This is a genomic window from Bacillus sp. 2175, assembly GCF_057812155.1.
This window is the reverse complement of sequence record NZ_CM173819.1, coordinates 4,716,571-5,177,943: the sequence shown is the minus strand read 5'-3', so window position 1 is coordinate 5,177,943 and position 461,373 is coordinate 4,716,571. Positions and strand designations below refer to the sequence as shown.

General features: G+C 36.4%; 463 protein-coding genes, 1 tRNA gene, 1 other RNA gene, 11 pseudogenes, 4 riboswitches and 3 other annotated features (2 of these 483 cut by a window edge). Of the genes and pseudogenes, 358 read left to right on the top strand and 118 right to left on the bottom strand.

All coding sequences use genetic code 11. From position 1 onward, the window contains the following. A protein-coding gene (locus ACXKY9_RS27010) for a response regulator (protein ID WP_000695813.1) crosses the window boundary here: on the top strand, positions 1–33 show its end. It extends 615 nt beyond the left edge of the window; only the last 33 of its 648 coding nucleotides appear in the window; its start codon lies off the left edge, out of view; it ends in the stop codon at positions 31–33. Positions 34–224: 191 nt separating this feature from the next. Then, positions 225–851 (top strand): FMN-dependent NADH-azoreductase, encoded by a 627-nt coding sequence (locus tag ACXKY9_RS27005; RefSeq protein ID WP_000246735.1) that lies wholly within the window; start codon positions 225–227, stop codon positions 849–851. Between the two features lie 61 nt (positions 852–912). On the opposite strand, the gene ACXKY9_RS27000 is transcribed toward ACXKY9_RS27005, so the two are convergent. Beyond that, on the bottom strand, positions 913–1,584 hold the full coding sequence (locus tag ACXKY9_RS27000) for a transcriptional regulator YeiL (RefSeq protein ID WP_000703319.1): 672 nt from the start codon (positions 1,582–1,584) through the stop codon (positions 913–915). 107 nt (positions 1,585–1,691) lie between these two features. Here ACXKY9_RS27000 and ACXKY9_RS26995 point away from each other — a divergent pair, with 107 nt between their 5' ends. Next, on the top strand, positions 1,692–2,387 hold the full coding sequence (locus ACXKY9_RS26995) for a YjjG family noncanonical pyrimidine nucleotidase (protein ID WP_000760192.1): 696 nt from the start codon (positions 1,692–1,694) through the stop codon (positions 2,385–2,387). A 45-nt stretch (positions 2,388–2,432) separates the two neighbouring features. On the opposite strand, the gene ACXKY9_RS26990 is transcribed toward ACXKY9_RS26995, so the two are convergent. Next, complete coding sequence (locus tag ACXKY9_RS26990) at positions 2,433–3,662, bottom strand: chloride channel protein (RefSeq protein ID WP_000182468.1); 1,230 nt, start codon at positions 3,660–3,662, stop codon at positions 2,433–2,435. Positions 3,663–3,983: 321 nt separating this feature from the next. Continuing rightward, positions 3,984–4,088: riboswitch (SAM riboswitch) on the top strand. Positions 4,089–4,180: 92 nt separating this feature from the next. Here ACXKY9_RS26990 and ACXKY9_RS26985 point away from each other — a divergent pair. The 3 genes from ACXKY9_RS26985 (at position 4,181) to ACXKY9_RS26975 (ending at position 7,805) form a co-directional block, all read left to right on the top strand. Continuing rightward, complete coding sequence (locus tag ACXKY9_RS26985; protein WP_000504780.1) at positions 4,181–5,479, top strand: bifunctional O-acetylhomoserine aminocarboxypropyltransferase/cysteine synthase; 1,299 nt, start codon at positions 4,181–4,183, stop codon at positions 5,477–5,479. After that, positions 5,463–6,368: a homoserine O-acetyltransferase MetA gene (metA, locus tag ACXKY9_RS26980; protein ID WP_001121537.1), complete on the top strand. Its 906-nt coding sequence runs from the start codon at positions 5,463–5,465 to the stop codon at positions 6,366–6,368. Before ACXKY9_RS26985 ends, metA begins: the two co-directional genes overlap by 17 nt. Before the next feature lie 141 nt (positions 6,369–6,509). Continuing rightward, positions 6,510–7,805: a homoserine dehydrogenase gene (locus ACXKY9_RS26975; RefSeq protein WP_000659109.1), complete on the top strand. Its 1,296-nt coding sequence runs from the start codon at positions 6,510–6,512 to the stop codon at positions 7,803–7,805. 30 nt (positions 7,806–7,835) lie between these two features. Here the strand turns inward: ACXKY9_RS26975 and ACXKY9_RS26970 are convergent, their stop codons facing one another. After that, complete coding sequence (locus ACXKY9_RS26970) at positions 7,836–8,462, bottom strand: YczE/YyaS/YitT family protein (protein ID WP_000943428.1); 627 nt, start codon at positions 8,460–8,462, stop codon at positions 7,836–7,838. Positions 8,463–8,559: 97 nt separating this feature from the next. Here ACXKY9_RS26970 and ACXKY9_RS26965 point away from each other — a divergent pair, with 97 nt between their 5' ends. Genes ACXKY9_RS26965 through ACXKY9_RS26945 form a run of 5 tightly spaced genes read left to right on the top strand, consistent with a single transcriptional unit; the run spans position 8,560 to position 13,025 of the window. Next, positions 8,560–9,537, top strand: a complete 978-nt coding sequence (locus tag ACXKY9_RS26965; RefSeq protein ID WP_000181970.1) for a LacI family DNA-binding transcriptional regulator — start codon at positions 8,560–8,562, stop codon at positions 9,535–9,537. 10 nt (positions 9,538–9,547) lie between these two features. After that, positions 9,548–10,429 (top strand): SGNH/GDSL hydrolase family protein, encoded by an 882-nt coding sequence (locus tag ACXKY9_RS26960; RefSeq protein WP_113623472.1) that lies wholly within the window; start codon positions 9,548–9,550, stop codon positions 10,427–10,429. Beyond that, positions 10,426–11,343 carry an ABC transporter ATP-binding protein gene (locus tag ACXKY9_RS26955; RefSeq protein ID WP_000207721.1) on the top strand — a complete coding sequence of 306 codons (918 nt, stop codon included), beginning with the start codon at positions 10,426–10,428 and terminating at the stop codon, positions 11,341–11,343. Before ACXKY9_RS26960 ends, ACXKY9_RS26955 begins: the two co-directional genes overlap by 4 nt. Continuing rightward, positions 11,336–12,328 carry a DUF2705 family protein gene (locus ACXKY9_RS26950; protein WP_001206477.1) on the top strand — a complete coding sequence of 331 codons (993 nt, stop codon included), beginning with the start codon at positions 11,336–11,338 and terminating at the stop codon, positions 12,326–12,328. The genes ACXKY9_RS26955 and ACXKY9_RS26950 overlap by 8 nt, the downstream gene beginning before the upstream one ends. Positions 12,329–12,347: 19 nt before the next feature. Next, positions 12,348–13,025, top strand: a complete 678-nt coding sequence (locus tag ACXKY9_RS26945) for a uracil-DNA glycosylase (protein WP_000432520.1) — start codon at positions 12,348–12,350, stop codon at positions 13,023–13,025. A gap of 41 nt (positions 13,026–13,066) precedes the next feature. Here ACXKY9_RS26945 and ACXKY9_RS26940 read toward each other — a convergent pair whose 3' ends face one another. The 3 genes from ACXKY9_RS26940 to ACXKY9_RS26930 form a co-directional block, all read right to left on the bottom strand. Continuing rightward, on the bottom strand, positions 13,067–13,360 hold the full coding sequence (locus ACXKY9_RS26940; RefSeq protein ID WP_000953396.1) for a DUF3817 domain-containing protein: 294 nt from the start codon (positions 13,358–13,360) through the stop codon (positions 13,067–13,069). Positions 13,361–13,569: 209 nt separating this feature from the next. After that, on the bottom strand, positions 13,570–14,391 hold the full coding sequence (locus ACXKY9_RS26935; protein ID WP_000221395.1) for a Cof-type HAD-IIB family hydrolase: 822 nt from the start codon (positions 14,389–14,391) through the stop codon (positions 13,570–13,572). A 228-nt stretch (positions 14,392–14,619) separates the two neighbouring features. Next, complete coding sequence (locus tag ACXKY9_RS26930) at positions 14,620–15,903, bottom strand: purine/pyrimidine permease (RefSeq protein WP_000847044.1); 1,284 nt, start codon at positions 15,901–15,903, stop codon at positions 14,620–14,622. Between the two features lie 95 nt (positions 15,904–15,998). On the opposite strand from ACXKY9_RS26930, the gene ACXKY9_RS26925 reads away from it, so the two are divergent. The 3 genes from ACXKY9_RS26925 (at position 15,999) to ACXKY9_RS26915 (ending at position 17,718) form a co-directional block, all read left to right on the top strand. After that, positions 15,999–16,991 (top strand): potassium channel family protein, encoded by a 993-nt coding sequence (locus tag ACXKY9_RS26925; protein ID WP_000993983.1) that lies wholly within the window; start codon positions 15,999–16,001, stop codon positions 16,989–16,991. Between the two features lie 6 nt (positions 16,992–16,997). Next, positions 16,998–17,285 carry a YwdI family protein gene (locus ACXKY9_RS26920; protein WP_001167349.1) on the top strand — a complete coding sequence of 96 codons (288 nt, stop codon included), beginning with the start codon at positions 16,998–17,000 and terminating at the stop codon, positions 17,283–17,285. Positions 17,286–17,349: 64 nt separating this feature from the next. Beyond that, entirely contained in the window at positions 17,350–17,718 is a 369-nt protein-coding gene (locus ACXKY9_RS26915; RefSeq protein ID WP_000688315.1) for a DUF423 domain-containing protein, read from the top strand. Positions 17,719–17,747: 29 nt separating this feature from the next. Here the strand turns inward: ACXKY9_RS26915 and gerQ are convergent, their stop codons facing one another. From gerQ to hemQ, 4 genes are all read right to left on the bottom strand, one after another. Beyond that, positions 17,748–18,179 carry a spore coat protein GerQ gene (gene gerQ / locus ACXKY9_RS26910; RefSeq protein WP_000193969.1) on the bottom strand — a complete coding sequence of 144 codons (432 nt, stop codon included), beginning with the start codon at positions 18,177–18,179 and terminating at the stop codon, positions 17,748–17,750. Positions 18,180–18,206: 27 nt separating this feature from the next. Further along, a complete protein-coding gene (gene cwlJ / locus ACXKY9_RS26905; protein WP_000538167.1) occupies positions 18,207–18,629 on the bottom strand; it encodes a cell wall hydrolase CwlJ in 423 nt (140 codons plus the stop codon). Between the two features lie 173 nt (positions 18,630–18,802). After that, positions 18,803–20,074 carry a serine hydrolase gene (locus ACXKY9_RS26900; protein WP_000722873.1) on the bottom strand — a complete coding sequence of 424 codons (1,272 nt, stop codon included), beginning with the start codon at positions 20,072–20,074 and terminating at the stop codon, positions 18,803–18,805. 199 nt (positions 20,075–20,273) lie between these two features. Then, on the bottom strand, positions 20,274–21,017 hold the full coding sequence (gene hemQ / locus ACXKY9_RS26895; RefSeq protein WP_001287595.1) for a hydrogen peroxide-dependent heme synthase: 744 nt from the start codon (positions 21,015–21,017) through the stop codon (positions 20,274–20,276). A 255-nt stretch (positions 21,018–21,272) separates the two neighbouring features. Between hemQ and pta the strand changes: the two genes are divergently transcribed. Further along, positions 21,273–22,244, top strand: a complete 972-nt coding sequence (gene pta / locus ACXKY9_RS26890) for a phosphate acetyltransferase (protein WP_000067225.1) — start codon at positions 21,273–21,275, stop codon at positions 22,242–22,244. 48 nt (positions 22,245–22,292) lie between these two features. On the opposite strand, the gene lipL is transcribed toward pta, so the two are convergent. Both lipL and ACXKY9_RS26880 read right to left on the bottom strand, forming a co-directional pair. Beyond that, positions 22,293–23,138 (bottom strand): octanoyl-[GcvH]:protein N-octanoyltransferase, encoded by an 846-nt coding sequence (lipL, locus tag ACXKY9_RS26885; protein ID WP_000071948.1) that lies wholly within the window; start codon positions 23,136–23,138, stop codon positions 22,293–22,295. A gap of 128 nt (positions 23,139–23,266) precedes the next feature. After that, a complete protein-coding gene (locus ACXKY9_RS26880) occupies positions 23,267–23,959 on the bottom strand; it encodes an RsfA family transcriptional regulator (RefSeq protein WP_000868358.1) in 693 nt (230 codons plus the stop codon). Between the two features lie 284 nt (positions 23,960–24,243). Here ACXKY9_RS26880 and ACXKY9_RS26875 point away from each other — a divergent pair, with 284 nt between their 5' ends. The 6 genes from ACXKY9_RS26875 (at position 24,244) to ACXKY9_RS26850 (ending at position 30,254) form a co-directional block, all read left to right on the top strand. Beyond that, positions 24,244–24,468, top strand: coding sequence for a YuzB family protein (locus ACXKY9_RS26875; RefSeq protein WP_000526078.1), 225 nt, complete (start codon positions 24,244–24,246; stop codon positions 24,466–24,468). Between the two features lie 311 nt (positions 24,469–24,779). Then, positions 24,780–25,835, top strand: coding sequence for a FecCD family ABC transporter permease (locus ACXKY9_RS26870; RefSeq protein ID WP_000388297.1), 1,056 nt, complete (start codon positions 24,780–24,782; stop codon positions 25,833–25,835). Further along, positions 25,832–26,848, top strand: coding sequence for a FecCD family ABC transporter permease (locus ACXKY9_RS26865; RefSeq protein WP_001260757.1), 1,017 nt, complete (start codon positions 25,832–25,834; stop codon positions 26,846–26,848). The genes ACXKY9_RS26870 and ACXKY9_RS26865 overlap by 4 nt, the downstream gene beginning before the upstream one ends. Positions 26,849–26,863: 15 nt before the next feature. Continuing rightward, positions 26,864–27,676: an ABC transporter ATP-binding protein gene (locus ACXKY9_RS26860; RefSeq protein ID WP_000212068.1), complete on the top strand. Its 813-nt coding sequence runs from the start codon at positions 26,864–26,866 to the stop codon at positions 27,674–27,676. A gap of 189 nt (positions 27,677–27,865) precedes the next feature. Further along, the gene (locus ACXKY9_RS26855; protein WP_000787728.1) at positions 27,866–28,804 is read left to right on the top strand and encodes an ABC transporter substrate-binding protein; all 939 of its coding nucleotides are present in this window, start codon (positions 27,866–27,868) and stop codon (positions 28,802–28,804) included. Positions 28,805–28,949: 145 nt separating this feature from the next. Next, positions 28,950–30,254, top strand: a complete 1,305-nt coding sequence (locus tag ACXKY9_RS26850) for an HD domain-containing protein (RefSeq protein ID WP_000262731.1) — start codon at positions 28,950–28,952, stop codon at positions 30,252–30,254. A 39-nt stretch (positions 30,255–30,293) separates the two neighbouring features. Here the strand turns inward: ACXKY9_RS26850 and thmT are convergent, their stop codons facing one another. Next, entirely contained in the window at positions 30,294–30,479 is a 186-nt protein-coding gene (thmT, locus tag ACXKY9_RS26845) for a 2-hydroxymuconate tautomerase (protein ID WP_001147171.1), read from the bottom strand. A 112-nt stretch (positions 30,480–30,591) separates the two neighbouring features. Between thmT and ACXKY9_RS26840 the strand changes: the two genes are divergently transcribed. Together ACXKY9_RS26840 and ACXKY9_RS26835 are read left to right on the top strand one after the other, a co-directional pair. Further along, on the top strand, positions 30,592–31,266 hold the full coding sequence (locus tag ACXKY9_RS26840) for a site-2 protease family protein (RefSeq protein WP_000372455.1): 675 nt from the start codon (positions 30,592–30,594) through the stop codon (positions 31,264–31,266). Positions 31,267–31,291: 25 nt separating this feature from the next. Then, positions 31,292–31,801 carry a YwhD family protein gene (locus tag ACXKY9_RS26835; protein WP_000136678.1) on the top strand — a complete coding sequence of 170 codons (510 nt, stop codon included), beginning with the start codon at positions 31,292–31,294 and terminating at the stop codon, positions 31,799–31,801. Positions 31,802–31,833: 32 nt separating this feature from the next. Here ACXKY9_RS26835 and ACXKY9_RS26830 read toward each other — a convergent pair whose 3' ends face one another. Then, positions 31,834–33,885 (bottom strand): transglycosylase domain-containing protein, encoded by a 2,052-nt coding sequence (locus tag ACXKY9_RS26830; RefSeq protein ID WP_000372967.1) that lies wholly within the window; start codon positions 33,883–33,885, stop codon positions 31,834–31,836. A gap of 101 nt (positions 33,886–33,986) precedes the next feature. Beyond that, the gene (locus ACXKY9_RS26825) at positions 33,987–34,712 is read right to left on the bottom strand and encodes a glycerophosphodiester phosphodiesterase (protein ID WP_000042785.1); all 726 of its coding nucleotides are present in this window, start codon (positions 34,710–34,712) and stop codon (positions 33,987–33,989) included. 152 nt (positions 34,713–34,864) lie between these two features. Between ACXKY9_RS26825 and ACXKY9_RS26820 the strand changes: the two genes are divergently transcribed. From ACXKY9_RS26820 to speB, 4 genes are all read left to right on the top strand, one after another. After that, positions 34,865–35,272, top strand: coding sequence for a MerR family transcriptional regulator (locus tag ACXKY9_RS26820; RefSeq protein WP_000276578.1), 408 nt, complete (start codon positions 34,865–34,867; stop codon positions 35,270–35,272). Between the two features lie 5 nt (positions 35,273–35,277). Then, positions 35,278–36,441, top strand: a complete 1,164-nt coding sequence (locus ACXKY9_RS26815; protein ID WP_000444233.1) for an MFS transporter — start codon at positions 35,278–35,280, stop codon at positions 36,439–36,441. Between the two features lie 186 nt (positions 36,442–36,627). After that, positions 36,628–37,455: a polyamine aminopropyltransferase gene (speE, locus tag ACXKY9_RS26810; protein ID WP_000424696.1), complete on the top strand. Its 828-nt coding sequence runs from the start codon at positions 36,628–36,630 to the stop codon at positions 37,453–37,455. A 217-nt stretch (positions 37,456–37,672) separates the two neighbouring features. Further along, positions 37,673–38,545, top strand: coding sequence for an agmatinase (speB, locus tag ACXKY9_RS26805; protein ID WP_001209831.1), 873 nt, complete (start codon positions 37,673–37,675; stop codon positions 38,543–38,545). A 346-nt stretch (positions 38,546–38,891) separates the two neighbouring features. On the opposite strand, the gene ACXKY9_RS26800 is transcribed toward speB, so the two are convergent. Continuing rightward, positions 38,892–39,929: a PTS sugar transporter subunit IIC gene (locus tag ACXKY9_RS26800; RefSeq protein ID WP_000996310.1), complete on the bottom strand. Its 1,038-nt coding sequence runs from the start codon at positions 39,927–39,929 to the stop codon at positions 38,892–38,894. Between the two features lie 233 nt (positions 39,930–40,162). On the opposite strand from ACXKY9_RS26800, the gene ACXKY9_RS26795 reads away from it, so the two are divergent. Continuing rightward, positions 40,163–40,525: a YxeA family protein gene (locus ACXKY9_RS26795; RefSeq protein WP_000779915.1), complete on the top strand. Its 363-nt coding sequence runs from the start codon at positions 40,163–40,165 to the stop codon at positions 40,523–40,525. A gap of 24 nt (positions 40,526–40,549) precedes the next feature. Here the strand turns inward: ACXKY9_RS26795 and ACXKY9_RS26790 are convergent, their stop codons facing one another. Further along, positions 40,550–41,536, bottom strand: coding sequence for a S66 family peptidase (locus ACXKY9_RS26790; protein WP_000613236.1), 987 nt, complete (start codon positions 41,534–41,536; stop codon positions 40,550–40,552). A gap of 202 nt (positions 41,537–41,738) precedes the next feature. Here ACXKY9_RS26790 and ACXKY9_RS26785 point away from each other — a divergent pair, with 202 nt between their 5' ends. From ACXKY9_RS26785 to ACXKY9_RS26765, 5 genes are all read left to right on the top strand, one after another. Beyond that, on the top strand, positions 41,739–42,176 hold the full coding sequence (locus tag ACXKY9_RS26785) for a YwiB family protein (protein ID WP_000414867.1): 438 nt from the start codon (positions 41,739–41,741) through the stop codon (positions 42,174–42,176). Then, positions 42,176–43,846 (top strand): arginine--tRNA ligase, encoded by a 1,671-nt coding sequence (gene argS / locus ACXKY9_RS26780; RefSeq protein WP_001086446.1) that lies wholly within the window; start codon positions 42,176–42,178, stop codon positions 43,844–43,846. Before ACXKY9_RS26785 ends, argS begins: the two co-directional genes overlap by 1 nt. Before the next feature lie 392 nt (positions 43,847–44,238). After that, positions 44,239–44,766, top strand: a complete 528-nt coding sequence (locus tag ACXKY9_RS26775) for an RNA polymerase sigma factor (protein WP_000391478.1) — start codon at positions 44,239–44,241, stop codon at positions 44,764–44,766. Continuing rightward, positions 44,753–45,067: a hypothetical protein gene (locus ACXKY9_RS26770; RefSeq protein ID WP_000133823.1), complete on the top strand. Its 315-nt coding sequence runs from the start codon at positions 44,753–44,755 to the stop codon at positions 45,065–45,067. The genes ACXKY9_RS26775 and ACXKY9_RS26770 overlap by 14 nt, the downstream gene beginning before the upstream one ends. Further along, positions 45,051–45,722, top strand: a complete 672-nt coding sequence (locus ACXKY9_RS26765) for a hypothetical protein (RefSeq protein ID WP_000657191.1) — start codon at positions 45,051–45,053, stop codon at positions 45,720–45,722. Before ACXKY9_RS26770 ends, ACXKY9_RS26765 begins: the two co-directional genes overlap by 17 nt. A 26-nt stretch (positions 45,723–45,748) precedes the next feature. Here ACXKY9_RS26765 and ACXKY9_RS26760 read toward each other — a convergent pair whose 3' ends face one another. Further along, complete coding sequence (locus tag ACXKY9_RS26760; protein ID WP_000738221.1) at positions 45,749–46,123, bottom strand: hypothetical protein; 375 nt, start codon at positions 46,121–46,123, stop codon at positions 45,749–45,751. Between the two features lie 180 nt (positions 46,124–46,303). Between ACXKY9_RS26760 and ACXKY9_RS26755 the strand changes: the two genes are divergently transcribed. After that, positions 46,304–47,673, top strand: a protein-coding gene (locus ACXKY9_RS26755; RefSeq protein ID WP_087942837.1) for an IS3-like element ISBth167 family transposase whose coding sequence is annotated in 2 segments (ribosomal slippage) — positions 46,304–46,769 and positions 46,769–47,673 — 1,371 coding nt in all. Because the reading frame shifts where the segments join, the coding sequence is not laid out codon by codon here. Positions 47,674–47,728: 55 nt separating this feature from the next. On the opposite strand, the gene ACXKY9_RS26750 is transcribed toward ACXKY9_RS26755, so the two are convergent. The 3 genes and pseudogenes from ACXKY9_RS26750 to map all read right to left on the bottom strand — a co-directional run bounded on the left by ACXKY9_RS26750 (position 47,729) and on the right by map (position 59,627). Continuing rightward, positions 47,729–49,129: a M28 family metallopeptidase gene (locus ACXKY9_RS26750; protein WP_001228770.1), complete on the bottom strand. Its 1,401-nt coding sequence runs from the start codon at positions 49,127–49,129 to the stop codon at positions 47,729–47,731. A 491-nt stretch (positions 49,130–49,620) separates the two neighbouring features. Beyond that, positions 49,621–58,054, bottom strand: a pseudogene (locus ACXKY9_RS26745) (SpaA isopeptide-forming pilin-related protein). A 778-nt stretch (positions 58,055–58,832) separates the two neighbouring features. Beyond that, positions 58,833–59,627 (bottom strand): type I methionyl aminopeptidase, encoded by a 795-nt coding sequence (gene map, locus ACXKY9_RS26740; RefSeq protein ID WP_003313889.1) that lies wholly within the window; start codon positions 59,625–59,627, stop codon positions 58,833–58,835. Positions 59,628–59,784: 157 nt separating this feature from the next. Between map and ACXKY9_RS26735 the strand changes: the two genes are divergently transcribed. Genes ACXKY9_RS26735 through ACXKY9_RS26720 form a run of 4 tightly spaced genes read left to right on the top strand, consistent with a single transcriptional unit; the run spans position 59,785 to position 63,148 of the window. Next, positions 59,785–60,687, top strand: a complete 903-nt coding sequence (locus ACXKY9_RS26735; protein ID WP_000411114.1) for an ABC transporter ATP-binding protein — start codon at positions 59,785–59,787, stop codon at positions 60,685–60,687. Further along, positions 60,684–61,418 (top strand): ABC transporter permease, encoded by a 735-nt coding sequence (locus ACXKY9_RS26730; RefSeq protein ID WP_001202427.1) that lies wholly within the window; start codon positions 60,684–60,686, stop codon positions 61,416–61,418. The genes ACXKY9_RS26735 and ACXKY9_RS26730 overlap by 4 nt, the downstream gene beginning before the upstream one ends. Continuing rightward, positions 61,419–62,549, top strand: a complete 1,131-nt coding sequence (locus tag ACXKY9_RS26725; RefSeq protein WP_000570624.1) for a sensor histidine kinase — start codon at positions 61,419–61,421, stop codon at positions 62,547–62,549. Beyond that, positions 62,546–63,148, top strand: coding sequence for a response regulator transcription factor (locus tag ACXKY9_RS26720; protein ID WP_000619244.1), 603 nt, complete (start codon positions 62,546–62,548; stop codon positions 63,146–63,148). The genes ACXKY9_RS26725 and ACXKY9_RS26720 overlap by 4 nt, the downstream gene beginning before the upstream one ends. A 37-nt stretch (positions 63,149–63,185) precedes the next feature. On the opposite strand, the gene ACXKY9_RS26715 is transcribed toward ACXKY9_RS26720, so the two are convergent. Beyond that, on the bottom strand, positions 63,186–64,937 hold the full coding sequence (locus tag ACXKY9_RS26715) for a M4 family metallopeptidase (protein ID WP_001109508.1): 1,752 nt from the start codon (positions 64,935–64,937) through the stop codon (positions 63,186–63,188). Positions 64,938–65,105: 168 nt separating this feature from the next. Here ACXKY9_RS26715 and ACXKY9_RS26710 point away from each other — a divergent pair, with 168 nt between their 5' ends. Beyond that, positions 65,106–65,963, top strand: coding sequence for a helix-turn-helix domain-containing protein (locus tag ACXKY9_RS26710; protein ID WP_000542925.1), 858 nt, complete (start codon positions 65,106–65,108; stop codon positions 65,961–65,963). Between the two features lie 89 nt (positions 65,964–66,052). Then, the gene (locus ACXKY9_RS26705; protein WP_000734726.1) at positions 66,053–66,199 is read left to right on the top strand and encodes a quorum-sensing peptide PapR; all 147 of its coding nucleotides are present in this window, start codon (positions 66,053–66,055) and stop codon (positions 66,197–66,199) included. 16 nt (positions 66,200–66,215) lie between these two features. Here the strand turns inward: ACXKY9_RS26705 and ACXKY9_RS26700 are convergent, their stop codons facing one another. Continuing rightward, on the bottom strand, positions 66,216–68,894 hold the full coding sequence (locus ACXKY9_RS26700; RefSeq protein ID WP_000609931.1) for a DUF4084 domain-containing protein: 2,679 nt from the start codon (positions 68,892–68,894) through the stop codon (positions 66,216–66,218). A gap of 126 nt (positions 68,895–69,020) precedes the next feature. Continuing rightward, positions 69,021–69,716: pseudogene (uvsE, locus tag ACXKY9_RS26695) on the bottom strand (UV DNA damage repair endonuclease UvsE); the annotation flags it as partial. 90 nt (positions 69,717–69,806) lie between these two features. Between uvsE and ACXKY9_RS26690 the strand changes: the two are divergent. The 3 genes and pseudogenes from ACXKY9_RS26690 to ACXKY9_RS26680 form a co-directional block, all read left to right on the top strand. Then, a pseudogene (locus tag ACXKY9_RS26690) lies at positions 69,807–70,856 on the top strand (IS4-like element IS231C family transposase); the annotation flags it as partial. A 513-nt stretch (positions 70,857–71,369) separates the two neighbouring features. Beyond that, on the top strand, positions 71,370–72,677 hold the full coding sequence (gene ltrA, locus ACXKY9_RS26685; RefSeq protein ID WP_000169371.1) for a group II intron reverse transcriptase/maturase: 1,308 nt from the start codon (positions 71,370–71,372) through the stop codon (positions 72,675–72,677). Positions 72,678–72,820: 143 nt separating this feature from the next. Next, positions 72,821–73,213: pseudogene (locus ACXKY9_RS26680) on the top strand (IS4 family transposase); the annotation flags it as partial. Between the two features lie 127 nt (positions 73,214–73,340). On the opposite strand, the pseudogene ACXKY9_RS26675 reads toward ACXKY9_RS26680, so the two are convergent. Beyond that, positions 73,341–73,610, bottom strand: a pseudogene (locus ACXKY9_RS26675) (UV damage endonuclease UvsE); the annotation flags it as partial. Between the two features lie 32 nt (positions 73,611–73,642). Next, positions 73,643–74,836 (bottom strand): cardiolipin synthase, encoded by a 1,194-nt coding sequence (gene cls, locus ACXKY9_RS26670; protein ID WP_000966411.1) that lies wholly within the window; start codon positions 74,834–74,836, stop codon positions 73,643–73,645. A 445-nt stretch (positions 74,837–75,281) separates the two neighbouring features. On the opposite strand from cls, the gene ACXKY9_RS26665 reads away from it, so the two are divergent. The 8 genes from ACXKY9_RS26665 to pyrG all read left to right on the top strand — a co-directional run bounded on the left by ACXKY9_RS26665 (position 75,282) and on the right by pyrG (position 85,198). Next, a complete protein-coding gene (locus ACXKY9_RS26665; RefSeq protein WP_001086778.1) occupies positions 75,282–77,393 on the top strand; it encodes a (Fe-S)-binding protein in 2,112 nt (703 codons plus the stop codon). Positions 77,394–77,402: 9 nt separating this feature from the next. Continuing rightward, positions 77,403–78,686 carry an acetyl-CoA C-acetyltransferase gene (locus ACXKY9_RS26660; protein WP_002101582.1) on the top strand — a complete coding sequence of 428 codons (1,284 nt, stop codon included), beginning with the start codon at positions 77,403–77,405 and terminating at the stop codon, positions 78,684–78,686. A gap of 49 nt (positions 78,687–78,735) precedes the next feature. Further along, a complete protein-coding gene (locus tag ACXKY9_RS26655; RefSeq protein WP_000538880.1) occupies positions 78,736–79,587 on the top strand; it encodes a 3-hydroxybutyryl-CoA dehydrogenase in 852 nt (283 codons plus the stop codon). Positions 79,588–79,660: 73 nt separating this feature from the next. Continuing rightward, entirely contained in the window at positions 79,661–80,791 is a 1,131-nt protein-coding gene (locus ACXKY9_RS26650) for an acyl-CoA dehydrogenase (RefSeq protein ID WP_001011179.1), read from the top strand. 21 nt (positions 80,792–80,812) lie between these two features. After that, the gene (gene acdA / locus ACXKY9_RS26645) at positions 80,813–81,952 is read left to right on the top strand and encodes an acyl-CoA dehydrogenase AcdA (protein WP_000545545.1); all 1,140 of its coding nucleotides are present in this window, start codon (positions 80,813–80,815) and stop codon (positions 81,950–81,952) included. Positions 81,953–82,018: 66 nt separating this feature from the next. Beyond that, entirely contained in the window at positions 82,019–82,648 is a 630-nt protein-coding gene (locus ACXKY9_RS26640) for a TetR/AcrR family transcriptional regulator (RefSeq protein WP_000238599.1), read from the top strand. A 154-nt stretch (positions 82,649–82,802) separates the two neighbouring features. Further along, positions 82,803–83,333 carry a DNA-directed RNA polymerase subunit delta gene (gene rpoE / locus ACXKY9_RS26635; protein ID WP_000346280.1) on the top strand — a complete coding sequence of 177 codons (531 nt, stop codon included), beginning with the start codon at positions 82,803–82,805 and terminating at the stop codon, positions 83,331–83,333. A gap of 257 nt (positions 83,334–83,590) precedes the next feature. Then, positions 83,591–85,198 (top strand): CTP synthase, encoded by a 1,608-nt coding sequence (gene pyrG, locus ACXKY9_RS26630; RefSeq protein ID WP_000170451.1) that lies wholly within the window; start codon positions 83,591–83,593, stop codon positions 85,196–85,198. Positions 85,199–85,229: 31 nt separating this feature from the next. On the opposite strand, the gene ACXKY9_RS26625 is transcribed toward pyrG, so the two are convergent. After that, positions 85,230–85,754 (bottom strand): DUF2529 domain-containing protein, encoded by a 525-nt coding sequence (locus tag ACXKY9_RS26625; protein ID WP_000912402.1) that lies wholly within the window; start codon positions 85,752–85,754, stop codon positions 85,230–85,232. A 201-nt stretch (positions 85,755–85,955) separates the two neighbouring features. Between ACXKY9_RS26625 and spo0F the strand changes: the two genes are divergently transcribed. The 15 genes from spo0F to ACXKY9_RS26550 all read left to right on the top strand — a co-directional run bounded on the left by spo0F (position 85,956) and on the right by ACXKY9_RS26550 (position 99,183). Beyond that, positions 85,956–86,324, top strand: coding sequence for a sporulation initiation phosphotransferase Spo0F (gene spo0F / locus ACXKY9_RS26620; protein WP_000398594.1), 369 nt, complete (start codon positions 85,956–85,958; stop codon positions 86,322–86,324). A gap of 210 nt (positions 86,325–86,534) precedes the next feature. Further along, positions 86,535–87,392 (top strand): class II fructose-bisphosphate aldolase, encoded by an 858-nt coding sequence (locus ACXKY9_RS26615; protein ID WP_001131855.1) that lies wholly within the window; start codon positions 86,535–86,537, stop codon positions 87,390–87,392. Between the two features lie 332 nt (positions 87,393–87,724). Beyond that, entirely contained in the window at positions 87,725–89,014 is a 1,290-nt protein-coding gene (murA, locus tag ACXKY9_RS26610) for a UDP-N-acetylglucosamine 1-carboxyvinyltransferase (protein WP_000413254.1), read from the top strand. 116 nt (positions 89,015–89,130) lie between these two features. Next, positions 89,131–90,096, top strand: a complete 966-nt coding sequence (gene glpX, locus ACXKY9_RS26605) for a class II fructose-bisphosphatase (protein ID WP_000442340.1) — start codon at positions 89,131–89,133, stop codon at positions 90,094–90,096. A 272-nt stretch (positions 90,097–90,368) separates the two neighbouring features. Beyond that, positions 90,369–91,640, top strand: a complete 1,272-nt coding sequence (gene rho, locus ACXKY9_RS26600; RefSeq protein ID WP_001053903.1) for a transcription termination factor Rho — start codon at positions 90,369–90,371, stop codon at positions 91,638–91,640. 648 nt (positions 91,641–92,288) lie between these two features. Further along, positions 92,289–92,534, top strand: a complete 246-nt coding sequence (locus ACXKY9_RS26595; RefSeq protein ID WP_000643433.1) for a type B 50S ribosomal protein L31 — start codon at positions 92,289–92,291, stop codon at positions 92,532–92,534. A 108-nt stretch (positions 92,535–92,642) separates the two neighbouring features. Continuing rightward, positions 92,643–93,230: a thymidine kinase gene (locus ACXKY9_RS26590; protein WP_000280860.1), complete on the top strand. Its 588-nt coding sequence runs from the start codon at positions 92,643–92,645 to the stop codon at positions 93,228–93,230. A gap of 266 nt (positions 93,231–93,496) precedes the next feature. Next, positions 93,497–94,564 (top strand): peptide chain release factor 1, encoded by a 1,068-nt coding sequence (gene prfA / locus ACXKY9_RS26585; RefSeq protein WP_000887064.1) that lies wholly within the window; start codon positions 93,497–93,499, stop codon positions 94,562–94,564. After that, positions 94,564–95,415, top strand: coding sequence for a peptide chain release factor N(5)-glutamine methyltransferase (gene prmC / locus ACXKY9_RS26580; protein WP_001267055.1), 852 nt, complete (start codon positions 94,564–94,566; stop codon positions 95,413–95,415). Before prfA ends, prmC begins: the two co-directional genes overlap by 1 nt. Positions 95,416–95,527: 112 nt before the next feature. Continuing rightward, entirely contained in the window at positions 95,528–96,391 is an 864-nt protein-coding gene (gene spoIIR / locus ACXKY9_RS26575; RefSeq protein ID WP_002133761.1) for a stage II sporulation protein R, read from the top strand. A gap of 49 nt (positions 96,392–96,440) precedes the next feature. Then, complete coding sequence (locus tag ACXKY9_RS26570; protein ID WP_000758446.1) at positions 96,441–96,899, top strand: GNAT family N-acetyltransferase; 459 nt, start codon at positions 96,441–96,443, stop codon at positions 96,897–96,899. Positions 96,900–97,007: 108 nt separating this feature from the next. Next, the gene (locus ACXKY9_RS26565; protein WP_000557351.1) at positions 97,008–98,048 is read left to right on the top strand and encodes an L-threonylcarbamoyladenylate synthase; all 1,041 of its coding nucleotides are present in this window, start codon (positions 97,008–97,010) and stop codon (positions 98,046–98,048) included. 77 nt (positions 98,049–98,125) lie between these two features. Beyond that, entirely contained in the window at positions 98,126–98,674 is a 549-nt protein-coding gene (locus ACXKY9_RS26560) for a manganese efflux pump MntP (protein ID WP_000142463.1), read from the top strand. Between the two features lie 19 nt (positions 98,675–98,693). Then, on the top strand, positions 98,694–98,825 hold the full coding sequence (locus ACXKY9_RS26555; RefSeq protein ID WP_001037636.1) for a hypothetical protein: 132 nt from the start codon (positions 98,694–98,696) through the stop codon (positions 98,823–98,825). Between the two features lie 79 nt (positions 98,826–98,904). Beyond that, positions 98,905–99,183, top strand: a complete 279-nt coding sequence (locus tag ACXKY9_RS26550; protein WP_000197472.1) for a DUF3935 domain-containing protein — start codon at positions 98,905–98,907, stop codon at positions 99,181–99,183. A 421-nt stretch (positions 99,184–99,604) separates the two neighbouring features. Here ACXKY9_RS26550 and ACXKY9_RS26545 read toward each other — a convergent pair whose 3' ends face one another. After that, positions 99,605–100,216: a flavin reductase family protein gene (locus ACXKY9_RS26545; RefSeq protein ID WP_000949054.1), complete on the bottom strand. Its 612-nt coding sequence runs from the start codon at positions 100,214–100,216 to the stop codon at positions 99,605–99,607. 159 nt (positions 100,217–100,375) lie between these two features. Continuing rightward, positions 100,376–100,762, bottom strand: coding sequence for a DoxX family protein (locus ACXKY9_RS26540; protein ID WP_000968616.1), 387 nt, complete (start codon positions 100,760–100,762; stop codon positions 100,376–100,378). A gap of 387 nt (positions 100,763–101,149) precedes the next feature. On the opposite strand from ACXKY9_RS26540, the gene ACXKY9_RS26535 reads away from it, so the two are divergent. The 19 genes from ACXKY9_RS26535 (at position 101,150) to ACXKY9_RS26445 (ending at position 115,581) form a co-directional block, all read left to right on the top strand. Then, positions 101,150–101,647: a PTS sugar transporter subunit IIA gene (locus ACXKY9_RS26535; RefSeq protein WP_000473665.1), complete on the top strand. Its 498-nt coding sequence runs from the start codon at positions 101,150–101,152 to the stop codon at positions 101,645–101,647. 242 nt (positions 101,648–101,889) lie between these two features. After that, entirely contained in the window at positions 101,890–102,330 is a 441-nt protein-coding gene (locus ACXKY9_RS26530) for a low molecular weight protein arginine phosphatase (RefSeq protein ID WP_000832369.1), read from the top strand. 97 nt (positions 102,331–102,427) lie between these two features. Continuing rightward, positions 102,428–102,871, top strand: coding sequence for a ribose 5-phosphate isomerase B (rpiB, locus tag ACXKY9_RS26525; protein ID WP_000869547.1), 444 nt, complete (start codon positions 102,428–102,430; stop codon positions 102,869–102,871). 66 nt (positions 102,872–102,937) lie between these two features. Then, a complete protein-coding gene (locus tag ACXKY9_RS26520; RefSeq protein WP_000136381.1) occupies positions 102,938–103,510 on the top strand; it encodes a TIGR01440 family protein in 573 nt (190 codons plus the stop codon). Between the two features lie 253 nt (positions 103,511–103,763). Beyond that, the gene (gene glyA / locus ACXKY9_RS26515; protein ID WP_000349807.1) at positions 103,764–105,005 is read left to right on the top strand and encodes a serine hydroxymethyltransferase; all 1,242 of its coding nucleotides are present in this window, start codon (positions 103,764–103,766) and stop codon (positions 105,003–105,005) included. 272 nt (positions 105,006–105,277) lie between these two features. After that, positions 105,278–105,907, top strand: a complete 630-nt coding sequence (gene upp, locus ACXKY9_RS26510; protein ID WP_000517539.1) for a uracil phosphoribosyltransferase — start codon at positions 105,278–105,280, stop codon at positions 105,905–105,907. 379 nt (positions 105,908–106,286) lie between these two features. Beyond that, complete coding sequence (locus ACXKY9_RS26505) at positions 106,287–106,400, top strand: DUF4024 domain-containing protein (protein ID WP_000232962.1); 114 nt, start codon at positions 106,287–106,289, stop codon at positions 106,398–106,400. A gap of 26 nt (positions 106,401–106,426) precedes the next feature. Continuing rightward, positions 106,427–106,651 (top strand): AtpZ/AtpI family protein, encoded by a 225-nt coding sequence (locus tag ACXKY9_RS26500; RefSeq protein ID WP_001171223.1) that lies wholly within the window; start codon positions 106,427–106,429, stop codon positions 106,649–106,651. After that, positions 106,651–107,043: an ATP synthase subunit I gene (locus ACXKY9_RS26495; RefSeq protein ID WP_000567600.1), complete on the top strand. Its 393-nt coding sequence runs from the start codon at positions 106,651–106,653 to the stop codon at positions 107,041–107,043. Before ACXKY9_RS26500 ends, ACXKY9_RS26495 begins: the two co-directional genes overlap by 1 nt. Positions 107,044–107,050: 7 nt before the next feature. After that, complete coding sequence (gene atpB / locus ACXKY9_RS26490; protein WP_000399871.1) at positions 107,051–107,770, top strand: F0F1 ATP synthase subunit A; 720 nt, start codon at positions 107,051–107,053, stop codon at positions 107,768–107,770. 56 nt (positions 107,771–107,826) lie between these two features. Continuing rightward, the gene (gene atpE / locus ACXKY9_RS26485) at positions 107,827–108,045 is read left to right on the top strand and encodes a F0F1 ATP synthase subunit C (protein WP_000052064.1); all 219 of its coding nucleotides are present in this window, start codon (positions 107,827–107,829) and stop codon (positions 108,043–108,045) included. 129 nt (positions 108,046–108,174) lie between these two features. Then, positions 108,175–108,681 carry a F0F1 ATP synthase subunit B gene (gene atpF / locus ACXKY9_RS26480; RefSeq protein ID WP_001142618.1) on the top strand — a complete coding sequence of 169 codons (507 nt, stop codon included), beginning with the start codon at positions 108,175–108,177 and terminating at the stop codon, positions 108,679–108,681. Beyond that, a complete protein-coding gene (gene atpH, locus ACXKY9_RS26475; protein WP_000064683.1) occupies positions 108,678–109,220 on the top strand; it encodes a F0F1 ATP synthase subunit delta in 543 nt (180 codons plus the stop codon). Before atpF ends, atpH begins: the two co-directional genes overlap by 4 nt. A gap of 11 nt (positions 109,221–109,231) precedes the next feature. Next, positions 109,232–110,740, top strand: a complete 1,509-nt coding sequence (atpA, locus tag ACXKY9_RS26470; protein WP_000027518.1) for a F0F1 ATP synthase subunit alpha — start codon at positions 109,232–109,234, stop codon at positions 110,738–110,740. Between the two features lie 290 nt (positions 110,741–111,030). Continuing rightward, positions 111,031–111,891 carry a F0F1 ATP synthase subunit gamma gene (gene atpG / locus ACXKY9_RS26465; RefSeq protein WP_000157696.1) on the top strand — a complete coding sequence of 287 codons (861 nt, stop codon included), beginning with the start codon at positions 111,031–111,033 and terminating at the stop codon, positions 111,889–111,891. Positions 111,892–112,132: 241 nt separating this feature from the next. Then, the gene (atpD, locus tag ACXKY9_RS26460) at positions 112,133–113,539 is read left to right on the top strand and encodes a F0F1 ATP synthase subunit beta (RefSeq protein WP_001032593.1); all 1,407 of its coding nucleotides are present in this window, start codon (positions 112,133–112,135) and stop codon (positions 113,537–113,539) included. 20 nt (positions 113,540–113,559) lie between these two features. Further along, on the top strand, positions 113,560–113,961 hold the full coding sequence (gene atpC, locus ACXKY9_RS26455) for a F0F1 ATP synthase subunit epsilon (protein WP_000847211.1): 402 nt from the start codon (positions 113,560–113,562) through the stop codon (positions 113,959–113,961). Between the two features lie 38 nt (positions 113,962–113,999). Further along, positions 114,000–114,887: a DUF975 family protein gene (locus ACXKY9_RS26450; protein ID WP_103580701.1), complete on the top strand. Its 888-nt coding sequence runs from the start codon at positions 114,000–114,002 to the stop codon at positions 114,885–114,887. A gap of 49 nt (positions 114,888–114,936) precedes the next feature. After that, positions 114,937–115,581 (top strand): DUF975 family protein, encoded by a 645-nt coding sequence (locus ACXKY9_RS26445; RefSeq protein ID WP_000622463.1) that lies wholly within the window; start codon positions 114,937–114,939, stop codon positions 115,579–115,581. A gap of 23 nt (positions 115,582–115,604) precedes the next feature. Here the strand turns inward: ACXKY9_RS26445 and ACXKY9_RS26440 are convergent. Then, positions 115,605–118,342, bottom strand: a pseudogene (locus ACXKY9_RS26440) (sensor domain-containing protein). Positions 118,343–118,596: 254 nt separating this feature from the next. On the opposite strand from ACXKY9_RS26440, the gene nuoA reads away from it, so the two are divergent. The 49 genes from nuoA to ACXKY9_RS26195 all read left to right on the top strand — a co-directional run bounded on the left by nuoA (position 118,597) and on the right by ACXKY9_RS26195 (position 166,504). Continuing rightward, a complete protein-coding gene (gene nuoA / locus ACXKY9_RS26435) occupies positions 118,597–118,965 on the top strand; it encodes an NADH-quinone oxidoreductase subunit NuoA (protein ID WP_000179273.1) in 369 nt (122 codons plus the stop codon). Next, positions 118,956–119,474 (top strand): NADH-quinone oxidoreductase subunit NuoB, encoded by a 519-nt coding sequence (gene nuoB / locus ACXKY9_RS26430; protein WP_000236331.1) that lies wholly within the window; start codon positions 118,956–118,958, stop codon positions 119,472–119,474. The genes nuoA and nuoB overlap by 10 nt, the downstream gene beginning before the upstream one ends. Then, positions 119,471–120,868, top strand: coding sequence for an NADH-quinone oxidoreductase subunit C (locus ACXKY9_RS26425; RefSeq protein WP_015382512.1), 1,398 nt, complete (start codon positions 119,471–119,473; stop codon positions 120,866–120,868). The genes nuoB and ACXKY9_RS26425 overlap by 4 nt, the downstream gene beginning before the upstream one ends. A gap of 2 nt (positions 120,869–120,870) precedes the next feature. Continuing rightward, entirely contained in the window at positions 120,871–121,971 is a 1,101-nt protein-coding gene (nuoD, locus tag ACXKY9_RS26420; protein WP_000621434.1) for an NADH-quinone oxidoreductase subunit NuoD, read from the top strand. Beyond that, positions 121,971–122,972 carry an NADH-quinone oxidoreductase subunit NuoH gene (gene nuoH / locus ACXKY9_RS26415; RefSeq protein ID WP_000573426.1) on the top strand — a complete coding sequence of 334 codons (1,002 nt, stop codon included), beginning with the start codon at positions 121,971–121,973 and terminating at the stop codon, positions 122,970–122,972. The genes nuoD and nuoH overlap by 1 nt, the downstream gene beginning before the upstream one ends. 25 nt (positions 122,973–122,997) lie before the next feature. Next, positions 122,998–123,417 carry an NADH-quinone oxidoreductase subunit NuoI gene (gene nuoI, locus ACXKY9_RS26410; protein WP_000677191.1) on the top strand — a complete coding sequence of 140 codons (420 nt, stop codon included), beginning with the start codon at positions 122,998–123,000 and terminating at the stop codon, positions 123,415–123,417. After that, positions 123,414–123,938, top strand: a complete 525-nt coding sequence (locus ACXKY9_RS26405; RefSeq protein ID WP_001012812.1) for an NADH-quinone oxidoreductase subunit J — start codon at positions 123,414–123,416, stop codon at positions 123,936–123,938. Before nuoI ends, ACXKY9_RS26405 begins: the two co-directional genes overlap by 4 nt. After that, complete coding sequence (gene nuoK, locus ACXKY9_RS26400; protein ID WP_000100079.1) at positions 123,931–124,245, top strand: NADH-quinone oxidoreductase subunit NuoK; 315 nt, start codon at positions 123,931–123,933, stop codon at positions 124,243–124,245. Before ACXKY9_RS26405 ends, nuoK begins: the two co-directional genes overlap by 8 nt. A gap of 30 nt (positions 124,246–124,275) precedes the next feature. Beyond that, on the top strand, positions 124,276–126,138 hold the full coding sequence (nuoL, locus tag ACXKY9_RS26395) for an NADH-quinone oxidoreductase subunit L (RefSeq protein ID WP_000568224.1): 1,863 nt from the start codon (positions 124,276–124,278) through the stop codon (positions 126,136–126,138). Next, positions 126,135–127,637 (top strand): NADH-quinone oxidoreductase subunit M, encoded by a 1,503-nt coding sequence (locus ACXKY9_RS26390; protein WP_000998934.1) that lies wholly within the window; start codon positions 126,135–126,137, stop codon positions 127,635–127,637. Before nuoL ends, ACXKY9_RS26390 begins: the two co-directional genes overlap by 4 nt. Positions 127,638–127,644: 7 nt before the next feature. Beyond that, positions 127,645–129,159 (top strand): NADH-quinone oxidoreductase subunit NuoN, encoded by a 1,515-nt coding sequence (nuoN, locus tag ACXKY9_RS26385; protein ID WP_002133774.1) that lies wholly within the window; start codon positions 127,645–127,647, stop codon positions 129,157–129,159. A gap of 202 nt (positions 129,160–129,361) precedes the next feature. Further along, on the top strand, positions 129,362–129,598 hold the full coding sequence (locus ACXKY9_RS26380) for a DUF1146 family protein (RefSeq protein ID WP_000057889.1): 237 nt from the start codon (positions 129,362–129,364) through the stop codon (positions 129,596–129,598). A gap of 51 nt (positions 129,599–129,649) precedes the next feature. Further along, complete coding sequence (locus ACXKY9_RS26375) at positions 129,650–130,354, top strand: YwmB family TATA-box binding protein (protein WP_000767916.1); 705 nt, start codon at positions 129,650–129,652, stop codon at positions 130,352–130,354. 39 nt (positions 130,355–130,393) lie between these two features. After that, positions 130,394–131,698 (top strand): UDP-N-acetylglucosamine 1-carboxyvinyltransferase, encoded by a 1,305-nt coding sequence (gene murA / locus ACXKY9_RS26370; RefSeq protein WP_000411274.1) that lies wholly within the window; start codon positions 130,394–130,396, stop codon positions 131,696–131,698. A gap of 206 nt (positions 131,699–131,904) precedes the next feature. After that, entirely contained in the window at positions 131,905–132,924 is a 1,020-nt protein-coding gene (gene spoIID / locus ACXKY9_RS26365; RefSeq protein WP_000672663.1) for a stage II sporulation protein D, read from the top strand. Between the two features lie 99 nt (positions 132,925–133,023). After that, on the top strand, positions 133,024–134,031 hold the full coding sequence (locus ACXKY9_RS26360) for a LytTR family transcriptional regulator DNA-binding domain-containing protein (RefSeq protein ID WP_001185918.1): 1,008 nt from the start codon (positions 133,024–133,026) through the stop codon (positions 134,029–134,031). Between the two features lie 180 nt (positions 134,032–134,211). After that, complete coding sequence (locus tag ACXKY9_RS26355) at positions 134,212–135,054, top strand: ABC transporter ATP-binding protein (protein ID WP_000170864.1); 843 nt, start codon at positions 134,212–134,214, stop codon at positions 135,052–135,054. Then, positions 135,054–135,758, top strand: coding sequence for an ABC transporter permease (locus ACXKY9_RS26350; protein WP_000144447.1), 705 nt, complete (start codon positions 135,054–135,056; stop codon positions 135,756–135,758). The genes ACXKY9_RS26355 and ACXKY9_RS26350 overlap by 1 nt, the downstream gene beginning before the upstream one ends. 162 nt (positions 135,759–135,920) lie before the next feature. Continuing rightward, a complete protein-coding gene (spoIIQ, locus tag ACXKY9_RS26345) occupies positions 135,921–136,826 on the top strand; it encodes a stage II sporulation protein SpoIIQ (protein ID WP_001214926.1) in 906 nt (301 codons plus the stop codon). Between the two features lie 141 nt (positions 136,827–136,967). Continuing rightward, a complete protein-coding gene (locus ACXKY9_RS26340) occupies positions 136,968–137,102 on the top strand; it encodes a hypothetical protein (RefSeq protein WP_000008903.1) in 135 nt (44 codons plus the stop codon). 308 nt (positions 137,103–137,410) lie between these two features. Then, positions 137,411–137,683, top strand: coding sequence for a sporulation transcriptional regulator SpoIIID (gene spoIIID, locus ACXKY9_RS26335; protein ID WP_000544012.1), 273 nt, complete (start codon positions 137,411–137,413; stop codon positions 137,681–137,683). Between the two features lie 160 nt (positions 137,684–137,843). Then, positions 137,844–138,845: a rod shape-determining protein gene (locus ACXKY9_RS26330; RefSeq protein WP_000457978.1), complete on the top strand. Its 1,002-nt coding sequence runs from the start codon at positions 137,844–137,846 to the stop codon at positions 138,843–138,845. A gap of 426 nt (positions 138,846–139,271) precedes the next feature. Next, positions 139,272–139,706 (top strand): 3-hydroxyacyl-ACP dehydratase FabZ, encoded by a 435-nt coding sequence (gene fabZ, locus ACXKY9_RS26325; protein WP_000931959.1) that lies wholly within the window; start codon positions 139,272–139,274, stop codon positions 139,704–139,706. Positions 139,707–140,050: 344 nt separating this feature from the next. Continuing rightward, the gene (locus ACXKY9_RS26320) at positions 140,051–140,728 is read left to right on the top strand and encodes a CpsD/CapB family tyrosine-protein kinase (protein ID WP_000467955.1); all 678 of its coding nucleotides are present in this window, start codon (positions 140,051–140,053) and stop codon (positions 140,726–140,728) included. 262 nt (positions 140,729–140,990) lie between these two features. Beyond that, the gene (locus ACXKY9_RS26315) at positions 140,991–141,734 is read left to right on the top strand and encodes a YveK family protein (protein WP_000393138.1); all 744 of its coding nucleotides are present in this window, start codon (positions 140,991–140,993) and stop codon (positions 141,732–141,734) included. Then, positions 141,724–142,425 carry a CpsD/CapB family tyrosine-protein kinase gene (locus ACXKY9_RS26310; protein ID WP_001185475.1) on the top strand — a complete coding sequence of 234 codons (702 nt, stop codon included), beginning with the start codon at positions 141,724–141,726 and terminating at the stop codon, positions 142,423–142,425. The genes ACXKY9_RS26315 and ACXKY9_RS26310 overlap by 11 nt, the downstream gene beginning before the upstream one ends. Positions 142,426–142,536: 111 nt before the next feature. Next, positions 142,537–143,304: a tyrosine-protein phosphatase gene (locus ACXKY9_RS26305; RefSeq protein ID WP_002133780.1), complete on the top strand. Its 768-nt coding sequence runs from the start codon at positions 142,537–142,539 to the stop codon at positions 143,302–143,304. A gap of 245 nt (positions 143,305–143,549) precedes the next feature. Further along, positions 143,550–144,428 (top strand): UTP--glucose-1-phosphate uridylyltransferase GalU, encoded by an 879-nt coding sequence (gene galU / locus ACXKY9_RS26300; RefSeq protein WP_000757798.1) that lies wholly within the window; start codon positions 143,550–143,552, stop codon positions 144,426–144,428. 20 nt (positions 144,429–144,448) lie between these two features. Continuing rightward, complete coding sequence (locus tag ACXKY9_RS26295) at positions 144,449–145,108, top strand: sugar transferase (RefSeq protein WP_000847751.1); 660 nt, start codon at positions 144,449–144,451, stop codon at positions 145,106–145,108. A gap of 30 nt (positions 145,109–145,138) precedes the next feature. After that, positions 145,139–146,542 carry an oligosaccharide flippase family protein gene (locus ACXKY9_RS26290; RefSeq protein WP_001053219.1) on the top strand — a complete coding sequence of 468 codons (1,404 nt, stop codon included), beginning with the start codon at positions 145,139–145,141 and terminating at the stop codon, positions 146,540–146,542. Between the two features lie 12 nt (positions 146,543–146,554). Further along, entirely contained in the window at positions 146,555–147,490 is a 936-nt protein-coding gene (locus tag ACXKY9_RS26285) for a glycosyltransferase family 2 protein (RefSeq protein ID WP_000115839.1), read from the top strand. A gap of 3 nt (positions 147,491–147,493) precedes the next feature. Beyond that, on the top strand, positions 147,494–148,870 hold the full coding sequence (locus ACXKY9_RS26280) for an O-antigen ligase family protein (protein WP_000653502.1): 1,377 nt from the start codon (positions 147,494–147,496) through the stop codon (positions 148,868–148,870). Next, positions 148,842–149,870, top strand: a complete 1,029-nt coding sequence (locus ACXKY9_RS26275) for a glycosyltransferase family 4 protein (protein ID WP_001173037.1) — start codon at positions 148,842–148,844, stop codon at positions 149,868–149,870. Before ACXKY9_RS26280 ends, ACXKY9_RS26275 begins: the two co-directional genes overlap by 29 nt. Before the next feature lie 11 nt (positions 149,871–149,881). Continuing rightward, complete coding sequence (locus ACXKY9_RS26270) at positions 149,882–150,700, top strand: glycosyltransferase family A protein (protein ID WP_000251820.1); 819 nt, start codon at positions 149,882–149,884, stop codon at positions 150,698–150,700. Between the two features lie 38 nt (positions 150,701–150,738). Further along, the gene (locus ACXKY9_RS26265) at positions 150,739–151,527 is read left to right on the top strand and encodes a glycosyltransferase family 2 protein (protein WP_000405132.1); all 789 of its coding nucleotides are present in this window, start codon (positions 150,739–150,741) and stop codon (positions 151,525–151,527) included. A 62-nt stretch (positions 151,528–151,589) separates the two neighbouring features. Beyond that, positions 151,590–152,912, top strand: coding sequence for a UDP-glucose dehydrogenase family protein (locus tag ACXKY9_RS26260; RefSeq protein ID WP_001017343.1), 1,323 nt, complete (start codon positions 151,590–151,592; stop codon positions 152,910–152,912). Between the two features lie 149 nt (positions 152,913–153,061). After that, the gene (galE, locus tag ACXKY9_RS26255; RefSeq protein WP_000279912.1) at positions 153,062–154,084 is read left to right on the top strand and encodes a UDP-glucose 4-epimerase GalE; all 1,023 of its coding nucleotides are present in this window, start codon (positions 153,062–153,064) and stop codon (positions 154,082–154,084) included. 141 nt (positions 154,085–154,225) lie between these two features. Next, a complete protein-coding gene (gene tagU, locus ACXKY9_RS26250; RefSeq protein WP_000727051.1) occupies positions 154,226–155,134 on the top strand; it encodes a polyisoprenyl-teichoic acid--peptidoglycan teichoic acid transferase TagU in 909 nt (302 codons plus the stop codon). Between the two features lie 98 nt (positions 155,135–155,232). Further along, positions 155,233–156,063, top strand: a complete 831-nt coding sequence (locus ACXKY9_RS26245) for an SGNH/GDSL hydrolase family protein (RefSeq protein WP_001034164.1) — start codon at positions 155,233–155,235, stop codon at positions 156,061–156,063. Between the two features lie 113 nt (positions 156,064–156,176). Further along, on the top strand, positions 156,177–156,848 hold the full coding sequence (locus tag ACXKY9_RS26240) for a response regulator transcription factor (protein ID WP_000699553.1): 672 nt from the start codon (positions 156,177–156,179) through the stop codon (positions 156,846–156,848). Positions 156,849–156,859: 11 nt separating this feature from the next. Next, entirely contained in the window at positions 156,860–158,290 is a 1,431-nt protein-coding gene (locus tag ACXKY9_RS26235; protein ID WP_000054027.1) for a HAMP domain-containing sensor histidine kinase, read from the top strand. Positions 158,291–158,356: 66 nt separating this feature from the next. Next, positions 158,357–159,139 (top strand): DUF3919 family protein, encoded by a 783-nt coding sequence (locus ACXKY9_RS26230; protein ID WP_000826626.1) that lies wholly within the window; start codon positions 158,357–158,359, stop codon positions 159,137–159,139. Continuing rightward, a complete protein-coding gene (locus ACXKY9_RS26225) occupies positions 159,136–160,170 on the top strand; it encodes an ABC transporter substrate-binding protein (protein ID WP_001225645.1) in 1,035 nt (344 codons plus the stop codon). Before ACXKY9_RS26230 ends, ACXKY9_RS26225 begins: the two co-directional genes overlap by 4 nt. A gap of 19 nt (positions 160,171–160,189) precedes the next feature. After that, positions 160,190–161,524, top strand: coding sequence for an MFS transporter (locus tag ACXKY9_RS26220; RefSeq protein ID WP_000477602.1), 1,335 nt, complete (start codon positions 160,190–160,192; stop codon positions 161,522–161,524). Between the two features lie 239 nt (positions 161,525–161,763). Next, positions 161,764–162,957, top strand: a complete 1,194-nt coding sequence (locus tag ACXKY9_RS26215; protein WP_000937331.1) for an efflux RND transporter periplasmic adaptor subunit — start codon at positions 161,764–161,766, stop codon at positions 162,955–162,957. After that, complete coding sequence (locus ACXKY9_RS26210; protein WP_000631604.1) at positions 162,954–163,634, top strand: ABC transporter ATP-binding protein; 681 nt, start codon at positions 162,954–162,956, stop codon at positions 163,632–163,634. The genes ACXKY9_RS26215 and ACXKY9_RS26210 overlap by 4 nt, the downstream gene beginning before the upstream one ends. Then, positions 163,631–164,830, top strand: a complete 1,200-nt coding sequence (locus ACXKY9_RS26205) for an ABC transporter permease (protein ID WP_000054347.1) — start codon at positions 163,631–163,633, stop codon at positions 164,828–164,830. The genes ACXKY9_RS26210 and ACXKY9_RS26205 overlap by 4 nt, the downstream gene beginning before the upstream one ends. Positions 164,831–164,943: 113 nt before the next feature. Next, positions 164,944–165,612: a YknW family membrane protein gene (gene yknW, locus ACXKY9_RS26200; RefSeq protein ID WP_000387916.1), complete on the top strand. Its 669-nt coding sequence runs from the start codon at positions 164,944–164,946 to the stop codon at positions 165,610–165,612. A 421-nt stretch (positions 165,613–166,033) separates the two neighbouring features. Next, positions 166,034–166,504, top strand: a complete 471-nt coding sequence (locus ACXKY9_RS26195; protein WP_000801278.1) for a sigma-70 family RNA polymerase sigma factor — start codon at positions 166,034–166,036, stop codon at positions 166,502–166,504. 54 nt (positions 166,505–166,558) lie between these two features. Here ACXKY9_RS26195 and ACXKY9_RS26190 read toward each other — a convergent pair whose 3' ends face one another. Further along, entirely contained in the window at positions 166,559–167,035 is a 477-nt protein-coding gene (locus tag ACXKY9_RS26190; protein WP_000368313.1) for a competence protein ComK, read from the bottom strand. Between the two features lie 190 nt (positions 167,036–167,225). Between ACXKY9_RS26190 and ACXKY9_RS26185 the strand changes: the two genes are divergently transcribed. Continuing rightward, positions 167,226–167,624 carry a DUF4359 domain-containing protein gene (locus tag ACXKY9_RS26185; protein WP_000731406.1) on the top strand — a complete coding sequence of 133 codons (399 nt, stop codon included), beginning with the start codon at positions 167,226–167,228 and terminating at the stop codon, positions 167,622–167,624. A gap of 21 nt (positions 167,625–167,645) precedes the next feature. On the opposite strand, the gene ACXKY9_RS26180 is transcribed toward ACXKY9_RS26185, so the two are convergent. Both ACXKY9_RS26180 and ACXKY9_RS26175 read right to left on the bottom strand, forming a co-directional pair. Beyond that, positions 167,646–167,861, bottom strand: coding sequence for a DUF2922 domain-containing protein (locus tag ACXKY9_RS26180; RefSeq protein ID WP_001197593.1), 216 nt, complete (start codon positions 167,859–167,861; stop codon positions 167,646–167,648). 116 nt (positions 167,862–167,977) lie between these two features. Further along, complete coding sequence (locus ACXKY9_RS26175) at positions 167,978–168,202, bottom strand: DUF1659 domain-containing protein (protein WP_000963862.1); 225 nt, start codon at positions 168,200–168,202, stop codon at positions 167,978–167,980. Positions 168,203–168,313: 111 nt separating this feature from the next. Here ACXKY9_RS26175 and ACXKY9_RS26170 point away from each other — a divergent pair, with 111 nt between their 5' ends. Continuing rightward, positions 168,314–168,799, top strand: a complete 486-nt coding sequence (locus ACXKY9_RS26170) for a VanZ family protein (protein WP_001080708.1) — start codon at positions 168,314–168,316, stop codon at positions 168,797–168,799. Between the two features lie 72 nt (positions 168,800–168,871). Here the strand turns inward: ACXKY9_RS26170 and ACXKY9_RS26165 are convergent, their stop codons facing one another. Continuing rightward, positions 168,872–171,628, bottom strand: coding sequence for a DEAD/DEAH box helicase (locus ACXKY9_RS26165; RefSeq protein WP_000610108.1), 2,757 nt, complete (start codon positions 171,626–171,628; stop codon positions 168,872–168,874). Then, positions 171,612–173,231, bottom strand: a complete 1,620-nt coding sequence (locus ACXKY9_RS26160) for an SWIM zinc finger family protein (RefSeq protein WP_000939136.1) — start codon at positions 173,229–173,231, stop codon at positions 171,612–171,614. The genes ACXKY9_RS26165 and ACXKY9_RS26160 overlap by 17 nt, the downstream gene beginning before the upstream one ends. Before the next feature lie 158 nt (positions 173,232–173,389). Between ACXKY9_RS26160 and ACXKY9_RS26155 the strand changes: the two genes are divergently transcribed. From ACXKY9_RS26155 to ACXKY9_RS26145, 3 genes are read left to right on the top strand one after another with little or no spacing between them, the layout of a single operon-like run. Further along, entirely contained in the window at positions 173,390–173,881 is a 492-nt protein-coding gene (locus ACXKY9_RS26155; RefSeq protein WP_001281755.1) for a zinc ribbon domain-containing protein, read from the top strand. 5 nt (positions 173,882–173,886) lie between these two features. Continuing rightward, positions 173,887–175,437, top strand: a complete 1,551-nt coding sequence (locus tag ACXKY9_RS26150) for a zinc ribbon domain-containing protein (RefSeq protein WP_000271641.1) — start codon at positions 173,887–173,889, stop codon at positions 175,435–175,437. Positions 175,438–175,449: 12 nt separating this feature from the next. Next, positions 175,450–176,829: a zinc ribbon domain-containing protein gene (locus ACXKY9_RS26145; protein ID WP_000666898.1), complete on the top strand. Its 1,380-nt coding sequence runs from the start codon at positions 175,450–175,452 to the stop codon at positions 176,827–176,829. 130 nt (positions 176,830–176,959) lie between these two features. Here the strand turns inward: ACXKY9_RS26145 and ACXKY9_RS26140 are convergent, their stop codons facing one another. Next, positions 176,960–177,262, bottom strand: coding sequence for a DUF3910 family protein (locus tag ACXKY9_RS26140; RefSeq protein WP_001102537.1), 303 nt, complete (start codon positions 177,260–177,262; stop codon positions 176,960–176,962). An 85-nt stretch (positions 177,263–177,347) separates the two neighbouring features. Beyond that, complete coding sequence (locus tag ACXKY9_RS26135) at positions 177,348–178,226, bottom strand: cell wall-binding protein EntA (protein WP_000733346.1); 879 nt, start codon at positions 178,224–178,226, stop codon at positions 177,348–177,350. Positions 178,227–178,890: 664 nt separating this feature from the next. Between ACXKY9_RS26135 and opuD the strand changes: the two genes are divergently transcribed. Further along, entirely contained in the window at positions 178,891–180,405 is a 1,515-nt protein-coding gene (gene opuD / locus ACXKY9_RS26130; RefSeq protein ID WP_001230117.1) for a glycine betaine transporter OpuD, read from the top strand. Positions 180,406–180,801: 396 nt separating this feature from the next. Then, positions 180,802–180,936, top strand: coding sequence for a hypothetical protein (locus ACXKY9_RS26125; protein WP_000833067.1), 135 nt, complete (start codon positions 180,802–180,804; stop codon positions 180,934–180,936). A gap of 146 nt (positions 180,937–181,082) precedes the next feature. On the opposite strand, the gene ACXKY9_RS26120 is transcribed toward ACXKY9_RS26125, so the two are convergent. From ACXKY9_RS26120 to ACXKY9_RS26095, 6 genes are all read right to left on the bottom strand, one after another. After that, positions 181,083–182,384, bottom strand: coding sequence for a glycosyltransferase family 2 protein (locus ACXKY9_RS26120; protein WP_000988775.1), 1,302 nt, complete (start codon positions 182,382–182,384; stop codon positions 181,083–181,085). Further along, a complete protein-coding gene (locus ACXKY9_RS26115; RefSeq protein ID WP_000653221.1) occupies positions 182,381–183,136 on the bottom strand; it encodes a diguanylate cyclase domain-containing protein in 756 nt (251 codons plus the stop codon). The genes ACXKY9_RS26120 and ACXKY9_RS26115 overlap by 4 nt, the downstream gene beginning before the upstream one ends. 261 nt (positions 183,137–183,397) lie before the next feature. Then, complete coding sequence (locus ACXKY9_RS26110; RefSeq protein ID WP_001051028.1) at positions 183,398–184,609, bottom strand: NupC/NupG family nucleoside CNT transporter; 1,212 nt, start codon at positions 184,607–184,609, stop codon at positions 183,398–183,400. A 366-nt stretch (positions 184,610–184,975) separates the two neighbouring features. Further along, on the bottom strand, positions 184,976–186,712 hold the full coding sequence (locus ACXKY9_RS26105; RefSeq protein WP_000760289.1) for a C40 family peptidase: 1,737 nt from the start codon (positions 186,710–186,712) through the stop codon (positions 184,976–184,978). Positions 186,713–186,922: 210 nt separating this feature from the next. Next, positions 186,923–187,807, bottom strand: a complete 885-nt coding sequence (locus tag ACXKY9_RS26100) for a D-amino-acid transaminase (RefSeq protein WP_074595267.1) — start codon at positions 187,805–187,807, stop codon at positions 186,923–186,925. Between the two features lie 630 nt (positions 187,808–188,437). Next, complete coding sequence (locus ACXKY9_RS26095; protein ID WP_000665352.1) at positions 188,438–190,366, bottom strand: LTA synthase family protein; 1,929 nt, start codon at positions 190,364–190,366, stop codon at positions 188,438–188,440. A gap of 546 nt (positions 190,367–190,912) precedes the next feature. Here ACXKY9_RS26095 and ACXKY9_RS26090 point away from each other — a divergent pair. Together ACXKY9_RS26090 and ACXKY9_RS26085 are read left to right on the top strand one after the other, a co-directional pair. After that, positions 190,913–191,278, top strand: a complete 366-nt coding sequence (locus tag ACXKY9_RS26090) for a YkvA family protein (protein WP_000810370.1) — start codon at positions 190,913–190,915, stop codon at positions 191,276–191,278. 50 nt (positions 191,279–191,328) lie between these two features. Then, entirely contained in the window at positions 191,329–191,820 is a 492-nt protein-coding gene (locus ACXKY9_RS26085; protein WP_001139064.1) for a metal-binding protein, read from the top strand. Between the two features lie 71 nt (positions 191,821–191,891). On the opposite strand, the gene ACXKY9_RS26080 is transcribed toward ACXKY9_RS26085, so the two are convergent. Further along, positions 191,892–192,209, bottom strand: coding sequence for a magnetosome magnetite crystal formation protein family (locus ACXKY9_RS26080; RefSeq protein WP_001014099.1), 318 nt, complete (start codon positions 192,207–192,209; stop codon positions 191,892–191,894). A gap of 929 nt (positions 192,210–193,138) precedes the next feature. On the opposite strand from ACXKY9_RS26080, the gene ACXKY9_RS26075 reads away from it, so the two are divergent. The 3 genes from ACXKY9_RS26075 to thiC all read left to right on the top strand — a co-directional run bounded on the left by ACXKY9_RS26075 (position 193,139) and on the right by thiC (position 198,142). Next, positions 193,139–194,269, top strand: coding sequence for an RNA-guided endonuclease InsQ/TnpB family protein (locus tag ACXKY9_RS26075; RefSeq protein ID WP_000599348.1), 1,131 nt, complete (start codon positions 193,139–193,141; stop codon positions 194,267–194,269). A 151-nt stretch (positions 194,270–194,420) separates the two neighbouring features. Then, complete coding sequence (lldP, locus tag ACXKY9_RS26070; RefSeq protein WP_001099340.1) at positions 194,421–196,082, top strand: L-lactate permease; 1,662 nt, start codon at positions 194,421–194,423, stop codon at positions 196,080–196,082. A gap of 71 nt (positions 196,083–196,153) precedes the next feature. After that, positions 196,154–196,269: riboswitch (TPP riboswitch) on the top strand. A 112-nt stretch (positions 196,270–196,381) separates the two neighbouring features. Next, positions 196,382–198,142: a phosphomethylpyrimidine synthase ThiC gene (gene thiC / locus ACXKY9_RS26065; protein WP_000814481.1), complete on the top strand. Its 1,761-nt coding sequence runs from the start codon at positions 196,382–196,384 to the stop codon at positions 198,140–198,142. A 101-nt stretch (positions 198,143–198,243) separates the two neighbouring features. Here the strand turns inward: thiC and ACXKY9_RS26060 are convergent, their stop codons facing one another. The 3 genes from ACXKY9_RS26060 to cydA form a co-directional block, all read right to left on the bottom strand. Further along, entirely contained in the window at positions 198,244–199,602 is a 1,359-nt protein-coding gene (locus ACXKY9_RS26060; protein ID WP_000021121.1) for an arsenic transporter, read from the bottom strand. A 431-nt stretch (positions 199,603–200,033) separates the two neighbouring features. Beyond that, on the bottom strand, positions 200,034–201,059 hold the full coding sequence (locus tag ACXKY9_RS26055; RefSeq protein ID WP_000272788.1) for a cytochrome d ubiquinol oxidase subunit II: 1,026 nt from the start codon (positions 201,057–201,059) through the stop codon (positions 200,034–200,036). Beyond that, positions 201,052–202,407 (bottom strand): cytochrome ubiquinol oxidase subunit I, encoded by a 1,356-nt coding sequence (gene cydA / locus ACXKY9_RS26050; RefSeq protein WP_000381987.1) that lies wholly within the window; start codon positions 202,405–202,407, stop codon positions 201,052–201,054. Before cydA ends, ACXKY9_RS26055 begins: the two co-directional genes overlap by 8 nt. A gap of 255 nt (positions 202,408–202,662) precedes the next feature. Between cydA and ACXKY9_RS26045 the strand changes: the two genes are divergently transcribed. After that, the gene (locus ACXKY9_RS26045; RefSeq protein ID WP_000283181.1) at positions 202,663–202,812 is read left to right on the top strand and encodes a hypothetical protein; all 150 of its coding nucleotides are present in this window, start codon (positions 202,663–202,665) and stop codon (positions 202,810–202,812) included. A gap of 90 nt (positions 202,813–202,902) precedes the next feature. Then, positions 202,903–203,988 (top strand): hypothetical protein, encoded by a 1,086-nt coding sequence (locus ACXKY9_RS26040; protein ID WP_001231654.1) that lies wholly within the window; start codon positions 202,903–202,905, stop codon positions 203,986–203,988. A gap of 47 nt (positions 203,989–204,035) precedes the next feature. Here ACXKY9_RS26040 and ACXKY9_RS26035 read toward each other — a convergent pair whose 3' ends face one another. Then, complete coding sequence (locus ACXKY9_RS26035; protein WP_000421928.1) at positions 204,036–204,920, bottom strand: LysR family transcriptional regulator; 885 nt, start codon at positions 204,918–204,920, stop codon at positions 204,036–204,038. Positions 204,921–205,054: 134 nt separating this feature from the next. On the opposite strand from ACXKY9_RS26035, the gene ACXKY9_RS26030 reads away from it, so the two are divergent. Beyond that, complete coding sequence (locus ACXKY9_RS26030) at positions 205,055–207,055, top strand: YhgE/Pip domain-containing protein (protein ID WP_000676212.1); 2,001 nt, start codon at positions 205,055–205,057, stop codon at positions 207,053–207,055. 40 nt (positions 207,056–207,095) lie between these two features. Here ACXKY9_RS26030 and ACXKY9_RS26025 read toward each other — a convergent pair whose 3' ends face one another. The 3 genes from ACXKY9_RS26025 to ACXKY9_RS26015 all read right to left on the bottom strand — a co-directional run bounded on the left by ACXKY9_RS26025 (position 207,096) and on the right by ACXKY9_RS26015 (position 210,039). Continuing rightward, positions 207,096–207,476 carry a VOC family protein gene (locus ACXKY9_RS26025; RefSeq protein WP_000610162.1) on the bottom strand — a complete coding sequence of 127 codons (381 nt, stop codon included), beginning with the start codon at positions 207,474–207,476 and terminating at the stop codon, positions 207,096–207,098. A gap of 39 nt (positions 207,477–207,515) precedes the next feature. Beyond that, positions 207,516–208,673: an acyltransferase gene (locus ACXKY9_RS26020; protein ID WP_000194320.1), complete on the bottom strand. Its 1,158-nt coding sequence runs from the start codon at positions 208,671–208,673 to the stop codon at positions 207,516–207,518. A gap of 148 nt (positions 208,674–208,821) precedes the next feature. Further along, entirely contained in the window at positions 208,822–210,039 is a 1,218-nt protein-coding gene (locus tag ACXKY9_RS26015; RefSeq protein WP_000649376.1) for a dicarboxylate/amino acid:cation symporter, read from the bottom strand. Between the two features lie 223 nt (positions 210,040–210,262). On the opposite strand from ACXKY9_RS26015, the gene ACXKY9_RS26010 reads away from it, so the two are divergent. The 8 genes from ACXKY9_RS26010 (at position 210,263) to chbG (ending at position 216,769) form a co-directional block, all read left to right on the top strand. Continuing rightward, a complete protein-coding gene (locus ACXKY9_RS26010; RefSeq protein ID WP_001023554.1) occupies positions 210,263–210,565 on the top strand; it encodes a PTS sugar transporter subunit IIB in 303 nt (100 codons plus the stop codon). Between the two features lie 14 nt (positions 210,566–210,579). Continuing rightward, positions 210,580–211,881, top strand: a complete 1,302-nt coding sequence (celB, locus tag ACXKY9_RS26005) for a PTS cellobiose transporter subunit IIC (RefSeq protein WP_000617782.1) — start codon at positions 210,580–210,582, stop codon at positions 211,879–211,881. Positions 211,882–211,890: 9 nt separating this feature from the next. Beyond that, positions 211,891–212,208, top strand: coding sequence for a PTS sugar transporter subunit IIA (locus ACXKY9_RS26000; RefSeq protein ID WP_000379645.1), 318 nt, complete (start codon positions 211,891–211,893; stop codon positions 212,206–212,208). A 346-nt stretch (positions 212,209–212,554) separates the two neighbouring features. Beyond that, positions 212,555–212,857 carry a PTS sugar transporter subunit IIB gene (locus tag ACXKY9_RS25995; protein ID WP_001023567.1) on the top strand — a complete coding sequence of 101 codons (303 nt, stop codon included), beginning with the start codon at positions 212,555–212,557 and terminating at the stop codon, positions 212,855–212,857. Positions 212,858–212,873: 16 nt separating this feature from the next. Continuing rightward, entirely contained in the window at positions 212,874–214,181 is a 1,308-nt protein-coding gene (celB, locus tag ACXKY9_RS25990) for a PTS cellobiose transporter subunit IIC (protein WP_001168848.1), read from the top strand. A gap of 181 nt (positions 214,182–214,362) precedes the next feature. Further along, complete coding sequence (locus ACXKY9_RS25985) at positions 214,363–214,686, top strand: PTS lactose/cellobiose transporter subunit IIA (protein WP_000989059.1); 324 nt, start codon at positions 214,363–214,365, stop codon at positions 214,684–214,686. Positions 214,687–214,689: 3 nt separating this feature from the next. Further along, on the top strand, positions 214,690–216,015 hold the full coding sequence (celF, locus tag ACXKY9_RS25980) for a 6-phospho-beta-glucosidase (RefSeq protein WP_000145762.1): 1,326 nt from the start codon (positions 214,690–214,692) through the stop codon (positions 216,013–216,015). Positions 216,016–216,064: 49 nt separating this feature from the next. Continuing rightward, entirely contained in the window at positions 216,065–216,769 is a 705-nt protein-coding gene (chbG, locus tag ACXKY9_RS25975; protein ID WP_000593487.1) for a chitin disaccharide deacetylase, read from the top strand. A gap of 38 nt (positions 216,770–216,807) precedes the next feature. Here the strand turns inward: chbG and ACXKY9_RS25970 are convergent, their stop codons facing one another. Continuing rightward, positions 216,808–217,989 carry a chromate transporter gene (locus ACXKY9_RS25970; RefSeq protein WP_000856213.1) on the bottom strand — a complete coding sequence of 394 codons (1,182 nt, stop codon included), beginning with the start codon at positions 217,987–217,989 and terminating at the stop codon, positions 216,808–216,810. A gap of 187 nt (positions 217,990–218,176) precedes the next feature. Here ACXKY9_RS25970 and exsM point away from each other — a divergent pair, with 187 nt between their 5' ends. Further along, positions 218,177–218,590 carry an exosporium regulatory protein ExsM gene (gene exsM, locus ACXKY9_RS25965; protein ID WP_000207046.1) on the top strand — a complete coding sequence of 138 codons (414 nt, stop codon included), beginning with the start codon at positions 218,177–218,179 and terminating at the stop codon, positions 218,588–218,590. Between the two features lie 304 nt (positions 218,591–218,894). Here exsM and ACXKY9_RS25960 read toward each other — a convergent pair whose 3' ends face one another. From ACXKY9_RS25960 to tagO, 3 genes are all read right to left on the bottom strand, one after another. Beyond that, positions 218,895–221,570, bottom strand: coding sequence for a sigma-54-dependent transcriptional regulator (locus ACXKY9_RS25960; RefSeq protein ID WP_000820970.1), 2,676 nt, complete (start codon positions 221,568–221,570; stop codon positions 218,895–218,897). Positions 221,571–221,674: 104 nt separating this feature from the next. Continuing rightward, complete coding sequence (locus tag ACXKY9_RS25955; protein WP_000597152.1) at positions 221,675–222,412, bottom strand: polysaccharide deacetylase family protein; 738 nt, start codon at positions 222,410–222,412, stop codon at positions 221,675–221,677. A gap of 199 nt (positions 222,413–222,611) precedes the next feature. Then, positions 222,612–223,685 (bottom strand): UDP-N-acetylglucosamine--undecaprenyl-phosphate N-acetylglucosaminephosphotransferase TagO, encoded by a 1,074-nt coding sequence (tagO, locus tag ACXKY9_RS25950; RefSeq protein ID WP_000378321.1) that lies wholly within the window; start codon positions 223,683–223,685, stop codon positions 222,612–222,614. A 532-nt stretch (positions 223,686–224,217) separates the two neighbouring features. Between tagO and ACXKY9_RS25945 the strand changes: the two genes are divergently transcribed. Continuing rightward, the gene (locus ACXKY9_RS25945) at positions 224,218–225,543 is read left to right on the top strand and encodes a UDP-glucose dehydrogenase family protein (RefSeq protein ID WP_000704918.1); all 1,326 of its coding nucleotides are present in this window, start codon (positions 224,218–224,220) and stop codon (positions 225,541–225,543) included. Between the two features lie 74 nt (positions 225,544–225,617). Continuing rightward, positions 225,618–226,733 carry a non-hydrolyzing UDP-N-acetylglucosamine 2-epimerase gene (wecB, locus tag ACXKY9_RS25940; protein ID WP_000140145.1) on the top strand — a complete coding sequence of 372 codons (1,116 nt, stop codon included), beginning with the start codon at positions 225,618–225,620 and terminating at the stop codon, positions 226,731–226,733. Between the two features lie 37 nt (positions 226,734–226,770). On the opposite strand, the gene ACXKY9_RS25935 is transcribed toward wecB, so the two are convergent. Beyond that, complete coding sequence (locus ACXKY9_RS25935) at positions 226,771–227,895, bottom strand: LCP family protein (RefSeq protein WP_000392787.1); 1,125 nt, start codon at positions 227,893–227,895, stop codon at positions 226,771–226,773. Positions 227,896–227,977: 82 nt separating this feature from the next. Then, entirely contained in the window at positions 227,978–228,613 is a 636-nt protein-coding gene (locus ACXKY9_RS25930) for a YigZ family protein (protein WP_000926665.1), read from the bottom strand. A gap of 236 nt (positions 228,614–228,849) precedes the next feature. Here ACXKY9_RS25930 and ACXKY9_RS25925 point away from each other — a divergent pair, with 236 nt between their 5' ends. The 14 genes and pseudogenes from ACXKY9_RS25925 to ACXKY9_RS25860 all read left to right on the top strand — a co-directional run bounded on the left by ACXKY9_RS25925 (position 228,850) and on the right by ACXKY9_RS25860 (position 240,216). Beyond that, complete coding sequence (locus tag ACXKY9_RS25925) at positions 228,850–229,692, top strand: DegV family protein (RefSeq protein WP_002101558.1); 843 nt, start codon at positions 228,850–228,852, stop codon at positions 229,690–229,692. 172 nt (positions 229,693–229,864) lie between these two features. Continuing rightward, positions 229,865–230,179: a winged helix-turn-helix transcriptional regulator gene (locus ACXKY9_RS25920; protein WP_000400857.1), complete on the top strand. Its 315-nt coding sequence runs from the start codon at positions 229,865–229,867 to the stop codon at positions 230,177–230,179. A gap of 148 nt (positions 230,180–230,327) precedes the next feature. Further along, a complete protein-coding gene (locus tag ACXKY9_RS25915; RefSeq protein WP_000499473.1) occupies positions 230,328–231,740 on the top strand; it encodes a C40 family peptidase in 1,413 nt (470 codons plus the stop codon). A gap of 127 nt (positions 231,741–231,867) precedes the next feature. After that, positions 231,868–233,217, top strand: a complete 1,350-nt coding sequence (gene comFA / locus ACXKY9_RS25910; RefSeq protein WP_000879427.1) for an ATP-dependent helicase ComFA — start codon at positions 231,868–231,870, stop codon at positions 233,215–233,217. Beyond that, a complete protein-coding gene (locus ACXKY9_RS25905) occupies positions 233,217–233,921 on the top strand; it encodes a ComFC family protein (RefSeq protein WP_016100030.1) in 705 nt (234 codons plus the stop codon). The genes comFA and ACXKY9_RS25905 overlap by 1 nt, the downstream gene beginning before the upstream one ends. A 126-nt stretch (positions 233,922–234,047) precedes the next feature. Beyond that, positions 234,048–234,245: a cold shock protein CspC gene (gene cspC / locus ACXKY9_RS25900; RefSeq protein WP_001990088.1), complete on the top strand. Its 198-nt coding sequence runs from the start codon at positions 234,048–234,050 to the stop codon at positions 234,243–234,245. A gap of 322 nt (positions 234,246–234,567) precedes the next feature. Beyond that, the gene (hpf, locus tag ACXKY9_RS25895) at positions 234,568–235,110 is read left to right on the top strand and encodes a ribosome hibernation-promoting factor, HPF/YfiA family (protein WP_000671186.1); all 543 of its coding nucleotides are present in this window, start codon (positions 234,568–234,570) and stop codon (positions 235,108–235,110) included. Positions 235,111–235,514: 404 nt separating this feature from the next. Then, positions 235,515–235,988, top strand: coding sequence for a DUF2712 domain-containing protein (locus ACXKY9_RS25890; protein ID WP_000511547.1), 474 nt, complete (start codon positions 235,515–235,517; stop codon positions 235,986–235,988). Positions 235,989–236,105: 117 nt separating this feature from the next. Then, the gene (locus ACXKY9_RS25885; protein WP_001211058.1) at positions 236,106–236,675 is read left to right on the top strand and encodes a hypothetical protein; all 570 of its coding nucleotides are present in this window, start codon (positions 236,106–236,108) and stop codon (positions 236,673–236,675) included. A gap of 27 nt (positions 236,676–236,702) precedes the next feature. Then, positions 236,703–237,487, top strand: a pseudogene (locus ACXKY9_RS25880) (hypothetical protein). Then, positions 237,474–238,169, top strand: a complete 696-nt coding sequence (locus ACXKY9_RS25875; protein ID WP_000466508.1) for a hypothetical protein — start codon at positions 237,474–237,476, stop codon at positions 238,167–238,169. Before ACXKY9_RS25880 ends, ACXKY9_RS25875 begins: the two are co-directional and overlap by 14 nt. Positions 238,170–238,240: 71 nt before the next feature. Next, positions 238,241–239,005, top strand: a complete 765-nt coding sequence (locus ACXKY9_RS25870) for a hypothetical protein (RefSeq protein ID WP_033667451.1) — start codon at positions 238,241–238,243, stop codon at positions 239,003–239,005. A 3-nt stretch (positions 239,006–239,008) separates the two neighbouring features. After that, complete coding sequence (locus tag ACXKY9_RS25865; protein WP_000371027.1) at positions 239,009–239,647, top strand: ATP-binding cassette domain-containing protein; 639 nt, start codon at positions 239,009–239,011, stop codon at positions 239,645–239,647. Between the two features lie 41 nt (positions 239,648–239,688). Beyond that, a complete protein-coding gene (locus tag ACXKY9_RS25860) occupies positions 239,689–240,216 on the top strand; it encodes a hypothetical protein (RefSeq protein ID WP_033676694.1) in 528 nt (175 codons plus the stop codon). Here ACXKY9_RS25860 and ACXKY9_RS25855 read toward each other — a convergent pair. Further along, positions 240,213–240,362: pseudogene (locus ACXKY9_RS25855) on the bottom strand (tyrosine-type recombinase/integrase); the annotation flags it as partial. The gene ACXKY9_RS25860 and the pseudogene ACXKY9_RS25855 sit on opposite strands and share 4 nt — an antisense overlap. Before the next feature lie 356 nt (positions 240,363–240,718). Between ACXKY9_RS25855 and secA the strand changes: the two are divergent. The 9 genes from secA to ACXKY9_RS25810 all read left to right on the top strand — a co-directional run bounded on the left by secA (position 240,719) and on the right by ACXKY9_RS25810 (position 252,300). Next, on the top strand, positions 240,719–243,226 hold the full coding sequence (secA, locus tag ACXKY9_RS25850) for a preprotein translocase subunit SecA (protein WP_000579387.1): 2,508 nt from the start codon (positions 240,719–240,721) through the stop codon (positions 243,224–243,226). 144 nt (positions 243,227–243,370) lie between these two features. Then, a protein-coding gene (prfB, locus tag ACXKY9_RS25845) for a peptide chain release factor 2 (RefSeq protein WP_096001716.1) occupies positions 243,371–244,469 on the top strand; the annotation gives its coding sequence in 2 pieces (ribosomal slippage) (positions 243,371–243,442 and positions 243,444–244,469; 1,098 coding nt in all). A gap of 440 nt (positions 244,470–244,909) precedes the next feature. Beyond that, positions 244,910–245,233: a cytochrome c551 gene (gene cccB / locus ACXKY9_RS25840; protein WP_000727971.1), complete on the top strand. Its 324-nt coding sequence runs from the start codon at positions 244,910–244,912 to the stop codon at positions 245,231–245,233. 285 nt (positions 245,234–245,518) lie between these two features. After that, positions 245,519–246,205 (top strand): cell division ATP-binding protein FtsE, encoded by a 687-nt coding sequence (gene ftsE / locus ACXKY9_RS25835; protein WP_000594321.1) that lies wholly within the window; start codon positions 245,519–245,521, stop codon positions 246,203–246,205. Then, the gene (gene ftsX / locus ACXKY9_RS25830; protein WP_000645027.1) at positions 246,195–247,088 is read left to right on the top strand and encodes a permease-like cell division protein FtsX; all 894 of its coding nucleotides are present in this window, start codon (positions 246,195–246,197) and stop codon (positions 247,086–247,088) included. The genes ftsE and ftsX overlap by 11 nt, the downstream gene beginning before the upstream one ends. 118 nt (positions 247,089–247,206) lie before the next feature. Continuing rightward, positions 247,207–248,643 (top strand): S41 family peptidase, encoded by a 1,437-nt coding sequence (locus ACXKY9_RS25825; protein ID WP_000830313.1) that lies wholly within the window; start codon positions 247,207–247,209, stop codon positions 248,641–248,643. Positions 248,644–248,752: 109 nt separating this feature from the next. Beyond that, on the top strand, positions 248,753–249,937 hold the full coding sequence (locus ACXKY9_RS25820; RefSeq protein WP_000388617.1) for a PDZ domain-containing protein: 1,185 nt from the start codon (positions 248,753–248,755) through the stop codon (positions 249,935–249,937). Positions 249,938–250,207: 270 nt separating this feature from the next. Then, complete coding sequence (locus ACXKY9_RS25815; RefSeq protein ID WP_000944624.1) at positions 250,208–251,923, top strand: ABC transporter ATP-binding protein; 1,716 nt, start codon at positions 250,208–250,210, stop codon at positions 251,921–251,923. 65 nt (positions 251,924–251,988) lie between these two features. Beyond that, positions 251,989–252,300, top strand: coding sequence for a heavy metal-binding domain-containing protein (locus ACXKY9_RS25810; RefSeq protein WP_000637523.1), 312 nt, complete (start codon positions 251,989–251,991; stop codon positions 252,298–252,300). A 100-nt stretch (positions 252,301–252,400) separates the two neighbouring features. Here ACXKY9_RS25810 and abc-f read toward each other — a convergent pair whose 3' ends face one another. From abc-f to ACXKY9_RS25790, 4 genes are all read right to left on the bottom strand, one after another. Further along, entirely contained in the window at positions 252,401–254,035 is a 1,635-nt protein-coding gene (gene abc-f / locus ACXKY9_RS25805; protein ID WP_000153778.1) for a ribosomal protection-like ABC-F family protein, read from the bottom strand. Between the two features lie 266 nt (positions 254,036–254,301). Then, positions 254,302–254,847 carry a flavodoxin family protein gene (locus tag ACXKY9_RS25800; protein ID WP_000497612.1) on the bottom strand — a complete coding sequence of 182 codons (546 nt, stop codon included), beginning with the start codon at positions 254,845–254,847 and terminating at the stop codon, positions 254,302–254,304. Positions 254,848–254,851: 4 nt separating this feature from the next. Continuing rightward, positions 254,852–255,220, bottom strand: a complete 369-nt coding sequence (locus ACXKY9_RS25795) for a MerR family transcriptional regulator (protein WP_001219199.1) — start codon at positions 255,218–255,220, stop codon at positions 254,852–254,854. A 51-nt stretch (positions 255,221–255,271) separates the two neighbouring features. After that, positions 255,272–256,165: a LysR family transcriptional regulator gene (locus tag ACXKY9_RS25790; RefSeq protein WP_001099987.1), complete on the bottom strand. Its 894-nt coding sequence runs from the start codon at positions 256,163–256,165 to the stop codon at positions 255,272–255,274. Positions 256,166–256,316: 151 nt separating this feature from the next. Here ACXKY9_RS25790 and ACXKY9_RS25785 point away from each other — a divergent pair, with 151 nt between their 5' ends. The 22 genes from ACXKY9_RS25785 (at position 256,317) to ACXKY9_RS25680 (ending at position 276,909) form a co-directional block, all read left to right on the top strand. Next, positions 256,317–257,339 carry a YeiH family protein gene (locus ACXKY9_RS25785; RefSeq protein WP_000438441.1) on the top strand — a complete coding sequence of 341 codons (1,023 nt, stop codon included), beginning with the start codon at positions 256,317–256,319 and terminating at the stop codon, positions 257,337–257,339. Positions 257,340–257,654: 315 nt separating this feature from the next. Continuing rightward, on the top strand, positions 257,655–257,852 hold the full coding sequence (locus ACXKY9_RS25780; RefSeq protein WP_000538364.1) for a helix-turn-helix transcriptional regulator: 198 nt from the start codon (positions 257,655–257,657) through the stop codon (positions 257,850–257,852). 147 nt (positions 257,853–257,999) lie between these two features. After that, a complete protein-coding gene (locus ACXKY9_RS25775) occupies positions 258,000–258,227 on the top strand; it encodes a hypothetical protein (protein ID WP_000524139.1) in 228 nt (75 codons plus the stop codon). 100 nt (positions 258,228–258,327) lie between these two features. Next, entirely contained in the window at positions 258,328–259,089 is a 762-nt protein-coding gene (locus ACXKY9_RS25770; protein WP_000260337.1) for a MerR family transcriptional regulator, read from the top strand. Beyond that, entirely contained in the window at positions 259,086–259,706 is a 621-nt protein-coding gene (locus ACXKY9_RS25765) for a hypothetical protein (protein ID WP_000025225.1), read from the top strand. The genes ACXKY9_RS25770 and ACXKY9_RS25765 overlap by 4 nt, the downstream gene beginning before the upstream one ends. 45 nt (positions 259,707–259,751) lie before the next feature. Continuing rightward, positions 259,752–260,183 (top strand): DUF4362 domain-containing protein, encoded by a 432-nt coding sequence (locus ACXKY9_RS25760; RefSeq protein WP_000152002.1) that lies wholly within the window; start codon positions 259,752–259,754, stop codon positions 260,181–260,183. A 150-nt stretch (positions 260,184–260,333) separates the two neighbouring features. Further along, entirely contained in the window at positions 260,334–262,310 is a 1,977-nt protein-coding gene (gene uvrB, locus ACXKY9_RS25755; RefSeq protein WP_000441052.1) for an excinuclease ABC subunit B, read from the top strand. Positions 262,311–262,315: 5 nt separating this feature from the next. Beyond that, positions 262,316–265,192 carry an excinuclease ABC subunit UvrA gene (uvrA, locus tag ACXKY9_RS25750; RefSeq protein WP_000045583.1) on the top strand — a complete coding sequence of 959 codons (2,877 nt, stop codon included), beginning with the start codon at positions 262,316–262,318 and terminating at the stop codon, positions 265,190–265,192. Between the two features lie 59 nt (positions 265,193–265,251). Next, positions 265,252–265,701, top strand: a complete 450-nt coding sequence (locus ACXKY9_RS25745; RefSeq protein ID WP_000670204.1) for a DUF4275 family protein — start codon at positions 265,252–265,254, stop codon at positions 265,699–265,701. Positions 265,702–265,816: 115 nt separating this feature from the next. Next, positions 265,817–266,197, top strand: coding sequence for a phage holin family protein (locus tag ACXKY9_RS25740; RefSeq protein WP_001267308.1), 381 nt, complete (start codon positions 265,817–265,819; stop codon positions 266,195–266,197). A 156-nt stretch (positions 266,198–266,353) separates the two neighbouring features. Then, positions 266,354–267,283 (top strand): HPr(Ser) kinase/phosphatase, encoded by a 930-nt coding sequence (hprK, locus tag ACXKY9_RS25735; protein ID WP_001127250.1) that lies wholly within the window; start codon positions 266,354–266,356, stop codon positions 267,281–267,283. A 26-nt stretch (positions 267,284–267,309) separates the two neighbouring features. Then, positions 267,310–268,122 carry a prolipoprotein diacylglyceryl transferase gene (lgt, locus tag ACXKY9_RS25730; RefSeq protein ID WP_000922850.1) on the top strand — a complete coding sequence of 271 codons (813 nt, stop codon included), beginning with the start codon at positions 267,310–267,312 and terminating at the stop codon, positions 268,120–268,122. A 67-nt stretch (positions 268,123–268,189) separates the two neighbouring features. Then, positions 268,190–268,840: a pyrophosphatase PpaX gene (ppaX, locus tag ACXKY9_RS25725; RefSeq protein WP_002097946.1), complete on the top strand. Its 651-nt coding sequence runs from the start codon at positions 268,190–268,192 to the stop codon at positions 268,838–268,840. Between the two features lie 33 nt (positions 268,841–268,873). Further along, on the top strand, positions 268,874–269,386 hold the full coding sequence (locus ACXKY9_RS25720) for an acyltransferase (RefSeq protein ID WP_001255073.1): 513 nt from the start codon (positions 268,874–268,876) through the stop codon (positions 269,384–269,386). 139 nt (positions 269,387–269,525) lie between these two features. Further along, positions 269,526–271,037 (top strand): tetratricopeptide repeat protein, encoded by a 1,512-nt coding sequence (locus tag ACXKY9_RS25715; RefSeq protein WP_000517720.1) that lies wholly within the window; start codon positions 269,526–269,528, stop codon positions 271,035–271,037. Between the two features lie 85 nt (positions 271,038–271,122). Next, positions 271,123–272,079: a thioredoxin-disulfide reductase gene (trxB, locus tag ACXKY9_RS25710; protein WP_001288079.1), complete on the top strand. Its 957-nt coding sequence runs from the start codon at positions 271,123–271,125 to the stop codon at positions 272,077–272,079. A 165-nt stretch (positions 272,080–272,244) separates the two neighbouring features. Continuing rightward, complete coding sequence (locus ACXKY9_RS25705) at positions 272,245–273,051, top strand: DUF368 domain-containing protein (RefSeq protein WP_000455200.1); 807 nt, start codon at positions 272,245–272,247, stop codon at positions 273,049–273,051. A gap of 229 nt (positions 273,052–273,280) precedes the next feature. After that, the gene (locus tag ACXKY9_RS25700) at positions 273,281–273,739 is read left to right on the top strand and encodes an NUDIX hydrolase (RefSeq protein WP_001190080.1); all 459 of its coding nucleotides are present in this window, start codon (positions 273,281–273,283) and stop codon (positions 273,737–273,739) included. A gap of 20 nt (positions 273,740–273,759) precedes the next feature. Next, on the top strand, positions 273,760–274,641 hold the full coding sequence (gene rapZ, locus ACXKY9_RS25695; protein ID WP_000138459.1) for an RNase adapter RapZ: 882 nt from the start codon (positions 273,760–273,762) through the stop codon (positions 274,639–274,641). A 3-nt stretch (positions 274,642–274,644) separates the two neighbouring features. Next, positions 274,645–275,598, top strand: a complete 954-nt coding sequence (locus ACXKY9_RS25690; RefSeq protein ID WP_000712186.1) for a gluconeogenesis factor YvcK family protein — start codon at positions 274,645–274,647, stop codon at positions 275,596–275,598. Between the two features lie 88 nt (positions 275,599–275,686). After that, a complete protein-coding gene (gene whiA / locus ACXKY9_RS25685; protein WP_000006560.1) occupies positions 275,687–276,637 on the top strand; it encodes a DNA-binding protein WhiA in 951 nt (316 codons plus the stop codon). Positions 276,638–276,660: 23 nt separating this feature from the next. Next, complete coding sequence (locus ACXKY9_RS25680) at positions 276,661–276,909, top strand: HPr family phosphocarrier protein (RefSeq protein WP_000250307.1); 249 nt, start codon at positions 276,661–276,663, stop codon at positions 276,907–276,909. A gap of 327 nt (positions 276,910–277,236) precedes the next feature. On the opposite strand, the gene clpP is transcribed toward ACXKY9_RS25680, so the two are convergent. The 8 genes from clpP to ACXKY9_RS25640 all read right to left on the bottom strand — a co-directional run bounded on the left by clpP (position 277,237) and on the right by ACXKY9_RS25640 (position 281,825). After that, the gene (gene clpP / locus ACXKY9_RS25675) at positions 277,237–277,818 is read right to left on the bottom strand and encodes an ATP-dependent Clp endopeptidase proteolytic subunit ClpP (RefSeq protein ID WP_001049162.1); all 582 of its coding nucleotides are present in this window, start codon (positions 277,816–277,818) and stop codon (positions 277,237–277,239) included. Positions 277,819–278,058: 240 nt separating this feature from the next. Continuing rightward, positions 278,059–278,928 (bottom strand): DUF421 domain-containing protein, encoded by an 870-nt coding sequence (locus ACXKY9_RS25670; protein ID WP_000018924.1) that lies wholly within the window; start codon positions 278,926–278,928, stop codon positions 278,059–278,061. Between the two features lie 20 nt (positions 278,929–278,948). Then, a complete protein-coding gene (locus ACXKY9_RS25665; RefSeq protein WP_000215909.1) occupies positions 278,949–279,155 on the bottom strand; it encodes a DUF1657 domain-containing protein in 207 nt (68 codons plus the stop codon). Between the two features lie 11 nt (positions 279,156–279,166). Beyond that, positions 279,167–279,517 (bottom strand): stage V sporulation protein AE, encoded by a 351-nt coding sequence (spoVAE, locus tag ACXKY9_RS25660; RefSeq protein WP_000575919.1) that lies wholly within the window; start codon positions 279,515–279,517, stop codon positions 279,167–279,169. After that, positions 279,514–280,530, bottom strand: a complete 1,017-nt coding sequence (gene spoVAD / locus ACXKY9_RS25655) for a stage V sporulation protein AD (RefSeq protein ID WP_000938972.1) — start codon at positions 280,528–280,530, stop codon at positions 279,514–279,516. The genes spoVAE and spoVAD overlap by 4 nt, the downstream gene beginning before the upstream one ends. After that, positions 280,531–281,007, bottom strand: a complete 477-nt coding sequence (spoVAC, locus tag ACXKY9_RS25650; protein ID WP_000095408.1) for a stage V sporulation protein AC — start codon at positions 281,005–281,007, stop codon at positions 280,531–280,533. Positions 281,008–281,036: 29 nt separating this feature from the next. After that, positions 281,037–281,525: a YhcN/YlaJ family sporulation lipoprotein gene (locus ACXKY9_RS25645; RefSeq protein ID WP_001226064.1), complete on the bottom strand. Its 489-nt coding sequence runs from the start codon at positions 281,523–281,525 to the stop codon at positions 281,037–281,039. A 93-nt stretch (positions 281,526–281,618) separates the two neighbouring features. Further along, positions 281,619–281,825 (bottom strand): DUF1657 domain-containing protein, encoded by a 207-nt coding sequence (locus ACXKY9_RS25640; RefSeq protein WP_000216166.1) that lies wholly within the window; start codon positions 281,823–281,825, stop codon positions 281,619–281,621. 204 nt (positions 281,826–282,029) lie between these two features. Between ACXKY9_RS25640 and ACXKY9_RS25635 the strand changes: the two genes are divergently transcribed. Next, a tRNA-Arg gene (locus tag ACXKY9_RS25635) sits at positions 282,030–282,105 on the top strand. A gap of 134 nt (positions 282,106–282,239) precedes the next feature. On the opposite strand, the gene ACXKY9_RS25630 is transcribed toward ACXKY9_RS25635, so the two are convergent. Genes ACXKY9_RS25630 through ACXKY9_RS25620 form a run of 3 tightly spaced genes read right to left on the bottom strand, consistent with a single transcriptional unit; the run spans position 282,240 to position 284,277 of the window. Next, positions 282,240–283,376, bottom strand: coding sequence for a site-specific integrase (locus tag ACXKY9_RS25630; RefSeq protein WP_038413879.1), 1,137 nt, complete (start codon positions 283,374–283,376; stop codon positions 282,240–282,242). Positions 283,377–283,406: 30 nt separating this feature from the next. Next, positions 283,407–283,874: a hypothetical protein gene (locus ACXKY9_RS25625; protein ID WP_038413877.1), complete on the bottom strand. Its 468-nt coding sequence runs from the start codon at positions 283,872–283,874 to the stop codon at positions 283,407–283,409. A 10-nt stretch (positions 283,875–283,884) separates the two neighbouring features. Beyond that, positions 283,885–284,277: a helix-turn-helix domain-containing protein gene (locus tag ACXKY9_RS25620; RefSeq protein ID WP_023523448.1), complete on the bottom strand. Its 393-nt coding sequence runs from the start codon at positions 284,275–284,277 to the stop codon at positions 283,885–283,887. Between the two features lie 164 nt (positions 284,278–284,441). Between ACXKY9_RS25620 and ACXKY9_RS25615 the strand changes: the two genes are divergently transcribed. The 48 genes from ACXKY9_RS25615 to ACXKY9_RS25380 all read left to right on the top strand — a co-directional run bounded on the left by ACXKY9_RS25615 (position 284,442) and on the right by ACXKY9_RS25380 (position 315,736). Continuing rightward, positions 284,442–284,672 carry a helix-turn-helix transcriptional regulator gene (locus ACXKY9_RS25615; RefSeq protein ID WP_000216290.1) on the top strand — a complete coding sequence of 77 codons (231 nt, stop codon included), beginning with the start codon at positions 284,442–284,444 and terminating at the stop codon, positions 284,670–284,672. Between the two features lie 34 nt (positions 284,673–284,706). Beyond that, on the top strand, positions 284,707–284,940 hold the full coding sequence (locus ACXKY9_RS25610; RefSeq protein WP_023523446.1) for a DUF771 domain-containing protein: 234 nt from the start codon (positions 284,707–284,709) through the stop codon (positions 284,938–284,940). A gap of 58 nt (positions 284,941–284,998) precedes the next feature. Continuing rightward, positions 284,999–285,166, top strand: a complete 168-nt coding sequence (locus ACXKY9_RS25605; RefSeq protein WP_172965764.1) for a hypothetical protein — start codon at positions 284,999–285,001, stop codon at positions 285,164–285,166. Continuing rightward, positions 285,167–285,394, top strand: coding sequence for a hypothetical protein (locus ACXKY9_RS25600; RefSeq protein ID WP_038413873.1), 228 nt, complete (start codon positions 285,167–285,169; stop codon positions 285,392–285,394). After that, positions 285,395–285,745 (top strand): YqaI family protein, encoded by a 351-nt coding sequence (locus ACXKY9_RS25595; protein WP_001209506.1) that lies wholly within the window; start codon positions 285,395–285,397, stop codon positions 285,743–285,745. 20 nt (positions 285,746–285,765) lie between these two features. Further along, on the top strand, positions 285,766–286,413 hold the full coding sequence (locus ACXKY9_RS25590; protein WP_003280171.1) for a sigma-70 family RNA polymerase sigma factor: 648 nt from the start codon (positions 285,766–285,768) through the stop codon (positions 286,411–286,413). 62 nt (positions 286,414–286,475) lie between these two features. Continuing rightward, positions 286,476–286,631, top strand: coding sequence for a DUF6906 family protein (locus ACXKY9_RS25585; RefSeq protein WP_021727747.1), 156 nt, complete (start codon positions 286,476–286,478; stop codon positions 286,629–286,631). Positions 286,632–286,646: 15 nt separating this feature from the next. Continuing rightward, entirely contained in the window at positions 286,647–286,850 is a 204-nt protein-coding gene (locus ACXKY9_RS25580) for a hypothetical protein (RefSeq protein ID WP_038413868.1), read from the top strand. Next, positions 286,850–287,131 carry a hypothetical protein gene (locus ACXKY9_RS25575; protein ID WP_038413866.1) on the top strand — a complete coding sequence of 94 codons (282 nt, stop codon included), beginning with the start codon at positions 286,850–286,852 and terminating at the stop codon, positions 287,129–287,131. Before ACXKY9_RS25580 ends, ACXKY9_RS25575 begins: the two co-directional genes overlap by 1 nt. Next, positions 287,109–287,660 (top strand): host-nuclease inhibitor Gam family protein, encoded by a 552-nt coding sequence (locus ACXKY9_RS25570; RefSeq protein WP_038413864.1) that lies wholly within the window; start codon positions 287,109–287,111, stop codon positions 287,658–287,660. The genes ACXKY9_RS25575 and ACXKY9_RS25570 overlap by 23 nt, the downstream gene beginning before the upstream one ends. A 2-nt stretch (positions 287,661–287,662) precedes the next feature. Then, a complete protein-coding gene (locus tag ACXKY9_RS25565; protein ID WP_038413862.1) occupies positions 287,663–288,259 on the top strand; it encodes a hypothetical protein in 597 nt (198 codons plus the stop codon). Positions 288,260–288,274: 15 nt separating this feature from the next. Beyond that, on the top strand, positions 288,275–288,967 hold the full coding sequence (locus tag ACXKY9_RS25560; protein ID WP_038413860.1) for an AAA family ATPase: 693 nt from the start codon (positions 288,275–288,277) through the stop codon (positions 288,965–288,967). Beyond that, positions 288,967–289,446, top strand: a complete 480-nt coding sequence (locus ACXKY9_RS25555) for a DUF669 domain-containing protein (RefSeq protein WP_038413858.1) — start codon at positions 288,967–288,969, stop codon at positions 289,444–289,446. Before ACXKY9_RS25560 ends, ACXKY9_RS25555 begins: the two co-directional genes overlap by 1 nt. A 66-nt stretch (positions 289,447–289,512) precedes the next feature. Next, positions 289,513–289,893, top strand: coding sequence for a zinc-finger-containing protein (locus ACXKY9_RS25550; RefSeq protein WP_038413856.1), 381 nt, complete (start codon positions 289,513–289,515; stop codon positions 289,891–289,893). Beyond that, positions 289,890–292,244, top strand: coding sequence for a phage/plasmid primase, P4 family (locus ACXKY9_RS25545; RefSeq protein ID WP_038413854.1), 2,355 nt, complete (start codon positions 289,890–289,892; stop codon positions 292,242–292,244). The genes ACXKY9_RS25550 and ACXKY9_RS25545 overlap by 4 nt, the downstream gene beginning before the upstream one ends. Before the next feature lie 265 nt (positions 292,245–292,509). Next, a complete protein-coding gene (locus ACXKY9_RS25540) occupies positions 292,510–292,938 on the top strand; it encodes a hypothetical protein (RefSeq protein WP_038413852.1) in 429 nt (142 codons plus the stop codon). 2 nt (positions 292,939–292,940) lie between these two features. Further along, positions 292,941–293,315, top strand: coding sequence for a YopX family protein (locus tag ACXKY9_RS25535; protein ID WP_080703607.1), 375 nt, complete (start codon positions 292,941–292,943; stop codon positions 293,313–293,315). Continuing rightward, positions 293,312–293,851, top strand: coding sequence for an ERCC4 domain-containing protein (locus ACXKY9_RS25530; protein WP_000617754.1), 540 nt, complete (start codon positions 293,312–293,314; stop codon positions 293,849–293,851). The genes ACXKY9_RS25535 and ACXKY9_RS25530 overlap by 4 nt, the downstream gene beginning before the upstream one ends. A 1-nt stretch (position 293,852) precedes the next feature. Continuing rightward, complete coding sequence (locus ACXKY9_RS25525; protein WP_000331834.1) at positions 293,853–294,125, top strand: hypothetical protein; 273 nt, start codon at positions 293,853–293,855, stop codon at positions 294,123–294,125. A gap of 51 nt (positions 294,126–294,176) precedes the next feature. Then, on the top strand, positions 294,177–294,614 hold the full coding sequence (locus ACXKY9_RS25520) for a hypothetical protein (RefSeq protein ID WP_000169951.1): 438 nt from the start codon (positions 294,177–294,179) through the stop codon (positions 294,612–294,614). 69 nt (positions 294,615–294,683) lie between these two features. Beyond that, positions 294,684–294,947 (top strand): hypothetical protein, encoded by a 264-nt coding sequence (locus ACXKY9_RS25515; RefSeq protein WP_001216580.1) that lies wholly within the window; start codon positions 294,684–294,686, stop codon positions 294,945–294,947. A gap of 35 nt (positions 294,948–294,982) precedes the next feature. Continuing rightward, complete coding sequence (locus tag ACXKY9_RS25510) at positions 294,983–295,282, top strand: hypothetical protein (RefSeq protein WP_038413846.1); 300 nt, start codon at positions 294,983–294,985, stop codon at positions 295,280–295,282. A gap of 173 nt (positions 295,283–295,455) precedes the next feature. After that, the gene (locus tag ACXKY9_RS25505; RefSeq protein ID WP_198319674.1) at positions 295,456–295,629 is read left to right on the top strand and encodes a DUF6877 family protein; all 174 of its coding nucleotides are present in this window, start codon (positions 295,456–295,458) and stop codon (positions 295,627–295,629) included. Between the two features lie 41 nt (positions 295,630–295,670). Beyond that, a complete protein-coding gene (locus ACXKY9_RS25500) occupies positions 295,671–296,057 on the top strand; it encodes a sugar-binding transcriptional regulator (protein WP_038413844.1) in 387 nt (128 codons plus the stop codon). Positions 296,058–296,256: 199 nt separating this feature from the next. Continuing rightward, positions 296,257–296,646: a DUF3942 family protein gene (locus ACXKY9_RS25495; protein ID WP_038413842.1), complete on the top strand. Its 390-nt coding sequence runs from the start codon at positions 296,257–296,259 to the stop codon at positions 296,644–296,646. Positions 296,647–296,958: 312 nt separating this feature from the next. Continuing rightward, entirely contained in the window at positions 296,959–297,129 is a 171-nt protein-coding gene (locus tag ACXKY9_RS25490) for a hypothetical protein (RefSeq protein ID WP_172965765.1), read from the top strand. 140 nt (positions 297,130–297,269) lie between these two features. Continuing rightward, entirely contained in the window at positions 297,270–297,467 is a 198-nt protein-coding gene (locus ACXKY9_RS25485) for a hypothetical protein (RefSeq protein WP_038413982.1), read from the top strand. Between the two features lie 45 nt (positions 297,468–297,512). Further along, the gene (locus ACXKY9_RS25480; RefSeq protein ID WP_038413841.1) at positions 297,513–297,734 is read left to right on the top strand and encodes a hypothetical protein; all 222 of its coding nucleotides are present in this window, start codon (positions 297,513–297,515) and stop codon (positions 297,732–297,734) included. Then, positions 297,731–298,054, top strand: coding sequence for a phage protein (locus tag ACXKY9_RS25475; RefSeq protein WP_038413839.1), 324 nt, complete (start codon positions 297,731–297,733; stop codon positions 298,052–298,054). The genes ACXKY9_RS25480 and ACXKY9_RS25475 overlap by 4 nt, the downstream gene beginning before the upstream one ends. Next, positions 298,051–298,443 carry an HNH endonuclease gene (locus tag ACXKY9_RS25470; protein ID WP_038413837.1) on the top strand — a complete coding sequence of 131 codons (393 nt, stop codon included), beginning with the start codon at positions 298,051–298,053 and terminating at the stop codon, positions 298,441–298,443. Before ACXKY9_RS25475 ends, ACXKY9_RS25470 begins: the two co-directional genes overlap by 4 nt. An 84-nt stretch (positions 298,444–298,527) precedes the next feature. Then, positions 298,528–298,965, top strand: coding sequence for a P27 family phage terminase small subunit (locus ACXKY9_RS25465; protein ID WP_038413835.1), 438 nt, complete (start codon positions 298,528–298,530; stop codon positions 298,963–298,965). Then, positions 298,962–300,689 carry a terminase large subunit gene (locus ACXKY9_RS25460; protein ID WP_038413833.1) on the top strand — a complete coding sequence of 576 codons (1,728 nt, stop codon included), beginning with the start codon at positions 298,962–298,964 and terminating at the stop codon, positions 300,687–300,689. Before ACXKY9_RS25465 ends, ACXKY9_RS25460 begins: the two co-directional genes overlap by 4 nt. A 15-nt stretch (positions 300,690–300,704) precedes the next feature. Next, entirely contained in the window at positions 300,705–301,910 is a 1,206-nt protein-coding gene (locus ACXKY9_RS25455; RefSeq protein ID WP_038413832.1) for a phage portal protein, read from the top strand. Further along, positions 301,879–302,457: an HK97 family phage prohead protease gene (locus ACXKY9_RS25450; protein ID WP_038413830.1), complete on the top strand. Its 579-nt coding sequence runs from the start codon at positions 301,879–301,881 to the stop codon at positions 302,455–302,457. Before ACXKY9_RS25455 ends, ACXKY9_RS25450 begins: the two co-directional genes overlap by 32 nt. A 1-nt stretch (position 302,458) precedes the next feature. Beyond that, on the top strand, positions 302,459–303,826 hold the full coding sequence (locus ACXKY9_RS25445; protein WP_038413828.1) for a phage major capsid protein: 1,368 nt from the start codon (positions 302,459–302,461) through the stop codon (positions 303,824–303,826). A gap of 1 nt (position 303,827) precedes the next feature. After that, positions 303,828–304,088: a head-tail connector protein gene (locus ACXKY9_RS25440; RefSeq protein ID WP_038413826.1), complete on the top strand. Its 261-nt coding sequence runs from the start codon at positions 303,828–303,830 to the stop codon at positions 304,086–304,088. Then, on the top strand, positions 304,069–304,398 hold the full coding sequence (locus tag ACXKY9_RS25435; protein ID WP_374203651.1) for a hypothetical protein: 330 nt from the start codon (positions 304,069–304,071) through the stop codon (positions 304,396–304,398). Before ACXKY9_RS25440 ends, ACXKY9_RS25435 begins: the two co-directional genes overlap by 20 nt. After that, positions 304,388–304,717, top strand: coding sequence for a hypothetical protein (locus tag ACXKY9_RS25430; protein WP_038413822.1), 330 nt, complete (start codon positions 304,388–304,390; stop codon positions 304,715–304,717). Before ACXKY9_RS25435 ends, ACXKY9_RS25430 begins: the two co-directional genes overlap by 11 nt. After that, positions 304,717–305,094, top strand: coding sequence for an HK97-gp10 family putative phage morphogenesis protein (locus tag ACXKY9_RS25425; protein WP_038413820.1), 378 nt, complete (start codon positions 304,717–304,719; stop codon positions 305,092–305,094). Before ACXKY9_RS25430 ends, ACXKY9_RS25425 begins: the two co-directional genes overlap by 1 nt. 11 nt (positions 305,095–305,105) lie before the next feature. Further along, positions 305,106–305,741 carry a major tail protein gene (locus ACXKY9_RS25420; protein ID WP_038413819.1) on the top strand — a complete coding sequence of 212 codons (636 nt, stop codon included), beginning with the start codon at positions 305,106–305,108 and terminating at the stop codon, positions 305,739–305,741. An 11-nt stretch (positions 305,742–305,752) separates the two neighbouring features. Then, positions 305,753–306,139: a hypothetical protein gene (locus tag ACXKY9_RS25415; RefSeq protein ID WP_000113342.1), complete on the top strand. Its 387-nt coding sequence runs from the start codon at positions 305,753–305,755 to the stop codon at positions 306,137–306,139. Between the two features lie 243 nt (positions 306,140–306,382). Beyond that, the gene (locus ACXKY9_RS25410; RefSeq protein WP_038413816.1) at positions 306,383–309,904 is read left to right on the top strand and encodes a phage tail tape measure protein; all 3,522 of its coding nucleotides are present in this window, start codon (positions 306,383–306,385) and stop codon (positions 309,902–309,904) included. A 1-nt stretch (position 309,905) separates the two neighbouring features. Next, positions 309,906–310,589 carry a phage tail domain-containing protein gene (locus ACXKY9_RS25405; RefSeq protein WP_038413814.1) on the top strand — a complete coding sequence of 228 codons (684 nt, stop codon included), beginning with the start codon at positions 309,906–309,908 and terminating at the stop codon, positions 310,587–310,589. Beyond that, positions 310,586–312,928, top strand: a complete 2,343-nt coding sequence (locus ACXKY9_RS25400; RefSeq protein WP_038413812.1) for a phage tail spike protein — start codon at positions 310,586–310,588, stop codon at positions 312,926–312,928. The genes ACXKY9_RS25405 and ACXKY9_RS25400 overlap by 4 nt, the downstream gene beginning before the upstream one ends. Positions 312,929–312,942: 14 nt before the next feature. Further along, complete coding sequence (locus ACXKY9_RS25395) at positions 312,943–314,223, top strand: BppU family phage baseplate upper protein (protein WP_038413811.1); 1,281 nt, start codon at positions 312,943–312,945, stop codon at positions 314,221–314,223. Positions 314,224–314,272: 49 nt separating this feature from the next. Next, the gene (locus tag ACXKY9_RS25390) at positions 314,273–314,482 is read left to right on the top strand and encodes a hemolysin XhlA family protein (RefSeq protein WP_038413980.1); all 210 of its coding nucleotides are present in this window, start codon (positions 314,273–314,275) and stop codon (positions 314,480–314,482) included. Between the two features lies 1 nt (position 314,483). Continuing rightward, on the top strand, positions 314,484–314,687 hold the full coding sequence (locus ACXKY9_RS25385) for a hypothetical protein (protein WP_038413810.1): 204 nt from the start codon (positions 314,484–314,486) through the stop codon (positions 314,685–314,687). Then, positions 314,684–315,736 (top strand): N-acetylmuramoyl-L-alanine amidase, encoded by a 1,053-nt coding sequence (locus tag ACXKY9_RS25380; protein WP_038413809.1) that lies wholly within the window; start codon positions 314,684–314,686, stop codon positions 315,734–315,736. The genes ACXKY9_RS25385 and ACXKY9_RS25380 overlap by 4 nt, the downstream gene beginning before the upstream one ends. A gap of 178 nt (positions 315,737–315,914) precedes the next feature. Here ACXKY9_RS25380 and ACXKY9_RS25375 read toward each other — a convergent pair whose 3' ends face one another. The 4 genes from ACXKY9_RS25375 to ACXKY9_RS25360 form a co-directional block, all read right to left on the bottom strand. Beyond that, on the bottom strand, positions 315,915–316,247 hold the full coding sequence (locus ACXKY9_RS25375; RefSeq protein WP_038413808.1) for a hypothetical protein: 333 nt from the start codon (positions 316,245–316,247) through the stop codon (positions 315,915–315,917). 78 nt (positions 316,248–316,325) lie between these two features. Next, positions 316,326–316,574 (bottom strand): hypothetical protein, encoded by a 249-nt coding sequence (locus tag ACXKY9_RS25370; protein WP_038413806.1) that lies wholly within the window; start codon positions 316,572–316,574, stop codon positions 316,326–316,328. Further along, positions 316,571–316,795: a LexA family protein gene (locus ACXKY9_RS25365; RefSeq protein WP_038413804.1), complete on the bottom strand. Its 225-nt coding sequence runs from the start codon at positions 316,793–316,795 to the stop codon at positions 316,571–316,573. The genes ACXKY9_RS25370 and ACXKY9_RS25365 overlap by 4 nt, the downstream gene beginning before the upstream one ends. A 92-nt stretch (positions 316,796–316,887) precedes the next feature. After that, a complete protein-coding gene (locus ACXKY9_RS25360) occupies positions 316,888–317,721 on the bottom strand; it encodes a hypothetical protein (RefSeq protein ID WP_038413978.1) in 834 nt (277 codons plus the stop codon). Between the two features lie 566 nt (positions 317,722–318,287). Here ACXKY9_RS25360 and rpoN point away from each other — a divergent pair. The 8 genes from rpoN to eno all read left to right on the top strand — a co-directional run bounded on the left by rpoN (position 318,288) and on the right by eno (position 327,009). After that, on the top strand, positions 318,288–319,595 hold the full coding sequence (gene rpoN / locus ACXKY9_RS25355) for an RNA polymerase factor sigma-54 (protein ID WP_000647955.1): 1,308 nt from the start codon (positions 318,288–318,290) through the stop codon (positions 319,593–319,595). 9 nt (positions 319,596–319,604) lie between these two features. Continuing rightward, on the top strand, positions 319,605–319,850 hold the full coding sequence (locus tag ACXKY9_RS25350; RefSeq protein WP_000869730.1) for a glutaredoxin family protein: 246 nt from the start codon (positions 319,605–319,607) through the stop codon (positions 319,848–319,850). A gap of 135 nt (positions 319,851–319,985) precedes the next feature. After that, positions 319,986–321,014 (top strand): gapA transcriptional regulator CggR, encoded by a 1,029-nt coding sequence (gene cggR, locus ACXKY9_RS25345; RefSeq protein ID WP_001258185.1) that lies wholly within the window; start codon positions 319,986–319,988, stop codon positions 321,012–321,014. 26 nt (positions 321,015–321,040) lie between these two features. After that, a complete protein-coding gene (gene gap / locus ACXKY9_RS25340) occupies positions 321,041–322,045 on the top strand; it encodes a type I glyceraldehyde-3-phosphate dehydrogenase (protein WP_000161236.1) in 1,005 nt (334 codons plus the stop codon). Positions 322,046–322,184: 139 nt separating this feature from the next. After that, positions 322,185–323,369, top strand: coding sequence for a phosphoglycerate kinase (locus ACXKY9_RS25335; protein WP_001036350.1), 1,185 nt, complete (start codon positions 322,185–322,187; stop codon positions 323,367–323,369). 32 nt (positions 323,370–323,401) lie between these two features. Then, positions 323,402–324,157: a triose-phosphate isomerase gene (gene tpiA, locus ACXKY9_RS25330; protein WP_001231038.1), complete on the top strand. Its 756-nt coding sequence runs from the start codon at positions 323,402–323,404 to the stop codon at positions 324,155–324,157. After that, positions 324,154–325,683, top strand: coding sequence for a 2,3-bisphosphoglycerate-independent phosphoglycerate mutase (gene gpmI, locus ACXKY9_RS25325; protein WP_001231158.1), 1,530 nt, complete (start codon positions 324,154–324,156; stop codon positions 325,681–325,683). Before tpiA ends, gpmI begins: the two co-directional genes overlap by 4 nt. 30 nt (positions 325,684–325,713) lie before the next feature. Further along, the gene (gene eno, locus ACXKY9_RS25320) at positions 325,714–327,009 is read left to right on the top strand and encodes a phosphopyruvate hydratase (protein WP_000103951.1); all 1,296 of its coding nucleotides are present in this window, start codon (positions 325,714–325,716) and stop codon (positions 327,007–327,009) included. A 51-nt stretch (positions 327,010–327,060) separates the two neighbouring features. Here eno and ACXKY9_RS25315 read toward each other — a convergent pair whose 3' ends face one another. Beyond that, positions 327,061–328,011 (bottom strand): nucleoside hydrolase, encoded by a 951-nt coding sequence (locus tag ACXKY9_RS25315; protein WP_001125064.1) that lies wholly within the window; start codon positions 328,009–328,011, stop codon positions 327,061–327,063. A gap of 352 nt (positions 328,012–328,363) precedes the next feature. Here ACXKY9_RS25315 and ACXKY9_RS25310 point away from each other — a divergent pair, with 352 nt between their 5' ends. From ACXKY9_RS25310 to ssrA, 7 genes are all read left to right on the top strand, one after another. After that, positions 328,364–328,732, top strand: a complete 369-nt coding sequence (locus ACXKY9_RS25310; RefSeq protein ID WP_000673222.1) for a CidA/LrgA family holin-like protein — start codon at positions 328,364–328,366, stop codon at positions 328,730–328,732. After that, positions 328,729–329,421, top strand: a complete 693-nt coding sequence (locus tag ACXKY9_RS25305) for an LrgB family protein (protein WP_000078304.1) — start codon at positions 328,729–328,731, stop codon at positions 329,419–329,421. The genes ACXKY9_RS25310 and ACXKY9_RS25305 overlap by 4 nt, the downstream gene beginning before the upstream one ends. 94 nt (positions 329,422–329,515) lie before the next feature. Next, entirely contained in the window at positions 329,516–329,749 is a 234-nt protein-coding gene (gene secG, locus ACXKY9_RS25300; RefSeq protein WP_000557264.1) for a preprotein translocase subunit SecG, read from the top strand. Positions 329,750–329,910: 161 nt separating this feature from the next. Then, a complete protein-coding gene (gene estA, locus ACXKY9_RS25295; RefSeq protein WP_000761976.1) occupies positions 329,911–330,651 on the top strand; it encodes a carboxylesterase in 741 nt (246 codons plus the stop codon). A gap of 142 nt (positions 330,652–330,793) precedes the next feature. After that, positions 330,794–333,232: a ribonuclease R gene (rnr, locus tag ACXKY9_RS25290; protein WP_000391097.1), complete on the top strand. Its 2,439-nt coding sequence runs from the start codon at positions 330,794–330,796 to the stop codon at positions 333,230–333,232. Between the two features lie 126 nt (positions 333,233–333,358). After that, entirely contained in the window at positions 333,359–333,826 is a 468-nt protein-coding gene (gene smpB / locus ACXKY9_RS25285) for an SsrA-binding protein (RefSeq protein WP_001123919.1), read from the top strand. Positions 333,827–333,952: 126 nt separating this feature from the next. Continuing rightward, positions 333,953–334,307: a transfer-messenger RNA gene (gene ssrA, locus ACXKY9_RS25280) on the top strand. Between the two features lie 326 nt (positions 334,308–334,633). Here the strand turns inward: ssrA and ACXKY9_RS25275 are convergent. Next, a complete protein-coding gene (locus tag ACXKY9_RS25275) occupies positions 334,634–335,566 on the bottom strand; it encodes a carbohydrate binding domain-containing protein (protein ID WP_000915084.1) in 933 nt (310 codons plus the stop codon). Positions 335,567–335,909: 343 nt separating this feature from the next. Between ACXKY9_RS25275 and ACXKY9_RS25270 the strand changes: the two are divergent. The 3 genes and pseudogenes from ACXKY9_RS25270 to ACXKY9_RS25260 form a co-directional block, all read left to right on the top strand. Then, a pseudogene (locus ACXKY9_RS25270) lies at positions 335,910–336,959 on the top strand (IS4-like element IS231C family transposase); the annotation flags it as partial. A 513-nt stretch (positions 336,960–337,472) separates the two neighbouring features. Further along, a complete protein-coding gene (gene ltrA / locus ACXKY9_RS25265) occupies positions 337,473–338,780 on the top strand; it encodes a group II intron reverse transcriptase/maturase (protein ID WP_000169371.1) in 1,308 nt (435 codons plus the stop codon). 143 nt (positions 338,781–338,923) lie between these two features. Then, positions 338,924–339,316: pseudogene (locus tag ACXKY9_RS25260) on the top strand (IS4 family transposase); the annotation flags it as partial. A 207-nt stretch (positions 339,317–339,523) separates the two neighbouring features. Here the strand turns inward: ACXKY9_RS25260 and ACXKY9_RS25255 are convergent. Next, on the bottom strand, positions 339,524–339,844 hold the full coding sequence (locus tag ACXKY9_RS25255; protein ID WP_002101540.1) for a hypothetical protein: 321 nt from the start codon (positions 339,842–339,844) through the stop codon (positions 339,524–339,526). A 1,250-nt stretch (positions 339,845–341,094) separates the two neighbouring features. Between ACXKY9_RS25255 and ACXKY9_RS25250 the strand changes: the two genes are divergently transcribed. From ACXKY9_RS25250 to alo, 6 genes are all read left to right on the top strand, one after another. Next, positions 341,095–341,772 carry a response regulator transcription factor gene (locus ACXKY9_RS25250; RefSeq protein ID WP_000815809.1) on the top strand — a complete coding sequence of 226 codons (678 nt, stop codon included), beginning with the start codon at positions 341,095–341,097 and terminating at the stop codon, positions 341,770–341,772. A gap of 327 nt (positions 341,773–342,099) precedes the next feature. Continuing rightward, entirely contained in the window at positions 342,100–343,116 is a 1,017-nt protein-coding gene (locus ACXKY9_RS25245; protein ID WP_000749436.1) for a siderophore ABC transporter substrate-binding protein, read from the top strand. A gap of 19 nt (positions 343,117–343,135) precedes the next feature. After that, positions 343,136–344,152, top strand: coding sequence for an ABC transporter permease (locus tag ACXKY9_RS25240; protein ID WP_000042063.1), 1,017 nt, complete (start codon positions 343,136–343,138; stop codon positions 344,150–344,152). Then, positions 344,149–345,213 carry an iron chelate uptake ABC transporter family permease subunit gene (locus tag ACXKY9_RS25235; protein WP_000631245.1) on the top strand — a complete coding sequence of 355 codons (1,065 nt, stop codon included), beginning with the start codon at positions 344,149–344,151 and terminating at the stop codon, positions 345,211–345,213. The genes ACXKY9_RS25240 and ACXKY9_RS25235 overlap by 4 nt, the downstream gene beginning before the upstream one ends. Next, positions 345,210–345,962, top strand: coding sequence for an iron ABC transporter ATP-binding protein (locus tag ACXKY9_RS25230; RefSeq protein ID WP_000590071.1), 753 nt, complete (start codon positions 345,210–345,212; stop codon positions 345,960–345,962). Before ACXKY9_RS25235 ends, ACXKY9_RS25230 begins: the two co-directional genes overlap by 4 nt. A 448-nt stretch (positions 345,963–346,410) precedes the next feature. Beyond that, the gene (gene alo, locus ACXKY9_RS25225; protein ID WP_000576729.1) at positions 346,411–347,949 is read left to right on the top strand and encodes an anthrolysin O/cereolysin O family cholesterol-dependent cytolysin Alo; all 1,539 of its coding nucleotides are present in this window, start codon (positions 346,411–346,413) and stop codon (positions 347,947–347,949) included. Between the two features lie 206 nt (positions 347,950–348,155). Here alo and ACXKY9_RS25220 read toward each other — a convergent pair whose 3' ends face one another. Next, positions 348,156–349,121, bottom strand: a complete 966-nt coding sequence (locus ACXKY9_RS25220) for a DUF4822 domain-containing protein (protein WP_001036620.1) — start codon at positions 349,119–349,121, stop codon at positions 348,156–348,158. A 461-nt stretch (positions 349,122–349,582) separates the two neighbouring features. Between ACXKY9_RS25220 and ACXKY9_RS25215 the strand changes: the two genes are divergently transcribed. From ACXKY9_RS25215 to ACXKY9_RS25185, 7 genes are all read left to right on the top strand, one after another. After that, positions 349,583–350,545, top strand: coding sequence for a nuclease-related domain-containing protein (locus ACXKY9_RS25215; RefSeq protein WP_000635745.1), 963 nt, complete (start codon positions 349,583–349,585; stop codon positions 350,543–350,545). 49 nt (positions 350,546–350,594) lie between these two features. Next, positions 350,595–350,999, top strand: coding sequence for a phosphate-starvation-inducible protein PsiE (gene psiE / locus ACXKY9_RS25210; RefSeq protein ID WP_000834708.1), 405 nt, complete (start codon positions 350,595–350,597; stop codon positions 350,997–350,999). A gap of 142 nt (positions 351,000–351,141) precedes the next feature. After that, positions 351,142–351,657: a spermidine N1-acetyltransferase gene (gene speG / locus ACXKY9_RS25205; protein WP_001071092.1), complete on the top strand. Its 516-nt coding sequence runs from the start codon at positions 351,142–351,144 to the stop codon at positions 351,655–351,657. A gap of 437 nt (positions 351,658–352,094) precedes the next feature. Continuing rightward, positions 352,095–353,642 (top strand): ABC-F family ATP-binding cassette domain-containing protein, encoded by a 1,548-nt coding sequence (locus ACXKY9_RS25200; protein ID WP_000054869.1) that lies wholly within the window; start codon positions 352,095–352,097, stop codon positions 353,640–353,642. A gap of 5 nt (positions 353,643–353,647) precedes the next feature. Further along, positions 353,648–354,841, top strand: a complete 1,194-nt coding sequence (locus ACXKY9_RS25195; protein WP_001293750.1) for an MFS transporter — start codon at positions 353,648–353,650, stop codon at positions 354,839–354,841. Between the two features lie 180 nt (positions 354,842–355,021). After that, complete coding sequence (locus tag ACXKY9_RS25190; protein ID WP_000792610.1) at positions 355,022–355,234, top strand: DUF3955 domain-containing protein; 213 nt, start codon at positions 355,022–355,024, stop codon at positions 355,232–355,234. A gap of 66 nt (positions 355,235–355,300) precedes the next feature. Further along, the gene (locus ACXKY9_RS25185) at positions 355,301–355,540 is read left to right on the top strand and encodes a DUF3947 family protein (protein WP_000980954.1); all 240 of its coding nucleotides are present in this window, start codon (positions 355,301–355,303) and stop codon (positions 355,538–355,540) included. 28 nt (positions 355,541–355,568) lie between these two features. On the opposite strand, the gene crcB (ACXKY9_RS25180) is transcribed toward ACXKY9_RS25185, so the two are convergent. Beyond that, entirely contained in the window at positions 355,569–355,925 is a 357-nt protein-coding gene (gene crcB, locus ACXKY9_RS25180; RefSeq protein WP_000568580.1) for a fluoride efflux transporter CrcB, read from the bottom strand. After that, positions 355,922–356,326 (bottom strand): fluoride efflux transporter CrcB, encoded by a 405-nt coding sequence (gene crcB / locus ACXKY9_RS25175; protein ID WP_000639312.1) that lies wholly within the window; start codon positions 356,324–356,326, stop codon positions 355,922–355,924. The genes crcB (ACXKY9_RS25180) and crcB (ACXKY9_RS25175) overlap by 4 nt, the downstream gene beginning before the upstream one ends. Positions 356,327–356,380: 54 nt before the next feature. Continuing rightward, positions 356,381–356,440, bottom strand: a riboswitch (Fluoride riboswitch). A gap of 232 nt (positions 356,441–356,672) precedes the next feature. On the opposite strand from crcB (ACXKY9_RS25175), the gene ACXKY9_RS25170 reads away from it, so the two are divergent. From ACXKY9_RS25170 to tyrS, 5 genes are all read left to right on the top strand, one after another. Then, positions 356,673–357,731: an endonuclease/exonuclease/phosphatase family protein gene (locus tag ACXKY9_RS25170; protein ID WP_000714051.1), complete on the top strand. Its 1,059-nt coding sequence runs from the start codon at positions 356,673–356,675 to the stop codon at positions 357,729–357,731. A gap of 32 nt (positions 357,732–357,763) precedes the next feature. Next, positions 357,764–359,266, top strand: coding sequence for a DUF4077 domain-containing protein (locus tag ACXKY9_RS25165; protein ID WP_000455078.1), 1,503 nt, complete (start codon positions 357,764–357,766; stop codon positions 359,264–359,266). 208 nt (positions 359,267–359,474) lie between these two features. Further along, positions 359,475–359,870: an SET domain-containing protein gene (locus ACXKY9_RS25160; protein ID WP_000573649.1), complete on the top strand. Its 396-nt coding sequence runs from the start codon at positions 359,475–359,477 to the stop codon at positions 359,868–359,870. Between the two features lie 382 nt (positions 359,871–360,252). Beyond that, positions 360,253–361,170, top strand: a complete 918-nt coding sequence (gene murB, locus ACXKY9_RS25155; RefSeq protein WP_001057102.1) for a UDP-N-acetylmuramate dehydrogenase — start codon at positions 360,253–360,255, stop codon at positions 361,168–361,170. Positions 361,171–361,267: 97 nt separating this feature from the next. Next, positions 361,268–361,483 (top strand) — a binding site (T-box leader). 56 nt (positions 361,484–361,539) lie between these two features. After that, positions 361,540–362,799 (top strand): tyrosine--tRNA ligase, encoded by a 1,260-nt coding sequence (gene tyrS / locus ACXKY9_RS25150; RefSeq protein ID WP_001021098.1) that lies wholly within the window; start codon positions 361,540–361,542, stop codon positions 362,797–362,799. Between the two features lie 308 nt (positions 362,800–363,107). On the opposite strand, the gene ACXKY9_RS25145 is transcribed toward tyrS, so the two are convergent. From ACXKY9_RS25145 to ACXKY9_RS25135, 3 genes are all read right to left on the bottom strand, one after another. Then, complete coding sequence (locus ACXKY9_RS25145; RefSeq protein ID WP_000043203.1) at positions 363,108–364,286, bottom strand: NAD(P)/FAD-dependent oxidoreductase; 1,179 nt, start codon at positions 364,284–364,286, stop codon at positions 363,108–363,110. A gap of 44 nt (positions 364,287–364,330) precedes the next feature. Next, entirely contained in the window at positions 364,331–364,771 is a 441-nt protein-coding gene (locus ACXKY9_RS25140; RefSeq protein WP_001115311.1) for a DUF1641 domain-containing protein, read from the bottom strand. Between the two features lie 435 nt (positions 364,772–365,206). After that, positions 365,207–365,551 (bottom strand): winged helix-turn-helix transcriptional regulator, encoded by a 345-nt coding sequence (locus ACXKY9_RS25135; protein WP_000760475.1) that lies wholly within the window; start codon positions 365,549–365,551, stop codon positions 365,207–365,209. A 372-nt stretch (positions 365,552–365,923) separates the two neighbouring features. On the opposite strand from ACXKY9_RS25135, the gene ACXKY9_RS25130 reads away from it, so the two are divergent. From ACXKY9_RS25130 to ACXKY9_RS25115, 4 genes are all read left to right on the top strand, one after another. Further along, positions 365,924–367,108, top strand: coding sequence for an MFS transporter (locus tag ACXKY9_RS25130; protein ID WP_165370620.1), 1,185 nt, complete (start codon positions 365,924–365,926; stop codon positions 367,106–367,108). Positions 367,109–367,124: 16 nt separating this feature from the next. Continuing rightward, the gene (locus ACXKY9_RS25125) at positions 367,125–367,964 is read left to right on the top strand and encodes an aldo/keto reductase (RefSeq protein ID WP_000793551.1); all 840 of its coding nucleotides are present in this window, start codon (positions 367,125–367,127) and stop codon (positions 367,962–367,964) included. Between the two features lie 108 nt (positions 367,965–368,072). Beyond that, positions 368,073–368,993 (top strand): thioester domain-containing protein, encoded by a 921-nt coding sequence (locus tag ACXKY9_RS25120; RefSeq protein WP_001022515.1) that lies wholly within the window; start codon positions 368,073–368,075, stop codon positions 368,991–368,993. A gap of 567 nt (positions 368,994–369,560) precedes the next feature. Then, a complete protein-coding gene (locus tag ACXKY9_RS25115; RefSeq protein ID WP_000038383.1) occupies positions 369,561–372,764 on the top strand; it encodes a putative mucin/carbohydrate-binding domain-containing protein in 3,204 nt (1,067 codons plus the stop codon). Between the two features lie 44 nt (positions 372,765–372,808). Here ACXKY9_RS25115 and ACXKY9_RS25110 read toward each other — a convergent pair whose 3' ends face one another. Then, positions 372,809–373,447, bottom strand: coding sequence for an NAD(P)-dependent oxidoreductase (locus tag ACXKY9_RS25110; RefSeq protein WP_000689925.1), 639 nt, complete (start codon positions 373,445–373,447; stop codon positions 372,809–372,811). A 304-nt stretch (positions 373,448–373,751) separates the two neighbouring features. Here ACXKY9_RS25110 and ACXKY9_RS25105 point away from each other — a divergent pair, with 304 nt between their 5' ends. The 4 genes from ACXKY9_RS25105 (at position 373,752) to ACXKY9_RS25090 (ending at position 379,964) form a co-directional block, all read left to right on the top strand. Next, on the top strand, positions 373,752–375,182 hold the full coding sequence (locus ACXKY9_RS25105; protein WP_001022922.1) for an alanine/glycine:cation symporter family protein: 1,431 nt from the start codon (positions 373,752–373,754) through the stop codon (positions 375,180–375,182). Positions 375,183–375,513: 331 nt separating this feature from the next. After that, positions 375,514–376,956 carry an alanine/glycine:cation symporter family protein gene (locus tag ACXKY9_RS25100; protein WP_000346416.1) on the top strand — a complete coding sequence of 481 codons (1,443 nt, stop codon included), beginning with the start codon at positions 375,514–375,516 and terminating at the stop codon, positions 376,954–376,956. Positions 376,957–377,251: 295 nt separating this feature from the next. Continuing rightward, positions 377,252–378,433, top strand: a complete 1,182-nt coding sequence (locus tag ACXKY9_RS25095) for a NupC/NupG family nucleoside CNT transporter (RefSeq protein ID WP_000673839.1) — start codon at positions 377,252–377,254, stop codon at positions 378,431–378,433. Between the two features lie 349 nt (positions 378,434–378,782). Beyond that, complete coding sequence (locus tag ACXKY9_RS25090) at positions 378,783–379,964, top strand: NupC/NupG family nucleoside CNT transporter (protein WP_000673874.1); 1,182 nt, start codon at positions 378,783–378,785, stop codon at positions 379,962–379,964. A gap of 44 nt (positions 379,965–380,008) precedes the next feature. On the opposite strand, the gene ACXKY9_RS25085 is transcribed toward ACXKY9_RS25090, so the two are convergent. The 3 genes from ACXKY9_RS25085 to ACXKY9_RS25075 form a co-directional block, all read right to left on the bottom strand. After that, the gene (locus ACXKY9_RS25085) at positions 380,009–381,178 is read right to left on the bottom strand and encodes a DUF418 domain-containing protein (RefSeq protein WP_001076355.1); all 1,170 of its coding nucleotides are present in this window, start codon (positions 381,176–381,178) and stop codon (positions 380,009–380,011) included. Positions 381,179–381,328: 150 nt separating this feature from the next. After that, complete coding sequence (locus ACXKY9_RS25080) at positions 381,329–381,835, bottom strand: ferritin (protein WP_000949404.1); 507 nt, start codon at positions 381,833–381,835, stop codon at positions 381,329–381,331. Between the two features lie 53 nt (positions 381,836–381,888). After that, positions 381,889–382,212 (bottom strand): MazG nucleotide pyrophosphohydrolase domain-containing protein, encoded by a 324-nt coding sequence (locus ACXKY9_RS25075; RefSeq protein WP_000355749.1) that lies wholly within the window; start codon positions 382,210–382,212, stop codon positions 381,889–381,891. Between the two features lie 73 nt (positions 382,213–382,285). Here ACXKY9_RS25075 and ACXKY9_RS25070 point away from each other — a divergent pair, with 73 nt between their 5' ends. Together ACXKY9_RS25070 and ACXKY9_RS25065 are read left to right on the top strand one after the other, a co-directional pair. Further along, a complete protein-coding gene (locus ACXKY9_RS25070; protein WP_001225751.1) occupies positions 382,286–382,864 on the top strand; it encodes an LOG family protein in 579 nt (192 codons plus the stop codon). Between the two features lie 104 nt (positions 382,865–382,968). Further along, on the top strand, positions 382,969–383,250 hold the full coding sequence (locus tag ACXKY9_RS25065; RefSeq protein ID WP_000390910.1) for a hypothetical protein: 282 nt from the start codon (positions 382,969–382,971) through the stop codon (positions 383,248–383,250). A 16-nt stretch (positions 383,251–383,266) separates the two neighbouring features. Here ACXKY9_RS25065 and ACXKY9_RS25060 read toward each other — a convergent pair whose 3' ends face one another. The 3 genes from ACXKY9_RS25060 to ACXKY9_RS25050 form a co-directional block, all read right to left on the bottom strand. Further along, entirely contained in the window at positions 383,267–383,464 is a 198-nt protein-coding gene (locus ACXKY9_RS25060) for a hypothetical protein (protein WP_000656313.1), read from the bottom strand. 580 nt (positions 383,465–384,044) lie between these two features. Beyond that, positions 384,045–384,485, bottom strand: a complete 441-nt coding sequence (locus ACXKY9_RS25055) for a Dps family protein (RefSeq protein WP_001041895.1) — start codon at positions 384,483–384,485, stop codon at positions 384,045–384,047. A gap of 705 nt (positions 384,486–385,190) precedes the next feature. Continuing rightward, the gene (locus ACXKY9_RS25050) at positions 385,191–386,624 is read right to left on the bottom strand and encodes an alanine/glycine:cation symporter family protein (RefSeq protein ID WP_000227591.1); all 1,434 of its coding nucleotides are present in this window, start codon (positions 386,622–386,624) and stop codon (positions 385,191–385,193) included. A 409-nt stretch (positions 386,625–387,033) separates the two neighbouring features. On the opposite strand from ACXKY9_RS25050, the gene ACXKY9_RS25045 reads away from it, so the two are divergent. From ACXKY9_RS25045 to ACXKY9_RS25015, 7 genes are all read left to right on the top strand, one after another. After that, the gene (locus ACXKY9_RS25045; RefSeq protein ID WP_001026075.1) at positions 387,034–387,528 is read left to right on the top strand and encodes a cation:proton antiporter regulatory subunit; all 495 of its coding nucleotides are present in this window, start codon (positions 387,034–387,036) and stop codon (positions 387,526–387,528) included. Positions 387,529–387,532: 4 nt separating this feature from the next. Next, the gene (locus ACXKY9_RS25040; protein WP_000380223.1) at positions 387,533–388,732 is read left to right on the top strand and encodes a cation:proton antiporter; all 1,200 of its coding nucleotides are present in this window, start codon (positions 387,533–387,535) and stop codon (positions 388,730–388,732) included. Positions 388,733–388,810: 78 nt separating this feature from the next. After that, positions 388,811–389,404 carry an undecaprenyl phosphate transporter UptA gene (gene uptA / locus ACXKY9_RS25035; protein WP_000900222.1) on the top strand — a complete coding sequence of 198 codons (594 nt, stop codon included), beginning with the start codon at positions 388,811–388,813 and terminating at the stop codon, positions 389,402–389,404. Between the two features lie 137 nt (positions 389,405–389,541). Then, a complete protein-coding gene (locus ACXKY9_RS25030; RefSeq protein ID WP_000422800.1) occupies positions 389,542–389,976 on the top strand; it encodes a DUF3920 family protein in 435 nt (144 codons plus the stop codon). Between the two features lie 109 nt (positions 389,977–390,085). Beyond that, positions 390,086–390,496: a MarR family winged helix-turn-helix transcriptional regulator gene (locus ACXKY9_RS25025; protein ID WP_000845468.1), complete on the top strand. Its 411-nt coding sequence runs from the start codon at positions 390,086–390,088 to the stop codon at positions 390,494–390,496. 51 nt (positions 390,497–390,547) lie between these two features. Continuing rightward, positions 390,548–391,246 carry a pirin family protein gene (locus ACXKY9_RS25020; protein ID WP_000488929.1) on the top strand — a complete coding sequence of 233 codons (699 nt, stop codon included), beginning with the start codon at positions 390,548–390,550 and terminating at the stop codon, positions 391,244–391,246. A 156-nt stretch (positions 391,247–391,402) separates the two neighbouring features. Continuing rightward, positions 391,403–393,052, top strand: a complete 1,650-nt coding sequence (locus ACXKY9_RS25015; RefSeq protein WP_021727967.1) for a M4 family metallopeptidase — start codon at positions 391,403–391,405, stop codon at positions 393,050–393,052. 77 nt (positions 393,053–393,129) lie between these two features. Here ACXKY9_RS25015 and ACXKY9_RS25010 read toward each other — a convergent pair whose 3' ends face one another. The 4 genes from ACXKY9_RS25010 to ACXKY9_RS24995 all read right to left on the bottom strand — a co-directional run bounded on the left by ACXKY9_RS25010 (position 393,130) and on the right by ACXKY9_RS24995 (position 398,410). Next, on the bottom strand, positions 393,130–393,447 hold the full coding sequence (locus ACXKY9_RS25010) for a metal-sulfur cluster assembly factor (protein WP_000076422.1): 318 nt from the start codon (positions 393,445–393,447) through the stop codon (positions 393,130–393,132). Between the two features lie 119 nt (positions 393,448–393,566). Then, positions 393,567–395,258, bottom strand: a complete 1,692-nt coding sequence (locus ACXKY9_RS25005) for a methyl-accepting chemotaxis protein (RefSeq protein WP_001012196.1) — start codon at positions 395,256–395,258, stop codon at positions 393,567–393,569. A gap of 225 nt (positions 395,259–395,483) precedes the next feature. After that, entirely contained in the window at positions 395,484–397,178 is a 1,695-nt protein-coding gene (locus ACXKY9_RS25000; protein WP_000878441.1) for a methyl-accepting chemotaxis protein, read from the bottom strand. 413 nt (positions 397,179–397,591) lie between these two features. After that, the gene (locus tag ACXKY9_RS24995) at positions 397,592–398,410 is read right to left on the bottom strand and encodes a class I SAM-dependent methyltransferase (protein ID WP_001072233.1); all 819 of its coding nucleotides are present in this window, start codon (positions 398,408–398,410) and stop codon (positions 397,592–397,594) included. A 114-nt stretch (positions 398,411–398,524) separates the two neighbouring features. Further along, positions 398,525–398,795, top strand: a binding site (T-box leader). Positions 398,796–398,845: 50 nt separating this feature from the next. Here ACXKY9_RS24995 and metG point away from each other — a divergent pair. Continuing rightward, the gene (gene metG, locus ACXKY9_RS24990) at positions 398,846–400,480 is read left to right on the top strand and encodes a methionine--tRNA ligase (protein ID WP_000021558.1); all 1,635 of its coding nucleotides are present in this window, start codon (positions 398,846–398,848) and stop codon (positions 400,478–400,480) included. A 41-nt stretch (positions 400,481–400,521) separates the two neighbouring features. Here metG and ACXKY9_RS24985 read toward each other — a convergent pair whose 3' ends face one another. From ACXKY9_RS24985 to ACXKY9_RS24960, 6 genes are all read right to left on the bottom strand, one after another. Then, positions 400,522–400,776 carry a hypothetical protein gene (locus ACXKY9_RS24985; protein WP_000154132.1) on the bottom strand — a complete coding sequence of 85 codons (255 nt, stop codon included), beginning with the start codon at positions 400,774–400,776 and terminating at the stop codon, positions 400,522–400,524. A gap of 67 nt (positions 400,777–400,843) precedes the next feature. Continuing rightward, complete coding sequence (locus ACXKY9_RS24980) at positions 400,844–401,746, bottom strand: EamA family transporter (RefSeq protein WP_000410476.1); 903 nt, start codon at positions 401,744–401,746, stop codon at positions 400,844–400,846. A 141-nt stretch (positions 401,747–401,887) separates the two neighbouring features. Continuing rightward, the gene (locus ACXKY9_RS24975; protein WP_000201959.1) at positions 401,888–403,330 is read right to left on the bottom strand and encodes a sensor histidine kinase; all 1,443 of its coding nucleotides are present in this window, start codon (positions 403,328–403,330) and stop codon (positions 401,888–401,890) included. Next, positions 403,308–403,973 carry a response regulator transcription factor gene (locus ACXKY9_RS24970; RefSeq protein ID WP_000148833.1) on the bottom strand — a complete coding sequence of 222 codons (666 nt, stop codon included), beginning with the start codon at positions 403,971–403,973 and terminating at the stop codon, positions 403,308–403,310. The genes ACXKY9_RS24975 and ACXKY9_RS24970 overlap by 23 nt, the downstream gene beginning before the upstream one ends. A gap of 364 nt (positions 403,974–404,337) precedes the next feature. Further along, entirely contained in the window at positions 404,338–404,799 is a 462-nt protein-coding gene (locus ACXKY9_RS24965; protein ID WP_000735058.1) for a L,D-transpeptidase, read from the bottom strand. A gap of 30 nt (positions 404,800–404,829) precedes the next feature. After that, positions 404,830–405,270 (bottom strand): DUF3978 family protein, encoded by a 441-nt coding sequence (locus tag ACXKY9_RS24960; RefSeq protein WP_000388768.1) that lies wholly within the window; start codon positions 405,268–405,270, stop codon positions 404,830–404,832. 401 nt (positions 405,271–405,671) lie between these two features. Here ACXKY9_RS24960 and ACXKY9_RS24955 point away from each other — a divergent pair, with 401 nt between their 5' ends. The 5 genes from ACXKY9_RS24955 (at position 405,672) to ACXKY9_RS24935 (ending at position 408,767) form a co-directional block, all read left to right on the top strand. Beyond that, positions 405,672–406,286 carry a DedA family protein gene (locus tag ACXKY9_RS24955; RefSeq protein ID WP_000454752.1) on the top strand — a complete coding sequence of 205 codons (615 nt, stop codon included), beginning with the start codon at positions 405,672–405,674 and terminating at the stop codon, positions 406,284–406,286. A gap of 230 nt (positions 406,287–406,516) precedes the next feature. Continuing rightward, the gene (locus tag ACXKY9_RS24950) at positions 406,517–406,738 is read left to right on the top strand and encodes a helix-turn-helix transcriptional regulator (protein WP_000776168.1); all 222 of its coding nucleotides are present in this window, start codon (positions 406,517–406,519) and stop codon (positions 406,736–406,738) included. Next, positions 406,728–407,435 carry a DUF3169 family protein gene (locus tag ACXKY9_RS24945; RefSeq protein WP_000837713.1) on the top strand — a complete coding sequence of 236 codons (708 nt, stop codon included), beginning with the start codon at positions 406,728–406,730 and terminating at the stop codon, positions 407,433–407,435. The genes ACXKY9_RS24950 and ACXKY9_RS24945 overlap by 11 nt, the downstream gene beginning before the upstream one ends. 42 nt (positions 407,436–407,477) lie before the next feature. Further along, entirely contained in the window at positions 407,478–408,530 is a 1,053-nt protein-coding gene (locus ACXKY9_RS24940) for a site-2 protease family protein (protein ID WP_033676845.1), read from the top strand. Between the two features lie 96 nt (positions 408,531–408,626). Next, positions 408,627–408,767 (top strand): DUF3985 family protein, encoded by a 141-nt coding sequence (locus ACXKY9_RS24935; protein WP_000404758.1) that lies wholly within the window; start codon positions 408,627–408,629, stop codon positions 408,765–408,767. Between the two features lie 450 nt (positions 408,768–409,217). On the opposite strand, the gene ACXKY9_RS24930 is transcribed toward ACXKY9_RS24935, so the two are convergent. Next, positions 409,218–409,604 (bottom strand): DUF3938 domain-containing protein, encoded by a 387-nt coding sequence (locus ACXKY9_RS24930; RefSeq protein ID WP_001077776.1) that lies wholly within the window; start codon positions 409,602–409,604, stop codon positions 409,218–409,220. Between the two features lie 461 nt (positions 409,605–410,065). Between ACXKY9_RS24930 and ACXKY9_RS24925 the strand changes: the two genes are divergently transcribed. Continuing rightward, positions 410,066–410,587: a GNAT family N-acetyltransferase gene (locus ACXKY9_RS24925; protein WP_000397306.1), complete on the top strand. Its 522-nt coding sequence runs from the start codon at positions 410,066–410,068 to the stop codon at positions 410,585–410,587. A gap of 110 nt (positions 410,588–410,697) precedes the next feature. Here ACXKY9_RS24925 and ACXKY9_RS24920 read toward each other — a convergent pair whose 3' ends face one another. After that, complete coding sequence (locus ACXKY9_RS24920; RefSeq protein ID WP_000530044.1) at positions 410,698–411,591, bottom strand: YitT family protein; 894 nt, start codon at positions 411,589–411,591, stop codon at positions 410,698–410,700. A gap of 277 nt (positions 411,592–411,868) precedes the next feature. On the opposite strand from ACXKY9_RS24920, the gene ACXKY9_RS24915 reads away from it, so the two are divergent. The 6 genes from ACXKY9_RS24915 to ACXKY9_RS24890 all read left to right on the top strand — a co-directional run bounded on the left by ACXKY9_RS24915 (position 411,869) and on the right by ACXKY9_RS24890 (position 417,342). Next, positions 411,869–412,153, top strand: a complete 285-nt coding sequence (locus tag ACXKY9_RS24915; protein WP_000394930.1) for a hypothetical protein — start codon at positions 411,869–411,871, stop codon at positions 412,151–412,153. A 28-nt stretch (positions 412,154–412,181) separates the two neighbouring features. Next, a complete protein-coding gene (locus ACXKY9_RS24910) occupies positions 412,182–412,964 on the top strand; it encodes a membrane protein insertase YidC (RefSeq protein ID WP_000920519.1) in 783 nt (260 codons plus the stop codon). Between the two features lie 129 nt (positions 412,965–413,093). Continuing rightward, a complete protein-coding gene (locus tag ACXKY9_RS24905; RefSeq protein WP_000730884.1) occupies positions 413,094–413,909 on the top strand; it encodes a hypothetical protein in 816 nt (271 codons plus the stop codon). A 267-nt stretch (positions 413,910–414,176) separates the two neighbouring features. Further along, positions 414,177–414,413 (top strand) — a binding site (T-box leader). Between the two features lie 65 nt (positions 414,414–414,478). Continuing rightward, on the top strand, positions 414,479–415,789 hold the full coding sequence (locus tag ACXKY9_RS24900; protein ID WP_000546336.1) for an APC family permease: 1,311 nt from the start codon (positions 414,479–414,481) through the stop codon (positions 415,787–415,789). 107 nt (positions 415,790–415,896) lie between these two features. Then, a complete protein-coding gene (locus ACXKY9_RS24895) occupies positions 415,897–417,081 on the top strand; it encodes an MFS transporter (RefSeq protein ID WP_003285707.1) in 1,185 nt (394 codons plus the stop codon). Between the two features lie 78 nt (positions 417,082–417,159). Further along, positions 417,160–417,342, top strand: coding sequence for a hypothetical protein (locus ACXKY9_RS24890; RefSeq protein ID WP_000288473.1), 183 nt, complete (start codon positions 417,160–417,162; stop codon positions 417,340–417,342). A gap of 27 nt (positions 417,343–417,369) precedes the next feature. Here ACXKY9_RS24890 and ACXKY9_RS24885 read toward each other — a convergent pair whose 3' ends face one another. Then, complete coding sequence (locus ACXKY9_RS24885) at positions 417,370–418,128, bottom strand: TrmB family transcriptional regulator (RefSeq protein ID WP_000939479.1); 759 nt, start codon at positions 418,126–418,128, stop codon at positions 417,370–417,372. A gap of 186 nt (positions 418,129–418,314) precedes the next feature. On the opposite strand from ACXKY9_RS24885, the gene ACXKY9_RS24880 reads away from it, so the two are divergent. The 4 genes from ACXKY9_RS24880 to ACXKY9_RS24865 all read left to right on the top strand — a co-directional run bounded on the left by ACXKY9_RS24880 (position 418,315) and on the right by ACXKY9_RS24865 (position 422,218). Next, positions 418,315–420,315 carry a methyl-accepting chemotaxis protein gene (locus tag ACXKY9_RS24880; protein WP_000946354.1) on the top strand — a complete coding sequence of 667 codons (2,001 nt, stop codon included), beginning with the start codon at positions 418,315–418,317 and terminating at the stop codon, positions 420,313–420,315. Positions 420,316–420,392: 77 nt separating this feature from the next. Then, a complete protein-coding gene (locus tag ACXKY9_RS24875) occupies positions 420,393–420,695 on the top strand; it encodes an MTH1187 family thiamine-binding protein (protein WP_001018860.1) in 303 nt (100 codons plus the stop codon). 48 nt (positions 420,696–420,743) lie between these two features. Continuing rightward, a complete protein-coding gene (locus ACXKY9_RS24870) occupies positions 420,744–420,989 on the top strand; it encodes a YusU family protein (protein WP_001290594.1) in 246 nt (81 codons plus the stop codon). 311 nt (positions 420,990–421,300) lie between these two features. Continuing rightward, positions 421,301–422,218 carry a proline dehydrogenase family protein gene (locus ACXKY9_RS24865; protein WP_000436772.1) on the top strand — a complete coding sequence of 306 codons (918 nt, stop codon included), beginning with the start codon at positions 421,301–421,303 and terminating at the stop codon, positions 422,216–422,218. 22 nt (positions 422,219–422,240) lie between these two features. On the opposite strand, the gene ACXKY9_RS24860 is transcribed toward ACXKY9_RS24865, so the two are convergent. Continuing rightward, complete coding sequence (locus tag ACXKY9_RS24860) at positions 422,241–423,080, bottom strand: D-alanyl-D-alanine carboxypeptidase family protein (RefSeq protein WP_000831461.1); 840 nt, start codon at positions 423,078–423,080, stop codon at positions 422,241–422,243. A gap of 87 nt (positions 423,081–423,167) precedes the next feature. Beyond that, entirely contained in the window at positions 423,168–423,314 is a 147-nt protein-coding gene (locus ACXKY9_RS24855) for a YuzL family protein (protein ID WP_001096344.1), read from the bottom strand. A 235-nt stretch (positions 423,315–423,549) separates the two neighbouring features. On the opposite strand from ACXKY9_RS24855, the gene ACXKY9_RS24850 reads away from it, so the two are divergent. The 9 genes from ACXKY9_RS24850 (at position 423,550) to ACXKY9_RS24810 (ending at position 434,037) form a co-directional block, all read left to right on the top strand. Further along, on the top strand, positions 423,550–425,931 hold the full coding sequence (locus ACXKY9_RS24850; protein WP_000486378.1) for a 3-hydroxyacyl-CoA dehydrogenase/enoyl-CoA hydratase family protein: 2,382 nt from the start codon (positions 423,550–423,552) through the stop codon (positions 425,929–425,931). 21 nt (positions 425,932–425,952) lie between these two features. Next, positions 425,953–427,125, top strand: coding sequence for an acetyl-CoA C-acetyltransferase (locus ACXKY9_RS24845; RefSeq protein WP_001206324.1), 1,173 nt, complete (start codon positions 425,953–425,955; stop codon positions 427,123–427,125). Positions 427,126–427,469: 344 nt separating this feature from the next. Then, positions 427,470–429,254 (top strand): acyl-CoA dehydrogenase FadE, encoded by a 1,785-nt coding sequence (locus ACXKY9_RS24840; RefSeq protein WP_000416291.1) that lies wholly within the window; start codon positions 427,470–427,472, stop codon positions 429,252–429,254. Positions 429,255–429,393: 139 nt separating this feature from the next. Further along, a complete protein-coding gene (locus tag ACXKY9_RS24835; RefSeq protein WP_001242325.1) occupies positions 429,394–430,116 on the top strand; it encodes an MBL fold metallo-hydrolase in 723 nt (240 codons plus the stop codon). A gap of 3 nt (positions 430,117–430,119) precedes the next feature. Then, complete coding sequence (locus tag ACXKY9_RS24830; protein ID WP_000074939.1) at positions 430,120–430,668, top strand: TetR/AcrR family transcriptional regulator; 549 nt, start codon at positions 430,120–430,122, stop codon at positions 430,666–430,668. Between the two features lie 690 nt (positions 430,669–431,358). Continuing rightward, on the top strand, positions 431,359–431,544 hold the full coding sequence (locus tag ACXKY9_RS24825; RefSeq protein WP_001180555.1) for a hypothetical protein: 186 nt from the start codon (positions 431,359–431,361) through the stop codon (positions 431,542–431,544). Positions 431,545–431,557: 13 nt separating this feature from the next. Continuing rightward, the gene (locus ACXKY9_RS24820) at positions 431,558–431,806 is read left to right on the top strand and encodes a spore coat protein (RefSeq protein WP_001002987.1); all 249 of its coding nucleotides are present in this window, start codon (positions 431,558–431,560) and stop codon (positions 431,804–431,806) included. A 244-nt stretch (positions 431,807–432,050) separates the two neighbouring features. Beyond that, complete coding sequence (locus tag ACXKY9_RS24815; protein WP_000820650.1) at positions 432,051–433,001, top strand: L-lactate dehydrogenase; 951 nt, start codon at positions 432,051–432,053, stop codon at positions 432,999–433,001. Positions 433,002–433,023: 22 nt separating this feature from the next. Beyond that, the gene (locus tag ACXKY9_RS24810; RefSeq protein ID WP_000666178.1) at positions 433,024–434,037 is read left to right on the top strand and encodes a PTS sugar transporter subunit IIC; all 1,014 of its coding nucleotides are present in this window, start codon (positions 433,024–433,026) and stop codon (positions 434,035–434,037) included. Positions 434,038–434,102: 65 nt separating this feature from the next. On the opposite strand, the gene ACXKY9_RS24805 is transcribed toward ACXKY9_RS24810, so the two are convergent. Beyond that, positions 434,103–434,750 (bottom strand): phosphatase PAP2 family protein, encoded by a 648-nt coding sequence (locus tag ACXKY9_RS24805; protein ID WP_000713772.1) that lies wholly within the window; start codon positions 434,748–434,750, stop codon positions 434,103–434,105. A 143-nt stretch (positions 434,751–434,893) separates the two neighbouring features. Between ACXKY9_RS24805 and ACXKY9_RS24800 the strand changes: the two genes are divergently transcribed. The 18 genes from ACXKY9_RS24800 to yunB all read left to right on the top strand — a co-directional run bounded on the left by ACXKY9_RS24800 (position 434,894) and on the right by yunB (position 450,733). Then, complete coding sequence (locus ACXKY9_RS24800; protein ID WP_000826869.1) at positions 434,894–435,421, top strand: hypothetical protein; 528 nt, start codon at positions 434,894–434,896, stop codon at positions 435,419–435,421. Positions 435,422–435,831: 410 nt separating this feature from the next. Next, positions 435,832–436,197: an arsenate reductase family protein gene (locus ACXKY9_RS24795; protein WP_000218968.1), complete on the top strand. Its 366-nt coding sequence runs from the start codon at positions 435,832–435,834 to the stop codon at positions 436,195–436,197. Positions 436,198–436,238: 41 nt separating this feature from the next. After that, on the top strand, positions 436,239–436,622 hold the full coding sequence (gcvH, locus tag ACXKY9_RS24790) for a glycine cleavage system protein GcvH (protein ID WP_000026896.1): 384 nt from the start codon (positions 436,239–436,241) through the stop codon (positions 436,620–436,622). A 496-nt stretch (positions 436,623–437,118) separates the two neighbouring features. Next, entirely contained in the window at positions 437,119–437,463 is a 345-nt protein-coding gene (locus ACXKY9_RS24785; protein ID WP_000640870.1) for a toprim domain-containing protein, read from the top strand. A gap of 3 nt (positions 437,464–437,466) precedes the next feature. Next, positions 437,467–437,775 carry a thioredoxin family protein gene (locus tag ACXKY9_RS24780; RefSeq protein WP_002062684.1) on the top strand — a complete coding sequence of 103 codons (309 nt, stop codon included), beginning with the start codon at positions 437,467–437,469 and terminating at the stop codon, positions 437,773–437,775. 152 nt (positions 437,776–437,927) lie between these two features. Next, positions 437,928–438,272 (top strand): hypothetical protein, encoded by a 345-nt coding sequence (locus tag ACXKY9_RS24775; RefSeq protein ID WP_001242139.1) that lies wholly within the window; start codon positions 437,928–437,930, stop codon positions 438,270–438,272. Positions 438,273–438,397: 125 nt separating this feature from the next. Continuing rightward, positions 438,398–438,505: riboswitch (SAM riboswitch) on the top strand. 178 nt (positions 438,506–438,683) lie between these two features. Further along, a complete protein-coding gene (locus ACXKY9_RS24770; protein ID WP_000601778.1) occupies positions 438,684–439,709 on the top strand; it encodes a methionine ABC transporter ATP-binding protein in 1,026 nt (341 codons plus the stop codon). Beyond that, positions 439,702–440,367, top strand: a complete 666-nt coding sequence (locus ACXKY9_RS24765; protein WP_000359401.1) for a methionine ABC transporter permease — start codon at positions 439,702–439,704, stop codon at positions 440,365–440,367. Before ACXKY9_RS24770 ends, ACXKY9_RS24765 begins: the two co-directional genes overlap by 8 nt. 22 nt (positions 440,368–440,389) lie before the next feature. Continuing rightward, entirely contained in the window at positions 440,390–441,202 is an 813-nt protein-coding gene (metQ, locus tag ACXKY9_RS24760; RefSeq protein ID WP_000735096.1) for a methionine ABC transporter substrate-binding lipoprotein MetQ, read from the top strand. Positions 441,203–441,271: 69 nt separating this feature from the next. Then, on the top strand, positions 441,272–442,078 hold the full coding sequence (metQ, locus tag ACXKY9_RS24755; protein ID WP_000722399.1) for a methionine ABC transporter substrate-binding lipoprotein MetQ: 807 nt from the start codon (positions 441,272–441,274) through the stop codon (positions 442,076–442,078). 238 nt (positions 442,079–442,316) lie between these two features. Next, positions 442,317–443,102, top strand: a complete 786-nt coding sequence (gene sufC / locus ACXKY9_RS24750; protein ID WP_000929160.1) for a Fe-S cluster assembly ATPase SufC — start codon at positions 442,317–442,319, stop codon at positions 443,100–443,102. Positions 443,103–443,117: 15 nt separating this feature from the next. Next, the gene (gene sufD, locus ACXKY9_RS24745; RefSeq protein WP_000152167.1) at positions 443,118–444,410 is read left to right on the top strand and encodes a Fe-S cluster assembly protein SufD; all 1,293 of its coding nucleotides are present in this window, start codon (positions 443,118–443,120) and stop codon (positions 444,408–444,410) included. Then, positions 444,410–445,630 (top strand): cysteine desulfurase SufS, encoded by a 1,221-nt coding sequence (sufS, locus tag ACXKY9_RS24740; protein ID WP_001020760.1) that lies wholly within the window; start codon positions 444,410–444,412, stop codon positions 445,628–445,630. Before sufD ends, sufS begins: the two co-directional genes overlap by 1 nt. Beyond that, positions 445,620–446,051 carry a Fe-S cluster assembly sulfur transfer protein SufU gene (gene sufU / locus ACXKY9_RS24735; protein ID WP_000009523.1) on the top strand — a complete coding sequence of 144 codons (432 nt, stop codon included), beginning with the start codon at positions 445,620–445,622 and terminating at the stop codon, positions 446,049–446,051. Before sufS ends, sufU begins: the two co-directional genes overlap by 11 nt. A gap of 48 nt (positions 446,052–446,099) precedes the next feature. Then, positions 446,100–447,497 (top strand): Fe-S cluster assembly protein SufB, encoded by a 1,398-nt coding sequence (gene sufB, locus ACXKY9_RS24730; protein ID WP_001118827.1) that lies wholly within the window; start codon positions 446,100–446,102, stop codon positions 447,495–447,497. A gap of 666 nt (positions 447,498–448,163) precedes the next feature. Further along, positions 448,164–449,579 (top strand): bifunctional metallophosphatase/5'-nucleotidase, encoded by a 1,416-nt coding sequence (locus ACXKY9_RS24725; protein ID WP_153580208.1) that lies wholly within the window; start codon positions 448,164–448,166, stop codon positions 449,577–449,579. Positions 449,580–449,644: 65 nt separating this feature from the next. Continuing rightward, positions 449,645–449,947 (top strand): YunC family protein, encoded by a 303-nt coding sequence (locus ACXKY9_RS24720; RefSeq protein WP_000248466.1) that lies wholly within the window; start codon positions 449,645–449,647, stop codon positions 449,945–449,947. Positions 449,948–450,001: 54 nt separating this feature from the next. Next, entirely contained in the window at positions 450,002–450,733 is a 732-nt protein-coding gene (gene yunB / locus ACXKY9_RS24715; RefSeq protein ID WP_000021802.1) for a sporulation protein YunB, read from the top strand. Between the two features lie 73 nt (positions 450,734–450,806). Here yunB and ACXKY9_RS24710 read toward each other — a convergent pair whose 3' ends face one another. After that, on the bottom strand, positions 450,807–451,790 hold the full coding sequence (locus tag ACXKY9_RS24710; RefSeq protein WP_000944665.1) for a M23 family metallopeptidase: 984 nt from the start codon (positions 451,788–451,790) through the stop codon (positions 450,807–450,809). Between the two features lie 189 nt (positions 451,791–451,979). Here ACXKY9_RS24710 and lipA point away from each other — a divergent pair, with 189 nt between their 5' ends. Further along, a complete protein-coding gene (gene lipA / locus ACXKY9_RS24705) occupies positions 451,980–452,876 on the top strand; it encodes a lipoyl synthase (protein ID WP_000166372.1) in 897 nt (298 codons plus the stop codon). Positions 452,877–452,896: 20 nt separating this feature from the next. Here lipA and ACXKY9_RS24700 read toward each other — a convergent pair whose 3' ends face one another. Beyond that, complete coding sequence (locus ACXKY9_RS24700) at positions 452,897–453,376, bottom strand: YbaK/EbsC family protein (RefSeq protein WP_000272747.1); 480 nt, start codon at positions 453,374–453,376, stop codon at positions 452,897–452,899. Between the two features lie 74 nt (positions 453,377–453,450). Then, entirely contained in the window at positions 453,451–454,005 is a 555-nt protein-coding gene (locus tag ACXKY9_RS24695; RefSeq protein WP_000721050.1) for a histidine phosphatase family protein, read from the bottom strand. Between the two features lie 134 nt (positions 454,006–454,139). Between ACXKY9_RS24695 and ACXKY9_RS24690 the strand changes: the two are divergent. Then, positions 454,140–454,574, top strand: a pseudogene (locus ACXKY9_RS24690) (hypothetical protein). Positions 454,575–454,604: 30 nt separating this feature from the next. Here the strand turns inward: ACXKY9_RS24690 and ACXKY9_RS24685 are convergent. After that, entirely contained in the window at positions 454,605–455,420 is an 816-nt protein-coding gene (locus ACXKY9_RS24685) for a YhfC family intramembrane metalloprotease (protein WP_002101508.1), read from the bottom strand. Between the two features lie 100 nt (positions 455,421–455,520). Between ACXKY9_RS24685 and ACXKY9_RS24680 the strand changes: the two genes are divergently transcribed. After that, positions 455,521–456,255: a MerR family transcriptional regulator gene (locus tag ACXKY9_RS24680; protein ID WP_000178768.1), complete on the top strand. Its 735-nt coding sequence runs from the start codon at positions 455,521–455,523 to the stop codon at positions 456,253–456,255. A 34-nt stretch (positions 456,256–456,289) separates the two neighbouring features. Here the strand turns inward: ACXKY9_RS24680 and ACXKY9_RS24675 are convergent, their stop codons facing one another. Next, positions 456,290–456,868 (bottom strand): YhcN/YlaJ family sporulation lipoprotein, encoded by a 579-nt coding sequence (locus tag ACXKY9_RS24675; protein WP_000744039.1) that lies wholly within the window; start codon positions 456,866–456,868, stop codon positions 456,290–456,292. A gap of 118 nt (positions 456,869–456,986) precedes the next feature. Between ACXKY9_RS24675 and ACXKY9_RS24670 the strand changes: the two genes are divergently transcribed. After that, positions 456,987–457,289 carry a YutD family protein gene (locus ACXKY9_RS24670; protein WP_000435943.1) on the top strand — a complete coding sequence of 101 codons (303 nt, stop codon included), beginning with the start codon at positions 456,987–456,989 and terminating at the stop codon, positions 457,287–457,289. Positions 457,290–457,297: 8 nt separating this feature from the next. Here the strand turns inward: ACXKY9_RS24670 and ACXKY9_RS24665 are convergent, their stop codons facing one another. The 4 genes from ACXKY9_RS24665 to glpX (ACXKY9_RS24650) form a co-directional block, all read right to left on the bottom strand. Continuing rightward, positions 457,298–457,819 (bottom strand): GNAT family N-acetyltransferase, encoded by a 522-nt coding sequence (locus ACXKY9_RS24665; RefSeq protein WP_000935793.1) that lies wholly within the window; start codon positions 457,817–457,819, stop codon positions 457,298–457,300. Between the two features lie 11 nt (positions 457,820–457,830). Then, entirely contained in the window at positions 457,831–458,328 is a 498-nt protein-coding gene (locus ACXKY9_RS24660) for a hypothetical protein (protein ID WP_001174574.1), read from the bottom strand. A gap of 370 nt (positions 458,329–458,698) precedes the next feature. After that, positions 458,699–458,965, bottom strand: a complete 267-nt coding sequence (locus tag ACXKY9_RS24655; RefSeq protein WP_000392606.1) for a DUF3055 domain-containing protein — start codon at positions 458,963–458,965, stop codon at positions 458,699–458,701. A gap of 16 nt (positions 458,966–458,981) precedes the next feature. After that, complete coding sequence (gene glpX, locus ACXKY9_RS24650; protein WP_000439090.1) at positions 458,982–459,953, bottom strand: class II fructose-bisphosphatase; 972 nt, start codon at positions 459,951–459,953, stop codon at positions 458,982–458,984. A gap of 147 nt (positions 459,954–460,100) precedes the next feature. Here glpX (ACXKY9_RS24650) and ACXKY9_RS24645 point away from each other — a divergent pair, with 147 nt between their 5' ends. The 3 genes from ACXKY9_RS24645 to ACXKY9_RS24635 all read left to right on the top strand — a co-directional run. Next, positions 460,101–460,541 carry a DUF86 domain-containing protein gene (locus ACXKY9_RS24645; protein ID WP_000273999.1) on the top strand — a complete coding sequence of 147 codons (441 nt, stop codon included), beginning with the start codon at positions 460,101–460,103 and terminating at the stop codon, positions 460,539–460,541. An 80-nt stretch (positions 460,542–460,621) separates the two neighbouring features. Next, a complete protein-coding gene (locus tag ACXKY9_RS24640) occupies positions 460,622–461,254 on the top strand; it encodes a helix-turn-helix transcriptional regulator (protein ID WP_000503350.1) in 633 nt (210 codons plus the stop codon). Between the two features lie 109 nt (positions 461,255–461,363). Beyond that, positions 461,364–461,373 carry the 5' end (the start) of a TIGR01457 family HAD-type hydrolase gene (locus ACXKY9_RS24635; protein ID WP_000276463.1) on the top strand. 755 nt of this gene lie beyond the right edge of the window, so 10 of the gene's 765 nt are visible here — the first part of the coding sequence; the start codon lies at positions 461,364–461,366; its stop codon lies off the right edge, out of view.

Genomic DNA, 461,373 nt, shown 5'->3' with positions numbered 1-461,373 from the left:
GCATTATATGCAGTGAAAAATGGAATTGTATAAGACGAAAGTCGTAAGACCAAGTTCGCCTTTGGAAGGTGGACTTTTTTTATGGAAAAATACGTCTATGTGAGGACGAAATTGTCATTATATAAAGATAAAATATGTTTGTAAGCAACAAAACAACAATTACAAGGGATACCTTTTTTGAAAGCATATAACAACATAAGAGTGAGTACTAGGAGGAATAAATAATGGCAACAGTTTTATTCGTTAAAGCAAATAACCGTCCAGCGGAACAAGCAGTTAGTGTAAAATTATATGAGGCATTTTTAGCAAACTATAAAGAAGCACACCCAAATGATACAGTAGTAGAACTTGATTTATATAAAGAAGAATTACCATATGTAGGCGTAGATATGATTAATGGTACATTCAAGGTAGGTAAAGGATTTGATTTAACAGAAGAAGAGGCAAAAGCAGTAGCAGTTGCTGATAAGTATTTAAATCAATTCCTAGAAGCTGATAAAGTTGTTTTCGGCTTCCCATTATGGAACTTAACGATTCCAGCAGTATTGCACACATATATTGATTATTTAAACCGTGCTGGTAAAACGTTCAAATATACGCCAGAGGGTCCAGTTGGCCTAATCGGAGATAAGAAGATTGCATTATTAAATGCAAGAGGCGGCGTATATTCAGAAGGTCCAGCAGCTGAGGTAGAAATGGCTGTTAAATATGTAGCAAGTATGATGGGCTTCTTCGGCGCAACAAACATGGAAACAGTAGTTATTGAAGGGCATAACCAATTCCCAGATAAAGCAGAAGAAATCATTGCTGCAGGTCTTGAAGAAGCAGCTAAAGTAGCAAGTAAATTTTAATTAAAAGTATAATCGTCACTCGAAAAAACAGCATTAACATGTAAGCGTTAATGCTGTTTTTTTATATTTTTAGTTCATCAGCAAGTTTTTCTAATGTATTTCGATCTTGTATATAATATGTTCGGCCTTCTTTTCTTAAATAATTTAGTTGGCAAAACTGATTTAATACATATAAAAGATGACGGTAGCTGACATTTAAATATTCCGAGGCCTCGGTATGCTTTTCTATATAACAATTATTTTGCTCTGTTAATAAAATAAAAGCAGCTAATCGATTTTCAAAAGGATAACTATAGTTTTTTGCGTGATTTTCAGTGCGAGTAATTGTCTTTTCTCCAATAAATTTACATAAGTGCTGTAAAAACGTTGCATCTTGTAATAAAAGTTGCTGACAATCTTTAAGAGGAAGTGCCAAACACACACAATCTTCTAGTACTTCAACGGACTTAGTAATATTTTCTACTCCTATTAATCCTAATTCCCCGATAAAAGATGGTGCTTGAATAAAATTAATTAATGAAACCTTCCCGTTTTTATGACTCATATATATTTTTGCTTTCCCAGAAATTAAGTAATAGAGATAAGGGAGAGCATTTCCTTCGCTACATATCATCTCTTTCGTTTGAAAAGAATGCAGCTCTACATATGGCAAGACATGAAATGAAAATAGGGTATGGAATTGATGGATTCGCATGTATTGATAAATTTCTTCCTCATTTTTGCTGATTTTCATATTTTCACCCCCATGTATAGTATGAGATATCTCCTATTATCTTTACAAGAATGAATGATACGATTTATGTAAATTTGTTTTTGTAGAAAAGAGAGTGTGATGAATTTATGAAAAAATATAAAACATTGTTATTTGATGTAGATGATACATTACTAGATTTCCAAAAGGCTGAAAAAGTGGCTTTACGGGTGCTTTTTGAAGAGAAGGGAATCCCTTTAACAGACGAGATAGAGGCTCGTTATAAAAAAATAAATAAAGGTCTTTGGGATGCTTTTGAAAAAGGAGAACTATCACGCAATGAAGTTGTAAATACAAGATTTTCTCTGTTGTTTAAAGAGTATGGAGAAGAAGTAGATGGAATATTATTGGAAAATAATTATCGTAACTACTTAGAAGAAGGAAATCAACTCATGCAAGGTGCGTTTGAATTTATAAATCAAATTCAAGGAGAGTATGAATTGTATATAGTGACAAATGGTGTTTCTAAGACGCAAGATAAGCGTTTGCGTAATGCAGGTTTACATTCATTATTTAAAGATGTTTTTGTTTCGGAAGATACAGGTTTTCAAAAACCGATGAAAGAGTATTTTGATTATGTTTTTGAACGGATTCCTAACTTTGCACCTGAAGCAGGGCTGATTATTGGGGATTCATTAAGCGCTGATATGAAAGGTGGATATGTAGCGGGAATTGATACTTGTTGGTTTAATCCAGAAAGGAAATTAAATGATAGTGGGATTATACCGACATATGAAGTGCATAATTTTGAGGAGTTAGAAGCGTTATTAAAGCAGCATGTGTAATAAAAAAATAGGCAGTGGAGCTTTCATCCCCACTGCCTATTTTTATTAATTTTTATTTTCGTTATGTTTTGGGAGCGGAAAGGCATTCCCGATAGCAGCTGCACCAAGCATGGGCAATAGTAAATTAAGCGGGAAAAACATAAGTAATAGTAATGTTATAGCTATTGGCTTTCGTAACGCATAGCTTGAAATTGCTGTCGTTACGATGGCAACAGATGCTACTGGATCTATAGGAAGAATAGATGCTACAGCGTATCCGATACTTGACCCGGAAAATATAATTGGGAAGATATGTCCACCTCGCCACCCTGTGTTCAAACAAACGGCAGTAATGCACAACTTTAAAATCCCTGAAAGAAGTAGTATCCAAAAAGATAAATGGCTCCATTCAACAACTAATTCTTTTAATTGATGCTCACCTGAAAATAATGTGTACGGAAGAAAAGTTCCCGCAATTCCTAATAAAATACCACCGATAATTCCGAGTGTCAGTTTGTATTCCCTAAAAGGGTGAATTAACTTCTCTAATGTGAATTCTAACTTGAAATAAAAGAAACCAACTATAGCACCGATACTAGCAAGTGGAAGAAATGCGATCCATTCATTGAATGAAAGTGCACCTTCCCCGAAATCAACAATAAAGGATCCACGATTATCGAGTTTACTCAGTAGTAAATAAACAGAAAAACCTGCGAAAGTAGTAGCTAAGTATACAATCGCCTTTTTTCCTTTAGAAAAAGCAGCAATTTGTTCCCCCTCATTTTCATTTGGTGCTAAATAACCGAATAATGGTGCGTTAAAAATGACACTTAAAGTAGCTCCAATTCCGATCTCGGTTAGCTCATTCATACTCTTTAAGGCAAATTTAAAGCGATCCCCTACCCATGTGCACAGTCCGCCTATAATTCCAACTAGTGCGGCTTCTGGACCAAGACTAGCACCGAAAATTAAAACAATAATCGCTGTTAAAGTAGCCTGATGGACAAAGCGATATTCGATTCGACCAGTTTTTTTATATTCAGCCATCACTTCAGGCATAAGGCGTGGGTATGTACCGAAATGTTTTTGTGATAGACCAACAAGGACCCCGCCAATTATTGTTACGCAAAGGGTGTAATAAGAGGGAAAAGAGAGAACTTCAGGCAAGTATCCCCAAATAAAGTGGATTCCAATATTTATTGTGACTAAAAATAACCAGACTGTAGCTCCTACTATAGATCCTAGAAGAATGCCATATAGAGCAAGTATGTACTGCATATCTTTTTTATTTGTCATGTTATACCTCCGTTATGTAAATCTTAGTAGGTAAAAAAGTGAAATATACTAGTGAAAAATGGATTGAATATATATAGTATCTTTTTGAGGAGATGGCCTATTCAACATATAGGTTAACTTTAGGGGAATTTGAATTTATAGGTTAAATTACTTATTTAATTTTATAGACTGATTTGAGGTTTTTAAAGGTCTTTTTTGAAATAGACTAGAATATATTTCTTTTGTTGCTTTATATGAAACTGTTAACATTTATTTTAGAACATTCAGAAAAACCGTTTGACATTAGGAAATTATTGCTATAAAATCAACGGTAATTGCATAGTCTTATCAAGAAAAGGTGGAGGGACAGGCCCGATGAAACCTTGGCAACAGCCGTATAACGGAATTGTGCCAAATCCTGCAGGTAGTAATCCTGAGAGATAAGAAAGAGCCTTTAGAGCGTGTTTTCAAACTGCTCCTTTCTTGTTTTCAGGAAAGGGGCAGTTTTTTATTTTGTATAAAAGAAAGGAGAATGAGAGATGGGAGAATCATGGGGAAAAGGAACAATTTGTGTGCAAGGTGGCTATACGCCAAAAAATGGTGAACCACGTGTTTTACCACTTTATCAAAGTACAACATATAAATACGATACTTCAGATGATTTAGCAGCCCTATTTAACTTAGAGGCAGAAGGATATATTTATACACGTATTGGAAACCCTACTCTAGCCGCATTTGAGCAGAAGTTATCAGATTTAGAAGGCGGTGTAGGAGCTGTTGCAACGGCTTCTGGGCAAGCAGCTATTATGCTCGCAGTTTTAAATATTTGTAGTAGTGGGGATCATTTACTTTGTTCTTCAACGGTTTACGGGGGAACGTTTAATTTATTTGGAGTGAGTTTGCGTAAACTGGGCATTGATGTTACGTTCTTTAATCCAAATTTAACGGCAGATGAAATTACGGCGCTTGCTAATGACAAGACGAAACTTATCTATGCAGAATCGTTAGGAAATCCAGCGATGAATGTTTTAAATTTTAAAGAATTTTCAGCTGCTGCTAAAGAATTAGAGGTACCTTTTATCGTTGATAATACATTAGCAACTCCTTATTTATGCCAGGCGTTTGAACATGGGGCAAATATTATTGTTCATTCTACGACGAAGTATATCGATGGGCATGCGAGCTCCTTAGGCGGTATTGTAATTGACGGTGGAAACTTTGATTGGACAAATGGAAAGTATCCTGAACTTGTTGAACCAGATCCAAGTTATCACGGTGTAAGTTACGTTCAAAACTTTGGTGCAGCAGCGTATATTGTGAAAGCACGTGTTCAGCTATTAAGAGATTATGGAAATTGTATGAGCCCATTCAATGCATATATTAGCAATATTGGCTTAGAAACATTGCATTTACGAATGGAACGTCATAGTGAAAATGCTCTTGCAGTTGCTAAGTGGCTTGCTAATCATGAACGTATTGAATGGGTGAATTATCCGGGCTTAGATAGTAATGAAAATTACTCATTGGCACAACAGTACTTGAAAAAAGGTGCTAGTGGTGTTTTAACTTTCGGTATTAAAGGCGGATTAGAAGCAGCAAAAGAATTTATCGCAAATGTAAAACTAGCAACTCTTGTAACACACGTAGCTGATGCACGAACTTGCGTTATACATCCTGCTAGTACGACGCATAGACAATTAAATGCTGAAGATCAGCGTTTAGCTGGTGTTACATCTGATTTAATTCGTTTATCAGTTGGTATAGAAGATGTTTCTGATATTATTGCAGATTTGGAAGCAGCTCTAGTTGGGGGCAAAACACATGCCGATCATAATTGATAAAGATTTACCGGCTCGCAAAGTGTTACAAAAAGAAAATATTTTTGTAATGACGAAGGAGCGAGCGGAAACACAAGATATACGCGCTTTGAAAATTGCTATATTAAATTTAATGCCAACGAAGCAAGACACAGAGGCACAATTACTTCGCTTAATTGGAAACACACCGTTACAATTAGATGTTCATTTGCTTCATATGGAATCACATCTATCTCGTAATGTAACGCAAGAACATTTAACAAGCTTTTATAAAACGTTTCGTGATATTGAAAATGAAAAGTTTGATGGGCTCATTATTACAGGAGCGCCAGTGGAGACCCTTGCTTTTGAAGAGGTAGATTATTGGGAAGAGCTTAAACATATTATGGAGTATTCAAAAACGAATGTAACATCTACGCTCCATATTTGCTGGGGAGCACAGGCTGGCTTGTACTATCATTATGGTGTTCCAAAGTATCCCCTTAAGGAAAAAATGTTCGGTGTATTTGAACATGAAGTTTGCGAGCAACATGTGAAATTGTTACAAGGATTTGATGAATTGTTTTTTGCTCCGCATTCTCGTCATACAGAAGTACGAGAGAATGATATTAGAGGAGTGAAAGACTTAACATTGTTAGCAAACTCTGAAGAAGCAGGTGTTCACCTTGTTATTGGGCCAGAAGGAAAGCAAGTGTTTGCCCTTGGACATAGCGAATATAGTTGTGAGACGTTAAAACAAGAATACGAACGAGATCGTGACAAGGGATTAAATATTGATGTGCCAAAAAACTATTTTAAACATAATAATCCAGATGAAAAGCCGCTTGTTAGGTGGAGGAGTCATGGTAATTTATTGTTTTCTAATTGGTTGAATTATTACGTGTATCAAGAAACCCCTTATATATTGTAAAGAAGGATTGTGTAACACGTGGCAACGTTTTCCTTGTAAAGATTAACCTTTATTTTTCCGAATGTTCAAAATACATTGTTTTTCAGATTTTTTACTCATATAATTTCATCTAAACACAATTTTTGAGGGGTGGACAGTACTATGAAAGAAATTCAAGTTGGGTTATTAGGTCTTGGGACAGTTGGCAGTGGTGTGGTTCGTATTATTACGGATCATCAAGAACGACTCATACACCAAGTAGGTTGTCCAGTGAAGGTAACGAAAGTATTAGTGCAAAACATTGAGAAAGAGAGAGAGGTAGAGGTACCTTCTACTCTATTAACACAAGATGCAAATGAAATTTTAGATAATCCAAATATTGATGTTGTCATTGAAGTGATGGGTGGCATTGATGATGCAAAATCATATATTTTACAAGCTTTAAAAAGCGGAAAGCATGTTGTAACTGCAAATAAAGACTTAATGGCATTACATGGAGCTGAATTATTAGCGACAGCAAAAGATAATAAGGCTGATTTATTCTATGAGGCGAGTGTGGCAGGGGGAATTCCAATTTTACGCAGTATCGTAGAAGGACTTTCCTCAGATCTTATTACGAAAGTAATGGGAATTGTAAATGGAACGACAAATTTTATTTTGACGAAAATGTCAGACGAAGGGAGAGCATATAACGACGTGTTAAAAGAAGCCCAACAACTTGGATTTGCAGAAGCAGATCCAACATCAGATGTAGAAGGTTTAGATGCAGCAAGAAAAATGACGATTTTAGCTACTCTCGGTTTCTCTACAAATGTAGAGCTTGGAGACGTGAAAGTAAAAGGGATTACCTCTATTACAGAGGAAGATATTGAATATAGTAAGAGCTTAGGTTATACAATTAAATTAATCGGTCTTGCAAAACGAGATGGTGAAAAATTGGAGGTTACAGTTGAACCAACTTTACTTCCAAATACACATCCTCTTGCGGCAGTACAAAATGAATATAACGCTGTGTATGTGTACGGTGAAGCAGTTGGGGAAACGATGTTTTATGGACCAGGCGCAGGAAGTTTACCAACAGCGACAGCTGTTGTTTCGGATTTAGTTGCTGTAATGCAAAATATTAGATTAGGGGTAACAGGAAATAGTGCTGTAGTCCCACAATATCAAAAAGTATTAAAAGAGCCAGACGAAATTGTCGTGAAAAAGTTTTTAAGACTGCATGTAAAAGACGAAATTGGTGTATTTGCAAAAATTACTTCATTGTTCTCTGAGCGCGGAGTTAGCTTTGAGAAAATTATTCAAATGCCGCTTGAAGAGAAAGGAAAGGCTGAAATTGTAATTGTAACGCATCGTGCGTCTCTTGCTGATTATGATTATATTCTACATACGTTGCAAGGGTATGAAGAAATAGATTGTTTGAAAGCGAACTATCGAATTGAAGGGGATGCTAAGTAGTATCTCTTACCATAAAACAGAAAGAGCCTATTAAGCAGCTTGCTTAATAGGCTCTTTTTTATTTAAAATCTGCGTACCAACTTGAATAAATGCTTGGATAATCCAGCCTGTTGTAAAGGATAAGATGATTGTTCCAAAATAGATAGGTCCATCTAATAAAAAGCTTAACGTTAAAAATAAAAAGGCTAATGAAATTTCTGTTCTTCTAAACGTCCATTTTTTCTTCTCAGCAACCGTCAAAACGAAAGCTTCTTGAGGCGCCGCGCAAAGGTTTGTAGAGACGTAAAGACCAATCCCAGCTCCAACGAATAGATTTCCACAAATAAGTGTTATATATTTTGGAAGAGAGCGGATAGCATCCATAATAGTTGTAATGGAACCAATCCAATCAACAAAAAGCGAAATAAGAACCATCGTTACAATGGTACCGATCGTAATTTGTTTTTTATTCCAAAAGAGTACGATAAGAGTAAAAGCAAAATTAATCATGAAAATCCAAAAACCGATACTTATCCCGAAATTTTGATATAGTGCAATAAAGAAGGAATCATAAGGGCTAAGTCCAAAGGAAGTAATTGTCGTCATCATATTAATACCGATGGCGAGAGTGAGTAGACCGCCAATGAAAAATATATATTCTAATTTGAATCGAAGCATAGTTGTATATCCTTTCAAAATGTATTTGCTAGGAAAGGATATATTGTGGAAAGCTTACCAGGTCAAGGGATAATTTTTGTGAGAAGGGGAAAATGAGATGACAAATATAAGAAAGATTGCTGAACTTGCTGGAGTATCTGTTTCAACTGTTTCACGTGTACTAAATAATCATCCGTACGTAAATGAACAGAAACGAAAAGAAATTTTAGCAATTATAGAAGAATTAAATTATACGCAAAATGTGAATGCAATTCATTTAGTGAAAGGAAAAACGAATGTCATTGGCGTTTTATTACCGCACGTAAATGATCAATATTATAGCGCCATTATCGAGGGAATATCAAAGGAAACAGCAAAAAACAATTATAATATGATGCTTTGTCAGACGAATTATAGTGAGGAAAGAGAATTAGAAATTTTGAATATGTTAAAAATGAAAAAGCTTGATGGGGTTATTATATGTTCCAGGGCAAATAGTAAGGAAAAGCTTGAAGAATATACGAAATTTGGTCCGATTGTTATGTGTGAAGAAATAGACTCGAATTTCATTTCGAGTGTGCATATTGATTACTATAAAGTGTTTTCGCGCGGGATGAAGAGCTTAATAGATGCCGGCCATACAAGTATTGGGTATTGCATTGGAAGAAGCAATAGCATTAATAGCCAGAGAAGAAAACAAGCATATGAGGATGCGCTTCAAACGATTGCTGTAACACCGATAGAGGACTGGAAGTTTAAAGGCTGTTTTACGGTGGAGGATGGGCGTAATGTAATTAGGGAATGGGCCCATATGTCAGTAAAACCAACAGCGTTTCTTGTATCTTGCAACCATATTGCAGCGGGAATGGTAACGGAAGCGAAAAAACAAGGGATTCGTATTCCAGAAGATATTACGATTATCGGTTGTGATGATCAAGATGTGGCAGATATTTTAGGCATTACGACGATTTCGTATTGTAGTAAAAATGTTGGTGTGAAGGCATTCGAATTATTATATGAAAAGATTAATGATGAGAAAATAGATGTAAAGCACGTAGAGTTATTGCCAGAATTAGTACATAGGGAAACAACATAATAGATAAGGTGTGAAAATCGCTTTTCAAAATTGCGTTTGGTATAATTATGGACAATCTATGAGGGCTAAAAGGGGTTTTGATATGAGATCAAAAGTAGTAAAAGTAATTCTACTCATTACAATTGCATCTTTCTGTTTATTTGCATATGGCTTTGTTTCAGGTGTAAATGATGTATTAAATCCGAAAGCTTCAAATTTAATTAAAAAGACCGATGTAGTGGCAAAAGAGAAAAAGAAAACGGGAACGTTACAAATCGTTAGTTTAGGTGATTCATTAACGCGTGGCGTTGGTGATAAAGAAGGAATTGGCTATGTTGGGCGAATGAAAGAGGATTTACAAAAAGATTATAAGCAAAAAATTGCATTAACAAATTTAGCAGTTAGTGGTGCAAAAATGCCCGATTTATTAAAACAAATTGAAAGTAATGGCGCTCAATATTCAATTAAGCAAGCAGATGTAATCGTGTTAACGATTGGTGGGAATGATTTGTTCCCAGGCTGGGAATCGCTTGGGAAAATAGATTTAGAGACGTATCGTCCTGACACAGAAACGTTTCAAAATGAAGCAAAGAAAATTATAGAAGAAATTCGTAAATTAAATACAGATAGTCCGATTTTTTGGCTTGGTTTATACAATCCTTTTGAAGATGTAGAAGATTTAAAAGGGTCTTCAAACATTGTTGTGGACTGGAATGCATCTTTAGAGAAGTTAGCGCTAAACGATAAAAATGTATATATTACACCGACATTTGATTTATTCCAAAACCGCGGGAAAGATTTATTATACTCTGATCATTTTCATCCGAACGAAGTAGGTTATACGTATATGGCAGAACGTTTAGTTCAAAATGTTGTAAGTAAATTAAAATTAGAACAAGGAGGGGTAAAATGACGACGATACTTTCCGTACGAGACTTGAAGAAGGTAATTGGAAAGAAGACTCTTGTAGAGAATATTTCCTTTGATGTAAAGCAAGGAGAAGTGTTCGGGTTCTTAGGACCAAATGGTGCTGGAAAGACGACTACCATTCGAATGTTAGTCGGATTGATTAAGGCGACAGAAGGTACGATTTCTATTGGTGGTTATTCGATTAAGGAAAATTTCAGAGAAGCGATGCGTCAAATTGGGAGTATCGTTGAAAACCCAGAGTTGTATACATATTTAACGGGATGGGAAAATTTAAAGCAATTTGCTCGTATGTTAGGTGATATATCAGATGAACGTATTATTGAAATTGCTGAAATGGTTCATTTAGATGAAAGAATTCATGACAAGGTAAAAACGTACTCACTTGGTATGAAACAACGCCTTGGAATTGCGCAGGCGCTCCTTGGGAATCCGAAATTGCTCATATTAGATGAGCCAACGAATGGTTTAGATCCAGCAGGGATTAGAGAACTTAGGGAATTTATACATAAGCTTGTAAAAGAAGAAAATATGAGCGTGTTTATTTCAAGTCACTTGCTAAGTGAAGTGCAAATGATATGCGATCGCGTTGCTATTATTCATAAAGGAAAAATGATAACAGTTGCCAAGGTTGAAGAATTAATTAAAACAGCAAGTGATCGTGTAGAATGGATTGTTACACCAATTTCTAAGGCGAAAGATATGCTAGAAGCGGCCAAAGAAGTAAGGGAAGTGAGTGTAGAAGGCGATCGATTACTATGCCGCATGGATATTGCATCTATAAGTAGTTGGAATAAACACTTTGTCGAAAATGAAATAGATGTACATAGCGTTAAGGAGCTTGTATTTACGCTAGAAGATTTATTTATTGAACTCACAAGGGGTGAGCAGCATGCGTGAATTTGCGAATCTAGTTTTAAATGAATCAGAAAAGATTTACCGCAAGAAACGTATTTTTGTTGTCATGCTTATTTTAGCAATCTTGATCCCGCTTTTTGTGTATGCGCAGTATCGTGAAATAGAAACGACACAAAAAAGACTCGGTACAACTGATTGGAAGGTTTCATTGCAACAGCAAATTGTTGATTCTCAGAACCGGTTGAACAATTCTAGGTTGCCAGAAGAATGGCGTGATTGGTTAAAGGTAAGAGTTGAGCAACAACAATATTATTTAGATCATGATATTAATCCGATGGCACCGGGTGCACCGACTTTTGTCAGAGCATTTATTGAACAAGGAATTACATTATTTATTCCGCTTCTTGTAATGATTGTAGCCATTGATATCGTTTCAGGAGAACGAAGTGATGGGACGATGAAGATGTTACTTACGCGACCAATTCGGCGTTGGAAAATACTCCTTAGTAAATACGTGACGATGTTATTTTTCATTTCGCTCATACTGTTTCTTGTAGGTTTGTTTGCTTACATATTATCAGGGCTTGTATTTGGATACTCGGGATGGAATTTACCTGTTTTAACAGGATTTGTTATTGATAAGGAAACGCTAAATACGAACTTTGTGCATCTTATTCCGCAGTGGCAATACATCTTAATGGCGTATGGACTAGCATGGTTTGTTGCTATCGTTGTCGGAACTATATCATTTATGGTCTCTGTTTTAATTCGTAATACACCAGCTGGTATGGGCGTTATGCTAGCTGCATTAATTGCAGGCGGTATTTTAAGCTCGTTCGCAACATCTTGGGAAGGCGCCAAATATATTTTTAGTGTGAATTTATCATTAACGGATTATTTATCAGGAAAATTACCTGCATTACAAGGTTTATCGATGGGATTTTCTTTGATGAATTTAACTGTTTGGGCAGTTGTTTCTCTTGTTATTTCGTTCGTAGTATTTACAAGACAGGATATGGTGAATTAATTAGACAGGAAGTGACAGTATGGAAAATGTTTTAAAGAATGATTGGGAGCCACTATTGGCACCAGAATTCGAGAAAGAGTATTATCTTACTCTATCCAGTTTTTTGACAGAAGAATACAGCACGCATGTTGTTTATCCGAAGGTAGAAGATATTTTTAACGCTCTTCAGTATACAAGTTATGAAAATACAAAGGTTGTTATTTTAGGACAAGATCCATATCATGGACCGAATCAAGCGCATGGTTTAAGCTTTTCTGTGCAACCTGGTGTTAAAACACCACCGTCATTGTTAAATATGTATAAAGAACTTCGAGATGAATATGGTTATGAAATCCCGAATAACGGTTATTTAGTAAAATGGGCGGAACAAGGAGTATTATTACTAAATACCGTATTAACAGTTCGTCAAGGCGAAGCAAATTCTCATAAGGGAAAAGGATGGGAGCACTTTACAGATCGTGTAATTGAACTGTTGAATGAACGTGAAAAGCCAGTTATTTTCATATTGTGGGGGCGCCATGCGCAGGCGAAGAAGAAGTTAATTACGAATCCGAATCATCATATTATCGAATCTGTACATCCAAGCCCATTATCGGCAAGACGTGGTTTCTTTGGTAGTAAGCCATATTCTAAAGTAAATACGATTTTAGCTAATATGGGCGAAAGAGAAATTGATTGGGAAATTCCAAATTTATAAATAGAAAAGGTAGTTAACAGTCGTTAACTACCTTTTTATTATTATTGTTGCTCGTTCTTTAATTTTGCATCTAGTACAAAAGTGCCAAATGGGATAACTGATGAAACAAATGCTCCAAGTGCCCATAAAATTGATTTACGGTGTACGATTGTTACTTGAATTACTGCAAAGATGAATAGAATAAATAGAACACCATGAGCCATGCCTGTAATTTTAACAGCTGTTGCAAATCCTGCGAAATATTTCAATGGCATTGCTACAAATAATAGTAATAGGAAAGAAATACCCTCAACTAGTCCAATTGCTCTTAATCGTCCGATTGGTGTAGATAACATAAAGTAGCCTCCTTTAACGTATGCTTGTATATAGTAAATTTGTATTCTTTTTCAAAATAAAATAGTCTATTTTGTTTCATTATATACAAAAAGAAAGTTTACACTACGAGAATAGTGCAAAGTTCAAAATATAGTCACAAAAGCATGAGAATTTAAATAAAAACCTATTTGAAGTATTTGACTTCAAATAGGTTTTGTGAATGAAAATATTAAACAAGTACATCCGTTTTTAAAACGAATTTCTCTACAACTTTTGCAACACCATCGTTCATATTTGTATCTGTTACGTAGTTTGCAATTTCTTTAATATCATCAGGTGCATTGCCCATTGCAACGCCAAGACCAGCAAATTCAATCATCGCTTGGTCGTTATAGCTATCGCCCATTGCGATAACTTCTTCACGCTTAATGCCAAGCTTTTGGATCAGTTTGTTTAAGCTCGTTCCTTTTGTAACACCAGCTTCAGTAAATTCTAAGAAGAATGGTTTCGAACGCATCACGCTTAATTGGCCTTCTAGCTGTTTTTGTAGTTTCTTTTCAACTTCAACAAGGCGTTCAGCTTCTTTATTCATTAATACTTTTACTACGGGCTCTTTAACTGCAGCTTTAAAGTCATCTACTACAACAATTGGCATACCAGTAATATCGCCCTCAATTTCAGTATAAGGATTATTTTCTTCCGTTACGATATCATCGCCCATATAAGTATGAATCCATACATCTTCAGTTTGACTAATTTCAAATAGGTTGTGAACGATTTCAGGAGATAGTGTACTACTAAAGATTTCTTCGTTTGTTTTACAGTTAATAATTTTTGCACCATTAAAAGATAAAATGAAACTGCCGTATTCTTCTAAACGAAGTTCTTTCGCTACATTGCGCATACCGAACGTTGGACGTCCAGAAGCAAGTACAACCTTTACGCCTTGCTCTTGTGCAGTCATTAACGCTTCTTTCGTACGAGGTGAAATAGTATGGTCATCACGTAATAAAGTATCATCTAAATCTAAAACAATCATTTTATAAGTCATATAGAAAATTCCTTTCTTTAATTGAAATCAAAATACATGTTCATGAAGAGATTGAGGAATAATAGTAAGACATCAAACCTCTTTGAAAAGAAGTAGATAAATTATTATGAGTGTGTTGCTCATAATATTGGTTAATAATCATTGGGGATGAATAAAACCCCAATGATTAAAGTTTGATTTTATCGTAACAACTCTAAAGGTAGAGTGCAATAATGGAAGTTTTCCAATTTAAGATATTTGTTTTGCTGTGGAACGAGAAAATAGTATTTCTAGCAAGATTGCCATTACAGATCCAAGAACGAGACCATTACTTAAAAACGATGCTAGAAATGGTGGAAGTGTGGAATATGCTCCTGCTGGAACAAACATAACTCCGACTCCTGTAAAGATTGAAAGACCGGCTACTTTAAATAATCGTTCTTTATCCTGGACAGTTTCGTATTCTCGAAAGGCGAGGCCAATCATGCTTGCGAATACAGGATAAATAGCGGCATAACCAACTGCAACAGGGATTGCTGCAAAGAATGAAGTAATCTTTGGAAATATACTAACGACAATAATAAAGCTTGATCCTAATATAAACGGGAGACGTTTATAAATATTAGTCGTTGCAATAAAACCTGCTGATCCAGAAATAGCGACAGGCCCAATAGCTGAAAATAGGCCGCCTAGCAATTGGTTGATTCCTGTTATAATGCCAGCTTGTTTAAAACGATCTGATGCAGCGTTTTCTTCATATTTAGAGACAACCTTTTGTACAACGCGAATACTTGCTAACATATTTGTTAGAAGTAAGAGCGTAACGAAAATGACCGTAATTACCATGTTCCATTCAACACGAGGCATTCCGAAAACAAATAAGGATGGAAAACGGATTATGTCTGTCACTGGTGTTATTGGATTAGATAATCCGAAGCATGCGAATAATATCCAGCCGCATACGATACTGAAAAGAACGGAATATTGTCCAATAATAGGTAGCTTCATGATGAAAAAGGATAGTAAAATAACAATGAGTGAAAGAATAAATACGTTAGGTTGTACTTCTGTATGTTTTCCATCAAGGCCAAACATTCCCTTTAAGAAGGAGCCACTAAGCTGCGCGACAAGAAGAAATAAATACGTTCCAATGACTGTCGGTGTAAAATAGCGAACGAGTTTATCAATAAGTCCAAAAACGCTAAGAATAATACAAATAATACCACTTAATAAGAAAGCATATTGAAGAACTTTAAGTGTCTCATTATTTGATCCAAATAGTACGACACCTAAACTTGCGTAAAGGGAGAAAATTCCCCACCAAAGGCCAGCAGGACCTTCTTGAATAGGAAGTTTATGCCCAAATATAGCTTGCAAGAGACCAGCAAAACCTAGAACAAATAATGTTCTTTGTACAAATGCGATGGCTTCAGCGCCATTAAGACCATAACTAGTTGCGACACTAATTGGTACAATAAGGCTTCCAGCTAAAATAAATAGTGCCCATTGTAAGGCGGAAAGAAATGTCTTCATTATATCAACCTCTTTCATAGATTCCGTATCTAGTATATACGTATTTTATTTCCACTGGCAAAGATTGTAGGTAGAGAAAAGAGTTGAAACACAGTATGAATGCACGTAAGCAATTATGGATAGCAGTTATATGTATGACTTTTGTTGTAATTCTAGGAACGATAGGATTTATGACGATTGAAGAGATTAGTTTGTTTCAAGCATTTTGGATGACAATGATTACTGTATTGACTGTTGGATACGGAGATGCCGTTCCTGTAACGCAAGCGGGGAAAGTATTTGCGCTTCTTATTATTCCTGTTGGCGTAGGTATTGTTACGTATGCAATTGGGGTAGTGGCAGCTATGATTATTGAAGGGAATTTATTTCATGCAGTACGGAGGAAGAAGATGGATAAACAAATAGCGCAGTTGAAAAATCATATTATAGTATGTGGTTGCGGTAGAGTGGGGCTTCAAGTTGTACATGAATTGCAAGAAAAGAATATTCCATTTGTCGTTGTTGATAAAGATGAAAGTATATTGGAGCAGGAAAAGCTTTTATTTGTACATGGAGATGCAACGGAAGATCAAGTATTACATAATGCCGGAATTTTAAAAGCAGCTGGTTTAGTTGCTATTGTTGCAAATGATGCCGAAAATGTATTTATTACATTAACAGCAAGAGGGTTAAACGATACGATTAAAATTGTGGCGAGATCTGAAAAGCCAGAAACTGAAGAGAAATTAAGGCGTGCTGGTGCAAATAAGGTTATTAACCCATCTAGTATGGCGGGTATTCATATCGCAAAAGGTATTGCAAATCCATTAACCGTTCATTATATTGATACAGTGTTGTATGGAGTAGAACAGTCATTTGTCATTGAAGAAATTCTAGTTGGAAAAGATTCAATATTAGTTGGTAAATCGTTACTAGAGAGTAATGTAAGGAATCAGTTTGATGTAACAATATTAGCGATTTCAAGAAATGGTAATATTATACATAATCCGGCAGGACAGGAAAAATTGAAAGAACGTGATATGATAATAGTATTTGGTTCAGTAGAAAAATTGGTACAATTCGAGAAAGAATTACAAAGTACGAGGTGATAAGGAATGCAAATATCTAGCGACAAGATTTTAAATAAAATGGCGAATGAAATTGCGAAGGCAAAAAGTAGTGAAGGACAAAAGTCAAAAGAACATTTATTAGTTGTGCGTGCTTTATGTGACTTATTATTAGATGAACAAGTTGAAACATCTACATATAGAGAACCGAAAATTCAATCGCAAGTAATTGGATCACAACCAGTAACAACTATGCAACCAATTGCACCTGTTTCTGGGGAGCCAGTATATATAAAAGAAAGTGATGCAAACGGTAATTCTTTATTTGATTTTTAGAAGATAAATCGTTTGGCTTATATGCAAAAATTGCTTATGATAAAGGTAAAAAAGGGGAATTAAGATGAAAATTTTCTTTTTACTAGGTTGTATTGCAGCGGGGCTATCTGTTGCGTTAGGGGCCTTTGGAGCACACGGTTTAGAAAATAAAATTTCTGCAAAAATGTTAGAAGTTTGGAAAACAGGCGTTACATATCAAATGTTTCATGCAGGTGGACTATTCGTAGTTGCTTTATTGATGGATAAGGTTCAATCATCACTTTTAACTACTGCTGGTTGGCTAATGGTAGCTGGAATTATTATGTTCTCAGGTAGTTTGTATGCATTAAGTACGACAGGCATTAAGTTCTTTGGTCCAATTACACCTCTTGGTGGTGTAGCGTTTATTGTGGCGTGGATTCTAGTAGGGACTGCAGTTGTAAAAGGATTATAAAAAACAAAAGCTGGCATTTGCCAGCTTTTTTATGGTCTTGGAGCATAAGTTGCTTGTTGACCCGGTAAATACGTAATTCTTTCTGGAAATTCTACATAATCTAAGTAAATCATTAGTAATAAGTAACGCTTTCCGGATTCAGGCTCACTAATGATAATATGATCACGACCAGCTGCCTCGATAATACCTGTATAAGATTGAGTACCAAGAGAACTACCACGCTCATAAGTCATTACAACTGTAGCTTGCTTACCTTTGTTTAGACGAAGGATATTTTCAATATATGATTGTTCTAGAGGTAACATCCCTTGAGAAATTGCATATTGCGCTTGCGCAGCTTGTTGCTGCATTGCTTGTTGTTGCTGTTGCTGTTGCCCAGCGGTCATTTGTTGCGGTTGTACATAAGTTCCAGATGGTTGATAAAAACCTGTTCCATAATAGGGGTTTTGTTGCTGTGTCATTCAAAAATCCCTCCTCATTTTTATTCCTTAATATACGCTAGGGCAGTCTCCAGCAGATGGCTGGAAGAAGCAGTGCTTTTTAAAGCGACCAGAGTTTTGTTGGTTATACCAAGTTGGTGGACATGCCCCTTCAGGTCTAAAGAACCATAAGGCAAAGTTGGCAGGCCAAAAACGTTGCCCTTGAATGGTCCGTCTCGCTAGGGCAATATCTTGTTCACGTGCCCGTTGATAAAAGTATCCTTTTTGCGTTGCTTCAAAACCGCCGGGGTTTTGATAAACCATTTGACGTAAATTACGAATGCTTTTAAAATCTAAACAATTTCCGCGGACACGATTTACCCCAACGTTTCCGACCATTAACATTCCTTGTTGCCCTTCTCCTTCGGCTTCAGCACGCATCAGTCTAGCCAACAACTTTACATCTTCTTCGTTATAAGCAATAACACCCATTATGTGTCACCTCTCTTTTTGGAATACCTTTTGGAAAGAGGTTTATCTCTAGATGAAGTGTGTAACAATTACTAGTTCATACGTATGAGGAAAAGGGCTCAGATATGACAACCAAACGAAGTTTTACATTGAGAGTGGAAAATAAAAAAAGCTAGCGTGAGCCAGCTTTTTTATTAAAAAACTTTAGACCATAAGTTTGAGAAGAAATCACCAATAGAGCGCATTGTTAACACAAACCAATTTGCTTTTTCAACTTCCTCTGTCGTTTTTGCAGTAACTTTCATACTTTTACTACCGTCTAAGAAACCATATTTATCAGTTGATTCTAAAGTAATTGAGCCTACTTTGGCATCTTTCTTAATAGGAGCAACTAAATGTCCATCTTCAGCAAGAGATTTATCTAATTCAGTCCCAATTTTATAAGGTTCTTTGCTACCTTTTTTCGCAATTACTGTTATTTCTTTTTCGGGTGCAACAGTTACTTGGTCTTCTTTCCCTTTTACTACAGAGATTGTATTGTTCTTATTAACTTTTAGTTTTTGTTTTTCAAAGTTATTAAATCCATATTCGATTAATTCACGAGATTCTGTGAAACGTTCATCCATTGATTTTGTTTTAATAATAACCGAGATAAGACGTACATCACCACGTTTAGCAGTAATAGTAAATCCGTATCCAGCTGTATCAGAACTTCCGGTTTTTAAACCATCGGTACCTTCATAAGCGAAAGAAGCTCCTGGTAACATCCAATTCCAGTTTTCCATACGAATTGGTTTTGGGTGATTGTCTGGGAAGTTTCTAAATCTTTGTTTTGTATCCTCTAGCATTTCTGGATACTTTGTAATCATTGCTTTTGAAAGCATACCCATATCACGAGCTGACATAGAGTTTTCTGCATTTGGATCAGTACCCTCAGGATGTTTTCCTTTTAAGTCAGCGTTATTTAAGCCAGTAGCGTTTACAAATTTATATTTCTTTAATCCTAGCTTTTTAGCATGTTCATTTGCAAGATTTAAGAAGTTTTTCTCACTTCCTGCAAGAAGTTCTGCTAAAGCGATACTAGATCCATTTGCTGAGAATATAACAATAGAATGATATAATTCTTTTACAGTATATTGACGTCCTTTTTCGAACGGTACATTAGAGAATTCATTATTACGAGAGACTTCATAAGCGTAATCAGAAATATTTACTTTCGTATCCCATGTGATTTTTCCTTCTTTAATTGCTTCTAAAACAGCGTAAACAACAATTAATTTCGACATACTAGCAATAGCCAGCAATTCATCTGGATTTTGCTCGTGAAGTATTTTTCCAGTATCTGCATCAAATAAAAGTGCAGCGGCTGCCTCAATATGTATTTTTTCTTCCGCATGGGATGTTGTTACTCCTAAGGAAGAAATTGACAATACAAGCAATAGTAAAATAGACAAAATTTTTTTCATATAGATTATCACCTTCGCATCGTTATTTAGCATATAGCTCGTATCATTTTAGCATATCTTTATATATAAAAAGGTTACAATTTTACAATAAATTTGAAAAAATGTCGGTTTTTCTTCAAAAGTGCAGAAAAAAGGAGATTTTTGAGGATAAATATAGAGAAGAATAAAAAAAGGAACGAATTTCGTTCCTTTTCACCATTTATATGTGTAAAAATTTCTCTACTTTTTCGTCTGGTAAAATGTTTCCAACGAAGAATGTTCCAAATTCACCATAACGAGCACTTACTTCATCGAAGCGCATTTCATATATAAGTTTTTTAAATTGAAGAACATCGTCAGCGAATAATGTTACGCCCCATTCGAAATCGTCGAATCCAACAGATCCTGAAATCACTTGGCGTACTTTACCTGCGTATTGACGGCCAATTTTACTATGACTGTACATCATTTTTTTACGCTCTTCCATAGGAAGCATGTACCAGTTGTCATCACCTTGGCGACGCTTATCCATTGGATAGAAGCAAATATGATTTGCTTTCGGCAATTCAGGATATAAGCGAGCTAAAATTTGCGGGTTTTGGTATGGATCCTCATCAGCTGGAAGATAGTTGCTTAATTCAACAACAGATACGTAAGAATATGCAGGAACCATATATTCAGCTAAAGTTGTTTTATTCAATTCTGTCTCAATTTCATTTAACTCTTCCATTGTTGGACGTAAAATCATAAGCATAATATCAGCTTTTTGGCCAACAACTGTATACATTGCGTGACTACCTTTTTTCGCAGTAGCTACTTCGTTCCATTTTTCAACGACATTTAAAAATTCAGACACTGCTTGTCCGCGTTCGTCGCTAGATAATGTTTTCCATGCAGCCCAATCAATAGAACGTAAATCATGTAAACAATACCAGCCATCTAACGTTGTTGTTGCTTCACTCATTCTATTCACCTCAGTTAATGATAGTTTTACACGTTAACTATAGCATATATAGTTTTAAAATCATCTATATAAAACCTTGGCGCATAAAATTGTCACATTTAAGTGTTTAAGCAAGGTGAATTTAACGGCTGAATTTTATGAAAATATAATCATTTTTATTTTATCTATTTTTTGGGAGCTATAAGTTTAAAATATAGAAGAAAAGCAGTATTCTTAAAGATAGAGTTTTTTTAACATATGTAGGAGGGTTTATTCGTGAGCAACTTATTTACAACAGTAAAAGAAAAAGTTCAAGGAAAAGGCATTTCTATCGTACTTCCTGAAGGAACTGATGAAAGAATTTTAGGCGCTGCAGAGCGTTTAGCAAAAGAAGAGTTAGTAAAACCAATCTTAGTTGGTAATAGAGAAGAAATTAGCGCAAAAGCTGCTAGCATGAATTTAACATTAGCAGGCGTTGATATTTACGACCCAGCTACATACGAAGAAATGGATGCGATGGTAGCATCTTTCGTTGAACGCCGTAAAGGTAAAGCAACTGAAGAAGACGCTCGCAAAATCCTTAAAGACGAAAACTACTTCGGTACAATGCTTGTATACATGGGCAAAGCACACGGTCTAGTAAGTGGTGCAGCTCACTCTACAGCTGATACAGTTCGTCCAGCACTTCAAATTATTAAAACAAAACCAGGTGTTACAAAAACTTCTGGCGTATTCATCATGGTACGTGAAGAAGAGAAATATGTATTCGCTGATTGCGCAATTAACATTGCACCAAACAGCCAAGATTTAGCTGAAATCGGTATCGAAAGTGCGAAAACTGCTGAGTTATTCGGCATTGATCCACGCGTTGCTATGTTAAGCTTCTCTACAAAAGGTTCTGCGAAATCTCCAGAAACAGAAAAAGTTGTAGAAGCAACTCGCATTGCAAAAGAAATGGCTCCTGAGTTAACTTTAGATGGAGAATTCCAATTCGATGCTGCATTCGTACCATCTGTAGCTGAGAAAAAAGCTCCAGGTTCTACAATTAAAGGTGATGCTAACGTATTCGTATTCCCAAGCTTAGAAGCTGGTAATATCGGCTACAAAATCGCTCAACGTTTAGGTAACTTCGAAGCAGTAGGACCAATCTTGCAAGGCTTAAACATGCCTGTAAATGACCTATCTCGTGGATGTAACGAAGAAGAAGTGTACAAGTTAGCATTAATTACAGCAGCTCAAGCACTTTAATTCTATAATGAATTGAAATAAAGACCGTCGCTATTATAGCGACGGTCTTTATTTTTCTAAACCAAGTGCTTTATTATTACGATCAATAATACGTTGTAAATTCATCTCATATAAAGGAATCTCATCTATTGTTAATTGAGATGGTGTTAACTTTGGAGCGAATTGCTGCAATGTTTTTAAAAGACGCATCATTAAATCTTGTACTGTAATGGTTTCACCAAGTAATTCTGAGAGTGAGGCCATCGTACTTGGTACAATTTCAGGGTACGTAAAGCGTGTTTCTTCCCCTTGAATTGCTAGGTTGTAGAAATCACGAACGAGTGCGGCACGCTCAGAGCCACTTCCGGTAGCGCAGAGATAGATTTGGACAGCGACACCTCCGCGAATACGACGTTGTGAAATACCAGCAAATTTTTGATCGCGAATACTTAAGTCATAACTACCAGGACAGTAAGAGCCGACAATTTCTTTTGCCTCGATAGTAACGTCGTAATCCTTTAACATCTCCTTAATCAAATGCCACATTGTATCGTATCCAAGGTCAATATCGATACCTTTTTCTGTTTCTTGGAATAAAAGTGATACGTTTAAAACACCTTCATCAAGCACGACCGCAAGCCCGCCAGAATTACGGACAATAACATTGAAGTTGTTTTGTTTTAAAAAAGAAATACCTTCTTCTAAATGCGGAAGGCGTGAATCTTGAATGCCAAGGACAATTGTATTGTGATGAACCCAAGAACGCATTGTTGCGGCTGACTTGCCATTTCCAATGCTTGTGCATAATGTGTCATCCATTGCGAATGACTGAAGTGCATGGAATGTTGGTCCCAAACTGGATTGATCTACAATGCGCCACTCTGGCTGAGATAAAATGGAACGGGAATTGCTCATATAACTAACCCCTTATCTTTAAAATGACAATCTCTATTATAGCAAAAAATGAAGGATGGAGTTTTCTCACATATAAAGGGGGAGCTTAGAGGTGAAATAATAAAAAGGATGCATTACATGCATCCTTTTTATTCTGCAATTTTTTCTAAATTACCGTTTCGGTCCATTCGGAAAGATGTTTGAGAACGTTCTTCGTCATCCATGACTGCCAATTTACGAGCTCGGTTCATAATGTTCATAAGTGTTTCGTAATCTTCTTGTACAGTATGAGATTGCTTTTCTAATTTTTCTAGTTTCTTTTCTAGTTCCTCATTCCGAAGGATTTGTGCTTTAATTTCTTGTTTCAATCTCGTATTCTCGTTTTCAAGAGCTGTCACTTTTATATTTGAAGATCCGACTGTTTGTAAAAAATAAATAACATCTTGCATTGTCATAGAGCTTCTTGCAGCAGGAGCAGTAGATTCTTGATATGGAATAGCTTCTTTATATTGTACGATTGATTCTTCTTGTACTAATTCTTCATAATCAGTTATCGAATCTGAAGCTGGTGGTGTATAAAGTAAACGTTTTTTCGCTTGTTCACCGCTTGCAGCACGCATTTTATCTTTACGATGTTTTTTTGCTAGTTGAAGAGCTTGTTCATAGCTATAGCGAACAACAGCATTCCAGCGGAAACCACAAGCAGCAGATGTACGATTTAACTGATCCCCTACTTCCTCAAATGCATTTAATTGCGTACTTCCTTCTCTAACATGACGAAGTACCGTTTCAGCAAGTAATAAATCATCCTCATCTGTCCAAGCATCTTGTCTTACTTTCATAGATTCAACTCCCTTTCTTTTTATGAACTTCCTATTTTTATAATGGGCAAAAAAATAAACTTTTATACAAAGCTTTTAAAAATATGGTAGATTTCGATGAAAGGTAAAAATTTTCCCATGAATGGTGAGCGCTTCTGTAGGAGAGCATATAAATATGTAGCATTATGTAGAGAATAGGCTTTGTAGGGAAACTTGCAACGAGCTTCAAAGAGCGGTAAAATACCATTTAGTGTTTATTTTTAAACGTACTTGAGAAAAGTTTAAAATAGAGGAAGTGTTATATAATGGGAAACGAGTTTCGCGTGTGCGATGACTGTCAGGCAACGAACGTTAAAACGTTAGTTCCGAAGTTAAAAAAAGTAGATTCATGTGCAACGATTGAAGTTGGATGTCAGTCTTACTGTGGTCCTGGTCGTAAAAAATCATTCGCATTTGTAAATAACCGTCCAGTTGCGGCTCCAACAGAAGATGAGTTAATCGCAAAAATTGAAGCAAAGTTAAATAAGTAAGAAAAAGAAGAGTGAAAAGATTACTCTTCTTTTTTATGCCCATAAGAGGAATAATTTATTCTGCGAAAGTACTCTTGTATGGACGAACGTTTTCTAAAGGATAGACACAACTTTTGTATTAAAATTCCAATTTGTATAAATTTATATTTCAAAATAATGGTTGACAGTCTTTTAAAGCGATAGGTAGAATAGAAGTGTCTGATTCTGAGAATCATTATCAGGAAAATAACAATTCACCTAATTTTTTTATTACTATTTGAGAATAAATTTCATTTCAATAAATATATGTTGTTAGTTAGGATGGTTGAGGGATGGAAGCGAGCGCAAGCAGTATAGAACAGCAAGAAGAGAATGTTAAAGAGATTAAGAGCAGACCGCTTATCGCTTCTATTATTTTAGTAGCGGGTACAGTTTTGTTAGCTTTAAGCATGGCAGTTTCTATTTCTTTTGGGGCTGCAGATATTAGTTTAAAGACTGTATGGCAAGCTGTATTTCGGTTTGATGGATCTATTACACATCATAATGTAATTCAAGAGCTTCGCATGCCTAGAGCAATAGGGGGCGTAGTTGCAGGTGCCTTTTTAGCGGTATCAGGAGCAATTATGCAAGGTATGACGCGAAATCCACTTGCTTCGCCATCGTTAATGGGGATTACAGATGGGGCTGTATTTGGAATTGCAATTATGTATGCATTTTTTCCTAATTCACCTTATTTAATGTTTGTTATCGCATCTTTTATTGGAGCTGCGTTTGGTGCAAGCATTGTATATGGAATTGGGTCTTCTTCACCAGGTGGATTAACACCTGTGAAATTAGCTTTAGCAGGTGCAGCTATTAGTGCTTTATTAGGGGCGATTTCATCTGGAATCGCATTGTATTTCAATCTTGCCCAAGAGGTAAGCATGTGGAATGCAGGCGGAGTTGCTGGAGTGAAATGGCAAAGTATTAATATGTTAGTGCCAATTGGCCTTGTTTGTCTTTTTATCGCAATTATGATGTCGAGATATATTACAATTTTGAGCTTCGGTGAAGAAATTGCAATTGGACTTGGTCAAAATACGACATTAATTAAATTTATCGGAACAGTACTTGTTCTTGTTTTAACGGGTTCCGCAGTTTCCATGGCAGGATCAGTTGGATTTGTTGGTCTTGTAATTCCGCATATGACTCGTTTTCTTGTAGGCTCGGACTATAGATGGGTTATTCCATGTTCTGCGGTCTTAGGCGGGCTGTTAATTGAATGTGCAGATATGTTATCTCGCGTTATTAACCCGCCATTTGAAACGCCAATTGGAGCAATTACAGCGCTAATTGGGGTTCCATTCTTCCTCTACTTAGCACGTAATGAAGGGAGAGGAAAGATGTGAGGACGAGTGTCTTAACAAAAAAGAACATTTCTATATTAACGATTTTAGTAGGACTAATCGTTTCTATATTTCTTATTAGTTTAAATACAGGAACTTTTAAAATCCCGCCAATGGACGTATTAAAGTCATTGGTTGGACTAGGGGCTGAAGATCAGTCTGTTATTTTATTTGAATTCCGCATGCCGCGTATGGTAATTGCTATACTAGTCGGATCTGCTTTAGCTATGTCAGGTGCGATTTTGCAAGGTTTATCACGAAATCCGCTTGCTGATCCAGGTATTATAGGTATTAATGCTGGAGCGGGATTAACAGTTGTTATATTCGTCTACTTCTTCTTCGGGAAAGTAGGGACTGGTACATTTTTATCTGTATTCATTCTTCCATTCTTCGCACTAGTTGGAGCGATATTAGCAGCGGTAATTATTTATTTACTAGCATGGAAAGACGGCGTTTCATCGACTCGATTAATACTTGTTGGTATTGCCGTTGCAGCTGGATTTGGAGCTGTTAGTTTAATTTTCTCTATGAAGATGACATCTAACGATTTTCGTTTTGCTACGATTTGGCTGGCGGGAAGTCTATGGGGTACAGATTGGAAATTCGTATTAAGTGTACTTCCATGGATGGTTATTTTCTTACCGCTTGCTATAAGTAAAGCACACATATTAAATGTAATGAACCTAGGCGATTCTACAGCAGTTGGCCTTGGTGTAAACGTAGAAAAAGAAAGACGTAAATTATTATTTATTGCAGTTTGTTTAGCAGGTGCATCTGTTGCTGTTGCCGGTGGAATTGGCTTTATCGGTTTAATGGCCCCGCATTTAGCAAGGCGCCTTGTTGGTGGTAAACATCAAATTATGTTGCCCACCGCTGCGCTAATAGGAACGTTTTTACTTTTATTCGCAGACGTAATTTCAAGAAGTGTATTAACAACTTCAGAAATACCAGTCGGTCTTGTTATTTCTGTAATTGGTGCACCATATTTCATTTATTTACTTATGAGGACAAAATAAAGGGAGGCTTTTCGTATGGCAACTTTAGCGGTGGATGCGGTATCTGTTGGCTATAATGAAGGTTTAATTATTGATGGTTTAACAGTTGAAATTCCGGAAGGGAAAATTACAACAATTATTGGACCAAATGGTTGTGGGAAGTCCACATTATTAAAAACGGCGTCTCGTATTTTGAAGGCAAAGCAAGGTACTGTTTATCTTGACGGAAAAGCAATTGAGAAACAGCCAACGAAAGAAATTGCAAAGAAAATGGCGATTTTACCACAAACTGCAGAAGTGCCAACGGGTCTTACTGTATTTGAGCTTGTGTCATATGGAAGATTCCCTCATCAAAAAGGGTTTGGCACGTTGAAAGAAGAGGATTATCGCTACATTAACTGGGCACTTGAAGTGACAGGAATGAAAGAATTTGCGAATCGTCCAGCAGAAGCGCTATCAGGTGGCCAACGTCAACGTGTTTGGATTGCAATGGCTCTTGCACAAGGAACAGAATTACTTGTATTGGATGAACCAACAACGTACTTAGATATGGCTCATCAATTAGAAGTATTAAACTTATTGAAAAAGTTAAATGAAGAAGAAGGTAGAACGATTGTTATGGTTATCCATGACTTAAACCACGCTTCTCGTTTCTCTGATCATATGATTGCATTAAAAGCAGGTAAGTTAATGAAACAAGGAACGCCAGATGAAGTTATGACAAGTGAAACACTTCGTAACGTATTTGAGATTGAAGCTCAAATCGTTCCATGTCCAGTAAACTGTAAGCCAATTTGTTTAACATATGATTTAGCGATGATTAGTAATCAATTGCGTAAAAAAGCATAAGTAGAACCCCCTCGTAAAGAGGGGGGCTTCTAATGGACGTTGAGCTTCTTATATATGAATGGGAAGTTGAACGCCCGTTAGAATGGGTTATTAACAACAATTAATAAATATATATTAATTAATTGTTATATTCGTTTCTTATAGTTCATTGTAACTTATAAGATAAATACAGCTAGAAGGAGTGGGAACATGAAGAATTTTAAAATGGCACTATTAGCAATGGTACTAGTTGTGACTTCTGTACTATTTGCAGCTTGTTCTAATAAAGAAGAAGAAAAGAAAGCAGATGCAAAGACTGAAGAGCGCACTGTAAAACATGCAAAAGGGGAAATTAAAATTCCTGCAAACCCAAAGAAAATTGCTGACCTTAGTGGTTCAACAGAAGAATTATTAATTTTCGGTATGAAACCGGTTATTACTGCTAATACATCTCAAGAAAAAATTGATGCACATATTGAAAAGAAACTAAAAGACGTTAAACCAGTTGGTTCTGCTTGGGGCGATAAAATTAACATTGAAGCAGTAGCTGTTGCAAAACCAGATTTAATTCTTGTAAATAATCGTCAAGAAAAGATTTATGATCAATTATCTAAAATTGCACCAACAGTTATGTTAAACACTCCATTAGATCAATGGCGTCCAAAATTCGAAGAAGTAGGTCAAATCTTCGGTAAAGAAAAAGAAACAAAAGAATGGTTCAAAAAGTATGATGAAAAAGCAAGCAAATTACATGACAAAATCGTCGCTAAAACTGGTGAAGCAACATTTATGAAAATGGCTGCATATCCAAATGCTTTCCGCGTATATGGTGATTACGGTTACGGTAGCGTAATCTTTAATGATTTAAAACTACCAGCAGTTAAAGGTACACCAACTGATAAACCGTTAGTACAAGTACAAAAAGAAGCTTTAATCGATTACAACCCAGATTACTTATTCGTATTTACAACTGGTGACGGTTCTCAGCGCTTAAAAGAATTCCAAGAAGAATCAATTTGGAAAAACATGAACGCTGTTAAAAATAACCACGTATTTACAATTAAAAATGAAGACTTAAACAAAGGTTACTTCCCACTAGGGAAAGATATGATCTTAGACGAAGTTGCTGAATTCGTTTTAGGTAAATAATGTATAAAGGAAATCACTTTTACTTCGGTAAAGGTGATTTTTTCTTTTTATAAAGGGAATTAATACAGTCTTTCATTTCTTTCTGTTTCTCATTTCGTTTATAATATAAAGTAAGAATGTAGTAAAGAAAGGGGGATGTCGGAAAGTGGTATATTTAAACGACAAACTCAGCGAAACAAAAGTGTTTAAAGACCCAGTACATAAATATGTGCACGTGCGTGATCGTGTTATTTGGGATTTAATCGGAACGAAAGAATTTCAACGCTTGCGCCGTATTAAGCAGCTTGGAACGACATTTTTTACATTTCACGGTGCAGAGCATAGTCGCTTTACTCATTCGTTAGGTGTATACGAAATTATTCGTCGTATGATTGATGATGTGTTTGATGGCAGACCAAATTGGAATGCTGAAGATAGATTGTTATGTTTATGTGCGGCATTACTTCATGATGTCGGTCACGGCCCATTTTCTCACTCGTTTGAAAAAGTATTTTCATTAGATCATGAGAAATTTACGCAAAAGATTATCGTAGGCGATACGGAGATTAATGATGTATTAAGTCGTGTTGATAAGGAGTTTCCGCAAAAGGTAGCAGATGTAATTGCAAAAACATCTACTAATAAATTAGCGATTAGTATGATTTCGAGCCAAATTGATGCGGATCGTATGGATTATTTATTAAGAGATGCTTATTTTACAGGCGTAAAGTACGGAAACTTCGATATGGAACGTATACTGCGTGTAATGCGTCCGTATGGGAATCAAGTAGTCATTAAAAATAGTGGTATGCATGCTGTTGAGCATTACATTATGAGTCGTTATCAAATGTATTGGCAAGTATATTTCCACCCGGTAACGCGAAGTGCAGAAGTTATTTTAACGAAGATTTTACACCGTGCGAAATCACTGCACGAGAAGTATTATACATTTAAAAATCATCCTGTTCATTTCTATTCTTTATTTGAAGAAGAAGTAACAGTAGAGGATTATTTAAAGTTAGACGAGAACGTTATGTATTACTACTTCCAAGTATGGCAGGAAGAAGAAGATTCAATTTTAAGCGATTTATGCCGCCGTTTTATGAATCGAAATCTATTTAAATATGTAGAGTTTACAGATAAACACGGTTTAGATAATTGGATGGAATTAAGTAGTTTATTTAAAAAGATTGGACTTGATCCGGAGTATTATTTAGTAGTTGATTCAACATCAGACTTACCGTATGACTTTTATCGTGCAGGAGAAGAAGAAGAGCGTCTACCAATCCTACTTCTTATGCCAAACGGAGAGCTTAGAGAGCTTTCACGTGAGTCGGACATTGTTGAGGCGATTACAGGTAAGAAAAGAACGGATCAAAAGCTATTCTATCCACATGATTTAATCTATGAAGATGGAAGAAAAGGAAAATATAAAGAGAGAATTATTGAGTTGTTAGAAGGAAAGAAATAAGAAGCAGCTAATGGCTGCTTCTTATGAAAAAACTTGAAATTATTTGTCACTTAAGCGTTTTCCGCCAACTGCATAATGGTTTTTAGACATTTCTTCGATGAAAACAACGATGTTTTCTTCAGGAGCACCAGTTGTTTCGCTTACTGCTGCTGTTACTTTCTCAGCAAGAGCTTTCTTTTGTTCTTCTGTGCGTCCTTCTAGCATTTTCACTGTTACGTATGGCATGTACAATCGCTCCTTTTATGTAAGTTACACTCTTATTATAGCGGATTATGGGGAAGAACAATCGAAAAAACAAATAATTTCTTTTTTTGACATATGGAAGAGGAGATGAAGCATGGATCAGTTATTTAGATACCCGTTGCACCAAATTCCTTTGGTAGCAATGGCCATTATTATCGCATTATCAGTTCATGAATTTGCACATGCATATGTAGCATATAAATTTGGAGACGATACAGCAAAGAGACAAGGCCGTTTAACGTTATCACCGATGGCACACTTAGATCCTATAGGTTTGATTGCAGTATTAATTCTTGGATTCGGTTGGGCAAGACCGGTTCCTGTTAACCCATATAACTTTAAAAGACCGCGTCTTGCAGGTATATTAGTTTCAATTGCAGGGCCGATTAGTAACTTAATTTTAAGCGCAATTGGTTTAATTATTTGGTATAGCTTAGTAAAATTTGGTGTATTATACTCAATTCCATCTGCAGTAGCAGATACGTTAGCTCAATTTTTCCAGATTTTTATTATGCTGAATATCGTTTTACTTGTATTTAACTTATTACCGATCCCGCCACTTGATGGGTATCGAGTTGTGGAAGATTTAGCGCCAGCAAATATTCGCGCGAAAATGACACAGTATGAAAAATACGGGGCAATTGCGTTATTAATTCTCGTTATTACACCGCTTAGTAATTACACAATTCAACCTATTTTCCAGGTAGTTATTCCGCATGTATTTGTATTTTTAGATAGCATTATTGCGCCTATTTTTGGCCTTTTATAATTTTTAAGTGAGGAGGATTTTACATATGACAGAGAAAAAGAAAAAAATCGGTTTTAATATCGTGAAAAATGATTCAACAGATGGACATGGTGGATTTGGTGTTGGGGCATTAAGCTTAGAAAACATTTCACCTGTATTTGTTGATGTACTAGAGAAAACTGCATTCGTTGATATTGGTGCGATGCACGCGCGTAGTACAGTAGAAAAAGGTATTAAGTTTTTAACAAATAAAGATGAAGTTCCAAACGGAAAACCATTTTGGCTTGTTTGGGTAACAATTGAAAGAACTGCGACAGGTGCGTATTATGCAGGTGTAACAGCTTGTGAAATGACAGTTGACCGTGAGATTCGCCGCGGATATAAATCACTTCCAGAGCACGTAAATAAAATGGATAAATCATTGAAGCGTCACATTATGGTTGACCATATGGATGAATCATCTAAAAAGGTACTTGGTACGTTCTTGAAAGAACATAATGAAGCGATTTGGAACGAATCTAGTGAAGAATTACGCCGTGCATTATTAAGTGAATAAAAATAGCTGACGGATGCCCGTCAGCTATTTTTTTACCAAGGAAGATATTTTTTCCACCAACTTGTTTTTTTCTTTTCTTCAGTCGTTTTTTCAAATTCTTCTTTATCATCGACGTGATCCATACAATATTCAGTCGGTTCGGTACCTTTAGCGAAATACATTTTCACAGAAATAGGACAATTTTTTGTAGCAATTTTACCGTTCTCTGGATTGATATTAACCGCTACGACGTCACTTGGTTGTTTAAATTCTTTTTTTGGTTGTCCCTCTAACCCTTTCTCCATCGTATCAGTCCATATTTTCTTCGCATATCCTTGTTCTGCTACGTTTGAAATAGATTTAGGTTGATCATATCCGACCCACACACCAGTTACGATTTGCGGAGTAAATCCGATCATCCAACTATCCGTTTCAGTAGAACCAGATTTGCCGGCATATGTTCTTGATAGTTTGGATAACATCGATTGACCAGTTACAGCAGCATAGCTGCTTAGTTTCTTATTAAACATACCAGTCATCATTTCTTCCATTACAAACGCTTTGCTCTTGTCGAGAACTTGTTTACTCTCTAAATGAGCATCGTATAATATATTTCCTTCATGATCCATAATGCGGCGAATGAAAGTAGGTTTTACTTCTTTTCCACCATTTGCGAACATGCTATAAGCGTTAACCATTTCAATTGGTTTTACTGGTGATGTACCAAGAGCTAGAGAAGGCACATCTTTTAATGCACTTTTAATTCCAAATTGTTTCGCTGTTTTTGCAAGCGCGTCATCGCCTAAAAACAAATTCGTTTTCACAGCATAAATGTTATCAGAGACTGCGAGAGCTTGTGCCATTGTTACGAAATCATCTGCATAATAATCTTTATAGTTCTTCGGTTTATACTTTGAAACGCCGTCACCTAAAGTGAATACAGTATATTCGCTTTTTAAGCGCGTAGCAGGCGTGAATCCTCGTTCTAATGCCGCATAATATAGAAATGGCTTAAATGTAGAACCAGGCTGACGAATGGCTTGTGTAGCCCTGTTAAATTGACTCGTAGTATAATCAGTTCCACCAACAAGAGCAGCCACTTCACCTGTCTTTGGATTCATAGAGACGAGAGCAGTTTGTATGTTTGTTGTGTCAGGTATGTGATCTTTTACAGCTTGTTCTGCTACAGCTTGTAGTTTAGGGTCTAGCGTTGTATAAATTCGCAAGCCACCCCGTTGTAAAGCTTGTTCGTCTAATCCAACATCACGAAGGAGCGAAGCTTGTACAGCATCTTGGAAATATGGTGCGACCTCTGCTACTTTTTTCGTATCTAATGAGGCAAAAGTTAGTGGCTCTTTCTTCGCTAAGGCTGCTTGTTGCTTCGTAATATATCCTTGTTCTACCATTTCATCTAATATGAGAGCTTGTCGTCCTTTCGCACGATCCTCTTTCAAAAAGGGAGAATAGACACTTGGCCCTTTCGGGATACCTGCGAGCATACTAGCTTCTGCTAATGTTAACTCTTTTGCCGTTTTATCGAAATATAGACGGGATGCAGCTTCGATGCCATAAGCGCCATGTCCGTAATAAATTGTATTTAAATATCCTTCTAAAATATGATTTTTATTATAATTCACCTCAAGGCGAATTGTGTACATTGCTTCTAATAGTTTACGTTTCCACGTTTTATCATGATCTAAGTAAAGGTTACGAGCATACTGTTGTGTAATCGTACTAGCACCTTGGACTTTTGCCATCGCTTTTAAATCGGCAACAATGGCACCAGCAATACGTTTCATATCAAAGCCATGATGTTTGTAGAATCGTTGATCTTCAATAGATAGTGTCGCCTCTTTTACATAAGGTGAAATTTCATTAAGAGATACATTGTAACGTTTTTGCATTTCATTACTTTGTCCTATAACAGTGTCATCATTTGCGTAAAAGACGCTTGTTTGCGGGACCGCAACAGGAGGAGGTCCCATAATTTTTGCAACTATAATAATAACAAAAAAAGAAAAAACGAAGAAAAGGACGCAAGAAAACATTGCGGTGAAGAAAAGACGTTTATATTTTTTAAGTTTTGGATTCATAGTTTGATCCATCTTTTTTCAGCCCCTCATTAATACAAGCGTTATTGTATTAGTATTGAGGGTTTTCATTTATTTTAAACAATGAAATTTCGAAAATAAAAAAGCCCCTTCCATTAAGAAAGGAGCTCAAAGGCACGTGCTGGCCAATCAGTAATGATGACATCTACACCATAATCAATCATAGTTTGTAAATCTTTGTATTCATTAATTGTATATGGACGGAAAACATACCCTTGCTCTTGTGCTAACTGCACAAATTCTTTCGTTAATAACTGGAAGTTTGGATGTAATCCATTTGCTTCTCTATGTTTTGCTTCGGCAATTGGATCAGAAAGTGGTGTATCATATAAAATTGCTCTTGGGATTTCAGGAGCAATTTCTGCTAATAATGAAACAGAGTCATGGTTAAATGATGAAAATACAATTTGATTAGAAAGATGATATTCACGCACAAGTGCAACAGCTTTTTCCTCAATCTTTGGGTAATGAATAACATCTGTCTTTAATTCAATATTTAGTTGTAAGTTCGTTGTGGAAAGCCAAATGAAAACCTCACGCAACGTTGGGATTTTTGCTTCATGGAAAGAAGGGTCTTTATAGCTACCAGCGTCCAATGATTGTAGTTCCTCTACCGTTTTTTCCGAAACAAGTCCAACGCCATTTGTTGTACGATCGACGGTTTCATCGTGAATTACGACAAGTTCACCATCTTTTGATAAGTGGACATCGAGTTCAATTCCGTGAGCGCCAATGCGTTCTGCTTCTTGGAAGGCAATCATCGTATTTTCGGGATGTGTTCCTTTTACTCCGCGGTGAGCGAAAATAAGTGGTTTACTCATGTGAAATTCTCCTTATTATCTCTTTTCTTTCATTATGAAACTGCTTTAGGGAAAATACAATTGAATATGACAAACATTTACAAAAGTCTAACAGTTGCACAAAAGTTAACGTTAACGTAAAATGTAATAATCAAGTGAAGGGAGGAATAAACATGTATAAAATTGATGAAGTAACAAAGCAAGTTGGTTTGACAAAACGTACACTTCGTTATTATGAGGAAATTGGTTTAATTCATCCCCCTGAACGTAGTGAGGGGAACATTCGCCTGTATACAGACGGGGATATCGCCAGAATTAAAAAAATTGTGGAAGCGAAAGAAGTGTTAGGAATTACGCTTCAAGAGATGCAGCATTTTTTATCGTTAAAAGAAAGAATGGAGCAAAGAAGAAATAGCGAAAACCCTCGTGATCGTGAAGTGATTCAAGAAATTAAAGATATGCTTGAAAAACAAGTGGAAACGCTAGACGAAAAAATGGAGCAAATGCAACGTGTAAAGGCAGAACTAGAAGATAGTTTACATCGTGCAGTAACATTTTTAGAGAACACAAAAGGAGAGTAATCAAAATGGAGAGCAAACAAAAACTAGGGAGATTGATTACAGTGGTGGCTACCTTCCTTGCCTTTTCGGGTATAGGGGTAGTTGACCCAATTTTGCCAATTATTGCTGAGAAAATCGGTGCAACGCATTGGCAAGTTGAAATGTTATTTACCGCTTATATTTTAACGATGGCAATCATGATGTTACCAGCTGGAATATTCGCATCGAGATTTGGTGATAAACGAATGATGACGATTGGTCTTGCGATCGTGACTGTATTTGCGTTTATATGCGGTATATCGCAAACGATTGCTCAATTATCTCTTTTCCGCGCAGGATGGGGATTAGGAAATGCGATGTTCTTCGCAACGGCGATGACATTATTGATTGCATTAAGTAAAGAAGTTCATGAAGCAGTAGGATTGTATGAAGCAGCTATCGGTTTAGGGATGGCAGGCGGACCGTTATTAGGCGGGATATTAGGTGGACATTCTTGGCGTTACCCATTTTTTGCGACGAGTATTTTAATCTTCTTAGCATTTATTTTAGTATTCTTTTTTGTAAAAGAACCGGAGCGAAAAGTGAAGCGTAAGGCTGCTGGGGTAGGAGAATTACTTAACCTGGTGAAGTATAAACCGTTTATGCAAGGTGCGATTTCAGGAATGTTATACTACTACGGATTTTTCGTTGTGTTAGCATATTCACCACTTATTATGCATTTATCAGCTATTCAATTAGGCTTTGTATTTTGCGGATGGGGGCTTGCGTTAGCTTACGGTTCTGCAATTTTAGCACATAAGCTAGAAGGGAAATATGAACCAAAAACATTATTAAAGGGTAGTTTACTCGTATTTGCGATTTTCTTAATTGCACTATTCTTTGTGAAAATTATGTGGTTACAAATTACTCTTATCGTTTTATCAGGATTGGCATCTGGCTTAAACAATGCATTATATACAAGTTATGTAATGGATATTTCACCTTATGAAAGATCTGTTACGTCAGGTGTTTATAACTTTGTTCGTTGGTTAGGTGGTGCGATTGCTCCAATTTTATCAGGAATTATCGGTCATACTGTTTCACCACAAAGTCCGTTTTTAGTAGGTGGAATTGTTGTGTTAGTTGGTTGTATTATGATCCTAATTCCAATTCGTAAACCAGTAGAAATAGAGACAAAAGCCCTTTCTTAAGAAAGGGTTTTCTTTCCTTTTGCGGTGCAAACCCTTTCCGCACATATGTTAGAACCCTCTGACTAAAATATATTTTCGGTATTTTTGTACTTTTAACTATACATTTTGGATGTTTTGTTTTATTTTTGTTAGGGGACATTAATGATGTCCCTATTATAAATTTGCATTGAAAGGCGTGATTGTACGATGGAACTATGGTTCACTGAAAAACAAACAAAACATTTTGGGATTACGGCGCGTATTAACCGCACATTACATACGGAGCAAACAGAATTCCAAAAACTTGATATGGTCGAAACGGAAGAGTTCGGAAACATGCTTATTTTAGATGGCATGGTTATGACAACAGAAAAAGATGAGTTCGTTTATCACGAAATGGTAGCACACGTACCTTTATTTACACATCCAAACCCTGAAAACGTATTAGTTGTTGGTGGCGGTGATGGTGGTGTTATTCGTGAAGTGTTAAAACACCCAAGTGTAAAGAAAGCAACTCTTGTTGAAATCGATGGAAAAGTAATTGAGTACTCTAAACAATACTTACCATCAATTGCAGGCGCATTAGATAATGAGCGTGTAGAAGTAAAAGTAGGAGACGGTTTCCTACATATCGCAGAAAGCGAAAATGAATACGATGTAATTATGGTAGATTCTACTGAGCCAGTAGGACCAGCAGTAAACCTATTTACAAAAGGCTTCTACGCTGGAATTTCAAAAGCGTTAAAAGAAGATGGTATTTTCGTTGCACAAACGGACAACCCTTGGTTTACACCAGAACTAATTACAACTGTGTTTAAAGACGTAAAAGAGATCTTCCCAATTACTCGTTTGTACACAGCAAACATTCCAACTTACCCAAGTGGTCTTTGGACGTTCACAATTGGATCTAAAAAACATGATCCATTAGAAGTAAGTGAAGAGCGTTTCCACGAAATCGAAACGAAATACTACACAAAAGAATTACACAATGCAGCATTCGCATTACCGAAATTTGTTGGGGATTTAATTAAGTAAGAGAATTGTATCAAACAAATAAAGTGTAAGTAGCTCATTTAAGGTGTTTGTCCAGAAGACTTGAACATGCTAGCTACTTACACTTCTGTAGAGAAAATCGTCTTCTTGTTGTTAAAAAGAAGACCCGGTAAATCGAGAAAGAGGAGCAATTCGCTCCAAATTTGAGAAATAGTGAAAGGTTGGGATACCTTAAGTTCCACATAAGGAGGAAAAGAATATGCGTTTTGATGAAGCTTATTCAGGTAAAGTATTTATTAAAAGTCATCCAAGTTTTGAAGAGTCAAAGGTAGTTATTTATGGGATGCCTATGGATTGGACAGTAAGTTACCGTCCGGGATCTCGTTTTGGCCCTGCACGTATTCGTGAAGTATCAATCGGTCTTGAAGAATATAGCCCGTATTTAGATCGTGAACTAGAAGAGGTAAAATATTTTGATGCGGGTGATATCCCATTACCATTCGGAAATGCACAACGCAGCTTAGACATGATTGAAGAGTATGTATCAAAACTTTTAGATGCCGATAAGTTTCCACTAGGTCTCGGCGGTGAGCACCTAGTGTCTTGGCCAATTTTTAAGGCAATGGCAAAAAAATATCCGGATTTAGCAATCATCCACATGGATGCTCATACTGATTTACGTGAATCGTATGAAGGGGAGCCTTTATCCCACTCTACACCAATTCGTAAAGTGTGTGATTTAATTGGTCCGGAAAACGTATATTCTTTCGGAATTCGTTCTGGAATGAAGGAAGAATTTGAATGGGCGAAAGAAGTAGGTATGAACTTATACAAATTTGACGTATTAGAACCGTTAAAAGAAGTATTACCGAAACTTGCTGGCCGCCCAGTCTATGTCACAATCGACATTGATGTATTAGACCCAGCTCACGCTCCAGGAACAGGAACATTAGAAGCTGGCGGTATCACATCTAAAGAATTATTAGATTCCATCGTAGCAATTGCAAATTCAAATATAAATGTAGTTGGAGCAGACTTAGTAGAAGTAGCTCCAGTCTACGACCATAGTGATCAAACACCAGTCGCAGCAAGCAAATTCGTGCGGGAAATGCTGCTCGGTTGGGTGAAATAAAAGCGGAAGCGGCTCGCTCAGAATGTGAGGGGGATGGAGTTTCAGACGTAGAGGCGCTTTTTGCCTCGAAGGAAGAAGCGAAGCCACCGATCATTCTAGCCGCTGCAGCTAGATAAAGTAAGAGCCCTCTATATGATTAGAGGGCTCTTATTTTGTCGTTATGTGTCGGTAAGTCGATATATTAAAAAAATCGCTGATATAATTCGAGTTGCGCCGATATATTAAAAAAATCGCCGATATAATTCGAGTTGCGCTGATATATTAAAAAAACCGCCGATATAATTTCATTTACCGTTACGCAACACAAAAAAAAGCTATTCTCAAACGATGGGAATAGCTCTTTTTCTTATGCAACCTTCTCTTCCGAAGTAACTCCGCGAATTTCATCAGCAGAGCGGATTGGATATTTACGGAACACAATAGATCCGATGTATCCGACAATAGTGGTAACGATTCCACATAATATAGCAGCAATTGTTACTTTTACAACGTCATTAAATCCGAATAGGACAAGAAGTCCTGGGATTGGTGATGCTGTTCCTGGTGCATTATTAACAAGTTGGAATAGCGATGTAATAATACCGGCAAGTGCACCGCCAACGAAATTTGTCATATAGATAGGAATTGGATTTGCTGAGACAATATCGGCTTGTGTTAAAGGCTCGATTGCTACAGCAATTGTATCTTTCTTTGAACAAATTTTTAATCGTTTAAAGAAAATAAAGTTCATCGGGGCTGAGGCGGCAACGGCAAGACTACCAATCGCCATTGGTAAACCTGTTAATCCAAGCATTGCAGTTAGTGCCATAGAACTTAGTGGAGAGGTAGAAATAACTGTTATTAATCCACCAAGCATAATACCCATAATGATAGGACTTTCTGTAGTTGCAACTGAAATCATAGAACCGATTTTACCGAGTGTTGCGTTAACAAGCGGATCCATAAGCATTGCCATTCCGCGTGAGATTGGTGCAGCGATAAATAGGATTGCTAAAAATTCCACGCCAGCTGGTAATTTCTTTTCGAGAAATTTCACGACGAAAGCACAAACGTATCCAGCGAAAAATCCTGGTAAAATACCGAATCCACTAGTAGCAATACCAATTAAAACAGCGTATACGGGGGAAACACCGATTGCTAATGCGACTAAAATCGCTGCTGCGACACCGCTCATACTACCGGAAGCTTCTCCTACTGATTGTAAAAAGTCATTATGAAACATTTCTCCACCTATATAACGGTGAAATGCTTCAATAAGAAAACTTGCGATTGCTGCATTAGCTAAAGCACCCATCGCCTTCATTCCATAAGGCGCACGGTAACTAAAAAGTGTAAATAGACAAAGTACAACAAGTAATAGTGCTAAACCTTGCAAGATAGCCATTTGAAAACTGTCTCCTTTGATTTTTGTAATAAAAATTCGTATCATTCAATAATAATATAAAAGTGTATGAAACGGAAAAATTTTTTCTTGGGAACTTGCTGTAAGAAAAAATCCCTTACAATAATGTAAGGAAAGTGTAAGACTTTTAGATAGAGTATAGTATGCTCTTTTCCGTATAATACAAGTATAGATATAATACTAGTGAGAAAGAAGTGCAAACAGGAGGTTCATGTATGAAATTGGTAATTAAAGTTTTAGCTATATTCGCCATTATTCTAGGTGGAACAGCGTATTATTTGAACACAAAAACAGAAGGTGTACATGCTTTTGTAGACAACTTCTTTTCAAATAAAGAAATACAAGATTATTATGCGGTTATAGATAAAGGTGAGAAAAAAGACGGAGAATACTTGTATACTTTTAAAGGGTATACAGAAGACGGAAAGTTACAGATCATTAAAAGAATGATGAACCGTGAATTGCATACGGGGGCGTTTATAAAAATTTATGCAAAAGGTATGCAAGGAAAAGGATGGGCTGAAATCCCGAAAGAATCTATTCCACAAAAAGCGTTGGAAAAAATAGAAAAACCATAAAAGGAGCGACTCATTCGCTCCTTTTTAGTGCGTTAAAATAGTGATAGATGTTTTTTCCTTGTTAGAAATAATTTTTGCACGTCCACCAATTGGGAAAGTGAAAATCGGGGTTGTATGCCCGAAACTTGCGTTTGCAATGATAGGAATATGTGCAAGTTCAGGTTTTGAAGCAATCATTTCTTGAATGTCTTCTATCGTACATTCTGCACCTTTTTGCATCTTTCCTATAATGATTCCCTTTATGTATTCAAAATCTTGCTGCTGCATAAGGGAATGTAAATAACGATCAAAAGTTTTAAGAGTAGATGTTCCAGTTAAACTATCTTCTTCAATAAATAAAATTTTGTCCTTTAAATTTGGCATATATGGTGTGCCTTGCAGTAAGTTAAATGTGCTCATATTGCCACCGATAATATCTCCCGTAGCTTCTCCTTCCTGAATTGAAACGTATCCTTCATTTTTAATAAATTCTCGATTTTCCTGATCTATATACCAAGAATCATCGCTCCATGTTTCAGATGGCAGGACTTCAATAGGCTCATTAGAAGTTAAGCACTTTAAAAAGTAATCGGTTGTATACTCGAGCCCTTTCTCCATTCCAAAGGAAGAGAAATGGGGTCCTGAATATGTAACGAGACCTGTTTTTGCGTAAATTGCATTATTTAAAGCAGTAATATCTGAATAACCACAGAAAAATTTCGGGTTTTTATGAATTAGATCATAATCGAGATGTTTCAATAAACCATTGGAGTTGTATCCGCCAAGTGTCGTCAAAATAGCTTTTACATTAGGGTCTCCAAATGCTTTATGGAGGTCTTGAATGCGGGAAGAAATAGAAGAGGAAGCAAATCGATCTATCTCATCGGCATATTTTGAGAATGTAACTTGAAAGCCCATGTCGGTTAATCTCTTTATAGCAAGTTTTCTATTTTCATTTGAAACAATACTTAAACTACACGATGGTGAAATCACTCGTATTTCATCACCCTTTTTTAACTTTGTTGGTATCACTATATTCACCTCTTTAATTGAAAGAATATTTAGATTTAAAAAATATTTTATCGTATGAAATAAAGTAGAAGTGAATTATTTTTTGAAATGGAGTTTTCCTGATTTTTCAGCAGACAGACAGAGTCTTTTTTTGATATGATAGGAAAAGTGATTTATTATAAGTAGTATTTAATATCTATAACATTTGAAAGGTGTGCAAGACGTGGAGAAACAACTTGCAGGCTTGCCGGTACACGTTCATTTCGTAACAGAAATCCGTGAAGGGGCGAGGAAGGAAACCGTTGCTTTTGAAGCAAATGGTCAATACTATGTAAAAGGTCAAGGTACATATGTAACATTCCAGGAGCCGAACGAACAAGGCGAAGTGAAAACAATTATTAAAATTCAAGATGAACAAGTTCTCATTATGCGTTCAGGTGCTGTTTCTATGCGTCAGACGCATGTGAAAGGTGAATGGACAACTGGTACGTATACGAGTGAACTTGGTACGTTTGCATTGCAAACAAAGACTGATAACGTTCTTTTTAAATGGTCGGATGAAAAGAAAAAAGGACAACTCTTCTTAACTTACGCATTGCTTCTAAGTGAACAAGAAGCTGGCAGATATACTATTACAATTAATTTGAAGGAGGCAAAATAATGAATTCCTTAGAACAAGTAAAAGGATTGATTAAAGAAGAAATTCAGGCTGCTGTATTAAAGGCAGAATTAGCGACAGAAGAACAGATTCCAAACGTTGTATTAGAATCTCCAAAAGATAAAACAAATGGTGACTTCTCTACAAATATGGCAATGCAACTTGCACGCGTTGCGAAAAAAGCACCTCGTATGATTGCAGAAGAACTAGTTGCAAACTTCGATAAAGCAAAAGCTTCTATTGAAAAAATCGAAATCGCTGGTCCTGGTTTTATTAACTTCTATATGGATAATAGCTACTTAACAGATTTAATTCCAACAATCGTAAACGCTGGTGAAGCTTACGGTGAAACGAATACTGGTAAAGGTGAAAAAGTACAAGTTGAGTTCGTATCTGCTAATCCAACAGGTGACCTTCACTTAGGACATGCACGTGGTGCGGCAGTAGGTGACACTTTATGTAACCTATTAGCAAAAGCAGGCTACGATGTATCTCGTGAGTACTACATTAATGATGCTGGTAACCAAATTCATAACTTAGCTCTTTCTGTTGAAGCTCGTTACATGCAAGCTTTAGGCTTAGATAAAGAAATGCCAGAAGACGGTTACCATGGTGCGGATATCATTGGAATTGGTAAACGTTTAGCAGAAGAATTCGGCGATCGTTATGCGAAAGCTGATGAAAAAGAAAGCTATGAATTCTACCGTGAGTACGGTTTAAAATATGAATTAGCAAAACTTCAAAAAGACTTAGAAAGCTTCCGCGTTAAATTTGATGTATGGTTCTCAGAAACATCACTATACAAAAACGGAAAAATCGATCAAGCTCTTGCTGTATTAAAAGAGCGTGAAGAGATCTTTGAAGAAGACGGCGCAACTTGGTTCCGTTCAATGACTTACGGCGATGACAAAAATCGTGTATTAATTAAAAACGACGGTTCTTACACATACTTAACGCCAGATATCGCGTATCACCGTGATAAATTAGAGCGTGGTTTTGATAAGTTAATCAACATTTGGGGTGCTGACCACCACGGTTACATTCCTCGTATGAAGGCTGCTATTCAAGCACTTGGTTACGATAAAGACACGCTTGAAGTAGAAATCATCCAAATGGTACAACTATACCAAAATGGTGAAAAAATGAAGATGAGTAAGCGTACGGGTAAAGCAGTTACACTTCGTGAGCTTATGGAAGAAGTAGGCGTGGACGCAATGCGTTACTTCTTCGCAATGCGTAGCGGTGATTCTCATTTAGACTTCGATATGGACTTAGCTGTATCAAAATCTAATGAAAACCCAGTATACTATGCACAATATGCTCATGCTCGCGTATGCAGTATCCTTCGTCAAGGCGAAGAATTAGGATTAGCTGTAGATGGAGATGTGAACTATAAACTTGTTACTTCTGAGAAAGAAGTAGAGTTACTGAAAAAACTTGGTGAATTCCCAGCGGTAGTTGCGGATGCAGCACAAAAACGTCTACCACACCGTATTACAAACTATGCATTTGAATTAGCAGCAACATTACACAGCTTCTACAATGCAGAAAAAGTATTAAACCAAGATAACTTAGAATTAAGTAAAGCTCGTTATGAGTTAATGAAAGCAGTACGCACTACACTTCAAAATGCATTAGCAATCGTAGGAGTATCTGCACCAGAAAAAATGTAATGAAGAAAAGCGGAAGCGGCTCGTTTAGAATAGGAGGGGGATGGAGCTCCTGACAGAGAGGTGTACTTTGCCTCGGAGGAAGGCGCGAAGCCACCGAGTATTCTAGCCGCTGGAACTGGACAATAAAGAAAAGCGGAGCCGACTGTTTAGTCCCGAAGGCTAAGGTTCTTTCCCACAGAAGATGCATTTTATCTTCTCGTGGGGAAGGTTCTTAGACAGAAGGGGCTAGGAGGCAGAGCTGGACATAAAGAAAAGCGGAAGCGGACTTTCGTTTTTAAATAAAAGGCAATCACACGATGTTGTGATTGCCTTTTTATGTGGAGATAATAAAAAAAATTTATCAAACAAAAGGGGAATTTGCGTCGTCTTATATAAATGACAGGAGGCTTATGATGGAAGAAAAGATAGAAGAATTAATTGATATATATAAGCAGCAAATATATTCCTTATGCTATAAGTTAGCGAAAACGAAAGAAGATGCGGAAGATATTTTTCAAGAGACGTGGATAAAGGTTTTTTCATCAAGGCACCAACTTTTTTATGTGGATAATTATAAAAAGTGGATTACTACAATTTGCGTTCGTACATTTTATGACTTTTACCGCAAGAAGAAAAGATGGAAAGATCGCGTCTTAGATTTATTTCATAAAGAAGATGGTGGAGAAATAGATTTCGCAGATGATGTGAATATATCAGAAGAATTTATTCAAAAAGTGGAAGCGGAAATGATACGGGAAGTTATACAGCTATTGAATGAAAAATATAAAACCGTGCTCGTACTCTACTATTATGAACAATACTCTTATAAAGAAATGAGCGAAATATTAAATATACCGATTGGTACAGTGAAATATCGCCTTAATTATGCGAAGAAGCAAATGCGAGAACATTTGGAGGGGTTCGTTTATGACAGAAGATAAATTTGAACAGAAGGTAAAGAGTAGCTTAGCAGAAGAGATAACTCCAAGCGAAGAGCTAATAAATAACACGAAGCAGGGCGTGCGAAAGGCTCAGAAGTTAGAGAGGAAATGGATGATTTGTATTCACACCATTTGGATTGTTTTGTTAACAATTGTTATAGAACAATTTGTCACACATTTGGATTATAAAATTCCTATGTTGATAGCCATTGTGATTATGATGCATGTATACATTCCGATATATGTTGTAATACAGTCATTTTTAAAGAAGGAGTATAGATTACATGAAAGAGTTCGCTAATCCGTTTGTACTATTTGAAGTAGCTGGAGTGACGATGTTTTTAGCTTTTATAGCACTTTTAATATGTGTTGCATCATGGGTATATACAGATGCTAAAGCACATCAAATGAGCAAAGGATGGAGTATTTTAGCAGTTATATTGCCATTCTTTATTGGGTTTTTATTATATATGGTAAGAAGAAGTAAAAAGAAGGTTGAAGGAGAATGTAAGGTGAATTTTGTTAAAAAACAGAAAGTAACATTAGTTGCGATATTGGCAAGCACAATGTTTGTATTACTTAGTGCTTTTACTTTTGCACAAACGTTAGATGATGCATGGAGAGCCGGGGATATATATTTAGCAAATGAGAAGCAAGGGAAAACAAGTTATGAGGCAAAATTCTCATCATGGGATATTGCCAGTAAGGATATTGAATTTCAGTATGAAAAGGATACAGAAGTGACATTTTCTTATGAGACAGATGCAAAACGAGGAAACTTATGTTTTAGTGTGTATGAAAGACAAGGAGAAGGTATAAAAGAGTTAAAGGAAATTTGTGAATCGAAAAAAGGTACTTTTACAGTTACTTTAAAAGCAAATGAAGAATATGTATTGAATATAAGCGGATTAACAGTAAAAGATGGATTTGTAAAAGTGAATTGGCAAGAGAAATAAAAGGGGCCCTATAAAGGACCTCTTTTTTATTGAATAGTATAAGTAACAGAAAAACTAACAGGACTATAGTAAACGTAAGGTGCATGAAATTGAACATACATATTTCCATCTGTTTTTGCAGTGAAAATTCGGCCGTAACCATCAGAATAACGTCCAATTAGGTTATGATTTGAGTCATAAACACTGTAACTAGGAGTTTTGCTGTTAGGATGAATTGTTAGTTCTTGTCCTTTTTGAAGGAAAATAGGTTCTTGTTCAGAACTACCTCCAGTTTGCAAAGAATAAAATTTTGTAAAGCTTTGTTCTTGAGCGGCAGCAGCGACTTTTGTTTCAGGAATAAACGCAGTAGCTCCAGTAATTCCTGCTAAAGTTAATGCACCTGCTAAAATCATTTTTTTCATAATAGAAAAAGCCTCCTTATTAGTTGTAATCAGTTTTGTTACAATTAATATTGTATACGATAATGGGTAGGATAAAATATGCTTTTATGCATATATATTTTTTCTCAATAAAAGACCACCGATAAATGAAGTGCACCCCAATTGTTAGACACATAACTAACAATTGGAGGTGCATTTTTTATGGCTAAATTTTCTTCAAAAGATAAAATACAAGCAGTAAAACGATATCTAGAAGGTACGGAAGGCGGAAAAACCATTGCTAATTCTATAGGGGTTCATCCTAGAGAACTTTATCAATGGATTAAACGGTTTGAATTTTCAGGGGAAAAGGCGTTTGAAAAACGCTATACAACTTACCCTCTCGAGTATAAACTAGATGTAATTCATTATATGAATGAAAATGGGACATCTCTGAGAGAAACAGCTGCTTTTTTTAATATTCCTTCTTGCGAAACACTCCGAAAATGGAAAGTAGCTTATGAAACAGAAGGATTAGATGCCCTAAAATCAAAGAAAAAGGGGCGTCTAACCATGGCCAAAGAAAAAGCTAAGCTCCAACATTTAAAACAAAACGAAGTATTTCTTGAAGGTTCTATAGAAGCGCTACAAGCAGAGAATGAACGTCTGCGTATGGAAAATGACTATTTAAAAAAGTTGAATGCCTTAGTTCAAAAGAAGAAAACATCACAGACCAAGACAAAGCGCAATTGATTTATGAATTAAGGCATAAATATAAGGTCGTTGACCTTGTGAAAGTCGCTAATATCGCTCGTAGTACGTATTATTACTGGATGAAACAAGCGAAACGTCCAGATAAATATAAGAAAGTTAAAGAATTAATTAAAGAGATTTTTAGTGAGAATTTTGGGAGGTATGGTTATCGTCGTATTACATTGGAATTACGTAATCGAGGCCATGCATTAAATCATAAAACCGTTCGACGTTTAATGAATATCCTGGGATTAAAATGTCTTGTTCGATTAAAAAAATATCGTTCATATAAAGGGACTGTCGGGAAATTCGCTCCTAATATTTTAAAACGTAATTTTCACGCATCAAAACCAAACGAGAAATGGGTAACAGATGTGACGGAGTTCCACTTACATGGTAAAAAACTATATCTATCACCCATTTTAGACTTATATAACGGAGAAATTATAGCTTACAATATAGAACATAGACCTGCCTATTCCCTTGTTTCTAAAATGTTAAATAAGGCGTTTCAATGTTTGAATGATAAGGAAACTCCTATTTTACACTCGGATCAAGGTTGGCATTATCAAATGCGACAATATCATCAGTCGCTTAAAAAACATAACGTTATCCAAAGTATGTCCCGTAAGGGAAATTGCTTAGATAATGCAGTCATGGAAAATTTCTTTGGCTTATTAAAGTCTGAATTACTTTATCTTAAAGAGTTTGAAAGTATGGAACAATTTAAGCAAGAACTAGAAACTTATATTCATTACTACAATCACAAAAGAATTAAAACAAAACTAAAAGGATTGTCCCCTGTGCAATACAGAGTTCAATCCTTAGTAGCTGCTTAATATATTTGTCTAATTTTTTGGGTTCAGTTCATAAAATCAGTGGTCTTTTAAATGATTAAGCAGCTTTCTGTTCAGTTTGAGGAACAGGTTTTTGAAGCGAGTTATAAACTCCTGTTCCGATAACGTCTAATGCCATTCTCATTCGTTCAGGTGAAATGTTTTCTAATACGTTATCTTGAGGTGTATGGTATACCTTCTCAATATGATAGATTAATGGATTCCAACTATCGACACCCATCCAAATGAATAGAGCAGCAGGAATACCAGCTTCAGCAAATGGAACATGATCACTAGAACCGAATTTACCTTGTAGGATGAGGTTATTATTTAGTTGTTTACCTGCTTGCAAGGCAGCGTCTGTTACAAAGTTTGTAGAGCCATCAGATGTCATAGCATATAAATTCTTTGCTTTATCATAATTTGTTGCAACCATGTCGGCGTTAAAGACACCTAAAATACGGTCGCGTTCTTTTTGGGATAGACTATTCACGTAATAATCCGAACCAAGTAATCCAGTTTCTTCAGAACCAAAGGTAATAAAGCGAATTTCTTTATCAGTTTCTACATTTTGAAAAGCACGAGCTAGTTCTAATACTAATCCAGTTCCAGAAGCATTATCATTTGCGCCAGGTGCTCCGACAACACTATCATAGTGCGAGCTTACAACGACTGCTTTTTCATTACCTGTACTCTTTTTTGGTTTCTTTTTGGCGATAACATTTAGAGATGTTAATTTAGATTCATGTCTCGCTTTTAGGGAAAGAATTGTTGTCCCCTTTTTAGCGATTTCTTCTTTAAATGCATTTCCTTGCGCATAAGCAAGACCAAAGACAGGGATAGATTGCTTTTTCATTAGGTGGGGATTGAAGGTTTGTCCATAATTTCCGCGTCCGCCAATTAAACTGTATAAAAGAACACCTTTTGCACCTTTGCTAACAGCATTTTCAACTTGTTTATTATAGTCGGTAACTGTCGTTCCTCTTTCAAATAAAACAATTTTACCGTTTACTTCATTTGGAATATCTTCTAATTTTGTCCCACCTTGAACAAAGATAAGGGGAGCTGTAACAGCTTCTGTAGAAATTAGTGCATTAGGAGCGGCACCAGCTTGCCAATTACGTTTTGTTGATAGGGGTGATTCAATGAATCCAACGTATTGATCGGGCACCTGAAATGGTTGATATTCTACGTCATAGCCCATTGATTTAAGCTGCATACCAATGTAACGAGAAGCCCATTCTTCGGATTTTGTTCCACCGGGGCGAGGACCAATTGTTTCAGATAAGAAACGAACATGTTCAATCGCGCGGTTTGGATCAATCTGTTTTGTAATAGATGGAGTTTGTGTAACCTCTGACGTGGAATCCGCTTTTGCTTGCCCAATTGGAGCTAAGCTAACAGCAAGTGATACAGCAAGCAAAGAGCTTACTATTTTTTGTTTCAATAATTTTCTCATTTTTTCCTCTCCTATTCTTCTATTCTCTCTGACTGACAAAAGAAGACGGATAATGACTTTATTTTACCTTCACACCTTTTATTTTTCAATATTCTGACATTGATAAATAAAAAAACGATATATGCATATTTGCATATTTTTGAGGGAGATATGTATGCTATCATTTTAAACGAAGGTTCGCTTTCTACTCTGAAAGCTCCTACATTGCATGAATCTAGTGTACCCAAACTTTAGATTATGTAGAGGAATGGAACCACTGTAGGGTTTCATTTCTCATGTTTGAATCAGTTGATGGTAATTATGTTTCCGCATTTCATAATTATTATCAGTGATATATGTAAGGCATCCATATGAAAATAAGAGGCTGTTCAAAGGTTTTCCGTACTTTTGGGCAGCCTCACCCCGTTAAAAGGACGATACTTTATGTATCGTCCTTTTTGTATAAAAAAACATCCAATCAATTGAGAGATTGATTGGATGTGAAAAAATTATTAATAATTTTTTTTGCGTTTTGTAGCTAAAATACTTAATAATCCAGCTAGTAGAAGAACAATACCTACTGTTTGTGTAGGGTCTTCTTTATGACCTGTATTTGGAAGGTGCTTATCCGTATTTCGATCATCTTGCTGTTTGTTATCTGTTTTATTCGATGTTTCTTCGGAAGTTCCGTTTTCGTGTTTCTCAGATGTTTCATTGCCTTTGTTATCTTCTTTATTTGGAGGAGTAATTGGCTTGTCATCTCCACCTGAAGAAGATTCAATTTTTTTATTTGAAACTGTAATTTGTAGTGGCTTAGCTTGGGCTTTATCAATTGTAAAGTTTATTGGTGATGCATCTAATTGATAGCCTTTAGGAGCCTTTGTTTCTACTAATTGATAATTACCAGGTTTCAAATCATTTACGATTACTTTTCCGTGTTGATCTGTTTTTAAACCTTCTCGGATGACTTTTCCATCTTGGTCTAAAATATTGAAAATGGCACCTTCAAGTGTTCCATGGTGATCAATATCAACTTTAGTTAACTCAATTGAACCTGTTGTTAAACTATTTAAGGCTGTAACAGAGGTAACCTGAGATTGTCCTTTCGTAATTGTGAAAGGAATTGGTTTAACGTTTAAATCATAGCCAGTTGGAGCTTTCGTTTCAATGAACTGATAATCTCCCGGACGTAAATCAGAAACTGAAATCTTCCCATCTTTATCAGTAGTTAAATCAGTGCGAACAATTTTACCTTTCGCATCGATGATGTTAAACACTGCATCAGAAAGTTTTGTATCTGGATTTATATCATCCACTTTTATTAATTCTACAGCACCCTCAGTTAAGCTATTTGTAGCAGTAACTTGGAGCTTTTCTTTTTGGCTTTTCTTAATTGTAAACTTAATAGGTGTACTATCTAATTTATAGTGTTCAGGAGCTTTCGTTTCAATAAACTGATAGTCCCCAGGACGTAAATCAGAAACAGAAATTTTTCCATGTACATCTGTTGTAAGCTCAGTGCCAATGTCGTTACCATTCATATCAGTAATTTTAAATATCGCACCTTTAAGAGCAGTACCATCTACATCATCTACTTTAGAAAGTTCCACAGTGCCTTTCGTTAAGCTATTTGTAGCTGTAACGGAGATAGGATCAGCTTGGCTCTTTGTGATTGTGAATGGAATTGGCTCTTTGTTTAAATCATAGTGTTTCGGAGCCGTTGTCTCGATGAATTGATAATCACCAGGACGTAGGTCAGAAACGCTAATTTTACCTTGTTGATTCGTAACAAGATCTTTGCGAATTACAGTGCCATTCATATCCACAATTTTAAATACTGCGCCTTCAAGAGTAGTGCCATCGACGTCATCCACTTTAGAAAGTTCCACGCCGCCTTTTGTTAAACTATTTTTCATAGTAACGGTAGCAATATCTTTTTGGCTTTTTTCAATTGTAAATATAATTGGTTTTTTGTCTAAATCATAGTGTTCAGGAGCCGTTATTTCAACGAATTGATACGTACCAGGACGTAAATTTTCGATAACGATTTTACCTTCACTGTTTGTTTTTAAATCTGTTTTAAGTACTTTGCCATCTTGATCTAGTAAATTAAATACCGCATCGGCAAGTTTTGTTTGAGTGTTTAAATCATCAACTTTAAGTAATTCGATACTACCTTGTTTTAAGCTATTTGTAGCAGTTAAAGAAATAACTTTCTTCTGTCCTTTTTCAATAGTGAATTTGATTGGTGTTTCATCTAAAACGTAATGCTTAGGAGCTTTCGTTTCGATGAATTGGTAATCACCAGGACGTAGGTCGTTAATTTCGATTATTCCTTGTTCATTTGTAACAAGGTCTTTATGAACTACATCACCGTTCATATTAACAATTTTAAATACTGCATCTTTAAGAACAGTGCCATCAATATCGTCTACTTTAGAAAGTTTAACTGCACCCTTTGTTAGAGCATTTGTAGCAGTGATATGAAGAGTTTCAGTTTGGCTCTTTTTAATTGTAAATACGATAGGTTTTTTATCTAAATCGTAATGTTCAGGAGCAATTGTTTCAACGAATTGATACGTACCAGGACGTAGATTTTCAACAACAATTTTACCTTCAGCATTTGTTTTTAAGCCTTCTTCAACTAGCTCACCGTCTGCATCTAATAAATTAAATACGGCGTTAGAAAGTTTTGTATTTATATCAATATCGTCAATCTTTGTTAGTTCAACGCTACCTTTTTTCAAAGCATTTTTGCCTGTAACATTGATCTCTTTCGTTTGACTTCTTTCAATTGTAAATGGAATCGTTGTTTCATCTAATACATAGTGCTCAGGAGCTTTTGTTTCAATGAACTGATAGTCTCCAGGGCGTAAATCAGAAACAGAAATTTTTCCGTTTTTATCTGTAACAAGATTCGTATGAACTTCCTTACCATTCATATCCACAATCTTAAAGATTGCACCTTCGAGCATCGTACGATCGATGTCATCAATTTTTGTTAATGTTACTGCACCTTTCTTTAAACCGTTAGTAGCGGTAACAGTAATATTCTCTTTTTGACTTTTTTCGATAGTGAACGGAATAGGGTCTTTGCTTAAGGTATAGTCTTTTGGAGCTTTTACTTCAATAAATTGATAGTCTCCAGGACGTAAATCAGAAGCAGTAATTTTACCGTTTTTATCAGTCGTTAAACCTTTTCGAATTACCTTTTTAGTATCATGAGCGTCAACGATTATAAATTCTGCACCTTCAAGAGTAGTGCCATCAACATCATCAACTTTTGTTAAAGTGACGCCACCTGTAAGTAAACTATTTTTTACAGTAACAGGGATAGGAAGATCTTCCTTACTACCTTTTTTAATTGTGAACTTAATAGGTGTTTTGTCTAATTTATAATGTTCAGGGGCTTTTGTTTCGATAAATTGATAATCCCCTGGTGCTAAATCAGGAATAACTAATACTCCGTGATCATCTGTTGTTAAATCTTTCATAATTTCTTTGCCAGTTGCGTCTTGCAATGTGAATACAGCGCCGGCAAGAGCTTTACTACTTTCCACATCATCTTCTTTAATAAGTTTAACTTTTCCTTTCGTTAAACTATTTTTAAATGTAAGTGGAAGGAGTTTTTGTTGTCCTTTTTCGATTGTAAATTCAATTGGTTCTACATTTACATCGTAATAAGTTGGAGCCTTTGTTTCGATAAGTTCATAGTTACCAGGACGTAAGTCATCTACAACTAGCATTCCTTTACTATTCGTAACAAGGTCCGTACGAACATCTTCATTAGTATCTCTATTAACGATTTTAAATACTGCACCTTCAAGTGTTTCCTTTTCATCTGCAGCATTCACTTTTGTTAATTCAATACCGCCTTTTGTTAAGCTGTTTTTAGCGGTAACAGTAGCCTGAGTTGTTTGACTTTCTGTAATCGTAAATTTAATTGGTTTTGTATTTTTGTCGTAATACTTCGGTGCTGTTACTTCGATAAATTTATAATCGCCAGGGCGTAAGCCAGTAGCGATAGCTTTACCATCCGCACCAGTTTTTACATTTTCGCGAATGACTTTCTTTTCATCATTAGCATCAACAATTTTAAATACAGCACCTTCAAGAGCTGTACCATCGATATCATCAACTTTTGTTAATTCAACATCTCCTGGTTTTAAAGCATTTTCAGCTTTCACAAGTAGAGTTTCTTTCTGACTTCTATCGATTGTAAATTTAATAGGTTCTGCTCGTAAAACGTAATGTTCAGGAGCAGCTATTTCAATAAATTTATACGTACCAGGACGTAGGTTACTAACTTTAACTTTACCGTTTTTATCAGTAGTTAAGTTAGTGTAAGGGGAAACGTCATTATTATTTGTATCGACAAGCTTGAATACTGCACCTTCAAGTGGTTTTTTCTCACCAAACTCATCAACTTTTAATAATTCAACTTCGCCCGTTTTTAAGCTGTTATTTGCCGTAACAGTAGCAAGAGCTTGTTGGCTTTTATCAATTGTAAACTCGATAGGGTTTGTACTTAACGTATAATCCTTAGGAGCTTCTGTTTCGATAAATTTATAAACACCAGGCTCTAGATCTTTAACGGTAACTTTTCCATCTGAACCTGTTTTTATATTTTCACGAATTACTTGTTTCTCGTCATTCGCATCGACAATTTTAAATACAGCACCTTCAAGGGCAGTGCCATCGACATCATCGACTTTCGTTAAAGTGACACCACCTTTAATGAGGTGATTTGTCGCGGTAACAGTAAGTGCTTTCTGTTGGCTTTTATCAATTGTAAATTTAAGCGGTTTTTTATCTATTTCATAATTTTCAGGTGCTTTCTCTTCAACAAATTGGTACTCTCCAGGAAGTAAATTTTTCGCTTCGATTTGTCCGTTACCATTTGTCGTTAATTTGGTATAACCAGGAATTCTTTTGTTATTTTGGTCCCGTACACTAAATACAGCACCTTCTAAAGTATTACCCTCTTTATCAACTTTTGTTAGGATAGCTGAGCCTCTAATTAAGCTGTTTTGGGCCGTTTTATTAATTACTGTTGTTTGATCTTCCTCGATTGTAAATTCAATAAGTCGATCATCTAATTGATAATGCTCAGGAGCCTTTATTTCTTTTAAGTAGTATGTTCCTGGTTTTAAATTATCTACAGTAATTTGTCCTTTATCATTTGTTGTTAATTTTTCGTGTTCTGAAATTATTTTTTGGTCTTTATCAAGTAGTGTGAAAACGGCACCTTGCAGTGTGACGTTTTTATTCAGGTCATCAGACTTTGTTAAAACTACTTTACCGACAAACTTCTTATTTGCAAGTTTATATGTTGTAGTCTCTTGTGTACCAAGTTCAACAATTTTCCCTTGTTTTAAATCCCAGCTAATTACATAGCCTTCAGGAGCCTTTGTTTCTTTTAATAAATACTTATCGCGTTTTAAATTATTAAATTTAGCGATACCGTCTTTGTCTGTTGTAATTTTACGGATAACAGTTTTACCTGTACGATCGTATAAAGTAAATTCTGCCCCAGCTAATAGTGCGTTTTTATTGTCGTTATCTACCTTTATAATTTCAAGGTTTCCACGGCCTTTAGTAGCAGATCCTCCGCCTGAACCAGAAGACATTCTCACTTCAATCGTTTCAGTAGTTTCTGTGTTTTTAACTGTCAACTTATTGCCTGTGATTTTCGCTTTATTACTTACTTTTTCTTTATCGTCTGCATTAATAAGTGAGCGATATTCTAAAATATAAGCTCGATCAATTTTTTTCAAGAAGGCAATTTCGAAATGTTGTTTTCCGGTATTATTGTCTGTTGTTATTTTGAGTTTATAGTCTGTTCCTTCTTTTAATTCGTTTACTGTATCTTTTGTTAAATTTCCATATGGATCAACAGTTGTAGGATATAAGTGGAATGAATCTTCCACAATTACCTGATTTTCGGTTGGGTCATCTGTTACAACGGCATCTGCAATGGTTGATTGGCTTTCGTTAATTGCGATACTCCAATTAATATAGTTGTCGTCTTGCACAGCTTTTTTAGTAACGAAGCTGCCACCTTTATTTACTTGAGTGTCACCTGTAAGGGTGTTTACGATTTTAGAGCCATCTTTTAAATCTGCCTCGTTTTTGTAGGTGCCTTGGATAAGTTCACCATCAAGGCTTGTTTTAAAGATAATATAGTAAGGTGAATTAATTGATTGTTTGAAATGAACCTTTAGGGTGTTTTTATTGTTCTCTGTAGGTTCTTCAAGTTCATATTTCTCAGTTGGTACAGCATTACCAGGTTGTGCATTATCAGGATTTCCATTTAAAATCATATCGCGCACTTCAATGGATCCAGGCACTAACTTTTGTTTATCTTGTATGACGTCTATAACATAAGGATCTTTAATCTCAACATTATTATAGTTAAAGCCTATTATCCAAGTAATTTCCTTCGTTTGGGCGTTATAAGAACCGTATTTATAACCATTTGCCTTTGTGAAAGTATCAGAATCGAAATTAGCTTCAACTTTATTTGATTGTGGATTAGAATCCGTATCTATCCAAGAAAGGTTACCTGTATTTTTAAATGAAGTTTTACCACTTTCTAGCTTTGTATAATCAAAGTCTGTCGTATATTTTACGACTAATGTCTTTGTCATATTAGACTGATACGTACCTATAAGAGTAATTTTGAAGCCTTTATCTGTTACATCTAAAACATAGTCAGTCCCAGCTTGAAGGGTATAATTTCCGTCTTTAATTTCTAGTTTCTTATCTTTTAATTGTAATCCACCATGATCAAAGGTGTCCGTAATAATCGCGTTGTTTAATGGATAGTTGTTATTATTTACTATAATTGTCCAAGTTGTTGTTTTGTCTTTATAATTTGTTTCAGCTTTATTATTAGATTTAATAATATTTTGCTGCTTGAAGCTAGCTTCATTTTCTTTACTTGAATCATTATCAGCTGTAACTTTATTTTTTACTTTTCCATCTTCTATAACTTTATTAGTTGGCTTGGTTTTATAGGTAATCACATAAGCACTATTAATATCATCATTAAACTGTAAATCGAATCCATTCTTCTTGTTACTTACAGTGTAATTATTAACAGCGTCTCCTGTTACAAGCGTTCCTTTTTCATTATATGAAGCGTTTTTTACAACAATAGAATTTGCATCTAGTTCGTGTGTATCGTCAAAAATATCTTTTAAAATCGCATCTGCTTTTTTGATCTCTCTTTGATCACCATTGTAAGTAATTGTCCACTCAATTGTTTGCGTCTTTGGATCATATTTACTTGTTTTATTTAAGTGTGTACCACGAGAAACCGTTACAGTAGAGCTTGCGTTTTGTTGCTTTTGATTATCACTCGTTATCGTAACGTTATTTCGGAAACTTTTAATATTTTCATCAGTAATTTTTGTGGCATATTCGATTTGATATGCTTTATTGATAGAATCTTTGAAAGCAATCTCCAATTTTGAGCCATCTGATGAAATAATATTGTAATCTGTTGGCTCGGCTTCTGCACCACGCGTTACATTCCCATTAACATCAACTTCTAAATAATAAACTTTAATAGAATCTTTATTTAAGCTTGTACCTTGTGGAATGTTATCTTTAAAAACAGCGTTTTTAAGGGTGTCTTTCGTTTTGTTCATCTCTACTTTCCAATTAATTTCATTTGTATTAATTGGTCTATCAGGTAAACCCTTTTTATTCGTAGCTGTTTGTACATTAGGCTTAAAGTCAACTGTAATAGAAACATCCTTATCTTTAATCGGGAAAGGAATTTCTTGTGTTGTTGTACCTTTAATTTCAGCTTTATTAAATTCTGTCTTTAATTGTAGGTTACCAGCAACATCTGGATGCTCTTCAACATAATCGTTGAATGTCATCGTGACTTTTCCATCTTTTGTAACAGTAAAATTACCAATTTGATGGTTTTCACTATCATATAAAGGACTGTTAATTGTATTGTAAATCTTAAAATGTTTAGGAAGATCAAAAATATAGTAATCTCCATTTTTCACATTCATTGATTTTAAAAGTTCCCATGTAAACTCAATATTGGCAGGGGAATCTGTACTTGGACGGTTATCCTCTATAAATGGTTTTCCGTCTTTATCCGTCAACTTTACACCGGTTAAAATGTTTGTTGTTATTTGCTTTGGACCTGAATTTGTATTCTCAGCAGGGTCGCTTGATAGCTTTTGTTCTGGATTGTCAGTAGCAATTTTAGCTGCTGGGTTTTGTTCCGGATTATCAGTGGCAGTTTTAGCTGCTGGGTTTTGTTCCGGATTATCGGTAACAGTTTTAGTTGCTGGGTTTTGTTCCGGATTATCAGTAACAGTTTTAGTTGCTGGATCTTGCTCCGGATTGTCAGTAACAGGTTTAGCTACTGGATCTTGCGCTTGTTTATTAGTATCCTGTTTGGTGCCATCTTCTTTATAGTTTTCTACTTGAACAGGAACTGATATAGGCTGAACCATTGTTCCTAAAGGAAAAGCGATTTGAACTGATTTTTCCCCAGGTTTTAAAGTTGGGTTAAACACGGTATCAACTTTAATTTTTCCTTTAGCGTCTTTCAAATTTTCTACTTGATCATTAAATATTAATTTTAATTTATTATCTTTAGCTGTTATAAAATATTGACCAATATTTTTTTGATCTGTTACTAAATCCCCTTGCAAATCTTTAGATACTTTTAATGCAAGTGGTATTTGAACTACTGCTGTATCATTTGCGTGTGCAACTTGTTGATCCTATCTTTATTAAATTGTTAGGATTTTTTGATTCGTCAATAATATGATTCGTCGCATCTTTCATTTCAACAGTGTCAAATAAGGAATCTCCTGTTAAGGTTTCCGCTCTTACTTGATTGTATGGAAAACTAGCAAGTTGCGAAAATAGTACGAATACAATTAAACATACATTAAAAAGTTTTTTCATTTTTCCTCCTCTGAACATTCATTTGTCCATTGGGGACTTATTCCACATGAACAAATGGAATATTAAAAGTATTTGTTATAAGCTATTTATTTTTGTTATCCCTCCGTTTCTATACGCGTTCTCAGACAAACAGAATTATGTTCAAAGCAATATTATTTAACGTAAAACAAAATGTATATTTACACAGTTCTATGGAAATATACACAATTCGACAAAAAATGTCGAAAAAAATACTGATATAAATAATGATATCAGACCTTTATATGTGAGATAGTTTTCATGTATATCTAGTAAAAAAGAATGGTTATAAAGGTAAGTTTTACGATACATACTAACCAATGTAGTGTATCCCTTTGTGAAGGCTTATTTTTGCCTTAAAGTTATGTGGAAATAAAAATCTAGATAGGGTTGGTTTTGGTCAGAATGAAGACAATATGTACTTTGAAAATAGTCATTTATTTTGTCTAAAGAGAGTCGTGCGATTAGTGGACCGAAGTTGAAAGGTGATAGTTTCTTACATTGTTAGAGAAATATAAGGATTACAGAATATTCGACTAACACGTTACTACGGTCATTTTTGAGCCTGTTTAAACAATAAGAAAGAAGGTGTTTTACTCCTTAGTTACAATATCTTTTTAGTAAAGATAAGCTTAAGTAACCTCCGCTAAAGATTATATACTTAAATGATAAAGAGTTCAACACTAGTTCACATATTTTCCCAAAAATAAAAAACGGCTGTTTTATGTGGAATAAATCTACAAAACAGCCGTTTTTGGTATTAGATTTCTGTTAAGATTATTGGTTCACCGCGTGTTACGACAACGGTATGTTCACATTGTGCAACAAGACTTTTATCAGGTGTAACGAATGTCCAACCGTCGTCACCACGTTCAATAATATGATCAGCTTTCATAGAGATGAAAGGTTCTACAGCGATAACAAGACCGTCTTTTAGAAGTGCATTATCCATTGGGTCATAGTAACTTAAAATGTGATTTGGTGCTTCATGTAAGCTAAGACCAATGCCGTGACCAGTTAAGTTTTGAATAACATTGTATCCACTTTTATGTGCGAAGTTTGAAACAGCACGACCAATTTGATTTTGTTTTGAGCCAGCTCTAACCTTTTTCATTGCTGCCCAAAATGCATCAACCGCTGCTTGGCAAAGTTTTTCTTTTGCCTCGTCTTCTCCAAGAACAAATGAAATGCCTGTATCTGCATAATAGCCATCAAGTGCAGCAGATACATCGACGTTTACTAAGTCGCCTTCTTTTAATACACGATCTCCTGGAATACCATGAGCAACTTCTTCATTTACACTAATGCAAGTTACACCTGGAAAATCATATTCTTTTTCAGGTGCAGAAATAGCACCATGCTCATCTAATACTTTTTTACCGATCAAATCAAGCTCTTTCGTTGTCATACCTGGCTTCGCTTGTTTTTTCATTTCTTCACGTGCAAGCGCAACGATGCGGCCGATTTTTCGTAAGCCTTCTAAATCTTGTTCATTACGAATAATCATGAAAACCACTGTCCTTCCTCGAATATATATCTTATCCGATTGTATCATGTTTATTTTCGTCCTGCTACTCGCTTGCGGTATGCGGGTTGATTCCTCTCATAAAGAATACATGACAATTGTCATATCGATGTCATGACGCATCATACTGTTTCCTAAGTTTTCCAAGGAATACAATGTAAATATAAGAAACAGCGGGGGTGGAGAGATGGAAAAGATTATTGAAGTAAATGATGTTTCTAAAACATTTAAACATAAAAACGCAGTAAATAATGTTTCATTTCATGTAAATAAAGGGGAAATAGTAGCGTTGCTTGGTCCGAATGGTGCTGGGAAAACAACGACGATGTCGATGATGCTTGGGTTAAAGGAACCAACGGAAGGTAAGGTCTCTATATTTGGAAAGAGTCCAAAGCATAGAGATGTTCGTAATAGCCTCGGTGCGATGCTGCAAGAAGTAAGTGTCATTGATAGTATTACGGTGGAAGAGGCAATTGAGTTATTCCGTAGTTATTATACGAATCCTATAGAGAAAGAGACGTTACTGCAGTTATCAAATTTAGAATCAGAGCGAAAGCAAAGATGTGAGAAATTATCAGGTGGGCAAAAAAGAAGGTTAAACTTTGCGCTTGCACTTGCGGGAAATCCGGATTTGTTATTTTTAGATGAGCCGACAGTCGGAATGGATATTACGTCTCGAAGAACGTTTTGGGAAACGATTCGAAAGTTAGCAAGTGAAGGGAAAACGATTATTTTAACGACGCATTATTTAGAAGAAGCAGATGCTTTAGCAAATCGTATCTTATTATTTGCGAACGGAAAGATTATCGCAGATGTTACACCAGACGAAATGAAAGCAACGATTTCGAGAAAAACAATTACATTTTACTCAAAGGAAAGCATTCCTACAAAATTACTAAAGGAATTACCAAATGTAACAGAAGTAAAGTCAAACGAAGGACGCTTCATTTTAACAACGGAGGATACGGATGCAACTTTAAAAGCCATTTATCAAAGGAGTTTACCTGTAACAGATGTTTCAGTTGAACGTGGAAGCCTTGATGAGGCATTTGAACAGTTTGTCGCAAATCAGAAGGAGGAAATCGCATGAGAGCGTTATGGATGCAGTGCAAAATAGAAATTTTACGTACATTCCGCAATAAATTATTTATCTTTTTCTCATTATTAATGCCCGTTATGTTTTACTACATTTTTACAAATGTTGTTCAAGTACCACAAAACGGAGATGCGTGGAAAGCACATTATTTAATTTCGATGGCAACTTTCAGTATTGTAGGGACTGCACTCTTTAGTTTCGGTGTGAGACTTTCTCAGGAAAAAGGGCAAGGATGGACACATCTTTTAAAAATTACACCGCTTCCAGAGGGAGCATATTTAACAGCAAAAATTATCGCTCAAACAGTAGTAAATGCTTTTTCAATATTAGTTATTTTTATTGCAGGGATACTAATTAATCATGTTGAGTTAACGGTAGGGCAATGGATTGGTGCGGGGTTATGGTTATTATTAGGGGTAACACCATTTTTAGCGTTAGGAACAGTAATAGGTTCCATTAAGAAGGCGGACGCAGCTGCTGGCTTAGCAAATATTTTAAATATGAGTTTAGCTATAGTTGGCGGGTTATGGATGCCGATTGAAGTATTCCCAAAAATCTTAAGAACGATTGGTGAATGGACACCAACATACCATTTTGGAAGTGGTGCGTGGGATATTGTAGCTGGAAAATCAATTGGATGGGAAAATATCGCGGTATTAGGAGGTTATTTCCTTATATTTGTTGTAGTATCAATATATATAAGAAAAAGACAGGAAGCGGTATAAATGATAGAGAAGAAGAGGATTGAGATTTTTCCAAAACATATGGGATTTTTTCCGTACATGTGGCTTGTGTATTTATTATTTCCAATTTACCATTTAGCACAAGCATCAGGGTGGAAGCTTGTGCTAGGAAGCGGTATGTTGATACTTTTTATTATCACATACCGTCAGCTATATTTTGTTCAGAAGACGTTTATTTTATGGGCATGCATTCAAATGATACTCATCTTTTTATTTGCTTTATTTTATAATCCTTTTATGATATTTTTTGGCTTTTTCACAGCAAGTGCGATGGGATTTGCGCCAAATAAGAAAGTATTTCGAGTGCTGTTATGCTCGTTAGTTATAATGCTTGGAGCATTTTTATTTGTAAATATGAATCAAATAACAACTACAAGTTTAGTAAATATCGTTCCGATGTTTATTTTAATGCTTCTTACGCCATTTGGTATGCGTAATTTTAATCAGAAAAAGATGTTAAGAAATCAATTAGATGAGGCGAACGAGCAAATTAAAGACTTAGTAAAACGTGAAGAACGGCAGCGGATTGCAAGAGATCTTCATGACACATTAGGGCATACGTTATCTCTTATTACTTTAAAAAGCCAGCTTGTAGAGAAGTTAATTGTGAAAAATCCAGAGCGTGCAAGTGCGGAAGCGAAGGAAATTACACAAACTTCTCGTACAGCCTTAAAACAGCTGAGAGAATTAATTTCTGATATGCGTATGATTACGGTAGAAGAAGAGCTAGAGCAAATAAAAGCGATCTTACAAGCAGCTAATATTGAATTAGAAGTGAGGCAAGAAGCAAGATCGAGCTCGTTATCACCAATTGAACAAAATATTGTCGGGATGTGTTTACGTGAGGCTGTTACAAATGTTGTAAAACATAGTAAGGCGACGCGGTGCGCAGTTTCTGTATTAGAATCACAAGGTGAACTGATTTTGAAAGTAGAAGATAACGGAATCGGTTTAACAGATCAAAATCATGATGGAAATGGTATTCGCGGCATGAAAGAACGAATTGCTCTTATTGATGGATTTGTTGAACTAGGTACAATCAATCCAGGGACGTTGTTAACAGTAAAAGTTCCAGTTGTTATTAGAACAGGAAAAGATGAGGTGAGGGCATGATCCGAATTATTATTGCAGAAGATCAGCGGATGCTTCGTGGTGCGTTAGGGGCTCTGCTTGATCTAGAAGATGATATCGAAGTAATTGGACAAGCGGCAAACGGGGAAGAGGCGCTAAAATTAATTGAATCGTTAAAACCGGATATAAGTATCATGGATATTGAAATGCCGATTCAAAGTGGATTAGATGTTGCTGAAGCGTTAAAGAAAGAAAAATCATCATGCAAAGTAATGATTTTAACAACATTTGCACGGCCGGGATATTTTGAAAGAGCAATGAAAGCTGGTGTGCACGGCTATTTATTAAAGGATAGCCCAAGTGAAGATTTAGCGGCAGCAATTCGTAATGTAATGAAGGGGAAACGAGAGGTCTCCCAAGATTTAATGTTTGGCTTATGGCAGGAGCAAAATCCGTTGTCAGATCGCGAAAAGGAAGTATTGTTGCTTGCGAAAGAAGGAAAGACGGCAAACGAAATTGCGAAGGCACTTTATCTTTCGCCGGGTACAGTACGTAATTATATTTCTGAAGTATTAGCGAAGCTTGATGCGAAAAATAGAATTGAAGCAATTACAATTGCGGAAGAAAAGGGATGGATATGAAAAGAAGTTTACCTATGATTGGTAAACTTCTTTTTTATTATTGTACCGCTATTACTTTATTTATTTTTTGTAACGGTTTGTAACCGTGTGCTTCAAATGCCTTTGCAAATTCATTTGATACGGCAGTGCCATATAAATCTTTTGCAGCTTGTACAATATGAGATTGAAGTGATTCAAAGTCTTCAGCGGAAGTTGCATAATTTTGCAATGTACGCATAACAACTTTACTTACTTTTTCATTTCCTTGCTTTTGAACAGCAACACCGTTATATGTTTTACCTTCAGCTAATTGATATAATACGTGACTGATAATACCAGAATTTACGTGTGATTCTTGATTATTACCATCGTTATAGAAATCTTGTAAATTTGTATATAATTTATGACCGCCGTCACCAATTTCCTTTGGGATATCACGAATTGTTAGGCCGCCTAATGTATCGCCCATAATCCAGTTTCCTTTATCTTTCTTTACGTAATATTCGATTTGTGTACCCCAGAAATCCGCTAATCCCTCGTTTAGTGCAGATGTTTCAGCGCTTGGATATCTCACGACTTTATTTTTCGTCGTGCCACTAAATACAGCATGTCCAAATTCATGAGCTGTTACATCAAGAGCGGATGTTAGTTTTCCGTCTAGACCATCACCAAATACCATTTGGTTCCAAGCGGGATGCCAAAATGCATTTACATAGTCTTCTTTTACACCATCACTAACTTCAGTAGAATCAAAACCGTGTACACTAGCAACAACTTTTGAATCTTTATTGTCGTAACTTTTTAGATTATGTTCTTTCTTAAAGTAATCGTAAATATCACTCATATTCTTCATAGCGCCCGCGGCTTCTTTATCTGCAAAATTAGGATTGCTACTTGAAATTAGTGTCCCTGGATAACCAGCTTGACTATATCCTCCGAGGGAATCGGCGTAGTTTGCATTATAAATATAAATACCATTTCCGCGTGATAAATCCGCTAAATAAAATTTCCCATCAGTTCCTTTGGCAATATTGAAAGAGATGTTTTCTTGAAGTGCATTTTTCCCAGTTCCTTGCTCACTTGCAGGGGATAATCTAGGTGATGTTACTTGATTTATAGTCTTATTCTCTTTGTTTTTAATGAACTTTTCTTGGAAAAGTACTTCGCCAGTTTTTAGATCAACGATAGCATTGCCGTTTATAATTTGTTCATTGTTTTCATAAGTAAATGTAATAACAGTTGCGAATGTATAATAGCCATCTTTTTTCTTATAAACAACGGTTTCGCTAGAGAATTCTGTCTCAACTGCATCACTTGGAATTTGAACTATATCGCGTAATTTAGATTTTACTTCATTTTTCGACAAAAAATTTGTTATAGTAAGATTAGGTTGTTGATTTAAATTCTGAACAACTTTACCACTAACAGTTGTGATCACTCCATTTTTATCTACTTTTACAATGAGATCTTGGCCATATACTTTATAGTTTTTATATGTTTGTGCAAGGCGAACTTCGGTTTGATTTTCTTTAGTTTCTTTATTTGTAGGTTGGAAATCTACATTTTTTTCAGTAGTGACTTGTTCTTGTTGAGCTTTCGCCCCATTTACCTCACCTTTTAAATACTTTTTAGCAATATTTTCTTTCGTATCATTTTGAGGTTGTGTTAATTTCCCGATTGTTAAACCAGGCTGAGCAATTTCAACTTTGACTGCACTTTTGTCTAACTCTTGAGCATGAATAGCTTCTGTTGATAAAGGGCAAAGAAGACCGAATGTAACGAAAGCACTAGCAAGTTTTCTATAATTCATCTATAACACTCCTAATCTATTATTGTATGTGAGATGAATTGTATGAAAAATTTGCCGAATTATATATATATTATGCATTATTTCATATCAAAAATTGTCGAATTCACATTATTGTAGTGGTATGACAACTTAAAAAACTAGATTGTTATAATGGGATGGTGAGTAAGTATGCACGCAGAAAAATTAGGAAGTGAAATTAAGAAAATTAGGGTGATGAGAGGATTAACACAAAAACAGTTATCCGAGAACATATGTCATCAATCGGAAGTAAGTCGAATTGAATCGGGCGCGGTATACCCAAGTATGGATATATTGCAAGGTATTGCAGCAAAATTACAAGTTCCCATCATTCATTTTTATGAGGTACTTATTTATTCTGATATTGAGAGGAATAAGCAGTTAAAAGATCAAATTATTCTGCTTTGTAAGCAAAAAAAATATAAAGAAATTTATAATAGAGTATGCAATGAATTGAAAAAGGAAGAATATCATCCCGAGCTTCAGCAATTTCTTCAATGGCAATATTATGTAGCTGCTTACGTATTGAAAAAAATCGATTACGAATATTGCATTTTAGAATTAAAGAAATTGCTCAATCAACAACTGGTAGGAATAGATGTATATCAGAACCTTTATATTGAAAACGCAATTGCAAACATTTATGCTGAAAACGGCTATTTGAAGCAGGGTATTGATTTGTTTGAAAATATATTAAAACAATTAGAGGCATTGCATGATAATAAAGAGTTTGATGTGAAGGTGAGACATAATCATGCAAAAGCATTATACATAGACAATCAATACGAAGAAGCGCTTTGTCACGCAAATAAAGCCATTGACCTATCGTGTCGAATTAACAGTATGACATTGATTGGGCAGTTATACTTTCGAAAAGGTGAATGCCTAGCAAAACTTGGGTGTGATAGAGCAGAAATTGAAGATGCTTACGAAAAAGCATGCTTCTTTTTTGATATATTAGGAAACCATGAATTAAAAGAATCACTTATAAAAAAAATGAAGAAATAAAAAAGACATAAAGAACAAATATGCATAATTGCATAAAGTCTGGATAATTTTTCATGATATATTTAAAGAAAAAATGCGGGTGATGGAATATGAAAAAACTACTTATTGGTAGTTTACTAACGTTAGCGATGGCATGGGGTATTTCATTAGGAGATACAGCATTAGAGAAAAACCAAATAATTTCTCATAATAATCAAGAGATACAATTAGCTAATGAAGTACCTTTTGAGTTCTAAAAAACAACCGTCTTACTTAGACGGTTGTTTTTTTATGGAGTAACATCCAAACGTCTTTACTAGAAACAGGTTTGCTAATAAAGAATCCTTGAATGTGATCACAATTTTGTTTATGTAAAAATTCCCATTCTTCTGCTGTTTCTACACCTTCTGCAATCACTTTTAAATTTAGTTCTTTTGATAGTGTAATAATGGAAGAGACAATTGCTTCTTCTAAAGGGCTAGTTGTAATTCCACAAATAAACTCTCGAGCGATTTTTAATGTGTTGATTGGATATTTTGTTAAATAAGCTAAAGAACTATAACCAGTACCAAAGTCGTCGATTGAAATTTGAATACCGAGATTTTGAAGTTGTTCTAGTTTTGCAACTACAGATTGATTTTGATTAATTGCGATGCTTTCCGTAATTTCAATATCTAGTGCTTCTGGTTTCAGTTCTGTCTCTTCCAACACCTTTGAAATAGTTGGGATTAAATCTGCATGGTTAAATTGAACAACAGATAAATTCACACCAACTTTTAAGTGAGAAAAACCTTGATTATGCCATCTTTTTGCTTCTAAACAGGCAGTACGTAAAATCCAATTGCCAAGTTCAATAATAAAACCAGTTTCCTCTGCTAGAGGGATAAATTGGGCAGGAGATACGATACCGAGTTTTGGATGCTTCCAACGTATTAATGCTTCAAAACCGATAATTTGTTTTGTTTTTGTGCTTACTTGTGGCTGGTATTCAAGGAAAAATTCATTTTGTTGTAATGCTTTTGAAAGTTCACCTTCTAAGAATTGAATTTCATTTTGAGCGATACTCATTTCTTTTGAGAAGAAAACAAATCTGTTTTTTCCATTTGCTTTCGCACGATACATAGCCATATCAGCATTTTTCATTAACTCATTTACATCAGTTCCATAATCAGGGTACATCGCAATTCCGATACTTGGTGTAATAGAGAGTTCTTCGCCTTGAATGAAGAATGGTTTGTTTAAAATAGTTAAAATCTGTTCAGCTATAAAAATTGCACTTTTTTCTGAGTACATTTCTGGTAATAGAATTGTAAACTCATCTCCACCTTGACGAGCGACGATATCTTTTGAACGCAAGCAACCGCGTAATCTTTTTGCTACTTCAATTAATAATAAATCTCCGACGTCATGACCAAGTCTATCGTTAATTTTTTTAAATCGATCTAAATCAAGGAATATGACGGCGACATCATTTGCGTTAGTTTGAGCTGTATTTAAAATGGCTTTTAAATCTTTTTCGAACTTTCGGCGATTTGGTAATCCAGTAAGTGCATCGTGAAAGGCTAAATGTTCTACTTGTTTTTGTTTTTCATATAAGGTGGTAATATCACGTGCTATCCCAAACATTCCGACCACTTCTTTGTTTATAAAAGTAGGGATAAGTGTAATATGAAGATAATAATAATAGCCTTCTTGTTCTTTTGTCCGAACTTCTAACGTTTGTGGCCTACCTTCCTTTGTAATTTGTAAAGCCTTCTTTAGTAGTTCGTGGTCTTTTGAATCAATGAAGTGTACCAGAGAATAGCTTGCCACTTGGCAATAATAGGCAGTAAATAAGCTTTCGCAAGCCTTATTAGATTGTTGAAAAATGCCATTCATATTTAAAGAGAAAACGGCATCGGGATGATCTTCGAATAAAGACTTATAGCGTTGTTCACTTTTTGATAATGCAAATGCACCTTCTTCAACTTCATCCTCTAGTTGTGTAGTCAACTGTTCATATGTAAGGATTAGTGCTTGATTATCTTTCCACATGTAAAGTTGCCGCAAGAATAACAAAATAAGTGATAATACGAGACCAATTAACATAAATTTATCATCCCAAGGTTGAATGATAATAAAGGAAAAAGTAATAATTATACTAAAATAAGGTAGTATAAAACGTACATAATCGAATCGATAATATTTTGCTTTCGTTTCATGTTGCATTGGTTTATCCAAGATATATAGTATGGAAGAAAGTCCAATTAATAAAATAGAAGCAGTGTGTATTAAATAATTAAATTCAGGAGAAGTTTTCATCCCAAAATTTAATTGAAACAGATGAATGTAACCGTATACGAGTATAATAGTGAAACCGATAATTAATGCGATTCTACTAGAAGAATATTGTTCTCTTCTATATAGACTAATAACGGCGTAAATTACTAATGATTGTGCAATAAAATAGCCAATTAAAATCCAAGTTTCCTTTGTTAACATACGGAAGCTTGAAAGGTCCAAGATAAAAGTTAAAGTGAAATAAATGTTCATAATAACAATAAAGATGCTATCGAATGAAAATTGAGCAAGACCCTTAATAGAGTAAATTTTTATAAACTTTATAGCAAATCCAACAAAGAGTAAAACATATTGTATGATAAAAAAAGGTAATGCTTTATATGAGAATATAACTTGCTTATGAATAGAAAGTGAAGGAAGAAATAAAGTTATTTCCATAGCTAACCCGCATAGACAAGTACATAATAATAAAATCCAAAATAATTTATCACCATGCGTCATTTTTCTAATCGCTTTACATAAGCAATAGCAAGAAAAAAGTGCAGCGAAACAGAATAAGAAAAGAATCCCGATTTCTTTTATATTCGACTCATTTGGTATAAGGAATATCCAAAGAGCAAATATAAATATGTATATTATGACAGATTGTATATACTTTTTTTGATTAATCATATTATGACTCCGTTTCAATAAAGTTGAATCTCGGGGAGAAAATGCTAATTTAAATAATAGCATATAAAACAGAATGTTTTTTACTATAAAAATTACTTTTTTGAAAAAATGGTGCAAAGTTACAATTTACCACTGTAACATTGCACCACTTATTCTTTTAATTCCTCTTATAGCAGAAAGTTCATCTATTAATTGGAATAGTGCTAAGTCTTTTTGTTTACTTTCAATCATAATATCGAAATTATGATTGTGTTTTTTTGCAATGTGTAAGAAAGGCTTAATAAACTCTAAATCGATATATTCAGCATGAGCCCTAAATTCTTTTTCCGATCTCGGGGAGGAAATGTGAACTTTAGGAGAGATATTTGTATGTGACCAAGTTTCAAAAATTGCAGGAAGCAACTCTTCTAGTGGTTCCTCGCAAAGATTGGCCATATGATGATGATAATCAAATACAAATGGAATATTTTCTTTTTGGCAAATGGATAAAGTTTCAGCGGTTGTATAGGTTTTATCATCATTTTCAAGAGTCATTTGTTTTTTTATATGTGTAGGAAGTTTTTTTATGTTTTCATGGAAGCGCTCAATTGCCTTTTCTTTATTTCCATAGGCTCCACCTACATGAATATTAATGTAAGAAGAATCTGCAATGCCTATAGCATCCAATATTTTATAATGATAAGTCATATCCGTAATAGCGTTAGTAGTAATATGTGGCTTGTCGCTTGTAAATAGCGTAAATTGATTTGGATGAAAACTTATTCGTAAATTGTGTTCTTTAATTAAAGCCCCTATTTTACGCCAAAGTGGTGTGAATACCCCATGCCCATCAACTTAAGAATTTGCACTACCCCCAAGTGTCAAAAAACGTTATTCTTTCTAAAAAGCTAGCTAGAAAGGATGACATTTTTTATGAATCTTTCAATTCAAGATGAATTACAACTATTTTCTGAAGAGCTGTATCGTCATTTAACCCCTTCTCTTTTGGAAGAACTCGCTAAAGAATTAGGTTTTGTAAAAAGAAAACGAAAGTTTTCAGGAAATGAATTAGCTACCATATGTATCTGGGTCAGTCAACGTACAGCGAGTGATTCTCTCGTTCGACTATGCAGTCAATTACACGCCGCCACAGGCACTCTTATGAGTCCAGAAGGACTCAATAAACGCTTTGATAAAAAAGCGGTTGAATTTTTGAAATATATTTTTTCTGCATTATGGAAAAGTAAACTTTGTAAAACATCAGCCATTTCAAGTGCAGCACTCACGTATTTTCAACGAATCCGTATTTTAGATGCGACGATTTTCCAAGTACCGAAACATTTAGCACATGTATATCCTGGGTCAGGTGGTTGTGCACAAACTGCAGGTATCAAGATTCAATTAGAATATGACTTACACAGCGGACAGTTTTTAAACTTCCAGGTAGGTCCTGGAAAAAATAATGATAAAACATTTGGAACAGATTGCTTAGATACCTTACGGCCGGGTGATCTGTGTATTCGTGATTTAGGATATTTTTCATTGGAAGACTTAGATCAAATGGATCAACGTGGCGTGTGCTATATATCAAGACTTAAGTTAAACCATACCGTCTATACGAAAAATCCATTTCCAGAATACTTTCGAAATGGGACAATCAAAAAACAGTCACAGTATATCCAAGTTGATTTAGAGAACATTATGCACACGTTAAAACCAGGACAAACGTATGAAATAAAAGAGTCGTATATTGGCAAGAATCAAAGATTATTTACAAGAGTAATTATCTACCGATTAACAGAGGAACAAATACTGGAACGTAGAAAAAAACAAAGCTATACCGAAAGTAAAAAGGGGATTACATTTTCAGAAAAGAGTAAACGATTAACGGGTATCAACATATATGTTACGAATACGCCTTGGGAAGTGGTTCCGATGGAACAAATCCATGATTTTTACTCCCTCCGCTGGCAGATCGGCGTGTCCAGATAAGGACACATTATCTAGTTGGTGAAAGTCCAATCGGGAGAATAGACTCCACTCCCGTAGCCTGAGAGGCGCCATGAAGTGAAAGCGACATGGCGAAGCCCTCTGACATCACATGCAAAAGGCATGTGGGCAAATCTCCAGGTTGTAACGTACAGTGAACGTAGATGTAGCCTCGTTACACGCAATTCCGGTGGCTGAGACGGTCGATAACGTGCGAAAGCAACAAGAACTGACCGAAACGAGTCTGGAACGGCAGTTCTCACCGGCGGGGTATCAGCGGCGACATGGAGAGAAAGATAATGTGGAAACTGGAGAAGCCCTCGACACCCGATGAAGAAATCTCATCGAGGAGACCGTCTCTATAACCGCGATCGGGAAGTGAGAACGGTAGGTGTCAGGGTGGCGGAACGGATCGTAGTACCAGAGATCTGCGTGCAGCAAAACACGCGGGGAGGAAAGGATCCGAACCTGTAAACATTTCGTATGACTAAAGGAGGCAAGGGTGCTATGACAAAAACACCCATCACTTTGCAGGAACTAAGGCAACGAATCTATCGAAAGGCGAAGTCTGAACCTACGCACCGGTTTTGGGGGATATTTACCCACATTACCAAAATTACAACCCTTCACGAAGCATATCAACAGGCGAGGAAAAACAATGGTGCCCCAGGCATTGATGGAAAAAGTTTTGCTGATATAGAACTAGAAGGAGTTATCCCATTCTTAACGGGTATTCAAGAAGAATTACAAGCTGGAATATACCAACCACAAGCCAATCGAAAAGTAGAAATCCCAAAGACAAACGGCAAAATGCGAACTCTGCAAATTCCGTGTATACGAGATCGTGTAGTACAAGGAGCGCTAAAACTCATATTAGAAGCAATTTTTGAAGCTGATTTCTGTCCAAACTCGTATGGGTTTCGGCCGAAACGCTCTCCACATCAGGCATTGGCAGAAGTACGACGCAGTATATTGCGCCGTATGACCATAATAATTGATGTTGATTTGTCACGCTACTTTGATACAATCCGACACAACATATTATTGGAGAAAATCGCGAAACGTGTCCAAGACCCACAGGTTATGCATCTTGTAAAACAGGTAATTAAGGCAACAGGAAAGATCGGTGTCCCGCAAGGGGGACCATTTTCTCCACTAGCCGCGAACATTTACCTCAATGAAGTGGATTGGACATTTGATACCATTCGACGTAAAACAGCTGATGGCAATTACGAAGCTGTAAACTATCACCGTTTTGCCGACGATATAGTTATCGCTGTAAGCGGACACTCCAGTAAAAGTGGATGGGCTGAACTGGCATTACGACGACTGTGGGAACAGTTAAAGCCTTTGGGAGTTGAACTGAATCTGGAGAAGACTCAGATGGTCAATGTCCTAAAAGGAGAATCCTTCGGATTTTTAGGATTTGACCTGAGACGAATACCGAACCGAAATAAGAATGGATTCTTCGTTTTCATGATCCCGAAGAAGAAAGCTCGCACGACAGTGAAAGCAAAAATTCGCGAACTCATTCAAAACGCAGGAGCGAAGCCAGCACAAGACTTAATAAAACAAATCAATGCCGTACTGACTGGATGGGTGAACTACTTCCGGGTTGGGAACTCTAGTCAAGCTTTCAGTGAAGTACGTGATTATACGGAGATGAAAATTCGCACACTGTTAACGAGAAGGAAACGACGACGAAAGCGTAGCATCGGATGGCAGAGATGGAGTAACGAATATCTCTATGGTGTACTGGGGCTTTACTGGGACTGGAAAGTCCTTCCCCTGAAAAGTGCAGAGAGTTTCCGATGAAAGTGTCTGCCATTTGATAGGTCTCATAACCCTTTTGATGAAGTTTATGGGGTGAGCTGCTTGAGGGAAAACCTCACGAGCAGTTCTTATGGGGAGAGGCTGGAAACGGATCACAACTGATACCGCGCCAGTCTTTTACCCGACAAATCATATTTAAAACGTGGAAATCTCTATTTCAAATTCATCATTGGCAAACTATCAAACAAGAGCGATTAGAATGCCATGTGTATGGAAAACTCATTGCCATTTTTATATGTTCTTCCACGATGTTTAAGATGCGCCAACTTCTGTTGCAAAAGCACAAAAGAGAACTAAGCGAATATAAAGCAATTGGGATGATTCAAGATCATCTATCCCTGTTATATCAAGCGATACAGAGAAACACCCGTATAATAACAAAGGTTTTAATCCGCCTGTTTACCCTACTAAAGAAAAATGGCCGGAAATCCCATCGATATGAGAAGAAAACTATCTTTGATATTATGGGTGTTGTCTATGAGTATAATGGATTGAGAAAACAAAAGAAAGCTGCATAAGAAAAAAATGAAACCCGTTAGGGTTTATTTCGTATGCTCATTTTTAAGAGGATTATACTGTTTAAAAGTTTGTTCATTTCAATTAATGGAAAACCGTAGAGTTTCTATCCTTAAGTTGATGGGCATGTGTGAATACCCCAATATAGTCAAACTCGACTTCGGGATGTGTTGCAAGTGGGACGATGGAAGACGATAGGCGATATAGTGGGATTTCATGCGCTATATTGTAATGAAGGATACGTATTGTGTGCTCTAAATTTTGCTTTATAACATGGTACAGGTTGTCTTCTCGTTCTTGCTTGCTAAGTTTCTTAAAGCTTGTAAACGTCATTGTTTTGGCAGGAGAACAGTCCCAGAGTGCCATTGCATGTGAGACATATCCAAACCGTATAATCATATGAGATACACCTCTTTTATTCATTGTCTTTCCTATAAAAAGAAAGCAAATATTGTTCCAATCCATTCCTTTCCTCTATTGATAAGAGAAGGCGGGTTTACATCGCTATATGAAAGTACGGATGCATTCTCTAGATCTTCATGAAATTTATTTTTTACTGTTTGAATGAAATGTTTATTATATAACAGGCAGTTTATTTCATGGTTAATATATAAACTTCTCATATCAAAGTTTGCCGTTCCGATATCACAAATATCATCGTCCACTATAATAATTTTGGCGTGAAAAAACCCTTGTTGAAATGCATAAATATTGCAACCAGCCTGTATTAATTTTCGGCAGTACGGGAATTTTGCTTCCCGAACGAGAGGGTGATCAGCTTTTTCTGGAACAAGAATTGTGATTTGAACCCCTCTTTCTCTTGCTTTTAATAAGGCATTCATAATTTTTTTTCCAGGAATGAAATATGGCGTACCGATACAGATTTCTTTTTTTGCTCCGTTAATTAAATGTAAAAAAGTATGCTGTAAATAAGCACCATCAGTCGGAATAAATTGATGCAAGATGGTACCTGGTTGTTGTTTTGGAAAATAAAGAGAAGCATCCAATAAATTCTGTTTCGTATCATCAAACCAATCATGCAAAAATTGCTTTTGTAAATCTTGAACCCCTTCTCCTGTAAGACGTAAATGATAGTCTCGCCATAATCCTAAGTGTTCATTATGCCCTAGATACTCTTCGCCAATATTAAATCCCCCGATATAGCCGGTTTTCCCATCAATCACTGTAATTTTTCTATGATTTCTTTGATTGGCAGAAAAGAAAGGAAGAGGAAATTTTACCTTATGACAAAATGAAAAAGATACACCATGTTTTTGCAGGGAGCGAATAGCTTCGTTTGATAAAGAATGGCTGCCAAATCGATCAAGTAAAAGTCGTACTTCAATTCCTTCCTGAGCCTTATCAATCAGCAAATTTAAAAATTCACGACTGATTTTATCGTTTTTTACAATGAAGAATAAAATATGAATGTGGTGCTGTGCTTGTTTTATATCAGTAAATAAAGCGTCATATAAATCTTTCCCATATGTATAAAGGTGAAAATCACTTTGACGTAAAGGGAAAGTGCGAGAGCTTACCTGTTTTAAATGAAGAAGTCTCCCGTATGAAAGGTCAATTGTAATCCAAAGAGCAACGGATATTAACAAAAGAGATAAGTAGAGCATCAGTGAATTCCCTCCTTCGCATTCTTTTCACCTTCAGTATGTTACAAATGATACGGGTAGCACGGCTGTTATTATAAATTTCTTTAGAGGATAGATGTTGTACTAATTAAAGTTTCACTTTATCCTGCTTTAACGGGCAGTAAGCCTTTCACCTCAAAAAATGTTGGATAAGTAGAAGTTAGTTAGGAAATCAACTGCCCGTAAAAGCCCGATGGGTTCAACTAATAATCAGTGGGGGATGAACCACCCCTACTGATTAAAGTTTCACTTTATAGTTTCACCGAAATAAACAGCTTTATGAAAAAATGTGTTGTTCTATAACAAAAAACTGTTGACTGAATGCTCACTCATTATATAATGGGGATAGGGGATATAATTCAGAAAATTATATATTTTTGAAGATTCAAAAAGAAAGAGGGCTTACAAAGAGAGGGGTAGCATAAAAATGAATAGCTTACTGATTATTAATTGGCTGGCTGCCATTGCTGTTATTGCTTATGCAGGATATTTGTTTGTATATCTTATACGGACGAGAATGGCCTACATACAATTAGGAAAAAAAATTGAGTTTGACCGTCGTTTTAAAGAGCGTTGGGATCTCCTTAAGGTCAATGTTTTCGGTCAGAAAAAGCTGCTGAAAGATAAGAAAAGCGGCATCATTCACGTTATGTTCTTTTACGGATTTATTCTTGTCCAATTTGGAGCAATTGACTTCGTTTGGAAAGGACTCGCACCAGGATCACATCTTCCACTTGGACCACTATACCCTGCATTTACATTCTTCCAGGAAATTGTCACACTTGTTATTTTAATTGCAGTATTTTGGGCTTTTCATAGACGTTATGTAGAAAAGCTTGTTCGTTTAAAACGTAACTTCAAATCAGGTCTTGTTCTTATTTTTATCGGTGGTTTAATGATTTCTGTGCTACTTGGTAACGGTATGGGACTTATATGGCATGGCGAGGAGCTTTCATGGAGTGAACCAATTGCTTCTGCAATCGCTTACGTTTTTAGCGGGATAAATGAAACCGTAGCCATTTCAGTGTTCTATTTTTCTTGGTGGGTGCATTTACTAATTTTGTTAACGTTTTTAGTGTATGTTCCACAATCAAAACATGCGCATTTAATTGCAGGACCAGCTAATGTATTCTTCGGTCGTCTTTCAAACCCAGGGAAGCTTGAAAAGATTGATTTTGAAGATGAAACGCAAGAAACATTTGGTGTTGGTAAAATTGAAAACTTTAGACAAAATCAACTTATTGACTTATACGCTTGTGTAGAGTGTGGCCGTTGTACAAATATGTGTCCGGCAACAGGAACAGGAAAAATGTTATCACCGATGGACTTAATTTTAAAACTTCGCGATCATTTAACTGATAAAGGAGCTGCGGTAACATCAAAAGCACCGTGGGTTCCAGTAGTTGCCTTCAATAATACACAAGGAAATCAGTTAGCGATGATGGCAGCTGGAAAAGGGCAACAAGAATCAGCGTCTACAACGCTCGCTTACGATCCGAGTTTAATCGGAGATGTTATTACAGAAGAAGAGATCTGGGCATGTACAACGTGCCGTAACTGTGAAGATCAATGCCCAGTTATGAATGAGCATGTTGACAAAATTATTGACTTACGTCGATATCTCGTTTTGACTGAAGGAAAAATGGACGCGGAAGCACAACGCGCGATGACAAATATCGAGCGTCAAGGAAATCCGTGGGGGCTGAACCGTAAAGAGCGTGAAACATGGCGCCAAGGTGATGACGAAGTAACAGTTCCAACTGTAAAAGAAAAATCAAAAGCTGGGGAGGAATTCGAGTATTTATTCTGGGTTGGTTCAATGGGATCATACGACAATCGTAGTCAGAAGATTGCGATATCGTTTGCGAAGTTAATGAACGAAGCAGGCATTTCATTCGCAATTCTCGGTAATAAAGAAAAGAATTCTGGAGATACACCACGCCGCCTTGGAAATGAATTTGTATTCCAAGAGATGGCGACAAAGAATATCGAAGAATTTGAAAAGGCAGGAGTGAAGAAAATCGTTACGATTGATCCTCATGCTTATAACACATTTAAAAATGAGTATCCGGACTTTGGCTTGCAAGCAGAAGTCTATCATCATACAGAATTGTTAGCTCAGTGGGTGAAAGAAGGGCGCTTAAAGCCTGTTCACGCTATTGAAGAAACAGTTACGTACCATGATTCCTGTTATTTAGGAAGATACAACGAAGTGTATGAAGCGCCACGTGACATTTTGAAAGCGATTCCTGGAGTGAATCTTGTAGAAATGGCACGTAACCGTGAAACGGGAATGTGCTGTGGCGCAGGTGGTGGCTTAATGTGGATGGAAGAAACAACAGGTTCACGTATTAACGTTGCTCGTACAGAACAAGCATTAGCTGTACAGCCATCCATTATCGGTACAGGTTGTCCATATTGCTTAACGATGATCAGTGATGGAACGAAAGCGAAAGAGGTAGAAGAGAAAGTTCAAACTCTTGATGTGACAGAGATTTTAGAACGATCTGTTATCGGACAGAAAAAAGAAGCGATGTAGTTTGTAAGAATGTATACAACTTTAGAAAGAGGTGCAATGATTGCACCTCTTCTCAACGTAGGGATACCGAGCGGGCGCTCAGTGTTAAAAAATGAAATGGGGGAAAGAAACATGAGTAAAACAGTTATTTTAAGTGCTGCAAGAACACCAGTTGGAAAATTTGGAGGATCTTTAAAAGATGTAAAAGCGACGGAACTTGGAGGAATTGCAATTAAAGCAGCGCTTGAAAGAGCAAATGTTGCGGCTAGTGATGTTGAAGAAGTTATATTTGGAACGGTTATTCAAGGTGGACAGGGGCAAATTCCATCGCGCCAAGCTGCAAGGGCCGCTGGAATCCCATGGGAAGTGCAGACGGAAACAGTGAATAAAGTTTGTGCATCAGGGCTTCGTGCGGTTACGTTGGCGGATCAGATTATTCGTACTGGCGATCAATCACTAATTGTAGCTGGCGGTATGGAGTCGATGAGTAACAGTCCTTACATTTTACGCGGAGCAAGATGGGGATACAGAATGGGCAATAACGAAGTTGTTGATTTAAACGTTGCTGACGGTTTAACATGTGCATTTTCAGGTACACACATGGGCGTTTATGGCGGAGAAGTTGCGAAAGAAGATGGAATTTCTCGCGAAGCGCAAGATGAATGGGCATATCGTAGCCATCAGCGTGCGGTTTCAGCGCATAAAGAAGGGCGTTTTGAAGAGGAAATCGTGCCAGTAACGATTCCGCAAAGAAAAGGCGATCCTATTGTCGTTGCAAAGGATGAGGCGCCACGTGAAGATACAACGATTGAAAAGTTAGCAAAGTTAAAACCTGTATTTGATAAGACAGCGACGGTGACAGCTGGTAATGCGCCGGGACTAAATGATGGTGGTGCCGCACTTGTATTAATGAGCGAAGACAGAGCGAAGCAAGAAGGAAGAAAGCCATTAGCGACAATTTTGGCGCATACAGCAATTGCAGTGGAATCTAAAGATTTCCCAAGAACGCCAGGTTATGCAATTAACGCATTGCTTGAAAAAACAGGCAAGAAAATTGAAGACATCGATTTATTCGAGATTAATGAAGCATTTGCAGCGGTAGCAATTGCAAGTACAGAAATCGCAGGAATTGATCCGGAAAAATTGAATGTAAATGGCGGCGCGGTAGCGATGGGACATCCAATTGGAGCAAGCGGAGCGCGCATTATCGTTACACTAATCCATGCACTTAAGCAGCGCGGCGGCGGAATTGGAATTGCTTCGATTTGTAGCGGTGGCGGTCAAGGGGACGCAGTGATGATTGAAGTCCACTAATTAAAGTTCGAGGGTATAAAATTTATTAACAATTAAGGGGGAAGAAAAAATGGGTGTACAAAACATTGTTGTAATTGGTGCAGGGCAAATGGGATCAGGAATTGCACAAGTATGTGCAATGGCAGGATATGACGTGAAGGTACAAGATTTAAAGCAAGAGCAATTAGATAGAGGAATGGCTATCATTACGAAAAACTTAGCGCGCCAAGTAGAAAAAGGACGCATGAAGGAAGAAGAGAAGGAAGCGACATTAAATCGTCTTACAGTAACGCTTGATTTAGATTGTGTGAAAGAAGCGGATCTTATTATTGAAGCAGCTGTTGAGAAAATGGATATTAAAAAGAAAATCTTTGCGAATCTAGATGAAATTGCTCCAGAACACGCAATTTTAGCGACGAATACGTCATCTCTGCCAATTACAGAAATTGCAGCGGTAACGAAGCGTCCGGAAAAAGTAATCGGTATGCACTTTATGAATCCAGTTCCAGTTATGAAGCTTGTTGAGATTATTCGTGGTTTGGCTACCGATGATGCGGTATATGAAGCAATTGAAGATATTACGAAAAAAATTGGGAAAGTACCAGTTGAAGTGAATGATTTCCCAGGTTTTGTATCAAACCGCATTTTACTACCGATGATTAACGAAGCAATTTATACGTTATATGAAGGTGTAGCGACGAAAGAAGCAATTGATGAAGTCATGAAGCTTGGTATGAACCATCCGATGGGGCCTTTGACACTCGCTGATTTTATCGGTTTAGATACGTGTTTATACATTATGGAAGTGTTGCATGAAGGATTAGGAGATAGTAAATATCGCCCATGTCCATTATTACGTAAGTATGTGAATGCAGGATGGTTAGGGCGTAAAACAGGTCGTGGATTCTACGTTTACGAATAAATGCCCCCTTTGTTACAACATAGTGGTCTTACCAAATTATTTAAAGGATATATAGCAAATGGAGGCGGAATATATGAACTTTCGTTTTAATGAAGAGCAGCAAATGATGAGGAAAATGGTTCGGGATTTTGCACAGAAGGAAATAGCTCCCTTTGTTCCTAGTATGGAACAAGGGGTGTTCCCGAAAGAGATTTTGCAAAAGATGGGTGAGCTTGGATTAATGGGTATTCCAGCGCCTGCAAAATACGGCGGGGCAGAAATGGACTTTATTTCTTACATTCTAGCAATTGAGGAAATCTCAAAGGTAAGTGCAACAGTTGGTGTAATTTTAGCTGTACATACGTCAGTTGGAATGAATCCGATTTTATATTTTGGAACAGAAGAACAGAAGAAAAAATATGTTTCTAAACTTGCAACCGGGGAATATTTAGGTGCATTTGCTTTAACAGAGCCAAATGCAGGATCAGATGCAGGGAGTTTGAAATCAAGAGCTGTGAAAAAAGGTGATCATTATATTATTAATGGATCGAAAGTGTTTATTACAAATGGTGGTGAAGCAAGTACATACATTGTATTCGCTTCTACAAATCCAGAGGCAGGAAAAAGTGGTATTTCTGCATTTATAGTAGAGAAAGATACACCTGGTTTAATCATTGGAAAAGATGAACATAAGATGGGACTTCTCGGTTCTCGTACAGTACAACTTACTTTTGAAGATATGAAAGTGCCAGCTGAGAATTTACTTGGGGAAGAAGGACAAGGATTCAAAGTGGCGATGGCGAATTTAGATGTTGGGCGAATTGGAATCGGTGCGCAGGCTTTAGGAATTGCTGAAGCGGCGCTTGGCTGTGCAATTGATTATGCAAAAGAAAGAGAGCAATTCGGGAAGCCAATTGCGGCGCAGCAAGGGATTGGCTTCAAGCTTGCAGATATGGCAACAAGTGTCGAGGCAGCAAGGTTACTCGTATATAGAGCGGCATCTCTTAGGGCACAAGGATTACCATGCGGTAAAGAAGCATCTATTGCGAAATTATTTGCTTCTAAGACAGCGGTTGAAGTCGCGATTGAGGCGGTGCAAGTATTTGGTGGTTACGGTTATACGAAAGACTATCCAGTAGAACGATTTTTCCGTGATGCGAAAATTACGCAAATATATGAAGGAACAAGTGAAATACAGAAACTTGTTATTAGCCGTGCTTTATAAAAGGGCGAGGGGGAGACGGAGATGCATTTTAAACTATCAGAAGAACATGAAATGATAAGAAAAATGGTTCGAGATTTTGCTAAAAATGAAGTGGCACCAACAGCAGCTGAGCGTGATGAAGAAGAGCGATTTGATCGAGAGTTATTTGATCAAATGGCAGAGCTTGGTTTAACTGGTATTCCATGGCCTGAAGAGTACGGTGGAATTGGAAGCGATTACTTAGCATACGTAATCGCTATTGAAGAATTATCTCGCGTTTGTGCTTCAACAGGTGTAACACTGTCTGCGCATACTTCACTTGCGGGATGGCCAATTTTTAAATTTGGGACGGAAGAGCAAAAGCAAAAGTTTTTACGGCCGATGGCTGAAGGGAAGAAAATTGGTGCATACGGCTTAACGGAACCAGGATCTGGATCGGATGCTGGTGGAATGAAGACAATCGCAAAGAGAGATGGCGATCATTATATTTTAAATGGATCAAAAATTTTCATTACAAATGGCGGTATTGCTGATATTTATGTTGTTTTTGCGCTAACTGATCCTGAATCGAAGCAGCGCGGTACGAGTGCATTTATTGTAGAAAGTGATACACCGGGATTTTCAGTTGGGAAGAAGGAGAGCAAGCTAGGGATTCGCTCTTCACCAACGACTGAAATTATGTTTGAAGATTGCCGTATTCCTGTAGAGAATCTACTTGGAGGAGAGGGGCAAGGGTTTAAAGTTGCGATGCAAACATTAGATGGAGGTCGTAACGGTATTGCGGCGCAAGCTGTTGGGATTGCACAAGGGGCTTTAGATGCTTCTGTAGAATATGCAAGGGAGCGCCATCAGTTTGGAAAACCAATTGCGGCGCAGCAAGGGATTGGCTTTAAACTTGCGGATATGGCAACAGATGTAGAAGCAGCACGCCTTTTAACATATCAAGCGGCTTGGCTTGAATCAGAAGGGCTTCCGTATGGAAAAGAATCAGCGATGTCAAAAGTATTTGCAGGCGATGCAGCGATGAAGGTGACGACTGAAGCGGTGCAAGTATTTGGTGGTTACGGTTATACGAAAGATTATCCAGTAGAGCGTTATATGCGAGATGCAAAGATTACACAAATATATGAAGGAACACAAGAGATTCAGAGGCTTGTAATTTCTCGTATGTTAACGAAGTAGGAACGAAAGCGTAGGTATTTTCCTACGCTTTTTCCTTCCAAAAAATAATAGAGAGAGGTGAAGGGAATGGTTAAACATAATGTGCATGCATCGGTGAAAGATGAAAAATTAGTTGCGTTAAGACGTGAACAAATGATTAAAGGTGCGGTGCAACTGTTTAAACAAAAAGGATTTCCGCGTACAACAACGAGAGAGATTGCAAAAGCGGCTGGGTTTAGTATAGGGACACTTTATGAGTACATTCGTACCAAAGATGATGTTTTATATTTAGTTTGTGATAGTATATATGAACATGTAAAAGAAAGATTAGAGGAAGTAGTGTGTACAGAAAAAGGGAGTATAGAAAGTTTAAAGATAGCAATAACGAATTACTTTAAAGTGATGGACGAATTACAGGAAGAAGTATTGATAATGTATCAAGAGGTACGCTTTTTACCGAAAGAATCACTTCCGTATGTATTAGAAAAGGAGTTTCAAATGGTAGGAATGTTCGAGAATATTTTAGAACAGTGTACGGAAAATGGAACATTTACATTAAATAAAAAAGAAATACAGCTTCTTGCGCATAATATTTTTATACAAGGACAGATGTGGGGATTTAGACGCTGGGCGCTGCAAAAACTGTATACGCTCGAAGAATATACAGAAATGCAAATTAGGTATGTATTGCAAGGGGCCCATATGCTTCCGAAATAAGGAACAGACAAATTATAATTTTACTACCCTATAAAAGTTTCCCGTTTTTTTTGTAGCATATTTGTGCGACTTTTGTTTATAATGAATAGTATGGATTTTTTTAAGCAGGCCGTTATATATAAGGTTATATTTGATGAAAGGAAGTGCCGCATAAGTGGATTTTAAGCAATATTCACCAGAAGAGCTAAAAGAATGTTCAATGATTGAAGTTGTACATAGCGTTTTAGGGGATAAAAAACAAGCAACGACATTCAACGAGTTGGTTCAAGAAATCGCTCAAGTGCTGGGACTATCTCAAGAGCAAGTTAATGCGAAAATCGCACAATTTTATACAGACTTAAACATCGATGGACGTTTCATTAATTTAGGAGAAAATCGTTGGGGACTACGCAGCTGGTACCCATATGAGCAAATTGATGAAGAAATCTTGCCTCAACCAAAACCGAAGAAGAAACGTAAAGTTGAAGAAGACGGTTTTGACGACTACATTGAAGAAGACGAAGATGACTTCGACGATGCAGACGTAAGTGAAGATGAAGACGATGTAGAAGATTTGGACAAGGTTCTTGAAGAAGAAGACGGAGATGACGACGATCTTGATGATTTAGACGAAGATGACGACGACTTCGCTGAAGAAGAACTTGAGTATGATGAAACTGAAGAAGAAGAAGAGGAAGAACTGTAGTTCTTGACTTTTCATTATCGTCCATGTAGAATCATTTTTGGGCTCTTTAAAAAAGGACGATAATACTTTTAAAGTGTAAATATAAAAGAAAATTGCTCCCTACTTATTACTTTTTGTGATGAGGGGAGCAATTTTCTTTTTTGTTTTTTGTTTAGAAAATAAAAAGAGTCTAACAATAAGATGGATACAGTGTTATCTACATACGTTGCGCTTTGCAACGGTGATTATATAACAGCAAAATAGAAGGGAGCTTTTTCATGACTAAGTATATTTTTGTAACAGGCGGTGTAGTATCGTCTTTAGGAAAAGGTATTACAGCAGCATCTCTTGGAAGACTTTTAAAAAATCGTGGTTTAAACGTAACGATTCAAAAGTTTGATCCATACATTAACGTAGACCCAGGGACTATGAGCCCATACCAACACGGTGAGGTATTCGTAACAGATGATGGCGCAGAAACTGACTTAGACCTTGGTCACTATGAGCGTTTCATCGACATTAACTTAAACAAATACAGCAACGTAACAACAGGTAAAATTTACTCTTCAGTTCTTCAAAAAGAGCGTCGCGGTGAATATTTAGGAGGAACAGTTCAAGTTATTCCTCATATTACTAACGAAATTAAAGAACGCGTATATCGTTCTGGTCGTGAAACAAATGCGGATGTTGTTATTACAGAAATCGGTGGAACTGTTGGTGACATCGAGTCTCTACCATTCTTAGAAGCAATCCGTCAAATTAAGAGCGACATCGGTCGTGACAATGTAATGTACATTCACTGTACGTTAATCCCGTACTTAAAAGCAGCGGGTGAAATGAAGACAAAACCAACACAACATAGTGTTAAAGAACTTCGTAGCTTAGGTATTCAACCAAACATTATCGTTGTTCGTACAGAAATGCCTGTTTCTCAAGATATGAAAGACAAGCTTGCATTATTCTGTGACATCGATACAAAAGCAGTTATCGAAGCTCGCGATGCAGATACTTTATATGCGGTTCCATTATCTCTTCAAGAACAAAACATGGACCAAATCGTTTGTGACCACTTAAAATTAGACAATCCAGCTGCAGATATGACAGAGTGGATTGCGCTAGTTAACAAAGTGCGTAATCTTTCTAAGAAAACAAAAATCGCTCTTGTTGGTAAATATGTAGAACTTCAAGATGCTTATATTTCTGTTGTAGAAGCACTTCGTCATGCTGGTTACTCATTCGACACAGATGTAGAAGTAAAATGGGTAAATGCTGAGCACGTAACAGCAGAAAACGTAAAAGAATTAGTTGGCGATACAGATGGTATCCTTGTACCAGGTGGCTTCGGCGATCGTGGTGTAGAAGGTAAAATCGTTGCGATTCAATATGCTCGTGAAAACAAAGTTCCATTCTTAGGAATTTGCTTAGGTATGCAACTTGCATCAATCGAATTCGCACGTAATGTATTAGGTTTAGAAGGTGCTAACTCTTCTGAAATCAACCCTGACACACCATATGCAATCATCGACTTATTACCAGAACAAAAAGATGTAGAGGACCTAGGTGGTACACTTCGTCTTGGTCTATACCCATGTAAGCTTGCTGAAGAAACAAATGCTTACAATGCTTATAATGAGCCGGTTGTATATGAACGTCATCGTCATCGTTATGAGTTCAACAACCAGTTCCGTCCGGATATGGAAAAAGAAGGATTTGTATTCTCTGGTACAAGCCCAGACGGCCGTCTAGTTGAAATCATTGAATTAAAAGACCACCCTTGGTTCGTGGCAGCACAGTTCCACCCAGAACTTGTTTCTCGTCCAAACCGTCCACAACCATTGTTCCATGACTTCGTAAGAGCTTCTATTACGAATAAAGAGAGCAAGTAATAAAAAAAGCGCCTGAAATAAGGCGCTTTTTTTAATATTCATTTAACATTTCATCGATTGTAAATTTGATTCCGTGATAAGCAAATAAAGCTACTATTAAACTTGGGAATCCGTAGCGATTACCTTCATCGTCTGGAATAAGACCTTTTAACAGTTTTGTATCAATATGTACGTCTGTATATCGTTCGAGTGATTCCGTACCTTCTTGAAGAGCAGAAATGCCGACAATAGAGTGTCCCTCTTCTTGTAGTTTTTTTGCAATTTCTACAACCGCTTCATCTGTTGAAAAACGGCTAATAAGAAGTACACGATCCGCAGAGGTTACTTCTGCTTCTTTACCATTTTCAAATAAGCGTTTTGCTTGCTTCATTGGTTCAGCACCGAATAGTGCCTCGGCAACAACGCCTTCCATTTCATTTGTACCATGTAAATAAATGAAACCATCGCCAACTAGTGCTTGAGCAAGTAAACGAGCACTATCTTCTATATTCATTTCTTCTTTTTGAGAAACTCTGGAGAAATAACCACTTAATTGAGTTGAAAAAATTTTTAACATAATGTTACTCCCTTCGTACGTGTTTGCCGGCTTTCATTATAGTTTATTTTTTTAGAAAGGTGAAATCGTAGGGTAGCATAACAAAATAGGAAACGGTAAAATAAGAAAGAATAGGAAGGAATTTGCCAAAGAATAGCGAAAATAAATCGTTAAGATATAAGAAGCTTTAAATCTTGTACTTACACAGAAAGGTTGGGAATTATGGAAGGTAAAATTTTAATCGTTGATGATCAATATGGGATTCGTGTGCTATTACATGAAGTGTTCCAAAAAGAAGGTTATCAGACATTCCAAGCAGCAAATGGATTTCAAGCTTTAGATATCGTGAAAAAAGATAATCCAGATTTAGTAGTGTTAGATATGAAAATTCCAGGCATGGATGGTATAGAGATTTTAAAGCATGTAAAAGAAATTGATGAGAGTATTAAAGTAATTTTAATGACTGCTTATGGAGAGCTTGATATGATCCAAGAAGCAAAAGATTTAGGTGCTTTAATGCATTTTGCTAAACCATTTGATATTGATGAAATTCGTCAAGCTGTGAGAAATGAGCTCGCTGTAGAGGCGTAAAAATGAATTTTTTATAAAAAATATGGAAAAAAGCGTTTACATGGACTATTGTGCAGGTGAATACGGTTGAGTTTTTGAGTACAAGTTGTTATCCTATTGAGTGTAGAAAAAAGTCCGGTATGTAGATATACATATTTTACCTTATTCTGGTCATACTACCAGCGATAAGAACTTATCGGATACAAAAAACGTTTTTTAGGAGGATTCACCATGCCTTTAGTTTCTATGAAAGAAATGCTAAACAAAGCACTAGAAGGAAAATACGCAGTTGGTCAATTCAACATGAACAACTTAGAGTGGACTCAAGCTATCTTAGCTGCTGCGGAAGAAGAAAAATCTCCTGTAATCCTAGGTGTATCTGAGGGTGCAGCTCGTCATATGACTGGTTTCAAAACAGTTGTAGCTATGGTTAAAGCTTTAATCGAAGAAATGAACATCACTGTTCCTGTAGCGATTCACCTTGATCATGGTTCAAGCTTCGAAAAATGTAAAGAAGCAATCGATGCAGGTTTCACATCTGTAATGATCGACGCTTCTCACCACCCATTCGAAGAAAACGTTGAAACTACTAAACAAGTAGTAGAATACGCACACGCTCGTAACGTATCTGTTGAAGCTGAGCTTGGAACAGTTGGCGGACAAGAAGACGACGTAATCGCTGAAGGCGTAATTTACGCTGACCCAGCAGAGTGTAAGCACCTTGTTGAAGCAACAGGTATCGATTGCCTAGCTCCAGCTTTAGGTTCTGTACACGGTCCTTACAAAGGTGAGCCTAACTTAGGATTCGCTGAAATGGAACAAGTTCGTGACTTCACTGGCGTACCTTTAGTATTACATGGTGGTACTGGTATCCCAACTGCTGATATCGAAAAAGCTATCTCTTTAGGTACTTCAAAAATCAACGTAAACACTGAGAACCAAATCGAGTTTACAAAAGCTGTTCGTGAAGTATTAAACAAAGACCAAGAAGTTTACGATCCTCGTAAATTTATCGGACCTGGCCGCGACGCTATCAAAGCAACTGTTATTGGTAAAATTCGCGAATTCGGTTCTAACGGTAAAGCGTAAGAATAAAATTCCGTTTTGGAAACCGTCTAGTCTTTTAGACGGTTTCCTTTCGTTGTATAATGAAAGCGTGAACAAGTCTAAAGATTTTATCATTTTTGGTTTTTAAATAGAAAATAATGTGCATAGTCCTATTAATAAATGTGATAACGTATCTAAATTGATAAAGTGAATTCGATGAATAGTTGATCTTTATCTATTCGTGCTACAGGAGAAATGAAGATAATGGTTTCCTATTTATTGAGTTTTGGGATGGAAAGAGTAATTGAGATTCTTAAGGGGAGCTTTCTATAAAAAGATAGAAAGTAAATACATTCACAAGAAGGGAGCTCAATATGGAAAAATTGCTAATTGAAGGCGGAAGAGCTTTAAATGGAACAATTCGAGTAAGTGGTGCAAAGAACAGTGCCGTTGCATTAATTCCAGCGACAATTTTAGCAGATACTCCAGTAACTATTGGTGGTGTCCCTAATATTTCGGACGTGAAAATGTTAGGAGACTTACTAGAGGAAATTGGAGGGAAAGTAACTTATGGACAGGAGGAAGAAATGGTAGTCGATCCTTCTAACATGGTTGCAATGCCTTTGCCAAATGGAAAAGTGAAAAAATTGCGCGCTTCTTATTATTTAATGGGTGCAATGCTTGGCCGTTTTAAAAAAGCTGTTATTGGGCTTCCGGGTGGATGTCATTTAGGCCCGAGGCCGATTGATCAGCATATTAAAGGGTTTGAAGCGCTAGGTGCACATGTTACGAATGAACAAGGTGCCATCTATTTAAGAGCAGATGAGCTACGCGGGGCACGTATTTATTTAGATGTTGTTAGTGTAGGAGCTACAATTAATATTATGCTAGCAGCTGTACGAGCAAAAGGTAGAACTGTTATTGAAAATGCAGCGAAAGAGCCTGAGATCATTGATGTAGCTACATTGTTAACAAGCATGGGAGCCCGTATTAAAGGTGCTGGTACAGATGTAATCCGAATAGATGGTGTTGACTCTTTACATGGTTGTCACCATACTATCATCCCAGATCGTATTGAAGCTGGTACGTATATGATTCTAGGAGCTGCATCAGGAGGAGAAGTAACGGTTGATAACGTTATTCCTCAGCATTTAGAATCAGTTACTGCAAAGCTAAGAGAAGCTGGTGTTCAAGTTGAAACGAACGATGATCAAATTACGGTGAACGGTAATAGAAAGTTAAAAGTAGTTGATATCAAAACGCTTGTATATCCAGGTTTTCCAACGGATTTACAACAGCCGTTTACGACGCTTTTAACAAAGGCGCACGGGACGGGAGTTGTAACAGATACAATTTACGGTGCCCGTTTCAAACACATTGATGAATTACGTCGTATGAATGCTCAAATTAAAGTAGAGGGTCGTTCGGCAATTGTAACTGGTCCTGTGTTACTGCAAGGTGCAAAAGTGAAGGCGAGTGATTTACGAGCGGGAGCGGCACTTGTTATTGCAGGTTTAATGGCAGATGGAATTACAGAAGTAACAGGACTTGAGCATATTGATCGAGGTTATGAGAATATAGTGGACAAGCTTAAAGGGCTTGGAGCAAACATTTGGCGAGAACAAATGACAAAGCAAGAAATTGAAGAAATGAAGAACGCATAAGTGATACTTCCGCAAGGGGGAAGCGAAGCATCACTACTTGCGGAAGTACACTTTATAGAAAAACACGGTTCACAAAATAGGGCAGAAATATAAAGACTTAAAGGAGAGGGATTATCGTGGAAAGAAGTTTATCTATGGAGTTAGTACGTGTAACAGAGGCTGCAGCTTTATCATCAGCGCGTTGGATGGGGCGCGGGAAAAAGGACGAGGCAGACGGTGCAGCAACATCAGCTATGCGTGATGTATTTGATACAATTCCGATGAAAGGTACAGTTGTAATTGGTGAAGGTGAGATGGATGAAGCACCAATGCTATATATCGGAGAGAAATTAGGTACAGGATATGGACCACGTGTAGACGTTGCGGTTGATCCTTTAGAAGGGACAAACATCGTAGCAGCTGGTGGCTGGAATGCTCTTGCTGTTATTGCAATTGCAGACCACGGTAATTTGTTACATGCCCCTGACATGTACATGGATAAAATCGCGGTTGGCCCAGAAGCAGTCGGGGCGGTCGACATTGATGCGCCTATTATTGATAACTTACGTGCAGTTGCGAAAGCAAAAAATAAAGATATTGAAGATGTTGTAGCGACAGTTTTAAATCGTCCACGTCATCAAGAAATTATCGAAGAAATTCGTAAAGCTGGTGCTCGCATTAAATTAATTAATGATGGAGATGTAGCTGGAGCGATTAATACAGCGTTTGATCGTACAGGTGTAGATATTTTATTTGGATCTGGTGGAGCACCTGAAGGTGTATTAGCAGCAGTTGCTTTAAAATGTTTAGGTGGAGAAATTCACGGAAAACTATTGCCACAAAACGAAGCTGAATTAGCACGTTGTAAAAAAATGGGCATAGAAGACATTAATCGTATCCTTCGTATGGAGGACTTAGTAAAAGGTGACGATGCAATCTTTGCAGCAACAGGCGTAACAGATGGAGAACTATTACGCGGTGTTCAATTTAAAGGTAGCGTAGGAACAACGCAATCCCTTGTTATGCGCGCAAAATCAGGCACAGTTCGCTTCGTGGATGGACGTCATAGCTTGAATAAAAAACCAAACTTGGTTATTAAATAAAAAGCGTAAGCAGCTCGTTCAGAAAGGTTAAAATGGTCGACTTTTCTAACTATCGGAGCTGGAACTAAATTAAATAAGAAGCGAAGACAAATTTTCTTGTCTTCGCTTCTTGTATTTGTGTTCCAACGTATTGATTAAAACTAGATAAAAGGGTTACAATAGTGAATATTACCCTACTTGAACTTATTGCCTTTCATTATTAATTATTTGCCTTCCGTATTTTTTCCCTTTACCCATGAAAAAAGAGAATAACGTTAAAGTGTGGTGTCTGAATGAATTTGTCAATTGCAGCATTAGAAAACATGAAATTAAAAGAGTTATACGAGCTTGCGAAAGAATTTAAGATTTCGTATTATAGCAAATTAACGAAAAAAGAGTTAATTTTTTCTATTTTGAAAGCTCGAGCAGAAAAAGAAGGTTTCTTTTTCATGGAAGGCGTATTAGAAATTATTCAATCAGAAGGATTTGGATTCCTACGTCCTATCAACTATTCTCCAAGCTCAGAAGATATTTATATCTCAGCTTCGCAAATTCGTCGTTTCGATTTACGTAATGGAGATAAGGTTTCTGGTAAAGTACGACCTCCGAAAGAAAATGAACGCTATTTTGGGTTATTACAAGTTGAAGCTGTAAACGGAGATGATCCAGATTCAGCAAAAGAGCGTGTGCATTTCCCTGCATTAACACCATTATACCCAGATCGCCAAATGAAATTGGAAACGGAACCTAAAAAGTTACCGACACGCATCATGGATTTAATCGCACCAGTTGGATTTGGACAACGTGGTTTAATTGTTGCGCCTCCAAAGGCTGGTAAAACAAGTCTATTAAAAGAAATCGCGCATAGTGTTACAACAAATCATCCGGAAGCAGAATTAATTGTACTTTTAATTGATGAGCGTCCAGAGGAAGTAACAGACATTGAACGTTCTGTTAAAGGAGATGTTGTAAGTTCTACTTTTGATGAAGTGCCAGAAAATCATATTAAAGTAGCTGAGCTTGTGTTAGAACGTGCGATGCGTCTTGTAGAGCACAAGAAAGATGTTATCATTTTAATGGATAGTATTACCCGTTTAGCTCGAGCTTACAACCTCGTTATTCCACCAAGTGGTAGAACATTATCAGGTGGTATCGATCCAGCTGCCTTCCATAGACCGAAGCGTTTCTTTGGAGCTGCGCGTAATATTGAAGAAGGCGGTAGCTTAACAATTTTAGCGACAGCCCTTGTTGATACAGGATCACGTATGGACGATGTTATTTACGAGGAATTTAAAGGAACTGGAAATATGGAACTTCACTTAGATCGTTCATTAGCTGAACGTCGTATCTTCCCGGCGATCGATATTCGTCGTTCTGGTACACGTAAAGAAGATCTATTAATTCCAAAAGAACATTTAGACAAGTTATGGGGCATTCGTAAAACAATGCGTGATACACCAGACTTCGTTGAAAGTTTCTTACGTAAGCTTCGTCAAACGAAGACAAATGAAGAGTTTTTACAAAACATTGTTGCAGACTCAAAAAGGTATGTAACAACTAAGTAAAGGGAAAAAATCAGGACTCGCTTATTTTATAGTAAGCGAGTTTTTTATGCTGTTTAGGTGATATTAAAGAGAGAAATAAGTGAGAGAACCTTAGCCAGTCAGAGCTAAACGAGCCGTCTCCACTTTAAGATAATATCGAGCTCCAGCGGCTAAAATCTCCGGTCATTTTGCTCTCTCGCATGAAGCAAAAAGCGCTTCAGGGTCGAGAGCTCCAATGCCCTGCGATTTTGAACGAGCCGTCTCCACTTTAAGATAATATCCAGTTCCGGTGGCTAGCTCTTCGCATCTAAGAACCTTCCGCCCAAAAGGTAAAAAGCACCTTTAGGTCGAAAGAACCTTAGCTGGTCAGAGCTGAGCGAGCCACCTCCACTTTAAATTTAATATCCAGCTCCAGCGGCTAGAATGGTTGGTGGCTTCGCGTCTTCCTACGAGGCAAAAAGCGCCTCTACGTCAGAAGCTCCATCCCCCTCCCATTCTGAACGAGCCGCTTGCGCTTTTAAAATTAAAAAGACAAAAACAGGTAGTTGCAAAATGAAGTTAGCCTTGTTATAATTTCATCATATGTGTTTCATCAATATAGTTGTGTATGCAGCTGAAGATGAAAAACTCTGTTTCGAAAATGATTCAGGGCGGAAGGAGATGAAAAGAATGAAAGCAGGAATTCACCCAGATTACAAGAAAGTTGTATTCATGGACACAAACACAGGCTTCAAATTCTTAAGCGGATCTACTAAAGGATCTAACGAAACTGTTGAGTGGGAAGATGGTAACACTTATCCATTACTAAAAGTTGAGATCAGTTCTGATTCTCACCCATTCTACACTGGACGTCAGAAGTTTGCTACTGCAGACGGACGCGTTGACCGCTTCAATAAGAAATACGGTCTTAAGTAATAAAAACATAAAACAGGCAAGTGTATGTATTCGCTTGTCTGTTTTTTTTGCGAAAATATTATACCTTTACCCTACTTTTAACTGAAAAGTAGATGAAAGGAGAGCTTCATGTACTTAATAAATCAAAATGGCTGGATTGAAGTGATTTGCGGTAGTATGTTTTCTGGCAAGTCAGAAGAGCTAATCCGCCGTGTGCGCCGTACGCAATTTGCAAAACAACATGCAATTGTATTTAAACCATGTATTGATAATCGATATAGTGAAGAAGATGTAGTATCACATAACGGATTAAAGGTAAAAGCAGTTCCTGTTTCAGCTTCAAAGGATATATTTGAACATATTACAGAAGAGCTGGATGTTATTGCAATCGATGAGGTGCAATTTTTTGATGGGGACATTGTGGAAGTGGTGCAAGTATTGGCAAATCGTGGCTATCGTGTCATTGTAGCTGGTTTAGACCAAGATTTCCGTGGTCTACCATTTGGACAAGTTCCTCAGCTGATGGCGATTGCTGAACATGTGACAAAACTACAAGCAGTATGTTCTGTATGTGGATCTCCAGCAAGTCGTACACAACGATTAATTGATGGAGAACCAGCGGCATTTGATGATCCAATTATTTTAGTTGGAGCTTCAGAAACGTATGAACCGCGTTGTCGTCATTGTCATGCAGTACCTGCAAACAAAGATAAGTAAAACTCGCTGCGCAAGGCGGGTTTTTTTCAAAATAGAGAGAATGAGCGGTGTGAGCCGCTTACGCTTTTAAATATATCTAGTTCTGGTGGCTAGCTCTTCGCATCTAAGAACCTTCCGCCCAAAAGGTAAAAAGCACCTTTAGGTCGAAAGAACCTTAGCTGGTCAGAGCTGAAAGAGCCACCGCCACTTTTAAATATAATTTGCGTTTTTTTGAGTAAGTACCATATACTATTTGTATTAGATACTAGGATGTAGAGGTGAATGATGTGTTAGATCGTTTGCAAGCTGTAGAAAATCGTTATGAGAAGTTAAATGAATTGTTAAGTGATCCAGCGATTATTAGTGATTCAAATAAGCTTCGTGAATATTCAAAGGAACAGTCTGATATACAGGAAACGGTAGAGGTGTATCGTGAGTATAAGGATGTTCGTGAGCAATTAAAAGATGCGAAAGCAATGTTAGAAGATAAGTTAGACGCAGAAATGCGTGAAATGGTAAAAGAAGAAGTTTCTGAGTTAGAATCACAAGATAAAACATTATCAGAGCGTCTGAAAATTTTACTTGTTCCAAAAGACCCTAATGATGATAAGAACGTTATCGTTGAGGTTCGTGGAGCTGCTGGTGGAGATGAGGCAGCTTTATTTGCTGGTGACTTATACCGTATGTATAGCCGTTACGCTGAGGTACAGGGCTGGAAAACGGAGATTATTGAGGCTAGCTATACAGAGTTAGGTGGATATAAAGAGATTATCTTTATGATTAATGGTAAAGGTGCTTTCGCGAAGCTGAAATTCGAGAATGGTGCTCACCGTGTACAACGTGTTCCTGAAACGGAATCTGGTGGACGTATTCATACATCTACAGCAACAGTAGCTGTATTACCAGAGGCAGAAGAAGTAGAAATTGATATTCATGAGAAAGATGTTCGTGTTGATACATTCGCTTCTAGTGGACCTGGTGGACAGAGCGTTAATACAACGATGTCAGCGGTGCGTTTAACGCATTTACCGACTGGTGTAGTTGTATCTTGTCAGGATGAGAAATCACAGATCAAGAATAAAGAAAAAGCGATGAAAGTATTACGCGCACGTGTTTATGATAAGTTTAGACAAGAAGCGCAAGCTGAGTATGATCAAAACCGTAAACAAGCTGTTGGTACGGGAGATCGTTCAGAGCGTATTCGTACGTATAACTTCCCGCAAAACCGTGTTACAGACCATCGAATCGGTTTAACGATTCAAAAGCTAGATCAAATCTTACAAGGTAAGTTAGATGATTTCATCAATGCCTTAGTGATGGAAGATCAGGCTCAAAAGATGGAGGCAGCTGAGTAATGCGTGTCTATGAAGCCCTGAAATGGGCTTCTTCTTTTTTACAGGAAAATGGACGAGATGAAAATGCGGGAGAAATTGTCCTTTGTCATGTATTAAAGGTGAACAGAACAGGATTACTTATGAATATGCGTGAAGAAATAACTGAGGATCAAGAGAAAAGCTTTACGGAGTTTATCCACAAGCATGTAGAAGGTATTCCTATTCAATATATGATTGGTTATGAAATGTTTTATGGACGGTCTTTCTTTGTGAATGAAGAAGTATTAATACCAAGACCGGAAACAGAAGAGCTTATAGTGGGAGTATTAGAAAGAATCGAGCGCCATTTTGGTGATGAGAAACTACATGTAGCAGATATAGGTACAGGTAGTGGAGCGATTTCTATTACGCTTGCTTTAGAAAATGAAAATCTTCATGTGTATACAGTAGATATTGCACAAGAGTCGATTGAAGTTGCAAAAGAAAATGCAAAAGCTTTAGGTGCAGAAGTAACGTTCTATCACGGTGATTTATTGTCACCATTTCATAAAACGGGTCAAAAGCTAGATGTTGTTGTTTCAAATCCTCCATATATACCGGAAGAGGATTGGCGTGGTCTTTCTCCTGTTGTGAAAGAGCATGAGCCGAAGAGAGCACTTGTTGGTGGTGAAGACGGATTAGATTTCTATCGCCGTTTTATGGAAGAATTGCCGAATGTGTTGCAGAAGAAAGCGATTGTGGCGTTTGAAATTGGAGTAGGACAAGGTGAGGATGTAAAAAGATTGTTACAACAAGCTTTTCCACATGCTCATGTTGAGGTTGTTTTCGATATTAACGGAAAAGATCGTATGGTATTTGCAGAGATGGAGTAAGGTTCACACCTTACTCTATTTTTTTGTGGAAAAATTCATATAGATTTTGAATTTAATAGTTTAGAAAGATGAAAGTCTGTCCACACTGTTTGTAGAAGGGACGGTGGAGGAAATGAAAAAACAAGTTATTGCTTATCTTCTTATACTATTAATTGGTGCACAGTTACTTGTGCAGTTTGGATATATGAAAGCTGATGCGAAAGGGCCTTCAGTTATTCCGAAAGAGGCCGTTCGATTACGAATTTTAGCAAATAGTGATTCAGATAAAGACCAGGCATTAAAGCGTAAAGTGCGTGATGAAGTAAAAGCACAAATTGATGGGTGGGTAGCGGATTTAACTTCATTTGAAGAGGCACGCAAAGTAATTCAAAGTCATATTCCAGAAATCGAGAAAACGGTGGAAAATACGTTAAAAAGAGAAGGAAGTAAAGATTCATTTCAAGTGAAATTTAGTAAGAATGTAAAGTTTCCTACAAAGGTATACGGGAATTTTATTTATCCAGCAGGAGAATATGAAGCAGTATTAATCACAATTGGAGAAGGTGAAGGGGCGAACTGGTGGTGTGTATTATTTCCACCAATGTGTTTCTTAGATTTTTCGAGCGGGACAGCTGTAAGAAAAGAAGAGCACGTTGTGAAGGCGGAATCTCCTGAAGAGGAGCAGGTGAAACAACTAGATGAGGAAGTAATAGATAAAGAAGAGAAGAAAGTAGATAAGGTAAAAGAAACGAAAGCTGTAAAGCAGGAAGTAGTAAAAAAAGTAACAGCTTCTGAAAAGAAAGTAGTAAAAAATGAAACAAAAGTCGAAGAGCAGCCTGTAAGTAAAGAAGAAATAAAAACTGTGGGAAAAGTGGAGAAACCTGTGGAGAAAAAACAAGAAAAGCAAAATGAGTATGTAAAAGTAGAAGAGGAAGAAGAAAAGCCAGAAGTTAAATTGTTTATTGTAGAAGCTTTTACATCTTTATTCTCTAAATAGTACTATTAATAAATCCCTCTTCATATATAAAAATGAGGAGGGATTTATTATGAAGAAAGTGTATTTTGCTACGAAAGCAGATGTGGAAAGATTACATTCTTTTTTCGGACAAGCTAATAAAAAAGATGATAAAATAAATGAGTTGTACGCACAATTTATGATTTTGGAAGAGGCGGAAGAAATACGAGCTGTAATTGGTTATGAACGAAGTGGGGAAGATGTGCTTATTCGTTCTTGTTTATTCACACCTCATGTGGATAAACAGACTTTCTTATATTTTTTTGAAATGTTTTTGCAGTATATGAAAGAAAAAAGTGTTCAACAATTGTACTTACTAACAAATCATCCACAATCTGTACCGATCTTTCAGTTTTTTGACTTTTTTACTATAGAAAAGGATGAGGTTCCAGAGGGAATTCAACAACTAGAACATTTTTGTAAAAATATAAAAGAGCAGAATGCAATAATACTAAATTGTCAGCTATTCACAAAGTTATCCACGGATTAATTAGGTTTATCCACATTTTGTGGATAAACCTTGTTTGTCTTTTGGATAAATCTCATAGTAAACTAAAAATATACAAGTATTTAAGGGTAGAAAAGGACGTGGAAAAAAATGCATACAAACATGTGGGTTGTGGATAATGTTGTGGAAAGAAAAAAATATTATCCACAGTTACAAGAAGCAGCAAAATTATTAAGAGAAAATGAGGCGGTTGCTTTCCCTACGGAAACAGTATATGGGTTAGGTGCAAATGCGATGGATGATGAAGCAATCGCGAAAATTTTCGAAGCGAAAGGAAGACCGAGTGATAATCCACTCATTGTCCATATAGGTACAAAATCTCAGTTAGATGGGATTGTGAAAGAAATTCCACCAGTTGCAGAGAAGTTAATGGCGCATTTTTGGCCAGGACCATTAACAATTATTTTGCCGAGAAAAGAAGGGATTTCAGAGAAGGTGACGGCAGGACTTAATACGGTTGGAGTAAGAATGCCTGATCATCCAATTGCACTTGCTCTTATTGAAGAGGCGAATGTACCTGTTGCGGCACCAAGTGCGAATCGTTCAGGGCGTCCAAGTCCAACATTAGCTTCTCACGTATATGAAGATTTGAATGGGAAGATTGCAGGTATTGTTGATGGTGGTGCAACTGGAGTAGGCGTTGAATCAACTGTAATTGATTGTACAAGCGCGGTTCCAACAATATTACGTCCAGGTGGGATTACGAAAGAACAATTAGAAGCGGTGATAGGTACTGTTTCTTTAGATCCAGCTTTAAAGGATGAGAAGGAAAAACCGAAATCGCCTGGAATGAAATACACACATTATGCCCCGAAAGCACCACTTAGTATTGTTGAGGGCTCACGTGAGTTTATTCAGCATCTTGTGGATGAGAAAAAGGAAGAAGGATTTAAAGTAGGCGTATTAACGACAGAAGAGTATCAGCATGTATATAGTGCAGATGTTATATTATCTTGTGGTGTTAGAAGTGACTTAGCTAGTGTTGCGACTAAATTATATGATGTACTTAGAACATTTGATGCAAGTGAAGTGGATGTTATTTTTAGTGAGTCATTCCCTAATGAAGGAATAGGGAATGCAATTATGAATCGTTTAACAAAAGCGGCAGGACATCATATTATTATTGAATGATAAGGTAAGATTAGCAAACAGAATATTTCTCCTTGGATAAGCATATTGTGAAGTAGCACGTCCAAGGAGGGGCATGAATGACGTTTGAACAGCTAATACCTTTAATAATTATGGCATTCGCCTTAGGGATGGATGCGTTCTCGGTGAGTCTTGGTATGGGGATGATACCCCTAAAGTTAAGACAAATCCTGTATATTGGTATGACGATAGGGATATTTCATATTATTATGCCGTTTATAGGAATGGTACTAGGTCGTTTTTTATCAGAGAAGTATGGAGATATCGCACATTTTGCGGGTGCTATTTTATTAATCGGACTAGGGTTTTATATCGTATATTCGAGCATTTTACAAAATGAAGAGACTAGAACAGCCCCTATTGGAATTAGTTTATTCGTATTTGCATTTGGCGTCAGTATAGATAGTTTCTCAGTAGGACTTAGTCTTGGTATTTATGGGGCACAAACAATTATTACGATTTTACTTTTTGGATTTGTTAGCATGTTATTAGCGTGGATGGGTTTATTAATTGGGAGACATGCGAAAGATATGCTCGGTACATATGGTGAGATAGTAGGTGGTATCATTTTGGTTGGGTTTGGATTATATATCCTTTTTCCTATATAATTTTATGTAGGAGGGAATTATGAACAAGCTATTGGAATGGTATGTTAAATTTTTGACCTTCTATCCTCGATGGCTAAGAAGACTTATAATTTGGGGTATTATTTTGCAAATTTCGATGTTAGGTTGGATTAAGTTAATTCGTGAATGGTGAGATAGTTCCTTTCTGTGAATATTTTGTTTGTACTATATTTATTGCGCTAAAAATTACAGATATAGAAAGGATGAGATGAATGACGAGATTGAAGCAAGTTTTTGGTATTATTATTAGTTTTTTTGTTTTTTGGTTTAGTATGCTCGGTGTACAAATGTTTGCTGAGTTTTTAGATATTGAGTCATTGAAATTTGTTGCGGGAAAGACTGAGGCGGCGCGTGCCTTTTACTCTCCGTACCCGTTTTTAATTGTTTTTCTTATTACATTGCTTTCCCTATACTTCTTCGTAATTAAGCTAGGGAAGCCGAAAAAAGAGAAAATGCCTACTTTAGAGGAAAAGAAGGAAGAATTACAATGAGAAAATCCCCTGCTAAAAAGCAGGGGATTTTATATTTGAGTGATGGGAGGAATCTAGCCGCCTTGCTTTTAAATATATCCAGCTCCAGCGGCAAGCTCTTCGCATGAAGCAAAAAGCGCTTCAAGGTCGAGAGCTTGAAGTGTCCTGCGATTCTGAACGAGCCGCTTCCGCTTTTAGATATTATCCAGTTCCAGTGGCCAGCTCTTCGCATCTAAGAACCTCCCGCACGAAAGGTAAAAAGCACCTTTTGTGCGAGAGAACCTTAGCTGGTCAGAGCTAAACGGGCCACTTCCACTTTTAAATATTATCCAGCTTCAGCGGCTAGAATCTCCGGTCATTTCGCTCTCTCGCATGAAGCAAAAAGCGCTTCAAGGTCGAGAGCTTGAAGTGCCCTGCGATTCTGAGCGAGCCGCTTCCGCTTTTAGATTGGCCTAACCAATTCAAATTGTTCTCCTAATTTTGCATAGTTGTGTCCTGCTAGGCGGCTTATTGGTTTGAGTCCTTCGGCGTGAATGCGCCCTTTTTCATATAGATGTTCGGCAACGTGGAAACGAACGACGCGTCCAATTAGTAGATCACAAGCTGGTGAGTCTTCCGTTCCGCCAAGTGGAATTGCACGTTCTAATACGCATTCCATTCGAATATTTGCTTCTTTTACACCTGGAACAGAGATGACTTCACTTTCGATTGGTGTTAATTTTGCTAGTTCAATTTCACTTTCATTTGGCGGGAGGTTAGCTGCTGTTTCGTTAATTGCTGCTACATATGATTCGTCAGAAATATGTACGACAAATTCTCCTTTTTCAATTGCGTTTCGGGAAGTGTCCTTTCTTTCTCCGGCTTTTCGTTGTACAGATACTGAGATAAGTGGTGGATTAGCAGCGACAATATTGAAATAACTATATGGTGCTCCGTTTAGTACGCCTTCTTTTGTTACAGAAGTAACGAATGCGACAGGACGAGGGATGATACTTCCAGTAAGTAATTTGTAATTATCTTTTTCAGTTTGTTCATTTGGATTAATGGATAACATGCTTGTAATCCCCTTTCTAAATATGAATACTTATTGTTTGTTTACAAGATAACGATGAGAAAATCCTGCTGGAAATAATATTTTGTTTCATAAAAAGAACTTACTTCAATTGTAATGAAGTAAGTTCTTTTTTCAAGAATCTCAAATTTGAGATAAAAATTAAAGTAAAACGTATGCGCCAGGTCCGATTAAAGCTACACCAACAGCGACAGCGATTAACATTAAGTTATATTCATATCCGTTTTGTGTTACCCAGTAACCATTTTTTCCGTGAACAGTGAAGATAGCCATTAACATTGTTCCAACGATAAATAATGAACCAACTACAATGAAAATACCTGATGCAAATAAGAAACCACCTAGTAATTCAGTTGCGCCAGCCATAAATGCCATAAATACACCAGGACGTAAACCGATTGACTCCATCCAGCCACCTGTTCCTTTTAAACCGTAACCGCCGAACCAACCAAATAATTTTTGAGCGCCATGACCCATGAATGTAATTCCTATAATAAGACGAATAATAAGTAGACCGAAATCCATCATTTTTAAAAACCTCCTAAAAGTTATTAACTTACCTTACGTAAGTAATAATAAAATAGTTACTTACTTTAGTCAAGTGAATTTCGAAAAAAGTTTGAATTAAATTTTACAAATTAACAACAAAAAATAAAATGTAGTAAAGACCTCTAGACAAGTTGGGCAAAAAAAGAGAAAATATAAATAGAAGTTAACTTCTAATTGTTATTCAGACAATCAGAATTGACTGGAATTTTGTGAAGCGCTACAATAAGAGTCTATTAGTAATGACGTAATTTATTTCGAAAGCGTTTTTACAGTATAATATTCGAAGTATGAAGTCTTACATGTATCCCGAGCTTTACTAGGGATTGCCCTATAAACTTTTAGGTAAATTATAAGGAGGACTATCCTATGTTTAAAAAATTATTCGGTCTTGGTTCAAAAACAAATGAAGAAACAATCGTAGCTCCATTAACTGGAGCAGTGAAAAATATTGAAGAAGTACCAGATCCAGTATTTGCTGGTCGTATGATGGGTGACGGTGTTGCAATCGATCCTACTGAAGGTGTAGTTGTATCTCCAGTTGATGGTGAAATCGTACAATTATTCCACACAAAACATGCTATCGGAATTAAAGCGAAAAACGGTACAGAAATTTTAATCCACGTTGGATTAGAAACTGTAAAAATGGAAGGCGAAGGTTTCGAAGCTCACGTTTCTGAAGGCCAAGCTGTAAAAGCTGGAGATAAATTAATCTCATTCGACTTAGAATTAATCCGTGAAAAAGCGAAAAGCACAATTACTCCAATTGTTATTACAAACACAGATGCAGCTGAGTCTATTAAGACAACTGTAGGCGTAGCAGCTACAAAAGGTTCAACAGAAGTAATGAAAGTTACAATGAAATAATTGCAATATAAGAGGAATCCGTTTCGTATGAAATGGATTCCTTATTTTTGTTGCATGTTCAGCATGTATGTTAAAATACTCTAGGCACTTGGAAATAGGGTTTCACATATATGTGGATAAGGCTCATTTTTCTTAGAAAAAATATAAGAGAAATGCGCCTTTTGTATATTCACATTTCTTTTGTTCTATTCTAATGTAAGTTATGATGAATGGTAAGAAATCGAATATAGGGGTGGGTTTGAATGAAACGAGTGTTATTTGTTTGTACTGGCAATACATGTCGTAGTCCAATGGCTGAGGCGTTGCTTCGTCATCACGGAGGAGATAAGTTTGAAGTGCAATCTGCTGGTGTTTTCGCCTATCCTGGGAGCGATGCATCGGTACATGCGAAGGAAGCTTTAGCTGAAAAAGGAATTTTAATTGATCATGCGGCGCAGCAAGTAAATGAAACTTTGCTTGATTGGGCTGATATTGTTGTAACGATGACAGAAAACCATAAACAAATTGTACTTGGGCATTATCCGAGCGTTGAAAAGAAATTAAATACGTTATATGGATTAACTGAAGGTATAGGCAAGGACATTTCAGATCCATTTGGAGGCTCGCTTTCTATTTATAAAGAAACGTTAGATGAGATGGAAAAACTTGTACAAACTTTACTGAAAAAACATTCAGTAGGTTGATGTTTCGTGTATAATACGATATTGGAGATCACTTCTTCCTATATGAGGTAGCGAGTGTGAAATGAAGATAATTGATTGAAACTTTGGAGGGGTAAAAATGAAAGTAGTAATAGCATCTGATCACGGCGGTATGAATATCCGCAAAGAACTTGTAAGTTTATTAGAAGAGTTAAATATTGAATATGTTGATTTAGGTTGTGAATGTGAAGCTGGTTCTGTTGATTACCCTGACTTTGCGTTTCCAGCAGCTGAAATGGTAGCGAATGGTGAAGTAGATCGTGGTATTTTAGTTTGTGGGACAGGCATTGGTATGTCAATCGCAGCAAACAAAGTAAATGGTATCCGTTGTGCGTTAGTTCATGATACTTTCAGCGCGAAAGCAACGAGAGAGCATAATGACACTAACATGCTAGCGATGGGCGAGCGTGTAATTGGTGCTGGTCTAGCGCGTGATATCGCGAAAATCTGGTTAACAACTGACTATGAAGGTGGTCGTCACGAAAACCGCGTAGGAAAAATTAAAACATACGAAACAAAGTAATAGATTCTAACTATCAGTAGTGTGAAATATAATTTGGTGAACCAACCTGTGAAAGGAAGAGGCGTAATGACAGAAATCGTAAAGGTAAGAGAACAGCTACAAATGTCGCTTTCTGATTTCCAAGAACAAGCTTCATTACAAAGCGGTCAAATTTTTGTAGTGGGTTGTAGCACGAGCGAAGTGCTAGGCGAAAGAATTGGAACATCAGGAACGATGGAAGTAGCAGAGGCGATTTTCTCTGAGTTAAAACAATTTCAAGAGCGAACAGGTATTGAATTAGCGTTTCAATGTTGTGAGCATTTAAACCGTGCTTTAGTAGTTGAGAGAGAAGTAGCGATAAAATATCAATTTGAAATTGTAACAGTTACGCCTGTTAGATCAGCAGGTGGTGCATTGGGGACATACGCGTATCACAATTTGAAAGATCCGGTAGTAGTTGAGTTTATTAAAGCTGATGCAGGAATGGATATTGGTGATACATTTATCGGTATGCATTTAAAGCATGTAGCTGTTCCGGTTCGTACAAGTGTGAAGGCAATTGGAAGTGCGCATGTAACGATGGCCAAAACACGTGGAAAACTAATTGGTGGAGCGCGTGCTGTCTATGCGGCAGTGGAAGAGACTACCACTTGCCGTTAAATATGAGAAATTAGGAAGTCATATAGTAACTGTTTATCATAAGATAAAAGGTATGTTGTCTGACTTTATAATAGAAGAAAGAAAAGACCGATTTTCGGTCTTTTTTTTCTTTTATGATATAGAAAGTCATGTTAGAATGTAGTTGAAAACATGAAGGTTCGAAAGAATTACAACCTGAATTTTCGTTTTTTCTGAATAAATAAGAAAAAACTGTTGGGAATCGATGTAATTCGTTCAGAAAAGGGGGATTTTGGTGGATCATTTAAAACGTCAAGATGAAAAGGTATTTGCTGCAATTGAGGCAGAACTAGGAAGACAGCGTTCAAAGATTGAGTTAATTGCTTCGGAAAACTTCGTAAGTGAAGCAGTAATGGAGGCACAAGGTTCTGTTTTAACGAATAAGTATGCTGAAGGATATCCTGGAAAACGTTACTATGGTGGCTGTGAACACGTAGACGTAGTAGAAGATATCGCACGTGATCGCGTGAAAGAAATTTTCGGCGCAGAGCACGTAAATGTTCAACCACACTCTGGTGCACAAGCGAACATGGCAGTATACTTTACGATTTTAGAGCAAGGCGATACAGTACTTGGTATGAACTTATCTCATGGTGGTCACTTAACACACGGAAGCCCTGTTAACTTCAGTGGAGTACAATATAATTTCGTAGAATATGGCGTGGATGCTGACTCTCACCGTATTAATTACGATGATGTATTAGCAAAAGCGAAAGAACATAAACCAAAATTAATCGTTGCAGGTGCAAGTGCATACCCTCGTGTTATCGATTTCAAGCGATTCCGTGAGATTGCAGATGAAGTGGGCGCTTATTTAATGGTTGATATGGCACATATCGCTGGTTTAGTAGCTGCTGGTTTACACCCAAATCCAGTACCACATGCACATTTCGTTACAACGACAACACATAAAACGTTACGTGGTCCGCGTGGTGGTATGATTTTATGTGAAGAGCAATTTGCAAAACAAATTGATAAATCAATCTTCCCTGGTATTCAAGGTGGTCCACTTATGCACGTAATCGCTGCAAAAGCTGTTGCATTTGGTGAAGCACTTCAAGATGATTTCAAAACATATGCACAAAATATCATTAACAATGCGAACCGCTTAGCTGAAGGTCTTCAAAAAGAAGGACTTACACTTGTTTCTGGCGGAACAGACAATCACTTAATCTTGATTGATGTTCGTAACTTAGAAATCACAGGTAAAGTAGCAGAGCACGTATTAGATGAAGTTGGTATTACAGTGAACAAAAATACAATTCCATTTGAAACAGCAAGCCCATTTGTAACAAGTGGTGTACGTATCGGTACAGCAGCTGTAACATCTCGTGGTTTCGGTTTAGAAGAAATGGATGAAATTGCGTCACTTATTGCTTATACATTAAAAAATCATGAAAATGAAGCTGCATTAGAAGAAGTACGTAAGCGTGTAGAAGCGTTAACTAGCAAATTCACAATGTATCCAAATCTATAATAGATTGAAGAAGACTGCCGAGACTTAATTGTTTTGGCGGTCTTTTTTGTGGACATATATTATTTTTAAAGTATGTATACAAATGATGAATAAATTTTGGCGATATAATGAAGGATACAGCTCCCATAATTGGTAAAGATACTAGATAGATTCATCGTAAAATCATGATTTTGCCAAATTTGCCCTTGAATATTAGTAGCGTTTTCTTTACAATCGTAAATAGTGTAAAAAAGCGTGCAAACGCATGAATATCATCTAAAGGAGAGATTCACATGGGAAAACTGTATGTATTTGATCACCCGTTAATTCAACATAAGATTACATATATTCGCGATAAGAATACAGGTACGAAAGATTTTCGTGAATTAGTGGACGAAGTAGCAAGTTTAATGGCTTTCGAAATTACTCGCGACCTTCCACTTAAGGACATTGAAATTGAAACACCTGTAAGCAAAGCGACAACAAAAGTGATCGCTGGTAAAAAACTTGGTTTAATTCCGATTTTACGTGCAGGTTTAGGAATGGTTGATGGAATTCTGAAATTAATTCCAGCAGCAAAAGTAGGACACGTTGGTTTATACCGTGACCCTAAAACATTGCAACCGGTAGAATACTATGTGAAACTTCCAACGGATGTAGAAGAGCGTGACTTTATCGTACTAGATCCGATGCTAGCAACAGGTGGTTCTGCGGCTGAAGCAATTAACTCTCTGAAAAAGCGCGGTGCGAAACAAATTAAATTAATGTGTATCGTTGCAGCTCCAGAAGGGGTAAAAGTAGTACAAGAAGAACATCCTGATGTTGATATTTATGTAGCAGCATTAGATGAGAAATTAAATGACCACGGATATGTAGTACCAGGTCTTGGTGATGCTGGTGACCGTTTATTCGGAACGAAGTAAGACAACTGACGAGCAGGGGAGATTTCCCAGCTCGTCTTTTTTGTTGTAAGCAAGTAGGGGAGGGGGAGAGGATAAATATACATCGTATATACAACATAAGTTGCATACACCTCACATATAATATAGAAGTCTTACGTCTGAGGAACACTATATTATGGAAGAAAAGCGTTATATCTCGAAAATATAATAGTGACAAACTTGTGAACATTTCCTTCTATTATAAAGAGAAAACTGTTAGAAATTGCATATATGTAACCAGTATTTAGAAGGGGAACGTTTTCATTTTTGGGAGGAAATGCCTAATACTCAAATTTTTAGATTTTTTACGATTTCTCGTTGACACTGTTAATACCCTATTGTATGCTAACAACGGGGATAGATGGTAGGGCTTTCAGTGACAAAATTACATCTATTCCGTGACGAAAATGTAAACTTTTTGTTTTGTATAGGATTTATGCAAAAAAATGAGTTATTATTAACACATCGTGAATGAGGGTTACATATTGGAGGGATGAATCTTTGCAAAAAAACGATCGCAGCCATATAAAAGCTTATGCTTTAATGTCAGGTATTCTTGCTCAATTAGTCGGTTCTATTCTTGTTGGAATCTTTGGTGGGCAGTGGATTGATAATAAGGTTGGAACGTTTCCGTTGTTTCTTATTATAGGGTTATTACTCGGACTAGGAACAGGGGTATACGCAATGATTCGACTCATTCGACATTACTATTCGGGAGAGCAATGATGATAGACGTACATGGACTTGTCCAAAGACAAAAGAAATATATGTACTACTTGCTTGCGCTTCTAGTGCTAGGATGGGGATTTACCTCTTACAAGGATGTATTTCTTGGACTGATTATCGGGACGATTTTCAGTTTTCTTAGTTTGCGCATCATTGCACGTAGAACAGACAAGCTGCTAGATCGCGTAACAAATGGAGAAAACGTGAAGTTCAAGGCAACAGCGGTAAGTACATATTCAAGATTCGCCACGATTGGGTTATTAATTTTATTTGCAGCCAAATATCAAGAGTTAATCGCGATGTGGGGCCTAGGTGTAGGATTGCTGACAGGATACCTTGTCATGATCATAGATTTTCTTTATTTAGAGTATAAGAGCAGGGAAGAGAGGTGAATTACTAGTGGAACACGGTAAATTAGTTGAATTTCTAGGTTTAACGTTCGATTTGTCATCAGTTATGATGGTTACTGTAGCAGCAGTTATTGTTTTCTTAATCGCTGTTATCGGAACTCGCAGCTTAGCTCTTCGCCCAACCGGGATGCAAAACTTCATGGAATGGGTGTTTGACTTCGTGAAAGGGATTATCAATAGTACGATGGACTGGAAAACAGGTGGACGTTTCTTAACGCTTGGCGTTACGCTTATCATGTTTATCATCGTATCGAACTTCCTTGGTTTACCATTCATGTATTCAGCAACTGAAGCTGGCGAACATATTGCATGGTGGAGATCACCAACGTCTGATCCAGCAGTTACATTAACATTAGCCGTGATGGTAGTTACCCTCACCCATTATTATGGAATTAAGATGAAGGGTACGAAAGAGTACGTAAAAGGTTATTTCCAACCTATGAAATTCTTATTCCCATTAAAGGTTATTGAGGAGTTTGCTAACACATTAACGTTAGGTCTTCGTTTATTTGGTAACATTTATGCAGGTGAGATCTTATTAGGATTACTTGCTAAGTTGGGCGGAGCATCAGTCCTTGGGGCATTAGGTGCGCTTGTACCAATGTTAGCATGGATGGGATTCAGTGTATTCGTTGGTTCAATCCAGGCATTTATTTTCGTTATGTTAACGATGGTTTATATGGCTCATAAAGTAAGCCATGACCATTAATATAATTTAAGTAAGAAAAAATTTATTTTTTTATAATACAAAGGAGGACAAATTAAATGAGTTTAGGTGTAATCGCAGCTGCAATTGCAATTGGTTTATCAGCATTAGGTGCAGGTATTGGTAACGGTCTTATCGTATCACGTACAATCGAAGGTGTTGCTCGTCAACCAGAATTAAAAGGCGCACTTCAAACAATTATGTTCATCGGGGTTGCTTTAGTTGAGGCACTTCCAATCATCGGTGTAGTTATTGCATTCATCGTAATGAACAAATAAGGGAGACTCCCCTTACATAGATGGCGAAGAGTGTTTTTCCGAACTTTCTTCGCCATTGCTTTATGAATGAAACGTATGTCTTTTTTTTTCATATGATCAATTTAGATATTTTGAAGGGAGTGAATCCTTGTGCCAACTTTATTATTAGGTGCTGCCATTCCATTTGGAACGATTGCTTATACATTGTTCATTTTCTTACTTCTATTAGTAATGCTACGCAAATTTGCGTGGGGTCCTTTAATGGGAATTATGAAAGAACGTGAAGAGCATGTTACTAATGAAATCGACGCTGCAGAAAGAAGTAATGCTGAGGCGAAGAAGTTAGTAGAAGAACAACGTGAAATGTTAAAACAATCACGTGTTGAAGCACAAGAGTTAATCGAAAGAGCGAAAAAGCAAGCTGTAGATCAAAAAGATGTTATTGTTGCTGCTGCGAAAGAAGAAGCAGAATCAATTAAAGCATCTGCTGTACAAGAAATTCAACGCGAAAAAGAGCAAGCAATTGCTGCTTTACAAGAACAAGTTGCTTCTTTATCTGTTCAAATTGCTTCTAAAGTAATTGAAAAAGAATTAAAAGAAGAAGATCAAGTGAAGTTAATTCGCGATTATATTAAAGAAGTAGGAGAAGCGCGATGAGCAATGGGATTGTAGCAAAACGTTATGCTGTCGCTCTTTTTAAAATTGCTAAAGAAAAACACGTATTAGAAATGTTTGAAGAGGAATTACGCCTTGTACAAAACGTTTATGTAAAGAACGGAGAACTACATAGCTTTTTAACGCAACCGAACATTTCAAAGGAACAAAAGAAAACGTTTCTTGCAAACGTATTCGGATCTGTTTCTGAATCTATTTTAAATACGTTATATATTTTAATTGATAACAAACGCATTGATATCTTACCTGAAATTGCAGATGAATATGTTGTTCTTGCTAATGAAGAACGTAACGTAGCGGATGCAACTGTATATTCTACTCGTCTTCTATCAGAAGAAGAGAAGCTTAACATTGCTGAAGCATTTGCAAAGAGAACGGGAAAAGATGCAATTCGCGTGAAAAATGTTGTAGATGAAGATTTACTAGGCGGAATTAAAGTACGTATTGGAAATCGCATTTATGACGGAAGTTTACAAGGAAAATTAGCACGTATTCAGCGTGAATTAATGAAGAATAGATAGGGGTGAAGCACATGAGCATCAGAGCTGAAGAAATTAGCGCACTGATAAAGCAACAAATCGAGAACTATCAGTCTGAAATCGAAGTTAGTGATGTTGGTACAGTTATCCAAGTTGGTGACGGTATCGCGCGTGCTCATGGTCTTGATAACGTAATGGCTGGTGAACTTGTAGAGTTCTCTAACGGCGTTATGGGACTAGCACAAAACTTAGAGGAAAACAACGTAGGTATTATCATTTTAGGACCTTACACAGAAATTCGTGAAGGTGACGAAGTTCGTCGTACTGGTCGCATCATGCAAGTACCGGTAGGAAAAGAACTAATTGGTCGTGTTGTAAACCCATTAGGTCAACCAGTTGATGGTTTAGGCCCAATCAATACAACAAACACTCGTCCAATCGAAAGTCCAGCACCAGGTGTAATGGATCGTAAATCTGTTCATGAGCCACTTCAAACAGGTATTAAAGCGATCGATGCTCTTGTACCAATTGGCCGTGGTCAACGTGAGTTAATCATCGGTGACCGTCAAACTGGTAAAACAGCGGTTGCACTTGATACAATCATTAACCAAAAAGATGAAGATATGATTTGTATCTATGTAGCAATTGGACAAAAAGAATCAACTGTACGTAACGTAGTAGAAACACTACGTAAGCACGGTGCATTAGAGTACACAATCGTTGTAACTGCATCTGCTTCTCAACCAGCTCCATTATTATACCTAGCTCCTTACGCTGGTGTAACAATGGGTGAAGAGTTCATGTACAATGGTAAACACGTATTAGTAGTATATGATGACTTATCAAAACAAGCAGCGGCTTACCGTGAGCTGTCATTACTATTACGTCGTCCTCCAGGTCGTGAAGCTTACCCAGGGGATGTATTCTACTTACATTCTCGCTTATTAGAGCGTGCAGCAAAATTAAGTGATGCAAAAGGCGGCGGTTCTTTAACTGCACTACCTTTCATCGAAACACAAGCAGGGGACGTATCAGCATACATCCCAACAAACGTAATTTCTATTACGGATGGACAAATCTTCTTACAATCTGACCTATTCTTCTCTGGCGTACGTCCAGCGATCGATGCGGGTACTTCTGTATCTCGTGTAGGTGGATCTGCTCAGATTAAAGCAATGAGTAAAGTATCAGGTACACTTCGTCTTGACCTTGCATCTTACCGTGAGTTAGAAGCGTTCGCTCAGTTCGGTTCTGACCTTGATAAAGCAACTCAAGCGAAATTAAACCGTGGTGCTCGTACTGTTGAGGTATTAAAACAAGGATTACACAAACCATTACGTGTAGAGAAACAAGTTATCATTCTTTACGCTTTAACACGTGGATTCCTAGATGATATCCCAGTAGTAGATATCACTCGTTTTGAAGAAGAATTCCATGCTTGGTTAGATTCTAATGCGACTGACTTATTAGAAGAAATCCGCACAACTAAGAAACTTGCGGATGACGACAAATTTGCAGCAGCAATCAATGGATTTAAAAAAGTATTTGTAGCTTCTGAATAATAAAAGCGGAAGCGGCTCGTTCTGAATGTGAGGGGGATGGAGCTTCTGACGAAGAGGCGGTGTTTGCCTCGTAGGAAGAAGTGAAGCCACCGAGCATTCAAGCCGCTGGAGCTAGATAGTATATATAAAAGGCATCTCGGGCTCTGAGATTGCTAAAGGTCATGTAAAGGAAAAGAGTAGGTGCACCTATTCTTTTCCTTCAATCATGAGCAAGAATATCTTGCAACGTAGATTAGGAAGAGGATTCTTACTAATCGTGCCAACTTCCGGAAAAAAGGTGGTGAAAACCTGTGGCATCTTTACGCGATATAAAAGCGAAGATTAACTCGACAAAGAAAACGAGTCAAATTACGAAAGCGATGGAGATGGTATCTGCATCTAAGTTAAACCGTGCAGAGCAAAATGCTAAATCTTTCGTTCCGTATATGGAAAAGATTCAAGAAGTAGTAGCGAGCATTGCGCAAGGAAGCAAAGGGATTAATCATCCAATGCTAAATGCGCGTCCTGTAAAGCGTACAGGATACATCGTTATTACGTCTGATCGCGGACTAGCAGGTGGTTATAACAGTAACGTATTACGTACAGTAAGTAACGTAATTCGTGAACGTCATAATATGGATTCAAACCAATATTCTATTATTGTGCTTGGACGACTAGGACGTGATTATTTAAAACGTCGCGGCTTTAACATTATTGATGAAGTAGTTGGATTATCTGACCACCCATCATTTACTGATATTAAAGACCTTGCTTCTCGAGCAATTGCGATGTTCGCAGATGGTGCTTATGATGAGCTGTACATCTACTACAACCATTACGTAAGTAAAATTTCACAAGAGGTAACGGAAAATAAAATTTTACCGCTTACTGATGTGGCGTCTGACAAACCGACGACAGCTTATGAATTCGAACCTTCTGAAGAAGAAATTTTAAAAGTACTATTGCCACAATACGCAGAAAGCTTAGTGTACGGTGCATTACTAGACGGTAAAGCAAGTGAACACGCAGCGCGTATGACAGCAATGAAGAGTGCTACAGACAACGCAATGGAAGTTATCGATTCACTTACACTTTCATTCAACCGTGCGCGTCAGGCAGCGATTACGCAAGAAATTACGGAAATCGTTGGTGGAGCAGCAGCGTTAGAATAGTATTAAAAGGCGGAAGCGGTTCGTTCAGAATGAGAGGGGGATGGAGCTTTTGACGTAGAGGCGATTTGTGCCTCGTAGGAAAAAGCGAAGCCACCGAACATTCTAACCGCTGGAGCTAGATTCAATAAAAAGCGGAAGCGGCTCTGTCAAAAGAGTCGCGTAAGCTATAAACCAATAAAAAATTAAAAGCTAGCTGCTCGTAGAAAGTTGGCTAATTAAAAGAAAGCTAGGAGGGAACCCGATGAATAAAGGGCGCGTTACGCAAATCATGGGTCCGGTTGTAGACGTTAAGTTTGATGGCGGAAAGCTACCAGAAATCTACAACGCCCTTACGGTAAAACAAAGCAACGAAAACGGAAGTATTAACTTAACATTTGAAGTTGCACTTCATTTAGGTGATGATACAGTTCGTACAGTTGCGATGTCTTCCACAGATGGACTTGTTCGTGGCACAGAAGTAGAAGATACTGGTAAACCAATCTCTGTACCAGTTGGTGATGTAACACTTGGTCGCGTATTTAACGTATTAGGTGATGCAATTGACTTAGATGGTGAGGTTCCTGCAGATGTACATCGTGATCCAATTCACCGTCAAGCACCTGCATTCGAAGAATTATCTACTAAAGTAGAAATTCTTGAAACTGGTATTAAAGTAGTAGACTTACTTGCTCCTTACATTAAGGGTGGTAAGATCGGCCTATTCGGTGGTGCCGGCGTAGGTAAAACAGTATTAATTCAGGAATTAATTAACAACATCGCACAAGAGCACGGTGGTATCTCTGTATTCGCTGGTGTAGGTGAGCGTACTCGTGAGGGTAATGACTTATACCACGAAATGAGCGATTCTGGCGTAATCAAGAAAACTGCGATGGTATTCGGACAAATGAACGAGCCACCTGGAGCACGTCAACGTGTTGCATTAACAGGTTTAACAATGGCTGAGCATTTCCGTGATGAGCAAGGACAAGACGTACTTCTGTTCATCGATAACATCTTCCGTTTCACGCAAGCGGGTTCTGAAGTATCTGCCCTTCTTGGTCGTATGCCATCTGCGGTAGGTTACCAACCAACACTTGCAACAGAAATGGGTCAATTACAAGAGCGTATTACATCTACAAATAAAGGGTCTATCACGTCTATCCAAGCGGTATATGTACCAGCCGATGACTATACTGACCCAGCACCAGCTACAACGTTCGCTCACTTAGATGCAACAACAAACTTAGAGCGTCGTTTAACGCAAATGGGTATTTACCCAGCCGTAGATCCATTAGCATCTACATCTCGTGCACTTTCTCCAGAAATCGTAGGAGAAGAACATTATGAAGTAGCTCGTCAAGTACAGCAAACTTTACAACGTTATAAAGAGCTTCAAGATATCATCGCTATCTTAGGTATGGATGAGTTATCTGAAGAAGATAAGTTAGTTGTACATCGTGCTCGTCGTATTCAATTCTTCTTATCTCAAAACTTCCACGTAGCTGAGCAGTTTACAGGTCAAAAAGGTTCTTACGTACCTGTAAAGAATACAGTTAGTGGTTTCAAAGAAATTCTAGAAGGAAAATATGATGACCTTCCAGAAGATGCATTCCGCTTAGTAGGTGGCATTGAAGAAGTTATTGAAAACGCGAAGAAAATGATGGCGTAAGGCCTTAGGAGGGACGAAGTATGAAGACATTTCCAGTCAGTATTGTAACTCCTGATGGACCGGTTTACGAAAAAGAAGTAGAAATGGTAAGTGTAAAAGCAGAGAGTGGGGAAATGGGGATCTTACCAGGTCACATTCCAACTGTTGCACCATTAAAAATTAGTGCAGTTCGTCTGAAAAATGGTGGACACACTGATTATGTAGCAGTAAGCGGTGGCTTTATCGAAGTTCGTCCAGATAAAGTGACTGTATTATCATCATCTGCTGAAGAAGCAAACCATATCGATATCCATCGCGCAAATGAAGCGAAGCGTCGCGCTGAGCAACGTCTGCAAGATAAACAAGCACATGTTGACTTTAAACGTGCAGAAATGGCATTACAACGTGCCGTGAACCGTTTAAACGTTTCCGATATGAAGTGAAAAAATCCGTAAGGGCTTTGCCTTTACGGATTTTTTTTTTGTGTATTTTATGGATAATTTTACAAAACTGGTATAATTATATTGATGCTTGTATAAGTAGAAGTGTACAACAATTTATATTTCATAAAGGGGATGAATCAATGATTGGTGAAATGAAGCGAGAAGCATTGTACTCTTTAAAGGGAAAATGGGGACTAGGTGTTGGATCAACAATTTTATATTTTATTTTAAGTTATGTCGTTTCGATGGCTGCAATGCTTATACTATTAATTCCAGGAATTATTATATTTCTCTTATTTGCTGGTCTAGCAGGTTCACTTGAAGGGCAAACAATATCAAATGGAGCAAGTGTTACATTCGGGATTTTTTATTGCATTATGATAATTTTGAGTAGCGCATCGTATGGGATTACATCATACGGTTATACAAATGTATTTTTACAGATCAGTATACGAGAAGATGCTAAAGTAGATTACTTATTTGAAGGATTTCGTGGCTTTAAAAGAATGATGAAAACAATGTGGGCAATGCTTGCAATTTTATTATATACAGGTACATGGATTCCGATATTGTTAGTAGCCTTATTTGCATTTTTTGGTGAAGAAGGAAATGCGTCGTTTGCTATTGCTATCTGTGTACTACTAGAAATTTCAATTGTTGGTATGATTGTGATGTATTTTTCTTATGCACTGACGTACTATGTGATGATTGAAAATCCAGAATATAGTGTTTCGCAGGCGATGAAGGAAAGTAAGAATCTTATGAAGGGTCATAAGTTAGATTTGTTTCTTTTATGGCTGAGCTTCATAGGATGGGCTATTTTAGCGCTTCTTACTTTTGGAATAGGATTTCTTTGGCTTAGTCCGTATATGAGTACGACGACAGCACACTTTTATCGCTATATTTCAAAAGGTGAATTTCAATAGTAACATGCTATACTAATAGAATTATTGTGTATAGGAGGCGAGGCTACGCATGATTAGTGATTTAAAAGGAGAAGCACTAGATTCATTAGAAGGGAAATGGGGATTAGCTGTTGGAGCTACACTACTCATTTCAATTCTTATCACGGCTTTTAGTTTTAGTGTTGATTGGGGATTTTCTTTAATTTTCGGTTGGCAAAAAACAAATGGTTCACTTTCAACGAATATTCTTACATTTTTTGTTACTGGACCGTTAACTTTAGGTGGATATTACCTTGGTTTAAATATCCTTCGTGAAAAGCAAGCTAGTATTGGTAATATATTCATTTGGTTTTCAGAGGGAAAGAGATTTCTAAAATCATTTTTATTATATTTATTAGTAAATCTTTATCTTTTCTTATGGACGTTATTGTTCATTATTCCAGGTATTATTAAATCTTTTTCTTATGCGATGACATACTTTATTATAAACGATCATCCTGAGTATTCACTGAACCAAGCTATTACAGAAAGTCGTCGTATGATGGATGGACATAAGATGGAGTATTTCATTTTATGTTTAAGTTTTATTGGCTGGTTTATATTAAGTTGTATTACATTAGGAATTGGATTCCTGTGGTTAATTCCATATTTCTATACGACATCTGCAGCTTTTTACGAAGAGATCGCAGAAGAATATTATGAGAAAAATATTTAGCATTATAAAATCCCCAGTATGAATTATTTGTTCATACTGGGGGTTTTTTGTAGAAATTTTATAAACTGATTACTAGTAAGTGGTTTACTGAAATAGTAACCTTGCATATATTTACAGTTATGTTTTTGCAGAAACTTAAGCTGTTTTTCGGTTTCAATTCCTTCGGCAACGACTGAAAGATTTAAAGTATTTGCGAGGGAAAGTATTGTAGAAACGATGGCTCGTTCTTCAGGACGATGATCAGCTAATTGTGTAAATTCTCTCGGTACTTTTAATGTGTCGATTGGAAAAATTGATAAATAAGCAAGAGAAGAATACCCAGTACCGAAGTCATCAATGGAAGTTTGGATACCGTATTCTTTTAATTGCTTCAGTCTTAATAACGTTTCTTTCTCGTCAATCATTGCAATCCTTTCTGTTAACTCAAGGGTTACATATTTTGGATCGACTTGCACGTCGTTTAATATTTGTGAAATGCTTTCAATTAATTGATCTTGCCGGAACTCTTTTGCGGATAGATTAACACTTATTTTTAAATTTTGGTAGCCAAAGGTATGCCATATTTTTAATTGGAGACAAGCTTCTTGTAATACCCAATGTCCAAGTGGGACTACTTGTGGCGTCTCTTCTACAATTGGAATAAACTCACATGGTGAAATGTCACCTAATAGTGGGTGTTTCCAACGTATTAAAGCTTCAGCACCGATAATTTTATTTGTTGTCGTATCAATTTGTGGTTGGTAAACGAGATAAAATTCTTTGTTTACTAAAGCGATGGGCAAATCTTTTTCAATTCGAGCTTTTCGTTCCATTTTTTTATATAGTTCTTTCGTGTAAAGAGAGCTACCGTTTTTTCCTTTATTCTTTGCTTCGTACATGGCCATATCAGCATGCTGCAAAATGGATAGCGCATCTTCACCTGCTTCAGGATATATTGCAATTCCGATGCTCGGTGAGATTTGTAAATGTTGATTTTCGATTTCAAATGGCTCATTCATGGCCGCTACAATCCTATCAGCTATTTTTTGGACATCTGGCTTTTTTTTGTAATTCTCGATAAGGATTGTGAACTCATCCCCAGCTAGCCGCGCGAGTTTCATATTTGATGTTGCTATTCTTTCGAGCCTTTTTGCTACTGCGATGAGCAACAGGTCTCCTACTCGATGACCGAGGGTATCATTAATAACTTTAAAACGGTCTAGGTCGAGAAACATAACAGCAAAAGGCTTTTTCGATATTTTTGCTCGCGCAATTGCCTGTTCTAAATGTTGATGAAATGCACGTCGATTTGCAAGCTCTGTTAAAGTGTCATGGTATGCTAGGAAATTAATTTGTTCTTGTTGTTGCTTGCTTTCTGTAATATCTTTAATCATTAAATAAACCCCAGAAATTTTCTCCTTTAAAAAGATCGGTACGGCGGTAACGTGCAAGTAGTAAATATCTCTGTTTTTATGGTACGCCCGTATTTCTAAAGAGATAGAATACCCCTTTTTCACGCGATGAAAGGCGTTAATCATTTCTTCTAAATCTTCTTCGTATATGAGTGAATAGTAAGGCTGGTTTAATAATTCATTCGTTTGATAACCGAGTAAAGTAGTACCAGCGTTATTTACTTTGAGAAAATTACCGTACAAATCTAATGTGAAGATTGGATCTGGATGATGCTCGTATAAAGATTTAAACATTTGTTGATTATGATAGAATGATAGAGTTCATTTTTCTGTTCTACTAAATCTTCTGTACGTAGTTTAATTTGTTTCTCGAGTTCTGAGTTGAATTGCATTTGAGCTAGCAATAAGATTTTATTTTGTTTTCGAACTAAACTATGACGTATGAGAACGAAAGAGAAAGTTATTATAAGTCCGATTACTATAATAGGCGCAAAAACGTATTCAACTAATATGAAAACAATAAGCATTACTACCGAAATATACGGTAATGATAATCGGATTGATTCACCAATTTTAGGTGTTAGTAGTACTTGTTCTTGTTTTTCAGGCTTTTTTGTATGGAGAATACAGGCGATTGCTACTAGTACTAAGGTTACTTGATAGAAAGGAGTAACTGTAAACATAGAATACTCTGGTATGAAGTATTTTATATACGCATAAATCGCATCTGTAGTAGCATATAAAATTAAAGCACTGCCAAGAAGTGCACCGACCTTTTTAGGTAATAAGGATAGTGGTTTGAATAAAAGGTTGATTCCTATTAAGAGAAAGAGTAAATCAGCCATTGGATAGGTAAGTTGAACAAATATGTCGATATAGGATGTTGTAAAGATATGAATAGTTCGTTCAATAAGTAAGTAGTAACTTAAAGTAAATTGGGCTGTAACGATAATACAAATATCACATAGCATAAAAAGTTTTTCTAATAAATCTCGGTTATAAATGATTTCGTATAGAAAGGCAAACGTAAAGCTAACTAAAAAAAGTAAGTAAAAAAAGTCAGATGGATCAACGAACGTATAGAAGTCCTTTACAATTAAACGCTGATAGGCAACGACTATATCACCGATAAAATAAGAGAGAGCTCCAACAGATAATATGATCCAAAATAAACGAGATAGCCCTTCTTTCATGTTTGAAAAATAAAGTAAATAACTACAAGCGATAATATCAATTAATAGGGTACTCATTCCGATTAATAGCTGAAAAGAAAATGAGTATTCATATAGAAAAGGCATCGCTACATAGTGAAGCGTTATAGACAGCAATACAATGCTTATAAGAATACTTACATGTGTTTGTTTTTTCATTTATATCACCTACGGTTTCTTGAAAAGCATATATAAGTTTTATATTTATTTTGCACAATTATAGCAAGTTGTAAAGATAGATTTTAATAATTCTTGTTTCTGCCTCCCAACATATCGACATAGGAATTTGAATTTTGCTATAATGATTAGAATAGTTGCATTATTTAGAAAAATTTAAAAATAATAATTACTGCAACTAGGACATATTGTTTACTATGTGAACTTGTTCTTAATTTAGGGGGGAGGGTTTCACAATGGCAAGTGTATATGAAAATAGTTATATGATCGTTTTGATTTTCTTGCTATTAGGTATATTGCTGCCGGTAGTGGCTCTTACATTAGGAAGGATGCTGCGCCCAAATAAACCAAGTGCAGCAAAGGCGACGACGTATGAGAGTGGAATTGAGCCTTTTCATGATGCAAATATTCGGTTTCATGCTCGTTATTATATTTTCGCTTTATTGTTTGTGATCTTTGATGTAGAAACTTTATTTTTATATCCTTGGGCTGTTGCGTATGACAAGCTAGGTTTATTTGCATTAATTGAAATGCTCATCTTTGTTGTAATGTTGCTAGTTGGATTAGCGTATGCTTGGAAAAAGAAGGTGTTACAATGGTTATAAATTTTGAGGAATTACATCCAAATGAGCGAGCAGAATTAGAACGAAATATCTTTTTTTCTACATTGGAACAGTTGAAAGGATGGGCGAGGAGCAATTCTTTATGGCCGATGACATTCGGACTGGCGTGCTGTGCAATTGAAATGATGGGAGTAGGTTCATCACATTATGATTTAGATCGATTTGGGTCATTTTTTCGGACTTCACCAAGGCAATCGGACGTCATGATTGTATCGGGAACGGTAACGAAGAAGATGGCTCCTATTGTTCGGCGCTTATATGATCAAATGCCCGAACCGAAATGGGTTATTGCGATGGGATCTTGTGCGACAGCAGGTGGTCCGTATGTAAATTCATATGCTGTTGTGAAAGGTGTAGACCAAATTGTACCAGTTGATGTGTATATTCCTGGTTGTCCCCCAAATCCAGCTGCTTTAATTTATGGAATCAATAAATTAAAAGAAAAAATTCGTTACGAAGCAAAGACCGGGAAGCAGGTGACGAATAAATGAGCAATCCAAATAAAGATTTAGAGGAGCTGAAAAAAGAAGCAGCTAGGCGTGCAAAAGAAGAAGCGAGAAAACGCCTTGTAGCGAAACACGAGGCGGAAATAAGTGAGCTTGAGGAAGAAGATCAAGAAAAAGAGAAAGCGCTACCAAAAAACGATGATATTACTATAGAAGAAGCAAAACGACGTGCAGCAGCGGCTGCAAAAGCAAAAGTGACGGCGTTAGCGAAGCAGAAAAGAGAAGGAACCGAAGAAGTAACGGAAGAAGAAAAAGCAAAAGCCAAGGCGAAGGCAGCAGCGGCTGCAAAAGCAAAAGCGGCAGCGTTAGCGAAGCAGAAAAGAGAAGGAACCGAAGAAGTGACGGAAGAAGAAAAAGCGAAAGCCAAGGCGAAGGCAGCAGCAGCTGCAAAAGCAAAAGCGGCGACGTTAGCGAAGCAGAAAAGAGAAGGAATAGAAGAAGTAACGGAAGAAGAAAAAGCGAAAGCCAAGGCGAAGGCAGCAGCGGCTGCAAAAGCAAAAGTGGCGGCGTTAGCGAAGCAGAAAAGAGAAGGAATAGAAGAAGTAACGGAAGAAGAAAAAGCGAAAGCCAAGGCAAAAGCGGCGGCGTTAGCGAAGCAGAAAAGAGAAGGGACAGAAGAAGTAACGGAAGAAGAAAAAGCGAAAGCCAAGGCAAAAGCGGCGGCGTTAGCGAAGCAGAAAAGAGAAGGGACAGAAGAAGTAACGGAAGAAGAAAAAGCGAAAGCCAAGGCAAAAGCGGCAGCATTGGCGAAGCAGAAAGCCTCGCAAGGTGATGGGGATTCGGGAGATGAAAAGGCAAAGGCAATTGCAGCGGCAAAAGCGAAAGCAGCAGCGGCTGCAAGAGCGAAGACAAAGGGGGCTGAAGGTAAGAAAGAGGATGAGCCGAAGCAGGAAGAACTGTCCGTAAATCAGCCGTATTTAAATCAGTATGTTGAGGCTATTAGGGAGAAGTTAGGAGAGGGTGCATTAGTAGATTCCTACATTAATAAACTGTCAAAGGATGTGCCAACTCTTGTGGTGGATCCCGAAAAATATTATGAAGTGATGGAGTCACTGCGATTCCATGAGGGACTTGCTTTTGATTATATGTCAGAGCTACATGCGACGGATTTTGTGACACATATGGAAGTGTATGTTCATTTGTTTTCATATAGTAAGAAACAATCGGTAGCGGTGAAGGTAAAGCTAGACCGAGAAACGCCGCAAGTCGAATCTGTGACAGCGCTTTGGAAAGGGGCTGACTGGCCGGAGCGAGAAGCATACGATTTGCTCGGCATTATATTTAAAGGGCATCCGAATTTAACACGTATTTTAATGCCAGAGGATTGGGTAGGATATCCGCTTAGAAAAGACTATGAACCGTATGATGTGGAGGTGTAGCTATGATCCGCACGGAAGAGATGCTTTTGAATGTAGGACCTCAGCATCCGAGTACACATGGTGTGTTCAGGCTCGTAATTAAGATTGACGGGGAAATTATTAAAGAAGCTACACCTGTTATTGGGTATTTACATCGCGGGACGGAAAAGATCGCTGAGAGCTTACAGTATACGCAAATTATCCCTTATACAGATCGAATGGACTATTTATCAGCTATGACGAATAATTACGTCATTTGCCATGCTGTAGAGACGATGATGGGGCTTGAAATTCCAGAGCGTGCCGAATACTTGCGAGTACTTGCGATGGAGCTAGGAAGAATTGCGAGCCATCTCGTTTGGTGGGGGACAAATCTTCTTGATATAGGAGCGGTTAGCCCGTTTTTGTACGCTTTTCGTGAACGAGAGATGATTATAAATTTATTAAATGAATTATGCGGGGCACGGCTTACTTTTAACTATATGAGAGTTGGTGGTGTGAAGTGGGATGCGCCAGATGGTTGGATTGAAAAGGTGGAAGAGTTTGTTCCGTATATGAGAGAGCAACTGGCAGGTTATCATGATCTTGTTAGCGGTAATGAGATTTTCTTAAATCGTGTGAAAGGCGTTGGTATATATAGCGCGGAAGAAGCGATTTCGTATTCTTTAAGCGGAGCAAATTTGCGGTGCACTGGAGTAAACTGGGATCTTCGCAAAGATGAGCCGTATTCGATTTATGATCGTTTTGATTTTGATATTCCTGTTGGAAGCGTGGGAGATGCTTGGGATCGCTACGTTTGCCGAATGCAAGAAATCGAGGAGTCTTTAAAGATTGTTGAGCAAGCGGTTCAGCAGTTCCCGAAAGATGGAGCTGTGCTGGCAAAAGTACCGAAAATTATTAAGGCACCTAAGGGAGAAGCATTTGTACGTATCGAATCGCCGCGCGGAGAGATTGGGTGTTATATCGCTAGTGACGGAAAGAAAGAGCCGTACCGTTTGAAGTTTCGTAGGCCATCTTTTTATAACTTGCAAATTTTACCGAAGTTATTGAAAGGTGAAAACATCGCTAATTTAATTACGATTTTAGGTGGAGTTGATATTGTACTTGGGGAGGTTGATGGCTAATGATTGAGACGCTCTTACAATCACCTTCAAGCTGGACGAATTTCTTCATTTTTTTCGGATTAGCGGTACTTCTACTATTTGCAGTCCTTGGCTTCGTTACATATGGAATTTTGGCAGAACGGAAAGTGATGGGGTTTATGCAAGGGCGGATTGGCCCAAACCAGGTTGGAGGCCGATTTGGTTTACTGCAAACGGTAGCTGATGTTTTAAAACTATTATTGAAAGAAGATAGTATTCCGAAAGCAGCAGATAAACCGCTGTTTATATTAGCACCTGTCATTGCATTTGCACCAGCATTTATGGTGCTTGCAGTTATCCCGTTCACTGATAAATTTCAATTTGCAGATATTGGAGTCGGGTTACTTTATTATATCGCTGTTTCCGGTATTACGACGATAGGTGTTGTAACTGGGGGATGGGCATCGAATAATAAATATTCCCTTTTAGGAGGGATGCGTGCGGCGGCGCAAATGATTTCTTATGAGATTCCGCTCGTAATGAGTGTAATTGGTATCGTTTTGCTAGCTGGTAGCCTGAATTTAAATGAGATTGTAGCGGCGCAGGAGAAGGTTTGGTACATTTTCGTACAGCCAATTGGCTTCGTCGTTTTCTTAATCGCAGCAGTTGCAGAGTTAAATAGAACGCCATTCGATTTGCCAGAAGCGGAGTCAGAACTTGTTTCTGGATATCATACGGAATACTCAGGGTTTCGCTGGGCGTTTTTCATGCTTTCAGAGTACGTATATTTCTTCGGGATGGCATCGTTAATTACAGTGCTCTTTTTAGGCGGATGGAATCCAGTCATGTTTCTTGGATTTATCCCAGGTGCCGTATGGTTTGCTTTGAAATTTAGCAGTGTAGTCTTTCTATTAATTTGGTTCCGCGTTACGTTCCCGCGTATAAGAGGTGACCAGTTAATGGAGTTTGGTTGGAAAGTATTATTGCCGATTGCACTTGCAAATATTTTCTTAACGGCATTGATTAAGGAGTTATTCTTCTAATCTATGAGGGGGGTGCCAGTAAGAGATGAAAGGACTATTTAAAGGATTAAAATATACATTAAGTAATTTGAGCAAGAAGAAGGTAACGTATGATTATCCAAATCAACCGTTGCCGTTGCCAGACCGTTTTCGAGGAATTCAAAAATTTTATCCGGAAAAATGTATTGTTTGTAATCAGTGCTCTAACATTTGTCCGACAGACTGTATTCAGTTAACAGGAAAGAAACATCCGGATCCTACGAAAAAAGGAAAAATTATCGACACGTATGATATTAATTTTGAAATTTGTATTCTTTGTGATTTATGTACAGAAGTTTGTCCGACAGAGGCAATTGTCATGACAAATAACTTTGAACTCGCGGAATATTCACGTGATGACTTATTTAAAAATTTGCAGTGGCTTGACGAAAACGACGAAAACGTCAGGAAGGAGAATAAGGCATGAATGGCGAGTTTGTAGCATTCTTTATACTATCCTTGTCTGCAATTATCGGCGGTGTTCTTATGTTGAACTTAACGAAAGTTATGCACATGATGCTAGCTCTCGTTCTGACATTTCTCAGCATTGCAGGTTTGTATTTTCTTTTATCAGCCGAATTTATAGGCGTTGCACAAATTTTACTTTATTCTGGTGCAATCACAATTATTATGATTTTCGGCATTATGTTAACGAAACATAACGCGGAAAATGAATCGCGTCTTACTCTTCGAAAATGGATTATCTTCTTTGCAGTTGTAGCATTTGGAGCGGTTATGTATTTCGCTGTTAATAATGTTGATTTTGCAAATGAAAGCACACAAGGAAGTTTACCTCTCCATGAAAACAACACACTTCAAATCGGTACGCTTCTCTATTCAAAATATATTATTCCATTTGAACTAACTTCAGTTATTTTACTTGTAGCACTCGTTGGCGCAATTATACTTGCGAAAAAGGACGAGAAAGAGGAGGATTCCAATGAGTAGCGTTCCAGCTTCTGCATATTTAACACTTGCGATTATTTTGTTTTGCATCGGTCTATTTGGAGCTTTAACAAAGCGGAATACAGTAATCGTATTAGTTTGTATCGAATTAATGCTGAATGCTGCCAATTTAAACTTAGTGGCGTTTAGTAAATTAGGCTTATTTCCGAATTTAACAGGTCAAATTTTCTCACTGTTTACGATGGCTGTAGCGGCAGCGGAAGCGGCGGTAGGACTCGCTATTTTAATTGCTTTATATCGCAATCGTACGACAGTTCAGGTGGATGAAATGGATACGCTTAAAGGATAGCATTGTGACCGAAAAAGGGGGAAGGAAACAATGATCGATTATGCATGGCTCATACCGCTTTTCCCACTCGTTTCGTTTTTGTTACTTATTATATTCGGGAAGAAAATTAGAGAAGGAAGCAGCGTACTTAGTATTTTTTTCGTCTTTCTCTCCTTTATACTTGCGGTACTTGTGTTAATAGAAAGGTTTTCAGAAGCAAGCGTGAAGCATAAGTGGGTGTGGCTTAGAGCTGGAGATGTGGATATATCATTCGGCTTTGAAGTGACTGCATTAGGAGCTTTAATGTTATTTATCGTGACGCTTGTGAGTCTACTTGTACATGTGTATTCGAAAGGTTATATGAAAGGTGATGAACGATTACCAACCTTTTACGCATATTTAGGACTCTTTACATTTGCGATGTTAGGGCTTGTTATATCAACGAATTTATTACAGCTTTATATATTTTGGGAATTAGTTGGCCTTGGTTCATTTTTACTTATCGGTTTTTATTTCTTTAAAGAAGAAGCGAAGGCTGCTGCAAAAAAGGCTTTTATTATGACCCGTATTGGGGATGTTGGTTTATTTATCGGGATGATTTTAATTTTTTGGTACGCAGGTAGTTTTGAATATGACGCAATATTTAGGGCGATTTATACAGGGGATCTACCTCCTTACATGATTACAATAACAGCGATATTAATTTTTATCGGGGCGATGGGAAAATCAGGTCAGTTCCCGCTTCATACGTGGTTGCCAGATGCAATGGAAGGGCCAACGCCCGTTTCGGCACTTATTCACGCGGCGACGATGGTCGCAGCTGGCGTATATTTAGTAGCGACGATGTTTCCTCTATTTTCAGCAAGTACAGTGGCGATGCAGACAGTGGCAATCGTTGGAGCTTTCACTGCAATCTTTGCGGCCTCTATCGGTCTTGTGCAAACAGATATAAAGAGGGTGCTTGCTTATTCTACAGTTAGCCAGCTCGGGTATATGATGCTCGCGTTAGGTTCTGCCGGTTATGTAGCTGGTATATTCCATTTAACGACACACGCTTTTTTTAAAGCACTATTATTTTTGGCGGCAGGAAGTGTAATTCATGCTGTGCATACGCAAAACATTAATAAAATGGGCGGTTTACAGAAGAAGATGAAAGTAACTGGTACGCTATTTTTAATAGGTACCCTTGCCATTAGCGGTGTTCCGCTGCTTTCCGGTTTTTTCAGCAAAGATGAAATTTTAGCGGCGACGTGGATGAATGGCAATTACGTTTTATTTACTTTAGCGGTAATTGCGGCGTTTTTAACAGCATTTTATATGTTCCGCCTATACTTTCTTGTCTTTACTGGAGAAACGAAGACGAAGGAAGAAGTGCATGAATCGCCTCGCGTTATGACGTATCCAATGATTGTTCTCGGCGTTCTTGCGGTAGTGGCAGGATATATAAATACACCATGGTTTGGGACATTTCTCGGAGATTGGTTGACGAAAGATGTAGGGTTTAAGGTTGAAGAAGCGCATGGACCAGTTTGGATTATGATTGTTGCGACACTCGTTTCATTTGCGGGAATCGCTCTTGCATATTTCATATATGGCAAGAAATCAATTTCTAGAGATTGGGCTGGGGGTACGGAAACATCTCTTTATAATCTTTTGAAAGAAAAATATTATGTGGATGAACTATACAACATGACGGTGATCCCTATTACGAAAGGAATCGCTCATGTGCTTCGCTTATTTGAAGTGTATGTAGTCGAAGGAATTGCAGTTTTAATTGGAAGTGTAGTTAAAGGCACAAGTAATCTTGGATCGAAACTTCAAAACGGGAATGTACAAGTGTACGGTACTGTAACGGCGGTTTCGCTCGCTGTACTCGTCATTATTTTGCTCTATACGGGAGGGGATTTACGATGAATGATTTGTTGTTAACGTTCTTCATTTTTTCCCCGCTTTTAGGAATTTTATTGCTTGTATTAACACCGAAAAAGGAATTGCGTACAGTGCGGGCGCTTGGCTTATTTGGGACGGCACTTCCATTTGGAATTGCTATCGTCCTCGCTTGTACATATGCTTCTGGAAAGAATTTGTCACTATTTGATGAGAAGGTGAAATGGATTAAGTTCGGCGATTTTACAGCGGTGGATAAAAGGTGGTTTTCTATTTATTACGAGCTTGGTATTGATGGTTTGTCGCTTGTCATGATGGTACTGACGGCTCTTCTAGCAACGCTTGCAGCAATTGCAGCCTTTTCTATTAAAAGAAATTTAAAAGCATTTTATATGCTGTTACTCATGCTAGAAATAGGAATGCTCGGCGTCTTTGCTGCTCAAAACTTAATGTTGTTTTTTATCTTCTTTGAAATTACGTTGCCACCAATGTTCTTATTAATTGGAAAGTGGGGAAAATTGTCGAGTGAAAAGGCTGCGTATAGTTATTTAATATATAACGGTATTGGCTCAGCTATTTTGCTCATTGTTTTCTCAATTTTGTTTGCGAAAACAGGTACAACAAATATTGTGGAGCTGAAAGAGATATTAAGAAGCATAAACGCAGAGGGAGCACTCGTCATCCCAAGTAGTTTGCAGCTTAGTGTATTTATTGCCATAATGATTGCTTTTGCAATTAAACTACCTGTTTTTCCGTTGCACCGCTGGATGGTCAATGTACACATAGAAGCGCATCCAGCTGTAGTTATGCTTCATGCGGGTGTTTTGCTGAAGATTGGAGCGTACGGTATTATTCGCTTCGGGAAAGGGCTATTCCCGGAATATTTTCACGATGTTGCAACACTAATTGCGATATTAGGCGTAATTAATTTATTATACGGTGCCTTTTTAGCGCTCATCCAAACGGACTTTAGGAAAGTACTGGCTTACTCTAGTATTTCGCATATGGGAATTGTGTTAATGGGACTTGCGTCACTTAATGCACCTGGTACACAAGGAGCGTTATTCCAAGTTGTATCACATGGTTTAATTGCAGCCTTGCTCTTCTTCCTACTGGGTGTTATAGAACAACGATTTGGAACTTCGGATATTACGGTGCTAGGCGGACTTGCGAAAAGTGTACCGATACTTAGCGGATTCTTTTTAGCAGGAGGAATGGCATCGCTTGGATTACCAGGGATGTCTGGGTTTGTTAGTGAATTTCTTGCCTTTCTCGGTTTATTTCAAGGAGAGCCCGTCATTGCTGCAGTCGGTGTGATTGGCATCATTTTAACCGCTGTATACGTATTAAGGGCGACACTTCAAGTGACATTTGGAAAGAAAGAGTGGGAAGCAAAATCTGATATACACGGATGGGAGTATGTCCCTGTTTTACTACTTATCTTTTGTATTATTGCAATTGGAGTTATGCCAGAGTTACTAGGGGATCCGCTTCAAAATACATTGAAAACATTGGGGGTGAAGTAGGATGGATATGAATACGTTACTTAGCTTATCGTGGCATCTAATGGTGCCAGAATTTATTATTCTCGGCGCCGCCATCCTTCTTTCCATATGTGATTTGTTTTTTAAGCTGAATCATAGATATGTAGCTCTTGGTGCGATTGCTGCTATCGTATTAGCAATCGTGTCATTAATTACGCTATATAGCGAACTAGCTGGAGATATTTTAAACGGATCGTTTGTGTTAGATGGATTTTCAAAAGGGTTTAAAACATTGCTATTAGGTGCCTCAGCTCTTATTTTATGCACCGCAATGAGCGATGATAAGAAGAATCCAATTGAAGATAAGGGTGAATATTATTACTTATTTTTAATGGCACTTCTTGGTGCGATGTTCATGGCTTCTAGTGTTGATTTCATTACCCTTTTCGTTGGTTTGGAGTTACTTTCACTTTCTTCTTATATTTTAGTAGGAATACGAAAAAAGAGCCGTGCATCAAATGAAGCGGCAATGAAATACGTCATTAGCGGAGGAATTGGAACGGCGATTACGCTCTTCGGAATGAGTTATTTATACGGTATTACAGGTTCAACTAACATTGTAGATATGCAAAAGGTACTCACTGGGGAACTCGCTAGTGGTATTCAGTTATTGTTAGCTCTCGCATTTCTTTTATTGCTAGTCGGTCTCTCATTTAAAATTGCCACAGTGCCGTTTCATATGTGGGCACCTGATGTGTATGAAGGAGCAGCTACACCAGTTACTGCTTTTCTTGGAACGATTTCTAAAATTGCTGGTTTCCTACTCATTATTCGTTTGTTCCTTATGGTTTTTGCAAGTGTATTAATACAAGGAGATATGCAATCTTTATATGGGCATATGAGTATATATATTGCGGTGCTAGCAAGTATTACGATGATTGTTGGGAATGTAGTCGCGTTAAAACAATACAATATAAAGCGTTTATTTGCTTATTCGGGCATTGCTCATGCAGGGTATTTACTCGTTCCACTTGTCGCATTATCACCATTTACGATGGATAGCATGTGGTTTTATATGCTGGCATACATGCTTATGAATATAGGTGCATTTGCTATCATCCACGGCTTAATCTTACAAAATGATGAGGAAAATATAACGATTTTCACAGGTTTATATAAAAGGTCGCCATTTGCAGCGATTATGATGACAATTTTTATTTTATCGTTGGCTGGGATACCAGGAACGGCTGGCTTCATCGGAAAGATTAATATCTTTTTAGGCGCGCTTCATGTAGATCCAGCACATTACGTACTAGCTTCGATTATGATGGGTACGACAGTTGTTTCATTCGTATATTATTTCCGTATTTTACAACAAATGTTTTTCCGCACAGGAGAGACAGAAGAGAGGATACGGTTACCGTTAAATATAAAGGTTGTTATGAGTCTTTGTGCAATTTCGATTGTAATACTAGGGATTATGCCGATGATTGGGTACAATTTCTTTTATGAATATTTTCCATTAATGAAAGATTTCTTCTTCTTAGGGAACGTGGTACAATAGTGAAAATAAAAGGTGTGGAGTCAGTACTCTGCGCTTTTTATTTTGTGTTAACTTGTAATGTAGATATACGTTTTTGGAAAGAAAATCACGATGTAAAATGTAAGATGTCTATGTGCATTTGAAAAAGTGTAGCTCCTACTTATTATGGTATCGTTTTTATATTCTTTCATAAGTAGTAGCTGAGTAAAAAGGGGTCGATTTTTTGGCACAACTTTTAGGGCAACAAGCACTGATTGCCATTGTTTCGCATTTATTGTTTATTACCATTACGTGGTGGGCCTTACAAGGCATTCACATTGAGCGTTTAATGAAGTCCGGAAAAGTGCTGCAGACGCGAGTATTACTCATCTTAATTACAATTGCAATTGGGACATCTGTAAGTAACTTTTTCCTTGATTATTTAGGCTATTCGAAGAGTTTAACGTATTTAGTAAAGTAAGTGTATAGAACCTCAAATCTCCGTTAACAATGGGGATAGGAGGGGATGAAATTGAAGCTTAAAGCCATTCTTATTGTTGCACTTAGTGTTGTTTTATTTTTGGTTGGATATAGAGAGATGAAACCGATAAGCGATGAACAGAAAATGGAGAGCATGATCAAGGCTTTAGAGAAAAATGATGCTAAAGTAGAAAAATGGTCATGGTTAGCGAGAGAAACAAAAACAATTTCTAACATACATACGTTTCAAAAGTTGTTAAACGATGTGAAGGAAAAGGCAAATATTCAAAAGTGGGAAGTAGAGCAATCTCCAGATGGATATAAAGCTACATCCTATAAAAAGCTTTCTTCTTATGAAGAACGAGTAGTAGTAACTTGGAGTAAAGAAAATACTAAAGAAAACACTTTCATTATCTTTGAAGTAAGTGGGGCGAAATGGGACCCGAAGTATGTTCAAAACATGAATAAAATTTTTAGTGAAAAACCTATAATTTACACTTGTGTTCAAGGTGTACTGAATGATAAGATTGAAGGTGTTTTGCAAAATAAAACCAATCAGGTTTTGAAAGATCTTTCAGCAAGAGCGATCGAACAAGTAGAAGAAAGAGCATTTGTGTCAGTCTCCGCATACAATAAAAAGTGGGATGACGCTCTTTCAACAAATAGAGAGAAAATAAATGTGCAAATAGCAATACGTTCTACAGACAACAAAGATACAATTGTGGTTGGCACACCGATCATAACTTCTGAGTATTGAGTGAATAGATACTGAAAAAAGGACACGGAGGGGAATAATTTGGAAAAGATCATCGTCCGTGGCGGAAAGCGGTTAAACGGCACAGTGCGTGTTGAGGGCGCAAAAAATGCTGTATTACCTATAATCGCTGCAGCCCTATTAGCGAGTGATGGAAAGAATGTACTATCTGAAGTACCAGTTTTGTCTGATGTATACACAATTAATGAGGTATTACGTCATTTAAATGCTGAAGTCGTATTTGAAAATAATCAAGTAACAATCGATTCTTCTAAAGAACTAAACATTGAAGCACCATTTGAATATGTACGTAAAATGCGTGCATCTGTTCAAGTAATGGGACCATTATTAGCACGTAACGGTCGTGCTCGTATTGCACTTCCTGGTGGATGTGCAATTGGTTCACGTCCAATTGATCAACATTTAAAAGGCTTCGAAGCAATGGGAGCGAAAGTACAGGTTGGTAACGGTTTTGTTGAGGCATATGTTGAGGGAGAACTAAAAGGAGCTAAAATCTACTTAGACTTCCCAAGCGTAGGCGCGACAGAAAACATTATGTCTGCAGCTACATTAGCAAAAGGGACAACAATTCTTGAAAACGCAGCGAAAGAACCAGAAATCGTTGACTTAGCTAACTTCTTAAATGCGATGGGAGCGAAAGTACGCGGAGCTGGAACTGGAACGATTCGTATCGAAGGCGTTGATAAATTATATGGTGCAAACCATTCTATTATTCCTGACCGTATTGAAGCGGGAACATTCATGGTTGCAGCAGCAATTACTGGTGGAGACATCTTAATTGAAAATGCTGTACCTGAACATTTACGCTCAATTACAGCAAAAATGGAAGAAATGGGTGTTAAAATTATTGAGGAAAACGAAGGTGTACGTGTTATCGGCCCAGATAAGTTAAAAGCGGTTGACATTAAAACTATGCCTCACCCAGGTTTCCCAACAGACATGCAATCACAAATGATGGCATTATTACTACAAGCTGATGGAACAAGCATGATTACAGAAACGGTATTCGAAAACCGCTTTATGCACGTTGAAGAATTCCGTCGTATGAATGCTGATATTAAAATTGAAGGTCGTTCTGTTATTATGAACGGTCCAAACAGCTTACAAGGTGCTGAAGTAGCAGCAACTGACTTACGTGCTGCAGCTGCATTAATCTTAGCTGGTTTAGTATCAGAAGGTTATACTCGTGTAACTGAGTTAAAACATCTTGACCGTGGCTATGTAAACTTCCATAAGAAATTAGCTGCATTAGGTGCAACTATTGAACGTGTAAACGAAAAAGTAGAAGAAGTGAAAGAACAAGAAGTTTCTGATCTTCACGCTTAATTGAAATAGTCTCTATGTCTTTTGACATAGGGGCTATTTTTTTGGGTTATTACTGTTATAGTCAATAAATTCTATACTTATGCACGTACCAGTAAAAATATTTAGAAAATTTCTGTTTTATACTCTTCCCCTTAAGTATGTTCTAAAAGAAAGAGTTGTTCCATAAGAATGAATGGAGTAAAGCTTTTATATTGGGGGAAAATAGGATGAAATTTTCAAAGCCACTTTTTATTACAGTAGCGCTCTTAATAGCGCTCGTTATCATTGTACCTGCAGCCCTTGTTATTCCATTTGCGAAAGCAAAAGTAGGGGAAGAAACGGCCTCTAAAACTCCTCCAGCGATAGAAAGCATACCAGCTCCAGGAAAAGTAGATACAGCTGTTCAAGTTGCTGTATATCGCGAAAAACAGAAGAAGGTAGAAACATTACCAGTGGAGGAGTATGTGACAGGTGTAGTAGCTTCTGAGATGAATGCCAGTTTTGAAATAGAGGCACTAAAGGCGCAGGCATTAGCAGCGAGAACATTTGTAGTACAACGTATGTTAAGCGGAGGAAAGAAAAATAATGCGGACGTGACAGATACGGTGAAAGATCAAGTGTACAAAAGCAAAGATGAATTGAAGAAGCAATGGGGCAATAACTACGAAAATAATTTGAAGAAAATCGAAGAAGCCGTTTCGAAAACAGCAGGACAAGTTTTAACGTATGATGGAAAACCAATTTCAGCATCCTTCTTTTCAACGAGTAATGGCCGAACAGAAAATGCAGCTGACTATTGGGGAAATGATTATCCGTACTTGAAAAGTGTAGATAGTCCGTGGGATCAAGCCTCTCCAAAGTTTACGAGTGAGCAAACATTTACAGTAGCTGATTTTCAAAAACGTCTCGGTGTGAAAGTGTTAGCAGACGGGAAGGTTGGAAATATTAAAGACCTTACGGAAGGAAAGCGCGTAAAGGATGTAGCTTTTCAAGGAAAAACATTAACAGGAAAAGAAGTTCGTGAAAAGTTAGATTTACGTTCTTCTGATTTTACGTGGAAACAACAAGGAGATAAAATCATCGTTACGACGAAAGGCTTCGGTCACGGCGTTGGTATGAGTCAATACGGGGCGAACGGCATGGCAGCGGAAGGAAAGAAATATACAGATATCGTCGCTCATTACTATAAAGGCGTTGAAATAAAGACGATGAATGATTATGAAGGAAAATTGATGGTGAAGAAATAGGTGTCAGAACTCTGGCGTCTATTTTTTTTATGTAAAATAGAATAATTTTCCATTAATTGTTTGATATAATAGGATAAAAAGACATTTGGGGGAGACGAAATGGCGCTACTGGAGTTGAAACAGTTAGGGAAGGCGAACCAGTTACCGGAAATTGAGCTAAAGGTTGAAAAAGGACAATGTATTGTTTTGCAATGCAATAATCATACAGCTAAAGTGTTACACCGCATTATTATTGGTCAAGAAGAAGCTTCAACTGGCAACGTACTGTTTGAAGGGGAAGCAATTGGAAAGAAAAATTATTCCCGCATAGGCTTTTGTTTTTTGAAGGATGAAGCATATGATCGTTTGAAGGTGAAGGAATACTTTAAGTTTTTAATAGGGCTTTATGAATCAAAGATAAGTATAAAAGAAGTTGTGCAGTCTGTTGGTCTCCTAGATAAGCTAAACGTTAAAATAGAAAAACTATCATTTTCAGAGAAGCGTCGTCTTCATATTGGACGAATGATGATTCATAATCCGGATTTAATCATTTTGGAAGAACCGGAGCAAAATGTAGATATAGAGAGTACGGTTATTATTCGAAAAGCAATTATGAAAATGAAAGAACAAGGAAAGGCAATTTTTATTACGTCATCTTTTCTATCGGATGCCCTTTCGTTAACAGAGGATGTATACATATTAAACAACGATGGTGTGAAAAAAGTAGAAATTGAACAAGAGGAAGCAGAAGAAGTCGATGAAGAGAAGGTCGTTCAAATAATTCCGCAAATGAAGTTAGAAAGAATACCTGCGAAAGTGAACGATAAAATCATTTTACTTGATCCGATGGAAATCCATTTCATTGAAACACAAAACGGAGTAACACATATTCACGTTCGTGAAGGAGATTTCGTATGTGCATTAACATTAAGCGAACTAGAAGCAAGGTTAACAGGTTTTGGTTTCTTTAGATGTCATCGCTCGTACCTTGTGAATTTACAAAGAGTGCGAGAAGTGATTACTTGGACTCGTAACAGTTTTAGCTTAATTTTAGACGACGAAAGAAAAAGTTCAATCCCGCTTTCAAAAGGACGAATGGATGAATTAAAAGGTGTTATTGGACTATAAAAGTGCTCCAATAAGCTCAATATGCGATTCATTCACCGGTAAAAATACTCCTTTTACCGGTATTTTAATGCGCCTACCCTTTGTTTTTCATATGATTGAGTCAAGAAAAGCGAAACAAACGAACGAAAAGCGCTAAAGCGACTTTCATCTATAAAGAAGAAAAACAAAGGGGATGAAGAAATGACATTGGCAATTGAAATGAAAGATGTAATGAAAAGTTTCAGTGGAAAAACGGCACTTCGAAATGTAAATATTGAGGTGAAGCAAGGAGAGATATTCGGATTCCTTGGACCGAGTGGATCTGGTAAGACGACAACAGTAAAAATTTTAACTTCTCAATTGCTTCATAGTGTTGGAACGGTAAGAGTATTAGGGAAAGATATTACAGGACCAAGTAGCATCGATTACAAACGAATTGGTATTTTAACAGATAACAGCGGCTTATATGAAAGACTTAGCATTTATGATAACTTACTATTATTTTGTGACTTATACGATTGCAAAAAAGAACGAATCGATGAAGTACTAGCACAAGTGAATTTATTAGATGATAAAAAAACACCAGTAAAAAAATTATCAAAGGGAATGAAGCAACGCGTCACACTAGCAAGAGCAATCCTTCATAAACCAGATATCCTCTTCTTAGACGAACCAACATCTGCACTTGATCCAGTAAACGTACAAAACATTCATAAAATCTTAAAAGACTTAAATAAAGAAGGAACGACGATTTTCTTAACGACTCACAACATGGACGAAGCAGAAACGCTTTGTAACCGCATTGCCTTCCTGTGTGGCGGAGAGATTGTAGCACTTGATACACCGGAGAACCTTCGCTTACAATACGCGAAAGATCAAATACAAGTCGTGTTAAAGGATAAGAAGAAAGAAACGGTACAAAAAGATGAATTAGGTGCAAAACGTATTTCAGAATGGATGAACAAAGGAGAATTACTATCCATTCATTCACACGAACCAACTTTAGGCGATATCTTTATTGAAGTTACTGGGAGGGGATTATAATGACATTTTCAATGAGACGTGTATCAGCTATTTTTAGAAAAGAAGTACAAGATTTTAAGACAAATTCACAAGTGTTGTTAATGGCATTTTTACCAATTATACTTTCATTTTTGTTTAGCAGATTTGGAGTGGGAAAGGAAATGTTAGGCATTACTACTATAACGGCCTTCCTATTTGTCGCAGGGTTTGTTCAATCTATGGTAATTGCAGAAGAAAAAGAAAAACATACATTGCGTGTATTAATGCTATCACCGGCATCTTCGGTTGAAGTTCTACTTGGAAAAAGTATATTAACAGTATGTTTGACATTGGGCATTTGTATTGTGAACTTATTTATTTTGGATCAATTCAGTGGAAATCTATTATTGCTAGGATTTATTTTCTTATGTGGAACAATTTTATTTATTGTGATTGGAACAATGATTGGATTGTTAGCTGCATCTGTACCACAAACATCAATAATTGGAATGCCGATATTAATGACGATGTATTTGGCTGTACAGTTTGAGCCAATGGTTGAAAATAAAGTAATTAAGACGATGATTGGATATCTTCCAACATCTCATATTGTGAAAGCACTTAACAGTTTAGTAGGTGGGGCGGGATTTGGTAGTATTAGTGGGCATGTATTAAATGTTGCAGTTTGGCTTATTATATCGCTCTTTGTATGTTTAATCGTATATAAAAAGAAACAATTAGATTAAAAACTGAGCCAAAAGTGCTCAGTTTTTTCTTTTTTCTATCATTTCCTCGGAAATTTTACAATTCTTATACATATTTTTACAGATTTTGTCGAAAAGTAATTAGTTATACGTTGTATAGGATACGTGAATATTGTTCAAAATGATTGCTGAGGTGATGATGGAATGCGAGGAAGAAATAATAAAAAGTCGCAAAAGGTAGTACATTTATTTCAAAAAAGATGGGTGTTTCCGGCACTATACATTGCTTGTGCAGCGGTAATCTTAATGGTTGCGCTATGGTTCCAAGGAGCTAATCCGAAGAAGACTCCAAACCACGATCAAGCAACACCGTATACACAATCGGAAGATCCAGCAGTACCAGTAACAAAATCTTCAGAAGTAGTGAAAATGCCAGCTGCCGCGAATGCGGAAGTAGTCGTACAGAAGAAATTCTATGAAGATGCAGCAACTGAGGCGGAACAAGAAAAAGCACTTGTCTTTTATAACAACACATATTCCCCGAATAAAGGAATTGACATTGCTGCGAAGAATGGAAAAGAATTCAATGTTGCTGCTGCTTTAAGTGGTACAGTAACGAAAGCTGAAAAAGATTCACTTCTTGGTTATGTTGTAACAGTTGATAGTGGAAATGGTGTAGCGGTATCTTATCAAAGCTTAGGCAGTGTGAAAGTAGAAAAAGGTGCAAGAGTTGCACAAGGTGAAGTATTAGGAACATCCGGTCTAAGTGCAATGAATAAAGAGGCAGGTTCTCACGTTCACTTTGAAGTACGTAAAGACAATGTGGCTGTGAACCCTGAACGTTACTTAAATAAATCAGTAACAGAAATTAAAGCTGATGCAGGTGCTGCAAAGGCTACGAATGCTTCTGGTAAAAAAGCTGATGACAAATCTCAAAAAGAAGAGAAGTCAACGAGCACGAAACCTGAAAGTAAAACAGAAGACAAGTCTCAAAAAGAAGAGAAATCAACAAGCGGTTCAACTAGTGACAAAAAAGAAGAACCGAAGAAAGAAGAAAAATCAACAAATGGTTCTACAGAATCATCTAACGATTCTTCTTCACAAGAATAATGAAGTGAAAAAATCAGTTCCCACTAGGGGAGCTGATTTTTTTATTTTTATATAAAAATACTCAATTTCGAGAAAAAAGTTGCAATAACAAGGAAAAATGACGAGATTCTCGAATATATATTACAAAAGGGAGGGGATACTGTGTCATTTTTGTTTGTTCTGTCGACTGCTATTATTTTATTGTTTGTTTTATTCACTTTATATTATTACATTGCCGGTAAGAAAGAGGTTCCCCACCATCAATTGTTAGAAGAAGAATTGGAACGAGAAGAATGACACCTTATATATAAGGTGTCATTTTTTTTCGCTATAATAGTCAGTTTTAACGTATTTCTCACAAAAAAACGTAATTTTTCTTAACTTAGTCCGCAAAAATAGTGAACATGTAGCATATATCAGTAGTGCGGGCAATACAATGGTATAAACCAAAGCAAAGAGAGTGTTTGAGGTGAGAAATCGTGAATCATTTCATTATAAATCCAAGAATGTTTAACGCTTACAAACAGCACTCACACTTACTTCTTAGTCGTATGCAGCGAGGCTCATTTCACCCTTCTCACATCCAAATTAGGGAGGCGAGTGGTGTGCACGATTACATCAAAGAGAGAACTATCAAGATTGGTAAGTATATCGTGGAGACAAGAAAGACAGTGCGTGTCATTGCAAAGGAATTTGGGGTATCAAAGAGTACAGTCCATAAAGATTTAACAGAACGTCTACCAGAAATTAATCCAGAGCTCGCAAATGAAGTGAAAGAAATTCTTGATTATCATAAGTCTATTCGTCATTTAAGAGGGGGAGAAGCAACAAAACAAAAGTATAGAAAAGAAGATGTAGAGAAGCCTGTACGTCAATAATGTTACAGTAGCAAACATTCCGTTCACATTCGGTAATATTTTTCAGAAGAATTCTTTTTGCGAATATTACGTTTCTGTTAAATTTATGATAAAATCAGAAATTAGGTGAAAAGAATTCGGGTGTAACCTGATTTTGAATATCGAGGAGGAAAAAACGGGAATGTTTGCGCGAGATATCGGAATTGACCTAGGTACGGCTAACGTATTAATTCATGTTAAAGGTAAGGGTATTGTATTAAATGAGCCATCTGTTGTGGCAATTGATCGTAATAGTGGTAAAGTATTAGCAGTAGGTGAAGAAGCGAGAAGCATGGTGGGACGTACGCCTGGTAATATTGTAGCAATTCGTCCACTTAAAGATGGTGTAATCGCAGACTTTGAAATTACAGAAGCAATGTTAAAGTATTTCATTAACAAATTGGACGTAAAGAGCTTCTTTTCAAAACCTCGTATTTTAATTTGTTGTCCAACAAATATTACATCAGTAGAACAAAAAGCAATTCGTGAAGCTGCTGAACGTTCAGGTGGTAAAACAGTATTTTTAGAAGAAGAACCAAAAGTAGCCGCAGTTGGTGCTGGTATGGAAATCTTCCAACCAAGCGGTAACATGGTTGTTGATATTGGTGGAGGTACAACAGATATCGCTGTACTATCTATGGGTGATATTGTTACCTCTTCCTCTATCAAAATGGCTGGCGATAAGTTTGATATGGAGATCTTAAACTATATTAAACGTAAGTATAAGCTATTAATCGGAGAACGTACTTCAGAAGATATTAAAATTAAAGTTGGTACAGTATTCCCAGGTGCACGTAGCGAAGAACTTGAAATTCGCGGACGTGACATGGTAACAGGCTTACCACGTACAATTACAGTATGCTCTGAAGAAATTACAGAAGCATTAAAAGAAAATGCAGCTGTTATTGTACAAGCTGCAAAAGGTGTATTAGAGCGCACACCACCAGAATTATCTGCAGATATCATCGACCGCGGTGTTATTCTAACAGGCGGTGGAGCTTTACTACACGGTATCGACATGCTTCTAGCAGAAGAACTAAAAGTACCAGTATTAATTGCTGAAAACCCAATGCACTGCGTTGCGGTTGGTACAGGTATTATGTTAGAGAATATCGACAGATTACCAAAGCGTGCTTTGAGATAATTTGAAAGAACTAAGGCTAATGCCTTAGTTCTTTTTTGTTTTTATATTTTTTTATTTTGTTTTTTTGCGAAAATGGAAGGAAAATAGAGAAATATGAAGGAAACAGGTAAAATATTCATATATATGGTTAAATTTAATATTTCCTTAATTGAAAACGTTTATAATATAATGAGTCGAATACGACATTAAGGCAAATAATGTTTCAATACATATTGCCTTTCCCTAATTTGGGCATACACTCTTTTCCACCTCCGTGTCAGTTGCAAAAATGTGCAACTATTTTAATGGAATAGAGTGTGTGCATTTTTTTTAGGAAGTTGTACTAAATATAAAATGTTACTTTGTAATGACAAACAATAAACAAAATGGGATAATAGCAATATGTCCAAGTGGTAAGACCAATATTACAAAAGGGGCGATTGTTACATGCTAAATATAGAACAAATTAAAGAAATCATTCCTCACCGCTATCCATTTTTACTTGTTGATAAAATATTAGAAGTAGATGAAGGAAAAAGAGCGGTTGGGATTAAAAATGTATCCGCAAACGAAGAATTCTTTAACGGACACTTCCCTGACTATGCAGTTATGCCTGGTGTACTTATTGTAGAAGCATTAGCGCAAGTAGGAGCAGTTGCAGTATTAAAGAAAGAAGAAAACCGCGGAAGACTTGCTTTCTTTGCAGGTATCGACAATTGCCGTTTCAAAAAACAAGTACGCCCAGGTGATCAGCTTCGTCTAGAAGTAGAAATGACACGCGTACGCGGCCCAATTGGAAAAGGAAAAGCAATCGCAACAGTAGATGGTGAAGTTGCATGTGAGGCAGAAATTACATTTGCGATTGGTGATAAAAAAGAATAGATAGTACTGAAAAATCTCCTTGTGAAAAGACAAGGGGATTTTTTAATTTCTGCTATATAACGATGAAACAATAATATACAAACTAATCAGAAAATAACTTGTAAATAGATGGAAATTACCATATACTTACTTTAGTATTTATCTAGAAAACAGGATAAGTGATAAAGGTAATAAAGAAATAAGGGCATTGTCATATTGTTAAGGTACTTAAGTAAGACAAATTAGAATGTTATTGATTATGATGAGATATGGGGAAATCAGCAAAAATATTAATTAGACGTATGAAATCGAGCATAAGAGAGAGAAAAGGGAAATGTCGCATTTCACAAAAGGAGATTATGAATATGTTCGGGAGAAAGAAAAGAAAACCATTACGACAATTAATTACACATAAAGAGCCTAAATCGCGTATTACAGAACAATACCGTAACATTCGTACAAACATTGAGTTTACATCTGTAGATAATCATGTTCGTTCTATTATTGTTACTTCGGCAGATCCAGGTGATGGGAAAACAACGACAATCTCAAACTTAGCAGTTGTTTTCGGACAACAAGGAAAGAAAGTTTTATTAATTGGAGCTGACTTGCGGAAGCCGACGATACAAAACTTATTTGCCATTCATAGTTCAAATGGATTAACGAACTTATTATCAGGACAAGCAAAACTTATGCAATGCATTCAAAAAACAGATATAGAGAACGTATACTTAATGGCAGCAGGTCCAATCCCGCCAAACCCAGCAGAACTATTAGGGAGCCGGGCAATGGACGAGGCATTGCTAGAAGCATATAACATGTTTGATATTATATTAATCGACACACCACCTGTGCTTGCGGTTACGGATGCACAAATACTAGCGAACAAATGTGATGGAATCGTACTCGTTGTACGAAGTGAAAAGACGGAAAAAGATAAAATCGTAAAAGCGAAACAAATATTAGATAAAGCATCAGGCAAAATACTTGGAGTCGTTTTGAATGATAAAAGAGAAGAAAAAGAGCAGTATGGTTATTACTAAAATAGAAACAGGCCAACAAGAAATACTTGTTGGCTTTTTTTGTATTCTTAAATTTATTTCTCAAGTTACATAGCATAAAAAGCATGATATGATAAATAATTTGGAGAATCATTGGAATGTGTTGTCATATTTAAGATTATTTTGTAAGATTATACTTGTTTCTTGTGAACAAATATAGAACTAAATTATTAAAAATAAAAAATGTAAGATTTATATGTTATAATTTTTCCTATGTGTAAATTTTAGAAAGTTGGAGGAACCTATGGAAGAAACAATTAGTTTAAAAGAGTTATTTCATATCTTAAAAAAACGTTTAGCAATGATCCTCGTAATCGCCTTTGGTGCAGCTATTGTAAGTGCTATCATTAGCTTCTTCTTTATGACACCAATCTATCAATCTTCGACGCAAATTCTTGTGAATCAGAAGAAGCAAGAGGGTGCAATGTTCCAAGCTGGTGAAATTCAAACGAATATTCAATTAACGAATACATATAAGGTTATCATTAAAAGTCCAGTAATCTTAGAACAAGTGAATGAAAAATTAAATTTAAATATGACATCTCAAGTGCTAACAGGAAAGATTAATGTTGCGAATGAAAAGGATTCACAAGTAATCTCTGTAACAGCTGAGGATAAAGATCCGAAATTAGCTCGCGATATTGCGAATGCAACTGCAGATGTATTTAAAGGTGAAGTTGCAAAAATTATGAACGTTGATAACGTAACAGTATTATCTAAAGCAGAAGTTGCAGAAAATCAATCTCCAATTAAACCGCGTCCAATGTTAAATGTGGCAATTGCTTTCGTTGTTGGTTTAATGGCTTCAGTTGGTCTTGCATTCTTACTAGAATACTTAGATAACACAGTGAAAAAAGAAGAAGATGTGGAAAACTTACTTGGCTTACCAGTATTAGGAATTGTAGCTCGTATGGATGAAGAAACAATGAACGTGAAATCACACGCTCCATCATCAAGAAAAGTGAGGGGACAAACAATTGGCTCTTAAATTATTTAAAAAGAAAAAGAATCATCGTCAACGCCGTCAATTAATTGCTCATCAACAACCGAAATCACCAATTTCAGAACAATATCGTAATATTCGAACGAATATTGAATTTGCAGCTGTTGATACGAATTTACATTCATTAATGGTCACGTCTGCAAATCCAAGTGAAGGGAAAACAACAACGACAGCGAATATGGCTGTTGTGTTTGCTCAACAAGGAAAAAAAGTATTATTAATTGATGCAGATATGCGTAAACCAGCAATGCATCAAATGTTCCAAGTAGACAATATTTTTGGACTAACGAATGTATTAACACATAGTGAACGTTTAGAGAAATGTGTGCAAACAACACTAGTTGATAATCTACACTTTTTAGCTTGTGGTCCAATCCCCCCAAACCCAGCTGAATTGTTAGGTTCAAAATCAATGAAAGAACTTCTTGGACAAGCATACAGCATGTACGACTTAGTTATTTTTGATATGCCGCCTATTTTAGCTGTAACAGATGCGCAAATTATGGCAAATGTATGTGATGCTTCTATTCTTGTTGTTCGTAGTGAATCGACAGAGAAAGAAACAGCGGTAAAAGCAAAAGGATTGTTAGAATCGGCTAAAGGTAAATTGTTGGGCGTTGTTCTAAACGACCGTGAACGTGAACAAGGCCTATACTACTACTACGGTGCAAACTAATTTTAAAGTGAGATATGGTAAAAACATATCTCCTTTTTTCCCTTGAATATGAGCGATATCTCATATTCAAGGGAAAAAAGATCTTTATAGGAGAGAGGGAGGATGAAACAAATGATAGATTTACATTGTCACATTTTACCGGGGATCGATGACGGTGCACAGACAGTAACAGATAGTTTAGCAATGGCACAACAAGCCGTTTCAGAAGGAATACATACCATTGTCGCAACGCCACACCATCAAAATGGAAAATATGTAAATGAACGTACCTCAATTATTCATCATGTAAAACAACTAAATGATGAACTACAACAACATAATATGCCACTTACCATTTTACCTGGGCAAGAGGTCAGATTATATGGCGATTTATTAGAAGACTATGAAGCTGGTAAAATCGTTACTTTAAATGAAACAAATAAATATATATTCATTGAATTCCCATCAAATCACGTACCTCGTTATGCAGAACAACTACTATATGAATTGCGCGTAAAAGGAATGATTCCAATTATCGTTCATCCGGAACGTAATGCCGAGTTAATCGAGCGGCCAGATAAGTTATATAATCTTGTAAATAAAGGTGCATTAACACAAGTGACAGCAGGTAGTTTACTTGGGAAATTTGGAAAAAAAATTAAAAAATTCTCACTACAGCTTGTAGAACATAATTTAACACATATGATCGCATCAGATGCACATAACACGACATCAAGAGGATTTCATTTAGCGGAAAGCTATGAACTAATTGAGAAAGAATTTGGAATGAGTGTTATGAGTGATTTGAAAGAAAATCCGTACTTATTAATTAGCGGGAAGGCAATTTATAAAGAAGATCCAGAACAAATTCGTCGTAAAAAATTGTTCGGTATTTTTTAAATAAAGAATTGGTGATGTCTCCTAACCGTTATCAACGGAGGCACTCGGTCGTGCTGTGGGTAGAAATTTTTATTTCGAACCTACCTTAGACGCTTGTCGTCGGGAGTATGACGTGAGGATGGGTTGGATGCCCATAATTTATTTATGTTAGAAACTCTACTTATGGAGTTGTAAAGACGACCCTATAAGTAGGGTTTTTGTTATTGTTACATGTGGATATAATAATATGTTTGGGGGTACTAGATTTGAAAAAAGTAAGAAAAGCAATTATTCCAGCTGCGGGACTGGGGACAAGGTTTTTACCGGCAACAAAGGCAATGCCGAAAGAAATGTTACCAATTGTTGATAAACCAACAATTCAATACATAGTAGAAGAAGCGATAGAATCAGGAATTGAAGATATTATTATTGTTACCGGAAAAGGTAAACGTGCGATTGAAGATCATTTTGATCATTCCTTTGAATTAGAGCAAAATCTCTTAGAAAAAGGGAAGTATGAAATGCTTGAGAAAGTACAAGCTTCATCAAAAATTAATATTCATTACATAAGACAAAAAGAACCAAAGGGTCTAGGACACGCAGTGTGGTGCGCCCGTAAATTTATTGGAAATGAGCCATTTGCAGTATTACTTGGTGATGATATTGTGCAAGCAGAAACGCCATGTTTACGTCAATTAATGGATCAATATGAAGGTACACAATCATCTGTTATCGGTGTACAAACAGTACCAGAAAATGAAACACATCGTTACGGTATTATTGATCCAGTTGAAAGGAATGATCGCCGTTATCAAGTACGCCAATTTGTTGAAAAGCCAGCTCAAGGAACTGCGCCATCAAATTTAGCAATTATGGGACGTTACGTATTAACACCAGAAATCTTTATGCTCCTTGAAGATCAACAAACAGGTGCTGGTGGGGAAATTCAGTTGACAGATGCAATTCAACGATTAAATGAAATTCAACGGGTATTTGCATATGATTTTGAAGGAAAGCGTTATGATGTTGGTGAGAAATTGGGGTTTATTAAGACGACAATTGAGGTAGCATTACAGCATAAGGAATTAAAAAAGCAATTAATAAAATATATGAATGATTTAGTACATAAAGAAATCAATGAATAAGATTATAAGGGAGAGGGAATATGAAGACTGGTGAAAATATAGCGAGAGAATATCAAGTTACATCAGATGATCAAATCGTTCAAGTCGAAAATAGACAATCCAAGTTATATTTAGGGAGTAAGTATATATTAGATGTTATATTCGCTTTACTAGGCTTGATTATATTGGCACCTGTTATGTTGATATTTAGTTTACTAATTATTTTAGAATCCCCAGGGTCGCCTTTCTATTTACAAGAAAGATTGGGTATGAATGGTAGGAAGTTTAATGTTATTAAATTACGTTCTATGAGAAATGATGCAGAAAAAAATGGTGCAAAATGGGCAGAGAAGAATGATCCACGTATTACAAAGATAGGATTATTTATTCGTAAGACGAGGATTGATGAGCTACCGCAATTATTTAATATTTTAAAAGGTGAAATGTCTCTTGTAGGACCAAGGCCGGAAAGACCTATGTTTACTGAGAAATTTGAGCGTGAAATTCCAGGTTTTAAAAAGAGACTAGAGGTAAAACCAGGACTGACAGGATGGGCGCAAGTAAATGGTGGTTATGAAATTACACCGAGAGAAAAGTTGAGGCTAGATATATATTACATTAACAACTCCAGTTTATTGTTGGATTTTAAAATTATATTAAAGACTATTAAGGTAGTATGCACAGGTGACGGAGCTAGATAATGTATCTTATAAATACAGGATGGTATTAGTATGAACTTACAATTAATTCTTAAAAATGCTTCATTTTTATTTGTAGGAAATGTGATGGTACGAATGTTAACCGCCATTTCAGCAATTGTGATAGCTAGGTATCTTGGGGCAGAACAATATGGTATTTTAAGTATTGCATTAGTATTTTCCACTTTTGCAAGTTCAATGACAGATCTAGGATTAACTCATACATTTATTAGGGAGGGTACCAAAGCTGATAAAGATATATCTAAACTTTTAAATAGCTATTTGGTAACAAGATTATTCATTTGTATATTCTCCTCTGTAATTGTATTTATTCTAGTAAATTTTATGTATAGTCAGAAAGAAATGAAACAGGTAATTTTCTTGATGGTAATCCCTACAATATTTGGTGCAGCACTACAAAATGTAGGAGCGGTATATTATCAAATTATCGAAAAAATGAAATATACTGCAATTATTCGAATCATGGCAGGCTTAATTTCTGTCATAGGTCTTCTTATTGGAGTTTATTTTGGATATAGTCTTTTAATGGTAGCCTTAACTTATGGGCTATGTAGTATTTTAGGGGGTATTATAAGTATCTCTTTTGTCATTAATAAAATTAAATTGCATAAAGGATTAGATAATTCTATTTTAAATGGGTTAAGTGCTTTTACGTTAACTGCTTTTTTAACAATACTTATGCCTTTAATGGGACCTATTGCTTTAGAAAAGGTATCTAGTTTAGAACAGGTTGGCTATTTTAACGCTGCATTACGTATCCCCTCTGTTCTATATCAAATTCCAGGTATTGTAGCAGCAGCTTTTTATCCAGTTTTGTTTAAGCTTATTGATAGAAGTGAGCTAAAAAAACATGGAGAGGTAATAGTTATCGAAATCAAGTTAATGACTTTATTGTCTTTAATTATGGTTCTACCCATAATACTATTTCCAGAAGAAATTTCAGTTTTTCTGTTAGGGGAAAACTGGATAGGAATTGCTGAAACGCTTTCTATTTTATCTATTATTGTTTTTATTCAATCAATTAACTTTCCTTTAGCGGATAGTTTAACAACTAAAGGTTTGCAAAAATATAGATCTATTGCATTATTAATTAGTTTTGGGACAGGTATTTTTGCGTACTCGTATTTTGGAAAGTTATACGGTAGTTTAGGAGCAGCAATCGCAGCTGTTTTAATAGAGATTGTACTATTACTGGGTTTAATAATTTTTAATAAGCAGGGAATATTTACCGTGTTTAGGGGTAGTTCTAAAAGTTTATTAAGTTTAATTTTTTTGTATGTCATAAATAAATTATTTCTAGGAAATATTAATATATTTATCTCATTAGTAATAAGTTATCTCATTGTTTTAATTGTTATTCTATCAGAAAAAGATTTAATAAAAAATATGATTCAAAAAAAGAAATCTATTATGTAGAGGAGGCTATAAATGTCTGTTCCTGAGATATCTATAATAATTCCCACTTATAATGTAGAAGAATATATAGAGGAAGCGTTAAGTTCAGTACTTAATCAGAGTTTTAAGCAATTAGAGGTTATAGTAATTGATGATGGATCACGGGATAAAACAGTTGAAATCATTCAATCTTTACAAGATGAGCGGATAAAGCTATATGAAAATGGTTCTAACCAAGGTCCGGCTTATTCGAGAAACTTTGGGATTTCTAAAGCAAAAGGTACTTGGATAGCTTTTTTAGATGGAGATGACTGGTGGGATCAAGAAAGAATAAAAGAGTTGCTTAATTTTGCTAGAATTAAAGAAGCTGACATGATATTTGATGATATTTTCCTAATATATGATGGGCATGTAAGTCCGTATGCAACACAATGTCAAAATTACAAAGAAAAGCTTGAATCTAGCCTTAATATTACCCCAGAGTTATTAGTAGAGTTAGATTTAGGAATGCAACCGATAATAAAAAGAAATCTATTGGAGAAAAAAAATATAAGATTTAATGATCAATTGATATTTGGGGAAGATTATGTTTTTTATCTTGAGGTACTATGCGAGTCTAATAAATGTTATTTTTATAATAAACCGTTATACTTTTATAGGCAGAGGGGAGATTCTCTTACAAGACAAAAGACAAAGAGAATCCAACAGTTAATACAAGCAAATAGGGAACTGTTAAAACATGAAAAATTTCAAGGGAATAAAAAATTAATTAATCAATTGCAAGGTAGGATGGTAAGACTCTCAAATCTAAATTTATATTATAGCTTCATTGAAAAAATAAAAGAAAAAGATATTAAGGGTATAGTGAAAAATATATATTTAAATCCTAAGGTAATTTTAATATTAATAAGCCGTTTACCAAAGGTCTTAAAATACAGACTAGGGAAATTTATTAAAAGTAGAGGTTAAAATATGAAAGACAAAAGTTTTGTACTTCAAAAGATGGATAGTAAGAATTCTTATGTTTATAACTCTATTTTCATAATGTTAATTTCACTATTCATTTTATATGTGCCGGTAGTAAATAGCATGCAACCATTAATAAAAGCACCATATAGTTATTATGCTAATTTTTTAATTATTTTTGTGCTGTGGTTATTTAATTTTTTAAATAGTAAAAATGCTAATTTTACTAAAGAATATTTGCAATCAATGGGCTGTTTATATGTCTTAGGTCTTTACTGTGCTATTTCAAGTTTTTGGAGTGAAATACAATTTGAAACTTTATGGAGAACATTTATAATTTTTGGTCCTATTTTCGCAATGGCATACATTGTTAATGTAGATCGAATGATTGAAAAAACATTGATTGCTAGTTATAAAATTCAAATGTTAGTAGGTTTATTTTTAGCTATCTTAATGATATTTATTAAAATTTTTGGATTAATGATGTGGTTTAATGACGAATATTCACTAAATTATATTACCTTAGGTCCTATAAGAATAGAACAGGCAGTTTATTATTCAGGAGCGACACTGAGATTTTCATCTATTACAGGAAATCCTAACATATTATCATACATACTATTAATATCATTAGCGACCACTCTGATTTTGTTTTTAAGACAGTCAATAAAAACTTTCTATTTTATAATATCATTTTTAATTCAATGTTATGCCTTGTTTTTAACATATTCAAGAACAGGGATATTGGCATTTGGAATCTTCTTATTTCTGTTCTTTTGGTTAAATAATAGTAGGGGAATGAACCGTTTAAGAAAAAACATTTGGAAATTCATGAGAATATCTTTGATTCTAAGTGTTTTTGCAGGAGGAATAATAGCCCTTTTATTACAGGGAAGTAACCAGCGATTAAGCTTAGATTTGGCAGGAAGAGGAAAAGCATGGGATTTATTAGCCGATGTTATTTCAAACCATTTCTTTTTGGGGATAGGGTTCAATTCTAGTCAAGAGTTTTTAAGAGAAATGAATGTTGGAGTAAATCATGCACATAGTCTATATTTAGGTATTACAGCTGAGATAGGGGTTATCGGTTTAGGATTATTTCTATTTTTTGTCTGTTGTACATTAGGGATTTTAATTCAACAGTTTCAAAAATACAAGAACAACTTAGAGTATAAAAATCAGTGGCTCATGTATTCTGGAAATATTGCAATAATAGTAGCTATTTTATTCCATCAGGGTACAGAATTCTCTTTATTAAGAAATAATTATCTAAACTTTTTATGGTTTTTCTTTATATTTACTACAATAAAGTTAGGTAGTGATTTAATTAAAAGAGAGAACGGAGGAGATCCTGTTGCAAAAAACTTTAGTAATAGGGGTTAAAGTAGAGAACATAGAAAAAGAAATGTCTGGTCCACAAAAGGTGTTCAATAGTATTGTTAATGATATAGATAATGAGGATATAATTGTTTTAGGAAGGGATATAAGAGCATGTATAAAAGGGATATTTTCTAGAGATGTAAGTAATTTGCATATATTTGGTTTTACACGATCAAATGCATTGTTAGTTATAATAGGGAAAATATTAAGAAAGAATATTCTTTATACCGCAAATGGCTTAGTATCGCGGGAAAATTTGCACTTCTCTAATCTGAGAATTTCTTGTAAAATGGCGGAATTTATTACTTTGAAGCTTGCAGATGGTATTATATGCGTGTCAGAAGGGTTAAAGGAAATGATTATAAGTGATTATAAAATACCAAAAAAGAAATTGAAAGTTATTCCAAATGGCGTTTCCGAAAAATTTCTGACTATAAAGCCAGACAAAAATATTTTTAACGAACTTATTCCTTTAGAAAAAAGAAAAAAGATTATATTTACTGCTTGCGGAACTTTTAAGTACAAAGGAATTGAACAATTAGTTAAAGTTGTGAATGATATAAAAAGGGATGATTTTATCTTAGTAATCGCTGGGCCAAAGGGAAATGTTCATGACAAGGTAATGAATATGATGGATCCTAAAAAGGTTATATATATAGGTAATTTAAATCAAAGTGAATTGATAAGTGCTTATTATTATTCAAATCTTTATATCCAAAATAGCTTATATGAAACTTTTGGCTTAGCACCATTAGAGGCATTAGCTGTTGGTACACCAGTTATAGTAAGTAAAGATGTTCAGATGAATTATTTGCTTAAAAATACAAGATTAGAACACTTTATTATAAATAATGACGAGGAGCTGTCTGAAAGGATTAATTTAATATTAGATAATCCTAATATTAAAGAGGATTTAAGTATCAGTGCTAAGAAAATAGCTCAAAATAATACTTGGCAGGATATACGTCAGCAATATAAAGAATTATGGAGCGTTATTAATTAAGTGATAAAAGTATGGTGAGAAAATTGGGAAATGAATATTTAGTTAATGTTATAGTACCCACGTTAGGAAATAGAATTGAGTATATTAAACGCTTATTTAATAGTTTAGAAGAGCAAACTATTAATAATATTAAAGTTATTATTGTGTCTCAAGAAAATCATGATAGAATTAGCAGTTTATTAATGAAATACAATTTTAATTACCATCATGTTATATTAAGCAAAAAAGGGTTATCTCATGCAAGAAATAAAGGTTTAGAATATGTGGATAATGGTATTGTTACGTTCTCTGATGATGACTGCTGGTATCCTAAAAACGCATTTGAAACGGTTGTTGAAGGATTTAAATATAGGAATATCGACGCGCTAAGTTTTCAGATATTTGACCCCGAAATTCAACAATATTATAAAGAATATCCACAAGCTCCTATAGAAAAATTAGGTATTCGCGGGGTTTTAAAAATTTCATCAATAGAGTTCTTTATTAATTTAAATAAAATTGATATTGGAGATTTGAAGTTTGATGAGAGATTTGGTCTTGGGGCAAAATATCCATCTGGTGAAGAAAATATCTTGCTCGCAGATTTATTGAAACAGAAATATAGTATAGCTTATGTTAATCAAATTATTGTTTTTCATAAAAAGAAAACATCAGAAAATAAACTAATTGATTCTAATACTTTTACAGGAAAAGGACCATTATTTAAAAGGATGAGAGGAACTATTCCAGCTATATGTATGCTAACAATTTTCTTTGTAAAAAAATTTCATTTAACTGAAAAACCAATTCGCTCATTCATCAAAAGTTTTAAAGAGCTGTTAAAATTTTGATGAAAATATCAAAGAAAATCTGAAGGAGTAGTATTGAAATGGAAATAAATCTAAGTGAGATTGAAATAGGGAATCAATCACTTGTGTCAATTATTATCCCATCATATAATGCAAGTTCTTTTATTAAAGAAACAATCCAATCTGTCCAATCTCAAACTTATACAAATTGGGAAATGATTATTATAGATGATGTTTCAAAAGATAATACTTGTGAATTGATAAAAGAAGAGATTAAGAAAGATAATCGTATACGATTAATTGAATTGCAGAAAAATTGTGGAGCAGCAATTGCGAGAAACACGGGCATTAATAATGCAAGAGGGAAGTATGTAGCTTTTTTAGATAGCGATGATCTATGGCTACCCGAAAAATTAGAAAAACAATTGACTTTTATGCAGAATAATGATGTAGCTTTTTCGTTTACGGGTTATCAAATTATGAATCAAGATGGTACCCTTACTGATAAAATTGTACATGTGCCAGAAAAAATTAATTATAATGGATTATTAAAAAATACAATAATTGGTTGTTTAACGGTGATGTTGGATATTGAGAAGCTAGGGAAAGTACAAATGCCTAACATTAGGACCCGCCAAGATACTGCAACATGGTTAAAAATATTAAGACAAGGTCATTATGCCTATGGCTTAGATGAGGTTTTATCGAAGTATAGAAAAGTTGAAAACTCTATTTCTAGTAAAAAGTTCAAAATGGCTAAAATGAATTGGAAATTATATAGGGAAATTGAAGGGTTAAGTATCCTAAAATCTGCATGGTGCTTTATAAATTATGCCCTAAATGGAGTTGTAAAACATTTTGTTAAATAAGTTTTAAAAGCCTTTTTCTTTAAGGGGCTTTTTTTATTGTTAATAAATAAGGAGGATAAAAAATGAATATTGCTATTTTCGGAACAGGTTATGTAGGGCTAGTAACAGGGGTTTGTTTATCGGATATTGGACATCGTGTAACTTGTATTGATATTAATGAGAATAAAGTTGCGAAAATGAAAGAAGGTATTTCACCAATATATGAACCTGGTTTAGATGAGTTGATGAGTAAAAATATTAATGATAATAGATTGTTATTTACAACCGATTGTCGCCAAGGGATTGAAGAAGCAGATGTTATTTATATAGCAGTAGGTACGCCACAACAAACAGATGGTTCGGCTAATTTACAATATATTGAGCAAGTTGCTTTAGATATTGCTAATAATCTAAAAAAAGATTCGATTGTAGTAATTAAAAGTACGGTCCCAGTTGGTACAAATGATCATGTTAAAAATTTAATTCAGCAAAATTTGAAAGCAGATGTGAAAATCAACATGGTATCGAATCCGGAATTTTTAAGAGAGGGTTCTGCAATTCATGATAGTTTCTATGGAGATCGTATAGTTATTGGGGCTGATGATGCTAAAACTGCTGATGTTATGGAAGAAGTGAATAAACCTTTTAATGTTCCTGTTTTTAAAACAACAATTAGAAGTTCAGAAATGATTAAATATGCAGCAAATGCTTTCTTAGCTACAAAAATTAGCTTTATTAATGAAATTGCTAATATTTGCGAAAAGTTAGGTGCGGATGTAGAGCATGTAGCTAATGGTATGGGATTAGATAAAAGGATTGGTACACAATTTTTAAAAGCAGGTATCGGATATGGGGGCTCTTGTTTCCCAAAAGATACACATGCTTTAATACAAATTGCTGGTAATGTCGAGCATGATTTTGATCTGTTAAAATCAGTTATTACAGTAAATAATAATCAGCAGGCATCGCTCGTTGAAAAAATAAAAAATGTATTAGGTGATATGGAAGGAAAACAAGTGGCTATGCTTGGTTTAGCTTTTAAACCAAATACTGATGATATGAGAGAAGCGGCATCTATTGTTATTGCAAATGATTTAGTAAAAATGGGTGCGAAGGTCGTAGCTTATGATCCAATTGCTACTGAAAATGCAAAGAAAGTATTACCTAATGAGGTTCAATATGTGCCCTCTGTTGCAGGAGCAGTTAAAAATGCCGATGTAACACTTATTGTAACTGAATGGGATGATATAAAAGAATTCCCTATTGAACAGTATATCAAATTAATGAAACAACCTATTATTTTTGATGGTCGTAATTGCCATGGTTTAGAATATGTGAAAAAGTTTAATGTAGACTATTATTCCGTAGGAAGACCAGCTGTAGTTCGTGAAAAAGTTTCTTTATAATTAGTGGGTAATTTATAGGATGAAAATCTGTAAGACTAATTTTTATAAATAAAGAAATTTTTTATTAACCTAGCTATTTTAAATTCTAGCTAGATTAATGTTTACATGCTTATTATAAGGATATGTAGTAATGGGGAGGTTTGTTAATTATGGCAGTACTTGTAACAGGTGGAGCAGGATATATTGGTAGTCATACATGTGTAGAATTACTAAATAGCGGTTACGAAGTTATAGTAGTGGATAATCTTTCGAATAGCTCGGTAGAATCTATAAATCGAGTAAAAGAAATAACAGGAAAACAATTTAAGTTTTATAAAGAAGATGTTTTAAATCGCGAAGCGCTTGACGCAATTTTTGAAGAAAATTCAATTGAAGCAGTTATTCACTTTGCAGGATTTAAAGCTGTAGGGGAGTCAGTAGCGATTCCATTAACATATTATCATAACAACATTACAAGCACGTTAGTGCTATGTGAAGTAATGCAGAAACATAATGTAAAGAAGATAATCTTTAGTTCATCTGCAACTGTATATGGTATCCCGGAAACGTCACCGATTACGGAGGAGTTTCCATTAAGTGCAACAAATCCATATGGTCAAACGAAATTAATGATTGAGCAAATTATGCGTGATGTAGCATTTGCAGATGCAGAATGGAGTATCGCATTACTTCGCTATTTCAATCCATTTGGTGCACACGAAAGTGGGCGTATCGGAGAAGATCCAAATGGAATCCCAAATAACTTAATGCCATATGTAACGCAAGTAGCAGTAGGTAAGTTAAAAGAATTAAGCGTATTCGGAAATGACTATCCAACGAAAGATGGAACAGGAGTCCGTGATTACATCCATGTTGTGGACTTAGCAAATGGTCACGTAAAGGCGCTTGAGAAAGTACTGAGTACAACAGGAGTAGATGCTTATAACCTGGGCACAGGTATGGGCTATAGTGTACTAGAGATGGTTGAAGCATTTGAAAAAGTTTCGGGTAAGAAAGTTCCTTATAAAATTACAGAGCGTCGCCCAGGTGATGTGGCAGTATGTTTTGCTGATGCATCGAAAGCAAAGCGTGAATTAGGCTGGGAGGCAACACGCGGATTAGAAGAAATGTGTGCAGATTCTTGGAGGTGGCAGTCTGAAAATAAGACTGGATATCAAAAAGTTAGTAACTAGAGAATTGGTTATAGGTTGCTAAAACTTTCATTGAGTTATCAATATAGTTTGGCTTAAAAATTGAATTACATGTATAATGTATTTTATATTTTGTAGTTATAATAATTTGATAGCGGTACCTGAAGAAAGAAGGTTAAAAGCATGAAAAAGAAAATCCTATTTTGGATATTAGGAATTATAGGAGTACTAATTATAGGTGGAGGAGCTTACGCTTATAATATATATTCTTCTGTTTCAAAAACATTAGATGAAGTTCATAAACCATTAAAACGCGATCAAGGTAATAAACCAGAAGAAAAAATCAATAAATCTGAACCTGTTTCAATTTTACTATTAGGTGCAGATGAGCGTGGTGGAGATAAAGGACGTTCAGATTCTTTAATGGTCATTACATTAAACCCTAAAAATAATTCAATGAAAACAGTAAGTATTCCTCGTGATACGTATACTGAAATCGTTGGAAAGGGTAAAAGTGATAAAATCAACCATGCGTACGCATTTGGTGGCGTAGACATGTCTGTAGCGACAGTAGAAAAATTCTTAAATGTTCCTATCAATTACTATATTGAAGTAAACATGGAAGGATTTAAAGATATTGTAGATGCAGTAGGCGGTGTCGATGTTAATAATGATTTAGAATTCTCCCTAGAAGGGAAACACTTCCAGAAAGGGAATATTCACTTAACAGGTGACCAAGCTCTAGCATATACACGTATGCGCAAAGAAGACCCACGAGGCGACTTCGGTCGTCAAATGCGTCAACGTCAAGTGATGCAAGCTGTTATTAAGAAAGGTGCAACCTTCTCTTCTTTAACAAGCTATGGCGATGTGTTAACAGCAATTCAAAAGAACGTGAAAACAAACTTAACGCAAGATCAAATGTTTGATATGCAAAAGAACTATAAAGATTGCTTGAAGAACAGTGAAGAAATTCAAATCCCAGGTGACGGCCACAAAGCCGCTGATGGTATTTGGTACTACTATGTTCCGGATGCAGCAAAACAAGATTTAACGAATAAGTTAAGAGCACATCTTGAAGTGACTAAATAATATGTAATAACCCAACTCCTTTGGAAGGAGTTGGGTTTATTTTTGCATGGATTTATATTAGTATTATATATTGTGAGATTAATAGATGAGGTGAATCGATGAATAAGAAAGCGGTACTTGTCCTTGTTATTTTTGTATTGTTTGTTGCTTCGATTGTGAGCGGTAAATTGTACTGGAATAAGAAGATTGCGAATGCAACGGGACAAACGAGTGAAGTAACGAAAACAAAGGCTGAAGTGAAAGATAGCGGAGCGAAGAAAGAAGAGAAAAAGGAAGAGAAAAAACAAGATGCGAAGTCATCTTTTAACGAAGCATACGCGAAGAACTTGCCAGATGCAGTGAAAGAGAAGTTAAAGAAAGCTGCTGAGGATAAAAAGGCAGTAAATCTTGTTATCGTTGGTGATGAAGGTTCTTCATCTGAAAAAGGTGCTTGGGCAGCTAAGTTAACAGCTAATTTAGAAACGGCTTACGGTAAGGGTTTATGGAATGTGACTGTAAAGGAATATAAGGGTGAAAGCACAGAAGAGTTAATCGCGAATAAGCGTGATAAAGAGATCGCGAAAGACAATCCAGATGTGATTTTATTTGAACCACCATTTATTACCGATAACGGTAAAACTGGTAATGGGAACTCTGTTGTGAATACACAGAAGTTTGTTCAAGCACTTTCTACTAGTGCAAAAGGCGCTACGATTATGATTCAACCATCGAATCCAGTGTATGGTGCGAAAAATTATCCGAAATCGATTGAAGCATTAAAACAATTTGCAACGCAAAATAATTATACATATATTGATCATTGGGGAGCATGGCCGGATGCATCGACAAAGGCTATCCTACCATACTTAAAAGAAGAATTTGGTTTCCCAACTGCTAAAGGTCATGAAGTTTGGGCACAATATGTAACGGATTATTTTGTAGCTAAATAATAAAAGGGGAGAGGGTATCGTCGACAAAATATGTTCGACAATACCCTCTCTTTTTTTATAGGATTTTTGCTATACTAAACTGTACTATAATACGTGGTGGAAGGAGGAGAATGATGAAAATACTTGTGGTGGATGATGAATCGAGTATTCGTAATTTGATTCGGATGCAGTTGGAGATGGAAGGTTATGAAGTATTGGCAGCGGCTGATGGGAGAGAAGCTTTAGAGAGATGGAATGAAGGGCCGGATGTATTGATTTTGGATGTTATGCTTCCGGATACGGATGGGTATGAGTTGCTTCGTTTGTTCCGTGAGAGGGATAGGGATATTCCGGTGCTGATGTTAACGGCAAAGAGTCAGATGAATGATAAGTTGCTTGGCTTGCAGCTTGGTGCTGATGATTATGTGACGAAGCCGTTTAATTATGCGGAGCTTATTCTTCGGGTTAAGAATATGGCGCGGCGTGTAAAGAAGACGGAGGCGGCTGTAAGTCATGAAGTAATTGAGGCTGGAGAGATAGTGATTTGTCCTAAGGAAAGAAAGGTACATGTGAGTGGACAAGAGATTCAGTTAACGTACCGAGAGTTTAATTTATGTCAGTTATTTGTTTCAAATCCGCAGCGTGTGTTTATGAGGGATGAGTTGCTTGAGAAAGTATGGGGATTTGAGTATATCGGAAATACGAGAGCAGTTGATATTATGGTGCAGAGACTTCGAAAGAAGCTTGGGACGAGCGGGGAATATATTAAGACAATTTATGGCGTTGGCTATAAACTGGATTGTTAAGTGGTGATGGTATGTCTTTAAAGCGAAATATGGTGTTTGGAATAGTTGGGCTGTTAATTCCGATTTTTGTTCTTTTATATGCAGTTGTTTATATTACGTTAGAAAAGAATATGTATCATAACGCAGCAGATTCTTTAGAAAAGTTAAGTGTAGAAGCACAAATTTATACGATGAATTATTTAGAGAAGGAAGCAGAAGTGGATACGCTTGGTCCGAATTCACTTTTAATTGCGTCGTATTTAGCGAAGCGTATGGATGTCCGTGTGCAGATGATCGGGAAGAATGGCGATGTTGTTGCAGATACACAAAAAGGAGCATTGCTTCACCGTAACATCGACATTGAGAGTTCTTTGAAGGGGAAGAAGTCTTACGTTTTTGAGGAGGCGGATCCAGCTCCTATTCTTTTGTTTTCAAGCCCGGTTTATTATGGAAACGATGTCATTGGAAGTATTCGTTTTATAAATGAGTTAACGGGTGAGAAGGAAGTTTTAACAAATGTGAGCTGGACTTTCTTAATGACATCTCTTTGTTTAGTAGCTACGGGTATTTTCTTTGCGATTCGTTTGGCGAAGTCTCTTCATAAACCAATTGATCAGTTGAGACAAATGGCACAGCGGCTCGCGAATGGTGATTATAAGAGTAAGATTGAGTTAAATGAGTATGTGGAAATCGCTCAGCTTTCAGCATCTTTTAATGCGATGGCCGATGGAATTGAGCTGCATATTAAGCAGTTGCAGGAGGAGAAAGAAAAGCAGAAAGATTTTCTAGACCGCATTACGCATGAGCTAAAAACACCGCTAACGGCAATTATCGGTTATGTGGATTTAATTCCGAAGTTACAATCGAAAGAAGATGTACAGGAAAGTCTTCGTTATGTGGCGGTGGAAAGTGAGCGTTTATTATCACTTGTAGAGGAACTGCTTAAGTCTTCGAAATATGGGACGAGTACGTTTGAAGTGTCTCCTACAGTTGTGAATATAAAGGAATTGGCAGAAGAAGCAGTTTCAATTGTGAAACCTCGTCTAAATCAGTTTGAAATTGAAGTGGTAAATGAGTTAACGGATGTACATGTTGTTGCGGATTTTGATAAGACGAAGCAAATTTTCTTAAATGTGCTTGATAATGCAATTAAGTATAGTGATGCTTCGCACATTCGTATGAATGTAATTGTAAATGAGCATGAGGCGAAGGTTTTTGTTCATGATGATGGGATCGGTATAGATGAAGTGGTGCTTGCAGAGTGGAATGAGTCTCCGAAAGGAAAGGCACTTCCTTCTAGTTACGGGAATGGTTATGGTTTGTATATTTGTCAGGAGATTATGAATAAGCAGGGCGGAAGCATGCGGATTGAGAGTAGTGAAGAAATAGGTACTACAATATTCATTACATTTTTGCTTCCGAGAAGGATGGAAGACATAAAAAACTTGAAAGCGGTTAAATGATACATTTATGAAACAATTATGCGGTATTTTCGAAACAACGTTTTTTTATCTTGGAGGTAGGCAGAAATGAAAAGGCTATCATTTCAAATTCTTATGTTTGTCATTTGTATGATTGTTTCTCTTGTTTTGTTTTATGTTATGGAGAAGCAAATCTATAATCGAATCAACATTGTAAATGATAAACAAGCCGTTTTACAAAGGGTGAATGAATCTCTTCCAATTGAAGTGAAAGTAAGACATGAAAAGTGGGGAGAAATCGTTGTAACGGATGAAGTTCGTTTGCATACGATTGTTTCATTCTTTGACCGAATTCGAATAGAGCCAGGGGACGTTAAGAGCCAAGAACAAGTATTTACTGGAGAAGTAACGTACTTGAATGGACATAAGCGTACTTTTGCAGTAGGTGACTTGTTCCAGTATGGGGAAAATGTATACGGAAAGAATGGCATGGATCCGATGATTTCAGCACTTCAAACGTATTTATTAAGCCTGTATTACACGCCAGAGCGTATTAGTGATTTCTTTGCTTCAGCAAAGGATGTCGTAGTACGTCAAGGCGATGTGGTACGTACTATCAATCTTACGCACATACTTGATTCTATTTGGTACGCAAAGCAAATTACAGATTACGGAGAAATTCAGAAGTTATTACAATCGCAGAATGAACCGATTGCTTATATTACAGCTTATAAAACAGGTAAGCGCGTAAAAAATGATCGTGAAGATATTCTTACGATTTCTGTGTATCCATCGTACTTTGTTGTGCAATATCTCGGTGATAATAACGGAAATGTCATGTATATGAAAGGCTCTCTAGCAGAGTTATTCGTAAAGGAGAATGCGTCATGAGAAAGATAGCCTTTTTCTTCTTTTTGCTAGTAATTGGAGGAGCGATGTCTAGTTGCTCTCGAGATACAACCTCTATTAAATATAGTAAAAATGGTCTCCCTATTTTGGATGATCGTCATATTGTTGCGTATGTAGCGGCTCGTGAGGAAGTTGGTGAAGCGTTACTTTCATCATTTTGTAAGCCGCGCGGATGTACGTATGAATTTATTCGTCTTTCAACAGAAGAACTTCTTCGTAGAGTGGAAGAAGAAGCTGGAAATCCGAAGGCGGATATTATTATTGGCGGTACAGTAGATGCGCATCAAATGATGAAGCAAAAAAATCTTTCTATTCCTGTGATAAGCCAACATGCAAATCGTATTTCAAAAACTGTTAAAGATAAAGATGGTTATTGGTACGGTTATGAAGTGGAGAAGCTGGCAATTGCGATTAATAAAGAGCGGTGGAACGAGGAAATAGCGCCGCTCGGTCTCTCGTATCCGTTAAGATGGAAAGATTTATTGAATCCAGTATATAAAGGAAAGATTGTCATGCCCGATCCAAATGTTTCAGGTACAGCATATACGTTTTTCCAATCACTGATTGATACGTTAGGTGAAGAGGAAGCGAAGGGATATGTGAAGAATCTGGCAGAACAAGTTGGAGAAGTAACAGTGAATGGTTACATCCCAGCAGAACTTGTTGCGAGCGGTGAATATATGATAGGCATCAACTTTATGGGAGATCAGAGAATGCTTCAAAAACAAGGCTTTCCGATTTTAAGTAACGAACCTGAGCAAACAGGGTTATCCGTTAATGCGATTTCGAAACTAAAACGTGCACCGAGTGGTATTATTGCGGATTTATTTATTGATTATTGTTTATCAGAAGAAGCGGGGCATATTTTAGAAAAAGTGTCGTTTGGCGTACCAACGATGTTTGCGAAGAATGAGAAAGAAATAGAAGGACAGCCGGTTAGAAGGACGAACCAAAATATATCAAATAGCGGAATAATCGAGATATGGAATAGACAGCGTCTCTCTCTGAAGTGAGAAAAGGAGACGAAAATATATGTTTAAATGGCTCAAGCCAGCACCTGCAATTGAAAGATTGCCAGCGGATATGATCGACCGTGTATATCGATTACTACGTATTCGTGTGTTAATCGGAATTTCAGTTGGATATGCTGCTTATTATTTAGTTCGTAGTAACTTTACGTTATCAAGTACGTATTTAGTACAAGAATATGGTTTTAGTACAGCTGAAATTGGTCTACTAGGCTCAGTAATGGCAATTGTTTATGGATTTAGTAAGTTCTTTATGGGTAATTTATCAGATAAAGCTTTCGCCCAGCGCTTTATTGCAGTCGGTTTATTCTTATCAGGGCTTGTAAATATTTGTTTCGGCTTTGCATCATCCTTTGGGATGATTGTTACATTACTTGTTGTTAACGGTATTGTACAAGGTATGGGAGCACCACCTTGTAGTATTGTTATGACGAAATGGTTCTCGAAGAAAGAACGTGGTACGAAAACAGGCCTTTGGAATATTTCACATAACGTTGGTGGAATGCTTGTACCACCACTTGTCGGAATTGGTGTAGGTATTTTCGGTGAAAATCATTGGCAAGGCGGCGTGTTTATTTTCCCTGCGATTATCGCAATGGTAATTGCAGTACTTGTTTGGATCAATGCGAAGGATACACCAGAATCTGAAGGTCTTCCTCCAATTGATGAGTATCGTAATGACTATGAAAATCTTGAAAAAGCAGATAATGCTAACAAGATGTCACCAAAAGAAATTTTAATGAAGTATGTAGTGAAAAATAAATTTGTATGGTTCTTATGTATTGCGAATGCTTTTGTTTATTTAATTCGTTTCGGTGTTATTAACTGGGTTCCACTTTATTTAACGACAGTTAAAGGATTTTCAAAAGCAGAAGCGCATGCGGCATATGCAATCTTTGAAGGTATGGCAATTCCAAGTTCATTAATCGTTGGTTTTTTAAGTGATAAATTATTTAAAGGAAAACGTATGCCATTATGTATTATTAGTATGGTTGGAGTTGTTATTGGTACGTTTATATATTGGCAAGCAACTAGCGTACTTGTTGTAAGTATTGCAGTTTCTATTATCGGTTGTTTAATTTATGTACCACAGTTCTTAATCGGTTTAAGTGCGATGGAATTAGTACCGAAATTTGCAGTAGGTACGACAGTTGGTATGTGTGGTCTATTCGGTTACGTAGGCGGAAGTCTTGTAGCTAACGCAGCAATTGGTGTTATTGTTGATAGTTCTGGCTGGGATGGTTGTTTCATCTTACTATTAACAGGAGCGGTTTTATCAACAATCTTCTTATTTATTGTTCAACGTGGACATGAGAGAAAAGATCCTAAAGTAGCGTAATATTTTGTTTGAAAAGCTATCCAATTATTATTTTGGATGGCTTTTTCTATATAATATAAACTTTCCTTAAATCTATCTTAAAAGATATAATGTCATATTTCTAATCATTGGAATTTTTGTTACAATATAAATGGATGTGTAAAACTTTGTAAAAACAATGTAATAATATGTAATCTATTTTCAGAAAGTTTTATACAATTTTTATATTAAACTATTAAGTTATAAAAAGGAGAGAGAATATGTTACCAAATACGGTTCGTACTCCAAACAAGAAGAAGAAATGGATTATTATTGGGGTTATTGCACTAATTGTTATTGTAGCGGCAATTAATATTTTTGTTATGCAAGGTAAGAAGAAGGGTGCATCAACAACGTCTGATGCTGTAAGTTTTGAGAAAGTGACAGAACGTAAGCTGAATAATACGAAGTTAATTTCTGGTCAGGTGAAGCCTGGTAATATTGAAAGTTTCTATGCAGATCCGGCCAAAGGAAAAGTGAAAGATATTGAGGTAAAAGAAGGGCAAGAGGTAGAAAAAGGTACGAAGTTATTCTCTTATGACAATGAAGAGATTAATCTTCAAATGAAGCAAGCTGAGCTTGATCAGAAGATGGCGGATATGCGTTACGATCAAGGGAAAAAGAAGATTGATTCATTGAAGAAAGAAATTAAGAAGGCGAAAGATAGCGGAGCTGGGAAAGAAGTAACAGATCCAATGGACGAGCAAGTAAACGAGTTAGAGATAGGACAAAAAACAATTGACCTTGAGAAAGAAAAAGGAAAGTTGCAGAAAGAAGAGTTAAGTAAGAAGCAGAAAGAACTTACGATTTATAGCAATTTTGCTGGTGTTGTTCAAAAGTTAGATAAAGATGCGGCACAAAGTTCATCTCAAGCGCTAGGCGGTCAAGGAAAAGCGTTTTTACAAGTAGCTTCTAAAGATCCATTCCAAGTTCAAGGTACGTTAACTGAGCTTCAGAAGTCACAAATTCAAAAAGATCAAACATTCACTGTAACTGCGAAAGCAAATAATAAGAAGAAGTGGACAGGTAAGATTACAGAGGTAAGTGAGTTCCCAACAAGTGCAGAGATGGCGCAAGCTGGCGGCATGGGTGAAGCAACTCAAAATATGTCTCAATATACATATAAAGCAAGTCTTGATAGCCAAGACGGTTTATCTCCAGGCTACCACGTTTCATTGCAGGTAAACTTAGAGAATAAGAAAATGATTGCTGTCCCAAGTAAGAGCATTGTAGAAAAAGGCGATGATGCATTTGTTTATGTTGAGGAAAAAGGTAAGCTTCGTAAACAAAATGTGAAAAAAGGTTCTACTGATGGAGACTGGACAGAGGTTGTAGAAGGCGTAACAGTGGGGCAAAAGGTGGTTAAAAATCCTTCCGACGATGTGTATGACGGAATGGAAGTGAAAGAGAAATGATTACGTTAAATCATATTGCTAAAACGTATTATCAAGGAAAATTGGCGGTGCCGATTTTACATGGTATTAGTTTAACGATTCAGAGCGGTGAGTTCGTTTCAATTATGGGGCCGTCTGGTTCTGGTAAGTCGACGCTTATGAATATTATCGGTTGTTTAGATCGTCCAACAGAAGGCGAATATATGCTGAATGACGTGAATATCTTAACAGCAGACGAGTCAAAGCTTGCTTTAATTCGTAATGAATATATTGGCTTTGTATTCCAGCATTTTAATTTACTACCTCGTCTTTCCGCAGTGGAAAATGTTGAGCTTCCGCTCGTATATGGTGGCGTGAAGAAAGCGGAGCGTCGCAAGCGTGCTTTGGAAGCGCTAGGTAAAGTTGGATTGGCAGATCGCGTGCATCATTTACCAAATGAGTTATCAGGTGGACAGAAGCAGCGTGTAGCGATTGCAAGAGCGATTGCGAATAACCCAACGTTCATTATGGCCGATGAACCGACTGGTGCACTTGATACGAAGTCTGGTGAGCAAGTTATGAATATTTTCACGAAGCTTAATGCAGAAGGTACGACGATTGTTATGGTTACGCATGAAGAGGAAGTAGCAGCGTATTCTTCCCGCCGCATTGTACTGCGAGACGGGAAAGTTACAGAAGATAGAAGGTGTGCGGTATGAGTTTACTAGATAGTATAAAAATTGCCCTGTCTTCTATTTTAGCTCATAAACTGCGTTCAGCTCTTACGATGCTCGGTATTATTATTGGGGTAGGTTCGATTATTACTGTCGTTGCAATTGGGCAAGGCGGGGAAGCTGCATTGAAATCGCAGTTTGTTGGGGCAGGTAATCAAACGGTTCCGATTCATTATAGTGCAGATATAAACGATCCTTTCGGTATGGGAATGGTAGAAGCACCGAAGATAACTGAAGAAGACATTTTTGAAATTAAAAAAATTCCAGAGATCGCACATGTGGTAACAACAAATTCCAGCATGGAACCACTTGATATTGAAGATAAAAAAGAAATGGTAAGTATTACTGGATTAGATAGTGAGTACTTTGCAGTAAATAAAGTAAAGTTGTTAAAGGGACGTTCTTTACAAGAATCAGATGTGGATCAGGGTAATAACGTTGTCATGATTAGTAAACAAATGGAAGAAAAGGTGTTTAAGGATACCAATCCAGTCGGTAAAATTATTGAAATGAAAGGTCAACCGATGCAAATTATCGGTGTCTACAAATCAGATAATGAGTTTATGGGAATGGGACCATCAGAAGCACTAGTTCCAATTTCATTATGGCCGACACTGTATGGAAAAGATGAAATTCAAAATATTTCTGTTCAAGCAAAAAATGTAGATAATCTAGAAAAAGCAGGTAAAAAAGCTGCAGATGTTTTAAATAGTCGTAAACCGACCGATGCAACTGGTAAATATGAAGTTATGAATTTAAAAGAAATTCAAGAAGGTATTTCGAAGATGACTGGTATTATGACAATGATCATCGGTGGTATCGCTGGTATTTCATTAGTCGTTGGTGGAATTGGTGTTATGAACATCATGCTTGTATCTGTAACGGAGCGTACACGTGAAATTGGTGTACGTAAAGCACTTGGAGCAACGCGTAGTAAAATTTTATTACAGTTTTTAATTGAAGCTGTTATGTTAACACTTCTAGGTGGTTTAATCGGAATTGGTCTTGGGTATGGCGGAGCATATATCGTTTCTACATTCGCAAAATGGCCACCACTCGTTTCGTGGGAAGTTGTCGTTGGAGGCGTACTGTTCTCGATGACACTCGGTATTATTTTCGGATTAATTCCAGCAAATAAAGCTGCGAAATTAGATCCAATTGAAGCATTGCGTTATGAGTAATTAATAGTGTAGTAGAACTACACATTACCGTTCTAGTGGGCGGTTCGTAGCCTCTATATGAGGAAGTGAACCGCCCGTTAGAACGGGTTATATAAATAGAAGGAGGCGTTATAATGGAAGCAAATATTAATACGCAAGATGTAGGTGCGAAGAAGCCATCATTATTAGGAATGATTACTTCTCCAGGTGAGCAGTTTGAGAGAATGAAGAATAGTAATGCAGTTTGGGGTGCGTTTTGGATACTTTCTTTACTATCGGGGATTACTGGTGGAATTGGTGCTTATGTATATTCTTTAACACCTGAATCAATTAAGCTCAATCAAGAATTAGGGGTTAATGTTACACCTGTAATGACTTTCGGTGCTGGTTTTGTATTTGGTGTTATCGGTATGATAATAGGTTTCTTCATTAGTGCTGCTGTATATAAAGTGTTAATGATGTTAATGAGCAATGATACTTCTTACAAGAAATTATTAACAATTAATGTATATTCAAGCATTATTTCAGTACTTGGTTTATTAATAAATATAGTTTTAGCACTTATTCTAGGTGGTTCAGGAAAAGAACTTTACACTGGTTTAGGCCCAATTTTTGCTTCAAGTGGAGGCGCTGTAAAAGGTATTGCAAATAGCATTGAAGTATTTACAATTTGGGGATTTGTTATCACATGGTTAGGTCTTCAAATTACGGCCGGTTTAAGTAAAAAGAAGGCAACGATTCTTATGGTTATCTTCTTCATTTTAACGATCGGCTTTGGTGCACTAAGAGGATTGGTGCAATAATATTGATATTTCATGTAACTAGAAAGAAATGCAGCAATTATAAAAGTAATTGCTGCATTTTTGTTATAAGGAGAAGATACATATATTTAAGAAACTTATAGCAAATTTTTTGTTCATGTTACAAGTTATATTTTAGCTACTGGTCTATATGCGATCGATAGATTTTTCAAAAATATAACTACAGAATAGTATAACTTGAGAACTCATAAACAAAAGGTTCCTTCTAATGTATAGAAGGAGCCTTTTTTATTTTTACCCCTATTTCAAATACCACCAACAAAATTTCAAATACTAGCTGGTGTAATTTCAAATTCCGTCGGTAGTATTTGAAATTACTCACGGTGAAATCTTTTGTTTATTTTTATATTGTGAAGGTACCGCGGAATACTAGAAAGGTATACCTTTTAGAAACGGGTACTGTGTGAAGCCAGCGACTTTTATAGAGACAGTTGTTTTGTATGAAGGGATGATTGTAAATCAAATAAAGAAATTAGGTATCCGTCAAGATTATGAAGAGTATTATCAATGTGGTTTAATTGGTCTTTGGCATGCGTATGAAAGATTTGATGCAAAGAAGGGATATTTCCCTGCATATGCACTTGTAACGGTGCGTGGTTATATATTAGAAAGATTGAAGAAAGAATCTACTTTGCAAGAAAGATGTGTATGTGTAGGTGAGTATGAGGATATCTTTCATTTTGAAGATGTTGAAATAAGAGTGAAGGATTTTATGAGTGTGTTAGACGAGAAGGAGAAGTATATTATTTTTGAACGTTTTTTTGTAGGGAAGACGATGGGAGAAATCGCTTTAGAGACGGAAATGACATATTATCAAGTAAGGTGGATGTATCGGCAAGCAATCGAGAAAATGCGCGATAGTGTAAAAGGATAAAAATAGCAAATAGAATGGAAGGTGAGGAAATACTACCTTCCATTCTATTTGTTATTAAGGTGATGAATCTTGCATGTTCATTTGGGATAATACATATCCCGCTTTCCATAATTGCTGACTTAGCTTATGGGAACTAATTTGTATCGTTACGGTAGCTCCGTTTGAAAAATGAATTTTAGCTCGTTTAGCTTTTTTGAAAAACTCTATTGTATGAACATGTTTGAAGAAAAGCCAAATACAATTTGGAGAAGCAGGAGATTCTGTTGGGAAAGCACAAATATATTCTCTATGATTGATCGGAATTGGAACGTTTTGTTTAAATTTAAATTTTGTTTTTACAGCATTACGTCTCCCTTGATAAGTAGAATGAATATTTGTTAGACAAGATTTCTGTATAAGTTGGAGAGCAGTTTGACAGGAGTAAAGATGGTTTCCGCTACTGTCAATAATTTTTGTACGGTAATAAGGGTGTTTACATGGTTCAAGCATCATTGTAGAACTAGAAATAAAAATGTTGTTTTCATTATCCATAATTCTATATCCTCCCTTATAATTTACATTCTGAATATAATTATATATAAATTAAGTAAATTAATTGTTAATATTCTATTTCATATTGTAAATTTTGGCTATTCGTTTACAATCAATAGGTGATAGTCTTTCTAAGTTGCATCGCTTGTACATATATATGAAAATAGAAAAGAGTAGGCGGTGATATAGTATGAAGAAAAAGTATATTATTATGGCTTTAGTTGTCGTTCTCCTAGTATATTTAGCAAACAGTAATCCGAGTAAGGGCGAATATACAGAATGGGCAGCGAAACAGTTTATGAAGCGTAATGATGTGAGTAAGAAGCTAGATGAAGTTCAAAAAGAGAATGAAGAGGGTCTCCTTGGCGATTTGGCATCGGCCGGTAAAAAGTTAGCGAAAAAGTATGTTGAACCACAAGTTGGGTTATTAATTGATCATTATACGAAGCGAAATGATTATATATTCTTCTCAACATATACGACTGAGTTTGATATAGGGGAAGAACATTATAAGTATGTATGCGTCGGTTTTTCAAAGGTTTTTATCCCGATTGAAATGCCGAAGAAAAAAGACGAATCTGCAAAATGATGCAGATTCGTCTTTTTCATTTTATAGAGTAATTGGAACTTCAGATACATTTTTTTCTACAAGGCGAGCTCCCTTTTTTCTTGTATTTTCATCAATGGATGAAAATACAGATGAGGCAAGGATTGTATCCATTACTTGATTTACGACTTGTGCATCGATTGGTGTGATGGGCGTATCGATAGAAAAAACGACTGTTTTTCCATCTTCTTTCGCGAAAATCAACTCTAGTACTTGCATGTGTTATTCCCTCCTTTGTATTTATCCCGCTATTTACGGGATTTGGGTCTGTTGGTTAAATTGCGGGCTAATAATCAGCGGGGATGAATAAAATCCCCACTGATCCGAGTTTTACTTTATAGTTTAGAAAGATCTGATGTGCTTACAAGTTGTACAGAGTGAAGTGGTGATGCTTGTAAGGAAGCTAGAGCATGAGCTACGTTGTGTACTTGATCTAAGCTCGCATTTGTTTTAACACGTTTAAATTGTTTGCTCTTGAAAACTGTTTTGCCGTTCTTATCTAATCCGTTGTTTAAGACAAGACGTAAAGTTAAATCCATTACGATTGTTTCAATTGCCATGTGTATCACCCCCTTTCACTTTATAAATAGGGCGTGAATGTCATGTTTTGGCGTGAAATTTTTTCTTTTTTTTGGTACCCTTAAAAGATGAAGAGAGGAGAATTCTGGATAATGAATCGTAAATGGTTATTTTGGATTCCTGTATTACTATGGATGGGGCTGATTTTCTATTCTTCGGCACAACCATATAAAAAGCAGGATATGCGTTCAGATATTGAACAATATGTAAATGTTGAATTTGTGAAAGAGCATTTTTCATGGGTATCTATCGATTATGGTGGAGGAACCCCTGTTAGTATTGCGAATAAAGGTGTAGGCGGATTTATTGAGTTTTTCCTTCGTAAAGGTGCTCATTTTATGGTGTTCTTTATGCTAGGTTCATTGATTTATTACGCTTTTCATCGATCAGGTTATTCGAGGAAAAGATGTTTTATATATGCCCTTCTTTTCGTTGCGGGTTATGCAACATTTGATGAAATTCACCAATGGTTTACGGGAGACCGTACACCAATGTGGCAAGATTCATTGCTTGATACGTGCGGCGGGTTAACGGGGATTATAATAAGTAATTGGTTTTGGAATAGAAAAAAGCGCTAATCTCATTTCGAGATTAGCGCTTTTTTTGCGGGTAGTAAAACTCTACGTGATTGGCCTAATTAAAGTTTCACTTTATACACCGAGTAATTCTTTTAGTTCGTCTGTTGATAGTTCAGTCATCCAACTATCGCTTGTGATGACTGCATTGTTTAGAGATTGTTTTCTTTCTAGCATTTCATCAATTTTTTCTTCTAATGTTCCTGTTGTAATGAGTTTGTGAACATGAACAAATCGTTTTTGACCAATGCGATATGCGCGGTCTGTTGCTTGATTTTCCACAGCTGGATTCCACCAACGATCGTAGTGAATGACATGGTTGGCAGCAGTTAAGTTTAATCCTGTTCCGCCAGCTTTTAAGGATAAGATGAAAATGTCATACGTTCCGTTTTGGAACTCCTCAATCATCTTGTCGCGATCTTTTTTCGGTACACTACCGTTTAAGAAGAGGACACGCTGGCCGAATTTTTCTTCTAGCACGCGTTTTAGCATGTTCCCCATGCCGATATATTGAGTGAAGATGAGGCAACTTTCATTTTGATCTTTTATATTTTCTATGAGCTCCATTAACGTTTTTGTTTTCATAGAGCGTTCAACGACATTTTGTGGCTCTTCTTCTTTTAAATAAAGAGCTGGATGATTACAAATTTGTTTTAGCTTGTTCAGCATAAGTAATATAAAGCCGCGTCTTTCAATGCCACTTAATCCTTCGACATTTTGCAGTGTATCTTGAACAAGTTGTTCATATAAGGAAGCTTGTTCACCAGTAAGAGGACAGTAAGCTTTTTGTTCTTGTTTATCTGGTAAATTTAATGCGACTGTTTGATCTTTCTTCGTTCGGCGCAGTAAAAATGGTGAGATAAACCGTTGAACTTGCTGGATTTTTCCTTCATCACGATCCTTTTCAATTGGTGTGACGAAGCGGCGTTGGAATTGCCCTAAGCTTCCGAGATATCCATGATTAATAAAGTCGAAAATGGACCAAAGTTCAGCAAGGCGATTTTCCATCGGTGTACCAGTTAAAGCGATTTTGTGATTTGCTTGCAAGTTTCGTACTGCTTTCGACTGTTTCGTATGTGGGTTCTTAATATTTTGTGCTTCATCCAAAATAACAGCATCCCAGCATAATGAAGTTAGTTCTTCCTCATCGAGTTGAGCTAATGCATAAGATGTTAATACAACATCTGCTGATTGAAGGAAATCTTCAAAAGAATTGCCCTTATCTCTATTACTTCCGTAATGTAATTGAACACGTAAATTCGGTGCGAAACGCTCAAATTCTTTTTGCCAATTTCCAAGAACAGATGTCGGCGCTACGATTAATGCAGGGCCTGTTTTGAGATTGTTTTCTTTTATATATAGTAAGTAAGAGATTGTTTGAATACTTTTCCCGAGTCCCATATCGTCAGCTAGCAATGCTCCAAATCCAAGTTTTCGTAAATATAATAACCATTCAATGCCGTGTTGTTGATACGGGCGAAGTGTTGCGTTTAGTGAAGTAGGGACATCTACTTTTGGAATATCTCCAATATGAAGCAGCTTTTGGAATAGTTCCTCATAATATCCATCTAGTTCGATTTCAATATCAGTAAACGGACTATCATCTTCTACAATTTCTGTTTCAGCCGTATTTGATAAATGTTGCTGCAGGACATCTTTCATCTCTAGTCCGTATTTATCGGCACGGTTCATGAGTTTCCTTACTTCTTCGATAAAGGCTGGATCTAGTCGCATCCATTGACCATTTATATTAAATAGACGTTTATTTTGTTCAACGAGTTCGAAAAATTCGCTTTCTGATAAATCAATGCCGTTCGTCGAAATGCGCCAATCAAAATTAACGAGCGTATTCATACCGAAGAACGATTGTGTTTGTGCTGTATTTTGCTTCAGCTGGACACGTAATTTCGGTTTTGTTGCTTTTAAATTTTGCCACCATGATGGTAGTAAAATTGTAATACCGGCTGCAAGTAACTCGTCGCTTGCTTCTGTTAAGAAGTTCCACGCTTCTGTTTCAAAGAGTTCATTTCGGAACGTATCTCCTTCTTTTAACCACGGTATGAGTTTACTAAAACCTTCTTGTGTTTCTGTAATCCGTTCTTCGTAATCGTGCCATCTTTTCGGTAAGGAATCGATGTTTTCATATACATATATGCGATGCGCCCCGCGCTTTGGTGTCACAATTGTTTCAAGCTTCCACATTTCAAATTCTTCTTGTGGTTCTTGTAGTCTTAGTCCGATTGTAAACGGAAGATCATCTTCAATATAACCAATTTTCCGAAGCCAATCTTCTTCATGTAGTGCTGTTTCCAGTTGTCTTTTCGTAAAGTCATAATGTTCATATAGTCTTTTAGCATCTTCCCAGCCGTCATTTGAGCGGTTGTCTTGTAATATGCTTTCATTTACTGCTGCTGAGAAAAGCGATGCTAATGTGTCATCTTCAATTGGTGTATTTTGAACTTTCCAAGATGGTTGTTTAGGCCAATGATTCATATCTGGTACGAAACTACCACTCGTAAAGGCATCCCATAGTTCATTTGCATCTTTCGTAAGTGCTGTAATCATGCCGTTTATTTGAATATGTGCAAAGGAATTCATCGGTTTGTTTGCAATGTATTCAAAGGCTTGTGCATTTGTTAGCAGCACACCTTGTTTTCCTTCGAAGGTTGCTTCTTTTAGAAACGTACCGTAGAAAGAAGTGGAGTGCCATGTGAATGCATTTCGTTTCCAACTTGTTACGGATAATGGAGTACCGCTGTCATCTTCTCCCCAAAGGAACCAACCTTGACTAACATGCTGGAGCCTAATTGTTACTTCAGTTTGATTGATCATCGATTAATTTTCCTTTCCGTAATTCCTCTTGTAGTGCACGCAGACGTGAATGGAGATTGGCGATGTGAATAATGAAAGCATCCCATTCATCGGTGCGTTTTAATCGTTTATATAATGTACGTAATTTCTTTAAGTAACGAACTGCACGTTTATATGATTTACGATTTCGTTCTTCAATCGCCTCTACAGCAGCAAGATGGTAAAGAGGAAGTGCCACTTCTGGCGCTTCTTTTTCAATATCTTTCAGTGGCTCTTTCAACAGTTCGATTGCCTCAAATCCATATAAGAGATGAAGCTCTGCCCATGTGCGATACTGTTTTTTCGCGAGTACGTACTGTTCGTAGTTTGTGAAACTATACGGTAATAGTTCTTGTAAAATCATTTCAAAACCAGCTTGTTCATTTGTATGTGTTGCGTATGTTTCATACATGATTACAAATAGCCGAACGATATCTTTTATGAAAATCGTATTTTCGTGATCTTGGATCGTTTTCTTTACTTGTTTATACGTAAAGGAAAGCCAGTTTTTTGCACGATCCCATTGCATGGCACTTAATAGTTCTTCTAACCAATAGAAGTATAGACTCACAACAGAAGCAGGTTGTTTCTTTAGTAAGTCCATCGCTAGTAAATCTTCATCATTTAAAAAGAGAAGATGAGAAGACGCTAATGCTTTGGATAGTGGATTGATTTTCGTATCGATTCGTTTTTCTTCCTCTTGTATGTTCTCTTTATTGTTTAAAAGTTCACTCCATATGTGACGATAAATGAAAAATCGCTCTTGCGTATAAGCGTCGGTAGAGAAGAATACTTCATGAACGAGACGAGTTGTTTCTTGCAAAATTATTTCAGACTCTGAAGGAATCGCTTCTGATTGTAAGTCCCGAACGATGGATTCCACTTTATCTACAAATAGGCGAATGACATTAACAGGTTGGTGATAAGAATACGTTTTGTTTGCTTCGAATGCCTGAATTTCTTCTAATAATTTTTGAAAGCAGTAAATTGCTGCATGTAACCTGAATAATTCATGTATGGCGATGACGCGCGGAGCTTTCCGCTCAAGCTTCGTATAGAAATCTGTAAAGATACTCATAAGAAAATACATTTGTTTATAAGTAAGGCGAGCTTGTTCTTTTTTAAATGATTCATATTCTTTTTCAAAATATGATTCCCAACTTTTATAATCCGTTTCTTCAAAAGCTGATGATTGCAATACTTGTCTTGCAGTTCTAATAGGAGGAAGGGAAGGTTTCGTATTATTTTTAAATAAAGTTAATACATCTCCTACTTGCCCGAAACTAGACGCTGCAGATAGTAATACAGCGAGCATATGCTCACATTGTGTTGGTGCGAAGCAATCACAATAACTTTCAGCGACATTACGAATCGGAATATGAACGCTATATACGTTGCCTTCCGCATCTACAGTTCCTGACAGTGTATAACCATCAAAGTCAACGTTGTAGACAACACCACTACGATATAGGTGCCGAGCTGTAGCGACATGTTCCTGATCAGCTGTTTGCTGTGGATCTAGTCCTTGAACGAACTCATTCGCAATCATCATAATTTCATCTTTCGTAATTGAGTGTTGCAGCATAATATTCCTCCGTACACATATTTCTTTCCTTTACCATTATAAACAAAAAATGCTCAAAACAGAAAAAATGAAATTTGGATTACATAACTTGAAAATCATGGTAATATATAAAATGTTAATTTCATATATGAATATATACGTATAGGAGGAGAAGTAATTTGTCAGATTTACAGACGAAGTTAGGTAGTGGAATGAATAAGTTACAAGAAGGAATAGAACAAGGGAAAATGAAGTTGCAAGTTGCACAAGAAATTGCTCAATTGAAAAAGGGAATGCAAGTGCAAATGCAGAAAAAAGCAGAGGTTCTATTAGAGGTTGGGCAGCAAGTGTATGTTCAATTAAGAGGAAGTGGAGTAAATGAAGCGAGCTTAAAAGAAATGATTGCTCCAGTTCAAGAATTTGATGTAGCTATTTATCAAGCAAGAAAGCGCATTGTTGAATTGCAAAAACAACAAGGTGAAAAAGCTACATGTGAATGTGGTGGACCTTTATCAATAAATGATAAGTTTTGTGGTTCGTGTGGAAAATCTAACCCGATGTTAGCGGTAGAAAATGAAGGTGAAACGGTAAATTGTATTTCATGTAATGAGCATATCGATAAAAACTCTACTTACTGTCCAGTTTGTGGAATTAAGCAAAGTGGGGAGTGAATTAAATGTATTGTCGCACATGTGGAAAACAACATGGTGAAGAAGTAAATTATTGCCCAAATGAAGGTAGTATGGAGATTGCAGGAGCTATAGATGCAGTAACATTAGAAAAAGATACTGCAAAATACTGCAAAGGTTGTGGCAGTGAAAATGCTCAAAAAAATTTATATTGTCAAAAGTGCGGGTATTCTTTATCTGTTGTGAAGAAAAAAGAACAATCTGTAAAATTGCCTACAATGGATGGTGCTCCTAAAGTTGAATTTAAAGCAGATAAAGCCGTGTTACAAAAAGGTTTTATTGGTGGGGCTGTTGCAAGTATTCTCATGTTAATTGCTGGTTGGATTGGTAGTTTATTATTTGCTTCTATGTTAAGTGAGATGTTTAGCAAATTTGCGAAAGAATTAGAAATGTTGCCAAGTTTTTATTCGAGTGCAACTTCTACGATGTTAAGTTACCATTTACTTGGTTTTACAGCTAACGATGATAGTGGATTGATATTTTCTTTATCTTGGCATACTCCATTTACATTATTATTAATCATTCCATTTATTATTTTCGCTGGTACAGGAATTTGGTTAGGGAAACAGCATGTTGCGAAAACGATTAAAGATCAAATCTTTATGGCAGCAACAGTTGGTATTATTTATGGCGTCTTTTTATTCATTATAAGTTTTATAGCATCACAATCTTTTGCAATTCCATTCTCAGAAGCAGGTAAGATTACGGTTGGCTATTCAGCGATTAAGAGTTTATTGAGTGGTGTTGTATGTGGGACATTATTTACCTTATTAGGATTTATTGCTCATACAAGCAAAAACAATATGGCAGTAGCATTTCAAGAGTTAATGCCATATGGAGCGTCTGTGTATTACGGTGTTTCAGCTATGATAAAAGGACTATTAGTAACAGCGATAGCGGTTTGTATTATGGCGTTAGTAAGTAAGGAAGACGGTATTGAACCATTAAAAGAAATAACAATTTTAAAATCTGAAAGTACATTATTAGCATTAGAGTTAACACCTCAATTATGGAGTATGGCTCATTTTGCGCCGTTAGAAGTATCAAGTCCAGCACTTAGTAAAGAATTTACTAGAATTGGTAAGAAATCAAATACATATGAGAGCACGCTATCGTTTTCATTTATATCAGGCGTCTCTGTAAATGGCGTAGAGCTTAGGGAGATATTGATTTCAAAAGGAGCAAATGAGGAAAGCCTTGCAGAATTTGATAAAGTGAATAATGTATTCCATTATGGTTTATTACTGCTTATTATTCCATTGTTCTTTATGTTTAGAGCGGGAAGAAAGTTAGCTAAATTACCGACCGCCAATATATATATTACATTAGCGGTATGTAGTGGTTCTTACACAATTATGATGATTGTAATGAATATGATTTCTAAGTTCCAAATTAATGTTTCAGGAACGGTAACAGGTTTATTTGGAACAAGTGGAACGGTATTATCTATGCAAAATTCATTTATATATTTAACTTTGTTTAGCTTGATTGTGACATATGTAGCGGCATTTGCTGGAATGAAATTAGCTAAAAAATAGGAGGAGAGCACGTTGAAGTTTTGTGGAACATGTAAAAAGAATGTTGCAGACCATTTGAACTTTTGTCCTGAGTGTGGGAGTAAAGTAGAAGTAATCGTTGATAACACTGCTGCTTCATATACAGAATTACAAAGCGAGACAAAATCAGTGAAAAGTAAGAAAAATTTATTTTTGATCATTGGTTTTGCTGTTATTGCTGCATTATTATTTGGGGCATATAAATTTGGAGCATATAAGTTTTCAAAAGAAAAGCAAGTAAATGTAATGATTGAAGCATTCCAAAAGAAAGATATTAATGCAATTGATGAGTTTGTAAAAGCGAATGATTCAAGCTTAAAGATTAAGACAGAGGATATTAAAGCGTACATGCGTTATTTAAAAGAGAATCCTTCTTACAACAAACAATTACTGTCTTATTTACAGAAAGAGACAGTAGATCAAAAGTTAACTAAAGATAAATCTTCATTTAAGGACGGGGAAATAGTAGAAGAGGGAAAAGAGTGGTTCTTATATCCAAAGTATAAGTTCAGCATGAAATCTTATTATATGAGCATTAGTACAACTGCAAAAAATGCAGAAATACATGTGAATAACAAAAAAGAAACAGAGCTTTCTAGTGATAAAACTTCGAAAGAGTTGGGGCCATACTTCCCAGGTACATATGTTGTAAAGGCAACGGCGAAGACAGAACTGACTGAATTAGAAACAGAGAAAGAAGTAGATTTAGCGGATGAACAGAGCGAGAAGGTGAAAGTGGATTTATCGCTTGAAGGTAAGTATGTAAGCATTTCTTCTGATGAAAGTGATGCAACTGTATTTGTGAATGGGAAAAAACGTGGAAAATTAAATTATGGAAGTTATAAGCTTGGCCCTGTATCCACAGATGAAACAGTAGAAGTACATTTAGAGAAAACTACTGATTTTGGTGTGATGAAATCTGAAAGTGTTAAAATTGGAGACCAAAGCACGTATTACTTAAAATTCCCGAAAGAAACATCAAGTTCAGCAGTGGGCGAATTTGTAAGAAATCATATTTATGATAACGTACGTGCAATTTCATTAAATGATTTTAGTTTAATTGAAAAGAATTATGATAAGAGTGGGAAATCGTATAAGGAAGACCGTGATTATATACAGTATTTACACAAAAAAGGAATTACAGAAGACTTATTAACGATGGAAGTTCGTAATGTAGAGCGTCAAAGTGATACGAAATATAAAGTAACGACATATGAAGAGTATCATATTCGTTACGGTGATGGATCTGTGAAGTTCAAAAGTTTTAATAGCGAACATATTGTAACTGTGAATGGAAATGGAAAGATGTTGTATCATTCTCTTGGTGCAAATAATACGTTGAAATCAGAAGATGTATCTGGTCCAACTCGTTAATATGAGAGAAGCTGTTCAATATTTGAACAGCTTCTTTTTTGTAGCTAAATCGATATTTCGTGTCCAACCGTTGATATATCGTAAGTTATGATAGATATAATTGAAAAATCGTTGATATATTTTTTTACAATTATGAGTGTGTTTCCTTTAATATTTCTTGTACATATGGATCATGTAATATTTGCTCTATAATTGGTAACATGTTTTGTTCAAATGGAATGTCGATAGGAAATGGCTTTTGAGAGCCTGGTTTTATTCCATATTGCACAATTTTGTAATGTGTATTGTTTTCAGACTTGAGCACAATTAACTTATAGCGTTTATCATCGCCAGCGAGTGAAAAATCAATAGAAGTAGCGTTATATGTCACTTCATCTTTATATATGTACGGTTTTGGCGTACCAATCCAGTCTACTTTTGCTTGTACATTCATGGGCATAGCCTCCTTATATGTATTATAAATAAATACAAGCCAGCTCTCAATAAAGAGAACCGGCTTGTAATTTAGCAGTTATTGGTTATTTTAAAATTTTCACTTTAACAGTTTTGCGTCCCCATTTTTGAGCAGCGCTATCTGATCCAAGTAAGATATCGATACGGTTACCTTTAATTGCACCACCAGTATCTCCAGCGATAGCTTCTCCGTAACCTTCTACCCATACTTTAGATCCTAATGGGATTACTTTCGGGTCAACAGCGATCATTTTCATGTTTGGATTCGCAGTTAAATCATGACCCATTGCAGTTAATACACGGCCGCCATATGTGCCACCGTTTTCGCTCGGGTGAGCTGTATATGCTGTAGCTACAACTGTTAACTCACGACCACCAGATGGTTCGCTAGTTTCAGCAGCTTTCACAGCAGGCTTAGCAGCTGGTTTTGCTTGTGCTACAGGTGTTTGAGCCTTAGCTGGTGCTTCAGCTTTAGCAGGAGCCGTTGTTTCTTGTTTCTCAATTACAGGTGCTGTACCTGTTAAGAAAGGAACATGAACATAAGCTGTTTTCCCGTTATATTCAAATTGTAACCACTCATTTTGTACTTGGTTCGTTGTTTCGATTACATCGTCTTTCTTCAACTTTCCAAGAACCTCTGAGTTTGTGTTCGCTTCAGCACGTACGTTTAATACGTTAGCTGTTACGTAGTAGATGCTTTTTGTGAACTCTGCACTTACGAATGCGTCTTTACCGTCTAAAGTAACTTTTGACCATCCGTTCTCTGTATTTTGTACATCTATTTTATTACCGTTTAGTAATTTACCGACAACTTTTGATTCCGTAGTAGGGTTTTCGCGTACGTTTAGTACATCTGTTGTTACAACAGTTTCTGCATTAGCAGATGATGTGAAAATCCCAAGACCAAAAACTGCTGCTGTTGCTATACCAATTAATTTTTTCATGATAGCCTCCATTGCGTTTGTTTTCGTGTCCTCATTATAGCAACAGATTTTTTCGGATTTGGGGAAAACACACAATTACAAACCATTCGTAATAAGTCGTTAATATCCTGTAATATAACAAAAAATATAAGAAAGCGTTTTTCATTCTATATGAATCATAGGTTTCTAGTTATATTCAAAATATTTAATACAACATGTTTTTTTCGACGTAAATAAAAATATTACAGTAATGTTACATAATGTTTACTAAACGATTACATTCCTTGAGTATTTTACCGTTTTATGGGTAATATAGTTATATAAACATAAACATTTTGTTTGTGAAGCTATAAACACGTGCTATATACTAGAAAAAAAACCGCATAATTGTTACAAAACGAAAGGGTTGCAAGGAAGAAATTTGCCCTTTTTTACATATGTAACACATCCTTTTTTAGGAAAATACATTCCTATCCGCGTTTTTCTCACACAATTTGACAGCAGTATTTCTAGCTTGTAGCTCTTGCAGAGTGAAAAGGTTATACGAAAGGTAAGGCTGTCCATAAGAATTCGAATTGGTGAAGGTGAAAGTAAGAAAATCACCGCAAAATTATAGTTTTCTATCCGATTTTACATATCGGAATTTATGTTATTTACAAAAGCGAAACCTACGAAGGGGGATTTGATGAGGAAACTGACAAAAACATTCATCGTTTCATTAACATTATGTATTGCATTTACAATTTGGGGGATTATTCCCGAATCTATTATTGGAAAAGGTAGTTTAGGAAATGTAACAACCGCAATTCAAACTGCATTAGTTAGTAAGTTCGGCTGGTTTTATATTATTTCCGTTTCTATTATTTTAGGTGTGTCTATCTTTTTAATTGTTTCGAAATACGGTTCTATTCGTTTAGGTAAAGATGATGACGAACCTGATTATAGTTATATGACATGGTTTGCTATGCTATTTAGTGCTGGTATGGGTATCGGCTTAGTTTTCTGGGGCGTTGCTGAACCATTAAACCATTTATACGCACCTCCGTTTGGAGAAGGTGCAACTGAGGAAAGTGCGCGTCTTGCACTGCGTTTTTCATTTTTCCATTGGGGATTACATCCTTGGGGACTATATGCGTTTGTAGCGTTATGTATTGCTTACTTTACCTTTAGAAAAGGAAAAGCAAGTACGATTAGTGCGACAGTAGGTCCGTTATTTAAGGGCGGGGAACACGGGCGTATTGCTCATTCATTTGATGTGTTAGCTGTTTTTGCAACTGTGTTCGGTGTTGCAACGTCATTAGGTCTCGGTGCAAAACAAATTGCAGGTGGTGTTAGCTATTTAACATCTATCCCAAATTCATTAACGACACAGTTAGTTATTATTGCAATCGTAACAGTATTATTTATGTTATCTGCGCAAACAGGTCTGGATAAGGGAATTAAATATTTAAGTAATACGAACATTATTTTTGCGTTTGCACTTATGATTATTGTATTATTTGCGGGTCCAACAAACTTTATTATGAATTACTTCACTTCAACAATCGGTTCTTATATTCAGGAATTACCAAGCATGAGCTTCCGTTTAAGTCCATTAGACGAAGGTGGGAACCAATGGATTCAATCGTGGACAATTTTCTATTGGGCATGGTGGATTGCATGGTCACCATTCGTAGGTACGTTTATTGCTCGTGTTTCACGAGGTCGTACAATTCGTGAATTTGTAATCGGTGTGTTACTTGTGCCGACCGTAATTGGTGCACTTTGGTTCTCTGTTTTCGGCGGAACAGGTATTCATATGGAGCTGTTTGGTGATGCACATATCTTCGAAAAAGTGAAAGAGATGGGAACAGAAGTAGGATTATTCGCTATGTTCGATCAGATGGGCAGCTTTGGATCAGCTTTATCAGTTTTAGGTATTTTACTTATTGCAACATTCTTTATTACATCTGCAGACTCTGCAACATTCGTTTTAGGGATGTTAACGACACATGGTAGTTTAAACCCACCAAATCGTATTAAAATGATTTGGGGTATCGTTCTAGCCGCGATAGCTTCTACGCTATTATATATTGGCGGATTAGAAGCATTACAAACGGCAGCTATTATTGCAGCGTTCCCGTTCGTCTTTGTTATTTTCTTTATGATGGCAGCATTATTTAAAGAGTTACAAAAAGAAGGACGTATGAAGCGTCATTAATAATAGAAGGAAAAGAGCTGATTTCATATCAGCTCTTTTTTTATCCCTCTATTTGCTGAGCAGTAAGAACCCCACCTCAAAATTCAGCAAAAGCAAATAAATCGAGCTGCTTGTAAAAGCCCCATTGGTGATGGCTAATGAAAGTTTCACTTTATATAGAAGGAATTTAAAATGCGGGTAGGGGAAATAAAATACTTTACCACATAAGTAGTATGCCTTTTATACGAAGAAAAAACGATAGGTTTCGACAATATTCGATCCCTTACGAATTCTATTCATATTTTTGACAAAAAATTGTCGGAAATGTGTTGTCACGTTTATATATATGTGCTATATTATTTCCTGTAAGCGATTTCAAATAGTTTTAAAGCGCATTCAAGGGGGACATCTAGAATAATGAAACGTTACGAAAGAAAGTGGAAGCATATTTGTTTGAAACGTGTGGCACATCGTAGTGTCCAAGAAAGCACGGAACCTAAGACTGAAACGCGCAAAGAACAGCAAGAGAAGCAATTGGTTCTACAAAAATAGCAATCACTTTTTCGTATATAAATGAAGGTCGATCGTTCGTTGGGGGATGGACGTGAAATTACTTTCAGCTAAGGGGTATTGTCTGATATATAATTTATACGGCAATAAATAAGCACAGAGCATACGGCGCTCTGTGCTTATTTTTATTATTTATCTTTTTTGAATCGAACTGTTTTATCCCAGCCAATGACTTGTTTCTTGCTCTTTGCACGTAAGTATAAGATTAAGCTACGAATAAATAAGTACGTAAAGAGCTGTGCGTACGTAAAGTACATAATAACGCTAATAAAAATATTAGTCGGTGTAAAGGTTCGTTCGACACTCTGGGCACTAAATAATTGAGAAACATATGTAATATATGCGACATACCACATAAATAGTAGCGGAATGCTATATTGAATTTGGAATATCCCGAGCAGCCCAATTACAAACCAAACGTTCGAAATGATTAGGAATAGCCAAAATACAACATACACTAGAACTTGTTGTAAGGAATGAACAAGCAGCTTTCCTTTAAAGAAACTTAGTGATGAGAACATTTTTTCTAAAATATATAAATTCCCTTGGAGCCAACGTGTACGCTGTTTAATAAGAATTTTTAAATGCTCTGGTTCTTGTTCCCAAGTAACTGATTCTGGGACGATTGGTAAGAGATAACCTTTTTGTGTAATTCGTAATGTTAATTCAGCATCTTCTGCAATTGCATAAGGGTCATAGCCACCAAGCTCTTCTAGTGCGGAGCGACGAAGAAGCATATTTGTTCCTGTCAGTGAGCCTGTTTGGAATAGTAACCAGCGTCCAGATTGCATAAGGAGCTGGAAGATTTGAAATTCTAGCGAAATCATTCGCGTCAACCAGTTTCTTTTTTCGTTTACTGTACGAACGTGTCCAACAGCTCCAACAGCATCTTCAGTTGTTTCAGCGTGCTCTACAAGCATTCGCAGTGCGTGTGGTTCAGGCTGGTTATCTGCATCGTAAACACAGAAGTATTCACCATCTGAAATACTAAGCCCGTAGTTTAATACACGTGATTTACCCTTCGGTTCACCGGGAGGAACACGAATGTGGCGAATATGAGCATAAGCTTTGTCGAAATCATCGCCGATTTCAGGTGTTTCATCTTGAGAGTTATCATTTAATAAATAAATAGTTAGCTTTCCTGGATATTCAATCTTCGCCATCGCCTCTAAAGTATCTTTAATAACGACACCTTCATTATGGGCAGGTATGAAAATATCGACGCTCGGATAATGTTCTAGCGTACGATCTTTTCGTTTACTATTTCGGTGAATTAGGCCCGCGATTGTTAATAAAGAGTAGTAAACGAGTAAGCCAGAGAATAGAAAAGCCGTAAAAATAAGTACATATTTAATTGAAAATGTGATACTAATCCAAAAAACGAGTACGCAAAACAGAAGGAATAAAAGAAGTATAACGAGAGTCATCATAACAGGGTTTGTCCTTTGTTTCCAATTTGCTCGCGTGAAATTTTTATATCTCGGATTGCTTCAGCAGCAAGCCATTGCTCCATTTTTGGCTTTAGGCGGTTCATTACAATGTCAGCACCAGCTTCATTTGTGTTTTGTAATAAAATAACTAGCGTATTATTATCATATTTAGCAGCAAGGTCAAAATCATTCCTTACTGTTTCAACTAATAAAGAAGCTACACGGTTCATAACACTTTCCTTCGTATATTTACTAAAGGAAGTGAAATCAAAGTAAATGATAACGCCTGTTTCATTACGACGATTCATTGCAGTCGTTAATAACGCTTGGCGTCTCTCGAATTCTTGTCTTGTTAGTAATTTTGATTCTCCAATATATTGTTCTAATGTTCTCACACGCTCAGTTAAAGTTTTATTTTCATGAATCACTTTTTTCAATAGGTGAGTTGTTATATATACAATGAAGAAGTTAGCTGCCATCAGGAAGTGGATAATCATATATTGCCATTGATCTGATGTACTCCATAAGTGAAGCCATGCTTGATAGAACAAATAAAATACGGAAATAATGGTTCCTAGTATGAAGAAAACAAATGCTGTTTTGTCAGCTAAAAATAAGAATAGTACATTTACGATTACGTATATTATTGTAAAAATGAGCGCATGCTCATATTTCGTCACATGTACAGTAGTAAAATAAAATACAATTTGTAAAATCCACATAGAGAGGATTTTATAGAATTTATCTTTCACAAAACTTTCCTCCTTAAAGCTATTTCATCAATAGATACTTGTAGTATGCGCAATTATTAAGAAATTGACCATGTCGTTACACTCTTTTGAAGGGCAACAACAAGTAGTATCTCTATTTTCATCGGAAAAATAAAAAGACTTAAAGATTATTGTATCATAATGTTCTTATATTTGGGATAAAGTGATTAATAGATGCATAAAAGACGTTTGGATTGCATGAAAAAAGTCTCCTCTTGTAGAAAGAGAAGACTTTATATAAGTTTATAGGAACATCATACCTGCAACTGCTGCATTTAAGAAGTTCGCTAATGTACCAGCGATAACTGCTTTAATCCCTAATTGTGCAATTTGTTTACGGCGAGTAGGAGCTAGCGTTCCTGTTACACCTAATTGAATTGCGATAGAAGAGAAGTTTGCGAATCCACAGATTGCGAATGTTAAAATTAGATTTGTCTTGTCAGAGAAATCTGCCATGTGTGGTCCTAAGTTTGCGTATGCAACGAATTCGTTGATTGCAAGTTTTTGACCAATAAAGCTTGCTGCTTGTACAGCTTCACCTGGAGAAACCCCGATTAAGATTGCGAATGGTGATAGTAAGTAGCCGAAGATTAAATCAAGGCTAAGTTTAATATGGAATAAAGACCCAACTAATCCTAATAGCCCATTTAATAAAGCGATTAATGCGATGAAAGCCATTAACATTGCTGCTACGTTAATAACAAGTTGCATACCTTCAGATGCGCCGCGTGCAGCTGCATCAATAACATTTGCGTCTTCACGTTCTGTAGAAAGTTCAACGTTATTATCTACTTTTTCTGTCTCTGGCATGATTAGTTTCGCAATTAATAAGCTCGATGGAGCCGCCATAATTGCAGCTGCTAATAAGTGCTCTAACGGAATACCCATTGCTGCATAACCGACAAGAACGGATCCAGCAACAGCTGTCATACCGCTTACCATAATAGTGAAGAATTCACTATTTGTTAAGCGTGCTAAGTAAGGTTTAATTAAAATTGGAGCTTCAGTTTGTCCTAAAAATACAGTCGTTACTGAGTTTAGGCTTTCTGCTTTAGAAGTTCCAAGAAGTTTACTTAATGCACCACCAACGATGCTAACAAATTTCTGCATAATACCGAAATAATATAAGATTGCTACTAATGAACTAATAAATACGATTGGAAGTAGTGCTTGAATAAAGAATACAAATCCCCAAGGTCCCTTTGCGTTGACTAAATCCCCGGTAACGAACTTAATTCCCTCGTAAGAAAAATTAATTAATCCTTGAACACCGTCAGCAGCGTGTTTTAAACCTGCTTTACCAGCGTCCCATCGTAATACGATAAATGAAAATGACATTTGTAATGCTAGCGCGATTAAAATTGTGCGCCAATTAATAGCTTTGCGGTTGGAAGATAGTAGAAAAGCAATTGCTAATACTCCAATCACGCCGCCAATTCCCCATAAAAGATTCATGCAGTGTATGCTCCTTCCTCATAGTAAAAACAGTGTATAAACCAGTTGTCTATACGTTTGCGAATATAACATCTTTAGTAACTTATCATAATGGACATCGGAGGTCAAACGTCTAATGAAAAGTTTAAATAAAAAGAAAATTCTTCAAAAAAACACATATAAAATAAATAGACATGAAATAGGTTATGTTTTTTATGAAAATATATACATTATGATAACGTTATGCATTGTTTTTGTAGAATAAAGTGTATGAAATGGAAGAATGGATACATTATTTTTATAGAGGGAAGCTAGGGGAAAGGGAGTAATGTGTTGAAATCGTACAAAAAAGCCTTCTAGTAAACTAGAAGGCTTTGAAACTATTAATTAAGGTGCTTTCGTGTATCCTAAGAAGTGGCTCTTCCAATAAGAGTTACTTAATGAAGCGATTGCTACACCTTTATCTCCAGCTTGGATAAATGATCCGCCCCCAAGGTAAATACCCATGTGAGAAGGACCAGATTTATAAGTGTTTTGGAAATAAATTAAGTCACCAGGTTGTGGACTTGAAGTTTGTGGTAGGCTACTCCAATATCCTGCAACACTTTGGCGGCTAATGTTATGACCAAATTTCTTAAATACGTGGTAGATGTAGCCACTGCAGTCTACGCCGTTAGCAGAAGTTCCGCCCCAAACGTACGGTACACCTTGCATTGATTTTGCATATGCAAGTACGGAAGAACTGTCGCCGCTATTGTTGCCTGTATTATTATTGTTGTTATTGTTTTGATTGTTATTTTGGTTATTGTTAGGCTTATTATCTACTGCGCCTCCAACTGGTGTTTTAGATAGGTAACGTGTTCCGATATAACCAGTTTGCCCGTTGTAGTTAATTTTGCTCCATCCAGAGTTTTCAGAGATTACTTGAACCTTCTGACCTTGTGGAAGTGCGCCTATGATTCTATAATTTGTACCTTCGCCGCTACGTACATTTAGTGCAGAAGCATTAATGTAGTAATCGCCAATTGCACCTTGGTTAGGTTGTTCAGGTTGTTTTGGTTGCTCAGGAGTAGTAGTGCCACCTTTAACGAATTTTACAAATTCGCTACTAACAAAGCCTGTTTTTCCTTGGTAATTTACTTTAAACCAACCGTTTTCAGATCCAACTACGTTTAATGTGGTGCCGTTTAAAACGCCACCAATTACACTATGGTAAGCGGCAGGGCCTGTACGAACACGTAAAGATGTAGCGTTAACTACGTAAGAACCGCCAGTTTGAATAGTTCCATTATTATTGTTTTGCTCTTGTTTGTTGCCTTCTGTAACGTTTTCGTTAGAACCGCCTTTTGTTACATAGTCTTTGCTTATATAAGCAGTTTGTCCTGCGTAATTGATTTTGAACCAATCTTGAACTTCTCCAACAACTTGTACTACTTGTCCTTTTGTAACAGAACCTACAGTTGTGTGAGAAGTGCTAGGACCTGTACGAACGCGAAGGGAAGATACATTTACTGTATAGTTTCCGCTTGCTGGTTTTACTTCTTGGTTGTTATTATTCGTATTGTTGTTTGAAGAACCTGCATTAGAAGAAACGCCAGATACGAATTCGCCACTTACATAACCTACTTGTCCATTATGGTTAATTTTCACCCAACCATTTTCTTGTCCAATTACGTTTAATGTTTGTCCTTCATATACACGCCCAGAAACAGAACTAGATGTGTTAGGAGCTGTACGTACACGTAATACATCAGCGGTAACTTTATTGTTTCCACCTGTACTTACATTGTTGTTTGCTGCGCCACTTTTTGATACAAATTCGCCACTAACAAAGCCTGTTTGTCCATTAATGTTAATTTTGAACCAACCGTTTTCTTCGCCAATCACGTTTAGTGATTGACCGTTATAAACGCGTGAGATGATGTCGTGAGAAGTGTTTGATCCCGCACGAACATGTAATACGCTCGCGTTTACCTTATAAGATGAGCTGTTTGATGCAGAAGCTTGGACAGTTGTAGCAGCTTTTTGTGTATTTTGTTCAGGTGCAGCTTGAACACTATCAAGTGTAGGTGCTGCTCCTCCTGCTACAGACACTGCCGCAAGACCGGCAAGATACTTTTTCATAATTTGTCGATTCCTTTCTGTCTGTAATGTAGTGAAGAAATATTTACCAACTGTTAAAAATTCTAAAGAGCATGTCGATTACTGTCAAGACTTATATAGGAATCTGAATATGACAAAAAGATTACAAGAAAAAAATCAAGGCATAAAATTACACCTTGATTTCCATTTAAATGCATATATTGAATATGAAAGGACAGAAATTATTCGTGTTTAAGAAGATGCCATATTGGATTGTAATAAGATTTGATTAAAAGATTTTTGCAGTTTTTTGGTGATAGGCCCAACTTGCCCATCTTGAATCGCGGTCCCATCAAGGTGGGTCATTGGTAAAATTTCAATCGTTGTGCCTGTAAAAAAGCATTCATCTGCTTGATAAACGTCACGAACGCTGAAAAGTTCTTCCTGCACAGGAATGTGAAGAGTATTCGCTAAAGAAAGGACATATTGACGAATAATGCCATTTAAAATAAGGTGATTGGCTGGATGTGTGTAAAGCGTTCCGTTTTTAATTAAAAAGAAGTTGGAATGGCTTCCTTCCGTTACAATACCGTTCCTTACGAGAAGTGCCTCTTTACAGCCTTTCCGTTCAGCTTTCGTAGCAGCTAGTACGTTTGGTAATAAATTTAATGATTTAATGTCACAGCGTAGCCATCGAGTATCGGGTTCTGATATAGCGCGTATACCATATTCAATCCATAAAGCCGGTCGTTCTTTTTTTGTAATATAGGCATAAATTGTCGGAGGGTTGTCATATGAAAATACATGTGTGCGAGCTTGTACACCACGAGATACTTGCAAATAAATGGTGCCATCTTCGTGGAAATGGTTTCGTTCAATTAATTTGTAAAGTAAAGTGATGAGCTCAGCTTTTGAGAAAGGGAGCGATAATTCTACTTCTTCCATGGATCGATATAATCTCGTTATGTGCGGATCTAATAAATGAAAGTTCCCTTTATATAGGCGAATAACCTCATAGACACCATCTCCGAACTGCGAACCTCTTTCTTCAAGTTCTATGTACGTTTGTTGTTTTGTTGTATCAATAACTTCATCATTCCAAAGTACAAATTTTTCGTATGCCAATTTCCGTCCCATCCTTTCGTAAGTACGTAAGTAACGTGAAACTTTCATTCATGCGAGATAAAAATCACTATAGTAATTTTTATGTGAGCAATTCTCTACATATGACCATATATGTATTTGTAAATCATAGAGAAATAAGGATGATCTACCCCGCATTAACGGCAGTAAAGCCCCTACTTACAAATTCCGGTAGAGCAAAGAAGTGAAGTGGGCGAATCACTGCCCGTAAATGCCCGATTGATGAGGGCTGATTAAAGTTTCACTTTACAGCATTTTGTATATACAAATTCGAAAATAAGAAATGAGAATCCTGCTTTTAAATAAAAAAAAGCAACATTCTTATGGAATGCTGCACAAGGAGGGTAGCTATCTTTCATAGGGACATTGTCTCGTTGAATGCTTTGTGTATGGAAACAAAACAAGTTGAAAGACAATTATAAGAAAGTAGAAACAAAAGATTTACACATTTCTTTAAGGGATCTTACGAAAGATGAGAGATAAGAAATATGTAGAACCTCGTTTACATATTTTATTATAGAGATTCTTCATTAACACTATGTGAATATTTGGTAAAGGTTATGTAATTTTAAAGTTAATGAATATAAGTAGTTGTATGGAAGAAAATAAAAAAAGAGGCTGAGATTACTCAGCGCTCTTCTTTTCTTCTTTAATAACTGTTTTTACTTCACCAGTTTTGATCTTATTACTTTCAGAGAAGCGAAGTAAGTCACCTTCAATGATTTTATCAGACATGTTCAATTCATTTTGGGCACGATCAATTAGTGGCTGGGATTCTTCTTTCGGTAATTGTACAACTTCGCCAGTAGCACGGTCATAGAATGTACTGTTTGTGTACATGTATTTATCTGTAACGAAGCTACCGTCACGAAGAACAACGAATCCTTTATTATCAGGTGAGAATACATCATGACCGAATCGAACGTCATTTGTAGAATCTACACCAAGTAAGTTTAGAATAGTTGGTTTAATGTCAATTTCACCAGTTGGTTTTGAAATTGTTTTACCTTCTTTTTGACCTGGAACGTGAATAAACATCGGTGTTTTTTGTAAGTTCATATGGTCAAATGCAGTGATTTCTTCTTTTCCTAAGAACTGTGCCATTGCACGGTTATGGTTTTCAGAAATACCGTAGTGGTCACCGTAGAATACGATTACTGAGTTGTCGTAAATACCTTCTGCTTTTAGACGCTCAATAAAGTGTTTCATTGCTTCGTCTAAGTAACGAGCAGTTACCATGTAACGGTCAAATACGCCATCACCAGAATTGTATTCGTCGATTAATTTCGTATTATCATCGTAAGTGAATGGGTAATGATTCGTTAAAGTAAGGAAGCGAGTATAGAATGGTTGCTTCACTTGTTTTAACATATCAACAGATTGATCGAAGTACTCGATATCTTTTAATCCCCAGTTTAGTTTTGTTTCCGGTGTAATCTTGTAGTCAAGCTCGTTGTAGTAACGATCATAACCAAGTGCCGGATACATAATGTTACGGTTCCAGAATGTTGCGTTGTTTGCATGGAATACTGCAGTGTAGTATCCTTGCTGACGTAAAATTTCTGGAGTTGCTGTATATTCATTGTTACCGTGTGTGAAGAATACAGCACCGCGGTCTAGTGGATATAAAGAAGTATCTACTAGGAATTCAGCATCAGATGTTTTACCTTGCCCAGTTTGATGGAAGAAGTTATCAAAGTAATAACTTTCTTTCGTAAATTGGTTTAAGAATGGTGTAACTTCTTGTCCGTTAACTGTTGCGCCAATTAAGAATGTTTGTAACGACTCAAGAGAGACAACAATTACGTTTTTCCCTTTTGCAGTACCGAACATATTTGGATCTGGTTTACTTTGTGTTGTTTTCACATAGTTTTCTGTTTCTTGTAATTTACTACCGTCAGCGAATGCTTTTTGTGAACTTGATTTTGCTTGTAAGCCAAGATCGTATACTTGGTGTACATATAATCCTAAGTTTTTAACAAGCATAACGCGGTCGAATGAACGTGTTAATAGTTCTGGGCGTTCAGCTTCTGCAAGTCCTAAGTTTGCGAAGAAAATAGCAACTGTTGATACGAAGTATAGGGAACGCATCGGGCGTGCTACACGCTCTGTAGGTGCAAAGTTTTTCATTTTCTTTAATAGAACGAAGAAAATGATAATGTCTGCAAATGCAAGAATAATTTTGTAGTTAAATAATTCTTTCACACTAGAACCTAAACTTCCGAAGTTAGATGTTTGTCCTAGCACCGGTAATGTAACGAAGTCATTGTAGAATCCGTAGAACATTACGTTACCAACAAGAACGATTGTTAAGACAAAATTAATTCCAAGTGCTATATAGTTACGTTTTTTCCCTTTTGCAAATAATGCAAGACCAACAAGCAGTAATGATGCTGCTAATGGGCTAAGGAATAAAATGAATTCTTGCATGAAAGATTCAAGTTTTAAGTCAAAGCTTGTGCGTGTAATAAGGTAAGTTTTCAGCCATAAGGCTAAAGCTACGAATACAGTAAAACGCACATTTTGAAATTGTGATTTCAAGGTTTCTTTCATTCATTTCCACCCTTTCTCTATCAGGCTTGGTCGATTTTGGAGCGAAAAATGCTAAAATAAAAAATACATAGTTTTCTTGGCCATAATTAAAGGTTCTATATTCACCCATATACGACTATAACTATGCATACCCTTTTGGTTTCTTTTGTTGCTCATAAGCATAACGTCATTTCTGTATTATACAACAAAATTCATTTCTGAGAAACACTATAACATTTTACATTTTTTGTATAAGATTTGTCACTACCAGAGAAAACTTTAACATTCGTTTATATGTCCGTCAACTAGAAAATATAACAAAGGTAGAGCAGAATGTTAAGTGGAAGTGAAAATTTTCTTTGTTGAGAAATAAGAAATGAAGATGGGTAAGGGTTATCTAGAAATCTATTATATGAAGGAAATAGTGTAAAAATTAACGAACACTTGTTCTTTTTTGGTTTGTTTGTTACAATAAAAGTTCATTGATAGGTTTTGTGTAATTTCCATAAACTTTTACTGATAACATATTGTAGCTTATTTCTTTTTAAAAATAGGGAGGCTTTTTACATGAAACAAAAATTTTCAGTTGAAGCGTTTTGGAAGAAAGTAAAACATGTTGCAAAGCAAGCAGGGCAATCGGTCATTTATGCAAGTTTATTACTGTTTTACGTTTTGCAAAGACCCGATGTTCCAAAACGAGTGAAAATTATTGTAATTGGAGCACTTGCTTATTTTATTGCACCGATTGATGCGATTCCAGATTTCATTGCTGGAATTGGCTATACGGATGATTTAGGGGCGTTAACGGCCGCACTAATACAGGTGTCGTTATACGTCAATGAAGATGTGAAAGATAAGGCACGAGTGAAGTTGGCAGAATGGTTTAGTTCGGATATAGACACAACATTTATCGATCAGAAATTAGGTCAATAGGTGAAATCTGTCATAAGGTGACAGGACGAACGTAAGCGAGGAAGTGCATTATGCCATCAGGAAGAACGCATACGAAAATAAACTTAATATCCCTTCCGGTTGTTTTGTTTTTGCTCTTTTCGTATGGATTAACAAATTTTGATTTTTTATTAACTTTTGCAATTGGTTTTTTAGTAGGTACTTCATTTTTAACACCAGATTTAGATACGTACAGTAATGCTTATAACAAATGGGGTTTCTTACGTATATTTTGGTATCCTTATAAGAAAGTAATGCCGCATCGATCTTTCTTTACGCATACGATTATACTTGGTGATGTGATTCGTATTGCGTACATGTTAATCGTTTTTTCTCCATTTTTATTACTATTAAATGTAGTCGCACTGGATGGTAATTTAATAGAAATTGCGAAGAAGCATGAGGTTGAAATTGTAACGTTCTTAATGGGAATTGTTGTGGCAAGTACGCTCCACATTATAGCGGATAAAGTGAATACGCGCCGAAAGAAAATGATGAGAAAAAAGAAGAAACGCAGAAGATAAAGTGAACGAATTAGGAAAAGGGCCCCTTGCAAATTGCAAGGGGCCCTTTTTAAACAAACATTTGTTTAAAATTAAGCTTTCAGCACTTTAATGCCTTTTACAATGTTCCAGATGAAGTAGTATAAGCTGATGATTCCGCAAATAGCTAAGACAATCATTGATCCAATTCCAAGTGTTACGTCTGGTTGATCAGATCCAAGGCCCATAATTCCTAGAATAGTTACGCCAATGAATGTAGCGATACTTGGAATGATGTGTGTCCATAGAGCACGTTTTGCATGTGGTTTTGTTTCAGCGTCTCCCACAATCCAAACGATAATAGGGAATAAGATAGGGGCAAATAGTACACTAAAGTATGATAACGCAGCTAATATTTTATTTCCGTTCATATATATCACCTCATGAATAATTTCTGTTGTTATACTATTATTATGCAATAATTTTGGCAAACTTCCTATCGATGAACATTACAAGAACGTGACGATTTTGTAAGATTTTCTGTTAAATAATAAAATTTTCAAAAAAATCTTTTTTAATAGAAATTGTTATGGTACAGTATAAATGAAAGTTGTTGAAAACGTTTTCTTGAACGTTTTTTTATTTTAGGCTTAAAGGTATGATGACCTGATAGTCTATTGGTGAGGTTATTCTATTTAAAAGGGGATTCTTTAGGGGGGTAACTAACTGTTACGATTTATTTAACCAATTATAACCAAAGTTAATTAAATATATCAGTAAGCCCTGCTAGTCAAGTGATTGGCTAGTAGTGAGGGTTAACTGCGGGCAATCCCTAAAGCTGATTGAACTACAACGTGACCAGAAATGGTGAGCGTGAATGTCGCGAAAGCAGAAAAAATCAATCAGATCGTGCAAGGTTAAATCCTAAACACTAGAACAATGGGTCTTCCGCCTCGAATCATCTAAGTCAAAATGGATAAGATGAACGTTCAACGACTATCTCGTATAACTGACGAGAGTACATCACAAGCCTATGGTGGTGGAAAAATCCTCTATCTCTAAAGAGATAAACATATAGTCTGCGCTCATGTGAAAATATGAGAAGTTCATAAGAGAACTGGCTAAGGAATTGCGCCCTTAGTTGAACGAGATAAATTTAATTAAATCTATCAAACCTCATTGAATCCATAGAACGTATGTGCTACATTGGATTTAATGAGCTAAGAATAATAATGAAATTTTCACGAGTTAGTCAAGTATCGGAATTAACAGGTTTGTATCCTGGTAGTCTCAGGAGAATGCTGGTGGAACACGCTACGATTCAGAAGAACAAATCTTTCATTAAAGGAGTTACATTCTGATGATATTGGCGAAGAAAGTCAGACTGATTCCAACGCCTGAGCAAGAACAAGTGCTTAGAAACCATGCTGGTGCTGCAAGATTTGCTTATAACTATTGTAAAAGAATGAGTGATAGATACTATAAGCTATTTGGAAAATCTGTTTCACAGTTAGCTTTACAGAAACGATTTACAAAGATCAAGAAGCGAAAGAGATATGAGTGGTTAAAAGACATTAATGCACAAGTTCCCAAACAGGCTTCAAAAGATTTTGATACGGCGAGAAAACATTCGTTCAAAAAGTACAAAAATGGTTATCACACTTCTTATAAATCCAAAAAAGATTTAATCCAAGGATTTTATGCCAATTATGAAAGACTGGTTATAGGAAAGAAAGTCGTTCATATTCAGTCTATTGGAGAAGTGAAAACAAGCCAACAACTACCAAGAAATAAAAAACCATCCAATCCACGAGTTACCTTTGATGGTCGTCACTGGTGGATTAGTGTAGGGTTCCAAGAAGACTTTGAATCACAAGAACTAACGAATGAGTCGATTGGTGTGGATGTTGGTTTAAAAGAACTTTTTGTAGCTTCTAATGGTATGAAAGAACGAAATATAAACAAAGATGCTAAGGTTAAAAAACTTTTGAAAAGGAAAAAGTCAGCGCAAAGAGATATGTCTAGGAGATTTAAAAAAGGTGTGAAAATTCAGTCTGCCGGATATGAAAAAGCGAAAGCTGAGCACCTGCGGTTATCTAGGAAAATTATGAATATCCGAAATAACCATATCCATCAAGCAACAGCTAAATTGGTGAAAACCAAACCAATGAGGATTGTTGTGGAAGACTTATCTATTTCAAACCTGTTAAAAAACAAAAAACTATCGAAGGCACTTTCCTTTCAAAAATTAAACTTCTTCTTTCAATGTTTGTCATACAAGTGCGAGAAGTACGGCATTGCGTATGAAAAAGCTGATAAATGGTTCGCCTCAAGCAAGATTTGTTCATGTTGCGGAGTAAAATACGACCATTCAGTTCAACCAGAAGGACAATGGAGTATAAAAATACGTGAGTGGTGTTGTGTTTCATGCAATAGCCATCACGATAGAGATTTGAATGCTGCGATAAATTTATCAAGATGGGTAAAATAAATGCTTGATAATAGGAGGTAACGATACTGCCTCGTGTGGAGTGTTATACCCCTCGTCCCTTTGGGGTTGCGAGAACACGATGAAGCACTAACTCGTGTAAATTTGATTGAATTGTATAGATTTAGTTAAGTTTATCGTATCGGAGAGAACAATGAACACATGGACACAAGTTTATGATCCATTCGGAAACATTTGGATTTCGGCAGCGGTCGCACTTATTCCGATTATCTTTTTTTTCTTAGCTTTAGCAGTTTTCCGCATGAAAGGGTATGTGGCAGGATTTATTACAGTTGTACTTACAGTTTTAGTAGCGTTATTCGCTTATAAAATGCCGTTCACGATGGCAATGGCAGCGACCGGATATGGTTTCTTGTACGGATTATGGCCAATTGCTTGGATTATCATTATGTCGGTATTTTTATATAAAATTTCTGTAAAAACAGGTCAATTCGATGTGATTCGTGCATCGGTATTATCGATTACGAATGATCATCGTCTACTCGTTATTTTAATTGGATTTTCATTTGGAGCATTTTTAGAAGGAGCGGCAGGATTTGGGGCACCAGTAGCGATTACAGCAGCACTTCTTGCGGGTCTTGGGTTAAATCCTTTATACGCAGCAGGTCTTTGTTTAATTGCAAATACTGCACCAGTGGCGTTCGGAGCGATGGGAATTCCGATTACAGTTGCTGGACAAGTAACAGGTATTGATCCACATAAAATTGGACAAATGGCTGGGCATCAATTACCGTTCCTATCATTATTTGTTCCATTCTTTATCGTATTTTTAATGGATGGATTTAAAGGGATACGACAAACGTGGCCTGCGTTACTTGTAGCGGGTAGTTCATTTGCGATTACGCAGTTCATTACAGCGACATTTTTAGGGCCAGAACTTCCGGATATTACATCAGCACTTGTAAGTTTAATTAGTTTAGCGCTGTTCTTAAAAGTTTGGCAGCCGAAAGAAATTTATCAATCCGGGCGAGCAAATAGTGAAGTAGCAGTAACAACGACAGCGGCATCGATGCCGAAATTAACGTTTGGAAAAGTAGTGAAAGCATGGTCTCCATTTATCGTATTAACGGTTATGGTAGTCATTTGGAGCCAAAGTTTCTTTAAGGCACTATTTGCTTCAGGAGGGGCTTTAGAAAGTCTTGTATTTAAGTTTGAAATTCCAGGTCTGCATAATTTAGTAATGAAAGCAGAGCCAATTGTAAATAAACCAATGCCTTACGAGGCAATTTTGAAGTTTGATGTATTATCGGCAACTGGAACAGCGATTTTAATTGCTTGTATCATTTCCATGTTTATTTTGAAAATGAATGTAAAAGATGCAGTAGTGACATTTAAAGAAACGTTAAGCGAATTAAAAATGCCAATTCTATCTATCGGATTCGTACTAGGGTTTGCATTTATCGCAAACTATTCTGGTCTATCTTCCACGTTAGCGTTAGCATTAGCCGGAACTGGTGGACTATTCCCGTTCTTCTCACCATTCTTAGGCTGGATTGGCGTATTCCTAACAGGGTCTGATACGTCTGCGAATGCACTGTTCTCAAATTTACAAGCCATTACAGCGCAGCAAGTCGGCGTATCTGAAGTGCTTCTCGTTGCAGCAAATACAACAGGCGGTGTAACAGGGAAAATGATTTCCCCGCAGTCGATTGCGATCGCTTGTGCGGCGGTTGGTCTTGCTGGAAAAGAATCGGATTTGTTCCGTTTTACAGTGAAGCATAGCTTATTCTTCGTAATTATTGTTGGTATTATGACGTATGTGCAGGCGTATTATTTAACGTGGATGATTCCGTAAAGAGCAAAAGAAATAAACTTTTCATTTTTCAGATTATCGTGTATGATGGGAAAGTATTGAAAATTAAATCAGTGATAAACTAGGGGTGCCTAACGTATGCGTAGGCTGAGAGAGAAGCGCGTGAACTTCTTAACCCTTTGGACCTGATCTGGCTCGTACCAGCGTAGGGAAGTTAACGGCTTTACATAATGATGTCTTTATGAGCCAGGTCCTTATTTTTTTATGGACCTGGCTCTTTTTATTTTGGCATGCGCTGGCCATATCTTGTCCTTGTCACGAACAGGGGGGCAACAAAATTTATGAAACAATCTGTTTCAGCTGAGCAAATTGAATTGAAGTCGAGTTTACCAGGGAGTAAGAAAGTATATGTGGATGGACCACGAGAAGGTATGAAAGTGCCGATGCGTGAGATTGAACAAAGCGAAACGAATGGCGTTCCAAATCCACCAATCCGTGTGTATGATACGAGCGGTCCTTATACAGATCCTGCGTATAAGGTCGAGTTGGAAAAAGGAATTCCAACGCCGCGCCACTCTTGGATTATGGGGCGTGGTGATGTAGAAGCATACGAAGGGCGTGAAGTGAAACCAGAGGATGACGGTGTGAGAGTAGCTTCGAAACATACACCTGTTTTCCCGCAAATGGATCGCCAGCCACTTAGAGCAAAGCAAGGTGCAAATGTTACGCAAATGCACTATGCACGTAATGGCATTATTACGTCTGAGATGGAATACGTTGCGATTCGTGAAGGGGTAGAGCCGGAGTTTGTTCGTAAGGAAATCGCAGAAGGCCGCGCTATTTTACCAGCGAATATTAATCATCCAGAAGCTGAACCGATGATCATCGGGCGTAATTTTCATGTGAAGGTAAACGCGAATATCGGAAACTCAGCTGTATCTTCTTCGATTGCAGAAGAAGTAGAGAAGATGACATGGGCAACGCGCTGGGGTGCGGATACGATTATGGATTTATCTACAGGTAAAAATATTCATACGACGCGTGAGTGGATTATTCGTAACGCGCCTGTACCAGTTGGAACTGTACCGATCTATCAAGCGCTGGAAAAAGTAAACGGAATTGCAGAAGATTTAACGTGGGAAGTATATCGTGATACGTTAATTGAGCAGGCGGAGCAAGGCGTAGATTACTTTACAATTCACGCTGGTGTATTACTTCGTTACATTCCAATTACTGCAAAGCGTACGACAGGTATCGTTTCGCGCGGTGGTTCGATTATGGCACAGTGGTGTTTATTCCATCATAAAGAAAACTTCCTATACACTCATTTTGAAGAGATTTGTGAAATTATGAAGCAGTATGATGTTTCGTTCTCTCTTGGAGATGGATTACGCCCAGGTTCAATTGCAGATGCAAATGACGAAGCACAGTTTTCTGAGCTTGAAACACTTGGTGAATTAACCAAAATTGCTTGGAAACATGATGTGCAAGTTATGATTGAAGGACCTGGACACGTACCGATGCACTTAATTAAAGAGAATATGGAGAAAGAGCTTGATATTTGTCAGGGCGCGCCGTTTTACACACTTGGGCCGCTAACGACAGATATTGCACCAGGTTATGACCATATTACATCTGCAATTGGAGCTGCTATGATTGGCTGGTTTGGAACAGCGATGCTTTGTTATGTAACGCCGAAAGAACATTTAGGTTTGCCAAACAAAGATGATGTACGCACGGGTGTTATTACGTACAAAATTGCAGCGCATGCGGCTGATCTTGCGAAAGGACATAAAACGGCTCATCAGCGTGATGATGCACTTTCAAAAGCACGCTTCGAATTCCGTTGGCGCGATCAATTTAATTTATCTTTAGATCCTGAACGTGCGATGGAATATCATGATGAAACGTTGCCTGCAGAAGGGGCAAAGACAGCTCACTTCTGTTCAATGTGTGGACCGAAGTTTTGTAGTATGAGAATTTCACATGATATTCGTGAATATGCAAAAGAAAATGATTTAGAAACGAAAGAAGCAATTGAAAAAGGAATGAAAGAGAAAGCAGAAGAATTTAAAGAAGCTGGTAGTCATTTATATCAATAACATGTTACACCTCTTTACTTGATTGATCACACTGTAGTACCTAACTTTATTATAGAAGAAGCCCCATTTGCTAAGACGGTAGCAAATGGGGCTTCTGTTGTTTATAAGGCAAAGAAGAGATGTACCCAGTAGAATAAGAGAAATAGTGTGACGACTGTTGTGAGCGGGATAACGATAAGGGATACACTTAAATAGTCTTTCCATTTTACTTTAATTTTGTTTTGTTTCAGAATATACATCCAAATGAGTGAAGCTAGCGTACCAATTGGTAGTAATAGTGAACCGATGTCACTACCAATGATGTTTGCAAGATAGATAGTTTTTAATGTGACTGGATCTAGTCCCATTTCTGTTAATGTGATTGTACCAATCATAAGGGCAGGATGGTTATTGAAGACGTTAGAGAGGATGGATACAAGTCCGCCCATCGCAAAGCTAGCATAGAGTAGATGCTGATTCACAATTGGCTCGAGCCATTGTACAAGTACAGCTGTTAATCCTGCGTTGTGGAGTCCGTAAATAATGACGTACATAGAGAAGGCGAAAATTAAAATGTGCCACGGTGTCTTTTTCAAAATGTCGACAGGATTTGTTCGTAAGTAGTACCATCTCCAAATGAGAAGAACGAGTGAACCAAGTACTGCAACGATTTCAATTGGGATGGATAAGAAGGATGCAACGAATAGAAGACAGCGCATCAGGAAGACGAAACCTAATACTTTTAACATGAATCTTGTCCGTTTTTGTTTCGTATCAACAGAATTATTTCCTTTTAGTGGATGGAAGTTTTTCGTGAAGAAAATTTCTTCAATATCATATGAAGAAACAGGTAATTTTTTCGGAAGTTTTTTCTTCAAAACTGTATACATGAGCCATGACATAAATAATAAGCCTAATGTTGCAGGTACAAACATCATAGCAGTATGCATATAAAGAGTCATATGGACGATGTTTAATGCGATTAAATTTACGATATTACTTACACCAATTGGTGCACTAGATGCCGTAGCGATTAAAGCACCACTTAATAAATAAGGAATTTGTTGATGTGGTTTTAATTGAAGGTTTTTTAGAAGAAGAATTAAAATTGGAGTTGTAATTAAAATACTACCGTCGTTATTAAATAAAAGAGTCATAAGAAAACATAATAATTGAATATACCAGTATAAGCGGCGCCCAGAACCCTTTGCTAAATTTGCTAGTTTCGCTGCGGACCAATGGAAGAAGCCGAAGCTTTCTAATATAACTGCCATAACAATAGTTGCTAATATTGTTATGGAGGCACCGCCAATTTTACTTATAATATCCATGATGTCTGGTTTTGATACAAGTCCAGTAATTATGATGATACCAGCTCCGATTGCTGCTGGCCAAGCCTCATTTAAGCCGCGGGGTCGCCAAAAGATAACGATCATCGTTAAGAAAAATACAATAATAGTAATCCATATTTCAATGCTCATATTTTGCCTACCTTTCTATTTTCCCTTGAACAGATGTAGCTTGTCTCAAGTTTATATTGGTAGTATATTCAGCAAAAAATAAGAAGAACTAGACGTATAACGAGATGAACCGAATATGTGTTTTTCATGCTAAAGGACAGGTGTCACGAATAGTGAAATAACTATTATGAGAGGAGTCTATAAATTATTGGGGCAGTAAGATAGTAAATGAAATTTATATGGGCGATTATTGAGATGTATTGGCGCAAGTTAAAATATATCAGCGATTATTGAGATATATCGGCGCAAGTTAAAATATATCAGCGATTATTGAAATATATCGGCGCAACTCAAAATATATCAGCGATTTTTAAAATATATCGACTTATCGACAAAACACGACAAAAGGAGTCTATCCTAAAATGCCTTTTGGAACAGACTCCAATGCTATATTATTTTTCCTTCAAAAAAGTACGATCCTTCAAGAATAAGTTCCAGAAGAAAATAAATCCTGGTAATAAAATTGCAATCCCAATTGCGTATAGAATGAGCAGTGCATAGAACGTTTCTTTCGTTGTAAAGCTTGTAAATACAGTTACGTCAGGATAAATAATATACGGTAAATGCGCGACCCCGTAAGCATAGCTTGCAAATGCATATTGAGCGACGACAGCTAAAACGGCAATGCGAGGGTATCCTAGTGTATTGTACTTTTTGTTTGTCCACCAAAGGGACGAGTATCCGATAACGAATAAAACAATAGAAACTGTAAACCACGGGAATTGCTTTATTAATCCTTGCATAACCCAATGTGTTTCTGGATCCATTACAACGAGGGCAATAATTGCCGTAACGAGCGTTGCAGGACCAAGGATGATAGCATTTCTTCTATAAATTCTATACGTATCTTCTGAACTTTGTTCTCTCGAAAAATCAGCAAGAAAGAGAGAGGAGAGAAATAGTTCAGAAGTTAGTCCGAAGAGCATATAACAGTAGATAACTGGGCTAGAAAGAAGTTTTCCATATAGGAGTACTTCCTTTCCTTCAGACATTGTAATATAGGCTCCCTCTGTAACGGGTAAAACGGTAATTAATAGTGCTGGAATTAATAGACCAGTAATACCTGAAATAACCCGAAGAAGGTATTGGTATTTTGGCAAGGAGTAAGCAAATACCATAAATGTACTACGTACTGCAATGAGCACTAAAATTAACATAACTGGTACGAACATTACTGTCGCAAGAGTAAAGGCCGCTTTCGGAAAGAAGCCGAGAAATGCGACAACGACGAAAACAAGAAACGTATTTGTTACTTCCCAAGTTGGTGATAAGTACCGATTCGCAAGTTTAGCAGCGAGCGTCGGATGTTTTGCGTATACCATGCCCCAAAAACCAGCGCCAAAATCAATGGACCCTAGTATACTGTATACGAAAATAAGGGCCCATAAGATGATGATTGCAATACTTTCCTCATACATGAGAATCGCCTCCTTGGTGTTGTAAATCATTCTTTAATGGATGTCTTCTAAAGAATGTCCGTAGAACAATGACTGTTAAAATAGCGAGTCCAATATACAAAATGATGAACAAAACAAATAAAGGACCGACGAAATCAGCGCGTGTAGATGCATCGACGGTACGTTGCATACCATAAATTGTCCATGGTTGACGACCGCTACAACTGAAAATCCATCCGAATTCAATACCGAGCATCATAATTGGTCCGCATGCGGCAGCCCCCCAAAGTAGCCACTTCGGTAGTTCTGTTCCCTTTTTTCGGTACACGAAATACCAATATAAGAGTGCAATTGTTGCAACAGCAAAGGTAAACGCAGCAGTTCCTACCATTAAGTTGAATAGTGTATGTGTATAAAATGGTGGCCATGTTTCTTGTGGGAATTCGTTTAGTCCTTTTACGACAGTGCTAGGGTCTAGTCCCACTAATAAGCTAAGCATGTTTGGAATTTCAAGTGCATAGTTTAGTTCAAGTGTATTAGGATCCACAACTCCGCCAATGGATAGCGGTGCGTGTGATGTCGTTTCAAATAAAGCTTCAGCAGATGCAAGTTTTTCAGGTGAGTGTTTATGTAAGGCAATCGCTGATTCATGTCCTGAAAGCCACATCGTAGCGCCTGTAATAAATGTAACGACAAGCCCTAATAGCAGCCCTTTTTTATGATAAGCAATTTCACGTGTACTTAAATTTTTCTTCAATAATTTAAATCCAGCAATAGAAGCAATGACAGCTGCACCGGTTGCATAAGCCGTAATAACGACATGAAATGCACTTGTGCCAAAACTTGGATTAAAGAAAGCTTTCCACGGATCAACGTTAAAAACAGATCCATCTGGATTCATTGAAAAGCCTGCTGGTGTATTCATCCATGTATTTGCTGATGTAATAAGCACGGCGGATGCCGTGGCACCAAGCATGACGAAAAATAGCGAGATTAATCTCATAAATGGAGGAAGTTTATCAGCTGCATATACGTAAATCGACATGAATAAAGCCTCCAAAAAGAAGGCGAAAATCTCAATTTGGAAGGGAACAGAAATAACTTGCCCAACAATTTTGGCGAAACCAGGCCAAAGAAGTGAGATTTGCACACCAACAATTGTTCCAGTTGGAATTGCTACACCGAGAAGAATAGCAAACGCCTTTGTCCATCTTTTCGCCATAATGGCATAGTCGGAGTCTTTCTTCCAGTGATAGAGTATTTCGCTTATAAAAATCATCAATGAAAGTCCGACGCCAAGTGTTGCAAAAATAATGTGGAATGCTAATGAAGAACCAAAAAATGCTCTTGCTAATGTTACCGTATCCATATGTAAACTCCTCTTCTTTTTTGCCATTATTTTCTGATTGAATTGGAAGATTTATTCAAAAAAACTACCAAAAATATATATGTATTTAAAAAGTGAATATGATAATATAATGTTGTAATATTTTGAATAGAAAGAAATAAATAGTTTCTCATGTTTTGTTTGTTTTTTTTACAGGAATCTTTTATAATCTTTTATGCGAACATAAGTTCTGTTTTTCGAAAAGAAGAAGTTTATGTGAAATGGAGAGGGTGTTTTATGTATCCTGAAGTCATTAAAAAGATGGCATTTTCAAAAGAGCATAGAGATTTATTATTGAAGCTATATAATAAAGAGATTACACGTCGTGAATATGATCGGCTTGTACAATCGCTATATAAACCTTCTAAAGAGGTTTACGAGGGATAGAAATGGGGGAGACAATCTAGTGGATTGTCTTTTTAAATTTATGTATGTTCTGATAAAATTAAGGTTAGCCTTACTAGGGAGGTGAAAAGATTGCGGAAACGTTTATATATAGGGATTGGAATTATCTTCTTGATCGCTTTAGGTGGAATTGTATTTTGGTCAGCTTTACAAGGAAACCGTACAGAAAATTTTATTTTAAGACATATGGTGAATGACAATGGAACGCTTGCCACGTACCGTTTAGTAGATACTAAGGCAGGTACGGGTGAAGCAAAGGGACGTGAAGCTTTATCAGAATCAGCGGGATTATGGTTACAATATACACTTGATAAAGATGATCAGGCGTTATTTGATGAGCAAGTAAAGGTTATTCAAGATAATTTCGTATATAAGAATCATATCGTTTTATGGAAACTCTCTGAAAAGGGAGAGAGGCAGTCAGCTACAAATGCACTTATAGATGATCTTCGTATTATAGAACAATTATATCGTGCTTATGAAATGTATAAGGAAGAGCGTTATAAAAACCTTGCCGATCAATTAAGTGATGCTGTACTTCGTTATAATAAAAAAGATAATTATTATGTTGATTATTATGATGCAGATGCAGGGAAACAAAATAATTTTGTAACAACATCATACATAAATCCACGTGCATTCTCCTATATGAAGAAGTACGACAAAGTTTCTGCTCAGCAATATCAGGAAGTCGTTCAATTTTTAGCGGACTATCCAAGGCATGGCTGGGCATTCCCGAAAGAGTATAAAGAAGATGGTACATTTACGTACGATAAAGAAGTGAATCTTATTGACCAATCATACGTTGCATATCATCGAAGTTTAGGTGGTCTTTCATCAACTGCTTATTTGGAATTTATAAAGAAGAAATTCCAGGAGGATGGAAAGCTATACGGTCGTTACAATTTAGAAACGGGAAAACAAACTGTGAATTATGAATCGCCAGCCGCATACGGATTAACGATTTTGTACGTACTACAAACAGGTGATAAAAAGTTTGCGAAAGAATTGTATGATCATATGGCCACATTCCGAAATGATAACGTATTTAGTAGATATTATGGTGGATATGTAACAGGTGAAAATAATAATACGCATATTTTTGATAATGTACTACCACTTTTAGCTGAAATGGAATTAAAAAAGAGTGAACAATAAAAGTTGCCACCATATGAGGGTGGCAACTTTTATTTGTTGATATAATTTTACGTCCTAATGTTGGAGAAGTAATCAATCACGAATTCACGGAATTGCTGAGCTGTTTTTGATAAGTAGCGTTTTTTTGACCAACTTAATCCGATGGTTCGCTGACAATTGGGTTCAATAATACGCAACTTGCTTGATGCTAAAGTAGAGTTTTTTAATAAAGTTAAACTTGGAACAAAAGCGATGCCGAGACCTTGCTTAATGAGGTCGCTAATCACGGTCGGTTCATCTACTTCAAAAGCAATATGCGGAGTGAAACCAGCTTCTTTGCAAAATTCATCCGTTAAGTGTCGAAATCCATAGCCAGTGTTCATACTAATAAACGGTTCGTTTTTTACTTCATGCAGGTGGATATTTTTTCGGCCTGATAAACGATGGCCTGAAGGGACGACTAAGAAAATTTCTTCTGTAATAAGTGGTTCCCAAACAATCTCCTCACCTTCAATTGGCACAGAGGAGATACAAAAGTCAATTTCTATATTATCTAGTTGTCGTTTCATAGAAGGAGTGGATGCAAGAAATTGTTGGAATCGAACGTTAGGATGTTCTAGTAAAAAAGAGCCAAGTAGTTCTGGTAATATTCTTGGAATAGAAACGGCCAGTGTAATAGAGCTTTGTTGTAATTCGGCTAAATCTTTAATTTCTCGTTCTCCTTCACTTAATTCATGAAAAATACGTTCTACTCGTTTTAAAAATACTTTTCCGAAAGAATTTAAAGTAATCTGTCGGCCTTGGCGATCAAATAAAGGGACTCCTAAATCCTTTTCGAGTCTAGCAATTGTTTTGCTGAGTGAAGGTTGCGCGATATGCAATTCTTCAGCTGCCTTTGTCATGTGTTCTAGTCGTGCAACTGTCTGAAAGTATTTTAACTGGAGCAGTTCCATTTCGAGTCTCCTTTCTATAGACCAAAAGGAATGAATTAATAATTAAAGATGTATTATACAGTATGTAAAGTGACGTGTATAGTAAATCTGTTAAACCATTCGAAGGGTGTTAAATTAGAAGAGGAGTATGTTTCATGAAGGGAATTAAACTTATATTTAAAGATTGGAAAGCGATGTGGCACCATAAACATGGACGTATCGCTTTAATTTTTTTATTAATCGTTCCGTTAATTTATTCAGGATTCTTTTTAGCTGGATATTGGGATCCGTACGGAAAATTAGATAAATTACCTGTTGCGGTTGTGAATTTAGATAAGGGTGCTGCGATGGATGAAAAAACAATTCATGCAGGAGACGATTTTGTTAAAAATTTAAAAGAGAATAAGGAATTGGCTTTTCATTTCGTATCAGAAAAAAGTGCGGATGAAGGGTTAAAAGAAGATAAATATTATATGGTTGTTACGATTCCGGAAGATTTCTCTAAAAAGGTAAGTACACTTATGGATGAGAAACCAGAGCCAGCAAAGTTGCAGTACAAAGTAAATCCAGGTAAAAACTTTGTAGCGGCTCAAATTGGAACGACAGCTGTTGAAAATATGAAAACAAAAATCTCAAACAGTATTACGAAATCATATACAGAAGGTGTTTTTTCAAAGTTTCAAGATTTGGCACAAGGGTTGAGTGATGCAAGTAATGGTGCTGAGAAGTTACATGAAGGAACGACCGATGCAAAAAATGGAGCGAATCAGCTTGCGAATGGTATTGATCGTTTAAGTGACGGGACATCGAAATTGAAAGAAGGAAGTGACAAGCTTGCGTCTAGCCAATCTGCCTTAACGGGGGGAGCAAATGAGCTGAGTCAAGGAGCGACATCACTTCATAGTGGTATGGAGTTATTAGCACAAGGTGAAAAAACGTTACAATCAGGAGTTAGTGAATTAAGTGCTGGTACAAATGAATGGGTGAGCGGAAGTGAGAAGCTTGCTGAAGGGCAAGTAAAAGCGGATGGGGCGGCCAATAGTGTGAAACAACAATTAGAAGAGTACGTGAAAAATCATCCAGAAGTGCAGCAAGATCCCGCTTTTCAAAAAATTGTTGCTACGTCTAATGGACTAGCTAAAGCAACAAGTACTTTAAATAATAGCCAACAACAATTGACACAAGGTGCGAAGAAGCTAACTGATGGTCAACATAAGATTGAAGAAGGCATGAATACATTCGGATTTAAGTTAAATGAAGCTACTGCTGGAACGAAAAAGATAGCAGATGGTGCATCGAATTTGGCTGATGGATTTATGAAGTGGGGAAATGGATTTACATCCCTGCAAGAAGGTGTAAATCAGCTTGCGAGTGGTGGAACGGAGCTGAATAACGGTGCTAGTAAATTAACAAATGGACTTGTTAAACTTGATGATGGTGCGAAAGAACTTTCTACGAAATTAGGAGAGGGCGCAGAGAAGATAGCGGATGTTCGTAATGATGATGCACGCAATACGATGTTCTCAGAGCCAGTTCAGTTAGTGAAGTCAACAGTTTCTGACGTTCCTAACTACGGTTCAGGCATTGCACCATATTTCTTATCACTTGCATTTTATGTTGGCGGAATTATGGCATCGAATATTTTACCTCTTGGCCGCAGACAAAACATGAAGGTAAGCGGAACGGTACATTTTATTAATAAACTAGGATTGGTATATTTAATTGGACTCATTCAAGCGCTACTCGTAGATGTAGTTGTGCTAGGTGTTATGAAATTAGAAGTCGCAAGTGTGCCACTCTTTGTTTTATCAAGTATTGTTATTTCCTTTACGTTTATGACATTTATTCTTATGCTAGTAACAGTATTTGGTCTTGTTGGAAAGTTCTTAGCGGTAACGCTTCTTGTCCTGCAATTAGCGACGAGCGGAGGTACTTTCCCAGGAGAATTAAACATAGCTGTTCTTAGCAAAATTGGACAGTTTCTCCCAATGTCTCATTCTCTTAGAGGATTACAAGATGTTATTTCTTTAGGAGATTGGTCGCAATTACAAATGCAAATTTTAATATTGTTATGTTATCTCGTTGTTGCCGGTGGAATTGCTTGGATCACGAGTCATATACAGCATAGAGAAACGAATGCAGAACAAGTTTCTTAAAATGAAATAAGCTATCCGATTTTTTCGGATAGCTTATTTTTTATTTGCGTTCCATTACTGCAAAGTAATTATTTTCATTATCAGCAAAGTTGAATGCTCTACCAGTAGGTAAATCTACAACCTGTCCAACTGTGACATTTTTCTCAGAAAGATCTTTATATAGACGGTCTAAGTCATTTGAGAAGAACATAAGTGAAGGCGTATTTAGGTTTAGTTCAGGTTGCATCTTCGCGATTAACGCTTTATCGTGAAGGACGATGCTTGTTCCTGCTTCTTTCGCCGGTGCAATTTCAATCCAGCGGAATCCGTTTCCGTTATTTTCTTCCGCAATGATTTGGAACCCTACTTTTTCTGTCCAAAATTGTACTGTTTCGTCTTGGTTATTTACATATAGCATAATTTGTCCAACTTGATTAATCATAGGTGTCTCTCGCTTTCTTTTTATATGCGTATTATTATATCAAATATATGGCTTGAATAGTTTTTTATGATTTTTTCGTAATACAACCTTCGTCCATTTCATCTTTGTTGTAGGAGAAGGCCCTGTAATCCAAGTATGAAATGGTATTGTGCTACAAATGACCATTGTTGAAATAGAGATAATGGCCGTTAACACAAATAGTAATAGGGCATATAATATAGTATTTTCTTGCAGTGTGAATAAGGAAAGAAGTTTTGTGCATAGTTGCAAGAAGAATAAATGAGCTAAATAAGCACCATACGTGTAATTACCAATGAAACGTAACGTTTTATATAAGAAACCACGACGCTGTACTATCATAATAGATAACACATACAGTATGATAATTTCGCATACGATATATAAAAACATAGATGGTTTTAAATAGGTAGAAACAGTTAAATGAATAGAGTTTGCTCCGTAAAAACTAAACAACTCATAATTGATGAATAAAAATAAGATGAAAAATAATATTGTTATAAGCGGGATATGTTTCATGACGAATAGACGCCAAGTTTTTAGTGCTACAGCGGCAATGCCGCCCATAACGAAATAGAATGAGTAGAATAGAAATGATCGATCTGTATAATGTAAAATTGTTGAACTTGTTAATTTTTCTCCATTAAAAATATAGTGAGAAGAGAACCACATTAATAGAAAATATAGGCAAGCGAAAAAGGTCATATATTTATATATGTCTTTTTTATTTTCTGTTCGTTTTTGAAACCAATAAAAAAGTGTGCATAGTAAAGGGAACAATAAGTGAATTTGGAACATCATAATAACGTACCAAAGATGGGGAGCGGCTGTTCCGAGTAATAAACTTTTTATTCCACTTTGTAACGTAATAAGATTATTTGTTGTTAATAAGTAAAGAATAGACCAAAAGAAATAAGGAATGAGTAAGTGTATCGCTTTTTCGGAAATATATTCTTTATATACTAATTGCTTTGTATAGTGACGAATTAAGTGAAATCCAACGATAAATATGAATGCTGGTGCTGAGAATTTTGCAAGATTAAATAGCATGCCCATAATGAGGGATTGCTCAAGTAAGACATTTCCTTGATTCATTGTATATAATAAAGAACTTTGCAAAACGACAGCGAGAAATGCAATGCTTTGCAAAACTTTAAATTCTGGTGCGCTTTGTGTCATTGTGTCCATCTCCTTTTCCATACATGATTATAGTACGGAGAATGGATAAGAGGTGTGGAATATTTGTGAAGGTTTTAACAAATTTGTGGCGGAATGGATTAACAACAAAGAAAGAGGATGCTCAAAACGAGCATCCTCTTTCTATTTATTAAGCAAATTTGTTTTTGATCCAGTTCTTACCTTCTACAAGGCGAGCTGTCATTACGGCACAAGCGTTATCTGCTGTTACGTTTAACATCGTTGCAGGAGGATCAATGATTGTACTGATTGCTGCGATAATTGGCAATGCTTCTGGCGGGAAGCCATATAAAGAAACGATTAACATTTCACCAATCATACCGCCGCCTGGAATAGCGCCCATTACTGTTCCTACTAATAGAGAAACAACAAGTGCGATTGCTAATGTTTTCGGTCCTTCGAATTCCATGTTGAAAATACCGAATAAGAAAGCAATTTTTAATACGCCGCCTAAAACAGAGCCATCTTTATGAAGAGTAGAACCAAGAAGGACAACTGTTTCACGAACGTCTGAAGAAATACCCATTTTCTTTGTTGCTTCTAAGTTTGCTGGAATACTTGCGGCACTACTACAAGTTGCAAGTGATGTAACTGTAGGAGAGACCATGTTCTTCCAAAATACTTGTACACCTTGTTTGCGACCTGCAAGGTATGCATAGAATGTGAAGAATACAAAGAAATAAATGAGAGAAGCAGGATAGTATACCATTGCTGCTCGGAAGTAAGTTCCAAGAAGTTGTGGTCCGAATTCGCCAACTAATGCTGCGAAGTAAGCAGCAAGTCCGATTGGAGCGTAGTACATAATGAAAGATACAACCTTCATTGAAATCTCTGCACCAGCTTGTAGGAATGTAGCAAATGGCTTTCCTTTTTCGCCAACTGCTGAAGTTGCAATCCCCATTAAGATAGAGAAGAAAATAAGAGCTAACATATTTTCACGAGATAGTAACTTCGAGAAGTCAGATACTGTTAAAATACCGACGATTTGATCTGCAACACTAACAGCTTTGCCGGCTTTGTCAGGTTGTGTTAGTTCTAGTACAACACCTTGTGCTGGCGGGAATACTTTCACGACAATAATCATAAAAATAGCAGCTAAAATACTTGTAAATAAGAAAGTCCCAGCCATACTAGACATAATTTTACCGAAACGTTTTAATCCATCCATATTAGCAATAGACGATGCGATGCTAAAGAACACTAGAGGTACAACAATCGTAAACATTAAGTTTAAGAAAATGTCACCAAGCGGCTTTAAAGCAACTGCATCGGCACCCATGAAATAACCAATGAAACCACCAATTAGGATAGAAGATAACAAAATAAGTGGAAAGCGATATGCCTTCATAAATATATCCTCCTATCAATTAAAAAAATCATACTGAATTATTATAGCGAGTTAGCGTCCTCTTTACTAGGAGAATACGGATAAATGGAATAGCGTGAAAACGAAGAAATTTTTGTTTTTAAGCTCGGCATACAGCAGGAAATCTAGACATATATATTTGTAACCTAGTGGTGGCAAGGGATGCACCATAACTTAGGTAGAGAAAAAGGGGGAGGGAAGCGGGATGAATATTTTACTTTGCTGTGCAGCGGGAATGTCTTCCAGTTTGATTGTTACAAAGATGGAGAAAGCAGCAGAGGCAAGAGGGATAGAAGTAACAATCTGGGCAGTATCAGGTTCTGAAGTGAATAGTCATATTGATAAAGCTGATGTCCTTTTACTTGGACCGCAAGTACGTTATTTATTACCGAAAATGAAAGAACTATGTAAGGATAAAGGGATACCTGTTGATGTCATTCAATCTGTTCATTACGGACTTTGTAATGGAGAAGCTATCTTGCAAGCAGCTTTGTTAATGAAACCATGAGGAGAGTGGGATAGATGATACGGTTTTTAGAGAAGTATGTGATGCCGGTAGCAGGGAAGGTTGCAGAGCAGAGGCATTTACAAGCAATTCGAGATGGAATTATTTTAACGATGCCTTTCTTAATTATTGGATCGTTTTTCCTCATTATTAGTGCACTGCCGATACCGGGATATAACGATTTTATGGCAGGTTTGTTTGGGGAGAATTGGCAGCGAGCTTTAGGGTATCCAGTTAGTGCAACTTTTAATATAATGGCTTTAATAGCTGTTTTTGGAATCGCTTACAGACTTGGAGAGTATTATAAAGTAGATGCTTTAGCATCCGGGGCATTGTCGCTTGTGACGTTTTTACTTGCGACTCCATTTCAAGTTGCATATATTATACCAAGTACAAAAGAAAGTGTACTTGTAGAAGGCGCTATCCCAGCTGCATTAATGGGAAGCCAAGGGTTATTTGTAGCAATGATTATTGCACTTATATCTACTGAACTTTATCGGTTTATTGTACAAAAAAAGATAATTATAAAGATGCCAGAGACAGTTCCACCAGCTGTCACGCGTTCATTTGCAGCACTTGTTCCAGGATTTATTGTTGTAACAGTTATTTGGATTTTACGCTTAATTATAGAAAATACTTCTTTTGGCAGTATCCATAATATTGTAGGACAAATTTTACAGGAACCGCTTAGTGTACTTGGTGCTAGTCTTTGGGGCGCGATAATAGCAGTTATTCTCGTTCATGTTCTTTGGTCTTGTGGAATTCATGGTGCTACTATTGTTGGTGGTGTAATGAGCCCCGTTTGGTTGTCGTTAATGGATCAAAACCGAGTTGCTTTTCAAGCTGGGCAAGATGTACCAAATACGATTACGGCACAGTTTTTTGACTTATGGATTTATATGGGCGGTTCTGGTGCAACGCTTGCTCTAGTTGTCGGAATGTTACTATTTGCACGAAGTCAACAATTAAAAAGTTTAGGGAGATTGTCAATTGCACCTGGTATATTTAATATTAATGAGATGGTAACTTTTGGTATGCCGATTGTGATGAACCCACTTTTACTAATTCCATTTATATTAGTTCCAGTCGTGCTAACAATTGTTTCTTACTTTGCAATGGAATGGGGATGGGTTGCACGTCCGAGTGGGGCCGCTGTACCTTGGACGACACCTATTCTTTTTAGTGGATATTTAGGATCGGGCGGGAAAATTTCAGGTGTTATTTTGCAACTTGTTAACTTTGCGCTAGCATTCTTCATTTATTTACCGTTCTTAAAAATATGGGATAAACAAAAACTGGCGGAAGAAAAGGGGGAGTAAAGAACTACAATGGATACGATAGAGACGAAAGCTTTTCATTTAATCTTGCATGGGGGAAACGCGAGAAGTTGTTCAATGGAAGCAATTGATTGTGCGAAGCGTGGGGAGTTTACAGAAGCTGAAGCTAAATTACAAGAAGCACTAGAGGAATTAAAGGAGGCGCACCGCGTACAAACGGAGCTTATCCAGAAAGAGGCTGGTGGCGAAAAGACCGAAGTTACTCTTTTAATGGTACACGCGCAAGACCATTTAATGAATGCAATTACGGTGAAAGAATTAGCGAGTGAGTTTGTAGAGTTATATAGGAAGATGTCGGTGGATGAATGAACCTTGCTTATGCAAGGTTTTTTTATTTCACTAAATAGTGGGTTAAAATAATGAATTATTTTTCATTGAAAAAGTTTTTTTAGTGTTTTTTCATATTAAACACAACTAGACGACTAAACACTAATCTATTTTCATACAGTTATGTGTTAAAAGCGTGTTGTTTTATAACACACTGTGTATTTTTTGGACGACACACTAATTGAAAGCGTTAACACACAAAGAAAATGCTCGAAAAAGCACTGATTTTAGTGGTTTTAAAAAGTTGGCACGCTAATTGCATTAATAAATAGCGTAAAGAAAAATAAATAAACATAAATTTTTTATACTACACAAGGGGGATTTTCAAATGAATATTTTATTATGTTGTTCAGCAGGGATGTCTACAAGTTTACTAGTTACAAAAATGGAAGCGGCTGCAAAAGCTCGCGGTCTAGAAGGCAAGATTTGGGCTGTATCTGGGGATGCAGTAAAAACGAATATCGATCAAGCAGATGTGTTATTACTAGGACCACAAGTTCGTTACATGCTCTCTTCAATGAAAACGCTTGCTGACGAGAAAAATGTTGGAATCGACGTTATCAATCCAATGCACTACGGCATGATGAATGGAGAAGCAGTTTTAGATCACGCATTAACACTTAAAAAATAATTAGGGGGGAAGCGAAATGCAAAAGTTTATTGCATTTATGGAGAAATATTTAGTTCCAGTCGCAGGTAGAATTGGATCGCAGCGCCACTTAGTTGCAATCCGTGACGGATTTATCGCAGTTATGCCTCTTATTTTAGTTGGATCATTTGCAGTACTTATAAATAACTTACCAATTGATGCTTTCCAAAACTTTATGAAGGGCACATTTGGTGACGCTTGGAAAGATGTCGGTGGCGGTATGTGGACTGGTTCCTTTGCTATACTCGCCCTCATAGTCGCAGTTGGGATAAGTTACAATTTAGCGAAATCTTACGGCGTCGATGCGTTGTCAGCAGCAATCATTACATTCGGTGCATTAATTATTATTTCTCCGACAACGCCAAAAGAAGGCGGTATTGATTTAGCGTGGACAGGGGCACAAGGTCTATTCGTTTCCATTATAGTGGCTCTTCTTGTAACAGAAGTGTTTAGATTCTTTGTTCAAAGGGATATTACAATTAAAATGCCAGATGGTGTTCCACCGGCAGTAATGAAATCATTCGCAGCGTTAGTTCCAGCATTCGTTATTTTGATTGTAACAGCAGGTATTCAATTAGCTGTGAAACTTGCGGGAACAAGCATTCATAAAATGGTATTTGAAACAATTCAATTACCATTACAAGGTTTAGCGGGTACATTACCAAGTGCAATTATTATTGCTCTACTTATTCACGTATTATGGTTCTTCGGATTACATGGTCCAAATATTATTGGGGGGATTATTGACCCAATCTATTTACCAGCATTAGAGAAAAATATGAAATTATTTAATGATGGTATGTCTGCATATGACGTACCGCATATCTTCACAAAACCATTCTTTGATGTATACGTATATATCGGGGGATCGGGTGCAACGTTAGCATTCTTAGTGGCAGTAATGCTTGTAGCGAAAAGTGCGCAGCTTCGCGGTGTAGGCCGTGTATCTATCGGTCCTGGTTTCTTTAATATTAACGAACCAGTTATTTTCGGTACGCCAATTGTATTAAACCCAACGTTAATTATCCCGTTCGTACTTACACCAGTTGTATTAGTTATTACTTCTTATACAGCAATCACTTTAGGATGGGTACCAAAAACAGTTGCGTTAGTTCCATGGACAATGCCACCAATCTTTAGTGGTTATCTTGTATCGGGCGGAAGCATCGCTGGTGCAGCACTACAAGTGGTGAACTTTGCTATTGCGGTAGTAATTTACTATCCATTCGTATTAATGTGTGACCGTACTTATGTACAGGCTGCAAAAGCTGAAACAAAAGGAAGCGACAATTCAGTATCACTTTAAAAAATATTATTCTGGCGAGTTCCTATAGCTCGTCAGAATAATTACCTTTATATCATGTTCAAAAAGATGATACTCATCTACAAGAACACCAAACTATCATTCATAAAATAATAATTTAATAGACATGTTCAAACTGAAGGGGTATTTAAATCGGTTGAACCTTATAGAGAGGGCGGTAATTATGATGACTACAGCAGAACAAATTCCATTCCAATTGATTTTAAATAGTGGTAACGCACGAAGCTTTGCGATGGAGGCACTTCAATTTGCCAAACAGGGGAAAATGGTAGAAGCAGATGAAGCGATGGTAAAGGCGAAAGAAGCGATTAATGAAGCGCATCATTTCCAAACAGAGCTCATACAATCAGAAGCAAGAGGAGAAAAAACAGAGGTTAGTGTTCTTTTAATTCACGCACAAGATCATTTAATGAATGCGATTACAGTGAAAGAATTAGCAGCAGAGTTTATCGATCTTTATAAAAAGCTTGAAGCGAAAGGGGAATAAAGCATGACTGGAATTAAAATTGCTACAATCGGCGGTGGATCTAGTTATACACCAGAGTTAATTGAAGGATTTATTAAGCGTTATGATGAGCTTCCTGTTCGTGAAATTTGGTTAGTAGATATTGAGGCAGGAAAAGAAAAGTTGGAAATAGTTGGTAACTTAGCGAAACGTATGGTGAAAAAATCAGGTTTACCAATCGAGGTACATTTAACGCTTGATCGCCGTGAGGCATTAAAAGATGCAGACTTCGTAACAACACAACTTCGCGTTGGTTTATTAGAAGCACGTGCAAAAGATGAAGCAATCCCATTAAAATATGATGTAATCGGTCAGGAAACAAATGGTCCTGGTGGTTTATTTAAAGCGTTGAGAACGATTCCTGTTATTTTAGATATTTGTAAAGATATGGAGGAGCTCTGTCCGAATGCATGGTTAATTAACTTTGCAAATCCAGCTGGTATGGTAACAGAGGCAGTTCTTCGTTATACAAATATTCAAAGAGTAGTTGGTCTATGTAACGTTCCAATCGGAATTCGTATGGGTCTTGCAAGATTACTTGAAGTAGATGCGAGTCGTGTTCACGTTGATTTCGCAGGTTTAAATCATATGGTATACGGACTAGATGTATACTTAGATGGCGTAAGTGTAATGGACCGTGTGTTAGAGCTTGTGACAGATCCAGAAAAACAAATTACGATGGAAAATATCGCAGCGCTTAACTGGGAGCCAGACTTTATTCGAGGACTTCGTGCGATTCCATGTCCATACCATCGTTACTACTACAAAACACGTGAAATGTTAGAAGAAGAAAAAGAAGCTTCTGTTGAAAAAGGTACACGTGCAGAAGTAGTAAAACAATTAGAAAATGATTTATTTGAGTTATATAAAGACCCGAATTTAGATATTAAACCACCACAATTAGAAAAACGTGGCGGAGCTTATTATAGTGATGCAGCATGTAGCTTAATTACGTCTATTTACAATAATAAAGGTGATATCCAGCCTGTTAATACACGAAACAACGGAACAATTGCAAGCTTACCACATGATTCAGCTGTTGAAGTGAACTGTATTATTACGAAAGAAGGCCCAAAACCAATTGCAGTTGGAGATCTTCCAGTACCAGTTCGCGGTTTAGTACAACAAATTAAATCATTCGAGCGCACAACAATTGAAGCTGCTGTTACAGGGGATTATCATAAGGCGCTGCTTGCTATGACAATCAATCCGCTTGTACCATCAGATAAAGTTGCAAAACAAATTTTAGATGAAATGTTGGAAGCACATAAAGAGTATCTTCCACAGTTCTTTAAAAAGGTAGAGAAGTAAAAGCGGCGCTATTTAGCCCGCTTTTTTTATTCTATTAGGAGGTATTATGATGATTAAGTTAATTGTAAATGCAGATGATTTCGGTCTTACAGAAGGTACAAATTACGGCATTATTGATGGTCATATAAATGGACTTGTAAATTCAACGACGATGATGATGAATATGCCAGGAACAGAGCATGCGGTACGCTTAGCGAAAGAGTATAACCTACTCGGAGTAGGCGTACATCTCGTATTAACAGCAGGGGAGCCACTTCTTGGAGACGTACCATCACTTGTAGGTAGCGACGGATCGTTTCATAAACAAAGTGTTGTAAGGGAAGGGAATATAAATCCAGAAGAAGTTGAGAGAGAGTGGACTGCTCAAATTGAGAAATTCCTATCTTACGGATTAACACCAACTCATTTAGATAGTCATCATCATGTACACGGATTACCGATCTTACACGATGTTCTTGAGAGATTAGCAGCTAAATATAATGTTCCAATTCGTCGTTGTGGGGAAGATAGAGCGGTGCATCCATTTTCTGATGTATTTTACAGTGACTTTTATGCGGATGGTGTGACGGAAGATTACTTTATGAAGTTAAAAGAAAGAGTACAAGGTGAACAAACGGTAGAAATTATGGTTCATCCAGCTTATATTGATCCAGAGCTTGTGAAGCGTTCTTCTTACGTAATGGATCGTGTGAAGGAATTGCGTATTTTAACAGAGAGTGAGTTGCCTGAAGGGATAGAACTTGTGAAGTTTTAATAGAAAAACGACGGCTACATCATGCCGTCGTTTTTTATTTACAAAATGGATAGAATATATCCGCCAAAAGCTCCAAGTATAACGATAACCCAAGGCGGTGCTTTCCAAAAAGCTAGTAAGCAAAAAAGAAGCGAAGCGAAAACGAAATCTGAAGCATTTATAATTGTACTCGTCCAAATGGGATCGTAAAAAGCGGCAATTAAAATACCAACAACTGCGGCGTTAACACCAAGTAGTGCGCCTTGTATGAATGATATTTTTCTCACATTGTTCCAAAATGGTAAAACACCAATAACGAGTAAGAAAGCAGGGAGGAAAATCGCAATTGTTGCGATTATTGCCCCAAGCGTCCCGTTTAACACTGCTCCTATATAAGAGGCGAATGTAAATAGTGGTCCTGGTACTGCTTGTGTTAATCCGTATCCAGCTAGGAACTGTTCTTTCGTCATCATTCCGTTTTGTACGAACTCACCTTCAAGAAGGGGCAGCACGACGTGTCCTCCTCCAAATACAAGTGCGCCAGAGCGATAGAAACTGTCAAATAAAGCGATGTAATAAGAGAACGGTCTTAATATTGGTAGCAGTAGTAATAGTCCAAAGAATAAGACGAGGCAAGAAACTGCTATCTTTTTTGAAATAGGTACTCTTATATTTTGAGATTGGCTAATTGGTTGGTTGCGATATAAAAACCAACCGATAAAGCCACATATTATAATAAGGATGACTTGTGTCCAACTACTTGGCCATAATAAGGCGATTGCGGCAGTTACAATCGCAATCGTTGCACGATTTCGATCTGGAGTTAACTTTCGCGCCATTCCCCATATGGCATGAGCGACAATAGCGACTGCTACAAGTTTTAGTCCATGAATCCAGCCAGCACTTCCAAGATCGAACTGATTAAGGAATGAGGCGAAGAAAACCAAAACAAGCACAGACGGTAAAGTGAATCCAATCCATGAAATAATAGCTCCTAATAGACCGCCCCGTAATAATCCAACCCCCATACCGACTTGACTGCTGGCAGGACCGGGAAGGAATTGACATAGTGCTACTAAATCTCCATAGCTTCGTTCATCCATCCATTTTCTTTTTTGCACGTATTCGTGGTGGAAATAGCCGAGATGAGCGACAGGACCGCCGAATGAAGTAAGTCCTAATTTAAATGAGACGAGAAAAATCTCTAATAATGTATGAAAAGTGTATTTGTTAGTTTTCAATGGAACCTCCTATAATGTTTTTCTATGTGCATTATACAAGAGACTTTCAATCTACAGGAACAATCACAATGTAAAGATTTTGTGAATCTTTTCTTTGTAATTAAAATTGAAAAAGTCATAAATGATTATGTTTAAACCATAAAGTAGTAGAAGTAGTGCTGGGAAATTTATATAAGGAGAATGCCTTATGACAACACATTTCTTTGCCAGGTTAACAGGTAAGAGGGAAGTGCCTCCTGTAAATACAGAAGCTTTTGGGGTAGCAGAGTTTATTTTTAGTGATGATTTAACGAAATTGCATTACAGAGTAATACTAAAAAATATAGAAAAGGTTACATCTTGTCAAATTCATTTAGGGAAGTCTACTCAAATTGGTCCTGTTGTTTTATATTTGTATGGTCCACTGGAGCAAGGGATTAGCTTGAACGAGGGAAGTATTACTGGTGTAGTGAATGTAGAGGATTTTGAGGGACCTTTACAAGGGAAATCATTCGTACATTTACTTCAAGAAATTATTCAAGCAAATGTATATGTTAATGTCCATACGAAATCACAAAAAAGAGGAGAAATAAGAGGGCGAGTTAGAAAAGTAAAGAAATAGAGGCAAAGGCTGTCCATATGTTGGAACAGCCTTTTCTCATTATATAAGGTGCTAGTTTTAGCAATTATTGTCGGTAAATCGATATATTTTGAAAATCGCTGATATAATCTGAGTTACGCCGATATATTTTGAAAATCGCTGATATAATCTGAGTTACGCCGATATATTTTGAAAATCGCTGATATAATCTGAGTTACGCCGATATATTTTGAAAATCGCTGATATAATCTGGGTTGCGCCGATATATTTTGAAAATCGCTGATATAACTCACGTTACGATCGATATTTTTAAAAACGGCCTCGATTAATTTTTCACAGGCTGATTTTTAATAAAGAAGTCCATAACATAAAATACTTCGTCATCAGGTATTTGTATTTCAAATGTGTTTTCAATTGGTTGCAACGCTTTTTTTACTTTCATATACATCCAGTACTCATCTTGTCTTCTTTTCTCTTTATCAGGGTGAGGAAGAAGGCTTTCTCCTTTTTGAAGACGGTCAACCATACAGCTCATATGCAGAATAACACCCATTAAGCTATCAGGAGTTAGCTGTAAGGAAATTAATTCCTGAATTGTATTTAATGCGTAACGAATTGTTTTGATAAGTAATGCTCCATCGTTACGCTGCATTTGTTGTTCAAGAATATCCGCCATTTTTGCATATGTTTCTTCATACGTAATTAATTCTTGAATTGGCTGAATCGCTGTGTAGTTTACGATGTCTTGGAAATGATATGTTAAGCATGGTACTTGCACATCGAAATTCGTGACAATACAAATGATGTTACGCTCTTTTTTTATGTTCTCAATCATTTTCGTTAAATCTTTTTCATGGACGATACTAATTGGAATAATTTCAATTAAGTCTTTATCAAATCGTAAATAGTTCTCTAACATTTTTTGAATAGCTAAAGCACTTCCTTCACCAGTTAAGCAAGCTGTTAAAATAACAGATTTCATTGGAGAGAGAGGTTTTTTCTTTTCTTCTTGTACGTTTAAGTAAAATGGTGTTAAATTTTTTACTGTTTCATACAGCGCATCTAATGAATAACCGAGCTGAGCTTTTCGAGCTGCTTCTAGTGCGTGTGGTGTGCTCGTCATCGAGAGAACACGTACAGGGATTTTGAACTCCGTTTCTAATATGTCACCGATATAAGCAAGTGACCCCATATCGACAAGTAAGAGAAGCCCATTTACATTTTGTAGTGTTTTCATATACACTTTCACACGTTCCAAGAAATCTTTCGGTGATTCGTGTAACGGCATATCAATACCGGTTACTTCCTCAATGCCGAGAAGTTCGTTTGCGACGTTTGCCATTTCAGTTGCGATGCCATTACCGTGTGCTAATATTAATACTTTTACTTCTGTTTGTGAGGCAGGAATTGGATCAACAACGAAGAACATTGTTAAAAAGCCAGCTTCATCAATAGGCATTGTTATTTGTAATTCTTCCTCCAGTAGTTGAATGCATTGCATAGCTACGGAAAAAGCTTCTTTATATTTCGTACGAATTTGATTTAATTGTGGGTGATGTATTTGTTTGCCGCTTTGTAAACGTTGTAGAGTTGTCTGTACATGTAAACTTAAAGCGAGAAATACTTTTTCATCAAACGTCTTAGATAAATGCTTTTCAGCAAGTTCCGCTATTTTTTCACATACGGAAACGATATTACGATCCACAATTTTAAAAACATTTTCATGGCTTGTTTTTTTTGATATTTGGTTAAAATATTGTACGAAAAAGCTTTGAACATCATTTTCTATTAGTAATTCTAATTCTTCCTCTTCAATACCACGTGCTTGAAGTTCTTCGTATTTATAATCAATATAATCGTAAATAGAAGAGCGTTTTTCATCTTCTGTTTTATGATTACTCCAACCTTCCTCACCTGTAAATACAAATGTTTCATTTGGTATTTGGTATAAGTGACGGCTCTTCCTTTCAATGAACAACCCTTCTTTCATATACCAAGGTAAATCTGAACTTGAAACATAGACAGAATCACGTTTCTTTGTGACCAAATCAGAATAGGCTTTCGCACAGGCAATTTGAACATCTGTTTTTAATTGACCAATGTTATTGGGACAATTGTAAAAGACGAAAGCACGCATTGCATTTGGGCTAACGTGAATGTCTTTTCGCAGACGAATTGCTTCATTTGTGAAAAATCGCTGTAGTAAAGCAAAGCGCTCTTTATGTGTACGCTCACGAAGTGGTGGCAGCGTAACAGTCATTGGTATACGTCTTGTAAATGTTTTTAATAAAAATGAATTTGGTTCTTCTGTTGTTGCAGTAATGATTAATACTTGTGCTTTACGTTCGTTCTCTGTTTCTCCAAGGCGGCGGTATACTCCGCGGTCAATAAAGGTGAAAAGCATTTCTTGTCCCTCTGGAGGCAGGCGATGTACTTCATCTAAGAAAAGAATTCCTTCATGTGCTTTTTCAATTAACCCTTTTTGATCACTTGCTCCTGTATAAGCTCCTTTTTTAATCCCAAATAATTGCCCGAGTAGTAACTGTGGATTATTTGCATAATCAGCACAGTTAAATACGATAAATGGTGCATCTTTTGGAAGCTGTTCAACTTCAATTGCATATTCGTGCATTAAAGAAGCAAACATAGACTTTCCGACCCCTGTTTCTCCCAGTAGTAAAGTATGCATACCGTTTGGAGGATAGAGAATAGAAGCTTTCGCTTTTTCAATTGCAATTTTAAGGCTCGTATTTTCAATTGCAAATGTATCTAATGAAGTTATGTCTTTTGAATGCGTTTCCAACGAAGTGTTCGTTTCTATGTAAAAACGAACAGGTCGCGTATTTGTTTTTAATAAACGTTTATCTTTTACAAGTTTGTTTAAATCGCTACTTACATTGGCGCGATCTAGTTGCAGAAATGTAGCGAGTTCTGATGCGGTTACACCTTCTGTATAATTGCCTTTTTGTATTGCGTTAAAAATGAGATCTATTCGTTTCATTTCTATTCACCTCGAAACTTCATCACTATTTAAAATTTTACACAAAAATGGGAAGGGTGGGAAGAGAAAAATAAAACAGCTTTAGCACATAGGCGCTAAAGCTGTTACAATCTTGTGTCTTTCCAAAAATTCACTTTGAGATGAGAAGAAGGATTATAGGGAAGAAGTTTGTATCCTTGTGACTGTAAGTAATCAATTACTTTTGGCAGTATTTGTACGGTTACACTCGAATCATGCATTAAAATGACTTCGACTTGTTCATCACTTTGATTACGTACTCTTTCGAGTATGGCAGAAGGATTGTCATAGCTTTTCCAGTCGTATGTATCGATCGTCCAATCCCACATTTTATACTGGGCCGATACAAGTGCGTCACGGTAATTCTTTTTTAAATAAGGCATACTACCATATGGAACGCGAACGAGATGTGTATTTAATTTCGTAACTTGCTGGACAATGCTTTGTGTTTGCTCCATTTCTGCAATTAAAGTGGAAGGGTCACCAGTGTAAAGGCGTTTTACATCATGTGACATGCTGTGGAGCCCGATATAATGTCCTTCTTTAATTAATCGTTGCATCGTTTTTGTGTAATGTGGCACTTTTCCGCCAATAACAAAGAAAGTTGCTTTTCCGTTCTTTTCTTTTAAGATGTTTAAAATTTGTGTAGTATATTTGTTTGGCCCGTCATCAAATGTTAAGTACGCAATTTTTTGTGTAGGAGAAGTTGTTTCAGTATTTGGATGATATTCAGCAGGAATAACAGTTGTTGCTTCAGTATTAGATGATACGTACATAGTAATCGTTAAAAATAAAATAATACATTGAAATACTCGCTTGATCATAACATTCACCCTCAGTTTGACAATCAAGATGTAAAAAAGAAAACTTGATACTTTTCTTATTATGTATAGCTTTCTCCAATAGAGGAACTCTCAAACAATCTATATTTTGGAAATATAAAATGAGAATAAAAAATAGCATCCTCTTATAAGAAAGAGGATGCTATTTGAATATTTCATAATTGAAAAGGCTATACTACAATTAGTCTTCGCGTTTTTTCACTTTTTTATAAAAGGAAATGATTGGTTTGTAGCGTTCATGTACAAGCCCGATTATTTCAGCGATGATTTCTGTGAAGAAAATCAAAGCGAAAAGAAGAATAATGGATAACCATAACGTTGCACTAGTGAAAATAATGGCATTTACACTAAAGAAAATACCGAATGCGTATATAATTAGTACCGTTTTGCGATGAGAGAATCCCATTGCAAGTAAGCGGTGATGTAAATGCGATTTATCTGGTGCTGAAATAGGTTTTTTATTTACGATACGACGGATGATTGCAAATATCGTATCAAATATAGGTACACCTAAAATGATAATTGGAACGATAAAACTGAATAACGTTACACTTTTGTATAATCCAAGTAACGATATAACAGAAATACAGTATCCTAAAAATAGTGCTCCTGTATCTCCCATGAAAATTTTTGCTGGATGGAAGTTGTAGAATAAAAATCCAATTGTACTTGCTAATATAATTAATGCAAGTGGCAAGATAATAGCTGTTCCAGTACCCCATGGGCTAGTGAAGGCCATATATGCTAGCGTTGCAAGTACGATAGATGAAATCCCAGCAGATAATCCATCTAAGCCGTCAATTAAGTTGATTGCATTCGTAATACCTACAAGCCAAAATACTGTAATTGGATAAGCAAGCCATCCAAGTTCAGTATCCCCAAGGAATGGGATATATAATACTTGCACTAATAATCCACTTTTTACAATCATCATGGCAACTAACAGTTGCCCACCGAATTTTACTCTCGCAGATAACTCGTACATATCATCTAAAATTCCGATGATTACAATGATAATCGCACCTAGCGTTATCGATAACATTCTTTGTTCATATAAGCCGCCGACAACAAATCCTACAGCTACACCAATAAATATTGCCAACCCGCCAAGACGTGGCATAATCTTTTGGTGCACTTTACGTGCGTTTGGCTTATCTGTCGCTCCTATTTTAAAAGCTAATTTAATAACTAAAGGAGTAACGACGAGTACAGTGATGAATGATGCCAAAATGGCATAAATCACTTGTGAGTCCATTAATACCCCACCCTTTATAGTCTAACGTAATTTTTTTTTGAAAATATATTTATCTGAAAATTATGATGTTTATTTACAGGCTCATAACATATGGTATCACAAAAAGATTAGAATTCAATCTTTTTTTCTTTTTACGGTTAATGGAAACGGATAGAATATATGACAATTGTATATAGAATGTTGAATCATATAAGAAGGTTAATTGTACTGGGCTTTGGAATGTAACATTTCCTCTTTTTCTTCAATAGTGAATACTTTTATTTCAGTATTATAAGTGTTGCACCTAGAAATGAGTAAGTTTCGTGTTAAAATGTGGGAATTTATCACGCGTGAACTGGCAGCCGGATTCTCACTGATTAAGTTTTACTTTATAGTGCATTTAATTTTACAAAAACTTTAAAAAAAATAAGGGAAGTAATTCATATAATGAAGAAGGAAAAGGTTTTTCTCATTTTTAATATGAGAGGAGGAAGCACAGGAAGAGTTCTATATTTCATATCTTTTCTATTGTAAATTCCTGTGCGAAAAGGAAATGAAAATTACGATAGTAGGTACTGGATATGTTGGATTGATTACAGGAGTAGGATTGGCAAAATTAGGGCATTCAGTTACATGTTTTGATATAGATGATGAAAAAATTGAACGGATAAAACAAGGGGATTTACCTATTTATGAGGCCAGATTACATGAATTAATAAATTATGCATATGAGAATAATGCTTTAACTTTTACATCAAATAAAGAAGAGGCATTTGATGATGTAGAGTTTATATTTATTGCAGTTGGAACACCACCTTTATTAGATGGGACGGCAGATTTAACGTATATTCAGAGTGCTTGTAACGATATTGGATTATATGCGACGAACGATATTATTGTTGTTACGAAAAGTACAGTTCCAGTAGGTACAAATGATGTAATGAAGGGATGGATTGAGGAGAAGTTAAAAGGGAGGCATACAGTACATATCGTATCGAATCCAGAGTTTTTGCGTGAAGGTTCAGGTATTTATGATTTCTTTCATGGAGATCGTATTGTAATTGGAGCGGATAGTGAGGAAGTAGCAAGAAGAGTAGAGAGTTTGTATAGTGAATTATGTTTAGAAACGTATGTTACAGATATTAAAAGTGCGGAGATGATTAAATACGCGTCGAATGCCTTTTTAGCTACAAAGATTAGTTTCATTAATGAAATTTCAAATATATGTGAGAAGGTAGGCGCGAATGTATTGGATGTTGCCAAAGGGATGGGAATGGATAAGAGAATCGGTGCATCTTTTTTAAATGCGGGCATTGGCTACGGAGGGTCGTGTTTTCCGAAAGATACGAAAGCACTGGTACAAATTGCGGGAAATGTTGCTCATGATTTTCGTTTGTTAAAAGCAGTTATTGAAGTAAATAATAAGCAACAGCTGCTATTGATTGAAAAAGCGAAAAAAGTTATGAACATGAATAAAAAGCGGATTGCAGTTCTTGGCGCATCCTTTAAACCGAATACGGATGATATTAGAGAGGCATCATCTCTTATTATAATAGAAGCATTAATTAATATAGGTGCAGATATTGTTCTTTATGACCCAAAAGCAATTCAATATGTAAAGAATATATTTGGAGATGCTATACAATATAGTAGATGTATAGATGAATCGATTAGAGATGCGAGTGCGGTTTTTATCGTAACAGAATGGGGAGATATTCAAACGTATCCGTTAGAAAAGTACGTACAACTTATGAGGGAGCCTATTTTATTTGATGGGAGAAATTGTTATACTGATGAAGATGTTAAGAAACAAAAGATAGATTATTACTCGGTGGGAAGAAAAAGTATTTGTAATAGAAAAGTTTCTGTTATGCGTTAAAAAGGGATGTACTCATGCATATTTTTATATGTCATAATAGAAGCTGTAATTAGTGAAAGAAAAGAGGCAATCACATGACTGAACGTTTAAAAGTAATGACAATTTTCGGGACACGTCCAGAAGCAATTAAAATGGCACCTCTTGTATTAGAGTTGCAAAAACACCCAGAAAAAATTGAATCGATTGTGACTGTAACAGCACAACATCGCCAAATGTTAGATCAAGTATTAAGTATCTTTGGAATTACGCCAGATTTCGATTTAAATATTATGAAAGACCGCCAAACTTTAATTGATGTTACAACGCGTGGTTTAGAAGGTTTGGATAAAGTAATGAAAGAAGCGAAGCCGGATATTGTACTTGTACATGGTGATACAACAACAACATTTATTGCAAGTTTAGCTGCTTTTTATAATCAAATTCCAGTAGGTCATGTTGAGGCGGGCCTTCGTACATGGGATAAGTATTCTCCATACCCAGAAGAGATGAATCGTCAATTAACAGGTGTAATGGCGGATCTTCATTTCTCACCGACAGCAAAATCAGCAACGAACTTACAGAAGGAAAATAAAGATGAGTCACGTATTTTCATTACAGGAAATACAGCGATTGACGCACTACAAACGACTGTAAAAGAAACATATAGTCATCCTGTACTAGAGAAACTTGGAAATGATCGTCTTGTACTTATGACAGCTCACCGCCGTGAAAACTTAGGTGAACCGATGCGTAATATGTTCCGTGCAATTAAGCGTCTTGTTGACAAACATGAAGATGTACAAGTTGTGTACCCTGTTCATATGAACCCTGTTGTTCGTGAAATAGCAAATGAAATTTTAGGTGAACATAACCGTATTCATTTAATTGAGCCGCTAGATGTAATTGATTTCCACAATGTTGCAGCTCGTTCATACTTAATGTTAACGGATTCTGGTGGTGTACAAGAAGAAGCTCCATCACTTGGTGTACCAGTTCTTGTTCTTCGTGATACAACAGAGCGCCCTGAAGGTATTGAAGCAGGTACGCTGAAATTAGCAGGAACAGACGAAGAGACAATCTTTGGTCTTGCTGATGAGCTGTTATCAGATAAAGAAGCTCATGATAAGATGGCGAAAGCATCTAACCCTTACGGTGATGGTCGTGCATCAGAGCGTATTGTAGAAGCAATTTTACAGCACTTTAATAAGTAAATAAAAAAGGCCCAATCGCATAGATTGGGCCTTTTTGTTACGGCTGATTGCGCATAATCCACTCTGCATGAGCATTTGTAGAAGGTGGCGGATCAGTTGGTGTTTTATTTTGGTTTGTTGCTTTTTTTGTTTGTTCGTTAGAATTAGAACTTGAATTTGAATCAGGATTTGAATTGTTTTTTGTAGTTGGGTTTTTTGCTTTTTCTCCTAATTCTTTTTCAATTTCGTTACGCACCGTTTCGACACTGATTGGATCTGGAAGGAAGTAATAAATACCGCCTATCTTTTTGTCTTCGCCTTCAAGCTTTAACGTTTGTATTGTAGAAGGATCAAATCCAGAGAGTTTATTGTAAAGAGCAAGTCCGTCTGAAATAGGAATGTCGGTTTTTATATATTTTCCAACTACAGTCGTTAAATCTTTAATTTTAAATACAGTAGAGGTGGAGTTTAGCTTTTGGGCAACAGCGGCCAGTAATTGTCTTTGTCTAGCAGCACGACCATAATCGCCATTTGGATCTTGCTTTCGCATACGGACGTAAGCAAGTGCTTCTTCACCGTTTAAGTTTTGCTGTCCTTGCTTAAATTGAATTTTTTTGTAGTAATCCACGTCAGAGCGCTCCCAAAAATCGAAGGGTACGTCAACGGTAACACCGCCAACAGCATCAACGATACCTTTAAAACCTTGGAAATCAATTTTAATATAATGGTCTACAGGAACTTTTAGAAAACCTTCTACAGTTTTGATTGCCATTTCCTCTCCACCGTAAGCATGAGCGGCATTAATTTTGTCTTCTTTTCCCTTTCCAACAATCGGAACGCGGCTATCACGAGGAATGCTCATAAGTGAAACCTTTTTAGTTTTCGGATTGACTGTTGCAAACATTAATGAGTCTGTACGACCATTTTGACCATCTGTCGCATAATCTTCTATACCCATAATGAGAATTGTAAAAGGTTCCTTTGTAATTTCTACATCTTCGTTTCTTAAATCCGATTTTTCACGAGTAAAACCACTATACATCCCCATAAGAGAAGAGTAAGAATTTAACACATAAACTCCTATGCTGCCAAATAAAAATGCGAAAATAAGGAAGAAGAAAAGTTTCCTTCTTCGCTTCTTTTTTATTCTGCTATTTTGGAGATGATAATAACGTTCTTCCATATATAATCTCCTTAGTTCGTTAGTTCATTTGTAGGGAAGTAATTCACTACATTAATCTTTGAAGGTGATAAATGGGTTATTCTTAGATAACATCTTGTTCTAAGTACAACATATCTCCTTCTGTAATTGTACATTTCCCGTTTGTTAATTCAATCATCCAATCTGTAAATGCTTGTTTGCCGTCTTCTTCTACATACGTATCAAATGTGACATTTTCTAGATAATGAATATCTTTAATGGCATATTTTGAATTGCGTAATTCATTTTCCACTTTGCCAAGTAATGTGTAATCAATCTCGGTTTGCATCACACGCATTAGTTTTCGCTGAACAACACCGACATGATTAATGCCTTCGCTTGTACACTTTCCATATGCACGAATTAATCCACCTGCGCCAAGTTTAATGCCACCAAAATAGCGTGTTACGACAACAACGGTATCTTTTAGTCCACGTTTTTTAAGTACCTCTAGCATTGGTACGCCAGCTGTACCGCTAGGCTCGCCGTCATCATTTGCTTTTTGAATATGATCTTGTTCGCCAATTAAATAAGCGGAACAATTATGTGTTGCATTCCAATGTTGTTTTTTTATTTTTTGTATAAATTCTTGAGCCTCTTCCTCAGTCGTTGCTCGGCTAATATAACAAATAAATCTTGATTTTTGAATGACGATTTCGTGTTCGCCGTAGTCTTTGATTGTAAAATATTGTAATAGCAATTGTGTACGCCCCTATCTATCAAAATGACTAGTACTTTCCATTTTAAAAGCGAGCCTTTTTATATTCAAACATTTTTTCTAAATATGCTGAAGTTTTTGGTGAGTATTTTATCTTTTTGTTGTAATTTGTCGAGATGGTAGGTATAATTTCAACCGGCATTTTCATGTATGGATGCACCATTTGTAGTTTTCGTGTAAAATTAGGAAATAAAACTTTTTATAAGGCAGGTACGAAAATGAAAATAGCTATTGTTACTGATAGTACGGCATATATACCGAAGCAAATTCGTGATGAACTCAATATATATATGATTCCATTAAACGTTGTGTTTGGAACAGAATCTTATCAAGAAGAAGCTGAAATTTCAGCAGATGATTTTTATGTGAAAGTACGTGAACAAGAGGAACTTCCAAAAACTTCTCAACCAGCAATCGGAAAGTTTGTTGAGCTATATGAAGAACTAGCTAAAGATTATGATGCAGTTATTAGTATTCACCTATCAAGTGGAATTAGTGGTACATATCAAACATCAACGACAGCTGGACAGATGGTAGAAGGTATTGATGTATACACGTATGACTCTGAAATTAGTTGTGAAGTACAAGGATTTTATGTGCGTGAAGGTGCAAAGTTAGCAAGTGAAGGAAAGAATCCAAAAGAGATTATCGCTCGTTTTGATGAAATGAAGAAAACGATGGACGCCTATTTTGTAGTTGATGATTTACATCATTTACAACGTGGTGGTCGATTAAATAGCGCGCAAGCTTTCATCGGTAGTCTGTTACAAGTGAAGCCAGTTTTATATTTTAGAGATAAAATCATTATTGCGTTTGAAAAGATTCGTACACGTAAAAAAGCATTAAAACGTATCATTGAAATTTTTGATGAGCAAGCAAGTAAAGGTGTACCTATGGAAGCAGTTATCATTCATGCGCAACGTGAAGAGGAAGCGAATGAATGGAAGAAAGAATTAGAAGCAAAATATCCTCACGTCACAATTCGTACAGGTTATTTTGGGGCTGTAATTGGTACGCACTTAGGTGAAGGTGCATTAGGTCTTGGATGGTATACGAAGTAATAAAGATATAAAAAGCTCTCTTTTTAAGAGGGTTTTTTTACGGGTATGTTACGTTTAGTTGACAAGTTAATATTTGGAAATGGTAAAATGTACGTAAAATAAAATAATGAGGAAAGTTTTATAACTTACTTTTTACAAGAAACTATATTATAATGGAAGAGAGGTGAAACATATGGAGCATAATTCTTGTTTATGTCCAAAGTTTGAGTCAGCTTTTACTCTGCTTAGTAAGAAGTGGACTGGCTTAATTATTAAATCTTTGCTTGAAGAGTCGAAACGTTTTAGAGAAATCGCAGATATTATCCCAAATATGAGCGATCGTATGTTGTCAGAGCGTTTGAAGGAATTGGAAAGCGAGGGCATTGTAGTTCGTAATGTCTATCCAGAAGTACCAGTTCGAATCGAGTATGGCTTAACTGACAAGGGAAAAGCGTTAGAAAGTGTTATGGATGAGGTCCAAAATTGGGCTGAGAAATGGATGAAGTAGCATTTCATCTGTATTCGTATATTTAATAAAACGTAAGGAATTCCTTACGTTTTTTCTTTGTTTATAGAAGTGAGAAAAGTATATAAATTTCTACACATACATACAAAAATATACGCATTTTGCGCTAGAGCTACATATAATATTACATTTGTTTTACAAAAACGTAACATTAGCAAAAAAAATCCCGAATTATGGTATAAATTTTATAGGTTATATACGGAAAAAGAAAAAAGAAAGCGGTGTAAAAAATAAAATGAAAAAGCTAAAAATGGCATCTTGTGCATTAGTTGCAGGATTAATGTTTTCTGGGCTAACACCAAATGTATTTGCAGAAGATAAAATTTCTGATGTGAAATCACAAATTAACACACAAAATGACACTTTACATAAACAACAACAAGAACGTGATGAATTACAAAAACAAATGAATGACTTAAACAAAACAATTCAAGGTTTAGATAAATCTGTTCAAGAGAATGCTGCAAAGCTTGATGAAACAATGAAAAAAGTTTCTGATACTGAGCAATTAATTGAAAAGAAAAATAAAGATATTGCAGAATTACAAACAAAGATTGCAAAACGTGAAGAGCTATTAAGAAAGCGTTTAGTTGCACTTCAAGAACAACCAAATACGAACGTTGTAACAGAAGTTCTTGTAAACTCTAAAAACGTTGCAGATTTAGTTGATCGTTTAACTTCTGTTTCTAAAATTCTTGAGTCTGATGAAGATATCATGAAAACACAACAAGAAGACCAAGCTAGTGTGAAAAAAGATGTTGCAACGGTAAAAGAAAAACAAAAAGAATTAAAAGAAGCACAAGCTCAAATTGAAACTGCTAAGAAAGAACTTGACGCTGAAAAAGAGAAAAAAGCAACAGCGGTAAACGATTTAAGCGGTAAAATGGATACAGTTGTAACTTCAATGACAAGTACGGAAGGTCAATTGAAAGAGCTTGAGAAACAAGCATTACAATTACAACGCATTGCCGAAGAAGAAGCACAAGCAAAAGCTGCACAAGAAGCTGCTGCTCAAAAACAAGCAGAGCAAGCTGCTAAAGCTGCGCAAGCTCAACCAGCACAAGCACCTGCAGAGCAAGCTGCACCAGCAAACAATGGTGGACAAGCTCAAAAAGAAGAGCCTAAAAAGGAAGAGCCTAAGAAAGAAGAGCCTAAAAAAGAAGCACCTAAACAAGAAGAGAAAAAACCAGCTCCAAATGTGGGTGGCGTAATTGGTAAAGCGCAAAGCTACTTAGGTTTACCATATGTTTGGGGAAGTGCATCTCCATCAAACGGTGGTTTTGACTGTAGTGGATTCATTTCTTACATCTTTGGTGTAGGTCGTCAAGACGTTAGGGGTTACTGGAACTCAGTTTCTAAAGTAGATAGCCCACAACCAGGAGACTTAGTATTCTTCCAAGGTACTTATAAAGCAGGTCCATCTCACATCGGTATTTACGTTGGTAATGGCCAAATGATCCATGCTAGCGATAAAGGAATTGCGTACGGTGATATTAACAGTTCGTATAACCAAAAACATTTCTTAGGATACGGTCGATTCTAGGATTTATAAAAGAATAAAAACCGTGTATAAAGTCGATAGCTTACTATTTTATAAGTAGGTTATCGGCTTTTTTGAGTTTTTACGAGATGATGAGAAAGGTTTATAGTAGTGCTGGAGGTGATTGTTGATGCTAGCGGGGAAACAGTTGCTATTAGAAGAACTTTCTTCAGATTTACAGAGGGAATTAAACGATTTGAAAAAGAAGGGAGAGATCGTATGTGTACAAGGTGTAAAAAAGAAGAATTCTAAATATATGTGCCAACGCTGCGGAAATGTAGATCGGCGGCTATTTGCGTCGTTTTTATGTAAAAGGTGCAGTAAAGTGTGCGCATATTGCCGGAAGTGTATAACGATGGGGAGAGTAAGTGAATGTGCTGTACTTGTTCGCGGGATTGCTGAAAGAAAGAGAGAAAAGAATTCAAATTTGTTACAGTGGAACGGGACGTTGTCTACTGGCCAGAATTTGGCGGCGCAAGGAGTTATAGAGGCTATTAAGCAAAAAGAATCATTTTTTATTTGGGCTGTATGCGGGGCTGGGAAAACAGAGATGTTGTTTTACGGAATTAACGAAGCGCTTCAAAAAGGAGAAAGAGTTTGTATCGCAACGCCGAGAACGGATGTTGTTCTGGAATTAGCACCGAGATTGCAAGAAGTATTTCCATATATAAAGGTAGCGGCTTTATATGGAGGGAGTGTGGATAAAGAAAAAGATGCAGTACTAGTCGTTGCGACTACGCATCAATTATTACGTTATTATAGGGCGTTTCATGTCATGGTTGTAGATGAGATAGATGCGTTTCCATATTGTGCAGATCAAATGTTACAGTACGCGGTAAAACAAGCGATGAAAGAAAAAGCGGCGCGTATTTATTTAACTGCGACTCCAGATGAAACGTGGAAGCGAAAACTTAAACAAGGTAAACAAAAAGGTGTTATTGTTTCTGGACGATATCATCGTCATCCTTTGCCAGTTCCTTTATTTTGTTGGTGCGGGAATTGGAAAAAAAACCTCATTCATAAAAGAATTCCTCGAGTTTTACTACAGTGGTTACAAACATACTTAAATAAAAAATTCCCTATTTTTTTATTCGTCCCCCATGTGCGATATATAGAAGAAATAAGCTTGTTGTTAAAACCATTAAACAATCGAATTGAAGGTGTACATGCAGAAGATCCAGGGAGAAAAGAAAAAGTAGCGGCTTTCAAAAAGGGAGAAATCCCATTATTAGTTACAACGACAATTTTAGAGCGAGGCGTAACGGTGAAAAATTTGCAAGTCGCAGTTTTGGGGGCGGAAGAAGAAATGTTTTCAGAAAGTGCGCTCGTACAAATTGCGGGCCGAGCAGGGCGGAGCTTTGAAGCACCGTATGGAGAGGTCATTTATTTTCACTATGGCAAGACAGAGGCGATGGTGCGCGCGAAAAAACATATTCAAGGTATGAATAAAAATGCGAAAGAACAAGGATTGATCGATTAATGCATTGTTTACTTTGTGATGAGTGTTTTGTAGAAAAGATTAGTTGGTACACTTTTTTTGTAAAGTGTCATAGAAAATATATATGTGATAGATGTGAGCAGAAACTTTCCTATATTATAGGAGAAATTTGCATGGAGTGCGGGCGACCTTTAGAATTTGTTCCTGCCGCATTTCAAGAAGACGGTATTTGTATAGATTGTATAAGGTGGACGAAAGAGGAGAAGTATCGTTCTTTTAAAAACCGTTCGTTATATATGTATGATGATGAGATGAAAGAAATAGTAGCACAGTTTAAGTTTCGGGGGGATGCGGAGTTAGTGCACATTTTTTATCGTCCTTTTCGAAGTTTATTTCAAAAGTATTTTGCCAATGTTTCAACCGTTATCGCTGTTCCGCTTAGTAAGGAAAGGGAAATTGAACGTGGTTTTAATCAAGCTGAGTTATTAGCAACTTGTTTGCCTGTCAAAATTTCTTATCCATCATTAAGAAGAAGGGAAACAGAAAAGCAAAGTAAGAAGACACGTAAAGAAAGGGTGTCAGGAAGCAATCCTTTTTATTTTCAGGGAGAAGAGATGTTTTCTGAGCAACATATTTTACTCGTTGATGACGTGTATACGACAGGGATTACAGTTAGGCAAATCGGAAGTTTGTTATATGAAAGAGGGGCAAGAGAAGTATCTAGTTTGACACTTTGTAGAAGTTAATATGGCAGTGTCGAAAGGGATAATAAAAAGGCGATAAGTCTTCTTTGACTTCATATGTTGTCATTCGTTATAGTCAAAATATGGGGCGAATGCCCTGATTTTTAGAGTGAAGGGAATGGAATGAACATGCAAGGAAGAGTGAAATGGTTCAATGCAGAAAAGGGATTTGGGTTTATTGAGCGTGAAGATGGTGACGATGTATTTGTCCATTTTTCTGCTATTCAACAAGATGGATATAAGTCATTAGAAGAAGGGCAACAAGTAGAGTTTGACATTGTAGATGGAGCACGTGGACCACAAGCAGCTAATGTTGTGAAACTGTAGGGTATATTGTTTTTGGAAGAGAAAGCTGCGTTTGTGGCAACGTTATATATATGTAGTAGAACCTCTTGTTTTTCGCAAGGGGTTTTTGTTATAGTGTAAGTTGTCAAAAAGTTGTTTCTTTTCTGTAACGAATTGTCCACAGTTATATTCGTTACTCACGATGTTAATAGGATAAAATAAAGATAGAAACGATGCATCTTTTCATTTCAACAAAAAACGATAAAAAAATCGCAATTCCACTAATTTTTTTAAAAAAGTTAGAAGGAGTTTTTAAGCCAATGTCGAAATTATAATACATAGGCTTGAAAGGAGGAATTCATCTATGAAATTCAACATTCGTGGTGAAAATATTGAAGTAACTCCAGCATTAAAGGAATATGTAGAGAAAAAACTAAGTAAGTTAGAGCGTTATTTTGATACATTCCCAGAGATTAAAGTTAATTTAAAAGTATACTCTGACAAGCAACGTGTCGAGGTAACAATACCATTTACTGATTTATTACTTCGTGCAGAAGAAACTAATAGCGATATGTACGCTGCTATCGATTTAGTAGTTGATAAAATTGAGCGACAAATTCGTAAACATAAAACAAAAGTAAATCGTAAGTTACGTGAGAAAGGTTCTATGAAAACGAACTTTATCCTTCCAGAAGCAGTAGCTGTTTTGGATGAGGTAGAAGAAGATGAATTAGAACTTGTACGTACAAAACGATTCGATTTAAAACCGATGGACGTTGAAGAGGCAATCCTACAAATGGATATGCTAGGACATAATTTCTTCGTCTTCACAAATGCTGATACAAACGAAACTAATGTTGTATATGGCCGTAAAGATGGGAAATACGGTTTAATCGAAACTAAATAATAATTCGAAAGCGCAGCCGAAATGGCTGCGCTTTTTTTGTATTTTTCGCAGCAAGGTTAAAAAAGTTTTATAAGTAGCCGATTTCATTAAGAAGTGATTTTTAGGCGGTATTTCCTCAAAACAGCAGGAGAAAATTCGAAACTTAGAGAGGTGAGTTACTCTTTATTATTTGGAACAGGCATAGGAATGTAGCTACCTTTACAAGTAATTCTTTGCTAGGGATATAGTATTGTTTTTAAAAATTTAACGAAATGTTCGCAAGTGTAAAAGTAATATTAAATATTCTGAAATCCATTGAAGGTGTGTTGAGGTGTTGTTACCATAATATTGTATTATATTGATTTTGTTCCTTCAGTGGAAAAATACAATCAATATAATGCTACAAATTATCGGAGGTGCTTTTAGTGGGCATTAAGAAAAAAAGTCGTTTTATGTTTGGATCTGTTTTATCGTTAGGTATTTTAGCTAGTACTTTCGCTTTAACCGAACCGGCTAAGGCTAGTACAAGGGATGACCATGTGAATTTTACCTTTAGACTTTGGAGTCCATATGATTATACTAATGCACGTCCTAAAGAGACGCCTACCTCTATGTATATGCGTGTGAAGAGCAGTGAGAAGGGCGGAGGTTCTTTCAATGTTTGGACAGAAGCAGATAAAAATAAAAATGCAGAAGATAGAAAATGGGTAAATGTTTCAGGTAAGCATGAAGGAACAGTGATACCAGGTAGAACATATCTTTTTCAAAATTATGCATATGAAAACCATGGGAAAAATGTGCCTGTGAGATTTGGTGGTTATTCTAGAGAAAATAATGCTTATCCTACTGCTTGGAGTCCTGATAGTGTAAGACATAGTGGACCTTACATTGAATATTGATTTAGAAATTATAAATTGAAATTATTTATTTTATAGTGCTAGAAAAAGTCGTATAGTTTCAAATCCGGATTATACGACTTTTCCTGCTATTTCATTTTTAAAATAGGAGGAGCTGTAATGAGGTTTATTTCAAAATATATTTTAGTTTGTTTTTTTATATTGAGTATTAGTTTCTTAGTTTCTTGTCAAAAGAAAGTAGATGAACCTATTGTACATATTGAAGATACTTTAACGGAAAAAGATAATTTGAAAAGTATTGAATTAAAAGGAATTAACAAAAATACTATTTTTGAACAAGTGTTTTTGGAAAGTGAAAATGGTGATGATTTCTTTCAAGGACAAATAGAAAAAAATGATAGTTTAATAGAGGATAAGCTTTCAAATAAAAAATTGAAATTAGGAGTTATACCAGAAAATTATTATGTTTTTTTGACGGGTGTTACGAATAAGAAAAAACCAACGTATCTCTTGGGACGGATTGAACAAACTGATGGAGAAGTAATTCAGTGGAAACAAGAAGTTAAGAGTGTAAAAAGAAAAGGCACAAATGATGTTTATCAGTATGAAGTTGAGTTTCCTAAATTTGAAGGAGAGAGAGCAAATGTTTCTTTTCGTTACATTTGGTTAAATAAAGAAAAGAAATGTTATGGTGTTGCGGATCAATTGTTCATATTAAAAAAGATTTAAATTTAATGGTTTATGGAGGAGCTATAGATGAGTTACTTTTTAGGAAGGATTTTAAAAGGTAGGATGTTTTGGTTGTCTTTATTTATTATGTTAGTAATTGTTATTGCTCAATATATTGCTATGTTTGTGACAACTAAAGGATTTAACGATGCTGGGATTATAAAGGTATCCCCATATTTATCTAATATTTTATATTTTAATAGATTATCGTTTTATAGTGAGTTTTATTTACTTATATTTCCTATGCTTTCCGCAATGGCTGTAGCAGGGATTTATAGAATTGATAAAAATTATGGATTTATTTATCCTGTTATTTCTAAGATGGGAACATGTTATTATTTTAAGCTGCTTTATTTTATTAATTTTAGCGTATCTTTTTTTATTATAAGTGTCCCTTTACTATTTAATTTTTATTTATATGTGATGACTTATCCAACAGTTGCTCCGCATCCAATATTAAATTATATGGCTTCTACTGTTTCGCCAACAGCTCAATTTCATATAGTTTATTATAAGTACCCTACTTTATATTTTCTAATGTATGTATTTTTAAATGGTTTATACGGTGCGGTTTTTTCGAGTTTAGCTTTATCAGTTTCGTTTTTTATAAAACGAGTTTATTTTATTTAGTTCCATTTATTTTACATATTTTTTGGCTTGGTATTGGAAAAGGGATTCTCAATCCTAAAGATTATTTAATTAAAGATTTTGGCTTTTTTGAATTGCAAATTTTTCTTAGTGTACTGTTATGTATTTGGTTTTGTTCTGTAGTTCTTTATTTACGGGGGAGTAGGAAGCATGTTCTTTTATAATGTTATGAAAGAAACTATAAGGATGAAATATGTTTGGTTAAGTATTCTTTTTGTACTTAATGTTAGTATCATTGGTTGCTTGTTCAATTATTTTGAACCCGGAATTGTAAAAGAGAAAATGAACGAATTGGAAGCTTTGTATAAGGTTATTTCGTTGTATAATTTGTCGACTATATTTATTCCTTTAACAATTGTTTTTTCTGTATATTCTATGTCGAACTTTTTTAGTATTTATGTTGTTTACAGAGTGAATAATGCATTGAAATTAGTTTCTATATATTATTTAAAATTATTCGTTTTTGTTTACTTTTTTGCTGGGAGTATGATTTTACAGTTGTTTTTGATGTCAACTATGATGGCTGTAACTAGTGTTGATGTAAATTATCCATTATTATTTTGCATTCAATTATTTGCGAGTGTTTTTATATGTATGATAAGTGCTTTATTGCAATTATTTTTACCTAGTTTACTTGTAATAATATGTATGATTACTGCTGTTTTATTAGATAGATTTATATTACATGGATTTTTATTTACAAATGCTTTTTATATAAATGTCTTTGAAGATGCTACTGGTTTATTTATACGCTTATTTGGCTGTTTTTTTATCTTTTTTATAAGTGTATGGATTTTATCTAAAAAAAGTTATATTTCTATGAATGATGAGACAGAGGTGGTCTAGTTTACATTATGATCTTATATTATTTGTTAAAAAGAGATTTATATGTAAGGTTTCGAGATTCCATCAAGATAATGGTTTTTTTATTCTTAATTTACGCTATTATTGCAATTGCCTTTTTATACAATCAGCCTCTTAGTAATGGTAAAGAATCTGTATTAGTAGATGTTACCTTTTATCGATTTTTTCATGGAGTAGATTTTGTGGATTTATCTTATTTTTATAAGGAGGGGCGATTTTCTATCCCTTTTTATTGGATATTCTTTCAAATCACTCCTTTGTTGCTTGTAGGGAATTTTGCTTTTTCAGATATTCAACAGAATGGTGTTTATTTATTTCCTCGTGTTAAGAAGAAGCATTTTCTGTGGTTAACGAAAATATTATCTTTGTTTTTTTATATAATTATTATTTGGATTGGTATGTATTTTATTTGGTTTAGCGCTTACTATTTGCTTTCTTTAGGCGAGTATAATTTTTTAAATTTATATAGTCAATTTCCTTATAAGATATTAGGTACTATGCTAATTCAAATAATTATAAGCTTTTTATTAGCTTTGATTTTTGAGTTTTTAACTTTTTATATACCGATAACTATTGTTTTTGTACTAATGTTGTTGTACCTATTTTTGTCTATTTTCTTTCATAGTATTTATTTTTTAGGCTCTTTTGTTATGCCAAATCGTTGGTATTTTGTTGATCACAGTTCAATTCAATTGACTTTAGGTAATAATCAATCTATTCAATATAATGATTTACTTTTAATAGGAGTAGTAATTGTTGTTGTAATGATTTTATTAGGTAGTTTTTGTTTTAAAAAACTAGATGTGATAGGTGAATAATTTATGGACAATTATATTAAATGTGAATGTATGACGAAAAGATTAAAAGGAAATATTGTGTTAGATAATATTAGTTTGTCAGTAAAAAAAGGCGAATTTTTAGTTTTGAAGGGGCATAATGGCTCTGGTAAAACGATGATTTTACGCGCTATATCAGGGTTAATGCGCTTGAATTCTGGAGTTGTTTATATAGATAATGAAATAATTGGAAAACAAAAGCAATTTCCTGATTCTATGGGAATATTGATTGAATATCCAAGTTTTATTCCAGGGTATACTGGTTTTCAGAATTTGAAATTTTTATCATCGATTAACAATAAAATCTCCGATGAGGAGATTTATAATATTATTCAAAGGGTTGGACTTGATAAAACAGATAAGAGAAAGTATAAAAGATACTCTTTAGGTATGAAACAACGTTTAGGGATAGCGCAAGCTTTAATGGAACAACCAAAATTACTGTTATTAGACGAGCCAACTAATGCTTTAGATAGTGATGGGATAAAAGATGTTTTAGATATTTTGAAAGTAGAAAAAGCCAAGGGAACGACTATTGTTGTAGCCAGTCATGATGTGCATGTTCTAGATAATGAAATGGTAGATCGTATTGTACATGTTAATAATGGAAAGTTGGTAGATTAAGAGTGACGAGAAAACATATCTTAATAAGTATTGGATTGTGTCTGTTGCTATGTATATTTGCTAGTTTATTTAGATTTAAAACATTAAATCTAAATAATGAATCTTATAAAGTGGTAAAAGATGAGTTTTTATCTAATAGAACTTTTGAAGATGAGCGAGGAATTACGTTTCATGCACTTGATCCTCTTGATCCTACAAAAGTTTATGATCCCTATGAAGACCGTGAAGTAGTGACGTATGTGTTACCTTTAGATATTACAAATACAACAAATCGAGATATTAACTTGCTTAGTAATAAGTCTATTTCCGATACAATGTTTTATTCTAAAATAGGTGAGTTTTATAATTTAATCCCTTATTCAATGGAATTACCTAAAAAATATCAGTTTGATCCTGTAATACCTGCTGGTAAAACGGTACGAGGGTATATAGGGACAAATTATTTTACAGGAGATGACCCTTATAAAAATTATAAAAACTTTTCAAATGAATCAACTAAAGTGAAATTCATTTCTTTTATGAAGGATAGGAAAGGGAAATATCATGAATTGGAAATACCGATAAATTAATAAAATTTATGATTGATACAGCTATATGTTAATGGTATTTGTAGATTTTGCAACATAACAATATCTTTTAAAGTCGGAGTTTTTTTGTAGGTGTAAGTATCTATGGATGCTACACCTGCAAAGTTTCCGGCTTTTTGTAATTGTTGATTTAGATTTTATTAAGGAATTTCTGGTAGTCATATTCTTTCAAAGGAAACTTGAAAGAATATGACTTAGATTTAATACGAAATTTGTAACGTGAAATTGAAATAGCGAGACAGAGAAAAGGAACGTAACAAATGAAATAAAAACTTTTTTTGAATATAAGGCCCGACATCTTGCCGATTGTTGTCATAGTTATAAGACAAGTGTTACAATTATCATTAGGTATATACATTTTAGTTTTTTTAATTAGGAGAAAAATTGGCATAACATACATTTGATTTTTATAACGACTGATTGTAATAGAGAAAAAGAAAACAATCGGAAGTTTTATTTTAATAAAAAGAGGAGCGTATTTCCTATGATCGGTATTTTAAAAAAGGTGTTTGATGTAAATCAACGCCAAATTAAACGTATGCAAAAGACAGTTGAGCAAATTGATGCATTAGAGTCATCTATTAAGCCACTAACTGATGAACAATTAAAAGGAAAGACGCTTGAATTTAAAGAACGTCTAACAAAAGGTGAAACAGTAGATGATCTACTACCTGAAGCTTTTGCAGTTGTTCGCGAAGCGGCAACTCGTGTTCTTGGAATGCGTCCATATGGCGTACAGTTAATGGGTGGTATTGCCTTACATGAAGGGAATATTTCTGAGATGAAAACGGGTGAAGGTAAAACGTTAACATCTACATTACCTGTATATTTAAATGCATTAACAGGAAAAGGTGTTCATGTTGTTACAGTCAATGAATATTTAGCACAACGTGATGCGAGCGAAATGGGACAACTTCATGAGTTCCTTGGCTTAACGGTAGGAATTAACTTAAATAGTATGTCACGCGAAGAGAAACAAGAGGCTTATGCTGCTGATATTACGTATAGCACAAATAATGAGCTTGGATTCGATTACTTACGTGATAACATGGTTTTATATAAAGAGCAGTGCGTTCAACGTCCACTTCACTTTGCTATTATCGATGAAGTCGATTCTATTTTAGTCGATGAAGCACGTACGCCGCTTATTATTTCAGGACAAGCTCAAAAATCAACAGAGCTATACATGTTTGCAAATGCATTTGTTCGTACGTTAGAAAATGAAAAAGATTATTCATTTGATGTGAAAACGAAAAATGTAATGCTAACAGAAGATGGTATTACGAAAGCGGAGAAAGCTTTCCATATTGAAAACTTATTCGATTTAAAACATGTAGCACTTCTTCACCATATTAATCAGGGGCTTCGTGCACACGTTGTTATGCACCGTGATACAGATTATGTTGTACAAGAAGGCGAAATCGTAATTGTAGACCAATTCACTGGTCGTCTTATGAAAGGTCGTCGTTATAGCGAAGGATTACACCAAGCGATTGAAGCAAAAGAAGGTGTAGAAATTCAAAATGAAAGCATGACGCTTGCAACAATTACATTCCAGAACTACTTCCGTATGTATGAAAAATTATCTGGTATGACTGGTACAGCGAAAACAGAGGAAGAGGAATTCCGTAACATTTACAATATGAACGTTATTGTAATTCCGACAAACAAACCGATTATTCGTGATGATCGTGCCGATTTAATCTTTAAATCAATGGAAGGTAAGTTCAATGCTGTTGTTGAGGATATTGTAAATCGTCATAAAAAAGGACAACCTGTTCTTGTAGGTACAGTTGCAATTGAAACTTCAGAGCTTATTTCAAAAATGTTAACGCGTAAAGGTGTACGTCATAACATCTTAAATGCGAAAAACCATGCTCGTGAAGCAGATATCATTGCAGAGGCTGGTATGAAAGGTGCTGTAACAATCGCGACGAACATGGCAGGTCGTGGTACAGATATTAAGCTTGGAGACGATGTGAAAAACGTTGGTTTAGCAGTTATCGGTACAGAGCGTCACGAAAGTCGTCGTATTGATAATCAGTTACGTGGTCGTGCTGGTCGTCAAGGGGACCCTGGTGTTACGCAGTTCTACTTATCGATGGAAGATGAATTAATGCGCCGATTTGGTTCAGATAATATGAAAGCAATGATGGACCGCCTTGGTATGGATGATTCTCAGCCGATTGAAAGTAAAATGGTTTCTCGTGCGGTAGAATCTGCACAAAAACGTGTTGAAGGAAATAACTATGATGCACGTAAGCAGTTACTGCAATATGATGATGTACTTCGTCAACAACGTGAAGTTATTTACAAACAGCGTCAAGAGGTAATGGAGTCTGACAACTTACGCGGCATTATTGAAGGTATGATGAAATCTACAGTAGAACGTGCTGTTGCCCTTCATACACAAGAGGAAATTGAAGAAGATTGGAACATTAAAGGTCTTGTTGACTACTTAAATACAAACCTTCTTCAAGACGGAGATGTAAAAGAAGAAGAATTACGTCGCCTTGCTCCTGAGGAAATGAGCGAACCGATTATCGCGAAATTAATAGAGCGATACAATGAAAAGGAAAAGCTTATGCCAGAAGAGCAAATGCGTGAGTTTGAGAAGGTTGTTGTATTCCGCGTTGTAGATACGAAATGGACAGAGCATATTGATGCGATGGATCACCTTCGTGAAGGTATTCATTTACGTGCTTACGGTCAAATCGATCCACTTCGTGAGTACCAAATGGAAGGGTTCGCGATGTTCGAGTCAATGGTTGCTTCTATTGAAGAGGAAATTTCTCGTTACATTATGAAAGCTGAAATTGAACAAAACTTAGAACGTCAAGAAGTTGTGCAAGGTGAAGCTGTTCATCCTTCTAGTGATGGCGAAGAAGCAAAGAAAAAGCCAGTTGTAAAAGGTGACCAAGTGGGCCGCAACGATTTATGTAAATGTGGTAGCGGTAAAAAATATAAAAACTGCTGTGGTATCGTTCAGTAATATAGGACGGTAGCTTTGGCTGTTTTGCAAACTTTTATATCAAAAATGTATAATTAAGAAGGATTAAACTCTCTCCGTAATAAGTGGAGAGAGTTTCCCTTGTTTTCATACGAAAGTAACAGCAATTACATAGAGGTGAAGGAAATGGAATTAGTAGAAATTAGACAGGAATTAGAGAAAATGGCTAAGCGATTAGCGGCTTTTAGGGGGTCTCTTTGACCTCCCTACTAAGGAGAAACAAATTGCAGAATTAGAAGAAAAAATGATGGGCGCAGGATTTTGGGATGACCAACAAGGCGCACAAGCTGTAATTAATGAAGCGAATGCGTTAAAAGATATGGTTGGAAAGTTCCGTCAGTTAGATGAGACGTTCGAAAATTTAGAAATCACGCATGAGCTTTTAAAAGAAGAGTATGATGAAGATTTACATGAGGAATTAGAATCAGAAGTAAAAGGCTTAATTCAAGAAATGAATGAGTATGAGCTTCAGTTACTATTAAGTGATCCTTATGATAAAAATAATGCGATTTTAGAATTACATCCAGGTGCAGGTGGAACTGAGTCACAAGACTGGGGTTCTATGTTATTACGTATGTACACACGCTGGGCTGAAAAACGCGGATTCAAAGTAGAAACGGTTGATTATTTACCAGGTGATGAAGCTGGTATTAAGAGTGTAACTTTATTAATTAAAGGTCATAACGCTTACGGTTACTTAAAAGCAGAGAAAGGTGTACATCGTCTTGTACGTATTTCACCATTCGATTCTTCAGGGCGCCGTCATACATCGTTCGTATCTTGTGAAGTTGTACCAGAGTTCAATGATGAAGTTGAAATCGAAGTACGTACAGAAGATTTAAAAATTGATACGTACCGAGCAAGTGGAGCTGGTGGGCAGCACGTAAATACGACAGATTCAGCAGTTCGTATTACACATACACCGACAAATACGGTTGTAACATGTCAGTCGGAGCGCTCTCAAATTAAAAACCGTGAGCATGCGATGAAAATGTTAAAAGCGAAATTATATCAAAAGAAACTAGAAGAGCAACAAGCAGAATTAGATGAAATTCGCGGAGAGCAAAAAGAAATCGGATGGGGTAGCCAAATCCGTTCTTATGTATTCCACCCGTATTCTCTTGTAAAAGACCATCGTACAAATACGGAGGTTGGTAACGTACAAGCTGTTATGGATGGAGAGATTGATCCATTTATTGATGCTTACTTACGTTCTCGCATCTAATAAGCGAAAAAAAGCCAACGAAATTGTTGGCGCATGCTGAGGACAATAGAGGATATAAAGAATTTGATTTTATTTTTATAGATGAAGTAAAGAGGAAGAGAAGTTGGAAACGACAACTTCTCTTTTTGATGGGATTATATGTAGATTACAATGCTGTATATTGTTTTGTAAAAAGTAGAGAATAGTAAAATAGAGCGGTAATAGGGTAAAGATTTATATAGAACTTTTCTAATTTTCCTTTTAAAAAGGATACTTTATAGAAGTTTTTTTAGTTGTTCACAGAATTGAAACAACTTATGAAAGCTTTATTTTATCAAGGTTCTCACTGTATTTTTGAGGAATATGAAATACACCTTAGTTTTTCTATATAAAGATAATGCTTATAATGAAAATGAGTGTGTTAGGAATAAAAAGAATATCAACAATAGGGAGCGATAGAAGTGAAAAAGAAATTGTTGGCTATTGCGCTAGGGACATCGGTTGTTTTTGCTTTAGGAGCATGCGGAAATAAAGAAGAGAGTAAGTCTTCGAAACAGTCTGCAAGCACAGACAGCGCAGAACAAATTTTCCAAAGAAGTTGTGCGGGATGTCACGCAACAGATTTATCAGGGGCAACTGGACCTGATTTAAGAAAAGTAGGCGGTAAGTACGACGCTGCAGATATCGAAGAGATTATTAAAAAAGGCCGCGGTTCAATGTCACCAGGACTTATTCAAGGTGAAGATGCGAAAAAAGTATCTGAATGGTTAGCTGAACATAAATAAAAAAGGTGAAATGGACGAGTTGATAATATAGTCAACTCGTTTTCCTTTTTTCTGGTATGTAACATAACTGTAACAAAAATGTATCCAAATTGGAAACCGTTTGATGTTACAATGGGGTTTGTAGAATTTTGCTGAAATATATTACATAGAGTGGTATTGCTTATGAGAAAGCATAAGTAAACTACCTTCAACAAGGATGAATAAATGAAAATGAAGGATGTCTTTTATTTTCAGATGTACAGAAAAGTATTTCGAAAAAAATCATTAAGTATTGGGTGATAAATAATGATAAAAATGACGAATGTTTATAAGGAGTACCCGAATGGTATGAAAGCCATTGCTGGTCTTACAGTTAACATTAAACAAGGTGAATTCGTATACGTAGTTGGACCGAGTGGAGCCGGGAAATCTACATTTATTAAAATGATGTATCGTGAAGAGAAACCATCTACAGGATCTATTAATGTAAATGGACTTACTATCGAAACATTGGCAGAAAGAGACGTTCCGTATTTTCGTCGTCAATTAGGCGTAATTTTCCAAGATTTTAAATTGCTACCTAAATTAACGGTATATGAGAATGTTTCGTTTGCTTTAGAAGTAATTGAAGAAGAACCGGATGCAATTCGTGAGCGTGTAACAGAAGTGCTAGGTCTTGTAGGCCTTGAAGATCGTGCAGACGCACTTCCAAGTGAGCTTTCGGGCGGGGAGCAACAACGTGTGGCTATTGCAAGAGCAATTGTAAATAGACCAAAGGTTGTAATTGCCGATGAGCCAACAGGTAACTTAGATATTGAAACAGCTCTTGATATTATGAATATTTTTACTCGCATTAATGAGCGCGGCACAACGATCGTTATGGCGACGCATAATGCAGATATCGTAAATACAATCCGTCATCGTGTAATCGCGATTGAAGGCGGAAAAATTGTTCGAGATGAGATTGAGGGAGGATACGGATATGAAGGCTAAGACCCTTAGTCGACATTTGCGAGAAGGTGTAAAGAATCTATCACGTAACGGATGGATGACATTTGCTTCTGTTAGTGCAGTAACAGTTACATTATTACTTGTAGGTGTCTTTTTAACAGCGATTATGAATATGAACCATTTTGCGACGAAAGTAGAGCAAGATGTAGAGATTCGTGTACACATTGATCCAGCTGCAAAAGAAGCGGATCAAAAGAAATTAGAAGAAGATATGAGTAAGATTGCAAAAGTAGATTCTATTAAATATTCTTCTAAAGAAGAAGAGTTAAAACGTTTAATTAAAAGCTTAGGTGATAGTGGAAAAACGTTTGAGTTATTTGAACAAGATAACCCACTTAAAAACGTATTCGTTGTAAAAGCAAAAGAGCCAACCGATACAGCGACAATCGCGAAGAAGGTTGAAAAAATGCAGTTTGTTAGTAATGTTCAGTACGGAAAAGGGCAAGTTGAACGATTATTTGATACTGTAAAAACTGGTCGTAACATTGGGATTGCGTTAATTGCTGGTCTTTTATTCACAGCGATGTTCTTAATCTCTAATACAATTAAAATTACAATTTATGCTCGTAGTACAGAAATTGAAATTATGAAACTTGTTGGTGCAACAAACTGGTTTATTCGTTGGCCATTCTTGCTAGAGGGATTATTCTTAGGAGTATTAGGATCAATTATTCCAATTGGCCTAATTCTAATTACGTATAATTCGTTGCAAGGTGTGTTTAATGAAAAACTTGGCGGAACAATTTTCGAGCTTCTACCATACAGTCCGTTCGTATTCCAATTAGCTGGTTTACTAGTGTTAATCGGTGCTTTAATCGGTATGTGGGGAAGTGTAATGTCAATTCGTCGCTTCTTAAAAGTATAAAAAGTTGCAAACATAATTCGTACAAGCTTATCATATAGTAGAAATAGGTAAAGGCATCACACACTGTGTGATGCCTTTTGCTACACCACCTGTGTGTTTTGGAAAGGGGAATTCCGCATTGAAACGTAGAGTTGCAATTATTGGAATGGTTGTTGCATTTTTAATTGGTGCTGGCGGAATGTTTGCAGGCATGTCTGTATTTGGGGTTAACCCATCAGAAGTAACGCAAACAATTTCGAGTGGGAATGCTAGCACTGCGCAAGGGAATTTGGCAAAAATTAATGAGGCGTATGCACTAATTGATTCACGTTATGTGGAAGACGTGAAAGATGAAAAGTTAGTTGAAGGTGCAATACAAGGTATGTTGTCTACGCTGAAGGACCCTTATTCCACGTATATGGATAAAGAAACAGCCAAACAGTTTAGTGAATCGCTTGATCCCGAATTAGAGGGGATTGGGGCTGAGGTGAACAAGACGGACGGTAAGCTTATTATCGTATCGCCAATTAAAGGTTCACCAGCAGAAAAGATAGGAATTAAACCGAATGACCAAATTTTATCTGTAGATGGAAACAGTGTGAAAGACTTATCACGTGAAGAAGCAGTATTAAAAATTCGTGGTAAAAAGGGAACGACTGTCGCAATTGAAATTAAACGTGCGGGAGTAACTGATCCGATCGTATTTAAAATTAAGCGTGAAAAGATTCCAATCTTTACAGTATTTAGTTCTGTGAAGCAAGAGAGTGGAAAAGATATCGGTTATATGCAAATCACTTCTTTTGCTGAAAATACAGCGAAAGAATTTAAGGATCAGTTAAAAGAGTTAGAGAAGAAAAATATAAAAGGCTTAGTTATTGACGTACGTGGTAATCCTGGTGGCTATTTAAATAGTGTAGAAGATATACTAGGGGAAATTATGACGAATAAAAAGCCGATGCTACAAGTAGAGCAGCGAAATGGTGAGAAGAAGAAATTCTCTACGGAACTGAAAGAGAGAAAACCATATCCAATTTCAGTATTAATTGATAATGGAAGTGCTTCTGCTTCAGAGATTTTAGCGGGTGCGCTAAAAGAAGGAGAAGGATACGATTTAATTGGTGAAAAGACATTTGGTAAAGGTACTGTCCAGCAAGCTGTTCCATTTAAAGACGGCAGCAACATTAAATTAACGATGTTTAAATGGTTAACACCGGATGGGAACTGGATTCATAAAAAAGGAATCGCGCCAACAGTAGAAGTGAAGCAACCAAATTATTATCATGCGACACCAATTCAAATTGAAAAAACACTTTCATACAATTCAAATGATGTACAAGTAAAACATGCTCAAGAAATGCTTAAGAGCTTAGGGTATGTACCAGGTCGTGAAGATGGATACTTTAGTAAAGAGACAGAATCGGCTCTGAAAGCATTCCAAAATGCAAATGAGATGGAAGCGACAGGACAGCTTGATAAAAAGACAGCTGAAGCGATTCAAACTAAAATTATCGAAAAAATTCGTTCTGGAGAAAATGATCTACAATTACAGTCAGCATTAAAATTAATGGCAAAATAAGAAGAAATACAGGCAGTTTGCTGCCTGTATTTTTTTGTGTTAAACAAACGTTTGTTTAGTTATGATAATATAAAAAGAAAGAATGATATAAATGGTGGTGAATGAGTTCATGGAGGCGTGGATTTTTGAAATAATGCGGGCAGTTGGACGTTTTTTCTTACACCCTGCTGTCTATATATTTGTAATAAGTAGTATCTTCGTTGGATACTTACGTATGTTAAGAGAACGAAAAGATTTTTCTTTTAAAGTTTATGATATTTGGTTTGAACTGCGAACCTCTCTATTTGAAGGGATTGGATACGGATTAGTAGTATCTATTGTTACGATTGGGCTTGGACTTGTTGTTTCTAAAGCGAGCTTATGGGCCATTTTAATTTGGACGTTACTATTTGGATTAACGGCTATGTATCGATATTTATCGGCGGCTTATACATTTAGCATTGCGATTGTATGTGTTCTATTATCTTCTAAGCTACCAGTTTCCTTTTTACAGCTTCGAGAAGGTGAAGAGAGTACCATTGTATCCCTTGTTATTTTACTAGGCGTTATGCTTATTGTAGAAGGCTTATTGATTTCTAAAAACGCAGTAGGATATTCGACGCCGAGGATTAGGAAGGGGAAGCGTGGATTAAAGATTGGTTTACACGAATCAAAGCGTTTATGGATCGTTCCTATTTTTATTCTTGTACCGGGTGATGCGGTAACGCAGTTTATTTCATGGTGGCCTGTCGTTTCAATCGGTTCAAATACATATTCTCTATTCCTCGTTCCATTTTTAATTGGATTTATGAGAAAGATTAAAAGTTATGAGCCGACGGAAGCCTTATTATTTACAGGAAGACGTGTTTATGGATTAGCAGGACTTGTGCTCGTTTTAGGAGTCGCAAGTTACTGGTGGCACGTACTTGCAATTATCGCGATGGGAGTCGCAATGCTTGGGCGTTTCACAATCTCGATGCAAGAGAAAATTGCCGATGAAACAAGACCAGCATATTTTGCTGCACGCAATGATGGGCTCGTTGTACTAGATACAATTCCAAATACAATTGGAGCAGAGCTAAAATTACTGCCTGGAGAAATTATTACGAAAGTAAATGGAGTCATTCCAAAAAGCGCCGAGGAATTTTATGATGCGCTTCAAACGAAGACGACAGGAGCATTTTGTAAATTAGAAGTATTAGATACAAATGGTGAGCTTCGTCTTGCACAAACTGCATTATATGCTGGTGGGCATCACGAATTAGGTATTGTATTCGTTGAGCAGGAGCACGAGTGGGATTCGGAAGCGATGTAATAGAAGGAGAGGTATCACCTTGTGGTGATACCTTTTTTGTTTTTTTGGGGGAAGGGTAGTTAGTAAATGAAATTTATATCGGCGATTATCCGAATATATCAGCGCAACTCGAAATATATCGGCGATTATTCGAATATATCGACTTTCCAGCAAAAAACGACAACTATCGCAAAGCTTATTTTCAGTTTCATAGACGGATAACTTGAATAATTATTTGATAATGGTTATCATTTAGGGAGTCTTTTTAATTTTGGAAAATGGAGGTAAGATATGCTGCGTAAATTTTTCTCGTACTATAAACCGTATAAAGGTTTATTTATACTCGACTTTTCTTGTGCGGTTGTCGCAGGATTATTAGAACTCGGCTTCCCGCTTATCGTAAATCAATTTATTGATAAGTTATTGCCAGGGCAAAACTGGACGCTTATTTTATGGGCTTGTTTCGGTTTACTCGCAGTTTATATGTTAAATGCAGGCTTACAATATGTCGTTACATATTGGGGACATATGCTTGGTGTTAACATTGAAACAGATATGAGGCAGAAATTATTTGATCATATTCAAAAGCTATCATTCAGATTTTTTGATAATAATAAAACTGGTCATTTAATTTCACGCCTTACAAACGATTTAATGGAAATTGGGGAAATTGCTCACCATGGACCAGAAGATCTATTTATCGCCGTAATGACTTTAGTTGGGGCATTCTCATTTATGATGATGATCAACTGGAAGTTAGCGTTATTAACGTTCTTCGTCATTCCATTCCTATTATGGTTAGCACTTTACTTTAATAAAAAAATGACAGGTACATTTAGACGTTTATTCTCAGACGTTGCTGATTTTAATGCATGCATTGAGAACAATGTTGGGGGAATTCGTGTTGTACAAGCATTCGGAAATGAAAAGTTTGAGAAAGAGCAATTTGCTGTCAACAACGCTCGTTTCCGTACAACGAAATTAATGGCGTATAAAATTATGGCGTTAAATTCATCGATTAGTTATATGCTCATGCGGCTCGTAACGCTCTTCGTCTTAATATGCGGTACATGGTTTGTTCTGCAAGGAGAATTAACGTACGGTGGATTTATCGGATTCGTTCTATTAACGAATATTTTCTTCCGCCCAATTGAAAAAATTAACGCGGTAATCGAAAGCTATCCGAAGGGAATCGCCGGTTTTAAAAGATATGTAGAGCTTCTTGAAACAGAGCCTGACATTGTAGACTCTAAAGATGCAATGGAAGTTAAACATGTACATGGTGATATTCAATATAACAACATTACGTTCGGATATGAAAATAAAGAACCAATTTTAAATGACATTAGTTTGAAAATACATGCAGGTGAAACGGTTGCGTTCGTTGGACCATCAGGAGCTGGGAAAACGACGTTATGTAGCCTATTACCACGTTTTTATGAGCAATCATCTGGATCAATTCAAATTGATGGGATTGATACGAAAGATATGACATTATCTTCACTTCGTAAGCAAATTGGAATTGTGCAGCAAGACGTGTTCTTATTTTCAGGAACAATTCGTGAAAATATCGCTTACGGAAATTTAAAGGCATCAGAGCCTGAAATTTGGCAGGCAGTAAAACGTGCGCAGTTAGAAGATTTAATTTACTCACAGCCGGAAGGTTTAGATACTGTTATCGGTGAGCGCGGCGTGAAACTTTCAGGTGGACAAAAGCAGCGTCTAGCTATTGCTCGTATGTTCTTGAAAAACCCGCCAATTTTAATATTGGATGAAGCAACTTCTGCACTAGATACAGAGACAGAACTTGCGATTCAAAAATCGCTTGCTGAATTAGCTGTCGGTCGCACAACGCTAGTTATCGCTCACAGACTTGCAACGATTAAAAATGCAGATCGCATCGTCGTTGTAAATAAAGATGGCATTGCAGAACAAGGTTCACATAATGAATTAATTGAGCAAGGCGGAGGATACAGTAGGTTATACGAAGCTCAGTTTAGTTCGTAAATATAATTTGTACTGAATTAGTGCACCATAAGTAGGTAAAAATCTCATATGGGAGGCTATAAAGTATGATTGTAACAACAACGTCTACAATTCAAGGAAAAGAAATTATTGAGTATATCGATATCGTCAATGGAGAAGCGATTATGGGTGCGAATATCGTTCGTGACCTTTTCGCTTCTGTTCGTGACGTTGTCGGTGGTCGTGCTGGCGCTTATGAAAGTAAATTAAAAGAAGCACGCGACATCGCAATGGAAGAGATGAAAACTTTCGCAAGACAAAAAAATGCAAATGCAATTGTTGGTATCGACGTGGATTACGAAGTAGTTCGCGAAGGTATGTTAATGGTTGCGGTGAGCGGGACTGCTGTCCGCATATAAAGTAAAAAGCCGTGCTGATGCACGGCTTTTTACTTTGTATGTCGAAGTTTCAATATTTCTTGGGAAATGTGGAAGGCCCCGTCGATATATAGGGAAGACATTAGAGCGCTTCTTTACATTTTTGAATTTGAGTTAATAATTTTGCGTATTCTTGTTCGAGAGATGTGATGTCATCGTGATGATTTGGAATGGAAATCCGGCCGATGACTTCTGTTAATTTTGTTTGTAATCGTAACAATTCTTGCTCAGTAGCGTTTACAGAAGCTCCGGTGGTTCTTTTTGTGTATTGCTCGTAATTACCGTGGAAGATTCTTGGTTCACTCTCATCTACTTGTAGAATATGGTCTGCAACAGAGCGAATAAAGGCACGGTCATGGCTAATGAAAAGTATTGTGCCAGGATATTCTTGTAACATGGTTTCTAATTCTTCTTGCGTTGCTAAGTCTAAATAGTTTGTCGGTTCATCTAGCAGAAGCATATTATAGTTTCCTAAAAATACTTTTGCGAGTGCAACCTTCATTCGTTCACCCCCGCTTAGAACATGCACAGGTTTATGAACATCCTCACGGCGGAATAGAAGTCGTGCAAGTATTGTGCGAACGAATGCTTCTGTATAGTTTGTTTCTTCTAGAACATTTTCTAAAATGGTTTTATCTGTTTTTAAAATAGATAATGTTTGTTCGAAGTATCCAATTTTACAACTTTTCGATAGCTGCATGCCACGCTCGTTTGTGAGAAGCATGTTGAACAAAGTGGTTTTGCCGCTTCCATTTGCCCCTAAAACGGCAAGCTTTGCACCAGGGGCAATAGTTCCATTCATATTTTTAAATAGTGTGCGGTCGCCTATTTTCTTTGTTGCTTTATTGAATTGTACTGCCACCTTACTATGAATGGGAGTATGGTATTGCACGTCAAATTGAGCTTGAGAAAGATCCTTTGGCTTTTCCTTCTTTTCTAGTTTTTCGAGACGTGTCTCTAATGCCTTCGCTGCTTTGCTAACCTGTTCTTGGCCATGAGCCCCACTTAACCTATAAAGTCTAGATTCAGATGAACTGAACCGCGTTGGGATTTTTGTCATGTTAGAAGCACGTTGCTTTCTTTGTAGAATGGACTGTTCTAAACGATTTTTTTCTTGTACATATTGCTCATATTCTGCTTGTTTTTGTATTCGTTCACGTTCTTTTTGTTTTCGATAGTTTGAATAATTCCCTTTGTACTCTTGAATAGTACCGTCTTCAATTTCAATAATTTTGGTACATATATTATCTAGAAATTCACGATCATGCGATATTAAAACAAGTGCTCCTTTATAAGACGAAAGTGCCTTTTCTAATTGCTCTGTACCGACCATATCTAAGTGGCTTGTTGGTTCATCAGCGAATAAAATGCCTGCATTTTGTTCGAGAGCATGGGCGATCTTTAGCCGCATTCGTTCACCGCCGCTCATTGCGTCGGTAACGTTTGAAATACTCCATTTTCCTTTTGCAAGAGAAGAAGCAGTTTCCGGTAGTTCTTCGCTAAGCTGAGGAATGATGCTGATAGAACTATGATGAGTTACTATGCCTCTGTCAGCTTCTATTTCTTTACTTAATATTTGTAATAACGTAGATTTACCAGCTCCGTTGACTCCGACAATTCCTATGCGATCCTGTGCTTGAATTTCCAGTGATGGTAATGTAAATAGTGTGCGATCACCAAAGCTCTTTTCAATATTACTTGCGAATAAAATAGTCATAAAAAAACCTCCCTAGTTTCACTAGAGAGGATAAACGTCGCCCTTGTATGTAAAAAAATCGTACATAAATAAACGATTTTTTACATGATCGTTTCGAAAGAAAGTATCGACAAATGGACAGACTAATCCCCTGCTAGTTTTCATCATTTTTGTTCACTATTTGTGATGGATGAAATAAATAAGAGAATTAGAACTTCATTGGTCAAAGTACCTTCCTTTCATAATATTACTTTTATTGTATGCGCATACAAAAGGGTTTGTCAAACTTATTTCTGTTCGCTATTTTTGAATGTATCATTATACAATTGTGCTTTTGCCAGCGCCTCAGCATCGTTTTTAATTTCATCCAGTCCATTCGCATTCCCGATAACATAACCTTCAAATGAAGAGCCAACAAAATCAAAGATATATTGGAATTGAGCAATAAGCGGTAATGCTTTTACCTTTGGGTTGTCCCCGCCAACGATGACAACATACATTTTTTTGCCTTTCATTTTTTCTTTGAAATGAAGGGATGTATCGCGCAAGCTTTGTGACCAGCGATCAACAAAATTTTTCATATGTCCACTCATTCCGTACCAATATAATGGTGTAGCAAAGATAATCGTGTCGTGTTCTAGCATGCGTTTCGTTAACTGCTCATAGTCATCATTTACGGATTGGAATCCTTCTGCATCATGACGTTGGTCTGTAATAGGATAGACAGTATGATCACGCAAATAAATTTGTTCTGTTTCAATGTCCTCTATCATCATATGTGTTAAAGCTTCTGTATTTCCGTTTTGTCTTGAACTGCCATGTATAACAAACATGTAATCATCCCTTTTCTTTTGCATGTTTTAGGAGTGAAACGTGTTTTTGCAAATTCGTTTGGATGTTGGAAAGCAATGAGATTTGCTTTGTTACTTCATTGAGTTTATCTTCGTAAAGCGTAAGGATACTGCTGCACGGATTGTCGTACAGGTGCGGTTCAATTTCAAGGCAGCGCAGCATCCTTGCCGTCTCTTCTAAATTTAAGCCAATTTGTAAGTACATTTGAATAAGCTCCACTTTTTCGATGGCACTTTCATCAAAATCACGGTAACCATTCGCAAGGCGCTTAGAAGGGAGTAAGCCCTTTTCTTCGTAATGTCTTAGTGATCTTTCACTAACGCCAGTTTCTTTTGATAATTCTCCAATTCGCAATGTATTTCACTCCTTTTACATGTATTGTAAACCTTCACACTAATGTGAAGGTCAACTCTGTTTTTTCGCAAAAGAATCTACATGATTTAAGAACACTTGAATGGCTTTAGATGGAATGAAATATTTACCGCGCACGATGGAGAACGGACGGATTAGTTGTTCATTTGGAACTTCGACGTGGAATAGTTCTTTTGCTAATAGCTCTTTCCGTACAGTCCAATCAGAAAGGATAGCGATGCCAAGCCCGGCACTAACAGCTTCCTTTACGCTTTGGATACTACTGAATGTAAAGAATCGTTTCATTTTTAAATGGTGTTGATGAATAAAGCGGTCACTATAAGCGCGTGTACCAGAACCACTTTCTCTTAATACCCATACTTGATCTTGGAGTGTACTTTCATTTATTTCATTTGTGCGGAGTAATGGATGATTTGGCGGGACGACGAGCTTCATTTCATCTTGCATAAATGTTTCAACATCTACGTCGGCGTATACGACTTGTCCTTCCACTAGGCCGATATCAATTTGATTAGAGCGAAGGCTTTGCAAAACGTCTTCTGTATTTGAGATGAAAGTATGAACTTCGACGTGTGGATTTTCATTCGCATAGTTAGCCAGTATTTTTGGAAGTAAGTATTCGCCAATTGTAAAACTAGCACCAATGCGAAGTGTTCCTGTTACAACGTTATGTAGTTCATTAATTTCTTGTTTAGCATCTTCGTAAAGAGAGAGCATTTGCTTTGCATGTATATATAATATGTTTCCAGCTTCAGTAACTTGGACGTGCTTCGGGGAGCGTTGAATAAGTGTAGTGCCAAATTCGTTTTCTAAGTTGCGTATATGCATACTTACTCCAGGCTGTGAAAGGTTTAATAATTCTGCTGCACGGGAGAAGTGTTTCTGTTCAACGACAGTAACAAAAATTTTTAAAATGTCTACGTTCATATAATGGGCTCCTTTCTTTTTCTATTATCTTATCATAAGTATTTCTAATGATAGAGATTTGGTATTGGTATTAAACTTATTATAGAAACTCTCTTATAATGTAAGTAGAAAGAACATGCATGTTCCAATACGATTATTGGAGTGGTTCAAAATGGAACAAACACTTGTTATACAAAAGAAGAAGCGTTTTGGATTTTCGCAAGGAATTGGGATTACATTATTAATCGCAATTGCCGCGAAATATTTAGCAGAGCTTCCATTTTTAAATATTATGGGACAATTAGTAATTGCTATTCTAATTGGGATGGTTTGGCGCGCTGCAATTGGAGTCCCTCAAGATGCGATTGCAGGGACGAACTTTGCGAGTAAGAATTTGCTGCGCTTTGGAATCATCTTACTTGGAATGCGATTAAATCTTGTTGATATTGCGAAGGCAGGGCCGAAAGTATTGGTCATCGCAGCGGTTGTTATTACATTTACGATTTTCGTTGTATATGGACTAACGAAAGTATTTAAGGTAGAAAAGAAACTTGGGATTTTAACCGCATGTGGTACAGCAATTTGCGGGGCGGCAGCGGTCGTGGCAATTGCGCCGCAAGTGAAAGCAAAAGATGATGAAACGGCAGTTGGGGCTGCAATTATTGCTATTTTAGGTACGATATTTACGCTTATTTATACGTTGTTATATCCAGTGCTTGGCCTATCTCCATATGGTTACGGTGTATTCTCAGGGGCCACGCTGCATGAAATTGCTCATGTTATCGCAGCCGCGGCGCCAGGAGGAAGTACGGCTATAGACATCGCAGTTATCGTGAAGCTAACGCGCGTTGCAATGCTCGTACCAGTAGCAATTTTAATTGGATTATGGTTTGGAAAGAGTGAAGGAAGCAAGGAAAAAAGATCGTGGCGCGACCTTCCAATTCCATGGTTCATTTTCGGATTTTTAGCGATGAGTGCAGTGCATTCGCTCGGGATTATTCCAGAAGTAGTTGCGGGATACATTGTTGTCATTGCTTATATGCTAATCGCAATGGCGATGGCAGGACTTGGTTTAAATGTAGAGTTTAAAACGTTCCGTAAGTTAGGAAGCAAAGCGTTCGTGGCGGGGCTGATTGGCTCGGTTTGCTTATCGGTTCTTGGATACGTTCTTGTATATGCGCTAGGATTTATGTAGTAGAGGAGAAAGCTGTTCCCGAAGGTATTTGGGGACAGCTTTTTCTTATGATTATAGTAGCGCTACGGATGTCGATATTTGTCGGTAAGTCGATATATTTAAAAAATCGCCGATATAAATGGAGTTGCGCTGATATATTTGGGAAATCGCCGATATAATTTAAGTTGCGCTGATATAAATTGAATTACTCTTGTACTTTATTAGAGTAGGTGTTCAGTGAAACGTTTTTCTAAAATTTGTAAAGGTATCTTTACTTATAACTGGAAAATATTTATAATTTAAGTAAAGATATCTTTACTTTTGAAGGTGGAGCCTATGGGTGTGAAAAATAAAATAAAAGAGTTAAGAAAGCAAAATCATATAACGCAAGTTGAAATGGCAAAGGCGATGCAAGTGACGCGGCAGACGATAGTGGCGATTGAAAACCATCATTACAATCCGAGTCTAGAGTTATCTTTAAAAATCGCCAAGTATTTTGGAGTGAAGGTGGAGGAAATATTTACGCTGGAGTAAGGAGAAAGAAAATAAATGATAAGCTTGAGAGATTTCAATTAGAGTAAACGTTTAAATATATAAGGATTGGTTTTGATTTATTAATTAGTATCGCATCAACGAGCGTGTTAGCAACAAGGAATAATAGATAGAAAAAGGGGAACTGGGATGGGATTACCGGTGTTATGTGTCGCTACAGCTATATTTTCGCTTCTTTGGGGAATGCAAAACTTTTCTCGTAATCCAGTGCCGAGCATTTGTATTATGATTGGTACTGTAGGTTTATCGTATTATTTATTATTATTAGCCCATTATCATAAAACGGCAACGAGTGTTGTCGTTGGAGCACTTATTTTATTTTGTGGGCGCGCCATACAAAAGGGGTTATTTCCATAAAAGCTGTTTATACACTTTGTATAAACAGCTTTTTGTATTTTTTTTACAAAACGCTTGAAAGTTACGTAACGTCATCTTTTATAATGAGAGGGAAGAGGTGATGGTAGTGATTTCAATACAAGAATTGACGAAAGAAACAGGGGTTACAGTACGTACACTACGTTATTATGATCAAATAGATTTATTAAAGCCGAGCGGAAAAACAGAGGGTGGACATCGGTTATATAGTGAAAATGACGTTATTCGTTTGCAACAAATTTTATTTTTGAAAGAAATGGGATTTTCATTAAAAGAAGCTGCGAATATGTTAGTAAAAGGTGAGCTGGATTTAAAAAATTCGCTTGAAAAACAACTTCGGTTTGTACAGGAAGAACAAAAGAAATTTAATCGAATGGAGCGTGTTTTACAAGCAGTTGTTTATTCGGTAGATGTAGAGGGAGAACTTGATTGGAAAGTTATGTTTGAACTTATTCAGCTTTCAAAACAGTCCCCTCGTATACGTGAAATATTTCAAAATGAAGTATTTTCAAAGGAAGAACAAAAATTGCTTCAGAATTTGCCAAATATGAGTGAGGAAGATCCGAATGTTTTAGAATGGGTAGATTTATTAAAGCAATTACGTACTTTTATGAAAGACGGTAAAGAAGTCGCAAGTGATGAAGTACAAGAGGCAACGAAGAAATTAATGCAGAAATGTTTAGAAATGGCTAATGGTGACGAAGCGTTTTTAGATAAGTTATGGGAAGTTAGAAAATCGAAGGAAGATTCACAGAAAATGAGCATGTATCCAATTGAAGAAGAACTTTTAGCATATATGGATGAGGCTTTTCGTATTTATGATGAAAGGGAGAAGGATAAATGAGTATACTCGCAGAATATCGTTGGTATTTTTTAATTGGGGCAGAAATTGTATTTTGGTTATCAGCTATCGGTTTCTTTTTACTTCGCTACGGATTCCGTTTGAAAAGGGCGAGTTTTATTATGGGGATTGTACTCCTCGTAAATGAAGTATTTATTTTAACTTTAGGGGTAGTGGACTATTATCAAACAGGAAAGTTCTCTAACTTTCAGATTATTACTGTAATCATTTTATTATATGCAGTTTTCTACGGGAAAAAGGATTTAAAGAAGCTTGATATATTTGTACAAAAATCAGTTGCGAAATGGCGTAATGAACCGGCGCCTATTATTGAAGAACAGGTAGAATTAACAGGTATGGCCTATGCAAAGCAGGAAATAAAAAATTGGGTATTACATCTTGTTTTATTCGTTGGTGTGCACATATTTTTTTTCTTCGCGTATGGATTTATTCCATTTGAACAATGGGGTAATTGGTTAGAATCGGGAATCGTTTTAAATAAAGCTGCAAGTCGCGTGAGTCAAGTGTGGGCGATTATATTTTTAGTTGATACAGCGATTTCATTTTCATATGTGATTTTTCCGAAGAAGGAGAAAGGAAAAGAAAAGCTACTTTCATAATTGAAAGTAGCTTTTCTGGTATACAAATAATTTTTATAGGAGAGGATGACAATAGGAAAAAGAACCAGTTTTATAAGTCTATTTCTCTTTAGTTTAGTAGCATGTTCACCATCTAGCACTACAATTGATAAGAAGAATGATGTCATTGTAAAGGGAGCAGGAATTCTCAATCTAGATAAATTTGAAAAGTTCGTTTTGAATGTCGAGCAAAGGGAAGTTGATAAAATAAGAATTGTACAGTATACCCTTGAAGGGGACCCGATTTTTCAAACGTTAGAGTATAGTGGGAACGATATATTTTATGTGTCAGATAATAGAAAAGACAAATTTGCTGGGAAGGATAAAGGGTTACATAAAGATAGTTGTAAAGGTATTGTTAAAGAGCAGCGCGAATCAGGAAGTACTTATCGGTTAATAGATTGTATGAATGAAGCTGGGCGCAATGGATATGACTTAGTATATGTACCTAAAAAATAGAATTAGTAGAGGAAGGAAGTATTTACTCCTTCCTTTTTCTATGTGTATATTGTCGAAAACTTTACCGAATATCTGTTCGTTTTTTTAGGTTTTTTATAGGTATTCGTGGTAAAATAATAATACAGATTTTTATGAGGAGGTCGGATTTTCTTGGAACGTCAATTTGAAATTGTCTCAGCGTATTCCCCGCAAGGTGATCAGCCGGTAGCTATAGAGAAGCTTGTAGAGGGAATTAATAGTGGAAAGAAAAAGCAAGTGTTGCTTGGAGCGACAGGAACGGGTAAGACATTTACGATTTCAAATGTCATTAAAGAAGTGCAAAAGCCAACACTTGTTATGGCTCATAATAAAACGTTAGCAGGGCAGTTATATAGTGAGTTGAAAGACTTTTTCCCGAATAATGCAGTTGAATATTTTGTTAGTTACTACGATTATTATCAGCCAGAAGCGTATGTACCACAAACAGATACGTTTATTGAAAAAGATGCGCAGATTAATGATGAAATTGATAAATTGCGTCACTCGGCAACGTCTGCATTATTTGAACGGGACGATGTAATTATCGTTGCGAGTGTTTCGTGTATATATGGCTTAGGTTCTCCAGAAGAATACCGCGAGCTAGTTGTTTCGCTTCGAGTTGGTATGGAAAAAGACCGTAATCAATTGCTTCGTGAACTTGTTGATGTACAGTATGGACGTAATGATATTGATTTCAAGCGTGGTACATTCCGTGTACGCGGAGATGTAGTTGAAATCTTCCCAGCATCACTTGATGAGCATTGTATTCGAATTGAGTTTTTCGGTGATGAAATCGATCGTATTCGTGAAGTAAATGCGTTAACAGGTGAAGTATTAGCAGAACGTGATCATGTAGCAATCTTCCCAGCATCTCACTTCGTTACACGTGAAGAGAAAATGAAGGTCGCTATTGAAAATATCGAAAAAGAATTAGAAGAACGTTTAAAGGAGTTAAATGATAACGGTAAGTTGTTAGAAGCGCAGCGTATAGAGCAACGTACACGTTATGATTTAGAAATGATGCGCGAGATGGGCTTTTGTTCAGGTATTGAAAACTACTCCCGTCATTTAACACTTCGTCCAGCGGGGGCAACGCCGTATACGTTATTAGACTATTTTCCGAAAGATTTCTTAATCGTTATGGATGAGTCGCACGTATCAGTACCACAAGTAAGAGCGATGTATAACGGTGACCAAGCACGTAAACAAGTGCTTGTGGATCATGGATTCCGTCTGCCATCAGCTTTAGATAATAGACCGCTCATGTTTGATGAGTTTGAGGAGAAAACGAATCAAGTTATTTACGTTTCAGCAACGCCAGGACCGTACGAGTTAGAGCAGTCACCAGAAGTAATAGAACAAATTATTCGTCCAACAGGGCTTTTAGATCCACCAATTGATATACGACCAATTGAAGGGCAAATTGACGATTTATTAGGAGAGATTCAAGATCGTATTGCAAAAAATGAACGTGTATTAATTACGACTTTAACGAAGAAAATGTCAGAGGATTTAACGGATTACTTAAAAGATGTAGGAATTAAAGTTAACTATCTTCACTCTGAAATTAAAACGTTAGAACGTATTGAAATTATCCGTGATCTTCGCCTCGGTAAATTTGATGTACTTGTCGGCATTAACTTATTGCGAGAAGGATTAGATATTCCGGAAGTATCACTTGTCGCTATTTTAGATGCTGATAAGGAAGGATTTTTGCGTTCAGAACGTTCATTAATTCAAACAATTGGTCGTGCCGCGCGTAATGAAAACGGCCGCGTTATTATGTATGCAGATCGTATAACGAAATCTATGGGAATTGCGATTGAAGAAACGAAGCGTCGTCGTAGTATACAAGAAGCTTACAATGAAGAGCATGGTATTACGCCGAAAACGATTCAAAAAGGCGTTCGTGATGTTATCCGTGCAACGACAGCTGCTGAAGAGGCAGAAACATACGAAGCAACTCCTTCTAAGAAAATGACGAAAAAAGAGCGCGAAAAGACAATTGCGAAGATGGAAGCAGAGATGAAAGAAGCAGCAAAAGCGTTAGACTTCGAGCGTGCAGCTGAACTAAGAGATTTACTATTAGAATTAAAAGCGGAAGGGTGAAAAAAGTGAGTAAGAGCAAGGATTTTATCGTTGTAAAAGGTGCTAGAGCACATAACTTAAAAAATATTGATGTAACCATTCCGAGAAATCAGCTTGTCGTTGTAACGGGATTGTCTGGTTCGGGGAAATCATCATTAGCATTTGATACGATTTATGCAGAAGGGCAGCGCAGATACGTAGAATCATTATCTGCGTATGCGCGCCAGTTTTTAGGACAAATGGATAAGCCGGATGTTGACACGATTGAAGGATTGTCACCAGCGATTTCAATCGATCAAAAAACGACGAGTCGTAATCCACGTTCAACTGTCGGAACGGTAACGGAGATTTATGATTATTTACGTTTATTATTTGCGCGAATTGGTACGCCAATTTGTCCAAATCATGGGATTGAAATTACATCACAAACAGTAGAGCAGATGGTAGACCGTGTTCTTGAATATCCTGAACGTACGAAATTACAAGTGTTAGCTCCTATCGTGTCTGGGCGTAAAGGTGCACATGTGAAAGTACTTGAAGATATTAAGAAGCAAGGATATGTTCGTGTACGTGTTGATGGTGAAATGCTTGATGTATCTGAAGATATTACGTTAGATAAAAATAAGAAGCATTCCATTGAAGTTGTAATTGACCGTATTGTTGTAAAAGAAGGAATCGCAAGCCGTCTTGCTGATTCACTTGAAAGTGCATTAAAGCTTGGCGGAGGCCGAGTGTTAATTGATGTAATGGGAGAAGAGGAACTTCTATTTAGTGAACATCATGCTTGTCCGCATTGTGGTTTTTCAATCGGAGAATTAGAGCCGCGTATGTTCTCATTCAACAGTCCGTTCGGAGCATGTCCTTCTTGTGATGGACTTGGTTCAAAGCTAGAGGTAGATTTAGAGCTTGTTATCCCGAACTGGGATTTATCATTAAATGAACATGCAATTGCACCTTGGGAACCGACAAGTTCACAATATTACCCGCAACTTTTACAATCTGTATGTAATCACTACGGCGTTGATATGGATGTGCCTGTGAAAAATATACCGAAAGATTTATTTGATAAAGTGTTGTACGGAAGCGGGGAAGAGAAGGTTTATTTCCGCTATGTAAATGAATTTGGTCAAGTAAAGGAAAATGAGATTTTATTTGAAGGTGTTATTCCAAACATTGAACGTCGTTATCGTGAAACGAGCTCCGATTACATTCGTGAGCAAATGGAAAAGTATATGGCAGAACAAGCTTGTCCGAAGTGTAAAGGTGGACGCTTAAAGCCTGAGAGCTTAGCTGTATTTGTTGGCAATAAAACGATTGCTGACGTAACGAAGTATTCAGTTCAAGAAGTACAAGAATTCTTCTCGAATGTAGAGCTAACGGAGAAGCAACAAAAAATAGCTCATTTAATTTTAAGAGAAATTCAGGAGCGCGTTGGGTTCTTAGTGAACGTTGGTTTAGATTATTTAACGTTAAGTCGTGCCGCAGGAACTTTATCAGGTGGTGAGGCGCAGCGTATTCGTTTAGCGACGCAAATTGGTTCTCGTCTAACTGGCGTACTTTATATTCTTGATGAACCTTCAATTGGTTTACACCAGCGTGATAACGATCGTCTTATTCGTACATTGCAAGAAATGCGCGATTTAGGTAATACGTTAATTGTTGTTGAACATGATGAAGATACGATGATGGCTGCTGACTATTTACTTGATATAGGGCCTGGTGCAGGTATTCACGGTGGACAGGTCGTTTCAGCAGGGACGCCGGCTGAAGTGATGCAAGATGATAATTCATTAACAGGGAAGTATTTAAGCGGTAAAGAGTTTATTCCAGTTCCACTTGAAAGACGTAAAGGTGATGGACGTAAAGTAGAGATTGTCGGCGCAAAAGAGAATAACTTAAAGAATGCGAAAATGTCATTCCCGCTTGGTACGTTTGTAGCGGTAACAGGGGTATCTGGTTCTGGTAAAAGTACGATGATTAATGAAGTACTATATAAATCGCTAGCTCAAAAGTTATATAAAGCGAAAGCGAAGCCAGGTACTCATAAAGAGATTAAAGGTCTTGAACATTTAGATAAAGTAATTGATATTGATCAATCACCAATCGGTCGTACACCACGTTCTAATCCAGCGACGTATACAGGTGTATTCGATGATATTCGTGATGTGTTTGCACAAACGAATGAAGCGAAAGTGCGCGGATATCAAAAAGGACGTTTCAGCTTTAACGTAAAAGGTGGCCGTTGTGAAGCGTGCCGTGGTGATGGAATTATTAAAATCGAAATGCATTTCCTACCAGATGTGTATGTTCCGTGTGAAGTTTGTCATGGTAAACGTTACAACCGTGAAACGTTAGAAGTGAAATATAAAGATAAGAATATTTCTGAAGTGTTAGGGATGACAATTGAAGATGGAGTAGAGTTCTTCGCTAATATCCCAAAAATTAAGCGTAAACTTCAAACGCTTGTAGACGTTGGGCTTGGTTATATGAAATTAGGTCAACCAGCAACAACATTATCTGGTGGGGAAGCACAGCGTGTGAAATTAGCTTCTGAATTACACCGTCGTTCTACAGGACGTACGTTATACATTTTAGATGAACCAACGACTGGTTTGCATGCGCATGATATTGCACGTCTTCTAGAAGTGTTGCAACGTCTTGTTGAGAGCGGTGAGACGGTACTTGTAATTGAACATAATTTAGATGTAATTAAAACGGCTGATTATATCGTTGACCTTGGACCAGAGGGTGGAGATAAAGGTGGACAAATCGTTGCTTCCGGAACGCCAGAGCAAGTAGTGAAAGAAGAGCGCTCGTACACAGGTAAATATTTAAAAGAGATTTTAAATCGTGATAAAGCAAGAATGAAAGAGAAAATAAAAGAAGTAGAATTATCGCAATAAGTTTATTGATGAAAACCGGGTGGAAATGACGCTCGGTTTTTATTGTATAGGGGGAGAAGATGAAGTTTTTAGAGGTGTTAAGGAAGAAAAATATGAAGGTAAGAGAGTTTCAAAATTGGGGTGTATATTTTCGAAAGCGCTGGGAGGATCACTTTGCAAATCATTTAAGTGATGAAGAAAAAGAAGACATTTTTCTTTATGGAGATAAGTATGGATGTGGGTATCTTTGGCACATATTTAGTTATGAGAAAAAGAAGCGTTTAGAGGGTAAAGAAGCAAAGAACGCGTTTCATAATGAAGTGAAAAAGGATTGCTACATTTTCTACCAACACTGTGATGAGGTACTGTTAATAAAGGATGCGAGTTTGTTACATATGGATGATATATTGTGTGAGAGGGACGATATGTATAAGGGTGATATCTATATTGTAGATAAGGAGTTCACTTGGACTTTTGTAAAAACTCATGAACATAGATGGTGCGGCCCTTATTTTACTAAGAAATGTTAGTAGGTATACAAGCATGAAAGATAGAATAAGTTGATATAAGTGTTCGTATCATACTTGCGTTTCTTATCTATTAGCGTATGATGAAATATATATGTTTAAAAGGATGTGTAACGAAATGAGATGGATTGTATCACTTCTTGTAAATAGCGTTGTGTTAATCGCTGTATCGGGACTTTTAAAAGGGATTGCACCAGATGCATTTTACGTAGCAAATATACAAACTGCAATTATTGCGAGTATTATATTGGCGGTTTTAAATGTGTTCGTAAAGCCATTTTTAATTTTAATTACGCTACCAATTACTGTTGTAACTTTCGGCTTCTTCTTAATTGTTATTAATGCGATTACGTTAAAAATAGCAGATTCATTATTAGGAGATGCTTTTAATATATCAGGATTTGGTGTAGCGATTGTTGCGGCAATTTGTATTTCAATTTTTAATATGATAATTGAAAAGGCAATTGTTGAGCCTCTATATGAAAAAAAGAGAAAGTGACAAAAAGAAAAACATTTCATTATTCGTATGAAATGTTTTTTTCTATTTATTAGAAACCGTATTTCTTGTTTTCAGAAAAAAATGGTACAATATCCGATAGAATGGAATTTTACATCAAACGAGACTGAACCCGCAGCGGAGTGGAGGTTTATACATATGCCGAAAGTAAGAACAAAAGATTTAATTGAACAATTTCAATTGGAGTTAATCAGTGGTGAAGAAGGCATTCATCGTCCGATTGATACAAGTGATTTATCACGACCTGGAATTGAAATGGCAGGATTTTTTACATACTATCCAGCAGATCGTGTGCAGCTTCTTGGTAAAACGGAGCTTACTTTCTTTGACACGTTAACGTCAGAGCAAAAACAAGAGAGAATGAAAGCGCTTTGTACTGAGGAGACGCCATGTATTATTGTAACTCGTAATCAAGATGTACCAGATGAGTTATTACAAGCATCACGTGAATCAGGTATGCCTTTATTACGTTCTTCTCAAACGACAACGAGATTATCAAGTCGTTTAACAAACTATTTAGAAGGTAAGTTAGCACCAACAACAGCTGTGCATGGTGTGTTAGTAGATATTTACGGCGTTGGTGTTTTAATTACAGGTCAAAGTGGTGTTGGTAAAAGTGAGACAGCTCTTGAGCTTGTAAAGCGTGGTCACCGTCTTGTTGCGGATGATAGTGTGGAAATTCGTCAAGAAGATGAAGACATGTTAGTCGGAAGTTCACCAGATTTAATCGAGCATTTATTAGAAATTCGTGGTCTAGGTATTATTAACGTTATGACGTTATTCGGTGCAGGGGCAGTACGAAATTATAAGCGTATTACACTTGTTATTAATCTTGAAATTTGGGATCAAAAGAAAAATTACGATCGCTTAGGTCTTGATGAAGAGAAGATGAAAATTATTGATACAGAACTTACGAAGATTACACTTCCAGTTCGTCCTGGTCGAAACTTGGCTGTTATTATTGAAGTAGCAGCGATGAACTTCCGTTTGAAACGTATGGGAGTCAATGCAGCACAGCAGTTCTCTGAACGATTAATGAGTGCAATTGAGTTAGGAAATCAGGAGTAAACTTTGGAGAGGGAGGTCATATACATATGCTGTTAGCTTCTGTACCACAGCTTGACCGTGTAGCTATCCAACTTGGGCCGTTTCCTGTGTATTGGTACGGGATTATTATCGGTACAGGTGTACTATTAGGTCTTTGGCTGGCAACTCGCGAGGGAGAAAGGCTAGGTATTCCAAAAGATACATTTGTTGACCTTGTATTAATTGCAGTACCGATCGCTATTCTTTTTGCGAGAATGTACTATGTTATTTTTGAATGGGAATATTACGCACAAAATCCGAGTCAAATTATTAATATTCGTCAAGGTGGTTTGGCGATTCACGGTGGTTTAATCGGGGCTGTTATTACAGGTGTTCTTTTTGCGAAACGACGCGGGGTTTCCTTCTGGAAGCTGGCTGATATTGCTGCACCAAGTATTTTACTAGGACAAGCAATTGGCCGATGGGGAAACTTTATGAACCAAGAGGCGCATGGTGATGAAGTAACGAGACAGTTTTTAGAAGGTCTTCATTTACCGGATTTCATTATTAATCAAATGTATATTGAGGGTGTGTACTATCATCCGACGTTTTTATATGAATCATTATGGAATTTTGCAGGCGTAATTTTACTACTTGCATTAAGAAAAGTGAATTTACGTCGCGGGGAGTTATTCTTCACATATTTAATTTGGTATTCAGTAGGACGCTTCTTCGTAGAAGGCTTACGTACAGATAGTTTAATGCTAGGACCACTTCGTATTGCACAAGTAATGTCAATTGGACTTGTTGTTATTTCTATTATTTTCATTATTGTGAGACGAAAAATGGGGCAAGCTGATAAAAGATATTTAGAAAATTAGAGACAAGTAGCATCTTATTATAAGATGCTGCTTCTTTCATATTCAGGAAGGCGAAAGGACTAAGGCGATGAGAATAAATACCGTGTTATTTGATTTAGATGGAACTTTAATTAATACAAATGAACTTATTATTTCTTCGTTTTTACATACTTTAAATACATATTATCCAAATCAATATAAGCGTGAAGATGTGTTGCCATTTATCGGTCCATCTTTGCATGATACTTTCAGCAAGATTGATGAAAGTAAGGTTGAAGAGATGATTACTAGCTATCGGAAATTTAACCATGATCATCATGATGAATTAGTAGAAGAATATGAAACTGTATATGAAACAGTTCGAGAGTTGAAGAAGCAAGGTTATAAAGTTGGTATTGTTACAACGAAAGCGAGACAAACCGTTGAGATGGGATTACAGTTGTCAAAGCTTGATGAATTTTTTGATGTTGTCGTGACAATTGATGATGTAGAGCATGTGAAACCACATCCGGAGCCACTTCAAAAAGCGCTTGAATTATTAGATGCAAAACCAGAAGAGGCATTGATGGTTGGGGATAATCATCATGATATTGTCGGTGGTCAAAATGCGGGGACGAAAACAGCTGCGGTTTCATGGACGTTGAAAGGTAGAGCGTATTTAGAGGCTTACAAGCCGGACTTTATGCTAGATAAAATGAGTGATTTGCTACCGATTTTGTCTAACATGAACCGTTCATAAAGGTTCAAGTAAGTTAGTAGAGGAGCGAGCTAAGTGCGACGGACAACGCGCTATCCTGTTTCAGGAGAAAATTCGTTATGGAATGTGTATAAAACAGTGTCTTTTTGGAAGGTAATGAAAAACTTTATTATTATCCAAATTGCGCGTTACACGCCATTTTTATCCGTAAAAAATTGGTTGTACCGCACTTTTTTACGGATGAAAGTAGGAAAGAAAACATCATTTGCGCTTATGGTAATGCCGGATATTATGTTCCCAGAAAAGATAACTGTGGGAGAGAATTCGATTATTGGCTATAACACAACGCTTTTAGCACATGAATATTTAATTCGTGAATATCGACTTGGCGAAATCGTCATTGGAAATGAAGTAATGATTGGAGCGAATGTAACAATATTACCAGGTGTGAACATTGGAGACGGTGCGACTGTCTCAGCTGGCACACTTGTTCATAGAGATGTACCGAGCGGTGCTTTCGTAGGTGGAAATCCAATGCGTATTATTTATACGAAAGAGCAAATGACCGCAAGAGAAGGTTCATGGTGAAAATGTAACATTTCTCCTCTTTTTTTATGAATAAAAAGGAAATAATTGAGTATAATATACTGTTTTGTTTTTTACGGAATCGTTTATACTTATAGATAGAAGAATGTGTGAACGAAGAAAACAAAAAACTGGAGGATATATGGGGAAAAATCAAAGGATATATAAGGAGAACGGACAAGTTATCTCTTTTAATCAATTAGCGGACTTCTTTTATAAAAAAGGGATGAGAGCTTACAAAGGACAAAAATTGCAAGATGCAATTAAATATTTTCGAAGAGCGGCACAAAGTGAGAAGGAGCCGTTTATTTTATGTCAATTAGCATCAGTATTATCTGAGGCTGGTGAATATCAAGAATCGAATCAAATCTTCTTAAAGTTAGTTAGATCTAATCCAGAACTTGAACAGTGCTATTATTTTATTGCAAATAATTATGCATATATGGGGTTATTTCAACAGGCGAAGAAATATGCAGATCGTTATTTAGAAGTTGCAAAAGAGAAGGAATTCGTAGAAGATACGTTAGAACTTCTTGAGATTATGGAAGAAGAAGCAATGGGTGCGGAAGAGATTGAAGATGAAGATGATTTAATTGTTATGCAGGAAGAAGCGAATCGCTATATTCGTAATGGACAATTGGAAGAAGCAATTGCTACATTAGAAATTGTTACGAAAGATTATCCGGAATTTTGGTCAGGTCATAATAATTTAGCCATTGCACATTTTCAATCTGGTAATGTAGACAAAGCACTGAAGTTAACAGAAATGATTTTAGAGAAAAATCCTGGCAATATACATGCGCTTTGTAATACGCTTATTTTTCTATATTCAATTGGAGAGCATAAACAAGTAGAGGCATTAGCGGGACAGCTAGTTTCGGTATATCCGATTTCATTTGAACATCGTTTGAAACTGGGAACTACACTCGCAACAATTGGTTATTTCGAGCATGCATATAAGTGGTTCAAACTATTAAAGCGTCAAGGATATGAGGGAGACGTTAGTTTTTATTATTGGTTTGCATATTCTGCGTATATGGTGAAAGACCAGCAACTAGCTGAAAAAATGTGGCAATATGTCGTGGAATTACATCCTGATAAAAAGGGAAAAGAACCGTGGAATGCGCTGAATTTAGCAGATGAAGGGCAAAATGTGTTATTTGAAGAATTACGAAAATCATTTCAGCAAAGTGCGACGCTAGAAGAACAAATGCTAGCTTTATATTTAATGAATGAATTGTCAACGCCGGAGAAGGTTGGATTCTTCTTTGATATAACGCAAGCGAAGAACGGTGTTCCCATCGTATCGCAACTTGCAAAGTACTTCTTTTTACTTAATAGTCATAAGAGTATTCCAGCTGATTTACAGCAATTTGAGCAGTGCGCGAGAATTGCGGATGCATTATACAATTATACGAAAAAAGATGATGAATTAATCGAAGAGTGTTTACACTTTTGGTTTTGTACGTTCATACGTTTATATACATCTGGAGACATATTTACAAATGTGTACGGCTGGTCAGCTGCGATTGAATACATTGTACGCGGCGAACAAGGAAATAAAATGACACAGTCGGAGCTTGGAGATGTATATAATGTATCTGTAGCGACTGTCCGAAAGTATGTGCAAGCTGTTAAGCGTACGCACACATAAGATAAGCAAATCATTGGGAAAAAAATGATGCTAACAGTATAATGAGGGTAACTTAATTGTGTAGGAATGGATAGGAGTGAATAGTGTGTCAGAAGAAAAAATTTATGATGTCGTTATTATTGGTGCAGGACCAGCTGGTATGACAGCTGCAGTATATACATCTCGTGCAAATTTAAGCACATTAATGCTTGAGCGAGGTATTCCAGGTGGCCAAATGGCAAACACGGAAGATGTAGAAAACTACCCAGGTTATGAGTCTATTTTAGGACCAGATTTATCAAATAAAATGTTTGAGCATGCGAAGAAATTTGGTGCTGAATATGCATACGGTGATGTGAAAAAAGTCATCGATGGTAAAGAATACAAAACAATTATTGCTGGTAAAAAAGAATATAAAGCACGTGCAATTATCGTTGCAAGCGGTGCAGAGTATAAAAAAATTGGTGTACCGGGTGAAACAGAACTTGGCGGCCGCGGTGTATCATATTGTGCAGTATGTGACGGAGCATTCTTTAAAGGAAAAGAGCTTATCGTAATTGGTGGCGGAGATTCTGCTGTTGAAGAGGGTGTGTTCTTAACACGCTTCGCATCAAAAGTAACGATCGTTCACCGTCGTGACACGCTTCGTGCACAGAAAATTTTACAAGACCGTGCTTTCCAAAACGAAAAAGTAGATTTCATTTGGAATCACACTATAAAAGAAATCAACGAAGCAAGTGGTAAAGTAGGAAGTGTAACACTTGTGGACGTAAATAGTGGAGAAGAGAAAGAAGTCAAAACTGACGGCGTATTTGTATACATCGGTATGTTACCTTTATCAAAACCATTTGTTGAACTAGGTATTACAAATGAAAATGGTTACCTTGAAACGAACGAGCGTATGGAAACGAAAATCCCTGGTATTTTCGCAGCTGGTGATGTTCGTGAAAAAATGCTTCGTCAAATTGTAACTGCAACAGGTGACGGTAGTATTGCAGCGCAAAGTGCACAACATTACGTAGAAGAATTATTAGAGGAATTAAAAACTGTATCAGAAAAATAAGGGATAATATACCTTGTGAGAAGAAAGCTACCGACAGGAGCTTTCTTCTTTTTTTGTGTGAAAATGTCAAAGTTTTGTCAAAAAATATAAGGATTATAAGCTTTCTTATTGATATACTGGACTTTACGGAAAAAATCACTATAAGAAATGAGGAATTTATTCAGTATGGAATGGCGTAATATATATCGTGGATTTTGTATGGGCGTTAGTGATTTAATTCCTGGTGTGAGCGGCGGTACAATCGCTGTTGTGTTAGGGATTTATGAACAATTGCTTGCGGCAATTAGTGGATTCTTTAGTCGTGAATGGAAAAAACATTTAGGATTTTTAATTCCCCTTGCAGCTGGTGTGGCAGCGGCATTTTTAACGTTAAGTCACGTTATTAAATATTTACTTGCAAATCATTATGAACCGACTCAATTTTTCTTCCTCGGTTTAATTATTAGTATATTACCGATGTTAATGAGGGAAGCTGATGCAAAGTCGTCGTTTAAAGGTAAGCACATCGTTTTATTAATAGTTGCAGCAATTCTTGTTGCGATTACAGCTTTCTTTAAACCAGATAAGGCAGCAGATCCAATTACGACTTTAACAATTGTAAATGCAATTGGTTTATTTTTCGCAGGATGGATGGCTAGTATGGCAATGCTGCTTCCTGGGATTAGTGGATCGTTTATTTTATTAATTATTGGTGTGTATCCAACAGCAATTAACGCTTTAACTACACTTAACTTACCTTTAATCGTGGTTATCGGTGCTGGTGTTATGGTTGGATTTGTTGTAAGTAGTAAAGGCATTAGTTTTTTATTAGATCGTTATAAAAGTATGACATTTGCGGCAATTATTGGACTTGTAATCGGTTCGATTGTAATTGTATTCCCTGGGATTCCGACTGGTGGATTTTCAATTATAAGTTCAATCATTACCTTTATTTTAGGATTTGCGATTGTTACTTATTTCGGTAAGAAATAAGTACTTTAATCCCCTTGGCGATAAAAAGCGTTAAGGGGATTTTTCATGCTATTCATTAAAAGTCTAAGCATTTACATTGCTTGTTATAGAAAGCTTTTTTAAAATTGCTGAGTAGCATATGCTTAGCGAAAGAGGACTGGCTCCTTCGTTGTAGCAAACTGTTTTTGATAGTATAATGAAAGAAGTATGCAGTGAGGAATTTTACTGCAAGTAGCTGAGGTGAAGAAACATGCAAAGAGTGACAAACTGTGTGTTAATTAGAGATAATGAAGTACTCTTACTCCAAAAACCTCGCCGGAATTGGTGGGTTGCACCAGGCGGGAAAATGGAGCGTGGTGAGACTGTAAGAGATTCCGTTGTTCGCGAATATCGCGAAGAAACAGGTATTTATTTGAAAAACCCAGCGTTAAAGGGGGTCTTCACCTTTGTCATCCAAGAAGGTGATAAAGTTGTTTCTGAATGGATGATGTTCTCCTTTTTAGCGACAGATTTTGCAGGAGAAAACAAACTAGAGAGCGAAGAAGGCATCATTGGTTGGCATACATTTGATAAAATTGATGATTTAGCAATGGCGCCAGGAGATTATCACATTATTGATTATTTAATTAAAGGAAATGGCATAATCTACGGTACATTTGTATATACCCCAGATTTTGAGTTGCTTTCATATCGATTAGATCCGAGTTAAACCGTCAAGGAGAGGATACGATGACAGAGAATAATGATATAAAAATGGTAATTATTACAGGGATGTCTGGAGCTGGAAAAACAGTAGCTTTACAAAGTTTTGAAGATTTAGGATATTTTTGTGTAGATAATTTACCACCGATGTTATTGCCAAAGTTTATTGAGCTTATGGCGGATTCAAAAGGGAAAATGAATAAAGTGGCACTTGGTATTGATTTACGTGGCCGAGAGTTTTTCGAACATTTATGGGGAGCACTTGATGATTTATCAGAACGTACATGGATTATTCCTCATATTTTATTTTTAGATGCGAAAGATAGTACGCTTGTAACTCGTTATAAAGAAACGAGACGTTCGCATCCACTTGCACCAACTGGTTTGCCGTTAAAGGGAATCGAAGCAGAGCGCAATTTATTAACAGATATGAAGGCACGAGCGAATATTGTGCTTGATACATCGGATTTAAAACCGAAAGAATTACGTGAAAAAATTGTTCACTTGTTCTCAACAGAAACTGAGCAAGCATTTCGTGTAAATGTTATGTCATTTGGATTTAAGTACGGTATTCCAATTGATGCAGATTTAGTATTTGATGTTCGTTTTTTACCAAATCCATATTACATTCCACACATGAAGCCATTAACAGGACTAGATGAAGAAGTTTCTTCGTATGTACTGAAATTTAATGAGACACATAAGTTTTTAGAGAAGTTGACGGATCTGATTACTTTCATGCTGCCTCATTATAAAAGAGAAGGCAAAAGTCAACTTGTAATTGCAATTGGATGTACAGGTGGACAGCATCGTTCTGTTACGCTTACAGAATACCTTGGGAAACATTTGAAACCAGAGTATAGTGTTCATGTATCTCATCGTGATGTGGAGAAGAGAAAGGGCCATTAAGGGATGAAAAAAGAGAGAAAACCTAAAATTGTCATCATGGGAGGCGGAACTGGACTCTCAGTTTTATTAAGAGGATTAAAGCAATATCCTGTTGATATTACAGCAGTTGTTACAATCGCTGATGATGGTGGCAGTTCGGGTCGATTACGTGATGAGTTAGAAATTCCACCTCCAGGTGACATCCGTAACGTACTTGTTGCGTTATCGGATGTAGAGCCACTGGTGGAAGCTTTATTTCAGCACCGTTTCACAACAGGAGACGGACTGAAAGGTCATGCGTTAGGAAATCTATTATTGGCAGGTATGACCTCGATTACAGGAGACTTTTTCCATGCAATTACGGAAACAAGTAAAGTATTAAATGTCAGAGGACGTGTATTACCAGCAGCGAATCAAAGTGCGGTACTTCATGCGGAACTTGAAGATGGAGAAATTGTAACAGGTGAATCAAAGATTCCTTATTACGGAAAGAAGATTAATCGCGTCTTTTTAACTCCAGAAGATGTAGAGCCATTGCATGAAACGTTGGCTGAGATTAAACGAGCTGATTTACTTGTTTTCGGCCCAGGAAGTTTGTATACGAGTATATTACCCAATTTAGTTGTTAACAAAATTGGAGACGCAGTTCTTGCTGCAAAGGCGAAGAAGGTATATGTATGTAACGTTATGACACAAGCGGGTGAAACGATGGGATATACTGCTTTTGATCATGTGCAGGCGTTACACGATCATTTAGGGCAACCATTTATCAATACTGCAATTGTAAATAACCGTGAGATTCCTTGTGAATTACGTAAGTTATATGATGAAGAAATGTCTACACCAGTTGTAGTGGATGAAGAACGTTTTGTTGAAAATAATATTGATGTTATTCAAGAGGGATTAGCGAAGTATGATGATCATGTTGTAAGGCATGATACGTTAAAGTTAGCTTCGATTTTATATTCATTGTTATAAATATGCGTTGCCTCGTTTGAGGTAGCGCTCCTCATTCATATAGGACAAGAATTTTGTTCCGCAATAATCGTATAAGGAGGTGTTGACTGTGTCATTTGCATCAGAAACAAAGAAAGAGTTGACGAATCTTGAGATGAAGGAATGCTGTGAGAAAGCAGAATTATCAGCGCTACTTCGAATGAACGGGTCGCTTTCTTTTTCAAACCGTCGTCTATCTATCGATATTCAAACGGAAAATGCGGCAATTGCAAGAAGGATTTATACGCTTTTGAAAAAAGGATATGACGTGACGGTAGAATTACTTGTTCGTAAAAAAATGCGATTGAAGAAAAATAATGTATATATTGTGCGGCTTGTTGAGAAGTCTCGCGAAATATTAGCTGATCTTCATATTGTTCGAGATGACTTTTCATTTATTCGAAATATATCACAAGAATTGATTGAGAAGAAGTGTTGTAAACGATCGTATTTACGCGGAGCATTTTTAGCAGGTGGTTCAGTAAATAACCCAGAAACATCATCTTATCATTTAGAAATCTTTTCGTTATATAAGGAACATAATGATGCTATATGTGAACTGATGAACGGATTTGATTTAAATAGTAAGACGCTGGAGAGAAGAAAAGGGTACATTACGTATTTGAAAGAAGCAGAAAAAATTACAGAGTTTTTAAATATTATAGGTGCTCATAATGCACTTTTAAGATTTGAAGATATTCGAATCGTACGTGATATGCGTAATTCTGTAAATCGTTTAGTGAACTGCGAAACAGCTAATTTAAATAAAACAATTGGTGCAGCACTAAGGCAGATTGAAAATATACGCTACATTGATGAGACAGTTGGTCTTGATATATTGCCGGATAAACTACAAGAGATTGCACAATTACGAAGAGATTATCAAGATGTAACATTGAAAGAGTTAGGTGAGATGGTATCCGGGGGGAAGATTAGTAAGTCGGGTATTAATCATCGTTTGCGTAAAATCGATGAAATTGCAGAGAAATTACGCGCGGGGGAAACGGTAGCAAAAAAATAAGAGGTTAAAGGGGAAATGGAGCTGTGGTTCAAAAAAGAGTTCAAGTTTCATTAAAAAACGGTTTACAAGCACGTCCGGCTGCGTTGTTTGTACAAGAGGCAAATCGCTTTCATGCAGATATCTTCATCGAGAAAGATGGAAAGACAGTAAATGCAAAGAGCATAATGGGGATTATGAGCTTAGCAATTGGAACTGGAAGCATGATAACAATTACAACAGAAGGTTCAGATGCAGAAGAGGCTTTAGAAGCATTAGCTGCATATGTACAATAAAAAGCTATCGCGTATATGCGATAGCTTTTTTGTTGTCTGTGCGAATTAGCGAGGAGGGGTATTTAAGGGGTACGTGCTTGTCGAGAATTGTCGGTAAGTCGATAAGTTATGTCGAAACGTCGATATATTAAAATAATCGCCGATATAATCGGAGTTGCGGTCGATATATTTGAAAAATCGCTGATATATTTAGAGAGATACTGGATGGGGTATGTGAGCGGGGAACAATATATAAAAGAAGCGCCCAATTATAGGGCGCTTCCACTTTTAGTTGTATCCAGCTCCAGCGACCTGCGATTCTAAACGAGCCGCTTTCGCTTTTAGTTATTAACGATTTGTAAAGATTTTATCGATTAAACCGTATTCTAAAGCTTTTTCTGCTGTCATGAAGTTGTCGCGGTCTGTGTCGCGTTGTAGTACTTCAAGTGGTTGACCAGTGCGGTCAGCAAGAATTTGGTTTAGTTTTTCACGTAAGAATAGGATACGTTTTGCAGCGATTTCGATTTCAGTCGCTTGACCTTGTGCTCCGCCAAGTGGTTGGTGAATCATTACTTCACTGTTTGGAAGTGCATAACGTTTTCCTTTTTCACCTGCTGCAAGTAAGAATGCACCCATAGATGCTGCCATACCGATACAGATTGTTGATACTTGTGGTTTAATAAACTGCATTGTATCATAGATTGCCATACCTGCTGTGATAGAACCACCAGGGCTGTTGATGTAGATGTGAATATCTTTTTCTGGATCTTGAGATTCCAAGAATAAAAGCTGGGAAACGATTGAGTTAGCTACGTTGTCATCAATTGCACTACCAAGCATAATGATGCGGTCTTTTAATAGTCGAGAGTAAATATCGTAAGCGCGTTCTCCACGATTTGTTTGTTCAATTACTGTAGGAATTAAATTCATCTGTTATTTCCTCCTTATAAAGCTTTCTTAGTCTTATAATACAATTATGGTCAATAAAGGTCAAACGAAACCACTTTAAATCAAAAAAATATGTAGTTGTACCATGAAATATTCGCTATGTTTTCGAAATTCCCTGCTTATGTATCTTCAACATCATAACCGAATTACATAAATTTAAACGTTATGAAAACTGGAGAAAAAAGAAAAGAACGCCTTTTAACTGAAGCGTTCTTTCGATAATTAGTCTTTTAAAAGATAGGTTACTTTATTTAAAATCTTTTCGATTTGTTTCGCGTTTTTACTATACATTTCACTTGCTGATTTCGACTTTGTTTCTAAGGAAAATAGTTCAAGATCAGCATGACATTTTTTTAAAGATGCTAATAATAAAGGTTTGTTTTGAGGAGAAGGCATTTGGAGTTTGTCATTGTAAATGTCGATAGTAAGTTGTCCGTATGAATCCACTTGACCGAGGAAGACATTTTCAATAACAACACCGAGTTTTTCTAATTCTGAATGTAGCCAAGCGCGGTTATGTCCGCTTGCTGAAAGAGGTTCATCTAGTACATTTCCATCCATAATAACAGTTTGTGGTTCTTTCTCGTTTGGTACTTTTAAACCGATGTCTTTTGCTGTAAGTGGCTGGGAATCTTTCTTTAATAATACATTTAATTCTCCGCTCGGTTCTAAGACAGCAAATTCGACTTCAGCTACGCTGAACGCACTTTTTCCACGGAGAAGTTCCAGTAATTCGTCACTCGTATATTTTTCTTTCTTTAAGTTATCTTCGAGTATCTTTCCGTCTTTTATTAATACGGTAGATTTCCCTTCAAAGAAGTCCCGAGCTGTTTTGTTCTTTAAAGAGAGGATTCCTGTTAAAAAAGGTACCACAGCGAAAATGAGTATCGCAAAGACGCCGTGAAAAAATTTTGAATCGAGCCCTGTAGATACTTGGGCAGCGATGTCACCAATCGTCATTCCGGCTATGTATTCAAAAAAGGAAAGCTGAGAGATTTGTCTTTTCCCTAACCATTTCGTAATAGCGAATAAAATAATTAATATGAATACAGAGCGAAGAATGACAAGTGTCCATTCCGGCAGGTGAGACATAGTCGTTTCCTCCAGTCTACTTAAAACCCTTTATATTGAGGTTCTTCACGTTCTAATACTGAAATTCTATCCTTTAAATCAGCGATGACGCTGTCCATTTCTAACATACATTCATGAAATACGCGTTTTGATTCTTCGTCTTGTGAATTTAATGAAAGGGAGCTTAAACTTGCTTGAGCGCCCCTTACACTAGCAAGGCAAGTTTTTACGCTAGCGATAACAGTCATATAAACACCTCTTATCCTTTCGGTTTGAATAACAATGCTCCAATGAAGCCGAAAATAATAGCCGCTGATACACCGGCGCTCGTTACTTTAAACATGCCGGTAATAACGCCAACGATGCCATGTTTTGCAGCTTCTTCCATTGCGCCATGAACGAGGGCATTACCAAAGCTTGTAATAGGTACAGTTGCCCCGGCTCCAGCGAAATCAATTAATGGCTCATACAAATTAAATCCATCTAATATAGCTCCAGCAACAACGAGTGTTGCCATTGTATGAGCAGGTGTTAGTTTGCCGACATCAAACATAAGTTGGCCGATTACACATATGAGTCCGCCAATGACGAAAGCCCAGAAAAAAATCATTGCGTTGCACCTCCAAATTCAATCGAAACGGCGTGAGCGATACACGGAATCGTTTCTTCTTGTTGGAATGTAAGTGGAGATAGTAAAGCGCCTGTCGCAACGACAAGTATTTTTTTGAACTCTCCTCTTTTCATTCGGTTTAATAAATGACCGTACACGACTGTTGCAGAACATCCAGGTCCGCTAGCACCAGCTATGACAGGTTGTCCTTCTCTATAAATGATAATTCCGCAATCTTGAAATTGTTCGCTCGTTACTTTCGTTCCGTGTTTATGTAGTAAGTCATAAGCAATTTCGCGTCCTACATGTCCGAGATCGCCTGTTACGATTAAATCGTAGTAAGAGGCATCAATTTGACGTTCACGTAAATGGGCTTCAATTGTATCAACTGCAGCTGGAGCCATTGCGCCTCCCATATTAAACGGATCCGTTAATCCCATATCAACCACTCGGCCGATTGTTGCAGAGGTTACTCTTGGACCGTGTCCAGTATCGCTTAATATAGCGGCTCCTGCTCCGGTTACTGTCCACTGTGCAGTAGGCGGCTTTTGTCCACCGTATTCGGTAGGGTAGCGGAACTGTTTTTCTACAGCTGTATTATGGCTTGAAGCTCCAGTTAATAAATATTTTGCACCTTTTGCATTTACGATACTTGCCCCAAGTGCTAAACCTTCCATAGAAGTAGAACAAGCCCCGAATAATCCGAGATAAGGAGTGCCCAGTGTGCGGCAAGCAAAGCTTGTAGGGGTAATTTGATTAATTAAATCTCCTGCGAGTACGAACTGAATATCATCTTTACGAAGTTCTGCTTTTTCAGTAGCGCGACTACAAGCCTCTTCGAATAAAATTTTATGTGCTTTTTCATAGGAATCTTGTCCGAGCCATAAATCTTCATGAAGGATATCGAAGTCTTCTGGGATGTTCCCCTTTGCTTCAAATGGTCCACCGACAACCCCTGTTGAAATAATGACTGGTTTGTTTTCAAATACCCACGTTCGGTGTCCTTGTAACATTTATAGCCCTCCCCATTGAACGAGAATAGTTTTAATAAGTGCGATGACGAAAGCGGAAAATACACCAAATAAAATAACAGAACCAGCTAGTTTAAACATATTACCGCCGACACCGAGTACAAAACCTTCCGTTCGGTGTTCAATACACGCGGAGATAACAGAGTTACCAAATCCAGTGACAGGTACAGCTGTTCCAGCGCCTGCAAACTGACCGAGACGATCGTATACACCGAATCCGGTTAGCAACATTGAGATAAAAATGAGAGTTGCGACTGTTGGATTTCCTGCTGAGCGTTCGGTAAAATCGAAATACGTAATATAAAAAGTTGATATCAGTTGCCCGATTAGGCAGATAAAACCACCAACGAAAAAGGCCTTTAAACAATTTTTTAGAACAGGGCGTTTCGGTTCGCGTTCTTGCTCAAATTTTTTGTATTCCTGTTGTACAGGGGTTAAGTTTTTATCTTTACTTGACATTGCAATCCTTCCTTTTCTATTCGAAAGCGTTAAGTGTTAGATTCCATTTCTGATCCGATTAGCTTTAACTGTTTTTTGATCTCATCTTTAGATACTTCTTTTTTCTTAATTTTGTTTGCAAGCTTTTCGAGTAACATAAAGATTTTTTTATCTGTACTAACACGAACATCGAAAGTAGGATATTCATCACTTAGTTGCTTTTGAAGTTTCTTGCGCAAAGGTTTTAATCCAAACCTTTCATGATGCTCAGGTATAACCGCTATGTAGAGATCTAAATTTGAATTCACTGCTGCGCTTTTTATAATTTCATCCATAGCGAGGGCCTTTTTCTTAGCTCCTTGCGATATAGATTGATTAAAGGATTCTGTACTCATCTTTGTTAATTTTGGACCCTTTTCTTTTTCTGTTCGTTTTGTTTCTTCTTTCTTTACCTTTTTATCTAATGGGCTATGATCACAACCGGTAAAAGAACTAAATAGAAGTATAAATAACGCGGTTATAAGTCCAATCTTTCGCATAATCATCATTCCATTTCTATTGCAATATGTAATGTGATAGAAAAAGGATGACTGCATATCATCCTTTTTCTATTTCACAGCAAGACTGATTCGTTATTGCTGTGAGTATTGTGGTTCTTCTTGTTGGACTTCTTCAACACGTGGGTTTAAAGAATCGATAATCGTTTGTGTTTGCTGCGCAGCTGTTTGGAAAAGTTGCTTAGCTTGTTGGTTATCCGTATCAAGAGCGAATCCCTCTAAGCTAGCTTGTGCACTTTTTAATCCAGAAACAGTCTGCTTTAATTTTGTAATTACAGTCATTGAATGAAGCCCCCTTTGGAATATCAATTCAAAGATTATAATTTGTGAGTTGGGGAGAATTTATGATTGGAAAATTTAGGGGTGGAATGGATTTTATATGCTTTTAGCTAAGATGCATAAGGTATTACGGGGATATTTTTATTGATTTAGATGGATTTTATTGCTATTATTATGAGAAGAAAATGAAGTGTTTTCTATAATCATGCGCCCATAGCTCAGTCGGATAGAGCGGTGGTTTCCGGTACCACGTCTGCCGGGGGTTCGAATCCCTCTGGGCGCGCTTTTAGATTTTTAAATAATTACATGTTTTTTCTTAAAACCTTGATATAAATGGGTTTATATAATTTTGTAGGAACTATCTATTTCAAATAAACTTATACGTTTAGAATTTTTTTTGCACGATTTTTGCACATTTTATATAACTGATTGGAACAAATTCAACATAGTTTGATCAACGATTCTAGATTCCTTTTGTTCCATTTCATCTAAGACATGTGAATATGTTTGTAGTGTAATTACAATATCTTTGTGGCCAAGTCTTCTTGAAATGTATTTTATATTAACGCCATTGTATAAGAGTATAGATGCATGTGTATGGCGTAATGAATGACATGTTATCGGTTTAACATTGCATCTTGCGCAAATCTTTTTAAGAACTTTGTTTACAGCGTTATTTGTTATAACTTCCATTTGATTATTAATAAAACACAAGTTTTTAGTATTCCTTAAACCTGTTTTCAGAGCATGTTCTTTTTGGTGTTTTTGTAAATCTTTTAACATACTCACTGTTTCCTTATCAATTGTTATTGTACGTACAGATTGATAATTTTTAGTGTTACCAAAGTCATTCTTATCACGATAATCCCACGTCTTATTGATTGTAATTGTTCTTTCTTCTAAGTCTACACAGTCCCATGTCATCCCCATTATTTCACCAAATCTTGCCCCAGTGGCTATGGCAAAAAGAATTATATATCTTGAAATGTATTGTGGTGTCAAATTTGCGCGTAATTCATCCACTATTTTTTTCATCTCTTCTTGATTGATAAACTTTAATTCTTCTGATTTTGTTTCATTCTCTCCATGTATAATAGCTTTGTAAGTAGGGTCTCTATGCAAAATTCCATCTTCAATTGCATATTTTATACATGCTTTAACACAGTTATGTTTTTTCTTGACGGTCATTTTAGCACGTTTTTTAGATAATTCATTTAAAAAGTTTTGATATAAAACTCTATTTAAGTCTTTCATACGGACACCAATAAAATGCTCTTCGACTAATTTTACAGATTGTAAAAGGTTTTTCTCATGCGATAGACTATGTTTTCCTTTTTTATATACCTCAAACCATTCTCTCATATACTCGGAGAATAGTTTATCTTCTGCATTTAAATTATGTCCACGACTTATTTTTTTTTCTAATTCACTTGCTGCAATTGCTGCTTCTTTTTTGGTCGAGAATCCACCTTGGGTTTTTGTTTTGTATTTATCTCCATCTTTATAAGAAACGCGATACCTCCAACCAGTTGCTCTTTTTTCAAAACTTGCCAAGTTTTTCTCCTCCATTCAAAATAAAATTCACTAAAACTTTTGAATGTTTATATGTGTATCAGTTAAGAAATGAACTAAGTAATTTTTATGATAAAAAGATACTCCTTTTGTCATCCGGATATATTCAAATGCATCTATAACACAAGCCGTTGTAACTTCAAGTTCTTCTGCTATATCCCAAGGTGTTTGGATGCCTTTTTCATAGCATAGTATTAAAGCATCAATTGTAACAATTCGGAGGCAGCCTATTTTTCGGGCTTGGAATTCTTGCTGACGTTCGGTAATAGTTTCCTGTCTAATTATATTACCTATGCCTTTCTCAAAGTGAGCTATTTCCTCACTAACTGTTACGTACTTTTCTGCAATGGTTTGATTAAGATTATTATTGATATATATTTCACTACCAACACAAAGTCCACTTAACCCATTAGGCATCTCATTATTAAAGTTGAAAGTTATTTCTGGATATTGTGCTATAAGTGTTTCCAACTTGTTCATATAAATGCTCCTATTTTCTTTTACTTTTAACAAAATTAATGAAGTCCATTACCTCTTGTAGTTCTTCTTTGCTTAGATTATCTTCCATGTGAGCTGCGATTACCATATGAGGATCATCTTCTGTTTCCTGATCCTTGTTTATAGTGATAATCCCTGATACATCATCATCAGTAATTCTTTCTCCTTTTTCCAGCTTTTCTGCTATCGTAAAGAAACTTTGGGGACTTACCTGTAATGCCTTTGCATAATTTTGTATATCTAACTCATCAAGTGTGCTATTTCTATTTTCATGACCAGATATGGTGCTTTGTTTATAACCAGTAATTTTTTCTAAATCTTTTTGAGTCATTCTTCTGTATTTACGTAAATATTTGATCGCTGGACCCAGAATATTTTTTTTCAATTTCAAGTGACCTCCATCCATTGATACGATAAGGATAGTATACTCTAAAATAACGCGTGATACAATAAAAATATTGTGTATCATAATATTATTTCTGTATATAGCTTGAATAATATCGAGATGTGCGATATTATTTGGTCATCGGATAATTCGGAGGTGACACAATGACTGTTAAAGAAGAAATTAGAAAGAAATATTTAAAACCCAAACGAATTTTAAAAAGAGAAAGAATGGCACGTGATATCACGATTGCAGAAATGGCAATTGCATTGGGGATCAATAGAGACGCATACTCTGCGAAGGAAAAAGGGAAATTTTCATTTTCGGATTATGAGATGCAAGTTATTAAAAAAAAGTTAGGCTTACCAATTGAGTATCTTTTTTTTATAGATTAATATCGAGTATCTCAATATTTCGGGAGGGTTTTAAGTGGAAAAAGAAAAAACATGGTGGGAAATGAAAGATTTAAAAAAAGCTACTGGATATAGCTATGGTTGGTTAACACAAAATATTCTTTACAAACCTTGTTATAAAAAAATATTGGATATTAATAACGGTGGTTTTGTTTATTATCCAGAGTCTAGAGGGAAAAAGTGGTTGTTTATAGCTGATAGAATGCAAGAGTTTCTTGAAAAGCATTTTAATCAGATTGTGAGTAAATAAAAGCAAGTTAACTTACATATATCCATTAGATCAATAAATCTTAAGGAGAGTGAAAAGCATGAATGGAGTACTACTAGCAACACGAATTATGAAAGGGCATGAAGTTGTTAAAAAATGCGCAGAAGCAAGAAATAACCCTTTACTATTAGAAGCTATGGAATCAGAAGCAAAACGTAAGTTATACGAAATGAACCGTAAGGTTTCAGATCGAAGGGAGGTGAGTTAATTGTTCAAAGGTTATTGTTTTATTGAAAAAGACGGACAGTTTTGTCCAACGGTTAACCTTGCGAATGCACAAGAAACTTGGAACTACGTAAATTTACAAAAGCATATTTTTCCTGAAGTTCGAATTTGCGATGAAGATGATTTTACTGTAGTTCATGCTCTCGATGGAAAGATTGTATTTCCGCAAGAGTGGGTTGAAATGGAAAAGAAAATGAATGAGGTGAGTTAAATGAGGGAAGTAACAGTAATTTTTAAATCTGGTGCAACAGCAAGTTTTACAGTTGAGGAGTTTGCAACGTTTAAAAATGGATTTGGAGCTTTAACAAAAATCGAGTATACAGGTGCTAATAAGAAAGTACCCTTCCACATTGGATTAAGTAATATCGATGCAATATTTGTGGAAGACATTGGTGGGAAGGAATCTACTAAAGAACCCGATCATCCAATTGAAGATGTATATGGTGATGAAATTATGCAAGGTGATGTTTATTACAAGTTCGGTGATTATATCGTACTGGAATATAATTTAAAACCGTACTTAATTGAGCGACAAAATGTTGAATGCTTTCGAGCTGTATAAAAAGGAAAGGGTGGTAAGGAGTGTTGGCAAATGATTTGTTTGAAGAAAAACAACATCTAGTGTTTGCTGCAATTAAACAACAATTTGGAAGTATGACAAGGGCTGCGAAAATCGCAGAGTTAAACAATATGGAACTTGATGATTTAATTCAATTCGGTCGTATGTATTTATGGGAGCGTTGTTTAAAGCATGATCCAGAGAGAATAGAAACGTTTAGTGCATACGTAATGAGAGGTATGAAATGGGCCATGAGTGATGAGCTTCACTTGAAAGGGAGCCTGTTTAAGATTAGCAGACGGATTAGTCATGAAGAAAGGAATAAAATCAACATTCATTCGATTGACTATCATCAAGAGGAGGAAGAGGTACACGGATTTTATGCGGTGTCTCCTATCGATGTGGAAGAAGAGGTAACAAAACATATCGAATTTGAAGAAGTAACGAGCGTTCTTGAAGAAAAAGAAAAGTCCATCATTATGCACGTTGGTGAAGGGTATACCACAGAAGAAATTGCTATGAAATTAGAAATGAAAAAATCAACAGTTCATACAACGAAAACACGTGCGTTTAAAAAGATGAATCCAGATTATAAGCCAATAAAACAAAAATCCTTTTTCTTGGGAAAGAGGATAATAAAGAGAAACCGCCAGTTGGGGCTGACGGTCTAATAAAAACACATGTTGAGGTCATTATAGCATGAATTGATTTTGTGTAAAGGAGAGACTATATCTTGAAGAACGGTAAAAAGCCGAACAAACGTGAAAAGATTCATATTCAATCACATAATTTAAATCCACATGATTGGTTGATTTTTAAGAAAGTAAATAAGGAATTGCATTTGGTCCATCGGACTACTGGTGTAACTCGTATAATTCCAAACTTATAGATTAGGAGAAACGTAATGGATAGACAATTAAAAACTAAAACTACATATCTAGTAAGTGTAGGTAATTTATTTGTTAGTAATGCAGATCCATTGGTAGTAACGAGGTTAGCTAAAAGTGCAATGGAATTTGAATATGAAAAATCAAAGCAAGTAGCCAATGATGTCGGTGGAGAAGTAATTCGCAAAACTGTGGAGTATGAAAGGGTGGCGGAATTTTAATGGATATTAAAGCGATTGAAGAACATATACAAGCTATAAATTCAGCAGAAAATCATGGAATCTTGAATGTCTTTGGAAATGAAGTACAAGTAACTGATGAATTATTTGAAGAACTCCTTAACGAAAAAGGGGATTTAGAAGTAGTAACACGTGAGTGTTCTGATTATCCTTTTCGAGCTAACTTCAAGCGAAACGGCATAACCTACTATTCTATCCACACGGGAGAGCAAATAAAAAATATCTTTGGAGGTAATATCGATGAACTCATTACAAGAAATTGAATTAGCGGAAGTTGATGAATTACAGGATGCGGAGAAGCAATTTGAAATTAGTGATTTGGAAGGCCTTAATTGGGCATTCCGTAAATTGACTGCACTTAAAGCTGAAGAAAAGAAAATTACAACATTGGCAAATGTTGAACGTGACCGTATTGCACAATGGGAGCAAAAAGAATTAAAGCCTATCCACGATAGCATTAGTTTCTTTGAAAGTCATATCCATCGTTACCATGCGGAACAACTTGCTGCAGATCCAAAACAGAAAACGATTAGCACGCCTTATGGTAAATCCAAAACCCGTAAGAGTAGTGAAGCGCCAGAACAAAAAGATAAAGCCCAGGTACTTCAATATGCTATTGAAAATCATCTTGATGATTGTCTAAAGACTGAAGTTAAATGGGGTGACTTGAAGAAGAAATTCAAGATTGCGGAAATCAGCGGTGAAAAAGTAGTTGTGGATGAGGATGGACAAATTGTTCCAGGGGTTACGGTTAAACCTGAATCTATTTCTTACAGTGTGGAGGTTTTATAAAAATGGCTAAAGTAAAAATTGAATTAGATATAGATTGGTTAGAGGAAGGTGAAAATCTTGATGATTTAATCAAAAGTCAAGTTATTGCTGGTTTACAGGATAGATTGATTCAAAAAGCAGAACAAAAGATTTTAGCAAAAATTGAACGTGAAGTTGAGGAAAAAGCAAATGAGGTTGTAGATACTTTTATTCATGGAGCCTTAGAAAAGAAAATCGATGAATTAAAAATACCATATAAGAAAAATGGCTGGGGATCAGAAGTAGAATTAATGCCGATCAGTGAGTTTATTGGTATGAGGTATGAACGATATCTGACTGAAAAAACACTTGATGAAAATGGCCGAGAGGCTAAGTACTCAGGTGATAGAAAGTTATCCATAAGCGAGTATTTTATTCAAAACTATCTCGCTAAGGAGCTTACTTCTAAAGTTAGCACGATGATTCAAACTGCAAGAAAAGATGCAGAGGAAACAATAGTTAAGGCGCTTGAAAACAATCTAAAAGAACAGTTATCCGTTGATATTATTCAAAGGCTTAATATTCCACAGATGCTAGAGAGTCTGCAAAGTAAAGCTACAGAATTAGATATTAAAGAATAGGAGGGAGATTTATAAATGAAAATCAAAAACGGTACTGAAATTACGAAAAGTAATAATGCAAAAATTATCATGTATTCAAAACCGGGTGACGGTAAAACGACGGTTGCTGGGTTGCTACCAGGAAAAACATTAGTTCTTGATATTGATGGAACAAGCCAAGTTTTAGAAGGATATGAAAATGTAGATGTAGCGGAGATTGATGAAAGTAATCCACATGATAGCATTTTACAATTTTATGGACATGCTAAAGCGAACATTAATAAATACGACAATATCTTTATCGATAACTTAACGCATTATCAAAAGTTATGGTTATTGAAGAAAGGTGAAAATACAAAAAGTGGTATGCCTGAATTGAAGGATTACGCTTTACTAGATAACCATCTTTTAAAGTTAGTAGAAACATTTAAAACTTTAGATGCAAATATCATTTTTACCGCTTGGGAAACAACGCATACTATTACACATGAAAATGGGCAGCAGTACACTCAATTTATTCCGGATATTCGGGATAAAATTGTTAATCATATTTTGGGTGTTGTTAGTGTTGTTGCTAGGTTAGTGAAAAAAGCAGATGGTACACGGGGATTTGTCCTAGAAGGCGACCAAAGTACTTATGCTAAGAATCATTTGGATCAGCGTAAAGGCTGCGTACAAGGTGAATTAATAGTGTCATCTACAAATGAAAAAATAGGGGGAAATAAATAATGTCATTCTTTAAATTTGATGAAACAAACGTAAGTACAGGTTTTGAACTAGTAGCAGAAGGTAAATATGAAGCAAGTGTTATTAATGCAACAGCAAAGGACTTTCAAGGTCATCCAACTTTAGAATTAGATTTTGAGATTCGTTCAGATGTTCCACAGCCACACCAAGGAGCGAAGATCCTATATAACACATTCTATTTTCATAATGATAATCCTGAATACCAGGAAAACAATATTAAAAGAATTAATAGCTTAATTGCAGCTTGTGGATTCCCGAATGGAACTACATTTAACAGTGCTGATGATATGGCCAAGCAACTTTTTAATAAGTCATTATTAATAACTGTTAAACATCAAGAAGATCGTAATGATAAAAACAAGAAATATCCAAAAGCGAGATATTTTGATGTATCAAAAGTAGATTCTCCGTCACAAGTTGGGGAACCAATTTCTATCGGTGATGATGATTTACCATTCTAATAACTAAATAGAGAGGTTGGTTTTAACCGACTTCTCTTTTTTATACCTAAATTGAGGTGATTTACCATGAAAATAATAAAAAACTGCCATAATTGTGGATCAGAAAATGTGAAAAGGGAAAGTAATTCCATAATTTATGGTCGTGAATATGGAAACGGAAAATGTTACTACTGTCATGATTGTAAAGCAAACGTTGGTACACATAGTAATGGAAATCCACTCGGAACTTTAGCAACAAAAGATGTACAAATTTTACGTAAAGCATGTCACGAGATTTTTGACAAGTTATGGAGACATGAAAGGGTAGCTAGTCGAGGTTGTTTATATGCATGTTTAGCAGAAAAATTAAGGATAAATAGTGATGAGTGTCATTTCGGCATGTTTCAACGCGAACGTTGCTTACAGGCGTTAGAAATTATTACTCAAGAAAAATGGTGGGCGAAATGAAAAAGAATCCATACAATTTTAATGAAATTCCTGCCGAGTTAAAGGCCCTTCCTCAGTGGATATTGTGGAAGTTTGAAACACGAAATGGAAAGCAAACCAAGGTTCCGTGTCAGGTCACTGGCGAAATGGCCCAAGCGAATAATAGGCGTACTTGGTCAACATTTGCAACAGCGGTCAAATTTTACTTAGAAGGTGACTATGACGGAATAGGTTTCGTGTTCAGCAGGCAGGACAATTACATCGGAATAGATATTGATAAGTGTGTTGTGGATGGAAAAACAAATGCTTTTGCAACAGAGATTATCGATACATTAGATAGCTATACAGAATTTTCGCCGTCAGGAAATGGGATTCACATCATTATCAGAGGTGGTCTTCCACAATCTGTTTTAGGTACTGGACGGAAAAATACAAAGCATGGTTTAGAAATTTATTCATACGGCCGCTTCTTTACCTTTACTGGAAATCGTGAGAATTCTAATGATGTATACGAGCGAACGGATGAACTAGCTGAAGTATTTGAAAAATATTTTGATGATAGCGACATTCAAGGTCGTGTAAATTTAGCAGAGTTTGAAAAAGATGAAATCAAAATTTCGAATGATGCTCTATGGGAAAGAATGTTTAGAAGTAAGAATGGTGATGAAATTCGTTCGTTATACAATGGCAACTTAATAAATAATGACCATTCGGCAACTGATCTTGCTTTATGTAATCACTTAGCTTTTTGGACAGGTAAATCAGCAACTCGAATGGATACGATGTTTCGTGAGACTAGCTTAATTCGTGATAAATGGGATGTTATCCATTTTAGTGATACAAACGAAACGTACGGTGAAAGAACGATTGCAACGGCTATTTCATCTACTTCCACAACTATTTTAGATAACAAGCAACAATTCGAAGAATTTTCCTTTGATTTCATTAATGAAGATGCGGTTGAAGTTGTGGAGGACAAACCGAAAAAGAAATTCCGTTTAACGGAACTTGGTAATGCTGAACGTATTGCATATGAATATGGGCATGTAATTAAATATGTTAGCGACATTGGTTGGTACATTTGGGACGGCAAACGATGGAAGCTGGATACGAAAAAAGAAATTGAAAGAATTACAGCAAAAGTACTTAGAAGTCTTTATAAATCAGAAGATGAATTAGAAACAAAATGGGCTCGGATGTGCGAGCGTAGAAACATCCGAATGAATAGCATTAAGGACCTTATGCCGTTGGTTCCAGGTGAGCGTGAAGATTTTGATAAGCATAAGTATTTATTCAATGTTGAAAATGGCATTGTTGATTTGAAAACAGGAAAGCTGCAACAACATGATCGGGAACTTGGTTTAACTAAAATCACTAATATTGCTTTTGATGAAAATGCAAAGTGTCCTGAATGGCTTAATTTCTTAGATCAAATTTTCCAAGGTGATAAGGAACTGACTGAATACATGCAGCGGTTAATTGGTTACTCACTAACAGGGGAAATTACGGAGCAAATAATGGTCTTCCTAATCGGTGGAGGTTCCAACGGAAAATCGACCTTTATTAATACCATTAAGGACCTTTTGGGTGAATACGGTAAACAAGCAAAATCAGATACTTTCATTAAGAAAAAAGAAACAGGAGCTAATAACGATATCGCTAGGTTAGTGGGAGCTCGCTTTGTATCTGCAATCGAAAGTGAAGAGGGTGAACAACTCTCAGAAGCTTTTGTAAAACAAATAACAGGCGGTGAGCCAGTATTAGCACGTTTCCTTAGACAAGAGTATTTTGAATTCATACCAGAGTTTAAAGTGTTCTTTACAACAAACCATAAACCAGTAATTAAAGGTGTAGATGAAGGTATTTGGAGACGTATTCGTTTGGTTCCATTTAACCTACAGTTACCCAAAGAGAAACGTGATAAGAAATTACCCGAAAAAATTAGCTTGGAAATGCCAGGAATCCTGAATTGGGCGATTGAGGGTTGCTTGAAGTGGCAGAAGTCGGGACTAAACGATCCGGCAATTGTTATGAAAGCAACAGGTGATTACAAAGAGGAAATGGATATTCTCGGTCCGTTTATGTTCGAATGTTGCTTTAAAAGAGAAGATGTTCAAATCGAAGCAAAAGAATTATATGAAGTTTATGCGAATTGGTGTTTTAGAAATGGTGAGCATCAATTAAAAAATAGAGCATTTTACCGAATTTTAGAATCCCAAGGATTCAAGAGAGAACGTGGTAACAAAAATAAGTATTACATCAAAGGTGTTACTTTAGCAGACCGAAAAAATACTTTTAAACAGCAAAAGTTACTGAAAAACGATGAAAATAGCGAAAGTGTTACTAAAAGTAACATATTTAAAATCACTTAAAACCCTTGATACATAAGGGCTCAAGGTACCTTTTATATCCTTTTTGTTACTTTTGTTACTAAAAATATATATAAACAAAAAATAAATATATATATAAGTATTCTATTAGGGGGCTTAATGCTCAAAATAGGTAACAAAGGTAACCTAAGTACTTTAATCCCTTGGGGCTCTAAGGCTCAAGCGGGTTACTAAAAAGTAACACATGCTGATTTTAGGTCTTTTTCAGTAACACTTTTAGTAGTTTCTGATAACAGAGGTGATAGATTTGCAGGTTTTATTAATTTTAAGTGCGATTTGGAAATCAGGTGCAAATATCTATCTTGATGAAAAAGATAATCAAGTTGCGATAAAAAAACAAAATTTAATTCCAGCGGAAGTAATGAAGGCTGCCGAACAAAACTATCAAGCTATTTATGATTGGTTTCAATCTTGGAAAGATGAGAGTGCGGAGAAAATTACGTTAATGAAGATATTTCATCATTTTTGTGGTTGGAAACATAATCAAAAATTACACAATTGGTTAGTTGAAGAAGAAGATTCATTGCAACTGTTTTATGAGTGGACGATTGTCCTTGCTAATAATGGTTGGACAGATGTTTATGAGGATCATCGTCAATTTGAAAATGATGAATCAAATGCAATGGCAAGAAAGATATATGAACGTGCGGTTATATATGCAAGGAAAGGAGCATGAAGATGAGATATCAATTTCGAGTTTGGAATGTAATGAGTAAAAAAATGATGGAATGGGGAGAAATTTTTGATTTACCTGCATGGGAGATTTTCCCCGGAACGCCAGAACAACGACCTTTTAATGTTATGCAATATACAGGCTTAAAAGATAAAAACGGCAAAGAGATTTATGAAGGTGATATTGTAAGTCGTCATGATGGCGGGATTCATTTCCAAGAGGAACCACTTGCGGAACACATTGTAAAGTGGGGAGAGTTTGGTTGGTTGCCTTTTAACATTGGAATTGGGAAGTCGAGATGTGTATATGGAGAAATTTTTGATTTTATAGTAATCGGAAACATCTACGAAAACCCAGAGTTACTGGAGGAATCAAAATGATTCGCTTTCACTACACAGATAAAGAAATAAACAACATTCTTAAAACACTCACAATCGTTATTGATACAAGAGAGAAACAGAATCAACATATTCGTGATTATCTAGTTCAAAAAGATGTACCAGTTAAAATACAAAAATTAAATCATGGGGATTACAGTTGTATGGTGCCGAAAAATGAAGAATTGGGTATCTCCCGTGATATTTATTTAAATAGTTTCATTGAAAGAAAAAATGGGGTAGACGAAATCACAGGTAATTTACAGAAAGACACTCAACAGGCATTTATTAATGAGTTAATAAGGGCACAAGAGAGTAAGTTTGTATTATTTGTGGAAGAGCCTGACTTTGATGAAAAAATAGCGAAAGGTATGTATCGAAGTAGATACGATCCGAAGGCTTTAAAAGGTCGATTGGAAAGTCTTAAAGCAAAATACAACTTTGAAATAGTACCAATGAGCAAAAATATGATTGGTCACAATATTTATCACAGATTTTATTACCAGGCAAAATACTATCTGAAAACAGGAGCTTTTTAATATGGCATATTCTCGTGAAGAGCAAGAAACTACAATGGTTTTTGACAATAGTACAGGGCAGTGGAGTGTTTACTCTACTGTTCCTAAACACATTCGAAAACTCAATAATTTGTGTGAGTTAAAAACATTAGAAGAAGAGGACGGAAGACCGATAGCGGTTAAGGGGATTCTTCAAGAAAAACAGGTAACAATGAAAAATTTAAGAGTTATGACAGAAGAGCAAAGAAAGAAAGCGGCTGAAAGACTTTCTAAGGCTAGAAACGCACTAAAATAACAGAAAAACTTTAGTTCTAATATCAATTTAATATAAAAGGAGTCGGAAGACATGACAAAGGTAAAATTGAACGTATTATTCAAGAAAATGCAAAAGGACGATAAAAAGGAAGTTTTAATGTTCCATGTATTAAGTGATGAATTGCCACATGCTGATGATCTACTAAAAATGCCAGGTACAATTGTCTATCTAGCTGTGGAGAAAAGTGAAGTTGAACCAATCGGTGCGGAGTTCGCAAATATTCAACGTGATAGCAAGAAAACAGCAATTAAATTAAATGTAAAAAGTGATGCGAAAGGTGTAGTAAATCAGCTTTATCCTTTCGCTGGTGGAAATGTTGATATCATTCTTGAGCCTTCTCAAATGTCCATTGATGAGTTTTATGAAGAACCGCATGAAGGTGTTGAATATAGCGTTAATCCTGATGGAACAACGGAAGTTGCTCCTGGTCAATTAAAGATTGTAGATGGAGAAACGATTGCTGAATAAATATTTGTCCTGGGCTTCGGCTCAGGATATTAATACAATTTGAATTTTGTATAAAAACGGAGGGACGTAATGAGACATACACGCAATCGTCAAATAGTAAAGGCTAGTAAACTTACCCATTGGGGTGATGCCAAAAACTATCCTATTCAGACTATGAGAAAGAAAATGATAAGACAACTTATTGATCAAACTTTCAAATGGCACTCTGAAGCAGTATCATCAAACTTTTGGAGTAATTGGCGAAAGAGTTGTGTTTCTTTCGATTATAAATCATCTCATCCAAATGCTGTTGGGATGGCTACAAAGTATTTACCTACAAAGGAAAGAAACTGAACAAAAGCGTTATTGGAATCGAAAGGGGAATAAAAATGTCTTTAGTGGGGAATTTGAAAAAAATCCAAGAAAAAGCCATCGATGAGAAAGTGTTGGAATTTGCTGAGGAAATGGAAGCTGCAATAATCGAAAGTGCTGCAAAGGGATATTCAGGTTATAAGTATCAAATTTGTTTTGATAATCTGAATAAGCATATGATGCTTTCGAAAGTTTTTATAGAAAAATTACAAGAATTGATGGACGATGTGAAAGTTGATTTTAAGAAAGAAGAAAGAAAGACCCTTTTAGGGGGATCTTACTATGAACATTACATTCATTTTAAATGGAATGATTAATTTCTCTTTAAAAATCCATTTTGCCGAAAAAACGGCTTTTCAGATTGAGGAAACACTAAGATGTTTTTCTTTCTTAATATATTTGGTCGTGAAAAGTGTAAAACGTCTTAGAAAGGAAAATAAACGCGTTTTATGAAATTTAGAGTTTCTTAGTAGAAATGAGGGACGATAAAGTGAGTTATTTACAACAAATTAACGAAATAGCATCTAAGTTACCTTTACCAGTACTGGAAGATATCAATAATCGTATAAGAGATTGGATTGTAAGTGGTGGTAATGAGGATGATGAATATATTGGTCAACAATTAAGATTTGCTCAAAACTATTTGAATGTGCATGGTGAGTAATAGAATTGTGGAAGTTCCAAAGAAAGTAGGTGAATCATCATTTGTTTAACTGGCTAAAGGTATATCAAGAATTAGAACAAGAAATTGCGTATCTAGATTACAACTTAGATAAAACAAAAGCTGAATTAAAACGCTGGGTCAGTGGTGATTTGCGAGAAGTACGTTTAACTGCTGAATCGGAAGGCGCGAAAGTAGAAGAACGTATTGAAGCAATTGAATATGAATTAGCGCACAAAATGAACGATATGTATAAACTGAAAAAATTAATTAATACATTCAAAGGATTGGAACATAAAATTGCATATCTTAAGTATGTGGAAGGCATGACATTAGAAAAGATTGCTGAAGAACTTAACTACAGTTCACAGTACATTTACAACAAACATGCTGCTATGAGAGAAAAGGTTGAGTACTCAAATAGAACTTAACATTTACTTAAGGTAAGGCATCATTATACAAACCCTTGAAAAAATGAATTATAGTAATAACATAAGAAATTGACGAAAGGGCAACTGGTGCACGGTTGCTCTTTTATTAATAGTTTTTATAGGAATGTACGTTCTGTTTGTGTTATAATTATATTGGATTATAATTCCAAAAATAATTGTAGAAAGGAATGTTGCACAGGTGAGTAATTTAGAACAAACTATTAGTAAATTGAAGACTTATGTTGGAGAAGATAGTGAAGAAAAGGTACTAATGGAGAAATTCGCCGAATTATATCCAGCTATAGAAAAGATTCGTAATGAATTTCCGAAACCTAGCAAAAAAGAGTATTCGATAATCAATTTACCTGATGATAAATATATAAAAATTGAAAGTACTTTACTACGAATCTCTATTAATAAAGAAAAAAACGTAATAGATGTCGAAAAGCATCATGGTATTGATGTAACTAAACTTGAGGAGATAGTACTTCAAGATAATGAGTTATATTGTACAAAACGTGGAGTAATTTTCACAGAAGATGTGTTCAATGAGTTTTTAAAAGAAGTGTTTGTAGAAATACTAGGTTAATAAGGTTATTAGAAGCATTCCTTAGGGAGTGCTTTTTATTATGTAAAGAATTGTAATAGAATGTTAATATTTTTATAATTAAATTTAAGGATGTTTGTAACACCTCTTATTGTATGATGGAAAACAGGAGGTGATTGCATGAGTGTAGCTGTATTTTTTATCGCACTAACTACGGCAATAACGGTTGCTGAGTTTACAAAACCAACGATTGATGCTTTTTTTAATCGTATAGGTTGAGTTACATATGGTATTGAAGGGGGGAGCTTAGGCTCTCCTTTTATTATATAAAATTTACATAGGTGGTGTAGAGATATGGAAAAGGAAACAATAATATTAAAACCTACATATCCGCATAAGATTGACCCAAATAAAATTCAGTCGGTTCACGATGCAATTGAGATTTTAAAAAGGATTCCTTTATACCTCAATGATGAAGCTGTAAAGGGCATTGAGCATTTGATTGAAGAGGAGGAAGAGCTTTGAAAATGCCATTAACAAAACATTGGTGTTTAAATGAAAGTTGTGGATTTGAAGAAACTTCTCATAAGATACGTGATGGATGGAACTGTCCTAAATGCAATGGACCAATGATGAATCGAAGTAATGTTAAGGAAGGTGAGAGGATGAATCTAACGTTGCATAATGGAGATTTGAATAAGTTGGCAAGAGATACATCTCAGGACAGTATCACCTTGAGAGTTGGTGAACAAGAAATGGTATCTCTGAAAAGCAATGGGGATATTTTTGTTAAAGGTAAGCTTGTTGAAAATGATAAAGAAGTTGTGGATGGCATGAGAGAGTTCTTGAAGTTATCTAGGTAAAGAAAAGCGCAAACGTGTTGCATTTGAAAAGGGTGGTGTATGACAATGCTTTGGTTATTAGCTTATCTAATAGTAGGTATGGTTTATGCATCGTTAGATATTTATTCAACCATAAGAGAAGCAATCAAAAAGGATAAAGAGCATGGACATATAATTTTAATGTCATCCTTATTTTTGGTTTTTCTTTTAGCGATATTCTGGCCTGCTTTATTAACAATGAAGATTGCTACATGGATTAATAATTATAAGGAGAGTGAATGTAAATGATTACTGAAATTAGAAAAACAATATCTGGTACAGAGTATTGGGATAACAAAGAAAAACGAAGTCTATTTGTTCCAACTGGTGAAGAACCAGGATTCGAAGTAGTTGTTAATCCTGAGAGTATGATCATTAAGCATGCTGACAATAAAGTAGTTGGTGTGGAAGTAATTGATACCGATACTGAAATTAATCTGGATGATATGAATGTTGAAGAGTTACTATCCTTTGCTAAAGATAATGGCATCGATGTACCAGGCAAGTTAAAGAAAGAAGAATCAATTCGTAACTATATCGTTGAGCAATTAACGAATGATACTGAATGAAATACTGTGACTTCAATGGCTGTCATAACAAGATAAGCAAGGGACGTTACTGTGAAGAACATAAGCGTAACAAACCAAGGAAGAAGAAAGATAAGAAGAACATCTATCATCATGATAACAAACCATTTTATCGTACTGATGCATGGAAGTATGTCAGGTCAAAGGTATACGAAAGAGAGAAGGGGTGTTGTCAACGATGTGGACAGTTCGTCTTTGGTAGGCGTGCTCATGTTCATCATGTAATACCAATCAAAGAAGATCCAACTCTTAAATTAGAAGAGAATAACCTAAGATTACTTTGTCCAGTTTGTCATACAATCGAAGAAAATGAAGATAAACCGAAAAAAGTTTTTCCGAGTTATTTCGGAAGCCCCCCTATCAAAAATTAAAATTTCTCCTCTGGGGAGGATAGGTAGCGTAGGGGGCATCTCTATCGTTAGACAACATTTTAAAAAAATAAAGGGGGGTGTGAAATGTCTACGAAAAAAGAGCGTCAAAAAATTGTTGCCGATAAAACAGAAGCTGAGAAAAATCGGATATTGAAAATCATGCGTGATGCAGATATTTACACCCTTACTTTAGATCCATTAATTGAATCCTATTTAGATATTTTCGAAGTTTATATGACGATGTTTATCGAATGGAAAGAAAAAGGGTTTCCAGCTACGCAGCGGCATACAAATAAAGTTGGTGCCACAAATAATTCAAAGCACCCTTTGGCCCAGCAAGTAGAAACCTGGTCTGACAAGAAAACAAAAGCATTAGACTTGTTAGGGCTCACTAATAAATCTAAACCAGGTAAGATTGTTACCGGTGGTACTTCTGTTAGAAAAGATGAAGAGCTAAAGAAACCAAAAGCTAAAGTTAGTGAATTAGATGAACATCGTAATAAATGGCGTGGTGCAAAATGATTGAACGTGGCATTAATTATGCAGATATTTATGCGAAAAAGGTAAGAAAGAATCCTAAAAAATACCCTGATACTATCAAAGCGATGGTTGATAGGTATTATAAATGGAAAAAGCGTAAAGACATTTGGTTCGATGTGGACCGAGCAAATGAAATGATGGATTGGGTTGAAACGTTTGTCCGTCATACTAAAGGTGATTTGGCTGGACAACCTTTTATCCTGGAAGATTGGGAGAAGTTTGCTTACTCCTGGATCTATGGATGGGTACATGAAAATGAAAAAGGACAAATTGTCCGAGTTACTCGTGAAGCTTATATTCAGGTTCCTAAGAAGAATGGTAAAACTTTAATCGGTGTTGGTGCTCTTGGTTATGCGATGTACGGTGAAGGAGTACTTAGTGCCGATTGTTACTGTTGTGCGAGTGATTTTAACCAGGCTCAATATGCAGCGAAGCCATTTGCAGCAACAATTATGAACCATGATGTATTAATGGATTGTTCACACATTTATAAAGGGCCAAAAGGAACCATTTCCAGTGTGACTTATGACTACATTCGTGATGATTTAGCTTATCAGAATCAATTCATTGTTATGAGTAAAAACATTCAATCCATTGAGGGTTCCAATCCACACTTCATCCTAAACGATGAACTTCATGCACAAGAAAACATGGATCAATACGACAACTTTAAATCAGCACAGGTTTCTCGTGCTGAGCCGATTATGTTTAATATATCAACGGCTGGTAAAGGTTCTTCATCTGTTGGTATGCGAGTATATCGTGAAGCGAAAGAAGTATTGAAACGTGACGATAATGATTCAAGTTTCGTTATGATTTATGAACCAAATAAAAATTATGACTGGACAGATCGTAATGTTTGGGCAATGGTCAACCCAAATATCGGTGTGTCTGTAACGATGAGTGCACTTGAAACAGAATTTATCTCAGCATCACGTTCAGCGCATAAAAAAGCTGAGTTCCTTTCTAAGCATTTGAACGTATTCGTAAATGGAGCTGAAAATTTCTTTGAACAAGGGCAAGTTGAACATGTTCTTGTGGAAGACCTGGGTGATTTAACAGGTGAAACTTGCTATATCGGTTTAGACTTATCGAAAACAACCGATTTAACATGTGTGAGCTTGAATTTCCCTAACACTGGTTATACCGAAGATGGAAAGTCTATTTTAAAAGTTAAACAAATGTATTTTGTCCCTAATGAAGATATCGAACATCGCGAGAAGGAAGATAACGTTCCATATACTTATATGGCTGAACGTGGTTTTGTTACTTTTTGTGATGGAAAGATGATAAACCAGGATCAGGTTATGGATTACATTGTAGAATGCATGAATTTATATGATGTGCAGCAAATAAACTATGACCCAGCGATGTCACAAAAGTTAATTGAAAAACTTGAGAATCTTGGCCTCGAATGTATCTCAGTAAGTCAGTGGCCTAACGTTATGAATGCAATGATGGATGATTCAGAAATACTTATTTATGAAAAACGTATAATGACCGATAATCCTTTGTTTGTTTATTGTGCTCTTAATGTTGTAGTAGTAACAAATATTAATGGGATGAAGGCGCCAAGTAAGCGACAGTCCAAAAAGAAGATTGATGGATTTGTTGCTTTTTTATGTGCTCATAAAGAAACGATGATGGTTATGGATAGCATAACTGAAGAAGGCATGGATGAATTAATTGATGAAATTTATAGATAGAAAGAAGGTGAGAAAATGGGCTTACGGAGTATGTTTTCAAATTATTTGTATCGACAAGCTGAAAAACGTGGTTGGTTTGAAGATATGTTCAACAATACTATCCGATATGGTGGGAGATACGTCAATGACGATAATATTTTAGAGTCTAGCGATGTTTATGAGTTACTACAAGATATAAGTAATCAAATGATGCTGGCTGAGATTGTTGTGGAAGACAAAGATGGTAAGGAAATTAAAAATGATTCAGCTCTTAAAATTTTAAAGAGTCCTAACAATTATCTTACACGGTCCGAATTCATTAAATTAATGACCAATACCTATTTACTTCAAGGTGAAGCTTTTCCAGTTTTGGATGGCGACCAATTACATCTAGCATCTAATGTTTATACAGAATTGGATGATAGATTGGTAGAGCATTTTAAAGTAAATGGAGAGGAAATTCCGTCATTTATGATTCGTCATATGAAAAATATGGGGGTTGATCATTTAAAAGGTAAAGGTATTCTTGAGTTAGGAAAAGATACACTTGAAGGAGTTATGTCAGCTGAGAAAACTTTAACGGATAAATATAAAAAAGGTGGTTTATTAGCATTCTTACTTAAGCTAGATGCTCATATTAATCCACAAAACGCAGCACAGTCTAAACTTATTAACGCTATTTTAGATCAGTTGGAGTCCATTGATGATGCAAGGTCTGTTAAAATGATTCCACTTGGAAAAGGATACTCTATAGAAACGCTTAAAAGCCCGCTAGACGATGAAAAGACTTTGGCATATCTAAATGTATACAAGAAGGATTTAGGTAAGTTTTTAGGCATAAATGTGGATACATATACCGCTTTAATCAAAGAAGATATTGAGAAAGCGATGATGTATTTGCATAACAAAGCAGTCAAACCGATAATGAGAAATTTTGAAGACCACTTGAGTCTTCTTTTTTATGGCCAAAATTCGGGGAAACGTATTCGATTCAAAATAAATATCCTTGATTTTGTTACTTATAGCATGAAAACAAACATTGCTTACAACATTGTTCGGACAGGAATTACATCGCCAGATAATGTTGCGGATATGCTTGGATTCCCTATGCAAAATACACCTGAATCACAAGCGATTTATATTTCAAATGACTTATCAAAAATTGGTGAGAAACAAGCTACAGATGATTCACTGAAGGGAGGTGATGGAAATGGCAAAGACAAAGGAAACACGGACATTTGACATCACCAAATTAAGTACCAGGGATGCTACGGAAGAACAACCTTCCAAGATAACGGGTTATGCAGCCGTATTTAATTCAAAGACAACTATTGGTGGTTGGTTTGATGAAGTTATTGAACATGGTGCATTTGCTCGGTCTCTTTCTGAGAATGGTGATATCAGAGCGTTATTCAATCACAATTGGGATAATGTCCTGGGTAGAACAAAAAGCGGCACATTGAGACTAGAAGAGGATGAAAAAGGACTTAAATTCGAAATTGAATTACCTAATACATCTGTTGGTCGAGATTTAGCTGAAAGTATGTCTAGGGGAGATATTAACCAATGCTCATTTGGATTTTGGATAACAGAAGAGAATTGGGATTACAATGTTGAGCCAGCATTAAGGACCATTAAAGAAGTAGAACTTTATGAAATATCGGTTGTTTCAATACCAGCTTATGACGATACGGAAGTATCTTTAGTTCGCAGTAAAGAGATTGGTAAAGAAATAGAACAACGAATGAAAATGATTAAACAAATAAATGAAATCCTGGGGGAAAAGTAAAATGAATAGACAATTATTATTAGCATTACAAAAACGAAGCAATGAAAGATTAGTAGAATTACGTACACAGGTTGAAAATCCTGAATTACGTGCTGAAGATTTACCGGCAATTCAAGAAGAAATCGATGAAATTAATAAGCAATTACAAGAAGTCGCGGATGCTCTAGCCAACCTTGAAGATGATGGTGAAGGTGACGAAGGTGAGGGTTCTGGAGAAGACGATGAAGGCGGTTCTTCTGGAGATGAGGGCTCATCTGGATCTGGAGAAGGTGGAGAAGGAAGATCTGGAAATCCAGAAGGTACTGGTGGTGTAAGTTCGGAACAACGTCAAGCAGCTATGATCGCCATTAAGTCAGCTTTATCTACTCGTAATGCAGTATCAACTAAAGCAAGAAATAAAGAAATTCGTTCAGCATTTGCTAATTTTGTTGTGGGTAATATTTCAGAAATGGAAGCACGTTCATTAGGAATTGAAATTAATAATGGTTCCGTTACTGTTCCAGTTGAAATTGCAAAAGAAGTAATTACGTATGCGCAAGAAGAAAATCTGTTACGTAAATACGGTTCATATGTACAAACAGATGCTGATGTAAAATACCCTGTTCTTGTTAAGAAGGCGTCAGCTAATGTTAGTAAGACAGAGCGTGCAAAATCAGGTAAAGAAATCCCTGAAACAGATATCGAATTCGATTCAATTGATTTAGATCCAGCGGAATTTGATGCTCTAGCAACAATTACTAAAAAATTATTAAAACGTACAGGTGTGAAAATTGAACAAATCGTTATTGATGAATTGAAAAAAGCATACGTACGTAAAGAAATTAACTACATGTTCAATGGTAATGATGAAGGGAATGAAAATCCTGGTGCATTAGCTAAGAAAGCAGTTGCGTACTATGAAACAACTCCAGTTGATTTAAATAAAGAGGGATGGTCTCAAGTTCTTTATAGCCAATTAGTTAAATTAAAAGGACAACCTGTTACTGAAGTATTAAAGAAAGCAATGTGGATTATTAATCGTGCGGCATTAACAGTTCTTGAAGATATGACTGATAAACAAGGTCGTCCACTTCTTCATGAAGCACAAGATGGTGTAGGTTATAAATTACTTGGCCATCCAGTTGATTTTACTGATGCAGCAGACGGTACTGATCCAACTAAACCAGTATTCTATTTTGGTGATTTTAAAGCGTTCCATATTCAAGAAGTAAGTGGTGGTATGGAGTTACAAAAATTAATTGAAAAATTCTCTGGCACAAATAAGGTTGGATTCCAAATTTACAACCTTATCGATGGACAATTAATTTACTCCCCATTCGAGCCAGCTGTTTACCGTTATGAAGTGGGTGCAACTAAGCCAGGTGCTTAATATGAATGACTTAATCGAGAAATTAAAATCTCATATTCATTGGGAAGAGGGCATGGATGATTCTTTGCTCTCTTTTTATATTGAACAAGCAAAGATTTATGTAAAGAACGCGACAGGCAAACAGACCGAGTATTTAATTATTATGGTCGCTGGTCTTATCTATGATTACAGAGTCTCTGAAAAAGAATTAGAACAGGCGCTTGATGCTTTAACACCGTTCTTTGTCCAGGAGGTTTATGCCGATGAAGAGAAAGACGAATAAACTCAAATGGATGGGTGAGCTACTTAAATTAGGAGAGACCATAGATCCGGAAAATGACCGTGTTGTGATGGGATATCCATTAGAACGGAAAATTCGATATAACAACATTGGAGTTACGGCCACTGATAAATTCACAACAAAAGATACGAATGAAATTGTAAAGAAAATTGAAGTTCGTATTGATCGTGACATTGAAAACAATCAAAAGAATTATCGCGTAAAAGTTGGTGGCCGTATTTATAACATTGAGCGCATTTATGTAAAAGAAGAAGACCGATTGATGGAGGTGTCACTATCGTATGCAAATTAATTTTGAACAGTTGCGAAGTCTTATGAAGAAATCTGGTATTCCAGTTTCTCGTGATAGTGCTCCTACAGGGGTAGATTACCCTTATATTGTGTATGAATTTGTGAATGAGCAACATAAGAGGGCTTCTAATAAGGTTCTAAAAGATATGCCACTTTATCAAATTGCAGTTATCACAAATGGAACTGAAAAAGATTATGAGCCATTAAAGGCTGTTTTTAATGAAGTAGGCGTGTCTTATTCTCAGTTTGATGGAATGGGTTATGACGAGAATGACGACACTATCACGCAGTTTATAACGTATGTGAGGTGTATCCAGTAATGGCTTCAAATAACAATGGCTTTGCTGAAGCTTTAGAAGATATCAATACGCTATTACGGGTGAATAAAAAAGTAAGTTTGGATGTGTTAGATGAAGCAGCCAAGTATTTTGCTAGTAAATTAAAACCAAAAATCAAAGCCTCCAATAAAAACAAGCGAACGCATTTAAGGGATAGCCTAAAGGTTGTTGTGAAAGATGATCGTGTATCTGTGGAATTTAAAGATGAAGCTTGGTATTGGTACTTAGTTGAACATGGCCATAAAAAAGCAAATGGTAAGGGCCGTGTGAAAGGGAAACATTTTGTTCAGAATACCTTTGATGCAGAAGGTGACAAAATTGCTGATATTATGGCACAAAAAATAATAGATAGAATGTGAGGATGATATACATGACAATTGAAAATAAAGAAATTCAATATTCCGTAGGGATTGAAGATTTATATCTGTGCTTGATGAAGGGAAATGAAACTTCTAGTGCACTACCAACTTATGAGGATATCGTTTATAGACAAACGAATATTTCTGATTTAACGATTTCCACTACTTCTACTAATTTTACAAAGTGGGCATCTAACAAAAAAATTATTAACATTGTCAAAAATACAGCGTTTGGATTAGCTTTTAATCTTGCTGGTCTAAATCGTGAAGTAAAAGATAAAATCTTTGCTAAAACACGTAAAAAAGGTGTGTCTTTTGAAACAGCGAAGGCGAAGGCGTATCCAAAGTTCGCAGTAGGAGTTGTATTCCCTTTAAATGATGGAACAAAAATATTACGTTGGTACCCAAAATGTACAGTTGCTCCAGTAGAGGAATCTTGGAAAACACAAGGTGATGAAATGACTGTGGATGACACTGCCTACACAATTACAGCAGATCCATTGTTATTTAATGATGTAACACAAGCTGAATTAGATACAGGTTCCCCTGATGCAACAGGAATCAAAGTTGAAGATTTCCTAAAACAAGTAATTTGTGATGAATCTCAACTAGCGCAGCTAGGTGGAACGACTCAAACAGGTAAATAAGGAGGGTAATTATGGCACGTTTAAGTGATTTAGTAAATGTAAATATAACTAGAAATAGCATTAAGATACAGGGTGTCTCAATCCCTGTTATTTTCACTTTTGAATCTTTTCCTTATGTGGAAGAAGCATTTGGAACACCTTATCATGAATTTGAAAAAGAAATGAATGATATGTTAAGAAAAGGACAATTTAGCCTGGGAGAAAATGAAGCGAAATTGATGCGTGCATTAATTTATGCGATGGTACGTAGTGGTGGTACGGAATGTACATTAGATGAAATTAAAGGTGCCATTCCTATGAATGATTTACCTGACATCTTCATCGTTGTATACGAAATCTTCAGTGGCCAAACTTTCCAGAATTCTGATATGGAGAAGCTGAAGCAAGAAAAAAAGTAAAAAACATACTGACTAAAAACGAGGAATCTCAGTCCGAATTGGACTGGGATTTTTATTTTTATGTCGGTAATACGTTGCTGGGTTTAAGTATGGATGACTTCTGGAAAATCACACCTGCACATTTTTTAAAGCAATTCATCATGCATCTCAGATACAACAATCCGGATGCATTACATGAGCAGAAACCAAAACAAATCTACACGTTAGATCAAACACCATTCCTATAAGAAATGAGGTGAGAAAATGCCAGGGAATAGTAAAGAAAGAAACGTCGTCCTTAATTTTAAAATGGATGGCCAGGTTCAGTATGCAAATACATTGAAACAAATCAATATGGTTATGAATAATGCAGCGAAAGAATATAAAAATCATATTGCAGCAATGGGCCAAGATGCGACGATGACTGATAAACTTCTTGCTGAAAAGAAGAAGCTTGAAATTCAAATGGAAGCAGCCAAGAAACGTACAGCTATGTTGCGTTCTGAATATCAAGCGATGTCCAAGGACACAAGTACAACCGCTGAACAACTTAATAAGATGTACGGTAAATTGCTAGATGCAGAACGTGCTGAAACTTCTCTTGATAATGCAATGAAAAGAGTGAATGAAGGTCTTTCTGAGCAAGCAATTGAAGCGAGGGAAGCACGCGGTACTTTACTGGATTTAGAAGAAAATTCTAAGAAACTTGAAGCTGAACAGAAGCGTTTGACAAGCTCATTCAAACTTCAAAATGCTGAATTAGGAGCAAACGCTAGTGAAGCTGATAAGTTGGAATTGGCACAGAAACAATTAAGTAAGCAAATGGAAATGACCGATAGAGTTGTCCACAATTTAGAACAACAATTAAGTGCAGCGAAGCGTGTGTATGGTGAGAATTCTACTGAAGTGCAGCAACTTGAGGCAAAGTTAAATCAAGCTAAAACTACATTGAAGCAATTTGAGAATTCGTTGCATAGTGTCGGTCAAAGTGGTTCCCAAGCTGCAGATGGTATGGAGCAATTGGGTAAGAAGTTGGATTTACACAATATGATGGAAGCCACTCAAATACTACAAGGCGTATCTCAAAAGTTAATTGAGGTTGGAAAATCGGTTGTGAATACTGCAATTGAGTTTGATAATTCTCAAAGAAAAATTCAAGCTTCATTGGGGTTGACTGGGAAAGGTGCCGAAAATCTTCAAAAGATTGCTGTGGATACTTGGAAAAAAGGTTTTGGTGAAAATCTTGAAGAGGTAGATAATGCGCTTATAAAAGTCTTTCAAAATATGCGTGATGTCCCGTATGAGGAATTGCAAATGGCATCGGAGGATGTTTTAACATTAGCTAAAGTCTATGATGTGGACTTAAATGAAGCTACTCGTGGTGCCGGACAAGTAATGAGTCAGTTTGGATTATCTACAGAGAAAACATTTGATCTATTAGCAGCAGCTGCCCAAGAGGGTCTTAATTACTCGGATGAATTGTTTGACAACCTTTCAGAATATGTTCCCCTCTTCAAACAAGCAGGATTCTCAGCTGAAGAGATGTTCAATATATTAGCAAATGGAACTCGAGATGGATCGTATAATCTCGATTACATCAATGATACAGTTGCCGAATTCGGAAAGAAAGTACAGGACGGATCTAAAGGTACGGCTGATGCGTTTGCTGATCTTTCCGAAGAAACTCAAGGGGTTTGGAAATCATTTAATGATGGTAAAGCAACTGCAGCTGATGTATTCAATGCTGTTCTAAATGATTTAAAAGGAATGGATGACAAGGTAAAACAGAATCAAATTGGAGTTGGCTTGTTTGCTACTCGTTGGGAAGACATGGGCGCCAAAGCTGTATTAGGTCTAAACGAATTAAACGGTGGATTAGGGAAAACCGAAGGTAAAATGGAAGAAATGAAAAAGCTCCAAGAAGAATCATTCGGACAAAAATTTCAGAGCGCTTTAAGGGAAACACAAGCAGCATTTGAACCACTTGGAGAAAAACTTGCTGAATTAGCTAAAGATGTTTTACCTCCGGTAGTAGAGGGGATAAAGACTTTAGTGGATGGGTTTACTAAATTACCAGAGCCGATTCAAAATTTCACGTTTATTTTTGTAGGACTAACGGCTGTAGTCGGTCTTTTGGCTCCTATTATTGCGGCTGTAGTTGTATCGTGTATAGCGCTAGGTACAACGATTGGAACAGTTATGCTTATTATTGCCGGGATAGCTGCAGTAATAGCGGGTGCTATTTGGGCCATACAGAATTGGGGTGCCATAACCGACTGGCTTTCTGAAAAATGGTCAGAGTTTAAAGATTGGTTTGGTGAATTGTGGGATAGCATAGTTCAAACTTGTGAAGATGCTTGGTCATCCACAGTTGATTACTTTTCTGGAGCCTGGTCAGATTTTTTAAATATGGTAAATGAGTTCTTTGAACCTATCGGTCAATTTTTTGCTGATCTATGGACTGGAATTTCTGATACAGCATCGGAAATTTGGACAGGTATTACTGATTATTTTTCAGAATCATGGTCTTCATTCATTGAATTAGCAGATAGTATATTGTCTCCTTTAGGTGAATTTTTCAGTGGATTGTGGACGGGTATTGTTGAAACGGCAACTTCTATTTGGGATCAATTAAAGACAGCTTGGCAAGAAACCTGGGATACAATACTCACAGTTTTAGATCCGATTATTTCAGCAGTTTCCACAGTTTTAGAAGCAGGTTGGCTACTCATTCAAGCAGGGGCACAAATTGCTTGGGCGGCAATATCTCAATATATTATACAGCCGATACAGGAAGCGTATGATTGGATAAGTGCGAAAATTGGTGAATTAGTCACATGGCTTAGTACGCAGTGGGAACTTATAAAGGCTGCTGCACAAGTTGCTTGGGGCTTATTTAAACAATATATTACTCAACCTGTTCAAGAAGCATGGGATTGGGTTAAAGAAAAGTTTGGCGATTTAGTTTCTTGGCTAAATTCACAATGGGAAACAGTTAAATCATATACTTCTGCAGCATGGAATCTAGTAAAACAATATGTCATTCAGCCTGTTCAGGAATTGTGGAATGCAACGAAAGAAAAATTGAATGATTTAGCGAATTGGATACTAGGTAATTGGGCCAAAATCCAATCTTATACACTTACGGCATGGAATCTAGTTTATAAATATATTATTGATCCAGTGATTTCAGCTTATAATTCTGCAAAAGAGAAGTTCAATGATATGTACAATACGGCACGGGAAAAATTTGATTCTGTAAAGAATGCAGCGCAAGAAAAATTTGATGCAGCAAAGAGATTTATCGTTGATCCGATAAAAGATGCGGTAGATAAAGTAAAGGGATTCATTGATAAAATCAAAGGGTTTTTCAGTGATTTGAAATTAAAGATTCCGAAACCGGAAATGCCTAAAATGCCACACTTCAGTCTGCAGACTAGTACGAAAAATATTTTGGGTAAAGACATTACTTTTCCATCTGGGATCGATGTGCAATGGCGTGCAAAAGGTGGTATTTTTACTCGGCCAACTATCTTTGGAATGAGTAATGGTCAGTTGCAAGGTGCAGGAGAAGCGGGGCGAGAAGCAGTTTTACCGTTGAATAAAAAGACATTAGGCGAGATTGGTGAAGGGATTGCAGCAACGATGTCTACTGAACCAACTGTAATTAATATTTATAATCCTTCAGTGAGGGATGATCGTGATATCGACCGCATGGTCGGAAAAATAGATGATGCACTTGCTCAAAAAGGGCGTAATTCAAAAATAGGAATAGGGAGGACTTAAATTGCTAGACATAGGTATCGATAATCAGTTGGCAAGTGACTACGGAATATGTATGGTAGAGCGCCCTGTTATTCCTACAGCAGAACAAGAAGTAGAACATATTGAAGTGTCTGGTAGGCATGGTTCACTTACAAAAAAAGGGGCGTTTAAAGATGTCCCTTTAAAAATAAAGTTCAATATGCTTGAAGAAGAGAATATTAAGCCGTTAGTGCGACGCATGAAGGCTTGGTTGATGAATGGAAAGACATTATATTTTACTGATGATGATGTGTATCGAAAAATTAAGCATGTTGTAGTAGGGGATATTGTAAATGAAATTGAAGAACACGGTGAATTTGAAGTGGATTTTAAGCTAGATCCCTTTGAATATACAGAGGATGTAAATCTAAAGCTCACCAAACCTGGTGTAATTTATAATCCAGGTACAATTGAATCTGATCCTAAGTTTTGGATTGTGGGAAATGGTACTTTCCGTTTAACAATCAATGACGTCTCTTTTCAAATAAAAGATGTGAATGGTTCTGTTGTCATAGACTCAGAAGTACTTGAAGCATATACCGATACCATATCAATGAATAATAAAATGGTTGGGCAGTTCCCTATATTGGGCGTGGGAGAAAATACAATAGAGTGGTCAGGAGCAATTCAATTCATGGAAATTCGACCTAGGTGGAGATATAAATGATTACTTTATATAAACCAAATGAGACTGATTTTACACACAATGGTATAGGGGCTTTAGATAAACATATTTATAACGCAACTGTTGAGGAAGAACTCAATGGTTTATTTTTATTTTCATTTAGTTATCCATTGTTTGCACCACGTGGTCTGGAAATAGAGGGAATGAGCATCATTAAAGTTCCAACTCCTGATGGTGAACAACTATTTCGAGTGGCAGCTCCTAAAGTCAGCATGGGTGAGATTACAGCGCAATGTTATCACATTTTTTATGACTTAACAGAAAATCTAATTGAAGACATTTTTGCTGAAACAACAAATGGTAATGGAGCTATGAATCGTATGTCAGCAGGATGCCAATACAAGCATCCTTTTCAGTTTTATTCAGATGTACCAAAGATAGCTAGTGCACGTATTGTCCGAAAAAATCCTGTGGAAGCATTATTGGATTCTAGTCAAGATAATTCATTTGTTAATCGTTGGGGCGGCGAATTAAAACGAGATAATTTTGATGTGAAGATGCTACAAAATCGTGGTATGGATCGTGGAGTAGTGATTCGCCATAAGAAAGATTTATTAGGATATGAAGGTAATGTGGATTGGAAAAGTCCCATAACTAGAATCATGCCACAAGGTTTTGATGGGTTATTTCTTCCTGAAAAGTATGTGGATAGCCCACTTATAAATAAGTATCCTCATCCTAAAATTAAAGTGGTTGAGTTTAAACATATTAAAGCAGCTATTGGTGAAAATGCTGACGATGAAGATGCAGTTCCGTTAGAAGAAGCATATAGGTTATTACGCCAGGCAGCTAAGGATATGTTTGCTATTCAAAAGGTTGATCAGCCTAAAGCGAATTATAACGTTAAGTTTCAGGAGTTATCACAAACGGAAGAGTATAAGGATTATAAGCATTTACAGAGTGTTTATATGGCAGATACGGTTACGGTTGAGCATCAAGAAGATGGTATTGATATAAAGGCGAAGGTAATTGCTTATAAATATGATCCAATAAAAAAAGAGTATCTGGATATAACCATTGGTAACTTCAAAGAATCCTTTACGGACGTTTCCGGTAGAGTTGATCTGGTACAAGAAGAGTTATCCAATATGCCAGGCTCTATTTTGGATGCAGCAAAAGCGAATGCTACAAGCCTTATTAATTCAGGATTCGGAGGACATGTCCGTATTTATCCAGATCGTATTTTAATTATGGATACGAAAGATGAAAAAAGTGCTAAAAAGGTTTGGCAATGGAATTTGAATGGATTAGGGTATTCTTCCACAGGGGTGAATGGACCATACGGAACTGCCATTACAAGTGATGGAAGAATTGTTGCTGATTTTATTACTGCAGGTACGTTGAGTGGAAATCTTGTGCAAGGTGGAGAAATAACAGGTGCAACATTACGAACTTCAGATAGTGTGAACTATGTAAATATTTCAAAGCAATTCATACGCTTGTATGAGTCATCTAGAACAAGGGTGTTTGTAGGGTATTACAAAAATAGTAGAAATGAAATACAACCTACTCTTATTTTAGGCGGAGATTCAGATTCCACAGGGGCAAATGGGGCTATTATGGTGTACCAATTCTCAGATACGAGCGTTAAGTCTGGTGGAATTGGAATCACAAAAGGACTCGATGGCAATGGATACTTGAATGCAGCTTCTTTATACTTTTCGCAAACAGGGAATGCAATGCTTGATGCTGACAAAATGATTGTCCTAAATGCTCAAACTGATATGAGGTTTAAAGTCAAAGATCAGTTCCGCTTTTATCGTAATGACAATTGGATTGCGAGTATTGGAGTGTCATCTGGAGGAGATACAGATATCATACTTCCAAATGCTATGATACGAAATTCGAGTTACGAAAATGGCTATATTCAAATAAAGACAGCTCTTGGATCATATTATCAAGGAGTAATTGCTTCAGACTTCAAAGTTTCTTCTAAAGAAACATATAAAACCAATATCCGTCCTATTGCATTCAGCGCACTTGAAAAGGTAATGGAATGGGAAATTAAACAGTACAATTTGAAAACCGATATTCCCAAACTGTATGAGATGCGTATGAATCGTAAAGAAGGAGAGCCGGTAATTACTACAGATGCAATTCCTACACATTATGGTTTAGTTATTCCAAAGGAAGCAGAAGAAAATGGTGTAGGCCTATACGGGATGCTTTCACAATTGACAAGCGCATTTCAAGAGCATGTGATAAAAACGGATGCTAGATTGGAAGAATTAGAGCCATTAACACCTAAAGGGAATATAAAGCATAGGAACAGGGTGAAACGTCAGAAAAAGCCATTTAGACATGTGAAACGGAGTAGCTAGAAAGAGGTGTAGTTATGCGAAATGAGGAAATTATGATAGATTTAGCAGATCCTGTGTTTACAAAAACAATTCGTTCTCGGCAAAATGACAAGAATGGATTGAAGCTTACGGTGAACGTAAGAGAAAAAGGGGAGAAGGTGGATTTAACAGGGTATGTGGTTAAATATGAAGCGACAAATCACACAGGAGTATTCATTCGAGATGATGCTCAAATAGTTGATGCAAAGAATGGTGTGTTTTCATATTCGTTTACATCTCAAGCTGTTTCTACATCGGATGATTGGACGGCTTATTTTGTATTCGAAAAAAGTAACGAACGAATGAGTACACCAGACATTCGTATTACATTAAGACGAGATGTAAAAGAAGGGAATATTAAAATTGAAAATTACATTTCAGAGTTTGATAAAGCCCTTGAAATGGTTAAAGGGTATCAAAAGCAAATTGATGAAGCTAATAAACGTATAAACGAATTGACAGCAGCAGTTACAGGTCAGAAATATCAACTGTGGAAGGTTACAGACGATGATGGAAGTTCCGTTGATCTGGCTGCAAATATAGATTTGAATACAATTGTAAAATCTGGATTCTATGTAGGAAGCCAACTCAAAAATACACCAAATAATTCAATATATACATGGTTTGTCGCCGTAGAATCTAGCAGTAATGCAGCTCTTGTCCAAAAAGCTACACTGCTTGGAAACTGGAATGAAATTTATATTCGAATAAATAACAGTGGTAAGTGGTCCGAATGGTCTCGTTTGGTATTAGAGAAAGAGATTGTACCTAAAACAGGCGGTACGTATACGGGAACGACTCATTTTAATACTGATAATGCTATCGTAATTGGTAGTCGTTCGTATAAAACAGTTCTTCATAAAGGTGCACAAGGCCAACTTGTTATCGCTCCTTCTACAGAAGAGCAAGGTGATGAATGGGATTGGTCCAAAAGAGTAGAAATTCGAACTGATGGAACAATTAAACAGGCGACTGATATTGGATGGATTAACCTTCCTACAACTGGGGTAGAGAATGTTCCCGATAGAATTTTGAAATATAAAAGAAGCGGTGAGCAGATATCCGTCATTGGATCTGTTAGAAATCCAGCAAATACAACAATATTCGCAGTCCTTCCGGTTGGGTTTCGTCCTGTGCAAAACATCGCTTTCCCAGCACTCGCTTATGGCAATGGACCAACAGTTTGTGAAATTACAGTTAAAAGTGATGGTGGAATTTTCGTAAATGGTGTTCAAAGTGGAAATACAATTCATATTGCAATTAACTTTTTAATTTAGATATTACAGATTAAGCGTGCATAAGCAGGCTTTTTTATTTTGGAATGGGGTGATAACAGTGGACAAATGTAAAGATTGCGAAGAAAACAAAACGAAGGTTCAAGGCATAGAGGTACGTCTGGCTGTCGTTGAGAGTAAAGTTGTGAAAATCGAAGAAAGCATTGAGAAAATTAGCGCCAATACTACATGGATTCTTAGAATCATCATCGGAGCAATTGTAACAGCACTTATTGGATTGCTGTTGAAAGGGGGCATGTAAAATGTCAAAAGAGAATATCAAAAAACGATTCCGCAACTGGCGTACCTGGATTGCGGTTTTTTCTTTGCTTGGATTTCTATTTACTAAGTTTGGAATGCCAGAAGCCAAAAACTTTATTGAAGAATTATTGCCTTATGTATTTGCGGTAGGTGTTTCATTAGGTATTTGGACAGACCATGAAGAAAAAGGGGAATATGTAAAATGAAAAAGACTATTAAAGTATTAAGCTCAGTTGTGACCGCTTCTATTATTCTATTAACATCTGTAGGAAGTGTTTTTGCAGATAGAGAAATGATTATCCCAGATTTACCAAAGCAAGGATATAGATATGGTGTAGGTGCATATGAAGGAGTAGTAGCACACTCCACAGCGACACCGGAAGCACCTGCTATTAATATTAGAAATTATGAAGCGAGAACATGGCGTTCCGCATTTGTACATTATGCAACAGATTGGGATGAAACAATTCAAATTGCTTCTACTAAGTATCAAGCATGGGGAGCAGGACCAGCAGCCAATAAACGATTTGTTCATGTAGAGCTCTCTGAAACTAGTGACCCTATTAAATTTAAAAAATCCTATGAGAGATATGTGAAACTACTAGCTAAGATTTTACGTGATAGAAACATTGATCCATCCATTGGATTGTGGACGCATAAAGACATTACGTATAAACTTGGCGGCACAGATCACGAAGATCCGATTGATTATCTTCGCAGTCATGGTGTATCAGAATCAAAGTTTCGTGCTGATGTATTAAAAGCATATACTGGAGATTCTATTTCAGTTAAACCAAAGCCACAGCAACCAAATGAAGTACCTGGTATTATTAATGAAGTGGGAGTAGCGTATATTGATGGATACAATGTAAACCTTCGTTCTGGTCCATCCACAACAAATAGTGTTATTCGTAAATTACAAAAAGGTGAATCATATAAAGTCTGGGGTAAAGTAGGAAACTGGTTGAATCTTGGAGGAAATCAGTGGGTTTATAACGATTCATCATACATTCGCTATAAAGAAGAATCGTCATCTGTGGAAGGCAAACGTGTAGTTTCTAAAGTGAATGACTTACGCTTCTATTCAAAAGCTTCCTGGGCTGATAGAGATGTAGCAGGAACTGTGGATGAAGGATTAGGATTTACAATCCTTGATAAAGTATCTGTAAATGGCTCTTCACAATATAAAGTAAAGAATAGTAGAGGTAGCGTATTCTATATTACAGCTAGTTCTTATTATGTAGAAATTAAATAAGAGTATATTGACATTCTACATTTAAATATTGTATATTTTACATGTTGTTTTTTGATAGCGCACTGTTTGTTCTAATTTTTCTACTACATTGTTACTTAGGTGATGTAGTGCTATCGAAAAAGAGTTCTCCAACATATATTTTAAAAAATCCCCTTCTATATTTAGAGGGGGATTTTTATTATAAATCAGAAATTCTTCTAACTTGTTTTTCTTTCTTCTTAAAATTCCTCTTATATTGTTTGAAGTCTTGTTTATCCACTCTGAATTTCTCTCCAGTAGCAACGTTTTGTACTAAGCATGTTTTAGCGAAAATTTCTCTGATACCAAAGAAAAGAGCGTATAGTATAAGAGACCATCCTAATGTAGGGATAAACAAAATAACTCCGATAACAATTAACCAAATGTCTAATGTAGGGTTTATTCGCTTTAAAATCAGTCGTTTCCCATTTGCAGCTTGAGCTTGTTCTAATTGTTGCATACGTTGTAGCGATGCAATCGTGTCATAACTCATGAAAAAACCTCCTTGAAATAATACCTAAATCATACCAATTTCATGCAACAACTGTAAATATTACATTTAATTTCGCTTTTAGAGGTTTTTAACTCGTTCAAGTAAATCCATTACTTGTTTATGTTTCTCTTTTAATTCTTCTAAAGAAATTTTTACCGCACTAGGATTGTCTAGTAAAAATTGTTTATAGCCGTGATGTTCATAAATAAGATGCGCGATTTCTACGTGGTTATTGTGGTGGTATAATAGGTGCCCACTTTGTTTTTGAGCCAAAATTATTTCTCTAATCAATTTGTCCTTTTCAAATGCTATTGGATTGTGAATCATATAAGTCCTCCTTTCAAAATTTTTATTGTACGTGGTTTAGATGGATCTCGCTGAATATAACCTTTCTCTTCTAGGTGTATTAAATGTCCATGAACTGTGGAGCTTGAAGCAAGTCCAGTCGCTTGGCAAATTTCTCTAACGGTAGGAGGGAATCCGTTTTCTACGACCTTTCCTTGGATAAAAGTTAAAATTTCAGCTTGTCTACTTGTTAATGGTTTCATGGTGTATGCCTCACTTTGTGTATGGAATATCTAACCATATAATAACAAGTTGCTAATAATAAATCAAACGTTTGTTCGTGTTTTTGAAGGTATTATACTCCCATAAATTCTTTATCAAAATAGAACTTGTCCATTAATTTATTTACAATCCCGTTGAAATAAGCGAATTTACCTTTCTGCATTTTTACTCCTGATTTAATTTTCATAACAAATTCTTTAATAGCTTTTAAGCCAATAGTAAGTTCCTGGTCTTTAGTAAATGCTTTATCACCTGTAGAGAAGTTTGTAACTTTATTGCACTGTCTTACGACCTTCCACAGTTCTTGAATTGTTTTAGATTCACTGTAAAAAGAGCTAACTAAAGAAACAAAACGTTCTGGTACCCAGTGAGCAACAAAATCAGCTTGTTCAATATTCTCTTCTGGAGTATTGCTATTCTCATTACTATTACGTTTGTTTATATCTTTTATATTTTGTTTTAAGGAAACAGGTTTTGTTTTAATGGTAGGACACTTTGTAGGACTTTTAGTATCTACCTTGTCGGACATTTCTTCCACAATTGGTTGAATAATAATAGCATTAGAAGTTTGAAGCATATCTTTTTTACGTTTCATTGCTACTTGTTTAATCATCTCTAGATCCACAAGTTTCTTCATTAAACGTTGTACAGTTTTATATGAAACTTCCATCATGTCAGCGATTGAATTTTTGCATAGGAAACTAACACCTACATATTTGCAGCTGTGGCGTTTTAAAATTTCGAGTAATGTAATGAGTTTAGATTGTACATCCGTACGCTTAATAGACATACGGATATTATCTCTGTGTGTACGTATAGTTTTGTTTAGTTCTTCCACATCTTTGAATGGTGATAAGTTGTGGAAGGATTCTTTAGTTGCGATAACATCGATACGTTTCTTTTTCATCATTAATTAGCCCCTTTGTATAAACAAAAAAGCAACAGAATGCCAGGTGTAAGCAAACTGTTGCTAAGGAGCCCTTACGTACTGTAAAATAGTCCGTAAGAGTACAGCAAGTGTTTGCCTAGATGGGTTAGGCGGACGGTATATAGAGTGTTGACGCACTTTATATACACGCTGTGCTCTTTTGTTTTTTGTAGATTTTGCACGCTGAAATAATTTTGCATGAATTTTGCACGATTACTTCTAAAAATCTAAAGGAGCCTTGATATAAAAGGGGTATTTTACTATTAGTTCGAATCCCTCTGGGCGCGTCAAAAAGTCCTAACTTACGTTTTGTAGGTTAGGACTTTTTTTATTTACCTCTTGTTATATCTAGTAATAAGATTTACTATTAGTACTTGATAATAATTTTTAATTTTATTATTTTCTTTCAATATTATTCAAATTTCGGTTGTAAGTTGTAAATCTCATTAATACATATAAATTAATAATATTTTGGAATGGGTGTCTGCGTGAGGATTCTCCTTTTACCAAACTTATTGTACAATAGAAACAAGGGGGAGATTAGTTTGAAGGCAAGTCTTTTACAAGAACAAAGCTTACGTTTGGCAATGACACAAGAGTTAAGGCAAGCGATTACAATGCTCCAGTATAATGTACAAGAATTATCGGAGTTTTTGTATGAGCAATCGTTAGAGAATCCCCTTATTGAGTTAGGTGGTTTTGAGAGGGAGAAGAAAAAGAGCTCTAACAACAGTAAAAGTACCAGCAAACAAGTCGAGAATCAGATGGAGATCTACAGTGTGGATTCTACAACGATTCAGCAACATTTATTAAATCAAATACAGTATTATAAAATAGATGAAGAAGAGCGAAAAGTAGCTTCTTTCATTATTATGAACATGGATGGAAATGGATATTTACAAGAAACGAATGAAGAGTTAGCAGAGCTCCTTTCTGCACATATTCATGTAGTCGACCGTTCTGTAGAGCTTGTCCAATCACTGGAGCCAGCAGGGGTAGGGGCGCGTAATATTCAGGAATGTTTAACCTTACAATTGAAGCGCTTACAAAGACGTAATGGATTAGCAGAAGAGGTTGTAGAAGATCATTTCGCTTATTTTGTGAAGAAAGATTGGCGAAAGCTCGTTCAAGTGTTGAAATGTAGTAATGAGGAATTGCAGAGTGCGGTAAATTGTATAACGTCATTACAACCAAAACCAGGTCTTGCGTTTTCTTCAGATAAACCACTTTACATTGTACCTGATATGGCGGTGAAAAAAGATGGCGATCGCCTCGTTTTACAAATGAATGAGAGAAATATGCCGAGAATTGAAATTCATTCTGAATATAGTGCGCTTCTTAATAATAGTGAAAGTGAAGTAGCATCTTACGTATCAGAAAAGTATCAGCATGTGCAGTGGATTATGCGCAGTTTGAAGCAGAGAAAACAGACATTGCTGCAAGTAATGACTATTATTATGGAAAAACAACGTGATTTCTTCTGGAAAGGTCCAGAGTATTTAAGACCTCTCGCTTTAAAAGAGGTAGCGGAAGAGTTAAGTGTGCATGAATCGACAATTAGTCGTGCGACGCGAAATAAATATGTGCAAACACCACACGGTTTATTTGAGATGAAATCGTTCTTTAGCAATGCCGTTTCGACGACTGAAGATGAAGCAGTTTCTACAAAACGTGTAAAACAATTTATTCAAACGCTAATTGGGGCAGAGGATAAGAAAAAGCCACTTTCAGATCAAAAGATTTCAAAATTATTAGAAGAAGAGCATGAAATTGTTATTTCTCGAAGAACAGTGGCGAAGTATAGAGAACAAATGCATATCCCAGCTTCGTCATTACGAAAAACGATCGGATAGGTGAAGAAGATGAAAGTTGTACTGTATACTAAAAAAGATTGTGGCCTTTGCGTGAAGGCGAAACAAGTTTTACAGGAAGTACAATGTGAATATTCTTTTCAAATCGAGGAAATAGATATATATGAAGATAATGACCTTTTAGAAAAATATCACTTAATGATTCCGGTTGTAGAAATGGACGGAAAACAAGTAGAATATGGTAACATTCACAAAGGTGTCATAATAAACTATATAAAGAATGCAGTTAAGAGTTGAATAAGTTTCTATCTCCTGTTACAATAATACACGTAGCAGGGATTATTTTTTTAACCTATGTGGGACACAAAATGTCACTACGGGACGTAAAGTGACCACGAGGGAAAATGAACCGATGTAGTGAGGAGAAAAGATATGCGCTCATGGATTCAGAATACAAAAAAATTATTACCTGATCTGCTACCTGTTATGCAAACGAGAATGCAAATTCTTCAATACATTAGGCTCATGCAGCCGATTGGAAGAAGAAACTTATCAGCAAGTCTCGGTATGACAGAACGAGTATTGCGAAGTGAAGTTCAAGTTTTGAAAGAACAAAACTTAGTTCACGTCGCTTCTTCTGGAATGACTTTGACAGAAGAAGGAACAGCTTTAGTTCTTGCTTTGGAAGACTTTATGAAAGAAATTTCCGGGTTAAAGGTTTTAGAAAAGCAACTTAAGGAAACATTAGACTTGGATGAAGTTTTCGTTGTCCCTGGTGATAGTGATGAATCACCTTGGGTCAAACTGGAGATGGGCCGTGCTTGTGTGACTTGTATAAAAGACCGTCTGACAGCGAATAATATCGTTGCTGTGGCTGGAGGAACTACGCTAGCTGCTGCTGCGGACATGATGCAACTTGATTGCAAAGATTTACATATGCTATTTGTCCCAGCACGTGGTGGAATTGGAGAAGGTGTTGAATTAGAAGCCAATACCATTTGTGCCAAGATGGCGCAAAATACGATGAGTAATTATCGCTTATTGTATGTTCCAGACCATGTTAGTAGCGAAGCATATGCGTCTATTGTGACAGAGCCTTCCGTGAAAGAAGTTCTTGAGTTGATTCGATCTTCCAATATCGTCATTCATGGAATAGGTGATGCGTTAACAATGGCACGTCGCAGAAGTACTTCAGAAGCAGATTGGTTAAAGATTCAGGCAAGCGAAGCAGTTGGCGAAGCTTTCGGTTACTACTTTAATGAAGAAGGAAATGTTGTTCATAAAGTAAGAACGGTTGGTATGCAACTAGAGGACTTACAAAATGTATCTCACGTTGTTGCAGTCGCTGGAGGTTCTTCAAAGGCAAAAGCAATACAGGCTGTAATTAAACAAGGGCACACTTCAATTCTAATTACAGATGAAGGTGCAGCAAAACAGTTAACAAAGGGTTTTACCCTTTAATATAATCCCCCAAGGAGGAAATTCAAATGACTAAAATTGGTATTAATGGATTTGGACGTATCGGACGTAACGTATTCCGCGCAGCTCTTAACAACTCTGAGGTAGAAGTAGTAGCAATCAACGACTTAACAGATGCTAAAACATTAGCTCACCTTTTAAAATATGACACAGTTCACGGAACTTTAAATGCAGAAGTATCTGCTAACGAAAACAGCATCGTTGTTAACGGTAAAGAAATTAAAGTTATCGCTGAGCGTGACCCAGCTCAATTACCATGGAGCGACTACGGAGTAGAAGTAGTAGTAGAATCTACTGGCCGTTTCACTAAAAAATCAGACGCTGAGAAACACTTAGGTGGATCAGTTAAGAAAGTTATCATCTCAGCTCCAGCTTCTGACGAAGATATCACTGTAGTTATGGGTGTTAACCACGAACAATACGATGCAGCTAACCACAACGTAGTATCTAACGCTTCTTGTACTACAAACTGTCTAGCTCCATTCGCTAAAGTATTAAACGAAAAATTCGGCGTAAAACGCGGAATGATGACAACAATTCACTCTTACACTAACGACCAACAAATCTTAGACTTACCACACAAAGATTTACGTCGTGCTCGTGCAGCAGCTGAAAACATGATCCCAACATCTACTGGTGCAGCTAAAGCTGTAGCATTAGTATTACCAGAACTTAAAGGTAAATTAAACGGTGGCGCTGTACGTGTTCCAACTGCTAACGTTTCTCTAGTTGACTTAGTTGTTGAACTTGACAAAGAAGTAACAGTTGAAGAAGTAAATGCAGCATTCAAAGCAGCAGCTGAAGGCGAATTAAAAGGTATCCTTGGATACAGCGAAGAGCCATTAGTATCTATCGACTATAACGGATGTACAGCTTCTTCTACAATCGATGCATTATCTACAATGGTAATGGAAGGTAACATGGTTAAAGTACTTTCTTGGTACGATAACGAAACTGGTTACTCTAACCGCGTAGTAGACCTAGCAGCTTACATGACTTCAAAAGGTCTTTAATTCTTAATTATATAAGTTATCAATGACAAAACGAGGGAGAGGGTTTGTTCCCTCTCTCTCTTCTTTCGTTTTAAAAGCAAATGTGTTAAGCTTTTGAGTGGGTTTTGTCAATCCTAACTAGTAGTCGGAGGGAAATCCAATGAACAAAAAATCAATTCGTGACGTAGATTTAAAAGGTAAGCGTGTATTTTGCCGCGTTGATTTCAACGTACCTATGAAAGAAGGCAAAATTACAGATGAAACTCGTATCCGTGCAGCTCTTCCTACAATTCAATATTTAGTAGAGCAAGGTGCGAAAGTTATTTTAGCAAGTCACTTAGGCCGTCCAAAAGGTCAAGTAGTAGAAGAAATGCGTTTAACTCCAGTAGCAGCACGTTTAGGCGAGCTTCTTGGTAAAGACGTTAAAAAAGCGGACGAAGCATTCGGACCAGTTGCACAAGAAATGGTTGCAGCAATGAACGAAGGCGACGTATTAGTTCTTGAAAACGTACGTTTCTATGCGGGCGAAGAAAAGAATGATGCAGAACTTGCGAAAGAATTTGCAGCACTTGCTGACATCTTCGTAAACGATGCATTCGGTGCAGCTCACCGTGCTCACGCTTCTACAGCAGGTATCGCAGACTACCTACCAGCAGTATCTGGTCTATTAATGGAAAAAGAGTTAGATGTACTTGGTAAAGCACTTTCTAACCCAGAACGTCCATTTACAGCTATCATCGGTGGTGCGAAAGTAAAAGATAAAATCGGTGTAATTCGTCATCTATTAGACAAAGTAGATAACTTAATCATCGGTGGTGGACTTGCTTACACATTCGTTAAAGCTTTAGGTCATGAAATTGGTCTATCTCTATGTGAAGACGACAAGATCGAACTAGCTAAAGAATTTATGCAACTTGCAAAAGAAAAAGGCGTAAACTTCTACATGCCAGTTGATGTTGTAATCACTGAGGAATTCTCTGAAACTGCAACAACTAAAATCGTTGGTATCGACTCTATCCCTTCTAACTGGGAAGGCGTGGACATCGGTCCTAAAACACGTGAAATTTATGCAGATGTAATTAAAAATTCTAAGCTTGTTGTATGGAATGGACCAATGGGTGTATTCGAAATGACTCCATTCGCAGAAGGTACAAAAGCAGTAGGACAAGCATTAGCAGATGCAGAAGATACATACTCTGTTATCGGCGGTGGTGACTCTGCAGCAGCTGTTGAAAAATTCGGTATGGCTGATAAAATGAGCCACATTTCTACTGGCGGCGGTGCGTCATTAGAATTCATGGAAGGTAAAGAGCTTCCAGGTGTAGTTTGTCTTAACGACAAATAAGTAGCAGCCAAAGAAAAAGGACGGTGCAAAGCATGCGTAAACCAATTATCGCAGGTAACTGGAAAATGAATAAAACTCTATCTGAAGCAGTTAGCTTCGTAGAGGAAGTTAAAGGTCAAATCCCAGCAGCTTCAGCTGTTGATGCAGTAGTTTGCTCTCCAGCTCTATTCTTAGAGCGCCTTGTAGCAGCAACTGAAGGAACTGACTTACAAGTAGGTGCACAAAACATGCACTTCGAAAAAAATGGTGCATTCACTGGCGAAATTAGCCCAGTAGCACTTAGCGACTTAAAAGTTGGCTATGTAGTACTTGGCCACTCTGAGCGTCGTGAAATGTTTGCTGAAACAGATGAGTCAGTAAACAAAAAGACTATCGCAGCATTTGAACATGGTTTAACACCAATCGTATGTTGTGGTGAGACTTTAGAAGAGCGCGAAAGCGGAAAAACATTTGATCTAGTAGCAGGTCAAGTGACAAAAGCACTTGCAGGTTTAACAGAAGAGCAAGTTAAAGCAACTGTTATCGCTTATGAGCCAATCTGGGCTATCGGTACAGGTAAATCTTCTTCTTCTGCAGATGCAAACGAAGTATGTGCGCACATCCGTAAAGTTGTTGCAGAAGCTGTTTCTCCAGAAGCTGCAGAAGCTGTTCGTATCCAATACGGCGGTAGCGTAAAACCAGAAAACATTAAAGAGTATATGGCACAATCTGACATCGACGGCGCTTTAGTTGGCGGTGCTAGCTTAGAGCCTGCTTCGTTCTTAGGTCTTCTGGGGGCGGTAAAATGAGAAAGCCAACAGCTTTAATCATTCTTGACGGTTTCGGACTTCGTGAAGAAACTTACGGGAATGCTGTAGCACAAGCTAAGAAACCTAATTTTGATGGTTACTGGAACAAATTCCCTCACACAACGCTTACAGCTTGTGGCGAGGCAGTAGGTCTTCCAGAAGGTCAAATGGGTAACTCTGAGGTTGGTCACTTAAATATCGGTGCTGGCCGCGTAGTATATCAAAGCTTAACACGCGTTAACGTTGCAATTCGTGAAGGCGAGTTCGATAAGAACGAAACTTTTCAAAATGCAATTAAAAGTGTAAAAGAAAAAGGTACTGCACTTCATTTATTCGGTTTACTTTCTGACGGTGGTGTGCACAGTCACATGAACCATATGTTTGCTCTTCTTCGCTTAGCAGCAAAAGAAGGCGTGGAGAAAGTTTATATCCATGCATTCTTAGACGGCCGCGATGTTGGACCACAAACAGCAAAAGGTTATATCGATGCAACGAATGAAGTAATTAAAGAAACAGGAGTAGGACAATTCGCGACTATCTCTGGTCGTTATTACTCTATGGACCGTGACAAGCGTTGGGATCGCGTAGAAAAATGTTACAGTGCTATGGTGAATGGTGAAGGCCCTACTTATAAATCAGCAGAAGAGTGTGTAGAAGACTCTTATGCGAACGGTATCTATGATGAATTCGTATTGCCGTCTGTAATTGTTAACGAAGATAACACGCCAGTTGCAACAATCAATGATGATGATGCAGTTATCTTCTATAACTTCCGTCCAGACCGTGCAATTCAAATTGCTCGTGTATTTACAAACGAAGACTTCCGTGAGTTCGATCGTGGTGAAAAAGTACCTCACATTCCAGAATTCGTATGTATGACACACTTCAGTGAAACTGTAGATGGTTACGTGGCATTCAAGCCAATGAACCTTGATAACACTTTAGGTGAAGTTGTTGCGCAAGCGGGATTAAAGCAACTTCGCATCGCGGAAACTGAAAAGTATCCGCACGTTACATTCTTCTTTAGCGGTGGTCGTGAGGCTGAATTCCCAGGAGAAGAGCGTATCTTAATTAACTCACCGAAGGTTGCAACGTATGACTTGAAACCTGAAATGAGCATTTACGAAGTAACGGACGCTTTAGTAAATGAAATCGAAAATGATAAACATGATGTTATCATTCTTAACTTTGCGAACTGTGATATGGTTGGCCATTCTGGGATGATGGAACCAACAATTAAAGCAGTAGAAGCAACTGACGAATGTTTAGGAAAAGTTGTAGAAGCGATTCTTGCAAAAGATGGTGTAGCACTTATTACTGCTGACCATGGTAATGCTGATCAGGAGTTAACTGCTGATGGCGGTCCTATGACAGCTCATACAACTAACCCGGTTCCTTTCATCGTTACAAAAAATGATGTAGAGCTTCGTGAAGGTGGTATTTTAGGAGATATCGCTCCAACAATGCTTACACTTTTAAATGTGGAACAACCGAAAGAAATGACAGGTAAAACAATTATTAAATAATTTGCTTATATAAAAAGGAGAGAATTTATTATGTCAACAATTATTGATGTTTATGCTCGCGAAGTCCTTGACTCTCGTGGTAACCCAACTGTAGAAGTAGAAGTTTACACAGAAAGCGGCGCTTTCGGACGCGCTATCGTACCAAGTGGTGCATCTACTGGTGAGCACGAAGCAGTAGAATTACGTGACGGTGACAAATCTCGTTACCTTGGTAAAGGTGTTGTTAACGCAGTAAACAACGTTAACGAAATTATCGCTCCAGAAATCGCTGGTTTCGATGTAACTGACCAAGCTGGTATCGACCGTGCTATGATCGAATTAGATGGCACTCCAAACAAAGGTAAACTAGGCGCTAACGCTATCCTTGGTGTATCTATGGCAGTAGCTCACGCAGCAGCTGACTTCGTAGGTCTTCCATTATACCGTTACCTTGGTGGATTCAATGCAAAACAATTACCAACTCCAATGATGAACATCATCAACGGTGGTTCTCACGCTGATAACAACGTTGACTTCCAAGAGTTCATGATCTTACCAGTTGGTGCTCCAACATTCAAAGAATCAATCCGTATGGGTGCTGAAGTATTCCATGCACTTAAAGCTGTATTACATGACAAAGGTCTTAACACTGCAGTAGGTGACGAAGGTGGATTCGCTCCAAACCTTGGTTCTAACCGTGAAGCTTTAGAAGTAATCATCGAAGCTATCGAAAAAGCTGGTTACAAAGCTGGCGAGAACGTATTCTTAGGAATGGACGTTGCTTCTTCTGAGTTCTACAACAAAGAAACTGGTAAATATGACCTTGCAGGCGAAGGCCGTACTGGCTTAACTTCTGCAGAAATGGTTGATTTCTATGAAGAGCTTTGCAAAGACTTCCCAATCATCTCTATCGAAGATGGTTTAGACGAAAACGACTGGGATGGTCACAAATTATTAACTGAGCGTATCGGTGATAAAGTACAATTAGTTGGTGACGATTTATTCGTAACTAACACTCAAAAACTTGCTGAAGGTATCGAAAAAGGTATCTCTAACTCAATCTTAATTAAAGTTAACCAAATCGGTACTTTAACTGAGACTTTCGAAGCTATCGAAATGGCTAAACGTGCTGGTTACACAGCAGTTGTATCTCACCGTTCTGGTGAAACTGAAGATGCTACAATCGCTGACATCGCAGTTGCAACTAACGCTGGCCAAATCAAAACTGGTTCTATGAGCCGTACTGACCGTATTGCTAAGTACAACCAATTATTACGCATCGAAGACGAACTAGGCGAAATCGCTGTTTACGATGGTATCAAATCTTTCTATAACATCAAACGATAATTGTAGGAAATAAACGACAGACCGTGAGAAATCACGGTCTGTTTTTTTATGCTAAAATTGTTCACCCGTCATAAGTGACATGAAATGTTTGAAGAAGCGGTTATAGTCAAAATCAATTGCGATTTGATGAACCGGCCAATCAATAAATGGCTTCTGGTTCACTAGAGAACGAAATTCCCCTATGCTTGCTCCTTGTGCAGAGGATTCTGTCATGACAACAATAGGTGATTTATGATACGTGAACATAGAGTTATCAAATAAAGCGAGTATTGGCATTGTGTCATGGAAGGGGCTCCCCTTTAAATGTGGTAGGGCGTCTTTATAATATCCGTAGTAATAATGATCAAATAACGGTTTGACAAGTGGAGCTTTTCCTTTTGCCTCAATGTATTCTGCCATTTCTGGTGTAATGATGGAGTATTGAGTGACGTTTAATGGGTATATGTACATGTTAACTGCGGATTGAAGGACTATATTAGCAGCAGTAGGATCGCCATAAAAGTTTGCTTCGGAAATAGGGGTAACATTACCAGGATGTAAAAAGGCACCGCCCATTACGTAGTAAGATTTAATTTGTTTCATTAACTGTTTGCACATGATAAACAAAATTGCTAGGGAGGTAAGTCTTCCTAAACTCACAATGATTAATTCATCTTTATACTGTTCAATAAGAGGAATGACTTCAAAAAAATTCTCCATTTCTCCGTTAGTCACATTCACCTTTGGAATAATTGGACCGAGCCCCTGTTTCCCATGTACATCCGTAAAAAACGCAGGTGAGGCACCAGTAAGGGGACGTTCTGAACCACCGAATATCTTGATATTTCTATTCTTTGTTTCGTTATTAAAAAAATGAGCATTTTCTACGGCCGTTTTTTTTGGAACATTGCCGTAATCAGCAACGATACCGACGATTTCTATTTCATCGATAAAGAATGCTAAGAGGAGAGCCATCGTATCATCAATCCCAGGATCACAAAAAATGAGAACTTTTTTGGGCATATGTTCACCACCTATCTTGTTTATCCGGTACAAATCCGCTTGGTGAGGGCTAATAATTAATGGGGATGAGGAAAACCTCAATGATTAAAGTTTCACTTTATATATATGTAAGTTTAAGGATAAAAAGATTATTTTATTGAAATAATAGTCTTTTAAATTCAGAAAATAAAAACTTTTTATATTAGGTCAAGGTTTTTGACGTAATTTTCGTTTAGAAATGCAGTCATATCAAGGTTGTAAGCGTATAACATAGGCTGTTTTTGCTGTCAAGTTGATAAATTGCAGCTTTTTACAATTTATACTATGATAAAGATATTAACAGAAGATCGTATAAACATGAGGGATGATGAACATGAAATTTACAAAGATTCTTGTCCAAATTGCTGCTCTTTACGTGTTTTATATGGTTGGAACTTGGGTGCAAGAAATGTTAAATATTCCGATTCCAGGAAGTTTGATTGGAATGTTCCTCTTACTTGTTTTACTTAGCCTAAAAGTTCTTCCAGTGAAATGGTTCGATTTAGGAGCAGAAACACTCGTTGCTATTATGCCGTTTTTATTAATTCCGCCAACGCTTGGCCTAATGAATTACGGTGCTTTTTTTATGAGTAAAGGAATTTCTCTTTTCATTACAGTTGTAGCGAGTACATTTTTAATTATTATTGTCGCAGGACATACAGGACAATATCTTGCGAATAGGAAGGAAAGAGAGTCGCGATGAGCCAAATATTAATCGGAATCGGTTGGGTTCTTTTTACGGTGCTATTATATCAATTATCTAAAAAAATCTATAAATTATTTCCAACACCATTCACCATTCCAATGCTTGTAGCAACTGGATTAATGGCTTTCCTATTTATCGTGCTTGATATACCATATCAACATTATATGGAAAGTGGTGGTGGCTGGATTGCAAAGCTACTTGGACCCGGTGTTGTAGCATTTGCAATTCCTCTTTATAAACAACGTCATGTTCTGCAAAAATATGTTGTACCGATTGCTGGCGGGGTATTAGTAGGTACAACAGTTGCAATCGCTAGTGATTTTGCGATTGCTTCACTTATGGGAACGGATAAAAGCTTAATCTTATCGTCATTACCAAAATCGGTGACAATGCCAGTTGCGATGAGTGTTTCTGAGCAAGTCGGTGGTGTACCTTCCTTAACAGCAGCTTTCGTTGTTATCGCAGGTATTACTGGAACGATTACAGGACCTCTTTTATTAAAATGGAGCCGTGTTACAAACTCAGTTGGTAAAGGTATCGGATTTGGATGTGCTTCTCATATTATGGGTGTTATGAGAGCGATGAAAAATAACGAACATGAAGGTGTTATTGGATCGGTAACAATGACATTAACAGCAATTTTGACATGTTTACTTGGACCGTTATTTGCGATGATGTTTATGTAATAGAAGAAAAGCGAGAGCGCCTCTATAGCTCTCGCTTTTCTATAGAATTTATGCTACAGTTACAATAACTGAATCTTTGTAGGAGGTACGCCAAGTGCATACGTTATTATCAGTTTTACTTATTATTGTATCGATTTTAATGATTGTTATGGTACTTATGCAATCTAGTAATAGCTCAGGCCTTTCAGGTGCAATTTCAGGCGGTGCGGAGCAATTATTTGGTAAGCAAAAGGCACGTGGAATTGAAGCGGTATTAAACCGTATTACAATTGTTTTAGCTGTATTGTTCTTTGTATTAACAATTGGTGTTACGTACTTCAATTTATAGAATTGAAAGAAGAAGCGTTAGTGAATGGTACTAATGGTTCTTCTTTTTTTGTTTTGCTATTTGAAAGATGTTTCTAATTAGATTATAGAAATACAAATATGGTACACTAGATATAGAAAGAATACGACTAGATTACAGAAGAGAAAGAGGAGAAATACATGATGAAATTAGCATCTCCGAAACCATTTACATTTGAGGGTGGAGACCGCGCTGTTTTATTACTACATGGATTCACAGGGAACTCAGCTGATGTACGTATGTTAGGGCGTTTCTTAGAAAAGAAAGGCTATACTTGTCATGCGCCAATTTATAAAGGGCACGGTGTACCACCAGAAGAGCTTGTTCATACAGGGCCTGAAGATTGGTGGCAAGATGTAACGGAGGCATATCAGCTTTTAAAAGATAAAGGTTTTGAGAAAATTGCTGTTGTTGGATTGTCACTTGGCGGCGTATTTTCTTTAAAATTAGGTTATACAGTACCGGTTTTAGGTGTAGTACCAATGTGTGCACCGATGTATATTAAGAGCGAAGAAACGATGTACCAAGGTATATTGGCATATGCCCGCGAATATAAAAAACGTGAGCAAAAATCACCTGAACAAATTGAACAAGAAATGTTGGAATTCCAAAAGACACCGATGAATACATTAAAAGCATTACAACAATTAATTGCTGACGTACGTAACAATGTGGATATGATTTATGCGCCAACATTTGTTGTACAAGCACGTCATGACGAAATGATTAATACAGATAGTGCTAACATTATTTATAACGGTGTAGAATCTACGTTAAAAGACATTAAATGGTATGAAGACTCTACGCATGTCATTACACTTGATAAACAACGTGACGAGCTACATGAGGATGTATATAACTTCTTGGAGCAACTAGATTGGTAAGATCTAGTTGCCTCTTTTTTTCATAAGGAATTTTTTGTGAAAACTGTAAAAATCATAAGGGGAGTATTGAAGTTTCACTTTATACATCCCCTATCTTTCGGATACACTAAATAATATAAGGTTTTAAAGGAGGTATTTTTGCTTGGAAGAAATCATACAAGAACATATTGATAAGTTGTTATTATTTATGAGAGAAGAAGCGTATAAACCGCTAACGATACAAGAGTTAGAAGAGGCATTTGGGATTGAAGGTTCTGAGGGCTTTAAAGATTTCGTAAAGGCACTTGTAACGATGGAAGAAAAGGGACTTGTTATTCGTACTCGTAGCAACCGTTACGGTCTTCCTGAAAAGATGAATTTAGTAAGAGGTAAGTTAATTGGACATGCACGTGGTTTTGCATTCGTTGTACCAGACGAGAAGAAAACGGGAGACGATGATCTTTTCATCCCGCCTACAGAATTAAACGGTGCACTTCATGGCGATACAGTATTAGCACGCCTTAGTTCTCAATCGAGCGGTTCGCGTCAAGAAGGTTCAATTGTACGCATTTTAGAGCGTGGAACGAAAGAACTAGTTGGTACATATACAGAATCGAAAAACTTTGGATTCGTTATACCTGACAATAAGCGCTGGACGAGTGATATCTTTATCTTGAAAAGCGCATCGATGGGTGCTGTAGAAGGTCATAAAGTAGTTGTGAAAATTACGAGCTATCCAGAGAATCGTTTAAGTGCAGAAGGTGAAGTTATTCAAATTCTAGGTCATAAAAATGATCCAGGAGTAGATATTTTATCTGTCATTCATAAACATCATTTACCTTTAGCATTCCCTGAGGAAGTGATGGAGCATGCAAACAGTGTACCAGAAACGATTTCAGAAGAAGATTTAAAAGATCGCCGCGACCTGCGCGATCAAATGATCGTAACGATTGATGGTGCAGATGCGAAAGACTTAGATGATGCTGTTACAGTAACGAAGCTTGAGAACGGTAACTACAAGCTAGGCGTTCACATTGCGGATGTAAGTCATTACGTTCAAGAAGGCTCTCCAATTGATGTTGAAGCAGCGGAAAGAGCGACGAGTGTATATCTTGTTGACCGTGTAATCCCGATGATTCCGCATCGTCTATCTAACGGTATTTGTTCATTAAATCCGAAAGTAGACCGTCTGACGTTATCTTGTGAAATGGAAATCAACAACTTAGGTGATGTTGTTAAACACGAGATTTTCCAAAGTGTGATTAAAACGACAGAGCGTATGACGTATGCTGACGTAAGAAGCATTTTAGAAGATGAGGACGAAGAGTTAATTAAGCGTTATGAGCCGCTCGTACCGATGTTTAAAGAGATGGGTCAATTGGCACAAATTTTACGTGAAAAACGTATGCGCCGTGGTGCAATTGACTTTGACTTTAAAGAAGCGAAAGTATTAGTGGATGAAGAAGGAAAACCGACTGATGTTGTTATGCGTGATCGTTCTGTTTCAGAGAAGTTAATTGAAGAATTTATGCTTGTTGCGAATGAAACAGTAGCAGAGCACTTCCACTGGATGAACGTACCGTTTATGTACCGTGTCCATGAAGATCCGAAAGAAGATAAGCTTGAGCGTTTCTTCGAGTTTGTAACGAACTTCGGATATGCGGTAAAAGGACGTGCGAATGAAGTGCACCCTCGTGCGCTGCAACAAATTCTTGAAATGGTTCAAGGACAGCCAGAAGAAGTAGTTATTTCAACAGTTATGCTTCGTTCTATGAAGCAAGCTCGTTACGATGCGGATAGTTTAGGACATTTCGGTTTATCAACTGAGTTCTACACACACTTCACATCACCAATTCGTCGTTACCCAGATACAATCGTTCATAGATTAATTCGTGAATACATTATTAATGGTAAAGTCGACAATGAAACGCAAGCAAAATGGCGTGAAAAATTACCTGAGATTGCAGAGCACTCTTCTAATATGGAACGCCGTGCTGTTGAAGCAGAGCGTGAAACAGATGAGATGAAAAAAGCAGAGTATATGGTTGATAAGATCGGTGAAGAGTATGACGGTATGATTAGTTCTGTAACAAACTTCGGTTTATTCGTAGAGCTTCCAAATACAATTGAAGGTCTTGTACACGTTAGCTACTTAACGGATGATTACTACCGTTATGACGAGCAACATTTCGCTATGATCGGAGAACGTACAGGAAACGTATTCCGCATCGGTGATGAAATTACAATTCGCGTTATTAACGTAAACAAAGACGAGCGTGCAATCGACTTTGAAATCGTTGGCATGAAAGGCACACCTCGCCGTAAGTTCAAAGATCGTCCAGTCGTTATCGAACAGCCAAGAACAGGCAGAAAGAAACGCGGTGGACGTAGCGAGCGCAGTAGCGAGCGCAGTAATGAGCGCGGCGGTGAACGTGGCACAGGTAGAAAATTTGACCGTGGTGGCAAAGGAAAAGGAAGAGGATCTGCATCTGCATCCGCTTCTGCTAGCCAGCCAGGAAAAAAAGATGGTAACGGTAAGAAGAAAAAAGCATTCTTCGAAAACGTACCAGGATTCAAGAAGAAAAAGAAAAAGCGTAAGTAAGAAAAGAGTGGCTTCGCTTTGATGAAAAGCGGGGCCGTTTTCTTTTTTCTTCGTGGCTTGAGAGCGAGCCACTTTCGCTTTTTATTAACATTTGTTACAATAGTAAAAATAGAGGAGGGACGTTATATGCCAAAGGGTACAGGTAAGGTTATTGCACAGAATAAAAAAGCATTTCATGATTATTTCATCGAAGAAACATACGAAGCAGGGCTTGTCCTTCAAGGAACGGAAATTAAGTCAATTCGCGCTGGACGCGTAAACTTGAAAGATGCGTTTGCACGTGTACATAATGGTGAAGTATGGGTTCATAATATGCACATTAATACGTACGAACAAGGGAATCGTTTCAACCATGATCCACTTCGTACGAGAAAATTACTTCTGCATAAAAAAGAAATTGATAAGCTAGCGGGCGCTGCGAAAGAAACAGGTTACGCATTAGTTCCACTTAGAATTTATTTGAAAAATGGATTTGCAAAGATGGCACTTGGTTTAGCAAAAGGTAAAAAGCAATACGATAAACGTCACGATTTAAAAGAGAAAGAAGCTAAACGTGAAATTGCACGCGCGTTCCGTGATCGCCAAAAGATGTAATACAGATATTTACATTTGTAAAATGGAGCGCGTATGTTATAATAACTTATGTAAGATTGTTGCACATTGAAAAACAGCTCTTAGTAGCTATCACGATATTTTCTTCGTATGCTCCATTTTTATCATGGGGACGTTACGGATTCGACAGGGATAGTTCGAGCTTAGGTTGCGAGTCGAGGGGATCGGCCTCGTTAAAACGTCAAAGCCTATAATTGGCAAACAAAACAATCTTTCTTTAGCTGCTTAATTGCACTAAAGGTTCCTCCCTCCATCGTCCATGTGGTAGGGTAAGGGACTCAAACTAAGTGGACTACGCCGGAGTTCGCCGTCTGAGGACAAAGGAAGAGAACAACCAGACTAGCAACTTGGAAGCCTGTCGATAGGCCGAAGAGTTCGCGAAATGCTAATATATCGACTACACTCGTAGAAGCTTAAGTGCCGATATTTTTGGACGTGGGTTCGACTCCCACCGTCTCCACCAATACATATTTGGTGGTTTTTTTATTTTTTATAACAGGAAGCATAAGATGGCCGTTTTGGTCAACTTATGCTTCTTTTAGTTTACGGCCAACTTATGCTTCCAGGATTTGAAGAATATTTTTAATGTCGCCTTTAAATAAAGTCGCGACTTTTAGGGATAGCATCACATCATCATCAATCTAAGAATAGCAAATACCCCAAAACGAAAAAAATGTACATTTTTTTCGTTTTGGGGCGTTATAAAATCCTTAAGTTGATGGGCATATGGCGACTCATTTCTAGAATTGTTTTCATGTGTCAATGATAGAAATATATTTTTAATTATGGCTACTTTTCAACTAGTACGATATCATCAAGATAGGCATCACCGATGTTAACATATCCATTAATTTGTAAGATGACCTTATATGGATTATTAGTATTTAGAGTAGTAAATTCAACCGATTTTTGTTCATACTGTGTGGAAGTAAACGTCATAACAAATGTGTTTTCTCCCCCAGGAGACTGTGCTCCTACAAATAAGGTTTTTTCAGGACCCGATACTTTTCCAGATGCGGACATGATGTATGTAGTATTAGGCTTCAAAGTTACGTCTCCCTTAAGATGACCAGCTCCTGAACTAAAATGAAGTCCTTTAGAATTATTTACTCCTGCATGCTCTTCAATATTGTAAATTAAAGAGCCATATGCTGGTTTAAAAGGTTCTAAACTTGAATTGTGGTCAAAATCAATATTTAAAATATAAGGGTTCTCCTTCTCATTTAATTGTACATTATCAAACTTAACCCTCCCATTTGCTGTAGAAGCAAGTTTGACAGCAAAGTTTGACACATCTTCCCCTGTTTTAAACTTCATCTCATGATGTTCCGGCTTAAATCCTGAATATTGCTTTTTTGTTAATGGAATGATTTCTTGATGGGCATTCAGATTACCTACTGTTACTTCTGATGGAGAACCTATACTTCCCGCTATATCAAATGTTAATGTATATTCTGTATTCGGCTTTACAGTAACAGGCTGATAGGCTGTGTCGGCATGTATTAATTTGAGATAATGATTGCCTGGTTCAGAAGTGCCGATATTCTCGGTAGAAGAATTAGGATTAGATAAAATCCAGTTATTTAGCCCATCCTCAAAATCTCCATTCTTAACTTGTTCATTTGCAGATGAACTATCTGCTGATACAATACCTGAAAAACCTATACTGGCACTTAATACAATTGCTGTAGAAAAGACTCCTATACCGACTTTTTTTAACAATCTCTTCATCTCCTTTGGTCAGATTAAAATTTACTTTTTCATATTTCTATATATGTTTGGATAAACCTGACAAAGAACCATTTTAACAATAAATAAATTATGTATCCGAGATTTAGGTTATTTTCATTTGAAGGAGTAGAGGGAGCAACCGTGCTGTGAAGTGCAAAGTAGCTCCATCTATCCCTAAATGGTCCTCTTCCACCCAAAAACAAGGAGAACTTTTTTATTGCTCAAGTATTAGGGGTCACCATACATGCCCATCAACTTAAGAATTTGCACTACCCCCAAGTGTCAAAAAACGTTATTCTTTCTAAAAAGCTAGCTAGAAAGGATGACATTTTTTATGAATCTTTCAATTCAAGATGAATTACAACTATTTTCTGAAGAGCTGTATCGTCATTTAACCCCTTCTCTTTTGGAAGAACTCGCTAAAGAATTAGGTTTTGTAAAAAGAAAACGAAAGTTTTCAGGAAATGAATTAGCTACCATATGTATCTGGGTCAGTCAACGTACAGCGAGTGATTCTCTCGTTCGACTATGCAGTCAATTACACGCCGCCACAGGCACTCTTATGAGTCCAGAAGGACTCAATAAACGCTTTGATAAAAAAGCGGTTGAATTTTTGAAATATATTTTTTCTGCATTATGGAAAAGTAAACTTTGTAAAACATCAGCCATTTCAAGTGCAGCACTCACGTATTTTCAACGAATCCGTATTTTAGATGCGACGATTTTCCAAGTACCGAAACATTTAGCACATGTATATCCTGGGTCAGGTGGTTGTGCACAAACTGCAGGTATCAAGATTCAATTAGAATATGACTTACACAGCGGACAGTTTTTAAACTTCCAGGTAGGTCCTGGAAAAAATAATGATAAAACATTTGGAACAGATTGCTTAGATACCTTACGGCCGGGTGATCTGTGTATTCGTGATTTAGGATATTTTTCATTGGAAGACTTAGATCAAATGGATCAACGTGGCGTGTGCTATATATCAAGACTTAAGTTAAACCATACCGTCTATACGAAAAATCCATTTCCAGAATACTTTCGAAATGGGACAATCAAAAAACAGTCACAGTATATCCAAGTTGATTTAGAGAACATTATGCACACGTTAAAACCAGGACAAACGTATGAAATAAAAGAGTCGTATATTGGCAAGAATCAAAGATTATTTACAAGAGTAATTATCTACCGATTAACAGAGGAACAAATACTGGAACGTAGAAAAAAACAAAGCTATACCGAAAGTAAAAAGGGGATTACATTTTCAGAAAAGAGTAAACGATTAACGGGTATCAACATATATGTTACGAATACGCCTTGGGAAGTGGTTCCGATGGAACAAATCCATGATTTTTACTCCCTCCGCTGGCAGATCGGCGTGTCCAGATAAGGACACATTATCTAGTTGGTGAAAGTCCAATCGGGAGAATAGACTCCACTCCCGTAGCCTGAGAGGCGCCATGAAGTGAAAGCGACATGGCGAAGCCCTCTGACATCACATGCAAAAGGCATGTGGGCAAATCTCCAGGTTGTAACGTACAGTGAACGTAGATGTAGCCTCGTTACACGCAATTCCGGTGGCTGAGACGGTCGATAACGTGCGAAAGCAACAAGAACTGACCGAAACGAGTCTGGAACGGCAGTTCTCACCGGCGGGGTATCAGCGGCGACATGGAGAGAAAGATAATGTGGAAACTGGAGAAGCCCTCGACACCCGATGAAGAAATCTCATCGAGGAGACCGTCTCTATAACCGCGATCGGGAAGTGAGAACGGTAGGTGTCAGGGTGGCGGAACGGATCGTAGTACCAGAGATCTGCGTGCAGCAAAACACGCGGGGAGGAAAGGATCCGAACCTGTAAACATTTCGTATGACTAAAGGAGGCAAGGGTGCTATGACAAAAACACCCATCACTTTGCAGGAACTAAGGCAACGAATCTATCGAAAGGCGAAGTCTGAACCTACGCACCGGTTTTGGGGGATATTTACCCACATTACCAAAATTACAACCCTTCACGAAGCATATCAACAGGCGAGGAAAAACAATGGTGCCCCAGGCATTGATGGAAAAAGTTTTGCTGATATAGAACTAGAAGGAGTTATCCCATTCTTAACGGGTATTCAAGAAGAATTACAAGCTGGAATATACCAACCACAAGCCAATCGAAAAGTAGAAATCCCAAAGACAAACGGCAAAATGCGAACTCTGCAAATTCCGTGTATACGAGATCGTGTAGTACAAGGAGCGCTAAAACTCATATTAGAAGCAATTTTTGAAGCTGATTTCTGTCCAAACTCGTATGGGTTTCGGCCGAAACGCTCTCCACATCAGGCATTGGCAGAAGTACGACGCAGTATATTGCGCCGTATGACCATAATAATTGATGTTGATTTGTCACGCTACTTTGATACAATCCGACACAACATATTATTGGAGAAAATCGCGAAACGTGTCCAAGACCCACAGGTTATGCATCTTGTAAAACAGGTAATTAAGGCAACAGGAAAGATCGGTGTCCCGCAAGGGGGACCATTTTCTCCACTAGCCGCGAACATTTACCTCAATGAAGTGGATTGGACATTTGATACCATTCGACGTAAAACAGCTGATGGCAATTACGAAGCTGTAAACTATCACCGTTTTGCCGACGATATAGTTATCGCTGTAAGCGGACACTCCAGTAAAAGTGGATGGGCTGAACTGGCATTACGACGACTGTGGGAACAGTTAAAGCCTTTGGGAGTTGAACTGAATCTGGAGAAGACTCAGATGGTCAATGTCCTAAAAGGAGAATCCTTCGGATTTTTAGGATTTGACCTGAGACGAATACCGAACCGAAATAAGAATGGATTCTTCGTTTTCATGATCCCGAAGAAGAAAGCTCGCACGACAGTGAAAGCAAAAATTCGCGAACTCATTCAAAACGCAGGAGCGAAGCCAGCACAAGACTTAATAAAACAAATCAATGCCGTACTGACTGGATGGGTGAACTACTTCCGGGTTGGGAACTCTAGTCAAGCTTTCAGTGAAGTACGTGATTATACGGAGATGAAAATTCGCACACTGTTAACGAGAAGGAAACGACGACGAAAGCGTAGCATCGGATGGCAGAGATGGAGTAACGAATATCTCTATGGTGTACTGGGGCTTTACTGGGACTGGAAAGTCCTTCCCCTGAAAAGTGCAGAGAGTTTCCGATGAAAGTGTCTGCCATTTGATAGGTCTCATAACCCTTTTGATGAAGTTTATGGGGTGAGCTGCTTGAGGGAAAACCTCACGAGCAGTTCTTATGGGGAGAGGCTGGAAACGGATCACAACTGATACCGCGCCAGTCTTTTACCCGACAAATCATATTTAAAACGTGGAAATCTCTATTTCAAATTCATCATTGGCAAACTATCAAACAAGAGCGATTAGAATGCCATGTGTATGGAAAACTCATTGCCATTTTTATATGTTCTTCCACGATGTTTAAGATGCGCCAACTTCTGTTGCAAAAGCACAAAAGAGAACTAAGCGAATATAAAGCAATTGGGATGATTCAAGATCATCTATCCCTGTTATATCAAGCGATACAGAGAAACACCCGTATAATAACAAAGGTTTTAATCCGCCTGTTTACCCTACTAAAGAAAAATGGCCGGAAATCCCATCGATATGAGAAGAAAACTATCTTTGATATTATGGGTGTTGTCTATGAGTATAATGGATTGAGAAAACAAAAGAAAGCTGCATAAGAAAAAAATGAAACCCGTTAGGGTTTATTTCGTATGCTCATTTTTAAGAGGATTATACTGTTTAAAAGTTTGTTCATTTCAATTAATGGAAAACCGTAGAGTTTCTATCCTTAAGTTGATGGGCATGTAAGGTGACCCCTATTAGTGGTCAAAATTTTAAAAAAACAAGGAGGCTGTCCAGACAGCCCCCTCGTTTTTTTCGATATTCTAATAAATTGCATATACACTTACATTGAATGGGTCTGCAGCGTTTCTAGGATTAGCGATATAAAGTGATCTCGCTGATTCTACAGTTGTTCTATTACCATTCAATACAGCGGAAAAAATGATAGGATCCGTACCACTAGATACATCCTTCATAACATTAAAACTAATAATATCTGGGTTTCCTCCATCAGTTATTACCCATTTTAAATATTGTGTTCCAACTGGAAGAGATTCCGTACTAAAATTTCCACTTGAACGATTGCTTTGTCCTTCTAAAGGAGACGTTTGTGATAAAACAGTTGCAATTAATTGTTCCGGCATATTAATTCCTCTTTTCTTAATAAATTTATATTAATTTTTTATAACAATGATTCAACTCAAATATATGAAGGATTAAATAAAATAAGTATTGAGAAATATTTTGTATTAGGGAATCGTTTTAAAAATGGGCTTAACGTTGTAAATCCGCATTTTCCTAACGCTCCCCCTAGGGGAAGCGTTAGGAACCGTGCCGTGAAGTGTAAAGTAATTTACAGAAAATGTAATACGTGATGCATCGACAGTTGCAAAAATTAACATTTATGCAACACTCCACTTGGGCTTGATTTTTATGGCGCCATAACGTTGCATATATTGTGTTGCAAATTAATTTTCGATAATACGGTGATATTTGTAGCGAAATAGAAAATAGATATTTGCAGCACTATGAATACCTTAACGTGCTGCAAAATGATTACAAAAAACCTTTTTAAAAAGTGCACCGTACACTTTTTATCCTTTTACTGGAATCTACTTTGCACTTCCCAGCACAGGTGCCCCTTCTAGCCCTTGAAAGATCTTCAATATATACAAGGACACCTCGCTCAAATTGAACGGGTAAAGAAAGCATATCAAGAGAGCAAAGTGACCTATTAACTAACGAAAGCGTCACTTCCATTTGCTCGTTTATTAAGGTTATTAGTATCAATTTGGCCAAACATTATTCCAAAGCTACATTAATAAAACACACGGCAAGCTTATGGGTTAATAATTAACACACGGTCAATTTATGCTTCCGATTCGGTTGAATAATTAGATGATTATCTACAAAAATAAGTGTTTTCTGGCCAACTTATGCTTCCAACTGCGGCCAACTTATAGGTAAAATGACATTGTATGATATGAACCATAACTTTGCCAGGTTGGCGAGGTTATGGTTCTTTTTTGTTTCTGGAAAGGTTATAGTTCTAAAAATAGAATGTATCTAATTCTTTGGTTCTTTCACTTACATCCTCAATGTATCTTGTGTGTTATCCCTTAATGATCACAATTTTATCCCGTCAAAGCCCGATTGGTGAGGACTGATAATTAGTGGGGATGAACATCTCTGTTTGATTAATTAATACTTCATTTTATTTGAATCTCCATATGTTTTGTGTTTTTATCCATACCTATTGTAAGATTATATAGAGTTCTCCTAATAAACTGTTTTAATGGATTATTTAGGGGTTTTAAATTTATAAATCTTAAATTGTTTTTTCGGGATAATTTTTTATCTAAATAATTTATATTGAAGTAGAGGTGAACCATCGGTGAAGCAGGTGTTGGTGATTAAAAATGAACGGTCTTCAGCAAAGAAAATCGTAAGCGGTTTAACGCAAGAGGGCCATTTCATTTTAAAACTTCACAATGAAAACCAAGGTTTAAATATAGCATATGAGCAAGATTGGGATATTATCATATTGGATTGGGATTCATTAAGTATATCGGGACCAGAAATTTGTAGACAAATACGACTTGTTAAAACGACACCAATCATTATTGTGACCAACAATATTTCTAGCGAGGATTGCATAGCAGGGTTACAAGCAGGAGCAGATGATTATATTAGAAAACCATTTGTGAAGGAAGAATTAGTAGCGAGAGTTCAAGCTATTTTAAGAAGAAGTGACTATAACCAGCAAAATGAGACAAACTTTTTTCAGTTTAAAGATCTCTTTGTTGATGCATCTAGCAATATTGTGAAAAAAGGTGGCAAAAATCTCTCGCTTACGAAGCGCGAGTACGATTTACTTGTATTTTTAATTAAGAATAAAAATACGATATTAAGCCGTGAAATGCTTTTGAATCAAGTTTGGGGATATGACGTAGTAGTAAATCCGAATGTAGTAGACTTATATATTGGGTATGTAAGAAAAAAGCTAAAGTGCGAGAAGAAAGATAGATATATTCAAACGATACATGGCAGAGGCTATTCAATGGTTGAATGATAAAAATAAGATAATAAAGTAGTTTCTGTGAAATATTAGCTATTACTGCGCGTATTTTGTAAGGGAAGGTCTCTGTCCCGTATTCGTTGAGAAAGTATTTAATGAAGGCTAATCAACAGTCCTGACCGCACATATTACTTTTTATGCTTGATTTTATGAATTGATACGATTCACAAGATTTTCACAGAATTAATGACTATACTAATTAACAGGATGTTCAAATGAAAATGATTATCAATAGCGATTCAATTGAATAAAAGTTACTTTCTAATTCAATCTATGGATGTCATCATTTTCGAAATAAATCACACTATAAGGAGTATACATATGAAAAAATCTATGCTTTTAAAATTAGTGAGTATTCTAGCAATTTTTACTTTAATGTTAGTGGCTTGCTCAGATTCAAGTAAAGAAACTTCGAAGGCTAATAATAAAGATAATGGTAGTGATAAGCCAAAAACGGTTGAAATCACTGATGCTCATGGAACTGTTAAAGTACCTGTAAACCCAAAGAATGTAGTTGCTTTGGATAACAGAACTTTTGAAACTTTATCTGATTGGGGAATTAAATTAGCGGCTGCTCCAAAGGATATCATGCCTGCTGATTCAGCATATAAAAAGGATGAAAAAGTTCAAAATATTGGGAATCACCGTGAACCAAATCTAGAAATTATTGCAGCGGCAAACCCTGATCTTGTAATCGTTGGTCAAAGATTTGCTGATCATTATGAAGAAATCAAAAAATTAGTGCCAAATGCAGCTGTTATTGATCTTAATTTTGATGTTTCTGAGAAGGCTACTAAGCCTGGAGAAAACTTAGTAAAAGGACTTAAAGATTCTACAACTACTTTAGGTAAAATCTTTGCTAAAGATAAAGAAGCTAAACAATTAGTAGCTGATTTCGATAAATCTATTGAAAAGGCAAAATCTGCTTATAACGGAAAAGATAAAGTTATGAGTGTTATCGTTACTGGTGGAAATATTGGCTTTGCTGCGCCGCACTCTGGTCGCGTTTGGGGACCTATGTATGAAATTTTCGGTTGGACTCCAGCATTAGAAGTTTCGAATTCTACTGCAGGTCATAAAGGTGATGATGTTTCTGTTGAAGCTATCGCACAAACAAATCCTGATTGGCTTTTCGTATTAGATCGTGATGCTGCAACATCTGATGCAGCTAAGTCAACACCTGCTAAGGATGTTATTTCTAAATCACCAGCTCTTCAAAACACAACTGCTGTTTCTAAACAACAAGTTGTTTATGCACCAGAAGATACTTACACAAATGAATCAATTCAAACTTATATAGAGTTATTTGGAAATCTTGCAAAAACTTTAGCTAAGTAGTGTAAAGGGGTACGAAACAGTGTCAAAAAATATGATTTCTAGGGTTGAGAATATTTCTCAACCCCAGTTTTATAATCACAATAAAATATGGACAAAACCTTTTATAATAGCGGTTATAGTTGTTATAATTTTAGGGATTATATCACTGTTTACTGGAGTTTATGATATACGTGGACAAGAGGACGGAATGGAGATGTTTTTCATCACTCGTGTTCCGAGAACAGTTGCATTAATGCTTACTGGAGCTGCAATGGCGATGGCAGGACTCGTAATGCAATTAATTACACAGAATCGTTTTGTTGAACCTACTACAACGGGGACGATTGAATGGTCAGGCTTAGGCCTGCTTTTTGTGTATTTATTATTTCCTGCCCCAACTTTAGTTCAAAGAATGACTGGTGCAATCATTTTTTCTTTTATAGGAACTATGATTTTCTTTCTATTTTTAAGAAGAGTTAAGCTTCGTTCGTCTTTAATTGTTCCGATTATCGGATTGATGCTTGGAGCAGTAATTTCTGCAGTGTCCACTTTTTTAGGACTCCTTTTTCAAAAGACGCAAAGTATTGAAACTTGGTTTGTAGGTTCATTTGCTAACATTCAGGTGGGAAGATATGAATATTTATGGCTGATTGTTATCATTACTTTTCTTATTTTTATGTATGCTAATAGATTGACTTTAGCTGGACTAGGAGAAGATGTCGCAACAAGTCTTGGAGTTAATTACAATAGAATTGTTCTTTTTGGGACTGCTCTTATCTCTGTTGCAGTTGGAATTGTTGCAGCTGTTATTGGACACTTACCTTTCTTAGGATTAATTGTGCCAAATATCGTTTCAATGTTTAGAGGTGATGATCTTAGGAGTAATTTACCTTGGGTTTGTGTGATCGGAATGGGATCAATAACTGCCTGTGACATCATTTCTCGAACAATTATACAGCCTTTTGAATTACCTGTTTCTTTAATACTTGCAACAGTGGGAGCAGTCGTGTTTATTACTATTTTATTGAGACAAAGAAAACCAAGGAGGCTACGATGATCACATTAGAATATAGAAAAAAAGAAAATGTCGAAATCGATTCTAGCCTTCATAATGAAAGTAGATCAGCTAGCGCTTTTCGGTCTAAGAAGGAAGCAAGACGTTATTGGATTTTACTCATAACATTGATTGCTTTAGGTCTTCTTTCTTCATATGGACTTTTAGTTTATAACAATCCAGTTCCGATAGATTCACCTTCTTTTATCCCAGTCGTTAAGAGAAGGATAGTAGCTATTGTTGCAATGATTATTGCTGCGGTTTGCCATAGCTTGTCGACAGTTGCTTTCCAATCTATTACGAATAATAAAATTATTACTCCTTCACTTTTAGGTTTCGAATCACTTTATTCAGCAATTCAAACGAGTACAGTATTCTTCTTTGGTGCTAGTGCGTTAATAAATTTTAATGGAATTGGATCATTTTTATTCCAAGTTGTTGTTATGGTCTTCATGAGTTTGATACTTTATGGATGGTTACTTTCCGGTAAATACGGGAATTTACAACTTATGCTTTTAGTTGGAATTATTATTGGTACCGGGCTAAATTCTGTGTCAACTTTCATGAGAAAACTACTTGCGCCTTCAGAATTTGATATTTTACAAGCAAGATTATTTGGTTCTGTTAATCATGCAGATCCTGCATATTTTCCTATTGTAATTCCGATGATCATAATTGTAGCAGTATTAATTTTTGCTCATTCTAAGAATTTGAATGTTTTGTCACTAGGAAAGGATGTTGCTACTTCTTTTGGAGTTAAATATCAACCTAGTGTAATTTATACACTTGTATTAGTTGCTATTCTGATGTCCATTTCAACCGCTCTAATTGGGCCACTTACTTTCTACGGCTTTTTAGTAGCAACTTTGAGTTATCAGGCGGCGTCAACTTATGATCATAGATATATTTTCCCAATGGCTTTTGCTATAGGATTTTTAATAATGACGAGCGCATACTTTTTAATGTATCATGTATTCCATGCTCAAGGTGTAGTTTCAGTTATTATTGAATTATTTGGTGGAATTATATTCTTAACTATAGTTTTAAGGAAGAGGGCTTTATGATAAAAATTGATAATGTTAAAAAGTTCTATACTGATAAGGTAAAAATAGGACCTTTGGATATTGAAATACCAAAAGCGGGCTTTACTTCTTTAATTGGGCCAAATGGTGCTGGAAAGTCCACGACACTTTTGATGATTGGTAGACTTTTAGATATGGATGAAGGCCAAATTCAGGTAGCAAATATGGATGTTTCTGAATCCAAATCAAAAGACTTAGCAAAAGTTTTGACTATATTGCGACAAGAAAATCATTTTGTAACTAGGCTTACAGTTAGACAATTAGTTGGATTTGGGCGCTTTCCTTATTCAAAGGGAAGATTGACTAAAGAAGATGAGGTTATCATTTCTAAATATATCGATTTCTTAGATTTAACTAGTTTAGAGAATAGATATTTAGATGAGCTTTCTGGTGGTCAAAGACAAAGGGCATATGTAGCGATGGTATTGTGCCAAGAGACGGAATATGTACTTTTGGACGAACCTCTGAACAACCTTGATGTTGCTCGTTCTGTTCAAATGATGGAGCATTTAAGACGTGCAGCTAATGAATTTGGAAGAACAATTTTGACTGTTATGCATGACATAAATTTTGCAGCTAAATACTCGGATAAAATTTGTGCTATGAAAGATGGACAAATTGCTGCTTTTGGAACAGTAGAAGAGGTTATGGACTCAACACTTTTGACAGATATTTTTGAAACAAAAATAGAAATTATTAATGGTCCTTATGGGCCAATCGCAGTTTATTAGTTATAAAATGTGAAAAAATACCGTAGCTTGTGTAGATTATGCAAGCTACTCTAGTTGAAGTTGCTGTCTGTATTTTATAGGCAGCAGCTTTTTTATGTGACTACTCATAAAATGCAAAAGAATGCTTCACCTTTTCAAGTATGTACTAAACGAAAAAAATATCCCTGTATAACTTTTTAAAAGAATTCAGCTTGTTTTTTGATATGTAATATTGCATATCAGAGTGTATTGATAAAAGTGTAAGGGGTCACTATAATGAGGGCATAAAGATAAATCACATTTTCGTAGCAATAAAAAGGAGGAAATAATATGGAAATCGCAATGACAGTTTTAAAATTTGTAGGTGGCGTAATCCCGTTAATTCAAGAACTTTTAAAAGCATTTATGTAAGTTTATTAGTTAGCTATCATTTATCGATCATTATCATATTTTACTAAAAAAGAACGGGGTGATTTTTCTGAATATTAAGAAAAACACTAAAAGAAGAAAGTTCCTTGCATGTTTATTAGTTAGTTTATGCACTATTAATTATTCATCTATTTCCTTCGCAGAAACACAAGCAAGTAATGCAACTGATGTAACCAAAAATGCTAGTGGCATTGATACTGGTATAGCAAATCTTAAATATAATAATCAAGAGGTTTTAGCTGTAAATGGTGATAAAGTAGAAAGTTTTGTTCCGAAAGAAAGTATCAATTCAAATGGTAAATTTGTAGTAGTGGAACGCGAGAAAAAATCACTTACAACGTCACCAGTCGATATTTCAATTATTGATTCTGTAGTGAATCGCACGTATCCAGGAGCTGTACAACTTGCAAATAAAGCTTTTGCAGACAATCAACCAAGTTTATTAGTGGCTAAGAGAAAGCCTTTGAATATTAGTATAGACTTACCGGGCATGAGAAAAGAAAATACAATCACTGTCCAAAATCCGACATATGGTAATGTAGCTGGAGCAGTAGACGATTTAGTATCTACTTGGAATGAAAAGTATTCTACAACACATACGTTACCTGCAAGAATGCAGTATACGGAATCTATGGTTTATAGTAAATCACAAATAGCAAGTGCTCTTAATGTTAACGCTAAATATCTTGATAACAGTCTAAACATTGATTTTAATGCGGTTGCAAATGGAGAGAAAAAAGTGATGGTAGCGGCGTATAAGCAAATATTTTATACGGTAAGTGCTGAACTACCTAACAATCCATCCGACCTTTTTGATAATAGCGTTACTTTTGACGAGTTAACTCGAAAAGGCGTAAGTAATTCGGCTCCACCTGTTATGGTTTCAAATGTAGCTTATGGTAGAACGATTTATGTAAAATTAGAAACAACATCTAAGAGCAAAGATGTACAAGCTGCTTTTAAAGCCTTACTTAAGAATAACAGCGTTGAAACAAGTGGACAGTATAAAGATATTTTTGAAGAAAGTACCTTTACTGCTGTAGTATTAGGCGGAGATGCGAAAGAGCATAACAAGGTTGTTACTAAAGATTTCAATGAAATCCGAAATATCATTAAAGATAATGCTGAATTAAGTCTTAAAAATCCAGCATACCCAATTTCATATACAAGCACTTTCTTAAAAGATAATTCAACTGCTGCTGTTCATAACAATACAGATTATATTGAGACGACAACTACAGAATATTCAAGTGCTAAAATGACACTTGATCATTACGGTGCTTACGTTGCTCAATTTGATGTATCTTGGGATGAATTCACATTTGACCAAAAGGGTAACGAAGTACTAACACATAAAACGTGGGATGGTAGCGGAAAAGACAAAACGGCTCATTACTCTACAGTTATCCCACTCCCACCAAATTCAAAAAATATAAAAATTGTAGCAAGAGAATGTACAGGTCTTGCATGGGAATGGTGGAGAACAATTATTAATGAACAAAATGTTCCATTAACAAATGAAATAAAAGTTTCAATTGGAGGAACAACATTATACCCAACAGCTAGTATTAGTCATTAAGTATAAAACAAGCGCCCTATAAGTAGGGCGCTTTTTACTTGGTCACAAATTTTATTTTGTATCGGTATGTTTTTAAGTTTTGTAAATCATCAACTATAAGGTGGGAATATTGTGCAGACGAAAAGCTACATGTTTTTCGTCTTTTTGTTCTCTTGCTTAATAAGAAAGATCCTGTAACTCAGTACAGGATCTTTAATCAAACGTTTTTAAAAGCTAAATTGTGGTTTCATATCACCTTTATAAGGTTCATGTTCAACGAATATAGTTATATCCTTACCAGCTTGGTCTTTACCAGTTCTCTTATACGTAAATTTATTCTTATTTAGTTCAGTAAGTTCAAGAGCAGCACCGTATTTGTTATTTCCAATTGAAACATGGGCTCTTATTTTATTTTCGTGTACAACATCGAAGTAGCCATAATCACCGCGGCTTTGACCTGTTTCGCTATTGAAGAACTCATATTTATTAGATTTGTCATCAAATTTTGCTAGACTTATAAAATTCGAATTAAACTGTGTTACATCGTTACCAGTTTCGTCTAATACCTTTGTTCCGTGCCAAAGGGTACCGCCTAAAATTTTATCTCCATCAACGTTTTTAACAATATCTCCTGTAGTCGTGTTCAGCTGCTTGTCCGGATCAGTGAAAGAAAGTTCTTTTTCTTTATATGGAACATGTTCAACGAAAACTTCTACATCTTTACCGTTAGCGTCTTTCCCTATTCGTTTATAAGTAAATACATTTTTATTTAGTTTTGTCATGTCAACGACAGCTTGATACTTCATTGATTCTGAAATTAATATTCTCTTTTTCCCATCATTTGTGATAAAGAAAGTTCCTTTATCGCCACGACTTGCACCTGTTTTAGCATCAAAAAATTCATATCTGCCGGACTTCGCATCATATTTTGCAAGACCAATGAAGTTTGCATTCTCTTTTGTTAAGTCATTCTTATCTTTGTCATACACTCGTGTACCTTGCCAATTTGTCTCGCTAAGAATATTAGCCATTTTTTGCCCTTTAGTTAATTTATTTTCCTTTTTTGTTTCTTTAGCAACTTGTTCTTGCTTTTGTTTCCCATGATTTTCTTCAGCTTTAGTACCAGCACACCCTGTTAATGCTAATGTGAATCCGAGCAGTACGGATGATAGTGCTTTTGTTTTTTTGTTCATGTTTTATCGTCTCCTTATTTTATGATTTCAAGTAGTACGGTTAGCGATTATAGTAGCAGTGCGTCATATATAAACTTAATTGCTACGTTTCTTATGTTAATCCCCGACTATAAACTGCCTCTAAATAAAACATTAAAAAAAGATAAACTAATTCCTAAATTTTTTTCATACTTATAAAAAGGTCTTTTACATGGGGGGAATGTAAATTTCTTATTTTGAAAATGGCGTAATCACATTGGGGTATACACATTATGCTTACATTGCGATTTTAGATGTGATGTTATACTGTGTATAAGATTTTATGTGTGTATGTTGTGTCGGTTTTTGTCGGTAAGTTGATATATTTCGAAAATCGCTGATATATTTGGAGTTGCGCCGATATATTTCGAAAATCGCCGATATATTTGGAGTTGTGCTGATATATTTGAAAAATCGCTGATATATTTTGGAGGGGGATAAAAATGATTGTGAAAGAGCGGAAAATGCCCGTATATTTGCTGCAATTAGAAGCTTTACTTAGAAGATTGCCTGCTCATCATCCAAAAAGGAATGTGGTGGTTGAAAGTCTAGCGAAATTTATGGCCGGCTATAAAGGAGAGCAGGCGATTGAGTATCCGCTGAGTTTTCTATCCGAAGCAGAATACCATATTTTACATGATATTAGGTTATTTGATCAAAAACATTATTTCCAAATTGATACCCTCATAGTTTCATCTTATTTTCTTCTTTTTTTTGAAATAAAAAATATTATTGGTACATTAATTTTTGATACAAAGTTCAATCAACTTATTCGAATAGTAGATGGTAATACGGAAGAAGGATTCCCAGATCCGCTTTTACAACTGAAACGGCAAGAGATGCAACTGAGAAAATGGCTGAATCTACATGATTTACATAATATTCCGATTGAAGCCCTCGTTGTAATTAGTTCCCCTCGTACAATTATTAAAACTTCAGATGAAATACTGTCTAGTAAAATTATCCACAGTGCAAATTTACCTAATAGAATAAAACAGATTAAAAATCAATATAAAGAAAAAGTGATTGATAATATAAATGGACTTATAGGCCAGATTATGAATGAGCACATTCCGCAACGTCAAAATGTTCTTGCGCAATATAAAATTAAAAAAGAGGAATTGCTAAAGGGTGTACAGTGTGAGGAATGTTTTACAATGGCAATGTTAAAAGAAAGACAGGGATGGCGTTGTTCAAATTGCAATAGTATGTCTAAACATGCTCATTTACGTGCTGTACAAGATTACACACTTCTGTTTAGTGTGATAACTACTAATAGCGAATTGAGGGAATTTCTTAATATGGAATCTAGTTCTGCGGTTAAAAGACTCCTCCAAACAATGAACATCACCTTCACTGGCAATAACAAAGGACGAATATATGATTTAACTTCTTTCCAATCGTAATTTTGCTATAATAAATAAGTACTTATACGAAGGGGAGTCTAAAGAGAGTATGAAGTCATTTAATATCGATCATGTTATAGCTAGTGTTTTGCAATGGATATTAAATATAGCCTTAATTATATTATCCATTGTGTTATCAATTTTCTTAGTGAATGAGACAATTACGTTCGTGCAGTATATTTTTTCGGCAAAAGAGTATACGTCTTATAAATTGGTTGAAAGTATCATCGTCTATTTCTTATACTTCGAGTTCATTGCATTAATTATTAAGTATTTTAAATCGAACTATCATTTCCCGTTACGTTATTTTATTTATATCGGAATTACGGCCTTAATTCGATTAATTATTGTGTCTCATGAGGAACCGATGGAGACGTTATTATACGCAGGAGCAATTCTTGTTTTAGTTATTGCTTTATACATATCAAATATGAGAGATTTGAGAAAAGAGTAGTAGTGCAGACATAAGTCAGCACTACTTTTTTACATCTTGACCTTCAAGTTGCTTGAAAGTTTACAATGAAATTAGGGCGTTTGAAATCGAAAAAAATTGAGAAATTAAGTGAAGAGGTTTCTTTTACTTGGAGGTTATAGGAATGAATCAGGAATTGAAGTTACGTCCATTAGAACGAGAAGATTTAAAGTTTGTACACGAACTGAATAATAATGCGCATATTATGTCGTATTGGTTTGAAGAGCCGTATGAGGCATTTGTGGAGCTGCAAGACTTATATGATAAACATATACATGATCAAAGCGAACGCCGATTTATCGTTGAGAAAGACAATGAAATGGTTGGATTAGTTGAGTTAGTAGAAATCGATTATATTCACCGTAGAACAGAATTCCAAATTATTATTGATCCGAATTATCAAGGATATGGTTATGCAGTGGATGCGACGCGTTTAGCAATGGATTACGCTTTTTCCGTACTAAATATGCATAAGATTTATTTAGTTGTGGATAAGGAAAATGAAAAGGCAGTACATGTTTATAAAAAAGTTGGGTTTATGGTAGAAGGTGAGCTTATCGATGAGTTTTTCGTTGATGGTAACTATCATAATGCGATAAGAATGTGTATGTTTCAGAAGCAATATTTTGAAAACAAGTAGTTGAAAGATTCGGAAGTAATGTTGACGCTTCGTAAAACCGTATGCTAAAATCCTTTTTAAGTATTAAGGAAGGTGCATAATATGCTTTATATAAAATTTGTAAAACTCATTAGAAAACTTTGCTCCGCACAAATGTATACGGTGAAGCGTTGTACGGAGCTTAATCAAGGGGTATAAATCCCCTATATTCATCGGCTGAATAACTTTTCTAAAAAAGTATAGTGTATCTATGCTTATTTCGTTATGGTTTTTCAGCTGGTGTATAAAATAGATTAAGGGGCCATAGACAATGCTTTGTCTATGGCCCTTTGTGTATATTATTCCGATGAGTCTTTACTATAAATTGGAGTAGTATAGGAAAAACCACGAAGCAGAGGGCTAGTGTCGAATGACGCTATCTCTCTGCTTTTTTTAATTTCAGGAAAAGAGGAATAAAAATGAGTTTACTTAAAGTGGAAAGTTTATCACATAGTTTTATAGATAAAGTATTATACGAAAATGCTTCTTTTGATTTGCATAAAGGGGAGCATATGGGAATTGTTGGACAGAATGGTGCAGGAAAAAGCACATTAATGAAAATATTGGTGGGGGAAATTATTCCTGATAAGGGAGACATAAAGTGGCAACCTAATATTCAAATTGGACATCTTGATCAATACGCAGAAATTGATGAGGTTTATACCATTTCACAATATTTAAAGAGAGCCTTTTATGATTTGTATGCAATGGAAAAGAGAATGAACAAGTTATATGAAGAAAGTGCGATGACTGGAGATGAAAATCAACTATTGAAAGCGGCAGAAATTCAAGGACTGCTCGAGGCTCGTGATTTTTATTCAGTAGATAGTATTACGAATAAGGTGGCAGCCGGTTTAGGTATTGATGTGATTGGGATGAATCGTGTGATTGGTGAATTAAGCGGAGGGCAGCGTGCAAAGGTAATTTTAGCGAAGCTCTTATTAGAAGAGCCTAATATTTTATTGCTAGATGAACCGACGAATTTTCTCGATAAGGAGCATGTGGAGTGGCTTGCTAATTATTTAATGAATTTTGAAGGAGCGTTTATTGTCGTATCACATGATTTTGATTTTCTGGAAAAGGTAACTTCTTGCATATGTGATGTAGAGTTCGGAACAGTTAAGAAGTATTACGGCAAATACTCAGATTTTGTAAGACAAAAGGAGCATTTGCGAAAAGATTATATTCGCCAATATTATGCACAGCAAAAGAAAATTGAAAAAACGGAAGAGTATATTCGTAGAAATATTGCTGGGGTGAATTCAAAAATAGCGCAAGGTCGTAGAAAACAATTACAGCGTATGGAAAGAATTGCGCCACCAAGTTTTACTCATAAACCGTCTATTCATTTTCAGGAACTTCCCATTTCAGTTCAGACAGTTCTTGAAGTAAATAATCTTGAAGTTGGTTACGACTTCGCTCTCTTACCAAAGTTGAATTTTTCAGTAATGGGTGGGCAAAAACTTGTCATTACAGGTTTCAATGGAGTAGGGAAATCTACTTTATTAAAAACAATCGTTGGAAATATTGCTAGTATTTCTGGAGAGTTTCACTTTTCAGAGCAAATAAAGATTGGATATTATGAGCAAGATTTAAATTGGAGCAATGATTCTTTAACGCCGCTTCAAATTATTTCAGAACAGTTTCCTAAACTGAATATGAAGGAAATACGCCATCATTTAGCTGCGTGTGGAGTGAAGGATACGCACGTTTCGCAAGAAATTCGTACGTTAAGTGGTGGTGAACAATCGAAGGTGAAACTGTGTGGATTATTACTATCACCTTGTAACTTCTTAATTTTAGATGAGCCGACAAATCATTTGGATGCAGAAGCGAAGGAAGCTTTGCAAAAGGCGTTAATTAAGTTTAAGGGCAGCATTATACTCGTATCTCACGAAGCAAGTTTTTATCTTGATTGGGCAGATAGCATCTTTCATATAGAGACGGGATTAGTTAAGGGGGTGTGAAACATATGAGTGAAAACAATTGGAAAACGAAAATTATATTATTTTTGACCGCTCAAACTATTTCGTTGTTCGGTTCCTCTCTCGTGCAATACGCGATTATATGGTATATCACCCTTACAACATCATCAGGAGTGATGTTGACTATTTCAACTGTTTGCGGTTTTCTACCACAAATTGCGATATCTTTGTTTGCAGGTGTTTGGATTGATCGTTATGACCGTAAAAAGATGATTATGTTATCGGATGGAATTATAGCGATTGCGACGTTAGTCTTAGCAATTTTATTTTTAACAGGATATAAAAGTATTTGGTTACTTTTTATTGTGTTACTCATTCGTTCAGCTGGAACAGGAGTACAAACGCCAGCTGTGAATGCATTAATTCCGCAAATCGTTCCGAAAGAGTATCTTATGAAAGTAAATGGAATAAATAGCAGTATTACATCTTTAATTATGTTTCTTTCTCCAGCAGCAAGTGCTGCGATTCTTTCTATTGCCAGCATTGAAACAACATTTTTTATTGATGTTATTACAGCTATGATTGGAATTAGTATTATGTTTGTCATTCATGTGGAAGGACATGTGAATGTAGAAAGTAAGCAAAAATCTAATCTACAAGGAATTAAAGAAGGGTTCACTTATTTAAAAGAAAATGTATTTATTAAAAGGCTAATCGTTTTATTGATTATCGTCATGATTTTAATAAGTCCAGCTGCTTTTTTAACACCTTTAATGGTAACTCGTTCTTTCGGGGCCGAAATGTGGAGACTTACTGCTAGTGAGATGACCTTTAGTGCGGGTGCGGCAGCTGGTGGCGTATTGATTGCAGCGTGGGGTGGTTTTCGTAATCGTATGCATACAACAGCGCTAGCTTGTGCATTATATGGACTGCTTATGATTGGACTCGGAATAGCACCGATATTTATTATGTATTTAGTCTTTAATTTTTTAATTGGTATAACAATGCCGTGCTTCAATACACCAGTTACTGTGTTATTGCAGGAGAAAGTAGAACCATCAATGCACGGACGGATGTTTAGCCTTGTACAAATTGCGAATTCATGCGCGCTTCCTTTAGGAATGATAATATTTGGTCCGTTGTCGGATATGTTTAGTGTAGAGATTTTGTTAATTTATGCTGGGATATTCGTGCTATTTTGCGCAATGTATATTGTATTAAGCAAGAGGTTTGAAGTGTAAATATTTATAATTTAGAAGGTTTGCGAAGTGATTTAAGATGCTTTGCAAACCTTTTTGTTGTTTGTTCAGTCAATAATTATTTATTGTTTAACAATAAATAATTATTGACTGTTAATTCTTTTTTAGATAATATGATGGTAAGAATCTAAGGGGAATTACATAAGTAGAGGAGAATGTGAAATGAAAAATAAATACGTAGTAGCTATTTCTTTCATGATTTTAGCGATTATTTCTTTAACGATACATGCTTCAAACAGTAAAGTAGGAGCGGATGGATTTCTTGAAGAACCTTTCTTTTTCCTAGTACCGATAAGTTATATATTGTTCCTTAGTGGTATTGGTATATTGCTATTTGGATTTATTACTTCAAAGCTGAAAAAGGGCAATAGATAGGGACAAAACACTCACTATGAAATAGAAACATACCATATGGAAGAAAAAGAATAAGTGAGATGAATCATGATGAATCATTATTTTTATAATGGTAGACAAGTAGGAGCTGCTATTACGCTGGCTGGGGCACAAGGGACAATTCATGCTGTGAATCAAGCTATTCAAATGCAGCAACAAGCATATTTTGCACAAATGATGCAAATTCAGTATATGCCGTATTCACAACTTCCGATGCAAATTATACATTACGATGTACATCCAGCTGGTTTATTTTCCATTCCATATGGCGGGACATATTTCTTATGAAAGAAAGCGACTCAATAGAGTCGCTTTTTTATATTCCGCCTAACTTCATTCCAAGGAAGGCAAAGGCGATACCAATTATGTAAGTAGCACTTAAATATAAAAGGAAGATGTATAGTTTTTTACGATTGAGAAGCTGAACAGATTCTAATTTAAACGTAGAAAATGTAGTGAATGCGCCCATAAATCCAGTACCTAATAATAGTTGCCAGCCTGTAGTGACTCCGTTGCCAATTATATACCCAAGTAAAAATGCCCCTGTTATATTAATAAGGAATGTAGCAATTGGAAATTGTGTTTTATTTCTTTTCTTAAACCAATTGCTAATTGCAAATCGTGTAATCGCACCGAAAAATCCTCCTGTTGCGACTAATAAAGCTTCTATCATGAGTAATCACCTTCTGTAAGAGATTTCTTAATTAAGAAATCTCCAAGTGTATAGCCAAGGCCAGACATAATGAGGCCACCAAGTATGCTGCATGATACATATAAGAAGGCTATGCTCCACTCAGAATGATTGATCAATTGCACAGTTTCTACACTAAATGTTGAAAAAGTCGTAAAGGAACCGATGAATCCAGTTCCGATGCCTGTGATAACCTCTGAAGGTAAGATGTTTAGCCGAGCGATATAAGTAGTTAGCCACGCTAAGAAAAAGCAACCGATTAAGTTAATGAGTAATGTTGCCAATGGAAATGAATGATGCCAAAATGTGTTGATATTAAGACCTAAATAATAACGAGAAAGAGCTCCTAATATACCAGCAATGCCAACGATAATATAAATCAATTTTCTCACCTCTTTAAATAGCTTGCTCAAAAAAATAGACTCCTACCAGTATCCATACTGGTAGGAGTCATTAGCTAAGCAGCGTTTATGGCGAACTCCATCGCCTATGATTATTACATATAGTGTACTAAATATACCGTTTAATTTCCAGTGAGGAGGAGGGTGTAACTTTTCTTTTTTTGATGTCTGAAGGCTTTTTAAGTAATTAAAATGGGATCGATTACTTATCAACTAAATATAGTGATATACGGTTTTAATTATGATAAAATGTTTCTTATGTGTGTCGTTTTGTTTTATTTGACTGAAAATAAAGAAAAATAAATTTGCGTGAAAAGGAGTCATTTATTTGAAGAAATTTTTAAAAATCGTATTTACATGTGTTTTAGTAGTAGCGGGCATTGTAGGAGGATTTCTAGCTTATATGACACTTACTAAAGAACAGCCTGCTGATGTTATAAGCTTGAAGGTAGAGAATAATAAGGAGCGCGTATTAGCGACTGGAAATGAGTTTAAAGTTACAACATTTAATATTGGATATGCTGGGTTAGATAAGGATCAAGATTTCTTTATGGATGGTGGAAAGGGATCTGGTTCAAGTAGTAAAGAGCAAACGGAAACTAATTTAAAGAATATGCTTTCGTTTTTACAAAATGAGAATAGTGATTTTGCACTATTACAAGAAGTTGATATAAAGTCACTTCGTTCATTTGATGTAAATGAACATGAATTTTTGAAAAAAGGATTACCTGATTATGTTTCGTCATTTGGCAAGAACTACGATACGAAATGGGTTCCAGTGCCAATAACAAATCCAATGGGATATGCGGAGGCTGGATTAAGTACGTTTTCTAAATACACTGTTCAAGAAGCGAAGAGGTTCCAGCTGCCTGGAATGGAGCCTTGGCCAAAGCGTTTGTTTGATTTAGATCGAGCAATTGTGGAATATAAAATTCCTGTTAATAATGGAAAACATGTTAGACTCGTAAATTTACATTTGTCTGCTTATGATGAAGGCGGGAAAATTAGAAAACAGCAAGTAGAGTATTTAAAAGAATATATGAACAAGCATTATGAAAATGGTGATTACGTAATAATGGGTGGAGATTGGAATCAATTGGTTTCGAACGCTCAATTAAGTGATCCGAAGTTCGTGAAAGAGCGTCCTGAGTGGTTAGTAGAGTTACCGAAGGACTTTACAGACGGTGGCTTTAAATGGGCTGTAGATCCGTCTGTTATGACTGTAAGAGATGATGTAAAGAAATATGTAGAAGGTGAAAATTTCGTCACTATTATTGATGGCTTTATCGTTTCACCGAATGTAGAGATTGTAAATGTACAAGGGAAAGATTTAAAGTTTGAAAATAGCGATCATAACCCAGTAAGTGCGGTATTTAAACTGAAGTAATTGATATGTATAAGTAGAAGGTGGGGCTTCATATGGAGTGGTTAAAGAGGACTTGTTTTTCTAACCTTGAGAAAGAATCACAGAAAAATCATTTATTACTGTTTATAACGATTTGTAGTTTCTTCCTTGGGATAATCGCAATTGGGTATTATGGATATATTTTTACAGAGAGAGCCATAGCATTTTGGATTTGTGGTATTTCTGTCGTTGCATTTGGAACGCTTTTTACTTTTATAAAAAGTATGGAATCAGCGTATAAATATATCATGACATTTATGTTGCTTACAATGTCTTACATTATGGTACAAGCTTTTAATGAAAGCCCGGCTGTATTTCAAATGGTCTATTTTACATTAGCTGTTTCACTTATTTATTTAAGCGAGCGCCTCATTTTAATTATTGGCGGGGTAGCTGTTGTGATCACATTTATCCTTTGTAGCTATTGGCCGGAGCAATTTTTTGCTTATACAGCCTCATCTGAAGCTGCTAATTTCGCAAGTTTGTTAGCGATTGTAACAATCGCTATGTGGGGCGTCACGAAAATCGGTTCTAATCTGCTCCTTCGTTTAAGTGATGAGAAGCAAGAAGTAATGAGAAAAGCTCAGGAGTTAGAAGAGACGCAAAGACTTATTGAAGAAACAGTTGTGAAACTAGATAGTAATTTCAATCATTTAAGACAAAATATGAACACGTCGATGGAATCGATGAGTGAAATTAATTTTGCCTTTGAAGAGGTGGCAGTTGGTACGCAATCACAATCAGAGATGATGTATCGTTCGGTAGAAGTATTGAATGATATGGAGGGAAATATTGAGCAAATCATCTCTCAAGTAAGAACTGCATCGGCTCATGTGGATGAAAGCTTAGAAATTTCAAAAGGTAGTGTACATACTCTAAGAAATTTTGAAACTAACATGAGAAGTTTAAATGATGTTGTTTCACAGTCTGGAATTATATTTAGAGATTTAATGATGCAATCGAAACAAATTAATGAAATTGTAGATGTAATAACGAATATTTCAAGTCAGACGAGTTTGCTAGCTTTAAATGCAAATATTGAAGCTGCGAGGGCAGGCGAGCATGGAAAAGGTTTTGCTATTGTAGCGAGTGAAGTGTTAAAGCTTGCTGAAGAATCAAATCGTTCTGCGGGAAGAATTCAAGGGATTTTGAAGGAGTTTAGTAATCAAGCAAGTAAGGTAGAAGTGCAAGTAGAGAAGTCAGAAAGAGTACAAGAAGAATGTAACGAGATGTTAGCAAGTGTTTTAACAAATGTAACTGATTTAGGGAAGTTTATTGATGCGATTAATAAAGTAATGCGAGAGGTTGTTGTTCATCAAGAAAGTTTCCAAGTTAAAACGACGAATATTGTAAAGGATGTTACGCATGCTTCTAACGTAATTCAGCAAACTTCTACAGCTACAGAAGAAGTGCTAGCGAGTGTGGAAGAAGAAAAACATCGAAATGATACGTCAGTGAAGACGTTACAAACTGTTAGCGAGCAAGTGAAGTTGTTAGAAGATATTTTAGAAAAGTAATATTGCTTAGAAAGAGCACGAGTGATGTGCTCTTTTTTCATTGAAACGAATACTTGATAGGAATTTAATTGCTTTTCTGCGCGTTTTCTGCCAAGCTTAAGGAGATAAAGTGAGACTAGTACATACTGATTATTAGCCCTCACCAATCAAGCTATCCGCAAATAGCGGAATAAAATACTTCAAAGAAAGAATTATATAGGTGACGCATATGATCGAAGTTAAGACTTCTGAACTTAGTGATGGAGAATTTAATAGAGGTGTATTTGCAACTCGTGATATTAAAAAGGGTGAGTTGATACACGCAGCACCAGTTATCTCTTATCCGAATGAACAGCATGAACATATTGAGAAAACGTTACTTGCTGATTACGCATTTGAGTATGGAATCAATCATACGGCAATCCTTTTAGGATATGGTATGTTATTTAATCATTCATATACACCGAATGCAACGTATGACATCGTTTTTGAGAATCATACATTTAACTTCTATGCTTATAAAGATATAAAAGCAGGAGAAGAAATTTTAATCAATTATAATGGTGAAGTTGATAACGATGAGCTGTTATGGTTTGATAAAGAAAAAGAAGAGAACGAAAAGTAATATAAAGAGTATAGAAAGAGCACATTCTGTGGGATGTGCTCTTTTTTATTGATGTAAATAAAGTAAAAAGTACAAAAAAATACCACTTTCTTTTTGTGTGGTATAGTAAGATACTGAGGGATAGTGTTTTGAAAAAGTCATATATTTTACAAATTGTTGTCTTTCTGATGACATGTCAAGTTTAGTAGTCCATTTGGGTTGCTTTATTATGCAATATATATTTTAATATGAGTGGCACCTCTTATAAATTAAGAGGTTTATAGGTGTCTCGAATTGATTTTGGGTACACTGTATCCACCACTTTAGGTTTTTTCATGTACGTGGGGATATTATGGGCCCGTATAACGGGATAAAATGAATATAGAAATAGAGGAATCGTAAAATGAATATGCAAGAGGTTTATAAATATTTAAGTACGGTATTGCCTGAAGGACATGTTAAACAAGATGAAATGTTAAAGAATCATACGCATATTAAAGTTGGCGGAAAAGCAGATGTTTTTGTTGCGCCTACAAATTATGATGAAATTCAAGAAGTTATTAAATATGCGAACGAATATAATATTCCAGTTACGTTTTTAGGAAATGGATCGAATGTCATTATTAAAGATGGTGGAATTCGCGGGATTACAGTAAGTTTAATTCATATTACAGGTGTTACTGTAACAGGAACGACGATTGTAGCACAGTGTGGTGCAGCAATTATTGACGTATCACGTATTGCCTTAGACCATAACTTAACGGGTCTTGAGTTTGCTTGTGGTATTCCAGGTTCAGTTGGCGGAGCATTATATATGAATGCTGGTGCATACGGCGGTGAAATTTCGTTTGTATTAACAGAAGCTGTCGTAATGACAGGTGATGGAGAGCTACGTACTTTGACGAAAGAAGCATTTGAATTTGGATATCGTAAGAGTGTATTTGCGAACAACCATTACATTATTCTTGAAGCGAGATTTGAACTTGAAGAAGGTGTACATGAAGAAATTAAAGCCAAAATGGATGATTTAACGTTTAAACGTGAGTCAAAACAGCCTCTAGAATATCCTTCATGTGGTAGCGTATTTAAGCGCCCACCAAATAACTTTGCTGGTAAGTTAATTCAAGACTCAGGACTACAAGGTAAGCGAATTGGTGGAGTAGAAGTTTCTTTAAAACACGCTGGATTTATGGTGAATGTTGATAACGGAACAGCACAAGATTACATCGATTTAATTCACTTCGTACAAAAGACAGTTGAAGAGAAATTTGGCGTGAAGTTGGAGCGAGAAGTAAGGATTATTGGAGAGGATAAAGAATAACGAAATACGTATGAAGATATGAATTATTTTAAAATAACATTTGGGTATTGTTGACAATTTGTTTTCAATTCAATATAATGGCTAATAATTTAACAAGTAACATACGTTGAAAGAGCCCAGTAGCAGTTTGTCACTGTTAACGAGAGAGCTAGGGGTTGCTGGAACCTAGCACAAACAAACTTGCGAATTACACTCTGGAGTATCTTAGGTAATGCTAAGCGGACTAGCAATCGATATTATTGCTAAGAGTGGTATGAGTAGCTATGCTATTTATGCAAACTGGGTGGTAACACGGTGAATAATCGTCCCTATGTCTATCGTAGACATAGGGGCTTTTTTGTTTTTAAAAAATAAAGGGGATGACAAAAGATGAATATTATTGATGAATTAGAATGGCGCGGCGCCGTTAATCAGCAGACTGACGAAGAAGGCTTACGTAAGCTAGTAGAAGAGAAAAAGATTTCACTATACTGCGGAGTTGATCCAACTGGTGATAGTATGCATATCGGACATTTGATTCCGTTTATGATGATGAAGAGATTCCAATTAGCTGGCCATCATCCTGTTATTTTAATTGGCGGGGCAACAGGAACAATTGGTGATCCGAGTGGACGACAATCAGAGCGTCAGCTTCAAACGTTAGAAGTGGTTCAGCATAATGTAGATGCGTTAACAGCACAAATGAAAAAGCTATTTGATTTTGGTGGAAATAGCGAAGTGAAGATGGTAAATAACTATGATTGGACACATGAAATAAATATTATTGAGTTTTTACGTGATTACGGGAAAAACTTTAGCATCAATAGCATGTTAGCGAAGGATATTGTAGCAAGCCGTTTAGATACAGGTATTTCTTTCACAGAATTCACGTACCAAATTTTGCAAGCGATGGACTTCCACCATTTATACACGAAAGAGGATGTTCAACTTCAAATTGGTGGCAGTGACCAATGGGGAAATATTACGAGTGGTTTAGATTTAATTCGTAAGTTAGAAGGTCATGAGGCGAAAGTATTCGGATTAACGATTCCGTTATTATTAAAATCGGACGGTACGAAGTTTGGTAAATCAGCGGGTGGTGCGGTTTGGCTTGATCCTGAAAAAACGACACCGTTTGAATTTTACCAGTTCTGGGTAAATACAGATGACCGTGACGTAATTAAATACTTGAAATACTTTACGTTCTTAACGAAAGAGCGTATTGATGAATTAGCAACGAAGGTAGAAACAGAGCCTCATAAACGTGAAGCGCAAAAAGTGTTAGCGGAAGAAATGACGAAATTTGTTCATGGAGAAGAGGCGTTCCTGCAAGCTGAGAAAATTACAGCAGCGTTATTTAGCGGAGATATTAAATCGTTAACAGCTGATGAAATTGAACAAGGCTTTAAAGAAATGCCAACATTCCAGTCTTCAAAAGAGACGAAAAACATCGTAGAGTGGCTAGTCGATTTAGGGATTGAACCATCTAGACGACAAGCACGCGAGGACATTAATAATGGTGCGATTTCTATGAATGGTGAGAAAGTAACAGATGTGGGTACAGATGTTACTGTAGAAAATTCATTTGATGGAAGATTTATTATTATTCGTAAAGGGAAGAAGAACTACAGTCTTGTGAAATTAGGATAATAAGTAAGGCTGGAAAATATATCGGCGATTTTTCGAATATATCGACCGTAACTCAAATTATATCGGCGATTTTCGAAATATATCAGCGCAAATCCGAATATATCAGCGATTTTCCCAATATATCGATTTACCGACAAAAAGCGACAATAAGAACTGTTCCGAACGGGACAGCTTTCATTATAAAAAGTCAGTATATTTAGATAAATTTAAAGGGTATATAATTTTTTTGACGAATAAATAAGTTAGAGAAAATTACGGATAAAAAATAGCCCGAACCATGCAGGGCATGATTCGGGCTTATATTCAGATTAGTAAGCTAAGCTGAATAGACCTTTAATGTGTGATAAGTAACGAACGTTACTTGCTTCTTTCATTAATGATGCTGGTAAGCCTTTAAGTGGAGTATTACTTGCTCCAATTGTAGCAACCGCATCTTTACGTCCTAGACTAGCAAGTGTTCCAGAGTTTACAGGTGCGAACTCTTCCAATGCTTTGCCTTCTAGTGCTGCGTATAAGTTGTATCCAATTAACTCACCCATTTGCCAAGCGATTTGTGCAGTTGGTGGGTATGGACGTCCGTCTGGAGCGAAGACAACAGCGCTGTCTCCAGCAACGAATACGTCTTTGTGAGAAGTAGATTGTAGGTATGCATCAACTGTTGCACGTCCACGGTTAACTTCAAGACCTGATTCACCGATTAATGGGTTACCTTGTACGCCGCCTGTCCAAACGAATGTGTTAGCAACAAGTTTTTGACCGTCTTTTAAGTCGATTTCATTGCCAGCAACGTTTGTTACAGGAAGACCAGTTAAGAATGTAACACCGCGTGCTTCTAGGCTAGTAGTTGCACGTTCGATTAAGTGGTCTGGTAATACTGGAAGGATTTTTGGACCTGCTTCAACAAGAAGAAGTTTCACTTCTTTTGGATTTACGCCGTGGCTTTTTGCAAGTTTAGGCATAATGTCAGCAAGCTCACCAACTAGCTCAACGCCAGTTAATCCGCCACCACCGATTACGATTGTAGCATCAGCTTCGTTTTTCGTTTTCGCGTATTCACGAATACGGTCTTCAACGTGTTTGTAGATTTTGTTTGCATCAGCAGCCGATTTTAATACCATGCTGTTTTCTTCTAGTCCTGGAATACCGAAGTAAGCAGTTTTACTTCCTAAAGCAACTACAAGTGCATCGTAAGATAAAGTAGTGCCACCAGCTAGTTTGATTTCTTTGCTATCAACTGAGAATGACTCAACTGTTGCGATTTTAAGATCGATGTCTTTCCCTTTGAAAAGCTTTGTAAGTGGCATTGCAACTGCTTGCTCAGACACGTTACCAGCTGCAAGGCGGTGTAGTTCAGTGATGATTTGGTGTGTTGGGTATTGGTTAATCACTGTAACTTGTGCTTCTGATTTGCTGTAATATTTACGTACGTTTAAAGCGGCAAGAAGACCGCCATAACCAGCGCCTAAGATGACAATTTGTTTTGACATAGTATGATATCCCCCGTCTTTACTAATTGTTGTTATAAGTTAAATTATTTATTGTTACGTTCTGCACTAATTTGAAGATATGCGTTCACAAAGCGGAACATTTTTTGTGCTTGTGGATCTTTTAGTAATTTTAACAGGCCGAATAGGCCGATAACTTCGTTGCTTTCTTCAGCACGATCTTTCGCTTCGATTGCAGTTGCAGCCATGCTTTTCACTGTATCTTTTACAGGTTCTACAAGCTCTGTAATTGCACCAACAGTGTCGCTTTTTAATACTTCATCAGTAGCAACAGTTTGAGCGAAGTCATAAGACTTAGTTAAAATGTTAACAAGCTCAGTTAATTTTGGAAGCTGTTCTACTAGTGTTGTTAATGATTCTTGTACCTCAGGTTTTAACAACTGATCAAGTACATCAAGTTGTCCTTGGCTAGCAGAAATTTGTACAGTTTCTTGTTCTGGCTTTGTTTGAGTCATAGTTTCTGGCATCTCCAATTCTCCTTTACGATAGCAATACTCTTATTTTTTATAAGTAAGATAGTAAACGTTTACGAAACTTTATACAAAGTTTCACAAAACACAATAAAATGCCTTTAAATTTATGACAGCAAGTAAGCTGCAAACATAAATCTAAAACCATAACGTCTTACTTATTATTTATGAACTGTCCGATACATGGCTTGTCCGCATAATGGAAAAGCTCCGTTACCGGAAAGTGTATATAATATATATCCTATATTATATACTATATACACCTATGTTAACATAAAAATGATTCCTAATTATTTGATATTGAGTGTATAACGTAGTGCTGACAAGGTATGAAAGCGTATAAAATATTTTGTTCCAGTTAGAAATGTATATACATATAAAGAAAAAAAGGAAAAAATGAACAAATTCATGTTCGTTTTTTCCTTTTTCCTATTATTCACCTTCTACAATTAGCATCGATGTGTTACCGCTTTTTTCAAGATGGCATTCGCCCCAAGTACAAAGAGAATCAAGAATGGACTCTAAAGACCAACCGTATTCTGTAAGTGAATATTCTACTTTTGGTGGTACTTGATTGTATACCTTTCTTTGAATAACCCCATCGTCTTCTAATTCACGTAATTGCTGAGTTAACATTTTTTGTGTAATCCCAGGCATTAAACGTTTTAGTTCACTCGTTCTTTTTGTGCCTTTCGTTAGATGACAAAGGATAACAACCTTCCATTTTCCACCGATAACCTCTAAAGTCGCTTCAACGGGAATATTATATTTCTTCATATAAAAATCTCCTTTGATGAATGTAGATTTAAGTTCTCCAACAAAAGAAGCTAAATAATTAAATGTTACTAAAAAGTGCCTATAGCACTTTAAAGTACGTACTTTTTATCATGTTGAATATGTTCCATAATAGCATACGTAAGAGGGAAATGAGTAGTACGGTACTAAAAAGTGCCTATGTTACTTTTAGGTACCTATCGTACTTTTAAGTGCGTTCTTCAAAAAAAGAGTAAAGCCATTCATAATAGCGTATATCAACAGTAAAGTTATTTTTGTAGAAGATAAAAAGGCCTTTTTATCATACTATTATGATTGGATTTCTCGCATTAAGGAGGAGTTCAATTGAATTCATATACAGTATCTTCTTCGGTTATGCAGACGAATCGGAGAAGTATGTTTGCTTTATTAGCACTAGCAATTAGTGCGTTTGGAATTGGTACAACTGAATTTATTAGTGTCGGCTTATTACCATCTATCTCAGAGGATTTACATGTTTCTGTTACAACAGCGGGGTTAACTGTTTCTTTATATGCATTAGGAGTAGCGTTTGGTGCTCCAGTATTAACGTCATTAACAGCTAGTATGTCGCGAAAGACGTTATTAATGTGGATTATGATTATTTTCATTATTGGTAATGGAATTGCGGCGGTAGCAACAAGTTTTACTGTGTTACTTATTGCGAGGGTTGTATCTGCATTTGCGCATGGTATTTTTATGTCAATTGGATCTACAATTGCGGCTGCGCTTGTACCTGAGAATAAACGTGCAAGTGCAATAGCATTTATGTTTACTGGTTTAACTGTTGCGACTATTACAGGTGTACCAATTGGAACATTTATCGGTCAACAATTTGGCTGGAGGGCCTCGTTTATTGTTATTGTGGCCATTGGAATCGTTGCTTTAATCGCCAATAGTATGCTAATTCCTTCTAATTTAAAAAAAAGTACGTCTGTATCATTTCGCGATCAATTTAAGCTGATTACGAATGGAAGACTGTTACTTGTATTTATTATTACTGCATTAGGATACGGGGGAACGTTCGTAACATTTACGTATTTATCTCCGTTATTACAAGAAGTAACAGGATTTAAAGCAAGTACCGTTACAATTATTTTGTTAGTATACGGAATTGCAATTGCGATTGGGAATATGGTCGGGGGAAAATTATCAAATCATAATCCGATTCGAGCGTTATTTTACATGTTCTTTATTCAAGCGATTATATTATTTGTTTTAACATTTACAGCGCCATTTAAAGTCGCTGGATTCATCACAATTATTTTCATGGGACTATTCGCATTTATGAATGTTCCAGGGCTACAAGTGTATGTTGTTATATTAGCTGAGAGGTTTGTACCTAGCGCTGTTGATGTAGCATCGGCGATTAACATTGCAGCATTTAACGCAGGAATTGCTCTTGGTGCTTACTTGGGCGGTATTGTAACGAACTCGTTAGGATTAATTCATACGGCTTGGGTAGGTGGAATTATGGTAGTAGGTGCTGTTGTTTTAACTGCGTGGAGTATGACATTAGAAAAAAGAGATCAAGTAAAATAAAAGGAGAGAAAATAAAATGAAAAACTTACAAAGTAAAACAGTATTAAATAATGGTGTAGAAATGCCTTGGTTCGGTTTAGGTGTATTTAAAGTAGAGGATGGACCAGAACTTGTAGAAGCAGTGAAATCGGCGATTAAAGCAGGATACCGCAGCATTGATACAGCTGCAATTTACGGAAATGAAAAAGCTGTAGGTGAAGGAATTCGCGCGGGTATAAAAGAAGCAGGCATTTCTCGTGAAGATTTATTCATTACTTCAAAAGTGTGGAATTCGGATCAAGGATATGAAACGACACTTGCTGCATATGAAGAAAGCTTAAAAAAATTAGAGCTGGATTATTTAGATTTATACCTTGTTCATTGGCCTGTAGAAGGGAAATATAAAGATACGTGGAGAGCGTTAGAAACACTTTATAACGAAAAACGCGTACGTGCAATTGGGGTAAGTAATTTCCAAATTCATCACTTACAAGATGTAATGAAAGATGCAGAAATTAAACCAATGATTAACCAAGTAGAATACCACCCTCGTTTAACACAAAAAGAATTACAAGCTTTCTGTAAAGAACAAGGTATTCAAATGGAAGCATGGTCACCACTTATGCAAGGTCAATTATTAGATAACGAAAAATTACAAGAAATTGCTGAGAAACACGGTAAAACAACAGCGCAAGTTATTTTACGTTGGGATCTTCAAAATGGAGTAATCACTATTCCAAAATCAACGAAAGAACACCGCATTATTGCAAATGCCGATATATTTAATTTCGAATTAACGAAAGAAGATATGGAAAAAATCGATGCGTTAAATCAAAATCACCGCGTTGGTCCAGATCCTGATAACTTCGATTTCTAAGATTAAAGTAAGAAAGAAGAGTGCGTAAAAGCACTCTTTTTTTGTGCATAAAAATAGTTTCTAAATAAATACTACTTAGTATTAAGTTTGTGATAAGGGGCTGTAAACATGAATATAAAGCAATCGTTCAAGATTTTAGCTATGTTTTTAAGTGTTTTATTTGTGTTATTCCCGCTTCAAAAAGCATTTGCAGAAGTTATGGACCATACAAAGTATGAAATGAATTGGAGTTATAGTAAGTCAAAGAAGAAACCAATTCGAACAGAGCTTATTAAAACCGCAGATGGCAAAATTGCTTTTTGCTTAAATGTAGATTTGAAATCTCCAAGCGGTCAAGATTTACCGGAAATGGGGAAAGTGGATATTAACGTATACCGTGTACTATTGAATGGATATCCACAAAAGAGTCCACAAGAATTAGGTGTTTCTGATTGGAGAGAAGCACATTACGCAACGCAGCTTGCAGTGTGGAATGCGTTAAAACAAATCGATATTAATGATTTAGATTTCCGCAATAAAAATGTAGAGAAAGTAACGAAAGACATCGTTGCAAAAGCAAGCGCTAGTGAAGAGTTACAAGAAATTACGATGAGTGTAACTCCTACAGAAGAACAAGAAGCAGTATTAAAAAATGATTTCTTTGAAACAGGTTTATATACAGTAGAAACAAATGCAAAAAGCGGAACGTATAAAGTACAAGCAACAGGTGCACCAGCGGGCGTGAAATTTGCAAATGAAAAAGGCGAAACAAAAACAGAATTTAATGTAGGAGAAAAGTTCCGCATTTTAATTCCAAAACAAACACCAGCTGGTGGATTTAGCTTTAAAGTATCAGGAAATTTAACGAAATTACAAGGGATTGCGCATAAAGGTACATCGACTATTCAAAATGCAGTAGTATTACTTGAGCGTAGTGAAGAAAAAACAAGTCCAGAGTTAGCGGTAAGTTGGAAAAAGGCTGAGGCTCCAAATAAACCAAATAAGCCATATACTCCAAATGAACCGCATAAACCGAATCAAAAGAGATAATGAAAAAGCATTGGCGTATGCCAATGCTTTTTTATATGAATTCTTTAAAGGTATATCAAGATAATAATTAATCGAGTGAAACACTATTTTAACGTTTTAAAAAGTATTTAAAAATAATAAAATGTGACAAAATCTAAACGTTGCAATAAATAGATTTTATTCACGAAATTGTAACATTATTCTAATTAGAGAGGCTATCAAACAAAGTGTAAAGCGTGTAAAATTCATTTGGAAAAACTACCTATAGATGGTCATATATGAAGAAAATGTAAGTTTTTATTGTTATTTTTAGATGTATAGATGACAATACTGAAAAATATCTTTTACTATTCTCTTTTTTATGTAGCAAGAGAACTCATCACAAATAGAGAGAAGTGAGGAGGGCATATTACATATAAATTTTACAATGTAAGAAAGCGAATGCATGGAGAGAAATGCGGTAGTAATATATACAGGTGCGCGAGGTGTTAGTCCATTCATCAAATGTTTTTATAGGAATAATAGGATTACTTATTAGATGAATATATAGGGTAGTTTATCTAAATAAAGGAACAGGGGACACAGATTATGTCGAAGAAAAAGACGAGTAGGGTATTAGTAGCTGGAATATGTATATCTACATTATTATCGCCAGTAGCTTTCGAAGCATCGAAAGGATATGCAGCACCTTTGGAAGAAAATAAAGGTGGGAAATTAGAAGAGGTAAAAGAGAATAAGTTTGAGCAGAGAGTATTTCAGTTGCCGGGGAAAGGTAGCGTAGAAGAAAATAATCGTTTAAGAGTTACTTGGAAACTTTCCGCTAATGAACCGACTGGAATTTATGCAGAGCCAAATGAAGAGATTACAATTGACATAAAAGGAACGCAGTCTATCCAAGCTTTTATTGGAACGAGATCTTATGATGAAAAGGACCCAGAGGAGTTTAATTTAAAACCAGGGAAAAATGTTATTTCATCTTCAAGAGGCGGTATTTTATATTTTTATAATATGAATAACGAAGGAGAAGTAACAGCTTCCGTTACAAATGGTGGTAGTCACTTTCCTTTATTTATTTTAGGTAAGCATACAAAAAAAGATTGGGATGAAATGTTAAAAAAATATAAGGATCCTTATGCAGTTGAATTAAAAGGTGAGAGAAGCTTAATTACTACTACTTACGATTCTGTGCAGAAATATATGAAGAATACGGATCCAACAGATTTAATGAAATTGCATGATAAGATTATCCGTTTAGAAAACGCAGTGGCAGGATTATCTGAGGACAGTGTTGGGTTTGCAAAATCTCCAACTCATTATGTTCAGTTTGTTGAAAAACGGAAGCCTGCTAAAGGGGACTTTATGTTTGCAAAACATTATCATACAGGATATATTCCAACTGCAATGAATAGAGTTTTAGATATAGAGGTACTTGAGAAGGATGGATGGGGACCGTGGCATGAAGTTGGTCATTTACATCAGCAAGAACCGTGGAAGTGGTCTAAAGTAAGGGAAGTAACAGTAAATATTTACTCATTAGCTGTTCAAAAGGCGTTAGGGAATCAATTAGAAATGGATGAGCACTATAAAAACTCATTTGAGTATTTAGAGAAGCCTAAAGCAGAAAGATTCATTGATGACATTAATCCTCTTACAATGTTTTGGCAATTAAATGTAGTGTATGGAGAACATTTTTATCCTAGGTTACATCAAGCTTATCGTTTGTTACCTCAGAGTGAAATGCCTCATTCTGATGAAGAGAAAAAGCAGCTATTTATTTATATGACATCGCAAGTGGCAGGGCAAAATTTAATTCCTTTCTTTGAGGAATGGGGATTAACACCAAATGATGATATTAGAGAGAAAATAGAAAAATCAAAGTTACCTAAATTAGAAAAGGAAATCTGGAAAGCTACAGATAGTAATGATATTCGTGAGAAGCAAGTTGAACCGTATAAGGTTCCATATGGTGAACCTGCTAATGAAGTACAAAATCTTTTAGTTGGTACAGATTCTGACGAGAATGAAGCAAGTAAACTTGTTCGAAATTTAGGTGAGAATGTAAAAGTAACAGGAAAGATTGTATGGCCTAAACTAGAGAATGGTAAACAGGAAGTGTTAGTAGAAATTGGGGATGAGAAAGGAAATAAAAATTCAATTCCTGTCCAAGTTAACGGATTTTATGATGACAGTATAGTTTTTCAAGGACTTTCAGATGATGTAATGTCGACAGTGACACTTCACCACAATAAGAAGAAATTAAATGTAAACTTTACTAATAATGAAATACATTACCGTTTTGAAAAAGAAGAATATATGGGCTTAACGCTATATGATCGAAATGGGATTGAAAAGAAACGTGTATCTGCAGAAGGACAAGAAACGGGAAAAAGATTTGCGATGGAACTAAATGAATTGGATTTTGAATATGGTGATGTAGTAAAAGTATTCCATGCAGAACCGGATCGTCTGAAGTTGTACCAAAATAATACACTTGTAGATCAAGGGAAGGCTAAAAATAAAAAAGAGAAATTATTCCAAATCACTGAGCAAGGGTTCGAATTAAAAGAGAGTTTACAAGAAGTGACGGCGAAACCGCAAAAAGTAGTAGTCGGAATGGATGTAGACAAACTAGATCCGAAAGAATTTGTACAAGTAAAAGATGGAGAAGTGGTTGGTTTTGCAGAAAAACCAAATACATCAAAAATCGGAGAACAAAAAGTAAAAGTAGAAACGAAAGATCGATTTGGAAATAAGAAAGTGACAGAAGTTCCTCTAACAGTAACATATGGAGATAGCCTACTTGTATATGGGCTGAGCTATAGAGATGGTGACTTAAAATCAATTGTAACTTTACATCATGATACGAAAAAACTGAGTGCGACAGATACAAAGAACCTAATTCATGATTACTTTAAAGATGAAAAGTATTTTGAATTCACATTGTACGATAAAGAAGGAAGAGTGAAGAAAAATATAGCAGTAAAAGGTTTAGAGAATACGCAAGAATTTGCTAAGGAGGTAAATGGAATTGCATTTGAGTATGGAGATGTAGTGAAAGTATATCATGCGGAATCTTCTCGTTTACATTGGTATCAAAAAGATGTATATGTGGGCGAAGGAAAAAGTAAAGAGATAAAGGAATTAGTCTTCAAAATAACTGAAAATGGATTTGAAAGATTAGACGGTGAGCAAACAGTAAAAGCAAATCCGCAGCAAGTAGTAATCGGAACAAATAGCGAAACGCTAGACGCGAAGAACTTTGTTGAAGTACAGGGTGGAGAAGTAGTAGGTTTTGTAGGGAAAATAGATACGACAAAAATTGGTCAGCAAACAGTAAAAGTAGAAACGAAAGATCGATTTGGAAATAAGAAAGTGACGGAAGTTCCTGTAGAGGTGACATATGGGGATAGTCTAGTCTATCAAGGTGTGTCCGATGTTACACGTTCAATTATTACGTTAAACCACGCTGAAAAGAAATTACATGCAACATTTACAAATGATGAGATTCATTATCGCTTTGTAAATGAACAGTATATAGGCCTTACGATTTATGATCAAAATGGAACTGAGAAAAAGCATGTAACCGCAGAAGGACAAGAAACTTCGCAGAATTTTGCAGAACAAGTAAATGGTATGGCGTTCGAGTATGGTGACGTATTGAAAGTGTATCATGCCGAGTCAGATCGTTTAAGTTGGTATAAAAAGAGTGAGTTAGTTGGAAAAGGAGATAAGAAAAAGTTTAAAGAAATTTCCTTTAAGATTACTCCAAATGGTTTAGAGCAAGTGCAATAATAAGAAAAAGCTCGTAAAACATTATGTTTTACGAGCTTTTTTTATTATTCAGCTTCAGAAACTACTGTGAAGCGTTCGTTTACATGTTTTGGGTTTTCAATCTCATCAAGTGCTGCAACTGCGAAGTCTTCGTAACTTACGTAGCTATCACCTTTTGAGTTAACAAGAAGATTGTCTTTGCCAGCTTTGTAAGAACCAGTGCGTTTTCCTAATGCGAATAGTGCAGAAGGGCTGATGAATGTCCAAGTGATATCATTTGTTTGTTGTAAAATTTCTAAGTTTTTACCTTGGTTTTGAGCTGTTGCAAGATATTCTTTCGGGAAACCTGGTGTCTCAAATACACGTGTTGTTTTCTCTTTGTCTACAAATAAGCTTCCAGCGCCTCCAACTACAAGTAATTTTGTATTTGGTGCACCTTTCATAGCTTCAATAAGTACGTTTCCTGCATCTACGTGAAGGTGTTCTTCGCCTGCTGGAGCACCGAATGCATTTACAACTACGTCAAATGCCTGCAGGTCGTTAGATGTAAGAGAGAATACATCTTTCTCTAAAACTTTTACGTTTTCTTCTGTAATTTTTGCAGCGTTTCTTACGATTGCAGTTACTTCATGTCCGCGATTCAATGCTTCTTTTAAAATACGACTTCCTGCTTTACCAGTTGCTCCGATAATTCCGATTTTCATAATAAATCCCTCCAAAGTGTTTTGTTAAAGTGTATATCTGAAAGTAAATGAATTTGTTGTAATTAGGTTTGTTACAAACTGTTGTAATCATTATAGTTACGGGTTGGTATTTTTGTCAATAGGGTTGTTTGTGAATTTATTTTTTGTTTTAGTATGTACAGTTAGAGGGAGGGTAGTCAGTCATAAAGATATTGTTACTGTGAACCTGGCTAATATTTGGAAATTGCAAATTGTCGAAAAATGTTGATTTTTGAATGTTTTTTAAATATAATTCGTTTTATGGAGAAAAGGAGGGGTTAATTGTATGAATATTTTAGAGCAATTTATTTCATCAACAAATACAATTCTTTGGTCATATATTCTTATTGCAATGTTAATTGGTTTAGGTCTTTATTTTTCTATTAAATTGAAATTCGTACAAATTACTCATTTAGGGGAAATGGTTCGTTTAATGAGTGATGGACTAACTGGAAAGACACGTAAAAAGGGTAGCGTGTCATCGTTCCAAGCATTTTGTATGAGTTCTGCAGCTCGTATTGGTATCGGGAACTTAGCTGGTGTAGCGTTAGCTATTTCTATGGGAGGACCTGGAGCTGTATTTTGGATGTGGGTTATTGCGATTATCGGGGCTTCTTCAAGTTTCGTAGAAAGTACGCTTGCACAAATTTATAAAATAAAAGATGGCAGTGGCTTCCGTGGTGGTCCTGCTTATTATATGGAAAAAGGTTTAAATAAACGTTGGATGGGGATTTGGTTCTCTATTCTGATTACAATTAGTTACGGTTTAATTTTCAACTCAGTACAAGCAAACACAGTTACATTAGCGTTTAAAAATGCATTTGGTATTGAGCGTTACGTTGTTGGGATTGTATTAGCAGTATTAGTTGCGGTTATTATTTTTGGTGGTGTAAAAAGTATTGCACGTATGTCGGAAATGATTGTTCCGCCAATGGCAATTCTTTATATTGCGGTAGCGATTTTCGTTGTTATTAAAAACTTCTATTTACTACCAGATGTGTTTACAGAAATCTTTAAAGGTGCATTTGGTTTAGATTCAGCTGTAGGCGGTGGTATCGGTGCTGCGATGAAATATGGTATTCAGCGCGGATTATTTGCGAACGAAGCAGGTATGGGTAGTGCGCCGAACGCGGCAGCAACAGCTGATGTAACGCATCCAGCCAAACAAGGTTTTATTCAAACAATCGGGGTTTTAGTAGATACATTCTTAGTATGTACATCAACAGCATTTATCGTACTATGTTCTGGTGCATATAAAGCAACGAATTTAGAAGGTATTGAACTAACACAAAATGCATTAAGCTCACAAATTGGCCCATGGGCGAGCAGTTTCTTAGCGATTATTATTTTCTTATTCGCTTTCAGTTCACTTCTAGGAAACTACTACTATGGTGAAACAAATATTGAATTTATTAAGCAAAGCAAAACGTGGTTAACAATTTACCGTATTGCGGTAGTTGGAATGGTATTATTCGGTTCTGTTGCGACGCTTCAAGTTGTATGGAATATGGCAGACTTATTTATGGGTCTAATGGTAATAACGAACTTAATTGCGATTACACTTCTTGGCCGATTTGCGTACGCGGCATTAACAGACTATGTAAGGCAAAAGAAACAAGGGAAAGATCCAGTCTTCAGTGCAGATTCTATTCCTGGTTTAACGAATACAGAGTGCTGGGATAAGCCAGTGGTAACAGATAAAGAAAAAGCAGTGTAATTGAAAAGGCGAGCATCGAGGTAAATTTGATGCTCGCCTTTTTTGTTGTAGTAAATGATGAAAAGGGTGAGGGGTAATTATTAATATAACTTTTTTGTTTGTTCCTCTCGTTATTTGTGGGGAACGTACTGTTTTAAAAGTATGGCTGGGCGAAGAGGATAAGAGATTGAGTATTGGATAAATGCATGTAATAGCTATATTTTTATGAAAAAAACAAGTATGTTAATATAGTTAACGTATTCATGTCATGAAACCTAACATAAAGTTCTTGATTACTAAAAGTTTTTAGAATATAATTTTCTTATTGTTAGGAAGAGGGGGCAATGCAAATATGGATTTTTTAGCTAGGGTAATTGGGGATGTAAATAATATCCTTTGGTCATATGTCATTATTGCGATGTTAATTGGGTTAGGGCTCTATTTTTCATTTCGTGTGAAATTTGTCCAAGTTCGTTACTTCGGTGAAATGATTCGATTACTTGGGGATGGAGCAAGCTCGAAAACGAGAAAAGCGCAAAAAGAGAAGAGTGGCGTATCATCATTCCAAGCATTTTGTATGAGTACAGCTTCTCGTGTAGGTACTGGTAACTTAGCTGGTGTAGCTATCGCAATTTCAGCGGGTGGTCCAGGAGCAGTATTTTGGATGTGGTTAATCGCGGTAATTGGGGGTGCTTCTGCATTTGTAGAGAGCACATTAGCGCAAATTTATAAAGTGAAAGATGGGAATGCATTCCGTGGGGGCCCAGCGTATTATATGGAAAAGGGTTTAAATAAACGCTGGTTAGGTGTTGTGTTCTCTGTTCTAATAACAGTAAGTTTCGGATTGATTTTTAATGCTGTACAGTCTAATACTGTAGCGGCAGCTTTTGATGGGGCATTCAAAACAGATAGTAGATTAGTCGGTCTTGTTATGGCTGGTTTACTTGCAGTTATTATTTTCGGTGGAGTAAAACGAATTGCACGCGCGGTTGAAATGATTGTTCCAGTAATGGCAATTATTTATGTAGCAGTGGCATTATTCGTTGTCGTAACAAACATTACGGCAATTCCGTATGTATTTAAAGAGATTTTCTTACATGCTTTCGGAATTAAAGAAGTAGTAGGTGGGGGACTAGGAGCCGCGATTTTACTAGGGGTAAAACGCGGATTATTCTCAAATGAAGCAGGTATGGGGAGTGCGCCGAACGCAGCAGCGACTGCGAACGTAACGCACCCAGTTAAACAAGGTTTTATTCAAACTTTAGGGGTATTTACAGATACATTATTAATTTGTAGTTGTACAGCATTTATTATTCTTTTATCAGATGTGCATAATGCAGCTGATTTAAATGGAATTCAATTAACGCAGCAGGCGTTAAGTCAACATATCGGTCCATGGGCTTCTATATTTGTAGCAGTTGCAATCTTCTTGTTTGCATTCAGTTCATTAGTAGGTAACTACTACTATGGTGAAACAAATATTGAATTCTTAAATGGAAGTAAAGTGCTATTAACAGCGTACCGCATTGCTGTACTTGGTATGGTTATGTTAGGATCTGTAGCGACAATTCAAATCGTTTGGGATGTAGCAGATTTATTCATGGGTATTATGGCTGTTATTAACTTAGTGGCGATTGTATTCCTCTCTAAGTATGCTTTTGCGGCATTATCAGATTACGTAAATCAAAAGAAACAAGGGAAAGATCCGGTATTCTATGCGGATTCTATTCCAGGTTTGAAAAATACAGAGTGCTGGGATAAGTCAGCAGTAGCTGATAAAGAAAAAGCAGTATAATGAGGTGAGCATCAAGTGAAACTTGATGCTCATTTTTTGTTTTATCCAGTTGTTTATAGATGGTAAAAGACGAACATTTATGAGCATTTCATAATTAAATGTAATTTTTTAAAGAAAAGTGCGGATATGAGTTGTGATTTATGTTAGAATGGAAAATGCCTTTGAAACAAGAGTTTTTATGACATTTCCTATCCAATCGAAGGTTACGGAGGAGAAATGGAAAGTTCGGATTATTTCTTGTTTTGAATGGTCAGACGTTCAACGTTAATGAAGAGTTAAATGGAGGATTTTATTAATGAAGTTTGTTATGTTCCTTGTAGGATTACTCGTTGTATTTGTACTCGGTTTTCTTATAAGTGCCGATCGAAAGAAGATTAAGTATAAACCAATCGCAATTATGCTTATTATTCAGCTAGCATTATCTTATTTCTTATTAAATACGCAAGTTGGTTATATTTTAGTAAAAGGAATTTCAGATGGATTTGGCGCACTTCTTGGATATGCGGAAGCTGGAATCGTTTTCGTATTTGGTGGTCTTGTTAATAAAGGAGAGGTTTCATTCTTCTTAACAGCGCTATTACCAATCGTATTCTTTGCGGTTTTAATCGGAATTCTGCAACACTTTAAAATTTTACCGATATTTATTCGTGCTATTGGTACGTTGTTAAGTAAAGTAAATGGTCTAGGAAAACTAGAATCATATAATGCAGTAGCAGCTGCCATTGTTGGACAAGCAGAAGTATTTATTACAGTAAAAGATCAATTAAGTAAAATCCCAAAACATCGTTTATATACATTATGTGCATCTTCTATGTCGACAGTGTCGATGTCAATCGTTGGTTCTTATATGAAAATGATCGAACCGAAATATGTAGTAACAGCACTTGTATTAAATTTATTTAGTGGTTTCATTATCATTCATATTATTAACCCGTACGATATTACAGAAGAAGAAGATACACTGAAATTAGAAAATAAGAAAAAACAATCATTCTTTGAAATGCTAAGCGAGTACATTATGCTTGGTTTCACGATTGCGATTACAGTAGCAGCTATGTTACTTGGTTTTGTAGCATTAATTACAGCAATTAATAGCTTGTTTGATTCAATGTTCGGTATTACATTCCAAGCTATTTTAGGATATATTTTCTCACCATTAGCATTCGTAATGGGTATCCCGCAAGCTGAGATGGTAACAGCGGGACAAATTATGGCAACAAAATTAGTATCAAACGAGTTTGTTGCGATGCTTGATCTTGGAAAAGTAGCTGGTGATTTATCGGCTCGTACAGTTGGTATCCTTTCTGTATTCCTTGTATCATTTGCGAACTTCTCATCTATCGGAATTATCGCAGGTGCAACGAAAGGTATCGATGAAAATCAATCAAATGTTGTATCATCATTTGGTCTACGCCTTGTGTACGGTGCGACATTAGTAAGTATTCTATCAGCGATTATCGTTGGTGTTATGTTATAAAAAAAGATGGTCCTAGCTCATAGCTAGGGCTATTTTTATGGTAAATTTGCATGAAAAAACCAATTAATTAGGAATATATTAACATATAAAAATCTTTTAAAATTTATATTGCATTTCGTCTAGATAACGCTTACAATTTGATTTGTAGGTGGTATCAATTTCAGACTTTCAATTATGGTAGGAGAGAAGAAGCTACCTTTTATAAATTGCAATTTATGTAAACGCTTACTGATTTTAGATGACAGTTGAATAGTTTTAGGGGTTTTAAATTTTTTAACAACAATGGTCAGACGTCATTCGTTATACGTTATACGACCAATAACTCGTGGGAGAAGTGGAGGATTCACATATGAAGTTCGTAATGTTTCTAGTCGGTTTACTTGTAGTGTTTGTACTAGGTTTCCTTATCAGTTCAGATCGTAAGAAAATTAAATATAAACCAATTGCACTTATGCTTGTCATTCAATTGGTACTTGCGTATTTCTTACTAAATACAAAGGTCGGATTCGTATTAGTAAAAGGGATCGCAGATGGATTTGGCGCTATTTTAAAATTTGCGGAAGCTGGGGTTAATTTCGTATTTGGTGGTCTAGCAAACGATGGACAAGCACCATTCTTCTTAACAGTATTATTACCGATTATTTTCTTAGCAGTATTAATCGGGATTCTGCAACATATTAAAGTTTTACCGATTATCATTCGTGCAGTCGGTTTCCTATTAAGTAAAGTTAACGGTTTAGGAAAACTAGAATCATATAATGCGGTAGCAGCTGCAATCGTTGGTCAAGGGGAAGTATTCATTACAGTAAAAGATCAACTAAGCAAATTACCGAAAAATCGTTTATACACACTTTGTGCATCTTCAATGTCTACAGTATCGATGTCAATCGTCGGTTCTTATATGAAAATGATTGATCCAAAATATGTAGTAACAGCACTAGTATTAAACTTATTCAGTGGATTCATTATCGTTCATATCATTAATCCATATGAAGTAAAAGAAGAAGACGATATTTTAGAATTACAAGAAGACAAGAAACAAACATTCTTTGAAATGTTAGGCGAATATATTATGCTTGGTTTCTCAATCGCTGTAACAGTAGCGGCGATGTTAATCGGTTTCGTAGCATTAATTACAGCAATTAACGGTGTATTCGATTCAATTTTCGGAATCACATTCCAAAGCATTTTAGGATATATCTTCTCACCATTAGCATTCGTAATGGGTATTCCAACATCAGAGATGCTACAAGCAGGACAAATTATGGCAACAAAATTAGTAACGAACGAATTCGTTGCAATGCTTGACCTTGGTAAAGTAGCTGGTGATTTATCAGCTCGTACAGTAGGTATTTTATCTATCTTCCTTGTATCATTTGCGAACTTCTCATCTATTGGAATTATCGCAGGTGCAACGAAGAGTATCGATGGCAAACAAGCAAACGTTGTATCATCATTCGGTTTAAAACTTGTATACGGTGCAACGTTAGTAAGTATATTATCAGCGATTATCGTTGGGGTTATGCTTTAATAAATTAAGAAAAGCAATGAGCGTAGGCTCATTGCTTTTTTTGTTTAACTTGCTTTATCCAAGTTTCTTTTAAAACGTGGTTTCTCTAAATAAGTTCCCAGTCTCCACACATATTCCACTGGCCCCATTCGGTATTTCTGGAGCCAATAGGTGCTAACGAATAATTGAATCGTATAAATTCCGATGGTTAAAAGAATACCGAAGAAATAGCCGATTTTCCCGTATAAGCCAAATCCATATGCGTAAAAAATAGTTGTTGCGATAATAGATTGCGCTAAGTAATTACTAACGGACATTTTCCCCATGTTCGCCATGTATGTTAGTAGACGGGTTGCTTTTTTGTAATGGAATAATAAAATGATTGTGCTTCCGTAAAAGAAGGTCATAGTTACTGGTGTAAGGCCATCTTGTAACATAATTAAAAGCGGGTGCTTTACGAACATAGCTAAGATTTTAATTGTAAAAGAGAAGAGACCGGTGGCAAACCATATTTTTTTGACACCAGGTATATGTTTATTGACCTCAAATAGCCAGCCTTTTTTCCCTACATACATTCCGAGTAGGAACAGTGGAGACATAAAAATTATTGCGAAAACTGATATGAAAAATAATCCGAATGCACCGTCAATTCCCATGTAATCAAAAGGATTTTCAGTCAATCTAAAGTTGACGTGATCCATATAGCTTCCAGTTTGATGGACTTTATGTTCTTTTTCAGTATAAGGTGCAAAATCATTTATATTTGTAGATGGATCAGTTTGATAAGACATAAGTGTAATAAGTGCGAGTAGAATAATCGCCCAAATGAGCAAAGTTTTCGGTTTTCGATTGATGAACATCATTAAGAAAATCCCAATTATTCCGTATGCAAATAAAATATCTCCCTCCCAAACAAAAGTGCCGTGAATGTAGCCGAGTAGTAAAAGAATGATAATACGTCTTATGTATGTGGGGAAGAATTTTTTTCCTTTTGCGATAATACTTTTTTGTAACAAAATAATGCTAAGTCCAAATAGAAAAGAAAATAGGGATATAAAGTTATGTGTGCCGAAGAATTGAATAAACCAATTAGCGCCTTTATCAAGATCGCCGAATAGATAAGTTGGTTTTTCACTGGTGAAGAACCCGAATTGAATTAATGTCATATTGACTAGTAAAATGCCAAACAAAGCGAAACCACGAATTGCATCAACAGCTTCTACACGTTGATTCATTTTTCCTCTCCTCGTATATTCGTTTTTATATTGAAAATAATACCATTTTATAGCTGGCACTATGTCAAATATGAGGAAATTTAAGGTGATTTTAAGATAGAGAGCAAACAAAAAAATCACCTTAATTCATGTATTAAGGTGATTGAAATATTATTCAGCTGGAGGCGTAAATGTACGTTTCTCTAATTCAGCATCTAGCATAAACAGTGCGTTTGAATCGCTTGTAATACGTTTTAATTTTTGAATGATGCTATCGAATGAAGCTTCTTCTTCAACTTGTTCGTCAACGAACCATTTTAAGAATGTAATTGTTGCATGTTCACGCTCGTCCCAAGCGATATCAGATAAGTTGTAAATACGTTTCGTTACTTCACGCTCGTGCTCAAGTGCGACTTCAAAAGCGTTTAATACAGATTTGTATTCGTTATTCGGATTATCAAATCCAGTAATAATAGCGCGTTCTCCGCGGTCATTAATATAGTTGTAAAGCTTCATTGCGTGGAAACGTTCTTCTTCAGCTTGTACAAGGAAAAAGTTAGCGAATCCATCATAGCTCTCAGCTGTACAGTAAGCAGCCATTGCCATATAAGCATGGGCAGAGTAAAATTCAAAGTTCATTTGTTCATTTAATGCGTCGTGCAATTTTTTTGATAACATAAAATCCCCCTTAGTATTGTGACAATAATATTATACCATAATTGATAATATTCTCATTTAGATACTTCGAACCTTTTCGAAAGCTTTGTGACGTGTGCATCCATAATGTCTTGTAAGTCTAAATCATATTTTTGCGAAAGAATAATAAGGTTAGATAGTACATCGCCAAGTTCTTCTTTTAGTTCTTGTTTTAGCTCTTCTTCTGTTTTCGCATCTTCATCAGGGCGATCGCGGCCAATTTCAATAGCACGAACGACTCGTGAAACTTCCCCAACTTCCTCGGTTAAGAAATTTAAGCGAATAAAGGCATTATACTGTGACCAGCTTCGTTTTTCGTAAAATTCCTCAACCCATCTTTGAAATGCAACGATATCCATTTCTTCCTCATCTCCTCAATATGTTGTACAATGTTCATTGTATCATAACAATATATAGTTTCGGGGTGTAGGGATGAGAAAGATTTGTGTGTTTGCAGGTTCTAATTTAGGAGAGAGACCAGAATTTAAAGAGCAGGCAATTCAGTTAGGTAAAATGTTTGTTGAGAACGACTATGAGCTCGTATACGGTGGTTCATGTGTCGGATTAATGGGAGAAGTAGCAAACGAAGTTCTTCGTTTAGGTGGACGTGTAACAGGTGTTATGCCGCGCGGTCTATTCCGAGGAGAAATTGTGCATACAGGATTAACAGAATTAATTGAAGTAGAGACGATGCACGAACGTAAAGCTAAAATGGCAGAGCTTGCAGATGCTTTTATTGCGCTTCCAGGCGGATACGGAACGTTTGAAGAACTATTTGAAGTTGTATGTTGGTCACAAATTGGTATACATAATAAGCCGGTTGGTTTATTAAACATAAAAGGTTTTTACGGACCAATTTTGCAAATGGTTGAACGTGCAGCAGAAGAAGGATTTATGAATCCATCAAATAAAGAATTGATCGTTTCAGCAGAGACAGCAGATAAACTGATTCATGCAATCCAAAATTATGAGCGTCCTGTTTTGGGAACGAAGTGGAAGCAACTATCATAGCAAATACGGAAACACATGTCGTTTTAATTTAAGATGGCATGTGTTTTTAATTTGGTTAAATATGTTAATTTTTAGATGTAATGTTTTTGGAAAAGGAGAAAGAGATGGAGGAGTTTGTGTATTTAAGACCGGTCTTTAAAAGTATTTTAGCAGCATCTATTCTTGTTATGCTAATTGTTTTGAGACAGAAGAAAGAGTTGATTAATGAATTTTCGCTTTGGTTTATCTCGGTATTGTGTATCGGTGTTTCCGCGATAACGTTGTTTATGTCTGGGTTTATCGTTGATGAGTATAATCTAGGTGGAGATCCACAATCGTTTTGTATGTTTATTGCGATTGGTTGTATTAGTGGTCTGAATTTCATTATTTATTACAGAAGGCAATAAAAAGAGGCATTCCGTATTACTTTGGAATGCCTTTATTATTTTGATTGCTTTGCTTTTTATACAGGTACCAGCCACCCCAGCCGCCACCAATTGCTACGACAACGAGGAAAGCATAGTCCTTAACCTCGACACGTATATTGAAAATATTAGCTATAAGTAAGAGAATCCCAACTGTTATTAACGCAAAAAATGCTCTAATTAAGTAGTCTTTCAACTGAACCACTCCCGTCATTTAAGTAGTAAATGATGAATTTGGAAAAGCTAAAGGGTGTTTCCTATATTTTAACATAGATGAGATTGTAATATATTGATAAAAGTAGGGGAGAGAGGCGTGTTAATATTGTCGTGATTTGTCGATAAGTCGATATAATTGAAAAATCGCTGATATATTGGATGGAATCGCCGATATAATTGGATAATCGCTGATATATTGGGGAGAATCGCCGATATGTTGGAAAAATCGCTGATATAAATTTCATGTACCAGCATGCGCGATCAATCTATAGAAAAAAGCGACTCTGAACGAGCCGCTTCCGCTTTAAAGTAATATTCAGCTCCGGTAGCTAGAATGTTCGGTGGCTTCGCTTTTTCCTGCGAGGCAAAGAGCGCCTCTACGTCAAAAGCTCCATCTCCCTCACATTCTGAGCAAGCTACCTCCGCTTTTAGGTGATATCCAGCTCCAGCGGCTAGAATCTCCGGTCATTTCACTCTCTCGCTCGAAGCAAAAAGCGCTTCAAGGTCGAGAGCTCCAATGCCCTGCGATTTTGAGCAAGCCGCTTCCGCTTTTAAATCTATTATTGATTCAAGAACGCACGTAGCATCCAAGCGTGTTTTTCTAGTTCTGTGTAGATGCCTAGTAGTAGGTCAGATGTCATTTCATCGTCAGAGTCTTGAGCGATTTCCATGCCTTTTTTCAGTTCGACTAGCATCATTTCGTAGTCTTTCATGATTGCTTCGACCATCCCTTCTGCAGTTTCTCCGTATGCTGCTTCTTGAATAGAAGATAGTTCTAAGTATTCTTTCATTGTTGCTACTGGTTTGCCGCCAATTGCTAAAATACGTTCTGCAATTTCATCGATGTGAGTAGCTGATTCTGTGTAAAGTTCTTCGAATTTCTCGTGTAATGTGAAGAATTGAGGTCCTTTTACGTACCAATGGAAGTTGTGAAGTTTTGTGAATAAAACGCTCCAGTCTGCTACTTGTTTGTTTAATACTTCGATTACTTGTTTGTTCATTATGATCAATCTCCTTTTGAGTTGTTATGTGATATCAATTACTAATTTATAATAATTATAATCTAGTAATCTCTATAAATCAACCCTTTTGCTGGAATTAATTTGAACAAATTATGAACTGTTGTAAATAAAAGGCCCTATTACGGTGAAGTAATAGGGCCTTTGTTTGAGATATGGCTCTTGTTCTGAACGAGCCGCTTGTGCTTTTAATGATATCCAGCTCCGGTGACTAGAATCTCCGGTCATTTCGCGCCTTCCTGTGAGGCAAAGAACGCCTCTTCGTCAGGAGCTCCAATGCCCTCCTGTTCTGAGCAAGTCACCTCCGCTTTTAATTGATATCCAGCTCCGGTGACTAGACCAGTCGGTCATTTCGCGCCTTCCTGTGAGGCAAAGAACGCCTCTTCGTCAGGAGCTCCAATGCCCTCCTGTTCTGAGCAAGTCACCTCCGCTTTTAATTGATATCCAGCTCCGGTGACTAGACCAGTCGGTCATTTCGCGCCTTCCTGTGAGGCAAAGAACGCCTCTTCGTCAGGAGCTCCAATGCCCTCCTGTTCTGAGCAAGTCACCTCCGCTTTTAATTGATATCCAGCTCCAGCGGCTAGAATCTCCGGTCATTTCGCTCTCTCGCTCGAAGCAAAAAGCGCTTCAAGGTCGAGAGCTTGAAGTGTCCTGCGATTCTGAACGAGCCGCTTCCGCTTTTATTTGTTAAACAGCCTTTTGTTTTTCTTCTACATCTTGCCCATCCCAGCACTCTGTATTCTTTAAGCCAGGGATAGAGTTTGCAACGAAGACAGGATCTTTTCCTTGTTTCTTTTGCTTCAAATAGTCTACTAATGCAGCGTAAGCAAATTTGCTAAGGAATGAGATGGCAATTAAGTTTGTGAATACCATTAGTCCCATGAATAAATCAGCTAAACTCCAAACTGTTTTAAGAGCAGCGATTGATCCGAAGAATACCATTCCGACAACTGCAACACGATAAATCATTAACCATGTTTTACTTTCTTTAATGAATGCGATATTTGTTTCACCATAATAGTAGTTTCCTAGAAGTGAACTGAAAGCGAATAGGAAAATAATAATCGCTAAGAAAGTGCTTGCCCACGGTCCAATTTGTGAACTTAATGCGTTTTGTGTTAATTCGATACCTTCTAAATTTGATCCTTTGTAAAGTCCAGAACATAATACGATAAATGCTGTTGATGTACATACTAAGAATGTATCTACGAAAACGCCTAACGCTTGAACAAGCCCTTGTTTTACAGGGTGAGATACATCAGATGTTGCGGCTGCATTAGGAGAACTACCCATTCCCGCTTCTGTAGCGAATAAACCGCGCTGAATTCCGAACTTGATTGCTGCTCCAATACCACCAGCGATGGCTTGGTCTAAACCGAATGCACCGTTAAAGATTTCCATGAAAATGCTTGGTAACATACTGAAGTTGTTAATAACGACAAAAATAGCCACGCCGATATAAACGATTGCCATTGGCGGAACAATCATTTCTGTAATACGTGAAATGCTCTTAATGCCACCAAAAATAATAACTGCAACTAATAAGGCTAATAGAGCTCCTACGATTGTTCGCTCTAGTCCAAAAGCATTTTCAAACGCTATTGTTACTGTATTTGCTTGCACTGAATTGAAAATTAATCCATACGCAACTGTAATAAGAAGTGAAAACCAGACGCCCATCCAGCGTTTGTTTAACCCTTTTTCCATGTAATATGCTGGTCCACCACGGAACCTACTTCCATCTTTTACTTTATAAATTTGCGCAAGTGTACATTCTACAAAACTAGTAGCTGCTCCGATAATTGCGATAAACCACATCCAAAATATTGCGCCAGGTCCACCCATTGAAATTGCTAATGCTACACCAGCTAAGTTTCCGATACCGATACGTGCTGCTGCACTTAAGCAAAATGCTTGGAATGGTGAGATGCTATCTTTCTTTTTTTCTTTTCGATTAAACCCTTTACTAATTAAGCTGACCATCTCACTGAAATGAGTAATTTGGACAAATTTTAATTTAAAAGAGAAGTAAAGACCGAAGCCGATTAGCATTGCAATAAGAATATATGACCATAAAATATTATTCGTTACCTCAAGGAATCTGCTAAAGATATCAACCATATAATACACTTCCTTTTTTTCGTAATAAGAAAATTATATGCAAAAAATATACGAGAATCAATTTTTCTAAAAAATTATGTTACTTAAAACATTTTTGTGTTATGATTATGTTACATCGTAATATTTTTAGAATTATTTACATTTTAAAAAACTAAATTTAAAGCGAGAAAGTGGGGATAATTTGAAAGAAGATTCTTTATGGAAAGTAAGCCTTGAGAGTTTGAAAATGAGAAGTAATATATTTTTTATCATTACATCTTTAAGTATCTTTTTAGGGTCCACTTATTATTACAATAAAAGATTTCCAAATCACAAATATCCTGAGTGGTTAGAATTTCTAAAGTTGATTGGATGAATAAAAGACAGAAAAACAGAAAATTAAAATAAACAAGTTATGGAGGAGCTAAAAATGAATATTAGAGAAAGTGAACTTCCGGGTATTGGTTATAAGTTTCAAATCGTTACGAAAGGTAATGAAAAGATGGTAATTGTCATTCATGATGATGGTCGTAGAGAAATGTATCATTTTGATTCAGACCATGAAGAAAGCATCTCAAGTATTTCACTACGTGACTCAGAGGCAAGACAAATCGCTGCAATATTAGGTGGAATGGTATATAAGCCTAGGGCGTTAGAAAATGTTGAGATGGTTTTTGAAGGTTTAGCGATTGAGTGGTTCAAAGTGGAGAATACAGCTCCAGCAATCGGAAAAACAATTGGCGATCTTGAAATAAGAAAAACATATAGCGTAACAATAATCGCGGTTATGAAGAAGAACATGAAGAAGCTATTTAATCCAGGACCAGAAACAGTAATTGAAGAAGGAGATATGCTTGTAGTTTCAGGTGAGAGAGAAGAAATTAAAAAAATCATTAATGAATTACTTTCAAATAGGGGGGACTGATTAGATGGATACGTTAATTTTTGAAGTTGGTACAGCTTTAGTTTTAGTGGCAATTGCAGCAGTAATTGCTGGGAAATTTAAATTCTCAGTAATTCCTTTTCTAATCGTTCTTGGAATGTTAGTAGGACCGCATGCACCGACAATAGGTGTTATCGATCTCAAATTTATTGAAAGTGCAAGTGTAATTTCCTTCCTTGGACGAATTGGGGTTCTATTCCTTCTATTCTATCTAGGATTAGAATTTTCAATGAAAAAACTAATTAAATCTGGACGCTCTATTGCGATTGGCGGAACGATTTATATTTTAATTAACTTTTCACTTGGTTTGTTATACGGATTTATAATGGGATTCCCATTACTAGAAATCTTAATTATTGCGGGTATTATTACGATTTCTTCTAGCGCTATCGTTGCTAAAGTGTTAGTGGACTTAAGAAGAACTGGTAATAATGAAACCGAATTAATTTTAGGAATTATTATGTTTGAAGATATATTCCTTGCTGTATATTTATCAGTTGTTTCTGGTTTAGTACTTGGAGATCACGCTTCCTTCTTAGGTGCCCTTACTTCAATTGGAATTGCTTTAGGATATATGCTTCTATTCTTTATAGTAGCTAGAAAGGCTACGCCGTTATTAAATAAATTGCTCAATATTAGCTCAGATGAAATCTTTATTATTGTAGTATTTGCTTCGTTATTCTTCATTGCTGGTTTTTCAGAAACAATTCACGTTGCAGAAGCAATTGGAGCACTTCTTCTAGGATTAGTTTTCTCTGAGACAGAGCATAGTGACCGAATTGAACATCTTGTTGTTCCATTTAGAGACTTTTTCGGAGCTATTTTCTTCTTCAGCTTCGGGTTAAGTATTGATCCGTTCTCATTAGGCGGAGCGATATGGTTAACGTTAGGTGCTGTCCTTCTTACGATAATCGGTAACTTTGTAGCAGGAATGATTGCAGGAAGACAAGCTGGATTATCTCATAAAGCATCAACAAATATCGGATTAACAATCGTTTCCAGAGGAGAGTTCTCCATCATTATGGCTAATATCGGTATCGCCGGTGGTTTAATGTCAGTACTGAAACCATTCTCAGCACTATACGTGCTTATACTATCCATTTTAGGCCCACTTCTGACAAAAGAGTCGAAGAATGTATATAAATTCTTAAATAAAATCTTTAAGTGGGATACGAAGACTAACTAAATTAAAAAAATAAAAGTACAAGATATTTCCTGCTTGTACTTTTATTTTGGTGATGAAAACAGTAAAGAGAGGTACATGATGTTAGGAGAGTTGATTCATTCGGTTTTAGTTTTTTTAGAAGGACTTGGTTATTGGGGAATTATGCTTGGATTAATGCTAGAGGTTATTCCAAGTGAAATCGTATTGTCTTATGCAGGCTATTTAGTATCAACAGGAAGCATTACATTTTGGGGCGCTGTCGCGTTCGGTACAATTGGTGGTGTAATTGCACAACTATTCATTTATTGGATTGGTCGATATGGAGGAAGACCTGTTCTTGAGCGATATGGAAAATATATTTTAATTCAGAAGAAACATATTGATTATGCTGAAGATTGGTTTAATCGTTATGGAACTGGCGTTATCTTTACCGCACGTTTTATTCCGGTTGTGCGTCATGCTATTTCGATACCAGCGGGTATTGCGAAAATGTCACATGCTAAGTTTATTACGCTAACTACATTAGCTGTTATTCCGTGGTCAATTGTGTTTGTATATTTAGGTTTTAAATTAGGAACAGAGTGGGAAAGTATTAATAAAGTTGCGGGGCCATATGTGAAATACTTTGCACTTGTTGCTATTGTTAGTGCAATTGGTTATTTTGTATTAAAAAAAATGATGAAAAAAAAGTGATTACAGAAAAGGAATCTATGTCGACGTAGATTCCTTTTTTATTGGCATTTTTTCAAGGATGAAAGAATACGTTTAATATTTACTATATTGTGGCATACATATAGAAAAAGGGTGCTTGGAAAGGGGAATAAAGAGAAATGGAACTCCAGTTTCAAAATGTATATCAACAGGTAGAGAATTGGTATGTGTTGGATTCGGAGCTTCCTTGGGATGTCAAAAAGTTGAGAGAGGATTTGTTTTCTCTTATTGAAGTATGTAAAACGCCCGTTATTTTTTGTGATACGTGTGATGCAAATGATGTGCTTCTATCATTAGGGGAAGAGGAAGAAGAGTTCCTATTCCCAGTAGGTGGTTTTTATCATAAAGAAAAGCAATTAATTTTCGTTTGTATGTGGGAAGAGTATGATCAAGTTCTCAAAACGCTACTGCATGAATTCCGCCATGCGATGCAGCATAAGAGAGATATATTGTATGTGGGAAGTGAACGGTACGAAGAGCGGTGGATTGAAAAAGATGCGAGGAAGTTCGCGGAGAGGAAATTGGATGAATATAAGAGTAGAAAGTTAATGTAAAGCATAGTGGAGAAATAGCGCTGTGCTTTTTATGCTTATTAAAAATAAGTATTTGACTTTTATTAAGTTTAGTTCTAAACTAATGATATGAAACGAGCGAGGTGATGAAATGAAAACAGAAGATAGACTAGGGCTACTATTATGGTTTCGTTTGTCACGCTTTTATAATAAGAGTATTCGTGAGACGAATCAGCATTTGAAAAAATGGAATATATCTGCCGCCCAGTTTGATGTGTTAGCTCAAGTTGGAGGATATAATCGTTTAACGCAGCAAGAACTTGGAAATAAGCTATTTGTTACGAAAGGAAATGTAACGCAGCTTTTAAATAAAATGGAGCAGCTTGAGTGGATTTTGCGTGAACAAGAGGGTACTACGAAATATATTTCTTTAACAGAAAAGGGAAGAGCTTTATATGAGGAAATCGTCCCACCTCAAGAAACGTTCCAAGCAGAGAAGTTTCATAATTTAAATATAGAGGAACAAAAGCAGTTATTAACACTATTAAAAAAGTTACAGTAAGAAAAAATTTTAAAATAAATCTCGAATTCGAGATAGTATGAGGTGAAGGATATGTTTAGAAAAGTTGATCATAAAAATATGGGCAGAGCAAATCATGGTTGGTTAAATACACATTTTCATTTTTCTTTTGCCAATTACTACAATCCAAATAACATGAACTTCGGAGCGTTACGTGTTATTAATGATGATCTAGTAGCGGCGCAAACTGGTTTTGATATGCATCCACATCGTGATATGGAGATTATTTCTTACGTTGTAGATGGTGCTTTAACACATGAAGACAGCATGGGAAATCGCGGAACGATTGAGCGTGGACATGTTCAATATATGAGTGCTGGCACGGGTGTATTTCATAGCGAGCATAATTTAGGCGATGAAACGCTGCGTTTATTACAAATTTGGATTTTACCAGACCGTGCAGATCATAAACCAAACTATGGTGAGTTTAAATTTGATTGGAGCAAGCGTGAAAATGAATGGTTCCATATGGTATCTTCAGTAGAAGGAAATGCACCAATTCAAATTCACCAAGATGCGAATTTATATTCCTTATCATTAGAGGCTGGAAAAGAAATTCATTTTCCAGTGAAAGAAGGCCGTCAATTGTATCTTGTACAAATTGAAGGAAGCAGTGTAATCAATGGTGAAACGTTTGTTATGCGGGATGCGGCAGAATCTGTAGAAGAAGATATTCACATTCAAGCGAAAGAGCAATCACACTATTTAGCAATTGAATTGAAAAAACAATAAAAGGTTTATAGAAAAGAGGACATCCGATAGATGTCCTCTTTTTTGGATTGGAATTATCTGAAAAATGTTTCTCAAATTTTCGGTAGAGGTATCGGCTGGGAAAATAAGAATTGTATAAAAGTGTCAAAAATCTTTATGGGAATGGGGAATGTTATAGTGAAAAAGCAAGTTATTTCATCAGCATTAGCGTTAACTGTTATCGTCGGGGGATTTGGAGCGTTTGGGGCAACGACAACGAAAGCGGAAGAACAAAAAATTCAATATCATCAAGAATTTAAAACACCTGCATACATAGGTGAAGAATGGAAAGCACCGGAAGGACTAGATAAAAAAGAGACGGTCTTTCAATACTTAGAGAGTAAGAAAGATATGTTTAAATTAGCAGGAAATATTGAAAAGCATTTTAATATCGTTGGAGAAGAAAAAGACGCTGAATCTGATACGACACATGTGAAGCTAGTTGAGAAACATAATAACATTCCTGTGTACGGTTCTGATCAAACTGTTACACTTGATAAAGAGAATAATGTAAAAGCATTCTTCGGACAAGTTATTCCGAATTTAGATGATAAAAATATTCCTGCAGCTGCAAGCATTACTGCGGAACAAGCAGAAACGATTGCAAAGGCAGATATTGAGAAAGAAATTGGTAAAGTAAAGAGTTATGACGGTGTGAAAAAAGATTTGTTTGTATATGAAAAGGACGGTAATTACTACCTTGCATACTTAGTTAAGGCATCGATTTCAAAACCAGCTCCAGGATATTGGCATTATTTTGTTGATGCAACGAATGGAAATGTTATTGAGAAATATAACGCTGTAGATAACATTACTGGATTTGGTTACGGAGTATTAGGTGCTAGACAATCATTTGAAATTGCTCAAGATACGAAAACAGGACAATTCAACTTGTTTGATGGTAAACGAGGACAAGGCATTCATACATTTGATGCAGAAAATATGGACGAGAACTGGTTTAATTTATTCTCACAATGGCTTGGATATACAGGAGAAGAAGTTGAAAGTAAATCTAAGTTCTTCGAAGATAAAGCTGCAGTTGATGCGCATGTAAATGCAGGGAAAGTATATGATTACTACAAAAAGACATTTAATCGTAACTCTTTCGATGATAAAGGTGCGAAGCTTATTTCAACTGTTCACGTAGGTACAGCTTGGAATAACGCAGCTTGGAATGGTGTGCAAATGATGTATGGTGATGGAGATGGAAAAACTTTCATTCCATTATCTGCTGGACTTGATGTTATCGGTCACGAATTAACGCATGCTGTAACTGAACATACAGCAAACCTTGTTTACAAAAATGAGTCAGGGGCGTTAAATGAATCGTTATCTGATATTATGGGTGTTATGGTTGAGAAGAAGAGCTGGGATTTAGGTGCTGATATTTATACACCTGATAAACCTGGTGATGCGCTTCGCTCTCTTAAAGACCCAGCGTCTATTCCAAACCCATTAAAACCAAGTGAAGGTTACCCAGATCACTATAGTAAACGTTACACTGGAACAGCTGATAATGGCGGCGTTCATATTAACAGCAGTATTAACAATAAAGCTGCATACTTAGTATCTGAAGGCGGGGATCATTACGGTGTGAAAGTAACTGGAGTGGGCCGTGAAGCGACAGAAAAAATTTACTACCGTGCTCTTACGAAATATTTAACTGCAAACTCTGACTTCAAAATGATGCGTCAAGCGGCACTTCAGTCAGCTGAAGATTTATACGGTAAAAACTCTAAAGCTGTACAAGCTGTAACGAAAGCTTATGATGCAGTAGGTGTAAAATAATAAGAGAAAAGACCTGACATCCTAGTCAGGTCTTTTCTTTATCCCGCTATCCGCAAATGATGAAATTTCCACTTTATTTAGTCGCGAATACCTAATGCGATTTTCGCCATACGTGACATACGTTCTTTCGACCACGGTGGATTCCAAACGACATTTACTTCTATTTCATTAACTTCAGGTACGTTTGTTGATAATACTTTTTTAACGTCTGATACGATTTGCCCAGCCATTGGACAACCGATAGAAGTCATAGTCATCGTAATGACAGCATTATTATTTTCATCTGCTGTAACATCATAAACTAATCCAAGATTAACGATATCAACACCTAGTTCAGGGTCAATAACAGCTTCTAAATTGGCAAGTAATTTATTTTCAAATGCTTCTTGTGACATAAGCAGCCCCTCCTACACTTTAATGATATCGATTCTCATTATAACGGAAATGAGCATAATGTGCAGGAAATGAGCTCGAAAAAATATCCCTCTTCGCAAGAGGGATATTTTTTGAACATCTATTCTGTTTTAAAATGAGATACGAGCTGATCTAACTCTTCAACTGTTTGTTTCATTTTTCTAGCAGTTACTGTCATTTCATTCATAACGATAACTTTCTGTTCAGCAGATTGTGCCGTTGCGGCAGTTTCGCTGGATACTTCAGTAGAGATAGAAGCGATGTTATTAAGTGAAGCATTCATTTCTTCAGCACTTGCAGCCATTTCTTCAGCAGTTGCTGATATATCTTGCATTTGAGTAGATACTTTATTTACTTGTTCCACAATTGTTGTGAAAGAAGTACCAGCTTCACGAATAACATTGATACCTTCAAATGCTTCAGAACGGCCTTGAGACATCATAGAGCTAGCAGTTTCTGTATCATTTTGAATTTGATGTAGTAATTGATTAATGTCTGTTGCAGCTGTTTTAGATTGTTCAGCAAGTTTTCGAACTTCGTCAGCTACGACAGCAAATCCTTTTCCTTGCTCGCCAGCACGAGCAGCCTCAATAGAAGCATTTAAAGCAAGTAAGTTTGTTTGCTCAGCAATATTAGAAATAGATTGTACAGCAGTATCAATATATTTCGTATGAGTGATTAGACGTTCAACCACTTCTGACGTAGCATTTACAGCTTCGTGTATTGTTGTCATTTGTGAAACAGATTTTTGGATAACCGTACTTCCATCGCTAGCATGTTCAGATGTGGCAACAGCAAGTTCCGCTACAGATGAAGCAGATTCAGCGATGCGCTGAACACTTACTGCCATATCATCCATTGCAGTTGAACTTTCTTCCATACTAGAAGTTTGTGATTGAATACTTGCATTTAAGTTGGACATCGAGCTTTGGACTCTTAATGTCGCCTCACGTGATGTATTTGTTTTTTCTAGCATATTTTCAGAAGCGGTTTGCACTTCCACTGATGTTTTTTGAACACGATTAATGATATGTTGTAGGTTTTCTAACATTTTATTAAATGATGTTGCGATAGCACCTATTTCATCGTTGCTATTTACTTGTAGACGTGCCGTTAAGTCACCTTCTTGAGAGGCCAATTCTTTTAGTTTCGTGTCAATTTGTTGAATTGGTTTCACCAGTTTACCAGAGAACCACCATGCAAGAATAATTGCAACGACAATACAAATAACAAGTGATAGAAAGACTGCATATTCAATTCCTAGTGAAGATTGATCAATTTGTTCAATAGATTGTTCACGTAATTTAGCTTGTTCATTACTGTACTTTGTGAAGTCACCAATTACTTTATAGACCGTTCCGTTTTCTGAAGAAGCTACTTGTAAAGCTTCTTCCCATTTTTGTTCTTTTGCAAGAGTGAATACTTTTTCTTCAACGAACTTTCTCCAAGTAGACCCTAATTCCATTGTACTTTTTACGGACGAAGAAAGATTTGGATTAGAAAGAAGTTTATCTTTTGAATCCTCAAGACGTTTACTCATCTCATTAAACTTGTCTAATTCGACTTGATCATGTTGTAGTAAATAACCCCTTAAAGCAGATAGCTGTACTTGATAAGCGTCTCCACGTTCTTTCAATTCTGTTGCCAGTGGAGAAATTTCTTTTTGTAATGTTTCAGCTTTACGAGATTGGTCAATAGCAAAAAATAAAATAAAAGCTAAGGCGATGCCAAATAAAGCGCAAATCGTTCCCATCATGAACATAAGTTTTTTTCTGATACTTACAAAATTCATATGATTAAAAGCCTCCTTTGTGAAATCTTAGTATTAGAATTAATAAATGTAAAAAATTGAAAGAAAGCTTTACTCCAGTTGGAATAAAGCTTTCTTATTTCCTTTAGGAATTATAGCAGACGGAATGAGAGATAGAAAGAGATATTTTAAATTGAAAAAAGAGAGACTGTAAAATATTCTTTCCTATACCTTTGGGCTTGTGTCATTACAAGCGAAAGGTTCACTTTAAGCGTTTGTTTTGAAATGAGAGACGAGAACTTCAAGTTCTTGTACGATTGTTTTCATTTCAGATGATTTGTTAGCCACGATACTCATTTTGTTTACTTGATCACCAGCTGAATGTGCTGTTTGTAATGTTTCTGCAGCAACTTCATTTGAAATAGAGGCGATATTATTTAAAGCTGCGTTCATTTCTTCAGAGCTTGCAGCCATCTCTTCAGCAGTTGCAGACATTTCTTGCATTTGCGTAGAGACTTTGTTAATGTGGTTAACAATTTCTGAGAATGAAGATCCGGCAGTACGAATAACAGTAATTCCTTCAGAAGCTTCTGCTTGACCTTGTGTCATCATGTCATTTGCTATTTTAGTATCGGCTTGAATTTGATGCAGTAAATGGTTAATGTCAGTTGCGGCTAGTTGAGATTGTTCAGCAAGTTTTCGAACTTCATCAGCAACAACAGCGAATCCTTTGCCATGTTCACCAGCACGAGCTGCTTCAATAGAAGCATTTAAAGCGAGTAAATTTGTTTGCTCGGCGATATTCGAAATAGATTGAAGTGCAGTATCGATATGATTTGTATGTGTAATGAGTCGCTCAACTACTTGTGATGTAGCGTTAACAGCTTCGTTAATTGTGTGCATTTGTGTAATAGATTTCTCAATGACTTTATTCCCATCATCTGCTTTTTCTGAAGTTGTAACAGCTAAACTAGTAACAGAAGAGGCGGACTCAGCGATACGCTGAACACTCGTTGCCATGTCATCCATTGCAGTTGAACTTTCTTCAATGCTAGAAACTTGTGAACGAATATTGTGTTCAAGAGCATTCATAGTTTCTTGGGTCCTTGCGGTATTTTCCATAGAAGCAGTCGTTTCGATAAATACATTTTCGGAAGCTTCTTTTACACTTGTTGATGTTTGTTGAACTTGTTTTATTATAAGCTGTAAGTTAGTGAGCATTTGATTAAAGGAATTTGCAATGTCACCTATTTCATCTTTACTTGTTACGTGTAATCTAGCCGTTAAATCTCCATCTTGAGAAGCTAATTCTTTTAACTTCTCATCAATTTGTCGAATTGGTTTAACGAGTTTACCAGAGAACCACCATGCTAATAAAATAGACGTTAATGTACATGTAATGAGTGAGAAGAAAATAATATATTGAATAAGTGATGAAGAAGACTCGACGTCAGCAATTAATGCGTCACGTTTCTCATTCTCTTCATTTGTATATTTATTAAAACGACCTAAAAGATCATTTACATAATCTGTTTGTGCTAAAGCAATTTTGGATGCTTCGTCCCATTTTCCTTCACGAGCAAGAGGTAGTACCTCATTATCTATGACGCTACGCCATTTTCCCCCCATTAAAATAGCTTCTTTCATTCCTTCTGGGAGCTTCTTGTCACTTGTTACTTTCTCTCTAGTATCAGCTAATTTTTTCCCTTCTCGGTTGAACTTATCTAATCCTTTTTGATCATGTGATAGTAAATATTCTTGTAAACCAGCAACTTGTGCTTGGAACCAATCGCCACGTTCTTTTAAAATCGTCGCTCTTTTTGATACATCATTTTTTAACGTTTCGATTTCACTTGCTTGATTCATGGCGAATGAAAGAATAACAATAAGAGCAATGCTAAATAAAGAAGAAATGCTTAAGAGTGTGAACAGTAGTTTTTTTCGAATACTAACATATTTCATCGTTACCCCTACCCTCGTTTAAACTGTTTATTATGATTTATAGATATTTAAAACGAAATTAATAAAAACATTATTATGAAGTTATTAATCTGTTCAATGAAAATTATAGCAGATAATGGAAGGAGTCAGATTGATATTAGAAAAAGTTCTTAAAATGTATACATTTGCATATCATAAAATTCATAAATAAATATTAGAAATGCTATTGAAATTTGAAATGACATCATGTATACTTCTAATTAGTTGATAACGATTATCAGTATCAACTAAAACATTACTCTTCGTTATGTTGGTCATACCCCTTTTTGACGACGTAAGTCAGAGACGAAATGTTGAAATATCTTGTGTCCTATTCTACAGAATTATGGTAATCTCCAACCTCAACTTATATGCGTGAGCATGCAAAAAGGATCCTATCCGTGAAGGGATCCTTTTTTGCATGCTGTCGCAATTATTGTATATAGACCAGGGATACGTTCTTCGATTCTTTCCGGTGCAGTAGAAGGGAAGAGCCATCTTTGATGAGGTCCGTGTTCTTCAACTAGTTTTTCAATTTTAAAATGTTCTTCCGCGAGTGTTGTAATGATTTCTCCTAACGTCCAGCGACGGATGGTTGTTTTAGGTAGCGATTCTTTCTGTGCTTCTGTAAGAAGGATGCTATAAGCAACATCATCTTCAATTAATTCTTCATCGAAATAATTTCCACTTGCTCGAAATGATGGATGGTCTACTCCTAATAGCTTTGTGTATATTGGATGGTAATCGCGAAGGATAAGTATTCCACCGGGCTTTAGTAGTTGAGAGATTGTTGTGAAAAGTGGTTTTAAATCTAGAAAGTAATGAAGTACACCAAGTTCCAGTAATACGATATCAAATGATTTGGAGAGATTTACATCTAGTACATCAGAAACGATGTAATGAATAGAGACGCCTGCGGCATCAGCAAGTTCATTTGCATATTTTGCATTACTTGCTGAAATATCAACAACTGTTACGTCAGAGCCTAAAAGGGCGAGTGCGACAGCTTTATTTCCTTTTGAGCCGAGTAAATTAATAATACATTTTCCTTTTGGGGATTTTATGTAAGGTAAATAATGTGCTACTTCGCGCGTGGGATCTTTCATGATTTTTTTCGCATAATCAGCTGGTGCCCCGTGGCGATTCGTCCAAGCTTCATAAGCAGCTGCATTCCAGCTTTTTTCATTTATAGTGCTTAGTTGTTTTTGATTCAATGTTATCACTCCTTTTGTGAACGTATAGTTATTCGGCAGGGGGATGGGATTTCCTTTTCTTTCTGGATAAAAGTTTGATTTTTCCGTGATTAAGTCGTACAATACTTTTTATACGTAAAAGCGTTGAAAAGGAAAAGTAGGATGAACACATTCTTTCCAGAGAGCTTCGGTAGCTGAGAAGAAGCAAGAATATTCATTTGAACAATGGCCTTTGAGCTTCGTCCTGAACTTATCAAATGATAATAGTAGGCGGCGACGAGAGTTGGTACTCGTTATCAAAACCACAGTATAAGAGCATATTGCTCCGTACTTGTTAAGGCTAATTATGTGAGTAATTAGCGAAATAAGGTGGTACCGCGACTGTTTATACAGCCCCGCCCTTATCTTTTTTAAGATAAGGGCGGGGCTTTTTATATTTAAAAGGAGGAATGTAAGATGAGTATTTTTATTGGAGGCGCTTGGCCGTATGCAAATGGTTCGTTACACCTTGGCCATATTGCGAGTTTGTTACCTGGAGATATTTTAGCGCGTTATTACAGGGCAAAAGGTGAGAATGTGCTGTATGTTTCAGGGAGTGATTGTAATGGAACACCGATTGCAATTAGAGCAAAACAAGAAGGTGTGACAGCGAAAGAAATTGCTGATAAGTATCATGAAGAGTTCCAGCGATGTTTTCGTAGCCTTGGTTTTACTTATGATTGTTATACACGTACAGATAGTGAGCACCATCATGAAACGGTTCAAAATGTTTTTTTACGTTTATTAGAAGAAGGACATATTTATAAAAAAACAGTGGAACAAGCGTATTGTGAAACGTGTACACAGTTTTTACCGGATCGTTATGTAGAAGGAATATGTCCACATTGCCATGAAGCAGCAAGAGGAGATCAATGCGATGCTTGTTCTGCTATTTTAGATCCTCTCGATTTGTTAGAAAAGAAATGTAAGTTATGTGGTAGTACGCCATCTGTAGAGGAAACAGAGCATTTCTATTTTGCATTGCATACATTTCAGCAGCAAATTAAAAGAGCTGTAGAAATTGCCAAACAAACAGGGACATGGCGCGACAATGCGATTCAACTAACAGAGAGATATGTAAAGGAAGGATTAATAGATAGGGCCGTATCACGTGATTTACCAATTGGGGTACCAATTCCAGTAGAAGGGTATGAAGATAAGAAAATTTACGTATGGATTGAAGCAGTGACAGGCTATTATTCAGCGAGTAAACATTGGGCTGAAGAAACAGGGAAAGATGATCAAGAGTTTTGGGATAGCGAAGCGAAAACATATTATGTGCACGGAAAGGATAATATTCCGTTTCATTCCGTCATTTGGCCAGCGGTATTACTTGGAATAGGGGAGGAAGCAATCCCGCGTCATATCGTTTCGAATGAATATTTAACAGTTGAAAAAAGAAAATTATCTACAAGTAAAAACTGGGCAGTATGGGTGCCTGACATATTAGAACGCTATGATCCAGATTCTATTCGTTACTTTTTAACCGTCAACGCACCAGAAAATCGCGATACTGATTTTTCATGGCGGGAATTTATTTACAGTCATAATAGTGAATTATTAGGTGCATACGGGAACTTTGTGAACCGGACATTAAAGTTTATCGAAAAATATTATGGTGGTATCGTGACGAAGGGAAGTATTGAGGTAGAGCTGAAAGATAAAGTAGAAGGATTATATAAGCGTGTAGGAGAGGCGATTGAGCAAACTAAATTTAAGGTGGCGCTAGAAACAATATTTGATACAGTACGTTTTGCAAATAAATATTTTGATGAAAAGCAGCCTTGGAAACAAAGAGAAGATGATCCAGTTTCATGTGAAGAAACGATTTATAACTGTGTGTATCTTATCGCTAATTTTGCCCATCTCCTTGAACCATTTTTACCATTTTCAAGTGAAAGAGTTCGAAACACATTGTCGATTGTGAACCGAAATTGGGAACCGCAAAATACGTTGCCAAGTAGAATTGATAGCGTACAGCCATTATTTGAGCGAATCGATGTAAAACAAATTGAGCATGAGATAGAGAAGCTGTATGGAGCGGTAAAATGAGATAGAGAAAAAGACCTTTCAAGTAAATGAAAGGTCTTTTGTTATGCAGTATGATTCTCTTTCTTATCTTTCAAAAAGAAAAGTACAGCAAGGATTACAAGAATAATAGCTGCAATATCATACGTTATTTTAAATGTAGTATTAAAGTTTAAGTACTCTACGAAAGGAGTTTTCACTGCTCCTGCATATATACAAACGGGAACGAGAAGTAAATCGTAAAATTTCTTTTCTTTCATATATCTTATTAGGAAGAAGATACACATAATAGCAAAAAATACGATGCTTAAAATAGTCATTTATACCTCCAGATAAATTTACTTATTTTAATTGCAGTTATATCTTTTATATAAATTCTGTATTTTTTCAAGCGCTGTGCACGCGATTGTGTTTCCTTTCTTTCCTAGCCGTAAGCAGCTGAGGAGTGAAGATCCCAACCAATATAAAAATAATTCCAATCCACTGCATGAACGTTACGACTTCATGTACAAGTGTAATTGAAGCAATAATAGCAGTTGGTAATTCAGCTGCACCTAATATCGTACTAAGCCCTGTTCCAACCTTTGGTACACCGATTGAAAAACAAATGACAGGTACGACAACACCGAACAAGCCGAGGAAGAAAGTATATTTCCATAGGCCAGCTTGCAAAGCACCGTCTGTTAAAAAGGTTGGCGGAAAGAATAGGCATACGATAAGAGTAGCACTTGTTGTCATAAGAAAGCTTTTCGTATAAGGCGGAACATCCGTAGCGACGCGCCCGCTTGCAAAAACATAGAATGAAAAAGAGACAGCAGCTAATAGCCCAAAGATAATCCCTTTCGTAGAAAAACTTTGTCCGAGGCCTTCAAATACACCACCTGCAAACAATGTACCAGCAAATAAAATAAGGATAGATATGATCTTATCGTGGCTTGGAAATGTTCGATTTGCAATGGCTTCGATAATGACACCAATCCAAGTGAACTGAAAGAGTAGGACGACAGCGATAGATGCGGGTAGTTCTTCTACAGAAATAGCGTAAAAAATCCCAGTCATACTCATTGTTGTTCCGACGGTTAGTAATGAAAAAAATTGTTTTTTTGTTACTTTATGATGTGAAAAGAAAAGAACGAGTAGAAATAGTCCAATCCATCCGAAGACATATTGTCCCCCTAGGAGTTGATGTGCTGAAAATCCATTTATGAATCCGAGTTTGAAAATAGTTGAAAGTATGCCGTAGCTGCAAGCACCGAATAAAACGAGCAATGAATATTTAAACTTTTCCATAAAAAATCCTCCTTTTAAGTAATAAAAAACGCCCGCTATCCAAATAAGGATAACGGGCGAACGAAACAGAGTAAGACACTCTACAAAATTCCGCCACTCACACATGAAGTATGAGTTTGGGGTATGTAATTATAGTGAATGTTACATTGCTTTTGGGAATACAATGGAGCATTTTACACCTTGAGCTGTGTTTTGTATCCCGTAAGGAAACTGATGTTTATCTAATATTTGTTTCACGATATATAATCCAAGACCACTACCTTGTACTAACCCGTGTTTATCAGGATTTGCGCGATAGAAAGGCTCAAATAAATGAGCAAGTTTATCTTCATCAATTTGTGAACCTGTATTTAATACTTCTAATGCGTAACCATTTGGTTTTTCATAAAGCTTTATATATACGTGCTGATGGTCAATTGTATAATGAATTGCATTTGAAATAATGTTAAAAATAGCAGTTTGAATAAATTTAGGATCAGCTAAAATTTGTACGTCGTGTTTAATATTAGATTGTACATTTAATTGTTTTACAGATACAAAGTAATCTACTTTCTTCATAACATCCTCAATAATATTAGATAAAGAAATGACTTCTAAATTCGGTTTAAATTGAGGGTTTTGTATTTTGGATAATTCCGACATTTTTTCCGTTAATATGTTAATGTCTTGCATCATCTCGTAGGAACGTTTCAAATACTTATCTCTATCTTTATAAGCTCCAATTCCGTGAATCATGCCATCTAGTTGTCCCATGACGGCTGCGATTGGTGTTTTTAATTCATGGGACACCATAGACATAAATTCTTTACGAGATTGTTCTAATTGTTGTTCCTTCTTGAGCTCGTTTCTTAAATCTTGATTGCTTGCATGTAAATTCTTTACAATATTTGGTACTTGCGAAGCGGCTACTTGCAAATTAAAATCTGTTTGATCTGCATTTTTGTTAAGTAGCTTTTTATCGGAGAAATCAAGATTCATAATATCTTTTAAAGCATCACTCATATATTGAAAAGGTTTGGCAATTAGTTTTGTATAAATTAATGATCCGAGTAGTGATAATGCAAGCATTGTCGCGCCAATATGTGGAGCTAATTGCTGCAACGCATCTGCTAACTTTGGATTATCATTTGTATCATTTGTTTTACTTGCTGCATTTTGTGTATGTAAGGCATCATTATTAGCGGCTTTCTTTTCTGCTTCTGTAGGCGGATTAGAAGTGCTATTTTTCCCCGAAAGATTTTGTGTATGTTCTTTTGCCTTTGCAGTTTGGCTAGGCTGCAAAAGGTGATTGATAGCTGTAGAAAGAGATTTATAATCTATAATAGAAGATTGGAAATTAGAAATACTCCCCTTTGACACAGCTTTATTTTGCTTCGTTTTACTTCCGTCGTTTTGCTTATCTGAATCGGCCTGTTCTGTAGTCGGCGTTCCATTTTCTTTCGCAAAACGTTCTTTATCGTAGTTTGAAGCTAGAAAGTAAATAATTTGATAAAGACAAAGTGATAAAAGAATACAAAATAATAAGGTTTTGATGAAAATATTTTTGGTGATGTTGTCTTTGCTACGATTCGATTTTGTAGCCAATGCCTTTCACCGTTTTAATATAAGGAATTCCTAATTTTTTTCTTAAGTTTTTAATATGTGTATCTATAACTCTTACATCACCATAATGTTCATAGCCCCATACCTTATTCAACAAATCACTTCTTGATAATACTTTTCCTCGATTTTGCAGTAAAGTATAAATAATTTCAAATTCTTTTGTTGTCAATTCAATTTGATTACCATGAACATAAGCTGCATATGCTGTAGAGTTTAACATCAATTCATGGAATTGTAGTATAGTTGCAGCTTCTGCTTCCTTCGTTGCTGCCCTTCTTAATACAGCCTCTACACGCTTAATAAATACAGTGTAATGGAACGGTTTCGTAATATAGTCATCAATACCTAACTCAAATCCTTTAATTTCACTTTCTTCATTATGTAAGCCTGTTAACATAATGATTGGTACATCAGATTGTCCTCGCATAATTTTACAAATACTATAGCCATCTATATCTGGTAACATTACATCGAGGAGGACAAGATCGTATGAATTTTTTTGGAAAAGAAGAATACCTTCTGTTCCGGCACCAACTACATCAACGGTAAAGTTTTGTGCCATTAGAAATTCACGAATCAGTTCTTGTATATCTGGGTTGTCTTCAATCACCAGTATATGCGTCATAGTAACACCTCCTAAATAACGCTTTTTACTGCAATATTCGAATTCATCATTTTTCGAGTGACTCAGATTGTTTATACATATAATAAGCCCCCGCTATAAAATAATCATGAAGGTAGCAAGGGGAATAGTTTAGTGTTACTGAATAATTCAGAATTACAGTAGTTCTATTATAGTATGTATTATAAAATTTATAAAATATTATAACTGTATAATTTTAATATCTACGTTTATCAATGTTTAGATATTAGCTAATCAAATCTATTCCTATTATATATGTAAATACAGTTGTTTTGCTACTGTAAATGAATAAATAAAATAAGCCAAGACATAAAATTCTTGGCTACACATAAATCTTGTTTTTAGGCTATTTTACAGTGACAGTAGCTTGCTGCTGAACGCGCTCAAATAACCAGTGTATATCATTGTTATACATACGAATACAACCAAGTGTTGTCCATTTGCCGATTGCTTGATTATTGTTAGTTCCGTGAATCGCATAAGTTGTTCCGTAAGTTCCTGCCATATTTAATCCGAGCCAACGGTCACCAAGTGGATTACGTGGATCGCCGCCTTTAATTTTTCCTGTATAATAAGGGCGGTTTTTAATTTTATTTACGATTTGAAAAGTGCCTTTAGGTGTAGGTGTTGCAGCTTTTCCAGTAGCGACAGTAAAACTTTTTATAAATTTTCCATCCTGATAATAATCCATTTTATTTAACTGAGTGTCTACGATTAATTGATCTTTCGTTGTAGCTGCCTCTGCACTAGCGAATGGAAGAGTTAAAAATCCTAATGATAATAGTGCGCTTAATAATAATTTTTTCATTGTTATTCTCCTTTTACTATCGTAATAGTCTTACATACAATGAAGTTGTAATCCTCGTAATGCTTTATTTACATTTTCATCTAATGTTTCAAAGAATGTAGTGATTTTGCTGTTGTGTTTGTTGTTATCAATAAGTAATCTTTCATTTAATAAAAGCTCACCACGTAGTCCAAAACTTTGAACTTGAATATTTAGCTCATCTTCATTTTCAGAAATGATTGGTAAGAAATAGTGAAAAGCTTTTGTTGGAATGATGTAGCTTTTGCCAATCATGCTTTCTTGATTTGAATTAATCCATTTTTTCGTGACAATTTTAATATTCTTTTTTGAAACGATAAAAGATAGTGTTGTAGATTTTGTTAAACTTACGTCAAATTCACTTGTTTCACATATTTGTAAATTAAAAACGGTTTCATTTTGATGAGATTCAACATTTGTATTAATAAAATCGTGCATTTTATATGCTTCCATTTCGTATTCACCCTTTTTTCAATTTCGAAAAACGACTTATATTTATTCAAATTAATGCTTAGTCATATATTGGTTAAATTTTTCAACAAATTCCGATATAATCTTACAATACGTATATGAAGCTAATATGAAGTTAGCATGAGTTTGTGATGGTTTTTTATTGAGAACAAAATAAGAAAGCTTTTTTAGTGCTAAAAAATGGATAAAATCTGCATGTTATTAATGCGTCTTTTCGCTATTTCGACTTGGAAAATAATTTTTACTATTTAATAAAGAACGAAAATCATTAGTGTGACCCTTACAAAAATGTAATAAAAATGTAAGCTATTGTGATAGTTATTTCGACAATTTTTTTATACAATAATAGTAAGAAGTTGTACGTGATTGAAAGGAGAGATGACATGGAATGGATTCATGAATTATTTCAGCAATACGGGTATTATGTTGTACTTGTCGGCTTGCTGTTAGAATATATTGCACTTCCGTTTCCGGGAGAGCCAACATTAGCATATGCGGGATTTTTAGCACATAAGGGTGATTTAAGTTTACCGATTTTAATTATTCTATCCTTTATTGGGACAAGTGTAGGAATGACGATTCAATACTTTTTAGGAAATAAATTAGGTATGCCTTTCATTCAAAAGTATGGGAAATACGTATTTTTAACACAAAGAAAAATTGACTTAACGAGAATGTGGTTTGATAAGTATGGGTACTTCCTAATTTTTATTGGTTTCTTTATTCCTGGTGTACGTCATTTCACAGGATACTTTGCAGGAATTATTAATTTACCATTCCGTCGTTTTGCCATTACAATTTATTCAGGCGCTCTATTTTGGGTATCATTCTTCTTAATCGGTGGTTACTGGTTAGGTGGAAACTTACATGATATCTTTGGAGTGCTAGAAGATCATATCGGTAAAATCATTTTTGGAGTTATTGTGATTGTAGCGGTTACGTTGGGTATTCGTTTCCGTAAGCAGTTAAAACGAGTATTACTACAAAACGCAAGTTAATATGAAATCCATTCTATGTCAGAATTTAGGAAGGCAGTGCAAAAGCACTGCCTTTTTTATTTTATTTTTAAGACTATGTTTAATGCACATTTTACATTCTTTATAGGAATTTGATACAGGATAAGAAATAAGTATTTTGTCAATTATTATAGTCGTAATGACAATTATAATTGACAAATATAAGGATATTATTTACAATTGTAATTAAATAAATGAAAAAGAGGGAAGACATGAAGCTTCAAAATCGAGTGAGGGAATTGCGAGCAAAGCATCGTTTATCACAAGGGGATTTAGGGAAAGCGATTGGATCATCACGGCAAACGATTAGTTTAATTGAGCGTGGGGATTATGCACCATCTATCGTATTGTCGTTAAAAATCGCACAAATTTTCAATGTACCGGTGGAGGAAATATTTACGTTAGTAGAGGGGGAAGAGGACGATGAAGAGTAAGAGAAAAAAACAATTTGATTCTGTGGGGAAAATAGCATTAAGTATGATAGGAGGATTTTTAACGTCTTATATAGCTTTAAATTTACTCTCGGATGAACCGAGAAAATTATCATCCAATACATTTATAGGTATATGTACTATTTTTGGAATTTTAATGATGTACTATACTTGGAAGAATACACGTATGTTAGCAGAGGCACGCGATGAAGAAGAGAGCGTACAAGGCAGAAAATTAGGCATTATAAGTATATATTTACGTGTAGGTGATATAGTGACGCAGGCATGGTTTGTATATGCAGTTATTACATGTAGACGTGCACTGTTGCAGGATACAAATGTTTCATTTGCGGTGTGGAATTTAGTAGCTTCTATTGTTTGTTTAACTACTGTAGTAATTATCGGACTCATAACAAAAAATCGTTATAATAAGCTATATCCTGAACAAGGTGTAACGTATATGGAATCTATGAAAATGTGGACGAAAAACGCAGATGAAGGATTAAAGCACATTGTGCATGAGGCTGGATATAAAGCATATGAATTTAAGAATACAATATTGGCATATGTATGGTGGGCTGCCGTTATATATACAGCTGCTAGTAATATCGATTTTGTATTAATTGGCTTAATCTCATTTATTTGGATATTGCATCTTGGGAAGTTCATGTACGAAATGCAAAGGAAAATGATTTATTAAGGGGAGAAAAAGGTGGATATTTTAAGAAGGCCAGCTGGTTCAATGACAGTGGCGTTAATGCTGTCCATTTTATACGGAGTAATCCGAACTGGGAAATTAGAAGTAATTTTGAACCTATGGGCAATAGTTGGAATTTCATTATTAGTGTTAGCCATTCATGAGCTAGGACATGTAGTATTTGGTGTAATAGGTGGTTTAACATTTAAATTTATGACAGTAGGACCCATTACTATTCAAAAAGAAAAGGGAAAATTACGCATTCGAGCAAATAAATTATGGGCTTACTTTGGAGGCGTTGCAACACTAGTACCACCTTCTATAGAGACACCGAATCTTTCGAAAAAATGGGCGTGGCTCACTTTAGGTGGACCAATTACGAGTTTACTGTTTGGTATTACTTCCGGTTACATATACATGGTGAGTTATTATCAATATCTTTTATATTTTTCCTTTTTCCATTTTGCAATCTTTGCGGTTACAATTGTGCCGATAAAAGGAACGCTTATGAGTGATGGGATGCAATTTCTTATTTTAATTAAAGATGATGAAAGAGCTAGAAATCATTTATATGAGATTCAAATATCGAGTGAGTTATTTAGTTATAAAAGACCGAAAGATTGGGATGAAAGATTAGTAGAATTGAGTGAGGAGAAAATAAAAGACAATAAAGGGATAAGAGAGATAATGAGTAGACTTATGCTTGTCTTTTTTGCTCGTGCAGATCAAGAGGGAATGGAAAGAGCGATACCGTATATAGAAAGAATTGTTCAACTACCTGTAACGAAAGAAAATAAGTTTTTCGTTAGCAGTTTTCATAGTTGGTATCTTTTATATAAAGCCCTTTATCAGATGGATAGTCTTTCTTTGCAAGAAGCAAAGGAACATGCAAAGGCTATTACAAAAATGGACTTAAACGGATATTATCGTACACAAGGAATTATCAAATATTTAGAGAATGATCTAGAAGCTTCCCATACTTATATGAAGAAAGCTGATAAAGAATTAAAGAGCGCCGAGAAGAGTGAGATGGGATATTTACAATTAGAAAGAGAATGGTTTGAGCAGTTGAAGGTGAGGGTATCTTACGATGGGTGAGGTATCCTCTTTTTTCTATGTCATCTTATGCCGTTCCATAAATAGTCCGGGGCGAGTAAAATGAGATAAGAAGAGCAAAGCTTGGAGGAAGTAAATATGGAAATTTTATCAATTATTTTGATAGTCTTGCTCATTTATGTTGTTTTTAAAGTGGCATATGTAGCATTAAAGATACTCGCGATCCTATTAATTATCTTTTTAATCGTAGAGTTCGGCAGTAAGTTGCTTGGGGGATAGGGTATGTTGTGCGTTTCGAGTGTCGAAGGTTGTCGTTAAATCGATATCTTGTGTTGAACCGTTGATATAATGAAAAAATCGTTGATATAAGTGGAGAAATGATCGATATATTTGAAAAATCGTTGATATATTTTAGTGAATACGAAGTGGGGTATGTGGAAAAGAAGTTGCCGTTGGGTAGCTTCTTTTTATTGTAGTGGCAGGGTATAGAGCATAAATAGGTTGCCGAAAATTGCCGGTAAGTCGATAGCCTGTGTCGAACGGTCGATATAATGAAAAAATCGCTGATATAAGTGGAGAAATCGCCGATATATATGGAGAATCGCTGATATAATCCGGTTGGTACTGGATGGGGTATGTGAGAAAGAAGTTGCCGTGAGGGCAACTTCTTTTTATCGTGATGCGGGGTATGCAAACCAACATAAAAAAGCTGGAAGAGTATCTTCCAGCTTAAGAGTTACTTTCAATTTGACGACCGCTATCTTCTTCAGTGTCTTGTAATAGGTTGAATACGTCTGCTAGGCAGAATGCAATGAACCAAGTCCATAGACCGTGGAAGAAAGCTGAGCTTAATTGAAGTGGTAATGTATAGTTTGTCATTGAGTAGGAAATACATCCACCAACGATTCCGATCATTGTTAATAACATTGTTTTTTGAGCATTTTCTTCTGGATTGAAGAGGAAGTAAATGTATCCGCCTAAAATTGAAGCGCTTACAAGCGTTTCGATTCCATTAAAGATGATATTCTCTCCAAGCTGAGTGTTTGTCCAGAAGCAGATTGTTCCGCCGATAATAGCAAACAGGACAGCTATTGTATATCGTATATATTGATTCATATGTTCATCTCCCTATGTAATAAGATGATTTGGAAGTCAAAAAGGTAGGTATAGTATATTGAAGTGAGTTTTAATTGTACGTATCTTTTTATAAAAAGATCATTGAAGAGTAACTAAGATGATCGGTTGTTTAAACCGTTACGTGTATGGTGTCTGAAATATACCCGACTGCTCGTTTCTTTTTGCTTGTAAAATAAGAGAAACTTCCAAGTCTATATACTCTTTTTTTTGTGAGTCTGCTTTCATTATAACACATTTAGGGACATAATAATAGAATTATCTGATTTTGTAATAAGTGTAAAAAATAAAAAGCGTAAGGAAATACCATTAACGGTGCAGTTTAGTGGAAGAAGGATTTTAATTTATTATGATGAAATATGTAATCAAGGTGAGATCTAAGAATGAGGCTTAAATACTATAAAAAATGTTTTATAGCATGAATGTAAGGGAGGAGAGCTAACTTGGAGTTCACAACAGAAAGATTAATAATTAGACCTTTTAAGAGTACTGATTTACAGGATGTATTTGCTATTTATAATAGTGATGATACATGTAAGTTCCTATTACATAATAAGTGGACTCATGAAGACATGCAGAAAAGATTTAATAAGAAGCTAGCAAATAATGTACTTACTAAAGAAACAATATTAAGTTTGGCAGTTATATACAAAACTAAAGTAGTTGGTGATTTATCCGTATGGTACACAAATATGAAAGACACTGTTGAGATTGGTTATAGTTTTGCAAAGGAAGTAGCTGGGAGAGGTTTGGCAACAGAAGCAGTAAGTAGTTTGGTATTGAAATTATTTAATGAATGTAATGTACATCGTATACAGGCTAATCTTGATGCACGTAATACAGCTTCACAAAAATTGTGTGAACGAATAGGCATGAGAAAGGAAGCCCATTTCATACAAGATTTTTGGAATAAAGAGGAATGGACAGATAGTATTGTATATGGAATGCTATCCTCCGATTTGTAGTAATAAACTTAGTGATTTTATTATGCTAAAAGGTACGTTAGTTGAATAACAAAGGGCATAACATATTATATATGACTAATATGTTATGCCCTTTAATTTATTAACCTGTTTTATATGCGTTTGAAACGGCCGACAATTTCAACTGTTTCAGTAATGTTCATAAATGCTTTGTTATCCACTTGACGGATAATACGTTTCATTTCGCCTAACTCATAGCGAGTCACGACAGTGTAAATCATTTTTTTCTTATGGTTTGTATAGCCGCCGACAGCGTCTACCATTGTCACCCCGCGTATGCCGTGATGTAGTAGTGCGCTTTTTATTTCCTCGCCTTTTTCTGTAATAGTCATTATCGTTAATTTAATATGTTTCGTATGCACAGCGTCGATAACTTTGCTGACTACAAATCGACTAATTAACGTATAAAGTGTAATATCCCATCCGAAAATAAAACCTGCTGCTACAAGTAAGATTAAGTTGAATACAAATATGATTGCTCCAATTGAAACATCTCGATATTTCGCTACAATCAATCCGACAACATCAAAACCACCTGTTGAAGAAGCAAATCGGAATATAATTCCTGAAGCTGCTCCGCAGATAACACCACCGAATACAGAAGAAAGTAAAATATCGTCTGAAACTTGGTGTACCGGGATAATGTTCATCGCTAACGATGACACAGCTACAAAGTACGCTGTTAAAAAGGTTGTCTTCTTTCCTAAGTAAAAGTGACTTAAAATAAGAAGAGGAATGTTTAGTAAAAAGATAAGTGCACCGATATTGTAGTGCATTAAATAACCGATAATCATCCCTACACCAGCGAATCCACCGCTAATCATATTATGCGGGATAAAAAACATATTCATAGAAATTGCATACAAAATAGAAGCTATAAAAATAACAACCAACTGTATCATAAATTCTAAGTGAAATGTTTTAGCTGCTGGGAAGGATAAAAAGGCGGTGTCGGGAACGTAATCGGCGTCTCCTAGTTGACCCATAGTATGTTTCATCTCCATATTCATTTTTGATTACAAGAAGAGAATAAAGGTTTTTTCAAAAACTGGCAATAGTTTTATTATAATGCAAAAATTTTATAAATTTCTAATAAATCAAGCCTATTCATTGATGTGTGTGAATATGCTAAAGAAAGCGAATACAACGTTTCTTAATTATTGTTTTCTTGAGAAAATATGCAAAATACTTTTTTTGAAAATAAAAGGAAATAGAGAATATTTGCCCGATGTGCTAAAATGACCTTATTAAGGATGTGAAGCGATGGAATTTTTATTGCAGGATGCAATTCTATATATATCGTTTGTAACGACAGCACTTTGCTTATTAGAAGTTTTCTTCCTTGCTAATGTTTCTCGCTTTGTGCGTCAACAAGCATCAAGCGGTAGACAAAGAGCTTTTGCGTTAGTTGATACATGTGAAGATAGTGCGGGAAATGTACCGCTATTTTCAATTTTTTATAAATATGGAATGATTCGTTCCGTACGCAGACAAGAATCAAGTGAAGAGAATGATGAGGTTGGTCCGTATACACCAATGTTTCGCTAAATAATTACGAAACATTGGAGGAATGAACATGTTAAAATCATACCGAGCTGCGCTCATTAGTTTATCAGTAGTACTTGTTTTTGTTTTATCCGGCTGCAGTAATGCAGGCACAATTGATTCACATAGTACGGGAATATGGAACCATTATTTCGTATATCCAATCTCGTATATGATTCAATTTGTTGCTCATCATATACCGGGAGCTAGCTTCGGGGTTGCTATCATTATTATGACGCTCGTTATTCGTTCAGCCATGATTCCATTAGCTGTTTCGCAATATCGCAGCCAAGCGAAAATGAAGAAAATGCAACCTGAATTGCAGAAGCTAAAGAAAAAATACGGTGATGTAAGCAAAGACCTTGAAAAACAAAAGCAGTATCAAAAAGAAATGTCAGAACTAATGAAATCAGGCGGTTGGAATCCACTTGCTGGTTGCTGGCCAATTTTTATACAAATGCCGATTTTCTCTGCTTTGTATTATGCGATTAGCAGAACGGAAGAGATTCGCACATCTTCGTTTTTATGGGTGAACCTAGGACATGCAGATCCATATCATATATTACCGATTATTGCAGCGTTAACGACATTTATTCAGATGAAAGTTTTCCAATCGAATATTACACCTGGAGAACAAGTACAGATGCTAAAGATGCAGCAAATTATGATGCCAGCAATGATTCTATTTATGGGGTTTGCGGCGCCATCAGGACTTGTGTTGTACTGGATAACAGGTAACTTATTTACAATGACACAAACAATTGTATTAAGAAAAATAATGGAACGTGAAGAGTTACAATTACAAAAAGCATAGAGAAACACCGCTCATTACGAGCGGTGTTTTTTATTTGAATCGTTAAGGAAATTTTAAGAAACCAATATTACTATTGGCGTTGTATACGAAAGTGTACATGCTTTAGAAATATGAAGGAGGAAATTTCCTATGAAGAAGAAAACAGTTGGTTATTTAGCGATTGCAGGTGCTTTATCATTCGGAATCATTGGAGGAGTCGGTGTTCCGGCATTCGCGGCAACAAATACTCCAACAGCTGAGCAAGCGACAAAAACAGTGAAAAAAGATTTAGATGACGCTACAAAACAAAAAGTAAAAACGATTATGGACGATACAAAGAAACAGTTACAGGAACTAGGTGTAAAGCTTCCGGAGAAAGAGAAGCGTAAAGACATGTTTGCAGGATTAGATGAACAGGCGAAAGAAAAAGCGAAGTCAATTTTAGAGCAAGAGAAATCCGGAAAACTAACACGTGAACAAGCAAAAGAGGAATTAACAAAGTTAGGCGTAAAAATGCCGGAGAAAGGTAAGCGTGGAGACATGTTTGCTAACTTAGATGAGCAGGCGAAAGAGAAAGCGAAGTCGATTTTAGAGCAAAAGAAATCTGGAAAATTAACGCATGAGCAAGCAAAAGAGGAATTAACAAAGCTAGGCGTGAAAATGCCGGAGAAAGGTAAACATGGAGACATGTTTGCTAACTTAGATGAACAGGCAAAAGCAAAAGCAAAGTCAATTTTAGAGCAAAAGAAATCTGGAAAATTAACGCATGAGCAAGCAAAAGAAGAATTAACAAAATTAGGTGTGAAACTTCCAGAGAAAGAGAAGCATGAAGACATCTTTGCAGGATTAGATGAAGCAACAAAAACAAAAGCAAAAGCGATTTTAGACAATGAAAAGAAACAATTAGAGGCATTGAATGTTGATTTACCGCACCATAAGTTTTTTATGAAAAAAGATGAGAAATAATTGAATGAAGTCGTATCTTTCGTGTGGGGGCTTTCTTTTGAAAGACCTCCTTTTATTGTTGGCGTTTTTTGTTGGTAAATCGATATATTTGAAAAATCGCTGATATAATTTTTACAGCTACACTGCTCCAAAGATACGAGGGAATTAGAGAAATATTACAGCTTCTGTTATAATATAAGAAGATAAATATTTCCTATGTTATATAAAAAATATATTGATTTTTTCTAACAATTCAATATAATGAACAATAACTACAAAATTCGACATCAAGAAGTGATGATGAGGACACGATCAATTTTTTACGATTCTCAGAGAGGGAAGCCTTTGGCTGTGAGCTTCCTAATACGGAAAAATAGATTACCACCTCTGAACTGCAGCAGTGAACGAGCATCTAGTAATTGCTTGCCGGCAAAAACCGTTATTTAGACTTGAGAAATTGGTGAAGTGTGTTACTTTACGAATTGAAACAAGGGTGGAACCACGAATACAACACTCGTCCCTTTTTTAGGGAGGAGTGTTTTTTTATTTCATTTTTGCATCACACTAGGATTGGAAGGAGGATACGCAGCATGCATCATGATGAGAAGAACAAAATTGGTTTAACAGTAGCACTTTCTATCGTAGTAGGAACGATTATTGGATCTGGTGTGTTTATGAAACCAGGGAGCGTATTAGATTACTCGGGGAGTTCTAATATGGCCATTCTTGCTTGGGTAATTGGTGGTCTGTTGACGCTAGCAAGTGGTTTAACAGTAGCTGAAATTGGAGCGCAAATCCCGAAAAATGGTGGGTTGTATACGTATTTAGAGGAGATTTACGGAAGTTTTTGGGGATATTTATCAGGTTGGATGCAAACAATTGTTTATGGACCTGCTATTATCGGAACATTAGGTTTATACTTTAGTTCTTTAGTGATTAATTTTTTCTATTTAGATAAAGTGTGGAATTTACCAATCGCAATTGGAACGGTTGTGTTCCTTGGCGTTGTAAATAGTATGGGAACAAAATACGGAGGTATCGTTCAAACAATCACGACAATTGGGAAGATGATTCCGATTGTGTTAATTGTTGTGCTAGGTTTCTGGAAAGGGAATAGCGATATTTTTAACGTAGTTGTGCCGATATCGGAAAATCAAAGTATCGGTATGGCAATTTTAGCAACGTTATTTGCTTATGACGGCTGGATTTTACTTGCTTCGATTGGTGGAGAAATGAAGAATCCAACAAAGTTATTACCGAAAGCAATGACAGTAGGGATTTTAATCGTAACGGCTGCTTACGTATTAATTAACTTGGCATTATTAAATGTATTACCAGCAGCGAAAATTGTAGACCTTGGAGAAAATGCAACAGCGACAGCTGCAGGCATGTTACTTGGAGAATATGGCGGAAAAATTATTAGTATCGGTATTATCGTTTCTATTTTCGGCTGTTTAAATGGAAAGATTTTAACGTTCCCACGTATCCCAATGTCTATGGCAGAGCGTGGACAACTTCCATTTTCTAAGTTTATTGCAAAGGAAAGTCCGAGATTTAAAACACCAGCAAATGCGATTACTGTTGAAATCATTTTAGGAATTATTTTAATGATTATTAGTGATCCAAATAAGCTATCTGAGATTTCCGTATTCATTATTTATATTTTCTATGTAATGACGTTTATTGGTGTCTTCATTTTAAGAAAACGTAATAAGAATAAAGAGCGTGCATATAGTGTACCGTTATTCCCAATCGTACCAATCGTAGCGATTTTAGGTTCGTTTTTTGTAATTGGTAGTGCGATTATTAACGATCCAGTAAGTTGTTTCTTATCGATTGGAATTGTATTTACGGGACTTCCGGTGTATTGGTATTTAAATAAGAAGAAAGAAACAGAATGATGAAAAGGTAGGCGTATTATACGCCTACCTTTTTTACTGTAAAAAAATTGTACTTGCTTCCATTTTCTATTTTGGTTACTATAGTCGTAGTAACCAAAATAGAAAGCGTGGGGAAAGACTTGAATTTTCGTGTTTATATTTTAGCTATCGCGGCTTTTGTAGTCGGAACGGTTGAGCTAATTATAGGAGGAACGCTCGATTTAGTTGCCAATGATTTAGGAGTATCTATTAGCGCAGCTGGTCAGCTTATAACAATATTTTCGGTAGTATTTGCTTTGTCAGGTCCAGTTTTATTAGCTTTGACAGGGAAGTTTGAAAGAAAAACATTGTATGTTGGAGCATTATCGATTTTCTTAATCGGAAATATTATTTCGGCATTTAGTGTGAATTACGGAATGCTAATGTTCTCAAGGGTTATTTGTGCGGCGAGTGGTTCATTAATTATTGCACTATCGGTAACACTTGCTTCTAGTGTTGTAGAACCGCATTTTCGTGCGCGTGCAATTGGAATCATTTTCATGGGAATTAGCGGATCACTCGTACTTGGAGTACCGCTCGGTCTTGTGCTCGGAAATGCATACGGATGGCGTGCACCATTTGTATTAATTGCGGTATTAACAGTTATGGCAATTGCTTGTATTTCATTATTCTTAACGAAAGTACCACCGACATCGGTATTATCAATAAAAGAACAACTTGCTACTTTAAAAGATAAAAAAATTGTAAGTGCACAGTTAACATCATTTTTGTTTTTAACAGGGCATTTAACATTGTATGCATATTTAACACCGTTTTTAAAAGATGTCATGTATGTTGAAGCAAACTGGATTAGTGTGTTTTACTTTATTTTCGGAATCGCAGCAGTAATTGGTGGCGGATTCGGTGGCTGGCTTGCTGATAAATGGGGATCGAAGAAAAGTATTATTTCCATCATTATCGTATTTGCGTGTGCAATCTTCATACTGCCATTAATGACATTCTCATTCCCACTCTTCATCATTATGATGGGACTTTGGAGTATGCTGAGCTGGGCGATTTCACCAGCGCAACAAAACTATTTAATTGAAATTGCACCAGAATCAGCTGGTATTCAGCAAAGTTTAAATAACTCTGCCCTTCACTTAGGAATTGCACTTGGTTCAACAGTAGGCGGAGTTGTTATCGAAAAATCATCTGTTATATATAATGCTTGGGTAGGCGGTGGCTTTATTGTATTAGCACTGCTTTGCGCGATTTTCTCGATTACGAGAGGACGCTCTACTCAGTTCGTGAAAGAAGAATCTATCGTTTGATAGGTTCTTTTTTTATTTGTAAAAAATCGCAGGTTTTAGTAGAAAGGTGGAGAATTTGTATGTAGCGAGGTGATGTATATGTATACGAATTTTTCAATTATTGGTCTTCTAATTTCAATGCTCCCTTTGTTTCTTATTATTCTTGCACTTAGATGGGTTCGTTTCATCTATAAAAATTCAGAGAAACAAGTAGAGCAAAATGAGAAAATCATTGAGCTGTTGATGGAGATAAAGGAACAAAACGAAAAGGAGTCTAAGTGAAAAACTAGACTCCTTTTTATTATTTAATTAGTATCTTAATTTCATTAACAAACTCTTAATTTCCTCATCTTCCATAAAGAGGTCATGGTGTTTCTGGGTAATCTTTGCAAGTGCAACGTCATGATAGAAAAATTCTGTAAAGAACTTTACGAATGGTTGTGACATTGTTTTCATTGCTTGCCATGACTCTTGTTCTACGCCAGCAAATAAAATTTCACGATCGTCAACGATGAGTAGCAAGTAGCGCTCTAATGCATTAGGTTCTTCAGCTGGGATTAGAAAATGCATGTTTTCTAAGTCTGTTTCTACTTCTCCAACAATAAGGGATTCAATTTGAACACCTTGTTTTGCTTTTTGTTCTAGTAAAGGAAGATATTCTAAAAGAGTATCATTCCAAGCTGAAATACGGATTGATTCTTTTGCACTTTCAATGAGTTCCTTACTTTGAACTCGAATAGAAGATTGCATTTTTAAGCTCCACACACGGTCATCTGTAAATGATTTTTTTGATATATTTGTTTCCAGTTCTTTAATATTTGATTGGAATTCTGTCGTTAATTTTTCAATTGCTAGCTTTAGTGGTAATGCTGTATACAGTTTTTTCTTTTCTGAAACAGAATCCATTACCATTCCTTTATCGATTAGGCGTGCTAGCACTTCATATATTTTTGCTTTTGGAACACCTGAATGCTTCACAATCGTTGTAGCATCTAATGGTTCATTGCTTGATACGACAACTTCATAAGCTTGGCTTTCATATTGTGAGAAACCGAATTTTTGTAACATAGTTCCCTCCGAACGAATGAGATTATATTTTAAGGATAATGAACTATTTGTTTTTGCACAAGTGGTAGTCCGTTTTCTAATTGTATTAAGGTGAGAATTAATTTCAATTTTTTAATTTTATCTATTATACTTAATATAATGATTAATAAGATTTTAATTTAATGCGAAGGGGATGCTGGGGGGAAGATGTTAAGAAGTTTACGTTTAAAAATTGCGGTAGTGTTTTCAGTACTTATTTCTATGATGTTCGTAATATTGGGTACAGCTGTGTATCAATTACAGAAAGAAAAGGAAGTGCGTTCCTTAGACGAGTATTCTCAAAATGCGATGGATCTTGTGACAGAGCAACTTACGACATTTGTTCAAAGAACGGATGAAGATATGGGGTATTACGCGAACAGTGAGATGATTCGTAATATACTTCAAGGTGGGGTTACTCCAGAAGAGGAAGCGTTTTTAACGAAAGAGTTTGCAGAGTATAAAAAGAATCATCCTGGTATTTTAGATTTATATATTGGTACGAAAGATAAAAAAACATTAAGTGCCAATCTTGCTGAAGGTGGGCAAGTGCCAGAAGGATACGATCCAACGACAAGACCATGGTATAAAGATTCAGAGGCTGATGTAAAAAAGGTCCACTGGGGACAACCTTCTTATGAAATTGCAACAGGAAAGTTAAGTGTAGGTGTTTCTAAAGCAATTACAGCTCAAGATGGATCTGTATTAGGCGTTGTTGCGATGGATGTATCGCTTGGGACGATTCAGAAGTTGCTTCACAATATTCAATACAATAATGACGGAGAAATGTTTATTATAAATGATAAAAATATGGCTCTTGTTTATCCAGAAAAGATAGGGAAAGATGTTTCTAAAGAGCCGCTTATAAAGAGCTTAAATAAAGAGGTAACAAAATATGCGGTCAGTACAATAAAAGGTGAAGATGTAGTTGTTTACAGTCAATCATTTGATACGATGAAATGGACGATAGGAATCTTTTATCCGAAAGAAACAATCGATGGGCTATTAAATAGTACGAGAAATACAGTTATTATAATGGCATGTATTAGTTTATTAGTTGGAATCGTAGCTTCCTACTTGTTCTCAAGAAGATTAGCAAGACCACTGCAACTATTAAAGAATCACGTGCAAAAAGTAGCAGAAGGCGATTTAACGTTGCGAATGAAAGTGACAAGTAAAGATGAAGTTGGAGAGTTGACTAAGCACTTTAATGATATGGTTGAACAAATGAATGAAATGGTAAGTAAAATTAAAAACAGCGTATCAACGGTGCAACAATCAACGAATAGTTTACATTACTTAACGAATGAAACAGTAGCGGCTAGTAGAGAAGTTTCAGGAGCAATGGATGATGTGAGTGGAGGAGCCTCTACTCTTGCGAATGGTGTGGATGAAGTTTCAGCTCAGCTCGAGAATATGGCGGAGTCAGTGGAACAAATGAATAGCTCCGTTGGTGAAATAAAAGGAGTAGCTGGCAAAGCGGAAGAGGCATCTAAGCAAGGATTAAATACAATGAGGAATTTAATCCGTACGAGGGGACAATCATCTTCGATTGTTGTTCATACAGAAGAAGCATCGGATAAGTTAGAACAAAGAGTTGGATCGATTCAAAATGTTGTTGAGCTTATAAAAGGCATTTCGGATCAAACAAATTTACTTGCTTTAAATGCATCGATTGAAGCTGCCCGTGCAGGTGAGCAAGGTAAGGGATTTGCGGTTGTTGCTGAAGAGGTTCGGAAATTAGCGGAACAATCAAAAGAGGCAACCGGAGAAATCACAACGATGATTGGTGATGTACAATTAGAAGTAAAAAGGGTTGTAGAAGTTGTAAGTAAATTGAAAGACATTGCAGATGTACAAAATAAAGTGACGACAGAGGCGGAAATGGAGTTCCGCACAATTATGTCAGTTGTAAATACGATTAGTACTTCAGTTGAAAAAATTGTAGAAGAGGTACATAACATAGGTTACGAGCAAGGGGAAATTACAGCGGTAATGCATACAATTGCTGGTACGAGTCAAGAAAGTGCAGCTGTTTCTGAAGAGGTACATGCTGCAACGGAATCACAGGTGAATCATTTAGAAAAGGTAGCTCACACGATGGAAAGTTTGACAGAACATATGAGAGATTTAGAAAGATTAGTCGAGCAGTTTAAAGTGGAAGAGTAACATATTAGTAAAATGATGAGGATTTCGGTAAAATAGACAATGGATATATAAGAAACGATTATAGGAGGAAGACTACTATGGCAATTGTTGATGTATCGATTATTCCAGTAGGAACAGGTAATCCAAGTGTTAGTGAATATGTAGCAGAAGTACAAAAGGTGCTAGAGAAAAATGCGGATCGCGTGAAGTATCAATTAACACCGATGAATACAATTATTGAAGGAGATCTTCCTGTCATTCTAGAAGTAATTCAACAAATGCATGAAGTTCCATATACGAAAGGTGCACAGCGTGTTGCAACAACTATTCGTATTGATGATCGTCGTGATAAAGTAAGCACAATGGAGAAAAAATTAAACTCTGTTCGATCAAAATTATAAAGAAAAGCAGCGATTTTCGCTGCTTTTTTCATATAGGGGGTAAATAAAATGAGTGAAAAGTTTAACGAGCAGTTTGATGGTTTACTGGAGAAATACACTGAGCTGTTACTTGGAGAGAGCAATGAAGAGAGAAAAGAACAGGTACAGAAGTGGGCACTGTATTCTTACATAGCTAAGACGATGCCAGCTTTAGTAAAGCATTGGAATGAAACTTATCCAGATGCGAAAGAAGAGATGGTGCAGTTAATTACAGATATTAAAAGGCTGAATGAAGAGAAGCGAAATGAGCAATAAAAAAACTTGAGGGAAATATAATCGTAAGTTTTCTGTATTAATATCCTTATATAATTTACATGGAATATAAAGGGTTTTATAGGCATGTCGAATATTTTCGACATGCCTATTTTATGCCTATTAAACTCCATTTTTCTAAATGTCGAAAAATATTTCAGTTATATTTATAAGCGAAAATATAGGGTTTTAAATGTTTTTATAGTATTTTATAAATTATCTAAATAATTATTTGTATCCAATAATTTTAAACAATGATATAATTTTGAAGAGGGGTAAAAAACAGATAAATTACAGTCATAGGGGTGAATTACATGGAACAATTAATGCGAAATTCGTTTCTTTTCTTGTCAAAAAATAAAGCGCTAACAAAACTGGCTAAAAAGTACGGTTTACGCTTTGGTGCAGGTCGCTTTGTCGCAGGGGAGACAATTGAATTAGCGACAGCAGCTATTAAACAATTGAACAAGCAAGGACTTTGTGTAACAATCGATTATTTAGGGGAATTCGTTGATAATGAAGCGGAAGCAAATGAAATGGCTAACCAATCGATTGAAGCGATCCGTGCAATTGGAAGAGAAGGTCTTGATTCGCAGCTTTCTTTAAAGATGACTTCTATGGGATTAGATATCTCTGATGAAATCGTAATGAACAATATGCGCCGTATTTTAGAAGCGGCGAAAGAAAATGGTGTGTTCGTTACCATTGATATGGAAGACTATACACGCTGTGGTAAAACAATTGATATCTTTAAACAATTAAAATCTGAATACGATAATATTGGTACTGTTATTCAAGCTTACCTATATCGTACAGAAAAAGATATTGAAGATTTAAATGCTTATAATCCGAATTTACGTCTTGTAAAAGGTGCTTATAAAGAACCTGAAGAAGTGGCGTTCCCAGACAAGAAAGATGTAGATGACAATTATAAAAAAATTATTAAAATGCACTTATTAAATGGAAATTATACTGCAATTGCTTCACATGACGAAGCGATTATTGAATATACAAAAAAACTTGCTGAAGAACACAACATTCCAAGGGATCAATTTGAATTCCAAATGTTATATGGTATTCGTAATGAGCGTCAACTTGAGCTAGTAAAAGAAGGCTACAAAATGCGTGTTTACGTACCTTATGGAAACGACTGGTATGGATATTTCATGCGTCGTCTAGCAGAGCGTCCAGCAAACGTTGCGTTCGTATTAAAAGGTATGGTTAAAAAATAACCAAGGAGAAAATACTCCTTGGTTATTTTAATTGCTGAAATGCATAATGTGCCATTTTCTTCGTATCAGGATACAGTTGCTTGCGGGTAGAAGATAATACAACATTAATGACACGTTTACCGTCTTTTTCATCCACTGTTACGACTGTATATTTGCCAAGTGCTGATAGACCGCTTTTACTTCCAATCGCATATGGATCGTCATATAGTTCTTCTCGTCCGTAGTTTGCGATGTTTGGAGAGCGTTCTGAAGTATGTAGAGTTGTACGCGTTGAATTCATATATTCTAAAACAACTGGATACTTTAATGCTTCTTTCGTAATAATAGCAATGTCATATGGCGATACTTTATTTCCAAGTGCATCAGCACCACTTGCGTTTTTGAAAGTCGCATGCTTTGTACCAAGTTCCTTCGCTCTAGCATTCATCATTTTTACAAATTCATTTTTTGATCCTGCAATATGTTCTGCGATGGATTCAGCTATTGGATCTGCACTAATGATAAGCATAAGTTTTAATGCCTCATCACGCTTTAATTTTTCTCCAGCACGAAGTTTAATTTTCTTGCTTTGACTTTCTGTTTTAATTGCGTTTTCTGTAACTGTAATTTCTTCATCTTCTTTTACATTCTCTAGTAAAAGAAGGGTTGTCATCATTTTGGCTATACTAGCCGGATAAGAGCGTTCGTCTTCACGTTTCCCATACAAAATTTCACCTGTGTCTGCATCGATTGTAACTCCGTATTGCCCAGTAATGTTGGGTTGATCAGCTCTTACAGCTTGTTGTCTTTGTGCATAAGAGAAGAAAATCATCCCTGTAAATAGTGTAGCAATCATTACAATCATAACTATTGTTCGTTTCATTATAATTCCCTCATTTGTTACAAATAAATTGGGCAGAAAAAGCAGCCATTAATCATTATGCCACGTTCTCTGCCCAAAAATATAGCGTTATTTTTCGCCCATATTATGCTTTTTATATTGTTGGTTATTACCTTGACGTCCTTTTTCCACGCCGTGGTTATGCGGACCTGCATTTCCAGTTACACTAGCTGCACTAATTCCAGCCTTTGAAGGGTTCTTCTTAAGTTTTGCCATATATATTCCTCCAGTTTCGTCAGATTATAAAAAGGGAAAGTGTATTTTAGTGAAGAAAATACATATATAGCATGGCCAAATGAAAGAAAAATATTTATTTCAGAAAATTTTATCAATAAATATATTGCGAAAATTTAAACAGTATCATATATTTATTAGTAGAGGCTCACTCATTGATTGCGACTTATGTCGAAAAATTGAATGAGCATTCATTCAAGAATAGGGGGAGAATTGGATGTTCCAAATTAAAAAGGCTGCTGTTCTAGGTTCAGGCGTAATGGGTTCGGGAATTGCGGCACACTTAGCTAATATTGGTATTCCGACATTATTGCTTGATATTGTACCACCTGCGCTTACAAAAGAAGAAGAAGCGAAGGGACTTACATTAGAACATAAAAGTGTGAGAAATCGTTTTAGTAATACGGCTGTGCAAAAACTATTAAAGCAAAAACCAGCTCCTCTGACAGTGAAAGGAAATCTAGCACTGATTGAAGCAGGTAACTTAGAAGATGATCTTGAGCGTCTAGCTGATGTAGATTGGATTATTGAAGTAGTAGTTGAAAACTTAGATATTAAAAAGAAATTATTTGAAAAAGTAGACGCTGTTCGTAAACCGGGCTCAATTGTAAGCTCGAATACGTCAGGCATTTCAGTTGAAAAAATGGCAGAAGGTCGTTCAGACGACTTCCAGAAACACTTCTTAGGCACACACTTTTTTAACCCACCACGATATTTAAAACTTCTAGAGGTAATACCGACGAAAGAAACAGATCCACAAGTATTAAGCTTCATGAAACTATTTGGCGAAGACGTTCTTGGAAAAGGCGTTGTTATCGCAAAAGATACACCAAACTTTATTGGAAACCGCATCGGTACGTATGGTTTACTTGTTACTCTTCAAGAGATGGTAAAACGCGGCTATAGCATTGGGGAAGTTGATTCTGTAACAGGCCCACTTATTGGTCGTCCGAAGAGCGCAACGTTCCGCACATTAGATGTTGTCGGTTTAGATACATTCGTACACGTTGCAAATAACGTATATGAAAATGTGCAAGAAGAAGAGCGTGATGTATTTAAAGTACCAGCTTTCATGCATGACATGCTTGAGAAAAAATGGCTTGGAAGTAAAACGGGGCAAGGCTTCTTCTTAAAACAAGGAAAAGAAATTTTAGAATTAAATCCTGAAACGATGGAATACGAAGCGCGTAAAAAATTAAAAGCTGCATCCGTAGAGTTAAGTAAACAAGAAAAAGGATTAGCGAATAAATTGAAAGCGCTTGTATACGCGAAAGACCGTGCAGGAGAGTTATTATGGAACATCATTACACCAACTCTTTTATACTCTGCAAAACTTCATAAAGAAATTGCTGACGATATCGTTGCAATTGACCAAGCGATGAAGTGGGGCTTCGGCTGGGAGCAAGGGCCATTTGAAGTGTGGGATGCAATCGGCGTTGAAAAATCTGTTCAAAAGATGGAAGAAAACGGCGTAGTTGTTCCTACTTGGGTGAAAGAAATGTTAGAGAAAGGTTTCACTACTTTCTATAAACATGATAACGGCGATAGCTACTATTACGATAATGGCGAATATAAGCTAATCGAGCGTAATAAAAAAGCAATTTCTCTTAAGCAATTAAAAGCAAAAAATGGTGTATTAAAGAAAAATAGCGGAGCGAGCTTAATTGATTTAGGCGACGGCATCCTTTGCTTAGAGTTCCATTCGAAGAGCAATGCAATCGGTATGGATATTACGCAAATGATTAACTACGCTGTTGATGAAGTAGAAAAGAATTATAAAGGTCTTGTTATCGGTAACCAATCGAAGAACTTCTGCGTTGGTGCGAACCTAGCAATGATCTTAATGGAAGCACAAGACGACAACTACTTTGAAATTGAGTGGGTTGTGAAAAACTTCCAAGATGCAATGACGAAAATTAAGTACTCTTCTAAGCCAGTTGTAGCAGCACCATATGGTATGACGCTTGGCGGAGGTACAGAAGTTTGCTTACCAGCAGCGAGCATTCAAGCTTCTAGTGAAACGTATATGGGCTTAGTAGAAGTTGGTGTTGGCTTAATCCCTGGCGGAGGCGGTAATAAAGAGCTATACATTAAACACTTAAACAAAATGGCAAACGGTGTAGAGTTTGATCTGCAAAAAGTTGCAAATAAAGTGTTCGAAACAGTCGCAATGGCGAAAGTTTCAACTTCAGGACAAGAAGCAGTTTCTCATAACTTCTTAGGTGATAAAGATGGTATTAGTGTGAATGGTGATCACTTACTATACGATGCGAAACAGAAAGCACTTGCTTTATATGAAGCTGGTTATAAAGCGCCGATCCGTAAAAAGATACCAGTTGTTGGGGAAACAGGATATGCAACTCTTGCACTTGGTGCGGAAGCAATGCATTTATCTGGTTACATTTCAGAGTACGATCTTCACATTGCTAAGAAACTTGCATATGTCATTGCGGGCGGAAAAGTGCCGTACGGAACAGAGGTTGATGAGCAATATTTATTAGATGTAGAACGTGAAGCATTTATTAGCTTAGTAAGTGAGATGAAATCACAAGCAAGAATGCAGCACATGCTTGTAAAAGGAAAGCCATTACGTAACTAATAACGAGGGGAGATATCGTTCATGAGAGAAGCTGTCATTGTTGCGGGAGCAAGAACACCAATTGGAAAAGCAAAGAGGGGTTCATTAAAAACAGTTCGTCCTGACGATCTAGGGGCGTTAGTAGTAAAGGAAACGTTAAAGCGTGCGAATTATGAAGGACCAATCGATGATTTAATTTTCGGTTGTGCGATGCCAGAAGCAGAGCAAGGTTTAAATATGGCTCGTAATATCGGCGGATTAGCAGGACTTTCTTACGATGTTCCAGCTATTACGATTAACCGTTACTGTTCTTCAGGTTTACAAAGTATCGCTTACGGAGCTGAGCGTATTATGCTTGGTCACTCTGAAGCTGTATTATCAGGCGGAGCAGAATCAATGAGTTTAGTTCCAATGATGGGACACGTTGTTCGTCCGAATAGTCGCCTTGTAGAAGCGGCTCCAGAATATTATATGGGTATGGGACATACAGCAGAGCAAGTTGCTGTGAAATATGGAATTTCTCGTGAAGAGCAAGATGCATTTGCAGTAAGAAGTCATCAACGTGCTGCGAAAGCATTAGCTGCAGGAAACTTTGCTGATGAAACAGTACCTGTAGATGTGACGTTACGCTCGGTTGGATCAAACAATAAACTTCAAGAAGAAACAATCACTTTCGCACAAGACGAAGGTGTAAGAGCAGAGACGACACTAGACATTTTAGGAAAATTACGTCCAGCATTTAACGTTCGCGGTTCTGTAACGGCTGGTAACTCTTCACAAATGAGTGATGGTGCAGCATCTGTATTATTAATGGATCGCGAAAAAGCAGTGAGCGATGGCATGAAGCCACTTGCGAAATTCCGTTCATTTGCAGTAGCTGGCGTACCACCAGAAGTAATGGGAATCGGCCCAATCGCTGCAATTCCAAAAGCGTTAAAACTAGCTGGCTTAGAGTTATCTGATATTGGCTTATTCGAACTAAATGAAGCATTTGCTTCTCAATCCATTCAAGTTATTCGTGAACTTGGTTTAGATGAAGAAAAAGTAAACGTAAACGGTGGTGCAATCGCACTTGGACATCCACTTGGCTGTACAGGAGCAAAACTAACACTATCTCTTATTCACGAAATGAAACGCCGCAACGAACAATTTGGTATCGTAACAATGTGTATCGGCGGCGGAATGGGAGCAGCGGGAGTATTTGAATTACTTTAAAAAGTGCAGGTGGCTCGTTTAGAACAGGAGGGCGTTGGAAGCCTTGACGAAGAGGCGCTTTTTGCCTCACAGGAAGGGGTGAAACGACCGACTGTTTTAGCCACTGGAACTGGATTATGAAAAAAAGTGGAAGCGGCTTGTTCAGAATGTGAGGGGGATGGAGCTTCAGACGTAGAGGCGCTCTTTGCCTCGTAGGAAGAAGCGAAGCCACCGAACATTCTAGCCGCTGGAACTGGATTATAAAAAAAAATGGAAGCAACAAAGGTTTATAAAAACAAAAGGGAGAGCCAGCTTCTTTCAAAAAGAGAGAAGCGGCTCATGAAAATATGAAGGAGGAAATTTTCATGGAAAAAACAGTAGGAAATGCGGTTAAAGGCGGTAGCTTTTTAGTAGATGAGATTACGATTGATCAAGTGTTTACGCCAGAAGATTTTTCATCTGAGCATAAAATGATTGCTAAAACGACAGAGGACTTTATCGTAAATGAAGTTCTTCCAGAGCTTGAATATTTAGAGCAACATGAGTTTGATCGTTCAGTTCGTCTTTTAAAAGAAGCTGGAGAACTTGGTTTATTAGGCGCTGACGTACCAGAAGAGTACGGCGGAATTGGTCTTGATAAAGTAAGCTCAGCGTTAATCGCAGAGAAATTCTCTCGCGCTGGTGGTTTTGCAATTACTCACGGTGCTCACGTAGGTATCGGATCTTTACCAATCGTATTATTCGGTAACGAAGAGCAAAAGAAAAAGTATTTACCATTACTTGCAACTGGTGAAAAATTAGCTGCATACGCATTAACAGAGCCAGGTTCAGGATCTGACGCATTAGGCGCAAAAACAACTGCACGTTTAAATGCAGAAGGTACACATTATGTATTAAACGGTGAAAAACAGTGGATTACAAACTCTGCATTCGCTGACGTATTCGTTGTATATGCAAAAATAGATGGCGAGCACTTCTCAGCATTTATCGTAGAGAAAGACTACGCTGGCGTATCTACAAGCCCAGAAGAAAAGAAAATGGGTATTAAATGTTCTTCAACTCGTACGTTAATTTTAGAAGATGCGTTAGTACCGAAAGAAAACTTACTTGGCGAAATCGGTAAAGGTCATATTATCGCATTCAACATTTTAAATATCGGTCGTTATAAATTAGGTGTTGGTACAGTTGGATCTGCGAAACGTGCAGTAGAAATTTCAGCACAATATGCAAACCAACGTCAACAGTTCAAACAACCAATCGCTCGCTTCCCATTAATTCAAGAGAAACTTGCGAATATGGCAGCAAAAACATATGCAGCTGAAAGCTCTGTATATCGTACAGTAGGTTTATTCGAAAGCCGCATGAGCACATTATCTGAAGAAGAAGTAAAAGATGGTAAAGCAGTAGCAGCTTCTATCGCTGAATATGCAATCGAGTGCTCTTTAAACAAAGTATTTGGTTCTGAAGTATTAGACTATACAGTAGATGAAGGTGTTCAAATTCACGGTGGTTACGGATTTATGGCAGAATACGAGATTGAAAGAATGTACCGTGATTCTCGTATTAACCGTATTTTCGAAGGAACGAACGAAATTAACCGCCTAATTGTACCAGGTACGTTCTTACGTAAAGCGATGAAAGGTGAATTACCACTTCTTCAAAAAGCACAAAAATTACAAGAAGAGTTAATGATGATGATGCCAGAAGAAGTAGGCGATGAGCCATTAGCACTTCAAAAGTATTTAGTAACTAATGCGAAGAAAATCGGCTTAATGGTAGCTGGATTAGCGGCTCAAAAATACGGTAAAGCATTAGATAAAGAGCAAGAAATTCTTGTGAATATCGCTGACATCGTAAGCAACCTATACGCAATGGAGTCAGCTGTTCTTCGTACAGAAAAAGCAATTAAAACAACTGGTCTTGAAAAGAATAAACAAAAAGTGTTATACACTGAAGTATTCTGCCAAGAAGCATTCAACGAAATCGAAGCAGATGCGAAAGAAACACTTATCGCAGTTGAAAATGGCGACATGCTGCGCATGATGTTATCATCATTACGTAAATTAACTCGCCACACACCACTTAACGTAATTCCGAAGAAACGTGAAATCGCTGCGAAAATTTTAGAAGATGAGCGTTATACAGTTTAATATCTTTAAAGAACAGTAGTCGTTTATACGGCTACTGTTCTTTTTTTTGAAAAAAAGAAATTTTTTAGTGGTATAAAACTAATGCTATTAGTATAATAAAACTAATGGCATTAGTTTTCGTGAAAAGGGAGATGGGACTATGAGGATGATACATGAAAAAACGTTATATCAATTGTCATTTTTGCCAAGAGCGTTTCCTGTAAATTGTTACTTTGTAGAGGAAGAAGATGGTTTAACTTTAATTGATGCGGCTTTGCCATATAGCGCAAAAGGTATTTTACAGGCGGCTGAGAAAATAGGAAAACCAATTACTAAAATTGTATTAACACATGCGCATGATGATCACATCGGTGCATTAGATGCATTAAAGGAAGTACTTCCTCATGTTCCAGTCTATATTTCTAAGCGGGACGCAAAGCTGTTAGAAGGAGATACGACGTTACAAAAGGATGAACCGAATATACCGATAAAAGGCGGTGTACCTAAAAAAGTAAAAACGGTACCTGATGTTTTATTAGAAGATGGCGACCGAGTTGGATCGCTTCTTGCAATTATGACACCGGGACATACACCAGGATCCATGTCGTTTCTTGATGTACGGAATAAAGCTCTTATTGTTGGGGATGCATTCCAAACAAGAGGAGGTATGGCTGTTTCGGGACAAATGAAATTTTGGTTTCCGTTTCCTGCGATGGCAACGTGGAGCAAAGAAATATCATTACAAAGTGCAGAGAAGTTAAGCGAATATGAGCCTTCCTTACTTGCGGCAGGACATGGGAAAATGATAAAGAATCCAGACACTGTCATAAAACTTGCTATTAAGGAAGCTAAGCGGAATATAGAAAGTAAGAAAGAGGGGTAATTTATGTCACCGAGAATCGGACTTACATTACAAAAAATTGTAGAAACAGCGGCAGAAATTGCAGATACAAATGGAATACAAGAAGTAACGTTAGCTTCATTAGCGCAAAGGTTAGGGATACGTTCGCCCTCACTATATAATCATGTAAAAGGGTTACAAGATGTACGGAAAAATCTTGGTATTTACGGAATCAAACAGCTGCATAACAGACTAGAAGAAGCTACTGAGGGTAAATATACGGACGAAGCAATTCATGCATTAGGAGAAGCGTATGTAGCATTTGTCCGAAAACATCCTGGACTATATGAAGCAACTTTTTTACGAGATGAAGAAGTAAGAAAAGCAGGTGACGGAATTGTAAAGCTTTGTCTTCAAGTATTACAACAGTATGGCTTAGAAGGAGAGAATGCACTTCATGCGACACGCGGATTCAGAAGTATTTGTCATGGATTTGCGTCGATTGAACAGCAAGGGGGATTTGGTTTGCCGCTAGATTTAGATACGAGTTTACATGTATTGTTGGAAACGTTTATTAAAGGATTACGTGAATAAGAAGCAAAGCAAACAAAAACCTTAGAAGTGATTCTAAGGTTTTTTTGTGCATATGATTCGAAAAGAATGGTAGGCTTTTTCTTATGAAATGATATTATTTTGCAGGTTTGAAAAATGTATATATCGCTAAGAAAAAGCAAACGAAACTGAATACGATGGGGTCTTGATAGGGACTAGGCTCAGAGCCCTTCTGGATTTCTGTAAGGAAGTCATGTGTTTTCATGTTTATTGCTCCTTTATATAAGAATACTTTTAATGAAGCTAATACTTACTAATAGAGTTGCACTAATAAACAATAGGAAAAATGTAGTGTTACGATTTTTATAATTGTTAAGTGCTATAAATAGAAAGCAAATGAGAAATAACATATGTAAAGCTATAGAAGTGAATAACGGCTTTAAATTTAATATATCAATCAACAGTTTTACATAGAGGATTGCGTAAATGATAAAGAAGATAACTTTAACATATTTTTGCATGAGCACACCTTCCTACCATGGTTTGTTTGAGGATTATACTGTTATTATAAGGTTAGCTTTTGAATATTTGTATTTTTCTGTAATTATAACATTTTTTTGTATTTATAAATAGATGTGATTGATTTGAAATGTAAGAAAGCTTTTTCATGAATACGATTTAAAAAGAACAGAATACTAAAGGAGAATGAAAGAAGAAAGGTAGGAGTATTCCATGCAAAATTTAACAGAGCTTGAAGTAGAAAACTTACGTCATTTAATTGGTGGACACGCAACAATTATTAACAAGTTGGAGCAGTATGCACAGACGTGTACAGATCCACAATTGAAACAAATGTTACAAAAGGATGCGCAAGATGCACGAAATACGAAACAGCAATTAATGACTTTCCTAGGATAGGAGGAAGCGGAACATGAATGAAAAAGATATGGTAAATGATTATTTAGCAGGATTAAATGCAAGTTTAACAAGTTATGCAAATTATATTGCTCAGTCTGATAATGAACAGTTACACCAAACGTTAATTCAAATTCGTAATCAAGATGAAATGCGCCAACGTAATATGTATGAGTACGCAAAGCAAAAAAGTTATTACAAACCGGCAGCACCTGCGAATCCGATGATTGTGCAGCAATTAAAAAGTCAATTAAGTGCGGAATAACAGGAAAAAGAAGACGAGCGAATTTATTCGCTCGTCTTCTTTTTTATATGTCAATAAATACATAATAAATATTTTTCCAGCTGTAACAAATATGACGAAAATGGAATATAACAATTCACAAAAAGGACAAACGATTTGCTCAATATTTCACAAAGTATCCATGATTTCTATCGTGAGAACCTTTATAATTAGGAGTGTAAAGAGCAAAAGAAATAGATTATATGATCAATTAGGAGAGATTGCTATGAAAAGACATACAAGAAAAATTGCAATTATCGGTACTGGATTAGTTGGATCAAGTTGTGCGTATTCCATTGTAAATCAAGGGATTTGTGAAGAGCTATTATTAATTGATATAAATCATGAACGTGCAGTTGGGGAAGCAATGGATTTATCACATTGCATTAACTTTACAAATACAAGAACAAAAGTATATGCAGGAAGCTATGAAGACTGCAAAGATATGGACATTGTTATTATTACAGCAGGGCCAGCACCAAAACCAGGGCAAAGTCGCTTAGATACTTTAGGAGCGAGTGCGAAGATTATGGAAAGTGTTGTTGGCGGCGTAATGGAAAGTGGATTTGATGGTATTTTCTTACTTGCATCGAACCCAGTTGATATTATTACATATGAAGTGTGGAAATTATCTGGATTACCTAGAAATCGCGTAATCGGTACTGGTACATCACTAGATTCTTCTCGCTTAAGAACAATTTTATCTGAAATGCTACATGTAGACCCTCGTAGTATTCATGGGTATTCATTAGGAGAACATGGTGATTCTCAAATGGTTGCTTGGTCTCATGTAACTGTTGGTGGAAAGCCAATTCTGCAAATTTTAGAAGAACAAAAAGAACGATTTGGTGAAATAGATTTAGATGAAATTGTTGAGAAGACTGCAAAAGCTGGTTGGGAAATTTATAAACGTAAAGGAACTACTTATTACGGAATTGGAAATTCTCTAGCATATATTGCGAGTTCAATCTTTAATGATGATCACCGTGTCATTGCTGTATCAGCCATTTTAGATGGTGAGTATGGTGAATATGATATTTGTACAGGAGTACCAGCTATTATTACTAGAGACGGTATAAGAGAAGTTGTAGAACTCAATTTAACAGAGGATGAAGAATCTCGATTCGCAAAATCAAACGATATTTTACGTGATTATATGAAAACAATTGGTTACTAACTTATAGAAGAAGGTGAAACAAATGAAGGAATATATAATGTCTCGTGTATTTAAAGCATCTGCTGGAATCGCACAAGGTATTTTCGTATCCCTCGGAATTGGTTTACTGATCGAAAATATAGGAAGAATTGTTGATATACCATTACTTATTACAATCGGAGTTGTTGCAAAATCACTAATGGCACCGGCAATTGGTGCCGGAATTGCTTTTATGCTCGGTGCAAACGGTCTTGTAATCTTCTCAGCGATGGTAGCCGGAGCAATTGGTGCCGGATCCATTTCAATTACTGAAGCTGGTCTAATTATTAAAACAGGTGAGCCAATCGGTGCATTATTAACAGCAACTTTAGCTGTATATATTGGTAAACGTTTAAGTGGAAAAACTGCGTTAGATATGATGCTCGTTCCATTTGCGGCCATATTAGGTTCTGGTTTAGTTGGTATTTGGTTATCTCATAATATTACTCCTGTTTTAAATACAGTTGGAGCGTTTATTAAAGATAGCTCAGCTGGTAGCCCATTCATCGCTTCTATCGTCATTGCAGTCGTTTGGGGACTATTACTTATCTCTCCAGCTTCATCAGCTGCGTTAGCAATTGCACTTAGCTTAGACGGTGTTGCAGGTGGTGCTGCTCTTGCCGGATGCGTCGCTCAGTTTATCGGATTCTCTGTCATCTCAGCGAAAGAAAATAATTTAGGTGGCATATTAGCTCAAGCACTTTGTACTCCGAAAGTACAGTTACCAAATATCACTAAAAATCCAATGATTCTCGTCCCAACTGTCGTTGCCAGTGCTATAGTCGGTCCAGTATCCGCATTAATTTTCCAACTGGAAGCAGGAAAGGAAATTGCAGGTCTTGGATTAAGTTCTCTTATCGCACCAATTAATTTAATTTCCAGCCAAGGATGGGAAGTTCTCCCGGCGATGGTAATTACTTATATCGTCATTCCAGTAGCTGTTTCTTATATACTTTACATTGCTCTTAAAAAAGCAGGTCGTATTCACTCTGGTGATATGACTGTACCGCAATCTTAAGTTGAAAATCTCCTTACTAATAGATAAAAGCAGACTGAGAAGCCACAGTCTGCTTTTTTGTCATGCTACATTCTATGATTTTGTTTTACTGGAACTCTTATCGGTTCTTTGGCCAATAAGAGCTGAACGCCGAAGTAAAGTATGCTTGCAAGCGTCATTCCAGAAACGGCATCTACAAAGGCATGCTGCTTCGTAAATAGCGTTGATAAAATAATAAGTGTACCGAAGAAAGTAAGGATGTAATATTCAAAAGCATGCTGTTCTCTACGCTTAAAGGCAGCTAACATAATTACGAATGTAGTAAGAACGTGAATGCTAGGGAAACAGTTTACAGGTTGATCGATACTATAAATATAGCGAACTAGTTCAGAAAATACATCTGTTCCAACGACAGTCGGACGCGGTACAGTTGTTTGCCAAAAATAATAAATAGAAAAACAAGCAAGCTTTCCAAAAATAACACTACTTAAAGTGACATAATATTGCTTTCGGTCAGCAAAGCAGTAATAAATAAGTGCGCCGTATAAGTATGGAAACCAAAGTAAATAAGGAATAATAAATGCTTTTACAAATGGAATCCAATCATCTACTACAGTTGTAACGTCTACTGCGTGAACAGTCGATTTATTTAATACGTCGTAAAGGGGACTTACGAGCACGAGTAGAAGTATATAACTTAACGGAAGAAAAGATGAAAGTTTAAATTTCTTCATGTTGATCTCCTATGTTTAGTAATGTAAGTAAATTCAATTGATTATAATATAGAAACGTGAATTGGGCTATCGATTTTACTTACATTTTCTTGAATTAACCTTACGTTTTTGTCACTTGACTAAAAAGAAGGAGAGGGTGCTAAATGAAGCGTTTATCGTATTTCTTATTTTTTATATTGATATGCCTAGTAGGTGCTGGGTGTGCAAAGGATAAAGCAGGAGAGAAATTAGAATATAACGGAAGAGCACTCGTAATTGGAGTTGTTGGAGAAAAGCCGAAAGATACGTTTAGGAATGTAAAGTTTGAAGAAATGAAGTTAGAGGAACTGGAAAAGAAATCTAAGGAAGTGGATGGTTTTCTAATAATGAAAGATCACTTTCAAGAAGCCTCAACAGAGCAGTATAAAAATGTATTTTCATCGCTAAAGAAACCAGTGTTTTTTATCGGTTTACAAGATAAATCATATTCAATTTTTATTACAAAAGGAATAGAGTATAACAGTGCACGAAAAGATGTAAATGCTATGTATACGCAAGGCTTTGCAAATATCGGAAGTGGTGAAGGGCAACAATGGGCAATTGGTTTATCTAATGGTGGAAATACAGAAGAAAGTATTCATAATATGTATATCGTCGTATTTCAAACCATCGCAGATTATTTGAATAGATGATGAGGGAGCCTGTAAACGAGGCTTCTTATTTTTTAATCAAACGTTTGTTTAAGCTGTATGTTCGGTAGGAAGAAACTGATGTAACTCAATGGTTAACAAAGAGAAATGGAGAATTAATCAAACGTTTGTTTAAGCTGTATGTTCGGTAGGAAGAAACTCCTGTAGTTCAAAGGTTAAGAAAGAAAAATGGAGAATTAATCAAACGCTTGTTTAAGATATATGTTTGGTGCAGAATCTAAAAAATTTATATATTTATTTTTTTCTTAACAAATGGCGGAAAAATAAGAAAAATTCGCAGGATTATTAAAAATTATCACGAAATAAGTAAAAGTTTAGCGAATAATGGTTTGAAATAACAAAACGTTTTCTATATGATAAAGGTAAAGGTTAGTAAAAAAGTAGGTGAATTTATGACAGTAACATTTTATTCATATCCAAAGTGTGGCACATGTCAAAAGGCAAAGAAATGGTTTGAGGCAAACGATGTAGCATATGAGATGATTCATATTGTTGAAAATCCACCATCAAAAGAAGATTTACGTAATTTACATGAAAAAAGTGAATTACCATTAAAAAAATTCTTTAATACAAGTGGAATGCGTTACCGTGAACTTGGTCTAAAAGATAAGTTGAAAGATGCAAGCGAAGACGAAATGTATGAGCTTTTAGCATCTGATGGCATGTTGATTAAACGTCCAATTGTAACAGATGGAACGAATGTAACACTTGGTTTTAACGAAGAGCAGTTTGAAAGTGTGTGGAAAAAGTACCAATAAGGTATTTTTACATAATTAATACATTCACTGGAGGTACAGTCATGAGCATTCCAAATAATTTACGTTACTCTGAAGAACACGAATGGGTAAAAACTGAAGGTAATGAAGTTGTTATCGGTATCACTCACTTTGCACAAGGTGAGCTAGGCGATATCGTATTCGTTGAACTTCCTGAAGTAGGTGCAACAATCGAAGCTGACGAGCCATTCGGAAGCGTAGAATCTGTTAAAACAGTTTCTGAGTTATACGCACCTGTAAGCGGTAAAGTTGTAGCAGTAAACGAAGAATTAAGTGACCAACCAGAACTTGTTAACGAATCTCCATACGAGGGTGCATGGATGGTTAAAGTTGAACTTTCTGATGCAAGCCAAGTTGAGAAGTTATTAACTGCAGAAAAATATGCAGAAATGACAAACCAAGACTAATTGTAGTCGACTAAAGGACAGCCTTTGTGCTGTCCTTTTTTATTTTGTGTGAAATAATGAAATTCAAGTTATATGTAAATAAATAAGCTATTATGAGAAAAACTGTTTTGTGGTAAGGTTTCATAAGTCTTCACAATCTAAACGAGCCGCTTGCGCTTTTCATTGTCCAGCTCCACCTCCTAGCCCTTCATGTCTAAGAACCTTCCGTACGAGAAGACAAAAAGCGTCTTCTGTACGAAAGAACCTTAGCCAACAGGGCTAAACAGTCGGTTCCGCTTTTCGTTGTCTAGCTCCAGCGGCTAGAACAGTCGGTCATTTCACTCCTTCACTTGAGGCAAAAGGCGCCTCTAGTTCAGGAGTTCCAATGCCCTCCTGTTCTAAACGAGCCGCTTCCGCTTTTCTTTTGCAAAAATAAACAGGAAACAACATGAAAATAACGAATATACTATATACTAAGTTCAAGGTTATATAGTATATGGTGATCGGGTGATGACATATGATTTATGTAGAAAAAGTCATTATTGTAGAAGGTACATCAGATAGAAGAAAGATTGAATCTATTATTCGTGAACCGGTGGAAATTGTTTGTACAAATGGTACAATTGGTTTGTCGAAAATGGATGAGCTCGTTGATCAGTTTTTTGATAAGGAAGTGTATGTGCTAGTGGATGCTGATGATGCTGGAGAAAAGTTAAGGAAACAATTTCGAAAAGAATTTCCGCAAGCCGAGCATATCTATATTGATCGCTCGTACCGAGAAGTGGCAACTGCGCCATCTACACACTTAGCAAATGTATTATGGGGAGCCGACATTGACGTTTATACAGAATATTTACGGTAAGGAATGATAGAAGTGATTGATTGGACAGGAGCCGAAGCTACAGCCCTAATAGAGAACGAAGAAAAAACAGTATTATATGTATATACTCCAATGTGTGGAACATGCCAATTAGCAAAAAAGATGTTAACAGTTGTTGAGATGACAATTGAAGGCCTCAAAATTGGGATGTTAGATTTAAATTATGCTCCGTATTTAGCGAAAGAGTATGGGATTGAAAGTGTACCTTGTTTACTTGTTTTTGAAAATGGGACACTGATGAAGAAGATATACGCATTTCATTCGGTTGAATATTTATATACGGAATTAAAGTAGGCGGCAAAATTTTTGCCGCCTCGACATATTTCTTGGGAAATATGTCGAGATGCAGGGTGGATACAGTATTTGTCGAGCGAAAATAACAGGATTGCTCTTTAGTGAGAGGGAATGGTATGTAATAGAAAGTGATATGAAGGATGTGATTTAGGGTGAGATTATATTCTTTGCTTCAATCATTTGTAAATTACGCTAATGGTCAATATCATTTAGAACCGCTTTTAAGACAAGAAGAAAAAACTGTTAATTTTCGCTTTGGAGATGAAAGTTGTTCGTTACAAATTTCAAGAGATTATATAGAGCTGGTACATGAGGAAAGAGGAACGGAACAAATCATTTGCTTAGATGAAAAGGATATAGAACAATTGGTGAATGGAAATGTACGATTGCAAATGTTAATGAACGATGGACGTGTACAATATTCAGGAACGTACCGAACGATGTTATTAGTGGAATCGATGTTTCATATATGTAAACCGATGTCAGTAGGTGCTTAAAATTCTGAAGTTTCATTTTTTGCGAAAATTTCTGTTGACATGGTGAGTGTATATTGATACAATTCAAGTCATAAAATATAGACAATTTCATAAATTTCAAATCAGACGAAAATTGAATCTGATTTCTCTTATCAAGAGAGGTGGAGGGACTGTGCCCTGTGAAGCCCGGCAACCGTCAACTTATGTTGAAATGGTGCCAATTCCTGCAAAGCGAATGCTTTGAGAGATGAGAGAGAGGGATAATGTTGTTATATACGCATATAAACCTTTCTGCTTCTCTAAAGCAGAAAGGTTTTTTTATTGTTTGAATGTGGAGGACATTCAAATAATAAAAGTAATGATAACATTGGACTACACGCATTAAAAATAAAAAATTGCGGAGTCGATCCAAACAAAAAAGGGGTGAACATCATGATTCTATTAGAGAACGTAAAGAAAATATATAAGGCGAAAAGCGGTGATGTCACTGCTGTAGATAACGCCAATTTAAAAATAGAAAAAGGCGAAATATTTGGTGTTATTGGATATAGCGGCGCTGGAAAAAGTTCGTTAATCAGATTGTTTAATCAGTTAGAGAAACCGACTTCTGGCCAAATTACAATTGCGAATCGTGTTATATCAGCAATTACAGGAAGTGAACTTCGTAAGGCAAGACAAGAAATCGGAATGATTTTTCAACACTTCAACTTACTTTGGTCACGAACTGTACGTGAAAATATTGAGTTTCCACTTGAAATTGCAGGTGTTGATAAAGCGAAGAGAAGAAAACGTGTTGATGAATTAATTCATCTTGTTGGATTAGAAGGAAGAGGAGACGCGTACCCATCTCAGCTGAGTGGAGGACAAAAGCAACGCGTCGGGATTGCAAGAGCATTAGCTAACAATCCACAAGTGCTTTTATGTGATGAAGCAACGTCAGCTCTTGATCCGGAAACGACAGATCAAATTTTAGATTTACTATTAGACATTAATAAGCGTCTTGGTTTAACAATTGTACTCATTACACATGAAATGCACGTGATTCGAAAGATTTGTAACCGAGTGGCGGTAATGGAGAGAGGAAAGATTGTAGAAACAGGTCCAGTACTTGATGTATTCCGTAATCCGAAGCAAGATATTACGAAACGATTTGTACAGCAGTTAACAGATTCTGAAGATACAAATGAAACAATTGAAAATTTAATTGAAAAATATCCAGATGGAAAAGTAATTCGTTTGCAGTTTATCGGTGAGGCTGTAGAAAGACCAGTGCTTCAACGATTAATGCAACGCAGTGATATAGAAGTTAGCATTTTGCAAGGAAATATTGCACAAACGAATAACGGTTCTTACGGTAGTTTAGTTGTTCATTTAAATGGTGAGGAAACAGCGATCCAGCAAGCAATAGAAGGAATTCATCAAGATCAAGTAGAGCTGGAGGTGATTGCACATGGATAAGTTACTCGCAAATGTTGATTGGAATCAAATGTTAGAAGCAACTGGTGAAACGTTATATATGACGGCAATCGCAGCCCTTGCGACATTTGTTTTAGGACTAATTTTAGGATTGTTACTCTTCATGACAGCAAAAGATAATTTATGGGAAAACAAATCAATTAATACGGTGATTGGAGCATTCGTAAATATATTCCGCTCTATACCGTTCATCATTTTAATTATTTTATTAATCCCATTTACAAAGATTCTTCTTGGAACAATTCTTGGAGCAAGTGCAGCTCTGCCGGCTTTAATTATTGGAGCCGCACCATTCTACGCGAGAATGGTCGAAATTGCACTTCGCGAAATTGATAAAGGTGTAATTGAAGCTTCAAAAGCAATGGGAGCAAAAACAAGCACAATTATTTTGAAAGTGTTAATTCCAGAATCATTACCAGCATTAGTATCTGGTATTACGGTTACGACAATTGCTTTAGTAGGCTATACAGCAATGGCGGGAGTTGTTGGTGCTGGTGGCCTTGGAACACTTGCTTACTTAGAAGGATTCCAGAGAGGGAATAACGATGTAACAATCGTTGCGACAATTTGTGTATTACTAGTTGTATTTTTAATCCAGTGGATTGGTGATAGTTTAACGACTCGAATAGATAAACGATAATAAAAACGGGAGGATATTTTAAATGAAAAAATTATTACTTACGGCACTTATTTCAACTTCAATTTTTGGGTTAGCTGCTTGTGGCGGGAAAGATAAAGATGAAAAGAAACTTGTTGTTGGTGCTTCTAACGTACCGCATGCTGAAATTTTAGAAAAAGCAAAACCGTTACTTGAGAAAAAAGGAATTGAATTAGAAGTGAAAAAATTCCAAGATTACGTGTTGCCAAATAAATCGTTAGCGGATAAGGAATTAGATGCAAACTATTTCCAGCACATTCCATATTTAGAAAAAGAAATTAAAGATAAAAAATATGATTTTGAAATAGCAGGGAAAATTCATATTGAACCAATTGGTGTATATTCTCAAAAATATAAGAGTTTAAAAGAACTTCCAGACGGGGCGACAATTATTATGAGTAATTCCGTTACTGACCATGGACGTGGTTTAGCAATTTTACAAAAAGAAGGCATTTTAAAAATTAAAGACGGAGTAGATCCAGTTAGTGCAACTCCAAAAGATATTGCAGATAATCCGAAACACTTAAAATTCAAAACGGATATTGAGCCTGGTTTGTTGCCACAAGTGTATAACAATAAAGAAGGCGACGCTGTTTTAATTAACTCGAACTATGCAATTGATGCGAAATTAAACCCAGAAAAAGATGCAATTGCAATTGAAGGCGATGATTCTCCATACGCAAACGTACTAGTGGTTCGTAAAGGTGATAAAGATAAAAAAGCGATTAAAGAGCTTGTAGAAGTATTACATTCTAAAGAAATTGAAGACTTTATTACTAAAGAATATAAAGGTGCAGTTGTTCCTGTAAAAGAATAATTGCTGAAAAAGGGCTGGTGTATGCCGGTCCTTTTTTACTACATAACTATAGGGAGAAGGGGACGTCATATGAAAAAGATTCTATTGTCAGTTGTTACAGCATTATCTGTATTTACATTAGCTGCTTGCGGAGGGAAGGAAGAGAATAAGCTTGTTGTGGGAGCTTCTAACGTGCCGCACGCTGTTATTTTAGAAAAGGCACAGCCGATATTAGAGAAAAAAGGCATTAAGTTAGAGATTAAAAAGTTTCAGGATTATGTACTGCCAAATAAAGCGTTAGCGGATAAAGAAATTGATGCGAACTACTTCCAGCATATTCCGTACTTAGATAAAGAAATTCAAGAAAAGGGATATAAAATTGTAAACGCAGGAAAAATCCATTTAGAGCCGATGGGTATTTATTCTAAGAAGTATAAAAGCTTAAAAGACTTACCAGATGGCGGGACAGTGATTATGAGTAATAACGTAGCGGAGCGTGGCCGTATGCTAGCACTGTTACAAAAAGGCGGCGTTATTAAATTAAAAGACGGAGTAGATGTTGTTAAGGCAACAGTAAAAGATGTAGTCGAAAATCCGAAAAACTTAAAGTTTAAAACAGATGTAGAGCCTGGATTGTCACCAAAGCTGTATGAAAATAATGAAGGTGATGCTTTATTTATTAATTCAAACTATGCAATTGATGCAAAATTAAATCCAACAAAGGATGCAATTGCGATTGAAGGAGCGGACTCTCCGTATGCAAACATCATTGCAGTTCGTAAAGGTGATGAGAAGAAAAAAGAAATTAAAGAGCTAGTAGAAGTGCTACATTCAAAAGAAATTCAAGATTTTATTAATAAAGAATATAAAGGTGCTGTACTTCCGGTAAGTGAATAAATATAAGGAAAGGGCTGGAAAATTACCAGTCCTTTTTTCTTTATATAAATAAGAAGAAAGGTGTATCATAGAAAGATGTGAAGGAAATACTTATATACATTTGTGAAAAAACGGTTACTTTTTTTCGTCGTTTGCGATATCATTTTATTTGATATAAAATTAGAATGAGAATAAAATGAGAATATGAACGTTTTAGGAATTTTTAAAATGTATATATAGGATTAATGGAGGTATTGAGATGGCTGGTTCTACATTAACGGTTAAAGACTTACACGTATCAATTGATGGCAAAGAAATTTTAAAGGGTGTAAACCTTGAAGTAAAAGGTGGAGAAATCCACGCAATTATGGGACCTAACGGAACAGGTAAATCAACTTTATCTTCTGCAATTATGGGTCACCCAAAGTATGAAGTAACAGAAGGTAGCATCATCATCGACGGTGAAGATGTATTAGAAATGGAAGTAGACGAGCGCGCACAAGCAGGTCTATTCCTAGCAATGCAATATCCAAGTGAAATTAGCGGAGTAACAAACGCTGACTTCTTACGTTCTGCAATTAACGCACGTCGTGAAGAAGGCGATGAAATTTCTCTTATGAAATTTATCCGTACATTAGATAAAAACATGGAATTCCTAGAAATGGATCCAGAAATGGCACAACGTTACTTAAACGAAGGTTTCTCTGGTGGAGAGAAAAAACGTAATGAAATCCTTCAATTAATGATGATTGAGCCAAAAATCGCAATCTTAGATGAAATCGACTCAGGTCTTGATATCGATGCATTAAAAGTTGTATCTAAAGGTATTAACGAAATGCGCGGCGAAGAGTTCGGTTGCCTAATGATTACGCATTATCAACGTTTATTAAACTACATCACTCCAGACTTCGTTCACGTTATGATGAACGGTCGTATCGTTAAATCTGGTGGCCCTGAGCTTGCACAACGTCTAGAAGCTGAAGGTTACGACTGGATTAAAAAAGAATTAGGTATTGAAGACGAAACAACAGAGCAAGAAGCGTAAGAGAGGAGCATAAACATGACAATCGGTACATTACCTTTCGATCAAGAAACAATCCGTCAACGCGCAAGCGAAGTAAACGAAGCTGCTTGGTTGACTGAGTTCCGCTTACAAGCTCTTGCACAAGCAACTGAACTTCCAATGCCAACGCCTGATAAAACGAAAATTGACAAATGGGACTTTATCGGAAAAGGCGACGCTGCTAAGCAAGAGCCTGTAAGTTCTTTAACTGAACTTCCAGAAGCAGTGAAAAACTTAATCGATGAAAATAACAGCGTATTAGTACAACGCACTGGTACAACTGCATTCGTTTCTTTAGCAGACGAAGCAAAAGAAAAAGGTGTTATTTTTACAGACATCGTAACAGCAGCAACTGAGCATGCTGAACTAGTACAAAAGTACTTAATGAAAGACGGCGTGAAAGTAGACGAGCATCGTCTAACTGCACTTCATGCTGCATTAATCAACGGTGGTGCATTCGTATATGTTCCGAAAAACGTTGTTCTTGAAACTCCACTTCAAGCTGTATTCTTAGTAGACGGCGAAGAAGCTAACGTATATAACCACGTACTATTCGTAGCTGATGCGAACAGTACTGCAACTTATGTAGAAAACTATGTTGCAAATGAAAATGCTAAAGGTATTGCAAATATCGTAGCAGAAGTAATCGTGGAACAAGGCGCACAAGTGAAATTCGGTGCAGTTGATCTATTAGCAAAAGACGTAACAACTTACGTTAACCGCCGCGGCGTTGTAGGACGCGACGGCCGTATTGATTGGGCTCTAGGCCTTATGAATGACGGAAACACAATTTCAGAGAACGTTACGAACTTAATGGGCGACGGTTCATATGCTGATACGAAAACAGTAACAATTGGCCGTGGCAACCAAACACAAAACTTTACAACTAAAGTTGTTCACTTCGGTAAACATTCTGAAGGTTGGATTTTAAAACACGGTGTACAAAAAGATAGTGCAACATCTATCTTTAACGGAATTGGTAAGATTGAACACGGTGCATCTAAATCAAATGCACAACAATCTTCTCGCGTTCTTATGTTAGATGAAAAAGCTCGCGGTGATGCAAACCCAATTCTTTTAATCGACGAAGATGATGTAATGGCAGGTCACGCAGCTTCAGTAGGTCGCGTAGATCCAGTCCAACTATACTACTTGATGAGCCGTGGTATTCCAAAACGCGAAGCAGAACGTTTAGTCATCCATGGATTCTTAGCACCTGTAGTTAATGAGCTTCCAATTGAAGGAGTAAAGGCACAGCTTGTTGAGGTAATTGAAAGGAAAGTTCGCTAATGAATATTCATGAAATACGCAAACAGTTTCCAATTCTTGATCAAAAAGTGAACGGCAAACAACTTGTTTATTTCGATAGTGCAGCAACTTCTCAAAAACCAATTCAAGTCATTGAAACGTTAGAACGTTACTATAAAGAATATAATTCTAACGTGCATCGCGGTGTTCATACGCTCGGTACGAAAGCTACCGACGCGTATGAAGGTGCACGTGAGAAAGTTCGCAAGTTTATCAATGCGAAATCAATGGAAGAGATTATTTTCACGCGCGGAACGACAACTGCATTAAATACAGTAGCGGCTAGCTATGGTCTTGAAAATGTAAAAGAGGGCGATGAAATCGTTATTTCTTACATGGAGCACCATAGTAATATCATTCCGTGGCAACAAGTTGCGAAGAAAACTGGTGCAACTTTAAAATATCTTCCGCTTCAACCAGATGGGACAATTTCAATAGAAGATGCTCGTCAAACAATTACACCGAATACAAAAATCGTTTCTATCATGTATGTTTCTAACGTACTTGGAACGATTAACCCTGTAAAAGAAATCGGAGCAATTGCACACGAAAATGGCGCAATTATGGTCGTTGACGGTGCACAAAGTACACCTCACATGAAAGTAGATGTACAAGATTTAAACTGTGATTTCTACGCATTATCTGCTCATAAGATGTGTGGCCCTACAGGTATCGGCGTATTATATGGTAAAAAAGAATTGCTAAACAATATGGAGCCAATTGAATTTGGTGGTGAAATGATTGATTTCGTAGATTTACAAGAATCTACTTGGAAAGAGCTTCCGTGGAAGTTTGAAGCAGGTACACCGATTATCGGTAATGCAATCGGACTTGGTGCGGCAATTGATTTCCTAGAAGAAATCGGTCTTGATAATATTGAAAAGCATGAGCATGAATTAGCGCAATACGCTTTAGAAAGACTATCAGAAGTAGATGGCGTTACAATTTATGGTCCAAAGCATCGCGCTGGTCTTGTTACATTTAATATTGAAGACGTACATCCTCACGATGTAGCGACTGTATTAGATGTAGAAGGCATTGCAGTTCGCGCAGGACATCACTGTGCACAACCGCTTATGAAGTGGCTAAAAGCTTCTTCAACAGCACGTGCGAGCTTCTATTTATATAATACAAAAGAAGAAATTGATACATTTGTTGACTCGCTAATCAAGACAAAGGAGTATTTCACAAATGTCATTTAATAATTTAGATACGTTATATCGTCAAGTTATTATGGATCATTATAAAAATCCTCGTAACCATGGCGTATTAGAAGATAGTGTTACCGTTAACTTGAACAATCCAACTTGCGGCGATCGTATTCAACTTACGATGAAAGTAGAAGAAGGTATTGTGCAAGAGGCGAAGTTTGAAGGCGAAGGATGTTCAATCTCAATGTCTTCAGCTTCAATGATGACACAAGCAGTAAAAGGTAAGAAAATTGAAGAAGCACTTCAGCTTTCGAAAATTTTCTCTGACATGATGCTAGGAAAAGAGTACGATGACAGCATCGATTTAGGAGATATTGAAGCATTACAAGGCGTATGCAAGTTCCCTGCACGTATTAAATGTGCAACATTAGCGTGGAAAGCGTTAGAAAAGGGCTTAAACGAAGATAAGTAATGTTAAAGGTTCCTAAAAACGAGGTTATCTAAGGAGGGACACACCAACATGGCGAAGCAACTGCCAGATATCGGCGATTATAAATATGGTTTCAAAGACAAAGACGTTTCGATTTTCCGTGCTGGACGCGGTTTAACAAAAGAAATCGTTGAAGAAATTTCACGTATGAAAGAAGAACCACAGTGGATGTTAGACTTCCGTTTAAAATCACTGGATAAGTTCTACGAAATGCCAATGCCACAATGGGGCGGCGACTTAAACGACTTAGATTTCGATGAAATTACGTACTACGTAAAACCATCTGAGAAATCTGAGAAGTCTTGGGATGAAGTACCTGATGAAATTAAAGCAACATTTGATAAATTAGGTATTCCAGAAGCTGAGCAAAAATATTTAGCTGGTGTATCTGCACAGTACGAATCTGAAGTTGTATACCACAACATGAAAGAAGACCTAGAAGCTCTAGGAATCGTCTTCAAAGATACAGATAGCGCATTAAAAGAGAACGAAGATATTTTCCGTGAACATTTCGGAAAAGTAATCCCACCAACAGACAACAAATTCTCTGCATTAAACTCTGCAGTTTGGTCTGGTGGATCATTCATCTACGTTCCAAAAGGTGTTAAAGTTGATACACCACTTCAAGCGTATTTCCGTATTAACTCTGAAAATATGGGACAATTCGAACGTACGCTTATCATTGTAGACGAAGGCGCACACGTACACTACGTAGAAGGTTGTACAGCACCTGTTTACACTACTAACTCACTTCACAGTGCGGTAGTAGAAATCATCATTAAAAAAGATGCTTATTGCCGTTATACAACAATCCAAAACTGGGCGAACAACGTATACAACCTAGTTACAAAACGTGCGGTTTGTGAAGAAAACGCAACGATGGAATGGATTGACGGTAACATCGGATCTAAATTAACGATGAAATACCCAGCAGTTATCTTAAAAGGCGAAGGCGCTCGTGGTTTAACATTATCTATCGCGATTGCTGGTAAAGGCCAACACCAAGATGCTGGTGCGAAAATGATTCACTTAGCACCAAACACGTCTTCAACAATCGTTTCTAAATCGATTGCGAAGCATGGTGGTAAAGTAACTTACCGTGGTATCGTACACTTCGGACCAAAAGCGAAAAACTCTCGCTCTAACATCGAGTGTGACACGTTAATCATGGATAACCAATCTACATCTGATACAATTCCTTACAACGAAATCAAAAACGATTACGTTTCACTTGAGCACGAAGCGAAAGTATCTAAAGTATCAGAAGAACAATTATTCTACCTAATGAGCCGTGGTATTTCTGAGCAAGAAGCTACAGAAATGATCGTAATGGGCTTCATTGAACCATTCACTCGCGAACTTCCAATGGAATACGCAGTTGAAATGAACCGCCTAATCAAGTTTGAGATGGAAGGTTCTATTGGTTAAATAGAAATGCGGAGCCGACTGTTCAGACCCGTTGGCTAAGGTTCTTTCGCACAGAAGATGCTTTTTATCTTCTCGTGCGGAAGGTTCTTAGACATGAGGGTCTAGGAGGCAAAGCTGGATAATATATGTATGAAGAAAGCGCCCTGCTGTGCAGGGCGCTTTTTTGTTTTGCGGATTTGTCTTGGCTTGGGAGAGGATACCCGGGTGGGTGTTCAGTTAAATATATCAGCGATTTTTCAAATATATCGTCCATAACTCGAAATATATCAGCGATTATTTCAATATATCGACGATTCGACAAGGGATATCGACTTATCAACAAATTACGACATAGCAAGAGGAACGAATACCCCGTACCCTTCAAAAAGGAAAGGAGCATTTATACATAAAGAGGGCAACTGAAAGTAATTTAGATTAAAATACTGACAAATGCAGCAAAGAACTTATGGGAAAATCCCCACGGCTAACTTTCTGACAAATCCCCGCTCTACCAACAAATCCCCACACTGGCAAAAATAAAGTTTCTCATATAAAAAGGACAATCTTTTGCTTTTTCTCACAATGCGAGTACAATGTAAAATAGCAAGAAAAGACGAAAAGTATTTACAGGATTATTGTGTGCGCATAGCGTAAATGGCAGTAAGGAACTGAGAGGAGGTTTTTTCTCTGAATACAAATAAAGAAACAATCATCCACCTTTATCATACAAACGATATACATAGTCATTTTGAAAATTGGCCGCAAATTTCTCGGTTTGTTCTAGGGGAGAAAAAGCGAAGACAGGAAGCGGGAGAGACTGTTTTGACGGTTGATATCGGCGATCATGTGGATCGTTTTCATAGTATTTCGGAAGCGACGAATGGACTTGGGAATACGAAGCTTTTGAATGAGGCGTTATATGATTATGTAACGATCGGAAATAATGAAGGAATTACGTTAGCGAAGGAGCATTTGAATCGGCTCTATGATGATGCTGGATTTGAAATACTTGTCGCAAATTTATTTGAAAAAGAAGGGGTACGTCCGTCATGGGCAAGGCCTTATAAATTGCATACAACGACGGATGGGATTACCATTGCTTTTATCGGATTAACGGTAGCTTATCCAGAGTTTTATCAGATGCTCGATTGGCATATTGAAGATCCCATTATTCATTTAGAGTCTATTTTAGAAGAAGTGAAAGATGAGGCTCATATTACGGTTGTCCTTTCTCACCTTGGAAAAAGTATGGATGAGTATATGGCAGAGCATTATGATATAGATGTTATTTTAGGAGCACATACGCATCATTTATTTGAGCGTGGTATTCTACTGAATAATACTTTACTTTGTTGTTGTGAAAAGTGGGGGCGTTACGTTGGTCACGTGCAGCTTACTGTGGATATAGAGATGAAGAAATTGCTGAAAAAAGACGGTAGGGCGATTAAGACGGAACGGTTAGGTGCTTATAGCGAGCCGTTATCCACAATTGAAATACTGCAGGAAGAAAGTGAGCATATAATGGCAGAGTCTGTCGTTCATTTAAAAGAGTCATTACCGGTTGATTGGTTTCATGAGACGCCGTTTTCTCACATGTTAGCAAGTGCGCTGAAAACATGGTGCAATGCAGAGATTGGCATGGTGAACGCTGGTGTACTTCTTGAAGGGTTAGAAGAGGGTGTTGTAACGCGCGGAGATATTCACAGAATTTGTCCACATCCAATTAATCCGTGTGCTTTGAAAGTTCCAGGAAAGATATTAAGAGAAGTTATTTTGAAAGCACGTAAGCCGAATATGGAGAATCTTGAGGTGAAAGGATTCGGATTTCGGGGAAAAGTGATGGGGAAAATGATTTACGCTGGTGTAGAAGTCATTCCAGATACGATTCCCGGGAATAAAATTTTACTCGAAGATGTATTAATTAACGGGGAATCGCTGGAATTAGATCGTATATATACAGTAGGAACGATTGATATGTTTACATTTGGCTACTTATACCCAGAGCTATCCACACTTTCTGACAAACAATATTATATGCCAGAACTACTTAGAGATGTGTTAACAGATATGTTAATAACTTATACATCTTCCGTTAAACTATAGGCTAGTTAACTTGTAACACTCATTTTTCTCTTGTCATACAGATAAGAAAGAGAGGAGTGTGAACTATGGTTAATGTGGAGCCAATTATAATTGATAATTATACGTTTATTGCAGTTAGCGTGAAACTTCCAAAGACGAATTTGCTAGCTGTAATGAGCGATAAAGGATATATTATGTGTGGTGCATTAGATGTAGGTCTTTTAAATGAGAAATTAGGTGATCGAGGAATTATTGCTGGCCGTGCGGTTGGTGTAAGAACGATTGAACAACTTCTTGAAGCGCCACTAGAATCGGTAACGACTGGAGCTGAAGCATTAGGCATTCCAGCAGGTACGATTGGAAAAGAAGCATTATTAAAAATGAGATAAGCATATATCGTCCCTCCTTCTTGCATAGAAATGATATAAGAAGGAGGTTTTTTTATGAGTATATTTCGCTCGAAAAACTCGCGGTTTCGAAGGGGACCTATTGCCTTTCGGTATATACTGCTTATGTCGTTTATTCTTTTTGTTATATTACTTACGCAAGGGTTGTGGATTGTGAATAATAATATTCAGCCGACCTTAATTAAATATGGGGAAGTAGAGACACATAAAATGGCGACGGCAATTATGACGAAGGCAGTAAAGGATCGAATTAATGAAGGATTCGATGTAGATTCATTAATGAAAGTACAGAATGATAAAAACGGAAAAGTATCCACAATTAATTTAAATACAAAGCAAGTAAATGAAATCGTAACATCAACGACCACATACATAGAAAAATATTTGCAGCAAGTAGAACAAGGGAAGTTGAAGGAGCTAGGTATTGCTGAAAAAAACGGCGCGACTATGGCAGTTCCTTTTGGGCGTGTAACTGATAATGCACTTCTTGGTAATATAGGACCAGATATTCCGATTCATTTCACGCCAGTTGGACATGTGAATACAGATATTAAACAAAAAATTGAGCCGCATGGGATTAATACTACAGCGATTCAAATTGTTATGGAAATGGAAGTAACATTGCAAGTGATTATTCCATTTCATACGAAAGAGATAAAGGTGAAACAAAATGTTCCGATTGCGACGCGTATCGTTCAAGGGGAAGTGCCTACGTATTATGGAAGCGGAAGTGTTGCTGTACCTGATAAAAAGAAAACAGATAGTTAGTTGTAAATAAAGTGAAACTCGGCTCAGTCAGGCTTTTACTGGATAAAAAATAACCGTAGCAATGCAGCTACGGTTATCGTTTTGTATTTGCTCGTTCTTTGCGCTCCCAAAGGCTTAAATGCATGTATGGATCGAAGGCCCATTCTGTATAGCCATTGTCTTTATACATGCCAAAATGTAAGTGGGGCGGAAATTTTCCGGCTGTACCAGGAGGTCCATAACCAGTGCTACCAACAAATCCGATTACTTTCCCTGGCTCAACAATTTGTCCAAGCTGTATTTCTTTTGAAAACCCGCCTAAATGAGCGTAATAATGGTAATTGTTATGAAGGTCGCGAATACCAATGCGCCATCCACCAAGGCGGTTCCAACCTTTCGTTTCAATAATGCCATAGCAAGTCGATCTTACTGGCACGCCATATCCGGCAAAAATATCGGTTCCTTCATGAATCCTTCTGCCGCCAAAACTTCTTCCAGCGCCGAAAGTACTACGGTAGCTATGGTCACTACGGATCGGAAGAGGAAAAGCATTTCCTTCTAAATTAATACGTCCATAATGTTTATAAATTTGGGCGTATTCGCTAATTAAATCAACTGTTTTGGCACGTCTATAATATTCCCAGAGCATAATTTTAATACGGTCTTCTGATGTTCCTTGTTTCCTTAAAATAGTCGCTGCGGTATGCAGAAGATCACGGTCGCTATTTGCATTTGCAAATCCATCTTTGTCACCATCTAAACCTATTCCGCCAAATAGAGAAATTGTATGGGGAAGAGTATCGTTACTATTAATAGGTCCAGCCCATATTTCTGGTTTGAAATAAAGGGAAATGATGGCATCTGGTTTTTTCGGAATATCTTTTCTTACGCTCCGTATATTTCTTTCATATTGATCCATTGCAGCTAAGTAATACCATGGAATGCCTGAAGACTGCTCGGTTTCTTTATATAGTGCCATGCGCTTTTCGTATATGCTTTGCTGATTATCTTCACCGTAAGCGATGTTTTGGTGGAGAAGAAAACAAATAGAAAGCAAAAGAGAAATTTTTCGAAGCATGAAATAGACTCCTTTCACAACATCACTCTTTTTAGTGTGGGATATACGGAGTATTTCATTATAGGGAACGATTGGAAAAAATCTTAGAATCTTCATTTGAGCAAATCGCTTTCATACGTTAGAATAGATATGTTACATTGAAAGAAGCGAACACGGTAAACTATTTCATATTGTGCGGAGTTGATAACCATGACAAAACAAACAGAATATAAGCGCAAGCCCGAATGGTTGAAAATTAAGTTAAACACGAATGAAAACTATACAGGCTTAAAGAAAATGATGCGTTCTAAAAATCTTCATACAGTTTGTGAGGAAGCAAAATGTCCGAATATTCATGAATGCTGGGCTGTAAGAAAAACAGCAACATTTATGATTTTAGGTGCGGTTTGTACACGTGCTTGTCGTTTTTGTGCGGTTAAAACAGGCTTACCAACTGAGCTTGATTTACAAGAACCAGAACGCGTGGCAGATTCAGTAGTACAAATGGGCTTAAAGCACGTTGTTATAACAGCGGTTGCACGTGATGATTTAAAGGACGGGGGAGCAGCTGTTTTTGCTGAAACAGTACGAGCAGTACGTCGTAAAAACCCATTCACGTCTATCGAAGTATTACCATCTGATATGGGTGGAGTAGAAGAAAACTTAAAAATGTTAATGGATGCAAAACCAGATATTTTAAACCATAACATTGAAACAGTACGTCGATTATCTGACCGAGTTCGCGCTAGAGCAAAATATGAACGTTCATTAGAGTTTTTACGTCGAGCGAAAGAAATGCAGCCTGATATTCCAACTAAATCGAGCATTATGGTGGGCTTAGGTGAAACGAGAGAAGATTTAATTGAAGCAATGGATGACTTACGTGCAAACAATGTGGATATTTTAACTCTTGGGCAATACCTACAACCATCTAAGAAGCACTTACCAGTTCTTAAATATTACCCACCAGCAGAATTTGCAGAGCTTAAAGAAATTGCACTTAGCAAAGGATTTAGCCACTGTGAAGCTGGCCCACTTGTGCGTTCTTCTTACCATGCGGATGAGCAAGTACGTTCTGCAAAAGAAAAAACAGCAGAAGCTAAATAATGAAAAAAGAGAGCTAACGATTAGCTCTCTTTTTGTTTATACTCTAAAACGGTATTTGGACATGTTAATAAAATCTTTTTTAATTCTTCTGTGGATAATTCAATTGTAAATTCAGGTACACCAGGTGTAATTAAAATTTTATCGTACGTATAAATAGCGTTATCCACAATAATTGTTACATCGTGTGAATATCCGAAAGGAGCCACACATCCCGGCGTACAACCAGTTTTGTCTCGCAGTTCATCAGGAGAACAGAGAGATAAGCGTTCTCCTGTTAGTTCTTTCATCTCTCCCCGGTTGAGCCTTGTGCCCTCTAACGTAAAAAATACGTAATAATCTCCAGACTTTGATTTTAAAAATAAGCTTTTACTTGGAGTGCCTTGTAAGCCGAGTCTCTCACGTACAATCCGATCTGTCTCATAATCGAGTACTGGTTCGTGTTCAAATTTTTCATAAGAAACATTTGTTTTATGTAGTAGAGCAAGTACATCTTCGTACATATGGAGTGATACCCCTTTCTATTATTAGTACAGTTTCTTCTCGTGGCGTCAACTGAATGTTTTGGAAAGGGATATTACTTAGACGATGCTTCCCATAAGCGTTTTATGATACATTGTTCGTCGATTGTAATTTCGTAAATATCAGGATTCGTTAAAGTTCTCCATTCATTAAAGCCAATCGTATGATTAAAATGCTTTAAAATGAGCGTAAGTAAATTGCCATGTGTAACAAGTAGTGTTGTTGTATGGTTTAATTGTAAAACGTCTTGAATAAGCGATATGGCACGGTCTGTTGCTTGTTTTGTTGACTCTCCGCCTGAAAAGGCAATATCTATATTTGTAAAAGTAGATTCTAGTTTTTGCATCCAATCATCCATTGGAACGTTGCTCAATATGCGTTCAGTTAATCGTTCATCTTCTTGGATAGATAAGTTAGCTTGGAGCGCATAGGGCCGAATGGAATCGATAGCTCGGACAAATGGGCTTGAAATAATATGATCGATTTGTAGATGATTTTCTAAGAGAAATGTAGCAAGGGTATTTGCTTGGTCTTTTCCATCGGTCGTTAATTCAGCATCACGTTTTTGCCCAGTTGCTGAACAATGTCGTATTACAATAATTTTCTTCATAATTCATCCCCATCTTTCAAGTTGACGCTATATACTTCGACAAATGTGGAAATAATTCCTTTTTCTTGTAAAACGGCATATGGATTTAAATATGTGGAAAAGTAATGTGGATAATGAACATTTGAGGTGCAATCATGAATAAAATGATATGTATTGTAGTTAGTCTTTGTTTTTTTTATACACTTGTCCACAACTTATGCAGAGTCGAATCAAAAAGTAAATTATCCAAGCAATCGAAATAAGTCATTTGTGAGTGAGGATATTTTTTATAAACAGTTAGATAAGAAAATTTATAAAGAATACAATAATGCAGCATATAGTGTTCGAAAAAAATCTTATTTAAAGAAGTGCCCGATGAAGAATTTTCTTTCCTACAAAAAACAGCCGTGGGTTGTCGGAGTAGTGTGATGCTTCAAGATTTTTTTGTTCATCCTGATCGCCAAGTTTATTTTTTTGCTTCCTTTTCTCAAAATGAAGTAGAAGAGTTTCATAAATATATCGTTATAGATGCAGAAACAAAGAGGGAGCTGCAAGAAGGAAAAAGCTATCATCATTGCGACAATCCATAAAAAATAAACCACCAATCGGTGGTTTATTTTTTACTCCGGTACACTCATTAATTTCGCTTTCATTTTGCGAATAAGAACGACAGCGCCAATTGTACAAAGAAGTGTAATTCCTTCTGCAACGAAGATATTGATTGTTTTTGTTTGGTAAAGGGCCGCGAAAAAGTCTACAAATGCGTGGAATAGTATAGCGTATACTAGGAAGATATATTTCTTCTGTTTTACTGCGTATAAAACAAGCATTGTAAAGGCAATTTGAAGCACGAGTGCCATAATTCTTTCTAAGCTACCAAGGAAGTATAAGTAGGCAGGTTGCTGAATTAACATGTCCTGTAAAATGCTCAGCTCGGGTTTTTGTTCAATCAGTCGAGCGAAGCTACCATCGTTAATAGAATTAGCAAAGATTAATGCTTGTAATGCAGAAAAACCGCCAATTAAAATAGATTCAATTCCGCCGTGACCAATTCCATAAGCGAAGCCATCTTTATATTCTAGATATTTTTTTAGTAAGAAGAAGAAGGCAACGAAGCGTCCTAATTCTTCAAAAATACCAGCAGTCAATCCGCCATAAATTGCGAAGACAAACGGATTTTCTAAAAATGGAGCGATTGTTGGATTACCGCGCATAAATAGGTGGAATGGTGTTTCAAGAATTTGAGTAAATCCGATAAAGATAAGAACACCAATGCCGACTACTTTCCAATTCATATTATATTTTTTACGGAAATAAACGAGTACAATAATTGGGACCAGAATCGAGACAATGAGTTGAAAGATGATGCTGGCAATTACAGTATTTGAAACCATACTTTCACCGCTTTCTAATATATGTACATAACTATTATGCATCAAATATAGGAGAGATGAAACTTTTTAAGATAAAATGAATTTACTTATTGACTCTAACGTTGCGTCATACTTTATCGTATGTACTAAGGGGGAGATACAAATGACAATGAGAGTAAAAGAAGTAGCTGATTTAGTTGGAATTAGTGTGCGCACACTGCATCATTACGATGAAATTGGGTTGTTAACCCCAGACGAGACGACAGAGTCTGGATATCGTCTGTATTCCAATGAAAATTTAGAGACATTGCAGCAAATTTTGTTTTTTAAAGAGCTTGGCTTCCCTTTGAAAAAAATTAAAGAGATTATCATGAGTCCATCATTTGATCGCGAAGAGGCACTAGAGCTTCATAAGAAAATGCTTCTTGAAAAGCGTGCTAGATTAGATAAAGTGATTGCGACGATTGATAAAACAATTCAGCATACAAAAGGAGAGATTGAAATGACGAACAAAGAGAAATTTGAAGGATTCGATTTCAGCCATAACCCATATGAAGAAGAAGCACGTGAAAAATGGGGAGATGCAGCTGTAGATAAAGCGAACGAATATGCAAAAGGTATGTCAAAAGAGAACCAAGAGGAGTTTAATGCTATTTATAGAAATTTAGCAGCGCTTAGACACGGAGCACCAGATTCTAAAGAGGCACAAGAAGCAATTGGAGTGTGGTACGATTACTTGCAAAACTTCGGTGCATATTCATTAGATGCTTTTAAAGGACTCGGTCAAATGTACGTCGCTGATGAGCGCTTCACGAAAAATATCGATAAGTTTGGTGAGGGGTTAGCGCAATTTATGTGTGATGCGATGGAGGTTTATGCGAATCGTAATAAAAAATAAAAAGTAAAACAGGTGGAGATTTTCTCCACCTGTTTTACTTTTTAATCATATCATTCAAAGTCTGATCTCCCGTATTGTTCAAATGAGGATTTTTACTCATTTCACGTTTTAGCATATCGAGGCTTTGCGTATATTCTGTATCATTTAATGCGCCAGATTGAAGACCTTGAATTTGGGAAATCAACTTTTGGTCTGTTGATACATATCCTTTATAATAGCGAGGGACGATGGACAAAGCAGCTCTATATACTTGATCCGCTACGAGTTTTGGATCCGTTGTGTTTGCACGGTATACAACAAATACTTCATCATCGGTAACGAGCGTAGCAGCGTTTGTAACGTCAGGAAGTTTGACTGTCATGCTTGTAATCATTTCAGCGACTTTCTCACGGTTAATGGCCCCTACTTGTTTGTTAGACACTTCATGCTTTTGTTTAGATGAATAACCGACTCTCGTTAATCGTGTATTTGTATTTTCCGTATGATACATGTCGTTTTTGTTGGAAACAAGAACACGGCTTCCTTCTTCACGTTCCATTTCGGCTTTATTCGTTGATTGGCAGCCTGCAAATAAGGAAAGAGTGAGGAGAGAGAGTATAATTTGTTTTTTCACGATGTATCACCTCCTTCTCCATAGCATGCACTAATTTTCAATTTTTTGTATTTGAAATTGTTGGTTGTTATGCTTTGTGATACGATAAAAAGAAGAATGCTTAGAGAGGAAGTTAATGATGGAGCAAAAGCAAGAGATTCATGCTACGGTGAGCATTAATAATGTGCAGTACGAAGTAATTAAAAACTTTCGTGACGGTTTTAGTGAAGAAGCATTTAAAGAGCGCTATGCAGAAATTTTAAATAAATATGATTATATCGTTGGAGACTGGGGATATGAGCAACTTAGACTGCGCGGATTCTTTGATGATAGTAACCAGCGTGCGACATATGATACGAAAATTAGTACGTTAACGGAGTATTTATACGAGTACTGTAACTTCGGTTGCGCACATTTTGTATTACGAAAAGTGAAGAAGTAAAAAAACTCTTACGATTGTAAGAGTTTTTTTTCGTAGCAGTTATACCAATTGTGAGGAGGCTGTTTACTTGAAAAATAAACAGCACCTCGACAAATATAATGATTCTTTTCATACAAGCGCAATGAAACGGGATTGCCAGTGAAAGCATCTAATCGTATGCCCGTATAGTCTTTTCGTTTTGCTTCATTTTCCCAAAAGGATAAAAGTACTTTGCTATATCCTTTTCCTTGGGCGAAAGGATGGATGACGAAAGAATGGACGATAAGAAAGCGACCGTGTGTTTCTGACCAATCAATTAGCTCATATTCTGGAGATTGCCACTCATTCAACACAACAGCACCAACGAGCGAATCATGCTCAAATAGGCAGTAGAGTTCACCTTGTTCTAAGTGATAGGCAATATGTTCTCGAGTCGGATATGAATCATCCCATTGATAAATTTTCTTTTGTAAGAGCGCTTTTTTACATTCTGTATACATTGCATCTAATTCGTCTAATAAATTCATCGTACCTTTTCTCACATTTAGCATGAGACTCCCCCTTATAAACAAATTGAAATAGAATCTCCTTCAGATAGTATTGTATTTGGCTTCATTTGTTGTCCATTCAATTGAATATCCCCATTTTTAATTTTATCCACAATGAGTGTACGGCTCCAGTCGGAAATATATGTGGATAAGGCTTTATCGATGCGGTGGGAACCGAAAACGATGTCTAATACGATCGTGATTTTAGCTATGCCGTTTTCTTTATGTTGCATAATGGAAATAGTAGTAGTTGTTTCGGCTTGATCTTGCTGCGTCATATCGACTGTTTCAACGTGATCAGTAAATGATTTATAAATACGCAGTTTTTGATTCCACGTATGATCTTTCGGACATTTATAAATGGCAAAGCGGTATATGTTTTTTCCGTTGGCGTTATGCCTACGAATATTCGTGTCAGTAAATAAGGTAGTGCGTCTGCAATTTTTACAATACTTTTCGATTGTGTTTTGCTCATTTTCATATAAACTCCAAGAAAGTTGTACTTTCTGCATTTTTCTTCACCTCTTATAGTAGTGGCAAAGAAACGTAATACAGCTATTTGGATGTCTTGTAGTATGAAGACATGAGAAAAAGACAAAAATAAAAGGAGGTTCCCTTAGGAACCTCCGTAAACATCATACTACAGATGCGTTACGTTCCTTTGTAATGGGAATGGGCAGACTACTCCCTTGAAAAAGCGTGGTGCTTTTTTGAGAGTAATGCTATCCAATTGCTGGTCCATTACAAAGTAAATGTTGGCATACGTAGATAACGTCCTTTCTATCCAAATAGATTTATTCTTAATTATAACATATTAGTTTGAAAATTAAAAATAATTACAATAAAAAAACACCAGCTAAAATAGCTGGTGCATACGATAAATTATATAAGTTCAAATAAAAATGAGCGTAATTCTTCTGCAATTTCTTCAGTCATAGAAAATGCGTGCTCTAAGTAGCCTGGTTCGTTTAAATCGTCAGCACCGATGATTGCAAATTTATTGCGTTGCATATCAAGGACAATTGTTTTACCGTAATGACGATCGGAGTATAATAGCGCTAAATCGTGACGCTCATTTTCTCCCATAAAGCTAACGAAACGAGTTTTTGTAGCGACAGTATCGTCGTACAGAAAGAAACGTTCTTCCATACACATGGCTCCTTTATTAAATATCTAAGTTTAAGTGTGGTTTATGATCTAAATGGTGATGCGTTTTAATGAATCGTACTGTTCTTGTTTTGTAACGCATTACGATAGAGTATGTTTCAGCTAAATCTCCACCAAGGAATTTAACACCGTCTAATAACTCACCAGCAGATACACCAGTTGCTGAGAAGATTGCATCATCCCCAGATACTAAGTCATCTAACATAAGAAGTTGACGAGGATCTTCTAATCCCATTTCACGACAACGAGCTTCTTCTTCTTCGTTCATTGGAACTAAACGAGCTTGCATTTCACCTTCAAGGCATTTTAATGCTGCTGCAGAAATAACACCTTCTGGAGCTCCGCCAATACCTACGAATAAGTCGATACCCGTTCCAGGTAGTGCTGTTGCGATTGACGCACCAACATCACCGTCACCAAATAATTTTACGCGTGCACCTTTTGCACGAACACGGTCAATAATATCTTGATGACGTTCACGTTCTTGAACGATAACTGTTAGATCGCGAATCTTTTTATTGTTAGCTTCTGCTACAATTTCAATTGTTTTTTCAATTGGATCATCTAAGCTAATTTTACCAGCTGCTTTTGGACCAACCGCGATTTTTTCCATGTACATATCAGGAGCATGAAGAAGGTTCCCTTTGTCTGCGATTGCAATAACTGCCATTGCATTTGCAAGACCTTTTGCAACGATGTTTGTACCTTCTAATGGATCAACGGCGATGTCTACTTCTGGACCGTTACCTGTTCCTAGTTCTTCACCAATATACAACATCGGTGCTTCATCAAGTTCTCCTTCACCAATTACAACTGTACCTGCCATGTTTACTGAATCGAACATATCACGCATTGCTGTAGTTGCTGCATCATCTGCTTCATTTTTCTTTCCGCGGCCCATCCACTGTGCGGATGCTAAGGCTGCTGCTTCTGTTACACGGACAATTTCTAGTGCGAGTTCACGTTCCAAGATTCCATTCCTCCAATTTCAAAAATCATACAAATATAACTATAACAAATAACGGAGAAAAGGTGAATTCGAAAAATTGTCGATTTTTTCAGAAGAAAGCGTTACAATTAAAATGTAAATGCTTTAATTTCCAGGTAGGTGACATTCATGTATTTTGTAGACAGAAAGAAAATAGAACAAATGCTAGTATGTTTAGAACGAGCAACAAGTACATTTCAAGAGAAAAAGATATATGAAACCGAGTTTGAATTTTACGCATTAGAGCGCATAGCCCATCTTATTATTGATTGTGTATTAGATGCCGGGAATGCGATGATTGATGGATTTATTATGCGCGATCCAGGAAGCTATGAAGATATTATTGATATTTTAATGGACGAGCGAGTGATAAGTGAAGAAGATGGACAAGGGATGAAAGAAATTATCCTTCTTCGAAAAATGCTTACGCAAGACTATATTCAAATGAATCATGATGAATTATATAAGACGATTCAAAAACATATTGCAGTGGTAGAGAAATACCCAGCAAATATTCGCAGTTATTTAGAAAAGGAATTAGGACCTGTATCTGCATTTGTACCAGAATAATTATGCTTATAAGATCCCCAGAGAATGCCTTTTGGGGATCTTATATTGTATGTGAGAAAGAAAAGGGAGAAGGGTGAAGTATGGGGGAAGCACGTACGACGAAAGACGAAATTGTACAATTGTTGAAAGTAAAGGGAGAGCACACGGTAGCTGAACTAGCTGACGTTTTAGAGATTACAGAAATGGCGATCCGAAGACATTTAAGTAATCTTGAGAAAGACGGACTCATTTATTCTAAGATGGTAAGGCAACATGTCGGAAGACCAACTTATTTGTATGGATTAAGTGAAAAGGGAGAAGATACATTCCCGAAAGAGTATAAGCAATTTGCGATTGATATGCTAGAAGATTTAGCTCGAATGGGTGATGAAAAAATACTTCGTTACGTTTTAAAAGAGAGAACGAAGCGAATGGAAGAACAGTTACAAAAGAGAGTGAGTAATCAAAAGAATTTAGCATATAAAGTGCAAGAGATAGCAGCTATGCAAGAGAAAAACGGTTATATGGTTCAAATAAAGAGAGATGGAGAGAATTCTTTCGTAATTGAAAAACAAAACTGTCCGTTAAAGGAAATTGCAGAGAGATTCCCGCAAGTATGTAAAGATGAAAAAGAGATGTATAAGCGTTTATTTGCAGGAGCAGATGTAAAGACGTTAGCAAATATGTGTGAGGGCGATTGTAGTTGTTCTTACCAAGTAAAAGAGAAAAAATGAACGTTATGGGGCGCTTTTAGGTAAAGCGTTTTTTTCTTTGGAAAAAGCGGGTAATATAAGAGTGGTATGATAAGGTGAGAACGTTAGCATAGAAGGAGAGACATAATCGATGTATAAAG

Bases quoted from the DNA above. Each gene is read 5' to 3' on its own strand.
- ACXKY9_RS26270 (WP_000251820.1), top strand. From the start codon at position 149,882: ATGGTGAGAAAATTGGGAAATGAATATTTAGTTAATGTTATAGTACCC.
- ACXKY9_RS25470 (WP_038413837.1), top strand. From the start codon at position 298,051: ATGAAATACTGTGACTTCAATGGCTGTCATAACAAGATAAGCAAGGGA.
- ACXKY9_RS26820 (WP_000276578.1), top strand. From the start codon at position 34,865: ATGTATAAAATTGATGAAGTAACAAAGCAAGTTGGTTTGACAAAACGT.
- ACXKY9_RS26210 (WP_000631604.1), top strand. From the start codon at position 162,954: ATGATTACGTTAAATCATATTGCTAAAACGTATTATCAAGGAAAATTG.
- ACXKY9_RS25195 (WP_001293750.1), top strand. From the start codon at position 353,648: ATGAGTGAAAACAATTGGAAAACGAAAATTATATTATTTTTGACCGCT.
- ACXKY9_RS25570 (WP_038413864.1), top strand. From the start codon at position 287,109: ATGAACTCATTACAAGAAATTGAATTAGCGGAAGTTGATGAATTACAG.
- ACXKY9_RS25095 (WP_000673839.1), top strand. From the start codon at position 377,252: ATGAAGTTTGTTATGTTCCTTGTAGGATTACTCGTTGTATTTGTACTC.
- ACXKY9_RS25885 (WP_001211058.1), top strand. From the start codon at position 236,106: ATGAGGTTTATTTCAAAATATATTTTAGTTTGTTTTTTTATATTGAGT.
- ACXKY9_RS26320 (WP_000467955.1), top strand. From the start codon at position 140,051: ATGTTCGGGAGAAAGAAAAGAAAACCATTACGACAATTAATTACACAT.
- ACXKY9_RS27000 (WP_000703319.1), bottom strand. From the start codon at position 1,584: ATGAAAATCAGCAAAAATGAGGAAGAAATTTATCAATACATGCGAATC.
- ACXKY9_RS25455 (WP_038413832.1), top strand. From the start codon at position 300,705: ATGGGCTTACGGAGTATGTTTTCAAATTATTTGTATCGACAAGCTGAA.
- ACXKY9_RS26565 (WP_000557351.1), top strand. From the start codon at position 97,008: ATGCATACAAACATGTGGGTTGTGGATAATGTTGTGGAAAGAAAAAAA.
- ACXKY9_RS25140 (WP_001115311.1), bottom strand. From the start codon at position 364,771: ATGCCAGAAACTATGACTCAAACAAAGCCAGAACAAGAAACTGTACAA.
- ACXKY9_RS25020 (WP_000488929.1), top strand. From the start codon at position 390,548: ATGTTTAGAAAAGTTGATCATAAAAATATGGGCAGAGCAAATCATGGT.
- ACXKY9_RS24900 (WP_000546336.1), top strand. From the start codon at position 414,479: ATGCATCATGATGAGAAGAACAAAATTGGTTTAACAGTAGCACTTTCT.
- ACXKY9_RS26010 (WP_001023554.1), top strand. From the start codon at position 210,263: ATGAATATTTTACTTTGCTGTGCAGCGGGAATGTCTTCCAGTTTGATT.
- ACXKY9_RS24680 (WP_000178768.1), top strand. From the start codon at position 455,521: ATGACAATGAGAGTAAAAGAAGTAGCTGATTTAGTTGGAATTAGTGTG.
- ACXKY9_RS26705 (WP_000734726.1), top strand. From the start codon at position 66,053: ATGAAAAAACTACTTATTGGTAGTTTACTAACGTTAGCGATGGCATGG.
- ACXKY9_RS25700 (WP_001190080.1), top strand. From the start codon at position 273,281: ATGCAAAGAGTGACAAACTGTGTGTTAATTAGAGATAATGAAGTACTC.
- ACXKY9_RS25665 (WP_000215909.1), bottom strand. From the start codon at position 279,155: ATGACTGTTATCGCTAGCGTAAAAACTTGCCTTGCTAGTGTAAGGGGC.
- spoIIQ (WP_001214926.1), top strand. From the start codon at position 135,921: ATGCGAGGAAGAAATAATAAAAAGTCGCAAAAGGTAGTACATTTATTT.
- ACXKY9_RS25395 (WP_038413811.1), top strand. From the start codon at position 312,943: ATGCGAAATGAGGAAATTATGATAGATTTAGCAGATCCTGTGTTTACA.
- ACXKY9_RS25380 (WP_038413809.1), top strand. From the start codon at position 314,684: ATGAAAAAGACTATTAAAGTATTAAGCTCAGTTGTGACCGCTTCTATT.
- spoIID (WP_000672663.1), top strand. From the start codon at position 131,905: ATGAAATTTTCAAAGCCACTTTTTATTACAGTAGCGCTCTTAATAGCG.
- ACXKY9_RS24855 (WP_001096344.1), bottom strand. From the start codon at position 423,314: ATGGCAAAACTTAAGAAGAACCCTTCAAAGGCTGGAATTAGTGCAGCT.
- ACXKY9_RS25865 (WP_000371027.1), top strand. From the start codon at position 239,009: ATGGACAATTATATTAAATGTGAATGTATGACGAAAAGATTAAAAGGA.
- ACXKY9_RS26105 (WP_000760289.1), bottom strand. From the start codon at position 186,712: ATGAAAAAGTATCTTGCCGGTCTTGCGGCAGTGTCTGTAGCAGGAGGA.
- speE (WP_000424696.1), top strand. From the start codon at position 36,628: ATGGAACTATGGTTCACTGAAAAACAAACAAAACATTTTGGGATTACG.
- pyrG (WP_000170451.1), top strand. From the start codon at position 83,591: ATGACTAAGTATATTTTTGTAACAGGCGGTGTAGTATCGTCTTTAGGA.
- ACXKY9_RS24965 (WP_000735058.1), bottom strand. From the start codon at position 404,799: ATGAAAAAATTATTATTAAGCGCACTATTATCATTAGGATTTTTAACT.
- nuoA (WP_000179273.1), top strand. From the start codon at position 118,597: ATGGCAAGTGTATATGAAAATAGTTATATGATCGTTTTGATTTTCTTG.
- ACXKY9_RS24930 (WP_001077776.1), bottom strand. From the start codon at position 409,604: ATGAATCAATATATACGATATACAATAGCTGTCCTGTTTGCTATTATC.
- ACXKY9_RS24720 (WP_000248466.1), top strand. From the start codon at position 449,645: ATGGTTAATGTGGAGCCAATTATAATTGATAATTATACGTTTATTGCA.
- ACXKY9_RS26295 (WP_000847751.1), top strand. From the start codon at position 144,449: ATGAAGACTGGTGAAAATATAGCGAGAGAATATCAAGTTACATCAGAT.
- ACXKY9_RS25715 (WP_000517720.1), top strand. From the start codon at position 269,526: ATGGGGAAAAATCAAAGGATATATAAGGAGAACGGACAAGTTATCTCT.
- ACXKY9_RS24640 (WP_000503350.1), top strand. From the start codon at position 460,622: ATGGGGGAAGCACGTACGACGAAAGACGAAATTGTACAATTGTTGAAA.
- ACXKY9_RS26405 (WP_001012812.1), top strand. From the start codon at position 123,414: ATGAATGGCGAGTTTGTAGCATTCTTTATACTATCCTTGTCTGCAATT.
- spoVAC (WP_000095408.1), bottom strand. From the start codon at position 281,007: ATGTCAAGTAAAGATAAAAACTTAACCCCTGTACAACAGGAATACAAA.
- ACXKY9_RS26150 (WP_000271641.1), top strand. From the start codon at position 173,887: ATGTATTGTCGCACATGTGGAAAACAACATGGTGAAGAAGTAAATTAT.
- ACXKY9_RS24810 (WP_000666178.1), top strand. From the start codon at position 433,024: ATGAAGGAATATATAATGTCTCGTGTATTTAAAGCATCTGCTGGAATC.
- atpE (WP_000052064.1), top strand. From the start codon at position 107,827: ATGAGTTTAGGTGTAATCGCAGCTGCAATTGCAATTGGTTTATCAGCA.
- ACXKY9_RS26930 (WP_000847044.1), bottom strand. From the start codon at position 15,903: ATGAAGACATTTCTTTCCGCCTTACAATGGGCACTATTTATTTTAGCT.
- ACXKY9_RS25220 (WP_001036620.1), bottom strand. From the start codon at position 349,121: ATGAACAAAAAAACAAAAGCACTATCATCCGTACTGCTCGGATTCACA.
- ACXKY9_RS25800 (WP_000497612.1), bottom strand. From the start codon at position 254,847: ATGTTTGTTATACATGGCAGTTCAAGACAAAACGGAAATACAGAAGCT.
- ACXKY9_RS25480 (WP_038413841.1), top strand. From the start codon at position 297,513: ATGCTTTGGTTATTAGCTTATCTAATAGTAGGTATGGTTTATGCATCG.
- metA (WP_001121537.1), top strand. From the start codon at position 5,463: ATGCCGATCATAATTGATAAAGATTTACCGGCTCGCAAAGTGTTACAA.
- ACXKY9_RS26625 (WP_000912402.1), bottom strand. From the start codon at position 85,754: ATGTTAAAAATTTTTTCAACTCAATTAAGTGGTTATTTCTCCAGAGTT.
- ACXKY9_RS26140 (WP_001102537.1), bottom strand. From the start codon at position 177,262: ATGAATGTACAAGCAAAAGTAGACTGGATTGGTACGCCAAAACCGTAC.
- ACXKY9_RS25055 (WP_001041895.1), bottom strand. From the start codon at position 384,485: ATGAACAAACAAGTAATCGAAGTATTAAACAAACAAGTAGCAGACTGG.
- clpP (WP_001049162.1), bottom strand. From the start codon at position 277,818: ATGAATTTAATTCCTACAGTAATTGAACAAACAAATCGTGGAGAACGC.
- ACXKY9_RS25420 (WP_038413819.1), top strand. From the start codon at position 305,106: ATGACAATTGAAAATAAAGAAATTCAATATTCCGTAGGGATTGAAGAT.
- ACXKY9_RS26990 (WP_000182468.1), bottom strand. From the start codon at position 3,662: ATGACAAATAAAAAAGATATGCAGTACATACTTGCTCTATATGGCATT.
- ACXKY9_RS26235 (WP_000054027.1), top strand. From the start codon at position 156,860: ATGTCTTTAAAGCGAAATATGGTGTTTGGAATAGTTGGGCTGTTAATT.
- ACXKY9_RS26550 (WP_000197472.1), top strand. From the start codon at position 98,905: ATGACGAGATTGAAGCAAGTTTTTGGTATTATTATTAGTTTTTTTGTT.
- ppaX (WP_002097946.1), top strand. From the start codon at position 268,190: ATGAGAATAAATACCGTGTTATTTGATTTAGATGGAACTTTAATTAAT.
- ACXKY9_RS25615 (WP_000216290.1), top strand. From the start codon at position 284,442: ATGACTGTTAAAGAAGAAATTAGAAAGAAATATTTAAAACCCAAACGA.
- ACXKY9_RS25025 (WP_000845468.1), top strand. From the start codon at position 390,086: ATGAAAACAGAAGATAGACTAGGGCTACTATTATGGTTTCGTTTGTCA.
- ACXKY9_RS25065 (WP_000390910.1), top strand. From the start codon at position 382,969: ATGGAGGAGTTTGTGTATTTAAGACCGGTCTTTAAAAGTATTTTAGCA.
- ACXKY9_RS24935 (WP_000404758.1), top strand. From the start codon at position 408,627: ATGGAAATTTTATCAATTATTTTGATAGTCTTGCTCATTTATGTTGTT.
- ACXKY9_RS25070 (WP_001225751.1), top strand. From the start codon at position 382,286: ATGAGAAAGATTTGTGTGTTTGCAGGTTCTAATTTAGGAGAGAGACCA.
- ACXKY9_RS25120 (WP_001022515.1), top strand. From the start codon at position 368,073: ATGAATATAAAGCAATCGTTCAAGATTTTAGCTATGTTTTTAAGTGTT.
- ACXKY9_RS25130 (WP_165370620.1), top strand. From the start codon at position 365,924: ATGCAGACGAATCGGAGAAGTATGTTTGCTTTATTAGCACTAGCAATT.
- ACXKY9_RS25920 (WP_000400857.1), top strand. From the start codon at position 229,865: ATGGAGCATAATTCTTGTTTATGTCCAAAGTTTGAGTCAGCTTTTACT.
- ACXKY9_RS26920 (WP_001167349.1), top strand. From the start codon at position 16,998: ATGCAAATATCTAGCGACAAGATTTTAAATAAAATGGCGAATGAAATT.
- ACXKY9_RS25690 (WP_000712186.1), top strand. From the start codon at position 274,645: ATGAAAAAAGAGAGAAAACCTAAAATTGTCATCATGGGAGGCGGAACT.
- tyrS (WP_001021098.1), top strand. From the start codon at position 361,540: ATGAATATTATTGATGAATTAGAATGGCGCGGCGCCGTTAATCAGCAG.
- celF (WP_000145762.1), top strand. From the start codon at position 214,690: ATGACTGGAATTAAAATTGCTACAATCGGCGGTGGATCTAGTTATACA.
- ACXKY9_RS26965 (WP_000181970.1), top strand. From the start codon at position 8,560: ATGACAAATATAAGAAAGATTGCTGAACTTGCTGGAGTATCTGTTTCA.
- ACXKY9_RS25310 (WP_000673222.1), top strand. From the start codon at position 328,364: ATGAAATTTACAAAGATTCTTGTCCAAATTGCTGCTCTTTACGTGTTT.
- ACXKY9_RS25460 (WP_038413833.1), top strand. From the start codon at position 298,962: ATGATTGAACGTGGCATTAATTATGCAGATATTTATGCGAAAAAGGTA.
- ACXKY9_RS25085 (WP_001076355.1), bottom strand. From the start codon at position 381,178: ATGAATCAACGTGTAGAAGCTGTTGATGCAATTCGTGGTTTCGCTTTG.
- ACXKY9_RS26940 (WP_000953396.1), bottom strand. From the start codon at position 13,360: ATGTTATCTACACCAATCGGACGATTAAGAGCAATTGGACTAGTTGAG.
- ACXKY9_RS26660 (WP_002101582.1), top strand. From the start codon at position 77,403: ATGTATACAACTTTAGAAAGAGGTGCAATGATTGCACCTCTTCTCAAC.
- ACXKY9_RS26265 (WP_000405132.1), top strand. From the start codon at position 150,739: ATGGAAATAAATCTAAGTGAGATTGAAATAGGGAATCAATCACTTGTG.
- ACXKY9_RS26765 (WP_000657191.1), top strand. From the start codon at position 45,051: ATGAAAGAGTTCGCTAATCCGTTTGTACTATTTGAAGTAGCTGGAGTG.
- ACXKY9_RS25075 (WP_000355749.1), bottom strand. From the start codon at position 382,212: ATGGATATCGTTGCATTTCAAAGATGGGTTGAGGAATTTTACGAAAAA.
- ACXKY9_RS25235 (WP_000631245.1), top strand. From the start codon at position 344,149: ATGATCACATTAGAATATAGAAAAAAAGAAAATGTCGAAATCGATTCT.
- ACXKY9_RS24835 (WP_001242325.1), top strand. From the start codon at position 429,394: ATGAGGATGATACATGAAAAAACGTTATATCAATTGTCATTTTTGCCA.
- ACXKY9_RS25425 (WP_038413820.1), top strand. From the start codon at position 304,717: ATGGCTTCAAATAACAATGGCTTTGCTGAAGCTTTAGAAGATATCAAT.
- ACXKY9_RS25450 (WP_038413830.1), top strand. From the start codon at position 301,879: ATGGCAAAGACAAAGGAAACACGGACATTTGACATCACCAAATTAAGT.
- ACXKY9_RS25525 (WP_000331834.1), top strand. From the start codon at position 293,853: ATGGCATATTCTCGTGAAGAGCAAGAAACTACAATGGTTTTTGACAAT.
- ACXKY9_RS26875 (WP_000526078.1), top strand. From the start codon at position 24,244: ATGGGAAACGAGTTTCGCGTGTGCGATGACTGTCAGGCAACGAACGTT.
- ACXKY9_RS25445 (WP_038413828.1), top strand. From the start codon at position 302,459: ATGAATAGACAATTATTATTAGCATTACAAAAACGAAGCAATGAAAGA.
- ACXKY9_RS26495 (WP_000567600.1), top strand. From the start codon at position 106,651: ATGATAGACGTACATGGACTTGTCCAAAGACAAAAGAAATATATGTAC.
- ACXKY9_RS26720 (WP_000619244.1), top strand. From the start codon at position 62,546: ATGATCCGAATTATTATTGCAGAAGATCAGCGGATGCTTCGTGGTGCG.
- crcB (WP_000568580.1), bottom strand. From the start codon at position 355,925: ATGATAGAAGCTTTATTAGTCGCAACAGGAGGATTTTTCGGTGCGATT.
- spoVAE (WP_000575919.1), bottom strand. From the start codon at position 279,517: ATGATTTTTTTCTGGGCTTTCGTCATTGGCGGACTCATATGTGTAATC.
- ftsE (WP_000594321.1), top strand. From the start codon at position 245,519: ATGATAAAAATGACGAATGTTTATAAGGAGTACCCGAATGGTATGAAA.
- hprK (WP_001127250.1), top strand. From the start codon at position 266,354: ATGCCGAAAGTAAGAACAAAAGATTTAATTGAACAATTTCAATTGGAG.
- ACXKY9_RS26315 (WP_000393138.1), top strand. From the start codon at position 140,991: ATGGAAGAAACAATTAGTTTAAAAGAGTTATTTCATATCTTAAAAAAA.
- ftsX (WP_000645027.1), top strand. From the start codon at position 246,195: ATGAAGGCTAAGACCCTTAGTCGACATTTGCGAGAAGGTGTAAAGAAT.
- tagO (WP_000378321.1), bottom strand. From the start codon at position 223,685: ATGGACTCACAAGTGATTTATGCCATTTTGGCATCATTCATCACTGTA.
- comFA (WP_000879427.1), top strand. From the start codon at position 231,868: ATGCTAGCGGGGAAACAGTTGCTATTAGAAGAACTTTCTTCAGATTTA.
- ACXKY9_RS26135 (WP_000733346.1), bottom strand. From the start codon at position 178,226: ATGAAAAAATTAATTGGTATAGCAACAGCAGCAGTTTTTGGTCTTGGG.
- cspC (WP_001990088.1), top strand. From the start codon at position 234,048: ATGCAAGGAAGAGTGAAATGGTTCAATGCAGAAAAGGGATTTGGGTTT.
- ACXKY9_RS25110 (WP_000689925.1), bottom strand. From the start codon at position 373,447: ATGAAAATCGGAATTATCGGAGCAACTGGTAAAGCAGGAAGTCGTATT.
- ACXKY9_RS25370 (WP_038413806.1), bottom strand. From the start codon at position 316,574: ATGATTCACAATCCAATAGCATTTGAAAAGGACAAATTGATTAGAGAA.
- ACXKY9_RS25045 (WP_001026075.1), top strand. From the start codon at position 387,034: ATGAATATTAGAGAAAGTGAACTTCCGGGTATTGGTTATAAGTTTCAA.
- eno (WP_000103951.1), top strand. From the start codon at position 325,714: ATGTCAACAATTATTGATGTTTATGCTCGCGAAGTCCTTGACTCTCGT.
- ltrA (WP_000169371.1), top strand. From the start codon at position 337,473: ATGACAAAAACACCCATCACTTTGCAGGAACTAAGGCAACGAATCTAT.
- ACXKY9_RS25575 (WP_038413866.1), top strand. From the start codon at position 286,850: ATGGATATTAAAGCGATTGAAGAACATATACAAGCTATAAATTCAGCA.
- ACXKY9_RS26100 (WP_074595267.1), bottom strand. From the start codon at position 187,807: ATGGGACGGAAATTGGCATACGAAAAATTTGTACTTTGGAATGATGAA.
- gerQ (WP_000193969.1), bottom strand. From the start codon at position 18,179: ATGACACAGCAACAAAACCCCTATTATGGAACAGGTTTTTATCAACCA.
- metG (WP_000021558.1), top strand. From the start codon at position 398,846: ATGAGTATTTTTATTGGAGGCGCTTGGCCGTATGCAAATGGTTCGTTA.
- spoVAD (WP_000938972.1), bottom strand. From the start codon at position 280,530: ATGTTACAAGGACACCGAACGTGGGTATTTGAAAACAAACCAGTCATT.
- celB (WP_000617782.1), top strand. From the start codon at position 210,580: ATGATACGGTTTTTAGAGAAGTATGTGATGCCGGTAGCAGGGAAGGTT.
- ACXKY9_RS26520 (WP_000136381.1), top strand. From the start codon at position 102,938: ATGACAGAAATCGTAAAGGTAAGAGAACAGCTACAAATGTCGCTTTCT.
- ACXKY9_RS25565 (WP_038413862.1), top strand. From the start codon at position 287,663: ATGGCTAAAGTAAAAATTGAATTAGATATAGATTGGTTAGAGGAAGGT.
- nuoH (WP_000573426.1), top strand. From the start codon at position 121,971: ATGATTGAGACGCTCTTACAATCACCTTCAAGCTGGACGAATTTCTTC.
- ACXKY9_RS25775 (WP_000524139.1), top strand. From the start codon at position 258,000: ATGGGATTACCGGTGTTATGTGTCGCTACAGCTATATTTTCGCTTCTT.
- ACXKY9_RS24800 (WP_000826869.1), top strand. From the start codon at position 434,894: ATGAAGCGTTTATCGTATTTCTTATTTTTTATATTGATATGCCTAGTA.
- spo0F (WP_000398594.1), top strand. From the start codon at position 85,956: ATGGAAGGTAAAATTTTAATCGTTGATGATCAATATGGGATTCGTGTG.
- ACXKY9_RS26945 (WP_000432520.1), top strand. From the start codon at position 12,348: ATGGAAAATGTTTTAAAGAATGATTGGGAGCCACTATTGGCACCAGAA.
- ACXKY9_RS25515 (WP_001216580.1), top strand. From the start codon at position 294,684: ATGAGACATACACGCAATCGTCAAATAGTAAAGGCTAGTAAACTTACC.
- ACXKY9_RS25605 (WP_172965764.1), top strand. From the start codon at position 284,999: ATGAATGGAGTACTACTAGCAACACGAATTATGAAAGGGCATGAAGTT.
- ACXKY9_RS26530 (WP_000832369.1), top strand. From the start codon at position 101,890: ATGAAACGAGTGTTATTTGTTTGTACTGGCAATACATGTCGTAGTCCA.
- ACXKY9_RS25905 (WP_016100030.1), top strand. From the start codon at position 233,217: ATGCATTGTTTACTTTGTGATGAGTGTTTTGTAGAAAAGATTAGTTGG.
- ACXKY9_RS25135 (WP_000760475.1), bottom strand. From the start codon at position 365,551: ATGAAGAAATATAATATTCCCGTTGAAGCGACTTTAGAGGTTATCGGT.
- ACXKY9_RS24985 (WP_000154132.1), bottom strand. From the start codon at position 400,776: ATGACTATTTTAAGCATCGTATTTTTTGCTATTATGTGTATCTTCTTC.
- ACXKY9_RS24695 (WP_000721050.1), bottom strand. From the start codon at position 454,005: ATGAAGAAAATTATTGTAATACGACATTGTTCAGCAACTGGGCAAAAA.
- ACXKY9_RS25550 (WP_038413856.1), top strand. From the start codon at position 289,513: ATGAAAATAATAAAAAACTGCCATAATTGTGGATCAGAAAATGTGAAA.
- hpf (WP_000671186.1), top strand. From the start codon at position 234,568: ATGAAATTCAACATTCGTGGTGAAAATATTGAAGTAACTCCAGCATTA.
- ACXKY9_RS24845 (WP_001206324.1), top strand. From the start codon at position 425,953: ATGAGAGAAGCTGTCATTGTTGCGGGAGCAAGAACACCAATTGGAAAA.
- fabZ (WP_000931959.1), top strand. From the start codon at position 139,272: ATGCTAAATATAGAACAAATTAAAGAAATCATTCCTCACCGCTATCCA.
- ACXKY9_RS25440 (WP_038413826.1), top strand. From the start codon at position 303,828: ATGAATGACTTAATCGAGAAATTAAAATCTCATATTCATTGGGAAGAG.
- ACXKY9_RS25745 (WP_000670204.1), top strand. From the start codon at position 265,252: ATGAAGTTTTTAGAGGTGTTAAGGAAGAAAAATATGAAGGTAAGAGAG.
- ACXKY9_RS24785 (WP_000640870.1), top strand. From the start codon at position 437,119: ATGATTTATGTAGAAAAAGTCATTATTGTAGAAGGTACATCAGATAGA.
- ACXKY9_RS26665 (WP_001086778.1), top strand. From the start codon at position 75,282: ATGAATAGCTTACTGATTATTAATTGGCTGGCTGCCATTGCTGTTATT.
- ACXKY9_RS26595 (WP_000643433.1), top strand. From the start codon at position 92,289: ATGAAAGCAGGAATTCACCCAGATTACAAGAAAGTTGTATTCATGGAC.
- sufB (WP_001118827.1), top strand. From the start codon at position 446,100: ATGGCGAAGCAACTGCCAGATATCGGCGATTATAAATATGGTTTCAAA.
- ACXKY9_RS25740 (WP_001267308.1), top strand. From the start codon at position 265,817: ATGAGATGGATTGTATCACTTCTTGTAAATAGCGTTGTGTTAATCGCT.
- murA (WP_000413254.1), top strand. From the start codon at position 87,725: ATGGAAAAATTGCTAATTGAAGGCGGAAGAGCTTTAAATGGAACAATT.
- ACXKY9_RS26650 (WP_001011179.1), top strand. From the start codon at position 79,661: ATGAACTTTCGTTTTAATGAAGAGCAGCAAATGATGAGGAAAATGGTT.
- ACXKY9_RS26215 (WP_000937331.1), top strand. From the start codon at position 161,764: ATGTTACCAAATACGGTTCGTACTCCAAACAAGAAGAAGAAATGGATT.
- ACXKY9_RS26700 (WP_000609931.1), bottom strand. From the start codon at position 68,894: ATGATTAATCAAAAAAAGTATATACAATCTGTCATAATATACATATTT.
- ACXKY9_RS26935 (WP_000221395.1), bottom strand. From the start codon at position 14,391: ATGACTTATAAAATGATTGTTTTAGATTTAGATGATACTTTATTACGT.
- speG (WP_001071092.1), top strand. From the start codon at position 351,142: ATGAATCAGGAATTGAAGTTACGTCCATTAGAACGAGAAGATTTAAAG.
- thiC (WP_000814481.1), top strand. From the start codon at position 196,382: ATGAAACAATCTGTTTCAGCTGAGCAAATTGAATTGAAGTCGAGTTTA.
- ACXKY9_RS25115 (WP_000038383.1), top strand. From the start codon at position 369,561: ATGTCGAAGAAAAAGACGAGTAGGGTATTAGTAGCTGGAATATGTATA.
- ACXKY9_RS24685 (WP_002101508.1), bottom strand. From the start codon at position 455,420: ATGCATAATAGTTATGTACATATATTAGAAAGCGGTGAAAGTATGGTT.
- ACXKY9_RS26360 (WP_001185918.1), top strand. From the start codon at position 133,024: ATGGCGCTACTGGAGTTGAAACAGTTAGGGAAGGCGAACCAGTTACCG.
- ACXKY9_RS24870 (WP_001290594.1), top strand. From the start codon at position 420,744: ATGAGTGAAAAGTTTAACGAGCAGTTTGATGGTTTACTGGAGAAATAC.
- ACXKY9_RS26230 (WP_000826626.1), top strand. From the start codon at position 158,357: ATGAAAAGGCTATCATTTCAAATTCTTATGTTTGTCATTTGTATGATT.
- ACXKY9_RS25430 (WP_038413822.1), top strand. From the start codon at position 304,388: ATGCAAATTAATTTTGAACAGTTGCGAAGTCTTATGAAGAAATCTGGT.
- ACXKY9_RS26955 (WP_000207721.1), top strand. From the start codon at position 10,426: ATGACGACGATACTTTCCGTACGAGACTTGAAGAAGGTAATTGGAAAG.
- ACXKY9_RS26020 (WP_000194320.1), bottom strand. From the start codon at position 208,673: ATGACACAAAGCGCACCAGAATTTAAAGTTTTGCAAAGCATTGCATTT.
- ACXKY9_RS24840 (WP_000416291.1), top strand. From the start codon at position 427,470: ATGGAAAAAACAGTAGGAAATGCGGTTAAAGGCGGTAGCTTTTTAGTA.
- gap (WP_000161236.1), top strand. From the start codon at position 321,041: ATGACTAAAATTGGTATTAATGGATTTGGACGTATCGGACGTAACGTA.
- ACXKY9_RS25815 (WP_000944624.1), top strand. From the start codon at position 250,208: ATGCTGCGTAAATTTTTCTCGTACTATAAACCGTATAAAGGTTTATTT.
- ACXKY9_RS25200 (WP_000054869.1), top strand. From the start codon at position 352,095: ATGAGTTTACTTAAAGTGGAAAGTTTATCACATAGTTTTATAGATAAA.
- ACXKY9_RS25580 (WP_038413868.1), top strand. From the start codon at position 286,647: ATGGATAGACAATTAAAAACTAAAACTACATATCTAGTAAGTGTAGGT.
- ACXKY9_RS26970 (WP_000943428.1), bottom strand. From the start codon at position 8,462: ATGCTTCGATTCAAATTAGAATATATATTTTTCATTGGCGGTCTACTC.
- spoIIR (WP_002133761.1), top strand. From the start codon at position 95,528: ATGAAAAAACAAGTTATTGCTTATCTTCTTATACTATTAATTGGTGCA.
- ACXKY9_RS24665 (WP_000935793.1), bottom strand. From the start codon at position 457,819: ATGCTAAATGTGAGAAAAGGTACGATGAATTTATTAGACGAATTAGAT.
- ACXKY9_RS26165 (WP_000610108.1), bottom strand. From the start codon at position 171,628: ATGATCAATCAAACTGAAGTAACAATTAGGCTCCAGCATGTTAGTCAA.
- ACXKY9_RS25400 (WP_038413812.1), top strand. From the start codon at position 310,586: ATGATTACTTTATATAAACCAAATGAGACTGATTTTACACACAATGGT.
- ACXKY9_RS24920 (WP_000530044.1), bottom strand. From the start codon at position 411,591: ATGGGTCAACTAGGAGACGCCGATTACGTTCCCGACACCGCCTTTTTA.
- ACXKY9_RS25080 (WP_000949404.1), bottom strand. From the start codon at position 381,835: ATGTTATCAAAAAAATTGCACGACGCATTAAATGAACAAATGAACTTT.
- ACXKY9_RS26110 (WP_001051028.1), bottom strand. From the start codon at position 184,609: ATGAATCTTTTATGGGGAATTGGCGGCGTGATTGGAGTATTAGCAATT.
- ACXKY9_RS26915 (WP_000688315.1), top strand. From the start codon at position 17,350: ATGAAAATTTTCTTTTTACTAGGTTGTATTGCAGCGGGGCTATCTGTT.
- ACXKY9_RS24910 (WP_000920519.1), top strand. From the start codon at position 412,182: ATGTTAAAATCATACCGAGCTGCGCTCATTAGTTTATCAGTAGTACTT.
- ACXKY9_RS26030 (WP_000676212.1), top strand. From the start codon at position 205,055: ATGAAGGGAATTAAACTTATATTTAAAGATTGGAAAGCGATGTGGCAC.
- ACXKY9_RS25190 (WP_000792610.1), top strand. From the start codon at position 355,022: ATGAAAAATAAATACGTAGTAGCTATTTCTTTCATGATTTTAGCGATT.
- ACXKY9_RS25465 (WP_038413835.1), top strand. From the start codon at position 298,528: ATGTCTACGAAAAAAGAGCGTCAAAAAATTGTTGCCGATAAAACAGAA.
- ACXKY9_RS26590 (WP_000280860.1), top strand. From the start codon at position 92,643: ATGTACTTAATAAATCAAAATGGCTGGATTGAAGTGATTTGCGGTAGT.
- ACXKY9_RS25375 (WP_038413808.1), bottom strand. From the start codon at position 316,247: ATGAGTTATGACACGATTGCATCGCTACAACGTATGCAACAATTAGAA.
- gpmI (WP_001231158.1), top strand. From the start codon at position 324,154: ATGAGAAAGCCAACAGCTTTAATCATTCTTGACGGTTTCGGACTTCGT.
- lldP (WP_001099340.1), top strand. From the start codon at position 194,421: ATGAACACATGGACACAAGTTTATGATCCATTCGGAAACATTTGGATT.
- ACXKY9_RS24780 (WP_002062684.1), top strand. From the start codon at position 437,467: ATGATAGAAGTGATTGATTGGACAGGAGCCGAAGCTACAGCCCTAATA.
- ACXKY9_RS25305 (WP_000078304.1), top strand. From the start codon at position 328,729: ATGAGCCAAATATTAATCGGAATCGGTTGGGTTCTTTTTACGGTGCTA.
- ACXKY9_RS26015 (WP_000649376.1), bottom strand. From the start codon at position 210,039: ATGAAGGCATATCGCTTTCCACTTATTTTGTTATCTTCTATCCTAATT.
- ACXKY9_RS24970 (WP_000148833.1), bottom strand. From the start codon at position 403,973: ATGACGCATATACTGGTGATTGAAGACAACCCAGATATACAAGAACTG.
- ACXKY9_RS25230 (WP_000590071.1), top strand. From the start codon at position 345,210: ATGATAAAAATTGATAATGTTAAAAAGTTCTATACTGATAAGGTAAAA.
- ACXKY9_RS26390 (WP_000998934.1), top strand. From the start codon at position 126,135: ATGAATGATTTGTTGTTAACGTTCTTCATTTTTTCCCCGCTTTTAGGA.
- ACXKY9_RS25995 (WP_001023567.1), top strand. From the start codon at position 212,555: ATGAATATTTTATTATGTTGTTCAGCAGGGATGTCTACAAGTTTACTA.
- wecB (WP_000140145.1), top strand. From the start codon at position 225,618: ATGACTGAACGTTTAAAAGTAATGACAATTTTCGGGACACGTCCAGAA.
- nuoN (WP_002133774.1), top strand. From the start codon at position 127,645: ATGAATACGTTACTTAGCTTATCGTGGCATCTAATGGTGCCAGAATTT.
- ACXKY9_RS25255 (WP_002101540.1), bottom strand. From the start codon at position 339,844: ATGCCGGAACAATTAATTGCAACTGTTTTATCACAAACGTCTCCTTTA.
- estA (WP_000761976.1), top strand. From the start codon at position 329,911: ATGAAATTAGCATCTCCGAAACCATTTACATTTGAGGGTGGAGACCGC.
- ACXKY9_RS25485 (WP_038413982.1), top strand. From the start codon at position 297,270: ATGAATCTAACGTTGCATAATGGAGATTTGAATAAGTTGGCAAGAGAT.
- ACXKY9_RS25770 (WP_000260337.1), top strand. From the start codon at position 258,328: ATGGTAGTGATTTCAATACAAGAATTGACGAAAGAAACAGGGGTTACA.
- ACXKY9_RS26350 (WP_000144447.1), top strand. From the start codon at position 135,054: ATGACATTTTCAATGAGACGTGTATCAGCTATTTTTAGAAAAGAAGTA.
- cggR (WP_001258185.1), top strand. From the start codon at position 319,986: ATGCGCTCATGGATTCAGAATACAAAAAAATTATTACCTGATCTGCTA.
- ACXKY9_RS26080 (WP_001014099.1), bottom strand. From the start codon at position 192,209: ATGAACGGAAATAAAATATTAGCTGCGTTATCATACTTTAGTGTACTA.
- ACXKY9_RS26035 (WP_000421928.1), bottom strand. From the start codon at position 204,920: ATGGAACTGCTCCAGTTAAAATACTTTCAGACAGTTGCACGACTAGAA.
- ACXKY9_RS26090 (WP_000810370.1), top strand. From the start codon at position 190,913: ATGAAACAAAAATTTTCAGTTGAAGCGTTTTGGAAGAAAGTAAAACAT.
- ACXKY9_RS26355 (WP_000170864.1), top strand. From the start codon at position 134,212: ATGACATTGGCAATTGAAATGAAAGATGTAATGAAAAGTTTCAGTGGA.
- ACXKY9_RS25365 (WP_038413804.1), bottom strand. From the start codon at position 316,795: ATGAAACCATTAACAAGTAGACAAGCTGAAATTTTAACTTTTATCCAA.
- ACXKY9_RS24880 (WP_000946354.1), top strand. From the start codon at position 418,315: ATGTTAAGAAGTTTACGTTTAAAAATTGCGGTAGTGTTTTCAGTACTT.
- ACXKY9_RS26225 (WP_001225645.1), top strand. From the start codon at position 159,136: ATGAGAAAGATAGCCTTTTTCTTCTTTTTGCTAGTAATTGGAGGAGCG.
- prmC (WP_001267055.1), top strand. From the start codon at position 94,564: ATGCGTGTCTATGAAGCCCTGAAATGGGCTTCTTCTTTTTTACAGGAA.
- ACXKY9_RS25780 (WP_000538364.1), top strand. From the start codon at position 257,655: ATGGGTGTGAAAAATAAAATAAAAGAGTTAAGAAAGCAAAATCATATA.
- ACXKY9_RS24905 (WP_000730884.1), top strand. From the start codon at position 413,094: ATGAAGAAGAAAACAGTTGGTTATTTAGCGATTGCAGGTGCTTTATCA.
- ACXKY9_RS25640 (WP_000216166.1), bottom strand. From the start codon at position 281,825: ATGACTGTAATTACAAAATTAAAGCAGACTGTTTCTGGATTAAAAAGT.
- ACXKY9_RS26120 (WP_000988775.1), bottom strand. From the start codon at position 182,384: ATGATGACTCTCGTTATACTTCTTTTATTCCTTCTGTTTTGCGTACTC.
- ACXKY9_RS26175 (WP_000963862.1), bottom strand. From the start codon at position 168,202: ATGGCAATTGAAACAATCGTAATGGATTTAACTTTACGTCTTGTCTTA.
- ACXKY9_RS26180 (WP_001197593.1), bottom strand. From the start codon at position 167,861: ATGCAAGTACTAGAGTTGATTTTCGCGAAAGAAGATGGAAAAACAGTC.
- ACXKY9_RS26330 (WP_000457978.1), top strand. From the start codon at position 137,844: ATGTTTGCGCGAGATATCGGAATTGACCTAGGTACGGCTAACGTATTA.
- ACXKY9_RS24860 (WP_000831461.1), bottom strand. From the start codon at position 423,080: ATGAAACGAACAATAGTTATGATTGTAATGATTGCTACACTATTTACA.
- ACXKY9_RS25875 (WP_000466508.1), top strand. From the start codon at position 237,474: ATGTTCTTTTATAATGTTATGAAAGAAACTATAAGGATGAAATATGTT.
- ACXKY9_RS26615 (WP_001131855.1), top strand. From the start codon at position 86,535: ATGCCTTTAGTTTCTATGAAAGAAATGCTAAACAAAGCACTAGAAGGA.
- ACXKY9_RS25410 (WP_038413816.1), top strand. From the start codon at position 306,383: ATGCCAGGGAATAGTAAAGAAAGAAACGTCGTCCTTAATTTTAAAATG.
- thmT (WP_001147171.1), bottom strand. From the start codon at position 30,479: ATGCCATACGTAACAGTGAAAATGCTAGAAGGACGCACAGAAGAACAA.
- ACXKY9_RS26795 (WP_000779915.1), top strand. From the start codon at position 40,163: ATGAAATTGGTAATTAAAGTTTTAGCTATATTCGCCATTATTCTAGGT.
- ACXKY9_RS25160 (WP_000573649.1), top strand. From the start codon at position 359,475: ATGATCGAAGTTAAGACTTCTGAACTTAGTGATGGAGAATTTAATAGA.
- lipA (WP_000166372.1), top strand. From the start codon at position 451,980: ATGACAAAACAAACAGAATATAAGCGCAAGCCCGAATGGTTGAAAATT.
- ACXKY9_RS24955 (WP_000454752.1), top strand. From the start codon at position 405,672: ATGGAATGGATTCATGAATTATTTCAGCAATACGGGTATTATGTTGTA.
- galE (WP_000279912.1), top strand. From the start codon at position 153,062: ATGGCAGTACTTGTAACAGGTGGAGCAGGATATATTGGTAGTCATACA.
- ACXKY9_RS25010 (WP_000076422.1), bottom strand. From the start codon at position 393,447: ATGTCACAAGAAGCATTTGAAAATAAATTACTTGCCAATTTAGAAGCT.
- ACXKY9_RS25385 (WP_038413810.1), top strand. From the start codon at position 314,484: ATGTCAAAAGAGAATATCAAAAAACGATTCCGCAACTGGCGTACCTGG.
- ACXKY9_RS25335 (WP_001036350.1), top strand. From the start codon at position 322,185: ATGAACAAAAAATCAATTCGTGACGTAGATTTAAAAGGTAAGCGTGTA.
- hemQ (WP_001287595.1), bottom strand. From the start codon at position 21,017: ATGAGTGAAGCAACAACAACGTTAGATGGCTGGTATTGTTTACATGAT.
- acdA (WP_000545545.1), top strand. From the start codon at position 80,813: ATGCATTTTAAACTATCAGAAGAACATGAAATGATAAGAAAAATGGTT.
- ACXKY9_RS25530 (WP_000617754.1), top strand. From the start codon at position 293,312: ATGATTCGCTTTCACTACACAGATAAAGAAATAAACAACATTCTTAAA.
- sufU (WP_000009523.1), top strand. From the start codon at position 445,620: ATGTCATTTAATAATTTAGATACGTTATATCGTCAAGTTATTATGGAT.
- ACXKY9_RS26535 (WP_000473665.1), top strand. From the start codon at position 101,150: ATGTTTAAAAAATTATTCGGTCTTGGTTCAAAAACAAATGAAGAAACA.
- ACXKY9_RS26170 (WP_001080708.1), top strand. From the start codon at position 168,314: ATGAATCGTAAATGGTTATTTTGGATTCCTGTATTACTATGGATGGGG.
- ACXKY9_RS24645 (WP_000273999.1), top strand. From the start codon at position 460,101: ATGTATTTTGTAGACAGAAAGAAAATAGAACAAATGCTAGTATGTTTA.
- ACXKY9_RS24770 (WP_000601778.1), top strand. From the start codon at position 438,684: ATGATTCTATTAGAGAACGTAAAGAAAATATATAAGGCGAAAAGCGGT.
- ACXKY9_RS26800 (WP_000996310.1), bottom strand. From the start codon at position 39,929: ATGGCTATCTTGCAAGGTTTAGCACTATTACTTGTTGTACTTTGTCTA.
- uptA (WP_000900222.1), top strand. From the start codon at position 388,811: ATGTTAGGAGAGTTGATTCATTCGGTTTTAGTTTTTTTAGAAGGACTT.
- ACXKY9_RS25360 (WP_038413978.1), bottom strand. From the start codon at position 317,721: ATGAAAAAGAAACGTATCGATGTTATCGCAACTAAAGAATCCTTCCAC.
- secA (WP_000579387.1), top strand. From the start codon at position 240,719: ATGATCGGTATTTTAAAAAAGGTGTTTGATGTAAATCAACGCCAAATT.
- sufD (WP_000152167.1), top strand. From the start codon at position 443,118: ATGACAATCGGTACATTACCTTTCGATCAAGAAACAATCCGTCAACGC.
- ACXKY9_RS26995 (WP_000760192.1), top strand. From the start codon at position 1,692: ATGAAAAAATATAAAACATTGTTATTTGATGTAGATGATACATTACTA.
- ACXKY9_RS26715 (WP_001109508.1), bottom strand. From the start codon at position 64,937: ATGAATTATAGAAAACTTGCTAGTGCTTTCGTTACATTCGGTCTTCTT.
- ACXKY9_RS24825 (WP_001180555.1), top strand. From the start codon at position 431,359: ATGCAAAATTTAACAGAGCTTGAAGTAGAAAACTTACGTCATTTAATT.
- ACXKY9_RS26750 (WP_001228770.1), bottom strand. From the start codon at position 49,129: ATGAGAAAATTATTGAAACAAAAAATAGTAAGCTCTTTGCTTGCTGTA.
- ACXKY9_RS26925 (WP_000993983.1), top strand. From the start codon at position 15,999: ATGAATGCACGTAAGCAATTATGGATAGCAGTTATATGTATGACTTTT.
- rapZ (WP_000138459.1), top strand. From the start codon at position 273,760: ATGACAGAGAATAATGATATAAAAATGGTAATTATTACAGGGATGTCT.
- argS (WP_001086446.1), top strand. From the start codon at position 42,176: ATGAATTCCTTAGAACAAGTAAAAGGATTGATTAAAGAAGAAATTCAG.
- sufS (WP_001020760.1), top strand. From the start codon at position 444,410: ATGAATATTCATGAAATACGCAAACAGTTTCCAATTCTTGATCAAAAA.
- ACXKY9_RS26045 (WP_000283181.1), top strand. From the start codon at position 202,663: ATGTATCCTGAAGTCATTAAAAAGATGGCATTTTCAAAAGAGCATAGA.
- ACXKY9_RS24960 (WP_000388768.1), bottom strand. From the start codon at position 405,270: ATGGAAGCATATAAAATGCACGATTTTATTAATACAAATGTTGAATCT.
- ACXKY9_RS25030 (WP_000422800.1), top strand. From the start codon at position 389,542: ATGGAACTCCAGTTTCAAAATGTATATCAACAGGTAGAGAATTGGTAT.
- ACXKY9_RS26555 (WP_001037636.1), top strand. From the start codon at position 98,694: ATGAACAAGCTATTGGAATGGTATGTTAAATTTTTGACCTTCTATCCT.
- ACXKY9_RS25475 (WP_038413839.1), top strand. From the start codon at position 297,731: ATGATTACTGAAATTAGAAAAACAATATCTGGTACAGAGTATTGGGAT.
- ACXKY9_RS26655 (WP_000538880.1), top strand. From the start codon at position 78,736: ATGGGTGTACAAAACATTGTTGTAATTGGTGCAGGGCAAATGGGATCA.
- ACXKY9_RS24765 (WP_000359401.1), top strand. From the start codon at position 439,702: ATGGATAAGTTACTCGCAAATGTTGATTGGAATCAAATGTTAGAAGCA.
- ACXKY9_RS26900 (WP_000722873.1), bottom strand. From the start codon at position 20,074: ATGAAAAAAATTTTGTCTATTTTACTATTGCTTGTATTGTCAATTTCT.
- ACXKY9_RS26570 (WP_000758446.1), top strand. From the start codon at position 96,441: ATGAAGAAAGTGTATTTTGCTACGAAAGCAGATGTGGAAAGATTACAT.
- ACXKY9_RS24655 (WP_000392606.1), bottom strand. From the start codon at position 458,965: ATGGAAGAACGTTTCTTTCTGTACGACGATACTGTCGCTACAAAAACT.
- ACXKY9_RS25555 (WP_038413858.1), top strand. From the start codon at position 288,967: ATGTCATTCTTTAAATTTGATGAAACAAACGTAAGTACAGGTTTTGAA.
- ACXKY9_RS26545 (WP_000949054.1), bottom strand. From the start codon at position 100,216: ATGTTATCCATTAATCCAAATGAACAAACTGAAAAAGATAATTACAAA.
- ACXKY9_RS26025 (WP_000610162.1), bottom strand. From the start codon at position 207,476: ATGATTAATCAAGTTGGACAAATTATGCTATATGTAAATAACCAAGAC.
- yknW (WP_000387916.1), top strand. From the start codon at position 164,944: ATGGAAGCAAATATTAATACGCAAGATGTAGGTGCGAAGAAGCCATCA.
- ACXKY9_RS25560 (WP_038413860.1), top strand. From the start codon at position 288,275: ATGAAAATCAAAAACGGTACTGAAATTACGAAAAGTAATAATGCAAAA.
- ACXKY9_RS26285 (WP_000115839.1), top strand. From the start codon at position 146,555: ATGTCTGTTCCTGAGATATCTATAATAATTCCCACTTATAATGTAGAA.
- ACXKY9_RS25435 (WP_374203651.1), top strand. From the start codon at position 304,069: ATGAAGAGAAAGACGAATAAACTCAAATGGATGGGTGAGCTACTTAAA.
- ACXKY9_RS24815 (WP_000820650.1), top strand. From the start codon at position 432,051: ATGAAAAGACATACAAGAAAAATTGCAATTATCGGTACTGGATTAGTT.
- ACXKY9_RS25955 (WP_000597152.1), bottom strand. From the start codon at position 222,412: ATGATCAAGCGAGTATTTCAATGTATTATTTTATTTTTAACGATTACT.
- nuoI (WP_000677191.1), top strand. From the start codon at position 122,998: ATGAAAGGACTATTTAAAGGATTAAAATATACATTAAGTAATTTGAGC.
- ACXKY9_RS24890 (WP_000288473.1), top strand. From the start codon at position 417,160: ATGTATACGAATTTTTCAATTATTGGTCTTCTAATTTCAATGCTCCCT.
- lgt (WP_000922850.1), top strand. From the start codon at position 267,310: ATGCTGTTAGCTTCTGTACCACAGCTTGACCGTGTAGCTATCCAACTT.
- ACXKY9_RS25125 (WP_000793551.1), top strand. From the start codon at position 367,125: ATGAAAAACTTACAAAGTAAAACAGTATTAAATAATGGTGTAGAAATG.
- ACXKY9_RS26445 (WP_000622463.1), top strand. From the start codon at position 114,937: ATGATTAGTGATTTAAAAGGAGAAGCACTAGATTCATTAGAAGGGAAA.
- ACXKY9_RS26290 (WP_001053219.1), top strand. From the start codon at position 145,139: ATGAACTTACAATTAATTCTTAAAAATGCTTCATTTTTATTTGTAGGA.
- ACXKY9_RS25165 (WP_000455078.1), top strand. From the start codon at position 357,764: ATGGAGTGGTTAAAGAGGACTTGTTTTTCTAACCTTGAGAAAGAATCA.
- ACXKY9_RS25790 (WP_001099987.1), bottom strand. From the start codon at position 256,165: ATGAACGTAGACATTTTAAAAATTTTTGTTACTGTCGTTGAACAGAAA.
- sufC (WP_000929160.1), top strand. From the start codon at position 442,317: ATGGCTGGTTCTACATTAACGGTTAAAGACTTACACGTATCAATTGAT.
- ACXKY9_RS25050 (WP_000227591.1), bottom strand. From the start codon at position 386,624: ATGGTTGATATCTTTAGCAGATTCCTTGAGGTAACGAATAATATTTTA.
- ACXKY9_RS26760 (WP_000738221.1), bottom strand. From the start codon at position 46,123: ATGAAAAAAATGATTTTAGCAGGTGCATTAACTTTAGCAGGAATTACT.
- cwlJ (WP_000538167.1), bottom strand. From the start codon at position 18,629: ATGGGTGTTATTGCTTATAACGAAGAAGATGTAAAGTTGTTGGCTAGA.
- ACXKY9_RS26870 (WP_000388297.1), top strand. From the start codon at position 24,780: ATGGAAGCGAGCGCAAGCAGTATAGAACAGCAAGAAGAGAATGTTAAA.
- ACXKY9_RS24820 (WP_001002987.1), top strand. From the start codon at position 431,558: ATGAATGAAAAAGATATGGTAAATGATTATTTAGCAGGATTAAATGCA.
- ACXKY9_RS26505 (WP_000232962.1), top strand. From the start codon at position 106,287: ATGGTAGGGCTTTCAGTGACAAAATTACATCTATTCCGTGACGAAAAT.
- ACXKY9_RS24865 (WP_000436772.1), top strand. From the start codon at position 421,301: ATGGAACAATTAATGCGAAATTCGTTTCTTTTCTTGTCAAAAAATAAA.
- atpC (WP_000847211.1), top strand. From the start codon at position 113,560: ATGAAGACATTTCCAGTCAGTATTGTAACTCCTGATGGACCGGTTTAC.
- ACXKY9_RS26190 (WP_000368313.1), bottom strand. From the start codon at position 167,035: ATGGATAATGAAAACAACATTTTTATTTCTAGTTCTACAATGATGCTT.
- psiE (WP_000834708.1), top strand. From the start codon at position 350,595: ATGAAGTCATTTAATATCGATCATGTTATAGCTAGTGTTTTGCAATGG.
- ACXKY9_RS26425 (WP_015382512.1), top strand. From the start codon at position 119,471: ATGAGCAATCCAAATAAAGATTTAGAGGAGCTGAAAAAAGAAGCAGCT.
- yunB (WP_000021802.1), top strand. From the start codon at position 450,002: ATGAGTATATTTCGCTCGAAAAACTCGCGGTTTCGAAGGGGACCTATT.
- ACXKY9_RS25945 (WP_000704918.1), top strand. From the start codon at position 224,218: ATGAAAATTACGATAGTAGGTACTGGATATGTTGGATTGATTACAGGA.
- ACXKY9_RS25185 (WP_000980954.1), top strand. From the start codon at position 355,301: ATGATGAATCATTATTTTTATAATGGTAGACAAGTAGGAGCTGCTATT.
- ACXKY9_RS25625 (WP_038413877.1), bottom strand. From the start codon at position 283,874: ATGAACAAGTTGGAAACACTTATAGCACAATATCCAGAAATAACTTTC.
- ACXKY9_RS25490 (WP_172965765.1), top strand. From the start codon at position 296,959: ATGGAAAAGGAAACAATAATATTAAAACCTACATATCCGCATAAGATT.
- chbG (WP_000593487.1), top strand. From the start codon at position 216,065: ATGATTAAGTTAATTGTAAATGCAGATGATTTCGGTCTTACAGAAGGT.
- ACXKY9_RS25040 (WP_000380223.1), top strand. From the start codon at position 387,533: ATGGATACGTTAATTTTTGAAGTTGGTACAGCTTTAGTTTTAGTGGCA.
- ACXKY9_RS24915 (WP_000394930.1), top strand. From the start codon at position 411,869: ATGGAATTTTTATTGCAGGATGCAATTCTATATATATCGTTTGTAACG.
- ACXKY9_RS26815 (WP_000444233.1), top strand. From the start codon at position 35,278: ATGGAGAGCAAACAAAAACTAGGGAGATTGATTACAGTGGTGGCTACC.
- ACXKY9_RS26725 (WP_000570624.1), top strand. From the start codon at position 61,419: ATGATAGAGAAGAAGAGGATTGAGATTTTTCCAAAACATATGGGATTT.
- ACXKY9_RS26305 (WP_002133780.1), top strand. From the start codon at position 142,537: ATGATAGATTTACATTGTCACATTTTACCGGGGATCGATGACGGTGCA.
- murB (WP_001057102.1), top strand. From the start codon at position 360,253: ATGAATATGCAAGAGGTTTATAAATATTTAAGTACGGTATTGCCTGAA.
- ACXKY9_RS24885 (WP_000939479.1), bottom strand. From the start codon at position 418,128: ATGTTACAAAAATTCGGTTTCTCACAATATGAAAGCCAAGCTTATGAA.
- nuoD (WP_000621434.1), top strand. From the start codon at position 120,871: ATGATCCGCACGGAAGAGATGCTTTTGAATGTAGGACCTCAGCATCCG.
- ACXKY9_RS25215 (WP_000635745.1), top strand. From the start codon at position 349,583: ATGATTGTGAAAGAGCGGAAAATGCCCGTATATTTGCTGCAATTAGAA.
- ACXKY9_RS26825 (WP_000042785.1), bottom strand. From the start codon at position 34,712: ATGAGTAAACCACTTATTTTCGCTCACCGCGGAGTAAAAGGAACACAT.
- ACXKY9_RS26830 (WP_000372967.1), bottom strand. From the start codon at position 33,885: ATGGATCAAACTATGAATCCAAAACTTAAAAAATATAAACGTCTTTTC.
- ACXKY9_RS24980 (WP_000410476.1), bottom strand. From the start codon at position 401,746: ATGGAAAAGTTTAAATATTCATTGCTCGTTTTATTCGGTGCTTGCAGC.
- ACXKY9_RS26710 (WP_000542925.1), top strand. From the start codon at position 65,106: ATGCACGCAGAAAAATTAGGAAGTGAAATTAAGAAAATTAGGGTGATG.
- ACXKY9_RS25520 (WP_000169951.1), top strand. From the start codon at position 294,177: ATGACAAAGGTAAAATTGAACGTATTATTCAAGAAAATGCAAAAGGAC.
- atpA (WP_000027518.1), top strand. From the start codon at position 109,232: ATGAGCATCAGAGCTGAAGAAATTAGCGCACTGATAAAGCAACAAATC.
- ACXKY9_RS25510 (WP_038413846.1), top strand. From the start codon at position 294,983: ATGTCTTTAGTGGGGAATTTGAAAAAAATCCAAGAAAAAGCCATCGAT.
- ACXKY9_RS25785 (WP_000438441.1), top strand. From the start codon at position 256,317: ATGGAACAAACACTTGTTATACAAAAGAAGAAGCGTTTTGGATTTTCG.
- ACXKY9_RS25245 (WP_000749436.1), top strand. From the start codon at position 342,100: ATGAAAAAATCTATGCTTTTAAAATTAGTGAGTATTCTAGCAATTTTT.
- nuoK (WP_000100079.1), top strand. From the start codon at position 123,931: ATGAGTAGCGTTCCAGCTTCTGCATATTTAACACTTGCGATTATTTTG.
- ACXKY9_RS24700 (WP_000272747.1), bottom strand. From the start codon at position 453,376: ATGTACGAAGATGTACTTGCTCTACTACATAAAACAAATGTTTCTTAT.
- atpD (WP_001032593.1), top strand. From the start codon at position 112,133: ATGAATAAAGGGCGCGTTACGCAAATCATGGGTCCGGTTGTAGACGTT.
- ACXKY9_RS25760 (WP_000152002.1), top strand. From the start codon at position 259,752: ATGACAATAGGAAAAAGAACCAGTTTTATAAGTCTATTTCTCTTTAGT.
- abc-f (WP_000153778.1), bottom strand. From the start codon at position 254,035: ATGACTATTTTATTCGCAAGTAATATTGAAAAGAGCTTTGGTGATCGC.
- ACXKY9_RS25985 (WP_000989059.1), top strand. From the start codon at position 214,363: ATGATGACTACAGCAGAACAAATTCCATTCCAATTGATTTTAAATAGT.
- ACXKY9_RS26075 (WP_000599348.1), top strand. From the start codon at position 193,139: ATGATATTGGCGAAGAAAGTCAGACTGATTCCAACGCCTGAGCAAGAA.
- ACXKY9_RS25535 (WP_080703607.1), top strand. From the start codon at position 292,941: ATGAGATATCAATTTCGAGTTTGGAATGTAATGAGTAAAAAAATGATG.
- smpB (WP_001123919.1), top strand. From the start codon at position 333,359: ATGCCAAAGGGTACAGGTAAGGTTATTGCACAGAATAAAAAAGCATTT.
- ACXKY9_RS24950 (WP_000776168.1), top strand. From the start codon at position 406,517: ATGAAGCTTCAAAATCGAGTGAGGGAATTGCGAGCAAAGCATCGTTTA.
- ACXKY9_RS26835 (WP_000136678.1), top strand. From the start codon at position 31,292: ATGACAGAGAAAAAGAAAAAAATCGGTTTTAATATCGTGAAAAATGAT.
- tagU (WP_000727051.1), top strand. From the start codon at position 154,226: ATGAAAAAGAAAATCCTATTTTGGATATTAGGAATTATAGGAGTACTA.
- ACXKY9_RS26240 (WP_000699553.1), top strand. From the start codon at position 156,177: ATGAAAATACTTGTGGTGGATGATGAATCGAGTATTCGTAATTTGATT.
- ACXKY9_RS26735 (WP_000411114.1), top strand. From the start codon at position 59,785: ATGGAAAAGATTATTGAAGTAAATGATGTTTCTAAAACATTTAAACAT.
- lipL (WP_000071948.1), bottom strand. From the start codon at position 23,138: ATGAGCAATTCCCGTTCCATTTTATCTCAGCCAGAGTGGCGCATTGTA.
- opuD (WP_001230117.1), top strand. From the start codon at position 178,891: ATGAGGAAACTGACAAAAACATTCATCGTTTCATTAACATTATGTATT.
- ACXKY9_RS26560 (WP_000142463.1), top strand. From the start codon at position 98,126: ATGACGTTTGAACAGCTAATACCTTTAATAATTATGGCATTCGCCTTA.
- ACXKY9_RS26220 (WP_000477602.1), top strand. From the start codon at position 160,190: ATGTTTAAATGGCTCAAGCCAGCACCTGCAATTGAAAGATTGCCAGCG.
- ACXKY9_RS24805 (WP_000713772.1), bottom strand. From the start codon at position 434,750: ATGAAGAAATTTAAACTTTCATCTTTTCTTCCGTTAAGTTATATACTT.
- ACXKY9_RS26540 (WP_000968616.1), bottom strand. From the start codon at position 100,762: ATGATGGATTTCGGTCTACTTATTATTCGTCTTATTATAGGAATTACA.
- atpH (WP_000064683.1), top strand. From the start codon at position 108,678: ATGAGCAATGGGATTGTAGCAAAACGTTATGCTGTCGCTCTTTTTAAA.
- ACXKY9_RS26000 (WP_000379645.1), top strand. From the start codon at position 211,891: ATGGATACGATAGAGACGAAAGCTTTTCATTTAATCTTGCATGGGGGA.
- tpiA (WP_001231038.1), top strand. From the start codon at position 323,402: ATGCGTAAACCAATTATCGCAGGTAACTGGAAAATGAATAAAACTCTA.
- ACXKY9_RS25870 (WP_033667451.1), top strand. From the start codon at position 238,241: ATGGTTTTTTTATTCTTAATTTACGCTATTATTGCAATTGCCTTTTTA.
- metQ (WP_000735096.1), top strand. From the start codon at position 440,390: ATGAAAAAATTATTACTTACGGCACTTATTTCAACTTCAATTTTTGGG.
- ACXKY9_RS25670 (WP_000018924.1), bottom strand. From the start codon at position 278,928: ATGTCTCACCTGCCGGAATGGACACTTGTCATTCTTCGCTCTGTATTC.
- ACXKY9_RS26860 (WP_000212068.1), top strand. From the start codon at position 26,864: ATGGCAACTTTAGCGGTGGATGCGGTATCTGTTGGCTATAATGAAGGT.
- ACXKY9_RS26095 (WP_000665352.1), bottom strand. From the start codon at position 190,366: ATGAAAGAAACCTTGAAATCACAATTTCAAAATGTGCGTTTTACTGTA.
- ACXKY9_RS26640 (WP_000238599.1), top strand. From the start codon at position 82,019: ATGGTTAAACATAATGTGCATGCATCGGTGAAAGATGAAAAATTAGTT.
- map (WP_003313889.1), bottom strand. From the start codon at position 59,627: ATGATACAATCGGATAAGATATATATTCGAGGAAGGACAGTGGTTTTC.
- ACXKY9_RS26985 (WP_000504780.1), top strand. From the start codon at position 4,181: ATGGGAGAATCATGGGGAAAAGGAACAATTTGTGTGCAAGGTGGCTAT.
- ACXKY9_RS25935 (WP_000392787.1), bottom strand. From the start codon at position 227,895: ATGGAAGAACGTTATTATCATCTCCAAAATAGCAGAATAAAAAAGAAG.
- ACXKY9_RS25415 (WP_000113342.1), top strand. From the start codon at position 305,753: ATGGCACGTTTAAGTGATTTAGTAAATGTAAATATAACTAGAAATAGC.
- ACXKY9_RS25005 (WP_001012196.1), bottom strand. From the start codon at position 395,258: ATGAATTTTGTAAGTATCAGAAAAAAACTTATGTTCATGATGGGAACG.
- ACXKY9_RS26280 (WP_000653502.1), top strand. From the start codon at position 147,494: ATGAAAGACAAAAGTTTTGTACTTCAAAAGATGGATAGTAAGAATTCT.
- ACXKY9_RS25315 (WP_001125064.1), bottom strand. From the start codon at position 328,011: ATGCCCAAAAAAGTTCTCATTTTTTGTGATCCTGGGATTGATGATACG.
- ACXKY9_RS26840 (WP_000372455.1), top strand. From the start codon at position 30,592: ATGGATCAGTTATTTAGATACCCGTTGCACCAAATTCCTTTGGTAGCA.
- ACXKY9_RS24660 (WP_001174574.1), bottom strand. From the start codon at position 458,328: ATGCAGAAAGTACAACTTTCTTGGAGTTTATATGAAAATGAGCAAAAC.
- ACXKY9_RS25595 (WP_001209506.1), top strand. From the start codon at position 285,395: ATGAGGGAAGTAACAGTAATTTTTAAATCTGGTGCAACAGCAAGTTTT.
- upp (WP_000517539.1), top strand. From the start codon at position 105,278: ATGGGAAAACTGTATGTATTTGATCACCCGTTAATTCAACATAAGATT.
- ACXKY9_RS24945 (WP_000837713.1), top strand. From the start codon at position 406,728: ATGAAGAGTAAGAGAAAAAAACAATTTGATTCTGTGGGGAAAATAGCA.
- ACXKY9_RS26245 (WP_001034164.1), top strand. From the start codon at position 155,233: ATGAATAAGAAAGCGGTACTTGTCCTTGTTATTTTTGTATTGTTTGTT.
- ACXKY9_RS24710 (WP_000944665.1), bottom strand. From the start codon at position 451,790: ATGCTTCGAAAAATTTCTCTTTTGCTTTCTATTTGTTTTCTTCTCCAC.
- ACXKY9_RS26085 (WP_001139064.1), top strand. From the start codon at position 191,329: ATGCCATCAGGAAGAACGCATACGAAAATAAACTTAATATCCCTTCCG.
- ACXKY9_RS26730 (WP_001202427.1), top strand. From the start codon at position 60,684: ATGAGAGCGTTATGGATGCAGTGCAAAATAGAAATTTTACGTACATTC.
- ACXKY9_RS24670 (WP_000435943.1), top strand. From the start codon at position 456,987: ATGGAGCAAAAGCAAGAGATTCATGCTACGGTGAGCATTAATAATGTG.
- ACXKY9_RS27005 (WP_000246735.1), top strand. From the start codon at position 225: ATGGCAACAGTTTTATTCGTTAAAGCAAATAACCGTCCAGCGGAACAA.
- metQ (WP_000722399.1), top strand. From the start codon at position 441,272: ATGAAAAAGATTCTATTGTCAGTTGTTACAGCATTATCTGTATTTACA.
- ACXKY9_RS26260 (WP_001017343.1), top strand. From the start codon at position 151,590: ATGAATATTGCTATTTTCGGAACAGGTTATGTAGGGCTAGTAACAGGG.
- ACXKY9_RS25090 (WP_000673874.1), top strand. From the start codon at position 378,783: ATGAAGTTCGTAATGTTTCTAGTCGGTTTACTTGTAGTGTTTGTACTA.
- ACXKY9_RS25000 (WP_000878441.1), bottom strand. From the start codon at position 397,178: ATGAAATATGTTAGTATTCGAAAAAAACTACTGTTCACACTCTTAAGC.
- ACXKY9_RS26770 (WP_000133823.1), top strand. From the start codon at position 44,753: ATGACAGAAGATAAATTTGAACAGAAGGTAAAGAGTAGCTTAGCAGAA.
- cls (WP_000966411.1), bottom strand. From the start codon at position 74,836: ATGCTCTACTTATCTCTTTTGTTAATATCCGTTGCTCTTTGGATTACA.
- ACXKY9_RS25820 (WP_000388617.1), top strand. From the start codon at position 248,753: ATGGAGGCGTGGATTTTTGAAATAATGCGGGCAGTTGGACGTTTTTTC.
- ACXKY9_RS26160 (WP_000939136.1), bottom strand. From the start codon at position 173,231: ATGCTGCAACACTCAATTACGAAAGATGAAATTATGATGATTGCGAAT.
- ACXKY9_RS25100 (WP_000346416.1), top strand. From the start codon at position 375,514: ATGGATTTTTTAGCTAGGGTAATTGGGGATGTAAATAATATCCTTTGG.
- rpiB (WP_000869547.1), top strand. From the start codon at position 102,428: ATGAAAGTAGTAATAGCATCTGATCACGGCGGTATGAATATCCGCAAA.
- rho (WP_001053903.1), top strand. From the start codon at position 90,369: ATGAATTTGTCAATTGCAGCATTAGAAAACATGAAATTAAAAGAGTTA.
- ACXKY9_RS25145 (WP_000043203.1), bottom strand. From the start codon at position 364,286: ATGTCAAAACAAATTGTCATCTTAGGCGCTGGTTATGGCGGTCTTCTT.
- ACXKY9_RS26975 (WP_000659109.1), top strand. From the start codon at position 6,510: ATGAAAGAAATTCAAGTTGGGTTATTAGGTCTTGGGACAGTTGGCAGT.
- ACXKY9_RS26205 (WP_000054347.1), top strand. From the start codon at position 163,631: ATGAGTTTACTAGATAGTATAAAAATTGCCCTGTCTTCTATTTTAGCT.
- ACXKY9_RS24940 (WP_033676845.1), top strand. From the start codon at position 407,478: ATGACAGTGGCGTTAATGCTGTCCATTTTATACGGAGTAATCCGAACT.
- ACXKY9_RS25645 (WP_001226064.1), bottom strand. From the start codon at position 281,525: ATGCGAAAGATTGGACTTATAACCGCGTTATTTATACTTCTATTTAGT.
- ACXKY9_RS24875 (WP_001018860.1), top strand. From the start codon at position 420,393: ATGGCAATTGTTGATGTATCGATTATTCCAGTAGGAACAGGTAATCCA.
- ACXKY9_RS25545 (WP_038413854.1), top strand. From the start codon at position 289,890: ATGAAAAAGAATCCATACAATTTTAATGAAATTCCTGCCGAGTTAAAG.
- ACXKY9_RS24830 (WP_000074939.1), top strand. From the start codon at position 430,120: ATGTCACCGAGAATCGGACTTACATTACAAAAAATTGTAGAAACAGCG.
- ACXKY9_RS25765 (WP_000025225.1), top strand. From the start codon at position 259,086: ATGAGTATACTCGCAGAATATCGTTGGTATTTTTTAATTGGGGCAGAA.
- ACXKY9_RS26775 (WP_000391478.1), top strand. From the start codon at position 44,239: ATGGAAGAAAAGATAGAAGAATTAATTGATATATATAAGCAGCAAATA.
- ACXKY9_RS26060 (WP_000021121.1), bottom strand. From the start codon at position 199,602: ATGAGCATTGAAATATGGATTACTATTATTGTATTTTTCTTAACGATG.
- ACXKY9_RS24850 (WP_000486378.1), top strand. From the start codon at position 423,550: ATGTTCCAAATTAAAAAGGCTGCTGTTCTAGGTTCAGGCGTAATGGGT.
- ACXKY9_RS26055 (WP_000272788.1), bottom strand. From the start codon at position 201,059: ATGTATGAGGAAAGTATTGCAATCATCATCTTATGGGCCCTTATTTTC.
- ltrA (WP_000169371.1), top strand. From the start codon at position 71,370: ATGACAAAAACACCCATCACTTTGCAGGAACTAAGGCAACGAATCTAT.
- ACXKY9_RS25105 (WP_001022922.1), top strand. From the start codon at position 373,752: ATGAATATTTTAGAGCAATTTATTTCATCAACAAATACAATTCTTTGG.
- nuoL (WP_000568224.1), top strand. From the start codon at position 124,276: ATGATCGATTATGCATGGCTCATACCGCTTTTCCCACTCGTTTCGTTT.
- gcvH (WP_000026896.1), top strand. From the start codon at position 436,239: ATGAGCATTCCAAATAATTTACGTTACTCTGAAGAACACGAATGGGTA.
- cydA (WP_000381987.1), bottom strand. From the start codon at position 202,407: ATGGATACGGTAACATTAGCAAGAGCATTTTTTGGTTCTTCATTAGCA.
- ACXKY9_RS26855 (WP_000787728.1), top strand. From the start codon at position 27,866: ATGAAGAATTTTAAAATGGCACTATTAGCAATGGTACTAGTTGTGACT.
- ACXKY9_RS25810 (WP_000637523.1), top strand. From the start codon at position 251,989: ATGATTGTAACAACAACGTCTACAATTCAAGGAAAAGAAATTATTGAG.
- ACXKY9_RS24795 (WP_000218968.1), top strand. From the start codon at position 435,832: ATGACAGTAACATTTTATTCATATCCAAAGTGTGGCACATGTCAAAAG.
- nuoB (WP_000236331.1), top strand. From the start codon at position 118,956: ATGGTTATAAATTTTGAGGAATTACATCCAAATGAGCGAGCAGAATTA.
- ACXKY9_RS26125 (WP_000833067.1), top strand. From the start codon at position 180,802: ATGAAACGTTACGAAAGAAAGTGGAAGCATATTTGTTTGAAACGTGTG.
- ACXKY9_RS25705 (WP_000455200.1), top strand. From the start codon at position 272,245: ATGGAATGGCGTAATATATATCGTGGATTTTGTATGGGCGTTAGTGAT.
- ACXKY9_RS25960 (WP_000820970.1), bottom strand. From the start codon at position 221,570: ATGAAACGAATAGATCTCATTTTTAACGCAATACAAAAAGGCAATTAT.
- ACXKY9_RS26950 (WP_001206477.1), top strand. From the start codon at position 11,336: ATGCGTGAATTTGCGAATCTAGTTTTAAATGAATCAGAAAAGATTTAC.
- celB (WP_001168848.1), top strand. From the start codon at position 212,874: ATGCAAAAGTTTATTGCATTTATGGAGAAATATTTAGTTCCAGTCGCA.
- ACXKY9_RS26185 (WP_000731406.1), top strand. From the start codon at position 167,226: ATGAAGAAAAAGTATATTATTATGGCTTTAGTTGTCGTTCTCCTAGTA.
- exsM (WP_000207046.1), top strand. From the start codon at position 218,177: ATGACAACACATTTCTTTGCCAGGTTAACAGGTAAGAGGGAAGTGCCT.
- ACXKY9_RS25350 (WP_000869730.1), top strand. From the start codon at position 319,605: ATGAAAGTTGTACTGTATACTAAAAAAGATTGTGGCCTTTGCGTGAAG.
- ACXKY9_RS26880 (WP_000868358.1), bottom strand. From the start codon at position 23,959: ATGAAAGTAAGACAAGATGCTTGGACAGATGAGGATGATTTATTACTT.
- speB (WP_001209831.1), top strand. From the start codon at position 37,673: ATGCGTTTTGATGAAGCTTATTCAGGTAAAGTATTTATTAAAAGTCAT.
- ACXKY9_RS25925 (WP_002101558.1), top strand. From the start codon at position 228,850: ATGAAAATAGCTATTGTTACTGATAGTACGGCATATATACCGAAGCAA.